The organism is Staphylococcus capitis subsp. capitis, from assembly GCF_040739495.1.
Lineage (GTDB): Bacteria > Bacillota > Bacilli > Staphylococcales > Staphylococcaceae > Staphylococcus > Staphylococcus capitis.
The window spans coordinates 1,960,827-2,422,199 of the sequence record NZ_CP145263.1; the positions used below are offsets into that span (position 1 = coordinate 1,960,827).

General features: G+C 33.0%; 436 protein-coding genes, 10 tRNA genes, 10 rRNA genes, 1 other RNA gene, 25 pseudogenes, 3 riboswitches and 2 other annotated features (2 of these 487 running past the window's edge). Of the genes and pseudogenes, 141 read left to right on the plus strand and 341 right to left on the minus strand.

Annotation, left to right across the window (positions count from 1 at the left end):
• The 3 genes from nrdF to nrdI form a co-directional block, all read right to left on the minus strand.
• On the minus strand, nt 1-541 hold the 5' portion of the coding sequence (gene nrdF / locus V6C74_RS09740) for a class 1b ribonucleoside-diphosphate reductase subunit beta (protein ID WP_002433452.1). Its footprint begins 428 nt before the window's first position; the window shows 541 of its 969 coding nt (coding positions 1-541); it begins with the start codon at nt 539-541; its stop codon lies off the left edge, out of view.
• 112 nt (nt 542-653) lie between these two features.
• On the minus strand, nt 654-2,759 hold the full coding sequence (gene nrdE, locus V6C74_RS09745; RefSeq protein WP_016898337.1) for a class 1b ribonucleoside-diphosphate reductase subunit alpha: 2,106 nt from the start codon (nt 2,757-2,759) through the stop codon (nt 654-656).
• Complete coding sequence (gene nrdI, locus V6C74_RS09750) at nt 2,722-3,120, minus strand: class Ib ribonucleoside-diphosphate reductase assembly flavoprotein NrdI (RefSeq protein ID WP_016898338.1); 399 nt, start codon at nt 3,118-3,120, stop codon at nt 2,722-2,724. Before nrdI ends, nrdE begins: the two co-directional genes overlap by 38 nt.
• A 792-nt stretch (nt 3,121-3,912) precedes the next feature.
• On the opposite strand from nrdI, the gene V6C74_RS09755 reads away from it, so the two are divergent.
• The 4 genes from V6C74_RS09755 (at nt 3,913) to V6C74_RS09770 (ending at nt 8,196) form a co-directional block, all read left to right on the plus strand.
• Nucleotides 3,913-4,779: a DMT family transporter gene (locus V6C74_RS09755; RefSeq protein ID WP_002452725.1), complete on the plus strand. Its 867-nt coding sequence runs from the start codon at nt 3,913-3,915 to the stop codon at nt 4,777-4,779.
• Nucleotides 4,780-4,792: 13 nt separating this feature from the next.
• On the plus strand, nt 4,793-5,293 hold the full coding sequence (gene queF, locus V6C74_RS09760; RefSeq protein WP_002452724.1) for a preQ(1) synthase: 501 nt from the start codon (nt 4,793-4,795) through the stop codon (nt 5,291-5,293).
• A gap of 327 nt (nt 5,294-5,620) precedes the next feature.
• Nucleotides 5,621-7,126, plus strand: a complete 1,506-nt coding sequence (locus V6C74_RS09765) for a peptide MFS transporter (protein ID WP_002452723.1) — start codon at nt 5,621-5,623, stop codon at nt 7,124-7,126.
• 146 nt (nt 7,127-7,272) lie between these two features.
• Nucleotides 7,273-8,196: a diacylglycerol kinase family protein gene (locus tag V6C74_RS09770; protein ID WP_016898339.1), complete on the plus strand. Its 924-nt coding sequence runs from the start codon at nt 7,273-7,275 to the stop codon at nt 8,194-8,196.
• Nucleotides 8,197-8,545: 349 nt separating this feature from the next.
• Here the strand turns inward: V6C74_RS09770 and V6C74_RS09775 are convergent, their stop codons facing one another.
• From V6C74_RS09775 to V6C74_RS09800, 6 genes are all read right to left on the minus strand, one after another.
• Entirely contained in the window at nt 8,546-9,079 is a 534-nt protein-coding gene (locus V6C74_RS09775) for a 5'-3'-deoxyribonucleotidase (RefSeq protein WP_002452721.1), read from the minus strand.
• A gap of 140 nt (nt 9,080-9,219) precedes the next feature.
• A complete protein-coding gene (hisC, locus tag V6C74_RS09780) occupies nt 9,220-10,275 on the minus strand; it encodes a histidinol-phosphate transaminase (protein ID WP_002452720.1) in 1,056 nt (351 codons plus the stop codon).
• A gap of 145 nt (nt 10,276-10,420) precedes the next feature.
• Nucleotides 10,421-11,935, minus strand: a complete 1,515-nt coding sequence (locus V6C74_RS09785; protein ID WP_002452719.1) for an ABC transporter permease/substrate-binding protein — start codon at nt 11,933-11,935, stop codon at nt 10,421-10,423.
• A complete protein-coding gene (locus V6C74_RS09790; RefSeq protein WP_029625724.1) occupies nt 11,928-12,905 on the minus strand; it encodes an ABC transporter ATP-binding protein in 978 nt (325 codons plus the stop codon). Before V6C74_RS09790 ends, V6C74_RS09785 begins: the two co-directional genes overlap by 8 nt.
• 292 nt (nt 12,906-13,197) lie before the next feature.
• Nucleotides 13,198-14,979 carry a DNA helicase RecQ gene (gene recQ / locus V6C74_RS09795; protein ID WP_029625725.1) on the minus strand — a complete coding sequence of 594 codons (1,782 nt, stop codon included), beginning with the start codon at nt 14,977-14,979 and terminating at the stop codon, nt 13,198-13,200.
• Between the two features lie 10 nt (nt 14,980-14,989).
• Nucleotides 14,990-16,879, minus strand: coding sequence for an ABC-F family ATP-binding cassette domain-containing protein (locus V6C74_RS09800; protein WP_171002257.1), 1,890 nt, complete (start codon nt 16,877-16,879; stop codon nt 14,990-14,992).
• Between the two features lie 121 nt (nt 16,880-17,000).
• Here V6C74_RS09800 and V6C74_RS09805 point away from each other — a divergent pair, with 121 nt between their 5' ends.
• Nucleotides 17,001-17,816, plus strand: coding sequence for a ZIP family metal transporter (locus tag V6C74_RS09805; protein ID WP_002452715.1), 816 nt, complete (start codon nt 17,001-17,003; stop codon nt 17,814-17,816).
• Between the two features lie 182 nt (nt 17,817-17,998).
• On the opposite strand, the gene ltaS is transcribed toward V6C74_RS09805, so the two are convergent.
• The 7 genes from ltaS to V6C74_RS09840 form a co-directional block, all read right to left on the minus strand.
• Entirely contained in the window at nt 17,999-19,939 is a 1,941-nt protein-coding gene (gene ltaS, locus V6C74_RS09810) for a polyglycerol-phosphate lipoteichoic acid synthase LtaS (RefSeq protein ID WP_002452714.1), read from the minus strand.
• Between the two features lie 591 nt (nt 19,940-20,530).
• Nucleotides 20,531-21,535, minus strand: coding sequence for a biotin-dependent carboxyltransferase family protein (locus tag V6C74_RS09815; RefSeq protein ID WP_002452713.1), 1,005 nt, complete (start codon nt 21,533-21,535; stop codon nt 20,531-20,533).
• Nucleotides 21,519-22,229 carry a carboxyltransferase domain-containing protein gene (locus tag V6C74_RS09820; RefSeq protein WP_002452712.1) on the minus strand — a complete coding sequence of 237 codons (711 nt, stop codon included), beginning with the start codon at nt 22,227-22,229 and terminating at the stop codon, nt 21,519-21,521. The genes V6C74_RS09815 and V6C74_RS09820 overlap by 17 nt, the downstream gene beginning before the upstream one ends.
• 18 nt (nt 22,230-22,247) lie before the next feature.
• Nucleotides 22,248-22,454 carry a hypothetical protein gene (locus V6C74_RS09825; RefSeq protein WP_002452711.1) on the minus strand — a complete coding sequence of 69 codons (207 nt, stop codon included), beginning with the start codon at nt 22,452-22,454 and terminating at the stop codon, nt 22,248-22,250.
• A 46-nt stretch (nt 22,455-22,500) separates the two neighbouring features.
• Entirely contained in the window at nt 22,501-23,109 is a 609-nt protein-coding gene (locus V6C74_RS09830; RefSeq protein WP_002452710.1) for an aminotransferase class IV, read from the minus strand.
• A 1-nt stretch (nt 23,110) separates the two neighbouring features.
• Nucleotides 23,111-24,265, minus strand: a complete 1,155-nt coding sequence (gene pabB / locus V6C74_RS09835; RefSeq protein WP_016898342.1) for an aminodeoxychorismate synthase component I — start codon at nt 24,263-24,265, stop codon at nt 23,111-23,113.
• On the minus strand, nt 24,255-24,842 hold the full coding sequence (locus V6C74_RS09840) for an aminodeoxychorismate/anthranilate synthase component II (protein ID WP_002452708.1): 588 nt from the start codon (nt 24,840-24,842) through the stop codon (nt 24,255-24,257). Before V6C74_RS09840 ends, pabB begins: the two co-directional genes overlap by 11 nt.
• A 117-nt stretch (nt 24,843-24,959) precedes the next feature.
• Nucleotides 24,960-25,006: riboswitch (PreQ1 riboswitch) on the plus strand.
• Between the two features lie 144 nt (nt 25,007-25,150).
• Between V6C74_RS09840 and queC the strand changes: the two genes are divergently transcribed.
• From queC to V6C74_RS09880, 8 genes are all read left to right on the plus strand, one after another.
• Nucleotides 25,151-25,822 carry a 7-cyano-7-deazaguanine synthase QueC gene (queC, locus tag V6C74_RS09845; protein WP_002452707.1) on the plus strand — a complete coding sequence of 224 codons (672 nt, stop codon included), beginning with the start codon at nt 25,151-25,153 and terminating at the stop codon, nt 25,820-25,822.
• 1 nt (nt 25,823) lies between these two features.
• Nucleotides 25,824-26,243 carry a 6-carboxytetrahydropterin synthase QueD gene (queD, locus tag V6C74_RS09850; protein WP_002452706.1) on the plus strand — a complete coding sequence of 140 codons (420 nt, stop codon included), beginning with the start codon at nt 25,824-25,826 and terminating at the stop codon, nt 26,241-26,243.
• 3 nt (nt 26,244-26,246) lie between these two features.
• Complete coding sequence (queE, locus tag V6C74_RS09855; protein WP_002452705.1) at nt 26,247-26,960, plus strand: 7-carboxy-7-deazaguanine synthase QueE; 714 nt, start codon at nt 26,247-26,249, stop codon at nt 26,958-26,960.
• A gap of 99 nt (nt 26,961-27,059) precedes the next feature.
• Nucleotides 27,060-27,659, plus strand: coding sequence for a hypothetical protein (locus V6C74_RS09860; protein WP_002452704.1), 600 nt, complete (start codon nt 27,060-27,062; stop codon nt 27,657-27,659).
• 349 nt (nt 27,660-28,008) lie between these two features.
• The gene (locus V6C74_RS09865; RefSeq protein ID WP_016898343.1) at nt 28,009-28,446 is read left to right on the plus strand and encodes a DM13 domain-containing protein; all 438 of its coding nucleotides are present in this window, start codon (nt 28,009-28,011) and stop codon (nt 28,444-28,446) included.
• A gap of 49 nt (nt 28,447-28,495) precedes the next feature.
• Entirely contained in the window at nt 28,496-28,969 is a 474-nt protein-coding gene (locus V6C74_RS09870) for a DoxX family membrane protein (RefSeq protein WP_002452702.1), read from the plus strand.
• A complete protein-coding gene (locus tag V6C74_RS09875) occupies nt 28,944-29,453 on the plus strand; it encodes a response regulator transcription factor (RefSeq protein ID WP_016898345.1) in 510 nt (169 codons plus the stop codon). Before V6C74_RS09870 ends, V6C74_RS09875 begins: the two co-directional genes overlap by 26 nt.
• Before the next feature lie 2 nt (nt 29,454-29,455).
• Entirely contained in the window at nt 29,456-30,397 is a 942-nt protein-coding gene (locus V6C74_RS09880; protein WP_002452700.1) for a cell wall metabolism sensor histidine kinase WalK, read from the plus strand.
• Between the two features lie 59 nt (nt 30,398-30,456).
• Here V6C74_RS09880 and V6C74_RS09885 read toward each other — a convergent pair whose 3' ends face one another.
• The 11 genes and pseudogenes from V6C74_RS09885 to norA form a co-directional block, all read right to left on the minus strand.
• Nucleotides 30,457-31,566, minus strand: a complete 1,110-nt coding sequence (locus V6C74_RS09885; protein WP_002452699.1) for a glycosyltransferase family 2 protein — start codon at nt 31,564-31,566, stop codon at nt 30,457-30,459.
• 215 nt (nt 31,567-31,781) lie between these two features.
• The gene (locus V6C74_RS09890) at nt 31,782-32,621 is read right to left on the minus strand and encodes an aldo/keto reductase (protein WP_002452698.1); all 840 of its coding nucleotides are present in this window, start codon (nt 32,619-32,621) and stop codon (nt 31,782-31,784) included.
• Between the two features lie 378 nt (nt 32,622-32,999).
• Nucleotides 33,000-34,351: pseudogene (locus V6C74_RS09895) on the minus strand (hemolysin family protein).
• A gap of 235 nt (nt 34,352-34,586) precedes the next feature.
• The gene (gene nagA / locus V6C74_RS09900; RefSeq protein ID WP_002452696.1) at nt 34,587-35,768 is read right to left on the minus strand and encodes an N-acetylglucosamine-6-phosphate deacetylase; all 1,182 of its coding nucleotides are present in this window, start codon (nt 35,766-35,768) and stop codon (nt 34,587-34,589) included.
• A 199-nt stretch (nt 35,769-35,967) separates the two neighbouring features.
• Nucleotides 35,968-36,996, minus strand: a complete 1,029-nt coding sequence (locus tag V6C74_RS09905) for a PTS fructose transporter subunit IIC (RefSeq protein ID WP_353961530.1) — start codon at nt 36,994-36,996, stop codon at nt 35,968-35,970.
• 174 nt (nt 36,997-37,170) lie between these two features.
• Nucleotides 37,171-37,949: pseudogene (locus tag V6C74_RS09910) on the minus strand (fructose PTS transporter subunit IIA); the annotation flags it as partial.
• A 5-nt stretch (nt 37,950-37,954) separates the two neighbouring features.
• Nucleotides 37,955-38,875 carry a 1-phosphofructokinase gene (gene pfkB / locus V6C74_RS09915; protein ID WP_016898347.1) on the minus strand — a complete coding sequence of 307 codons (921 nt, stop codon included), beginning with the start codon at nt 38,873-38,875 and terminating at the stop codon, nt 37,955-37,957.
• Nucleotides 38,872-39,630, minus strand: coding sequence for a DeoR/GlpR family DNA-binding transcription regulator (locus V6C74_RS09920; protein WP_002452693.1), 759 nt, complete (start codon nt 39,628-39,630; stop codon nt 38,872-38,874). Before V6C74_RS09920 ends, pfkB begins: the two co-directional genes overlap by 4 nt.
• 220 nt (nt 39,631-39,850) lie before the next feature.
• Entirely contained in the window at nt 39,851-40,333 is a 483-nt protein-coding gene (gene ybaK / locus V6C74_RS09925; RefSeq protein ID WP_103175517.1) for a Cys-tRNA(Pro) deacylase, read from the minus strand.
• A gap of 140 nt (nt 40,334-40,473) precedes the next feature.
• Nucleotides 40,474-40,953 carry a hypothetical protein gene (locus V6C74_RS09930; protein WP_002452690.1) on the minus strand — a complete coding sequence of 160 codons (480 nt, stop codon included), beginning with the start codon at nt 40,951-40,953 and terminating at the stop codon, nt 40,474-40,476.
• A 263-nt stretch (nt 40,954-41,216) separates the two neighbouring features.
• Nucleotides 41,217-42,384, minus strand: a pseudogene (norA, locus tag V6C74_RS09935) (multidrug efflux MFS transporter NorA).
• Between the two features lie 333 nt (nt 42,385-42,717).
• On the opposite strand from norA, the gene V6C74_RS09940 reads away from it, so the two are divergent.
• Together V6C74_RS09940 and V6C74_RS09945 are read left to right on the plus strand one after the other, a co-directional pair.
• Nucleotides 42,718-43,335 carry a DUF1361 domain-containing protein gene (locus V6C74_RS09940; protein ID WP_002452687.1) on the plus strand — a complete coding sequence of 206 codons (618 nt, stop codon included), beginning with the start codon at nt 42,718-42,720 and terminating at the stop codon, nt 43,333-43,335.
• Nucleotides 43,332-43,610: a hypothetical protein gene (locus tag V6C74_RS09945; protein ID WP_002452686.1), complete on the plus strand. Its 279-nt coding sequence runs from the start codon at nt 43,332-43,334 to the stop codon at nt 43,608-43,610. The genes V6C74_RS09940 and V6C74_RS09945 overlap by 4 nt, the downstream gene beginning before the upstream one ends.
• A gap of 98 nt (nt 43,611-43,708) precedes the next feature.
• Here the strand turns inward: V6C74_RS09945 and V6C74_RS09950 are convergent, their stop codons facing one another.
• The 5 genes from V6C74_RS09950 to V6C74_RS09970 form a co-directional block, all read right to left on the minus strand.
• Nucleotides 43,709-45,082: a deoxyribodipyrimidine photo-lyase gene (locus V6C74_RS09950; RefSeq protein WP_016898351.1), complete on the minus strand. Its 1,374-nt coding sequence runs from the start codon at nt 45,080-45,082 to the stop codon at nt 43,709-43,711.
• A gap of 315 nt (nt 45,083-45,397) precedes the next feature.
• Nucleotides 45,398-46,948, minus strand: a complete 1,551-nt coding sequence (locus tag V6C74_RS09955) for a DASS family sodium-coupled anion symporter (RefSeq protein ID WP_016898352.1) — start codon at nt 46,946-46,948, stop codon at nt 45,398-45,400.
• A gap of 202 nt (nt 46,949-47,150) precedes the next feature.
• Nucleotides 47,151-48,092 (minus strand): malate dehydrogenase, encoded by a 942-nt coding sequence (gene mdh / locus V6C74_RS09960; protein WP_002452683.1) that lies wholly within the window; start codon nt 48,090-48,092, stop codon nt 47,151-47,153.
• A gap of 145 nt (nt 48,093-48,237) precedes the next feature.
• The gene (locus V6C74_RS09965; RefSeq protein ID WP_103175516.1) at nt 48,238-48,522 is read right to left on the minus strand and encodes a hypothetical protein; all 285 of its coding nucleotides are present in this window, start codon (nt 48,520-48,522) and stop codon (nt 48,238-48,240) included.
• Nucleotides 48,523-48,539: 17 nt separating this feature from the next.
• Nucleotides 48,540-49,466, minus strand: coding sequence for a GTP-binding protein (locus tag V6C74_RS09970; protein ID WP_002452681.1), 927 nt, complete (start codon nt 49,464-49,466; stop codon nt 48,540-48,542).
• A gap of 224 nt (nt 49,467-49,690) precedes the next feature.
• Between V6C74_RS09970 and mgrA the strand changes: the two genes are divergently transcribed.
• Nucleotides 49,691-50,131, plus strand: coding sequence for an HTH-type transcriptional regulator MgrA (gene mgrA / locus V6C74_RS09975; protein ID WP_002433445.1), 441 nt, complete (start codon nt 49,691-49,693; stop codon nt 50,129-50,131).
• A gap of 126 nt (nt 50,132-50,257) precedes the next feature.
• Here the strand turns inward: mgrA and cydC are convergent, their stop codons facing one another.
• Nucleotides 50,258-51,943 (minus strand): thiol reductant ABC exporter subunit CydC, encoded by a 1,686-nt coding sequence (gene cydC, locus V6C74_RS09980; RefSeq protein ID WP_016898354.1) that lies wholly within the window; start codon nt 51,941-51,943, stop codon nt 50,258-50,260.
• 2 nt (nt 51,944-51,945) lie between these two features.
• Nucleotides 51,946-53,574, minus strand: a complete 1,629-nt coding sequence (locus V6C74_RS09985) for an ABC transporter ATP-binding protein/permease (RefSeq protein WP_049390770.1) — start codon at nt 53,572-53,574, stop codon at nt 51,946-51,948.
• 226 nt (nt 53,575-53,800) lie between these two features.
• Here V6C74_RS09985 and V6C74_RS09990 point away from each other — a divergent pair, with 226 nt between their 5' ends.
• The 4 genes from V6C74_RS09990 (at nt 53,801) to V6C74_RS10005 (ending at nt 56,674) form a co-directional block, all read left to right on the plus strand.
• Nucleotides 53,801-54,673, plus strand: a complete 873-nt coding sequence (locus V6C74_RS09990) for an undecaprenyl-diphosphate phosphatase (RefSeq protein WP_016898356.1) — start codon at nt 53,801-53,803, stop codon at nt 54,671-54,673.
• Between the two features lie 281 nt (nt 54,674-54,954).
• The gene (locus V6C74_RS09995) at nt 54,955-55,641 is read left to right on the plus strand and encodes a hypothetical protein (protein ID WP_002452677.1); all 687 of its coding nucleotides are present in this window, start codon (nt 54,955-54,957) and stop codon (nt 55,639-55,641) included.
• A 6-nt stretch (nt 55,642-55,647) separates the two neighbouring features.
• Complete coding sequence (locus V6C74_RS10000; protein ID WP_002452676.1) at nt 55,648-56,094, plus strand: YaiI/YqxD family protein; 447 nt, start codon at nt 55,648-55,650, stop codon at nt 56,092-56,094.
• A 13-nt stretch (nt 56,095-56,107) separates the two neighbouring features.
• Nucleotides 56,108-56,674: a TIGR00730 family Rossman fold protein gene (locus V6C74_RS10005; protein WP_029625726.1), complete on the plus strand. Its 567-nt coding sequence runs from the start codon at nt 56,108-56,110 to the stop codon at nt 56,672-56,674.
• A 278-nt stretch (nt 56,675-56,952) separates the two neighbouring features.
• On the opposite strand, the gene V6C74_RS10010 is transcribed toward V6C74_RS10005, so the two are convergent.
• From V6C74_RS10010 to V6C74_RS10025, 4 genes are all read right to left on the minus strand, one after another.
• On the minus strand, nt 56,953-57,513 hold the full coding sequence (locus V6C74_RS10010; RefSeq protein WP_002452674.1) for a GNAT family N-acetyltransferase: 561 nt from the start codon (nt 57,511-57,513) through the stop codon (nt 56,953-56,955).
• 122 nt (nt 57,514-57,635) lie between these two features.
• Complete coding sequence (locus V6C74_RS10015) at nt 57,636-57,932, minus strand: hypothetical protein (protein WP_002452673.1); 297 nt, start codon at nt 57,930-57,932, stop codon at nt 57,636-57,638.
• 233 nt (nt 57,933-58,165) lie between these two features.
• Complete coding sequence (locus tag V6C74_RS10020; RefSeq protein ID WP_016898358.1) at nt 58,166-58,510, minus strand: hypothetical protein; 345 nt, start codon at nt 58,508-58,510, stop codon at nt 58,166-58,168.
• Nucleotides 58,511-58,567: 57 nt separating this feature from the next.
• Nucleotides 58,568-59,023, minus strand: coding sequence for an N-acetyltransferase (locus tag V6C74_RS10025; RefSeq protein WP_002452671.1), 456 nt, complete (start codon nt 59,021-59,023; stop codon nt 58,568-58,570).
• A 142-nt stretch (nt 59,024-59,165) separates the two neighbouring features.
• On the opposite strand from V6C74_RS10025, the gene V6C74_RS10030 reads away from it, so the two are divergent.
• The gene (locus V6C74_RS10030; RefSeq protein ID WP_002452670.1) at nt 59,166-59,855 is read left to right on the plus strand and encodes a DUF1129 family protein; all 690 of its coding nucleotides are present in this window, start codon (nt 59,166-59,168) and stop codon (nt 59,853-59,855) included.
• 72 nt (nt 59,856-59,927) lie between these two features.
• On the opposite strand, the gene V6C74_RS10035 is transcribed toward V6C74_RS10030, so the two are convergent.
• The 9 genes from V6C74_RS10035 to V6C74_RS10075 all read right to left on the minus strand — a co-directional run bounded on the left by V6C74_RS10035 (nt 59,928) and on the right by V6C74_RS10075 (nt 68,765).
• Nucleotides 59,928-60,416: a DUF456 domain-containing protein gene (locus tag V6C74_RS10035; RefSeq protein WP_002452669.1), complete on the minus strand. Its 489-nt coding sequence runs from the start codon at nt 60,414-60,416 to the stop codon at nt 59,928-59,930.
• A gap of 6 nt (nt 60,417-60,422) precedes the next feature.
• A complete protein-coding gene (locus V6C74_RS10040) occupies nt 60,423-61,631 on the minus strand; it encodes a sugar efflux transporter (RefSeq protein ID WP_002452668.1) in 1,209 nt (402 codons plus the stop codon).
• Nucleotides 61,632-61,703: 72 nt separating this feature from the next.
• Nucleotides 61,704-62,558 carry a LysR family transcriptional regulator gene (locus tag V6C74_RS10045; protein ID WP_002452667.1) on the minus strand — a complete coding sequence of 285 codons (855 nt, stop codon included), beginning with the start codon at nt 62,556-62,558 and terminating at the stop codon, nt 61,704-61,706.
• A gap of 93 nt (nt 62,559-62,651) precedes the next feature.
• On the minus strand, nt 62,652-63,257 hold the full coding sequence (locus V6C74_RS10050; RefSeq protein WP_002452666.1) for a DUF402 domain-containing protein: 606 nt from the start codon (nt 63,255-63,257) through the stop codon (nt 62,652-62,654).
• A gap of 417 nt (nt 63,258-63,674) precedes the next feature.
• Complete coding sequence (locus V6C74_RS10055) at nt 63,675-64,142, minus strand: cupin domain-containing protein (protein WP_016898359.1); 468 nt, start codon at nt 64,140-64,142, stop codon at nt 63,675-63,677.
• On the minus strand, nt 64,142-64,858 hold the full coding sequence (locus V6C74_RS10060) for a YebC/PmpR family DNA-binding transcriptional regulator (RefSeq protein WP_002452664.1): 717 nt from the start codon (nt 64,856-64,858) through the stop codon (nt 64,142-64,144). Before V6C74_RS10060 ends, V6C74_RS10055 begins: the two co-directional genes overlap by 1 nt.
• Before the next feature lie 313 nt (nt 64,859-65,171).
• Complete coding sequence (locus tag V6C74_RS10065; RefSeq protein ID WP_002452663.1) at nt 65,172-65,531, minus strand: MarR family transcriptional regulator; 360 nt, start codon at nt 65,529-65,531, stop codon at nt 65,172-65,174.
• An 85-nt stretch (nt 65,532-65,616) separates the two neighbouring features.
• The gene (locus V6C74_RS10070; RefSeq protein ID WP_016898360.1) at nt 65,617-67,821 is read right to left on the minus strand and encodes a helix-turn-helix transcriptional regulator; all 2,205 of its coding nucleotides are present in this window, start codon (nt 67,819-67,821) and stop codon (nt 65,617-65,619) included.
• A 284-nt stretch (nt 67,822-68,105) separates the two neighbouring features.
• Complete coding sequence (locus V6C74_RS10075; protein ID WP_002452662.1) at nt 68,106-68,765, minus strand: Bax inhibitor-1 family protein; 660 nt, start codon at nt 68,763-68,765, stop codon at nt 68,106-68,108.
• Between the two features lie 430 nt (nt 68,766-69,195).
• Between V6C74_RS10075 and V6C74_RS10080 the strand changes: the two genes are divergently transcribed.
• Nucleotides 69,196-70,005, plus strand: coding sequence for a CHAP domain-containing protein (locus V6C74_RS10080; RefSeq protein WP_002452661.1), 810 nt, complete (start codon nt 69,196-69,198; stop codon nt 70,003-70,005).
• A gap of 287 nt (nt 70,006-70,292) precedes the next feature.
• Here the strand turns inward: V6C74_RS10080 and V6C74_RS10085 are convergent, their stop codons facing one another.
• The 7 genes from V6C74_RS10085 to graX form a co-directional block, all read right to left on the minus strand.
• A complete protein-coding gene (locus V6C74_RS10085; protein ID WP_002452660.1) occupies nt 70,293-71,303 on the minus strand; it encodes an inorganic phosphate transporter in 1,011 nt (336 codons plus the stop codon).
• 14 nt (nt 71,304-71,317) lie between these two features.
• Nucleotides 71,318-71,935 (minus strand): DUF47 domain-containing protein, encoded by a 618-nt coding sequence (locus tag V6C74_RS10090; RefSeq protein ID WP_002433514.1) that lies wholly within the window; start codon nt 71,933-71,935, stop codon nt 71,318-71,320.
• A gap of 589 nt (nt 71,936-72,524) precedes the next feature.
• Nucleotides 72,525-74,414, minus strand: coding sequence for an FtsX-like permease family protein (locus tag V6C74_RS10095; RefSeq protein ID WP_002452659.1), 1,890 nt, complete (start codon nt 74,412-74,414; stop codon nt 72,525-72,527).
• A complete protein-coding gene (vraF, locus tag V6C74_RS10100; RefSeq protein WP_002452658.1) occupies nt 74,404-75,165 on the minus strand; it encodes an ABC transporter ATP-binding protein VraF in 762 nt (253 codons plus the stop codon). Before vraF ends, V6C74_RS10095 begins: the two co-directional genes overlap by 11 nt.
• Before the next feature lie 144 nt (nt 75,166-75,309).
• Nucleotides 75,310-76,350 carry a histidine kinase GraS/ApsS gene (gene graS, locus V6C74_RS10105; RefSeq protein ID WP_002452657.1) on the minus strand — a complete coding sequence of 347 codons (1,041 nt, stop codon included), beginning with the start codon at nt 76,348-76,350 and terminating at the stop codon, nt 75,310-75,312.
• Nucleotides 76,343-77,017, minus strand: a complete 675-nt coding sequence (graR, locus tag V6C74_RS10110; protein ID WP_002452656.1) for a response regulator transcription factor GraR/ApsR — start codon at nt 77,015-77,017, stop codon at nt 76,343-76,345. The genes graS and graR overlap by 8 nt, the downstream gene beginning before the upstream one ends.
• A 16-nt stretch (nt 77,018-77,033) precedes the next feature.
• Nucleotides 77,034-77,957: an auxiliary protein GraX/ApsX gene (gene graX / locus V6C74_RS10115; protein WP_016898363.1), complete on the minus strand. Its 924-nt coding sequence runs from the start codon at nt 77,955-77,957 to the stop codon at nt 77,034-77,036.
• Nucleotides 77,958-78,077: 120 nt separating this feature from the next.
• Between graX and V6C74_RS10120 the strand changes: the two genes are divergently transcribed.
• Entirely contained in the window at nt 78,078-78,584 is a 507-nt protein-coding gene (locus V6C74_RS10120) for a GNAT family N-acetyltransferase (RefSeq protein WP_002452654.1), read from the plus strand.
• 210 nt (nt 78,585-78,794) lie between these two features.
• Here V6C74_RS10120 and V6C74_RS10125 read toward each other — a convergent pair whose 3' ends face one another.
• The 16 genes from V6C74_RS10125 to tagG all read right to left on the minus strand — a co-directional run bounded on the left by V6C74_RS10125 (nt 78,795) and on the right by tagG (nt 96,037).
• Nucleotides 78,795-79,844: an alpha/beta hydrolase gene (locus V6C74_RS10125; RefSeq protein WP_002452653.1), complete on the minus strand. Its 1,050-nt coding sequence runs from the start codon at nt 79,842-79,844 to the stop codon at nt 78,795-78,797.
• A 176-nt stretch (nt 79,845-80,020) separates the two neighbouring features.
• Complete coding sequence (locus V6C74_RS10130) at nt 80,021-81,088, minus strand: membrane protein (protein WP_002452652.1); 1,068 nt, start codon at nt 81,086-81,088, stop codon at nt 80,021-80,023.
• Nucleotides 81,089-81,262: 174 nt separating this feature from the next.
• Nucleotides 81,263-81,763: a hypothetical protein gene (locus V6C74_RS10135; protein ID WP_002452651.1), complete on the minus strand. Its 501-nt coding sequence runs from the start codon at nt 81,761-81,763 to the stop codon at nt 81,263-81,265.
• A 63-nt stretch (nt 81,764-81,826) separates the two neighbouring features.
• On the minus strand, nt 81,827-82,204 hold the full coding sequence (dhaM, locus tag V6C74_RS10140) for a dihydroxyacetone kinase phosphoryl donor subunit DhaM (protein WP_002452650.1): 378 nt from the start codon (nt 82,202-82,204) through the stop codon (nt 81,827-81,829).
• Between the two features lie 2 nt (nt 82,205-82,206).
• Nucleotides 82,207-82,782, minus strand: a complete 576-nt coding sequence (gene dhaL / locus V6C74_RS10145) for a dihydroxyacetone kinase subunit DhaL (RefSeq protein ID WP_002452649.1) — start codon at nt 82,780-82,782, stop codon at nt 82,207-82,209.
• 41 nt (nt 82,783-82,823) lie between these two features.
• On the minus strand, nt 82,824-83,792 hold the full coding sequence (gene dhaK / locus V6C74_RS10150; RefSeq protein WP_002452648.1) for a dihydroxyacetone kinase subunit DhaK: 969 nt from the start codon (nt 83,790-83,792) through the stop codon (nt 82,824-82,826).
• A gap of 253 nt (nt 83,793-84,045) precedes the next feature.
• Nucleotides 84,046-85,062, minus strand: a complete 1,017-nt coding sequence (locus tag V6C74_RS10155) for an iron ABC transporter permease (RefSeq protein WP_016898365.1) — start codon at nt 85,060-85,062, stop codon at nt 84,046-84,048.
• Nucleotides 85,059-86,063, minus strand: coding sequence for an iron ABC transporter permease (locus tag V6C74_RS10160; RefSeq protein WP_103175514.1), 1,005 nt, complete (start codon nt 86,061-86,063; stop codon nt 85,059-85,061). The genes V6C74_RS10155 and V6C74_RS10160 overlap by 4 nt, the downstream gene beginning before the upstream one ends.
• Nucleotides 86,064-86,089: 26 nt before the next feature.
• A complete protein-coding gene (locus V6C74_RS10165; protein WP_016898367.1) occupies nt 86,090-86,887 on the minus strand; it encodes an ABC transporter ATP-binding protein in 798 nt (265 codons plus the stop codon).
• A gap of 249 nt (nt 86,888-87,136) precedes the next feature.
• Nucleotides 87,137-87,970 carry a YitT family protein gene (locus tag V6C74_RS10170; RefSeq protein WP_002452644.1) on the minus strand — a complete coding sequence of 278 codons (834 nt, stop codon included), beginning with the start codon at nt 87,968-87,970 and terminating at the stop codon, nt 87,137-87,139.
• A gap of 798 nt (nt 87,971-88,768) precedes the next feature.
• Nucleotides 88,769-89,998, minus strand: coding sequence for a nucleoside transporter C-terminal domain-containing protein (locus V6C74_RS10175; protein ID WP_002452643.1), 1,230 nt, complete (start codon nt 89,996-89,998; stop codon nt 88,769-88,771).
• Nucleotides 89,999-90,279: 281 nt separating this feature from the next.
• Nucleotides 90,280-92,007, minus strand: coding sequence for an ABC transporter ATP-binding protein (locus V6C74_RS10180; protein ID WP_002452642.1), 1,728 nt, complete (start codon nt 92,005-92,007; stop codon nt 90,280-90,282).
• Between the two features lie 356 nt (nt 92,008-92,363).
• Nucleotides 92,364-92,762 (minus strand): glycerol-3-phosphate cytidylyltransferase, encoded by a 399-nt coding sequence (gene tagD, locus V6C74_RS10185; RefSeq protein WP_002441318.1) that lies wholly within the window; start codon nt 92,760-92,762, stop codon nt 92,364-92,366.
• Nucleotides 92,763-92,898: 136 nt separating this feature from the next.
• Complete coding sequence (locus V6C74_RS10190; protein ID WP_002452641.1) at nt 92,899-93,963, minus strand: glycosyltransferase family 2 protein; 1,065 nt, start codon at nt 93,961-93,963, stop codon at nt 92,899-92,901.
• Nucleotides 93,960-95,054 carry a teichoic acid glycerol-phosphate primase TarB gene (gene tarB, locus V6C74_RS10195; protein WP_029625729.1) on the minus strand — a complete coding sequence of 365 codons (1,095 nt, stop codon included), beginning with the start codon at nt 95,052-95,054 and terminating at the stop codon, nt 93,960-93,962. The genes V6C74_RS10190 and tarB overlap by 4 nt, the downstream gene beginning before the upstream one ends.
• A gap of 170 nt (nt 95,055-95,224) precedes the next feature.
• Nucleotides 95,225-96,037, minus strand: a complete 813-nt coding sequence (gene tagG, locus V6C74_RS10200; protein ID WP_002452639.1) for a teichoic acids export ABC transporter permease subunit TagG — start codon at nt 96,035-96,037, stop codon at nt 95,225-95,227.
• 170 nt (nt 96,038-96,207) lie between these two features.
• Between tagG and tagH the strand changes: the two genes are divergently transcribed.
• The 3 genes and pseudogenes from tagH to V6C74_RS10215 all read left to right on the plus strand — a co-directional run bounded on the left by tagH (nt 96,208) and on the right by V6C74_RS10215 (nt 98,809).
• Entirely contained in the window at nt 96,208-97,002 is a 795-nt protein-coding gene (gene tagH, locus V6C74_RS10205; protein WP_002452638.1) for a teichoic acids export ABC transporter ATP-binding subunit TagH, read from the plus strand.
• A gap of 205 nt (nt 97,003-97,207) precedes the next feature.
• Nucleotides 97,208-97,566, plus strand: a pseudogene (locus V6C74_RS10210) (DUF2294 domain-containing protein).
• Between the two features lie 217 nt (nt 97,567-97,783).
• Nucleotides 97,784-98,809 (plus strand): NAD-dependent formate dehydrogenase, encoded by a 1,026-nt coding sequence (locus tag V6C74_RS10215; RefSeq protein WP_016898371.1) that lies wholly within the window; start codon nt 97,784-97,786, stop codon nt 98,807-98,809.
• Nucleotides 98,810-99,253: 444 nt separating this feature from the next.
• Here the strand turns inward: V6C74_RS10215 and tarA are convergent, their stop codons facing one another.
• Nucleotides 99,254-100,015 (minus strand): N-acetylglucosaminyldiphosphoundecaprenol N-acetyl-beta-D-mannosaminyltransferase TarA, encoded by a 762-nt coding sequence (gene tarA, locus V6C74_RS10220; RefSeq protein WP_002452635.1) that lies wholly within the window; start codon nt 100,013-100,015, stop codon nt 99,254-99,256.
• A 268-nt stretch (nt 100,016-100,283) separates the two neighbouring features.
• Between tarA and V6C74_RS10225 the strand changes: the two genes are divergently transcribed.
• Complete coding sequence (locus V6C74_RS10225; RefSeq protein ID WP_002452634.1) at nt 100,284-101,030, plus strand: M50 family metallopeptidase; 747 nt, start codon at nt 100,284-100,286, stop codon at nt 101,028-101,030.
• 53 nt (nt 101,031-101,083) lie between these two features.
• On the opposite strand, the gene V6C74_RS10230 is transcribed toward V6C74_RS10225, so the two are convergent.
• Nucleotides 101,084-101,731: a metal-dependent transcriptional regulator gene (locus V6C74_RS10230; protein WP_016898372.1), complete on the minus strand. Its 648-nt coding sequence runs from the start codon at nt 101,729-101,731 to the stop codon at nt 101,084-101,086.
• A 121-nt stretch (nt 101,732-101,852) separates the two neighbouring features.
• Between V6C74_RS10230 and V6C74_RS10235 the strand changes: the two genes are divergently transcribed.
• The 3 genes from V6C74_RS10235 to V6C74_RS10245 are packed head-to-tail and all read left to right on the plus strand — an operon-like array spanning nt 101,853 to nt 104,370.
• A complete protein-coding gene (locus tag V6C74_RS10235) occupies nt 101,853-102,614 on the plus strand; it encodes a metal ABC transporter ATP-binding protein (RefSeq protein WP_002452632.1) in 762 nt (253 codons plus the stop codon).
• A complete protein-coding gene (locus tag V6C74_RS10240; protein WP_002452631.1) occupies nt 102,608-103,444 on the plus strand; it encodes a metal ABC transporter permease in 837 nt (278 codons plus the stop codon). The genes V6C74_RS10235 and V6C74_RS10240 overlap by 7 nt, the downstream gene beginning before the upstream one ends.
• Nucleotides 103,441-104,370, plus strand: a complete 930-nt coding sequence (locus V6C74_RS10245; RefSeq protein ID WP_002433468.1) for a zinc ABC transporter substrate-binding protein — start codon at nt 103,441-103,443, stop codon at nt 104,368-104,370. The genes V6C74_RS10240 and V6C74_RS10245 overlap by 4 nt, the downstream gene beginning before the upstream one ends.
• Nucleotides 104,371-104,981: 611 nt before the next feature.
• On the opposite strand, the gene V6C74_RS10250 is transcribed toward V6C74_RS10245, so the two are convergent.
• The 16 genes and pseudogenes from V6C74_RS10250 to V6C74_RS10325 all read right to left on the minus strand — a co-directional run bounded on the left by V6C74_RS10250 (nt 104,982) and on the right by V6C74_RS10325 (nt 120,243).
• Nucleotides 104,982-107,021: a sodium:proton antiporter gene (locus V6C74_RS10250; protein ID WP_016898373.1), complete on the minus strand. Its 2,040-nt coding sequence runs from the start codon at nt 107,019-107,021 to the stop codon at nt 104,982-104,984.
• A gap of 482 nt (nt 107,022-107,503) precedes the next feature.
• On the minus strand, nt 107,504-107,974 hold the full coding sequence (gene mnhG2, locus V6C74_RS10255) for a Na+/H+ antiporter Mnh2 subunit G (RefSeq protein WP_016898374.1): 471 nt from the start codon (nt 107,972-107,974) through the stop codon (nt 107,504-107,506).
• Nucleotides 107,949-108,251: a Na+/H+ antiporter Mnh2 subunit F gene (gene mnhF2 / locus V6C74_RS10260; protein WP_016898375.1), complete on the minus strand. Its 303-nt coding sequence runs from the start codon at nt 108,249-108,251 to the stop codon at nt 107,949-107,951. Before mnhF2 ends, mnhG2 begins: the two co-directional genes overlap by 26 nt.
• Entirely contained in the window at nt 108,248-108,730 is a 483-nt protein-coding gene (mnhE2, locus tag V6C74_RS10265; RefSeq protein ID WP_016898376.1) for a Na+/H+ antiporter Mnh2 subunit E, read from the minus strand. Before mnhE2 ends, mnhF2 begins: the two co-directional genes overlap by 4 nt.
• Nucleotides 108,731-110,230 carry a Na+/H+ antiporter Mnh2 subunit D gene (gene mnhD2, locus V6C74_RS10270; protein ID WP_016898377.1) on the minus strand — a complete coding sequence of 500 codons (1,500 nt, stop codon included), beginning with the start codon at nt 110,228-110,230 and terminating at the stop codon, nt 108,731-108,733.
• Nucleotides 110,220-110,564 (minus strand): Na+/H+ antiporter Mnh2 subunit C, encoded by a 345-nt coding sequence (mnhC2, locus tag V6C74_RS10275; RefSeq protein ID WP_016898378.1) that lies wholly within the window; start codon nt 110,562-110,564, stop codon nt 110,220-110,222. Before mnhC2 ends, mnhD2 begins: the two co-directional genes overlap by 11 nt.
• On the minus strand, nt 110,561-110,986 hold the full coding sequence (mnhB2, locus tag V6C74_RS10280) for a Na+/H+ antiporter Mnh2 subunit B (protein WP_002433258.1): 426 nt from the start codon (nt 110,984-110,986) through the stop codon (nt 110,561-110,563). The genes mnhC2 and mnhB2 overlap by 4 nt, the downstream gene beginning before the upstream one ends.
• Nucleotides 110,973-113,375, minus strand: a complete 2,403-nt coding sequence (mnhA2, locus tag V6C74_RS10285; protein WP_016898379.1) for a Na+/H+ antiporter Mnh2 subunit A — start codon at nt 113,373-113,375, stop codon at nt 110,973-110,975. Before mnhA2 ends, mnhB2 begins: the two co-directional genes overlap by 14 nt.
• A gap of 26 nt (nt 113,376-113,401) precedes the next feature.
• Nucleotides 113,402-113,845: pseudogene (locus V6C74_RS10290) on the minus strand (tyrosine-type recombinase/integrase); the annotation flags it as partial.
• 59 nt (nt 113,846-113,904) lie between these two features.
• Entirely contained in the window at nt 113,905-114,579 is a 675-nt protein-coding gene (locus V6C74_RS10295) for an IS6 family transposase (RefSeq protein ID WP_143978102.1), read from the minus strand.
• 606 nt (nt 114,580-115,185) lie between these two features.
• Nucleotides 115,186-115,353 (minus strand): DUF418 domain-containing protein, encoded by a 168-nt coding sequence (locus V6C74_RS10300; protein ID WP_323808236.1) that lies wholly within the window; start codon nt 115,351-115,353, stop codon nt 115,186-115,188.
• A 1,208-nt stretch (nt 115,354-116,561) separates the two neighbouring features.
• The gene (locus V6C74_RS10305; protein ID WP_002452620.1) at nt 116,562-117,533 is read right to left on the minus strand and encodes a DUF418 domain-containing protein; all 972 of its coding nucleotides are present in this window, start codon (nt 117,531-117,533) and stop codon (nt 116,562-116,564) included.
• Nucleotides 117,534-117,623: 90 nt separating this feature from the next.
• Nucleotides 117,624-118,016: a hypothetical protein gene (locus V6C74_RS10310; protein WP_016898872.1), complete on the minus strand. Its 393-nt coding sequence runs from the start codon at nt 118,014-118,016 to the stop codon at nt 117,624-117,626.
• A 361-nt stretch (nt 118,017-118,377) separates the two neighbouring features.
• Entirely contained in the window at nt 118,378-119,139 is a 762-nt protein-coding gene (locus V6C74_RS10315; protein ID WP_016898873.1) for an ABC transporter permease, read from the minus strand.
• A gap of 7 nt (nt 119,140-119,146) precedes the next feature.
• Entirely contained in the window at nt 119,147-119,836 is a 690-nt protein-coding gene (locus V6C74_RS10320; RefSeq protein WP_002452617.1) for an ABC transporter ATP-binding protein, read from the minus strand.
• Nucleotides 119,837-119,871: 35 nt separating this feature from the next.
• Nucleotides 119,872-120,243: a hypothetical protein gene (locus V6C74_RS10325; RefSeq protein ID WP_016898874.1), complete on the minus strand. Its 372-nt coding sequence runs from the start codon at nt 120,241-120,243 to the stop codon at nt 119,872-119,874.
• Between the two features lie 237 nt (nt 120,244-120,480).
• Between V6C74_RS10325 and V6C74_RS10330 the strand changes: the two genes are divergently transcribed.
• The gene (locus V6C74_RS10330; protein WP_143978103.1) at nt 120,481-121,155 is read left to right on the plus strand and encodes an IS6 family transposase; all 675 of its coding nucleotides are present in this window, start codon (nt 120,481-120,483) and stop codon (nt 121,153-121,155) included.
• Between the two features lie 251 nt (nt 121,156-121,406).
• On the opposite strand, the gene V6C74_RS10335 is transcribed toward V6C74_RS10330, so the two are convergent.
• Nucleotides 121,407-121,964 (minus strand): hypothetical protein, encoded by a 558-nt coding sequence (locus V6C74_RS10335; protein ID WP_070664670.1) that lies wholly within the window; start codon nt 121,962-121,964, stop codon nt 121,407-121,409.
• A 461-nt stretch (nt 121,965-122,425) separates the two neighbouring features.
• On the opposite strand from V6C74_RS10335, the gene V6C74_RS10340 reads away from it, so the two are divergent.
• On the plus strand, nt 122,426-122,791 hold the full coding sequence (locus V6C74_RS10340; RefSeq protein ID WP_002502725.1) for a hypothetical protein: 366 nt from the start codon (nt 122,426-122,428) through the stop codon (nt 122,789-122,791).
• Nucleotides 122,792-123,343: 552 nt separating this feature from the next.
• Here the strand turns inward: V6C74_RS10340 and V6C74_RS10345 are convergent.
• Both V6C74_RS10345 and V6C74_RS10350 read right to left on the minus strand, forming a co-directional pair.
• Nucleotides 123,344-123,481, minus strand: a complete 138-nt coding sequence (locus V6C74_RS10345) for a hypothetical protein (protein WP_016898881.1) — start codon at nt 123,479-123,481, stop codon at nt 123,344-123,346.
• 107 nt (nt 123,482-123,588) lie between these two features.
• Nucleotides 123,589-123,693 (minus strand): annotated as a pseudogene (locus V6C74_RS10350) (replication protein Rep); the annotation flags it as partial.
• Between the two features lie 56 nt (nt 123,694-123,749).
• Between V6C74_RS10350 and V6C74_RS10355 the strand changes: the two are divergent.
• Nucleotides 123,750-124,420 (plus strand): annotated as a pseudogene (locus V6C74_RS10355) (IS6 family transposase).
• 198 nt (nt 124,421-124,618) lie between these two features.
• Here the strand turns inward: V6C74_RS10355 and V6C74_RS10360 are convergent.
• Nucleotides 124,619-126,661, minus strand: a complete 2,043-nt coding sequence (locus tag V6C74_RS10360; protein ID WP_172601878.1) for a hypothetical protein — start codon at nt 126,659-126,661, stop codon at nt 124,619-124,621.
• Nucleotides 126,662-127,082: 421 nt separating this feature from the next.
• Complete coding sequence (locus V6C74_RS10365; RefSeq protein ID WP_064262653.1) at nt 127,083-127,907, minus strand: hypothetical protein; 825 nt, start codon at nt 127,905-127,907, stop codon at nt 127,083-127,085.
• 312 nt (nt 127,908-128,219) lie between these two features.
• On the opposite strand from V6C74_RS10365, the pseudogene V6C74_RS10370 reads away from it, so the two are divergent.
• Together V6C74_RS10370 and V6C74_RS10375 are read left to right on the plus strand one after the other, a co-directional pair.
• Nucleotides 128,220-128,890, plus strand: a pseudogene (locus V6C74_RS10370) (IS6 family transposase).
• 312 nt (nt 128,891-129,202) lie between these two features.
• Nucleotides 129,203-129,712, plus strand: a complete 510-nt coding sequence (locus V6C74_RS10375; protein WP_016898892.1) for a GNAT family N-acetyltransferase — start codon at nt 129,203-129,205, stop codon at nt 129,710-129,712.
• Here V6C74_RS10375 and V6C74_RS10380 read toward each other — a convergent pair.
• Nucleotides 129,673-130,049: pseudogene (locus V6C74_RS10380) on the minus strand (hypothetical protein). The gene V6C74_RS10375 and the pseudogene V6C74_RS10380 overlap by 40 nt on opposite strands.
• 59 nt (nt 130,050-130,108) lie before the next feature.
• Here V6C74_RS10380 and V6C74_RS10385 point away from each other — a divergent pair.
• Together V6C74_RS10385 and V6C74_RS10390 are read left to right on the plus strand one after the other, a co-directional pair.
• A complete protein-coding gene (locus V6C74_RS10385) occupies nt 130,109-130,972 on the plus strand; it encodes an ABC transporter ATP-binding protein (RefSeq protein WP_049390965.1) in 864 nt (287 codons plus the stop codon).
• Between the two features lie 3 nt (nt 130,973-130,975).
• Nucleotides 130,976-131,704 carry an ABC transporter permease gene (locus tag V6C74_RS10390; protein ID WP_049390963.1) on the plus strand — a complete coding sequence of 243 codons (729 nt, stop codon included), beginning with the start codon at nt 130,976-130,978 and terminating at the stop codon, nt 131,702-131,704.
• Nucleotides 131,705-132,106: 402 nt separating this feature from the next.
• Here V6C74_RS10390 and V6C74_RS10395 read toward each other — a convergent pair whose 3' ends face one another.
• Nucleotides 132,107-132,472 carry a hypothetical protein gene (locus tag V6C74_RS10395; protein WP_016898893.1) on the minus strand — a complete coding sequence of 122 codons (366 nt, stop codon included), beginning with the start codon at nt 132,470-132,472 and terminating at the stop codon, nt 132,107-132,109.
• A 460-nt stretch (nt 132,473-132,932) separates the two neighbouring features.
• On the opposite strand from V6C74_RS10395, the gene V6C74_RS10400 reads away from it, so the two are divergent.
• The 5 genes from V6C74_RS10400 (at nt 132,933) to V6C74_RS10420 (ending at nt 136,522) form a co-directional block, all read left to right on the plus strand.
• Nucleotides 132,933-133,550 carry a CadD family cadmium resistance transporter gene (locus tag V6C74_RS10400; RefSeq protein ID WP_002474746.1) on the plus strand — a complete coding sequence of 206 codons (618 nt, stop codon included), beginning with the start codon at nt 132,933-132,935 and terminating at the stop codon, nt 133,548-133,550.
• An 18-nt stretch (nt 133,551-133,568) separates the two neighbouring features.
• Nucleotides 133,569-133,916, plus strand: a complete 348-nt coding sequence (locus V6C74_RS10405; RefSeq protein ID WP_002452612.1) for a metalloregulator ArsR/SmtB family transcription factor — start codon at nt 133,569-133,571, stop codon at nt 133,914-133,916.
• Between the two features lie 76 nt (nt 133,917-133,992).
• The gene (gene merB / locus V6C74_RS10410; RefSeq protein ID WP_016898894.1) at nt 133,993-134,565 is read left to right on the plus strand and encodes an organomercurial lyase; all 573 of its coding nucleotides are present in this window, start codon (nt 133,993-133,995) and stop codon (nt 134,563-134,565) included.
• Nucleotides 134,566-134,851: 286 nt separating this feature from the next.
• Nucleotides 134,852-135,526, plus strand: coding sequence for an IS6 family transposase (locus V6C74_RS10415; RefSeq protein WP_143978104.1), 675 nt, complete (start codon nt 134,852-134,854; stop codon nt 135,524-135,526).
• 840 nt (nt 135,527-136,366) lie between these two features.
• Nucleotides 136,367-136,522, plus strand: a complete 156-nt coding sequence (locus tag V6C74_RS10420; RefSeq protein WP_002494758.1) for a beta-class phenol-soluble modulin — start codon at nt 136,367-136,369, stop codon at nt 136,520-136,522.
• 678 nt (nt 136,523-137,200) lie between these two features.
• Here the strand turns inward: V6C74_RS10420 and V6C74_RS10425 are convergent.
• Nucleotides 137,201-137,554 carry a hypothetical protein gene (locus tag V6C74_RS10425; protein ID WP_103175512.1) on the minus strand — a complete coding sequence of 118 codons (354 nt, stop codon included), beginning with the start codon at nt 137,552-137,554 and terminating at the stop codon, nt 137,201-137,203.
• A gap of 478 nt (nt 137,555-138,032) precedes the next feature.
• Between V6C74_RS10425 and V6C74_RS10430 the strand changes: the two are divergent.
• Nucleotides 138,033-138,260: pseudogene (locus tag V6C74_RS10430) on the plus strand (hypothetical protein); the annotation flags it as partial.
• Nucleotides 138,261-138,369: 109 nt separating this feature from the next.
• Here V6C74_RS10430 and V6C74_RS10435 read toward each other — a convergent pair.
• From V6C74_RS10435 to V6C74_RS10455, 5 genes and pseudogenes are all read right to left on the minus strand, one after another.
• Nucleotides 138,370-139,044, minus strand: a complete 675-nt coding sequence (locus tag V6C74_RS10435; RefSeq protein ID WP_143978105.1) for an IS6 family transposase — start codon at nt 139,042-139,044, stop codon at nt 138,370-138,372.
• 156 nt (nt 139,045-139,200) lie between these two features.
• Entirely contained in the window at nt 139,201-139,359 is a 159-nt protein-coding gene (locus tag V6C74_RS10440; protein WP_172601879.1) for a hypothetical protein, read from the minus strand.
• Nucleotides 139,360-139,464: 105 nt separating this feature from the next.
• A pseudogene (locus V6C74_RS10445) lies at nt 139,465-139,614 on the minus strand (RepB family plasmid replication initiator protein); the annotation flags it as partial.
• 21 nt (nt 139,615-139,635) lie between these two features.
• Nucleotides 139,636-140,439: a hypothetical protein gene (locus V6C74_RS10450; RefSeq protein ID WP_143978106.1), complete on the minus strand. Its 804-nt coding sequence runs from the start codon at nt 140,437-140,439 to the stop codon at nt 139,636-139,638.
• A gap of 411 nt (nt 140,440-140,850) precedes the next feature.
• A pseudogene (locus V6C74_RS10455) lies at nt 140,851-141,720 on the minus strand (replication initiation protein).
• Nucleotides 141,721-142,023: 303 nt separating this feature from the next.
• Between V6C74_RS10455 and V6C74_RS10460 the strand changes: the two are divergent.
• Nucleotides 142,024-142,191 (plus strand): hypothetical protein, encoded by a 168-nt coding sequence (locus V6C74_RS10460; protein ID WP_002452554.1) that lies wholly within the window; start codon nt 142,024-142,026, stop codon nt 142,189-142,191.
• A gap of 668 nt (nt 142,192-142,859) precedes the next feature.
• Here V6C74_RS10460 and V6C74_RS10465 read toward each other — a convergent pair.
• Nucleotides 142,860-143,198, minus strand: a pseudogene (locus V6C74_RS10465) (recombinase); the annotation flags it as partial.
• A gap of 307 nt (nt 143,199-143,505) precedes the next feature.
• Here V6C74_RS10465 and V6C74_RS10470 point away from each other — a divergent pair.
• Both V6C74_RS10470 and V6C74_RS10475 read left to right on the plus strand, forming a co-directional pair.
• A complete protein-coding gene (locus V6C74_RS10470) occupies nt 143,506-143,649 on the plus strand; it encodes an ATP-binding cassette domain-containing protein (RefSeq protein ID WP_162172474.1) in 144 nt (47 codons plus the stop codon).
• Nucleotides 143,650-144,753: 1,104 nt separating this feature from the next.
• Nucleotides 144,754-145,112: pseudogene (locus V6C74_RS10475) on the plus strand (replication protein); the annotation flags it as partial.
• A gap of 653 nt (nt 145,113-145,765) precedes the next feature.
• On the opposite strand, the pseudogene V6C74_RS10480 reads toward V6C74_RS10475, so the two are convergent.
• Nucleotides 145,766-145,888 (minus strand): annotated as a pseudogene (locus tag V6C74_RS10480) (plasmid recombination protein); the annotation flags it as partial.
• Nucleotides 145,889-146,035: 147 nt separating this feature from the next.
• On the opposite strand from V6C74_RS10480, the gene V6C74_RS10485 reads away from it, so the two are divergent.
• Complete coding sequence (locus tag V6C74_RS10485) at nt 146,036-146,290, plus strand: type II toxin-antitoxin system Phd/YefM family antitoxin (RefSeq protein WP_002452575.1); 255 nt, start codon at nt 146,036-146,038, stop codon at nt 146,288-146,290.
• Complete coding sequence (locus V6C74_RS10490; protein ID WP_002452576.1) at nt 146,283-146,549, plus strand: Txe/YoeB family addiction module toxin; 267 nt, start codon at nt 146,283-146,285, stop codon at nt 146,547-146,549. Before V6C74_RS10485 ends, V6C74_RS10490 begins: the two co-directional genes overlap by 8 nt.
• A gap of 612 nt (nt 146,550-147,161) precedes the next feature.
• Here the strand turns inward: V6C74_RS10490 and V6C74_RS10495 are convergent.
• From V6C74_RS10495 to V6C74_RS10530, 8 genes are all read right to left on the minus strand, one after another.
• Nucleotides 147,162-147,710, minus strand: coding sequence for a recombinase family protein (locus V6C74_RS10495; RefSeq protein WP_016898838.1), 549 nt, complete (start codon nt 147,708-147,710; stop codon nt 147,162-147,164).
• Between the two features lie 87 nt (nt 147,711-147,797).
• The gene (gene arsC / locus V6C74_RS10500; protein ID WP_016898839.1) at nt 147,798-148,193 is read right to left on the minus strand and encodes an arsenate reductase (thioredoxin); all 396 of its coding nucleotides are present in this window, start codon (nt 148,191-148,193) and stop codon (nt 147,798-147,800) included.
• 16 nt (nt 148,194-148,209) lie between these two features.
• Nucleotides 148,210-149,502: an arsenite efflux transporter membrane subunit ArsB gene (gene arsB / locus V6C74_RS10505; RefSeq protein ID WP_016898840.1), complete on the minus strand. Its 1,293-nt coding sequence runs from the start codon at nt 149,500-149,502 to the stop codon at nt 148,210-148,212.
• A complete protein-coding gene (locus V6C74_RS10510; protein WP_002452589.1) occupies nt 149,502-149,816 on the minus strand; it encodes a metalloregulator ArsR/SmtB family transcription factor in 315 nt (104 codons plus the stop codon). The genes arsB and V6C74_RS10510 overlap by 1 nt, the downstream gene beginning before the upstream one ends.
• A complete protein-coding gene (locus V6C74_RS10515) occupies nt 149,813-151,477 on the minus strand; it encodes an FAD-dependent oxidoreductase (RefSeq protein WP_029625778.1) in 1,665 nt (554 codons plus the stop codon). The genes V6C74_RS10510 and V6C74_RS10515 overlap by 4 nt, the downstream gene beginning before the upstream one ends.
• Entirely contained in the window at nt 151,477-153,204 is a 1,728-nt protein-coding gene (gene arsA, locus V6C74_RS10520) for an arsenical pump-driving ATPase (RefSeq protein ID WP_016898842.1), read from the minus strand. The genes V6C74_RS10515 and arsA overlap by 1 nt, the downstream gene beginning before the upstream one ends.
• On the minus strand, nt 153,185-153,532 hold the full coding sequence (arsD, locus tag V6C74_RS10525) for an arsenite efflux transporter metallochaperone ArsD (RefSeq protein WP_016898843.1): 348 nt from the start codon (nt 153,530-153,532) through the stop codon (nt 153,185-153,187). The genes arsA and arsD overlap by 20 nt, the downstream gene beginning before the upstream one ends.
• A gap of 68 nt (nt 153,533-153,600) precedes the next feature.
• Complete coding sequence (locus tag V6C74_RS10530) at nt 153,601-154,200, minus strand: recombinase family protein (protein WP_016898844.1); 600 nt, start codon at nt 154,198-154,200, stop codon at nt 153,601-153,603.
• Nucleotides 154,201-154,395: 195 nt separating this feature from the next.
• On the opposite strand from V6C74_RS10530, the gene V6C74_RS10535 reads away from it, so the two are divergent.
• The 7 genes from V6C74_RS10535 (at nt 154,396) to V6C74_RS10565 (ending at nt 158,981) form a co-directional block, all read left to right on the plus strand.
• Nucleotides 154,396-154,596: a hypothetical protein gene (locus tag V6C74_RS10535; RefSeq protein WP_002452584.1), complete on the plus strand. Its 201-nt coding sequence runs from the start codon at nt 154,396-154,398 to the stop codon at nt 154,594-154,596.
• A gap of 24 nt (nt 154,597-154,620) precedes the next feature.
• Complete coding sequence (locus tag V6C74_RS10540) at nt 154,621-154,941, plus strand: helix-turn-helix transcriptional regulator (RefSeq protein WP_016898845.1); 321 nt, start codon at nt 154,621-154,623, stop codon at nt 154,939-154,941.
• 89 nt (nt 154,942-155,030) lie between these two features.
• Nucleotides 155,031-155,915, plus strand: coding sequence for a permease (locus V6C74_RS10545; protein ID WP_002452582.1), 885 nt, complete (start codon nt 155,031-155,033; stop codon nt 155,913-155,915).
• Nucleotides 155,916-155,929: 14 nt separating this feature from the next.
• Nucleotides 155,930-156,064: a hypothetical protein gene (locus V6C74_RS10550; protein ID WP_016898846.1), complete on the plus strand. Its 135-nt coding sequence runs from the start codon at nt 155,930-155,932 to the stop codon at nt 156,062-156,064.
• 116 nt (nt 156,065-156,180) lie between these two features.
• Complete coding sequence (locus V6C74_RS10555) at nt 156,181-157,572, plus strand: Mu transposase C-terminal domain-containing protein (RefSeq protein ID WP_064262911.1); 1,392 nt, start codon at nt 156,181-156,183, stop codon at nt 157,570-157,572.
• Nucleotides 157,565-158,401, plus strand: a complete 837-nt coding sequence (locus tag V6C74_RS10560; RefSeq protein WP_016898848.1) for an AAA family ATPase — start codon at nt 157,565-157,567, stop codon at nt 158,399-158,401. Before V6C74_RS10555 ends, V6C74_RS10560 begins: the two co-directional genes overlap by 8 nt.
• 19 nt (nt 158,402-158,420) lie before the next feature.
• Nucleotides 158,421-158,981 carry a recombinase family protein gene (locus tag V6C74_RS10565; RefSeq protein WP_002452578.1) on the plus strand — a complete coding sequence of 187 codons (561 nt, stop codon included), beginning with the start codon at nt 158,421-158,423 and terminating at the stop codon, nt 158,979-158,981.
• A 614-nt stretch (nt 158,982-159,595) separates the two neighbouring features.
• Here the strand turns inward: V6C74_RS10565 and V6C74_RS10570 are convergent.
• The 3 genes from V6C74_RS10570 to V6C74_RS10580 all read right to left on the minus strand — a co-directional run bounded on the left by V6C74_RS10570 (nt 159,596) and on the right by V6C74_RS10580 (nt 162,996).
• On the minus strand, nt 159,596-160,852 hold the full coding sequence (locus V6C74_RS10570; protein ID WP_016898849.1) for a cellulase family glycosylhydrolase: 1,257 nt from the start codon (nt 160,850-160,852) through the stop codon (nt 159,596-159,598).
• A 25-nt stretch (nt 160,853-160,877) separates the two neighbouring features.
• Nucleotides 160,878-161,906 carry a chitosanase gene (locus V6C74_RS10575; protein ID WP_016898850.1) on the minus strand — a complete coding sequence of 343 codons (1,029 nt, stop codon included), beginning with the start codon at nt 161,904-161,906 and terminating at the stop codon, nt 160,878-160,880.
• 382 nt (nt 161,907-162,288) lie between these two features.
• Nucleotides 162,289-162,996 (minus strand): LysR substrate-binding domain-containing protein, encoded by a 708-nt coding sequence (locus tag V6C74_RS10580; RefSeq protein WP_016898851.1) that lies wholly within the window; start codon nt 162,994-162,996, stop codon nt 162,289-162,291.
• 286 nt (nt 162,997-163,282) lie between these two features.
• Between V6C74_RS10580 and V6C74_RS10585 the strand changes: the two genes are divergently transcribed.
• The 4 genes from V6C74_RS10585 (at nt 163,283) to V6C74_RS10600 (ending at nt 169,189) form a co-directional block, all read left to right on the plus strand.
• On the plus strand, nt 163,283-164,923 hold the full coding sequence (locus V6C74_RS10585; RefSeq protein ID WP_064262910.1) for a malolactic enzyme: 1,641 nt from the start codon (nt 163,283-163,285) through the stop codon (nt 164,921-164,923).
• Between the two features lie 31 nt (nt 164,924-164,954).
• Complete coding sequence (locus V6C74_RS10590) at nt 164,955-166,292, plus strand: 2-hydroxycarboxylate transporter family protein (protein ID WP_016898853.1); 1,338 nt, start codon at nt 164,955-164,957, stop codon at nt 166,290-166,292.
• Between the two features lie 488 nt (nt 166,293-166,780).
• Entirely contained in the window at nt 166,781-168,043 is a 1,263-nt protein-coding gene (locus V6C74_RS10595; RefSeq protein WP_016898854.1) for a cellulase family glycosylhydrolase, read from the plus strand.
• 138 nt (nt 168,044-168,181) lie between these two features.
• Nucleotides 168,182-169,189, plus strand: coding sequence for an efflux RND transporter periplasmic adaptor subunit (locus V6C74_RS10600; RefSeq protein WP_016898855.1), 1,008 nt, complete (start codon nt 168,182-168,184; stop codon nt 169,187-169,189).
• A gap of 812 nt (nt 169,190-170,001) precedes the next feature.
• Here V6C74_RS10600 and V6C74_RS10605 read toward each other — a convergent pair.
• Genes V6C74_RS10605 through V6C74_RS10615 form a run of 3 tightly spaced genes read right to left on the minus strand, consistent with a single transcriptional unit; the run spans nt 170,002 to nt 170,712 of the window.
• Nucleotides 170,002-170,172: a hypothetical protein gene (locus V6C74_RS10605; RefSeq protein ID WP_016898857.1), complete on the minus strand. Its 171-nt coding sequence runs from the start codon at nt 170,170-170,172 to the stop codon at nt 170,002-170,004.
• Between the two features lie 16 nt (nt 170,173-170,188).
• On the minus strand, nt 170,189-170,455 hold the full coding sequence (locus V6C74_RS10610) for a Txe/YoeB family addiction module toxin (protein ID WP_016898859.1): 267 nt from the start codon (nt 170,453-170,455) through the stop codon (nt 170,189-170,191).
• Nucleotides 170,455-170,712 carry a type II toxin-antitoxin system Phd/YefM family antitoxin gene (locus V6C74_RS10615; RefSeq protein WP_002441972.1) on the minus strand — a complete coding sequence of 86 codons (258 nt, stop codon included), beginning with the start codon at nt 170,710-170,712 and terminating at the stop codon, nt 170,455-170,457. The genes V6C74_RS10610 and V6C74_RS10615 overlap by 1 nt, the downstream gene beginning before the upstream one ends.
• Before the next feature lie 162 nt (nt 170,713-170,874).
• Here V6C74_RS10615 and V6C74_RS10620 point away from each other — a divergent pair, with 162 nt between their 5' ends.
• Nucleotides 170,875-171,273: a YolD-like family protein gene (locus V6C74_RS10620; protein ID WP_016898861.1), complete on the plus strand. Its 399-nt coding sequence runs from the start codon at nt 170,875-170,877 to the stop codon at nt 171,271-171,273.
• Nucleotides 171,274-171,305: 32 nt separating this feature from the next.
• Here V6C74_RS10620 and V6C74_RS10625 read toward each other — a convergent pair whose 3' ends face one another.
• The 10 genes and pseudogenes from V6C74_RS10625 to V6C74_RS10670 all read right to left on the minus strand — a co-directional run bounded on the left by V6C74_RS10625 (nt 171,306) and on the right by V6C74_RS10670 (nt 182,261).
• Entirely contained in the window at nt 171,306-171,485 is a 180-nt protein-coding gene (locus V6C74_RS10625) for a CsbD family protein (RefSeq protein ID WP_001832816.1), read from the minus strand.
• Between the two features lie 1,159 nt (nt 171,486-172,644).
• A pseudogene (locus tag V6C74_RS10630) lies at nt 172,645-173,023 on the minus strand (IS5/IS1182 family transposase); the annotation flags it as partial.
• Nucleotides 173,024-173,536: 513 nt separating this feature from the next.
• On the minus strand, nt 173,537-175,102 hold the full coding sequence (locus V6C74_RS10635) for a YfcC family protein (RefSeq protein ID WP_100209067.1): 1,566 nt from the start codon (nt 175,100-175,102) through the stop codon (nt 173,537-173,539).
• A 120-nt stretch (nt 175,103-175,222) separates the two neighbouring features.
• Nucleotides 175,223-176,152, minus strand: a complete 930-nt coding sequence (gene arcC / locus V6C74_RS10640; RefSeq protein WP_002452599.1) for a carbamate kinase — start codon at nt 176,150-176,152, stop codon at nt 175,223-175,225.
• Nucleotides 176,153-176,171: 19 nt separating this feature from the next.
• Entirely contained in the window at nt 176,172-177,170 is a 999-nt protein-coding gene (argF, locus tag V6C74_RS10645) for an ornithine carbamoyltransferase (RefSeq protein WP_016898866.1), read from the minus strand.
• 28 nt (nt 177,171-177,198) lie between these two features.
• Nucleotides 177,199-177,888 carry a Crp/Fnr family transcriptional regulator gene (locus tag V6C74_RS10650; RefSeq protein ID WP_002452601.1) on the minus strand — a complete coding sequence of 230 codons (690 nt, stop codon included), beginning with the start codon at nt 177,886-177,888 and terminating at the stop codon, nt 177,199-177,201.
• A gap of 41 nt (nt 177,889-177,929) precedes the next feature.
• Entirely contained in the window at nt 177,930-179,351 is a 1,422-nt protein-coding gene (arcD, locus tag V6C74_RS10655) for an arginine-ornithine antiporter (RefSeq protein WP_002452602.1), read from the minus strand.
• A gap of 85 nt (nt 179,352-179,436) precedes the next feature.
• Nucleotides 179,437-180,672 carry an arginine deiminase gene (gene arcA / locus V6C74_RS10660; RefSeq protein ID WP_002452603.1) on the minus strand — a complete coding sequence of 412 codons (1,236 nt, stop codon included), beginning with the start codon at nt 180,670-180,672 and terminating at the stop codon, nt 179,437-179,439.
• A gap of 246 nt (nt 180,673-180,918) precedes the next feature.
• A complete protein-coding gene (locus V6C74_RS10665; protein WP_016898867.1) occupies nt 180,919-181,368 on the minus strand; it encodes an arginine repressor in 450 nt (149 codons plus the stop codon).
• Between the two features lie 71 nt (nt 181,369-181,439).
• Nucleotides 181,440-182,261 carry a cation transporter gene (locus V6C74_RS10670; protein WP_306008927.1) on the minus strand — a complete coding sequence of 274 codons (822 nt, stop codon included), beginning with the start codon at nt 182,259-182,261 and terminating at the stop codon, nt 181,440-181,442.
• Nucleotides 182,262-182,568: 307 nt separating this feature from the next.
• Between V6C74_RS10670 and hdcA the strand changes: the two genes are divergently transcribed.
• Nucleotides 182,569-183,501 carry a histidine decarboxylase, pyruvoyl type gene (gene hdcA, locus V6C74_RS10675; protein ID WP_002452606.1) on the plus strand — a complete coding sequence of 311 codons (933 nt, stop codon included), beginning with the start codon at nt 182,569-182,571 and terminating at the stop codon, nt 183,499-183,501.
• Between the two features lie 16 nt (nt 183,502-183,517).
• Nucleotides 183,518-185,005: a basic amino acid/polyamine antiporter gene (locus V6C74_RS10680; RefSeq protein ID WP_002452607.1), complete on the plus strand. Its 1,488-nt coding sequence runs from the start codon at nt 183,518-183,520 to the stop codon at nt 185,003-185,005.
• A gap of 145 nt (nt 185,006-185,150) precedes the next feature.
• On the opposite strand, the pseudogene V6C74_RS10685 reads toward V6C74_RS10680, so the two are convergent.
• Nucleotides 185,151-185,494: pseudogene (locus V6C74_RS10685) on the minus strand (DUF4260 domain-containing protein).
• Between the two features lie 225 nt (nt 185,495-185,719).
• Between V6C74_RS10685 and V6C74_RS10690 the strand changes: the two are divergent.
• On the plus strand, nt 185,720-187,027 hold the full coding sequence (locus tag V6C74_RS10690) for a TrkH family potassium uptake protein (RefSeq protein ID WP_016898871.1): 1,308 nt from the start codon (nt 185,720-185,722) through the stop codon (nt 187,025-187,027).
• Between the two features lie 174 nt (nt 187,028-187,201).
• On the opposite strand, the gene V6C74_RS10695 is transcribed toward V6C74_RS10690, so the two are convergent.
• Nucleotides 187,202-187,877 (minus strand): IS6 family transposase gene (locus V6C74_RS10695; protein ID WP_229717000.1). Its coding sequence is split into 2 segments (ribosomal slippage): nt 187,202-187,405 and nt 187,407-187,877, totalling 675 coding nucleotides; the frame shifts between segments, so codons are not numbered across the junction.
• Between the two features lie 57 nt (nt 187,878-187,934).
• Here V6C74_RS10695 and V6C74_RS10700 point away from each other — a divergent pair.
• The 7 genes and pseudogenes from V6C74_RS10700 to V6C74_RS10730 form a co-directional block, all read left to right on the plus strand.
• A pseudogene (locus V6C74_RS10700) lies at nt 187,935-188,660 on the plus strand (replication initiation factor domain-containing protein); the annotation flags it as partial.
• A gap of 27 nt (nt 188,661-188,687) precedes the next feature.
• A complete protein-coding gene (gene lepB, locus V6C74_RS10705; RefSeq protein ID WP_016898876.1) occupies nt 188,688-189,272 on the plus strand; it encodes a signal peptidase I in 585 nt (194 codons plus the stop codon).
• Between the two features lie 299 nt (nt 189,273-189,571).
• A complete protein-coding gene (gene mobC / locus V6C74_RS10710; protein ID WP_016898877.1) occupies nt 189,572-189,961 on the plus strand; it encodes a plasmid mobilization relaxosome protein MobC in 390 nt (129 codons plus the stop codon).
• Complete coding sequence (locus V6C74_RS10715; RefSeq protein WP_002485398.1) at nt 189,937-190,134, plus strand: hypothetical protein; 198 nt, start codon at nt 189,937-189,939, stop codon at nt 190,132-190,134. Before mobC ends, V6C74_RS10715 begins: the two co-directional genes overlap by 25 nt.
• Nucleotides 190,121-190,963: a relaxase/mobilization nuclease domain-containing protein gene (locus tag V6C74_RS10720; protein WP_016898878.1), complete on the plus strand. Its 843-nt coding sequence runs from the start codon at nt 190,121-190,123 to the stop codon at nt 190,961-190,963. The genes V6C74_RS10715 and V6C74_RS10720 overlap by 14 nt, the downstream gene beginning before the upstream one ends.
• A complete protein-coding gene (locus V6C74_RS10725; protein WP_064262646.1) occupies nt 190,950-191,426 on the plus strand; it encodes a DUF334 domain-containing protein in 477 nt (158 codons plus the stop codon). The genes V6C74_RS10720 and V6C74_RS10725 overlap by 14 nt, the downstream gene beginning before the upstream one ends.
• A 443-nt stretch (nt 191,427-191,869) precedes the next feature.
• A pseudogene (locus V6C74_RS10730) lies at nt 191,870-192,043 on the plus strand (replication initiation protein); the annotation flags it as partial.
• Between the two features lie 58 nt (nt 192,044-192,101).
• Here V6C74_RS10730 and V6C74_RS10735 read toward each other — a convergent pair.
• Nucleotides 192,102-192,776: an IS6 family transposase gene (locus tag V6C74_RS10735; protein WP_143978107.1), complete on the minus strand. Its 675-nt coding sequence runs from the start codon at nt 192,774-192,776 to the stop codon at nt 192,102-192,104.
• Between the two features lie 564 nt (nt 192,777-193,340).
• Between V6C74_RS10735 and sarA the strand changes: the two genes are divergently transcribed.
• Nucleotides 193,341-193,715: a global transcriptional regulator SarA gene (sarA, locus tag V6C74_RS10740; RefSeq protein WP_002433479.1), complete on the plus strand. Its 375-nt coding sequence runs from the start codon at nt 193,341-193,343 to the stop codon at nt 193,713-193,715.
• A 210-nt stretch (nt 193,716-193,925) separates the two neighbouring features.
• On the opposite strand, the gene V6C74_RS10745 is transcribed toward sarA, so the two are convergent.
• From V6C74_RS10745 to V6C74_RS10810, 14 genes are all read right to left on the minus strand, one after another.
• On the minus strand, nt 193,926-194,720 hold the full coding sequence (locus V6C74_RS10745; RefSeq protein ID WP_016898708.1) for an alpha/beta hydrolase: 795 nt from the start codon (nt 194,718-194,720) through the stop codon (nt 193,926-193,928).
• Between the two features lie 251 nt (nt 194,721-194,971).
• Nucleotides 194,972-195,688: a hypothetical protein gene (locus tag V6C74_RS10750; RefSeq protein WP_016898709.1), complete on the minus strand. Its 717-nt coding sequence runs from the start codon at nt 195,686-195,688 to the stop codon at nt 194,972-194,974.
• A gap of 284 nt (nt 195,689-195,972) precedes the next feature.
• Nucleotides 195,973-196,482 carry a hypothetical protein gene (locus tag V6C74_RS10755; RefSeq protein ID WP_016898710.1) on the minus strand — a complete coding sequence of 170 codons (510 nt, stop codon included), beginning with the start codon at nt 196,480-196,482 and terminating at the stop codon, nt 195,973-195,975.
• Between the two features lie 204 nt (nt 196,483-196,686).
• Entirely contained in the window at nt 196,687-197,493 is an 807-nt protein-coding gene (locus V6C74_RS10760) for an alpha/beta hydrolase (RefSeq protein ID WP_002452547.1), read from the minus strand.
• Nucleotides 197,471-198,199 carry an HAD family hydrolase gene (locus tag V6C74_RS10765; RefSeq protein ID WP_016898711.1) on the minus strand — a complete coding sequence of 243 codons (729 nt, stop codon included), beginning with the start codon at nt 198,197-198,199 and terminating at the stop codon, nt 197,471-197,473. The genes V6C74_RS10760 and V6C74_RS10765 overlap by 23 nt, the downstream gene beginning before the upstream one ends.
• Before the next feature lie 53 nt (nt 198,200-198,252).
• Complete coding sequence (locus V6C74_RS10770) at nt 198,253-199,203, minus strand: iron ABC transporter permease (protein WP_029625764.1); 951 nt, start codon at nt 199,201-199,203, stop codon at nt 198,253-198,255.
• A gap of 92 nt (nt 199,204-199,295) precedes the next feature.
• On the minus strand, nt 199,296-200,192 hold the full coding sequence (locus V6C74_RS10775; protein WP_016898713.1) for an ABC transporter substrate-binding protein: 897 nt from the start codon (nt 200,190-200,192) through the stop codon (nt 199,296-199,298).
• A gap of 188 nt (nt 200,193-200,380) precedes the next feature.
• Nucleotides 200,381-200,881 carry a DUF805 domain-containing protein gene (locus V6C74_RS10780; protein ID WP_002452543.1) on the minus strand — a complete coding sequence of 167 codons (501 nt, stop codon included), beginning with the start codon at nt 200,879-200,881 and terminating at the stop codon, nt 200,381-200,383.
• A gap of 33 nt (nt 200,882-200,914) precedes the next feature.
• Nucleotides 200,915-201,415, minus strand: coding sequence for a DUF805 domain-containing protein (locus V6C74_RS10785; protein ID WP_002452542.1), 501 nt, complete (start codon nt 201,413-201,415; stop codon nt 200,915-200,917).
• 196 nt (nt 201,416-201,611) lie between these two features.
• Nucleotides 201,612-202,367, minus strand: coding sequence for a MerR family transcriptional regulator (locus V6C74_RS10790; RefSeq protein ID WP_016898714.1), 756 nt, complete (start codon nt 202,365-202,367; stop codon nt 201,612-201,614).
• A gap of 54 nt (nt 202,368-202,421) precedes the next feature.
• Nucleotides 202,422-203,057: an endonuclease III domain-containing protein gene (locus V6C74_RS10795; RefSeq protein WP_016898715.1), complete on the minus strand. Its 636-nt coding sequence runs from the start codon at nt 203,055-203,057 to the stop codon at nt 202,422-202,424.
• 92 nt (nt 203,058-203,149) lie between these two features.
• Complete coding sequence (gene argS, locus V6C74_RS10800) at nt 203,150-204,811, minus strand: arginine--tRNA ligase (RefSeq protein WP_016898716.1); 1,662 nt, start codon at nt 204,809-204,811, stop codon at nt 203,150-203,152.
• Complete coding sequence (locus V6C74_RS10805; protein WP_029625765.1) at nt 204,808-205,224, minus strand: DUF1934 family protein; 417 nt, start codon at nt 205,222-205,224, stop codon at nt 204,808-204,810. Before V6C74_RS10805 ends, argS begins: the two co-directional genes overlap by 4 nt.
• 396 nt (nt 205,225-205,620) lie before the next feature.
• On the minus strand, nt 205,621-206,142 hold the full coding sequence (locus V6C74_RS10810; RefSeq protein ID WP_002452538.1) for a VOC family protein: 522 nt from the start codon (nt 206,140-206,142) through the stop codon (nt 205,621-205,623).
• A 217-nt stretch (nt 206,143-206,359) separates the two neighbouring features.
• On the opposite strand from V6C74_RS10810, the gene larA reads away from it, so the two are divergent.
• From larA to V6C74_RS10835, 5 genes are read left to right on the plus strand one after another with little or no spacing between them, the layout of a single operon-like run.
• Nucleotides 206,360-207,628, plus strand: coding sequence for a nickel-dependent lactate racemase (gene larA / locus V6C74_RS10815; RefSeq protein ID WP_016898719.1), 1,269 nt, complete (start codon nt 206,360-206,362; stop codon nt 207,626-207,628).
• An 18-nt stretch (nt 207,629-207,646) separates the two neighbouring features.
• Nucleotides 207,647-208,474: an ATP-dependent sacrificial sulfur transferase LarE gene (larE, locus tag V6C74_RS10820; protein WP_002452536.1), complete on the plus strand. Its 828-nt coding sequence runs from the start codon at nt 207,647-207,649 to the stop codon at nt 208,472-208,474.
• A 12-nt stretch (nt 208,475-208,486) separates the two neighbouring features.
• The gene (gene larB / locus V6C74_RS10825) at nt 208,487-209,245 is read left to right on the plus strand and encodes a nickel pincer cofactor biosynthesis protein LarB (RefSeq protein WP_002452535.1); all 759 of its coding nucleotides are present in this window, start codon (nt 208,487-208,489) and stop codon (nt 209,243-209,245) included.
• Between the two features lie 14 nt (nt 209,246-209,259).
• The gene (gene larC, locus V6C74_RS10830; RefSeq protein ID WP_002452534.1) at nt 209,260-210,447 is read left to right on the plus strand and encodes a nickel pincer cofactor biosynthesis protein LarC; all 1,188 of its coding nucleotides are present in this window, start codon (nt 209,260-209,262) and stop codon (nt 210,445-210,447) included.
• 23 nt (nt 210,448-210,470) lie between these two features.
• Nucleotides 210,471-210,731 (plus strand): hypothetical protein, encoded by a 261-nt coding sequence (locus V6C74_RS10835; RefSeq protein WP_002452533.1) that lies wholly within the window; start codon nt 210,471-210,473, stop codon nt 210,729-210,731.
• Nucleotides 210,732-210,965: 234 nt separating this feature from the next.
• Here V6C74_RS10835 and V6C74_RS10840 read toward each other — a convergent pair whose 3' ends face one another.
• The 5 genes from V6C74_RS10840 to V6C74_RS10860 all read right to left on the minus strand — a co-directional run bounded on the left by V6C74_RS10840 (nt 210,966) and on the right by V6C74_RS10860 (nt 215,340).
• Nucleotides 210,966-211,472, minus strand: a complete 507-nt coding sequence (locus V6C74_RS10840; RefSeq protein WP_002452532.1) for a YwhD family protein — start codon at nt 211,470-211,472, stop codon at nt 210,966-210,968.
• A gap of 83 nt (nt 211,473-211,555) precedes the next feature.
• Nucleotides 211,556-212,854: an HD domain-containing protein gene (locus V6C74_RS10845; protein WP_002452531.1), complete on the minus strand. Its 1,299-nt coding sequence runs from the start codon at nt 212,852-212,854 to the stop codon at nt 211,556-211,558.
• 117 nt (nt 212,855-212,971) lie between these two features.
• Nucleotides 212,972-213,448: a GNAT family N-acetyltransferase gene (locus V6C74_RS10850; protein WP_002452530.1), complete on the minus strand. Its 477-nt coding sequence runs from the start codon at nt 213,446-213,448 to the stop codon at nt 212,972-212,974.
• A 249-nt stretch (nt 213,449-213,697) separates the two neighbouring features.
• Nucleotides 213,698-214,237, minus strand: a complete 540-nt coding sequence (locus V6C74_RS10855; RefSeq protein ID WP_002452529.1) for a flavodoxin family protein — start codon at nt 214,235-214,237, stop codon at nt 213,698-213,700.
• Between the two features lie 164 nt (nt 214,238-214,401).
• Nucleotides 214,402-215,340, minus strand: coding sequence for an aldo/keto reductase (locus V6C74_RS10860; protein ID WP_002433209.1), 939 nt, complete (start codon nt 215,338-215,340; stop codon nt 214,402-214,404).
• 188 nt (nt 215,341-215,528) lie between these two features.
• Between V6C74_RS10860 and hypR the strand changes: the two are divergent.
• Together hypR and merA are read left to right on the plus strand one after the other, a co-directional pair.
• Nucleotides 215,529-215,959 (plus strand): annotated as a pseudogene (gene hypR / locus V6C74_RS10865) (redox-sensitive transcriptional regulator HypR).
• A pseudogene (merA, locus tag V6C74_RS10870) lies at nt 215,956-217,286 on the plus strand (hypothiocyanous acid reductase MerA). Before hypR ends, merA begins: the two co-directional pseudogenes overlap by 4 nt.
• Before the next feature lie 182 nt (nt 217,287-217,468).
• Here the strand turns inward: merA and V6C74_RS10875 are convergent.
• The 6 genes from V6C74_RS10875 to pta all read right to left on the minus strand — a co-directional run bounded on the left by V6C74_RS10875 (nt 217,469) and on the right by pta (nt 223,314).
• Nucleotides 217,469-217,810, minus strand: a complete 342-nt coding sequence (locus V6C74_RS10875; protein ID WP_002433135.1) for a DUF1450 domain-containing protein — start codon at nt 217,808-217,810, stop codon at nt 217,469-217,471.
• Nucleotides 217,811-217,966: 156 nt separating this feature from the next.
• Nucleotides 217,967-219,043, minus strand: a complete 1,077-nt coding sequence (locus V6C74_RS10880) for a phosphomevalonate kinase (protein WP_002452524.1) — start codon at nt 219,041-219,043, stop codon at nt 217,967-217,969.
• A 12-nt stretch (nt 219,044-219,055) separates the two neighbouring features.
• The gene (gene mvaD / locus V6C74_RS10885; RefSeq protein WP_002452523.1) at nt 219,056-220,039 is read right to left on the minus strand and encodes a diphosphomevalonate decarboxylase; all 984 of its coding nucleotides are present in this window, start codon (nt 220,037-220,039) and stop codon (nt 219,056-219,058) included.
• Nucleotides 220,040-220,043: 4 nt separating this feature from the next.
• Nucleotides 220,044-220,964, minus strand: a complete 921-nt coding sequence (mvk, locus tag V6C74_RS10890) for a mevalonate kinase (protein WP_002452522.1) — start codon at nt 220,962-220,964, stop codon at nt 220,044-220,046.
• A 521-nt stretch (nt 220,965-221,485) separates the two neighbouring features.
• The gene (locus tag V6C74_RS10895) at nt 221,486-222,325 is read right to left on the minus strand and encodes a lipoate--protein ligase family protein (RefSeq protein ID WP_029625766.1); all 840 of its coding nucleotides are present in this window, start codon (nt 222,323-222,325) and stop codon (nt 221,486-221,488) included.
• Nucleotides 222,325-223,314, minus strand: coding sequence for a phosphate acetyltransferase (pta, locus tag V6C74_RS10900; protein WP_002452520.1), 990 nt, complete (start codon nt 223,312-223,314; stop codon nt 222,325-222,327). Before pta ends, V6C74_RS10895 begins: the two co-directional genes overlap by 1 nt.
• 172 nt (nt 223,315-223,486) lie before the next feature.
• Between pta and hemQ the strand changes: the two genes are divergently transcribed.
• From hemQ to V6C74_RS10915, 3 genes are all read left to right on the plus strand, one after another.
• Complete coding sequence (gene hemQ, locus V6C74_RS10905; protein WP_002452519.1) at nt 223,487-224,236, plus strand: hydrogen peroxide-dependent heme synthase; 750 nt, start codon at nt 223,487-223,489, stop codon at nt 224,234-224,236.
• Nucleotides 224,237-224,667: 431 nt separating this feature from the next.
• Nucleotides 224,668-225,432, plus strand: a complete 765-nt coding sequence (locus V6C74_RS10910; RefSeq protein ID WP_002452518.1) for a threonine/serine exporter ThrE family protein — start codon at nt 224,668-224,670, stop codon at nt 225,430-225,432.
• Between the two features lie 14 nt (nt 225,433-225,446).
• A complete protein-coding gene (locus V6C74_RS10915) occupies nt 225,447-225,899 on the plus strand; it encodes a threonine/serine exporter family protein (protein ID WP_002452517.1) in 453 nt (150 codons plus the stop codon).
• Between the two features lie 106 nt (nt 225,900-226,005).
• Here V6C74_RS10915 and V6C74_RS10920 read toward each other — a convergent pair whose 3' ends face one another.
• From V6C74_RS10920 to V6C74_RS10935, 4 genes are all read right to left on the minus strand, one after another.
• A complete protein-coding gene (locus tag V6C74_RS10920; RefSeq protein ID WP_002452516.1) occupies nt 226,006-227,478 on the minus strand; it encodes an APC family permease in 1,473 nt (490 codons plus the stop codon).
• 113 nt (nt 227,479-227,591) lie between these two features.
• On the minus strand, nt 227,592-227,960 hold the full coding sequence (locus V6C74_RS10925; RefSeq protein WP_162489531.1) for a DUF423 domain-containing protein: 369 nt from the start codon (nt 227,958-227,960) through the stop codon (nt 227,592-227,594).
• 24 nt (nt 227,961-227,984) lie between these two features.
• Entirely contained in the window at nt 227,985-228,347 is a 363-nt protein-coding gene (locus V6C74_RS10930; protein ID WP_002452514.1) for a DUF5327 family protein, read from the minus strand.
• 11 nt (nt 228,348-228,358) lie between these two features.
• Complete coding sequence (locus V6C74_RS10935; RefSeq protein ID WP_016898721.1) at nt 228,359-229,009, minus strand: uracil-DNA glycosylase; 651 nt, start codon at nt 229,007-229,009, stop codon at nt 228,359-228,361.
• A gap of 168 nt (nt 229,010-229,177) precedes the next feature.
• On the opposite strand from V6C74_RS10935, the gene V6C74_RS10940 reads away from it, so the two are divergent.
• The 4 genes from V6C74_RS10940 to vraX all read left to right on the plus strand — a co-directional run bounded on the left by V6C74_RS10940 (nt 229,178) and on the right by vraX (nt 233,032).
• Nucleotides 229,178-230,161 carry a choloylglycine hydrolase family protein gene (locus V6C74_RS10940; RefSeq protein WP_002452512.1) on the plus strand — a complete coding sequence of 328 codons (984 nt, stop codon included), beginning with the start codon at nt 229,178-229,180 and terminating at the stop codon, nt 230,159-230,161.
• A 107-nt stretch (nt 230,162-230,268) separates the two neighbouring features.
• Nucleotides 230,269-231,099, plus strand: coding sequence for a bifunctional hydroxymethylpyrimidine kinase/phosphomethylpyrimidine kinase (gene thiD / locus V6C74_RS10945; RefSeq protein ID WP_002452511.1), 831 nt, complete (start codon nt 230,269-230,271; stop codon nt 231,097-231,099).
• 372 nt (nt 231,100-231,471) lie between these two features.
• Nucleotides 231,472-232,623 carry an NAD(P)/FAD-dependent oxidoreductase gene (locus tag V6C74_RS10950; RefSeq protein WP_002452510.1) on the plus strand — a complete coding sequence of 384 codons (1,152 nt, stop codon included), beginning with the start codon at nt 231,472-231,474 and terminating at the stop codon, nt 232,621-232,623.
• 238 nt (nt 232,624-232,861) lie between these two features.
• Nucleotides 232,862-233,032, plus strand: coding sequence for a C1q-binding complement inhibitor VraX (vraX, locus tag V6C74_RS10955; RefSeq protein ID WP_016898722.1), 171 nt, complete (start codon nt 232,862-232,864; stop codon nt 233,030-233,032).
• A 378-nt stretch (nt 233,033-233,410) separates the two neighbouring features.
• Here vraX and V6C74_RS10960 read toward each other — a convergent pair.
• The 9 genes and pseudogenes from V6C74_RS10960 to nagB form a co-directional block, all read right to left on the minus strand.
• Nucleotides 233,411-234,808, minus strand: a pseudogene (locus V6C74_RS10960) (MFS transporter).
• A gap of 190 nt (nt 234,809-234,998) precedes the next feature.
• The gene (locus tag V6C74_RS10965; RefSeq protein ID WP_002432996.1) at nt 234,999-235,259 is read right to left on the minus strand and encodes a hypothetical protein; all 261 of its coding nucleotides are present in this window, start codon (nt 235,257-235,259) and stop codon (nt 234,999-235,001) included.
• Between the two features lies 1 nt (nt 235,260).
• On the minus strand, nt 235,261-235,626 hold the full coding sequence (locus V6C74_RS10970; protein ID WP_002452507.1) for a hypothetical protein: 366 nt from the start codon (nt 235,624-235,626) through the stop codon (nt 235,261-235,263).
• Nucleotides 235,601-236,740, minus strand: a complete 1,140-nt coding sequence (locus tag V6C74_RS10975; RefSeq protein WP_023350756.1) for a thiolase family protein — start codon at nt 236,738-236,740, stop codon at nt 235,601-235,603. The genes V6C74_RS10970 and V6C74_RS10975 overlap by 26 nt, the downstream gene beginning before the upstream one ends.
• Before the next feature lie 2 nt (nt 236,741-236,742).
• Nucleotides 236,743-238,098 carry an AMP-binding protein gene (locus V6C74_RS10980; protein ID WP_016898724.1) on the minus strand — a complete coding sequence of 452 codons (1,356 nt, stop codon included), beginning with the start codon at nt 238,096-238,098 and terminating at the stop codon, nt 236,743-236,745.
• A 112-nt stretch (nt 238,099-238,210) separates the two neighbouring features.
• Nucleotides 238,211-238,858 carry an HAD family hydrolase gene (locus tag V6C74_RS10985; RefSeq protein WP_002452504.1) on the minus strand — a complete coding sequence of 216 codons (648 nt, stop codon included), beginning with the start codon at nt 238,856-238,858 and terminating at the stop codon, nt 238,211-238,213.
• Nucleotides 238,859-238,978: 120 nt separating this feature from the next.
• Nucleotides 238,979-239,527 (minus strand): 6-phospho-3-hexuloisomerase, encoded by a 549-nt coding sequence (gene hxlB / locus V6C74_RS10990; RefSeq protein WP_002452503.1) that lies wholly within the window; start codon nt 239,525-239,527, stop codon nt 238,979-238,981.
• Between the two features lies 1 nt (nt 239,528).
• Entirely contained in the window at nt 239,529-240,161 is a 633-nt protein-coding gene (gene hxlA, locus V6C74_RS10995; RefSeq protein ID WP_103175430.1) for a 3-hexulose-6-phosphate synthase, read from the minus strand.
• A 99-nt stretch (nt 240,162-240,260) separates the two neighbouring features.
• Complete coding sequence (gene nagB, locus V6C74_RS11000) at nt 240,261-241,001, minus strand: glucosamine-6-phosphate deaminase (RefSeq protein WP_002452501.1); 741 nt, start codon at nt 240,999-241,001, stop codon at nt 240,261-240,263.
• 548 nt (nt 241,002-241,549) lie between these two features.
• On the opposite strand from nagB, the gene V6C74_RS11005 reads away from it, so the two are divergent.
• Genes V6C74_RS11005 through folE2 form a run of 3 tightly spaced genes read left to right on the plus strand, consistent with a single transcriptional unit; the run spans nt 241,550 to nt 243,485 of the window.
• The gene (locus tag V6C74_RS11005; RefSeq protein ID WP_171002258.1) at nt 241,550-241,912 is read left to right on the plus strand and encodes a YojF family protein; all 363 of its coding nucleotides are present in this window, start codon (nt 241,550-241,552) and stop codon (nt 241,910-241,912) included.
• A gap of 15 nt (nt 241,913-241,927) precedes the next feature.
• On the plus strand, nt 241,928-242,593 hold the full coding sequence (gene bshB2 / locus V6C74_RS11010) for a bacillithiol biosynthesis deacetylase BshB2 (RefSeq protein WP_002452499.1): 666 nt from the start codon (nt 241,928-241,930) through the stop codon (nt 242,591-242,593).
• Between the two features lie 13 nt (nt 242,594-242,606).
• Nucleotides 242,607-243,485, plus strand: a complete 879-nt coding sequence (folE2, locus tag V6C74_RS11015) for a GTP cyclohydrolase FolE2 (RefSeq protein ID WP_002452498.1) — start codon at nt 242,607-242,609, stop codon at nt 243,483-243,485.
• A 120-nt stretch (nt 243,486-243,605) separates the two neighbouring features.
• Here folE2 and V6C74_RS11020 read toward each other — a convergent pair whose 3' ends face one another.
• Nucleotides 243,606-244,904: an MFS transporter gene (locus V6C74_RS11020; protein ID WP_002433284.1), complete on the minus strand. Its 1,299-nt coding sequence runs from the start codon at nt 244,902-244,904 to the stop codon at nt 243,606-243,608.
• A gap of 261 nt (nt 244,905-245,165) precedes the next feature.
• Between V6C74_RS11020 and V6C74_RS11025 the strand changes: the two genes are divergently transcribed.
• Entirely contained in the window at nt 245,166-246,671 is a 1,506-nt protein-coding gene (locus tag V6C74_RS11025) for a glycosyltransferase (RefSeq protein ID WP_002452496.1), read from the plus strand.
• Between the two features lie 104 nt (nt 246,672-246,775).
• Here V6C74_RS11025 and V6C74_RS11030 read toward each other — a convergent pair whose 3' ends face one another.
• The 3 genes from V6C74_RS11030 to tadA form a co-directional block, all read right to left on the minus strand.
• Nucleotides 246,776-247,342 (minus strand): NADPH-dependent FMN reductase, encoded by a 567-nt coding sequence (locus V6C74_RS11030; RefSeq protein WP_002433329.1) that lies wholly within the window; start codon nt 247,340-247,342, stop codon nt 246,776-246,778.
• 16 nt (nt 247,343-247,358) lie between these two features.
• On the minus strand, nt 247,359-248,234 hold the full coding sequence (locus V6C74_RS11035; RefSeq protein ID WP_337988205.1) for a Cof-type HAD-IIB family hydrolase: 876 nt from the start codon (nt 248,232-248,234) through the stop codon (nt 247,359-247,361).
• 106 nt (nt 248,235-248,340) lie between these two features.
• The gene (gene tadA, locus V6C74_RS11040; RefSeq protein ID WP_002452493.1) at nt 248,341-248,847 is read right to left on the minus strand and encodes a tRNA adenosine(34) deaminase TadA; all 507 of its coding nucleotides are present in this window, start codon (nt 248,845-248,847) and stop codon (nt 248,341-248,343) included.
• Between the two features lie 66 nt (nt 248,848-248,913).
• Between tadA and V6C74_RS11045 the strand changes: the two genes are divergently transcribed.
• From V6C74_RS11045 to V6C74_RS11055, 3 genes are all read left to right on the plus strand, one after another.
• Entirely contained in the window at nt 248,914-249,531 is a 618-nt protein-coding gene (locus V6C74_RS11045; RefSeq protein ID WP_002433144.1) for a deoxynucleoside kinase, read from the plus strand.
• Nucleotides 249,524-250,189, plus strand: a complete 666-nt coding sequence (locus tag V6C74_RS11050; RefSeq protein ID WP_002452492.1) for a deoxynucleoside kinase — start codon at nt 249,524-249,526, stop codon at nt 250,187-250,189. Before V6C74_RS11045 ends, V6C74_RS11050 begins: the two co-directional genes overlap by 8 nt.
• Before the next feature lie 77 nt (nt 250,190-250,266).
• A riboswitch (TPP riboswitch) is annotated at nt 250,267-250,366 on the plus strand.
• A 94-nt stretch (nt 250,367-250,460) separates the two neighbouring features.
• Complete coding sequence (locus V6C74_RS11055; protein WP_016898727.1) at nt 250,461-251,213, plus strand: 3-oxoacyl-ACP reductase; 753 nt, start codon at nt 250,461-250,463, stop codon at nt 251,211-251,213.
• 143 nt (nt 251,214-251,356) lie between these two features.
• On the opposite strand, the gene V6C74_RS11060 is transcribed toward V6C74_RS11055, so the two are convergent.
• The 3 genes from V6C74_RS11060 to V6C74_RS11070 all read right to left on the minus strand — a co-directional run bounded on the left by V6C74_RS11060 (nt 251,357) and on the right by V6C74_RS11070 (nt 254,534).
• Nucleotides 251,357-252,058: an HAD family hydrolase gene (locus V6C74_RS11060; RefSeq protein ID WP_002452490.1), complete on the minus strand. Its 702-nt coding sequence runs from the start codon at nt 252,056-252,058 to the stop codon at nt 251,357-251,359.
• Between the two features lie 157 nt (nt 252,059-252,215).
• Nucleotides 252,216-253,292 carry a branched-chain amino acid aminotransferase gene (locus V6C74_RS11065; RefSeq protein WP_002452489.1) on the minus strand — a complete coding sequence of 359 codons (1,077 nt, stop codon included), beginning with the start codon at nt 253,290-253,292 and terminating at the stop codon, nt 252,216-252,218.
• Nucleotides 253,293-253,574: 282 nt separating this feature from the next.
• A complete protein-coding gene (locus tag V6C74_RS11070; RefSeq protein ID WP_002452488.1) occupies nt 253,575-254,534 on the minus strand; it encodes an NAD-dependent epimerase/dehydratase family protein in 960 nt (319 codons plus the stop codon).
• A 312-nt stretch (nt 254,535-254,846) separates the two neighbouring features.
• Between V6C74_RS11070 and V6C74_RS11075 the strand changes: the two genes are divergently transcribed.
• Entirely contained in the window at nt 254,847-256,547 is a 1,701-nt protein-coding gene (locus tag V6C74_RS11075) for a 5'-nucleotidase C-terminal domain-containing protein (protein ID WP_016898728.1), read from the plus strand.
• Between the two features lie 693 nt (nt 256,548-257,240).
• Here V6C74_RS11075 and V6C74_RS11080 read toward each other — a convergent pair.
• From V6C74_RS11080 to V6C74_RS11095, 4 genes are all read right to left on the minus strand, one after another.
• Nucleotides 257,241-258,197 carry an ornithine cyclodeaminase family protein gene (locus V6C74_RS11080; protein WP_016898729.1) on the minus strand — a complete coding sequence of 319 codons (957 nt, stop codon included), beginning with the start codon at nt 258,195-258,197 and terminating at the stop codon, nt 257,241-257,243.
• Between the two features lie 75 nt (nt 258,198-258,272).
• Nucleotides 258,273-258,542: a hypothetical protein gene (locus tag V6C74_RS11085; protein WP_002452484.1), complete on the minus strand. Its 270-nt coding sequence runs from the start codon at nt 258,540-258,542 to the stop codon at nt 258,273-258,275.
• 303 nt (nt 258,543-258,845) lie between these two features.
• The gene (locus V6C74_RS11090) at nt 258,846-259,352 is read right to left on the minus strand and encodes a GNAT family N-acetyltransferase (protein WP_002432968.1); all 507 of its coding nucleotides are present in this window, start codon (nt 259,350-259,352) and stop codon (nt 258,846-258,848) included.
• A gap of 133 nt (nt 259,353-259,485) precedes the next feature.
• The gene (locus tag V6C74_RS11095; RefSeq protein ID WP_016898730.1) at nt 259,486-260,673 is read right to left on the minus strand and encodes a glycine C-acetyltransferase; all 1,188 of its coding nucleotides are present in this window, start codon (nt 260,671-260,673) and stop codon (nt 259,486-259,488) included.
• Between the two features lie 185 nt (nt 260,674-260,858).
• On the opposite strand from V6C74_RS11095, the gene V6C74_RS11100 reads away from it, so the two are divergent.
• Nucleotides 260,859-262,025 carry a M20 family metallopeptidase gene (locus V6C74_RS11100; protein ID WP_002452482.1) on the plus strand — a complete coding sequence of 389 codons (1,167 nt, stop codon included), beginning with the start codon at nt 260,859-260,861 and terminating at the stop codon, nt 262,023-262,025.
• A 214-nt stretch (nt 262,026-262,239) separates the two neighbouring features.
• Here V6C74_RS11100 and tuf read toward each other — a convergent pair whose 3' ends face one another.
• From tuf to V6C74_RS11240, 28 genes are all read right to left on the minus strand, one after another.
• Nucleotides 262,240-263,424, minus strand: coding sequence for an elongation factor Tu (gene tuf, locus V6C74_RS11105; protein ID WP_002432994.1), 1,185 nt, complete (start codon nt 263,422-263,424; stop codon nt 262,240-262,242).
• A gap of 218 nt (nt 263,425-263,642) precedes the next feature.
• Nucleotides 263,643-265,724, minus strand: coding sequence for an elongation factor G (gene fusA / locus V6C74_RS11110; RefSeq protein WP_002452481.1), 2,082 nt, complete (start codon nt 265,722-265,724; stop codon nt 263,643-263,645).
• 117 nt (nt 265,725-265,841) lie between these two features.
• The gene (gene rpsG, locus V6C74_RS11115; protein WP_001137495.1) at nt 265,842-266,312 is read right to left on the minus strand and encodes a 30S ribosomal protein S7; all 471 of its coding nucleotides are present in this window, start codon (nt 266,310-266,312) and stop codon (nt 265,842-265,844) included.
• A gap of 70 nt (nt 266,313-266,382) precedes the next feature.
• Complete coding sequence (gene rpsL / locus V6C74_RS11120) at nt 266,383-266,796, minus strand: 30S ribosomal protein S12 (protein WP_002433334.1); 414 nt, start codon at nt 266,794-266,796, stop codon at nt 266,383-266,385.
• Between the two features lie 90 nt (nt 266,797-266,886).
• Complete coding sequence (locus V6C74_RS11125) at nt 266,887-267,147, minus strand: ribosomal L7Ae/L30e/S12e/Gadd45 family protein (protein WP_002433271.1); 261 nt, start codon at nt 267,145-267,147, stop codon at nt 266,887-266,889.
• 142 nt (nt 267,148-267,289) lie between these two features.
• On the minus strand, nt 267,290-270,886 hold the full coding sequence (gene rpoC, locus V6C74_RS11130) for a DNA-directed RNA polymerase subunit beta' (RefSeq protein ID WP_161799215.1): 3,597 nt from the start codon (nt 270,884-270,886) through the stop codon (nt 267,290-267,292).
• A 162-nt stretch (nt 270,887-271,048) separates the two neighbouring features.
• Nucleotides 271,049-274,600: a DNA-directed RNA polymerase subunit beta gene (gene rpoB, locus V6C74_RS11135; protein ID WP_002433101.1), complete on the minus strand. Its 3,552-nt coding sequence runs from the start codon at nt 274,598-274,600 to the stop codon at nt 271,049-271,051.
• Between the two features lie 215 nt (nt 274,601-274,815).
• A complete protein-coding gene (locus tag V6C74_RS11140; RefSeq protein WP_016898732.1) occupies nt 274,816-275,424 on the minus strand; it encodes a class I SAM-dependent methyltransferase in 609 nt (202 codons plus the stop codon).
• A gap of 206 nt (nt 275,425-275,630) precedes the next feature.
• On the minus strand, nt 275,631-275,999 hold the full coding sequence (gene rplL / locus V6C74_RS11145; RefSeq protein ID WP_002433406.1) for a 50S ribosomal protein L7/L12: 369 nt from the start codon (nt 275,997-275,999) through the stop codon (nt 275,631-275,633).
• Nucleotides 276,000-276,038: 39 nt separating this feature from the next.
• The gene (gene rplJ / locus V6C74_RS11150) at nt 276,039-276,539 is read right to left on the minus strand and encodes a 50S ribosomal protein L10 (RefSeq protein WP_002433246.1); all 501 of its coding nucleotides are present in this window, start codon (nt 276,537-276,539) and stop codon (nt 276,039-276,041) included.
• 39 nt (nt 276,540-276,578) lie between these two features.
• Nucleotides 276,579-276,725, minus strand: a sequence feature (ribosomal protein L10 leader region).
• A 94-nt stretch (nt 276,726-276,819) separates the two neighbouring features.
• A complete protein-coding gene (gene rplA, locus V6C74_RS11155; RefSeq protein ID WP_002452478.1) occupies nt 276,820-277,515 on the minus strand; it encodes a 50S ribosomal protein L1 in 696 nt (231 codons plus the stop codon).
• 221 nt (nt 277,516-277,736) lie between these two features.
• On the minus strand, nt 277,737-278,159 hold the full coding sequence (rplK, locus tag V6C74_RS11160; protein ID WP_002433084.1) for a 50S ribosomal protein L11: 423 nt from the start codon (nt 278,157-278,159) through the stop codon (nt 277,737-277,739).
• A gap of 194 nt (nt 278,160-278,353) precedes the next feature.
• Nucleotides 278,354-278,902 carry a transcription termination/antitermination protein NusG gene (gene nusG, locus V6C74_RS11165; RefSeq protein WP_002432993.1) on the minus strand — a complete coding sequence of 183 codons (549 nt, stop codon included), beginning with the start codon at nt 278,900-278,902 and terminating at the stop codon, nt 278,354-278,356.
• Between the two features lie 10 nt (nt 278,903-278,912).
• Nucleotides 278,913-279,095, minus strand: a complete 183-nt coding sequence (gene secE / locus V6C74_RS11170; protein WP_002433350.1) for a preprotein translocase subunit SecE — start codon at nt 279,093-279,095, stop codon at nt 278,913-278,915.
• 56 nt (nt 279,096-279,151) lie between these two features.
• Nucleotides 279,152-279,295 (minus strand): 50S ribosomal protein L33, encoded by a 144-nt coding sequence (rpmG, locus tag V6C74_RS11175; protein ID WP_002452476.1) that lies wholly within the window; start codon nt 279,293-279,295, stop codon nt 279,152-279,154.
• Between the two features lie 117 nt (nt 279,296-279,412).
• Entirely contained in the window at nt 279,413-279,985 is a 573-nt protein-coding gene (locus tag V6C74_RS11180; RefSeq protein ID WP_002432990.1) for a sigma-70 family RNA polymerase sigma factor, read from the minus strand.
• 74 nt (nt 279,986-280,059) lie between these two features.
• Entirely contained in the window at nt 280,060-280,587 is a 528-nt protein-coding gene (locus V6C74_RS11185) for an NYN domain-containing protein (protein WP_002433453.1), read from the minus strand.
• A complete protein-coding gene (rlmB, locus tag V6C74_RS11190) occupies nt 280,584-281,333 on the minus strand; it encodes a 23S rRNA (guanosine(2251)-2'-O)-methyltransferase RlmB (RefSeq protein WP_002452475.1) in 750 nt (249 codons plus the stop codon). The genes V6C74_RS11185 and rlmB overlap by 4 nt, the downstream gene beginning before the upstream one ends.
• A 7-nt stretch (nt 281,334-281,340) precedes the next feature.
• The gene (locus V6C74_RS11195) at nt 281,341-281,727 is read right to left on the minus strand and encodes a Mini-ribonuclease 3 (protein ID WP_002433421.1); all 387 of its coding nucleotides are present in this window, start codon (nt 281,725-281,727) and stop codon (nt 281,341-281,343) included.
• Between the two features lie 3 nt (nt 281,728-281,730).
• Nucleotides 281,731-283,131 (minus strand): cysteine--tRNA ligase, encoded by a 1,401-nt coding sequence (gene cysS / locus V6C74_RS11200; RefSeq protein WP_002452474.1) that lies wholly within the window; start codon nt 283,129-283,131, stop codon nt 281,731-281,733.
• Nucleotides 283,115-283,744: a serine O-acetyltransferase gene (gene cysE, locus V6C74_RS11205; protein ID WP_171002259.1), complete on the minus strand. Its 630-nt coding sequence runs from the start codon at nt 283,742-283,744 to the stop codon at nt 283,115-283,117. The genes cysS and cysE overlap by 17 nt, the downstream gene beginning before the upstream one ends.
• A 422-nt stretch (nt 283,745-284,166) precedes the next feature.
• Nucleotides 284,167-285,621 (minus strand): glutamate--tRNA ligase, encoded by a 1,455-nt coding sequence (gene gltX, locus V6C74_RS11210; RefSeq protein ID WP_002433261.1) that lies wholly within the window; start codon nt 285,619-285,621, stop codon nt 284,167-284,169.
• A gap of 409 nt (nt 285,622-286,030) precedes the next feature.
• A complete protein-coding gene (locus V6C74_RS11215; RefSeq protein WP_016898735.1) occupies nt 286,031-287,113 on the minus strand; it encodes a PIN/TRAM domain-containing protein in 1,083 nt (360 codons plus the stop codon).
• A gap of 139 nt (nt 287,114-287,252) precedes the next feature.
• Nucleotides 287,253-288,620, minus strand: a complete 1,368-nt coding sequence (gene radA / locus V6C74_RS11220) for a DNA repair protein RadA (protein ID WP_002433170.1) — start codon at nt 288,618-288,620, stop codon at nt 287,253-287,255.
• 342 nt (nt 288,621-288,962) lie between these two features.
• Nucleotides 288,963-291,416 (minus strand): ATP-dependent Clp protease ATP-binding subunit, encoded by a 2,454-nt coding sequence (locus V6C74_RS11225; RefSeq protein ID WP_002452472.1) that lies wholly within the window; start codon nt 291,414-291,416, stop codon nt 288,963-288,965.
• 14 nt (nt 291,417-291,430) lie between these two features.
• The gene (locus tag V6C74_RS11230; RefSeq protein ID WP_002433454.1) at nt 291,431-292,435 is read right to left on the minus strand and encodes a protein arginine kinase; all 1,005 of its coding nucleotides are present in this window, start codon (nt 292,433-292,435) and stop codon (nt 291,431-291,433) included.
• Entirely contained in the window at nt 292,428-292,991 is a 564-nt protein-coding gene (locus V6C74_RS11235; RefSeq protein WP_002433344.1) for a UvrB/UvrC motif-containing protein, read from the minus strand. Before V6C74_RS11235 ends, V6C74_RS11230 begins: the two co-directional genes overlap by 8 nt.
• A gap of 19 nt (nt 292,992-293,010) precedes the next feature.
• Nucleotides 293,011-293,472: a CtsR family transcriptional regulator gene (locus V6C74_RS11240; protein ID WP_002433457.1), complete on the minus strand. Its 462-nt coding sequence runs from the start codon at nt 293,470-293,472 to the stop codon at nt 293,011-293,013.
• Between the two features lie 154 nt (nt 293,473-293,626).
• Between V6C74_RS11240 and V6C74_RS11245 the strand changes: the two genes are divergently transcribed.
• Nucleotides 293,627-294,838, plus strand: a complete 1,212-nt coding sequence (locus V6C74_RS11245) for a NupC/NupG family nucleoside CNT transporter (RefSeq protein WP_002452470.1) — start codon at nt 293,627-293,629, stop codon at nt 294,836-294,838.
• Nucleotides 294,839-294,970: 132 nt separating this feature from the next.
• Here the strand turns inward: V6C74_RS11245 and pdxT are convergent, their stop codons facing one another.
• Nucleotides 294,971-295,531 (minus strand): pyridoxal 5'-phosphate synthase glutaminase subunit PdxT, encoded by a 561-nt coding sequence (gene pdxT / locus V6C74_RS11250; protein WP_002452469.1) that lies wholly within the window; start codon nt 295,529-295,531, stop codon nt 294,971-294,973.
• Nucleotides 295,532-295,534: 3 nt separating this feature from the next.
• A complete protein-coding gene (pdxS, locus tag V6C74_RS11255; protein WP_002433503.1) occupies nt 295,535-296,422 on the minus strand; it encodes a pyridoxal 5'-phosphate synthase lyase subunit PdxS in 888 nt (295 codons plus the stop codon).
• Between the two features lie 95 nt (nt 296,423-296,517).
• Between pdxS and V6C74_RS11260 the strand changes: the two genes are divergently transcribed.
• On the plus strand, nt 296,518-297,897 hold the full coding sequence (locus tag V6C74_RS11260) for a PLP-dependent aminotransferase family protein (protein ID WP_002452468.1): 1,380 nt from the start codon (nt 296,518-296,520) through the stop codon (nt 297,895-297,897).
• 157 nt (nt 297,898-298,054) lie between these two features.
• On the opposite strand, the gene rrf (V6C74_RS11265) is transcribed toward V6C74_RS11260, so the two are convergent.
• The 65 genes and pseudogenes from rrf (V6C74_RS11265) to gltB all read right to left on the minus strand — a co-directional run bounded on the left by rrf (V6C74_RS11265) (nt 298,055) and on the right by gltB (nt 363,378).
• Nucleotides 298,055-298,169 (minus strand): 5S ribosomal RNA (rrf, locus tag V6C74_RS11265).
• Between the two features lie 69 nt (nt 298,170-298,238).
• A 23S ribosomal RNA gene (locus V6C74_RS11270) occupies nt 298,239-301,160 on the minus strand.
• A gap of 159 nt (nt 301,161-301,319) precedes the next feature.
• Nucleotides 301,320-301,396: transfer RNA gene (locus tag V6C74_RS11275), tRNA-Ile, on the minus strand.
• Nucleotides 301,397-301,493: 97 nt separating this feature from the next.
• Nucleotides 301,494-303,044, minus strand: a 16S ribosomal RNA gene (locus V6C74_RS11280).
• Between the two features lie 228 nt (nt 303,045-303,272).
• Nucleotides 303,273-303,387, minus strand: a 5S ribosomal RNA gene (gene rrf, locus V6C74_RS11285).
• A gap of 69 nt (nt 303,388-303,456) precedes the next feature.
• Nucleotides 303,457-306,378: ribosomal RNA gene (locus V6C74_RS11290) — 23S ribosomal RNA — on the minus strand.
• Between the two features lie 296 nt (nt 306,379-306,674).
• Nucleotides 306,675-308,225: ribosomal RNA gene (locus V6C74_RS11295) — 16S ribosomal RNA — on the minus strand.
• 129 nt (nt 308,226-308,354) lie between these two features.
• Nucleotides 308,355-308,430: transfer RNA gene (locus tag V6C74_RS11300), tRNA-Ala, on the minus strand.
• 17 nt (nt 308,431-308,447) lie between these two features.
• A tRNA-Pro gene (locus V6C74_RS11305) sits at nt 308,448-308,521 on the minus strand.
• A 28-nt stretch (nt 308,522-308,549) separates the two neighbouring features.
• Nucleotides 308,550-308,623: transfer RNA gene (locus tag V6C74_RS11310), tRNA-Arg, on the minus strand.
• A 10-nt stretch (nt 308,624-308,633) separates the two neighbouring features.
• Nucleotides 308,634-308,722: transfer RNA gene (locus V6C74_RS11315), tRNA-Leu, on the minus strand.
• A gap of 7 nt (nt 308,723-308,729) precedes the next feature.
• Nucleotides 308,730-308,804 (minus strand) — tRNA-Gly (locus tag V6C74_RS11320).
• Between the two features lie 18 nt (nt 308,805-308,822).
• Nucleotides 308,823-308,895: transfer RNA gene (locus V6C74_RS11325), tRNA-Lys, on the minus strand.
• 6 nt (nt 308,896-308,901) lie between these two features.
• Nucleotides 308,902-308,977, minus strand: a tRNA-Thr gene (locus tag V6C74_RS11330).
• 5 nt (nt 308,978-308,982) lie between these two features.
• Nucleotides 308,983-309,058 (minus strand) — tRNA-Val (locus V6C74_RS11335).
• A gap of 13 nt (nt 309,059-309,071) precedes the next feature.
• Nucleotides 309,072-309,186, minus strand: a 5S ribosomal RNA gene (gene rrf / locus V6C74_RS11340).
• Together the 16S, 23S and 5S rRNA genes with 9 tRNA genes alongside form the textbook arrangement of a ribosomal RNA operon.
• 496 nt (nt 309,187-309,682) lie before the next feature.
• Complete coding sequence (gene lysS, locus V6C74_RS11345) at nt 309,683-311,170, minus strand: lysine--tRNA ligase (protein WP_103175525.1); 1,488 nt, start codon at nt 311,168-311,170, stop codon at nt 309,683-309,685.
• Nucleotides 311,171-311,452: 282 nt separating this feature from the next.
• Entirely contained in the window at nt 311,453-311,932 is a 480-nt protein-coding gene (gene folK, locus V6C74_RS11350; RefSeq protein WP_002436837.1) for a 2-amino-4-hydroxy-6-hydroxymethyldihydropteridine diphosphokinase, read from the minus strand.
• Nucleotides 311,933-312,298, minus strand: a complete 366-nt coding sequence (gene folB, locus V6C74_RS11355) for a dihydroneopterin aldolase (RefSeq protein WP_002452467.1) — start codon at nt 312,296-312,298, stop codon at nt 311,933-311,935.
• Nucleotides 312,276-313,079 (minus strand): dihydropteroate synthase, encoded by an 804-nt coding sequence (gene folP / locus V6C74_RS11360; protein ID WP_002452466.1) that lies wholly within the window; start codon nt 313,077-313,079, stop codon nt 312,276-312,278. Before folP ends, folB begins: the two co-directional genes overlap by 23 nt.
• A gap of 306 nt (nt 313,080-313,385) precedes the next feature.
• A complete protein-coding gene (gene cysK / locus V6C74_RS11365; protein WP_002436801.1) occupies nt 313,386-314,318 on the minus strand; it encodes a cysteine synthase A in 933 nt (310 codons plus the stop codon).
• A gap of 321 nt (nt 314,319-314,639) precedes the next feature.
• Nucleotides 314,640-315,521, minus strand: a complete 882-nt coding sequence (gene hslO / locus V6C74_RS11370; protein ID WP_070664253.1) for an Hsp33 family molecular chaperone HslO — start codon at nt 315,519-315,521, stop codon at nt 314,640-314,642.
• A 299-nt stretch (nt 315,522-315,820) separates the two neighbouring features.
• The gene (ftsH, locus tag V6C74_RS11375) at nt 315,821-317,956 is read right to left on the minus strand and encodes an ATP-dependent zinc metalloprotease FtsH (RefSeq protein WP_002452465.1); all 2,136 of its coding nucleotides are present in this window, start codon (nt 317,954-317,956) and stop codon (nt 315,821-315,823) included.
• A 284-nt stretch (nt 317,957-318,240) separates the two neighbouring features.
• Nucleotides 318,241-318,780 carry a hypoxanthine phosphoribosyltransferase gene (hpt, locus tag V6C74_RS11380; protein ID WP_016898889.1) on the minus strand — a complete coding sequence of 180 codons (540 nt, stop codon included), beginning with the start codon at nt 318,778-318,780 and terminating at the stop codon, nt 318,241-318,243.
• A 15-nt stretch (nt 318,781-318,795) separates the two neighbouring features.
• The gene (tilS, locus tag V6C74_RS11385) at nt 318,796-320,082 is read right to left on the minus strand and encodes a tRNA lysidine(34) synthetase TilS (RefSeq protein ID WP_002452463.1); all 1,287 of its coding nucleotides are present in this window, start codon (nt 320,080-320,082) and stop codon (nt 318,796-318,798) included.
• Between the two features lie 201 nt (nt 320,083-320,283).
• Nucleotides 320,284-320,688, minus strand: a complete 405-nt coding sequence (locus tag V6C74_RS11390) for a S1 domain-containing RNA-binding protein (protein ID WP_002436830.1) — start codon at nt 320,686-320,688, stop codon at nt 320,284-320,286.
• A gap of 96 nt (nt 320,689-320,784) precedes the next feature.
• Nucleotides 320,785-321,186, minus strand: a complete 402-nt coding sequence (divIC, locus tag V6C74_RS11395) for a cell division protein DivIC (protein ID WP_002436818.1) — start codon at nt 321,184-321,186, stop codon at nt 320,785-320,787.
• Nucleotides 321,187-321,209: 23 nt separating this feature from the next.
• Nucleotides 321,210-321,473 (minus strand): RNA-binding S4 domain-containing protein, encoded by a 264-nt coding sequence (locus tag V6C74_RS11400; protein ID WP_002436795.1) that lies wholly within the window; start codon nt 321,471-321,473, stop codon nt 321,210-321,212.
• On the minus strand, nt 321,470-322,663 hold the full coding sequence (locus V6C74_RS11405; protein ID WP_103175523.1) for a MazG nucleotide pyrophosphohydrolase domain-containing protein: 1,194 nt from the start codon (nt 322,661-322,663) through the stop codon (nt 321,470-321,472). Before V6C74_RS11405 ends, V6C74_RS11400 begins: the two co-directional genes overlap by 4 nt.
• Nucleotides 322,660-324,201 carry a polysaccharide biosynthesis protein gene (locus V6C74_RS11410; RefSeq protein WP_002452461.1) on the minus strand — a complete coding sequence of 514 codons (1,542 nt, stop codon included), beginning with the start codon at nt 324,199-324,201 and terminating at the stop codon, nt 322,660-322,662. The genes V6C74_RS11405 and V6C74_RS11410 overlap by 4 nt, the downstream gene beginning before the upstream one ends.
• A complete protein-coding gene (mfd, locus tag V6C74_RS11415) occupies nt 324,191-327,700 on the minus strand; it encodes a transcription-repair coupling factor (protein WP_016898888.1) in 3,510 nt (1,169 codons plus the stop codon). Before mfd ends, V6C74_RS11410 begins: the two co-directional genes overlap by 11 nt.
• The gene (gene pth, locus V6C74_RS11420; RefSeq protein WP_002452459.1) at nt 327,697-328,269 is read right to left on the minus strand and encodes an aminoacyl-tRNA hydrolase; all 573 of its coding nucleotides are present in this window, start codon (nt 328,267-328,269) and stop codon (nt 327,697-327,699) included. The genes mfd and pth overlap by 4 nt, the downstream gene beginning before the upstream one ends.
• A gap of 263 nt (nt 328,270-328,532) precedes the next feature.
• Entirely contained in the window at nt 328,533-329,192 is a 660-nt protein-coding gene (locus V6C74_RS11425; RefSeq protein ID WP_002436828.1) for a 50S ribosomal protein L25/general stress protein Ctc, read from the minus strand.
• Between the two features lie 173 nt (nt 329,193-329,365).
• Nucleotides 329,366-330,331, minus strand: coding sequence for a ribose-phosphate diphosphokinase (locus V6C74_RS11430; RefSeq protein WP_002436814.1), 966 nt, complete (start codon nt 330,329-330,331; stop codon nt 329,366-329,368).
• A 142-nt stretch (nt 330,332-330,473) separates the two neighbouring features.
• The gene (glmU, locus tag V6C74_RS11435) at nt 330,474-331,829 is read right to left on the minus strand and encodes a bifunctional UDP-N-acetylglucosamine diphosphorylase/glucosamine-1-phosphate N-acetyltransferase GlmU (protein WP_002436800.1); all 1,356 of its coding nucleotides are present in this window, start codon (nt 331,827-331,829) and stop codon (nt 330,474-330,476) included.
• Nucleotides 331,830-332,053: 224 nt separating this feature from the next.
• Entirely contained in the window at nt 332,054-332,362 is a 309-nt protein-coding gene (spoVG, locus tag V6C74_RS11440) for a septation regulator SpoVG (RefSeq protein WP_002452457.1), read from the minus strand.
• Between the two features lie 67 nt (nt 332,363-332,429).
• Nucleotides 332,430-332,807, minus strand: a complete 378-nt coding sequence (locus V6C74_RS11445) for a RidA family protein (RefSeq protein WP_002452456.1) — start codon at nt 332,805-332,807, stop codon at nt 332,430-332,432.
• A gap of 20 nt (nt 332,808-332,827) precedes the next feature.
• Nucleotides 332,828-333,652, minus strand: coding sequence for a pur operon repressor (gene purR / locus V6C74_RS11450; protein ID WP_002452455.1), 825 nt, complete (start codon nt 333,650-333,652; stop codon nt 332,828-332,830).
• Nucleotides 333,653-333,666: 14 nt separating this feature from the next.
• Nucleotides 333,667-334,515: a 4-(cytidine 5'-diphospho)-2-C-methyl-D-erythritol kinase gene (ispE, locus tag V6C74_RS11455; protein WP_002436768.1), complete on the minus strand. Its 849-nt coding sequence runs from the start codon at nt 334,513-334,515 to the stop codon at nt 333,667-333,669.
• Nucleotides 334,516-334,831: 316 nt separating this feature from the next.
• Nucleotides 334,832-335,095, minus strand: coding sequence for a biofilm formation stimulator Veg (gene veg, locus V6C74_RS11460; protein ID WP_001832193.1), 264 nt, complete (start codon nt 335,093-335,095; stop codon nt 334,832-334,834).
• 99 nt (nt 335,096-335,194) lie between these two features.
• On the minus strand, nt 335,195-336,085 hold the full coding sequence (gene rsmA / locus V6C74_RS11465; RefSeq protein ID WP_103175522.1) for a 16S rRNA (adenine(1518)-N(6)/adenine(1519)-N(6))-dimethyltransferase RsmA: 891 nt from the start codon (nt 336,083-336,085) through the stop codon (nt 335,195-335,197).
• Complete coding sequence (gene rnmV / locus V6C74_RS11470) at nt 336,086-336,637, minus strand: ribonuclease M5 (RefSeq protein ID WP_002452453.1); 552 nt, start codon at nt 336,635-336,637, stop codon at nt 336,086-336,088. It lies immediately after the preceding gene.
• A 202-nt stretch (nt 336,638-336,839) separates the two neighbouring features.
• The gene (locus V6C74_RS11475) at nt 336,840-337,610 is read right to left on the minus strand and encodes a TatD family hydrolase (protein WP_002452452.1); all 771 of its coding nucleotides are present in this window, start codon (nt 337,608-337,610) and stop codon (nt 336,840-336,842) included.
• 27 nt (nt 337,611-337,637) lie between these two features.
• The gene (gene metG / locus V6C74_RS11480; RefSeq protein ID WP_016898886.1) at nt 337,638-339,608 is read right to left on the minus strand and encodes a methionine--tRNA ligase; all 1,971 of its coding nucleotides are present in this window, start codon (nt 339,606-339,608) and stop codon (nt 337,638-337,640) included.
• 214 nt (nt 339,609-339,822) lie between these two features.
• Nucleotides 339,823-340,662, minus strand: a complete 840-nt coding sequence (gene rsmI, locus V6C74_RS11485) for a 16S rRNA (cytidine(1402)-2'-O)-methyltransferase (protein WP_002452450.1) — start codon at nt 340,660-340,662, stop codon at nt 339,823-339,825.
• 1 nt (nt 340,663) lies between these two features.
• The gene (locus tag V6C74_RS11490; RefSeq protein ID WP_002436834.1) at nt 340,664-340,912 is read right to left on the minus strand and encodes a GIY-YIG nuclease family protein; all 249 of its coding nucleotides are present in this window, start codon (nt 340,910-340,912) and stop codon (nt 340,664-340,666) included.
• Nucleotides 340,905-341,630 carry a tRNA1(Val) (adenine(37)-N6)-methyltransferase gene (locus V6C74_RS11495; RefSeq protein WP_016898885.1) on the minus strand — a complete coding sequence of 242 codons (726 nt, stop codon included), beginning with the start codon at nt 341,628-341,630 and terminating at the stop codon, nt 340,905-340,907. Before V6C74_RS11495 ends, V6C74_RS11490 begins: the two co-directional genes overlap by 8 nt.
• 96 nt (nt 341,631-341,726) lie before the next feature.
• The gene (yabA, locus tag V6C74_RS11500) at nt 341,727-342,074 is read right to left on the minus strand and encodes a DNA replication initiation control protein YabA (protein WP_002436812.1); all 348 of its coding nucleotides are present in this window, start codon (nt 342,072-342,074) and stop codon (nt 341,727-341,729) included.
• Nucleotides 342,075-342,090: 16 nt separating this feature from the next.
• Entirely contained in the window at nt 342,091-342,894 is an 804-nt protein-coding gene (locus V6C74_RS11505; protein WP_002452448.1) for a stage 0 sporulation family protein, read from the minus strand.
• A gap of 1 nt (nt 342,895) precedes the next feature.
• Complete coding sequence (locus V6C74_RS11510; protein WP_002436832.1) at nt 342,896-343,822, minus strand: DNA polymerase III subunit delta'; 927 nt, start codon at nt 343,820-343,822, stop codon at nt 342,896-342,898.
• A 327-nt stretch (nt 343,823-344,149) separates the two neighbouring features.
• The gene (locus V6C74_RS11515; RefSeq protein ID WP_002452447.1) at nt 344,150-344,479 is read right to left on the minus strand and encodes a cyclic-di-AMP receptor; all 330 of its coding nucleotides are present in this window, start codon (nt 344,477-344,479) and stop codon (nt 344,150-344,152) included.
• Nucleotides 344,480-344,506: 27 nt separating this feature from the next.
• Entirely contained in the window at nt 344,507-345,124 is a 618-nt protein-coding gene (tmk, locus tag V6C74_RS11520; RefSeq protein WP_016898884.1) for a dTMP kinase, read from the minus strand.
• A gap of 1 nt (nt 345,125) precedes the next feature.
• The gene (locus tag V6C74_RS11525) at nt 345,126-346,460 is read right to left on the minus strand and encodes an aminotransferase class I/II-fold pyridoxal phosphate-dependent enzyme (protein WP_016898883.1); all 1,335 of its coding nucleotides are present in this window, start codon (nt 346,458-346,460) and stop codon (nt 345,126-345,128) included.
• 37 nt (nt 346,461-346,497) lie between these two features.
• Nucleotides 346,498-347,025 carry a GNAT family N-acetyltransferase gene (locus V6C74_RS11530; RefSeq protein ID WP_002436836.1) on the minus strand — a complete coding sequence of 176 codons (528 nt, stop codon included), beginning with the start codon at nt 347,023-347,025 and terminating at the stop codon, nt 346,498-346,500.
• A gap of 272 nt (nt 347,026-347,297) precedes the next feature.
• Nucleotides 347,298-347,412 (minus strand): 5S ribosomal RNA (rrf, locus tag V6C74_RS11535).
• A gap of 69 nt (nt 347,413-347,481) precedes the next feature.
• Nucleotides 347,482-350,403, minus strand: a 23S ribosomal RNA gene (locus V6C74_RS11540).
• Nucleotides 350,404-350,646: 243 nt separating this feature from the next.
• A 16S ribosomal RNA gene (locus V6C74_RS11545) occupies nt 350,647-352,197 on the minus strand.
• Nucleotides 352,198-353,012: 815 nt separating this feature from the next.
• A complete protein-coding gene (gene recR / locus V6C74_RS11550; RefSeq protein ID WP_002434514.1) occupies nt 353,013-353,609 on the minus strand; it encodes a recombination mediator RecR in 597 nt (198 codons plus the stop codon).
• A gap of 6 nt (nt 353,610-353,615) precedes the next feature.
• A complete protein-coding gene (locus V6C74_RS11555; RefSeq protein WP_002434018.1) occupies nt 353,616-353,933 on the minus strand; it encodes a YbaB/EbfC family nucleoid-associated protein in 318 nt (105 codons plus the stop codon).
• 88 nt (nt 353,934-354,021) lie between these two features.
• Nucleotides 354,022-355,737, minus strand: a complete 1,716-nt coding sequence (gene dnaX / locus V6C74_RS11560) for a DNA polymerase III subunit gamma/tau (protein WP_103175455.1) — start codon at nt 355,735-355,737, stop codon at nt 354,022-354,024.
• 68 nt (nt 355,738-355,805) lie between these two features.
• A complete protein-coding gene (locus V6C74_RS11565) occupies nt 355,806-356,336 on the minus strand; it encodes a GNAT family N-acetyltransferase (RefSeq protein WP_002454497.1) in 531 nt (176 codons plus the stop codon).
• A gap of 367 nt (nt 356,337-356,703) precedes the next feature.
• Nucleotides 356,704-356,973, minus strand: an RNA gene (gene ffs, locus V6C74_RS11570) — signal recognition particle sRNA large type.
• A 274-nt stretch (nt 356,974-357,247) separates the two neighbouring features.
• Nucleotides 357,248-357,340 (minus strand) — tRNA-Ser (locus tag V6C74_RS11575).
• 61 nt (nt 357,341-357,401) lie between these two features.
• Nucleotides 357,402-358,865 carry a glutamate synthase subunit beta gene (locus V6C74_RS11580; RefSeq protein WP_002454496.1) on the minus strand — a complete coding sequence of 488 codons (1,464 nt, stop codon included), beginning with the start codon at nt 358,863-358,865 and terminating at the stop codon, nt 357,402-357,404.
• Between the two features lie 17 nt (nt 358,866-358,882).
• Nucleotides 358,883-363,378, minus strand: a pseudogene (gene gltB / locus V6C74_RS11585) (glutamate synthase large subunit).
• 200 nt (nt 363,379-363,578) lie between these two features.
• Between gltB and V6C74_RS11590 the strand changes: the two are divergent.
• From V6C74_RS11590 to V6C74_RS11600, 3 genes are all read left to right on the plus strand, one after another.
• The gene (locus V6C74_RS11590) at nt 363,579-364,460 is read left to right on the plus strand and encodes a LysR family transcriptional regulator (RefSeq protein ID WP_002454494.1); all 882 of its coding nucleotides are present in this window, start codon (nt 363,579-363,581) and stop codon (nt 364,458-364,460) included.
• A gap of 150 nt (nt 364,461-364,610) precedes the next feature.
• Nucleotides 364,611-365,723 (plus strand): YibE/F family protein, encoded by a 1,113-nt coding sequence (locus V6C74_RS11595; RefSeq protein WP_002469651.1) that lies wholly within the window; start codon nt 364,611-364,613, stop codon nt 365,721-365,723.
• Nucleotides 365,720-366,511, plus strand: a complete 792-nt coding sequence (locus V6C74_RS11600; RefSeq protein WP_002454492.1) for a YibE/F family protein — start codon at nt 365,720-365,722, stop codon at nt 366,509-366,511. The genes V6C74_RS11595 and V6C74_RS11600 overlap by 4 nt, the downstream gene beginning before the upstream one ends.
• Nucleotides 366,512-366,567: 56 nt before the next feature.
• Here V6C74_RS11600 and V6C74_RS11605 read toward each other — a convergent pair whose 3' ends face one another.
• Both V6C74_RS11605 and V6C74_RS11610 read right to left on the minus strand, forming a co-directional pair.
• On the minus strand, nt 366,568-366,978 hold the full coding sequence (locus V6C74_RS11605) for an N-acetyltransferase (protein ID WP_049389416.1): 411 nt from the start codon (nt 366,976-366,978) through the stop codon (nt 366,568-366,570).
• A 63-nt stretch (nt 366,979-367,041) separates the two neighbouring features.
• Complete coding sequence (locus V6C74_RS11610; protein ID WP_016898384.1) at nt 367,042-367,437, minus strand: NUDIX domain-containing protein; 396 nt, start codon at nt 367,435-367,437, stop codon at nt 367,042-367,044.
• Between the two features lie 184 nt (nt 367,438-367,621).
• Here V6C74_RS11610 and V6C74_RS11615 point away from each other — a divergent pair, with 184 nt between their 5' ends.
• Nucleotides 367,622-367,891, plus strand: a complete 270-nt coding sequence (locus V6C74_RS11615) for a hypothetical protein (protein ID WP_002434052.1) — start codon at nt 367,622-367,624, stop codon at nt 367,889-367,891.
• A 182-nt stretch (nt 367,892-368,073) separates the two neighbouring features.
• Nucleotides 368,074-369,576 (plus strand): glycosyltransferase, encoded by a 1,503-nt coding sequence (locus V6C74_RS11620; RefSeq protein WP_016898385.1) that lies wholly within the window; start codon nt 368,074-368,076, stop codon nt 369,574-369,576.
• A gap of 127 nt (nt 369,577-369,703) precedes the next feature.
• Here the strand turns inward: V6C74_RS11620 and V6C74_RS11625 are convergent, their stop codons facing one another.
• Nucleotides 369,704-370,396 (minus strand): YiiX/YebB-like N1pC/P60 family cysteine hydrolase, encoded by a 693-nt coding sequence (locus V6C74_RS11625; protein ID WP_002454488.1) that lies wholly within the window; start codon nt 370,394-370,396, stop codon nt 369,704-369,706.
• A 110-nt stretch (nt 370,397-370,506) separates the two neighbouring features.
• Between V6C74_RS11625 and V6C74_RS11630 the strand changes: the two genes are divergently transcribed.
• Together V6C74_RS11630 and V6C74_RS11635 are read left to right on the plus strand one after the other, a co-directional pair.
• Complete coding sequence (locus V6C74_RS11630) at nt 370,507-370,875, plus strand: DUF3139 domain-containing protein (protein WP_002454487.1); 369 nt, start codon at nt 370,507-370,509, stop codon at nt 370,873-370,875.
• A 12-nt stretch (nt 370,876-370,887) separates the two neighbouring features.
• Nucleotides 370,888-371,262, plus strand: coding sequence for a DUF3139 domain-containing protein (locus tag V6C74_RS11635; protein ID WP_002454486.1), 375 nt, complete (start codon nt 370,888-370,890; stop codon nt 371,260-371,262).
• A 72-nt stretch (nt 371,263-371,334) separates the two neighbouring features.
• On the opposite strand, the gene V6C74_RS11640 is transcribed toward V6C74_RS11635, so the two are convergent.
• The 3 genes and pseudogenes from V6C74_RS11640 to V6C74_RS11650 all read right to left on the minus strand — a co-directional run bounded on the left by V6C74_RS11640 (nt 371,335) and on the right by V6C74_RS11650 (nt 373,727).
• Complete coding sequence (locus V6C74_RS11640) at nt 371,335-371,718, minus strand: DUF3139 domain-containing protein (RefSeq protein WP_002454485.1); 384 nt, start codon at nt 371,716-371,718, stop codon at nt 371,335-371,337.
• Between the two features lie 617 nt (nt 371,719-372,335).
• Nucleotides 372,336-372,482, minus strand: a pseudogene (locus V6C74_RS11645) (IS3 family transposase); the annotation flags it as partial.
• Between the two features lie 243 nt (nt 372,483-372,725).
• Nucleotides 372,726-373,727: a LysM peptidoglycan-binding domain-containing protein gene (locus tag V6C74_RS11650; RefSeq protein ID WP_016898386.1), complete on the minus strand. Its 1,002-nt coding sequence runs from the start codon at nt 373,725-373,727 to the stop codon at nt 372,726-372,728.
• Nucleotides 373,728-374,248: 521 nt separating this feature from the next.
• Here V6C74_RS11650 and V6C74_RS11655 point away from each other — a divergent pair.
• The gene (locus V6C74_RS11655) at nt 374,249-375,181 is read left to right on the plus strand and encodes an alpha/beta fold hydrolase (RefSeq protein ID WP_016898387.1); all 933 of its coding nucleotides are present in this window, start codon (nt 374,249-374,251) and stop codon (nt 375,179-375,181) included.
• A gap of 98 nt (nt 375,182-375,279) precedes the next feature.
• Here V6C74_RS11655 and V6C74_RS11660 read toward each other — a convergent pair whose 3' ends face one another.
• Together V6C74_RS11660 and V6C74_RS11665 are read right to left on the minus strand one after the other, a co-directional pair.
• Nucleotides 375,280-376,425 (minus strand): bifunctional cystathionine gamma-lyase/homocysteine desulfhydrase, encoded by a 1,146-nt coding sequence (locus V6C74_RS11660; protein ID WP_103175457.1) that lies wholly within the window; start codon nt 376,423-376,425, stop codon nt 375,280-375,282.
• Nucleotides 376,418-377,326: a PLP-dependent cysteine synthase family protein gene (locus V6C74_RS11665; RefSeq protein ID WP_002454480.1), complete on the minus strand. Its 909-nt coding sequence runs from the start codon at nt 377,324-377,326 to the stop codon at nt 376,418-376,420. Before V6C74_RS11665 ends, V6C74_RS11660 begins: the two co-directional genes overlap by 8 nt.
• Before the next feature lie 336 nt (nt 377,327-377,662).
• On the opposite strand from V6C74_RS11665, the gene V6C74_RS11670 reads away from it, so the two are divergent.
• Together V6C74_RS11670 and V6C74_RS11675 are read left to right on the plus strand one after the other, a co-directional pair.
• Nucleotides 377,663-378,202, plus strand: a complete 540-nt coding sequence (locus tag V6C74_RS11670; protein ID WP_002434461.1) for a pentapeptide repeat-containing protein — start codon at nt 377,663-377,665, stop codon at nt 378,200-378,202.
• Nucleotides 378,203-378,281: 79 nt separating this feature from the next.
• A complete protein-coding gene (locus V6C74_RS11675) occupies nt 378,282-378,830 on the plus strand; it encodes a hypothetical protein (RefSeq protein WP_002454479.1) in 549 nt (182 codons plus the stop codon).
• 49 nt (nt 378,831-378,879) lie between these two features.
• Here the strand turns inward: V6C74_RS11675 and V6C74_RS11680 are convergent, their stop codons facing one another.
• The 6 genes from V6C74_RS11680 to V6C74_RS11705 form a co-directional block, all read right to left on the minus strand.
• Nucleotides 378,880-380,208, minus strand: coding sequence for a sodium-dependent transporter (locus tag V6C74_RS11680; protein ID WP_002454478.1), 1,329 nt, complete (start codon nt 380,206-380,208; stop codon nt 378,880-378,882).
• 130 nt (nt 380,209-380,338) lie between these two features.
• A complete protein-coding gene (locus V6C74_RS11685) occupies nt 380,339-380,587 on the minus strand; it encodes a hypothetical protein (protein WP_002454477.1) in 249 nt (82 codons plus the stop codon).
• 33 nt (nt 380,588-380,620) lie between these two features.
• Complete coding sequence (locus tag V6C74_RS11690) at nt 380,621-381,355, minus strand: alpha/beta fold hydrolase (RefSeq protein ID WP_002454476.1); 735 nt, start codon at nt 381,353-381,355, stop codon at nt 380,621-380,623.
• A 134-nt stretch (nt 381,356-381,489) separates the two neighbouring features.
• A complete protein-coding gene (locus tag V6C74_RS11695; protein ID WP_016898390.1) occupies nt 381,490-382,341 on the minus strand; it encodes a patatin-like phospholipase family protein in 852 nt (283 codons plus the stop codon).
• Nucleotides 382,342-382,365: 24 nt separating this feature from the next.
• On the minus strand, nt 382,366-383,043 hold the full coding sequence (locus V6C74_RS11700) for a phosphatase PAP2 family protein (protein ID WP_367141511.1): 678 nt from the start codon (nt 383,041-383,043) through the stop codon (nt 382,366-382,368).
• A gap of 69 nt (nt 383,044-383,112) precedes the next feature.
• Complete coding sequence (locus V6C74_RS11705; RefSeq protein ID WP_016898391.1) at nt 383,113-383,796, minus strand: GNAT family protein; 684 nt, start codon at nt 383,794-383,796, stop codon at nt 383,113-383,115.
• A 211-nt stretch (nt 383,797-384,007) separates the two neighbouring features.
• Here V6C74_RS11705 and V6C74_RS11710 point away from each other — a divergent pair, with 211 nt between their 5' ends.
• A complete protein-coding gene (locus tag V6C74_RS11710) occupies nt 384,008-384,256 on the plus strand; it encodes a hypothetical protein (RefSeq protein WP_095325824.1) in 249 nt (82 codons plus the stop codon).
• Nucleotides 384,257-384,297: 41 nt separating this feature from the next.
• On the opposite strand, the gene V6C74_RS11715 is transcribed toward V6C74_RS11710, so the two are convergent.
• From V6C74_RS11715 to V6C74_RS11725, 3 genes are all read right to left on the minus strand, one after another.
• Nucleotides 384,298-384,666, minus strand: a complete 369-nt coding sequence (locus tag V6C74_RS11715; protein ID WP_002434441.1) for a DUF2294 domain-containing protein — start codon at nt 384,664-384,666, stop codon at nt 384,298-384,300.
• A 106-nt stretch (nt 384,667-384,772) separates the two neighbouring features.
• Nucleotides 384,773-387,346: a DUF2309 domain-containing protein gene (locus V6C74_RS11720; protein ID WP_016898392.1), complete on the minus strand. Its 2,574-nt coding sequence runs from the start codon at nt 387,344-387,346 to the stop codon at nt 384,773-384,775.
• Between the two features lie 17 nt (nt 387,347-387,363).
• Entirely contained in the window at nt 387,364-388,863 is a 1,500-nt protein-coding gene (locus tag V6C74_RS11725; RefSeq protein WP_002454470.1) for an NADH dehydrogenase subunit 5, read from the minus strand.
• Between the two features lie 618 nt (nt 388,864-389,481).
• Between V6C74_RS11725 and V6C74_RS11730 the strand changes: the two genes are divergently transcribed.
• From V6C74_RS11730 to V6C74_RS11745, 4 genes are all read left to right on the plus strand, one after another.
• Nucleotides 389,482-389,550: an alpha-1/alpha-2 family phenol-soluble modulin gene (locus V6C74_RS11730; RefSeq protein WP_098905584.1), complete on the plus strand. Its 69-nt coding sequence runs from the start codon at nt 389,482-389,484 to the stop codon at nt 389,548-389,550.
• Nucleotides 389,551-389,640: 90 nt separating this feature from the next.
• Nucleotides 389,641-389,712, plus strand: a complete 72-nt coding sequence (locus V6C74_RS11735) for a PSM-delta family phenol-soluble modulin (protein WP_095323428.1) — start codon at nt 389,641-389,643, stop codon at nt 389,710-389,712.
• Nucleotides 389,713-389,969: 257 nt separating this feature from the next.
• Nucleotides 389,970-390,233, plus strand: coding sequence for a hypothetical protein (locus V6C74_RS11740; protein ID WP_002454469.1), 264 nt, complete (start codon nt 389,970-389,972; stop codon nt 390,231-390,233).
• Between the two features lie 39 nt (nt 390,234-390,272).
• Nucleotides 390,273-391,151, plus strand: coding sequence for a serine protease (locus tag V6C74_RS11745; RefSeq protein WP_002454468.1), 879 nt, complete (start codon nt 390,273-390,275; stop codon nt 391,149-391,151).
• Nucleotides 391,152-391,306: 155 nt separating this feature from the next.
• On the opposite strand, the gene V6C74_RS11750 is transcribed toward V6C74_RS11745, so the two are convergent.
• The 13 genes from V6C74_RS11750 to xpt all read right to left on the minus strand — a co-directional run bounded on the left by V6C74_RS11750 (nt 391,307) and on the right by xpt (nt 404,741).
• Nucleotides 391,307-392,509 carry a GTP-binding protein gene (locus V6C74_RS11750; RefSeq protein ID WP_002454467.1) on the minus strand — a complete coding sequence of 401 codons (1,203 nt, stop codon included), beginning with the start codon at nt 392,507-392,509 and terminating at the stop codon, nt 391,307-391,309.
• Between the two features lie 172 nt (nt 392,510-392,681).
• Nucleotides 392,682-393,065: a VOC family protein gene (locus V6C74_RS11755; RefSeq protein ID WP_002454466.1), complete on the minus strand. Its 384-nt coding sequence runs from the start codon at nt 393,063-393,065 to the stop codon at nt 392,682-392,684.
• A 410-nt stretch (nt 393,066-393,475) separates the two neighbouring features.
• Complete coding sequence (locus tag V6C74_RS11760; protein ID WP_029625731.1) at nt 393,476-394,651, minus strand: MFS transporter; 1,176 nt, start codon at nt 394,649-394,651, stop codon at nt 393,476-393,478.
• Nucleotides 394,652-394,667: 16 nt separating this feature from the next.
• Nucleotides 394,668-395,309, minus strand: a complete 642-nt coding sequence (locus tag V6C74_RS11765) for a hypothetical protein (protein WP_016898394.1) — start codon at nt 395,307-395,309, stop codon at nt 394,668-394,670.
• 15 nt (nt 395,310-395,324) lie between these two features.
• The gene (locus tag V6C74_RS11770; RefSeq protein WP_367141512.1) at nt 395,325-395,879 is read right to left on the minus strand and encodes an acetyl-CoA carboxylase biotin carboxylase subunit family protein; all 555 of its coding nucleotides are present in this window, start codon (nt 395,877-395,879) and stop codon (nt 395,325-395,327) included.
• Nucleotides 395,876-396,058 carry a hypothetical protein gene (locus V6C74_RS11775; RefSeq protein ID WP_229716975.1) on the minus strand — a complete coding sequence of 61 codons (183 nt, stop codon included), beginning with the start codon at nt 396,056-396,058 and terminating at the stop codon, nt 395,876-395,878. The genes V6C74_RS11770 and V6C74_RS11775 overlap by 4 nt, the downstream gene beginning before the upstream one ends.
• A gap of 8 nt (nt 396,059-396,066) precedes the next feature.
• Nucleotides 396,067-397,122, minus strand: coding sequence for an ATP-grasp domain-containing protein (locus tag V6C74_RS11780; RefSeq protein ID WP_229716973.1), 1,056 nt, complete (start codon nt 397,120-397,122; stop codon nt 396,067-396,069).
• A gap of 3 nt (nt 397,123-397,125) precedes the next feature.
• Nucleotides 397,126-398,838: a hypothetical protein gene (locus V6C74_RS11785; protein WP_029625732.1), complete on the minus strand. Its 1,713-nt coding sequence runs from the start codon at nt 398,836-398,838 to the stop codon at nt 397,126-397,128.
• 5 nt (nt 398,839-398,843) lie between these two features.
• Nucleotides 398,844-399,083 carry a ferredoxin gene (locus tag V6C74_RS11790; RefSeq protein ID WP_002454461.1) on the minus strand — a complete coding sequence of 80 codons (240 nt, stop codon included), beginning with the start codon at nt 399,081-399,083 and terminating at the stop codon, nt 398,844-398,846.
• Between the two features lie 585 nt (nt 399,084-399,668).
• Nucleotides 399,669-401,210, minus strand: coding sequence for a glutamine-hydrolyzing GMP synthase (gene guaA / locus V6C74_RS11795; RefSeq protein ID WP_002454440.1), 1,542 nt, complete (start codon nt 401,208-401,210; stop codon nt 399,669-399,671).
• 178 nt (nt 401,211-401,388) lie between these two features.
• Nucleotides 401,389-402,855 carry an IMP dehydrogenase gene (gene guaB / locus V6C74_RS11800; protein ID WP_002454439.1) on the minus strand — a complete coding sequence of 489 codons (1,467 nt, stop codon included), beginning with the start codon at nt 402,853-402,855 and terminating at the stop codon, nt 401,389-401,391.
• 39 nt (nt 402,856-402,894) lie between these two features.
• Nucleotides 402,895-404,163 carry a xanthine permease PbuX gene (gene pbuX / locus V6C74_RS11805; protein ID WP_002454438.1) on the minus strand — a complete coding sequence of 423 codons (1,269 nt, stop codon included), beginning with the start codon at nt 404,161-404,163 and terminating at the stop codon, nt 402,895-402,897.
• Nucleotides 404,163-404,741 (minus strand): xanthine phosphoribosyltransferase, encoded by a 579-nt coding sequence (gene xpt, locus V6C74_RS11810; RefSeq protein WP_002434618.1) that lies wholly within the window; start codon nt 404,739-404,741, stop codon nt 404,163-404,165. Before xpt ends, pbuX begins: the two co-directional genes overlap by 1 nt.
• A gap of 288 nt (nt 404,742-405,029) precedes the next feature.
• Nucleotides 405,030-405,132: riboswitch (purine riboswitch) on the minus strand.
• Between the two features lie 216 nt (nt 405,133-405,348).
• On the opposite strand from xpt, the gene V6C74_RS11815 reads away from it, so the two are divergent.
• The 4 genes from V6C74_RS11815 to V6C74_RS11830 all read left to right on the plus strand — a co-directional run bounded on the left by V6C74_RS11815 (nt 405,349) and on the right by V6C74_RS11830 (nt 409,185).
• The gene (locus tag V6C74_RS11815) at nt 405,349-405,756 is read left to right on the plus strand and encodes a general stress protein (protein ID WP_002434071.1); all 408 of its coding nucleotides are present in this window, start codon (nt 405,349-405,351) and stop codon (nt 405,754-405,756) included.
• Nucleotides 405,757-405,916: 160 nt separating this feature from the next.
• Entirely contained in the window at nt 405,917-406,585 is a 669-nt protein-coding gene (locus V6C74_RS11820) for a hypothetical protein (RefSeq protein ID WP_002454437.1), read from the plus strand.
• A gap of 116 nt (nt 406,586-406,701) precedes the next feature.
• A complete protein-coding gene (locus V6C74_RS11825) occupies nt 406,702-407,535 on the plus strand; it encodes a hypothetical protein (RefSeq protein WP_103175458.1) in 834 nt (277 codons plus the stop codon).
• Between the two features lie 261 nt (nt 407,536-407,796).
• Nucleotides 407,797-409,185, plus strand: a complete 1,389-nt coding sequence (locus tag V6C74_RS11830; protein ID WP_016898398.1) for an L-cystine transporter — start codon at nt 407,797-407,799, stop codon at nt 409,183-409,185.
• Between the two features lie 58 nt (nt 409,186-409,243).
• On the opposite strand, the gene V6C74_RS11835 is transcribed toward V6C74_RS11830, so the two are convergent.
• Nucleotides 409,244-409,999 carry an NADPH-dependent oxidoreductase gene (locus tag V6C74_RS11835; RefSeq protein WP_002454434.1) on the minus strand — a complete coding sequence of 252 codons (756 nt, stop codon included), beginning with the start codon at nt 409,997-409,999 and terminating at the stop codon, nt 409,244-409,246.
• Between the two features lie 171 nt (nt 410,000-410,170).
• Between V6C74_RS11835 and V6C74_RS11840 the strand changes: the two genes are divergently transcribed.
• The 5 genes from V6C74_RS11840 to V6C74_RS11860 all read left to right on the plus strand — a co-directional run bounded on the left by V6C74_RS11840 (nt 410,171) and on the right by V6C74_RS11860 (nt 414,975).
• The gene (locus tag V6C74_RS11840; protein ID WP_229716984.1) at nt 410,171-410,938 is read left to right on the plus strand and encodes a 2-keto-4-pentenoate hydratase; all 768 of its coding nucleotides are present in this window, start codon (nt 410,171-410,173) and stop codon (nt 410,936-410,938) included.
• A gap of 446 nt (nt 410,939-411,384) precedes the next feature.
• Nucleotides 411,385-411,954, plus strand: a complete 570-nt coding sequence (ahpC, locus tag V6C74_RS11845) for an alkyl hydroperoxide reductase subunit C (protein WP_002434612.1) — start codon at nt 411,385-411,387, stop codon at nt 411,952-411,954.
• Nucleotides 411,955-411,968: 14 nt separating this feature from the next.
• Complete coding sequence (gene ahpF, locus V6C74_RS11850; RefSeq protein ID WP_103175459.1) at nt 411,969-413,492, plus strand: alkyl hydroperoxide reductase subunit F; 1,524 nt, start codon at nt 411,969-411,971, stop codon at nt 413,490-413,492.
• A 320-nt stretch (nt 413,493-413,812) separates the two neighbouring features.
• Nucleotides 413,813-414,439, plus strand: coding sequence for an NDxxF motif lipoprotein (locus V6C74_RS11855; protein ID WP_002454432.1), 627 nt, complete (start codon nt 413,813-413,815; stop codon nt 414,437-414,439).
• Nucleotides 414,440-414,597: 158 nt separating this feature from the next.
• A complete protein-coding gene (locus V6C74_RS11860; RefSeq protein ID WP_002454431.1) occupies nt 414,598-414,975 on the plus strand; it encodes a hypothetical protein in 378 nt (125 codons plus the stop codon).
• A gap of 107 nt (nt 414,976-415,082) precedes the next feature.
• Here the strand turns inward: V6C74_RS11860 and V6C74_RS11865 are convergent, their stop codons facing one another.
• From V6C74_RS11865 to V6C74_RS11880, 4 genes are all read right to left on the minus strand, one after another.
• Entirely contained in the window at nt 415,083-415,661 is a 579-nt protein-coding gene (locus tag V6C74_RS11865) for a histidine phosphatase family protein (protein WP_002454430.1), read from the minus strand.
• A gap of 27 nt (nt 415,662-415,688) precedes the next feature.
• Complete coding sequence (locus V6C74_RS11870) at nt 415,689-416,321, minus strand: LysE family translocator (RefSeq protein ID WP_002454429.1); 633 nt, start codon at nt 416,319-416,321, stop codon at nt 415,689-415,691.
• A gap of 340 nt (nt 416,322-416,661) precedes the next feature.
• A complete protein-coding gene (locus V6C74_RS11875; protein WP_016898400.1) occupies nt 416,662-417,516 on the minus strand; it encodes a patatin-like phospholipase family protein in 855 nt (284 codons plus the stop codon).
• A gap of 162 nt (nt 417,517-417,678) precedes the next feature.
• Complete coding sequence (locus V6C74_RS11880; protein ID WP_002434433.1) at nt 417,679-417,933, minus strand: GlsB/YeaQ/YmgE family stress response membrane protein; 255 nt, start codon at nt 417,931-417,933, stop codon at nt 417,679-417,681.
• Between the two features lie 301 nt (nt 417,934-418,234).
• On the opposite strand from V6C74_RS11880, the gene V6C74_RS11885 reads away from it, so the two are divergent.
• A complete protein-coding gene (locus V6C74_RS11885; RefSeq protein WP_002454427.1) occupies nt 418,235-418,516 on the plus strand; it encodes a hypothetical protein in 282 nt (93 codons plus the stop codon).
• Here the strand turns inward: V6C74_RS11885 and V6C74_RS11890 are convergent.
• Nucleotides 418,498-419,247 (minus strand): amidohydrolase, encoded by a 750-nt coding sequence (locus V6C74_RS11890; RefSeq protein ID WP_016898401.1) that lies wholly within the window; start codon nt 419,245-419,247, stop codon nt 418,498-418,500. The two genes, V6C74_RS11885 and V6C74_RS11890, sit on opposite strands and share 19 nt — an antisense overlap.
• Before the next feature lie 156 nt (nt 419,248-419,403).
• Between V6C74_RS11890 and V6C74_RS11895 the strand changes: the two genes are divergently transcribed.
• Nucleotides 419,404-419,661, plus strand: coding sequence for a helix-turn-helix transcriptional regulator (locus tag V6C74_RS11895; RefSeq protein WP_002434565.1), 258 nt, complete (start codon nt 419,404-419,406; stop codon nt 419,659-419,661).
• Nucleotides 419,662-419,731: 70 nt separating this feature from the next.
• On the opposite strand, the gene V6C74_RS11900 is transcribed toward V6C74_RS11895, so the two are convergent.
• From V6C74_RS11900 to V6C74_RS11970, 15 genes and pseudogenes are all read right to left on the minus strand, one after another.
• Nucleotides 419,732-420,085, minus strand: a complete 354-nt coding sequence (locus tag V6C74_RS11900; RefSeq protein WP_002454425.1) for a membrane protein — start codon at nt 420,083-420,085, stop codon at nt 419,732-419,734.
• A gap of 83 nt (nt 420,086-420,168) precedes the next feature.
• Nucleotides 420,169-420,399, minus strand: coding sequence for a hypothetical protein (locus tag V6C74_RS11905; RefSeq protein ID WP_002454424.1), 231 nt, complete (start codon nt 420,397-420,399; stop codon nt 420,169-420,171).
• 2 nt (nt 420,400-420,401) lie between these two features.
• A complete protein-coding gene (locus V6C74_RS11910; protein WP_229716971.1) occupies nt 420,402-420,731 on the minus strand; it encodes a hypothetical protein in 330 nt (109 codons plus the stop codon).
• 136 nt (nt 420,732-420,867) lie between these two features.
• Entirely contained in the window at nt 420,868-421,122 is a 255-nt protein-coding gene (locus tag V6C74_RS11915) for a hypothetical protein (RefSeq protein ID WP_002454422.1), read from the minus strand.
• A 326-nt stretch (nt 421,123-421,448) separates the two neighbouring features.
• On the minus strand, nt 421,449-421,691 hold the full coding sequence (gene rpsR, locus V6C74_RS11920) for a 30S ribosomal protein S18 (protein ID WP_001831354.1): 243 nt from the start codon (nt 421,689-421,691) through the stop codon (nt 421,449-421,451).
• 46 nt (nt 421,692-421,737) lie between these two features.
• On the minus strand, nt 421,738-422,247 hold the full coding sequence (gene ssb, locus V6C74_RS11925; protein WP_002434425.1) for a single-stranded DNA-binding protein: 510 nt from the start codon (nt 422,245-422,247) through the stop codon (nt 421,738-421,740).
• A gap of 21 nt (nt 422,248-422,268) precedes the next feature.
• Nucleotides 422,269-422,565: a 30S ribosomal protein S6 gene (gene rpsF, locus V6C74_RS11930; RefSeq protein ID WP_016898402.1), complete on the minus strand. Its 297-nt coding sequence runs from the start codon at nt 422,563-422,565 to the stop codon at nt 422,269-422,271.
• Between the two features lie 132 nt (nt 422,566-422,697).
• Nucleotides 422,698-422,862, minus strand: a pseudogene (locus tag V6C74_RS11935) (recombinase family protein); the annotation flags it as partial.
• A gap of 115 nt (nt 422,863-422,977) precedes the next feature.
• Nucleotides 422,978-423,724: an HAD family hydrolase gene (locus V6C74_RS11940; RefSeq protein WP_002454420.1), complete on the minus strand. Its 747-nt coding sequence runs from the start codon at nt 423,722-423,724 to the stop codon at nt 422,978-422,980.
• 3 nt (nt 423,725-423,727) lie between these two features.
• Nucleotides 423,728-424,144 (minus strand): NUDIX domain-containing protein, encoded by a 417-nt coding sequence (locus tag V6C74_RS11945; RefSeq protein WP_229716969.1) that lies wholly within the window; start codon nt 424,142-424,144, stop codon nt 423,728-423,730.
• The gene (locus V6C74_RS11950) at nt 424,141-424,305 is read right to left on the minus strand and encodes a hypothetical protein (protein WP_229716968.1); all 165 of its coding nucleotides are present in this window, start codon (nt 424,303-424,305) and stop codon (nt 424,141-424,143) included. Before V6C74_RS11950 ends, V6C74_RS11945 begins: the two co-directional genes overlap by 4 nt.
• 158 nt (nt 424,306-424,463) lie before the next feature.
• Nucleotides 424,464-425,033 (minus strand): EamA family transporter, encoded by a 570-nt coding sequence (locus V6C74_RS11955; RefSeq protein ID WP_229716965.1) that lies wholly within the window; start codon nt 425,031-425,033, stop codon nt 424,464-424,466.
• Nucleotides 425,034-425,058: 25 nt separating this feature from the next.
• On the minus strand, nt 425,059-425,424 hold the full coding sequence (locus V6C74_RS11960) for an NUDIX domain-containing protein (protein ID WP_002454417.1): 366 nt from the start codon (nt 425,422-425,424) through the stop codon (nt 425,059-425,061).
• A gap of 12 nt (nt 425,425-425,436) precedes the next feature.
• Nucleotides 425,437-426,114: a hypothetical protein gene (locus V6C74_RS11965; protein WP_002434477.1), complete on the minus strand. Its 678-nt coding sequence runs from the start codon at nt 426,112-426,114 to the stop codon at nt 425,437-425,439.
• Nucleotides 426,114-427,157 carry an aminotransferase class V-fold PLP-dependent enzyme gene (locus tag V6C74_RS11970; RefSeq protein ID WP_016898404.1) on the minus strand — a complete coding sequence of 348 codons (1,044 nt, stop codon included), beginning with the start codon at nt 427,155-427,157 and terminating at the stop codon, nt 426,114-426,116. The genes V6C74_RS11965 and V6C74_RS11970 overlap by 1 nt, the downstream gene beginning before the upstream one ends.
• A 281-nt stretch (nt 427,158-427,438) precedes the next feature.
• Here V6C74_RS11970 and V6C74_RS11975 point away from each other — a divergent pair, with 281 nt between their 5' ends.
• The 3 genes from V6C74_RS11975 (at nt 427,439) to V6C74_RS11985 (ending at nt 429,008) form a co-directional block, all read left to right on the plus strand.
• Entirely contained in the window at nt 427,439-427,768 is a 330-nt protein-coding gene (locus V6C74_RS11975; RefSeq protein WP_029625735.1) for a helix-turn-helix domain-containing protein, read from the plus strand.
• Nucleotides 427,769-427,901: 133 nt separating this feature from the next.
• Nucleotides 427,902-428,717, plus strand: coding sequence for a GH25 family lysozyme (locus V6C74_RS11980; protein ID WP_002454414.1), 816 nt, complete (start codon nt 427,902-427,904; stop codon nt 428,715-428,717).
• 78 nt (nt 428,718-428,795) lie between these two features.
• Nucleotides 428,796-429,008 (plus strand): hypothetical protein, encoded by a 213-nt coding sequence (locus tag V6C74_RS11985; protein ID WP_002454413.1) that lies wholly within the window; start codon nt 428,796-428,798, stop codon nt 429,006-429,008.
• Nucleotides 429,009-429,118: 110 nt separating this feature from the next.
• Here V6C74_RS11985 and ychF read toward each other — a convergent pair whose 3' ends face one another.
• The 4 genes from ychF to V6C74_RS12005 form a co-directional block, all read right to left on the minus strand.
• Nucleotides 429,119-430,216 carry a redox-regulated ATPase YchF gene (gene ychF, locus V6C74_RS11990; RefSeq protein WP_002454412.1) on the minus strand — a complete coding sequence of 366 codons (1,098 nt, stop codon included), beginning with the start codon at nt 430,214-430,216 and terminating at the stop codon, nt 429,119-429,121.
• A gap of 11 nt (nt 430,217-430,227) precedes the next feature.
• Nucleotides 430,228-430,431: a DUF951 domain-containing protein gene (locus V6C74_RS11995; RefSeq protein WP_002434463.1), complete on the minus strand. Its 204-nt coding sequence runs from the start codon at nt 430,429-430,431 to the stop codon at nt 430,228-430,230.
• Nucleotides 430,432-430,451: 20 nt separating this feature from the next.
• Nucleotides 430,452-431,333 carry a mechanosensitive ion channel family protein gene (locus tag V6C74_RS12000; protein ID WP_002454411.1) on the minus strand — a complete coding sequence of 294 codons (882 nt, stop codon included), beginning with the start codon at nt 431,331-431,333 and terminating at the stop codon, nt 430,452-430,454.
• Nucleotides 431,334-431,437: 104 nt separating this feature from the next.
• On the minus strand, nt 431,438-432,268 hold the full coding sequence (locus V6C74_RS12005) for a ParB/RepB/Spo0J family partition protein (RefSeq protein ID WP_002454410.1): 831 nt from the start codon (nt 432,266-432,268) through the stop codon (nt 431,438-431,440).
• A gap of 270 nt (nt 432,269-432,538) precedes the next feature.
• Nucleotides 432,539-432,951 (plus strand) — a binding site (T-box leader).
• Between the two features lie 62 nt (nt 432,952-433,013).
• Here V6C74_RS12005 and V6C74_RS12010 point away from each other — a divergent pair.
• From V6C74_RS12010 to V6C74_RS12030, 5 genes are read left to right on the plus strand one after another with little or no spacing between them, the layout of a single operon-like run.
• Nucleotides 433,014-434,117: a PLP-dependent transferase gene (locus V6C74_RS12010; RefSeq protein ID WP_016898407.1), complete on the plus strand. Its 1,104-nt coding sequence runs from the start codon at nt 433,014-433,016 to the stop codon at nt 434,115-434,117.
• Nucleotides 434,114-435,289 (plus strand): cystathionine beta-lyase MetC, encoded by a 1,176-nt coding sequence (metC, locus tag V6C74_RS12015; RefSeq protein WP_103175460.1) that lies wholly within the window; start codon nt 434,114-434,116, stop codon nt 435,287-435,289. Before V6C74_RS12010 ends, metC begins: the two co-directional genes overlap by 4 nt.
• Nucleotides 435,243-437,081, plus strand: a complete 1,839-nt coding sequence (locus V6C74_RS12020) for a bifunctional homocysteine S-methyltransferase/methylenetetrahydrofolate reductase (protein ID WP_016898409.1) — start codon at nt 435,243-435,245, stop codon at nt 437,079-437,081. Before metC ends, V6C74_RS12020 begins: the two co-directional genes overlap by 47 nt.
• A complete protein-coding gene (metE, locus tag V6C74_RS12025) occupies nt 437,078-439,324 on the plus strand; it encodes a 5-methyltetrahydropteroyltriglutamate--homocysteine S-methyltransferase (protein WP_103175461.1) in 2,247 nt (748 codons plus the stop codon). Before V6C74_RS12020 ends, metE begins: the two co-directional genes overlap by 4 nt.
• Before the next feature lie 21 nt (nt 439,325-439,345).
• A complete protein-coding gene (locus V6C74_RS12030) occupies nt 439,346-440,089 on the plus strand; it encodes a cyclase family protein (protein WP_002454405.1) in 744 nt (247 codons plus the stop codon).
• 391 nt (nt 440,090-440,480) lie between these two features.
• On the opposite strand, the gene V6C74_RS12035 is transcribed toward V6C74_RS12030, so the two are convergent.
• The 3 genes from V6C74_RS12035 to V6C74_RS12045 are packed head-to-tail and all read right to left on the minus strand — an operon-like array spanning nt 440,481 to nt 443,019.
• Nucleotides 440,481-441,128 carry a 3-oxoacid CoA-transferase subunit B gene (locus tag V6C74_RS12035; RefSeq protein WP_002454404.1) on the minus strand — a complete coding sequence of 216 codons (648 nt, stop codon included), beginning with the start codon at nt 441,126-441,128 and terminating at the stop codon, nt 440,481-440,483.
• A 4-nt stretch (nt 441,129-441,132) separates the two neighbouring features.
• A complete protein-coding gene (locus tag V6C74_RS12040) occupies nt 441,133-441,828 on the minus strand; it encodes a CoA transferase subunit A (protein ID WP_002454403.1) in 696 nt (231 codons plus the stop codon).
• 3 nt (nt 441,829-441,831) lie between these two features.
• Nucleotides 441,832-443,019, minus strand: a complete 1,188-nt coding sequence (locus V6C74_RS12045) for an acetyl-CoA C-acetyltransferase (RefSeq protein WP_002454402.1) — start codon at nt 443,017-443,019, stop codon at nt 441,832-441,834.
• Between the two features lie 403 nt (nt 443,020-443,422).
• Here V6C74_RS12045 and V6C74_RS12050 point away from each other — a divergent pair, with 403 nt between their 5' ends.
• On the plus strand, nt 443,423-443,809 hold the full coding sequence (locus tag V6C74_RS12050) for a VOC family protein (protein WP_002454401.1): 387 nt from the start codon (nt 443,423-443,425) through the stop codon (nt 443,807-443,809).
• Nucleotides 443,810-444,351: 542 nt separating this feature from the next.
• On the opposite strand, the gene V6C74_RS12055 is transcribed toward V6C74_RS12050, so the two are convergent.
• A complete protein-coding gene (locus V6C74_RS12055) occupies nt 444,352-444,552 on the minus strand; it encodes a YozE family protein (RefSeq protein WP_016898412.1) in 201 nt (66 codons plus the stop codon).
• A 328-nt stretch (nt 444,553-444,880) separates the two neighbouring features.
• Between V6C74_RS12055 and V6C74_RS12060 the strand changes: the two genes are divergently transcribed.
• Genes V6C74_RS12060 through V6C74_RS12075 form a run of 4 tightly spaced genes read left to right on the plus strand, consistent with a single transcriptional unit; the run spans nt 444,881 to nt 447,314 of the window.
• Complete coding sequence (locus V6C74_RS12060; protein ID WP_016898414.1) at nt 444,881-445,084, plus strand: helix-turn-helix transcriptional regulator; 204 nt, start codon at nt 444,881-444,883, stop codon at nt 445,082-445,084.
• The gene (locus V6C74_RS12065; protein ID WP_016898415.1) at nt 445,081-445,800 is read left to right on the plus strand and encodes a DUF3169 family protein; all 720 of its coding nucleotides are present in this window, start codon (nt 445,081-445,083) and stop codon (nt 445,798-445,800) included. Before V6C74_RS12060 ends, V6C74_RS12065 begins: the two co-directional genes overlap by 4 nt.
• Before the next feature lie 36 nt (nt 445,801-445,836).
• Entirely contained in the window at nt 445,837-446,679 is an 843-nt protein-coding gene (locus V6C74_RS12070) for an ABC transporter ATP-binding protein (RefSeq protein ID WP_002434510.1), read from the plus strand.
• Nucleotides 446,679-447,314, plus strand: a complete 636-nt coding sequence (locus V6C74_RS12075) for an ABC-2 transporter permease (RefSeq protein WP_016898416.1) — start codon at nt 446,679-446,681, stop codon at nt 447,312-447,314. Before V6C74_RS12070 ends, V6C74_RS12075 begins: the two co-directional genes overlap by 1 nt.
• Before the next feature lie 45 nt (nt 447,315-447,359).
• Here the strand turns inward: V6C74_RS12075 and V6C74_RS12080 are convergent, their stop codons facing one another.
• The 4 genes from V6C74_RS12080 to V6C74_RS12095 form a co-directional block, all read right to left on the minus strand.
• Nucleotides 447,360-448,403: an HlyD family efflux transporter periplasmic adaptor subunit gene (locus V6C74_RS12080; protein ID WP_016898417.1), complete on the minus strand. Its 1,044-nt coding sequence runs from the start codon at nt 448,401-448,403 to the stop codon at nt 447,360-447,362.
• 195 nt (nt 448,404-448,598) lie between these two features.
• Nucleotides 448,599-449,876: a cellulase family glycosylhydrolase gene (locus V6C74_RS12085; protein ID WP_049390833.1), complete on the minus strand. Its 1,278-nt coding sequence runs from the start codon at nt 449,874-449,876 to the stop codon at nt 448,599-448,601.
• A 20-nt stretch (nt 449,877-449,896) separates the two neighbouring features.
• On the minus strand, nt 449,897-450,886 hold the full coding sequence (locus V6C74_RS12090) for a chitosanase (RefSeq protein ID WP_016898419.1): 990 nt from the start codon (nt 450,884-450,886) through the stop codon (nt 449,897-449,899).
• 368 nt (nt 450,887-451,254) lie between these two features.
• Nucleotides 451,255-452,142 (minus strand): LysR family transcriptional regulator, encoded by an 888-nt coding sequence (locus tag V6C74_RS12095; protein ID WP_016898420.1) that lies wholly within the window; start codon nt 452,140-452,142, stop codon nt 451,255-451,257.
• A 105-nt stretch (nt 452,143-452,247) separates the two neighbouring features.
• On the opposite strand from V6C74_RS12095, the gene V6C74_RS12100 reads away from it, so the two are divergent.
• The 4 genes from V6C74_RS12100 to V6C74_RS12115 all read left to right on the plus strand — a co-directional run bounded on the left by V6C74_RS12100 (nt 452,248) and on the right by V6C74_RS12115 (nt 458,253).
• The gene (locus V6C74_RS12100; protein WP_016898421.1) at nt 452,248-453,885 is read left to right on the plus strand and encodes a malolactic enzyme; all 1,638 of its coding nucleotides are present in this window, start codon (nt 452,248-452,250) and stop codon (nt 453,883-453,885) included.
• Between the two features lie 33 nt (nt 453,886-453,918).
• Entirely contained in the window at nt 453,919-455,268 is a 1,350-nt protein-coding gene (locus tag V6C74_RS12105; protein WP_016898422.1) for a 2-hydroxycarboxylate transporter family protein, read from the plus strand.
• Nucleotides 455,269-455,350: 82 nt separating this feature from the next.
• Entirely contained in the window at nt 455,351-456,511 is a 1,161-nt protein-coding gene (locus V6C74_RS12110; RefSeq protein WP_070664454.1) for an alpha/beta hydrolase fold domain-containing protein, read from the plus strand.
• A 383-nt stretch (nt 456,512-456,894) separates the two neighbouring features.
• Complete coding sequence (locus V6C74_RS12115; RefSeq protein WP_016898424.1) at nt 456,895-458,253, plus strand: MFS transporter; 1,359 nt, start codon at nt 456,895-456,897, stop codon at nt 458,251-458,253.
• A 77-nt stretch (nt 458,254-458,330) separates the two neighbouring features.
• Here V6C74_RS12115 and lepB (V6C74_RS12120) read toward each other — a convergent pair whose 3' ends face one another.
• The 4 genes from lepB (V6C74_RS12120) to V6C74_RS12135 are packed head-to-tail and all read right to left on the minus strand — an operon-like array spanning nt 458,331 to nt 460,170.
• Complete coding sequence (gene lepB / locus V6C74_RS12120; protein ID WP_016898425.1) at nt 458,331-458,906, minus strand: signal peptidase I; 576 nt, start codon at nt 458,904-458,906, stop codon at nt 458,331-458,333.
• Between the two features lie 25 nt (nt 458,907-458,931).
• Nucleotides 458,932-459,093: a hypothetical protein gene (locus V6C74_RS12125; RefSeq protein ID WP_002434595.1), complete on the minus strand. Its 162-nt coding sequence runs from the start codon at nt 459,091-459,093 to the stop codon at nt 458,932-458,934.
• Between the two features lie 25 nt (nt 459,094-459,118).
• Entirely contained in the window at nt 459,119-459,775 is a 657-nt protein-coding gene (locus tag V6C74_RS12130) for a hypothetical protein (RefSeq protein ID WP_002434443.1), read from the minus strand.
• Between the two features lie 14 nt (nt 459,776-459,789).
• Nucleotides 459,790-460,170 carry a hypothetical protein gene (locus V6C74_RS12135; protein ID WP_016898426.1) on the minus strand — a complete coding sequence of 127 codons (381 nt, stop codon included), beginning with the start codon at nt 460,168-460,170 and terminating at the stop codon, nt 459,790-459,792.
• A gap of 686 nt (nt 460,171-460,856) precedes the next feature.
• On the opposite strand from V6C74_RS12135, the gene V6C74_RS12140 reads away from it, so the two are divergent.
• Together V6C74_RS12140 and V6C74_RS12145 are read left to right on the plus strand one after the other, a co-directional pair.
• A complete protein-coding gene (locus V6C74_RS12140) occupies nt 460,857-461,258 on the plus strand; it encodes a YxeA family protein (RefSeq protein ID WP_016898428.1) in 402 nt (133 codons plus the stop codon).
• A 13-nt stretch (nt 461,259-461,271) separates the two neighbouring features.
• On the plus strand, nt 461,272-461,373 hold the 5' end (the start) of the coding sequence (locus V6C74_RS12145) for a YxeA family protein (protein WP_064262785.1). The gene runs 297 nt beyond the window's last position; only the first 102 of its 399 coding nucleotides appear in the window; the start codon lies at nt 461,272-461,274; its stop codon lies off the right edge, out of view.

Here is a 461,373-nt window from a genome sequence, read left to right on the forward strand (position 1 = left end):
TTTTACCTTGGCCAGCAAGATATAGAGGATAATAGAAACCGGAATAGAATAAAAACGTTTCTAAAAATACGCTTGACACTCTTGCGATATATTGGTCGAAGATTGATGCTTCTTTCCCCCAAAGCTTATGATAATTGTCGATAATTTTATCTGATTTGTATTTTAAATGAGGTTCTTCAATTACCCATGTGTCTAGCAAATAGTTCGTTTCACTAGATGGAAGTAATGTTGTGAAGATATGAGAATAACTTTTAGCGTGAATTTGTTCCATCATGGCCATAAAAGAGTATACAGCTTTTTTTCTTAAATCTGTCGTGTGTAACATAATTAAAGGCATTCCATCGTCTGCTTGGTGCGTATCTAGCCCTGTTAATCCTGCTAAAGCCTTTTTAAATGTTTCTTTTTCAGAATCTGTCAATGTTTTCCAACTTGCTATATCTTTTGAAACTTTAAACTCTGTTTCTACCCACATTTGTGAGATATTTTGACGCCAAAACATATTCGTCATATCTTCTTGGGTGTTCCAGTTGACCGCTTTCATGTAAATCCTCCTGTCGTTATTATGTATAGCGTAGAGAATTCCAACCACATAAAATATGATATGCATAATTTACAGTGATTGAAATTTCTAGCATTGTATTAAATTGAAAATATTAGATTGCACAGCTTGTACATTCTTCTACACTAAGTAATTTGTTACGTGTATAATAAAGTGATTTTAGTCCTTTATAATGCGCGTATACATATAATCTTGAAAGTTCACGTGTAGAAATTTCTGAATTTACATATAGAATTGTTGAAATACCTTGGTCTACATGTGTTTGAATTGTTGAAACTAAATCAATTAATTTCATTTGATCAGTATTAAATGCTGATTTGTAGTACCACATTGTTTCAGGTGATAGGAAAGGCATTGGATAAAACGTTTCAGCATTTCCATAAGTACGACGCTCAATTTGATCTACAATAGGCATTACAGAGCTTGTCGCATTTTGTACGTAAGAGATACTTTGAGTAGGCGCAATAGCTAAACGGTAAGCATGATAAAGACCGTATTGTTCTACTTCTTTTTGTAAAGCTTTCCAATCTTCGGAAGTTGGAATATCTAAACCATCAAATAACTGACGAACTTTTTCAAATTGTGGTTCAAATTCTTGTGAAGTATAGAATTCAAAGTATTTGCCATTAGCATAATCTGATTGATCAAAATCTTGATAGCTTTCTCCACGTTCTTTAGCTATTTCCATTGAACGTTCTATAGAATAATAGTTCATCATCATGAAGAATATATTAGCAAAGTCTTTCGCCTCTTCAGACTCATAACCGATTTTGTTCTTTGCTAAATATCCATGAAGATTCATTACACCTAGACCTACTGAGTGCAATTCACTATTAGCTTTTTTAACACCTGGAGCATTTTGAATATTAGCTTCATCACTCACAACAGTAAGTGCATCCATACCAGTATGGACAGAATCTCTGAACTTACCTGATTCCATGACATTAACGATGTTTAATGAACCTAGATTACATGAAATATCACGTTTAATTTCATCTTGTGTTCCATAATCATTGATAATAGATGTTTCTTGTAGTTGGAAAATTTCTGTACATAAGTTGCTCATTTTAATTTGACCAATATCAGAATTGGCATGTACTTTATTAGCATTATCTTTAAACATTAGATATGGATAACCAGACTGTAATTGTGTTTGTGCAATTGTATTTAACATTTCACGTGCATCTTTTTTCTTCTTATCAATGTTCGGATTAGCAACCATATCATCATAATATTTTTCTAAATCAATATCATCTAATGTCACACCGTATTCTTGCTTTACAGTATGAGGGGCGAACATATAAAAGTCCTTTCTTTCTTTAGCTAAATCAAAGAACTTAGAAGGAACAATAAGACCAGTTGAAATCGTAGATAAACGTAAATCTTCGTCGGCATTTACCTTTTTAGTATCTAAAAATTCTTCTACATCATAATGGAAAATATTTAAATATACAGCGCCTGCACCAGGTCTTTGACCTAATTGATCAGCATAACTAAATCCGCCTTCAAGTGCTTTAGCTACTGGTAATACACCTTTAGCAACACCTTTAATACCTTTGATTGCCTCACCACGGGCACGTAGTTTTGATAAATTAATAGCGACACCGCCACCAATTTTACTTAGTTGTTTCGCTGTTGAATCAATAAAGTTAATAGAATTTAAACTATCATCAACTTCTAATAAGAAACATGAAACAAGTTCACCACGACGTGCACGTCCTGCGTTTAAGAAAGTAGGCGTTGCTGGTTGATAACGTTGTTCAACCATAGAAGAAATAAATTGTTTTGCTTGTTTAGTATCACCATTAGCTAAATAAAGAGCAACAATTGCAACATGCTGATTATAATCTTCTAAAAATTGACTTTTATCATTTGTTTTTAAAGCATAGTCCTTGTAGAACTTACTTGCAGACATGTAGCTCGCGAATTGAAAGTGGATTGACTTAGCATACTCAGTAATTTCTCTTAATTCTTCTTCTGAATATTTCTCGAATACATTGAAATAAAAGTCATTATCCACAAGATAATGTAAACGTTCAATTTCGTCATCGAAATAAATTGTTTTATCATGGATTTCTTTAAGATAAACTTTTAGTGCTTCCTGATCTTTTTCTAAATCAAAGAAACCATTATCTTTTCTCTTCGTTACTTCATTATTTAGTTCAATATGATTGTATTTCTTCTCGTCCATGGTTTTCATTGAAATTACCCACCTTATCCTTAAATTCAATTACATCATTGTTCGTACCTTGTACTTCAAATTTCATAAGTAGAGGAACATCATAGTCCTCTGAGATTGTACGGCCTGCTTTAGCAAAATTTTGCCCCCAATTACGATTTCCGCTTGCAGCTACCGCTTGTAATTGAGCGTGATTAACTTCTAAAAAAGATTGAACAGGTTGTGGCACTTCTCCAAATCCAATAGTGCCAGTAACTAAGATATAAGGTTCATTTACTGGTTCTGTACAATTGTCTTGAGTAATTTCTAATGTGTCATCAATTTCTGCTCGCTTTATAAAACGTCTTACATTTCCAGAAAATGAGAAATATACTACTTTCATTGGATCACCTTCTTTCTTCAATCTTTAGTTGTCGTGTCTATATTGAGCATTCACTAACTCAAAAAATAAAAGCACCACTAGTATAGAGGTGTAAACCGTTAAAATTTTTAATTTCTAAATATTCTTATTTCTTATTAAAGAACGTTTATTTTAATGCCTCTAGTATACCTTTAAGTTTATAACCACTATATATAGTACTTAAAACTTAAAATATTACTAAATGATAAATTGCTATATTTGTAACTGATTACCAATATTGCAAAGATTTATCATTTTAATCAGTGTGATTTTGCATTAAAATTAATCATTTTCCCAATATTAACTTTCGAACCCTAAACACTATATATAGTGTTTGTTTTGAAAAGTTAATACTATATTCTGTGTTTCATTATACATAAGTAGATTGTTTAATGAAAGTTAAAGTTTAATGACGAAAAAACTAAAATTTTTAGAAAGTGCACCACTACGTGATTAAAGACTAATATTCTGAATAAAAAAATTTTTTCAAGTTTATTTGCTTGCATTTTCCTGAAAAATAGACGTACCCATTCTTTGTGTAATCTGGAAAAAATCTCATTATGATAGTATGCAACCTACAAATATATGAATTTTAATTTTAATCACTTTCATTATTCACAATTTAATCTTTTTGAGGGTCTCACACTTACTAACAGAACATGTGTTCGTATTTGTATTATAAAACGTTATTTTTTAATTTGCAAGTACTCATGCATAGCTTCTTTATTTATGCTAATATAGTTACGTTAATCTTATTGTATTGAGGCGATAATATTGAATCCAAAAGTAAAAGGTATTATTGCTATCTTAATTTCTGCTGTTGGATTTAGTTTTATGTCTGTATTTTTCAGACTCGCTGGAGACTTACCTGTCTTTCAAAAATCTTTAGCTAGAAATTTAGTAGCTATGTTTATACCTCTATTTTTTATTATAAAATATAAGCAACCTATGTTTGGTAAATTAAGTAGCCAGCCTTTATTGATTTCACGTTCTACCCTAGGGCTCATAGGTGTATTACTAAACATATACGCGATTGACCATATGGTACTTAGTGATGCCGACACTCTTATGAAATTGAATCCTTTTTGGACAATTCTCTTAAGTTTAATTTTTTTACACGAGAAGGTTCGTAAATATCAAATATCAGCGATGATAATAGCTATACTAGGTATGTTACTTATCGTTAAACCTGAATTTTCATCATCAGTTATTCCATCAATAGCGGGTTTATTCTCAGGTATATTCGCTGCATCAGCTTACACATGTGTTCGTGCACTTAGTACTCGTGAAAAACCTTACACAATCGTATTTTATTTTTCATTATTCTCAGTTGTTGTCTTAATACCTTTCTCAATTATTACATTTGAACCTATGACAACGGTACAGGTTATATACTTGCTTGGTGCGGGTTTATCTGCAGCTGTTGGACAAATAGGTATTACACTTGCATATAGCTTTGCACCTGCTAAAGACATTTCAATCTTCACGTATGCTTCTATTATTTTTACAGCATTATTTGGTTTTATCTTATTCGGAGAAACACCAGATATGCTGGCAACTGTAGGTTATGTAGTTATTATTAGCGCAAGTTACTATATGTTTGAAAAGGCGCGACGAGAATCAAATATAAAAGAAAGTTAAAGGAGCTAAATTAATGGCACAAGGACGTCAAAAAGATGAACTTCAAGATATTACTTTACTAGGTAATCAAAATAATACGTATGATTTTAATTACAGACCAGATGTTCTAGAGACCTTCGATAATAAGCATCAAGGTCGTGACTATTTCGTTAAATTTAACTGTCCAGAGTTTACATCATTATGCCCTATTACAGGTCAACCAGATTTTGCTACAATTTATATTTCATATATCCCTAATGTTAAAATGGTTGAGTCTAAATCATTGAAACTCTATTTATTTAGCTTTAGAAATCATGGTGACTTCCATGAAGATTGTATGAATATCATTATGAATGATTTAATTGAACTCATGGATCCTCATTACATTGAAGTTTGGGGTAAATTCACACCTAGAGGTGGCATCTCAATTGACCCTTATACAAATTATGGTCGTCCTAATTCTAAATATGAAAAGATGGCTGAACATCGTTTGATGAATCATGATATGTATCCAGAAAAGATTGATAATCGATAAATCCAACTATCAAATATCCTCCGTTAAAATTAATTGTTTAATGGAGGATTTTTTGTTTAAAAAAATATTTTCATATTTGATAAAAAAAGTATTGCACTTTGACGCGTTAAAGCGTATTTTATTAATATCGATTTATTTCTACAAATGCTTATAATTAATTAAATAAAGGCACATATTATCTTATAAATGTAGTAAAATCTATAAATTGACTGAATATTCATATTATTTTTATTTTTTGAAAATTGTTGAAACTTATTATTTACAATAGTACAATCGTTTTTAAACAATTGAATATGGTATTAAGGGAAGAAAGGATGGGATGATATTATGACTACAAATAATTCCCATGAACAAGCAGTTCAAGAAATACCTCAACACGGATTCTTTGGGCATCCTCGAGGTTTAGGCGTACTCTTTTTCGTAGAGTTTTGGGAGCGTTTTAGCTACTACGGTATGAGAGCGATGCTTATTTTTTATATGTACTTTGCGATTCAAGATCATGGTCTTGGAATCGATAAAACTACGGCAATGTCTATCATGTCCGTATACGGTGCATTAATATACATGTCTTCTATTCCAGGGGGTTGGATTGCTGACAGAATTACTGGGACACGTGGTGCTACTTTAATAGGTGGCGTTTTAATTATTATCGGACATATTTGTTTAAGCTTACCATTTGCAATGTTTGGGCTTTTCACTTCTATGTTCTTCATTATAATTGGTTCAGGTTTAATGAAACCTAATATTTCAAACATTGTAGGTCGATTGTATCCACAAAACGATGTGAGAATGGATGCAGGATTCGTTATTTTCTATATGTCTGTTAACTTTGGCGCACTTGTTTCACCAATTATTTTGCAACATTTCATAAACGTTAAAAACTTCCATGGCGGATTCTTAATTGCTGCTATTGGTATGGCATTAGGTTTAATTTGGTACATATTATTTAACCGTAAAAATTTGGGTAGTGTAGGTATGAAACCAACAAACCCACTCTCACCAACTGAAAAGAAAAAATATAGTATAATCATAGCGGCGATTATAGCAGTGATAGCGATAGTATTTATCATTTCTTACATTACTCACACATTATCATTCGATTTAGTTAGTAATTCAGTACTTGTTTTAGGTATTGCTTTACCAATAGTCTATTTCACTACTATGATTCGTAGTAAAGAGGTAACTGATATTGAACGTTCACGTGTGAAAGCATTTATTCCTTTATTTATTTTAGGTATGCTTTTCTGGGCAATACAAGAACAAGGCTCTAACGTATTGAATATTTACGGTATAGAACATTCAGATATGAAATTAAATTTATTTGGTTGGAAAACAAACTTCGGTGAAGCTATCTTCCAATCAATCAACCCATTATTTATCTTATTATTTGCTCCAGTAGTATCTGCAGTTTGGCAAAAACTAGGTAAACGTCAACCTAGCCTACCAATTAAATTTGTTATAGGGGCTTTAATGGCGGGCGCATCATATATCATGATGGGTATTATAGGTAATATTTATGGTAATGCACATTTCTCAGTTAACTGGGTAATTCTCTCATACATCATATGTGTAGTTGGTGAATTATGTCTCTCTCCTACTGGTAATAGTGCAGCAGTAAAGTTAGCTCCAAAAGCATTCAATGCTCAAATGATGAGTTTATGGTTATTAACAAATGCGTCTGCTCAAGCATTTAACGGTACTTTAGTTAAATTAATTGATCCATTAGGTCAAACGAATTACTTCATTTTCTTAGGTGTTACAACAGCCATAATTACATTTGTTATTCTTGCTTTCAGTCCTAAGATTATAAAAGCGATGAAGGGTATTCGTTAATAATATTATCTCTGACTACAAGTCGATTATTTTCGACTTGTGGTTTTTTTATTTTATAATAGTTATAATTTCTAATTATTTGCTTTTGTTACTCGAAAAAGGGTAACCCTTAAACTCAGAGAATTTTATGAAAGTAGGCATTCGAAATGGAAAATAAATATAACCATGGTGTCTTGTTTTATCATGAACATAGTGGCTTAAAAGATATATATGAGGGACTTGGTGAGGTAACTAAATCACTTAGTTCAATGTGTAAGCATTTATCGATTCAATTAAGTGAAAATGAAGGCGACATTATCAAATACTGTGAAGCTATTAAAAATGACAAATATGGTTCAGAAATAGATATATTATTTATTTTAGGCGGAGATGGTACTGTTAATGAACTGGTCAACGGCGTCATGCAACATGATTTACACTTACCAGTGGGTATTATACCAGGAGGAACATTTAATGACTTTACCAAAACATTAAACTTAGATCCTAACTTTAAAAATGCAAGTTCACAATTACTTTCAGCACAAGTTGGTTCATATGATGTCATGAAAGTTAATGATACATATGTACTTAACTTTGTTGGTTTAGGGTTAATAGTTCAAAATGCTGAGAATGTACAAGAAGGTTCCAAAGATGTTTTTGCCAAGCTAAGCTATATTGGGTCAACTGTCAAAACTTTAATGAACCCTAGTAAATTCGACTTTGAGCTTAACATAGATGGAAGAAAAGAAACCGGTAATACCTCCATGCTTTTGATAGCTAATGGTCCTAATATTGGTGGCGGACGCGTTCCACTAACTGACCTTTCACCTCAAGATGGAAAGGTAGATACGTTTATATTTGATGATCAAAGTTTCAGTATTTTAAATGATATTTTCAAGAAAAGAGACAGTATGAATTGGAATGAAATTACCGAGGGGATAGACCATATTCCAGGTCAACATATTACTTTATCAACTGAACCTAACATGAAAGTTGATATAGATGGTGAGATAAGTTTAGAAACACCTATTGAAATTGAAGTTTTACCTAAAGCAATACAACTACTTACCTTCCCAGAATTTGGTAAATAATAAGTTTATTTAGTTCAAATAAATATTTCAATTAAGTATTCACTCGCAACTTGATAAATATAAAAGATTAAAAAATAACATGAAGTTTTTAAGTAACAATAAAACGAGGCTAAGACATAATTTATTGTCTTAGCCTCACATAACGAATTGGCAGTAGATGTCTGAATTGAAAGTGCGCTTATATCAAGCTTCTTTCAATCCTAGTCATCCTTGCCGCGGGGCCCCAACATAGAGAATTTCTTTAGGAAGAAATTCTACAAACAATGCAAGTTGGGGGTGGGACAACGAAAATAATTTTTTCAAATTATATTTCTGTCCCACTCTCGTTGTTATATTTTACAGAGACTTTCTAGTTTCCTAGGAAATAATTCTCAACGTCTTTCCAACCGTTTACTCGATCAAATCTATCATCATTTATATTATGAGATGCTGTAAACATAATTGATTTACCTTCAAAAATCTCAAGTTGCTTTGGATTATCATCTATTAAATAGTCAGCATTCACAATATTTTTTCTACCACAAAATACAAAATGCTGAGGGTTTAAAAATGGGAAGAATTCTAATAACCATTCATATTTATCATGAAATGATGTTGGAACATCCATTGCTGCTGTAGCAATATATACATCATAATGATCATTTAATTTCTCAACGACTTCTTGAGCGTGTGGCATCACTTTTAAACGTCTAAAGAAACCTGGCTCTCTTAATACTTCAGTCACTAATCCTTCATGTTCAGGCATCATATGTTTTAATTTTTTTCCATTTAGAGATTCGATAGTAATCCCAAGATTTGCTCTTTCATTTACTGCATCAATTATTTCTCCTAGCGTATCAGCTAAGACTTCATCCATATCTATAGCTATTTTCTTTCGAGACATTCTCAAGTACACTCCCTATTGATTTTGAAACTTAAATACATGATTTAGTATAGCAAATATTAAAGTGTAGCACAGTGTTCATTGATAAATTCTTATTCTGTACTACACTCTTTTAATTTATATATAAATATTAGAACTTATTAATAATTAAAATCTTTTAATACTTCTAACATCTTCTTATTTTGTTCTGGGAAGCCTATTGTAATCCTTACACCATTCGGAAAAGGTCTAGTAATGCAGCCCACTTTTAGTAACTCATCGTATAACGCTTTACTATTGTTCGTTTTCACAAAAATGAAATTAGTTTGACTTGGTAAAAAGTGCTTACTTTGAGGAATTTGATAAAATTTCTCGCGTTCTACTGCATTTCGTTGAGTAATATCTTTTAAATACGCTTGGTCTTCTAATGCAGCAATTGCTGCATATTCTGAAATTCTAGTGATATTGAATGGTGGTCTAATGATGTTCCACTTTTCAATAGCGTCAGGAGAAGCAACGACATAACCTACTCTTAATCCAGCTAAGCCATATGCTTTAGAGAAAGTGCGTAATAAAAAGGCATTCTCAAATGTTTCTTGTAGCTTTAAAGTGTCAGGAAAATCTGATGCAGTTACAAATTCAACATATGCTTCATCGATTAACACTGGAATATGACTCGGCACTTGTGTTAAGAAGTCGTTTAATGTTTCATGATCAAAATAAGTACCAGTCGGGTTATTAGGATTACATAGCCAAACTAGCGCTGTATTATCATCAATACTTTGTAGGATACCTTCTAAATCGAACCCGCCCTCTTTAAGCGGAACTTGAACAACCTCGGCTGACTCGACAATAGCATTATGATAGTACTGTCCAAAGGTAGCTTCACTTGTAACAATTTTATCCCCAGGTGTTAACACCGCTCTTGAAATCATTAATATCACTTCATCAAGACCAGCCCCGAATAAAATACGTGATTCGTCGATATTTAAATGTTTACTGATAGCCCTTCTTAGACTGGGTGATCCACTTTCAGGATAGTAGTACAGCTCATCTAAATGTTGCTTTATCGCCTCTTTAGCTTTTGGTGTTGGGCCATACAAATTTTCATTTGATGCTAATTTGAATAATTCACCCTCAATACCATACTCTTTTTTTAATGCTTCTGGAGAAAGACCAGGTTCATATGCAGATAATTGATTTAACTGACTTTTCATAGTTGAGTATCCCCTTCTAAATTGACTGAGATTTTAAAAAACTTAGTATTAATTATAAACAATAATGAGTTTTAAAATCAATGAGCCTTTAGTAGCTTGTAGTAAAAATTCCTGACATTTCAACATGCCAGGAATTTAATAAGCTTTATTTAATTAGACCTTCTTTTTTCAAATAATCTTTGGCTACTTTATAAGGATCTTGTTTTTTCACTGTTACTTTGTAGTTCATTTCTTGCATTTGTTCATCTGTAATTTTTCCAGCTAATTTATTCAACGGTTTCTTCACTTCAGGATGATCTTTCAAGAATTTTCCTTTAAACATTGGCGCACCTTGATATGGTGGGAAGACGTGTTTATCATCTTTCAACACAACCATATTATACTGTTTTAATTCAGCATCTGTGGAATACGCATCGATTAAATTAATGTCTCCTTTTTCAACAGCTGTATAGCGTAGTTTAGGTTCCATTGTTTTGACATTAGAAATATTAAGATTATATGCTTTCTTAACGGCTTTGAAACCATCCGGACGATCATTGAATTCCAGTGTAAACCCTGGTTTAAGTTTATCTTCTACTTTTTGTAAATCGCCTATGGTCTTAATGTTATTTTTCTTTGCGAAGTCTCGCTTAACAGCTAACGCATAAGTATTATTGTATTTCATTGGCTTTAGCATCGTCATATGATCTTTCTTCTCTAAACTTGTCTTCGCTTGCTGATATACCGCTGGTTCTTTTTTTGATTTTAAGTCTTCTTTAGTAAGCTCACCTAACACGGTACCAGTAAACTCTAAATAACCATCTATATCATCAGATTTTAATGCATTAAATAAGAATGATGTTTTCCCCATTCCATCTTTAACATCCACCGTGTCATCTGTTTCATCCTCAATTAAGATTTTATACATGTTAGTGATAACAGACGGTTCTGAACCTAATTTACCCGCAAGTGTAATCTTATCGCCTTTTTGTGCAAATAGCGGAATCAATATTGCTAATAAAATAACTAGTACAATTGCACCAAGGGTAATTAATAGTTTTTTATAAGAAAGCTTTTCCATATATCTCAAAATTAAATCAAAAATAATAGCTAATAAAGCTGCTGGAATCGCACCAATTAAAATTAGTGAACTATCATTACGATCAATACCTAATAGAATAAGGTCCCCTAAACCTCCAGCACCAATTAATGCTGCTAAAGTAGCAGTACCGATAATTAATACCATTGCAGTACGAATACCTGCCATGATGACGGGCGTCGCTATAGGTAATTCTACCTTAGTTAGTCTTCTGAATGGTTTCATACCAATACCTTTAGCCGCTTCAACTAAAGACGGATCTACCTCTTCAATCCCAGTGTATGTATTACGTAGTATAGGTAATAGAGCATATACAACTAGCGCAATGATTGCAGGCACTCGTCCAATTCCAAATATTGGTATCATCAGACCTAATAACGCGAGTGAAGGAATGGTTTGTAATACCGCGGCGATATTCATTACAATCTCTGATATTTTTTTCGTTTTTGTTAAGAGTATTCCTAAAGGCACTGCAATAATAGTTGCAATTAATAATGCGATAAACGAAATTTGAATATGTTCAATAATCGTAGAAAGAAGTTGTCCTTTTCTATCACCTAATGTGCTTAGAAACTCATGCATGTGTGACGTTCTCCTTTCTTTCAGATAAATAGTTGAAAATGTCTTCACGCTTTAGTAAATACTGCTTTTGATCGTTACTATCTTTGACAATAACAGCATCTGTTTGTGCTAGAAGATGATAAATGTCTTCTACTTTTTGATTTTCATTCACTTCAGGATAACTTGATGTAGTGGACATTTTACCTAATGGACGATGTACATTTAATTCCTTAATTTTAATATTAGTTAATTCGTTTCCAGATTGTTGTTCAAGGTGACTTCCCATAAATTGTTTAACAAAGTCAGTCTGAGGATGGTCTTTGAAACCTTGGGGTGTATCAATTTGTTCAACATGTCCATCATTTAATAAACAAATTCTATCTCCCAATTTCATTGCTTCTTGAATATCATGCGTAACAAAAACAATTGTCTTTTTAATTTTAGTTTGTAACTCTATTAAATCATCTTGTAATTTTTCTCTACTAATAGGATCTAATGCACTAAATGGTTCATCCATAATAATCACAGGAGGGTCTGCTGCCAAAGCGCGTACGACACCAACGCGTTGACGTTGTCCACCTGATAATTCATCAGGTTTTCGATTTTTAAATTTTTCTGATTCTAAACCAACCATGTTTAATAATTCATCAACACGTTGCTCAATATCCTTATCTTTCCACTTCTTCATTTGAGGCACTTGTGCAACATTCTCTTTTATAGTCATATGTGGAAATAAAGCAATTTGTTGTAAGACGTATCCAATGTCCCAACGCATTTCATATACTGGGTAATCGCTAATAGGTTTACCTTTAAAATAAATATATCCTTCACTCAAAGGAATCAAGCGATTAATCATTTTGAGTGTTGTAGTTTTTCCACATCCTGATGGTCCAATTAATACGAAGAATTCCCCTTCTTTAATATTAAAACTCACGCTATCTACTGCGGTATTATTCCCATATCGTTTTGTAACATTCTTAAATTCAATCACAATTTCACCTTCGTTCATTCTACTAAAAGTAGACAATTTTAATCTATATTCCCTATTAAATCATTTTTAATGTGAAAATAACATTTTATTAAGCTTTATATTATTGAATTTTTTAAATTTTCTACACTTATTAAAAATAGTATATGAATCAAGCAAATTCACTTGTGTTTTAGGATGATAGTTATGTTGTTGCTAAAACTTATATCACCAATCATTAAAAATAAAACGCTAACTCAAAAATAACGACAAAATCTAAATGAGGTAGACTTTGTCGTTGATAGAATAAAGAATTTTATATACTTGTTTTATAGGTTTGTATTTTTTCTAAAAATTTAGGACAGTAATGCTTCAATTTATAGCTTCCTACACCATCTATTGAAATCATTTCTTGTTTAGTTTCTGGTTTGCGTTTTGCAAATTCTTCAAGCGTGTAATCAGAAAAAATATTTACTGGAGGGATATCTAGTTTATCGCTAAGTTGTTTACGTACTTCAACGAGTTCACTATAAAGTGCGCGATCGACACCTTCAACCGTATTGATATATACCTTTTCTTTGCTTTTTTGTTTAAACGGCGTAGTATAAACTTTCGTACTATCATTAAGTAAATCTTTAACTGAATTATCGCATATAAGGATTTCGTCATTTTCATTAAGATAACCTTTAAAACGTAACTCATCAATTAAATGAGCTAATTCAGACGTAGTGTAGTTTTTCATTAAACCATGAGTTGTGAGTTGGTCGTAATCATTATATTTTATATAATCTGTAACTTCGCCTCTTAATACTTGAATAATCACGCTGTAGCTTTCCTGTTGTTTCATTCTAGCTATACAACTTATAATCATTTTAGCTTCACGCGTCATATCATATGTTTTATTTTCTTGTACACAGTTACTGCATTGTTCACATTCTTCTAAATTTTCATTGGGTTCAAAGTAATGCACGATAGTAGCCTCAAGACATTTCTTAGTCTTCGTGTATTGAAGCATTTTAGTAAGTTTTTCACCCATTTTATCTTTATAATCATCATCTGCTTGAGAAACTGTAATAAAATACTCATGTAAGCCTTTATCTCGTTCACTAAATAATAGAATACATTCACTTTTTAAACCATCACGACCTGCACGCCCAGCTTCTTGATAATAAGACTCTATATCTCCAGGCATATTGTAATGTACCACATAGCGCACATTTGATTTGTCTATCCCCATACCAAAGGCATTTGTTGCCACAACTACTTCTACACGGTCGTAAAGGAAATCGTTTTGGGATTCTTCACGTTCTTTATTTGTTAGACCGGCATGATAAATTGTACTTTTAACGTTTTCATTTTCTAAAGCTTCATTTAATTCTTCAACTTGCTTACGCGTTGAACAATAAATAATACCTGCTTGTCCCTCATGACTCGTAACGTAGTCCACTACAAATTTTTGACGTTGGTACGTTGGGTTCACTCTGAAAATTAAGTTGCGACGTTTCGTGCTCGTCTTAATTTCATCTTGTTTGCCAATGTTTAACTTTTCCATAATATCCTGTTGAACTTCAGCCGTAGCGGTAGCCGTTAATGCTACAATGGTAAAATTTTGTGGCAATGAAAATACTTTATGTATAACGCTTTGATAACTTGGTCTAAAATCATGACCCCATTTAGAAATACAATGCGCTTCATCAAATGCAACTAAATGAATATTAACTTTTCGAAGTAAACTTAAGAAATATGAGTTCTCAAATCTTTCAGGCGCTACATATAAGAATTGAATATCGCCTTGCTTAAGTTCTTGTTCAATATCTATTTGTTGCTTCTGAGTCAAACTGCTGTTTAAGTACGCTGCTTTGATGCCCATAGCTTTAAGCTGATCCACCTGGTCTTTCATTAATGAAATGAGCGGGCTTATAACAATAGTCGTGCCTCCAAGCATAAGTCCTGGTACCTGATAACATAAAGATTTACCGCCACCGGTTGGAAGAACTCCAAGCGTATTGCGATGGTCTAATATTTTGGTTATAATCTCCTTTTGCCCTGGCCGAAATGTTTCGTAACCAAAATAATGCGATAAAGTTTCTTGCATGATTTCATTCCCCTTATTGTTCTTTTATTTCCTCAAGTTCACTCCATCTTGTGATGTCTGCTTCATATGTTTGTTCAAGTTGTTCTTTCTCTTCATTCAATTCTTTGATTTTGGCATAATCCGCACTGGCTGCTACCATCTCTTCATCAATTACTTCCAATCTTTCTTCCGTTTCTTCAATGCGAGTCATAATCGTTTCATATTCTAATTTTTCGTTATAAGAAAGCCCTGATTTCTTTCTTGATTGTACCTGTTGTTTAGATTGTTGCGCAGATTGTTTAGCTAATGATGTTTGCCTTTCCTGTTCTTTCTTATAAGCCTCATAATCTTCAAATGTTCCTTTGATTTTTTCCATGTAACCATCATGTATATACCAATATTCTTGTGCAACTTTGTTAAGGAAATATCGATCATGGCTGACTGTGATAACAGATCCACCGAAATCATCGATATAATCTTCTAATATAGTGAGCGTTTCAGTATCTAAATCATTTGTAGGCTCATCTAGTAAAAGTACATTGGGTTTATGAACTAACAAGCGTAATAAATAGAGTCTTTTTTGTTCTCCACCGGAAAGTTTATAAATTTTCTTACCATGCGTAGAACTTGGAAATAGGAATCGCTCTAATAATTGAGTGACAGAAATTGAAGTTCCATCCTTCTCTTTAGCCACTTCACTTTCTTCACGTAAATAATCTATCATTCGGATGTCACGATCTAAAGTTTCCTCTGTTTGTTTAAAATAGGCTACCTTAACAGTCTGCCCAATCTTTAACTCTCCTTCAAATTCATGATCTTCGTTACTTAATATATTAAGCAGAGTTGTTTTACCTGCACCATTAGGTCCTACTACACCTATGCGTTGTCCACTTTGAATAATTTCAGTAATATCTTTAAATAACACTCTGTCTTGAATCGACTTCGTTACGTGATTTAATTCATAAACTTGCTTACCTAGTCTTGAATAGGCAAGGTTCAATTCTCCTTTATCTTGAGAATGTTGACTCTTTACTTCCGATTCTAGTTGATTAAAACGATTAATACGTGCTTGTTGTTTCGTTGTTCTCGCTTTAGCTCCCGCTCGCATCCAAGCTAATTCTTGTTTATATAATGCTTTTTGCTTTTGTTGTTGTTTTTGTTCAATTATCTCATTTTCAGCACGCATTGCTATGTAATCTTCATAATTACCTGGATACGCTTTTAACTTACCTCTATCTAGTTCAATTATACGTGTAGATACTTCATTTAAGAAATAGCGGTCGTGAGTTACAAATAAAACAGTATGTGGATATTGTTTTACATAATTAATTAACCAGTTAATGGACTCAAAGTCTAAATGGTTTGTGGGCTCATCAAGTAGTAATAAATCTGGTTGTTCAATAAGCGTCTTAGCTAAAACAACACGTTTTTGTTGTCCACCTGAAAGCTCACGAACATATTTATTAGTATCATTAATACCTAATTTGGATAATATCGTTTTAATTTCAGCATTATAATCCCACGCTTCATTTCTGTCCATTGCTTCTTGTGCACGCATCATTGTATTTAATTTAGTTTCACTTTGGTCATCGGCATAAGCATTTACAGCACTTTCATATGCTTTGATAACACTTAATGTTGGTGTATCTGAACTTAATACTGCTTCAAATACTGTCATTTCTCCATCTAAATCTTGCTTCTGAGATGAATAACGTATTCGATATTGATTAGGGTGAGTAATATCTGCAGTAAAATCATCATCAATACCACCGATCACTTTGAGTAATGTACTCTTCCCTGTACCATTAATACCTACAAGACCAATTCTCTCATGTTCTGAGATAGATAAATTTAAATTGTCGAATATGACTTTATCTGCATAGGATTTATTTAAATGTTCAATTTTATATGCTTCCATGCTTATCTTCCTTTTCAAATAAAGAATATTGTCAACTATCGAATTTTTAAAATAATTTTGTTAAGCTTAATTCAGTTCTATATATTATACACCTTTTTAGACTTAAATGATACAAGGAGACATACTTATGGCACAATTCTTTGAAAATCTGCCACCATATATCCAAGCACTTACAGCTGGTATCATCACGTGGTTATTAACTGCGCTTGGTGCTGCAGCTGTTTTTGTGTTTAAGAAGGTAAATGATAAAGTATTAAACTCAATGCAAGGTTTTGCAGCAGGTATTATGATAGCAGCAAGTTTTTGGTCGTTATTAGAACCTGCCATTGAGTCCAGTAAAGGAAGTTCAGTACCATGGCTTCCAGCTGCAATAGGTTTTATTCTCGGTGGCTTCTTTATTCGAGCATTAGATTATGTGATTCCTCATATTCACCAAAATGCTCAAGATAAAAATCAGCAACGTGAAGGTGTGAAAACATCACTCGGTAAAAATACATTACTTGTATTAGCAATTACGCTACACAATATTCCTGAGGGATTATCGATAGGTGTCGCATTTGGAGGCGTTGTTTCAGGAAATGGACAAGCCACTTTCTTAGGTGCAATAGGTCTCGCTATAGGTATTGGTATTCAAAATATTCCTAAAGGAGCTGCATTGTCCATGCCAATTAGAGCTGCAGGTGCTTCTCGTTTGAAATCTTTTAACTATGGTCAAGCTTCAGCTATTGTTGAACCAATTTTTGCAACAATCGGTGCAGCTGCTATTTTAGTTGTAAATCCAATTTTACCTTATGCATTGGCCTTTGCCGCTGGTGCGATGATTTTCGTTGTTGTTGAGGAACTTATTCCAGATTCTCAATCTGGTAATAATACTGATTTAGCTACAATGAGTTTAATGATTGGGTTTACGATTATGATGATACTTGATGTTGCCCTTGGTTAGGCATATTTTAGTTACTTTGGTGAAATGATAATGTTGATTGATTTGCTTATATAAAAAAGAGGACTATCAGATATATTGTTTCGCGCTATGCGAAGAATCTGATAGTCCTCTTTTTGTGTATGAAGGAAAATCTGGATTGAGTAAACTTGGTTTAGCTACTCAATCCAGATTGATGTGTGGTATTATTTTTTCTCGTTGCCTTTAGGACCTGGTTTGTATTCATACTTAGACGGGTTAATTTTCTTGAAGTCAGGGTTTTTGTAGAATCTGAATAAGTCTCCGTTAAGAACACTATCACTCATTTCAAGATCCTTCTCAACCTGTTTCTTATTCTTGTCGAAGTCCTTAGGTTTCTTCGTTATTAATTCATTATCTTTATTAGAGTAAATCTTACCATTTACATATTTATAATCTTTAGTAATGAAGTCACCATTTCTAAATGGTACAACGTCATTATGTTGTTTAGAGAACATATCTGTACCAAACATTAAGTAGTTCTTACTATCGATACCTACTAAGTGAAGAATTGTTGGCATAACGTCCATTTGGCCAGCGTATTCTTTATTCACACCACCTGATTTACCAGGTATTTTCAACCAGAAACCAGTACGGTTTAAATCAGTGAATTTAGCTGGAGTGATTTTCTCACCTAATAATTTTTCCATCGCGTTGTTATGATTTTCAGAGATACCATAATGGTCACCGTAAATCATAATAACTGAATTATCATAAAGACCTTTCTTCTTAAGATCTGTAATGTACTCTTCTAAGGCTTGGTCAAGATAATGTGCTGTTTGAATATAACCGTCTACTGTTGTATCACCTGTGTTAGGTTTATCGATTGATGCATCTTTTTCATCCAATGTAAATGGATAATGGTTCGTAAGTGTAATCATATGAGAGTAGAACGGTTTTTTCATTTTAGCTTGATAGTCAGCTGATGCTTTAAAGAATGGTTTATCTTTAAGACCAAGGTTAACGATATTATCATCAGACATATCAAAATATGTTGCATCGTAAAACTTATCAATACCAAAATGTTTATACACTTGGTCACGGTTCCAGAATGTTTTATAGTCACCGTGCATAACATTTGAAGTGTAGCCTTCTTTTTGGTCTAAGATAGCTGGTAATGATTGGTAAGTGTTATCGCCTTTAAGTGAATATGCTGAACCTTGTGGTAATCCATATAAACTATTATCCATTGTAAACTCGGCATCGGATGTTTTACCTTGTCCAGTTTGATGGAAGAAGTTTGGGAAATAAGTAAAGTCTTGTTTACCACTTGATAATTTATTTAAGAATGGAGTAACTTCTTTACCATTTACCTTTTTGTTAATTAAGAAAGTTTGGAAACTTTCTAAATGAATTTTAATAATATTTTTCTTTTTCGCTGCACCATAATACTCTTGATTTGGTTCTGTACGTTTTTGTTTAGTGTAATTTAAAACTTTAGTTAAATCATCTTCAGAAGCGAGTGCTTTTTGTTGATTGTTTTGGATAGTTTTTACACCGTCATAGACAGTGAAGTTGTATGGCCCTAAATACTTAACAAGATATTTATGGTCAAATGTTCTAGTTAATAGTTCAGGTCTATCTGTCTCTGCAAATGCTAAGTTTAAAAAGAATAAGGCTACTGAAGCAGCCATTACAACTGGAACAAATTTCTTACTAAATGCTCTTGTATCTAACCAATTACGTTTAAAAATTAAAATAATAAGGTAAATAATCGTATCAATAAAGTAAACAAAGTCGTACCATTTGAATGATGCTCCGACAGCGCCACCCATTGACTCAACGTTACCTGCTTGGTTCAATGTACTAAATGTTAAAAAGTCTGAGAAGAATCGGAAGTAAACGACGTTTGCATAAAGTAAAAACGTTAATAAGAATCCTCCAATAAACATGAACCAGAAAGCTTTCTTACCTTTAAAGAATAAGAACACACTTAAAATTAGTGCAATTAAACTATAAGGATTCATAAGTAATATTAAGTTTTGAACTAATCCCTTAACACCTAAAGAAAAATCAACATAATATGAAAAATACGTCTTCAAGGTAATTGTGAATACCGTTAATAAGAAGAACGCAAAAAGACTAATTTTCTTTTTGGGTAAACTCATGTTTGTTTCCTCCGTTAATAGTAATAAATCATTTTTATACATTTATCACAATGTTTAATAATCAAATAAAAAATTTCAAAGCTGATAATCAGAAATTAATTATAAAACTTAATACGTACTTTGGATTTAATACTCAATTATCAAAATGATATATCGTCGCTTTCCGACAATTCAATATTTACTGGTTTATTTTATATTTCCTTTAATGTTCCATTGACTCAGTGTTTAATAACTATTTATTCATTTTATAAAACTTAACTTTAACATATCAATATAAGCTAGTCGTACTATAGACATGTGCTAACTCATTCTTTAAAGATGTTAACTTTTTATTAAGAAATTATGATGTTTGTAATCATATTGTAATAATAATACATAGTTCAATTTATAAATATATAGTAATGTGTTGCAAATATCAAGTAAAAACACGATTTAAAAGTATAGTGTTACCACTCATGCACCTTTTTCAAACAATTGAGTGACTTAAAGTTTTAATAAAACAATATCTTATTATAGTTATTTATCTCAATCATTTCATCATACTTTAGTACTAGCTAACTAAAATAACTTTCATTCAGCCGCTTCAACAAGCTATTTCAACATTTCAAGTTGCATGCGATACTCAATACCGTGAAACAGTTGGTTTAGCCAATTACTATACTTAATAAGGTTTTTCTCCGCTGTTTCAATATCTATAAATTGAAATTTTAATTTTGAACCTTGAGGTTTTTGAGCTAACTTTGTTAAATGATAACTCGCTATGGTTCCAATTTGAGGATAGCTTCCTAATGTATAGTGATCATTTAATAAGACGATAGGTGTACCATCTCTTTTAACTTGTATAGTTCCTTTTTTTACTGATTGATGTGCCGGCATGTCATCATAATAGGCTTTAATTTTCTGACCATCTAATAACATTCCTACTCTGTTCGTTTTACTAGATACTTTATAATCGGTTAAAGTAAAACGCTGTATCGCATCCTTCTTAAAATCTTCAGTACCTTTATTCTTAATTACATGAAACACGTCCGAAATATAATTAAAGGATAAGGCGTATCCATCTATGCCCCAATCAGTTGTACGTGTTTCAGATAAATTTTCAAATAATTTAATATGGCGTTTAGAATAGTCACGTTTTAACTCTACTTCATCCCCGTTTTCCAATTTTCTTCCTTTGAAACCACCTATTTTAACATTGAAATCCGTAGACGTAGAATCAAGCCATTTATCTAACTTAAATCCCCCTCCAATTGCTAAATATACACGTGAGGTGCGACTAGTTTCTTTAAATTTAAGTACTTCCCCTTTTTCAATAAGATATAATTTATTAGGATATACCTTTATATTTTGAGTTTCAGCTTTGAAATTACCCCCGGTCAATGCAATCAACGCAGGTTCAGTAAAGCGGATCTTAGCCATTTTATGTGTCATTTCAAGTGTAGCTTCATTCTTATCATTAGCTACAAGTCGGTTAGCAATTTCATGCGCTAAATCATCTAATGCTCCACCAGGTATTACGCCGTCATGTTCATAACCATCTCGCCCAAAATCTTGAAAGCTACTAAACAGCCCACTATTTTCAATTATGATTGACATGTTTAAAATCTCCTAGCTTTATATCGTTTTTCTCTTTCGCTTTGAAAGTTACATTGTCCCCTAATTTAAATAAAGTAAAATCTTCTTGATCAGGAAAGAATAATTGAAGTGGTGTATATCCTATGACTAACCAATCGTTATACGTATCGGTAGTTACAATTCCACATTTTTTCCCTTCTAGAATAACTGAACCAGCTGGGATAAACTTTTTTTGTTTACTCGTATGGTTAACATATAACTTTTTATGCATGCCGGTTAAATATGGAAACCCTGGAGAATACCCCATCATTGAAACAAAGTAGTTTGCCTCAGTATGTAATTGAATAAAATCATTTAATTTCAGTTTAAGATGCTTTAATAATTCTGGGAGATCTGGACCAAACTCATCACCATATACGATAGGTACTTCAATGAGATGTTGTTCTCCTTCATGATGATTAATCTCCATTTGTATTGAATCAATTAAAGCTTTCATATATAGAAATGGTGATTGGATATTGTGATGTTTAATCATGTCTCTAGCATCATAGCAAATCATCAAATCAGATTCTGTAGGTACAATTTCAGTAATAAATGGATATGCTTTATCAATTAAATATGATCTTAATGCTAATAAATCCTCTGTAAGGTTTTGAGATACATCTTTTTCAATAAATACAACAATAGCTTGGTCGCCTTGACTGTATATTTTCATATTTCCACCTCTTACAAATTAGTGATGATAAAACACATTCATTAAATCAATGACATGCGGCATCAACGATTTTATAAAAAGGTAAACCAGTAGACATGCACATACGCTAGTTATCGTCGCACAAATTCGTGCGTGAAGTACTTTATCTTGCGATAACAATTTTTGAACAATATATTTATTTAAAATTGCAAGCACAACTAAGATAACTAACCATAAGATTGTCATAGGCTACCTCTTCTTTTAAATATTCAAAATTTCTTTCATATTAATTTTATAGATAAATTTTGACATCGGCAACCTCTCGTAAACTATTGATTAAATAGACATTAATTTGTTTTCTTTGTATTTTCTTTTTAAACTCATCTATCTTAATATCTTTAGTTTTTAATTTACCTTGATCAATAAGTGATTGACGCATACAACCTCGTAGAAAATCATCATTATAACAGGGCGTGTACCATTCATTTCCTTCCTCGATCATAATGTTACCAATATCAAATTCCAAAATTTTTCCAGCTTCATCATATAATAGTATTAAATCTGTTTCATGACTATGCTCTAAATAACGACGTTCAGAAGTTTTATTTACTATAATCGATTCGTTTACTAGATGTGATCTTTGAACCAATCGAGCTGTAAAAGTTGTTTTATCTGCTACTGGTGCGAGTACATAATTTAATTGCCCATTTTTTTCTAAAGTTAACTTCAAACGATATTTGCCATTTGTATAAGTCGTCTTTATTAATTGAGTTAAATCATACCAATGTTGTTGATCAAAATTAAATTTTAACTGTTCACTCGATTTTGTAAGTCTTTTTAAATGATAATCTTCTCTAGAAATATAACCATCTTCGAGTTTCATTGTTTCAAATAATTGCATCTTACAAATTCTCCAAAATTTTAGTTTTAGCGTGAAATTCTTGAACCTCATTTTCAGGAATAGAATCAATCGTAATACCTGCACCTACGCCATAGATTGCACATTGATTTCTATACTCAATAGTACGTATAGGAATATTAAAAACCATACGCCCTTCTGGTAATAACATACCTATCGTTCCACAATAAATTGAGCGAGGAGATGACTCTAATTGTTCAATATATTTCATGGTACTTAATTTAGGTGCGCCTGTAATTGATCCACAAGGAAATAATGCATTAAAGATGTTTATAAGCTTCGTTTCCGATTCTAACTGTCCAGTAACCATGCTCGTCATTTGAAATACTGTGTTATAACATTCAATCATAAATGGTTTATATACATTAACCGTGCCACTTTGTGAAATTCGAGCAATATCATTTCTTAACAAGTCTACGATCATCACATTTTCGGCTCTATCTTTATTGGAATGCTTTAATTTATTAAATAATATTTTGTCTTCATCTGAAGTTTGACCTCTGGGCATAGTTCCTTTCATAGGTTTACTGACAATGACATTGTTCTTACCTCTAAAATCCCCTTTTTGAAAAAATAATTCTGGAGAAATAGATGCAACTTTTATTTCTGGTGTATCTATAAGAGCTGTATAACTACCATTTTGTTGATTATTTAATTTGTCATATACTTCCTTAATAGGTAACTGAATATCTGACATTAAACGCGTCGTATAATTAACTTGATAAGTGTCGCCATCTACAATGGCATCTTGTACGTGCTTTATTTTGTTGATCATTTCTACGTCACTTTCTATAAAATTGAAGTGATGCGATAAATGATTATTTGTACTAGTGTAGCGTTGAGGACTATTTCTCCCTAACTTCTTACCACATTTGAATGCATATGCAGCTGCTAAAATATTTGTTTCTGGTAACATATTTACACACATATGCTTATTAAAATAAGGTGCCGCTTCATACGTCAAATATAATGCGACATAATGACCTTTTTGCTGTTCATTTTCAGCAAAATGAACAACGTTTCCCACATCCTCAATACTGTATGCAATTTCAGAATCTAAACATTCTTCCATTAATAAATGGTAGTCTGTATAACTATCTTCATCTTCATAATATCGATAATTGAATTCAACATGCATATTGAACGCCTGCCTCATTTAAAAATAATCTAAGTTGCTCATGACCATATTCACTTAAAATAGATTCTGGATGATATTGCACACCATAAATTGATAACTGTTGATGTTGAACAGCCATAATAACGTTTTCATCATTTATCGCAGTGACCTTTAAATTATTTGGTATGCATCCCGAATCAACCATCAATGAGTGATATCTCATAACGTTAAAATCCTGAGGAAGCCCTTCGAAGATACCTTCATTAGTATGGCGTAAAATGGTGGTGTGCCCATGTATAGGTTTAGGACTATGGATAACACGACCACCATAATATTCAACGATGGATTGAAACCCTAAGCATACGCCAAGAATAGGTATAAGTTGGTCATAATGAGAAAGAATGGTTGATAGTACTGGATAATCACTTGGTCTACCGGGCCCAGGTGAGATAATAATAGCTTTAGGGCTCAACTTTTTAAGCGTTGTAATCGTCACTTCATCAACTGATATCACTTTGATCTCATCAGTCGTTTGAACTTTAAGATAATCTATTAAATTATATGTAAAAGAATCATGGTTATCTATCATTACAATCATAAGTTTGCTCCGAAAAATTATATTTTATTATTTCATTATCAATGTCACTCTATTATCACAGAACTTGACTTGATTTTATACAGTATATCGTTTATTCTATTTTGCGTACAAAATTAATAAAAAGAGGTTCCTAGCCGAAACCCTCTATAAAAAACTAGACAAGTATTCAACTACTATGAATGCGAGTATACATATACTTTTGGTTATATGATTAAAACTATATGTGTTCTTACATCCCCATGTCTATCTTTTTTATAGAGATAGACTTTTTTTATGTCAAAATTTAATAATAATGAGGAGTAATTGCTATGACTAAAAGTACCTTAGACAAAGACAAAGCTATCGTAGTATTTAGCGGTGGTCAAGACAGTACGACTTGTTTATTTTATGCAAAAAAACATTTTAAAGAAGTAGAACTTGTCACATTTAATTATGGTCAAAGACATGACACTGAAATTGAAGTAGCTAGAAAAATTGCAAATGAACAGAATTTAAAACATCATATCTTAGACATGTCTCTTTTATCTCAACTTACACCCAATGCGTTAACACAACATGATTTAGAAATTGAAGAAAACGAGGATGGTATACCTAATACGTTTGTACCAGCACGTAATTTATTATTTTTATCATTTGCCGGAGCCTTAGCTTACCAAGTTAATGCTAAACATATTATCACTGGCGTATGCGAAACAGACTTTTCTGGATACCCAGATTGTAGAGACAGTTTTATTAAATCAATGAATGTGACATTAAGTCTCTCAATGGATAAAGATTTTGTCATTCACACTCCATTAATGTGGCTAGATAAAGCCCAAACATGGGAATTGAGTGATGAATTAGGTGTATTAGATTATATACGCCATCATACACTTACATGCTATAACGGTATTATCGGAGACGGTTGTGGAGAATGTCCGGCTTGTAAGTTAAGAGCACGTGGTTTACATCATTATTTAGAAAGCAAAGGAGTGGAGTAATATGTTACAACAAATCTATCCAAGTGTTGAACACCCCTACCAATTCGAACTGAATAAGGACTTTAATTTTTCTGCTGCACATTATATCCCTAGTAAAGATGCCGGGAAATGTATGAGAACACATGGTCATACATATTTCGTAAATATAACGATAGCCGGTGATAAATTAGATCATAATGGCTTTCTTGTAAACTTTAGTGATTTAAAACAGTTAATCCATGATCAATTTGATCATTATTTATTGAATGATCTAGAACCTTTTAAAGGAAAAAGTCCATCTACAGAAATTGTCGCACAAACAATTTATACTATGGTACAAGACTACTTAAGTAACCGTGATAACCAACCTAAGTGTGTTCAAGTATTCTTACGTGAGACACCAACAAGCTATGTAGTTTATCGACCAAAGGATGCACAATAATTTATGGCTAAGATTCCAGTTTTAGAAGTATTTGGACCTACAATTCAAGGTGAAGGTCGTGTCATTGGCCGTAAAACGATGTTTGTGCGTACAGCTGGTTGTGATTATCGTTGTAGTTGGTGCGACTCAGCTTTCACTTGGGATGGTAGCGCTAAGGAAGATATACGTCTACTTACAGCTGAAGAAATCTATGAAGAATTACTTGAAGTAGGTGGCAACCATTTTAATCATGTCACTATTTCAGGAGGTAACCCAGCCCTAATTAAAGGGATTCAAGATTTAGTTGATTTGTTTGAAGAGAAAAATATTTATACAGCATTAGAAACACAAGGTAGTAAATTCCAACCATGGATGACTCAAATTAATGATTTAACAATTAGTCCTAAACCACCTAGTTCAATGATGAAACCGAATTTAGATATATTAGATTCAGTTATTGAACAATGTATAGATGACACACTTAATTTAAAAGTCGTTATATTTAATGAAGAAGATTATGAATTCGCGAAAATGATTCACCATCGTTACCCTTCAATTCCATTTTACCTTCAAGTGGGTAATCCCTATTTAGAGGATGAAGTTGAACATCACACTGATAAATTATTAGAAAGATATGAAAAACTAGTAGACAGAGTTATGGAAAGTGATGATATGAACCATGTATATGTACTACCACAATTACATACATTATTGTGGAGTAATAAAAAAGGAGTTTAAAATAAATAATAAGTTAAAGTTTCTTGAGTGTTTTGTAATGATTAAGTTTATGTTAATTGATATAATGTTGAGATGAAGAATTATGGATAGGAGTTCAACATGATTATATTTATATTAATTAATATTGCCGTTGTCCTACTCGTTATCGGCTTTGACTTATATCGGCATCAATACAAACAACTTAAGTTTAGCTCCATATTATTATCAATATCGATCAACTGTGTGATTGATATATTTGTTATTGATAAGTTTAATTTCATAACTTTATTCACTACAATTTTATTTTTAGTATGGACATTTTTACAGATATATTTAAATAAAAAATTGTACCCATTTTTTATAAAAGAACAAAAATTTATCGCTACTATATTTGCTATAGTCATCAGTTTAGCTCAATTTATCACTGATAGTTCAAGTGAACAATCTGTATACATGTCTTTACCTTATTTAGCACCAGCAGTATTTATAATTGGCGCTGTTTTGCTATTTGTGGGAACCTTTAAATTATCAGAAATCGAACGCCTGTCTTTATTACGAAAAGTTAAAAGACCGATTACCACTGGTACAATTATTATTATTTTATCATTGACGTTAATGATGATTTTGACGCCTTTTTGGTATGTCTTTGTGATTGTTTACTTCTTATTCATAGCATATATTTTGTGGCAAGGTATCTTTTTTGTGAAAGGAAACTTATAGTACTTATACATTGTTAAAAATTTGTATAGTGAGGCTCGCCTTCAAGAGATCTTAGGATTAAAAGAAGCTTGGTATAAGCATATTTTTAATTCACTTATCTACCTTAATCATGAATATCTGGACTGAGATAATACTTGTTATCTCAGTCTTTTTTTGTCCTTCTATATATTGTCTTTTAATTCTCCACTTTTCTTTTTAAATCTTTAAAATCACATTAATTCTTATATCTATAAATAAAAATTATTTTGATTTAATTCTTTTTTAAATGTAGTTAATAAATAGTTAATGGTTTATGTGTGTTACTCCGATTAAACTTATCTTAAATACAAATAGAAAAGAGGAATACACCATGAATACAAAATATTTATTTGCAGCAGGTGCAATTGTTACATCCCTTACTTTAGGAGCTTGTGGAAATTCGAATTCAAGTAATGAACACACTCAGAACAAAGATAAACAACAAGAAGAAAGCAAGGTTAAAACTGATAAATCGAAAAAATTATCTGGTACATTTAAATCTAAAAATGGCGAAAAGGTCGAAGGTACAGCAAAAATTGAAAACGGAAAATTAATGCTTGAAGACTATAAGTCATCTAAAGGACCAGACTTGTACGTTTACTTAACGAAAGATGGCAATATTAAATCAGGTAAGAAAATTTCAACAGTGGATTACAACAAATCTCAACAAACATTTGATTTAAAGAACGTTGATTTAAATCAATACAACGAAGTAACTATCTATTGCGAAAAAGCTCATGTCATTTTCGGTGGCGCAAAATTGAAATAACTTAATCACAGATTCATATGTTTGTAATGAGAGAAAGAGAGGAAAAACGATGAACAAATTAAGTTTATTAATCATCTTTATTATTCGCGTAGGTTCTGGCATTATCATTTTCCGACAAGGTTTGGAAAAGTTTACAGGCGATTTCACACTCAATGGTCTAGTACCTGTCATTCGCGATAATACAGATTCTCCACAGTGGTATAAATGGTTTTTCGAAAATATCGTTTCACATACAACAGGTTTATTCAACTTCATCATCCCGTTAGGAGAAATGGCCATAGGTTTAGGTTTAATTTTAGGCGTCTTCGCCTATACTGCAAGTTTCTTTGGTGCCTTTGTTATGATAAATTATATCTTAGCAGATATGATTTTTACGTACCCTCTACAATTAGCATTCTTTATAATCTTATTAATGAGTCACTCATTAATTAACAAGATTTCACTTAAAGAAGTTATCACTCATTTTAGAGAACGTAACAACCGAGGTGAAGACAAGCATGACCCACTTACTAATCGTAGATGATGAGCAAGATATCGTAGATATATGTCAGACTTACTTTGAATATGAAGGTTATCATGTAACAACAACAACAAATGGTAAAGAAGCTATCAAATTACTGTCATCAGAAATCGATGTCATGATTTTAGATATTATGATGCCTGAAGTAACAGGATACGATATTGTAAAAGAAATGAAAGCACAGCAACTTGAATTTAACGGCCTTATTTTAAAAAATCCAAGTAAGACATTAACAATAAATAGTGAAGACATTCCTATGCGTATTAAAGAATTTGAATTACTATGGTACCTTGCCTCACGTGAAAATGAAGTCATCTCCAAGTCAGAGCTTTTAGAAAATGTTTGGGGATACGATTACTATGAAGATGCGAATACTGTTAATGTTCATATTCATCGCATAAGAGAAAAGTTAGAGAAACACCACTTCATCACATATACGATAACAACGGTATGGGGGTTAGGATATAAATTTGAAAGGAGCCGATAAGCATGTTCTCTATACGTAGTCAAATCGCTATCGGCGTTATTTCTAGCGTACTCTTAACAACCATAATACTAGTCATTGCGTATAAACTCATGTGGTTCAATGGTCATATGACATTAACCTTGAGCATTACAACAATGATTACAAGTTGTTTAACACTATCGATATGTAGTATCTTTATTAATCCTTTAATCCAGAAAATTAAACAATTTAACATTAAAACGAAACAATTCGTCAACGGTGAGCATTTAATAGACGATGATACTTTCCAATCACCTAGAGAAATTAGAGAATTAAACGACTCATTTAATAAAATGGCAGATGAAATCACGAAACAAATGGACATGATTAAAAATGAACAACAAGAAGTTCATGCAGCCTATGAGACATTGATTAAACAAGCCAATCGTTTATCTACCTTGTTTGATGACATGACTCATGTGATTTCACTCAACACAGGTCGTTCCTATCCATTAGAATTAATTCAGTTGGATCAGTTACTTGTAAATATATTACAAACATACGAACAACGTATTAAACTTGAACATCGATCATTAGAAGTTAATTTCTGTAGTCATATTGATGCTTTTTATCAATATCATCCTCCCTTAGAACGTATTTTGACTAATTTATTAGATAATGCATTAAAGTTTTCTAATTATGGAAGCCGAATTGATATTATTATTTCTGAAAATGCTAATAACGATAGCATTAATATAGCAATTAAAGACGAAGGCATTGGAATCTTGCCTGAACTTCAATCTCGCATCTTTGAAAGAACTTTTAGAGTAGAAGACTCAAGAAATACTAAAACAGGTGGTTCGGGATTGGGATTGTACATTGCGAATGAACTTGCGCAACAAATTGATGCCTCAATATCAGTGGAAAGCGAACTTAATGTTGGGACAACTATGACACTCACATTAAAAAAATTTACCTTTTCATAAATAACTCAAAAAGAGAGTGTCAAAACTAATTTTGTTTCGACACTCTCTTACTCTTATCTTTAATAGACGTGTTGTTTATACCGATCTTCTTGCTCACTTGCTTGAGTATTAGACTTAATTTGCGCACTTTCCCTACGATAAGTACTCAATTTATAGTAGTCATCTCTATTTTTATATTGTGGTGTGTTCACTTTATTGTGTGTTTGCTTCTGACTAGATTCATTATCAATTGGTTTAAGATTAGTAGCCTGGACGATATATTTTGGTCTATGTTTAACCTCATAATATATACGTCCGATGTATTCACCTATCACACCTATTGATATGAGTTGTATACCTCCTAATAAAAGGATTGCAGCAATAGTTGTGAAGTAACCAGGGATATTAATACCTGAGATTAAAATATTAATAAATAAATAGACGATATATAAAATACTAATTGAAAAAGTAAACATTCCTAGATAAATCATCATACGCAACGGTTTATTATTAAATGAAATCAAACCATCAATACCATAATTTAAAAGTTTTCTAAATGTCCACTTCGACTCACCCGCTTCTCGCGTCACATTTTCATAAGTGAAAATCTTAGTATTATAACCTATCCATTCAAATAATCCTTTTGAAAATCGATTATACTCATCAAGTGATGTTAAGGCTTGGACTGCTCGTTGGCTAAGTAATCTAAAGTCACCAACACCATCCTCAAATTGAATATCCTCTACAAAAGTATTGATCATTTTATAGTAAAAACGAGACATTGATTTACGAGCAAAGTTTTCACCTTTACGGTCTCTTTTAGCAATAACTTGATCATATCCTTCTAAATATCCTTCAACCATCTGAGGAATATATTCAGGAGGATGTTGTAAATCGCCATCTATCATCACTACAGCATCATGATTCGTGCTATTTTGATAACCAGCAATCATTGCAGCTTCTTTACCAAAATTTCTACTAAATGATAGAAACTTAACATGGCTATCATAAGCAGCAAGATTTTGTAAATGGTCAATCGTAGTGTCCTTGCTACCATCATCAATAAATAATAAATCGTATTCATAATTTTTAACTGAACTATCTTCTGACATAATTTCAGTCAACTTGTCATAGGTTTTTAATACGACTTCTCCTTCGTTATAACAAGGAACGATGACTCTGACTTTCATCTGATTACATCCTTTTCTATAAGTTGATTTTATAATATTTTATCAATTTCTTAATAGTATATTCTAGCCAAAACTATTTATTTACATAATCTTAACTTTAGCTCAATATTTATTTCTACCCTTTATTATAAATTAATAAATATATTTTCTTCAAAAATAATGTAACAAATAGAACTTTTTAAAGTTCATGCAGTCTATCATCACTAAATTTGAGACTATTTTAAACCGCCTATACTAACCTCATCAGGATCTTTACCTTGACGAGCACCTTTATTTAAACTATCAATTTCCGCAACATCTGTTAGTTCCAAATTAAAATCTAAAATATTAAAGTTTTCTTTAATACGTTCCGGTGTCTTAGATTTAGGTATAATCAATCGATTATGAGCTAAATGCCAGCGTAAAACAACTTGAGCAGGCGTTTTATCGTAGCGTTTCGCAATATCAACAATTGTTGAATCATCTAATAAACCTCTATTTCTCATTAGAGGCATCCATGCTGTTACCTTGATATCATGATTATCACAAAATTCTTGAACATCTTCTTGATTGAAATAAGGATGTAATTCTATTTGATTAACTTGAGGGACTACTTCCGTCTCTTCCATTAATTTTTCCAGATGATGCTGTTTAAAGTTACAAACTCCAATAGCTTTGACTTTACCTTCATCATATAATTTTTCTAACGCTTTATAAGATTCAATGTATAAACCATCTTTCTCACATGGCCAGTGAATTAGAAATAAATCAATATAATCTAAACCTAAGTTTTCTAAAGACTGATTAAAATATTCAATCGTGTTATCATATCCTTGATAATCATTCCACAATTTAGATGTAATAAATAAATCTTCTCTATCTACTCCTGAATTTTGTAAAGCTTTACCTAAAGCAACTTCGTTACCATAAAAATATGCAGTATCAAAAGCTCGATAACCTGTTTCTATTGCCGTATTCACTACATTCTCCATATCTTCATCAGTAATTTTATAAACACCTAACCCAATTGAAGGCATTGGATAACCATTGTTTAAAACTTGAGTATCATTTACCATTTATGTTTCTCTCCTTATTATCCAGTTTTTTTATAGATTCAGAACAAAAATACAATTTGTAATATTTATTTTATTGCACTCTTCCAACTTCTATGATTTAAGGCATTTCTTTATAAAAGAGCGCCTCAATACTTGGCCTACCTATATATATGTGACTTTTAAAATTAGATAACTAATTAAAGCGTAAATTTAGTCGAATATCCTGACGTCATTACGTTTAATGATATTAAAATAATTATCTATACTCAGTATCATTATTGCATACGTATGAGTGCAATAATAAGTTATTGGTCGTATTGTGACATTAAGGATAACTTATCGCCCATATGAGACACAAATAAAGACGCTTAAACATTAAGTTTAAGCGCCTTAAAACCATTATGACTCAGAATTTTCATTTTCATCTTCTTCATCTAAAGATGGTCGATTATTATTAAATTCATATTTTAAATTAATCCAAATAATTTGATGATTGTCAATTTCGGTAATAACCCAACGATCATACTCAGTATCAACATAATCGTCTTTTTGTAAATTCGTATTACGTGATTGAAGCCAGCCACCAATTGTATCTATATCTTCTGAATCTTCAAATTCGATACCATATTGTTCATTGAGGTCATCTAATAGTACACGTCCATTAATCTGGTAAGTTGTATCATCCAATTTAACAATGTCGTTTACTTCATCATCATCGAACTCATCACGAATTTCGCCAACGATTTCTTCTAAGATATCCTCCATTGTTAAGATACCTGCTGTACCACCATATTCATCAATGATTAAACTAATATGCACATGTTCTCTCTGCATTCTAATAAGTGCATCACTAATACGTGTAGTTTCAGAAATCATTGGTAACTCGTGGATGTAATTCGCGATTTTTATTGGTTTGCCTGAAGCGTATTCTGTTAAAAATTCTTTAACATTTATAAATCCTTTAACATGGTCTTTATCCCCATCTTCAGTGATAGGATAACGGGTAAATTGATGTTCTTTTATCGTTTCAAGTAACTCATCCACATTAAATGGTTCATTAAGTGTCACCATTTGAGTACGTGGTACCATGATATCTTTAGCATGGCGTTCGTCAAATGAAAAGATATTCTGCATATATGCAAGCTCAGTTTGATTGATTTCTCCGCCGTTATAACTATTATTTATAATAATTTTAATTTCTTCTTCTGACATTGCATCCGATTGAGCGTCTGGATCAAAGCCAAACATTCTTACAATCACACGTGCTGAACCATTCATTAACCAAATTAATGGTTTCATAATATTACCGAAGTAATAAAGTGGTCTTGAATAAAGTAATGCGAGTTGTTCAGTGTGTTGAATCGCAAATGATTTAGGTGCTAATTCACCTAATACCACGTGTAAATAAGTCACTACAATAAATGATATAACAAATGAAATTGTCGTAGTTAAGGCATCAGGCAGATTTAATAAATCGAATAGAGGATGCAATAACTTTTCAAAAGTTGGTTCCCCTAACCAACCTAAGCCTAATGACGTCACTGTAATACCTAACTGACATGCAGATAGATAGTAATCCAGATTAGCTATCATTTTTTTGACTATTTTTGCGCTTCTATTTCCTTCTTCAACTAATTGTTCAATTCGCGTTGATCTTACTTTAACAAGTGCGAATTCAGATCCAACGAATACCGTAGTTAATGCAATCAAAAAAAAAATGTGATTAAACTAATTATGGTCGAAGTTTCCAATTAATTCCCTATTTCTAGGGATTCACCTCCATATTATATGTGTCACGCATAGGTAACACGTTTTGAAAATCATCGTTATTAAATAAGTGACGACTACATGTTAAGACCTTCCCATCGTGACACCCCCGAAAAAAATGTAATTTCTTCTATTTTATCATATATCGTTTCTAGAATGTTAAATATAAACTCAATGCTATATTATACTCAAAACAATTGTCCTAATCAATCAAACACATTATTTTTCAAAATGATGAGGCACACCATTTTTAATAGTCGTCATTACATTACATTCATCATCTAAGATAACAATATCTGCATCTTTACCGACCTCAATGCTACCTTTAACATCATCAATACCTAAAGCGATGGCTTGATTTAAACTAGTAACGCGCCATAAATGTTCTAAACTGTCTCCTGTGAATTTAATCAAATTATGAAGACCGTCATTCATTCTTAAGATACTGCCAGCAAGCGCGCCACTTTCTAAACGCGCTTCTTTATCTTTAACAATGACGTTTTGACCTCCTAAATCATATTCACCCTCAGGCATACCTTTTGCTCGCATCGCATCAGTAATGAGATAGCAATTCTTATTTCCTTTAAGTTGATAAGCAAGAGCGATAGAAGCAGGATGTGAATGTACACCATCAACAATCATTTCAGTTTTTAAGCCTTTATTTAACCACGCAGCGCCAAAAACACCTGGATCACGATGAGCAAATCCAGTGGCAGCATTATATAGGTGGGTAATGTGTTTAGCTCCACTCTTAACAGCTTCATTCGCCTCATCAAATGTAGCTACAGTATGACCAATTGAAAAAATAATATTATCCTTTAATGCTTTTAATGTTTCTTGTGCCCCTTCAACTTCTGGAGCAAATGTAATGATTTTAATTAAACCATCTGCCTCTTCTTGAAAAGCACGAATTTGAGCAGCGGAAGGACGCTGCACATATTTAGGATGTTGTGCACCTACTTTATGTTCTGAAATAAATGGTCCCTCTAGGTGAACTCCAGTTATTTCTGCTGCATTTTCAATGTCTTGATGCGCTTTATAAGTCACAATATTTTTCAAAGCTTTGTTAATATTCTCAGATGATTGAGTCATTGTTGTCGCTAAGAAGGAAGTTGTACCTTCTGATAATAATGATTCTGCTAGATGTTTAAGTCCGTCATATGAAGCATCCATTGCATCTTCACCATATCCACCATGTATATGTATATCTATAAATCCAGGTAAAATATGTTGGCCTTTAGCATCTAAGAATTGAATTGACCCATTAGCATCTGCCGCTTCCTTTTGAAAATGCCCTGATCCTACGCTTAAAATTTTGCCATCTTTAATATGAATGAAACCTTTATCGATAGTTTGTTCCTCTGTGTATATTTTCCCATTCGTGATTACAAATTCTGACATACTTCAAACCTTCTTTTCTTTATATTGTCATATTGTTATTCAGCTATTTTATTATATCTTTATTAGCGTCTCTTATCATTCATTTCTATATATATCCCATACCTATCTTTAGTAATATTTATCTATTTTTCACAACATATGCATGATAAAAGCCCTTGCCGAACAAAGATGTTCTAGCAAGAGCTTCTCACAATTTATATTATTCATCCATAGCTTTAGAAGCTTGAATTTCATTTTTAGTTACTTTAGGTTTTAAGAAACCGTATAATAATGCTGAAACTATCGTACCTACAACTAATGCAAGTATAGTTTGTAGAACGTGGCTGAAGTCTGTTGCAAGAATTACGATAATACCACCATGTGGCGCATTAATTCGAGAACCTAGACCTAATGCAATTGCACCTGCAAGTCCTGAACCTACCATCATTGATGGAATAACACGTAATGGGTCAGCAGCAGCAAAAGGAATTGCACCTTCAGTAATGAATGATAATCCCATTACATAGTTAGGTACGATTGAACCTCTTTGTTCTTTCGTAAATTTCTTTCTAAAGATTATCATTGTTGTAGCAATAGCTAGTGGTGGAATCATACCACCAATCATAGCTGCTGTGATTGGCGCAGCATTTCCTTCAGTTAATGCAGCAGTTGCGAATACATAAGCAGCTTTATTGAATGGTCCACCCATATCAATTGCCATCATAGCACCTACAACTAGTCCAAGTAACATGATGTTTGAACCTGATAGATTATTTAAACCATTTAATAATAAATGATTTAGCCATGAAGCTGGAGGGTTGAATACATATACCATTAATAGACCAGTAATTGTTACAGAAAGCACTGGATAAATTAAAGTTGGTTTTAGACCTTCTACTGCTTGTGGTAATTTACGTGTAATATATTTTATTCCTTGAGTTAAGTAACCTGCTAAGAAACCTGCAATAATACCACCTATAAATCCTGAACCACCTGATATCGCTAGCATACCACCAACTAGACCTGCAGCGAAACCTGGTTTATCTGAGATACTACGAGAGATGAAACCTGCTAGAACTGGAATAATTAATGCGAAGGCACTATTTTTACCAATATTCCATAATTGTTCAGCAAACGCATTGTGCTCAGAACTTTTAGGATCAAATGAATTTGGACCAAATAAGAATACGATTGCCATTAAAATACCACCAGCAATTACAAGTGGTAACATATTTGAAACACCATTCATCAAGTGTTTATAGAATGCTTTACCAGGGCTAAGTTTCTCTTCGTTTTTATCCTCAATACCTTTAGCACTATCTCCACGAGCAACAAATGGTTTGCGACTAGTGTCAAATGCAGTGTTAATTAATTCTTCAGGACGTTTTATTCCGTCAGCTACTGGCACTTCAACAACATTCTTACCGTCAAAGCGATCAGTCTCAACATGAACGTCTGCCGCAACAATAATACCAGTTGCACGCTCAATATCTTGTTCAGTTAAATGGTTTTTAATACCACTTGAACCATTAGTTTCCACTTTAATTTTAACATCCATTTTTTCAGCTTGTTTTTTAAAGCATCTCGTGCCATGTACGTATGTGCGATACCTGTTGGACAAGCAGTGACAGCTAGAACATATGGCTCATTACTATCATTAGCACTATCACTTGCTGAGGAACCCGCTACAGCACCTACGGCATTTGCTTCATTTTCTTGTGCTTCTGCTTCTTCCTCTTTAGTAGCTTCATCATCCGCTTCATCAATTATTTGTAATACCTTTTCAGGAGATTCAGCATTAATTAGCTTCTCACGTACATTTTCATCCATTAAAATGCCTGAAAGTTTAGCAAGCGCATCTAAATGAGTCTGTGCGCCACCTTCTGGAGCAGCAATCATAAAGAATAAATGTGCAGGTTGCATATCTAAACTTTGATAGTCTACACCTTCTTTAGATTTCCCAAATGCTATTGCAGGAGATTTTACAGCTGCTACTTTCGCGTGAGGAATCGCAATTCCTTCACCAATTCCTGTTGTACTTTGTGATTCACGATTATGAATAGCTTCTTTAAATGAAGCAACATTACTAAGTTTTCCTGCTTTATCTAATTGATTGACTAATGCTTCAATCACGCCGTTTTTATCTGAAGCAGATAAATCCATTGCAATTGTATCTTTAGTTAATAATTCTGTGATTCTCATTTAATTCACTCCCCATCAAGTACAGAAACCGTAACTTGAGATTTAATTTTTTCTATAGCATCCCTAGTTGCTAAATCTTCTTCAAAAGCAGTTGCTGTTCCAGAAGCTACTGCTTGTTTAAAAGCATCTTGGATAGATAACCCTGATTCTAAACCTGCGACCATTCCAGCAACAGTACTATCTCCAGAGCCTACAGTATTGATGACTTTACCTTGTGGATTCACAGCTTTGATACTTTGTTGTTCATCTACATAAACAGCTCCATCGCCACCTAACGAAATGATAACGGATTGTGCACCTTTTTTAAGAATTTCTTTACCGTATTTAACTACATCCTGGTCACTTGATACCGTCGTATTGAACATGACTTCAAGCTCGTCTTTGTTTGGTTTAATAAATAATGGCTGATACGGTAATACTGTTTCAACTAAATCTTTTTCAGCATCTACCACAAGCTTTGCGCCAGTGTTTTTAGTTATTTCAGCAATTTGAGCATAAGCATCACTTGGAATACTATTTGGAACGCTACCTGCTACAATCACTGTATCTTTATTTGTCGTGTTTTTAATTTGTGTTAACAGAGCTTGAAATTGATCTTGTGTCACCTTTGGACCTGGTGCATTAATTTCAGTCTCTTGACCTGATTTGAGTTTTACATTAATACGAGTATCTTCATCTACTTCAATAAAATCTGTATGAATCTTACTTTCTTCTAAAGTTTTTGATATAAATTCTCCAGGAAAGCCACCTGCAAAACCAAGTGCAGTTGAATCAACATCTAGAGTTTTAAGTACTCTTGAAACATTTATCCCTTTCCCACCTGCAAATTTATACGTTTCTTTCGCTCTATTTAATCCTTTTAATTCAAAACCATCTGTAAACATGATGTAATCAATTGAGGGATTAAATGTAACTGTATATATCATGATTGTCCTCCTAAAAAATGATATTGGTTAGTGTACGCTTCAGTGACTTTATTTTTGAACGCCTTTTGTGAAGTAATGATTTTAATACCATCTAGCATTGGCACTCTTGCAAAATATACCTGATCAAATTTCGTTTGATCGACGAGTACATATTTCTCATTAGATAGCTTCATCGCTGTTTCTTTAATCAAAGCTTCTTGTTCATCTGGTGTTGTAAAACCATACTTCAAATCCATACCGTTCATTCCAATGAACGCCCGATCGAAACAATACCTTCTCAATGTTTCCAATGCATTTGCACCAACAGTTGCCATTGTTGTCTCTTTCACCTGTCCACCAATCATTAAAGTTTTAATCCCATTCTTTAATAACTGTTCCACATGTGTCATACCGTTCGTCACAACAATGATATCTCTCGCATCGATATATTGAATCATTTCAAACGTAGATGAACCTGCATCTAGGAAAATGCATTCGTTGTCTTTTATTTCCTGAGCGGCTCGTTTACCAATTTCTTGTTTTTCTCGTAAGTTCTGAGTCAATTTCTCAGTCAACCCAGGTTCTACTACACGATTTTGGTTAAGCGTTGCACCACCATGAACACGTTGTAATTTACCTATCTTTTGTAATTTGGATAAATCCCTTCTAATTGTTGAAGCACTACAACCCGTTCTATCAATTAATTCTTGGAGTGTTAAAAAATCTTTTTTAGCTAATTCTTGCAATATTAAATCATGACGTTTTTCTGAAATCATTTTTATCACCCCATCTCAATTATCATTATAATGAGTACGCTTACATTTTTCAATCATAAATTATCAAAATCAATCAAAAACATTCACTATGTGACAAAAATAAAAACATCTAAATTAATAGATGTTTTATATATAGCCGATGCTATACTATCAGTACAGCAATTAAACATGAATAATCTATTCATTCAAAACCAATCATATGTATTACACATTAATTTGTCTATTCGTGTGTAATATGTGCCAATTGCGCTTGAGTCATCTCTACAAGATCATCTACTTGGATGATGATTTGCATACCACGTTGACCACCACTAACATATACTTTGTCTAAGTTTTTCGCAGAAGCATCAATTGTTGTTTGAAATAGATGTTTCATACCTATAGGTGAACAACCACCCCTCACATAGCCAGTAACTTGTTTAAGTTGATCCAATGGCATTAATTGAAGTTTTTTCTCGTTGACCACATGAGCCGCTTCCTTCATATCTAATGATGCATTTACCGGAATCACAAAAACGAAATGACCATGATTCGCGTTTTCTAATACAAGCGTTTTATAGACTTCTTCAACATTTGCACCAACCAATTTAGCAATTTGTTCACCATGTTGGTGTTTATCAGTGACTTCATAGGTATTCATGCCATACTTAATTTTAGCGCGGTCCAGCATGCGCATCGCATTTGTTTTTTTACTTTTAGCCATCTTTCCACCCTCAATATTATAGCTTTTATTCAATATTTATTTTAACATGCCACCATCCATTTCTATGACTTAATAGCATTTAAATGTATTCTATATACATAAAAATTCACTCTTTCTATGTACTTTAAAAGAGTGAATTGCTATTGCGAATTAGATTGTTCAGTATTTACATGGCCATATTCATCTACTGAAATATTTGTATGTTGTCTACCATTAACATCTGAGAATGAATATTTAGCTGTCGGTGATTTACTTTGCATATGGTCAATTTTATAATTGTTTTTCATATGATGGTCTGCGTAGTTTAAAGCAATCACGTTACATTCTTGTGGTGTGAAATTATAAGATGTTTGGTTATTTGTTGTTTTTTTATTGTATTTATTATTCGTTATCTCATTGTCTTTATCATTTTTATCTTTTTCGGATGCCTTAGCCGTATAGTTTGAATGTAAATTGAAAGTGTCTTCAATGTAAGAAACTTTATTCACTTTTGAAAATGTGCATATCGTTTGATGTACTTTTGCTAAAGCATTTTGGTTTGTAGCTAGGAAAATCAATCCTACTAAACAAATTGATAGTATTACGGCTACAACACTCAATAATAAATTTTTCAAATTCATCCCCTTACCCACATTTCTCTTAAGATTTTCATCTATCTTAACATATTAATTTTTGAAAAAAGATATGTAGGTTACAATTTAAATAGATTGTAATATTTGTAACATTAGTATTAACGAAGTTGTTACTTTTGTCACATAAAAGACGCATGTCATATATATAAGAAATTTAAAATTTACGGTTCTTAACGTCTTAAAAATAAGAAAACACTCTAAATTGTACGTTTTTTCGTAATTTTTAGAGCGTTACCTTATTTATACTAATATTAAGATTGTGATTGCTTACGTCTGGATCTTAGCCACTTTTCAATAAAGATAATTACAATACCGCTTAAAGAGACTGCGATAGCCATATATAACGGAAATTCTAAGTTTACGTCGAACAATGCTCTTGCTACTAAAGGTCCAATAAAGTTACCCATACTTGTAAAAGTAGAATTAAGACCTCCCGCAAATCCCTGACGGTCTCCAGCAATATTTGAGAAATAGTTAGTTAAAGCTGGACGAATCATATCGAAACCTATAAATACAATGAAACTAATGACCATAATTGTCCAATAACCATTGGATAGAATCAGCATCACCAGAACTATAAGCTGAATAAAGTAAGGAGCTTGCTATAAAATTAAGCTCTGTCATATACTTCATAAATTTATCAAAGAAGAATACTTGGAATATAGCGCCGAAGAAGCCCCCACCAGTAATCGCAATTGAGATATCTTTTGGAGAATAATTAGCTTTTTCTGAAGTGTATAATGAGAATAATGTCTCAAAAGCTGACAATCCAAAAGCTAAGACTAACGTTAATATAACGGGTGTGATAAACACTTTCCAATTGATTTTAGTGAGTAATTCAGGTTGATATTGATGAAAGCCATCTGTCGTTTCTTTTTTAGGATTATGGATTAAAACTAGAGACATTGTAAACGCGATAGCTCCTAAAGATCCTGCAAAATAGAATGGTAATCTATGCGAGATTTCAGCTAGAAATCCACCAAATCCAGGACCTAAAATAAAACCAGAATTAATTATGGCAGACATATACCCGAAATTCTTAGCTTTATCTGCGCCTTTAGAAATATCAGCAATCATACCTGTGACACCGGGCATTACCATTCCTGCACTAAATCCTCCTAGCACACGCGAAATCATAAGAATAGTAAATGTCTGTCCTGCCGCAAACATAAATTCTGAAATTGAAAATAAAACAAGACCTATGCAAATTATAAGTTTCTTGCCTAATTTATCCGCCAAAGTACCTCCAAATGGTGAAATAACCATTTGTGATAATGCAAACGCAGCAACTAATACTCCTAAATCGCTCCCTTTTAAACCTAAATCTTTTAAATAAACTGGTAATACTGGGATAACAAGACCAATTCCTAAGAAAATTAGAAATATATTAAAGTACAATGTAAATAATTGTTTTCTCATAAGATGTCCTCCTCTCTACATGTATTACTGACAACTTATTTCAATGAATGATGCTTAAAACATCTGTCATATCCCAAAATAAAACGAACTAATTAGTCCTTACTGTCTATATAACTAAAAGTTTCTACATTGTATAATATTTCATTAACATTTTACAATAACAATTCATAATATTTTAAGCATTTAACAAGTTTATTTTAAGTTTTAGAGAGAATTTGAGGCTACATTATTGTGTTAACTTCATATTATTTGATATGACATGCATTTACAGTTAACATTAAAACTCGACAATTCAATTAATTATTAAAATCTTTAAGAAAGTAGTGCATGATAATGCAACCACGTTATATTGCAAGGATATACTTTATAATTTTATTTATTATTTCTCTTGCTGAAACAAGAGTTTTTAATTTTATGACCTTAAATTTATTTTTAGCATATGTGCCTTTTGAACTTTGCTTACTTTTAAAGTTATTTAAACCAAAGAAAGTATTTGAATGGCCTTTATTTGTTGTCTTTGGATTGATATTTCTACTTTTAGTTCCTAATACTTTTTATATGATTACAGATTTAATACATTTGAACCAATTTCAATTTAATTTTCTCGTAGGATTGAATCTTACTGAATGGGTATACTTCACTTTCCTAATGCTTGGCGTCTTTTTAGCGATATATGTTATGATTTTAATCTTTATGGAAATAGGACATTTAACTTCTCATTTATGGTTAAATCGTACACTCATCATTGTACTTATGTTCTTAAATGGTTTAGGTATATATATCGGCCGATTTTTAAGACTTCATACCGTCTATTTAATTGACGAGCCTTTAAAGATAGCTACTCAAGTACTTTCAGTGTTTAATATAAAGACTTTCATGTTTGTGCTTCTAATGGTAATGATGCAAAGTACGATTGTTTTATTTGTAAAAGGGGTGAGATTACAAAAATGATATTCGGCATTATGTTATTAATCATCATTCTCATCATTTTACAGCTTATTATCGGTCATTTCTGGCATGAGGTTGGATTTAATTATACTCAAAGTATTCAACTCATGTTTTTACCATTAGGTATCGGACTATTTATTATGCAAATTGCTTACTACGAAAGACATTACCCAAATTGGGAAGTTCCTCTCAAAGTTAAGCTTAGACTTAAATATATGTATATTATCACTTTCTTAGAATATGTAGCAGTTTATATCTGTCTTTTTAGATTAATCTAGTACTAAGGTGTATATATAAACAAACTCAGATATGATATAAAAACACTCCATAAAAATCGTTTATGGAGTGTTTTTATAAATATTTATATTTTCCTTAGTTATTCCAATGCTTTAAATTCTGACATCACATGATCTCTGCTCTCGCTATGATCTACAATTTGTTTAGGATAATCTTTTCCTAACTCTATACCTTGCTCTTTAATTTGACGCTCGTGCTTATAAGTATCATGTAAATATTTCGCATCAACATCATTAAGTATCGGTATAAATTTTTTAATGTATAACGCCTTTTTATCAAAACGTTCACTTTGTCGTACTGGATTAAACATTCTAAAGTACGGCACAGCATCTGTTCCTGTTGAAGCAGACCATTGCCAACCATGTACATTTGAAGCAGCATCATAATCGATAAGCTTTTGTCTAAAGTATTCTTCACCCCACGTCCAATCAATAAATAAATCTTTTGTAAGAAATTGTGAAACAACCATTCTCATCCGATTGTGCATATACCCAGTAGTATTAAGTTCTCCCATTGCAGCATCAATGATTGGAAAGCCTGTCTTCCCTTTAGTCCATAAATCAAAATTCTCCTCATTATAAGACCAATTCAAATTTTGATATTTTTCTTTAAAAGCATGATGCGCTGTCTTAGGATATTGAGTCATCAAGACATAATAAAACTCTCTAAAAATTAATTCACGAATAAATGCTTCATAATTTTGTTCATCTTTATCATAACTATTTAGCAGATCATTAAATATCTGAATAATATCAAGCACTCCATATGCTAGATATATACTTAATTGACTAGTAAGGACCTCAGGCAAATATTCACGTTTTGTATCATAATCTTCAATGTCTTTATCTAGAAAATCAGACCATTTATATTGTGCATTCTCTTCACTAATACCACTTTGACTATAGTTACCTTTTACTTTTTGTTTTGATTTAACGCCTACTTTAGCTATATCTTTAAGATCATAATTGTAAACTGTTCTTTTCATTAAATATGGGCGCCATTTTTTATAAAAACTCGTAAACACTTTATATGGTTCACCTTTGTTATTACGTGTTTTACTTGGTTTAAAATAATGATTAGCTCTTATAGTCGTTACAGATATATCTTCTTTTTTAAATTTTTCTTTCTGATGCAAAATGTCATACTCTTCCTTGTGATAACTCATAATATCACCAGCAATAACCACCTGATTGATCCCTTTTTCTTTACTGAAATCAATCAATTCATCATAGTCTATTAGAAACGGTTGAATATCGTGATCATAGAGTGTATTAACAAATTTTTGTAATGTTCCATAATAATAATGACGCTTCATTGTAGCTTCATTACTAAACTCTTCTTTTGGGATAATATAATAGCATTTTTCTATATCTTCCATATTTTGATAGACATATTCAAATAAAGGATTGTTATTCGTTCTAAAAACTCTATTTAAGATGACACCTAATGCCATGATTGTTACCACCTAACATATTTTTTATTATTTTACCCTGAAAAGAGTTCACGAACACACAACAATATTCACATAAAAAAGGAGCGGAAAAGAAATATAATTTATCAAAATTATTTTCGTAGTCCCGCCCCAATTTGCATTGTTTGTAGAACTTCATTCTAAAGACATTCTCTATGTTAGCCCCCGAACCGACAAAGATAACTATGATTGAAAGAAGCTTGAAATAAGCGCACTTTCAATTCAGACATCTATTGTCTGTATATTAAATGAGACTGCGACAATGAATTATGTCCCAGCCTCTACAAAATTTAGTTTTTAAACTAAGCCCAACCATTTCCAGTAAGTTAAACTAAATACTATTACAAGAATGTAACCTATAATCGTCAAAGGGATCCCTGTTTTCAAGAAATCTTTGACTGTAAATGTTCCAGTACCATATGCAAGCATATTTTGCGGTGCACTTACAGGTAGCAAGAAACCAAAACTAATCACAAATTGTTGAATTAACACAAACCCAATTGCATGATCTCCTAAATGAAGTGTTGACGTTAATGAAATAAATACTGGAATTAGAGCAGATGATAGACTTGTCGCGCTTGCAAATCCTAAGTGAATTAATATATTAAATAACGTTATTAAAGCAATTGTTGCAATAATAGGTAAACCTTTAAGTCCCATTAATCCAAATGTTTGATCACTTAACCATTGTGCCGCACCTGTTTTTAATAACACATTACCAAGTGAAATCCCTACACCAAAGACAATAATTGTCCCCCAAGGAATTTTCTTTTCAACACCTTTCCAAGTAATAACACCAATTTTAGGCATTAACATAATTCCCAAGGCAATTAACGTAATAGATGCTGAATCAATCGGATGTAATATCTTTTCTGTAGACCAAAAGAAGAGTAATAAAATCGAAATAGCAATTAAACGCCATTCTCTAGCACTCACAGGCCCTAAGTCGTTTAATTCTTTCTTAATTAATTCCTTTCCACCTTCTATCGCATCTCTTTCCGGAGGCATTACTTTTATCATGATGAAATATAACGCTATAGACATTAAAACAGACCATGGCGCTGCATATAAAAACCATTCTCCCCAAGAAACATCATGACCTAAATTTTGATTGATAAAATTAATAGCTACAATGTTCTGAGCAGCAGCTGTTTTGATACCAATATTCCATATGGATACTGCTTGCACTGCAGTAATAACTAGTAGAGAAGCAAGCTTACTTTCCTTACTCATTTTAAAGGCTGCAATCATTCCCAGTAAAATGGGTACAACTGCGCCAGCACGTGCAGTAGCTGAAGGTACAAAGAAAGCTAACACAATAGAAACTACAATAGCACCAATAACAATATTTCGAGTTTTATTTCCTACTATTGAAAGAACTATTAATGCTAAACGTTTATGTAGATTTGTTTCCTGCATGGCTGTAGCAAGGAACAAGGCGGCGGCTACCAAAGCAACCGCAGATGTAGAAAATCCACTAAAAGCATGAGTCAGCGCGTTGTTAGTACCTAACAATTCGCTCCCTTTTAAAATAGCATCTCCACTTTTAGGATTACCCAACTTTTCAGATAAGTTCTGAACAGGACTGAACCCTAGTAACAATATAATTAAACCTAATATGAGTGTGGCAGATACTGGATATGACACTGCTTCTGTTACCCACATAATTACGGCAAATGCTAAAATTGCTAAAGCTGCTTTCGCCATAATAGGTAAACCTGAAGGTGTTGGTAATAATAGGATTCCTATTAATAAAGCAAAACTTATCATAATCCATATAGATTTATAACTCTTTTTACTTTGAGTGTTTTGACTCTGATTGTGTGTTTGTGGTTTCCCTTTAGCCATACTTATCGACTCCTTAATATATATTACACTTAGATTATATCAAGAAAGCGCTTTAATAAGTTCGTATTGTGATAAAATACACATAATCCTCAAAATATTTGTAAATTGTAATAAATAACTAGTACAAATTTTAAAATTAAATTTGTAAATAGGCCTCTTTTGCATTATTAAAACACTGTGCAAAAGAGACCCAATATATTTCTTATTTATTTTTTAGTGCATTTTTCACATTTTGGACTGACTCAGCTGAATATTTTAATTGTTCTTGTTCTCTCTCATTCAAATTAACTTCTACAATTTTTTCTATACCGTTCTTGCTAAGAATAGTTGGAACACCTAGACAAATATCTGAGAATCCATATTCACCTTCTAAGTAAGCAATGCTTGGTAACAAGCGCTTTTGATCTTTTAAAATAGCTTCAATCATTTCATATATAGCTGTAGCTGGTGCATAATATGCTGAACCTTTACCTAATAATTCTACAATTTCAGCTCCACCTTTTCTTGTGCGATTGACTATGCGTTCTAAAACATCTTCAGCAATTAAATCTTTAACTGGTACACCATTAACTTGTGTTGATTCCACGAGTGGAACCATTGTATCTCCATGCCCTCCAAGTACAAGACCATTAATATCTTTTACTGAAACCTTTAATTCATCAGCAATAAAACTTTGATAACGAGCGGTATCAAGAACACCTGATTGTCCAATTACACGTTCTTTTGGAAAACCTGAGGCTTTTAATGCAGTATAAGTCATAGCATCAACTGGATTGGTTAATACAATAATCGTAGCATTAGGTGCGTACTTCGCAATATTGAGAGATGTCTGATGAACTATTTCTTCATTGGTTTGAACCAAATCATCTCTAGTCATTCCAGGTTTACGTGGTATTCCAGCGGTCATAACCACAATATCTGAATCTTGAATATCCTCAATTTGAACAGAACCTTGAACGTTTGTATCAAATCCAAATATTGGTCCGCTTTCTAAAATATCTAATGCTTTTCCTTTAACAAATCCCTCTGATTGTGGACGATCGATCATTACAATATCTGCTATTTCTTTTTGCGCTAATACAAAAGCTAAAGTTGATCCAGTATTTCCTGCTCCAATGATTGAAACTTTTCTTCTAGTATTCATGAACCATAGCCTCCTAATTTATATTTATCTCTAAAAAAATAAAAAGCTTTGCTATTTCAATTAAAGTATAACACTGAAATAACAAAACTTTTCAAATATCATTATTTATTTTTTACTCAATAACACTTTTGACTAACCTAAAAAATTAATGTCTTAAACCAAACACATACAATAGTGTGAAGAAAGCTGCACCGCTTAAAATAGTCAATACTAAAGTTAAAATAAACGTGCGTTTAAAGTGTCTAATAAAAGCAATAAATAGTAGCCCTAGATTATATGCAAAGAATAATCCAAACAAAGTCATTGATACTTTAATATCTGGATAAAAAATATTAAATAACTGCACAACTATGGCAAATCCTAAATATGGAAATGTAATTAAGTTTTTCTCAAATTTAATTTGTTGTTCTCGTTTATCTTCATTATTCATAACCTTACTCTCCTTAATTATGAAAATTGTATCATATCGAGCTTATTTTTTAGCCTATTAACGTCTATTTGCTCTCCAATAATTACAATAGTTAAAGTCATACCTTTCTCAACGACACCATAATCTGGCAGACCATATGCATATTGAAATTCATAGGTTTCATTTGGTGTATCGCGGAATTGAACGTAACCTTTCAAACGTAATACGTTGTCAGGTAAGCGTAAAATAAATTGATAAAAAAGTTGACGATCGATGGAGCCACTAAACGTATATTGCATACTATTTATACCATGATGATGTGAATGTGTGTGTATCGTCGCAACATCGTCACGAAATTGTGATATTTCATCGATGTTCACCTGTCCATAGGTTGTTAAAATAATTGGAACACTTGCATTGATACGATATAATTCATCTTCTAATTGCTGCTGTTGATCTTCACTTATTAAATCTGTTTTATTAACAATTAATACATGACTCACTTCAAGTTGTTCTTCCATTAATCGCATCGTTGATTCCGAATACTGCTTTCTATTTAAAAAACGTTCTGCATCAACAACACCAATAACTTGTGGTTGGTGTACATACTTTACAATTCGTGGGTCTTGGCAAGCCATTATGATTTCAATAGGATGTGCAATACCAGTGGCTTCAATAATGATATGATCCGTTTCGTCACTCTGTAAAAGTAATTCAATTTGATTCACTAGATCCATTTTTAAATCACAACAAACACAACCGTTCAATATTGAACGGACATCTACCATATTACTTAAATGATTACCATCAACGTCTAATGAGCCAAATTCATTCATGATAACTTTAACTTTCTCATCAGTTTTTAATATTTCACTAATATAATGTTTCAGTAAAGTAGTTTTACCACTACCTAAAAATCCGCTAATGATAGAAATTGTTATTTTTTCATCTTTATTATTTCTCATATTATATTCCCTTTTCTATTACAAGCATTTTTGAAAATGATAACATATATATTTAATTATCTTTTTACTTGATTTAATGTAAGATATCTTCTAAACTTTAAACATACTTTAATTTTAGCATGGCATTGAATCAAAGTGTTGTACAAATTATATTTTGTACAACATAGACGGATTCCAATCCGAAAAAGAGAAAAAACGGATAGAATGTCTGGAGGAGAACTTTAATGTCTGATCAACATAATTTAAAAGAGCAGCTATGCTTTAGTTTGTACAATGCTCAAAGACAAGTTAATCGCTACTACTCTAACAAAGTCTTTAAAAAGTACAACCTAACTTACCCACAATTTCTTGTATTAACGATTTTATGGGATGAGTCACCTGTTAATGTCAAAAAAGTCGTTACAGAATTAGCACTAGATACAGGTACTGTATCACCATTACTTAAACGAATGGAACAAGTTGATTTAATTAAACGCGAACGTTCTGAAGTGGATCAACGTGAAGTATTTATTCACTTAACAGACAAAAGCGAAACAATTAGACCTGAATTAAGCACAGCATCGGAGAAAGTTGCAACAGCTTCATCTTTATCTAAAGAAGAAGTTAAAGAACTGAATCGCTTATTAGGTAAAGTCATCGATGCATTTACTGAAACGAAAGAATAATAGAAAGTTTCTGTCATGAAATTAAAGTTAAACTAAGGAATTAATATACATTTTGAAATGAAACAGCAAATAAAGTCGTATCGATTATCGATACGACTTTATTTGCTGTTAATACACATTGATTATTTAAGCTCTTGAACTATGGTTGATCTCAATCATCTGGGATAGATAACCATTACCTTTTAATAAACTTTCATAAGAACCGCTTTCTTTAATTTCTCCATCAATCATAACTATAATTTTATCGAAACGTGGTAATACATCTAAATCATGTGTAGCAATAATTAACGTTTCTGAAGATGATTCAATTAAATTCATCATTTTAGTAGTATTTTCTAAATCTAATGCAGTCGTAGGTTCATCTAAAATCCATATGTCAGCTGAATCTCTGAGTAAAAGTCTAGCTAAGCTTAACCGTTGTTTTTCGCCACCAGACAGATTCTCTCCGTCTAGCGATACATTTCTCTCTAAGTCTAGATAACCTAGCCCTACAGATTGAAGTACTTGAATTAATACAGCATCCTCTTTCTCTGAAAATAAATTATCTCGTACCGTTCCATCAAACATGTGTTGAGACTGTAACATACCATTCATCTTATGATACTTGTCTTCTTCATCAATATCCGTAACTATTTGACGTTTTAACTTAACGATTCCTTGATCAACATGATATAGACCTAACATCACTTGTAGCAGAGTACTTTTCCCAGAACCTGAAGGACCAATAATAGCAACTTTCTCACCTTCTTGAATAGTTAAATCAATGTTGTGAAGTACAGGAGTTTGTTGATACCAATAACTAAAAGTAACATCATTCATTTCAAATAATGACATCGTCGAATCTGTATATTTCAATGGATGCATTATGTTAGATTGGGGCGCATTTATAACATCGTTAATTTCATCCAACGCTTGATCAGTATCAGCTTTATAATATGCAACATTACTCATTGGTACTGCCTGTTCAAATAAAGTTAAAATCATCAGCACAATACTCGTTATATAAACAACATCTAAATGACCAGATTGAACCTGTTGCACTCCAATAACTAAACTGAGAAATATTGAAACCATTGCTATGAGATTCAATATATAATCATACAAGGATAAAAAACGACGTTCTTTTGATTGCATACTGTCATATTGATTTAGACGATGCATAACATCTACTTTAAATTCATCTCTTTGTCGAAAGCGTCTTAATTCCTCATCACCTTCTTTATAATCATAAAAACGTTGTAGAAAGTTACTTTGATGCAAAGCTACCTGTCTTTTAAGTATTCGGGCTTTTTTAGCACTTATCCACGGAACTATCCATAGAGTGAGTATCATACTTAGTGCAATAAGACATGAATGCATCGGTGATATGAAAATTAATGTAATGATAGACACAATAGCTGTTAAGCCTATCACTACTGGAGGATAATAAACTCTTAAAAATATATTTTGTAACGCTTCAACTCGGCTTACCATACGTGTAATCAAGTCACTTGAATTAAATTTTCTATAGACATCAGGAACCGCTGGAAATAATTTATTAAGAAACTGTACTCTTACATCTCTTAACATCGTGAAAGTCGTTCTATGTGATAACAATCTCTCAATATATCGTGTTATCGCTCTTAAGAAGCCAAACATTTTTACAGTAACCACTAAGACCATTAGTGCATATAATGGTGCCCCTAATGCACTTTGTGTCACCATATAACCACTTAAGAAGAACATTGCTAATGCTACAAGGCCACCTGCTACTCCAACTATAATAGCTAGAAGTAAATCTTTATCTTTTCGAAAATGAATGCGCGATTTCAAGCCTATTGATTCACCTCATTTCGCGATACTGATATCGTCATATCATCTTTTATTAGACGGCCATTTTCTAGATAAATACGACGTTTAGCTTTATTAATTGTTGAATCACGATGAGCAATAATGATCATCGTAGTATCTCTAAAATGATTTTGAATTACATTTTGGATTGTACGTTCTGTTTCAATGTCTAGACCAATTGCCGGTTCATCAAATATCACTAACTCAGGATTCATTAGTAATAACCGACACAACTCAATTCGTCTCATTTGGCCCCCAGACAACATTTCGCCACCTTCTCCAATTTGTGTATGAATACCATTTTTAAGAGATAACACTTTATCTTTTAGACCGATCTCTTCTAAAACTTGAATGATAGTTTTATCAGAAACCTCACTATTATACATCGCTATATTATTTTTAATTGAATCTGTAAAAATATAAGGATTTTGACTTAGAAATCCAATACGTGTGGCTTCCTTGTTAAAGGATATACTTCCTTTTGTAGGCGTTTTAGCTTGGCTTAAAATATGAGCTAACGTAGTTTTACCCGCACCACTTGGGCCGACAATTGCAATTTTATCGCCTGAGTATACAACCATATTAATATGAGTAAGAGCGTCCTGTTCGTTATTTGGGTATTGGTATGATAACTCTTTTACTTTGATTTGTGGATTTTGATAAGTGTTTATAGTTGGATTAGAGTGTGTGGGTTTATTTTCAGAGTCTAAGAACTCAAAAACAACATCACTTGAACCCTCACTTTGTTTACCAGTATGGAATGCTTGTCCTAAATCTTTAATAGCATTATAAAATTCCGGAGCAAGAATGATAGCAATAGCCGCAGTAATGAAGTTGATCTTATTAAATACGACTAGACTTAGAGCCGCTTCTAGCGCGACCAGACCAATACCTAACATGCTAATAAATTCAAGCATTAATCCTGATAAGAACGCGCTTTTTAAAATTTTCATAGTTAAGTCTCTAAATTTAGTGCTATCTTCATAGAGATGTGCTTCAGTATTCTTAGTTTGATTGAGTAATTTGAGCGTAATCAAACCTTTAGCAATATTCAAAAACCTTTGGCTAAATTGATTTAAATATGTCATTTGATCCTTTGATTCATCTCTTGTTTTCAGACCAAAAATGATATAAAACATAGGAATAAATGGAGCAGTAACCATCATAATTAACGCAGTTGATAAGTGTACATAACACATAGCGACGATAATCGCGACTGGAATCATCATTGACTTAAATACTTGTGGTAAATAACTTTGAAAGAATGGTGCGATACCATCAATACTTTCGGTTAAAATATTTATTTGTTCTCCAACTGAGCGTGTACTATTCTTATTAATCACTTGTTGTCTTAAATCATATTTCACTCTAGTAGCCATGCGATCACCTATGCGTTGGTTCAACATGTTGAAAGTTGCACGTGCAATAAGAATCACGAAAATCAATATAAAAAGTCCTATAAGTGATTGTTTATGATGATACAACATGTGATTGAGTAATTTGGCGATAGAAACATTTTGTATAACTACTGTTATAGATAAAAAAACGCTCATGATAAACATGAGAGCGGGATATATTTTATATTTAAACACTAAATTTGTTAGTTTTTTCACAATAACCTCACCTACTTTCATTATAAAAGGTTTACTAGAAATTTAAATTAAAACGCTCAATCATTTTTTTAATTAATTTGTTTCATTTATTAAAATAATTATTATGTCATACTTTGGTCCAGTATTGACGGTTAGGTTAACACCATATTAATTTAATATGCTATGATAATATGGTATTTTTGAAAAATGAAAGAATAAATAAATGTTTTACGAAAGTGGGTAAATTATGTTTTTACTTGAATTGATAAAAGGCATCATTTTAGGTATCGTTGAAGGACTTACTGAGTTCGCCCCTGTATCTTCTACAGGACATATGATACTCGTTGATGATATGTGGTTAAAGTCCACTAAATTTTTAGGTGAACAATCTGCGTTTACCTTCAAAGTTGTTATCCAACTTGGGTCTGTATTTGCAGCGGCATGGGTATTCCGAGATCGTTTCTTAGAAATATTACATATAGGTCATCATAAACCTAATAATGAAAGTAATGTTAAACGCCGTTCTCAACCTAAGCGATTGAATTTATTACATGTATTAGTAGGTATGATACCAGCAGGTATTCTAGGTTTTTTATTTGATGATTTAATTGAAAAATATTTATTCAGTGTTCCTACTGTTATGATTGGCTTATTCATAGGTGCGATTTACATGATTTTAGCTGATAAATATTCTGAGAGGGTTCAACATCCTCAAACAGTAGATCAAATTAATTATTTCCAAGCATTTGTCATTGGTATCTCACAAGCGATTGCAATGTGGCCAGGTTTCAGTAGATCTGGTTCTACTATTTCAACAGGTGTATTTATGAAATTAAATCATAAAGCAGCTTCAGATTTTACATTTATTATGTCAGTACCAATTATGCTTGCAGCAAGCGGTTTATCTTTACTAAAACATTATGAGTATATTCACTTAGCACATATTCCTTTCTATTTACTAGGATTCTTAGCAGCGTTTATTGTTGGTTTAATTGCTATTAAGACATTCTTACATTTAATTAATAAAGTTAAATTAATTCCATTTGCCATTTACCGAATTGTATTAGTTGTAGTCATTGCAATCCTTTACTTCGGTTTTGGCATCGGAAAAGGAATCTAAAGAAACACTTGGAATTTTATTCCTTAGTGTTTCTTATGCAATGGACTCTGTCCATTGTAATCCTCTATACACTTGGAATTTTATTCCTTAGTGTTTCTAACTTTAATGAAGGTATTCATTTCATATTCTTCACTAAACACTAGTAGGTTTAATTAATCTCGCTAGTGTTTTTTTATTTTCCAAAATTAATTGAAATTATCGATTTCCATAGATAACAATCGTTTAGTATCATGTATCATAGGGTATGGAAAAGAATAGTAAAATTAATGGAGGCAACGAGTATGGACAAAAAGAGACTTATTAAGACTTTAATCAATGTATTACCTATCGTCATTGTACCGTTAGTCTTTGAACGTAAACGCATTAAAGAACATCCTGATGTACGTAAAGCTACTGATGCTACGACTAAAGCTACATCAAAAGCTACTACTACTATTTCAAACAAAGCTTCAGATGTTAAAGAATATGTGGGCGATAAAAAACAAGAATTTGATAACAAACGTGAATTAAAGAAAATCGCGAAAGAAAACGACCCTGCTTACATCGAGAAAAAAGACGAAAAGTTAGCTAAACAAAATCGTAAAGAAGCAGAAAAAATGGACAAAAAACTTCAGAAAAATATTGAGAAACGTCATAAAGAAGAAGACAAGCAACGTGAAGAAAATAAAAAACAACGTATTAAAGATATGAAAAAATCTCAAAAGTATGAAGAAAAAGTAGGTCTCACTCCAGGCAAGTTAGACGATAAAACTGAGAAAAAAGGCGAAAAACTTGAAAAAGATAATCGTAAAGATGTAAAAAAATTAGATAAAAAGCTTCAAAAGAATATTGAAAAACGTCACAAAAAAGAAGAAAAACAACAAGAAGCAGAGAAGAAAGCTAGAAAAAAAGAATTTAAAAAATATGATGATTACGTGGCTGACAGTGTTGTAAAGCAAAATAAAGAATCTGATAACACTCAAGGTTAGTTGTTAATGGTCAAAGTAATCATAGACGGAGATGCTTGTCCTGTTGTTAATTCAGTGATTGAATTAACTAAAGGGACAGGCATTTTTGTTACGGTGTTAAGAAGTTTCAGTCACTTTTCTCATCAAATTCAGCCCGAGCATCTAAAAACTGTGTATGTTGACGATGGTCCAGATGCTGTCGATTATAAAATTGTACAATTAGCAAAAAAGGAAGATATTGTAATTACTCAAGATTACGGTTTAGCTAGTTTACTTATAGACAAAGTACATATTGTAATGCATCATAAAGGAAGTATATACCGTGCTGATAATATTCAAGCTTTATTAGACCAACGTTATCTTAATGCACAAATTAGAAAGCAAGGTGGCCGACATAAAGGTCCCCCACCTTTTACTAAGAATGACAGATTAAAATTTGAACAAGCATTTACGAATGTGATTAAACAACTTTAGGAGGTATTACATGATTAAAAGAATTGCGGTTTATTGTGGAGCAAGCAAAGGCAAAGATCCTTCATACGTTAAAGAAGCCTATGAGTTAGGAAAATATATGGCGGAACAAGGCTATGAACTTGTTTTTGGAGCTGGCTCAGTAGGAATTATGGGTGCTATACAAGATGGTGTCCTAGATCACGGCGGTAAAGCCATCGGTGTTATGCCTAAGATGTTAGACGAACGAGAAATCACGAGTCAAAAAGTGAGTGAACTTATTTTAGTTGATTCAATGCATGAACGTAAGAATAAAATGACAGAATTAGCAGATGCCTTTGTAATGGCTCCTGGGGGTGCCGGTTCTCTCGAAGAATTCTTCGAAATGTATAGCTGGGCACAAATTGGTATCCATCAAAAGCCAATAGGTGTCTTCAATTTAAACGGTTTCTTTAAACCCTTACAAGCACTCATTGACCATATGATTAAAGAGGGCTTTATTGATAAAAAATATCAAAAATTAGCACCATTATTTGATACAAAAGAAGCATTGTTAGAAGGTTTAAATAATTACAAACCACTTGGTGTACGTACATATGATTAGTAGGAACGCGTCTATAGGATTTAATAACTAGCCTATAGACGCGTTTTTGATATTAAAATTTCGTTTTATTGTGTATATATCGCAGTATGCGAATGGCTTTGAAGCACATTTAATAAATGATACTTCAAAACCTAATCGCACTTGCGGGGGCGAGACAACGAAATCAAAGTTTACTGATTTCTGTCTCGCTCCCGATTGCACTAAGAACTACTCACCTTCACTTTGTGAAGGATGCTCTTCGTGGTTTACAATCGCTTTTGCGATTGCACTAAGAACTACTAACCTTCACTTTGTGAAGGAAGTAGTTCTATGTAATATCTAACATGGCGTTTGAGGGGATGGTATTTACTGAGATCTGGAAATTCAAAGTTATCTAAGAAGCTCATTCCTATTTTCTCCATTACCTTTCTTGAAGGTAAATTTGTTTCAGATGTAAAACTATATAACTCTGTAATTCCTTTTTCTTTTGCGTATGTCAAAACAGCTTGTGCTCCTTCAGTAGCTAATCCATTACCCCAAACTTCAGGAATTAATCTCCAACCTATTTCATAAAAAGGCAGTTCTTTAAAAGGATATTTGCTGTCTTCGGGGATGTAGTTTAATCCGATAAAACCTAACCATTCACCGGTTTCCTTCAATTCAACCGCAAAAAGTCCGATTCCATTATCTTTGATAATTTCATCCATTTTTCTCATATCTAACTCTGAACGACGGTAACTTAATAAACTTGGAAAGTATCTACGTACTTGCTGATTTGCATTCATTTTCTGAAATGGTAATAAATCCTTTTCTTCCCAATCACGCAACTTCAAACGTTCAGTTTCAATGTAAGTTCCCATGTTAAACACTCCATTTTACCCTTAAAGCTTGATTTAATACTATTCTAATACAAAATTAACGCGTTATGAAGTTGTCCCCACATTCATATCGCGCTAATCATTACTGTCTATATATTTAATTATTATGCTTTAGAAATATAACTAATCAATTTTACGTGAACAGGAATTTCTTTTAAACGATCACGTTGTTCTTTAGGTGCAGTAAATGTTGCATCAATAAAATCATTTTGATGGTTTAAACGATATGTTGCAACGAATGTGTCGGTATCAGACTCAAAGTTTGGTAAATGTGCAATCACACGTTTAATTTCACTTGTTGAATCAACAATAGTGCGTCCAGTAATATTTTCCAATTCTCTACCTAATTCAAGTAGTGTAATATTTTGTCCTTCTAAAATATTGAAATCTTGTTCGTGCATCGCTAATCTCTCCTCTTAAAGATGTGTAGTATCAATCATCTTTCATAATTTTTACTCATAACAGTATTAAATATCTACTTTGTAAATTAATTTGCGTAATTTATCAATTATAATACCCTCTTCAAAACTCCATCAAACGTTTATTGATTCGTGTTTTGCGAATTGGAAGAGTTATTAGAATTGTTATTTTTACTTGTAGAGCCATTTTTTTGTGCATCTTTGTTAGACGTTTGTTATTGATTAGATTGTTTCGTTTTTGTAGAATCCGTTGCTTGTTCTGAACTAGTCGTTGACGAATCTTCTGAATTTTTATCATCACTTGAGTCAGATGAATCTTTTTCAGATGATTTATTAGACGAATCTTCAGCCGGCAATTCATTGATATCTTTTTGAAGATTATCTTGCTGATCTTTAAGTTTGTTTTTTTGGCTTTCTAAATCCTTTTTCTGTTTCTTTAAATCTTTATTTTCTTTTTCTAATTGGTCAATGCTTTTTTCTAAAGAAGCTTTCTCGTTACTTTTACCACATGCTGTTAACATTAAAGTTGATGCTAAGAGTAAAGTGAACCATTTTTTCATGATAGACTCCTTTGTTTAATCTTATAAATACAATTTATTTTAACATGCTTTTTTAATTTATTCATTTTTTCCCTTTAAATTTTTAGACATTTTTAGATGCGATGTTTGATATCCTAAAACTTTATTTAGATTAATCATGTCGCTGTTATCTTTATTAACTGTACTTTCAATACTTATAGCACCGAGTAAATTTGCCCACTGCTCAATATCGCGTTTTAGATGTGTAGCAATTCCTTGTCTTCTAAAGTCTGGTTTTACGTACAAGACTTCAATTTGTACTATTTTAAGCTGCGGTTCATAATGCCCCCAAATAAACCCTTTGAGACTGCCCACATATTCATTTATTAAAATATGATCATCTGCATATTTTAGTCTTGAAATAATCATTTCATATCTTAATGCAATTGATGTTGAAGTTACTTGATAATCTAATTCATTTTCTGAAATTAAATGTTCATGTATTGTCGCAATTTCATTAATCCAACCCTCATCTTCCAAAGTAATTCTCTTCATATAAAGAACTCCTCAATTGTTAATGATATTAATAACACTTATATGATATTATTAGTCATAATAACACGTCATATATATCATTTATAAATATGAACTGTCTATTTGGTTTTACTTTTAAAAATTAAGGAGCAAATCAATTATCATGAAATCTACAGCACAATTAACAAAGGAGAATAATGTTAAATCATTACGGCTTAACAACACAGATCGTGAAATATTTGAGAATTACATGACGTATATTCGCGCAGACTTAAGTGTGAATCCTCATGATTCAGAACTAATGTTAAATCGCATTTTGAAACATTTGATTCGTGCTGAAGATAAAGGCATGCTAGCAATGGAGTTTTTTGATCATGATCCTAAAGCACATGCTAAAAAAGAAATAAAAGCACTACCGAACGAAACAATTAAGAACATTTTTAAGTATATATATCATAATTTTATATTTTTAATAGGGATATTTTGCTTTCTAAAGGGGTTCATTGGCTTTTTTATTGGAGGAGATAGTAACTATTTATATCTATATACTTTTCCAATAACTGTAATCGTTGGTCTCTTTATCATTTTCTTGTTTATATGGATGAGTTTTAGGACAGTTCAATTGCAATGTTTTAATAATTCACACTGGGTCTGGTGGTTAACATACGGGGTCATAGCTTTGCTACTAATCACCCTATTCTATGTGTTTTTTATTCCACAGTCATTTTTAGCCTTTGGTCCCTATATTAATGTAAGTAATTGGACATTTATTATTATCTTCATTTTAATTACACCTGTTGCTTTCTATGTCGACCATCATTTCTATGATAGAGACGCTAATACACGCATGTAAAAAGACTTACTTTCAGTCTTCCTAAGGGATAATTTTACTGAAAGTAAGTCTTTTATTTTCAACATAAATTAATTAATTAATTAAGAACACATCTACAAAGAACCAAATCACCATCATGACCATAATTATAGCTTGAGCCACCGTGCTAGCCAGAAAAGCTATAACAGAGCCTAAACTTACCTTTAAAGCTTTCTTAAAATCAAAACCGTTTAATAATTCAACAACAAATACTGCAATTAACGGCACTAATATGATGCCAAATGGCGGGAATACGAAACACCCGACTATAACACCTACAAGTGCCGTATACTCACCTACCTTACTTCCGCCAAAACGATTAACAAAATATTTATTCATCATGAAATCTGCGACAAGAATAAATACAGTGAAAATGATCATAGCTACGTAAAATATCCATGATAAACGTCCATCGTTAAAACCTATTTGATAAATGATAGATCCTATCCACATGACAAGCACTGATGGAATAATTGGCTTAATTAAACCTACAAATGCTAAGACAAACATGAGGATAATAAGTATCCATAAAACTGCTGTCATCTATATCTACTCCATATCTTCTTCGGTTATTATTTGATCTTTTGTAAAGAAAATAAGTATCATACCAACTAGAATTGATGTCGCTGATACAAAAAAGACATTTTCCAAACCAACCCAATGGCTCATAACACCACCTAATAAATTTCCACATAATTGACCTATAACCATTGCATTGGCAAATAATGTAGAGGCATAACCCGGGAAATCAGGTAAAATATCTTGAAAGTAACTAATACCCAATCCTAAAAGTATAGCTAAGAAAATAGCTAGGAAAACTTGACCTGCTAACATCATATAAAAGTTCTTAAATACACCGATACTAAAATAAAATGCTCCACCGAAGATGGAACCAATTAGAAGTAACGTTCGTGTTGGAAGTTTAGCTGATAAAATACCTAATATAACCATGAAAGGTACTTCAAGACCAGCACATAAACTAGCTAAATACCCTACATAACTATCACGTTCTTTTAGATAATTTGTAACGAACAACGGCATATTCATCGTATACATCCATTGGCCAATATGTAAGAGAATAAATGCGATAAATGGAATAAATAACGCTTTATCCCTAAACATATTGGGGGCTGATTTCTCCACGTGTTGTTGTGATGAGATTTGGTGTTCAACAGGTAAATTCTGATAGAAAAAAACTTGCAGAACTAAGGTGAATAGAAGAATAGCCACCGTTCCACCAAATAATGCAGTATATCCATTTAATTCAATTAACTGTGACCCTATAAACGGACCAAATAAAAATCCTAATGAAAACATGGAACGTAACACAGTATTTGCAAACTTTGCACGATCTCGCGAGCTTGAGATATTAATTGACTCTCTTGCAGAAGCGTATAGTTGTGGCATTGCTGGGGCAAATAAACCTTGAAAAATTGCATATAAAACAATAAATAACCATATTTGATGCACATAAAAATAAATAGAAAAGCTTACCGCTCCCATGAACAGCGCAGTAATAATTAGGACTTTTCTATTAACATTATGTGTATCAGAAAACCTAGCAATGATTGAGTTTACTGTGAATTGACTTACTGCAGCTAATGCTAACAATAAACCGTATTGAGTTGTTGTCATTCCTAAATCTTTTGTAGCGAATAGGACGAGGTATGGTACAGTCACTGCTATACCCATGCCGAGTAGCATCATATTCACAACAAACAGTTTATAGTTTTTGATATGAAACAGTGCTGTAAACATTTTTTTGACCTCTATTCTTTTATTAAATTGTACTTTTCTTCATTAGACTCATTGGAAATGCTTTCTAAAAAATCATCGAATAAAATTCAACATTAAATTAACAAATGAATCTACTTGAGGCAGTTGTAACATACTTCCATCATAACTCATATAAGTTGAACGTATGAGAGGTTCATCATCAATACTAACCTTCTCAAATTCAAACATATTTTTATCAATATGCTTCATCATAATTTCTGGTAAAATCGTTACACCTACACCACTTAATAGCATTTCTTTACAAGTCGCAACTTGGTCCACCGTTATCGTTGCATGATAATCTTGACCTAAATTATCATTGTACCATTGCTTAATTTGATTAATGTATATTGGATCTGCTTGAAATTCTATAAATGGTAATTTTGTAACATCCTCACGTCGATCTTTAGGATAAATAAAATAGTGATCGTCATTAAATAAATGCGTATTAGATAAATTCATCACTTTATTCCCTCTCGTAATCATTACGTGATAATCGCGATGATTTGCTTTTATCTGTTCAGTAGATCCTACTTGAACTTGAATTTCTACGTTAGGAAACTGTGTGTTGTATAAGCTCAATACTTCGGGTAGTAACGTTTGTCCGATTAAAGACGAACATCCTATCGAAATCGTACCATTTACCTCTCCGATGTGTGCCTGCATTTTATCAAAGAATAAGCGTTCACGTTTCAACATATCACGCGCATGATCAATAATCATAGCGCCTTCAGTTGTAGTGATCAATTGCTTTTTTGTACGAATAAAAATTTCTACTCCAAACGAACTCTCAATCGCTTTTAAACGTTGAGTCACTGCTGGTTGCGAAATATATAATATCTCTGCCGCTTTACGTAACGTTTTTGTTTCATCTAGTGTGATGAGTAAACGATAATCATCAATTTTCATAGCGTCCCCCTAAATATTTCTATCCTTAAATCTTTGCTATGATGATTTAGCTTTAGTTGATTAACCTTCAACCACATATCCTTTTAATGGAATTCACTTCGCTTTACGTCGGTGCTGTTTACGTTTATTTTTCGGTTTAAAAGGACGTTTATGCTTATTTCTTAGAGATTTATGATAAATTTTGTTGTAACAATGCATGACCTTATCTTGAACTTCTGAAAAGTTCTCTTCAATTTCAATCATTAGTTGATGTGCAATAATATAAGCCTCGTGGTATTGTTTCTTAGAAATTTGCTTATTTTGTAAGGCATACATCAAATCATCTTCATCTACAAGTTCATATTCTCCTGTAGGTAACACTAGCACATCTAAACATAAATCTAACGTACGAGCATTTCCCTTTTGAGTGATATTCTTAATATTAATATCAAAATAATATTCTAGCGGATTACCTTTATCATCAAACATGACTGTAATACTATATCGCTTTTTTTCTGGTAGTATTTGCAACCATCTATAATTGTCATCCGCAACTATTATGTTTTGTCCAACTACCGTCACCTCTAAAGGCTCACGAACCTTTTTCATCGTGACCAAGCCTATAATACCTTTAAATCTATTATTATTAACTTTAACCTCTGTATACTCTCTCTCTACCAGGCGACGCCAGTGACGTTTATCTATATATTTTACTTTCACAGTCACCAACTCCTTATTTTCATTATATAAAACTGGTTAGTTAATGTCATCTTAATGTTTTAGATTGATGACTATTACATTCTTATTTTCAAAATTATATTAAAACTATTTTACTATAAATTGATGTAATTTACTTAAAATTGACAATATTACTATGATTTAATAAGTTAACTCTACACATTTTTCTAGATTTTCTAATCAATGAGTGTAAAATCCCAATGTGGTTTTACACCAACTTAAGAAGGAAACTAATTAATTAAGGAAGAGCAATGGAAGAAACATATATAAATTGTAGATATTGCAAAAGAACTATTTGGCTCAGCCAAATAGCAATATGTATATGCTACTAAAAAATTAATTTTTAATATAAAAGCCTTTAAACGGATTAAATTTAAATCCATTTAAAGGCTTCGTTTACTATAATACGGCATATTTTCTTATTATATTTTCTAAATCTGGATATTGCTTTATCAATTGGTCTTGTCTTAATAATTCGAAATGTTCAAATTCAAAGGCAGGTTGACACATACATCCTACAAGGCTATAACCTTCATTATCATCGATAGAAGAAGCAAATATTGTACCTTTAGGCACACAATATTGTAACTGATCTCCATCAGATATATTTTGACCTAGTTTCACACTGTGATACTTACCTTCTGGTGTAATCATGTGAATAGTTAATGTTTCTCCAGCATGATGATACCATACTTCATCTGCATCAATGCGATGAAAATGGGAAATATTGTCATGTGTTAAAAGAAAATAAATACTGCTATAAGGTGATCTATTAAGCGTATCATCGCGTAGTGTTTCTCTAAAATAACCACCCTCAGGATGAGCGATGAGTGCAAGCTCTTGAATCCACTCTTGAGAAGTTTTCATTATTTTAAATCGACATTGTGGAATACGTTTTGAACATCTTCTAAATCTTCAAGCGCGTCCACTAATTTCTCAAATGTAGCTTGATCATCTTCAGATAACTCAATATCTGTTTGTGGTAACATTTCAAATTCTGCCACTTTAAAGTCTTCAACACCAGATTCACGTAATGCATCTTGAACTTGAGCAAATTGATCAGGTTCTGCATAAACAATTGTTAATCCATCTTCATCAATGACATCTCTCACATCAACATCTTGTTCCATTAATGTTTCTAAAATTTCATCTGCAGATTTTCCCTCTACACCGAAAGTCGCTGTATGATCAAACATGTAAGCAACTGAACCAGATACACCCATATTACCGCCATTTTTACCGAAAGCAGCACGCACATCAGAAGCTGTACGATTCACATTATTTGTTAAGGCATCAACTATTAACATTGAACCACTTGGTCCAAAGCCTTCATATCTTAAGTGATCATAATTTTCATCGCCTGCACCTTTAGCTTTATCAATAGCTCTATCGATGATGTGATTAGGCACTGAATATGTTTTAGCACGCTCCAATACTAATCTTAGTGCTTGGTTAGATTCTGGATTAGGTTCTCCAGATTTTGCTGCTACATATATTTCTTTACCAAATTTGGCATAAATTCTACTCGTATTTTTATCTTTTTGGGCTTTTTTCTCTTTAATGTTGTTCCATTTACGTCCCATAATGTCATCTCACTTTCGTACTCTATGTTCTTCATTATATATTTAGCAGTAATTTTTGTAAAATCTCATAAACAGAGGTAAACCATTGCTATATCAATATTTTAAAGTGATACTTATTTGAATTTGAGCTTTTCTGCTTATCTCTATTAAATAAAAAAACACAAAGACGATTTTTTAGTTCATATCATCTTTGTGCTAATCATTTTTTAATTTGTATATCAGTCTTCATACGCTAAAATACTCAAGGATATATACATGGAATAAGCATATAAAAGGTGTCGATTTAAAATAATTAATAAATCGACACCCTTTATTAAATATTTAAAAAGTTTTCAACGTCATCAAATAAAGCATTAAATACATCCAAGTTTTTTTCACTCATATATAGAAAAATTTTTCTTTCATCTCTTGTTGATCTTACTTTGCTTAATTTTTCTTTATCTATTAATCTTCGAATTGACACTAGTAACTTTGTTCTACTCAATTCTAATTCACTTATAGCTGTTTTTAAAAATGTTTGCATAAGTATTTGTTCATCTAAACAATACTTTCTAGCTAAGTCTAGTACAGCAAGATCATTTAACGTTAACTTATATTCTTTATCTATATATTCAGATAATGCTTTATATTGTTTGTAAAATCCTAGCAGTTTTTCTAGTTTCTGTTCATTCAAGACGCGCACCTCCAAATATATGTAGACAATGTATAGTAACATTATCCTAAATATCTGGATAATTGTCTTTGACATTTGTTTTTAATCATTTGTCAAAATTACCAATAAATTTAAATTGAATTGTGTTACACTTTTTTAATTTGTTATCTTTTTTATAGATTTTTACAAGATACGCCGAATTGTACTTCAAACTTAGCTTTAATGGCGATTCATTAAAATCATGCTCAAAAATTTCTATATGCGGTCTAAAATTATCTTCAACTTTTATTAAGAAATTAGTAGACCACTGATATTTATTGCGTAAATTAGGTGGAATAATATGATTGATGTTCCCACTTTCATTATCAATTTTAGCAATCATACATATATATTCATCTTTAAGATTTTCTTCATCAAAATTAATGTAAATATCAATATTCTTAAAGTGATCTATGCTTGATTCACTTTCAACTACTCGCCAATCGTATAAATAGAGCAGATATCTATCGTTGCGCTCAATAATATTATAGAATCCATTTTCAACTTTGTTTTGATTAACCATCCAACTTAAATCATTAAATACTAATCCATAAGTTGTTTTAAAACCATTCTCATCAAATAAATGAACAGAATTAAATATATTCGGATGTGAAAATAAATTTAAACCATATCCTGAAAAATGCTCTTTTAGTTTAGCTACAGACAGATACAGGAGCGGTGCACTATGACTTAAATCAATCTCTTCATTATTTAACAATTGATGATTAACTAAGTTTAAAAAGATAAGGTTTTCTTTACTAAAATCAAATTGGTCCAAATTTAAACTCAAGTGTTTTAACTGAAGAACATTCTTCAAAAGAAGACCTTCATTACTATCCATTAAATAAGGTGATGTCAATTGTGCGTTATCTATATAGAGATAATCAAATTTGAGTCTTTTAATTTGAGCTTCTAATGACTTAAATCGCGCTGACTCATCTATCATACAACTAATATCTAAACCAATCGCGTAATTTAATAGTGTATTCTGCATTTTTAAGATATCTCTATAAATACTACGTAGATCTTTTTCGTTTAAATTGAAAATAAATTGAATTTCATAATTATAACCACAACTGTGATTTTTCTTATCTAGTTGCTTAAGACTTGTACTAAAACTCTCTTTTATATCATTTATATATTTAATTTCATTAACATTAAAAGCAATATGTAAATCATTTTCAATAATAGTTTGGCTTATATAATTTTTTTCATTTTGTGTTAATGATTTGCAATAATCATACAAATAAGGCATGAAGTAAAAGATAATATTAGATTCTTTAAAACCAATTTTCTGATAAAGTCCCTCTAAAAATAGCAACTTTATTTCTTCAATGGTATTGATTTGAATGACAGAATAAAAAGGAGAAGCATTTACTATTTGCGCATCATCAATTCTAATTTCATCATAGATATCTGAAACATCGTTAGGTATAACAGAACGAATAAGTTTCTTTAATGGCCTTTTTTTATTCTCTGGCACCGTATCATCTGAACAACCATTGTACTTATCATACTTTTTCATAGTACGATATTCATTAGGAGTCACACTAAGATAATTCTTGAATTGCTTGGAATAAGTCGAGGCATTACTAAATCCAAGTGCATCACTAATTTGACTAATTGTTTTATTCGTAGTTAATAACATTTCTATAGATTTACTAATTTTTAATGTATCAACGTACTTTTTAAATCCCATCCCCATTAAAGTATGAAATTGCGAAGATAAATTTGATTTTGATATATAGAGCTGGTTCGATATATCTCTTAAGGTTAACCTTTCACTCATATGATTATATATGTAATCTAGTTCATCTTTTAAGTCACCGTAAAAGGCATAAATGTATTGATCTTCGGCTATTTTTTTATCTATACTCGCTTCCTGAGCAAGCATTTCAACAATTTTATTTATGAGCTCATATTCTTTTTCAGTCTTTCCATCAATATAATTTAATGCGAGTTGAGCCATTAAATATTTAATTTCGTTTGTAGATTTAATCAACTCAGCAGTATAGTGGTAATCAAAAAATGTATACCCTAATTCTGTAAACCAATCACTAGAAATGTATATTTCTAGCGTAGTTCCATTGTCATTGATTCCAAAAACATCCATATTATTAACAATATATAGTTCATTATTTATCGTTCTTTGCTTTCTGAATTGTTGAAGATGCATACTTCCCTCTATTGGCCAAAATAAAAGTATCCCATCTTGGCATCGAGTCGTTGAATATTCGTTCTTAGAGAGTATATGCAAACAGGAATGTGACATTACTTTACCTCTTTTCCTATTTTAAATAGCCTACTATTAATAATACTTAACCATTGTTCACATTCAATAAACGCCAATTTAACACAATATGAAAATTATATCAAAAGCGAAATTATATATATATTCAATTATTTTTTATGTGTCTATTCCATTTAATTATACATTATAAAAAAAGATGTGGCGTCGGAATTCCATAATTCAAACAATAATCAAGTCATTCAATAACTCAAATGCTCTCATTAGGAACAAACACGTCCACATCTTGAATATTAAGCATTATAGATTTAATTTTTGAAGCGATTAGCTAATCTTAGTATGTCTTCAATGATATTTAATAAATTGATAAATAGATTAAAGCCCATTTCTCGAGGTGAAAATTGTCCTCTTTTCATCCTATTAAAATCATAAAGTGTATACAATAGGAACAATAATAAGCTAATAACCGTAATTACAGTATGGAATATAGGATTATGAATAAATATTCCTATTAAACTAGCAATAATCAATGCTATTAAAGTAACAAATAAATATTTACCCATACTGGATGCGTCATTAATTAAGAAATACCCTACAATACCAAATGCAATAAAAGCGCCTATAGCAAGTAAAATATTCTTATAAAAAACTTCTGCACCTAAATTTTGTAGATAAGCAGTAAACATCGCATATGAAAGTAGTCCGACAATAATAGCGTATATATGTGAAATAATAAGGCCATATTTACGTGCGCGTTTAATAAATAAAGTAGCCAGTAAAATAACTAATAACGCTATAGATAGTAGTCTTCTCCAAGACATAGGGAGGTATTGACCGAAATAACAACCAATGCCAAATATAATCCAATAGTACATAAAGAATAGCCAAACCTTACCATAAGCATGAGATTGGTGTTTATCTTTAGAGTGATTTTGTGACTTTTCTGTACTTTGAGTCGATTGGGACATTTTTTAATCTCCTTTTATACTAAAAAATTCTCAATAACTAAAAGTTTACAATAACCTTTAAAAATTCTAAAGTGTTTAACTTACTATTTTCTAAATATAAAGAAGTTTCCGAAAACTAATCTATAAATAATATTACTTTATTACAATTTATAAAACTTTAATGAATTAAATTTAATCAAAAAAGCTTATAAAGACTGTAAAATCAACTAATAGAAGTTATATGTACTTTTCGTAAAAATTGTTAACAATATTACAAGATAATAACAAAGCCCACAAAGACTATTATTTTTGTTAGTATTGGGTACGTAATAAGAAAGTATAGTCAAAAGTAATTAAAAAGTTAGGTTCATGATTTAAGACTTGTGGGGACAATTGTCTACATAGTTAAACTCAATCAAATTAATTTAATTACATTTAAGGAGGAGTCACTTTGAAAAAGTTAGCCTTTGCAGTAACAGCCGCTTCAGGTGCAGCCGCAGTACTTTCACATCATGATGCTGAAGCTTCAACTCAACATAAAGTTAAATCAGGAGAATCTTTATGGAGCATTGCTCAAAAGTACAATACTTCAGTAGAAAGCATTAAACAAAATAATAATTTAAGTAATAACATGGTGTTCCCTGGACAAGTTATTAATGTAGGTGGAAGTGCTTCACAAAGCTCTAATTCAAACGCTTCTTCAAACACAGGTTCAGCTTCTACACATACTGTAAAAGCTGGAGAATCATTAAACATCATCGCGAATAAATATGGTGTTTCAGTTAACGCTTTAATGAAAGCAAACAATTTAAATGGTTATTTAATTACACCTAACCAAACCTTAAAAATTCCTAATGGTGGTTCAGGCGCTGGTGCAGGTGGTACTGCTACACCGTCAACTGGCAATGATTATAACTCACCTTCATTTAACCACCAAAACTTGTATACTAAAGGTCAATGTACTTGGTATGTATTCGATAAACGTGCTCAAGCTGGTAAACCAATCAGCACTTATTGGTCAGATGCTAAATATTGGGCATCAAATGCAGCAAATGATGGTTATCAAGTAGATAATAATCCAACTGTAGGTGCAATTATGCAAAGTACTCCAGGACCATACGGTCACGTTGCTTATGTTGAACGTGTTAATGGTGACGGCAGTATTTTAATCTCAGAAATGAACTACACTAACGGACCATATAACTCTGATTATCGTACAATTCCAGCTTCAGAAGTATCACTTTACGCTTATATTCATTAATTTAATAAATTCACTTTAAACCACTTAAGGCATCTACCCGTCTTAAGTGGTATTTTTTTGCCAATTCTTCTTTCTCTTTTTATTTACTATAGTTAAATTTTATCCCTAATACATCAATAACAATATATAGTTGTATATGTCATATGTAGCGTTTAAACATTCATTACTGCCATATTTATTTAAAACGCAAAAATACCAACAAAATCATTGATTTTGTTGGTATTTTACTACTTATAATCTTATCAAAGATAAAAGGCTTTATATTTAATATTGCTATGTTAAATCTCTTATTTTAAAAATAGATGCATGATAAAGTACACGATACCAGCCAATAATGCTGAAATTGGTAACGTAATGACCCAAGTGATAACCATACGTTGAGCTGTACTCCATTTTACACCTTTAGCGCGGTTAGAAGCACCTACACCAAGGATTGATGAAGACACAACATGTGTAGTAGATAATGGGAAGTGTAGTGATGATGCTACGAAAATAGTTAATGCAGAAGAAAGATCTGCTGCTGCTCCGTTAGCCGGACGAATTTTCATAATGTTACCACCAACTGTTTTGATGATTTTCCAACCACCAACTGCTGTACCAAGTCCCATTGCAGTGGCACAAGCAATTTTAACCCATAACTGAGGTTCTACACTTGAACCAGTTTGAAGATTCGCAACGATTAACGCTAAAGTGATAATCCCCATTGATTTCTGAGCATCATTAGTACCATGTGAGAATGATTGTAATGCTGCAGTAAAGATTTGGAAAAATCTAAAGTTTCGATTTGCACGTGTTAAATTTGCGTTTTTAAATACGACCTTCACGATAGAATACATAATGAAACCAACACAAAATGCAATGATTGGTGAGATAATTAATACAATAATTATCTTAGTGAATCCTTGATAATGTAATACTGCAAATGAACCTTGAGAGGCTATAGCAGCACCAGCAATTGACCCAATGAGTGCATGTGATGAAGAGCTTGGAATACCATATAACCAAGTTACTAAGTTCCAAATAATTGCTGCAATAATTGCTGCTAAAACGACTACTAGACCATGTTTTAACTTAAATGGATCAACAATATCCTTTGTAATTGTTCCAGCTACCCCAGTAAATGTTAAGGCACCAATAAAGTTCATGATTGCTGCTAATAGAATAGCAGATCTAGGAGTTAAAGCTCTAGTAGAAACAGCAGTCGCTACAGCGTTGGCAGTATCATGGAAACCATTGATAAAGTCAAATACTAATGAAAATATAACTATAGCTATCGTGACGATTAAAATATATGACATAAATGAGGACTCCCTTAGCTATTTTTCATGATTATAGTTTCAAAATTATTAGCAACTGTTTGGCATTTATCTGCAATTTCTTCCATACTTTGATAAATATCTTTTATTTTAATTAATGTGATTGGATCTGTTTCACTGTTAAAGATGTGTTTCATTGACTGTCTTAAGATTCCGTCACAATTCGTTTCAAATTCTTTAATATTAATAGAATGAATACGCATGTGAGATAATTTTTTGTCTACTAATAATCCTACTGCTAACTTCATTTCAGCAACTGCTTTTTGAATATTTTCAACAAATTCAGCCATGTATTCATCAGTATATTCAATTGAATACATCTCAAACATAGCAGATGTCTCTTCCATCGCATCTAAAACATCGTCGATTGCATTACATAAAGATAGGATATCTTCACGTTCGATTGGTGTAATAAACGTTTGATTCAAGTCAGTAATAACTTGGTGCATTAATTCATCACCGTGTGACTCATACGTTTTAATATTATCAGAATAAGCTTTCAAATCTAAATGTGTATTGAAATCCATTTTTCCGAATTCAATTGCTGCACGATCTAGGTTGAATACCATTTCTTCTAATTGAACCATGAACTTATCCTTTTTCTTACTAAACATTCAAAATCCTCCATTTTGAGCGATTGTCACCAATCACATTCATAAATTTTTAATTCGTAAGACAAGTGGTTTAGGAACATATTTACAATTTTCAGAAAAAGTAGTAAGCAATACTCTTAATGTAAAAAATATGTAAATTAATTATAAAGTTAAAACATGCTAATGTTCTTAACTATCCCGTTTTGTCCCTACTTGAAAATAGCACAAAATTTACATAACTACAATTCTATTTACAAATTCTTAACAAATAAGAAACTTAAACTTTACATATTTTTCTGAGTAAGATGTCCATAGTCCTATTTTTAAAATTAGAAATCAATTCTAGAACGATATTCTAACTTTTAGGAATCACTCTAAACATAAATTAGAGAGTTTAAATTCAACTCCATTACAAAGTTAACGATTTATCACTAAAAATTCAAATATTTATAAAATGATGCTAAACAATATTGTTATATAACTCAACTTATATTTTCAAAATACATTTAATTACAAAGTCACTTCTATTCATAAATGAAGGCCTGGCACCAAATTATCTTTTGAAGCCAAGCCTTATAAATAAAATATTCTATTTCTACATTTTATAAAATTAAATCGAATGTCTAATTGTTCGCTTAGAATGATTATAACCAATAATCGCGAATACTGCATAAATACCTGTATATAAAGCCATAACAATAAATATAGGCAATTGATTAGTGACACCCATTAGATGCATATATGCGATTGACGCAAAATAGCCATGTAAAAGCGCAATAATCAGAGGTAATCCAAAATTAAAAATAACTTTTAACTTCAAACCCTTAGACATATCCTGATGCGTAAAACCAAGTTTTCTCAATATGGAATAGTTTTCTAACTCATCCTCAGTTTCATCAATTTGTTTAATATAAATAATACAACCAGCAGCAATTAAAAACGTTATCCCTAAGAATGATGTTACAAATAATAGCACTCCAGTTAAACTTGAAATTTCACTTGCAGCCTCACTACGTGTCTCAATATCTTTACTTATACTTTGGACGATCTTCTCTAATTCAGGTAAGTCCTTCTTGTGTTTAATATCAAATCCATATTGAGATACAATATGTTTTCCTTTAGCATGCTCTCTCAATTTCTGATAATCCTCATCATTTAACACGAGTGTTGCTTCACCTAAGTCTACACTAGACATAAAGTAAACTTTATTAATAGCTTTTCTTAGTTTAACTTTAACATAATTATGTTTTGAACCTATGTAAGTGGAACCCTTTCGATCAACTTTAACTACATCTTTAATCGAACCTCTAGGGACTATGATATCCGTTTGACCACTATCTATATTAACATTAGGAATGTATTTATCACTTGTCACAGCTATGGTACTTGGTCTTGAAATACCTTCTGTAAACATATGATCTTTAAATAAATGAGCATACACAACCTCTTTATAATTATAATAATGTTCAACGTTACGATTGTTTAATTCATACGCTAACTGATTTGCCTGCTTTTGACTTTTCAAAGTGACGTCATGAGGTGAACTTAGTAAGACTTCATCCGTTAAAGTACTTCTACTTAATGCAGCAAAACATAGAACAGAAACTGTAATTGCTGAAACCACTGCCATCACCGTTAATGAAAATGCATTTTTTCTGATACGATAAATAATAGAAGAAGTAAACATGACATCCGTCACACTGACATTGCCATTTCTAAAATGTTGGATGGTTTTTAAAATTAAAGATACCGTACTTCTAAAGAAAAAGTAGGAACCTAAAACAGTTAAAAACAGAATGACAAAAGGTTGTAAAATTGAATCAACATTTTCAACTAATTTAGTTGATAAAAAGTATCCAACACAAATCATAATTATCCCAAATAAACCTAAGATAATTTCGCTTAATGTAATCTTGCTCTCATTCACTTCTTTTTTGGTGAAATCATGTGCAAGCTCATGTATTGAACGTTTACGTATAAATATATAACTTTGAATAATAATAAGTATATACGCTATTAAAATGAGTAAAAGTGTCTCTAAGACCGCATGAAAACTAAAAATAATAGACACACTAATATTGATGCCTAGTAGACGAAGCACAATCATTAAAAGTATTTTCGAACCAAAAATACCTAAAGCTATACCAATAATTACTGTAATTAAAAATGTCAGTAATTGCTCCAGCATAATCATTCTCATTATATTTGAACGCGTTAATCCTATTATTTGTAAAAGTGAAAGCTCCCGCCCTCGTCTTTTCATAAATAAAAAATTTGCATAAAGTAGAAAAACAATAATAATTATAAAAAGAAAATAACTCCCCACCTGTGATCCTTCTTTAATAATCGGATAGGATTGATTTCCATGAAGATGATGGGCATATTTTAATGTAACAAAACTAAAATATAACACCACGCTAATAATTAGTGACAATAAATAAATAGCATAACGAACAATATTTTGCTTAAAATTTTTAAAAATAATCTGATTAAAACTCATAATTGACTCCACCAAGTACACTTTGTGTTCTAATGATTTCCTTATAAAATGTTTGTTTATCATCATCACCTTGATATATTTCGGTGAAAATTTGTCCATCCTTTAACATAACAACTCTATTTGAAAAACTTGCCGCAACTGGATCATGCGTAACCATAATGATTGTTGTTTTAAATCTTTCATTCATAAAGGTCAATCTTTTGAGTAGGTCTTGTGTGCTTTTGGAATCCAAAGCACCCGTTGGTTCATCTGCAAATATAATTGAAGGAAAATTAATGAATGCTCTTGCTGCAGACGTTCGTTGACGTTGACCACCAGATAACTCAGATGGATATTTGTCACTAATATCACTAATATTTAACGCTTCAACAATTCGATTGTAACGTCTGTTCATCTCTTCTTTTCCGACTTTTTGAACAGATAAAGGTAGCATAATATTTTCTTTTACCGTTAAAGTATGCAAGATATTATAATCTTGGAAGATAAATCCAATATCCTTTTTTCTGATTTCAGAAAGTTGCTTATTAGATAATTTTTCCAATTGCTTGCCATTTAATATAATTGAACCTTTTGTCATATAATCAATTGAGCTTAAAACATTTAATAATGTTGTCTTTCCTGAGCCAGATGGCCCCATAATCGAGATGAATTCTCCTTCATCTACGCTCAAATTAATATCTTTTAATACTTCTTGAGCTACATTTTTACTTCCATATATTTTTGACAATTGTTTAACCTCTAATATCGTCAAATCATCACTCCTGACTTGTTTCACACAACAATGCTCTCTACTTTAGCTAAAGCTAAACAAGCTCAAAATAACATCACTTAATACACTTATATTATAACGACTAAAAATTACAATTGTGATAATTGTAAGTAACAAAACGCATGTTTAAAATGACAATCTTGTCACTTTAGACATGCGTTCTACAATTTCATTTTGTTGAGGGAAGATTAAATAGAATGTAGTACCTTCGCCTACTACTGAATCAACTTTTACATCTATACTTAATTGCTCTTTAACGCTATTCACTAAATATAATCCCATCCCTGAAGAAGCTGTTTCATTTCGGTTAAGTGTCGATGTAAACCCTCTATCGAAAATACGAGGTAAATCTCTCTTACTAATCCCTCTACCATGGTCTTTAATTTTAAGAACAACGTGACCATTTGCCATATAACTCGCTAATTCAATTGTAGTATTATCACTATATTTCAACGAATTAGATAAAATTTGTCTAATCATCATTCGGCACCATTTCACATCTGTAAACACTTTATCAACATCTTCAAAGTCTAAATCGAATCCAATGCCCTTCGCTTGGCTAATATGACGTGTAAGTTGAATTTCATCAATAACCATACGTTTTAACTCTACATGATCAAAGTACATGTCGCGATTCTTTGATTCCAAACGCGTTAAATATAGTTGTTTATCCAACATTTCATTAATTCTCGACCACTCAAATAATAACGCTTTTTTACGTTGTTCATCTGATTCTTGATCGATTAATAATTTCATTGCTGTCACAGGCGTCTTAATATCATGTACAAACTCTGTTATCGTTTGTTCGTGGTTATTAATTTGTAATTGTTGCTCAACGACTTGATCTTTTTGCGCTGTTATATGTCGATATAAGTAATCAACTGTTTGTTGTTGAAATGGCGTTTCTGCTAAATCTTTATGTTTAATTTCTTCTATTTCTTTATTTTTATAAAAGTGCTTTGACAACCGGACTTCCTTTACAAAGGTATATATTAAGAAAAGGACACTCAATCCCATATTGAGCACTACTATATAGGAGACGCTCTCAACAGAAATATCATAATCAATATAAGCGATACCCAGCATAATTGCATTTAAAAATATTATCCATAATATCCAATTACTCCGAGTTCTTACAAATAACCAAAACCATTTAAAGTTATTCATGTGCCATATATCCTTTACCGACTTTCGTCTCTATTGCATCATCCATATTAATTTCTGCCAATTTTTTTCTAAGGCGATTAACATTAACAGTAAGTGTATTATCACTCACAAACGCTTCGTCATCCCACAGTGCTGTAATCAACGTATCTCGCGTTACAATTTGATTCTTTTTATTAATCAGCATTTCTAAAATAATCATCTCTGTTTTAGATAAAAAGATAGTTTTATCGCCTTTTTGGATGCTATCTTTTGATAAGTCCACGACAGTATCTTGCCAACTTAACGTGCGTTTTTCTTCTACGCCAAATTCGTACACACGTCTATAAATAGCTTGTAATTTTGCAATAAGTACATTCGTATAGAAAGGTTTTTGCATGTAATCATCTGCACCTAATTCCATACTCATGACTTGATCCATGGGATTATCTCTTGATGAAAGGAATAAAATAGGGACATTTGACTCTTGTCTCATTTTTCTACACCAATAAAACCCATCATATTTAGGGAGTTGGACGTCTAAAATAACGATTTCTGGATTGAATCTCTCGAATGTGTTCATTACATTACCAAAATCTTCAACACCTACAACGTTGAAATCCCATTGCTCTAATTCTTTTTTTAATTCTTGAAATAGCGTATTGTCATCTTCGACCAATAGTATTTGCATAACAAATCACCTGAAATTATTTAGTATATTTAAATTTCTCGCCTGATTGAACACGTCCTTGAAAATGTTTAATTCTGCAATCAATCTCAAATCCTCGCATCAGTAAGCCTTGAATAGGTGCTTGAATAAAGTAATAAATTGGCCAGAATAATTTTGGTATATAATCATATAAGTGAACCATCACTAAGGACGTTCCTTTAAGAAGTCTAAATTCTAACTTCCCTTGCTTTTTTAAATTCGGTTTAGCTAACTTCCCACCAACAAGGTGTAATGTAATGATATCTTCAGCAGTCTGGTTTTTCTTAAAAATTGCTAATGGTTTTTTACTATTTTTACGATAAATAATATAATCATCATCTTCTTTTTTTGTATGTACAAATGTACCTTTAGTTTCATCTAACCATTGACAATAATAGTCTACAAGTTGATTCAAAGTCCACTTTTTCGGTAAGACCATTTTCATAGCTGTGCGAACATCATCATATTTAGAAGTTTGTAATTCAACATTAATATGCGGGCGCTTCACTTCAACATTTGTACGTTCTACAGGAGCACCATAAGCACCTAATCTTTCCATCGTTTCATTGTCGTGACGACTTCCAGGTATATAAATGAGTTTTTTAATTTGATTCATTGCTGCTGCTCTACCAAAGTTATCTGCAGCTATTAAATTTAAATCCCGTGCCGTTGCTTGAGTCAATTTAGCTGAGTTTTTAGTTGGATCTAAATAAAACACAGCTACATCCATACCTGCCATAGATTGAACTACATTTTCATAATTAAAAATATCGCTTTTCAACCATGTAATCTCTTCTGCCGACCCTTTATCAGGTTTAGGATATTTAGATAATGCATAAAGTTCAGCATCTTTTTCTATAACTCTACTTAAATACTTACCGATATAGCCGGTTCCACCTGCAAGCAAAACTTTAGGCTTCATGGTTATCGACTCCTTAACATTTTCTAATAATTAATAAAATATCACTGATTCAAGCATAAACCGTTAAACTATACTATAATGAAGAAGACTATTTACTTAATTGAAAAATGGAGTGTTTTCATGGCCCACGTAATTCGTGAGATTAGTATAAAAGATGTTGAAAACTTTATAGATTTGTTAAGCAAGATTTATGATGAATCAGACTTTACGTTTTATAACCCTGGTGAATATTCACCTAGCATCGCTTCTGTTAGTGAAAGTTTAGAAAGTTACATCACAACTACTTCAAAAGCCATTTTTGTAGCAGAAAGTGATGAACAACTTGTTGGCTACGCATTCGTGAATACAGAGACCTTTGAGCGTACACAACATGAGGCTGTAATCTATCTCGGTGTGAAAAAATACTATCAAAAACATGGTGTCGGTCAGGCGCTCATCAATTCCATCGAAGCTTGGTCACTTAACCATAATATTAGACGTATTGAAGCTACAGTCGTCACTGAAAATTCACGAGCTATTGAACTTTTTAAAGGCACAGGTTTCACTATTGAAGGTGAACTTAAAGATAAACTTTTTATTAATGGTCGTTATTTCAATGAGTATGTAATGGCTAAAATACTCAATTAATTGTTAGTCTTATTTTAAATTTTACCACATATTACAAGTTTTAAATAATAACTATAAGTTGTGATTTATACATTTTACTTAAATTTGATTCAAATCCAAATTTTTAAAGCGTATTTTAAAACAATAAATATCCATAACTTTATTATTTGATAAAAAATAAAGGCAAATCGTTAAGCTATAAGTTAACACTAACGATTTGACTTTTTCATATTATTCAAATGGATATAGGGATACACTATTGTTTGTTTGATCACCAGATTTCACATCTGTTGATTCTCCGCTTTCAACGCCGGAAGACGAAGTATTTCTACTTAAGAATAACAATACTTTTTTAATATTCTCTTTTGATTCTGGTTTACCTAAATGGAACTGATACTGATGATGTAAATGATGTGTCCCATTGTAAAACAACGTATCTACAGGTATATTTTCGGATCTAAGTGCTTTATAGAATTCTTTATTCTGACTATAAAATGGATCAGCATCTCCAACTGATAAATAAGTCGGTGGATATTGTTTAGTGACTTGATTTATCGTCGACATTTGAGATAAATTCTTAAAATTAGTCTCCCAGTTATTCATACCTGTATAGCTCTTCATAAATAATTGTATTCTTGGAAATTCTGTTGCCTTCACTGTTTTCATATCATAGAAACCACCAAAGAATATAGCTGCTTTGATTTGCGATGGTTTAAATTGTTGTTCGAAATTCATTTCTTTACGTAAACTTTTATTCGTTTGCATTGCTACATACTGACTGGTTAATTGAGCTCCTGCTGAATCACCACCAATTACAACTTGATTGAAATCAATTGGTAGTTCATGTTTATTTTTCTTTATAAATTTAACTGCCTCATTCATTTGCTCTAGTGGGGTTGGATACTTGTATTGTGGAGCTAATGCATAATTCACATTTACTACAATATAACCTTGTTCAGCTATTTTTGACAGAAGTGGATTTTTATACTGCTTATCACCTGCAATAAACCCACCACCATGCATCCAAAAAATCACTGGTAATTTGGTATCTTTACTCATATCGGACGGCGTAATAATATCCAATTTACTATTAGGTAATCCTTCACCATAGGAAATATTTTGAAATAATTTTACATTCTTATTATTAATTTGAACATGCTCTCTACCTTGTTGTTTTTCCTGCCCTTTATCGTAGTGGTTTTTCAAAAGAAAACCCAAGATTAATGCAATAATTACTACGATGATTGACGTTATCAACATCCATTTATATTTTTCTTTCATTGTTGGTAATCCTCTCAAATCATGACTTCCTTTAATAAATTATGTTTTAGATTACTTAGGTCATTAACTTTTCCCGAAAAATAAAGAAAAAGCAATTCACCTTTTAATTGAACGATGAATTGCTTTTAAGATTAAATCAATCATTTTAAATTGTAAAGTGTATACAAAATGACAACTTATGCAATGTGTTTCTTGTCATCATTTTTACGTTTGAAGTACTTGATAAGTACTGCTACAACGATAAACATACCAACAACGCCCATAAATTTATATAGAACGTTGATTAAATCGGCAAATCCTACGAAACTTAGAACATAAGCTGCAATCATCATTATGATGATAAAGATATGATATTTCTTGCTATATGGTTCAGTAAAACGTGCTGCGAATGAATAACATAGTCCTAAAATTGTGTTATACATAACAGCTAACATAATAATAGTTAATACTAAACCAATCCATGGATTAATAGAGTTAGCTAAGTCTAATGTAGGAATATCTGCGTTTTTGATTTTTGGATATTCTGTTTGTAATGAAAAGTTAATTAATGCAAGTAAGATGGTATAAATGACACCACCAAACATCGCACCGGCACCTGAGACTCTACGCTTAGAGGCATCGCCACCAATAGCAACGACTGTACTAAAGCCAACTGCAAAGGCAAGACCTCCGTAAACAAGTCCCCAAAATATACCTTTCCATGCACTTGTTTCTGGTACCGTACTGTTGACTTGAGAAATTGAGATATCACCAGTAAATAAATAATAAACTGCAATAAGGATAACCATAATAATTAGAAATGGTGTAACAATCCCTAAAGCTCTAACAATTTTATTAAAATCAAGTAATAAAGTTAAATAAATTATAATTGTCATGATCAAGGCGCCTAGCCAAGTAGGTATATTGAAACTTTGGTTAAACGTTGATCCTGAACCGGCAATCATTGTTACAGCAATACCAAACAAGAAGAAGACTAGAATATAGTCAAACACTTTACTAAATTTCTCACCAAATATATATTGTAAAGTAGATTCATGGTTGGTAGCTTCGAAGGCTGTACCAATTTTAGCTACTTGTCTACCGATAAATCCTAGAATGAAACCTGAGATTAAAACACCGATATAAGACCATAAACCAAATGGTGTAAAGAATTGCATAACTTCTTGACCAGTTGAGAATCCTGCCCCTACAACGATGCCGACATAAGCAAATCCTATTTTTATTGCTTCTTTATTCAGCCCCATTTAAAAAATTACCTCCCTAGATTTTCACAGTGAGAATTATAACGTACTGTTTTTTATTTTCAACCCCACCTCTTAGACTTATACATTAATGCATAAAACTAGAGAAAACTGTATAAAAATAGCCATTAAAGTATGGTAACTCTAATGGCATTATAAAGAGATAAATACGTTTAACTATCGTGCATCTCTATGTTTGTTTAATTCATTAATATCGACAACAATGTTGTCCATACGTTTTGCAGTGTCTTTAAGCACATTACGTGCTACATTATTATTAGGATCAAGTTTAAGAATACGTTTAGCTACATCAAATGCTTTCTTATCAGAAATGACAGGCTCTGGAATTGCGTGAAGCAATAACATTTGTAGTAAACTTTTAACTTCATTTCCGTTAGTGAGTTTTATGGAAGACTCAGCGTGATAGTATGCTGAATCTAAAGCACCTTCGTATTCACTCATTGGATAAACAAGTAGTAAAAATGCTAAATCATGCAATTCAGATGTTTCTTCATTCCTAATTAAATCTAAAATGCATGTATAAAACATCATACTCTCTACTTCATGAGCGCTAGAAATATATGCCTCTTCAAATTCCATAAAATCTGCTTCGGACATTAATTGTCGTATCTGCTCGAATTCGCCATTCAATACATGTTTCTTTATAAGGTGTTGCATGGCTATGTCCTCCTATTATCCAGATTTTATTTAACAATTATAACTATAATATCATAATTTTAGTTAATTTTCACTTGAAAAAGAAGTACGATAAACTTCGTCAATTGCTTCTTCAATACTACCACCAGTAGACAGCTTAACGGACGCTGTAAAACTACCTTCTACTAGTGGCGCATTTACTTTAACAACTTGATGAGAGCCTTCATACATTTCTATTGCCATATCTAAATTCATTTCGGCAGAACCTAAATCAAAAAAGCATAACGCATCATCTTCAAGATGATTAATTGTATTTTGGATGCTATTAAAAGAGGTACCTATATAACCATCATCTGTGCCTCCACATGCTAAAACGTTAACGTCACTTACCATTTGTTCAAGTAATTGTTTTGCACCGTTTGCAACATCAGCACTATGACTTACTAATACTATTGTAGGCATATTTACTCATCTCCTATTAACGCATTAAGTATATAAACCATACTTTGTGCACCAGGATCAATGTAACCTTTAGAATTCTCTTTAAAGTATGCAGCACGTCCCTTCGTTGCTATCATATTTTTAGTGTCATCAGCATAACTTTGTAATTTATCCAAGGTCACTTTTTCATCTTGTTGTAGTGCTTCGCTTGCTCTTTCGACAACATCATACATAGTCTTTTCATTTAATTCAACTTTTCCTCTTTGGGCTATTGCATCTGCGAATGTTTTTAATAATTCTTTCAAATTATCCTTATCAATCTCATCATTAACAACATTAGACATTTTTACGAAACTAAAGCCATATAAAGGTCCAGATGCTCCACCAATATTAGACATCAATGTCATTCCAGTTGATTTAAACAACGAAGCCATATCTTTATCATCGATATTATCTTTTAAATGTGAAAATCCTCTTTCCATGTTTACACCATGGTCTCCGTCACCAATTGATCTATCTAAATCAGTCAATTCTGATTCTTTATTTTGAAAAGTATCCACTAAACTTAATAATTGCGTTTTCATTTGTTCTACGTTCAAACCTAACACCTCTATATTGTATATTTATTCACAATTTTATTCTATGAGTTAAAATAACGACTTGTTGTAGGTGCTAAAAATGCTGTTAACCACTCTTTTTTAGCGGGAACCATTGTAATAGAGAACCCTTGCATATCAAGTGATGTCATGAAATCACCTACATACCAATGTTTTACCCCATAATGCTTCTTATCAAATAAATCTTTAAGATATTTAGTTACACTATTGAGTTCAGATAGTGGTGTTCCTCCCATACCATTAACCATTACAATATATTCTTCACCGGAAATTTCTTTCTCTAATTCTTCTACTAATGTTGAGACAATTTGATCTACGGGTTGAATATCTTCTCGACGTAAACCTTTTTCACCATGGATACCTATGCCAATTTCCATTTCATTGTCTTCAATATCAAAGCCATATTGACCTGTGGTAGGAACCATAGGAGGTGTTAAAGCCATACCAACGGTTTTTATTTCAGATAACATTAACTCTACCTTCTCTTTTATTTCAGATAAAGCTACTCCTTTTTCAGATAAAAAGCCTGCATACTTATGAACTAAAACTGTCCCCGCTACACCTCTTCTTTGTTCAGGGGTACTAATTGCAATATCATCTCTAACTATTACTGTTTCAACTTGTATATCTTCCATTTCAGCCATTTCTTGCGCCATTTCAAAGTTCATTACATCACCAGCATAGTTTTTAACAATAAGTAGAACACCATCACCAGTGTGAACGGCTCTAATAGCTTCTAAAATTTTATCTGGGGTTGGAGAAGTGAAAACCTCACCACATACTGCAGCATCAAGCATCCCTTGCGCGACATAACCAGCATGTGCAGGTTCATGACCGCTTCCACCTCCTGATACAAGTGCTACACCAGTTTGTTTTTTATCTTTTCGTACTACAACTGTGTCTTCAATAACGTCTAATTCAGGATTTGCTACTTTTAAGCCTTTTAACATATCACTTAAAAACTGTTGTCTATCTTTTATTAATTTCTTCATAAAAATCCCTCCTTATTACTTTATCATCATTATAAAACAGCCTATAGGCAATCGCTAATATAAAGTATGTCTTCAATAAAATGTTCACAAAGCATATCTATTATTTTTTATAATAAGAAGAATTATAAAAAGCCTTTAAATGGATATGTTCTCTAAGAATAATCCATTTAAAGGCTTTTTATTTAGCGTTATTTTAAGAAATATCATTACGCCTAATATTTAAATTTAGTGTTCCACTTATTTATTAATTCGACTATACACTTTTTGTCCTATACATTAAATATAAGAAGTATGGTGCTCCTATAATAGCAACTACTATACCTGCTGGAACTCCTGACGGTTGAAGAATAACCTTTCCTAAAGTATCAGAAAAAACAAGTAACAATGCGCCAATTAATATTGCAATTGGTAAAAAAAGTTGATGTCTTGGTCCGACTATACGTTTAGCAATATGTGGACCCATTAAGCCTATAAATGAAATTGCACCAGCAACTGCTACAGCGACTGAAGATAAAATAACCCCTATAAAGAATAACACGATTCTTTCACGTTCAACTTTAACGCCTAATCCCTTAGCCACATGTTCATGTGTATTGATAATATTTAACTCATTTGATTTTAATAACAGATATGGCACGATAATAATAACCCAAGGAATAAACGCGAGGACAAATGTCCAATCATCTCCCCAAATATTACCTGCAAACCAAGATGCCATAAATTCTGATTGGTCTTCATCAAATTTTGACATAAGGGTAATAGAACCCCCATATAATGCCGTTTGCATACCTACACCTATTAAAACCATACTTGCAGGTGTTAAACCACTATATTTATTTACACTAAAAACAAATATCACTAAAGCTGTAGCTATTCCACCAACTAAACTGATAATAGGTAAAACATATACGAAATTATCTGGTTTGACTTGTCCAATTGCAACAAACAATGCTATCGCAAAGCCTCCACCTGCATTAATTCCTAAAATCCCAGGTTCGGCTATAGGGTTTTTCGTAACACTTTGAACAACGGCACCACTCATACTTAGTGCTGCTCCTGCTAAAATTGTAATCAACATACGAGGAAGTCTGAAATCAATTAAAATAAGTGAATCTGTATAATCACCCTGACCAATTAATGTTTTAAAGAAATTAGGCACAGGAATTTTATATTCTCCTGAAGCAATACTCCAAGTACATGCTGCAAAAAGTAGTATCGAAAATACGATAAAAGTAATTATTTGTTTACGTCTTAACTTCGAGTCAATCATATTGAGCGTCCTCCTTTTTTAACAAGGTATAAAAAGTAAGGTACGCCAATAAAAGAAATAATCGCTCCTACGGGGGCTTCGCCTAGTAGTCTCGCAAGCATGTCAGCAACTAATACTAATATACCGCCAAATAATGCAGTAAGTGGAATCACTTTTGAATAATCTGTACCTATCATAAAGCGAACAATGTGAGGTACCATTAAACCTACAAAAGCAATTTGTCCAACCATTGCCACAGCGACGCCAGCTAGTATCATTGATAAAATTAAGCTTAGTCCACGAATCGCAGACACGTTTTGACCTAATCCCTTAGCAAGTGATTCACCTAAATTTAAAATAGTAAGTTGCTTGCTTATAGCTAAAATTATAATTAATGTAACGATAATTATTGGGCCACTCCATATAAGCTGCGCCCACGTTGTGCCTGATATTCCTCCAGCACTCCAAAAAGTAAGAGATTGATTTAACCTGAATATTAGAGCAACACCTTGACTTAGTGCCGTTAATAACGCACTTATTGCAGCACCAGCTAAGATAATACGCATAGGATTAAATCCATCACGTCTTGACCGACCAATCATTAAAACGATAAAGCCACCCAAAAGTGCACCTAAAAATCCACATACCATAAGTAATAAAAATGGTGCTTCAGTATAAAAAGCATACATCAATGCCAACCCAAAAGTTGCACCTGAATTGAGTCCAATTAAACTTGGATCAGCAAGACCATTCTTAGTTACACCTTGGATAACAGCACCAGCCACAGCTAGGGCCATCCCTACCAGAACTGCGCCTAAGTCTCTAGGTATTCTAATTTCACTGATAATATTATGATTTTGATTTTTAGGATTATAATTGAAAATTGCATCAAATATAGTAGGGATATCAACATGTGCTTTCCCAAATAATATAGAAAGAAATAGTGCTAGTATTAGCACTATTACTCCTCCAATTAAAAACGATATAAACTTAAAGTTTCCAGTTTTCTTTTTTTCTAACATTGCATTTTTATCCTTTGTCTTCCCAATTACGAGTATGTCTTACTAAACAAATCATAAGTTACAAGTAGAGGTTTACCTGTTCGAGGATCTTCATCTAATACAACATCTATATTGAACACTTTTTCTAAAATATCTTTAGTAAGTACTTCTTGTGTTGTACCATTTGCTACAATATTCCCCTCTTTCATAGCAATTAAATGATCAGAGAATCGAATAGCTTGGTTAATATCATGCAATACCATGACAATCGTACAACCTTGTTCTTTATTCAATTTCTGCACAAGTTCAAGTATTTCTAATTGATGACAAATATCTAAATAAGTTGTAGGTTCATCTAAGAATATAATATCTGTACGCTGTGCTAATGCCATTGCTATCCACACACGCTGTCTTTGACCACCACTTAAATCATTAATTGAGCGATGACGGAATTCACTAGTACCAGTGACTGATAATGCCCAATCGATTTCTTTTTTATCTTCTGCTGTTAAACGGCCAAACCCTTTTTGATGAGGGAAACGCCCGTAAGATACGAGTTCACCTACCGTTAAACCGTCAGCAACTTCAGGTGATTGTGGAAGTATCGCAATCTTCTTCGCAATTTCTTTGGTGGACTGAGCATGAATACTCTGACCATCTAAATGAATTGCACCGTCTTTAATAGACAACAAGCGTGATAACGCTTTAAGCAATGTAGATTTGCCGCAACCATTCGGACCAATTATAGAAGTCACTTTACCGTCTGGAACTTCTACATCTAAATTATTAATAATCGTAGTATCACCGTAACCAATTTTAACTTGTTCACCGTTTAAACGACTCATAATTCCCCTACTTTCATCTAAATAATACATTTTATATCGTAAAAACATTAAATTTATTTTATCGTGTTAATTATTTCATTATCGGATGTAATTGATAATCATTATCATAGACTTCATTATAACATCTATAGCTTTTGATGACTAACAAATATTTTTATCAATAGGTTAAATTATATATTTTTGAAAAATGACGACAAAAAAGCGGGACAGAAAGGATTTCCGCCCCGCTTTTCACTATATAAAATAATGCTATTCATCTAGTAAGAAACCATTACCATATACATCTCTCACATCGTGAATAACTAAAAATGCATTTTCATCAATATTTCTAATAATACGTTTAGCACGTGAGACCTGTGTTTTAGAGATAACTACATATAAAACATCTTTCTCTTTACGTGTGTAATATCCATGTCCATTGAGTATTGTTAACCCTCTACCGACTTGTTCATCAATGGCTTTAGCTACCTCATCAGGTGTACTTGAAATAATTGTCATTGCTTTCTTGGTGTTTAATCCTTCGATTACATATTCCATTACTTTAGTTCCTATATATAAAGAAATAATAGTTACTAAAACCTTGTTTAATGAAATTTGAGTTAGAGATATTAATACCACAAGTAAATCAAAGAAAAGCAATGCATATGGAGTACTGATATCTAAATATTTATTAACAATTCTAGCCAATATGACTGTACCAGCAGTTGTACCTCCAGCTAATACGACGAGTCCGATACCAACACCTACGCAAGTACCACCAAAAACAGCGTTAACAATTACATTACCTGTATGCACGTGCCATGAATCAGTAAGGTCTAAAAAGATAGACATTAAAATGGTTGCTACTACTGTTAAGTACATACTACGTTTACTCAAAAACTTATAACCAATGATGATTAATACAGCATTAACTACAAAGTTAGTAATCGCAGGTGATAAATGAAACGCATAATATAATACAATCGCAATACCGGTAACTCCTCCCTCACCTAAGTTACCAGAAATAATAAAAGCATTAACTCCTGCTGAGAAAATGAATGATCCAGCAATAACTAATAATATATCTCTGATTGTTCTTTTCATTCAACCACCCCTTTATTTTCTCTTAATATAAAAATGGTAGCACAAGCATGTAAAATTCCACAACACCACTTCTACAAAATCTTTTATATTTAACAAAGTCATTTATTAAATAATGTAAAAAATTATAACTTTACTATTATTATCTTCTCATTTTGCATTAACTCATTAATAAAACACCAATCGACTAACAAATCAAAATATTCTGAATTTTTAATTTACTTATGATGAAAGTTCTGCTATAATTATTTTAACTTCTTGAAAGAGAAGTTATCTCCTTTGTGTTGTTTATAGTAACAAAACAAATTTTGCTCGAAGTACTGTGACAGTACCTAGTCCTTACCGTTACAAGTACATTAATATTCATTTCCCATAAAAGCCAAGTATAAGAAGTGTCTCCTCACTTTCTATACTTGGTTTTTATTATTAGAAAGATCTCACCCTTTCAATAATAAAAAAGATTGTTTCAACAATTTCTTTAACATATTTACGAAATATTATTTTTGGAGATAAGAACTGAAGTTTTTATTGGTAGTGTAAGTTAAATCATGCTATAAATTTTTGAATAGATTGATGTAAAATCACATGTTAATACGTAGTAATAATGGTGAGACTCCAGAAGGAACAGTGTGAGTCGAAGATTACGGCTGATACGGTAGCCTAAAAACGCAAAGCCATACAATTCGAAGTAAAGAATATAAAAGTAACAGTAAGAAGATTCTAACTGAAATCTTCTTACTGCTATTATCTTGGGTAATGATGTCCCAAATGCTTAGAAAAATAAACTTCTTAATATTTAAATTACCAAGCAAATAATCCAACAAATGCTGCAGTGAGTAATGAAACTAGAATACCTGCTAATAACATCATTGGCACGTATTTTGATACAAAATCTGACGTTTTCTTATCAACAATTCCTTTTAATGTACCCACAATCATACCTATAGTAGAAAAGTTAGCAAACGACACTAAGAAAGTTGAGATAACCGCTCTATGATGTGGCGAAAGTGAATTGACCTGCTTAGAAACTTCACCCATCACTACAAATTCGTTCGTAACAATTTTCTTAGCCATTTGTTGAGCAACTTCCCACGCTTCATTCCACGGCAATCCAAGTAATAAAGCGAATGGATACATGAAGACACCTAAAATTTGATTTAATCCAAAGCTACCTTTCCAACCAAAACCATGTGCAATCAGACCAGTGATCAAATGAATAAAACGATCAATTAAATCAGCTAGCGCTACGAAACTAATTACAAACGCGATGATAATAAGCACTAGCTTACCAGCTGCTAAAACTGAATCTCCTAAGAAAGAGAAGAATGGTTGGCGTTCTTCTTGATGATCCTTAATGCTGTAAATAACGTCTTCTTTTTCCTCAACAGAAACTGGATTCAGAATAGACGACACGATGATTGCGTTAATTATGTTTAGAGGAATAGCTGTCAAAACAAGCTCACCAGGTATCATTTGAACATATGCACCAACGATAGCTCCTGAAACCGAACTCATAGACATCATAGCTAAAGTTAATACACGCATTTCATTCATACGTTTCAATTGTTCATTAGAAACCGCTAAAGCTTCAGTATTGCCTAAGAACATCATTTCCACACCAAAGAATGATTCAAATTTTGGTTGACGAGTAACCTTAGCAAGTAACCAGCCAATGCCTCCAATAATCTTTGGAAGTATATTAAAATACATTAAAATATCAAATAATGGTACAACTAATAAGATAGGAAATAACGCGCTAATAGCCATATCCATCTGCTTTCCAGAGGTGAAACTAGCAAAAGCGAATCCAGTTCCCTTATGCGCAGATTCTATTACCCATGCTATTCCATTTGCCGCACCTTTTACTCCATTTCTTCCCCATGGAAAATAAATAAAGAACCATGCTAAGAACAAATTCAAGATGACTAAAATCAGTATCGATTTCCATTGAATATTTTTACGGTCTCTTGAAAAAATAACCGCAATACCCAAAAATACGATTAACCCAATGATATTAATTAGTAAAAACATTTGGCACCTACCTATTAATTTATTTTCATAAAAAAATTAAACATCCAATATATATTGTAGCAAGACTATAAAACTCTTTAAGAAGGGCTTCTCAATTTGAAACTAATTATAACCCGTACTTTATAACATTATGTATATCTAGCGTTCTTTTAATCTTACAAGAGACATTATACCACTTGTAAAAATAGGTTAAAATATTGGCTTTACGAAAAAACCACAATATTTAAGGAGACATTTAATAAAAAAACACGCTCCACATGATAGTGGAACGTGCTATAAACTTAGTCTGATAATTTTTGAGATGTGACAAAGTTTTTATATTTTTCATGTGATGCCATTAATTCACCATGAGTACCTTTACCAGTGACTTGGCCTTTATCAATAAAGATAATTTGTCCTGCTTTTTTAATAGTGGAAAGTCGATGCGCAATCACTACTGTTGTTCTACCTTCCATTAACGTCTCAAGTGCTTCTTGTATTTTAACTTCACTTTCACTATCTAAATTGGCAGTAGCCTCATCTAATAATAAAATATCTGGGTTCTTAACAAAACTTCTCGCAATATCAATACGTTGACGTTGACCACCAGATAACTTAAGGCCTCTTTCACCTACCATAGTGTCATAGCCTTCATCAAATTGCATGATGAATTCATGGCAATTCGCAAGTTTAGCATATTCAATTAATTCATCATCTGTAACTTTTCTATTGATACCATATAGTATATTATCTCGAATTGAACCACTCATCATTGAGTTAGATTGCATAACGTAACCAATTTTATTACGCCATTTAGACAATGGAATGTCATATATACTGCGATGATTATATTTAATGTCTCCACTTTCAATATCATACATACGTTCAATTAAATTGAAAATCGTACTTTTACCTGAACCTGAAGGACCCACAAAGGCACTTACCTTGCCTTGAGGTATATTAAATGTAACATCATTTAAGATTTTCTTAACATCATATTTGAAATCTACATTTTCAAAACTTAGCTCGCCATCTTCAACGATTTCATCTTTAGATTCAGATAATGCTTCAGTTGGTTCGATTGGTTCTTGCATGATTTCATGTATACGCTGACTTGCACCAACAGCTCTTTTATAATCTGTAACCAACGTTGATAAGTTGATTAAAGGCATTGAAAGTTGGATAACATAGAAAATCATAGCGATTAATGTACCCGGCGTAATAGCACCTGTACCAATTTCTAGGGCACCGAAGCCCAAAATAATCGCAATTGTAAGTAACATAACCACACCTGAAATTGGTTGTACAATTGCTGAAATTTTAGCTTGTTTCAAGCCAAGATGATAAATCTTTTTCAAATTCACATGTGCATTATCTAACTCTAATCTTTCAGTATTAGAAACTTTAACTAGTCTCATTTCAGTAAGTACACGACCGAGTAAACCACTAAAGTTAGCTATTTCAGATTGTGTATTTGTAGAAATCTTTTGCATTACTCGACCAAGTGGAATCATGATAAAGACAAATATAGGTATCGTAATAAATGTAAGTAATGTTAATTTCCAATCCATGATAAATAACATTACTAAAGAACCTATTAAAGTTAATACTGATGGTAATAAATTTGGTAATTTTTGAGATATAAATTCATTAATAACCTTTGTGTCATCAGTGAGACGACTCATTAACTGGCCACTTTCGTTTTTATCAAAGAACGGCATTTTTAATTGGATGATATGTTCCCACAATATAGAACGAATGGCATAAATAATTTTCTCACCAATTTTACTAAGTAAATAAAGGCCGACACCACTTAGTAACGCGTTAACTAAGAAAATAGCGCCAAAAATTCCTATCATGCCCCAATTAATACTACTTACAGAGAATTTATCTACAATACGGCCTGTAAATAATGGCACTAATAGCCCACTTAAACTTCCTAACGAAGTAATAATAACCGCTGCAATGATTAACCCATATGGCCATGAAAGCCTCTTAAATAAGAAAAATAAAGGGTTTTGTTGTTTCATAATTTTACCTCGTCTTAAATTGTCATATTTTCATTTTGCTCAATCATACTATAAATCCATTTCTATCCCAAATAATAATACATTTAACAATCTATTAAATGATTAAAATGATTTTGCTTTATTAAATATGATAAACAAAAAAGCTTATCAAGTTCTGTAAAATAATTCTTATTAATTCCCTTTATTTTAAGCTATTTACGTTCATTATAACTTTGTACTTCGCATTAAGTATTATAACACCTTTTAGTTCAACTGACGAAGGTGCACATCAATAATTTTACACAATAATGATTTAATTCCTATATAAAAAATATGCGCACCACTATAAGTAGTACGCATGCATATGGATTTAAAAGTTATTTCGCATCTTTTCCATATAATTCTTGTTTAATCTTAGTTGTTGAAATACCTTCTGTACGATTAAGATAAATCACTTCGCATTTATCTTTTAAGAAATCAAATTCGCCTTCCCAATCGTGACCCATAACAAAGACATCAACATCAAAACGATCAACATCTTTTTCTTTTTGGCCCCATCCTTCTTCTGGGATTACTAAATCTACATAACGAATAGACTCTAACATCATTTTACGTTGTTCATAATCATAGTATGACTTTTTATTTTTTATTTGGTTGAATTCATCTGTAGAGAGCGCCACGATTAAATAATCGCCCATTTCACGTGCTCTTCTAAGTAATTCGATATGACCATAGTGTAGTAAATCATATGTACCATAAGTAATTACTCGTTTCATGATACGTATTCTCCTTAACTTAAAATTTAATAAAAATTTACAATCTTAATGTAGCATAAATATTTCACCCTCACCATTATTTCAATATAAGCTAAGGGCACATTAATATAATTTCACAAATTTCGTTACTACAATGTTACTTATTCAATATGCGTTTAAGTGATTGCTTTCCTGAAAATGATGCACGTCTAGGAAGTACTGCAACTTTGAAACGTAAATAACCGGGACGACCTATACCAACACCTTGTAATGTCTTTCTCCACTGTTGATATAACGTTTTCGTCCAATTTGTCGCACTTTGTTCAACAGCTCTTACAATTCTAAACATTGCATTTCCAGAGTAATGCGTATGTTGCATCGCCTTGATATAGGTCGTAACACTATCCATGAATGATTGAGTCATTTGACTATTTTTCATTAAATGCGCTTGTATTAAATAACTTACGATAAGATCATCCATACGATAACTGTAGTATGTCTTTTCATCAATCAGTAACAATAACTCCATGACACGTCGACGCACTTTTAATGCGTCTTTCATATAAGGGAGAAATGTATCAGCACGTTGAGCTGTAACTGAGCCTTCTCTTTCATTATATCCGTAAACAATATTAGGAATAAGTTGAATATCTCTTGCTTTAGAAAAGGCTCTCACAATAAACGTGTGTTCTTCACAGAACACAACATCCTCATCAAAGCGTAACCCTGCATATTTGGCACTAAATAATTTAGCGCCAGGGCCTATCGACTGTAAAATTTTAGGCTTACGATCGAGCGTGACTAACTCATCCAATACGATATCATCATGTGTCGGAATCACTTTCCAATCACCATTAATACCTCTACCCATTTGTCCTATAACTACATCTGTTTCTTCGTTCTTTTGAAAGGCTTCTACCATTAACTCAATTCTACTAGGTAAGAACTCGTCATCTGCATCTAAGAATAAAAATCCTTCAACATCATCAGACATTGCGTCTAATCCAACGTTTCTACTGCGTGCTGCACCTTGATTATCTTGATTAATCACTTTAATATTCTGATGTTCCTTCTGAAGTTCAGTAAGCACGCGCTTTGTATTATCGGTCGAACCATCATTCACACAGATAACTTCATAATCTGACTTAGTATCCACAGAGAGTATTGCTCGTTTAATCGTGTCTTCAGCATTAAATGCCGGAATAATTATTGCTAATTTCATGATTTCACCAACTTATTTATAAAATTGACTAACTCGTTTAAACTTTCTTTAGTATTATATCGATGCCAAGTATTAAATAAAGATTGTAATGGTACATCATTCTCTTTAAGCGCTTGAATTAAACTATTTTCATCAATAAATTTGTAAGCATTCGGTATAGCATAATAAAACGAATTCAATCCTCTAACATTTTCATATTCTTTCTCATCATAGTTATAGAATATGGTAGGTTTATTGAGCAAACTTGCCTCAATTGGCAATGAACTATAATCACTAATAATCACGTCAGCCATAATCATTAAAGAAGTTATATCAATATCTTGTGAGGATTGTCTATCTCTAATCGAAGGATGCAAATGGCTCAATAACGTATAATGAGGTAAGCTTTGTTCAAACTTCTCTTTATTTAAAGTTCGATTTGCAATTTTAGATTCCCTATACGTAGGCACATATATCGCTAATTTATCTTTAATCTGATATTGCGCTTTTAAACTACGTTGTGCTTCTTCAATATCCATATTTAAATACTTTACTAGTCTAGGAAGTCCAAACTTTAACATTTGTTCAGGACGTGCTTCAAATGATTCCTTAAAGCACTGAGCCATTTCCTCTCCGCCTACTAAATAATAGTCTGTTGCATCGTAAACACGCTTATACTGTTCAACCATCGCTTGATTATTTACGTCCACCTGATGGTCAGTCAAACCGAAGTCTTTGAGAGCACCTGCAGCATGCCACGTTTGAATCACAGTCTGTCCTTTCTTTTTATTATATCCACCCATGATAAGATAATACGTATCAATAATAATGACTTTAGCAGAGCTTAGTGCCTTAATATGGCTAATCACTTTTTTATTTCCTGCAGGTATGAACATTATATTTTTCAAATTTTTTAACTGAGCTTGATCTTCCACTTTTCCAACAACTGTAATATTGTATCCTTGATGACTTAATGCTTCAATAATTGGAAACACATCTTGTTTAAAGGTCATCATAACTACAACATGATCTCGATTGATTTTCTTAGGTTTAAATATAATATTTAACACCATAATCATTAACATATATATTTTTTTTATTAGAATTCTCATGTTTTCACCGTCTTTATTTACTCAATCATATTATTAAATTATAAACGATTCTTCCCTTCATAGAAAATGATATTAATGTCTTTAATACTCAGTAATAAGTTGTAGTGTTTGATTATATTTTTCAAAAATAAAACCTTGATCCGCAATAGACCAAGGCAAGGTATAAATCATTATAAGAAATCTGCAAAATGGTCTCTATAACGTTTATGAAGAATAGAGCCAATAATGAAAAATAAAATAATAATACAAATGTTATATAACATCAATTTCCAATGATCAATAAAGTACCATTGATGGAATAATATTGCAGCACGATATGATTCGGCAATGAAATACACTGGGTTAAACATCATAATTCGATGTATTACACCACTCACACCATGATCTTTAGGTACCCATAAAATCGGAGACATATAGAATAATATTCTCATAAGTGCTTGCATAATCATTTGTGTGTCCCTTACAAGTATTCCTAGCGTTGACGTTAACAAAGCTACAGATGAAGTTAATAAAAATGCAAATGGCACATAAATTAACAATTGAACAATATGAATACTTGGTATAATCCCTTTAAACATACAGGCAATTATAATAATTGCTAACAATCCTAAATGGCCATAAAATCTGCTAGTTACAATGTACGTTGGAATAATTGATAATGGAAAATTCATTTTAGCAACTTGATTAAATTTTTGTGAAATTGATTTGGTACCTTCAAGAACACCTTGGTTAATGAAAAACCACATACTAATCCCCACAAGCAACCAAAATACAAATGGAATACCATGTATTGGTGCGTTACTTCTAATTCCTAAACCAAAAACTAGCCAGTAAACCATAATTTGTAGCGCTGGGTTTAAAATTTCCCATGCCATTCCTAAATAGTTACTGTGATTTGAGATTTTAATTTGAAATTGTGCCAGTCTTTGAATTAAATAGAAGTTTTTGAGGTGTTCCTTTAAAACAGTTCCAACTGCTGACATTAAACCCAACCACACTTTCTCATGCAATAGAAATCTATCTATTGTAAAACTTAATTAAATAATATTTTTAAACTTACTTATCGTATTCACTTTACACTAGGTTAATAAATTTAACAACTGATGTGTTGTATATTATAATCTATACAAACGTATATAAGGAAGGTACTAAAATGAGCGTTTCGGTAAATATTGAAAATGTAACTAAAGAATACCGTATATATAGAAATAATAAAGATCGAATTAAAGATGCTTTAATCCCTAAAAATAAAAATAAAACATTTTTCGCTTTAGATGGTGTTTCACTTACCGCACATGAAGGTGACGTCATAGGTCTAGTAGGAATTAATGGTTCCGGAAAGTCTACTTTAAGTAACATGATAGGCGGATCACTCTCCCCTTCCTCAGGAGAAATTGAACGACATGGTGATGTCAGTGTCATTGCAATTAATGCAGGTTTAAATGGTCAACTGACAGGTGTTGAGAACATCGAATTTAAAATGCTGTGTATGGGCTTTAAACGTAAAGAAATCAAAGAATTAATGCCTAAAATCATTGATTTTAGTGAATTAGGTGAATTCATCTATCAACCAGTGAAAAAATATTCCAGTGGTATGCGTGCTAAATTAGGATTTTCAATTAACGTAACTGTTAACCCAGATATTTTAGTCATTGACGAAGCGCTTTCTGTAGGAGATCAAACGTTTACTCAAAAATGTTTAGATAAAATTTATGAATTTAAAGAAGCGAAAAAAACTATTTTCTTCGTTAGTCATAACCTCCGTCAAGTCAGAGAATTCTGTACAAAAATTGCTTGGATTGAAGGTGGCAAATTAAAAGAATTTGGTGAATTAGACAATGTATTACCTAAGTACGAAGAATTCTTAAAAGGTTTCAAAAAGAAATCTAAAGCTGAACAAAAAGCCTTTAGAAGTGAACTAGATGAATCACGTTTTGTAATTAAATAAGCAAATATCATACTTGACTGTCACAATATGCGTTGTTGATAGTTTTTGTGTGCTTTTAAATCTAAGAGTTAAAATCATTATACTTCTCATATGATAATTATTTTCAATTAATTTGAGCTTTACCCTTTTCAAAAATCAAAAGTAGTATTATGATGAAAATAAGAGATACACAAAGTTGTCACAACTGAAACGTAAATTAAAGAGGGTGAAAGAGATAGTATCTAATAAGAGAACCCAACAATTTGCGAATTTAGTACGCTCTTACCGTAAATCTTATATCGGCAAAGGCCCCGAACAAGTTAAAGTCTTTTTCAAAGATAATTGGGCAATATGTCATATGACAGGTAGTTTAAGTAAAGTTGAAAATTTTTATTTGAGAAATAAAGATTTTCAGAGTATGCTTAAATATGGACGTACTGAAGAAATTAAAGAATTATATAAACAGAATCCTCCCGTTGAAATGGAGGAACTTGTTGGAGCAAAATTCGTAAAATTTTTACAGATGTTAATTTAGAAGACGACGAAGTGGTTTCAATCTTCGTATTTGATAAATCAATTGAATAATAAATAGTAAAGTAATCATACTATGGGATTGGTGTAAGGTACTCAGTGCTGTTTGCTAACCCACTTACATTTTAAATGTTTATGAGAATTCATACATTTAAGGAGGTGGTTTAGACAAATAGGCTGAGTATTTTTTTATAAACGTTATAAGTGCTCTCATCATAGAATAGCTAGAAATTTTACTAGATAAAATTCTAAATTTAGGAGTGTATAGATTATGAAAATTGTAGCATTATTCCCAGAAACTGAAGAAGGTTTAGACAATCAATTATTAAATACAGATAAAGCCATCGGTCTTAGAGATTTCTTAAAAGATTCAAACCATGAATTAGTTATCTTAAAAAATGGTGAAGAAGACTTAGATAAACACTTAAGCGATATGGATATTGTTATTAGTGCACCATTCTATCCTGCTTATATAACTAAAGAAAGAATCGAGAAAGCACCTAACTTAAAATTAGCAATCACTGCAGGTGTTGGTTCTGACCACGTTGATTTAGACGCAGCAAGTAAAAATGATGTCGGTGTAGTAGAAGTAACAGGTAGTAATACTGTAAGTGTAGCTGAACATGCCGTAATGGACTTACTTATTGTATTACGTAACTTTATGGAAGGACACCGTCAATCAGTTGAAGGAGAATGGGACTTATCTAAAGTCGGTAACCAAGCTCGTGAACTTCAAAACAAAACAATCGGTATCTTTGGTTTCGGTCGTATTGGTCAATTAGTTGCTGAACGCTTAAAACCATTCAATGTAACTATCCAACACTATGATCCAATTAACCAAAAAGATAACGAAAACTCAAAATTCGTTGAATTCGAAGAACTTGTTAAAACTAGTGATGCAATCACTATTCATGCACCATTAACACCTTCTACTGATAATTTATTCAATGAAGATGTATTAAATAAAATGAAAAAAGGTAGTTATTTAGTCAATACAGCACGTGGTAAAATCGTTAACACTCAAGCATTAGTTGACGCTGTTAATAGCGGTCAAATTCAAGGTTATGCCGGCGACGTTTGGTACCCACAACCAGCTCCAGCTGACCACCCTTGGAGAACTATGCCTAGAAATGGTATGACTATTCATTATTCAGGTATGACTTTAGAATCTCAAAAACGCATTGAAGATGGTGTGAAAGATATTTTAAATCGTTTCTTTAATGATGAAGCTTTCCAAGACAAAGATGTCATCGTTTCAAGCGTAAAAATCTCAAGCTCAAGCTATACAGCTAAATAATTGCACTATAATACGTTAAATTATATTTTCGAATTAACTTTTATTAAAAAATCACTCAACTATTTCAATAATTATAATCCTGAGTATAGTTTAATTGAACGATTATATAACTAAAAGAGGCATTGCTATTAAAAGCGCCATTTAGATTTAATAGTATATATGTACTCTTAGATAGCTTTAGTAAATGTCTTATGGCAAGCCTATAAACGTTATACCTTTCCCAAAAATCAAAAATGTTCTTAGCCATGTAAGTTTCCCTGTTCGCTTATAAAAGGCATTGAACGAGCTTTCACAACCTTGATATTATAAAATTAAATTAACTCAACTCAATTATTTTCTCCCCTTCCCCTGTGAAATAATTGAGACGTAAAATCCCTAAAATCATGTTATCCCTATTCAAATAGAAAGTGAGAGGTGGCCCCCTGAACCACCTCTCACTTTGTTTTATTTTACAGTTTTATTTTTCCTCTTTTGCTTAGCTACTTTTATCATAAATTTTGGAATACTTATCATTCTGCCTATACGCTTCCAATCTATAAGTAAACGGTACACCCATTCGATGTTTAGCTTTTGAAATAGTTTTGGAGCCCGCTTCTTCGCACCACTTAACACTTCAAATGAGCCACCAACACCCATCATAACAGTTTGATTAAATTTGTAACTATGTTTGTGAATCCATTCCTCTTGTTTCGGAAAGCCCATTCCAACAAAGATATAGTCAGGATTAAAACTAGTTATTCGCTTGACCACTGTTTCATCCTCTAGATTAATATATCCGTGATGGTGAGCGAACGTCACATTAGAATATTTCAAATGCAATTTACGTTCAGTCGCTTCGATAATTTCATTTTTAGAACCAAGTAAATAGACACGCTGATGATTTGCATGAGCTATCTTTAAACATTCCTCGAGCAACTCAATCCCTGGCACTCGACGTCTTAAAGGTTGATTTAATCGCTTTGATGCTTTGACTACTCCAGTTCCGTCAGCTACAACATAATCCGAATTATTAATTAAATCCATATACGAAGGATGTTCAGTTGCATAAACAACGATTTCAGGATTAGCTGTCACTATAAATAAATTTTTTTCAGTTTTATTTTCGAAAAATGATTTGATATTCTCAATCATTTGCAACATCGTTGTATTATTAAATTTTACGCCCAATACGTTGACTTTACTGTTATTAAACTGCTCGTTATTCATCAAAATTTGCCCCACTTCACTTCGTGTAGTAATTTATTAGAGAAAATTAATTATAAAGTACTGATAACATTACGCTTAAAAATGTACCGTCTATTTTACCACATCAAAATTTAAACAAGAAATCTTAAACCCCATGAATTACATCTAAAGTCTAAAAGCTAATTCCTAGTTTTTCATTTATAATATTCTATAAATGAACTTATTCAAAATTATCAATTATAATATTCTATAAATGAACTTATTCAAAATTATCAATTCGAGGTTAATTATGTCCTATCTGGAAAACTTTTTCACAACAATCATCCATTTAAATATTTATCTCATCATTGTCATTGGAATAGTATATATTTTGATTCATCAAAACAGACATAAAGGTATCAATCAATTTCTAGATGTCTATTTGAACTATATACCAGTATTAACTCATGAATTTGGTCATGTATTATTTAATCGTCTTGCGGGTGGACGAGCTAAAGATCTAGTTATCGTTACTAGTCCCACTGAAAGACAAACAACATTACAACAAGGTTATGCCATCACTCAATCAAAAAGTTATCTGGGACAATTCATAACCACAATTGGGGGTTACTTAATGCCTCCTGTCATGTTTTTAATTGGTTTAGTTGCTGCACATTATGAACATCCAAGTATTTTTCTAATTGTATATCTTGTTATTTTTATTTATTTTTTAATTTTGACCTCTCGAAAACTATCACCTATTATCGTCATTTTTCTAATTAGTATACTCTTATACTTTATAGTCCAACATGACCATCTTATGATGATGTATGACATTGTATCTTTAAGTTATCATCTCATTTTAGGCATCCTATTAGGTGAAATTATTCAATCTTCATGGACTATATTTAATCTTACTTTCCAACGACCTAAGCCAAGTTGGGATGGAAGTGCTTTAACTGATATTACTAAAGTACCTACAATCATTTATAGTACTATATGGATTGCTTTCAATCTCTACACGATCTATCTACTCATTAAATATACGATTTTATAAAAAAGCTTAAGCTCTTAATGATTTACAAGTACACTCATTAAGAACTTAAGCTTTTATTGTTTTTCAGCGAAGATATTCATTGCATTTTCGTAACTTAAAATAGTTACATTTTCATTTCGTTTAATAATAATTACTTTATTAGTATCATCTTTCGAAACGATTTCTACTGTGTTACCTATATAGATATCTTTACTTGAAAGGTATACAAGTAAGTCTGTCTTATCACGCACTCTTCTGACTATAACGTTGTCACCAGGTTCGAATTCTAATATAGACGTTGTATAAAGCTCTTTATAATGGTAATCACGCGGGATTACACCACCATGAGGACATGTTCTAGGATAATTCAAGGTTTTATCTAAGCGTTCCACAAACAAATCAGAGATTCGATGTTCAAGGATTTCTGCCTCTTGATGCACCTCTTCCCAGTTGTATTGCAAGATTTCTATTAAAAATAATTCCAATAATCGATGACGTTTAATAATATCAAGTGTTCGGTTTAAACCTTCTTTAGTTAAACGCGCACCTTTATAATGCTTAGTTTCTACATAACCTTCCTTTTCTAAGCGTCCTATCATTTCGCTGACAGATGGGGGTTTAATATTTAGAAATTGAGATAATTGTTTATTAGATACAAAGGATACATCGCCGTCATTCGTTAAAATTGCTTTTAAGTAATCCTCTTTTTCTTCAGTTAACATCATTTCACCTCACACGCATTCACCTTATTGTATCATGAATTCACTTGACATGTTAAAACTTCAACGTTTATTATAAAATAAATTAGGTTAACCTAAACTTTTTATTAGGAGGTTATAATTTTTGCTAAAAATTGATCAATTAAATTTATTTTTAGGGAAAAAGCATGTTCTTAAAGACGTGTCATTCTCATTACCTATATGTGGCGAAATCGTTGGCATCGTAGGGCCTAATGGAGCAGGTAAATCATCAATGCTCAAAGCTTTTATCGGAGAGTTTAAAGCTACTGGAACTAGATTATTATACGATCGCCCTATACATACACAACTTAGATATATCACTTACATACCTCAAAAAGCTCAATTGGACTTAGACTTCCCTATCAAAGTAGAACAAGTAGTACTATCAGGCTGTTATCAAGACATTGGATGGTTTAAACGTCCTGAAATCACTGAGAGAGCGAAACTTAACCAATTACTTAAAGATTTAGAATTAGACGATTTGCGTCATAGACAAATTTCAGAATTAAGTGGTGGTCAATTACAACGTGTACTTGTTGCGAGAGCATTAATGAGCGAGAGTGATATCTATTGTTTTGACGAGCCTTTTGTAGGTATTGATATCTACAGCGAAGAACTAATAATGAAAAAAATTAAGCACCTTAGACATTTAGGTAAGTTGATATTAATTGTACATCACGATTTATCAAAAGCTGAGGAGTACTTTGACCGTATTTTATTACTCAATCAATCCTTAAGATATATAGGACCACCAAAAGAAGCTTTAACTTCTGAACGATTGAATGCAACTTTCATGAATTTTGACAATGATTTATCACCACTTCAATCGTCACAGTGTTACAAGGGAGTGCGTGTTAAATGTTAGACTTCTTTAATCATTTACTCAGTTATCAATTTTTAAATCGTGCATTAATCACTTCTATATTAGTAGGGATTGTGTGCGGTACTGTAGGAAGTATTATCGTACTTAGAGGCCTGTCTCTAATGGGAGATGCAATGAGCCATGCGGTGTTACCAGGCGTTGCGCTATCTTTCCTATTCAATATTCCAATGTTCATCGGTGCATTAGTAACAGGTATGATTGCCAGTCTTTTTATTGGTTTTATTACTTCTAAAAGCAAGACAAAACCAGATGCAGCGATAGGTATTAGTTTTACTGCATTTCTAGCAACAGGAGTCATTATTATAAGTTTAATCAATAGTACGACAGATTTATACCATATTTTATTTGGTAATTTACTGGCTATAACCAATCAATCATTTTGGACAACTATCATTATCGGAATGAGTGTGATAACACTTATAGTTGTATTTTATCGACCTTTAATGATATCTACTTTTGACGCAACATTTAGCCGTATGAGCGGTTTAAACACAACACTCATCCATTATTTCGTCATGCTTTTACTAGCACTTGTCACAGTTGCAAGTATTCAAACGGTCGGAATCATACTTGTAGTGGCTTTACTTATCACTCCTGCATCAACTGCATTTTTGATTAGTAAACAATTGTACAGCATGATGATCATTGCCAGTCTTATTAGTATTATCAGTTCAATTACCGGACTATATTTTAGTTATATATATAACGTCCCAAGTGGTGCTACAATCGTGATTTGTACATTTACTATTTACGTTATAACGTTAGCAATTACGAGAATGAATAACAGACAGAAAAGAGGCGCTTTAACATGAAGAAGATTTTTGCTTTAGCATTAATATTTATCATGATTCTTGCCGCGTGTGGGAATCAACATAACAAGGATCATAGCTCTACCGAAGGTAAGTTAAAAGTTGTAACAACCAACTCAATTTTATATGACATGGTCAAACATGTCGGCGGTGATAAGGTCGAAGTCCATAGTATTGTACCAGTCGGTCAAGACCCTCATGAATATGAAGTAAAACCCAAAGACATTAAAGCTTTAACTGACGCAGATGTTATTTTCTATAATGGGTTAAATCTTGAAACAGGAAATGGTTGGTTTGAAAAAGCGCTCAAACAAGCAGGCAAATCTACTAAAGACAAGAGCGTTGTTGCTACATCTAAAGATGTTACACCTATTTACTTAAACGGTGAAAATGGTAACAAGAACAAACAAGATCCACATGCTTGGTTAAGTTTAGATAACGGTATTAAATACGTTAAAACAATTCAACAAACGCTAATTCAACATGATAAACAAAATCAATCTACGTATAAAAACCACGGAAAAACTTACTTAGCTAAACTCAAAAAGTTAAATAAAGAAAGTAAAAACAAATTCAATGATATTCCTAAAGCGCATCGAGCTATGATGACTAGTGAAGGTGCATTTAAATACTTTGCTAAACAATTTAAAGTGAAGCCAGGCTATATTTGGGAAATCAATACTGAAAAGCAAGGTACACCAGGACAAATGAAACAAGCTATTCGTTTCGTTAAAGACAACCATCTCAAACATCTATTAGTTGAAACAAGTGTGGATAAAAAAGCCATGCAAAGTTTATCAGAAGAGACAAATAAGGATATCTATGGAGAAGTATTTACAGATTCTATAGGTAAAGAAGGCACTAAAGGTGATTCATACTACAAAATGATGAAATCCAATATCGAGACAATTCATGGCAGTATGAAATAACTAGAAATACACGGATGAACACGGATGAACACGTAAGAAAGTGTAGAAGATTAATCATAAGTCATGTTCATCCGTGATAATTCTAGAACTTTTATATATTATTTTGTAACTAGCAGTCCCATATCGTGTGTTTTTTCATTTATATTACCCTCCTATAATATAAACTACATCTTTTTTACACACGATATGGTGGTGTTAGTTAAGGGGATATTTCGCAAACTTATTTGAGCCCCACTCTCTCACGAATTACAGAGTAAATATTTTAGCGGAAATCACTCATTCTTTTTGTTGTTTTCGAGCGATAAACAATAGAAGGAAACTAACAATGTGCTACTAATCTTAACATCTCAATCAATCCTCGAGTAGTACATAACAGTTCTATTCAACTCTGAGTAGTTACTGAAGCCACAAATAATCACTTGATGTGATAGCTTCATCTATCACTAAGCTACCTCCATGGATATTCAATCCTCCCCCATGGAGACATTAGTTGCACTAATTAGTTGAGATTAGTGCAACTTTTTTTATGATGATATATGTAAAAGAGCCCTCATCACTTTATGAATGAGGGCTCTTTTTTAGAAAATTTATAAACAAACGTATATTTTTTATCATGTCATACTATCAACGATAACCATTTCATCATAGTTAATAGATTCTCTAAGCTTCAATGCTGTACCTTCTGTAATTTCTTCATCTTCTATTAATTCACGAAGAATTCGACGCTGTTCTCTTAAAGCATTCAACTTAATTCTAGTAATCGTATCTTCACTTTGAGAATTGAAGAAATTATTCGGAGTTAAGTTATCTATACGCATAAGATAACCATCGCATATCATACCAATCTCTAGTTTGTTATCTGTTGTTGCCTCTTTAGACAATCTACTTACTACATTGTAATGAACTAATTTATTTATTTTACCTAATTCAAGTAAGTTATCTGTAACACTTAAAGAAGATGCAGAATTTATTTTAGTTTTAACACGGCGTTTCAATAACATTCCTCTTAAAACAACTGTAATCCTTCTAAATAGTGACGCTTGTTTGTAGACTTGTGTACGTTCAGCATAGCGCATATAGTTTTCAAGTACACTATCTGTAATCTCACCATCATCAACAAGTTGTTCTAATGTTTTTGTTTCTACATTAAACGCAATTTTTTGAAGACGTTCTAACTCTTTAGAGTTTTCATCTTCCTTTTCAACTGTTTTAAGGAACGTGAGTTTATCATGATATTCTTTAATCACATTTCCATAACGGTAACTTGTTTCAAATGTAGATTTCTGATTTAAATAATCAATCACATGTTCCAAAATATATACTCTTGCTTCTTTGAATGTCATATTACCTAATTTCACTTTTGGTTTATTAGGCGTAACTAAAGGAAGTAATACTTGAGCAATGACCAAGCTAATGATGACCATTCCTGACGCAATAAATAATAAATCATTTCTATAATGGAATGAATGATGATTTGCCAAGTAATAAGGTAATGTTAATGCGATTGCTAGTGAAATTGTCCCGTGTACACCGCAAAGCGTCATAATAAGTGCATATAAGCTTCTCTTAGGCTTTTTCTCTGGGGCTTTATCGTCATCGTCTTTTGATATCATTTTCTGGAAAGGACTGACTGATAAATAGAAATAAGGATAAAGCACATATACCCATACAAATCTGAAGAGGTATACCGCTAAAGCGACTAGTACAGTGATAACTACTAAGAATAGTAAATTATGTGGTTCTGTCTTAATAATCTTCACAATAACCTCAGGTACTAAGAAACCTAATATTGAAAAGACAAAACCATTTAAAACATAACCTAGAATATTCCATGTGTGGTTATAACTCATTTGTAATTGTGTACGTGTTTGAGCGATACGATCTCGTTCAAATCCATGGACGAGTCCGGCTACTACAGCTGCGATAATACCTGACGCATGAAACAGTTCTGCAATAAGATATGTCACAAATGGCGTTAATAACTGTATAAATGTGAACATATTAATATTCTCAATGCCTCGTCTCATCAGAGTTAAACGAAAACGAACAAGTGCCATACCTATAAGTAAACCAACAATTGCCCCACCTATAGATGCAATTAAAAATTGTTGTACCGCATCGAAAAGTGAAAACGTACCTGTGACTAATACGCCTACAGCAATTTTAAATGAAATGATACCGGCTGCATCATTAAGTAATGATTCACCTTCAAGAATCGTCATCGCACCTTTAGGCAACACCTTACCGTTAGTGATTGCTTGAACTGCTACAGCATCTGTAGGACAGAGAATTGCTGCAATTGCAAAGGCTGCACCAATCGGTAGTTCGGGCCAAATCCAATGTACGAACAATCCTACACCAATCACTGTTGTAATAACGAGACCTAAAGCCATCATCATTACAGGTTTAATATACTTTCTTAAATGTACTCTTGAAACGTTAACCCCTTCTACAAATAATAATGGGGCAATTAATGTGACCATAAATAGTTCTGAGTCAAAGTTAAATTCAACTGGAATTGGAGTGAGGTATAAAATCATTCCAAGAACGATTTGAATAAACGCAAGAGGTACCTTTGGTATGAAACTATGGACAAAGGAGCTTACGATAACTACTGTAGTAAAAATAAGTAAAGTTTCAAATATCTCCAAACTTTCACCTCTTTATTATTTTTTTAATTGAAAATTAAGTAACAAATAGCACGTATATGCCTATTTCCACATTGCATATAAGAGAGATGCATCATTTGAATGATCTACATTAGAGGAAGATAATAAGAAGAAAAAAGAGATTGCTTATTCTTATTGCTTAAATATATTAAGTATAAATTGATTATTTAGAATATTTTATCTATTTCAATGATGCATATTCCAGTTATCAGTGAAATCAAACATGAACATTTTCATTTAAGATAATCACAAATTCGTTTCATCAAACGAGAAAATGTTTATGTGTAATCTCATTGAATCAACATTTTACTACTTAATTTTACAATTATTCTTATTTATAATTTTATCATTAATTGTATCAATGCTTAAATAAATAGATCTCTTCCATATTCATACTTCAGTCTTATTTATAAAAGAAAACCGTTAACATATATAGATTAACTCTTATACGTTAACGGTTATGATTAATTCTCATTGTCAAATTTTCTCTCTTTTTCACGTTCTTTATAATAAAGTTTTTCCCTACGTTGTTCTCTTAGTTTCGCACGAGATTTTAATTCTTCAGGTGAATTAAACTCATTTTTACTTAACAATATTGAAGATTGCCTAGGGACGTCATCTTTACGGTACATATACGCACCGTTACGATAGGCAGCACGCGCTACCAAATGCATTCCAACAGGAGAAGTAAGGTTGATGAAAACCAATGATAAAAGTAAACGAACGCTAAAGAATCCTTGATTGACCGTGAAGTATATTAAGACACCAATAATAGTTAATAATACTGATAAAGTTGAACTCTTTGTAGAGGCGTGACTACGTAAAAAAACGTCTTGGAACTTTACAATACCAATCGCACTAATCAATGCAATGATACTTCCTAAAAATATAAATATCGCTGAGATGAGACTAACGATTTCTTTTGTTATTTCCATTAAAGACTCGACCTCCTCCGATAAATCTAGAAATAGATACCGAACTAACAAATGAAATAATGGCAATGAGCATAATTGAGTCTAGGAACGAAACCGAATTATATACGACACACAACACACCAACTATAGACATTACAACTGCACTTGTCGCATCAAATGAGACCACTCTATCAGCTGTTGTTGGTCCTTTAATTAATCTGAAAAGGCACACGAGTAAAGCAACACCAAATATAATTAATGCACTTATAATTAAACATTGTGTGATTAACGTTATCATCGTGTCACCTCCAAGATTAAATCTTCATACTGTTTAATACTTCTTAAAAGATTTTGCTTGTCTTTTTCAGAAACATCAATACTATGAATAAAGAACTTATTCGTATCTTTAGAAATGCGAATCACTGTTGAACCCGGAGTGATAATGATTAAAATAGTTAAAAATGTAATTGCCCAATCATTCTTTAGAGAAGTCTCATAAGAAAGTAAACCAGGATTCATTTCTTTAGTTTTAAACAGAATATAATTAATCGTACTAATACTTGATGTTAATAGTTGATAGAGATATATTGCTAAAAATTTAATCGCTACCCATATCTTTTTGAGATAAAATTCTTCCCCAAAGAACCTATGAAGGATATAGATGACAATTAAACCAATTAAAAATCCTGAGAAGAAGGTTGTAAATTTAAATTCATCCTCGTCTTGGAATAAAACCCAAAGGAACGCGATGACAATATTAAGTACAACTTGTTTCATCTATTTTTCAACCTCCTTCAAATGCGAATTAACATTCTCTTGGAAAACATGTTCTTTCATATTGAGGTTTGTAGCATTATCAGTCACTTTTAAGACAACTGGTGCAGCAATACCCATAGCAAGTACAACGGCAACTAGAATACCAAGAATACCTTTACGATGAGGAGGAATCTCTTTGAATTTGACCTCTTCACCATCAGTATCGCCAAAGTACATTACAAACATGACTCTAAACAGACTATACATCGCTAGAAGACTAGTCAGAATCATTAAAGCAAGACCAATATAATTACCGTTTTGAATCGCACCTTGGAATATAAGCACCTTACCTGGGAAACCACTAAACGGAGGTACACCACCTATTGCAAATACCATCACAATAAATGCAACACCAAAGAAGGGTTCCCTTTTGGCTAAACCACTTAAATACTTATAATTTCTAAAGCCAGAAATATAAACGAGACTACCTATAATAAAGAAAAGTAACGTTTTAACGATAATATCATTTGATAAATAGAAAATTGCACCATTCACTCCAGCATGTGTATGAGATCCTAATCCTAGGATAATAAAACCAATCGATAATATAACTTGATAAGCAGCAATTTTCTTAATATCTTTATAAGCGATTACACCAAATGCACCGATTATCATCGTAATACATGACATAAAAACGAGTAATGGATGTGTGATACCAGGATGATGATCAAATAATAAGGTAAAGAAGCGGATTAACGCGTATGCGCCGACCTTTGTCATCAACGCTGCAAATAAAGCTGCAAGTTCTGTATTGAGCACAGCATAAGCTTTAGGCAACCACATAAATATCACTAAAGCAGCTTTAGAACTAAAAGCGACTAAAAAGACGAGTGAGATAATCGTGATAGTTTGATTACTTTCCATATGGTTCAAGCGTGATGCAATATGAGAAAAATTTAAGGTACCAACAGTCTTATATAACATACCGATACCTAATAAAAACAACCATGAGCCAATAATGTTAAGTACTACATAAATAATGGCAGCACGTAACTGTTCAACTGATTGGCCTAATGTTACAAGCACAAATGACGCGAGTAACATAATCTCAAACATAACGTATAAGTTAAATAAATCTGAGGTTAAAAATGAACCTATTACACCAACAGTAAGTAATAAGATAAAAGTTGGTAAATGGAAAAGATTTACACGCTTTTCACCTCGTCCAAATCCATAAGCCATAATCAACGTCACAACAAATGACGATACTGTAACCATGAGTAAGCTTAGTGAATCGCCAAGGAATTGAATACCAAATGGTGCTTTCCAACCACCAAAATCTAATGTGATTGGCTTATGGTTCACAACATAGATAAGCAATGCTAAAGAAATTAAAGTCGAAACAATCATAGTCGTAATTGAGAGTATTTTCGATGTTTGATTTTTATTTTTTATAAAAACTAGAATCAAAGCACATAAAAAAGGAAGAAGCATTGGCATAATCAATAAGTTACTCATCATCTTCTTCACCCCTCAATGCACTAATTTCATACTCTTTCGTCACGCGATATGTTCGGTAAATTAATACGAGTAAGAATGCAGTCATACCAAATCCAATTACAATCGCAGTAAGTACAATGGCTTGTAATAATGGATCTACAAAATTCGAATGATTATTTTGAATTAATGGTTCAGACATATGTGGACCATATTTGCCCATATTCATAATAATTAAATTACCTGCATGAGTATAAATAGAAATACCAATAACAATACGTATTAAATTAATGGATAGAATCATGTACGTTCCTATAAATACTAAAAATCCTATCACCAGTAAAAGTATCAAGTTCATGACTTACCACCACTTATTGACAACATAACTGTCACAATAACACCTACCACCGTAAGTAATACGCCTAATTCAAATAACGTTACAGTCGTAACGTGCACATGTCCTAATAATGGAAAAGCCACATTAGCTTCAGTTTGGTATAAGATTGGTTTACCAAAGAACATAGGAACTACTGCCGTACACACAGATACTAATGATCCAATAATCATTAATTTCTTAAAATCTATAGGTAAACTAATCAATACTTCTTTAACATCAAAGGCAAGGAACATAAGGATAAAAGCTGAACTAAAGATAAGGCCGCCAATAAATCCACCACCTGGATTATTATGTCCTGCAAAGAAAACATAAAATCCAAATGTTAATAGAATGAAAACAACAATCTTAGTGACCGTTTTTAATACCACATCATTCTCTTTCATCTTGTCCCCTCCTATCTTTGTAATTAAGTAGTGTGTAGATACCTAAACCTGCAATGATTAATACTAATCCCTCAAATAAAGTATCTAACGCTCTGAAATCACCTAATATAGCATTAACAATATTTTTGCCACCTGTTAATTTATAGGCATCTTCATAGAATTTTGAAATCGATGGCATACCATCCGCTTGCTGAGCGATAAAAATTAGAGAAACAACAGAAACAGCCATTATAAGTGAAACTACAATTTTAAGCGTCTCCTTCTTCAAGTTTGCTTTTGCTCTTGGAATATTTGGTAATCTTGAAAAGCTCACGATAAACAATATCGTCGTAATGGTTTCAACCACTAATTGTGTGAGAGCTAAATCAGGTGCCTTCATTGCAATGAAGTAAAGCGTCACTGCAAACCCGATAATACCGTTTAAAATAACCATCGTTAAGCGTTGACGTATAAATATAAGAGAAATACCGATGATTACTGTAACGATTGATAAGATAATCTCGAGCGGTCCAAAAGATGAAACATGTAAATCATGAACTTTAGGGAAACCAACCGAAAGATAGCCATATGCAATAATTGCTACAAATATGAGTAACGTAATCATAATATAATAATTGAGTTTAGCACTCATTAAGCTTCTTATTCCATAACCTGAATAAGATTCAAACTCTCTATAAACACGTCGATAAGTATCTGTGATTGAAGCTTGTTTAATCATTCGATGTGTCAATGATTTCCAATTTATAGCAAGTGCTAAAATAATTCCTGACACAATAACGATGACACTTAATATTAATGGAAGGTTGATACCGTGCCATTGTGAAATGTTAGGTGCTACGCTGTCTACTTGAGTTCCAACACCAGATACCGATCTTAATGCAGGTATAAGTATATTATGTCCGAAAACGTTAGGTATAAAGAATACAATTGGTATAAGTACCATAAGAATCATAGCAGGTAAACTAAACAACCATGGTTCGTGAATACTTTTCTTAGTAAACTTTTCAGTATTAAATTGTCCCCAAAATGTTTCTTTAATCATGTAAAGTGCATAAGTAAAAGTAAAAATACTTGCTATCACACCTAATGCAACAACTATGATAGTAAGGCTAATTCCATACTGATCTAGTTCAATAGCTTTTACAAGTGAATCAAAGAACATTTCCTTACTAAGGAAACCATTTAAAAATGGGACCCCTGCCATAGAAAGAGCAGCTAGCAACATAACAATGTGCATCTTAGGAAAGACATGACGCATCCCATTGAGTGAACGAATGTCTCTCGTACCTGACTCGTGGTCAATAATACCAACACCCATGAACAATGCACATTTAAAAATAGCATGGTTCATCAAATGAAATAAGCCAGCAAAAAGGACTAAAGCGTAAAACTCTGACAAATGATCTGAGGTATGTTGTGCATAGCCCCCACCTATACCTACCATAGACATAATCATACCGAGTTGGCTGATAGTAGAATAGGCTAAAATGCCTTTAATATCATATTGGCGTAATGCGGTAAGCGAACCAAAAAGCATGGTTATAAGTCCTACAAACGTAACAATATATACATATATATCACTTAGTCCTAATAATGGCGTAAACCTAAACAGTAAGAATATACCAGCTTTAACCATAGTCGCTGAATGAAGATATGCACTCACTGGCGTGGGTGCAGCCATCGCTTTCGGTAACCATATATGAAATGGAAATTGAGCTGATTTTGTAAATGCTCCCAACAATAGCATGAGCATCATTGGGATATACAATGGATGCTTCTCAATCGCATGACGTTGAGCTAGTATTTCTGAGATATTATTTGTACCGGTAATGATGTATAACATAATAAAACCAGTTAATAACGCTAATCCACCAAATACGGTAATCATAAATGATTGAATAGCCCCGAGTTGACTATTACCATTGTTATACCAATAAGAGATAAGCAAGAAAGAAGACACACTCGTTAATTCCCAGAATACATACATTAATATAGTGTTATTCGCAATAACGATGCCAATCATACTAAACATAAATAATAATAAATAGACAAAAAATCTAGGCAGATTATCAGTTTGAGGTGATAAGTATTGTGTAGCATAGAAAAATACACCTACACCTATAAGAGAGATAATCAAACCAAACATTAAACTTAATCCATCTAATTTCATATCTAAATTGATATCTATTGAAGACATCCATGGAATATGAATAGAAGTGAAATGATGGTGATAGACATTTGGTATTTGTGTAATGAAATAAACAGATGAAATGATGGGCGCTAGTAACGACAAGTAACCAGCATATTTTTTAAGTATTTGATGACTCAAAGTGAGTAAAACTAGAATCATCACAACTATTAGCACGCCCATAAGGTACATCAGACTCATTTAAAGCCTCCTTTAAATATATTTTTTTATAAGTTGAGTGCAATCACAGTTTGATGAATCGATTTATCTTGAATCCCAATAAATTTTATAGTTTCTTGAGTTGTTTGATATCCCAAATATTTCTGAATAATTGAGATTGAAATGCCTGCTTGATAGGCATGATAGGCAAACGTCTTTCTTAATGTAGTCAGTCCAATATGTTTCATACCTAATTGTTCAGCAGAACGATTTATTATTCTATAAGCTTGTTGTCTTGAAAGACATTGATGCGTCCTCGTAGATTGAAAAATAAGTTCTTCATCTTCCAATTTACAATCCTCTATGTAAAGTTTTAATTCGTTTCGCAATTCAGATGGCAACTTAGTTTTAATAGTTGGCTCATCATCTATTATCCAAGATGTTTTTATATTCCCTATTTCAGAAGTTTTAAGGTACTTTACTTTCATATTTAACAAATCTGTCAGTTTAATTGGTTCTGTTGCAAAGTAAAAAATATAGCTAACCACTAATATATCATGTCAGTGTTCGCTTAACTTGCTAGCATGATGCTAATTTCGTGGCATGAGGAAAATCCGTAGATCTGAAGAGACCTGCGGTTCTTTTTATATAGAGCGTAAATACATTCAATACCTTTTAAAGTATTCTTTGCCGTATTGATACTTTGATATCTTGTCTTTCTTACTTTAATATGACGGTGATCTTGCTCAATGAGGTTATTCAGATATTTCGATGTACAATGACAGTCAGGTTTAAGTTTAAAAGCTTTAATTACTTTAGCCATTGCTACCTTCGTTGAAGGTGCCTGATCTGTAACTATCTTTTGAGGTTTTCCAAATTGTTTAATGAGACGTTTGATAAACGCATATGCTGAATGATTATCTCGTTGCTTACGCAACCAAATATCTAATGTATGTCCCTCTGCATCAATAGCACGATATAAATAGCTCCATTTTCCTTTTATTTTGATGTACGTTTCATCAATACGCCATTTGTAATAAGCTTTTTTATGCTTCTTCTTCCAAATTTGATATAAAATTGGGGCATATTCTTGAACCCAACGGTAGACCGTTGAATAATGAACGTTTACACCACGTTCCCTTAATATTTCAGATATATTACGATAACTCAATGCATATCTTAGATAGTAGCCAACGGCTACAGTGATAACATCCTTGTTAAATTGTTTATATCTGAAATAGTTCATACAGAAGACTCCTTTTTGTTAAAATTATACTATAAATTCAACTTTGCAACAGAACCCGAAAAATTATGAAAGAGGGAAAATTTAAAGGGCAATATAAAGGTAAAAGAACTTCTAAAACACTTAGAAATATGAAAAGTACTTTTGTTAGTTCTCTTTATAAAGATATTAATTTAATGAAAGAAATTCATCAGTTAAAAAAGGAAATGAGAAAAGAGGTAAAAATCAATCTCTCACGCTAATGTAAAGATTGGACGGCTTCTTTAAATGTTAAGATGAAGAAATTGAAAAAAGAAATGAAAAGAATAAGGAAGTAATAAATATACCAAATAATAAAAAATCTTACTCTTAATGCCACTATTTCAAGCATAATAGATAAAAGCTAAAGATATTTTAATACATATAATGCTGTTTTTAATGCGACACCAAGCTTCACGAAGAGTACAGATTTTCATTAATGAAAGGGTATAATTAAAAAACAACGTGTTGTTATTTGTAATAAATAATGTCTCTAATTATCATGTATCTATTTTTGAAGTATAAATATAAAAATATGATTTTCTATATGATGAATTATTTATTTTGAATATTTTTATAAGTTCACATGTTTCATATTTCTTCTAATGGTCCTTGTTTAAAGCATTTTAACCATACTTTTGTTAATACAGACATTATTAATATCGTTATCACTGATATTAAAATCGATTCACTTGGTGTAGGACAATTAGAATTGAAAAAGATTCTAATAATAGAATTTGTAATATAAAGTCGGTAAATGCGATTTTAACCATTGTCGAACCATTTGACGATTATATCCTGTTAGAGGATTAGTTTATGGGTGATGAAGCAAAAGTATCATGAATTAATCTGAAAAAACAAGTGTTAATCTGCCGTTTAATATAAGATTAGTTAGAAGAAATGTAGATAGAATCATCGCGCCTTCTATCATATTAGGAGACAACAGAATATTCATCAATCCTAGTAAAAGTGATGAGCCATATTAAATAATTAGAGTTAATGTATGTTAAATTACTGTGAATAAGACATGAAATTTCTTCGAAATTAATTCAATATGATAGACAATCAAGAAAGATTGATTAATAATTTAATTATAGAGATGATTATACTCCCCAAATGTTCTTCTCTATATGCTAATCATCTTCATGATTGTCATTCATACTTAGCTAATCGTGGTTTATAGTGCTACATTTAGCCAAAAGTCTTATAATGATGCTGTTCAATCCAAACAATTAGAGGTGAAAGTGATGAGCGACTTTGTAAAATTTGCTGAAAAAGTAATCAATTTTTTACGTAGCATTTTAGTCAATGGCGAACCAAACAATTAATGAAAAATGGCCACTCCTTAATTGGGGTGGCTTTTTAAGTATAAAGCATTTATTCTTAGATCATTTGACTTTTTCAACTATTTTAATAAATAGTGAACAATTTTAAAACACAGTACAAATCACTAGACAATTCTTGTATACAGATTAACAATTAGTTTGTAAGAGTTGTTCACCTCTTATTATATTTTTCACATAGGTTCTCCGAAACTTACTGACAAATTTTAAGATTTGTGCTACACCACAATTGGTGTAGCTTTTTAAGTTATTATGTTATTATCTAAAAAATAAAGTAGCAATTTGTATAACTGTATTTAAAATTATGAGGTAAAAAACTTCTGTTGTGCAAAGAAAATAATATTATTAAGATTAAGAAAGTTTTAAGAGAAACTAACATAAAAGAATAGTATATTTCTAGTCGTTATAGGACATTAACATTTTGTCTTAGATGCTTTAATATTATTTTTCATTTTTAGATGAATTACCGTTTGACATAGAATTAAACTTCTCTTCTTGACTAGTTATTCTATTTTTACATTTATTTTTTTGAAAACTATCGCTATGAGAAGTATTATCTTCATTATACAATCCTTCCTTTTACCAATTGTCGTATTTATATAATCAGTAGTATTTTCTTCTAAATTATTTATTTTGAATATTTTTATAAGTCCACATGCGCCATATTTTTTCTAATGGTCCTTGCTTAAAGAATTTTAACCATACTTTTGTTAATACAGACATTATTAATATCGTTATCACTGATATTAAAATCGATTGACTTGGTGTAGGACAACTAGAATTGAAGAATATTCTAATAATTAAATTTAATAATAGAATTTGTAATATAAAGTTGGTAAATGCGGTTTTGCCAACTTTTTCAGCTGGCTTTAACCATTGTCGAACCATCTGACTTTGAGTAATAAACATTAGTAAAATAAAGTAAATAAAAGTTTGTAAAGGGGTTATTAAATATAATATTAAATTTTTATCGATATTAAAGTATTTTTGGTTTAAGCCTACTATAATAATAGTAATAAATCCTATGATTAATGAAATTAAATATTGACGCTTATATTTTTTGAAATTAGATATTGTTCCACTTTGCCATAAAAATAGTCCTAAAAGCATGTCTAAAGTAATGGTAAGAGTAAGATGAAATAAGTTACTCTGATAAATACTGATACCAATAAAAGATAGAATAACAATTATTAATAAACTTAATGTTAATTTTGGTTTTTTTAAATTTTCAACGAACATAATAATTAAGCCTATGATAGCATAAGCAAAAAAGGGTGTTAAAAACATAGAGGTTATAATACCTACGATTAACAGGAATAAAAGTCTCCTAAACATTAACTTTAAAGGTGATAAGCTTTTTCTACGTGCATTATCCATAAATATACCCATACTAATACCGAATAGTAATGAGAATAAACCAATGAACTTATTTTCTATAAAAACTTCTTCAATATTATAAATGGTAGCATCTGTATGCGTCTTTATAATATTTTCACCGGCTACTCTAGGAAATACTTCTAAACTATTCATAAATACTATAAGATATATCGCTAAACCTCTAATAATATCTAAACTTACAATACGTTTTTGTTTCATAATTTCTCCTTTATTATAAAAATTTAATTGAATTTTATATTTCAGTTAATTTCTATAGATAAGTAATATTCAATCAAGATTTTAGAGGGATTAATTAGGCTTACATGCTATACGTTTCTCTAATTGATCTTTAGATATGTCATTAAAGATCGTTTTAATTTCTTTTTTCGAATAATCTTTTACGCTTACTTCTAAAGTACGGTATTCTTCTAAAAATTTCTGTCCTTGTATGTACTTTAAAATTGGAGGAACCTTACTACTCTTTTTATAATATAAGTAATCCAATATAAATTTATGTTGTTTATAATAAGCATCACCTTTGTATTTTTTAGAAAGTAATTGTATTTTTCTTAGAGAATTAGTTTTTTTAAAAGCTTTTTTAATAAGTCTATGTTTATTATAATTTGGCAACGCCACACATAACATCTCATATTCAAGAATTGTTAAGTCAAAGATTAAGTTTTTTAAATAGTATGTGTCCATTTATTATACCTCCCTAATAAATTCTAATTTTACTCACTATGTAGTTTTATTAACAATATGACAATCTCCTTTATTTCTATCTTCAGTATAAATAAAGAGATGTTTGTGGTTAAAGTATTCTGACTATCTATCTATATTTTTGGTGAAGTTTTTCATATATGATTAAATACTAATATTGTGTGATAGATTATCTAATAAAAAAGAGATCACTCAATAAACGAGTAACCTCTATAAAAAGTGCATTTATATTTAAAGAAAATTAGAAACTGTTTAATACACACATGTATATATCATCAATTATTGGGTTTAGTTTATATACATCAATCTCTATATGAATTAGAAGATAGTGTAATGTTAATTACTAAACGTTTTTCTTTTTAAAAACAAAAACTACTAGAATTAAGAAAATAATTATATAAAATATATTGCCTAGAACTAGTTCATGTAACTCTAGTTTTGTAGTTGCTTTAAGTGAATGATCACTTATTTGTGAAGTAATATTCATCATATTTATAGGTCCCCATTTTAACCATGGCCATCTATCTATGGCCCTAGCTAATATAGAAGAGAGCAAAGAAGTGATTAAGAAAAATACTATGCCTACAGCTATAGAAATTTCTGATCTATTCATTGCACAAGATATTAACAAAGTAATACTCAACACTAGCCAAGTACCAATATAACATCCCAACGTTCCTAATAGCATTTGATTAAATAATGATAATTCATTTCCAACATTAGAAAATATATTAATATCATGGTAGAAAATGGCGCATAAAATTAAAGAAAATACAATTGTAATCGCAAAATATATAAAAGAATATATAGCTAAAATTAATATTTTACTTAATATAATATTTTTACGAGAGGCGTTACGATACAGTATATTTTTGATAGTTCCATAATGAAACTCCATTGTAATAATAGTACTAGATTGAATGATTAATAAAAGTGTAACCCAAAAAACACCACCAAAGTTAGATTCTAGTAAAATTTTAGGTGGTACGTAATTTTTAAGAAGTAAAGCCTGAAGTGTCATTAATGCAATAATGATAAGTGGTATGATGAATGTTGATTTTTTTTTGAGTAATTTAAAGTTTTCTTGTTTAATTGAATTAATCATAATTGTTTCATTCCTCCTTATCTATAATATCAAGCAATACATTTTCTAAATCTTGTTCCTCATTTTGTTCTAAATCTTCTCGCGTAACTTCTTTTATAATCTTTCCTTTATCAATAATAAGCGTAGAATCAGTAATTTTAACTAACTCACTTAAAATATGACTTGATATTAAAAAAGTACTACCTTCCTTTGCTTTATTTAAAATCAATTGACGAACATCTCGAACAGCTTTAGGATCTAAGCCATTCATGGGTTCATCTAAGATTATCAGTTTTGGACTATTTAAAAAAGCTACGGCAATACCTAATTTTTGTTTCATACCTAAAGAATAGGTTTTGACTTTATTATGTATATATTTATTCATTTTTAAATCATCTACGATTTTATTAATGGGACTTGTACTATTCGATTCATTTAGTAATTTTAAATTATCGTATCCAGACATGAAAGGATATAAACCTGGATTTTCAATCAGTGCACCTATGTTACAGTGATTTTCATCTTGTCTGACAGAAGTAAAATTCCCTTCTTGATAATCCGAATAGCCTAATATCACTTTCATCAAAGACGTTTTCCCAGCACCATTGGCACCGACAAGACCGACAATATGACCTTCATCTAATGAGAACGATATATTTTTAAGAATTATTTTATTATTAATTTTTTTTGATAAATGATTTACGCTTAATATACTCATATTATCGTCTCCTTTAATCAAAAATGGAATAGAATTTATTTTAATCTCATAGCTTCTAAAATTTCTTCGTAAGTATAATCATTAATGTAGTAATGAAAAGAACAAACTTCCTGAATAATTGTAAAGACAACTTGATAATGATATTCACGGCGTTTTATATTAGTATTTTCTGTCAAAATATTTACAAGATTTTTAAATGATTTTGGTTCGTTATAGATTTTACGCATTCCTAAATAGCTGTCTTTAGGAATTGATTCTGTAAAAATAATATCATTATAGTCTTCATTAATATATTTTGTTATAGATTGAATCAATAGTTTTTCATCAATAATTATTTTTGCTTTCGTTTTAATGTGAATAAAAGTTGATATGATTTTTTGAATTTGATTTTCTGATAATTTATTCATTTTCATTTACTCTTTTCCATTACAGATTAAGATTAAAACTAGCTAATTTTTAATTCTAATATCATTATGTAATAAAATTCTATCGTAGACATTAAGATTCTGTAAATTTTCATGTGATAAATAAGAGACAGTGAAAACATTTTAACTGTCTCTTATAACTAAGGTATAACTTATTGTAATTGGTTCTGTTGCAAAGTTGAATTTATAGTATAATTTTAACAAAAAGGAGTCTTCTGTATGAACTATTTCAGATATAAACAATTTAACAAGGATGTTATCACTGTAGCCGTTGGCTACTATCTAAGATATGCATTGAGTTATCGTAATATATCTGAAATATTAAGGGAACGTGATGTAAACGTTCATTATTCAACGGTCTACCGTTGGGTTCAAGAATATGCCCCAATTTTATATCAAATTTGGAAGAAGAAGCATAAAAAAGCTTATTACAAATGGCGTATTGATGAGACGTACATCAAAATAAAAGGAAAATGGAGCTATTTATATCGTGCTATTGATGCAGAGGGACATACATTAGATATTTGGTTGCGTAAGCAACGAGATAATCATTCAGCATATGCGTTTATCAAACGTCTCATTAAAAAATTTGGAAAACCTCAAAAGGTAGTTACAGATCAGGCACCTTCAACGAAGGTAGCAATGGCTAAAGTAATTAAAGCTTTTAAACTTAAACCTGACTGTCATTGTACATCGAAATATCTGAATAACCTCATTGAGCAAGATCACCGTCATATTAAAGTAAGAAAGACAAGATATCAAAGTATCAATACGGCAAAGAATACTTTAAAAGGTATTGAATGTATTTACGCTCTATATAAAAAGAACCGCAGGTCTCTTCAGATCTACGGATTTTCCCCATGCCACGAAATTAGCATCATGCTAGCAAGTTAAGCGAACACTGACATGATATATTAGTGGTTAGCTATATTTTTTACTTTGCAACAGAACCAAAAAAAGCACCTAATTTTAGGTGCTTTTTTGCTAAAGCATTTATTTATCTTCCGGAAATACAAATAAATTTAAAAATAATAAAAATACTGGTGGAAATATAAAAAATAAGGATAAAAATCCAATAGTAAATGGCAGAGTTATACATGCTAACAAAATGCCAACAATCATTAGCAAAATAGTTTTACCTTTTTTTAATCGAAACAACTAGCAGATGCTCCTACCATTCCAGAAGATACACCACCTATTACTCCACCAATAGCAGAACCAACTCCTACAGAAACCGGTGTTGCACCAATAGCTCCATATCCTGCACCACTGGCAGCTCCACCACCAGCGCCACCTAATGCAGAACCCCCAGTACCTAAGGCACATTTTTTCCAATTAGTTTTGCGCTCAGCAGTTCCACTATCCTCAGATAATTTAACATCTCCAACTATGTTATTATCAACGATTTTATAACTAACGTTAGCTTGTTTATTATTTTTATTTTTAACTTTTACAGGTAATTTCTCAGACTTACCAGTATTTTTATCAACTATAGTGGCTTTACCATCCTTAACTTTACCTTCAGCATATTTATTAGGCACAACTTTAAATTGTCCATCATTAATTTTAACAACTTTAACTTGAGCTTTAGTAGATTTTTCTTCTTGAGCATTTACACCATTAACGTGATAATCAGCTATTCCAATGCTTGAAGTAAATAATAATCCTGTAACAGATAATGAAGCTAATATTTTTTTATACATTAAGTAGACCCCTTTCAAAATGTAAACAGACCCTTATTAAACATCCCCCCACACACTTTATCATAATATAGCTTTATTCCAATTGCTTTATTGACGTTGAGCCTCCGAACCCTTAACAATCCCTAAACTTGTCGAATCGTCGGCTTAATAGCTCACGCTATGCCGACATTCGTCTCCAAGTTTAGTTAAGGGTTCTTCTCAACATCAATAAATTTTCTCGGCATAAATGCTTGTGGTATGCTCAATATAGTGCTCACTTTTAATTGCACACCATTATAACTATTCTCTGGCTACTCAAAAATGAGTAGGCTTTTTATTTTGCATTTTAAGGAGTCATTTTAAAGAATTAGGGGTTTGTTTGTTTCTTTTACCTAAGAACCTATATTAGCTCTTAAAACGCAAATAAGGGCCAAATAAAATGATATTAAAAGAATAATTATATTGAGGAGAGAACTTTTAAAATGAAATGGTTAAAAATCATTATATTAATTTTATCTTTAGTTCCAATAGAATTTATCGGATTATTTACTGATTATCAAACAGGTTTATTAATAGGTTACATCCCATTTATAATAGTTGCTATATTAATAAGTACATCTATTTTTAAATTTGGCTTAAAAAATAATATAAGTATTATAATAAGTCGATGCATTGGAATATTTCTTTCTTGGGAATGTGTTCATTGGTTTATGAGCCATTATGAGCCGGAATTTTACTTTGAACCTTTTATGGCTGACGATTTTGCATTATTTTTAGGAGTTATTCATTTCATAGTTATTATGCTTATATATTTAGCTATCTATGGTTTTTCTCATCGTAATCAGTAATTATTATGTTTCTTATTAAAGGACACAAAGATTAATTTAACAATGTTTGTGTTTTTTAGTATTTATACAATTCCACTACCTATAATAACGAATTATGTCAACTACACAAAAAGGCTTAAACGCTGTTAAATCAACGTTTAAGCCTTTGTCTTGTGATTATCGTTTATTCATATTTTATACATCATTGATTTCACGCGCTTTCATGAGTTTTCATCACGTGAACTTTTGTATCTTTATTCACAATTTCACGTGATAACACACCGTTTTAAATTATAGGTTTCTGTTATACTGGAAAAGCACTTCCTGTGCAGAAAGGAGGTGTCACATACAATGATAATCTTGCTATTTGTATTAGATAAGCTCATTTTTCCAATTATTGTTGGTTATGTTCTTTATCTATTATAACAAGAACATAAGTAAAAAGGAACCCCCAGCCGGCACGCTGGGGGTTCTCACATACAATGATATATCTGCTATTTGTTACTTTCAGTATATCTTGTAACTTCTTCATCTGTAAAGTTTTTTACAAATTTTATGTGAGTAAAACTGTAATCACTTCATTTTTTTACTAACTCCTATACCTATACCTAGCCCCATTAATGTTCCTATAGGAAATCCAAATATAAAACTAAAAAATACCGCAAATCCTCCTATATATAGTGCTGGATGTATATTATATTTATTACTCATACCTTCTTATGTCTCCTTAGTCATGTTTTTTCTTTTTTATTGATACGATAAATCCCATTATTAATGGGAATAAGAATAAAATATATATGTAGCTCATTTAAATTATTATCCCCCCATTTTTCTTCTAATTGACGTTGAAATGCCTCTCGATCTTGTTTTAATTTTGCATCTTCATTATGTAACTCTTGAGATTGTTTATATATCTTTTCGTCGGTTCTGTTGCAAAGTTGAATTTATAATATAATTTTAACAAAAAGGAGTCTTCTGTATGAACTATTTCAGATATAAACAATTTAACAAGGATGTTATCACTGTAGCCGTTGGCTACTATCTAAGATATGCATTGAGTTATCGTAATATATCTAAAATATTAAGGGAACGTGGTGTAAACGTTCATTATTCAACGGTCTACCGTTGGGTTCAAGAATATGCCCCAATTTTATATCAAATTTGGAAGAAGAAGCATAAAAAAGCTTATTACAAATGGCGTATTGATGAAACGTACATCAAAATAAAAGGAAAATGGAGCTATTTATATCGTGCTATTGATGCAGAGGGACATACATTAGATATTTGGTTGCGTAAGCAACGAGATAATCATTCAGCATATGCGTTTATCAAACGTCTCATTAAACAATTTGGAAAACCTCAAAAGGTAGTTACAGATCAGGCACCTTCAACGAAGGTAGCAATGGCTAAAGTAATTAAAGCTTTTAAACTTAAACCTGACTGTCATTGTACATCGAAATATCTGAATAACCTCATTGAGCAAGATCACCGTCATATTAAAGTAAGAAAGACAAGATATCAAAGTATCAATACGGCAATACTTTAAAAGGTATTGAATGTATTTACGCTCTATATAAAAAGAACCGCAGGTCTCTTCAGATCTACGGATTTTCCCCATGCCACGAAATTAGCATCATGCTAGCAAGTTAAGCGAACACTGACATGATATATTAGTGGTTAGCTATATTTTTTACTTTGCAACAGAACCATGTATAAAATATGAATAATCGATAATCCAAACAACAAGGGACAAACGCTGTCATTTCAGCGTTTGTCCCCTTTCTTTTGTCGTTATCTTCTATACACCTTATTTAATAGTTAACAATGATTGTAAAGATTTATATTTTATTATTCATTTGTTTTACGTTTGCGATTAACAAATAATGTCGCAAGTCCGCTTAAACCTAATATACTTGCAATGCTAGCTAATAAGCCCTTGCTTTCTTGGTTTTCTTCACCTGTTTCAGGAAGTTCATTTGCACTGTGTTCAGTTTTTTCGCCATGTGTTACTTCTTTTTTATCTGGTGTTGTTTCAGTTGTGCTTGTTGTTATTGTTTTTGGAGTTTCAGTTGATTCCGAAGCAGAACCTTGACCATAACCTTGACCATAACCATGTGCATGTGTCATAGCTGGTGTTATTGTAGCAGCTGTAATGGGTGCTACTGGACTTTTACCATTGTGTTTACCGTCTTTTGATGTTGTATTGTGATTGCCTTTATTGTCAGTGTCTTTAGATGGTTCTGATTTTGAATCATCTTGACCATCATCTTTACCTTGGTGGTGATCATCTTTGTCAGATTGATCTGGTTTTTTAGTATCATCATCTTTTGAACCTTTGTGATGATCTTTGTCGTTATGGTCTTTGTCTCCTTTGTGGTTATCTTGACTATCATCTTTACCTTGGTGGTGATCATCTTTGTCAGATTGATCTGGTTTTTTAGAATCATCATCTTTTGAGCCTTTGTGATGATCTTTGTCGTTATGGTCTTTGTCTCCTTTGTGGCTATCTTGACCATCACCTTTACCTGGATGTTGATCATCTTTGTCACCTTTATGATGATTGTCTTTACCGTCATCTTTTGGGTCGTCACTATGATCTTTATGATCATTATCTGAAGGTTTTGATGCGTCTTGGTGATCACCTTTATTTATATTGGATTGGCTTCCACCATTTCCAATTCCATTACCTTTATTTTCATTAGATTGATCAGCTTTTCCGCCTTCATTTTTATTAGATTGAGAACCACCATTTGCAATACCATTACCAGCATGTGTATTTGATTGATGTGCTTCTCCACCTTTATTTTTATTAGTTTGGCGTCCACCATTTAAGATACCGTTACCTTCATGATGATTTTCTTGAGAAGCTTTTCCACCATCATTTTTATTATGTTGAGCTCCTCCATTTAATGCACCTTTACCATTATGTGTATTTACTTGGTCAGCTTCGCCTTTTTTATTTACGTTATCTTGCCAACCACCATTGGCAATACCACGTCCATCATGACGATTTGTTTGGTTTGCTTTATCGCCTTTATTAAGGTTGCCTTGTGCACCACCATTAGCGATACCATTACCATTATGGTCATTTGTTTGTGTAGATTCACCATTTTTATTATGGTTGTCTTGGATGCCACCGTTTAAAATACCGTTACCTTTATTGTTATTTGTTTGTTCAGAATCTCCACCACGGTTTGTATTACCTTGCATACCACCGTTTAATTTACCATTACCTTGGTTTTTATTGTCTTGTTTTGCTTGACCACTTGTATTTAAATTGCCTTGTGTACCGCCATTTAATTTACCGTTACCTTGGTTTGTGTTATTTTGATTTGATTTACCACCTGTATTCAAGTTACCTTGAGTACCACCGTTTAATTTACCATTACCTTGGTTGTCATTTTTTTGAGTAGCGTCGCCGCCTTCACTCTTATTGCCTTGCGCACCGCCATTAGCTACGCCATTACCTTGATGAGCGTTTGTTTGATCAGCTTTTCCGCCTTCATTTTTGTTACCTTGTGAGCCACCATTAGCTACGCCATTACCTTGGTTGTCATTTTTTTGAGTAGCGTCGCCGCCTTCACTCTTATTGCCTTGCGCACCGCCATTTAGTACACCGTTACCTTGATGAGCGTTTGTTTGATCAGCTTTTCCGCCTTCATTTTTGTTACCTTGTAAGCCACCGTTAAGTAAACCATTACCTTGATTCTCGTTACTTTGAACAGTCTTTTGTTGTCCTGAATTGTCATTTGTTTGTGCTGCGTGAGCTGATGCATTACCGAAAGCTAAAGGAGCAGCTAGAGCTAGTGAAGAAATAGTAACTGCTATTAACTTGTTGTTATATTTTCTTAAACCTTTCTTTTGTATAGTGTTATTTTGAATTTTTTTCATAAATAAATTCCCCTTTCTAAAATAGTGTTTCTATTACATAAAATAACATTACCGTTTTTCAAGTATATCAAACATTTTTAGAAAATTTGTGCGAAAAAATGTAAAATATCCCTATTTTTTGTAAAGAGATAGAAATATCTTTTTCTGATTTTAAAACAGAACCGTTTATTTAAAGATAAGGTTAAGCATGTCGGTATGACTCATAGTATATCTCTAGTAGGAAAGTGCAATGACAATGATTCTATGGAAGGCATATGGAAAATTATGAAATGCAAATTGTATTTAAAGATTTCAATGAAGATAAACAAATTATTAATGAGTATATTCATTTTTGGTTCAGAGAGAATTACATTGAAAATGGTTGATTCTGTTTTATACAAAATCAACCATCTCATTTATTTATTAATATTAAGTAATGTCTTTAACTATGAAATAATTCTTTGATTAGATTTACAATTCCTCCACCATTACTTTTATTGCCTTGTAATCCGCCATTAAAGAAGCCTTTACCTTCATGGGCATTGCTTTGAGCAACTGATCCACCATTATTTTTGTTACCTTGAGCACCGCCATTTTTGAAGCCATTACCTTGGTTGTCATTTTTTTGAGTAGCGTCACCGCCGTTGCTCTTATTACCTTGTAGTCCACCGTTCTTTATACCATTACCTTCGTGGGCATTGCTTTGATCAGTTTTTCCACCATTATTTTTGTTACCTTGAGCACCGCCATTTTTGAAGCCATTACCTTGATCTTCGTTTTTTTGAGTAGCGTCACCGCCGTTGCTCTTATTACCTTGAGTGCCACCGTTTAATATGCCATTACCTTCGTGGGCATTGCTTTGATCAGTTTTTCCACCATTATTTTTGTTACCTTGAGCACCACCATTAAGGAATCCGTTACCTCCATGATCATTTTTTTGGGCAGCATCACCGCCGTTACTCTTATTACCTTGAGTGCCACCGTTTAATATGCCATTACCTTCGTGGGCATTGCTTTGATTAGCTGATCCGCCATTATTTTTATTACCTTGTAATCCACCATTAAGGAAACCATTACCATGGTTTTCATTACTTTGAACAGTCTTTTGTTGCCCTGAATTATCATTTGTTTGTGCTGCATCAGCTTCTGCATTACCAAAAGCTAGAGGTACAACTAAAGCCAGTGAAGAAATAGTAACTGCTATTAATTTGTTATTATATTTTCTTAACCCTTTTCTTTGTACAATATTAGTTTTAGTATTTTTCATAAATAAAATTCCTCCTTAATTAATAATTAATGTCTTTCCTATAACAATGTTTAACCACTAGTCGAATATATTAAACATATTTTCTGAATTTAAAAATTTGAAAAAACAACCTACTTATACCGAATGTGAATGCCATATTAAATAATATAACTGGATAATAAATAATATATGAATTGCTCCCTACCTTCAATAATAATAAAACATCTTGAAAATCATACTAGGAGAACAAAAGGTTCAAATGAAACAAAAAATTGATGGTTCTGTTGCAAAGTTGAATTTATAGTATAATTTTAACAAAAAGGAGTCTTCTGTATGAACTATTTCAGATATAAACAATTTAACAAGGATGTTATCACTGTAGCCGTTGGCTACTATCTAAGATATGCATTGAGTTATCGTAATATATCTAAAATATTAAGGGAACGTGGTGTAAACGTTCATTATTCAACGGTCTACCGTTGGGTTCAAGAATATGCCCCAATTTTATATCAAATTTGGAAGAAGAAGCATAAAAAAGCTTATTACAAATGGCGTATTGATGAAACGTACATCAAAATAAAAGGAAAATGGAGCTATTTATATCGTGCTATTGATGCAGAGGGACATACATTAGATATTTGGTTGCGTAAGCAACGAGATAATCATTCAGCATATGCGTTTATCAAACGTCTCATTAAACAATTTGGAAAACCTCAAAAGGTAGTTACAGATCAGGCACCTTCAACGAAGGTAGCAATGGCTAAAGTAATTAAAGCTTTTAAACTTAAACCTGACTGTCATTGTACATCGAAATATCTGAATAACCTCATTGAGCAAGATCACCGTCATATTAAAGTAAGAAAGACAAGATATCAAAGTATCAATACGGCAATACTTTAAAAGGTATTGAATGTATTTACGCTCTATATAAAAAGAACCGCAGGTCTCTTCAGATCTACGGATTTTCCCCATGCCACGAAATTAGCATCATGCTAGCAAGTTAAGCGAACACTGACATGATATATTAGTGGTTAGCTATATTTTTTACTTTGCAACAGAACCATATTCTTTATCGCAAGATCAAGCAATTAAATTTAATTCTCATTTACATCACGAATATTTAAATGCAAGTGAAAAAACGATATCATTTATTTCAATTTTACATTATAAAATGTAAAGTCTATTTAAAGTTCTTTTCTTTGTAATTACAGTACTTTTCTTTGTAATTACAGTACTTTTCTTTAAACAATAGTGTTATATAATGAAATCGTCGTATGCTGAGCAATTAGAAATATTCTTATAAAAGAGGTACTAGTATGACTTTTTCTATTCAACCTTTTTGTTTAGATCACTTAGTTGATATTAGTCGCATATGGAATGATGTTATTATAGCAGGAACCCACTTCCCGCAAGATAAAACCTTAAGCTTAGAGGAGTGTCATTCTTTATTTACTCAAGCATCATATACAGCTGTTGCTGTACTTAATAATGAAGTTGTCGGCGTGTATATATTGTATCCTAATAATATTGGACGATTAAGAAAAGTTGCTAATGCATCATATGCTGTTGATAAGAAAGCTAGAGGTAAAAAAGTTGGAAAAGCACTTATTATGCATTCACTAAACAAGTCTAAAGAACTTAACTTTCGGATATTACAATTCAATTCCGTCGTTGATTCTAACTCAGGCGCTAAATATCTTTATAATAAATTAGGATTTAAACATGCTGGTTATATTCCTAATTGCTTTAAAATCAACGATGTTAATTACCAAGGAGTTAACATTTTTTATTGTTCTTTCAATCGTTTAATCGCATTTTTCAGTTGACGATCATCGCGATATGTATTGAAGTTTAAAAATGCTGTACTATCAAAATGTTGTAATAAGTGATGAAAGACGTCATTTTCTTGTCTCAGTTGGTCGATTTCATCTTCCAACTGATGAATATGATGCTGGAGTGCCTGATTGTTCGATTTGAGTGCCTCGTTGTCTTTTTTAAACAATTCACTGACTTCACTGGATTCTTTAATTTGTTCGATGACTGTCGGTTTAATGCGATTACCAATGGCTGTATGACGTAGATGTTTTGTATTATATTTTCTGATATATTTAGATACATAGGTTTATTAATTAAATCTTTCATATAAGCCCTACTTTCACTTATTTTTTAAATAAATATTTTATTTCTTATATTTTTATAAAAATTATAAAAAGGAGAGCACAATGAAAATATCAGATATTACTAAGAAGTACAAAGATAATACGGTATTAGATCATTTAAATTTTTCATTTGATTCTAGTCATATCGTTGGATTAATTGGGAAAAATGGAGTCGGAAAAACTACCATTATGAAAATTATGAACGGCAATATTGTGAACTTTAAAGGCAAAGTTGATTTTGACCAAAATCAAAAAATTGGTTATTTAATTGAACATCCTAAGTTATATCAAGACCTATCGGGATTAAAAAACTTAAAAAATTTTAGTAATATATTAGGTGTAAAGTTTGATAAAGACTATGCTAATAAAATTATAAAAGCATTTGATATGGAAAGTTATATTAACAAAAGAGTAAAAAAATATTCTTTAGGAATGAAACAAAAACTAGCAATCGCTGTGTCTTTAATAAACAAACCACATTACTTAATACTTGATGAGCCTACGAACGGTATGGATCCAGATGGTTCAATAGATGTATTGAATACTATTAAAGATATAACTAACGAATTCAATATGAGAGTACTAATATCTAGTCATAAATTAGAAGATATAGAACTCATATGTGATAGAGCTGTGTTTTTACGTGATGGAAAGTTTGTTGAAGACATTGATATGAAAAATACATCATCACAAGAGTATACATCTATCTCATTTAATGAAAATGATGTGGAAAAAGCGAAACATCATTTAAGTTCGAAATCATATGATTCGATCAAGAAAAATGGAAACATTTTGATAATTCCAAAGCTCGATAATTATCAAAATTTACTAAAAGATTTAGCTAATATTAATATATTTCCAATTAAAATTGAAGATAAAATAAGTACACTTAGGGATACTTACTTTAATATTAATAAAGGAGAATAAATAATGAGTATATATCATTTAACAAAATTTAATATATCAAGATTGCTAAAAAATCCTTTCAATTATATTGGTTTACTATTTGTTCTAATAATCCCCATATTTTATACAATGACTCAGATTCATAATAACCATAAAGTTTCTGGAGAAACTATTTTAACTCTTTCAACATGGCTATTTGCATTTTGGGGAGTGATGATTATTACTAGCTTTTTAGTCAGAGACTTTTCTCAGGGTACATCACAATTGTATTTGAATAGTTTAAAAAATAGAGCGAAATACTTTATATCTCAACTGATATCCATCTTAATTGCTAGTGTCATAGTATTTCTAACATTATATGTATTCGTTTTAATAATGCAAAATATTGGCGATGGTCAACCTATAAAAAATGAAGTGGTTGGAAAAACTTTAGGAATATACATCCTATTATTTTTGTTCTATGGTCTATTTTTATTTCTAATCACTTTATTAGTAAAAAGTTCTTCTTTAGTATTTTCAATTGGTGTTTTTCTTATATTAATCATACCTATAGCAACCAATTTAGTTCCATTAATTCCAGAATATGGTGATGAAGTTAAAAAAGCCTTAAAATATATACCTTTTAACTTTTTAATTGATAATGTTTGGCTTGGATCTCTCAAATTAAATGGATGGCAAACATTTATCTCAATAGCTTCAGTAATACTACTAGCTATCATTGACTTCTTCACTATTTCTAAAAAAGATTATTAAAAAGTAACAATTCATATAAACATATAAGAAAAGCTTAAACGTTGTTTAAAAACGTTTAAGCTTTTCTTACTTAATTAACATAAATTACGATTATAGGTAGTGAAATTGTATAGTCTATTCATTGACTGAATTATTATCAATAATTTTATTAACATTAAATTATTAGAGTATTGTCTATATTTATAATATATTATAAATATTAGTAAAGGAGGAATTTAAAGATGTTAGTAACTATAGTAAGTTGGATACTTACATTCTTAACTCTTGTAGCTATCGGCTCTTTAATTACAAAATTTAAAAATAAAAGTAAATGATTTATAAGTTTATGAATCACTTGCTTTTATATTGTTCTTTCAATCATTTAATCGCATTTTTTAATGAAGTTAAAGAAAAGTAACATAATTACTGATTACGATGAGAAAAACCATAGATAGCTAAATATATAAGCATAATAACTATGAAATGAATAACTCCTAAAAATAATGCAAACATATCTGTGGTAAGAAGTTTAAAATAATCTGATGAATCGTAAATGTTCATAAATAAATGAACACATACCCAAGAAATAAATGTTCCAATACATCTACTTATTATAATACTTATATTATTTTTTAAGCCGAATTTAAAAATAGATGTACTTATTAATATAGCAACTATTATAAATGGGATGTAACCTATTAATAAACCTGTTTGATAATCAGTAAATAATCCGATAAATTCTATTGGAACTAAAGATAAAATTAATATAATGATTTTTGACCATTTCATTTTAAAAGTTCTCTCCTCAATATAATTATTCTTTTAATATCATTTTATTTGGCTCTTATTTGCGTTTTAAGAGCTAATATAGGTTCTTAGGTAAAAAAGAACTATTAAACAACCCCTAATTCTTTAAAATGACCCCTTAAAATGCAAAATAAAAAGACTACTCATTTTTGAGTAGCCGGAGAATAGTTATAATGGTGTGCAATTAAAAGTGAGCACTATATTGAGCATACCACAAGCATTTATGCCGAGAAAATTTATTGATGTTGAGAAGAACCCTTAACTAAACTTGGAGACGAATGTCGGCATTGCGTGAGCTATTAAGCCGACCATTCGACAAGTTTTGGGATTGTTAAGGGTTCGGAGGCTCAACGTCAATAAAGCAATTGGAATAAAGCATATATGATTACTTGAAAATATAAGTTATAATACATTCAAAAATATTTTTGAATGAGGTGTAATTATGATTCAGACTATTGTAACTGCTGCTATTCTTTATATTGCGACAGCAGTAGATTTATTAGTGATTTTATTAATATTTTTTGCTAGAGCAAAGACTAGAAAAGAATATAGAGATATTTATATTGGTCAATATGTAGGATCTGTGACATTGATTGTCGTAAGTTTATTCTTTGCCTTTGTCTTAAATTATGTTCCTGAAAAATGGATATTAGGATTATTAGGGTTAATACCGATTTATTTAGGAATTAAAGTAGCTATTTATGATGATTGTGAAGGAGAAAAGAGAGCTAAAAAAGAATTGAATGAAAAAGGATTGTCTAAATTAGTTGGTACGGTTGCAATTGTTACGATAGCAAGTTGTGGTGCTGATAATATTGGTTTATTTGTTCCGTATTTTGTGACATTAAGTGTTACTGATTTATTAATTACTTTGTTTGTCTTTTTAATTTTAATTTTCTTCTTGGTATTTACTGCACAAAAATTAGCTAATATTCCAGGAGTTGGAGAAATTGTTGAGAAATTTAGTCGTTGGATTATGGCTGTTATTTACATAGCTTTAGGTTTATACATTATTATTGAAAATGACACTATTGGAACAATTTTAGGATTTATATTTTAATTTAGGGTGTGATTTTATATGAGCTATGAAAATGCTTGTGATGTGATCTGTGTACATGAGGATAAAGTTAACAATGCTTTAAGTTTTTTAGAAGATGATAAATCTAAGAAATTACTTAACATTTTAGAAAAAATTTGTGATGAGAAAAAATTGAAAATCATATTATCTTTGATTAAAGAAGATGAGTTGTGTGTTTGTGATATTTCTTTGATATTGAAAATGAGTATTGCTTCAACTTCACATCATTTAAGACTTTTATATAAAAATGAGGTGCTTGATTTTTATAAAGATGGAAAGATGGCATATTATTTTATTAAAGACGATGAAATAAGAGAGTTTTTCTCTAAAAATCAGAAGGGTTTTTGAAACGAGTGAAACGAGTTTCTAAAAAAGAAAATCCATGTATAATTAAATCGTAATAATTACGATTGGAGACGGGAAATTGAACTTTACAAAAGATTTAAATCAAAAAGAAAACGAATTAAGGATTAATATCATAAATAAAATTTGCGAAAACCCTAATAAAGAAATAGATATAATCCCTGAATATAAATCTTTAATAGACAAAAAAGTTATAACTACTGAAAATAACAAAATCAAATGTATATATCCTATATCTTCTGAAAAAACAAATAAACTCGTCTATACAAACAAAAGCAAAGAACCCTTATTTGCAATGTGTGCAATAGACGCTATAGGTATATATTATACAACAGGTTTAAACATATTAATTCTAAGCGAAGACGAATTAACTAAAGAAAAAATTAAGCTAGAAATAAAAGATGATAAAATAATCAATCACAGTAAAAGTAATATTTATATTTCATACAAAGATGTTTGTGTAAAAAAAGATTGTGACAAAAATTGCTGTCCTTACATACACTTCTTCACAAGTAGAAATAACGCCGAAAACTATTTAAATAGTTTGCCAAATAAAGAATCTCATAAAATATTAAATCTTAAACAAGCAAAAGAAATTTCAAAACAATTATTTAAAATTCATAGTTTGTCTTAAAAGTAATTGCTTTATTCCAATTGCTTTATTGACGTTGAGCCTCGGAACCCTTAACAATCCCTAAACTTGTCGAATCGTCGGCTTAATAGCTCACGCTATGCCGACATTCGTCTCCAAGTTTAGTTAAGGGTTCTTCTCAACTTCAATAAATTTTCTCGGCATAAATGTGTGTGATATGCTTAATACAGTCCTCATTTTCACTCGCACAGTATGATAGCTATTCTCCAAACGGTTCTGTTGCAAAGTTGAATTTATAGTATAATTTTAACAAAAAGGAGTCTTCTGTATGAACTATTTCAGATATAAACAATTTAACAAGGATGTTATCACTGTAGCCGTTGGCTACTATCTAAGATATGCATTGAGTTATCGTAATATATCTGAAATATTAAGGGAACGTGGTGTAAACGTTCATTATTCAACGGTCTACCGTTGGGTTCAAGAATATGCCCCAATTTTATATCAAATTTGGAAGAAGAAGCATAAAAAAGCTTATTACAAATGGCGTATTGATGAAACGTACATCAAAATAAAAGGAAAATGGAGCTATTTATATCGTGCTATTGATGCAGAGGGACATACATTAGATATTTGGTTGCGTAAGCAACGAGATAATCATTCAGCATATGCGTTTATCAAACGTCTCATTAAACAATTTGGTAAACCTCAAAAGGTAGTTACAGATCAGGCACCCTCAACGAAGGTAGCAATGGCTAAAGTAATTAAAGCTTTTAAACTTAAACCTGACAGTCATTGTACATCGAAATATCTGAATAACCTCATTGAGCAAGATCACCGTCATATTAAAGTAAGAAAGACAAGATATCAAAGTATCAATACGGCAAAGAATACTTTAAAAGGTATTGAATGTATTTACGCTCTATATAAAAAGAACCGCAGGTCTCTTCAGATCTACGGATTTTCCCCATGCCACGAAATTAGCATCATGCTAGCAAGTTAAGCGAACACTGACATGATATATTAGTGGTTAGCTATATTTTTTACTTTGCAACAGAACCTTTTTTATCGCTGCCTTAGTGATGGTCGCCTTTTTAGTTATAAGTCCCTTAGGTGACTGGTTAGGCGTCCAACATTTTTATGAATGGCTGAACCATGTGCTTAAAACAGGACATTCAGCATGGCGTTATTTCATGCTTGTTTTTTATCTTATACCTTATATTTTATTTGGAGTGCTTATATATGCCATTTTAAGAGCATATGAGCGTCTTTAATATAAAACAAATAAAACTTACCCTTTGTTTAATGAAGAAGCTATATTAAGCTAAATATAACTTAGAAAGCAAAAAGGAGTAATCGCCTTGAATTCCATTGTTCACTTTATTTGTTTTTTTATTGTATTTTGTCTTTTTGGATATGTGGTCAATTTAATATTTTTTGAAGGAACAAATATTTTTCTGATTTTAGAATCAGCATTTATTTTATCATTACTAATCACATCGATATTAAAGGTTGTAAAAAATATGGGAAATGAAGAATAGCACGTGCGATTATGCCGAGAAAATTTATTGAGCATTGAGAAGAACCCTTAATTAAACTGTTTCGACGAATGTCGGTATAGCGTGAGCTATAAAACCGACGAGTCGACAGTTTTAGGGTTTATTAAGGGTTCAGAGGCTCAATGTCAATAAAGCAATTGGAATAATGCATTAAAGTTATATCACTTATTGATTTTTAAGAAAACGTAAATTTGATTAAATTTATTTAAAAGTAGAAGACAATTATTATAATATATGTTATTTTGTTTTAGTAATGATTTTATATGTAAGGAGGTTTGTTTTTCATGGAACACATTTCAAAATTAGGTGAAGCTATCGTTAATACTATTTCAGCATCCCAATCTGGAGATAGTGCTGAATTAGCTAAATCAATTGTTGATATTGCAGCTAATGGTATTGGTGTAGTATCAGACGTTGCTAAAGCTTTTGGTTTAATGTAATAAATATTTTAAATCAATACATAAGAAGAGATGAATTAAATAATATTTAATTCATCTCTTTTTCATTTTTTTAATCAGAACACTATTATGTTACAATAGCTATATACCTTTTGAACTCATATATTATATCTTAAGACAGCGACACTGATATGTGTCGCTGTCTTAATTTTTAAAGTTTAATTTTAATATGAAAAAAGCACTCAAAATTGAGCGCCTTTCCTTGTACAAAGCAAAAAATTAACTTTTTAACAAGAGATACGAAGAATAATTATGGTTTACTACTTTATATATTGAGTAGCAATACTAGTGTAACAGTAACAAACATTAATTTGTGTTACTATAATTATGCATTCCTTTTCTTTAAACTATAAGATGATTAATTTTATCAAGTTAATATGTATCATTTTTCAAGACCCACTCAAACGAATGGGTCTTTTTTACTTCTAATATCAATTTACTCATACTAAATCAATATAATTGCTATCTTTGAATTCTTATAATAATATAAAAATGCAAAGGCAATGTTCCTCCTTACAGAACTGTTCATTAAATACTGTAAGTAAGGTAATGATTGCTCTTAATAAGCTGACGACACTTATTAAGTTTTTAATTACTCCTTTCATTGAGATAAGCGCTCAAACAAGTATCATACTTGTTTGAGCGCTTATTTTTATTGATTTATTCTAATTCTAAGTCATTCTCTGTCTCTTTTTTAATAGGTGCTGATGCCTTTCTTATATGATGGTCTATCCCTGACACATTACCTTGATATGCATGTGTTAAAGCCCCCTGATCCACCGTATCGGGATCAATACCGACTTCTGGCATACGTTGATATTTAATTTCTGCGCTTAAATCAATGTTCCTATCTTTCAACGCACATCTAAGCCCCGCAAACAAAATACGTGTATCGTTTCTTACCATGTCGTTCATCGTTTGATGACGTGCATTTAACATGTCTAAATGGTGTTCGAGTTGATTATTTTGTGTTGTTAAATGTTGATTACGCTTGTCCAAATCTCGGTAATTCATTCTAAGGCCACTCAGAGACGCCTCATACGCTTCGATTTCTTGTTGGTACTTTTCTTCATCTTTTTTAAATCGTCCCTAGAAATCGTTCTCAGTTACTTGTATAGGTCGATATCTTCTTGAGCCTGTTGAGAATACTCTTGTAAAAAATGATTTTTCCGTTTTAAGTTTTGAATATCCCGAGTTAAATTTTCTTTTTCATCGTGTAAATCGTTGATATCCCTCAACAATTGTTTTTTCGTTTCAAGAGGTTGATTACGCAATGAGAGTATAGCGATTTTTGCGAGGCTATCACGTCAGTAAAACATATATGTTTTACTTCTGTTACTAAAGCATACATATGACATATATACCTTCAAATATGTTTATTTGATAATATGTATATCATATGTAATCTTTACTTTGGTTTTATATTGGTTGTTCATGTCTGTCATATGATATACAATAAAAAACAATATATAAGCATACAAAAGTATGCTTATTATTTAAAGAAGACAACAAAGCACTCAAATCGAACAATCAGGCACTCCAGCGCCATATTCATCAGTTGGAAGATGAAATCGACCAACTGAGACAAGAAAATGATGTCTTTCATCACTTATTACAATATTTTGATAGTACAGCATTTTTAAACTTCAATACATATCGTGATGATCGTCAACTGAAAAATGCGATTAAACGATTAAAAGAACAGTATAAAATCAAGTGATTTATAATTTTATAAATCACTTGCTTTTATTATATTAAGTAGCTTCTGACTGGTTCTGTTGCAAAGTAAAAAATATAGCTAACCACTAATATATCATGTCAGTGTTCGCTTAACTTGCTAGCATGATGCTAATTTCGTGGCATGGGGAAAATCCGTAGATCTGAAGAGACCTGCGGTTCTTTTTATATAGAGCGTAAATACATTCAATACCTTTTAAAGTATTCTTTGCCGTATTGATACTTTGATATCTTGTCTTTCTTACTTTAATATGACGGTGATCTTGCTCAATGAGGTTATTCAGATATTTCGATGTACAATGACAGTCAGGTTTAAGTTTAAAAGCTTTAATTACTTTAGCCATTGCTACCTTCGTTGAAGGTGCCTGATCTGTAACTACCTTTTGAGGTTTTCCAAATTTTTTAATGAGACGTTTGATAAACGCATATGCTGAATGATTATCTCGTTGCTTACGCAACCAAATATCTAATGTATGTCCCTCTGCATCAATAGCACGATATAAATAGCTCCATTTTCCTTTTATTTTGATGTACGTCTCATCAATACGCCATTTGTAATAAGCTTTTTTATGCTTCTTCTTCCAAATTTGATATAAAATTGGGGCATATTCTTGAACCCAACGGTAGACCGTTGAATAATGAACGTTTACACCACGTTCCCTTAATATTTCAGATATATTACGATAACTCAATGCATATCTTAGATAGTAGCCAACGGCTACAGTGATAACATCCTTGTTAAATTGTTTATATCTGAAATAGTTCATACAGAAGACTCCTTTTTGTTAAAATTATACTATAAATTCAACTTTGCAACAGAACCAAAAAGAAACCCCAGCATATGCTTTGGTCGGCATGCTGGGGTTTTCACATCCAATGATGTGTCTGTCTGTTTGTTATTTTTAGTATATCTTGTAACTCCTTCATCTGTAAACTCTTTTACAAATTTTCATTTTTTTACTAACTCCTATTCCTATAGCTAGCCCCATTAATGTCCCTACAGGAAATCCAAATATAAAACTAAAAAATACCGCAAATCCGCCTATATATAGTACTGGATGTATATTATATTTATTACTCATAATTTTTTATTTCTCCTTAGTCATGTTTTTTCTTTTTTATTGATACGATAAATCCCATTATTAATGGAAATAAGAATAAAATATATATGTAGCTCATTTAAATTATTATTCCTCCCATTTTTCTTCTAATTGACGTTGAAATGCCTCTCGATCTTGTCTTAATTTGCATCTTCGTTATGTAACTCTTGGGATTGTTTATATATCTTTTCGCCTAACCATTTAGGTGTTTTTTTCACGATTGATATATTGGTGCGACAATAAAGATTTTATTTTTGTTTAATTGTTTGTACGTTTAGTTATCATAATTTGGATATATAAAGCAATCCATACTTCATCAGGAAAAGGTTTATTAATCCGACTTTCAACTTCAATATTATGCTTTTCTCCTCGTTGTTTAGTAAATTGATTTTTCGATAAATCGAAAAAACTTCTATGTGCATTTAATATTTCTTCTTTTCCACTTTTAATAACAGTATTTAAACTTAAATATGGATTATTAAATTTATATTCTTCATTTTCTGTATAAAATATGTAAGGTAACTGTTGAGTCATTCCTTTTTCTGTAACTAATTTTTGTCTTTTTAGTACTCCAATTTTGCTTTCATTTAAAAAAACTTGGTAATGTGGTCGTAGTGACCATAATTTAAAACGTTGAATTTTGACTATATTATCGTTTGATTTTAAAAAAACTCCAAACAATGGGAAAAATCCCGTTATACTCATCCACTTTTGTAAAAAATTATTAAAATTAGGTACATAATACATTTTTTTATTACCATGAATTGGAATATATTGGCTATCCAAAGTTATTAAAGGAGACTGATAAAAATATTCTCCTTCCCTATAATTATTAAAATTATTAGAATAATCATTTTCTAAAACTTTTGAAAACCTTTTTTGTGTAGACTTTCTATATAAAATAAAACCAGCAATAATCATAAACACAATAAACCATAATATTATTAGCATCCATAGACTTTCTACAGGAAAAACTATTCCCTTAATAAGGCATTGTATGAATTCAATAATAAAAAATATAGTAAGAAACAACCAAATTACAAATACACCTGCTATACCCATTTTCACACCTCTTCTTTATTTGCTATATAAAGCATGATACCAGAGAAAGATAGTACTTAAAATTGGAGCATGCCATAAAAATACATAGTCAAAAAAGACTAATAGCTGTAAATGTATAGGAGAATTTAAATGTAAATAGTGAAACGCAATTTTAACAAGTGTATTTATAAGTATTGTATTAAATATGCAATTGTTTAGTATAGACATGTATAAAAAGTATATTGAATGTTGTTTTTCTTAAATATCTTATATATTATATAATAATAAATCTTTTATGATAGGATACGGTATAGAGGCATTTAAACGTCTTACCTAAAGTCATTTTTGTTGTAAACCATGAGATAAAATTTAATTTCCTTGTTATATCAAGAGGTTGAGTCTCTTAAGAACTACTTTTGCTACATGTAGTTTTTAATTATCCTCCCATTTTTCTTCTAATTGACGTTGAAATGCTTCTCGATCTTTTTTTAATTGAGGGTCATAGTCTGTATGAGCATGTTGTCCCTTATATAAACCAGTTTCAAGCCATCTAGGTGTTTTCTCACGATTAGTATATTAGCGCGACTTACCTATATTAGTTATTTGTGGTTGTCGTTTGTTGTAAATACGTTTCTCAGCGTCAAAGATAAATTCTAAGTATTCAATTTTTCGACCTTTTTTAGCTTTAACTTTATTAATATTAAGATTATTAAAAATAGGTGTAAGCTCTTTAGATATTGGCTTTAATACACGTTTAGTAATGTCACACATTTGATAAGACTTTGATACGTCTAATCGAGTTCTAAAATCTTCCATTGATAATTTTAAATATCCAGTATGTTTATATTGTTTAAGTAAGCGAAACATGGTTTTAGAGTACGAAGATTTTAAATTAGTCAGTTCTTTTAATTCGAATTTTGTAAAATTACGAGTAATATCATTTAAAACAAACTTTAAGTCAGGATTAGTGGAAATTTCAAGATACTTCTCCGTTTTATGAATTTTAAAGTGATTGAAAAGTACAAAAAACTCTATTACATCCTCATCTTCTCTTCGATAAGTTATCTCGAGCATCTTTTTATAAATATTTTGTAAATCTCCAATAAAACGATTAAGATTTCTAGTTTCATAGTTATAATTACTTAAATATTTAAGTTCTTCAAAACTTAAATATAATTTATTAGTATCTTGTTCTTTTAGCTTATTACACATAGCGAAAAATAAATCTATTTCAACAGAAGTAAATTTTCTCAAAGGAACCAAATTCATTTCATTATGATAAATAACAGTTCCGTTCGACATATATCACTCCAAAAAGATCATTATTTTTATGTTATGAAATTTGCTGTCGCTCTAAGGATTAAATCATATTTGAAAAGGTTTATAAAAAGATATTAAAAAGTTCAATATAAAGCAGTTAATATTAAGTTTACTTAAGTTATGGTATTTCTAAAGAATTTTTTGGTTCTTGTATTTTGGACTTTTACTAAGAAATATATAATACATAATGATTTTAAATCTTTGACATTGTCTCTAAAGTTTATTACATTTAAGGTGTGAAGCGATATAAAACTTCATAAAATCTATTTTTAGGAGGCATTTGTCATGCAAGAACAATTTCAAAATTTAGGTTCAGCAATTGGTAACATTTTCGGATCTGTATCTGGTGCCAAAGAAGCAATTACACACTTCCTTGGAAATGGTGCTTCAGATATTGTCAATAATGGTGCACAATTAATCGATGCTTTCTTAACAGCAGCAGGTCTTAAGTAATTAAAAGGTTTAACATGTGATACAAAGTGCGCAGTAGTTTAAACTACTGCGCACTCCTTTTCTTTAAAATAACCAACGTGATTATGCTATAATATACATATACATTTTGAACTCATACATTATTTCTTAAGACAACGACATTTATATTGTATCGTTGTCTTAATTTTATTATAAAAAAAGCACTCAAAATTGAGCGCCTTTCTTTGTAGAGAGTAAAAAATTAGCTTTTTAAAAAGGAATACGGAGAATGTTATAGCTTACTACTTTATATATTAAGTAGTACTGCTAGTGTAACAAATATTAATTTGTGTTACTTTGATTATGCATACCTTTTCCTTAAACTATAAGATGATTAATTTTATCAAGTTAATACGTATCATTTTTTCAAGAACCACTCAAACGAATAAGTGGTTCTCTTTCACTTCCAATATAAATTTACTCATACTAAGTCAACATCTTTGCTATCTTTGAATTCTTATAATAGTATAGAAATGCAAAGGCAGTGTTCCTCCTTACAGAACTATTTAATAAGCGCTGTAAGTAAGGTAATGTTGATCTTAATCAGCTGACGACACTTATTAAGTTTTTATTTACTCTTTTCATTGAGATAAGCGCTCAAACAAGTATCATACTTGCCTGAGTGCTTATTTTTATTGATTTATTCTAATTCTAAATTTTCTCTGTCTCTTTTTTAAAATCGTCCTCAGTTGCTTATATAGGTCGATATCTTCTTGAACTTGTTGAGATTCTTCTGTTAAAAAATGATTTTTCTGTTTTAAGTTTTGAATATTTCGCGTTAAGTCTTCTTTTTCATCGTGTAAATCGTTGATATCTCTCAACAATTGTTTTTTCGTTTCAATTTATTGGTCTAACTCATTTAAAACATGCGCTTTCTTTTTGTATTAATGAATATCTTGAATATACGTTTTATTATCATCGGTACTCCCGCGTTCAACGTCAAAACTTTGTTGGCACAGATGTGTTGTTAATTCATCATATATATTATTAAAAGATGTTTATACTATGTCTTATAGAAAAAACAGTGAAACTAACTTTACTTTTTTTAATCAAAAATATGAATTACAAAAAATATTGGTGAGTGGGCTTTCATAATTAATAAAAAGACAAAAAAAGATAGCTAAATGGAAGAATCCTGCGAATTCACCTGCTTCTATTTATTTTAAACTTTTAGATGAGTCTTTAAAAGAATATGAACTTTTATTCTTAGGTATTTTTCATACCTATTTATACGGAGAATAATTAATAAACCCGTTACAAAATAAGCAATATCTATAAGTCTTTTAAAAATTAAAAATTCTAAAAGATGTAAGTATGAAAATAGATTTTGGAGAAATCCATAGACTAATTGGAAAAAATGGAGCCGAAAAAAGTACATTAATGAAAACTATAACAGGTCTAGAAAAACAAGATTTAGGCTTAATTTATTATTTTCAGTAAAATCAATTTGTAAATTATACTGTTTAAAAGTAATGAATTTTGACATTTAAGTATTATAGCCTTACTTATCAATATCTTTATTTTCCAAAAAAGAACCATTCAAGTTAATGAATGGTTTTACGAAAAAATGAAAAGAATAGGGAAAATTATGGTAAGAGAAAAATCTCATTATCATATGTAATAAGAATATATTACATCACTACATAAATGATAACATTTATGTAGGTTTATTACACTAAAATTGTTACTAAATAATGGATATATTTTTGTGCAGGATTCCTCTTATACTCTTTAGAATATTAAAGTTACATTATACACCGGTTTTTCCGAGTTTTAGTTTAGTTTTTTATTAAGAGAGTAATCAATATAAAAATTACATTTGGCCTTTTAAAAGTTTTGAAAAATAAATTTTAAAGTGATTTATAGCCTCTCTGATAAACGAAAAATTTTGTTTGCTTTTTTTATATTCAAGATGATTAAACGTCCTAGAAAGGGCTTAAAAGACAAAATAAAAGAACCACTCATTTTTGAGTGGTTTGGAGAATAGTTATCATATTGTGCAATTAAAAGGAGCACTGTATTGAGCATACCACATGTATTTATGCCGAGAAAATTTATTAATGTTGAGAAGAACCCTTAACTAAACTTGAAGACGAATGTCGGCATAAGGTTATTTGGAATGTTGATATCTTTAGGAATTTTTAATTTTTCTATAGTCAAAATCATCAACACCTTTACTTTGATAATATTTTAATTATAAAATATTATCAAAGAATATAGGTCACAATTCGATTAAAATTCGATTAAAAGTATTTAACTAAAATAATATGAGTGAAAATATGTTTTCCTACATTTACAATTAATGTGATTCGTGATATTTTACTAACGAAATAACTAATGAAAACATGGGAAAACCCTCCAACCGTCGCCTCGGTATAGGAGGTTTTTTGTGTCATCTCTTAGCTATCGTGTTTATTCTTAAAATGTACAATGTACATCATTATAAGATCGGCTATTTCTCAGGCGTCAAATTTAGACGCAGAGAGAAGGTGCATTAACTGTTAATCATTTTCGCCAATTAGATTATAATACTGACTATATAAAGACTATAATAATGATGCTTTAAAATTTCAAATACTCGAAGAATTACCAAATCAAATTAAAGATTATCTAAACAATTTTGAAATTAGAGAGATTCGTATTATTAAAAGTACTTTACTTAAAGGAAAAAATCTTTTAATAATACACATGATACATATTACCGTTTAGAAGAAGTTGAATTTGAAATTGTCAGTGTCTTAAAACGTTTTAAAGCTATGTTATTACAAAAAAATGAGTCTGTTGAAGCTATGCAAGCTTATTTAATGCAATCGATTAAATCAGAACTAGAAGAAGTACATGCGTTAAATATGCGTCGTCAAAGCATGTCTAAGTACAATGTTTTCAATGAAAAATTCAAATAATTTGTGAGAATAAAAAATACATCAGAGTATCCTTGTTAAAATAGAAAATAAAGAATCAACTCCTTTTCAAAAGTTTTATCACAAATATTATTTAAATCTTAAATCCCTTTATTTTGAATTTTAAAGAATTAAGATGTTTATTATTTACCTAAAACTTACATTGGCTCTTAAAACGCAAATGAGAGCTAAATAAATATAATTTAATTTCACAAACTAAATTTTTGCATAAATTCGTTTCAAAAAACCAAAAATCTCACTGTTGAGTAGTTTTTGGATGAACTAAAAATAAATAAGTGTTAAAGTAAAAATATAGCATTATATTCATTCATCATTAAGTCTTTTAACATGAAGTAATTCTTCGTCTAACTTATAGCCACTCAACAAATTGAGTGGCTAATTTTAATTGAACAATATTATAACTATCTTTGACTACTCATTTTTTAGTAGTCTTTTTGTCTTGCATTGCATTTTAATCTTTTTCTAAGAGATTTAATTATTTCACATAGAAACTAATTGAAATTTTTTCGTTTAGCAGAGAAGTTATAAATCATTTTAAAATTTACTTTTCAAACCTTTTAAAAGGACAAATGTAATTTTTATATTGATTAATATTCTTAATAGGAAAACTAAAAACTAAGAAAAGGTGTATAATGTAACTTTATTATTTTTAAGTGCATATGCGGTGTTTTTTCATCCATATGCACTGTTGCATATAAGATATTTTTTGCCCCATACTCTTTAATCAAAAGTTCTTTACTATCCTCAAAAAATCGTTTGATGAACAATAGGTATACACATATGTATAGCTATATATATAACTATATGCGTAAGTATTTATATTTATTAAGTCTTATCTAATGGATATTTCTCATCTTTACTTTTTGTACAACATGTTGTACAATTTTATTAAAGGAGGATATACTATGACTGTTTTAACTTATTCAAACGCACGTAAGGATTTCCGAAAACTAATAGATAAAGTAAATGATGATAGTGATACAGTAACTATCACAACTAATGACCGTAACGCTGTATTGATTAGTGAAGATGATTATAACTCAATTATGGAAACCCTCTACTTACAACAATCACCAGTCAATGCTAAACGCTTAGCTCAATCAATGGAAGAAGCTGAAAGAGTTAATACTGTAGAGGTAGATATAACAACTTATGAATAAGTACAATGTAACTTTTACACCTACAGCTTTTGAAGATTATAAGTATTGGCAAACACAAGATAAGAAACTATTAAAGAAAATTAATAGTTTGATTAAGAGTATTCAAAGAAATGGCATTTTAGAGGGTGAAGGCAAGCCAGAGCCTTTGAAAGGTAATTTGAAAGGTTACTATAGTAGAAGAATGAATCACGAGCATAGATTAGTTTATACTATTAAAGACCCTAGTATTATAATCATTGCATGTAGATATCATTATTAAAAAAGAGCTCTAGGTTAATCCTAGGGCTCATATACATATTATTTATCGGTATAGTCGTTGCAATGATTAAAATAAGCAAAAGAATAACCATTCCCAACTTTTGGCAAGAGTAGGTAGAATGGTTAAAACTTAAAATGAAAGGTCACCGTCTTTTTAACGGGCTTACTAAGGCACGAGTGTTACTAGCGCTTGTGCTTTTCTATTTAGTCACTTTCAGTATATACTGTTTAATACTGTTTGTAAATTATTCAATTTCTGTTTTGAATTGATAATATACTAAAATTAAGTAAGATTAATAAATATTTATATCAAAAGACCACTCTTTATGAGTGGTCTAAATTATTATTTAGAAGTATTATCACTATCAGATGAAGAAGAACCACCGTTGATTAATTTTTGAACTTCTTCGATTAATTTTTTTACAAAATTAACTACGTTTTCCATTATGTATTTCACCCCTTTGTTTTGCGTCATACAATACTATTATTACATCCTATTTAAAAATTTACAAATAAAAAGGTAACGTTTGAATAAGAAGTTAAACACAAAAAATAAAGATACAACTTTAATACATAGTAAAATGAAAGAATTATAAAATAGCTTTCATTATTTTTATTTTTTGATTACACGATATACAGTTGACCTACTTACGCCAGTAGCTTCGGCTATTTGTTCACCGGTCATTTTTTGTTCATCATATAGGAACTTAATTTCTCTTTTTTTATGATCAGGCATGGGTGGACGTCCACCGACGCGCCCTCTCGCTCTTGCAGAAGCAAGCCCCTTTTTAGTACGTTCGCTTAAAAGATTGGCTTCGAGTTCAGCAAAAGCACTCATCATCGTAAAAAACATTTTACCCATTGCATCTTTTGTATTGATATTCATATCAATAATTTGTAATTCAATATTATTATTTTCTAACCATTGAGCTAATTCTATTAATTGTTTCGTTGTTCGACCTAAGCGATCAAGTTTATAAACAACTAATGTATCTTCTTCACGTAAATATTCTAGACATTTGTCTAACTCTGATCGTTTTATTTTTCGCCCACTCACTTTTTCTTTAAATATTTTTGAACAGCCAAAGTTTTTTAAAATATCGATTTGGCTATCTAAACTTTGATCTTGTGTTGAAACACGAGCATAACCAATTTTAGCCATTTGTTGTCAGTTTTGGAGTTATATGGCACAATTTTGTTTTTTAAATGGCAAAACACCCCTTATTTAGTTAATAAGAGGTGTTTATTATTATCTCAATTTAAACTTTTCTATAGCTAATTTAATCTCGTCTCTAACACGTTGAAATTCTGACCATTCTTTACCTGCTGGATCTTCAAAACCCCAATGCTCTTTTTTAACGTTTGGTGGTAAAATAGGACAATTATCGTCTGCATCACTACATAACGTTACGACCAAATCTGATTGTTTTAAAATATCATTATCAATCAAGTCTGACGTATGGTTTGATATATCAATATCTACTTCTTTCATAGCTTCTATTGCTTTAGGATTAACACCATGCGTTTCAATACCAGCTGAATAGACATTCCAGTCTTCACCCAATATTTCCTTTCCCCAACCTTCAGCCATTTGGCTACGACAAGAGTTACCAGTACATATAAAATAAATTATTTTCTTTGTCATCATTGGCACCTCTTTTTTAAAATATAATAAGTGTTAGATATAACCCTAACAGTGTGATAAATAATACCGGAATCGTTATAATAATACCGATTTTAAAGTATGTTCCCCAAGAAATTTTAACATCTTTTTGAGTAAGCACATGTAACCAGAGAAGTGTTGCTAACGAACCAATTGGTGTGATTTTAGGTCCTAAATCAGATCCGATAACATTTGCATAAATCATGCCTTCCTTGAGTATGCTTGTTGTTTGAGATTGACCAATCGCTATTGCATCTATTAAAACAGTTGGCATGTTGTTCATAATAGATGAAAGGAATGCGGATATAAAGCCCATGCCCATGATACTACTAAATAAGCCGTAACTTGAAATATTTGTTAGTACATCCCCAAGAAGCGTTGTAATCCCCACATTTTTTAGACCAAATACCACAAGATACATACCAATAGAGAATAAAACAATATTCCATGGTGCACCTTTAATTACTTGTTTCGTATGAACAGCCTTAGATTTACGCGCTAATAATACAAATATTAAAGCAATGATACCAGCAATAATTGATACTGGAATATTTATAAACTCACTTATTAAATAACCAACTAGCAATACAGTGAGTACAATCCACGAGATATTAAAAAGCTTTTTGTCCTTAATCGCTTCTTTTGGTTCTCTAATATTTACTGCATCAAATTTTCTTGGGATAGACTTTCTAAAATAAAGCCATAAGACAAGAATACTTGCGATTAAAGAGAATATATTAGGTATAATCATTTTACTGAAGTACTCAACAAATCCAATATCAAAGTAATCAGCAGAAACAATATTAACTAAATTACTAACAATTAATGGAAGAGATGTAGTATCTGCAATAAAACCACTAGCAATAATAAATGGGAATACCGCTTTTTTATCAAATCCTAAACTACGTACCATTGCTAAAACAATAGGCGTCAGTATTAAAGCCGCACCATCATTTGCGAAGAAGGCTGCTACAACTGAACCTAAGAGCATGATAAAGATAAACATTTTCAAGCCATTACCCTTTGATGCTCTTACCATATGTATAGCAGACCATTCAAAGAACCCAATTTCATCTAATATGAGTGAAATAAGAATAACTGCAACAAAAGTTAAAGTCGCATTCCAAACAATTCCAGTAACTTCTAGTACGTCTGAAAAGCTTACAACGCCAGTGATTATAGCAACTAAAGCACCAATTAATGCAGTAATACCAATATCTAGACCTTTAGGTTGCCATATAACAAAAATTAACGTTAATATAAATATTGTGATTGCTAATATCGTCATCATTAACACTCACCTTTCTCTACTGTTTCACATATACATGGGACAGTACTAGAACTCAATAGAGTCAGTCGTGATGTAACGTCATCCAATACGTCATGATTCAATTTGTATAAATTTTTATTACCATCTTTTCTGGATGTAATTAAATTATTGTCTTTTAATACTTTCATATGATGACTTAATGTGGGTTGAGAAAAAGAAAAATGCTCTAATAAGTCACAAGCGCATAATTCACCACAAGATAACAAGTCTAATATTTCAAGACGGCTACTATCAGCAATCACTTTTAAGTATTGTGAAATTTCTTTATAATTCAATTTTTCTTCTTCCTTTCTACTTGGAACCTTTTATAACGTTGATAATTTTTATTACCACCTGACAAATTAAACACTTGTTTAAAACCTAAATTAATAAGTACGTTTTGTGCAGCATTCCCAGTAGTACCTTTATTACAATAAGTCACTATCTTTTGATTTTTATCTAATGTTTTTGCATAACTTCTCAACATTTTCAATGGGACGTTAATCGCTCCATCAACATGATTAACTTCAAATTGCTTTGGAGAACGTACATCTAAAATCAATAAATCATTATTTTGTTTTATGACTTCTTCAGGCGTTATAATTTTGCGTCCTCGAGTAATATTGTGTCCAATCATCCCTGTATAAATAACAGGATCTTTAGTTGTAGAAAAAGGAGGCGCATATGCTAAATCTAAATGAAATAAATCTTCTGCATTGGCACCAAACGTTATAGCAGTAGCTAGTACATCTATTCTCTTATCTACACCTTCATACCCAATAATTTGGGCGCCCAGTAATTTAGAATTGTTTTTATCAAATATAGCTTTAATTACCATTTCTTGACCTTGCCTATATTTTGGACGGTTCGGTTTCACATTGTGTAATACGTCAATATCAATATCTAAATCAATAGTTTCTTTTTCAGTTAAGCCAGTTTGGGCAATTGTCATATCAAATATACGAACAATGCCTGTTCCTAAAATCCCTTTATGCTCTAGATTTCCACCAGTTAATCGATCTCCTAAAATACGTCCCATTTTATTTGCTGTAGAACCTAGCGGTCTATATATAGGGTTCCCGGTAATTAAATTATAACTTTCTGCTACGTCACCAATTGCATATATATGAGGAATATTTGTTTCCAAATACTTATTGGTTTGTATTGCTCCAGATTCTCCAATATTAATACCAATTTCTTTAGCTAATTTAGTATTTGGTGTCACACCAATCCCAATAATGATTAAATCTGTATCAATTAATTCGCCAGTTTTTAAGCTCACTCTATTTATCGTATGATTCTCATCATAATCAATAATATCTATTTCATTATAGGTATATACGTTAGCTTTATCTTCAATATATTCTTGAATCATAAAACTCATATCGTGGTCTAAATGAGGCATAAAAGTACTGCGTTGAACAATTGAAGTGTTGTAATTAGATAATTGCTCTAACATCTCTAAACCAATAAATCCACCACCAATGATTGTTATATTCTGAACATCATTGCCTTCAATATAATTATAAATTGCTTTCGCATCATTAATGTTCTTAACTTTAAACACATTTTTATATTCTTCGCTATTTAGTTGAGGAAGTTCTTTAGGCGATGAACCTGTTGCTAATACTAATTCATCATATTCTTGAATCATCGTTTTATCATTTACTAAATTGGTAACTGTTATTGTTTGATCAGTATCATTTATCTTATTTACTTCATATTCTGTATAAATATCTATATTAAAGCGCTCTTTAAACCATTTAGCATTTCGTGGCGTGAGTTCATCAATATCAGATACATTGCCGCCTATATAGTAGGGAATACCACATACGGAATACGAAATATCACTATCTTTATCAAAAACGGTAATTTCAACATTTTCACTATTTCTTCTTGCTTTAGCCGCGACACTCGTACCGGCAGCAACTGAACCAATGATTACAATTTTTTTAATTATGATAACCCCCCATAAGGTATGACAAAATAATTATCAAGACTTTCATTTTTAATCTTGTTTATCCAAATTGATTCATCTTCTTTTTTGTTACTAAAAAGGTCATCACTTTGATTTAGCGTAACCAACGATTGATTAACCACCCACCAATTATGGCCTATATTAGCTCTATTTAAATCTTCTACTAAACGTTTAGATTCTAAATAAGGTGTTTTTTCTGCTAGTGTTACGATTATCATCTGTGTTAAATTTTTATTTTGAATTTTAGGTAATAATGTTTCAACATTACTGGTAGTTTGAGTTGATTTTTTCTTTAATTCTTTATGATGATTTTCACTAGAATCAAGTAACAGCAAGGTATGGCCTGTAGGAGCTGTATCTACAATTACGTAATCCATGTCTTCTTGATTCTCCATAATGTCACTAAAGGCTTTGAAAAATGCTATTTCTTCTGTACAAGGTGATTTTAAATCTTCCATAATATAATTAATATCGTCTTGTGGTGTGTCATCACTCACTGTGGCTAGTACTTCTTTTTTATACTTTTCTAATGCTTGTTCTTCATCAATATAAGTAGTATTTAAATTACTTGTGGTTTCAACATTAATTTCTTTAGTAGGATCAGTAGTTGCTAAAAGAACACGATATTCTTTATTAGATAATGCTGTAGCTAATTGCGTTGCTACTGTCGTTTTACCAACGCCACCTTTTCCCATTGTAAATAAATATTGAACTTTACTATTTTCAATTTCATCTATTAATTTATTGAATTGCGGATGATCTTCAACAATAAAGTCATCATTTTCAATTAAGTTATTATCATTTAATAGGTTAGTTAAACTTTCTATACCTTCTTCTTTCTGCTTTTTATATGGAACATAATAAGCATGATTGTTATTTAACCATTCAGTAAAATGATTAATGTTTTTATCTTGTTCTAATTTCATCTGACTCGAAATTAAACCGTGACTTTCTTCTATATAATTGTTAATGATTACTTTGAATTTAGAAATTGACAGTTGTTGTAATTCTCGTTGCGCTCTTTGAATTTCATATATAGAAGAGTGGCTAGGTCTAGCAATTAACATCATTGTCGTATCTTTAGGATTACGTAATTTTTCCAATGCTAAGTTATACTTATCTCTATTTTCATCCAATCCTGATAATTGCCCTAGGCAAGAAGCGTCATTACTCGTTGTATTTAAATAATTTGTCCATGCAGAAGGTAATTCAAGCATTCTCAAGGTGTGACCTGTTGGAGCTGTATCAAATATAATGAAATCAAATTCTTGTTCTAAAGTTTTATCGGATAAAAAATTTGTAAATTCATTAAATGCTGCTACTTCAACTGTACACGAACCACTTAACTGTTCTTTCATCTCAGAAAGCACATCTTCTGGTAGAATACCCTCATAAGGTTCTATAGATTGTGCTTTATAATCGTCTGCAGCAACAATCGGGTCAAAATTGGCTATAGAGAGATTAGGCATAGGTTGATATTTAGTTAATTTATTAGATAATTCCATTTGAAATACATCTTGTAAATTACTAGCTGGATCAGTACTTACTAAAGCTACTTTCTTTCCATTATCTGCTAAGTTTAAAGCAATAAAACTTGATATCGTCGTTTTGCCTACGCCACCTTTACCAGTAAAAAACAAATATTTTGTTAACTCAATGTTATCTAAATTCAATTTATTTAAGTATTTAACAGCATCCATCTCCATCACAGCATCCTCCATTTCTCATTTGATTAACCGTAATAATTTCATCGGCTTCTTCTTGGGTAATATAAGCGCCCGTTTTAGCTATATTTCCTTCTATAAAAGTGATTGGTAAAACTTCATTACCTTTTTCTTGAATCAAACGAATAGCTTCTTTATTTTTAATAAATTCATTTGGATTATTACTCATATTATAACGTCGAACTTCTATTTGATTTTGTTTTAAATATTCATTTATTTGATTCACCTTTATAAGTGTTTCATCTGGTTCTGGACCACATACTCCAGTAGAACAACACATGGCCTCTTCGTATATTTCAATATTTAACATTATACTCACCTCATATATTTATTTTACATACATAGATTAACATCTATATAGATATATGTCTATATAATTTATTTGCTATTTTTAATTCTATATATAGTTTGGCGTGTAATACCTACTTCTTTAGCGATAGTACTGATAGATTTACCTTGTTCAAGTAATTCAATAACTCGGTAATAAACTAAACGTTTTTGTGGGTCTTTGGCATTTGGTGAGTAAAGTACAGGTCTGCCTTTATATATCCCTTTTTCTTTGGCTACTTTAATACCTTGAGCTTGTCTACGTTTACTTTCATTTTTTTCTTGTTCTGAAATCATTGCTAAAATTTGAATGATTAAATCTTTCATAAACTTATCAAACAGTGGATTTCCAATCACTTCATTCATCATAGGTAAACTCGTTATCATTAATTGAACTTCTTTATCTTTTAAATAATTAACTGTTTGAATTATTTCATCATAATTTCTTCCTAGTCTATCAATAGATTCGATAATCAAACGATCTCCCATTCTTAAAAAATTTAATACTTCTTGAAAAATAGGTCTGTTTTCTATAGATTTACCTGATTGTTTTTCTGTAAAAATTTTCTCAGCACCAAAAGAATACAAATTTTCAATTTGCCTATCTAAATTTTGATCAATGGTCGAAACTCTTGCATATCCAACTATCATTTTTAACACCCTTTCTCATACACCCTAATCATACAAATAGAAACAGCATTTTACAAAGGATTTTTATTGTTCGATTAGGGTACACCCTAAATAACAGAATTTAGTAACTTGCAAAAGTTGCAATAATAATTTATATTCAATACATCAAAAAAAGTTGATGTATCATTTTAGTATTTTATAAAGGAGTTCGATTTTATGAGAATAAATCATGCAGGTACATTATCTGTTGATTATTTTGTTAGTTACTTAAATCTAATTATGATATCAAGAGAAGTTTCTTTAAAAGAAGCTATATCATATATGAAAAATGAGTTCTTTAAAGGAGAACCTGACATGTATGGTAAAATAACAGAAACTCATTTTAATCAAGCAATACAAGAACTTAAACAAAAATAGAAGTATATAAGAGGTGATTATTAAATGGAAATTATTAAATCTAGTCCTAATAGAACTGAGGAAGAACAATTAGACTTCTATGAACAGATTTTTAATGCGCTCGCTGATAAAATTAGACTTAAAATTCTACATTCAATACGTCAAAGCGATTCAAAATCTTTATGCGTTTGTGATTTAGAAGAATTATTAGAGCTAAAACAATCTAAACTTTCCTATCATTTGAAAAAATTAGTAGATGCAAATATTCTTATTGCCGAAAAGCATGGCACATGGAATTATTATAAAATTAATGAGCAACAAATACAGGTGGTTTTAAATGAAGATACTTGTTGCAAGATACTTTAAGTATCTTCTTTTTACTATAGAATTAATCAACTTTTTTTGATTAATATATCAAAAAAAGTTGATTAAACAAATTCGGAGGCGTTATACTGATGTTAGATTCAATTATGGAATTCATAAAAACATTTTCGATGTTGTTTTTTGAATTATTACTACTATTTATAGTAGTGAGTTTTATTGTAAGTCTGATTCAACAAGTAGTTTCAGAAGAAAAAATTAAAAAACTTTTAAGTAAACCTAATAAGTCTATTAATTATATATTAGGTATGATATTTGGTGCTATTACACCATTTTGTTCTTGTTCAACTATTCCAATACTTGCAGGTCTATTAAATTCCAAAGTTCCTTTTGGTCCAGCGATGAGTTTTTTAATTGCTTCACCATTAATGAACCCATTAATGGTATTTATGTTATGGGTTTTATTAGGATGGAAGGTTGCTATTGTTTATTTTGTAGTACTAGCAATTTTTAGTATTTTAACAGGTTTAGTATTTTCAAAAATGAATTTAGCTAACACTTATAAAGGAGTTAATGTTAAAGGAGACGGATTTTTTGCTAATAAAACAAGGTCTCGTTTTAAACAAGCATTAAACGATGCGTGGGCATTTTTATACCCAATGTTACCTTATCTATTTATTGGTGTGTTTATTGGCGCATTTATATATGGATTCATACCGGAAGCATTTATAACTAAGTATGCAAGTGGCGATGGTTTCATGTCGGTCTTGATTGCTTCTGTTATCGGTATTCCTATGTATATTAGACCCGAAACAATGTTACCTATAGCTGAAGCATTAGTATCAAAAGGTATGTCACTAGGAACAGTTGTGGCGTTGATCATTGGTGGCGCTGGCGCAAGTATCCCAGAAGTTGTATTACTATCTAAGTTATTCAAGAAAAAATTTGTAGTATCATTTGTTATCGCAATTTTAGTTGTAGCTATTGCTACTGGTTTAATTGTGAACATCATTATTTAAAGGAGGTGAGGTAAATGGGTATTAAAGACGCATTAAAAAAATTAAAACCTCAAGAACAGTCATGTTGTTCGGTAGAAATTGAAGAAAATCAAGAAAACAAAGAAGAAAAGACAAATAAAGATCAACAGAATAATAAAGGTTGTTGTTAATCCCGTATCATTAACAATTAAATTAAGGAGCATAAAAGTATGCTTTCTTTTTTTAATGGAGGTGCTGAAATGATTAAAATTTAGCTGACTTTACCGAAGAAGAACGTCAAAAAGCTATGGAAAGGTATCATATACTTGAACCTTATTTTAAAAAATTAAAATCAGTAAGAGCAGTTAGTGAATCAGCAAAAGTACCGAATCGCACACTTTATAATTGGATTAGTAGATACCAAAATGATGGATTAGCAGGTCTTATAGATAAAACGAGAAAAGACAAAAATCGTATAAAGATAGATGAAGGTACTATCAAATTTGTTCAGAATGAGTATTTTAGTAACAGAGGAATTTCTATAGCTTCTATACACCGTAAAACAAAACAGTGGTGTAACAATAATACGCTCTCTGAACCTAGCTATTATCAAGTTTATAATATTATTAAGCGAATACCTGAAAATTTAAAAGCTTATTCAAATATGAATTCAAAAAATTATGCTGAAAAATACGATGGTATTTACACACGTGAGTGCGAACGCCCTAATGAAATTTGGCAAGCTGACCATACCATGTTAGACATAGAAGTATTAAATGAAAAGAATGAAATTGAAAGACCATGGCTAACAATCGTTTTAGATGATTATAGCAGAGCAATTGCAGGTTTTAGAATAGAGTTTGGAACACCAGATACCGAGAGAACAGCACTTGTTCTAAGGCAAGCAATATGGAAAAAGGGAAATTCAAATTGGCCAATTTGTGGGATACCAGAAAAATTCTATACTGACCACGGCAAAGACTATACCTCAGAACATATGCAACAAGTGTCAGCTAATCTCAAAATAGAACTGATATATTCCAAAATAGGTATACCAAAAGGCAGAGGAAAAATAGAACGTTTTTTTCAAACAGTTAATTTAATGTTTCTTGAATTACTCCCTGGTTATACCAAAAATAAAAAATCAAGAAAACATCTTACTTTGGAAGACCTTAATCATAAGTTTGAACACTTTATATTAAATGAGTATCATTATCGTCAACATGGAACAACAAAAGAAAAACCAATACAAAAATGGAATCAACCAGACTTTCTCCCCCAATTACCTGAATCGAGAGAATTATTAGATTTACTACTATTAACTACAACTAAACCTAGAAAAATACACAAAGATGGTATTTATTTTAAAGGGTTAAGATATTTCTCCACTAATCTCATTGCTTATATAACAGAAGAAGTTTTTATAAGATATGATCCTCAAGATATTTCAGAAATTCGAGTTTATTTAAATAATCAATTTTTAAGTATTGCGTATTGCAGTGACTTAGAAAACCAAAGTATAAGTATAAAAGAAATCGAAAGACTAAGAGCAAATAAGAAAAGAGAATTAGGAAAAAGTATTACTCGGACACGTCACCTCGTTCAAAATCTCAATCACACTAAAACATCAAATGAAGAATTAAGTAATAACGCTAAACAAGTTAAAAAGTCAAAACTAAAGAGGTATAAAAATGACTAATAAAATTTTTGTTGAAACGAAACAATATCGTCGATTTGAAGAATTTTGTGATAATTGCGCTAAATATAAATACATGGGAGTTTGTTACGGAAATCCTGGTGTAGGTAAAACATTTTCTGCACAATATTATGCAAATTGGGACTATGTAAACCCAATCATTACTGAATTTCAAAAAGCTGATGATAAAGGAAGTAATGTACACGATGATCAATTTTTAAATTGTAAAACGATTTTTTATACAGCACCTCCAGTTAGATCTTCAAGAATTTATAAAGAACTATTGAACCTAGCTAGTGAATTAACATTAGGAAAAATTGGGTATCGATCATTGAAAAAGCAAGAGGAGTTTAATGGATTAGAAGAACTTGTAAGATTGCAACCAAGGAATTATGAAATTGATTTAATTATCATTGATGAAGTTGATAGGTTAAATTATAAAACATTGGAAATTATTAGAGATATTTATGATCAACTTGATATTGGTGTTGTATTAATCGGTATGCCGGGCATAGAGAAACGATTATCAAGGTATCCTCAATTATATTCTCGCATTGGTTTCAGTCATCAATTTGAAAAATTAAGTAACGATGAATTAAAACACGTTTTAGAATATAGATGGAATGAACTTTCATTACCTTTAAGTTATGAGGATTTTGAAGATTATGAATCCATTAATACAGTAATAAAAATTACCAATGGTAATTTCAGATTAGTACAAAGGTTATTTTCTCAAATTATACGAATTATGGAAATTAACGAATTGAATAAAATAAATGTTGAAGTGATAGAAACTGCGCGAGATGGTTTACTAATAGGAGAAAATGAGTAATTTGAAAGGGCTGTAGTATATGAGAAAAATAGGATATGCACGTGTACCTTATACTGATCAAAATTTAGATAACGAGATAACTCATTTATTAATCAATGGATGTGATTTAGTTTTTTCTGAAAAAGTAAATGTTTATAGTAAAGAACAAATAGAACTTAAAAATTGCTTAGAAGAATTAAAAGAGAATGACATTTTAGTTATAACTGATTTAAAAGCTTTAGGCTTAACGCCTAAACAGTTTATAAACTTCCTAGACCACGAAATAATATCGAAAAACTTCCATTTAGAAGTACTTAACTTGGATATAAATACTCAAAATGAATATGGGCAATACTTTATTAGAATATTCAAAATGCTACTAGAATCCGAAAAAGTTCTAGTACAAGAGAGAACATCAAATGGTTTAAATGCTGCTCGAGAAAAAGGTCGAAAAGGAGGACGGCCTCAAAAAATTGAAAAAAGCCAAAAGCAAAATATTAAACAACTATATGATAGTGATAAATATACAGGTGAAGAAATTGCTCAAATGACGGGATTAAGTAGGACTTCAATTTATAGAATAATTAGAGAAACGTTATAAAACAAAGCAGGTAGACAATCATATAACTGTTTACCTGCTTTGTGCCATTTAAAGAACAAAATTAATGCCATATAACTCCAAAAATGACAAAACAAAGATTCATTATTACTTAGCTACCTATCTGTTTCAAAAACGTTCGTTATTGGTTTGTTTGTATTTTTATAGTCTTCATAAACTTCTCTTTGGCTTTCCTTTATCTTATCTACAAGGCGGGGTCTAATATTATGATTTGTATCATAATATATTAAAGGTGTTCCTTTTTTAACATTTTCTTTTTTCTTAACTTGAGGATTTATGTATGCACCTACATTTTTGTTTTCTTTATAAGTTTTTACAGGATCTGGATAAACTCACCTTGTCAATTTCAAAGGTTTTGTTTTTTCGACCTTATAACTTTGGTATCCTTTATCTTGTTTTTCTCCTTTAGTATGAACTTAAGCATATACAAAATAAATTACTAAACAAGATAAAAATATAATTACAAGGACAAAAGTCCACATCTGTCTTTTGGTCATCTTCTACTCTCCATTACTATTCCATAGTGTTGATAGTATATATATAGAAAGCTCTAGCCGCTATGGCTAGAGCCTTTGATATTTTATAATAATTCTTATTTATTTACTAGCTGCTTTAAGCGCATTAAATACAATATCATTATATTTTGTATTTTCTTTTTCTCCAAATTTGTCAGACTTCTCGTCAACATTTAAACCTTTATAATGAATAGGAGACCAATTACCTCTTTCTTGAGTATCATAATTCCATAATGTCCATGACATATCAGCATCTTTCATTTTATCAAAAATATGTCTATAATCTTCTTCATTAGGTTCTACATTCTCATCTCCAGATACACTTGTACCATTAAATTCTCCCATGTAATTAGGCACATTATAGTTAGCTTTTTTAATTCCATCTACTTTATTATCAAAACTTTCTCTAATACCTTGATGGCTTCTACCTTGGTCTTCAGTTGGATAGTTATGATATTCATATACAACATTATTTTCATCCCATTTTTTGCCTTTTTTAGGATATTCACTTGGATTAGGCATATTTATTGGATCCCATGTTGCCTCTAAAAATGCAATGTGGTTATCTCCATTTTTTCTAATTGTATCAATTGTTTCCTTGTAGAATTTAGCAATTTGTTTTTTTACATTTCCATCATGTATTTTGCCTTTAGGTTCATTTAAAATATCATATCCTGCTACACCTGGATTATTTTTATATTTTTCAGAAATATGCCACCAAATTTCTTTGGCTTTTCCTTGTAGATTTGGGTCCTCCCAAAGGTCACCATTCTCAGCATTAGCATGTGTATCTCCTGAATGCTCTTGATTATTTTGAGAACCCGGTGCACCATGCATATCAATTATGACGTATAGACCGTGATCATTTGCTTTATTAATAAATCTATCAACTTCTTTAAAAGCATCGTTACGCACTTTTACATCTTTAGGATTCATACCTTTTTTATAGTTTGTTAAATTAATATAATTTAAAGGTAAACGAATTGTATTCCCCCCCATATCTTTTACATTTTGAAAATCTTTATCTTTCCATCGATTTTGTGCAAATTTATCCAAAAGATCTCGGGTTTCCTTTGGACTATGACCTTCATCTTGAATTTTGTTAAATAAGTCTTTATAATCACTTGCTCCTTTGTTATCACTTAAACCTCCCATCCAACTTTCAGTTGTAAATACATTACCTGCATTAACACCTTTAATTTTAAAATCTTTTCCATCTTTTTGGATTTCTTTACCTTTCGTTTGAAGCTGACTCATATCTTCGGCATGTGCTGAATGTGATATTAATGTAGTTAAAGCTGTTGCAGCTAAGACTGAACTAAACAGTATTTTTTTCATATGCCTCACCTTTACTTTTTAAATTTTATGCATTATCAAAATCTAAATCTTGGTCATTATAATGGTTAATTGCGTCCTGATCTAAGTGGAAATTTTCACCATTCATTTTAAAATCTAACGGAAGTTTTAAATCAAAGTTTTTATCTTTAATAAATCGTTGTTGCGTTTTAAGTCTGTCAAATACATCGTTATCATTACTTTCGTTATTTTCATTTTCTTTTTGGATAGATTTGAATCTACCATCAAGGAAAGCATTTAAGAAATCTTCTTCATTTACACCATTTTTAGGTGATTTACCACCACTTTTATCCATGGCCCTTTCACGTAATTCATCAAAGCTCCAATCAGCAGGGTCTTTTCCTTTGTAACCACCTTGTTTAAATTCACCAGGGCCATGTTTAACAATAGCATCAAAGTAAACGTATTGGCCTAATTGTGATAATCCATCATCTTTGGCTGCTTGTACGGCTTTGTCCATATAATCATGCTTTAATACATAATTTTGTGCTTTAACAAAATTATCTCTATCGTTTTTAGAGGCATTTTTCCATGCTTTATCAAATCCCTCTAAACCTTTATGTGATTCAGATCCTTCTTTAGATAATTGTTTTAATGCACCTTCATATTTTTTCAAATCGTTATTAGGATTAATCTTATTGTAATGTTTTACTAAGTGAACCATGTCATCTGTTCCTGTTGTAAAGCCGATTATTCCTGCAGTATAACCTCTATGGTCTCCAATATCTTCAATATAACTATAATTATTTGAGTAGTTACTGTCAGTATTTTCTGCTGCTCCAACTAAAGCCATAATTCGTTTTCTTAAGTCAAAATTTTGGTCCATATAATTGTTATTGTTTATCGCCATTTTGCTTTGTGCTTCTTTTGCTAGATTTTGAGAATTTGGTGAAATTGTTTGTTGATGTTCACTATGATGATGTGTTTCGGCTGCGTTTGCTAATCCCATACCATTTGCTGCGATAAGTGTTGCTAATAGTGTTGAACTAGCTCCTAACGCAATTTTACGTACTGAGAAATTTTTTGAATTTTTCATAAATAAAACACTTCTCCCTTAATTGATATTTTAAAAGTTATAACTTTTAACAACTTAATAATAATTATTAAACTGTTATTCGGTCAATTTCAAAAATCACTTTTAACTTAAGTTTATTATTAAATTTACATTTATAAAAAACAGTTTTAAAAAAATAAATAAAGTTAATGATTTGGAAATTAAGTGAACTGTATATGAGTAATAAAATTTCAATTATGTATCAAATATGCTGTGACTTAACAGTTAAAAGTTTTAAAGATTATGAAAGAAAGGTAAATGGAAGCTTAAGAAAGTGTTAAAAAACTTATTTGAGTAGCTAAATAAGATAAAAATATGGATGTAAAAAGTGATATATAAGTCAATCATGATCAATATAAATAGATTATGACTTTTCAGATAGAGAATCTTCAAATACTCCAATAATCTTATTATAAAGTTCTAAGTTAAAAGAGACTTTTCGATATACTTTCGAAATTAAAAAGTGAGGTTGATTTTGATCGCATATAGGTATGGATACAATATCATCACTATCTTTTATTGCAGATTCTGTTAAGATACCAATTCCTATACCTTCAGATATCATTTTCTTATATAAGTTCAAATCTCCCATTTTATATATCACATTTGGAGAGTAATGATAATTTTTACATAGATGTCTTAATGCAAGTGAATGAGTGAAATGATCATTTAGTGAAACGAATTGAGCATTTTTAAGTTGTTTAAATGATATTTTATTAAATTGAGAGAAGGGATGATTTTCACTCACAATGATTCTATAGTTATCTATTTTAATGATCTTGCTTATTAATCTATCTTCTTTAATTGGTTTAAGTGAACCGATTAACCCAATATCTATATTACCTGTTTTAAGTTCATTAATAAGGTCTTTAGATCCCTTATTAATAACAGATACACTATCCATTAAATTATTTTTAAATAAATTGATGGATATTTTATCGAAATATATATCACCAATGATGGGTGGAATACCACACTTAATATTTTGTGTTTTTAATCTGTTGATATCAAAAGTCATTTCGCGTAGTTCATTTTCGATAATTTCAGTATGATTAATAATCACTTGTCCCATTTCAGTTATATCAATGGAGTGGTGTTTAGGGTCTCTAACAATAACTTCTATATTAAATTCTTCTTCAATTCTTTTGATGGCATATGAAATTGTAGGTTGGCTTACGTTGAAAAACTCGAAGTCTTCGTAAAGCTCTTTAAATCTGCTAATTTTTTAAAGTACATTAAATCTTGTAATTTCAACATTTATCCTCCGGTCATAAATAAAATTTATCGAAAAATGAAGTTTTGACTATATATATTTTAAAGCATTATTGTTTATTTACAATAAAAAAGGAGGATAAATCATGAAAGGTTTAGAGTTACTGAACAATCCATTTTTAAATAAAGGGAGTGCTTTTACTAAAGAAGAAAGAGAAAAATTTAATCTAAATGGTTTGTTACCTACTAAAGTAAGAACAATAGAGGAGCAAGAAGCACAGACATATGACGAATTTACACGAAAACAAACTAATTTAGAAAAACGTTTATTTTTAATGGGAATTTTCTCTAGAAATAGAACGTTATTCTATAAACTATTATCAGACCATTTAGTTGAATTTATGCCAATTATTTATGACCCTGTTGTAGCTGAATCTATAGAGAAATATAATGAAATCTTTTCAAGACCACAAGATGCAGCTTTCTTATCTATTAATGAACCTAATGATATCGAAAAGCAATTAAAAAATGTTACAGAAGATAGAGATATTCAATTAATTGTTGTAACTGATGCTGAAGGTATTTTAGGAATTGGGGATTGGGGGGTTAATGGTGTCGATATCGTAATAGGCAAATTAATGGTTTATACGGCTGCAGCTGGCATTGATCCTAAAAAAGTTTTACCAGTATCATTAGATGTTGGAACTAACAATGAGAATTTATTAAATGACGATCTTTATTTAGGTAATCGTCATCGACGAATCACTGGAGAAAGATATGATGCATTTATAGACAAATTTGTTAAAGCAGTTCAACGTCTATATCCAGATGCATTATTACACTGGGAAGATTTTGGTCGTGATAATGCCACTAAAATATTAAAGAAATATGAGCCTGAAATGGCAACTTTTAATGATGATGTTCAAGGTACAGGCATTGTTGTCCTAGCAGGAATATTAGGTGGTTTAAATATTGCCAAAAAAAGCCTTACCCATCAACGTATATTAATCTATGGTGCTGGTACGGCTGGAATGGGGATTGCTAATATTTTATTAAATGAAATGAAAGAACAAGGTTTAAATGACAAAGAAGCCAAAAATTTATTTTATTTCGTAGATAAACAAGGTCTGTTAAATTGTTATACTCCTAATTTGTCTGATGAGCAAAAAGAATTTATTAACGATAGTACAAATGTACAAAATACTTCATTTAAGTCATTAGAAGAAATTGTTTCAGAAGTGCAGCCAACTATTTTGATAGGTACTTCTACACAACCCGGTGCATTCAATGAACAAGTAGTCAAAACGATGAGTACGTATACAGAAAGACCGATTATTTTACCTTTATCTAATCCTACGAAGTTAGCAGAAGCAAAAGCAGAAGACTTGTTAAGATGGACTAATGGTAAAGCGCTTATTGGTACGGGTATTCCGGTAGAAAATATTCAATATAATGGTGTGGAATATCAAATTGGGCAGGCAAATAATGCATTAATGTACCCTGGATTAGGTCTAGGATTAATTGCTTCCAAAGCACAAAGAGTTAATAAAGATATTTTATCTCAAGCTAGTCACGCACTAGGAAATCTAGTAGATGTTGATAAACCGGGAGCACCCATTTTACCTCCTATTTCTAAAATTGAAAGTTTCTCACAAAAAATAGCAGAGGACGTTGCACAAGCTGTTATTGATCAAAAATTAAATGGCTCAATTTCAACATATAATGTAAAAGATTTAGTAGCTCATTATAAATGGCAACCTATCTATGAATCTTTATTAGATAAATAAAATTGAGAGTAAAGTCAGGAGATATTTAAAGATGTTAAAATCAAGTAATTCTTCAAAATTTTCACAGAGACGTGAATTATGGAGTTATCTTTGGAATATTGACGTTAAAGGAATAAACTTACCCATTTATATTGGAATGATTATAGTTCTTATTGCTACTATGGTTATTGGTAAAATTCCACATACGATTGTAGGAGCTATTTCAGTATTAGTTATTTTAGGTAACTTTCTCCACTATTTAGGAAATAAGATTCCCATTATTAAATCTTACTTAGGTGGTGGCTCTGTATTTTGTATATTTGTATCTGCATTCTTAGCTACTTTTGGGATTTTACCAGCAAATGTAATTGATACCACTAAAGATTTTGTTAGTAATATGGGATTCTTAGACTTTTATATTGCAGCACTTATTACCGGTAGTATTTTAGGAATGAACCGTTCATTGTTAATAAAAGCATCTGTGAGATTTATTCCTGTAGCTATTCTTTCAATGTTAAGCTGCTTTATTATGGTAGGGACTGTTGGTGCGCTTATAGGTAATGGATTTGGGAAATCCATATTATACATTGCCTTTCCAGTTATGGCAGGCGGTATTGGTGCTGGCGTAGTACCATTATCAACGATTTATGCGCATAGCTTAGGTGCTTCTGCAGGAAGTATTATTTCAAAATTAATCCCAGCATCCGCAATGGGTAATGTGTTGGCTATTATTGGTGCTGCACTATTAGTGAAGTTAGGAGAAAATTTTCCTAAAATCAATGGCCATGGTCAATTGATTAAAGAAAGTGATGAAAGTGGTGAAAAATTAGAAGATAAAGATACAAAACATCAAATTAATGTTATTCAAATTGGTGTTGGACTATTAATTTCTTTTTCATTCTTTATGATTGGCATTATATGTAATTATTTCGTACCTAAAATACATGCTTATGCCTTTATGATTATATTGGTTGTAATTGCTAAAATCACAAAAATTTTACCTAAATATTATGAAGAAAGTGCAATTATGTTTAATCAAGTTATTGTTAAAAATTTAACTCCCGCAGTACTTACGGGCATAGGTATCGCTTTACTTAATTTAAACGTTTTAGGTCAGGCCCTAACTTGGCAATTTATTATATTATGCTTAACAAGTATTATAACTATTTCAACAGCAGCAGGTATTTTCGGAAAATTATTTGGATTATATCCAGTTGAGTCAATCGTTACAGCAGGGATGTGTAATAATAGCATGGGAGGTACAGGCAATGTTGCCGTGTTATCTTCAGCGAAAAGAATGGAACTTATTGCGTTTGCACAAATGGGGAACCGACTCGGAGGAGCAACGATACTGATTGTATCGGGATTTTTAGCACAAGTTTTCTCTTAGGTAATTAGGATTATAGAGTTGAGTAATATTTAATATTTCTACTAAGTTTATGAGGATAGTATAGTTTTATAAAAATATGATTTTTTCTGATGTACACTCCATAAAGTTGGACTAAAATTTAACTTTATGGAGTGTACTTTTATAAATGATATTATAATGTTGATTTTAAAATTAAGGCAAGAAAACTATTTTTCTTATTGAGAAAGCGTCAATGAATTTTAAATTGTTAATTCTTCTAACGAAATTACAGCACTAAAATTTCAAAGATAGATGGTGTTAGCTAGATATTAACAGTATTAAGTTGAATTAAATATAAATATTTAAAAGTTATTTTAAAATAATTGTAAATTTAATGTAAATTTATTGATTTAATTAAAATTATTACATTAGTATTATATATGTACATTCACTTTATATCTTTATTCAAGTTAGAAAATTGTTTCAGTTTAATAACAATGATTTAGATTTATGAAAAAGGAGTAGTAATTATGAAGAAATCTATAATTAGTTCTGTACTTGTAGCAAGTACTTTATTATCAAGCATTCCAGCTTTAAATTCAGGACATGTTGCTCATGCTGATAGTATGAGCCCATTAACTACAAAGGGTAAAGAAATACAAAAAGATGGCCATAATTATCGATTGAAAGGTGTAAATGCAGGCAATGTATTTACTACTGAACAATGGTTAGGTGGTTTGGGAAGTGCTAAACATAAAGATTATAAATCAATTAACGATGAGATGGATGGTAAGTATGGAGCTAAAAAAACACATCAATTACTAGATAAATATACTGAAAATCGTTGGGAAGATAAAGATTTTAAAAATTTGAAAGATATGGGAATGAATACGATTCGTTTACCCATTAACTATATTAATTTAACAAATTACAAAGCAGGTATGGCTCCTAAAGACTTGAAGATGAGAAAAGAGCCATTCAAAGCAATGGATAAATTTATTGATAAAGCTAATAGTCATGGACTGTATGTTATTATCGACATGCATGGTGTACCAGGTTCTCAGAATGGACAAGAACATTCTGCAGAAGCTAACGGTTCTATAGGTAATTTTTGGAAAGACCCAGATGCTCAGGGTAAAGCCAAAGAAATTTGGTATCAAATTGCTCAGCACTATAAAAATAACAATGGTGTAGCTGGATACGATTTACTTAATGAGCCTAAAGCTCCTGCCCAACACGTTGATGAGGAAGTCAAAGAGTTTTATAAAGGAGCTTTGAAGTCTATTAGAGACACTGGAGATAAACATATTGCTTTCTTAGAGGCTTGGTATCCTCAGGATTTAAAAGATCCTCAAGAATTCAATGATCCTACTAATAATATTGTCTATGAGTATCATAAATATCCTTACAATAAGGAAACGACTTCTCATAAAGGAATACAAGATACATTTGACCGTGAACTTGAAACTTTAAATGACAAAGCTAGTCACTATAATGTACCTACTTATTTAGGCGAATTTAATGCTCACTATGCAGGAAGTCCTGGTCCTGAAGGTAAAAATCCTGTAAATCCTAATAAAAACGACTTTGACCATATATTTAAAAGTTTCAAAAATAAAGAAAATTCTAAGATAAGTTGGACACTATGGAATTACGATATTGAAAATAATCAATCTTGGGGACCAATCAACTTTAAAGGTATTAATGTCGATGAAAATTCTAATGATTTTGGTAAAAAAGAAGGCGCCTATATAAATCATGATGTTTATGATACCATTAAAAATAATCAATAGTCAGATTCTAAGCAAGAAATATTAGATAAAATTAATCATTTATTTTAAAGATGAATAAATAGTACATTTAAGTCTCAGTCATTGTGGCTGGGACTTTTTAAATATAATTATTTACTTTAATATAGGAGTCGTTAGTTGATGAAAAAGATGTGGTTACCAATTATAACTATAATTATAGTAGTTATAATTATAGGATTAATCATTTTAAAAAAGACAAATCATTTATATTTTAACAACTTGGATACATATAAAGTTGTTAAAGTGGAAGATAGAAAAGACATTTCTGGTAAGGGTATCGTTTTTCCTGAACATGTTAAAGTGTATAAAATTAATAAAAATATAGGAGAATATATTAGACCACAAATTAAAGATTTTAGAAAAGTGAAAAAAGGGACCCCCCTTATTTATTATGATACTAATAGTAGCAACAGGCCTAATCTAGTGGATAATATTAATAACGTTAAAGAAGATTTAAATCGTGATTATCAAAACGTAGCTAAACACAATAGCAGTAGTTATCAAAAGCAAATATCTAATGATTACCAAAGGTTATTTAAAGCTCAACAAAAATTAAATCAGCATGACAATCTGTCTAGTAAAGATATATATGCAGCTTTTAATGGTGAAGTGAAAATTAGTAATTCAATTAGCGGTAAAAATGGTGACGAAATTTTAAAATTAGTTTCTACAAAGTCAGTTATTAAGATGAGAGCTTCACAATATATAGTTAATAAGATAAAAAAAGGAAGTAACGTTAACTTTAAATTAGATAGTGACAGTGAAAATGTAAAAGGTAAGGTCCAGTCTATTGATAACTTACCTATAAATATGAAAAAAGAACGTTACTATAAAAACTATGAACCTAAATATATGATTACAATTTCTGATTTAAATCATGGTGTGAGAGCAGGATTTACTGGGAAAGTAACAATTCCTTATAATATGATTGAAATTCCTCAAAATAGTATCATTAATAAAAATTATGTTTTTATAGTTAATAAGGATAATTATGTACAAAAACGTAGAGTTAAAATAGTAAAGATTAAAAATAAACTCATTGCTAAGAAAGGATTAAAATTAGGTGATCGAGTCATTGAAAAACCTAAAAGATCTTTACAAGAAGGACAACAAATTAATATTAAATAACTTTTACTATAACTAACTATGAATCTATATTAGCTAATGTTAAAGCAAATAAGGGTATCATTTTGCCTTCTTCAATCGTTGGCTACGAGACTTTAAGGTATGAACCTATATCAAAAAATTATAAAATCTTAAAAGAATCGTAGACATAGTATCAAATGATGAAGATAAGATGAATAAAATTATTAGTGAAGGAGGAATTTAAAGATGTTAGTAACTATAGTAAGTTGGATACTTACATTTATAACTCTTGTAGCTATTGGCTCTTTAATTACAAAGTTTAAAAATAAAAAATGAATTATCTCAATGATTATTATACTGCTAATTATTATTCTAGGAGTTGCCATGCTAAATACTAATAAGAAAATTTTATCAATAGATTGTTAAAATTTTCTTATTATCAATTCTGTGTATCGTAGCATAAATTTTCGCCTCTAATTTCATTATATCTTTAATCAATATATAATAATTATTATGTTTTTAGAATTCTATTTTAAATTTTTAAAATTTCCTCTCCTATAAAAGAACGTTTGTTCTATTATATGGAAGAGGGAAAATTATGAAATGCTTCCAAAGCAGTATGAAAGTGAGCACTATTACTGCAAAATATAAATGATAAGATGACTTATTATAATAAAATGTTAACGACTATAGATTATTGGGATGATAGTTATATAATTGATATGAGCATAATAGACCGACACATTCCTTTTAAGAATAATAATTTGAATACTACTCATAATAGTTCGTTTTTTACATGATGTTGATTTATTAAAGAATCGAACTTTTTCTAATTATTATAGTTATTCTCTCCGTTACTTATATAGTCGTCGAAAAAGCTCTCTAATTTCTTTTTTTGTTTTTTGAGATGTATTTGGATCTTTATATTTTTCAACAAGTGTTTTTGTTAGGTTTTTCGTATTTTCTTGACGCAATCCTGATTTATCTTTCAATAAATTTTCAATGAGTTCATCATTAATTTTCATTAACGAGTCCTCCTTTTCATTCATAATGAGACCAAGCTGCTAATATTAATACTTCTTTATTTTCCTCATCAATTGTATAGACAACTCTATGTTGATGATTGATACGTCTTGAGTATCGTCCTAAATGTTTAGGGTGCAATTTTTCAAAGGATTGACTTTGTTGATATGGATCATATTTTAATATTTCTACGATTTTCAAAAATTGTTCTTGTAAGTGAGAACGTTTTATCTTATTCAAATCTGTCTTCGCTGAATTCTTTATGTTGATTTTATATTTAGCCATTAAAGTCTAGCCCAATCAATATCATCTATGTTTGTATAACCACTGTTGTCATGCTCACGTTCTCTAACTTTGTCCATTGTGCCTGTAGCCTCAAGATATATCGTTTCATTAATGCTACGCCAATCTTCCATGCCTATAATAACAGCATTACTCTCATCATATTTGCCTTCAATATATACTGGTTCATGGTCATTATTCACACGTTTTAATAACTGATAAAAATCTTTACGAGCTTCTGTTGGTGTTTTACTTTTCATTCAAGGCCTCCCTTTATTTATTATATATATTATAACGTACGCTAATAACGTACGTCAAAAGATTAAGTAAAACACATTCAAAATTTTGAAAGCCATTTTATATGAAGGAGAGGGTTTACTAATACGAACATACGTTCTATTATATAGTTGAGGTGTTTGTATATGATTCCTAAACAATATGAGGGTGAAACAGATTATCGTAAGATTCCTAGAGAGTATTTAGATTCTAATGTTCCTAAAGGCAGAGGGTTTGTTAAGTGGATAGCTTTTAAGACGATTCCTGAGCAATATCAACAAATAGAACAATATATGGAAGATCAAAATAAAACAGAACGTCCTACGCTTTTAGACGATCAACTTAATGTTTTAAATGAAAAAGTAAACTGGAAAAAACACTTTAAAGAAAAAGCAGTTGTGACTTATTGGAAGCAGGGTTATTATTACCAGCATGAGGCTTACATTAAAACGGTAGATACATTCAATCAAGTTATTATTATTAGTAACGAAGATGGGAACGAAACCATGGAAATACCCATGAAAAATATAAAAGATATTGAATAAGAAAAGCCACTCTATATGAGTGGCTTAAGATTTTACTTTTTAAACTTGTCAACAACATCAGATGCTTTGTCTTTAACGTTATCAACGACTTCTTTGGCTTTACCTGATGCTTTATCTTTTTTACCTTCTTGTTCTAAATTGTCATTGTTAGTAGCATCGCCAACAGTTTCTTTAATATTGCCTTTAACTTTATCTAATTTATCTTCAGCCATATGTAAGCCTCCTTAAATTTAGAAATATCTTGATTGAAGTTGCCCAATGAGAAAACATTGACTACACTCTCAACGTAAGACATATAATAATATAATTCAAGTAAAGAAGTTTAATTACTATTTTAACGGCAAGGTGCTAATGAAAATTCATTAGCACCTTGTGTATTTTCTTATAGAAAATACGAATGAAAATGAAGGAAAGTGAGAAATCACTTTCCATTTTATTATGAATTTTTATTATTTATTTTTTTGTGTTGGCACGCTCACCCGCATCATCAAAGATGATGCTTTTAACAAGTCTGTTCAAAATGACAAGGCACATAAATTTTTTCTTGATGGCTCAAGCCAGTCGAAAAATTTTATAGTTTGTCACCTTGTCATTTCTCCTAACGACTTGTTGCAGTGGCTTTGCAACACAGAAAAAAATAAATAAATAATAAAAAAAAGAAAAGGAGGTGATGCCATTCTCACTATGTGGTGGTTGGCTGGGTAGTGAGAGATTAATTTGAAGGAGGTTGGCTCCACATTGAAAGAATCAACAAAAAAGCTCCTAATAAGATTAATTAACTTATTAAGAGCAATAATAACTTTAATTACTGAATTAGTAGACTAGTTCAGTAAGGGGGAGCCCTAACTCCTCCTTCAATTTGGTTTTATTATAACATATAAAGGAGTTTTTACAATGAAGAAAAGGAGTATAAACGTATTAAAAGTAGTAAACATTTTATTAGCATTAATAAATGTGATATTAGAAATTTCATTACTTACTGAAAGTAAAAATAGATAAAAGGTGTGTGTAGCATGACAAAAACTAAGGAGTTCATTAATGACTATTTGCTCATATGTAAAAATATAAGAAATTATAAATTGCGAGAATTTGAAGAGACATTGAATATACAAGAAGGATTATTTGATTCAAATCTGAAATGTCCTTTGGCTTACACAACAATTGGAGAAGAAGAAAATATTGAAGTTCAAGTCACTTTAGACCTTGAAAATACGAGAATAGTTAGAGAAGTAATATTTCGGTTTGATGAGCACAAACAATGTAAGAAAATACAAACTAATGTTTTTAAAAATACAAAAGAAGTTGTTGATTCCACTTCACATATTCACTTTGATGAATTAGTCAATGTAGATGAAAAATCAGTGTATGAAATTTTGAGAAGAATTTCATACACTGATTTTTCAGAGGACATTTTGAACAATAATCACATTCATTATGATTTAAAGTCTCTCTTAAGTCCATACTTATTATGACGATAGGCATATCTTTTAAAATCTAATCGTTTATTATTTGGACAAATGTATTCATTATTAATTTCGTCATATTCCTAATTTTGTGTATTAAAGATGTCAACTTTATATTTTATATTTTTATTTTTAAGAAACATGCCGTAGGTTATAAGCGGTGTTCGATTAAAATCATCTATAATTGCCATATAATTGGGTTCACTGCCATAACCAGTATCCACTACAATATATTCAGACAAGTAACCGTAGGCCTTTTGAATTAAATTTAAGAAAATAATTGATGAATTTAGTTCATTTGAAGTACCAAATAAGCTATTTAGATATTTTATTTCACTTTCCAATCAACTAGAACTTATAAACACCTCTTTATATCTTCAATAGAAATAATCATGGGAGCTATTTGCTTTTTTAATAAGTAAGAATTATTAAATATCAAAGAGGAACTCAAAAATTTTTCTAAATTACTTTCAATTACCTTTGAGGAGATATTACTTGGAAGTAAACATAACTTGGTTATATTCAACTTCATTTTGCGACCTTCAATATTTAATTTTCAATGTACATATTTATCTACAATTAAGTAGAGTTGGGTTAATTGATGTTGCTGACTAATTAAATATTCACAGAATATAGTAATTAAGACAAAAAATTAAACCCTTAACTATTCTCAAAGTTAAGGGTCTAGACACAGCGAACGTTAATATAAAAGTCTTCTTGAGACTATTTAACTCAGATATGGACTTCCATATCCTCTTTAGCATCGGTTTTCTAACAGTATATAATCAATTATAAACGAATTAAGAATATATTAAAACTTGTGTAATTAGTAAGCCACCACCAAATATTAAAACAAACGCGACAACAGGCCATACGAAACGTAACCAGTGTGAGTAGCGCATGTTTAACATTTGAAGTGTTGCCATTACAAGTCCAGTAGGCGCTAAGAACAACATTGCATACTGACCGAATTGATATGTTGTAACAATAACAAATCTTGGTATACCTACTGTATCAGCTAATGGCGCAAAGATAGGCATAGATAGTAGTGCTAATCCTGATGATGATGGCACGATAAATCCTAAACAGAAAAAGATAAAGAGCAGAACAATGATAAATAAAGGCCCACTCATATGTTGCACGATAGATGATGAAAAGTGCAAGATTGTGTCAGAAATCATTCCTTTATTCAATACTAAGTTAATTCCTCGAGCTAAACCAATGATTAAAGATACACCTACTAAACTTGAAGCGCCATTAACGAATGCATCTACAGTACCTTTTTCACCTAAACCATATTGTCCTGTCCCAGCAATAAACATGATGACAATGGTAAAGATTAAGAATGCAGATGCCATGACTGGGAACCACCATCCTTGTGTCATGACGCCCCAAACCATAATAGGGAACGGTAAGACGAAAAGCGTAAGAATAATCTTTTTACGTAATGTAAACTCAGAAGAACCGTCTTCATGGAGCACAGACCATTGTTTTTCAAATGCTACTTTGTCTTCATAAGAATAAGAGGATTTAGGATCTTTTTTAATTTTTTTACAATACCAGAACAAATAACTAATAACAAATATGGCACCGATGATACAAGCGCCTATTCTCCAATAAAGACCATCAGTAAAAGTTATTCCTGCTGCATTAGAAGCAATGACGACTGAGAATGGGTTGATTGTTGAGAATGTACTGCCCACAGAGCTTGCTAAGAAAATTGCACCGACAGAGACAATAGAATCATATCCGAGCGCAATAAATATTGGAACGAGTACAGGATAGAACGCTACAGCTTCCTCTTCAATGCCACATAGTGTTCCACCCAGAATCATTAAAATTGCTACGAACATAATCAACATAAATTCATGACCTTTGGTTTTTTGAGTAAGTGCTAACAACCCTGATTCAAAGGACCCACTCGCTTGAACAATACCAATCAGTCCACCTAGAACAAGTATAAAGACCATAATATCGACGGCTTCGATGGTTCCTTTAACCATGCTGCTGGTAATTTGATCAAGACCAGCTGGATGTTGTTTTAGACGTTCGTAAGTATTAGGAATTGAAACGGATTTATTAATTGCACCAGATTTAAATTGTTCTATTTTGATTTTAACTCCTAATCGATCAAGCTCCTTTTGTGTTCCAGGAACTTTTTTTACCTGATGATGAGGATTGACAATTTTTAATTCTTGGGATGAAGGTTCATATGAAAGTTTTGAATATGCACCCGCGGGGATTATCCAAGTTGCTATAACTGCGACAACTGTTAGGATAAAAAGAATCATAAATGCACCTGGCATTCTAAAGTTAAAACGTTTTTTCTTTTTATTATCATTGGTCGCTTGTTCCAACGGTTTCATCTCCTTCGATAGTTAACTTATAATGTTAGAAGGTATCAAATTAATAAATAAAAGAACAAAAGAGCCTAGGGTTATAGGCTCTTTTGTTTATAAAGGTAATTGAACTAAAGTATTATAATTTCAATTCTTAATTAATGTTCCTATTTTACCGTCTAAAGCGTCCCCTAAGCCTGCTAGAGATGTAATCAAAACACTGCCTTTAGTATTTTTTTCAAGAAATTGAAGTGCAGCTTCAACTTTTGGAAGCATACTTCCTTTAGCAAATTGACCATCAGATATATGTTTTTTCATTTCATCCACAGATACTTCACCAAGACCTTTTTGGTTTTCTTTTCCATAGTTAATGTAAACATGATCTACAGCAGTTAATATGATTAATTGATCAGATTGTAAATGTGCTGCTAATAAAGCGCTCGTTTTATCTTTATCAATAACTGCATCAACACCTTTATAAACTTCATTTTCCTTAATCACTGGAACTCCACCACCGCCGGCAGCGATAACTAGTGTTCCATGCGTGATTAATGTTTCTATACTATCTAACTCGACTATATTTATAGGTTGTGGGGAAGGGACAACGCGACGATAGCCACGTCCAGCATCTTCTACAAAAGTATAACCTTTTTCTTTCGTGGTTTTATCAGCCTGCTCTTTTGTATAAAATAATCCAATTGGTTTAGTAGGGTTATTGAAAGCAGAATCATCGCTTGCAACTTGAACTTGTGTTACTAGCGTAACAACTTGTTTATCTATGCCCATTGAATGAAGTTCGTTTTGTAAACTTTCTTGCATTTGATAGCCAATATAAGCTTGGCTCATAGCTCCACATTCAGGGAAAGGAAAAGGAGGACCTTGTTTGTGTTCCGCCGCATAATTTAAACCTAAGTTAATACTTCCAACTTGTGGGCCATTACCATGACTAATTACAATTTCGTATCCTTTATTGATTAAACTTACTAGAGATTTAGCTGTACTTTTTAATAAATCTAATTGTTCTTTAGGTGATTGCCCTAAAGCGTTACCACCCAAAGCTACGACGATTTTAGACATATTTATATCCTCCTTTCATTTATTCTCCTAATGTTGCTACCATGACTGCTTTTATTGTATGAGCTCTATTCTCTGCCTCTTGGAAAACAACTGATTGTTCACTTTCAAATACTTCATTTGTTACTTCCATTTCATTTAATCCATACTTCTCTTGAATCTGTTTACCGATTTTTGTTTCAGTATCATGGAATGATGGTAGACAATGTTCAAAAATAGTATCTGGGTTTCCTGTTTTTTTCATTAATTCTTTAGTTACACGGTATGGTTCTAACAGTTTAATACGTTTTTCCCAAACTTCATCAGGTTCACCCATAGATACCCAAACATCTGTATAAATTACATCAGATCCTTTGACTCCTTCATCGATATCATCAGTTACAAGGATTTTACCACCATTTTTCTCAGCTATATTATTACAACGGTTTAATAACTCGTCAGTTGGATTTAGTTCTTTGGGACATACGAGATGGAAGGTCATGCCCATAATTGCTGCTCCTTGCATTAAGGCATTTGCAACATTATTACGTCCATCTCCAACGTATGTGAAATTAATTTCATTATATGGTTTCTTTAATACTTCTTTAGCTGTTAAAAAGTCAGCAAGTACTTGTGTTGGATGATCTTCGTCAGTTAAACCATTCCATACCGGTACGCCAGAATATTTTGCCAAGTCTTCAACTACTCGTTGTGAAAATCCGCGATATTCTATGCCATCATACATTCCGCCTAAAACACGAGCAGTATCTTTGGCAGACTCTTTTTTACCCATTTGAGAACCTGTTGGTCCAAGATATGTTACATGTGCACCTTGATCATAAGCCGCTGTTTCAAATGCACATCGAGTACGCGTTGAATCTTTTTCAAAAAGTAGAGCGATATTTTTACCTTTCATTTTTTGTTGTTCTATTCCTGCATATTTTGCACGTTTAAGATCTTCAGATAAGTTAAGTAAAAATTCCATTTCTTTTTGTGTGAAGTCTAGCAAAGTTAAAAAGTTTCTATTTCTTAAATTTTTCATTTTAAATATCTCCTTTTTCATTAATTTTTTATTTTTTAATAATCCAATTTCTTTTATCTTGGTATATAATGTTTTCTGTTTTTAATTCTCTGATTATTTCACCAGTAGTTTTTCTGTTAAGTCCAGATAAATTACTTATTAATTGAACAGTCATAATTTGTTTTAATTCATAGAATTCTCCATTATCATCCCCAATTGAACAGCATAAAATTTGTAGTATTCTTTCAATTCTTTCTTTAGCTGAATTAGCTCTTAACGCCATAATATATTCTACTTGAAATTGAATAGTCTCATTAAGCTTCTTGAAGAGACTTTCAAATATTTCTTTATGTTTTCTACATAAATACTCAAGTAAATCTTTCGGTAAAGTTATAATTTTACAGTCTGTTAAAGCTGTACATACTTCATAAGGTGCAAGGGTTTCATAAAATATGAGGTTCATTGGAAATATATTTTCATCTTTACTTAATCTTAAATAATTATCGCCAGTAATATTAGAAGATTCATGTAAAATACAACCATTGACTAAAAAGTATACAAATTTTATTTGATTAGTTGAATGATATATGACTTGTCCTTTTTTATATTGACAAAGTGTTAAGTCCTCCTTATAAGGTCTAATAATACTAACAGGAATATTTAAGTATGATGCTAATTGTTTAAGATTATTATCAAATTCATATTCTGAATTTTTAATATAAATATTTTCTTCATACATAACTATAAACCCCTTAAAAATTACTTAGTTTAAATCATAACTTAAAATACAGAAATATTACCTGTAATCAAACGAATTATTCCCATTATTGCAAGTACAATGATGAATATGAATAACGTATAATCCAATTTTGTCAAATGTTTGTTATTATCCCTTTGTACGTAGCTGTATACGAGTAATCCAGGTATATATAACAACATTGTTAATAGTAAATAATCTAATCCAGCTGCATAAACCAACCAAATTGTGTAAATAGATGCAATAATTCCTATTATCCATTGTTTTAAACTAGCTTTAGATTTATTTTGAATAGTATATTTAACCTGGTAAAAAGCACTGAGTGTATATGGAATTAAGATTGCACTTGATGCAAGTGAAAACGCAAACTGATAGGCACTATCTGTAAACAACATACTAATTAAAAATAACTGAACTAATATATTAGTAATAATTAAAGCGTTGACCGGAGCTTTATTCTTATTTTCTTTAGCAAACCATTTCGGGAAAAGTCCATCTTTAGCTACAATGAATGGTAATTCACCAGCTAGTAATGTCCATCCTAACCAAGCTCCTAAAACAGAGATAATTAAGCCTATATTAACTAACACTGAACCCCAATGACCTACAATATGTTCTAATACTTGTGCCATTGATGGATTAGCAAGTTTTGAAATTTGGTTCTGCTGAATGACACCTTGGGCTAGTACAGTCATTAAGAAATAAATGACTAGTACAGAAATCAAACCAATAACGGTAGCAGTTCCTACATCCTTTTTAGACTTTGCACGTCCAGAAAAGACAACGGCTCCTTCAATCCCTGTGAATACCCATACAGTTACTAACATAGTACTTTTTACTTGTGCCATTGTATCTCCCCAACTAAAAACGCCAACACTTCCACTAGTCATACCATAAAAACCGGATTTAAAAGTACTGAAGTTGAATACAACTATCATGCATATAATAACTAGAAATATAGGTATTAATTTAGCTACTGTAACAATACTATTTATAAACGCTGCAGTTTCTACACCTCTAAGTATTAAAAAATGTACGCCCCATAATAAAATTGATGCTACGATAATACTTGGAAGTGTGTTACCTCCTTTAAATATAGGGAAAAAGTTACCCACGGCTGACATTAATAGGGTTGCATAAGCCACGTTACCTAGAAATGCTGCAAACCAATAACCCCAAGCACTTGAGAAACCAATAAAATCTCCAAATCCTGTTTGAGCATAACTATAAATTCCACCATCAAGATCTGGTCGCTCATTAGTTAAATTTTGAAATACGAAAGCAAGAGAAATCATACCGATAGCAGTTATTATCCAACCTATAATTATTGCAAGGCCACCAGCTTGACCGCCCATATCTGAGATGATATTGAATGCACCACCACCAATCATAGATCCTATGACTAAACCAATTAAGGAAGTTTTACCTAATTTATTTTCATCCATATTAATCTCCCCTAATAAGGGTAGTAAAAATCTTGCTATTTAACTTAAAGATCGAATTACTTGTGATTTTTACTACCTTACTAATTTAAATATCCTCTCTAAATAATGGTTGACTCATACATCTTGGACCTCCGCGTCCACGTACAAGTTCACTACCGGTAATTTCAATTACTTTAATTCCTTTGTCGCGTAAAAGTTGGTTTGATACATAGTTGCGATCGTATGTCACTACTACCCCTGGACGAATACATAATGTGTTTGAACCATCATTCCATTGTTCGCGTGCTCCATCAATCACGTCACCATTACCTGTTGGTATAAAGTCGACTTTTTCTACTTCTAAAACTTCAGAAAGTGTTTCACGTAACTTGCTAGAACGAGTAATTTTTATATCGTCCTTACCATCATTTTGTTCTATGGTAAATATATTCATGTTATTTTCTTCTTTAAATATTGCTGCATGTACTGTAAACTTATCGTAGTCAATCATAGTTAGTACTGTATCTAGATGCATAAATGTACGTGTATTAGGTATTTCAATAGCTACGATTTTTTTAAAACTTGTGTTTGCATCTTTGAAAATATTACGTGCTAACTTTTCTATTGCTTGAGCTGATGTACGTTCTGATATACCAATAGCTAAAACATCTTCCGATAATACTAATTCATCTCCACCTTCAATATTAAATGGTGAGTTACGATCTAACCATACTGGTACATCTTTATCTTTAAATCTTGGATGATGTTTCAGTATATATGTCATAAAAATAGATTCTCTACGTCGTGCTCTCCAATACATTCTGTTAATTGTCATTCCTCTACCAATTGAAGCTTGGGGATCTCTTGTAAAATAAAGGTTGGGCATTGGATCTAAGTAAAATGGATATCTATCATCCATATACTCTACTAAATGAGTTGTTTCAAGTTGAATTTCTTCTTTACGTACGCCAGCCATGATTTTATTTACAAGTTCTTGGTCAGATAACTTTGAAAAGAATTCTTTAATTTCAGTTTCATGACCTAATATTGTCTTTTTAGATTCTGTTAATATGTCGTTTATGAAGTTCTCGCGTACTTCTGGCTCAGTAATAGATTCTGCTGCAAGTTTTTCTAAATAAACTACTTCGATTCCTTCATCTCTCAAAGTTTGAGCAAATTTGTCATGCTCTTCTTGTGCAACTTTTAAGTAGGGAATATCATCAAATAATAAACCACTTAAATGATCTGGTACTAAATTTTCTAATTCTTTTCCTGGTCTTTTTAACAACACAGTTTTCAATTTGCCTATTTCACTATTTACTTGAATGGGTCCTTGTACCATATTCAATTTCCTCCTTTGCTTTATTACATTTATATTATAAAGCGTTTTCAAAAAACATAATGTGATTTTATTCACAATAATTACTAGAGTGTTTTCACATATATAGATTTATTCAATTCAAAATTTTGTATAAATATGTATTTTGTGCTATATAATAGTGAATAATTTAAAAAAATATTGTTAAAACCTTATCTTATTCATACAAAAAAATTTTTTATCCATTTTTTTGTATTAGTAATCATTTAATTATGAAGGGAATAATTGATAACAAACAAATTCTGCCATTTCATTAGAAGAAGTCAAAATCATTAAAGTATCATTACCTCCAATAGTTCCTAGTATTTCTTTCATTTGTAATTGATCTATGTAATAACTTATACTTTGAGCAAATCCAGGAGCTGTTTTTATTAAGACATAGTTACTTAACGTTGTGAATTCAATAATTTCATCACTAAATATCTCTAATTGCTTTTTTGCACTTAATTGTTTTTTTTGATTTATTTTTTTGTAAATATACTTTTTATTTTCAACAGGGATTTTGTAAATTTCTAATTCTTGTAAATCACGAGAAATAGTTGTCAAGCTATAGTAAACTCCAAAATGTTTTGCCATGTAGTCCACTATTTGTTGTTTTTTATTAAATTGATTTTGTTGTATAACAGTTAGTATGATACTTAAACGTTTTTCTTTTTTCATTTTTAACTCCGATATTAATTTTGATTAAAAAAGCTTATAAAGTGCGACTTTATAATCTTTTTAAAATATAATTAATTAATTTGTTTGGAATAAAATTGCTTTGTAAATGAAATGTTTAACCATTTATCAAAGTTATTAAAGTCTTTATTAATTATTTCTATAACTTCATTTCTATATTTGTCTGTTTGTTTTATTGTTTGGATTTTAGAAGTGTTATCAACTATATTCTGTAAATCTATATATATCATTTGACCAATTTTAGTTATCCTTAAATCTTCCTCTTTTATATAATATTTAGCATTCATTTCTTTAATAGTTTCATGAAGATTATATTGAATTTCATCTGAAGCAGACATTGATATAATTTCTTTGAAATTATTAAATAATAAGCGAATAGGCATAAAGATGAGAATAACACCAGCCATTAAAACTAGCACAGGGTCTATATATGGAATAAACCAGCTAAAAGAAGTGCACTTGACAACAAAAATTATAGCAAAACCTATAATAAGTTCAAAACTAACACAAGTATCTAATAGCCATTGAAGTTTTTCAGTGTAAATTAAATCAGATTTATTTTTAAACAAAATTAGATAGATTAATCCACAACCTAAAAAAGAAAAGATTCCGTACCCTAAACCAATATTCGCATTTATTATACGTCCATTGTTTAAAATAGCATTTGCTGAAGATATCAAAGATAAAATACATAATAATAATATAGATGAATTGAAAACAATAGTTAATGGTTGAAAAATATATTTGCCAAATGGAAATGAGTCTCGGTTAGGTTTTTTTATCATATACGATGTAAATAATGACAATGATGAAATAACCAAACTAATAACTGAGTATAATCCATCTAATAAAACCATATCACTATTAGAAATAATTCATAAAAATATCCCAGATACTGAAAAAAGTAATGATCCAATTGTGGATATAACTAATATCCTACTTACTTTATTATTTAAATAATTCATTTAAATTTCACCTTCTAACAAGAGAAACTTACCGTTTAAATCTAAAATAATGATATCACAAACAAGTTAACAAAAGGTATTTAAGTTTATTTGAATTTAAATTTGTTTTATGTGTTTTTACTTGAAATATTTAATATTAGTGATACCGTTTAAATTGTAAAATGTACTGAAGCCAATAGCGAAAATTTTTAAGTCTTATCTAAAAGAAGGGTTAGTTATGAAAAAAACGGATGAAATCTTAAGGGAAATTGGTATTAGTCGTGTAGCCTTAAACAAAGGAGCAAAGTATTCTAAAGGATTTATGGAAGATGGTAATATTGGCGAAGGTTATGTAGCCGGATTAAAAGTAGATGCAGGTACACGTAAAAAAACGGATGATAATGTACTAGATAATATTGTTTCTTACGATCGTGCTGAAGCTAAAAATGCATACATGGGACAAATTAACATGATAACTGCATCATCTTTCACTGGCTTGCAGGGTTCTACATTGGGATATGATATTTTAAGAAATCCGGAGGTAGATGAAGCTAGTTCATTGTTCTCTGTAAAACAATGGGATGGCAGTGAATTACCAATTTATGATTCAAAACCATTGCAAAATGCTCTTGTTGAATATTTCGGAACTGAACAAGAGAGACGACATCCTTTAACTCCAGGAGCAATGTCAATCTGTGCCAATAAAGGAGTTATAGCGTCAAGACCGAAAGAAAATAGAGAACTAAATGAAGATGAAGGTTATGGTGTTTGGTCAGCCATTGCTATTTCCTTTGCTGAGGATAATACAAAAGATTCAGATATGTTTGTTGAAGATGCTGGTATTTGGAAAGACCCTAGTGAAGATAAATTAGTGGAATACTTGAATGAAAAACGTCATGCTATAGCTAACTCAATAGCAGAATGTGGTGAAGATAACCATGTTCGTTACAAATCTTCATGGATTGGCTTTGCGTATACAATGATGGAGCCTGGTGAAATCGGTAACGCTATAACAGTGGGACCTTATTTCACATTTCCTATTACTGCAATTCCAAATGGTGATATTAATAAACCTGAGGAAAGTTTTTATAGTTTACAAGATATAGATCTATCTGAATGGTTAGATAAAATGGGTTATGAGTCACTTACTAAAAATGGAATTAAATATTAATTCGGAGTGAGGATTCATGTCACAACAAAAAGAAAATTCAAATCTTAATAATACAGAAAATCAGAAAAATGGCTCCAAAAAATTGGGATTATGGGCTTTGACTGCGGTAGTTTTATCAGCCATGGTTGGGGGAGGGATTTATGATCTTCCCCAAAATATGGCTGTTCATGCAGGAGTAATCGGACAAATATTTGCTTGGCTAATCACAGGATTTATTATGTGGTTCATAGTCAAAAGTTTTATGATATTAACTGATATATATCCAGAATATAAAACTGGTTTATATCAATATGTAGAAAAAGGGTTTGGTGGATATGCCGGTTTCTTTACGAGCTGGGGCTATTGGATTTGTGAGTGTTTTGCTAATGTAACCTATTCGGTTTTACTTATGTCTACATTAGACTTTTTTTTTCCTGGAAAATTTACTGGAGGAAACAATATAGGATCCATTATAGGTGGTAGTATTATCCTATGGTTGATGAGCTTGTTAATATTGAATGGAGTTAAAACAGCTTCTTCCGTTGAAATAGCTGGAACGGTAGGTATGTTGTTAACAACAGCAATATTTTTAGTAGTAATGGCTATTTCCTTTAATTGGGGTAGTTTTACTACAAATATGTTTGCAAATCATGCGGTACCTCATCTTAATGATAGAGACTTAGGTTCATTGCAACATCAAATATCATCAACAATGATGACTACACTTTGGGTATTCGGTGGTGTAGAAGGTGCGGTAGTTTTATCTGATAAAGCTAAGTCACAAGATGAAGTTAAAAAAGCAACGCACTTAGGGTTTGTTATCTGTTTAATCTTATATGCTTTGGCAACGTTGTTACCATTAGGTTTAAAAAGCTATGGTCAAATTGCAGCAATGCAAAGTCCATCTTCAGGAGTTTTATTAAGTATAGTTATTGGACCAGCTGGAAGAATTATTATAGCTGTTGGTGTTATTGTAGCTATATTAGCTTCATGGTTAACATGGACTCTAATGTTATCTGAAATGCCTTATGCTGCAGCAAAAGCAAAGCATTTTCCAAAACAATTTGCTAGAACTAATAAGAATGAAATACCTTATGTTTCATTGATTACGTCTTCAATTATTATGGAAATAATTATTATTTTAACCCATTTTTCTACTCAGGCTTTTAATACTATGTTAACTATTGTAGGAACAATGACAGTTCCTCCTTATTTATTATCAATTTTATTTTTAGTGAAAAGTTCTTATAAAAAAGAAAATTGGCCAGGACATCATCAATATAGTAGAAAATATGCACTTATTATTGGAATAATAGCTTTATGTGGCATTATGTACATGGGTATATCTGCTGGTATTAAATATACAGTGATATCATTTATAATATATGCATTAGGTATACCCTTTTATATCTATGCTAGACACCAATTTCAACCAAACGAAAAAGTTTTTACTAAAGTCGAAACAGGATTTGCTATTGCAATTGTTTTAATTGCAATTATTGGTGTCTTTATAGTAATTGTTTAAAGTGGATTTTTATCAATGTACCACTAGAGTAGAGCATCCTTTATATTAAAATGAGGATGCTCTTATTTTATTAAAACATTTTATCCTTCTACTTTGTTAATACCATTGATTTGTATAACTTGAAATATCTATTCAGAAACTACGATTACATCTTTTGTATTATCGTTTTATCAGTATCTGAAGAATATTTGAGTCTGAAACCTAAAGTTCTATCCATACTAATATGAGCTAACCATATTAAAGCAATCTGTAATAGTAACTTTCATCAATGTATAAATATAATAGCGCGATAATTATAGGTGTGATATACGTGTGTCCAATATTGTAGACATAACTCCCTGTTTTTCTATTAATCACATATCCTAACATAAATATATCTGGAACTAATAGTAAAAGTAAAAACAGCCATATAGAACATTCTAATTTAACATAAACGGCGATTGTGATTATGAATAAAAATGCATTTTCCAACTTAATTACACTACGCATATTCCCCCCCTACTTTACTTTGAAGTATTTTAATTTAATAGTTACTACTACAATTTTAATAATTATCTCTTATTAAGGATAAGCATCTTTTTAAATCTGATATAGTGGTTATACTCATTGTGAATAGTAAATATTTAAAAAGTTTAACAAGTTATTACATTTTAAAATTCACTTATGATATTATCATCTTTGTTATATAACTCATATAAAGAATGGTGGAAATTTATGAGCAAAGTAAATAAACCTTTATATTTCTATCTTATGTTATTTCTGTTGACAACTTTAATTGGTGCTTTTCTACTCTATTTGCCCTATACAGGGAAGAAACCCATTAACTTTATTGACGCATTGTTTGTAGCTTCTAGCGCATTCACAGTAACAGGTCTATCACCAGTTGATGTTGGAACACAATTTAATATTTTTGGAGAAATCATTATCTTATTACTTATACAAATTGGTGGATTAGGTATTGTCACTGTAGCAATGCTAACTCTCATCTTTTTAAATAAGAAAATATCAATTAACAATAGAATTTTATTTATGATTACTTGGAATATTGACGAACCCGGTGGTGTAATTAAACTTATTAAACATCTAGCCATATACAGCATCGCCACTGAATTATTTGGTACACTTTGTCTATGTTTATCGTTTATTCCAAAATTTGGCATAGGTAAAGGTCTATTTTTAAGTCTATTCACTTCAGTTTCCGCATTTAACAACGCAGGATTCGCCCTTTTTAAAAACAACTTAATCGATTTTTCAAATGATCCGGTAATCATTATCACTATTCCAATACTTATCATTTTGGGAGGTTTGGGACATTTAGTCGTGGTTGATTTGTGGAACGCCAAAAGTTTTAGAAAATTATCCTTACACTCTAAACTCGTGTTAACTACCACTGGATTATTAATTTTGATAGGCACGGTTTTCTTCTTTTTACTAGAAAATCAAAACTCTATGCTACACATGGGATTAATTGAAAAAATAGGAAATGCATTTTTCCAATCAGTGACAACAAGGACTGCAGGATTTAACACAATTGACGTTGGAAACATTAAAACACCGACAGCTTTATTACTTATGGCTCTCATGTTTATTGGAGGTGCACCATTGAGTGCTGCAGGTGGTATAAAGGTTACAACTTTTGTTATTGCAACAATCGCTATTTTTAATACGATACGCAAAGAAAAAAACAACTCTATATTTAATAGAGAAATATCAGAAAGATACATACAGTTGTCTTTCGTAACTATTCTCATTTCTATTGCATTTATCGGTATGGTTACGTTTATACTTACCATAATCAATTCCAATATACCTTTAATCAAAATACTCTTCGAAGTCGTATCAGCATTCAGTACAGTCGGTCTCACTATGGATTTAACTTCCGAATACTATAATTGGACTGAGTTTATTATTATCATCGTAATGTTATGTGGTAAAATTGGATTACTGAATATTAGTAGAGCGCTTGTTCCACCTAAAGACCCTAAAAATTATAAATATACCAAAGGACACATTCACTTATAATGAGTTCCAATTATTGTAGAGTTAATATTCAAGGGTTAAAAAATATGAGGATAATTTCTAAGTTATTTAAAGCGTAATTGAAATGATTTTAAGTTCTAAAATTTTAACTATAAAAGGGTTCTGTTGCAAAGTAAAAAATATAGCTAACCACTAATATATCATGTCAGTGTTCGCTTAACTTGCTAGCATGATGCTAATTTCGTGGCATGGGGAAAATCCGTAGATCTGAAGAGACCTGCGGTTCTTTTTATATAGAGCGTAAATACATTCAATACCTTTTAAAGTATTCTTTGCCGTATTGATACTTTGATATCTTGTCTTTCTTACTTTAATATGACGGTGATCTTGCTCAATGAGGTTATTCAGATATTTCGATGTACAAATGACAGTCAGGTTTAAGTTTAAAAGCTTTAATTACTTTAGCCATTGCTACCTTCGTTGAAGGTGCCTGATCTGTAACTACCTTTTGAGGTTTTCCAAATTTTTTAATGAGACGTTTGATAAACGCATATGCTGAATGATTATCTCGTTGCTTACGCAACCAAATATCTAATGTATGTCCCTCTGCATCAATAGCACGATATAAATAGCTCCATTTTCCTTTTATTTTGATGTACGTTTCATCAATACGCCATTTGTAATAAGCTTTTTTATGCTTCTTCTTCCAAATTTGATATAAAATTGGGGCATATTCTTGAACCCAACGGTAGACCGTTGAATAATGAACATTTACACCACGTTCCCTTAATATTTCAGATATATTACGATAACTCAATGCATATCTTAGATAGTAGCCAACGGCTACAGTGATAACATCCTTGTTAAATTGTTTATATCTGAAATAGTTCATACAGAAGACTCCTTTTTGTTAAAATTATACTATAAATTCAACTTTGCAACAGAACCACTTTGGGATATACTTCAAACTAAATTTAAAGCTAAGGCGCTACAAGAAAAAGTTTATATTGAATATGACAAAGTAAAAGCAGATACGTGGGATAGACGTAATATGCGTGTTGAATTTAATCCAAATAAACTTACGCATGAAGAAATGCTTTGGTTAAAACAAAATGTTATCGACTACATGGAAGATGACGGTTTTACAAGATTAGATTTAGCTTTTGATTTTGAAGATGATTTAAGTGATTATTATGCAATGACTGATAAATCAGTTAAGAAAACTATTTTTTATGGTCGTAATGGTAAACCAGAAACAAAATATTTTGGTGTTCGTGACAGTGATAGGTTTATTAGAATTTATAATAAAAAACAGGAACGTAGGGATAATGCAGATATTGAAGTTGTTTCAGAACATCTATGGCGTGTAGAAATTGAATTAAAAAGAGTTATGGTTGATTATTGGAACGATTGTTTTGATGATTTACATATATTACAACCAGATTGGAAAACTATCGAACGTACTTCTGATAGAGCAATGGTTTTTATGTTGTTGAATGACGAAGAAGAATGGGGAAAATTAGAAAGACGTACTAAGAATAAATATAAGCAATTAATTAAAGAAATATCTCCAGTTGATTTAACGGTATTAATGAAATCGACTTTAAAAGCGAACGAAAAACAATTGCAAAAGCAGATTGATTTTTGGCAGCGTGAATTTAGATTTTGGCGTTAGTTGAAATTTTAAAAAAGGAGTAATTTTATGAAAAAATCGATTTTTGAATGGGTTGTATCATTATTAATTGGAGTTGTTATAGCAATACTTTTAACTACATTTGTGGGTTCAAGATATACTGTTAAAGGAGATTCAATGTATCCTACTTTTAAAGATGGCGAAGAGCTAATTGTTAACAAGTTATCTGTTCCATTTCATAAGCTAGATAGAGGAGATGTGGTTATTTTTCATGCTACAAAAAAGAGAGATTATATTAAGAGATTGATAGGTAAGCCTGGCGACGAAGTTAAATATTATAAAGATAAATTGTACGTTAATGGTAAATATATAAAAGAACCTTATTTAAAAACTAATAAACAAACAAAAACTACAGAATTTCTTACTGAGAACTTTAATGTTTCGGATCTTAAAAATTCGAATGGTAAAAATAAAATTCCTAAAAATAAATACTTAGTTTTAGGTGATAACCGATTAATTAGTAATGATAGTAGAAGAGATGTAGGTTTGTTAGATAAAGATAAAGTAGTTGGAAAAGTCTTTGTTAGACTATTACCGCTAAGTGATTTTAAATTTGATTTTTATTCGAAATCATTTAATAAAGTAAATAAGTAGTTTTTGTATGATCAATCGTAAAATTTATGAATATATAGCAACCACATTTTTGGTTGCTTATGTTTTGATTTTGAATTTGGTTTTGAACTATGAGTGGCTAGCATTTTGCCACTCATTTTTTGCGTTAGCAAAAACATAAAGGGTCTGGGATTAATCCCAGCAAGCCGGTATATTCAGAACGAAGTGGCTAGAATATACGACGATTGCCAAACCACTAAATGACTTGATAAAATCTGGCTTACCCTGTAAGCTAGATTTATATTAAGTCATTACTTTCGAAGAAAGCGTGGTGGGATTGAATGAGCGAACAAAACACATTTGTGGCTAGCGACGAAACTGTTGGGCGAAACCGTAAACCCAACCGTAAGGCGCCGAAACAAATTAGTTTTCGTGTGAGCGAATTGGAATATTCAAAGTTACAACAATCCGCTGAAACTTTGAATATGACTGTGCCTGCTTTCGTTAAGAAAAAGGCACAAGGCGCCCGATTGGTCGCACCCAAATTGGATCAAGCAACGCGACAATCTGTAGCGAAAGATTTGAGTATGTTGGGCGCAAATGCCAATCAGATTGCGAAATATTGCAACCAACATCAACATGAAGCACCAAACTACGAAGCATTAGAACGTAATATCAGCGAATTACGTGAAAGGTTAGATGAAATATGGAAAACACTAAAGGAACAATGATTGTAAGTGCGGTATTATTAGTTGTTTGTTTAGCAATTGCCAGTTTTTTAATTTTCCATGAACAACAAATTTTTCCAAGTTTGATTTTTTTAGGATTAGCTTTTATTGATGGCACTAAATTTTATCTGTCTTATCAAAAATTGAAAGAACGTGATCATCATGGCGACAACTAAATTAGGTAATACAAAATCGGCAAGTCGAGCAATCAATTACGCAGAAAAGCGAGCAGAAGAAAAAAGTGGCTTAAATTGTGATATAGATTATGCAAAATCATCGTTTAAGCAAACACGAGCTTTATACGGCAAAGAGAATGGTGTTCAAGCACATACAGTGATTCAATCGTTCAAGCCTGGCGAGGTAACGCCAGAGCAATGTAATCAATTGGGTTTAGAATTGGCAGAAAAGATTGCACCTAATCATCAAGTAGCCGTCTATACGCACGCAGATACAAATCATGTACACAATCATATTGTGATTAATTCAATTGATTTAGAAACTGGGAAAAAATATCAAAGCAATAAAAAACAAAGAGAGTTCGTAAAACAAAAAAATGATGAAGTATGTAGAGAACATGGTTTGTCTATACCTGAACACAACGCAACAATGCGTTACACTCAAGCTGAAAAAGGGTTGATTGAAAAAGGGAAAACATCTTGGAAAGATGAAATCAGAGAAAAAATTGAAGAAGCGAAACTTCGCACAAGCGATTTAGAGAGTTTCTCAGAGCATTTAACTCATTTAGGTGTGGAAATAAAGGTCAGAGGTAAAAACGTCTCATATAAGCTCTCAGAGGGGGGTAAATGGGTGCGTGGCAAAACGTTAGGAGAAGATTATACAAAGGAGGCACTGGAGAATGAGTTTGCAGTCAAACATGAAAAACAAAGCGCTGAAAGAACAATTGGAACAGCACCAAAAGACGCAAGCAGAGATATTGGACACCATCGAAGAACTCAAGTTCGAACTCAAGTGGTATCGAGAGAAGACGACTTTGAACTTGAGTAAAGACGACAGAGCACTGCTACAAAGTATTAAAGCTGAACAATCAGAGAAAGTGACTGAAAAAGTTGAAGATGTCCTAACAAAGGCGGTCGATGAAAAGCTGAACGTTGAACTGATACAAAATCGAGTATATGACTCGATGCAAAAAAACGAAGAAAAGCTGTATCACACAGAACGGAGATTAGCGGAAGAACTACAAGAGAGTAAGAAGCAATCAACGTTATTCAAAACAGGCTTAATGGGTATTTTGTTTGCGATATTATTTATTGGTGTTGTCGCTACATTCATGGGTGGTTTATTCAATGTTTTAGGATTTGACCACATGTATAAAGGGCTAGAATATCAAATAAAGCACTCAGAGGGCTTTGTAGCGTTTTTATGGCATTTAGGATATATCATACCTTATTTAATGTTAGCAGGGCTTATATGGCTTCTATTTGCTTTGAATGACAAATTTAAATATTAGCACGCATTTATGCCGAGAAAATTTTTGGTTGGAATGAGCTATGTGTTAGCTAACTATGTTAGCGAGTTGGTTGGTGGTTTGTTGGGATTAATCCCAACGAAGTACCAACTCAACAACACATTATGCTCCGTTGGTTCCAACCAAAAAGCAATTGGAATAAAGCAACAAAAATTAAGAGCTATCATAATTTGACATAGGCTTATAAACACCAAAAAGCTTGGTCATAATAGACCAAGCCTTTTGATAGTGTTATATTAATAAACAAATAAAAAGAAGTCGCTCACCCACCGACCAAAGTTTGTGAACGACAAAACCAAAAGAAAAAACACTGAGTTGTTTTTTATATTTTGTATATCTAGATATTAAACGATATTGAGATATACATCAAGATATATATTTGGGATTTGGGTGGACGACTTCTTAAATTAAGGAGTCGATTTTTTATGAATAAAAAAGAACAAGAAATTCATTCAAAGCAAGGCACATCACAAGAAGTTACAAATTACACCTTAACCGGCTACTCTAATAGCCGGTTAAACCGACATACTATGTACACCCCCGAACCAAAATTAAGTTTTGATGCTATGACTATTGTTGGAAATCTTAATAAAAACAATGGTTCTGTTGCAAAGTAAAAAATATAGCTAACCACCAATATATCATGTCAGTGTTCGCTTAACTTGCTAGCATGATGCTAGTTTCGTGGCATGGGGAAAATCCGTAGATCTGAAGAGACCTGCGGTTCTTTTTATATAGAGCGTAAATACATTCAATAGCTTTTAAAGTATTCTTTGCCGTATTGATACTTTGATATCTTGTCTTTCTTACTTTAATATGACGGTGATCTTGCTCAATGAGGTTATTCAGATATTTCGATGTACAATGACCGTCAGGTTTAAGTTTAAAAGCTTTAATTACTTTAGCCATTGCTACCTTCGTTGAAGGTGCCTGATCTGTAACTACCTTTTGAGGTTTTCCAAATTTTTTAATGAGACGTTTGATAAACGCATATGCTGAATGATTATTTCGTTGCTTACGCAACCAAATATCTAATGTATGTCCCTCTGCATCAATAGCACGATATAAATAGCTCCATTTTCCTTTTATTTTGATGTACGTTTCATCAATACGCCATTTGTAATAAGCTTTTTTATGCTTCTTCTTCCAAATTTGATATAAAATTGGGGCATATTCTTGAACCCAACGGTAGACCGTTGAATAATGAACGTTTACACCACGTTCCCTTAATATTTCAGATATATTACGATAACTCAATGCATATCTTAGATAGTAGCCAACGGCTACAGTGATAACATCCTTGTTAAATTGTTTATATCTGAAATAGTTCATACAGAAGACTCCTTTTTGTTAAAATTATACTATAAATTCAACTTTGCAACAGAACCAAAAATCTTCTAAAAGTGGGTATATCACTATAACAAGTGGTTTAGCTCTTAATGAGAATGTAATCAAGCATCCTACTAATAAAATGGTAAGCGCTTTTAGTCATTAAAAGTTGAAAATAACATTTCAAAATGTTTACTTTTCAGCATTATTTTTATTAAATTTAGAAAAATTATAAATATTTGTAATATTTTTGAATAAGGCAAATGCTATTTTACTAATTCAATCATAATGTACAAACAATAATTAGTTTTATAAACACTTATTTGTTTACTTCTTATTTTTATTTAGTTATAATTAACTAAATAATATAGCATTAAATATATTTCTTGAAATTTTATTTAATACTAAATTATGGCAGACACTTCGTATTTTTTCAAAAAAATAGATACAAATTAATAAATTCGGGTAGAGTATTCATATAGATCTTAATTTAATAACATACAAAACTTGCTGAGTCATGTTATATGGGTCTTTAATGTTTACGCTATAAATAGGGAGGTTTCAATAATGGCTATTTCAAAAATTAATGACTGCTTTGAATTATTAGCTATGGTCACTTATGCTGACAGATTAAAAAGTATTATTAAGAAGGAATTCTCAATCAGTTTTGAAGAATTCGCTGTTTTAACTTATATTAGTCAAAATAAAGAGGAAGAATATTATCTTAAAGATATTATTAACCACTTAAATTATAAACAGCCTCAAGTGGTAAAAGCTGTTAAAAACTTATCTCAAGAGGATTACTTCAATAAAAAACGTAACGAACACGATGAAAGAACAGTTTTAATCTTAGTTAACTCTAAACAACGTAAAAAAATTGACGAGCTATTAAAACGAGTTAACAAACGTATCACTGAAGCGAACGACGATAACGAAGTTTAATATGAAATTTGACGAGAGTAAGATAGAAATCTGATTCTTAGGATTTCATAATCTTACTCTCTTTTTGTGGGGATATATAATTGAAAATACAATGTGTCTGACATAAATAATAAAAGGCGACCAAATATTATTTTGATCGCCTTTTTTGATATATATTTATGAAATGTAATACTAAATACTTATTTTAAATAATTTTAAATATAGTGAAAGTTATGCATTTTCCTCTAACTTAATAAAATCTAAGTAAATATCTAAAAACTTATCTGTTTCTTCTATATGTGGTGCATGTCCTGATTCATCAAAGATGTACTTTTTAATATTTTCAAAGTAACTATCAATACGAAAATGTGTTTTATCCATGATTAATAGATCATGTTTACCATTAACTAAAAGTGTTGGCACAGTTACTTTATGATGAACGTCCTTAATCATATCAACATGATTTAATAATGCCCTAACAGCAATTGCACTATCTTCAGGTGTCGGTCTACTATATAACTTCTGACGTTGATACCACTTCATCGTATTGTCTTGTTGTTTAAATAATTTAGGAAATAGAATAATCATTGCCTCTGCTTTATTAAAACCAGCAATTTCTTCTTGATTATCAACCATGAGTTTTGTGAATCCGTGAGTGATATCTTCCCTCTTCGCAGAGATTATTGTTAGTGAAATTGTTCTGTACTGATATGTTTCAGTGAACTCTCTTCCAATTATGCCCCCCATGTCATGTCCTAGAATATGTGCTGAACTCACATTTAATGCATCCATTAAATGACTTAAGTCCTCAACATGATCTTTTAAATCATAAGATTCTGATCGTGAGGATTTACCATGTCCTCTCACATCATAAGTTATCACTCTATGTGTTTGCTTGAGTTCATTTTTCAAATCCTGAAAGCCAGCTGAGTTACCGTCTAATCCATGAATTAAAATAATGGGGATGCCTTCTCCTTCATCACTATAAGCAAGTTCAATTTGATTGCAAGTTTGAATTTTATTCATACTGGCACCTCCCTTTAATAATTTGTTATACCCAATTCGAATCATCGTTACGCCTTTAATTCAATGAACGAAGAATTAAATTATGATTCAATTAAATTAATTATTTAAAACAGAATCACTTCTTATTCTTCAGTTTTTTAACGTGCATTCAACTTATTCTGACGAATTTTTAAGACATAAAAAAAGCCTTACATATAGTTAACTTAAACAACTATATATAAGACTTCTTCGAATTTAAGATTAAAGAAAATCTACGATCTCGTTCTCGCTGATAGTTTAATTGTATAAAAAATAATGAGTACCACTAATAATATCCAAATTGCTAACGAGAAAAATTGTGCAATTTTAGGATTTGTAATCATTGCATCTATTGTCTTCTGACAGAATAATAAACCAATTCCTGAAAATTCTAAGCGCTTAAAGAATATACCAATTAGACCCAAAATGATTCCAACAAAGAATACAAATTGATGTCCATAAATATTGATTGGTATAATCGCCCAATTAAAATGAAAACCTTGCATAATGACAAGAATTAAAGCGATGATAGCAATCACAATGCCTACCCACATCTCATATTTATTACTATATAGATAATTTTTCCTAGCTATCCTAGTATAGAGAATAATCGTGATAGGGAAAATCACAATACAATAAAATAAACTTATTCCAGTAATCGCTTGGAACTGTACATACTGTTTATCATATAAATAAGAAATAAGTATAAAATTAGTGATAAAAAAGATGACGGGATTGAGTTGTAAAACAAATAGATTACGTTGAATCGTTAATATAATTTGTGCTGGGGATTTACCTCTATATTCAATATAATCTTGATCTTTTTCTTCTGATTTTTTGATATCTGATCTGAATTTTTCTTTAATATCATCTATTAGCTTTGGTGACATGCCTTTATGGCTAAAATAATCATTAATGTTTTCGAGCAATACTTTATCATTAGTACGCATGCATGATTAACTCCTTCTACATACAATCTTGATGCTAATACGAATTAAGCAATAAATTAAACTATTAATTTTCAGTTTAAAATTTTACCATACTCTACGCAATATTTCTCAACCCCCATATTAAACTTTAACTATCTTTAAATCAATGGACATAGTAAAAGGAGCAAAAGTGAAACGTCAATTTTAAAAATTTCATTTCATCTTTCTGCTCCTTAATAATATCTACTATAGAGTGATTCATACTTAAAAATTAATTCTAAAGATTTTATACCGCTATTAGGTTATTATTTAGATAAATCAATACGATAAAGTTTTACATTTTTATCTTTAGGTGAGTTTGAACTGAATTGATAACTTGCTTTACCATTTTGGATGTAACCAAAGTTACCAGTTACTCTATTATAATGTACGCGACTAACCGCTTTGTTACCAAATTTATTTTTAACAGATTTATAAGATGGACCGTTAGCTTCATTGTAAGTCATAGAAACACGAGTTACATGACCTCTATCTTTTTTACCATCTGCTGTAACAATTAAGACACCTTTATGTGTTCTAAACTCATAGTAGTGTTCAGTTCCTTGTTGATTATATGAATAAATTGGATGTTGATATTTATTTAAAACGTTTTTAATTGAATCGCCGATTTTAACATTTTCTAATGATTGATCACCTTGAGTAATTTGTTGAACTGTTTGCATTGTGTTACCAGATGCTGCTTCAGCATGATGACCAGCGCTTACTCCTGTTAAAACTAATCCTGAAAGAAGCAATGATGTCATTAGCTTTTTCATAAGCACTCTCTCCTTTATTTCAATATCTCTATTTTGTGCTTAACTTGATTATACTACATATATTACTAAAACAACAATAATATTACAAAAGTATTACAAATAAATATTTTTGTGATTGCTTTATTTCAATAAAAAGAAAAAATTGAACTAATGTTAGTTATATTTACCAACTTTAAGTTCAATTTAATCGTATTAATGTGATTTTTATTCTTTTTTATGGGAAAAATGCTCTTTAATAAATGGAGTAATTTCATTAATGAACTGTTCTTGTTCTTCAACAAAAGGATATAAACTTGATTGAGCGTAGACATTGAACTGACTATGATCAATTAAATCAGCGACTTCTTTCGCTTCTAAAGTTGTTGTTCTTTCCCCATATTCTCCAGCTATAATTAATGTAGGAGCATGGACTTGTTTAAATACCTCTGAGATTTCTACAGTTTTAAATACATCTTCAACAGCTTGCGTTTCTTCTTTCGTAGATACTGAATTTGTATCTTCAACATGCTTTAAGAATTTATTCATTTTACGCGGTTTATAATATTTACGTTTATTTAAAAACTTGTCTTGCTTTTCATCATCCCAGTTTCTAATCGTGTGTGCATACTTTCTGAATAATCGTTCTTCGGGTAGCTCTCCTTCAATAGATGTCGGATTAACTAATATTATTGAAGATACATAGTCTTCATATCTCACAGAGATATCTGAAGCTACTATTGCTCCCATTTCGTGACCAACAAACGCTGCATGGTCAATATAAATATAATCTAAGAGTGCTATCACATCATCAGCAAATTCATGAAACTCAATATTTCTTGGCTTATCAGAATAACCATGACCTCTTAAATCAATAAGCACAACTTGAAAAGATTTCGCTAACGCCTTAGCCACATCATTAAATACTGAATAATTATCATAAGCTGTATGAATCAGTACAACAGGAAAGCCTTCACCCATTGTATTATAATGAATTGTCGTTCCATCTTTACTAGTAAATAAATCCATTGCCATTGCGTTCTTCTCCTTCTGGTACAAAATTTTCAGGTAGAATAGTTAACAATTCTTCTATCGTAGTAATTGTAAAATCTACTTCTTCTTCAAGTGGTTCTAATTCCGCATCCTCTTGTTTATACCATACACTTACCATACCCATTGCTCGAGCGGGCGCAACATCGTTAAGTGCGTCGTCTCCAACATACATAATTTCACTGGGTTCTACATCGAGTTGTTCTATCATATCCTCAAATATTTTTGGATGAGGTTTGCGATATCCAACAGTTTCTGAGGTCGTTAGGTAATTAATAACATGCATAATACCTAGAGAATGTAATCTAAATTGTTTAATTTTGGATTTCCCGTTAGCGATAACGCCAATCTTATAATCATGGCTCGATAACTTTTCCAAGGTATATAACGTATCATAATAAGGAAAGACATAACGGTAAAAGTGCATCTCAAAGTCATGAAACAAATCTTTCCAAGTTAATCGATCAATATGAAATTGTTTAATAATTTGTTTATACAATTCAGGTTTATCATTATCTTCATCATCATCAAGCTCGATAAATTTATTCTTAAAATCGGCTAATTGAACATGAACGAAATAATCATGAAAACGTTCAAATTGCTCTTCAATAAATTTCTCACGTGATTTAACTCTATCTAACAAAGTTCCTTCTAAATCAAAGACTATTGCTCTAATATGACTCAAATCCATTTTAAGTTACCTCTTAACTTTTTAATAGTTTCTATTTTAGCAAATGAATTCACTTATCGTAATACCTTAGTTTGTGTAAAAAGAATATAAAATAAAACTGGAACGCCTAATAATGCCATAATAATACTTGCAGGGATTTGAACTGGTTGTATCATCGTTCCGCCTATAAAATCTGCCACGACCATAACTGTGCTACCGACAATAAGATTAAGTACCATCTGCGTTCCTAGCTCATATTGCCAATAAAAACGTCTTAGTAATTGCGGTACGATCATACCTATAAATCCTATAATCCCTACATATGCAACTACTACTGCAGTTATCATAGATGACACTGCCAACACAATGAACATAACATTTTGAACATTAAGACCTAAAGATTGGCTTTTTAACTCACCGACTTGCAGTAGTTTAATGCCATTTTTCATTGAAAATAAAATGACCATAGCAACTATCATTGTTAAAGCAATGATAATGACATCGTGGTACTCTGCCGAAGCAAAACCTCCGAACAAGTAATTAGCTATTGAATTCATTTTCCGTGGATTAATTAAAACTAACATATACAGAAGTGCATTGAATAAGGCACCAATCATTAAACCTAATATGATGAGCACACGTATAGGATAACCACGTGACAATATCACTGTTAGGCCAAGTACGAGTACAAGTGTAATCAAACTGAATGCTATAGAGAAAAAAGGCACCCATAGAAAACTTAACCCGAGAAATAGTGCAAGTCCGGAGCCTAAAGAAGCACCACTTGCTAAGCCTAGTGTAAAACTATCAGCTAATGGATTATTCAAAATGGTTTGAAACATATGCCCAGCTATAGTGAGTGTCGCACCAGTAAGCATAGCTTCAAGAACTCTAGGAAGTCTTATCTTTAATAAAATAGTTTGATTAAATGCATCATTAAGGCTTCCTAAGTCCCACCATAAACTGACTAAAACACTAATTAATAGAATGATTAACCATATGACTATACTTCGAATTCTTTTCATCATAATCTCTTTTCTCATTTTTCTTTATACTTATAGTATCAAAATCATATTAAAAAAGTCAGTGTCTGAAAGGCCACTGACTTTTTGAGCTATTATTTTTTATAAATTACATCCCTTAATTCTTTTAGGCCTTCATCAATTCGAGGACCTGGTCGAGAAATCTCGTCTCCATTAACTGATTCAATTCGTGTATTTTTAACAGCATTAATTTTATCGAAGCCACCACGTTTTTTAATCATTTTAATATAATCAGATTTTGATTTACCTTCAGTAGAAATTAATATATCTGGATTATGCTTAATGATGCTCTCTTTACTGACTGATTTCCAACCATTTATATCTGAGAAGTTATTCTTCGCGTCTAGTTGATTTAACATATCATCGAAGAATGTGCCTTTACCTGCTGTATAAATATCTGGTTTAGATGAAACTTCCATAAATATACTTTGCTTTTTATGATGTTTAGGAACAGAATTAACTACTTTATCAACGTTCTTTTTCGTTTCATCTACTAAATCTTGAGCTTGATGCTCACGTCCTGTAATTTTACCGATAGTTTTGAAGGTGTCATATGTTTCATTAATTGATTGGGCGTCTTTAACATAAACAACTTTAACCCCATCTTTTTTAAGTGAGTTTAATACTTTTCCTGAAGAACTTTTTTGGGACTCATGTGCTAAAATCAGATCTGGTTTAGCTTTGAGTAATTTTTCTTTATTCAAGTTCATCGCATCAAATTGTTTTTTACCTTTTTTAACATCTTTAGGGTAATCATCAACCGTTGATACACCAACAATGTTATTCCCTAAACCAAGTCGATATAATATTTCAGTATTACTTGGCATTAGAGAAACAATTCTATGGTATTTTACTTTATTATTCCCTTTTTTCGATGTTGAATTGCTATCTGATGATTGATTTGAGCCTTGACTACATGCTGCTAATGATAAAGCAAGCACGAGAATAACCATCCATAGTTTATTTCTCATTTAATGAGCATTCCCTTCTTATTCAGTAATATACATTCTTCGCTTCGTTATAATCATATCAAAATCGACAAAAATTTCATTAGAATTTTGAAATTTTAAATGATTATTTTTATTTGAATAATGTTTTAATTAAACATTTTCAAAAAAATAGTATCTTAGCCTTTTTGACGAAGATACTCAATTTCATATTATTCATAAATAGGTTTAGGATTCGGTCCATATTTATTGGAACCATCTTCACTATCAGCTACACAATATGCTAAAGCTACAAGTGCAGCGATGATGGAGATGATATAGTAAGTGATGAATAAACCACTTAAAATCATCACAAATACGTGATTATGATCTAGATGTGTATGGTTTATAACAAGTTCTATCACATTTTTTAAATAAGGTAGTAAGGTCAAAATTAAATAAAACACTGGGAATTTCTTAGTCATTCCGATATCATGAAATCTTCTTACAGATAATGAAAATGTTCCAATACATAGAATGAGTGAAATGACTTGATAAATAATTGATGAAATAATATGACCGTGAACCATAGAATTTTCTAAAAATTTTGTGCCATTTAAGACTATAACTTCAATAATAGCATTGATGAAAAAGGGCCACCAAAAATCACGTCTTCTAGAGCGACCTTCTAGTTTAAAATAATTTTGCCAAAATAGCTTATACGCTTTAATCATAATTAACCTCCATTAATTAAGACTTTTAACTAATTATTGTTCTTTTGGATTCGGGCCGTATTTGTTTGTACCTTTTTGGCTATCTTTGACGCAATACACCAGGCTCATAATACTAATTACTATTACTATTAAAGTAAACAGTATCGCGATAATACCTAATATAATATTTAAAACTTGATTATGTATTTCAAAAGATGAGTTTGCAGTACCATTGTCATACATTAACTCAACATAGCATCCATATAAACTAATAACAAAGAAAATACATGGTATGATCATTGTTTTACCTATGTCATGGAAGCGTCTAATTGAAACTGTAAACGTACCAATAAGGATAACTACATTGATGATAGTTGCGACTATATTATAAACAACATCACTATATGGAATTATGCGTGTAACCCCAAAAATCATAAGGCCTAGAATACTCGAAAGTATTATGTTAATTAACATCGGCCACCAAAAATCGCGTCTTCTACTGCGACCTTTTAGTTTAAAGAAATTCAGCCAGAATAACTTATAGGCCTCAATCATCGTATCACCTCTAAAATATTTATAATTTTAGTTACTACAAAAATCATTATATAATTAATTAATCAAAATTAAAAATCTATATAAATTATAATATCTCCTATTCTATAGTTTTTAACCATAAAAAACGCCCTACTTTCTAAAAGGGCGTTTATCGTTACTCATTAATAATTAAGATTAATATTTTTGAAAGAAACAATTAGTACGTTATATATACATTTATGGCATTTGCAATATATCGATTTAATCCTTCATTACGGTTTTTATTAATATTTTTAGCAAATCGTTCATCATCAACATATGTTGTTGCAATATAGGACATAAATTGTTTATCGCAGTTAGGAACTTGTAGATTCAATATGTCTTCTAGTTTTTTTATTCTAGTGCTTGCCTCCTTAATCGAGACATCTTTAGAAAATAAATCACTCATCTCATCGAAAAATGTATTTAATTCAACATTAATCTTTTTATAGTTCTCTTTTTTCTCAGAATCATTCATATCTTGTTGTTGTTCCTCATAAGATTGATAGTACTTAGTATCACCATACTTCAAAGCCGCTTCATTTTCATATTGTTGATATAAATCAAATTCTTTCATATTCGTCACCTCAATTTCTTCATTGCTCTCTTGTTTAAAATGGTAGTCAAGATGTTCAATGATTACATTCAACTTATCTCTTTTCTTAATTACATCATCGTAATTCTTACGCAACACTTCGTTTTTAGTATTTATATCACTTTTAAAATAATCATTAATTTCTTTTAATGTTAAATCAAGCTCCCTTAAAAATAAGATATATTGCAGTTTAGAAATATCTTCTACACTATAAAGACGATAACCATTGTCTTCAATATGATGAGGGATTAATAATTCTATATCGTGATAATAATGAAGTGTACGTAAACTCACTCCTGTGATGTCACAAAGATCTTTAGGACTAAAATACGCTTTCATATCTTCACCTCCTAAGCTGAAGTATGAGGTATGACGTTACGTAAAGGTCAATGTTTAATTTTCAAAAAATGAATCTAAAAATGTATAACGATGTTCTCCTTTACCGTTAAAATAATTTTTACCAAAATTATCGAGCAAAGCATGGAATTCATTCGCATCTTGGTTAGTGAAATTAGAAGGTAATTGAATGGTCTTCTTAAACTTATCGTAGGTTTCAGTCTGAGTATAGCCTAACTTAGCATATATACGGCGAGTATAACTGTCTGGAATAAATTCTATCCCTTTAAAAATATATACAATTAAAACATCTGCCGTTTCACTTCCAATACCACGAATATTTAATAATTCCTTTCTTAAATTCTCACCATAGTATTGTGCGATATCTTTGTAATTAAAGTCATGTTGATTTAACCAATTCATTAAAGCGTGAATCGCTTTACCTTTATTTTTATAGAAACCGCTCGAACGAATCGTTTGTTGCAAATCATCGAGTGACATATTTAATATCTTTTTACCATTGAATTGCGTCTCTTCTTTGAGACGTGTTAATGCCATATCTGCATTTTTCCAATTAGTATTTTGAACAAGTATAGCCCCTAGCATCATCTCAATAGGACTTTGAGCTGGCCACCAATGTTGTGCACCCATATTTTTATATAGAATTCGATACAGTTCCATTGTAGATAGCATGTTTACACTCCAATTCTTTATAAAATTAATACCCTCACAAATATAGATTTATGAGGGCATAAGACTGTTTATTTAATTAAATATTTTTATAATTACATAGACTCAGGTGCTGTAACGCCAACAAGTGTTAAAGCATTGTGTAATGTAATTCTTACTGCTTCAATCATAGCTACTAATGCTTTAGTCTTTTCAATATCATCAGTTAAAACTTTCTCGGCGTTATAGAATTTATGGAAAGCTGCAGCTAAATCTTGAATATAATTTGTTAAACGATGAGGCGCACGATGTTCTGCTGCGCTCTCAATTGTTGTTTCGAATTCAGCAACTTTCTTTAATAAGTCTATTGCTTTTTCATTAGTAATTGTATCGAAATTAGCATTTGTTGTGATATCAACACCTTGCTCTTTCGCTTGTCTTAGTATTGAACAAATACGTGCGTGAGCATACTGAGCATAATAAATTGGGTTATCTTGTGATTGCTCCTTGGCAAGTTCAAGATCAAAATCAAAATGAGAGTCAGGACTACGCATTGTTAAGAAGTAACGCGCTGCATCAATGCCTACTTCATCCATAATTTCACGTAAAGTAATCGCATTGCCTGTACGTTTACTCATTTTCACTTCTTCACCATTTTGCATTAAACGCACCATTTGCATAATTTGAATTTCAAGACGATCACTATCTACACCAAATGTTTCAAGACTTGCTTTAAGACGATTTATATAACCGTGATGGTCAGCACCCATTAAATCAATTAAGATATCATTTCCACGATTAATTTTGTTGTAATGGTATGCTGTATCAGGTGTAAAGTAAGTGTAGTTACCATCCTTTTTAATTAATACACGGTCTTTATCATCTTTAAAATCACTTGTACGTAACCATGTTGCACCATCAGCTTCATATGTGTAACCTAATTCTTTCATTTTAGCTAATGTGTTATCGATTGCACCATTTTCATATAAAGACGTTTCACTGAACCAGTTATCAAAATGTACATTAAAATCAGCTAAGTCTCTCTTTAACTTATCCATTTCATAATCTACACCTAATTGTCTAAATGTTTTTAGGCGTTCTTCATCTGAATAATCCTTGATTTCTGGATGCTTATTAGCCAAATCTTTACCAATTTCAATAATGTCTTTACCATTATATCCATCTTCTGGCATTTCATGGCTTGTATCACCTAGAGCTTCAAAATAACGTGTCTCTATTGAACGAGCTAAATTAGTAATTTGATTCCCTGCATCGTTAATATAGTATTCACGAGTGACATTGTACCCTGCGGCGATTAGAATATTGGCTAATGAATCACCTACAGCAGCATTTCTAGCATGACCAATGTGTAAATCACCAGTTGGATTTGCAGACACATATTCTAATAAAATGTTTGTATTTTTAGATTGATCTGAATAGCCAAATTGATCGCCTTTATTAATCGCTTCTGGAATAATTTGAGTAAGATATTGATTATCTAAGTAAAAGTTAATAAAACCTGGGCCTGCAATATCAATTTCTTTAACGTGTGCTTTACTTGTATCAAGATTATCTACAATCGCTTGTGCTATTTCACGTGGATTACGTTTAGCAATTTTAGTTAATACCATCGCAATATTAGATGAGTAATCACCATTTTTAGTATCTTTAGGTATTTCAATTTTTATTTCGGGAATATCTTCAGCTAATCCCGCTTTTTTGATACTAGCTTCAATTTCTTCAATTAATGTCTGTTTCACTTGATCGATAATATTCATTCGCTTATCTCCTTATAATTTAGTTCGTATTGATAAGAACCCATCTTTTCTTCATTTTGATATAGTTCATAGTGAATTTTCAATTTCCCACCATTTGGCGTTACAAAGTGTAAAATACTCAGTGTTTTCACTGTTAAAGGTATCCGTCCTGCGGGTATATCATATAAAGTTGTCGTTTCTTCCCCTTCAACGAAATGTAGATTCATATTGAAATCGCCTTTACGAATCAACTTAACTCCGCTATCTTCAATTTTTATTGTAACATTGACTTTTGCTTCTTCAATTTCTTCTGTATACCGGATAAATTCTGCTCGTCGTTTCTGCCTAGCACCTTTTGTAGTAAACTCAAATTTTTGTTTTTCATCATTCTGTTTCAAAACCTGTTTAGTTTGAATATTTATGTTTTTATCCAATTTACTACTCACCTTAATCTTTACAATAATACATGTCATTATAGCATAAAAACACTATGGCTTGTAGTACGCTCCTACTTTCTAAGTATCGACTTATATTGTCTAAAATTAAAAAATCGTCTCCATATCTTATCGATATGAACACGATTTTACATAGGTTATCATTAGAATTACTCGTTGAATTCAACATCAACGATATCCATGATATATTTATCTCGAATAGAACAATACTTTTTGAAATATACGATGCCGAATACAATTGCTGCAATGATGAATACATATTTTTTCATCTAACTACCTCATATTTCATAATTTTTGATGTACATCATCCTTTATTATATCATCTTCTTTTAAAATTGGTCACAACTATTGAATAAATATATAGTTTCTCATATTTTACTCACCAGGAATAAATACATTTGCTTCACTATCATTTGGATAATAATAACCATTCGGAATGGATTGTAACTCAATTAAAGCGTTAAACGGTGCCTTAACATAAACACTCTTACTTCCTTCAGAATCCTCGTAAGTTGAATTACCATGTGTTTCAGATAATGGTTCTGCACCAGCACGTTTAACATTTTCTAATACGTCCTCAATATGATCGACCATTAATGAAATATGATTAAAGCCTAAATCTTCTAGTTTGAGTGGTTCTTTTTGATTATTACTTTCTATTTCAAACATTTCTATATTAGCTCCCTCACCAATCACTATCATTCTTTGACGAACGATTTTTGCTCCTTTTGAAAGACCTAACATGCGTTCAACTTCTTCTCCTTCACGAGGTTGGTCATTATATGTAAGCGCATCATACGCTATTTTAGCGTCAAACGCCTCTTTTAAGAACGTTGTTGCCTCCTTAATATCTAATACTGTTAAACCAATATGATTAATTCCCTTAATATGATTCATTGAACTTCTCCCTTTCATTATTTTAATGATGTTTACCCTAAATTTTAGATTTAAATATTTCACATCACTAATTTTGAATAAAGCTATTTATTTTCATAAATTAAAATATTCTAAAAATTGTGCTACAATTTACATATAATAATTGCATTGCAACACTTTATTAAGAGTTTACATTTAATAGTAATTTATAATATTTAAATAAACGGAGGGAATGTTAGTGAAGACAGATGTGCTCTACGGCAAGTCTGAAATTAGTGTCAATGTACCTGATGATAGCACTATTATAGAACCTCAAAATATTGACGCTATTGAAGATTATAAAACAGCCATTAAAGACGTTTTAAGACATCCAACCAACTCAAAACCTCTTAAAGAAATGGTTAAAAGTGATGACATCGTATCTATAGTAATTAGTGATATCACTCGCCCAACACCAAACCATATTCTTGTACCTTTACTAATTGAGGAATTGAACCATGTGCCACGTGAAAATTTCGTAATTATTAATGGTACAGGAACACATCGTGACCAAACGCGCGATGAGCTTATTCAAATGTTAGGTGAAGATATTGTGGACACAGTTAAAATTGTCCATAACCACTGTACTGAAGCAGATAGTCTTATAAAAGTTGGGGAGAGTAAATATGGTTGTGATGCATATCTCAATAAAGACTATGTTGAGTCAGATTTTAAAATCGTCACTGGTTTCATTGAACCTCATTTCTTTGCAGGATTTTCAGGCGGTCCAAAAGGTATTATGCCAGGTATCGCTGGATTAGAAACTATTCAAACTTTTCATAATGCAAAGATGATTGGCGACCCTCGTTCTACATGGGGAAATTTAGAAGATAACCCTGTTCAGGATATGGCTAGAGAAGTGAACCGTATGTGTAAGCCAGACTTTATGTTAAATGTGGCTTTAAACAAAAGGAAGGAAATTACAGCTGCATTCGCTGGAGAAGTTTTTGAAGCACATAAAGAAGGATGTGCTTATGTTAAAGAACACGCGATGTTTAAATGCCATCAACGTTTTGATGTCGTCATCGCTTCTAATTCAGGTTATCCTTTAGATCAAAACTTGTATCAGACTGTTAAAGGTATGAGTGCTGCTAGTAAAATCGTCAAAGAAGACGGAAATATTATTATGGTCTCCGAATGTGCAGATGGCTTTCCAGATCATGGTAAATTTGCTGAAATCTTTAAAATGGCTGACACCCCTCAGGGAATTCTAGAGCTTATCCATAACCCTAATTTTAAAGAGATGGATCAATGGCAAGTTCAAAAACAAGCGAGCATTCAGACCTTTGCCAATGTTTATGTCTACTCAGAATTAACAGATCAACAATTGAAAGATTCAATGTTGAATCCAACTTCAAATATTGAACAAACGCTTCATGAGTTAGAAGAACAATATGGACGTAAATTATCAATTGGTGTCATGCCACAAGGACCACTAACCATTCCATATGTTGAAAATGAAGAATAATTTGGGAGGATGATGAGAATGACTGAATTATTAAATAAAGAAATGAAATTAAATCACTTACTTAAAGAAATGCAAAGTGTTGTCATTGCATATTCAGGTGGTGTAGATAGCAGTTTAGTACTTAAAAAAGCGATTGATGTTTTAGGTGTTAAAAATGTTAAACCTGTGGTTGTAAAATCAGAACTTTTCAGAAACGAAGAATTTTACCAAGCGATTGAATTAGTTCGAAGCCTAGGTGTAGAAGTGTTAGAGACTGAAATGGCTGAACTTGAAGACGATAATATCGTTAAGAATACACCCGAAAGCTGGTATTTCAGTAAACGACTTCTTTATGGAAAACTTAATGAAATCAAAGAGGAATTCAACTTTAATTATATCTTAGATGGCATGATTATGGACGATCTCGAGGATTTCCGTCCAGGCTTAAAAGCTAGAGATGAATTTGGAGTACGTAGTGTACTTCAAGAAGCACATCTCTATAAATCAGAAATTAGAGAATTAAGTAAACAACATGATTTACCTGTATGGAATAAACCGGCTCTATGTAGTTTAGCTTCACGAATCCCTTATGGTGAAACGTTAAGCTTTGCTAAAGTAAACAAAGTCAACGAAGCAGAGAAATACATTCTACAATTAGGAATCAATCATGTCCGTGTACGCTACCACCCTAATATCGCTCGTATCGAAGTGGTTGAAGATGATTTAGCTACTGTAATAAAAAATAGAGACAATATCACTTTACGCTTAAAAGAACTTGGTTTCGACTATGTCACTGTAGATTTAGAAGGATACAGAACAGGCAGTATGAACGAAGTCATTGATACGAAAGCAACTAATTTAGTATAAGGAAGTTAACACATGAGTAAAGATCCAAACTTTATAGATGACTTACTCGAAGGTGTAAAATCAAATCAAATTTCTATAGATGAAGCTAAAGCCCAACTCAGTCACTATGACGAATTGGGCTTTGCTAAAATTGATTTACATCGAGCAAAGCGACAAGGCTTTCCCGAAGTCATCTTCGGTGAAGGTAAAACTAAAGAACAAATTAATCAAATTATTGAAAGCCTTACTCAACACGATAATGTGATTTTAGTGACACGTATTGATGAAACAAAGGCAAAGTTTGTACTCGAACATCACCCCTATCTCCAGTATCACTCAGTAGCTAATATTGTGAGTACGCCGATAGAAAAAATTAAAAAATCACAAAATTATATTTCTATCCTTTGTGCTGGAACTTCGGACTTAGCAGTAGCCGAAGAAGCTGCTTTAACTGCTGAAGTAATGGGAATTCAAGTTAAACGCTTCTATGACGTTGGCGTGTCTGGCATTCATCGACTATTTAATCACATCCATGAGATACGCCAAGGTAAGGTATCCGTGGTCATTGCTGGAATGGAAGGAGCCTTGGCAAGTGTTGTAGGAGGACTTGTCGATCATCCCATCTATGCCGTCCCTACCAGCGTTGGGTATGGTGCAAATTTAGACGGTGTCACTACACTACTTTCCATGATTAACGCATGTGCACCTGGTACCAGTGTACTCAATATTGATAATGGCTTTGGAGGAGGATATAACGCTGGAATGATAGTGAAAATGATAGAAAATAACTAGAATGGAGCATCAATATGGCAAATGCAATTTACTTAGATTGTCATGCAGGCATAGCCGGTGACATGCTATTGTCAGCTTTAGTCGATTTAGGGGCTGACCCACATAAAATTGAAAGCGAACTTAAAACGTTACCATTAGATAATTTTGAACTTCATTTTCAGAAGAAGGTAAAACAAGGCATACATGCAATGACCTTAAACATTGATTTCGATGAACCACACCATCACCGTCACGCGTCAGATATCTTTAAAATGATTGATGACAGCGCACTTTCAACACGTGTTAAAGCTCGAAGTAAAAGTATATTTGAAGTGATTGGTCACGCAGAAGCTAAAATTCATGGTATGTCATTTGAAAACGTCCACTTTCATGAAGTGGGGGCAATGGACTCTATCATCGATATTATTGGTGGATGTATTGCTTTAGAATTATTAAATATTGACGAATTATATTGCTCGCCTATTCCTACAGGTAATGGCAAAATCAATATCGCCCATGGTATCTACCCCGTACCAGCACCTGCCACTGCTGAGATACTTAAAGACGTTCCATTAGCTAAATTTGATGTTCAAAGTGAGTTAACGACGCCAACTGGTGCGGCCTTTGCGAAAAGTTTAGTATCATCATTTGGCCCATTCCCATCTGCTACGATGAAAGAAATTGGGTATGGCGCAGGGAGTAAAGACTTTGACTTCCCTAATGTGTTAAGAGTTATTCAATTTGAAACTCAATCAAAAAAGCAAGATGACGTCCAGGTTATCGAATGCCAAATCGATGATATGTCACCTGAATCATTAGGACACTTCATGGATATATCACTCGAACATGGTGCACTAGATATTTACTACACTCCAATATTTATGAAAAAAGGACGTCCAAGTACACAATTAACCTTAATCTGTAAAACTGAGAACGCATCTAAATTTGAAACTTTAATCCTACAAGAAACATCTTCTCTCGGAGTTCGCAGTTACGCAGTTCGTAGAAATATACTAGATCGAGAATTTAGAGACATTGATACCGACTACGGGAATATTTCTGTGAAATTCGCTTTGCAAGAGGGTAAAATTTTAAAAATGAAACCCGAATATGAAGATGTAAAACAAGCTACTAAAAGATTTGAAAGACCATTTCATGTCATTCATAATGAAATTATAGAAGCTTTGTATCACACATATCAAATTGGTGAAGAATTAAAATAATTACTTTATAGAGGAGATAAGTGATGAATAGAGATGATTTAAAATCTACAATTGAAAAGCTTTATAATGATATTTTAATCAATCTTGATGTTAATAAAATTGATACGTACTTTGCCCCTTCTTATGTTCAAACCACAGAACATCAAACGTCTGATATTAATGAGTTCACAGATCATCTTAAGAAACTGAAAGAAGTTGTGGCTCGTCTTTCTATTGAAGAATTTAAAACCATGCTCATAGATGAGTCTCAAAACACGATTTTTTACGCTACGATGTTCATGTAGAAAAGAAAAATGGTGATAAAGGTAAAGTAGAAGTTTATGCAGAATTTGTCTTTAATGAAGATGGTAAAGTCATCACGTACAAAGAATTAACATTGCCTTATAATGAAGAACTTAACGGAATTGGCAGTGTGAAATAATACTATAAGAGCCTTTAAATGAATTTAGCAAACATTCATTTAAAGGCTTAGATTTTATTCGGATATATTTATTACAAAATGAATATATTTTTAATAGTTATTCAAATGCTTGATATAATTCGTCGCTAGAATTATTCCACATGTCTTCGTTATGATCTTTTAAGAATTTTTTTAAGATTTTCTTATTTTCATTACCAATTTGATCGATAATAAATTGATGTTTCATAGATTTATCCATCATATTTACATGTTCAGGCATACTCTTATAGCCACGGCGTATACTTCTATTCACTAATAAATAACAAGCTGTGACACCTGCATAGTACGGTCCTTGTTCACTACGTTCTGTAGTCACCCAACACAACCAATATTCTTTAGCTTCGTCTCCTTCAACTTGCTCTTTTTCCTTAATCCATTTAACACCTTTTTCAACTTTTGCACGTGCATGCATCCCGCCAATATCAATAAAAGCTTCTTTATTTTCAACATCTATAAAAACAGGTGCAATATTATCTAAACTAATTGACCCGATATTCGTTCCTTTATGTCCATCTAGTGGGTCATTTTTTATAATATTAAAATTAAAACCTTTTTTCTCAGCCAAGTTAGATACCTCCCATTCTGAAAATCATTGATTCAATGATGATATTTTCAATCTTATCTAATAGGTACAATGAGTGTAAAGCTCTAATTAAGTTCATTCAATAAATTAATAATAGCACCTTTAATTTCAAGATTATCTATATTTAGTATCAGTTCCTTAGGATAATATAATTTATGGTCTTCACGATTAATACCAGTAATACTATTAATTACCATAGATTGATGACTTATTTCTGTAATAGAACCATTACTTCTTAATAAATGGATCGGTTTACGATTAGATCCAGGGCGATCGTAATCATAAGGTAAATCTGAGAAAGCTTCACTTACAAAGTAATAGTCAGGGTTGATACCACCTGCTTCAAATAATTCTTGTAATTCTGAAATAGTAATTATTGAACCATCAAACGGGATATATTTGAATAAATCTCTATTTATAAAACGACGCGACAAGTCACTGAGTATAGGATCATCTTCATTAATCCATTTTTTCAAGTAATATAGTACAACCGCTTCATCTAACTCAACATACTGTTCAATTGTCATTGTCCCTTCGAAGAATGGTACAAAGTCATGGGGATACATTCTAAATTCATAGCCTTCACTATAAAGTTGCTTCGCACGTTGTAAACAATTATTTAGTAACACTTCTCCCCCACGACTTACAGGGTGAAAATAGATTTGCCAATACATTTGGTAACGACTCATAATAAAATTCTCAACCGCGTGCATACCGCTCTCTTTAATCAATACTTCATCTTTTGAAGGACGCATTAATCTTAAAATACGTTCCATATCAAACGAACCATAAGTCACACCTGTGAAATACGCATCACGTTGCAAGTAGTCCATACGATCAGCATCAATTTGAGAAGATATCATTGATATAATTAGTTTATTATCATGTGTTTTATTAATAACATCTGCAACTTCTTGTGGGAATGTTTCAGAAACGCGACTAAGCACTTCATTTACTTCCGTGTCTTCAGTGATTATAGCTTGAGTAAATGCTTCATGATCAGTATTAAATATCTTTTCAAAACTATGAGAGAAAGGGCCATGGCCTAAATCATGTAGCAACGCTGCGCACAGTGCAAGTGGACGGTCTGTATTATCCCAGGCCTCTCTACCTATAAAAGACTCGTCAATCATTCGACGAACGATTTCATATACACCTAATGAATGCCCAAAGCGACTATGTTCTGCAGTATGAAACGATAAATATAAGGTACCAAGTTGTTTGATACGTCTTAAACGTTGAAATTCTTTAGTTTTAATTAAATCCCAAATCAACTGATCTTTAACATGTATGTATCGATGAATAGGATCTTTAAATACCTTTTCTTCAGTTAGTTTACTTGTTGCATATGATGATAGTGCCATACTTCCCCTCCTTAGGAACACTAGAATGACGTTCATAGTGCTTTTTTGTTTGAGTATTACCCCGGAAATAATTTAACTCCATTAATAAACTAGTTTTGATGCATAGCGTTTATGATATTAAAAGGTCTTTTTCATTAGAGCTAAGTCCATCGTCTCTCCATACATTTCAGGTTGATAAGAACGAACGATTTCAAAGCCATTTTCCTTATAATAATCAATACCATGGTTATTCTTATTGTCTACTTCTAAATAAACGGTATCATATCTATCTTTAAATTGATTTAAACCTTCTTTAAGTAAACTTGTACCATAACCTTTATGTTGAGATTGTGGTCTCACATAATGTGCAGCGAGATATAATTCCTCGCCATAAATGAAATTTGCAAAACCTATAATCTCATCATCTTCTTCCGCCACTAAAAAGAGTTGTTCTTTTAATCTCTTCTTCAAATGAGTTTCATTATATGAAGCAGCCAACAATTCATTGACTGTAGAAGCTGCATACATATTTAAATATGTATTATACCAAGCTTTAGTAGCAACATCTCTAATAGCTACTACATCATTCTCAGTTGCTTGTCTTACTCTATACATGTTACTTTCTCCCCTAACTATTACAAGCTATTAATAAAGGCATTATATCACATTTATGTTAACTTAATTCAATTTAAAGATTTAAAAACCCTATATAAAAATTATTTTGAAACTATTAAAATCCAAACTGGAAAATTAATAAAATTTCGATAAATAGAATTAAACGAAACTACTAACTCACAAAAAATAAAAAACAACGAAAGATAACATTAAAATTTAAAATGTTTCTTCCGTTGTATTGTCATAATCTTATTTACCTAGTTCTTCGTTCCATTCTCGTGCACGATCTAAAGCATATATATCTTTTTTAATATCTCCAGGCTTTTCAGCAGTTCCAATAATATAACCTTTCAACTCTCCGCCCAAAAACTCTACACTATATTTCATCTGAGTTATACATGGTTTAGCTTTGACTTTAGGACAATCGCCACCTACTAAAATTAATCGAAAATCCTTTTTAGCCATCTTAGATTTGAAATCATGATAATCTTTGTCTTCCATAGTCTCAGACCAATGATCTATAAATGCCTTTAAAGAAGCCGAAATACTATACCAATATACTGGCGACGCAAATATAACTGTATCACTCTCTAATACTAAATCAATAAGTTGTTTATACTCGTCTCCATACGATTCAATATAGTAATCTTCATGTCTCACATCACGAACAGGATTAAATTGATATTGAGTGACATCCACCCAAGTGTAATCTAAACCGTCTAAAGCATATCGGGTTAATTCTGCCGTATTCCCTTCAGGACGGCTCCCACCAAACAACACCGTAATCATTATTCATTTCCTCCAACTTTATACTGTGCATTTTTATGTATAGATATTATTTAACATACCCAAAATTTCTCAAATTATTTTGTCTAAACTTTAAAATTTACAACTACATTAAAAAAGCGATACTCAACGTCATATGTTGGTATCGCTCTTAAATTTCCCAATTATTAATTTTCAATCGGGAATAATTGATCAATTTTATCAATTTCATCTTGAGTTAATTCAATATTTGCAGCATCAATATTTTCTACAACTTGTTCAGCGCGTTTAGCACCTGGAATTACAACGTCTAATGATGGACGTGTTAAGTAGAATGCTAGTACGACATTCGCAATTGATGTGTTGTGCGCTTCAGCTATATCCGTTAATTCCTTAACACGGCGTACATTATCATTGAACACTTCAGGTTGGAAATCACGACGTGTTGCACGATGATCGTCAAATGTTTGGTCTTCATCATATTTACCTGCTAATATTCCAGAAGCTAATGGGAAGTATGGTACAAATGTAATATTATTTTCCGCTGCATATGCCATTACTTCTTCATTTTCACGATGTAATAAATTATATTCTAATTGTACGACATCGACATATCCATCTTTATTTGCTTCTTTCAATTGTTCTAATGAGAAGTTAGACACACCTATTGCTTTTATTTTACCTTCATCTTTTAATTCTTTTAACGCTGCAACAGCTTTATCTTTTGGCGTCTCTTCATCAGGAAAATGAATATAATATAAATCAATATAATCTACTTGGAGACGTTTTAAACTATTCTCAACTTGTTGCTTTAGATATTCTGGGTCATTATTTTGTACCACTTCATCATTATCTTTAATGACATGTGACCCTTTAGTTGCGATTTGTACTTGTTCACGTGGATATTCTTGTACAACTTGTCCAACGAGTTCTTCAGAACGTTCAGGTCCATAAATATAAGCTGTATCTAACAAAGTGATACCATTATCAATTGCTTTACGTACAACGTCTTTACCTTGTTCTTCATCCAAATTCGGATATAAATTATGTCCACCTACTGCATTTGTTCCAAGTGCAATTGGGAAGACTTTAACATCTGATTTACCTAATTGTACTTTATTAGCCATTGAAGTCATCTCCTTCATTACTATTACTGTTTTTTTATTTCATTTTCAAAAATGAACTTACAAATTATATTTACCCTACTTATAGTATATAAAATCACGAAAAATTTGTGACGAAGTCATAAAGATTGACTATTGATACTTATTGCAGTTAAATGTAACTAAATAAGTTACATTTAAGGTGGGTAGATATGAATTTAGAATTCAACATTGCGGTACATGTGTTAAGCTTTCTTACTAAGCACAAAAACGAAAAATTTAATAGTAAGGAATTGGCGGAATTAACTTGTCTTAATCCCGTGCAGTTAAGACGTGTCGTCGCTAACTTAAGCGACCAGCAACTTATCACTACAGTACGTGGTAAAGATGGCGGATACAAAGCTAATCAATATACATCTACAGTGAATTTAGCTGAGTTATATCAACAATTCGTTCTCGCTAGAGATAATAATCAACGCGTTTACACTGGAGACCGCAACAGTCACTGTGACATTTCTAAACATATTGCACAGATAATGATCGATATCGTGATGAAGAAATTCAACTCATTTTAAATTTCTATCGTAACAAAACAATTCAAGATGTCTTAAACGACATTTTGCAGGAGGTAAACCAAATATGACATCTTATGACCTTATCATCATTGGATTTGGTAAAGCAGGTAAAACTTTAGCATCTTTCGCAGCCGGACAAGGACAGCACGTCGCACTTATAGAACAATCATCTAAAATGTATGGCGGTACATGTATAAATATTGGATGTATTCCTTCTAAAACATTAGTGCATGACGGTATCGGAGGAGCATCTTTCGATGAAGCATTTTCAAGTAAAATGAAGTAGTGAATGCATTAAATAAAAAGAATTATAACAATTTAGCATCAAAAGACAATATAGATATATTAGATTATAAAGCGTCTTTTGTTTCTAATAATGAAATTGCGTTATTGGATCATGCAGGTAATGTAAAAGATAAAATCACAGGGAACAAAATCGTCATTAATACTGGAGCTCAAGCAAATATACCAAAAATTGAGGGTATAAAAACTACTAAAAATATATATGATTCAACTGGATTATTAAATATTAATTTCCAACCTAAAGACTTAGTCATTGTGGGTGGTGGATATATTGCACTCGAATTTGCTTCAATGTTTAGTAATTTAGGAACACAAGTGACTATATTAGAACATGGTGATGTGATAATGCCTCGTGAGGACCGAGAGGTGGCTGACCTAGCACTTCAAGATTTGCAAGACAAAGGGATTTCAGTTCATACAAACGTTGAAACAACTGCATTTTCTAATGAAGGCGACTCAACAATCGTTCATACCAATCATGGTAAATTTAAAGCTGATGCAGTGTTACTAGCAACTGGACGTAAACCTAACACCGATGGATTAGGTCTAGAGAATACTGACGTAAAAATGGGTCAACGTGGTGAAGTACAGGTAAATTCCCAACTTCAAACTTCAGTTAAACATATCTATGCAGCTGGGGATGTTAAAGGTGGCTTACAATTCACTTACATTTCTCTTGATGACTTTAGAATTCTTCGTTCCCAACTCTTTGGAGATGGATCGCGAACAACTGAGAATAGAGGCAACATTCCTTATACAGTATTTATCGATCCACCTCTATCAAGAGTTGGTCTCACTGCTGCTGAAGCAGAAGCACAAGGTTTTAATTTCCTGGAAAATAAAATCTACGTAAATACAATACCTCGACATAAAATTAATAACGATTCAAGAGGTATTTTCAAAGTTGTACTAAATAAAGACAATGGCGAAATATTAGGTGCAAGTTTATATGGAAAAGAATCAGAAGAATTGATTAATTTCATCAAATTAGCGATAGATCAGCTCATCCCATACACAGTACTAAGTGAAAATATCTATACACACCCAACTATGGCCGAATCATTCAACGATTTGTTTTTAGAACCACTTTGATTTTAATCATTAGTGGTTCTTATACAGTAGATCCCTATCTACTGTGTTCCTACTAACACTTTGATTTTTAATCATTAGTGGTTCTTATGCAGTAGATCCTTATCTACTGTATGAGAACTCTCACTTTGAATTTTATCAAAAAAGGAACTGCGCTACGTCAGTTCCTTTTTTTTAGTATTTATCTATTTAGCCGCTTTACGTTTTTCGAGTTTCTCTTTAAGTTTGCGGTCTTGCTCTTCTTTACGGCGTTTACGTTCTTCATTACGTTTTCTTAAACGCTCTTCTTCCTCAGGATCACGTGGTTTCTTCAATTGTTTAATGACCTTCTCCATTAACTCTTCTTCAGTTAAAGCAGCAAGTGGGCGATTATTAACGAATGCAAAGGTCTTACGTCTTCCCGGACCACAGTATGACTGACAGCCAATCTCAATTTCCGCTTCAGGATCTAATTTTTCTAATTTCTTTTTCAACGTTTTAATATTAACTGCCTGACATTCATCGCAAATCAGAAATTTATTCTGCATCTTGCTACCCACCTTTCTATTATTAAATCAGCTCATATCATAATCATTTCTCTATATAACTCTAATTATTTTACTCTTTTTGCTATAAATTTCAAGTTGATTTAATCGATAATATACACCATATAAAAAAACAACCTTTAATAAAGGCTGTTTTTATTACTGTCCATGATATATCCTAAATTTTAATGGTTTAATTCCTTGCGCTATCCATTCATCATAAATTAACTGTTTATCAATGATAGTGTTAATAATTGTTATACCACAATCACCGCCACCAGCGCCAGATGTTTTAGATGCGCCACCGTGTTTCTCACCAATGTCACATAATTTCTTAAGTTTATCTGTTTCTATATCAACTGTTGCTTCAACATCCATTGATTGAATAACACGACGATTTTGTCGTATCATCTTTTGAACGCCTTTGATATTATTAGTCTTAAACGCTTGAATTAAACTTTCTACACAATCATGTGATCGATCTAAAAATTCACCGTAGAAACTTGGGTCAGATTTTAGACGTTTTACTTCACTAACCAAATGTGGTGATGATGCAGGAGAACCTGTCCATCCAATTAAAACTTCCATATTTTCTGGTGCCTGTAATGGTTCAATATGAAGTCCTGGCCAGTTTTTTTCTAACACGTCATTTACAGATGTTTCATCCATCTGTTGCTTAACCCAATCATGATCGAATGTACTATAAGCAAGCCAACCGCTGTATACACTCACTGCTATATCTCCACAAGAACTCAAACTTTGTAATTTCATATTAGCTATAACTGCTAATTTATAGATATACAAATTCGAAAGTTGCATGTCATAAAACTCATTCAATACTTTAACAACTGAAACTAAAACAGCAGCACTTGATCCTAAGCCATACTTCTGGCCAGAATCATCAGCTAAATTACTATCAATCGTTAAGTGGAAATGTTTAAGTTTGATATTGCAACTGCGTGCATATTGTTCAAATACCTCGATAGCAGTAACTACATACTTCAATTGCTTAGCAGCTTGCACATCAGAAATTTCAATTTTATCTTCATTACGATCAAATTTTACAGGTTCGTAATGTAATGTTTTGGAATGAATACTTCCCTCAACTTCATTTGAGGCTTCTATTGTTGCTGTAACAAATCTGTCTACTGCAATAAGGACAGATTTATAGCCTGGTTCTGTTACAGCATATTCACCTGCGACATAAAGTTTTCCGGGTGCTTTGACCTGTATCATTCTATCTCTTCCTTACTTAATAATTTCAACGCCAGTACTAATAATATCACTTACAATAATTTGCGATTCATCAAATTCTTTTAAAAATTGTTCAACGGCAGCTTGTTTATTTTTCTTTTCAACTAACACTTTAACATTTGGTCCTGCGTCCATGGTGAAATAACAAGGCAAGCCAGCTTCACGACACTGATGGACGACAGCCATCGCATCGTAACTTTCTTGAACCAAATATGTAAATGGCGGTTGTGCACCTAAATTTGTAGCATGCATTCTTAAACCATTTGCTTCTATAACTTCACCTAAATGTTTGAAATCTTTATTTTTTATTGCTTCTTTTGCCTCAGCTAAATCTTGATCAACATGATCAAGCCAATATTGATAGAAACGAGATGTTTCTCTTGTTAAAGACATCCCTGAACGACTTGAGACTTTTTTCGATTGGTTATTGATTACTACAAAAATCATAGAAAGATCTTTTTCCCAATCATTAGCATCAATAGCATGAGCATAAGAAGTCGCATCATCATGACCTTTCTCCCATTCAGCAAAGCCTCCGTAGATACTTCTTGAAGCTGAACCAGAACCTCGACGTGCTAATCTAGATAAATCCTTGCTTGATAAACCTAATTGAAGTGCTTCATTACAAGCAGCTGCTAATGCAGCATATGCACTAGCCGATGAAGCTAATCCAGCCGCTGTAGGAACAAAATTATTGCTTTCAATTTTAGCATGTAAATCTGTGGCAGCAACATCTCTCACGATATCCATATATTTTTGGATTTTAGTTGTTTCTTTAGCATCAACTTCTTCCCCGTTTAGAATAAGTTGGTCTTCAGTTAGTGACGCGTCAAACGTTACTTGTGTTTCAGTATAAAAACGTTCTAGCGTGACAGATAAACTATTATTCATCGGAATAATATATGATTCATCAGCTTTACCCCAGTATTTGATTAACGCAATATTTGTGTGCGCACGTGCTTTGCCACTTTTCACCAATGGTTTACCCTCCTAAATGTTCAATCCACGTATGTGCTGCGCCTGCTTTTTCAACAGCTGCTACGATCTTTTTGGCAGTTTGTAAATCTTGCGCAAGAAGAAGCATGCTACCGCCACGTCCTCCTCCAGTAAGCTTACCAGCGATAGCACCATGTTCTTCACCTATTTTTAATAGTCTTTCTATTTTATCATGGCTAACGGTTAAGTGTCTTAAGTCTTTTTGGCATTGATTAAATATATCTGCAAGATGATTAAAGTCATGTTTTTCAATAGATTCACTTGCTTCATGAACAAGAGATCCAATATGTTCAATATGGCTCAAGTATTCAGGGTCTTCACACAATCTATGAACATCTTCTACTGCCTGTTTAGTCGATCCTTTGACTCCAGTGTCTATAACTATCATATAACCATCAAGTTGAAGTGATTTAAGGTTTTCAACGTGCCCTTGTTTGAACCATACAGGTTTATTAGAAACTATAGTTTGTGTATCAATCCCACTTGGTTTACCATGTGCAATACGTTCTGCCCAATTTGCTTCCTTGATTAATGTTTCATCATCTAAAGGTTCTCCCATGAAGTCATAACTAGCTCTAACAAATGCAACAGCTACGGCTGCACTTGAACCTAGTCCTCTTGAAGGAGGTAAGTTCGTTTGGATTTTTACAGAAAGTGGTTCTTTTACACCACTTCTTTCTATAAAACGATTAATGATAGACTTTAGATGTTCAGGCGCATCATATAACATGCCATCATATACATCACTTGTAATAGAAGAATAGTTACCTTCCTCCATACTTTCAATTAATATTTTTATTTTACTAGCATTAAATGGGATGGCGATTGCTGGCTGACCAAATGTTACTGCGTGTTCACCTATTAGAATAATCTTTCCGGTAGACTCTCCGTATCCTTGTCTCGTCATGTTTTCTCACCTTTTTATATACCTTATATATACTTTAATTCATTGACACTATCTGATAATTAATTTGAAAAATAATTTTTATTACGTATAGATACGTCTATATTTAGACATCATTGAAATTACTATTTTAGCGAATTTTACTATTGTGTTGCCACTGTTTAACGATGCAATATTTTAATATCAGTATTTTTCAACTACAAAAGAGTATAATAACTCTTTTCTTGATAACTAACAATACTTTAATAGTATAAAACTCTTAAATAGAGTTATCAAAATTATGAATTATATTTACCTTTAACTTCGATTATGTAAACATTTAATAAATTTTAACTAAAGTTTTCTAAAATTTTCCACCTTACATATGATACTACAAAAAGACTTGGGAATATATATCTATAACTAATGATATAAAAATTTATTCTTTATTTGATAATACAAGTAGAGAAGGTCTACAAATCGAGTTTTTTGTAGACCTTCTCCTAATCACTTACTCATCTATTTAAAATATTCTTACGCACGCTTTACAAATCTAATTTTTGATGCATTTTTGCATTTCGTTCGATCATTTTTTCAAAATAACCTTCATATCGTTGCCATTCATCTTCAGTGACTGGATCCATATTTAATTGAGCACCTAAATCTTTCAGTGCATATAAAAGTAAAAACATTACATCTTGAACTTTAATGTCTTTATTGAGTAACGTCTCTAATGAAGCCATAGATTCAGGATCAATATTAGGGAAACGAAACTTAGTTGTTTCTCCTTTGAGTGCGTGTTGATAAAAGTCTCTCATCATAGCAGCACGCTTAGAACCCGATCCTTCTACACAAAGATAGATTTGAACCGCTATACCTCCACGTACACGTCTTTGAGAAATACCAGCAAATTTCTTGCCATCAATACTTAAATCGAATTTACCAGGACAATAAGATTGTTCAATTTCATGTGTGTGAATATCTACATCTTCGTCTTCAAACATCTTACATATCAATAGATACATTACTGTGAAAGCTTCATCTATAGTTGTTTCAGTTTGTCCTTTAAATATTAAAGAAATATTAAGCACACCTTGGTCCAATACTACGCCAAGTCCACCTGAATTTCTCACAATGGCATTATAGCCTACTTCATTTGCTAAATAACGTATGCCATCACTTAAAAATGGAAGTCTTGAATCGTGTATACCAAGGATAACTGTATGTTGGTGAATCCAAGTTCTTACTACATTACATGATAAGTCTTTCCCAACACTTTCAGAGAATGTATCGTCAAATGCAAAGGATTGCATGGGTTCCAGACCCGTTGAATGATCCACATAACGCCACGGTATTTGGTTAAAATATTTGCTTGATAAATCCATTATTGTAGTGATTGAGCTGCAGTAATAATAGATAAGTTATAAACATCTTCAGTTGAGCATCCACGTGATAAGTCATTAACAGGCGAATTTAGGCCTTGAAGAACAGGACCAACTGCATCATAACCACCTAAACGTTGTGCAATTTTATAGCCAATGTTACCTGCTTCAAGACTTGGGAAGATAAACACATTAGCGTCTCCTTGAATTTTAGCACCAGGCGCTTTTTTCTCAGCTACACTAGGGACAATCGCAGCATCAAATTGGAATTCCCCATCAATCACAACATTTTCAATGTTATCAGATTGAACTTTTTCTTGAGCTAATTTTAATGCCTCTTGTACTTTAGTGACGTCGTCTGATTTAGCAGAGCCCTTTGTAGAGAAGCTTAACATTGCTACTTTTGGTTCCATACCAAAGCTTAATGCAGACTTAGCACTTTCTACAGCAATTTCAGCTAATCCTTGAGCATCTAATTCAGGGTTGATGGCACAGTCGCCGAAGATATATTGCTCGTCATCTTTAATCATAAAGAAGATACCAGAAGTCTTAGATACACCTGGTTTAGTTTTAATAATTTGTAATGCTGGACGTACTGTATCACCAGTTGAATGTGCAGCACCGCTTACTAAACCTGCGGCTTTACCAGTGTAAACAAGCATTGTACCGAAATAATTAACATTGTCTAACATTTCTTCAGCTTGTTCTTTAGTCGCTTTACCTTTTCTACGCTCTACAAATTCATCTACTAATTCAGGTTTTAAATCACTTGATGAAGGATCAATAATTTCAATATTAGTTAAATTGAGAGATTTTTCTTCTGCTAAAGATTTAATTTTTTCTTCATTACCTAACACGATGGGTGAAACATAATCACTCTCTTGTAATTGCGTTGCTGCCGTTAAAACTCTTTCGTCTTCCCCTTCAGGTAATACAATTTTTACATTTTTTCCAGATAATTTTTCTTGTAATACATTTAATAAATCAGCCATAATGTCCTCCTCAATTCACATTCATAATAACGTTTACATTTCAAATTATACGTCATTTTGTAGTAGAATTCCATTTCACTCAATTGTAAACATTTACTTAGGAGTTCCTAGTTTGTTTATGATAAAATTTAACGTGAATTGATTAAGAATTTGAAGATAAGGAGCGATAACTATGAGTGAAGCAGCCGAAACTTTAGATGGTTGGTATAGTTTACATTTGTTTTATGCAATGGATTGGACTACATTTCGTTTAGTTCCAGAAGACGAGCGTGAGGCAATGATTTCTGAATTAAAATCATTTGTTGAAGATAAATCTAAAGCAAGAGATTCACACACAGGTGATCAAGCAATTTATAATATTACAGGCCAAAAAGCAGACCTACTATTATGGTTCTTACGTCCTGAAATGAAAGACTTAAATAAAATTGAAAATGATTTTAATAAATTACGTATTGCGGACTACTTAATTCCTACTTATTCTTACGTTTCAGTGATTGAATTAAGTAATTACTTAGCCGGCAAATCTGACGAAGACCCGTATGAAAATCCACATGTAAAAGCTAGATTGTATCCTGAACTTCCTCATTCTGAATACATCTGCTTCTATCCTATGGATAAACGTCGTAATGAAACTTATAACTGGTATATGTTACCTATAGAAGAACGTAAGAATTTAATGTATAACCATGGCATGATTGGACGTAAATATGCCGGTAAAATCAAACAATTTATCACTGGTTCTGTTGGTTTTGACGATTTTGAATGGGGTGTGACATTATTCTCAGACGATGTATTACAATTTAAGAAAATTGTATACGAAATGCGTTTTGACGAAACTACAGCACGTTATGGCGATTTTGGTAGTTTCTATGTAGGTCATATCTTAAATACAGACGATTTCAATGAATTCTTTAATATTTAATTATTGACTGCAGAAAGCTATGATGATATTTCTTCATAGCTTTTTTATATACTTAAAAATAGAAAAAGCACACTTCGGAGAACTCGAAGTGTGCCTTCCTAGTAGTATCCTTGGGAGAACTTTAATCACTACTACGTATTAAGTTAACTTCAGAGAATATACAGTCGCTACCCAATATATTCTTTGTAATCGTTAACTAATATTATTTTAACCATTTTGAAACATTTGAAACACGATAAAATTAAAAATATACACTTTTACTGAATAATTTCATGATAGGTTTAAAATTGAACTTATTTAAATAAATTAATTATATTTTAGTTTAACTTTTCACATTTGCGAATAGGGTTAAAGTTTATATATGTGGTCTTTTTTAATCACATCTACTATAATAATATTAAATTCAAAATATTTTAAAAATTGGTGATGTAATGACTATTGAATCAAATGAAACAGCTCATGAAAGTCTAATTAAAGATGTAGTCATGTTAGCTGCCCGAATATTATTAGAATCTGGCGCTGAGGGTACTAGAGTCGAAGACACAATGACTCGCATCGCTAGAAAGTTAGGTTATTCAGAAAGTAATAGCTTTGTAACGAATACTGTTATTCAATTTACGTTACATAATGAATCATATCAGCGTTTATATAGAATTAAATCACGTGATACAAATCTTATAAAAATTTCTCAAGCTAATGAAATCTCAAGACAAATTACTAATGGCACGATTGACCTAGAGGAAGCTAAGAAAAAATTAGAACATATTTATATAGCTAAGAGGGACAGTAGTCTTCCCTTCAAAGGTATAGCTGCTGCAATAATCGCAATGAGTTTTCTCTATTTACAAGGAGGACGTCTCATTGATGTGATTACAGCGATTTTAGCTGGGAGTTTTGGTTATCTAGTAGTTGAAATTCTTGATCGCAAATTACATGCACAATTTATACCAGAATTTTTAGGTTCATTAGTGATTGGTATTATTGCAGTCATTGGACATTCGCTTGTACCAAGTGGCAATTTAGCAACAATCATCATCGCAGCAGTCATGCCGATTGTACCAGGAGTATTAATTACTAATGCGATTCAAGATTTATTTGGTGGGCATATGTTGATGTTTACTACTAAATCTTTAGAGGCGTTAGTGACTTCATTCGGTATTGGTGCAGGCGTTAGCTCAATTTTAATTTTAGTTTAGGAGGCATGTAGAAAATGTTTTGGATATTGAATTTTGTATTTAGTTTTCTCGCCTCACTCTTCTTCTGTGTCATATTTGATGCGCCTAGGAAATTGTATCTATCATGTGGATTTGTTGGTTCATGTGGTTGGATGGTCTATATTCTATTCTTTGATGGGTTACAAGTTCACACTATCTATTCAAGTTTCTTTGGAAGTTTAGCATTAGGTTTATTAAGCCACTACATGGCACGCCATATGAAAGAACCAGTCATTATCTTTATGGTTACTGGTATTATTCCTTTAGTTCCAGGTGGACTTGCTTACGATGCTACTAAAAATTTAGTATTACTTCATTTCAGTAGAGCAATTAATACGATGCTTGAAGTAACATTGATTGCAGGAGCAATTGCTTTAGGCTTATTGTTTGCTGACCAAATCTCTAAAATAGTTATCTCAGGCTTTGATCGTACACGAAAAAAATTATAACTCCATATATAGAATAAGCTCAAAGATGATTTTATTAATGTAAATCATCTTTGAGCTTTCTTTATTTCAAAACTATATTAAAGAAACATTTTTTGTATTAATTAAATTATTTCTTAGGTTCATCAACCATGTCTTCGACTTCATTTTCAGAACGGTTAAGAATTAAACGACTTAATTCGTCATTATCCATCTTCTTAAGCTTAGGATAGCGGATAAAGAAGAAGATAAGACCTATCACTAGCCAAATTGCTAAAGCAATGTAAGAAGGTCCTGGCAATGATGCAGGCGATCCTGGAATTAAGAGTAATCCTAAGAAGATAAATGATACGATTGAACCAATAATCGCAAACGTCTTATAAATAGGCGCGTATGTGTTGCTTTGTTTATCATAACTAAATAGTTTTGCTGCTGATAAACAAGTAATGAAGTATGCAATAGAGACACCTGTTGACGACATGTTAACAATCCAATTTAATGCATTACGTCCTAACCAAGGCGCTACTAATGCTACACCCACTAAGAAGATAATAGCAACATATGGTGTTTTATATTTACTATGCAATTTACTAAATACTGTAGGCATAATACCAGAACGTCCCATAGAGAATAAAAGACGACTTGAACTCATTAAGAAACCGTTGAGTCCTGTAAAGATACCCATTGCGATAGCAATAGCTAATACACCAAGACCAATGTAACCAAATGCTCCTTGCGTAACTGCACCTGTTAACCATAAGTTACCGTTGAGACTTTTAGAATGTGTGCCTAACCATCCAGTATAAAGTAACATGACAACATAAGTTAGTGCTGCTGCTAGTAAGCTATAAACAATTAATTTAAATGTTTTATTTGGTGCGAAATTAAATTCTTCTGCGGTTTGCGGAATGTTATCGAAACCTACATAAGCCCATGGTGCGATAGCCACAATCATGATAATAGATCTAAACCAACCTTTATCTGAATTAGCTAAAGGTTGTAAATTACTTAAGTCAAAGTTACTACCAAAGAATGAACCAAAGAACATAAGTAAGACAACGACAACCATTGCAATACAGAAATAATATTGAAGTGATCCAGATACACTCGCACCTCTAATTGAGATAATCATAAAGACTAATAATAGTACTGTTGCAATGATAATCTCCGTTATGTAGACATCCCAACCTGCAACTGTATATAACTTTCCATTATTTAAAACATTGGGTAATAGAAACTTAACTAATAAACTAAACGCTGTAGCATTTAGTGCTACGACGCAGACATAGCCAAATGTTAAAAACCAAGATGAAAAGAAACTTACATATCTACCGAAACTTAAGAAACTAAAAGCAAATGCTCCCCCTGAAACCGGGAATTTCTCAACTAACGCCCCATAACTAACGGCGATTAAAATCATTAATAACGCACCGATGACGATGCCTATAGAGGATGCAATAGGTCCTGATTGTTTAATCCAATCCCCTGGTAAAATAAAAGCACCCCAACCGATACATGAGCCGTAAGCAATTGCCCATACGAACTTTTCAGAGAGGTTTTGCTTAAGGTCACCTCTATCTACTTTATTATTTTTATTTTCCATAAATAAAACTCACCTCGAAGGTATTCTATACCCGATTCGGTGAGTTTTTAAATATCAAAAATACTATTTTCTTTAGAATTTTAAGCTTAAAAATGTTTGTTAGTTATTAGTATTTAGCCTGCATATTTAAATGTAGCGATAATTAACATTAACCAACCTGCTATAAATAACACGCCGCCAATTGGTGTAATAGCACCTAAAATTCGAATTTGTGTAAGTGCTAAGATATATAAAGAACCGCTGAAGAAGACGATCCCGAAGAAAAGTAACCAACCTGCCCAATTAACATTAATAGCAGTAGTACCGCTAATTACTCCAATAATTAATAGTCCGAGACCATGATACATTTGATACATTGTCGCTTTTTCCCAAACAGACATGTATTTTTCAGATAATTTGTTTTCTAAACCATGTGCACCAAAAGCGCCTGTACCGACAGCCATCATCGTATTGAATGCACCTAGAATTATAAATAATTTCATCATTTCAATTGTGCTCCTTTATGTTTAAAAGTCGAAAATAGACTCGCCATTTCCTATATTGTCATCTGTAGTCATTAAATTTGAATGAGACGTATGTTCATTTTTCATTGATTGAGGTACTTTACCTCCCATTGCTTCAATTTCAGTAGCTGACACTTGCTTTTTATTATGATTTGATTGATTCGATTCTTTGCGTTGCGAAGATAAAACTTGAGCATTGGATGCCTCATGCCTATCTTGAACCGAAGTTTGATTATCACTAGAAGTGTATAGAGAAGTTAATGTATGTATAGCATACATATGCTTTTCAAATTCAGCCTCAGTCTGTGCTTCATCCGCTTGCACTAATTCTTGTTCAATCAAATGAATCATTTTATCATTGCGCATCATATATCACCTTAACCTTCGCACCAATTAATAGGGTCTTTTCCTTTAGCTTTTAGATATTCATTCGTTCTTGAATAAGGCTTAGAACCAAAGAAACCTCTAAAAGCAGATAATGGACTAGGATGAGGAGATTTTATAACTAAATGTTTAGATGTATCAATGAGTTTCTTTTTTTGTTGAGCAGGTTTGCCCCATAATATAAAAACAACATTTTCACGATGTTTAGAAACCGCTTCAATCACTTCATCAGTAAATGTTTCCCATCCGATATCTCTATGTGAATGTGCTTCTCCTTGTCTCACTGTCAGCACAGTATTTAATAAAAGCACACCTTCTCTAGCCCAATCTTGTAAATGTGGTGATACCCTATGACAACCAATATCATCTTCTAGTTCTTGGTACATATTTCGCAATGAAGGTGGAAATTTAGCATTAGGTTGCACTGAAAATGCTAAACCATCTGCTTGGTTAGGTCCATGGTATGGATCTTGCCCCAGTATAACTACCTTTATATTGTCAAACGGTGTTAAATCAAATGCTTGGTAAATATTCTTTCTATCTGGGTACACAATTTTAGTTGTATATTCTTTTTCTAGAAAATCGTGCATCTCTTGAAAGTCATGTCTTGACGTTATATCATGAAAAACTTCTGACCATTTCATCGCATTCACCTCTCGACATATTTTAACATATTCAATGATAAGAAGTTATGAAGATTAAATTACTACTTCAAAAATGTAAACCTATAATATTCAAAAGTTTACAATGTAAATATTTTTGGCTATAGTACTACTAAATCAATTTATATCAGAAGTTTGGAGCGTAGACATATGTGTACTGGTTTTTCATTTTTCACAAAATCAAAACATCATTATTTAGCTAGAACAATGGATTTCGCATTCGAATTTAACGGCATACCTACTGTGGTACCTCGCCACTATCAGTATCAACTTGACTTAGAATCAGAATTACGACTTCAATACGGTTTCGTAGGCACTAATTTAAAAGTCGGAAGATATCGCTTTGGTGATGGCATCAATGAACATGGAGTGGCAATTTCAAACCATTATTTCACTGGTGAAGCTTCATATAGCAACCATAGACGGTATGGCTATTTCAATTTAGCACCTGAAGAATTTATAGTGTGGGTGCTTGGCTTCGTTAAAAGTATAGAAGAACTCAAACAAAAAGTGAAAAACATCAACATTATGAATGAAAAAAATACTACATTAAATATAGTTCCACCCCTGCATTTTATAATCACTGATGCGTCAGGACATACAGTTGCAGTGGAACCCCATAACGGACTACTTATCGTTAAAGACAACCACGTTAAGGTATTAACCAACGCACCTAAACTTGAGTGGCATATTCAAAATTTAAGAAATTATGCTTTCCTTCAACCTGAGAAATCAACAAATCAGCTTGTTGGCAAAGTATTAGTGCGTTCCATGGGATGTGAAGCTGGCACTAATGGTCTACCAGGTGGCTATACATCTACAGAACGATTCGTGCGTGCCACTTATTTAAGACATCATTTATCATCTTCTCATAATGAAGATATCAACCTTATGAATTGTTTTAAAATCCTAGACTCTGTCAGTATACCGCAAGGAGCTGTGCTAGATGCTGGAGAAACACATTACACACAATATCAATTAGTTATGGATAGTAAAGATAAAGCTTATTACATTAAGCCATACTTTAGTAATCAACTTTTCAAAGTTCAATTAAATGAAGAATTACTATCAAAGGACGATATGACATTTCTTCCTATTAACAATGAATTACATATTTCTCAATTAAATGCGTAATATATTCATACGGTCCTTCATTTTCGAAAAGCTATAAACATTTAGCTTACACGATAAACGTGGTATGATTAAGGATATATTAGAACTTAACGGGAGTGAATAAAATTATGGCTTTAAAGAAAGTGTTAACAATTGCAGGGTCTGATACGAGTGCGGGAGCTGGTATGCAAGCAGACCTCAAAACATTCCAAGAATTAGATACGTATGGAATGGTGGCTTTGACATCTATCGTTACGATGGATAAAGAAACATGGTCTCATGATGTGACACCTCTAGATATGAATGTCTTTGAAAAGCAACTTGAAACTGCGATTTCTATTGGCCCTGATGCAATCAAGACGGGTATGTTAGGTACTCAAGAAATCATTAAACGTGCTGGCGAAGTTTATGAAGAATCAGGTGCAGATTACTTCGTCGTAGACCCAGTCATGGTTTGTAAAGGTGAAGACGAAGTACTTAACCCAGGAAATACTGACGCAATGATTAAATATTTACTACCTAAAGCAACAGTAGTAACGCCAAACTTATTTGAAGCTGGTCAACTTTCAGGATTAGGAAAATTAACTTCAATTGAAGATATGAAAAAAGCCGCTCAAATCATTTATGATGCAGGTACACCTCACGTGATTATCAAAGGTGGTAAAGTGCTAGATCAAGATAAATCTTATGATTTATACTACGATGGCGATAAATTCTATCAGTTAACAACAGATATGTTCCAACAAAGTTATAACCACGGTGCAGGTTGTACGTCCGCAGCTGCGACAACTGCTTACCTAGCTAACGGCAAATCTCCAAGAGAAGCAGTCATCGCTGCTAAAGCTTTCGTAGCATCTGCAATCAAAAACGGTTGGAAAATGAATGAATTTGTAGGACCTGTTGATCATGGTGCATATCATCGCATCGAACACATCGAAGTCGAAGTAACAGAAGTTTAAAGAAATACTGCATTGATTTCTAAAATAAGAATTCATTCTATATAGTTTTCTAAGATGGCTAGAATAGACAAAAGCTTGATATAAACACAGTTCAAATTCAGTCATCTAATTCAAAAATGTTAGAAGCATTTGAGAAATGAAATGATGTTTAGCTTCATTTCATTTAAAGCTTTTAATCACTTTTTAATGATTAATAAGGTGATTGAAAGCTTTTTATTTTTCCTATATTGAAAATTTTTTTGTGTATATTCCACCTTTATCACACGTTTTAGAATCTTCACTCAAAAAAAATTAAAACGAATATGTTTAAAACAACCTTTACTGTAGTAAACAATGGTAAATGAAACCTTTTAAAAAGGAGGAAATTATAACATGAATATTGAAGATCAAAACGTGGGGATGACTGAACCTATTACAATCATTGGCGGAGGCATCGGAGGTTTGACACTTGCCAGAGTATTGTATGTCAATGGTATACCATCTAAGGTTTATGAAATTGATACATCTCCAAATGCACGTACGCAAGGTGGTCAACTTGATATACATGAACATAATGGACAAGTTGCACTTAAAAAAGCTCATCTGATGGATGAATTTCACTCTATTATTCATGAAGGCGCAGACGCAGCACGTATATTTAATTCTAATGGGGAATTACTTCACGATGCGCCTGCTGACGAAAATAATGGTAGACCTGAAGTTTTACGTGGAGATTTAAGACAAATTTTAATTGATTCATTACCTAACGAAACAATAGAGTGGAATAAAAAAGTGGATCGTGTAGAAGAATGGGAAAAAGGACAATACCAAGTGTTCTTTAGAGATGATACATCTTTAACTACTAGCAAATTAGTAGGTGCAGACGGCGCATGGTCTAAAGTACGTAGAGTTTTAACTGATATTACACCTCATTATACTGGTTACACATTTATAGAAACATACCTTCATGACGTTGATAACCAATATCCTGAAACTGCAAAAGTTGTAGGACAAGGCCAAATGTTTGCATTATCTCCAGGAAAAGGTATCGTAGCACATCGTGAATATGGGGGTATTATTCATACTTATGTACAGATGCAATGCTCTTTAGAGTGGATTGACAACATTGATTTCTCAAATAAAAAGGAAGCGACACAAACCATAGCTAATGAATTTAAAGGTTGGCCTAATGAAATTACTGCATTGATTACGGAAGCTGAATCCTCAATTACTCCAAGAAAAATTAATGCATTGCCTGATGAACATCGTTGGCAAAGACGACAAGGCGTTACTTTAATCGGAGATGCGGCTCATTTAATGGCTCCTTCAGGTGAAGGCGCAAACTTAGCTATGTTAGATGCCGCGGAATTAGCAGAAAGCATTGCAAAAATGAATGGAGATTTAAATAGCGTTATTAAAGATTATGAAGAAACCATGTTCCCTAGAAGCGAAGAAGAAGCTAGAGAATCACATGAATTATTGGATATATGTCTAGGTGAGGACCGTCCACATCGTCTAGTTGAACTATTTAAAGGTAATATTTAATGAATATGTAAATGAAACTGGCTTACTTTAAGTGTAAGCCAGTTTTTTTAGATCATCATTGAAATTAAAATATTTTGTTGAATGAGGTTTCAAATACTTCTCTAAATTTCTAGGCATAAAGTCTGAGATATCTCTCCGATGTTCGTAGTATTCAAAGTTGATACCATAGCCCCATGTTTTTTTAAAGAAACTCATTTACTATATAGAGTGTAGAGAGACAAAGGAGGAATCGAACAACATGATAATCTACAGGCAAAATATAGAGAACGGAGTACCTATTTACGAAATCATAACTAAAACTTTCAAGACTATTACAGTAAAATGTGATGAAACTTTCAGTGAATTCGAAATCTATAAATTGCTCTCTCTACTAGAAAATGACGTAGACACAATGAAAATGAGTTACTAAACCGTGTCGATGTTATTTTCACATCCAAACAAGACATTGCACAAAATCCAATTGAGAATTTGAGAATTAGAATTTATGTTCTAATTATTCCCTAACATAATGTGTTTTTTAAAGTTTTCTGTCCCCTAAACTATTAACTTTAAAAGCCATTCAATCATCCCTAAAAATACTCACCTTAAAATGTATAAAACGCTAATGCTAGCCAAAATTGTCCCCTTTTGTAGCTCGGAGAGAACCTTTGAGCGTTGCTAACATTAGCGTTTATTTTTTATAATTAAAAGAACGTCTAGTGAATAAAAAAATAGCAGTAAAATGATTTCTAATTGAGATCATTTTACTGCTATTACTTTAATGAAAGTTATGTTCTAAGTTTTATATTTAGAAGTTTTCTTTTCTCTCTTTAACCCACCATAAAGCTTTTTTAGGGTTTTCTTCATAGTATTTTCTATCTTCTTCATTATCAACATTTGGATAAGAACCTTTAAGTGACTTACCTGCTGTACTTGCATGAAATAAAGTAATAACTAAGAATCCAATTAAACTAATTGCAGTTAAATAATATGCTGGAGCTAAAGCATTTCCAGTTGATTCTACTAACCATGATGCAATTAAAGGCGTAGTACCACCAAATAAAGAAACAGATACGTTAAATGTCACTGATAATGTACGATATCTGATATGTGTATAGAACATTGTTGGTAAAGATCCTGGCATTGTTGCTTCATATGTTGAAAGGAAGAATCCTAATATGAAGACACCGATAATTATTAATGGTAATGATTTAGTACTTAGTAAACTGTATGCAACAATACTTAATAAAGTAAGTCCTCCTGTACCAATCAAGAATACCTTTTTCTCACCAATTTTATCGGCTATTTTACCAAACATTAGTGCTAATGGAATCATAACTGCCATTACACATGTAATAAGTACACTTGTAGTCGTAGCATCCAGTTTAACAATTTGACCAAGATACGTTGGTAGATAAGCTGTTACAGAATAGTTCGTTACATTAAAGAATACTATCGCTACGAAGCAAACGAGAATATCTTTATAATAATATCGAATAATAGTGAAGAACCCTATGTTATCTCTTTGAGGAGTGGAAGCTACATCATTTTCATAAACAGGAGACTCTTCAAGTCTACGACGTAAATAAAGACCAAATAATCCAAGGAATAAACCTAGAATAAATGGAATTCTCCAACCCCATGCTTGCATCTGATCATGAGTTAAGAAGAAACTTAATAATGCAATCATAATTGAAGCCGCAATATAACCTGAAAGTGTACCAATTTCAAGGCCACTACCTAAACTATTACGACGTTTATCCGGTGATGATTCAGCAACGTAAGTCATTGCACCTGCGTATTCCCCACCTGTAGAAAAGCCTTGTAGCACCCTAGCAAGTAATAACAGTATTGGCGCCCATATTCCTATTGTATTGTAATTGGGTAGTAACCCAATAGTAAGTGTAGATAATGCCATTAAAATAATTGTTGTAGTTAATACAACTTTACGTCCATATTTGTCACCGATGATACCAAATACGATACCACCAATAGGTCTTAATAAGAACGCGATTGCTAATGCTGCAAATGTAAAAATTAGTTGGATTTGAGGATTATGTACTGGAGAGAAGAAATTCGCTCCTATGTATGCCGTTGTATAAGCATAAACCCCAAAGTCAAACCATTCCATGGCGACCGGTAGCTACAACGGTTTTTTTGCTTCTTGACCGTCTACCACGTTAATATGATTTTTGTTGAACTTCATTACAATAACACTCCCTTGTGATATGTTACATAATTATGCGTAGTTAAACTTTAATGTCAAATTAATTCAGTTTACATAATTTTCAATTTTTTAAGTTTATTCATTTTACAGATATTTAAATTTAACATTTGAAATTGCTTCCATTAATTATTGGCAACGAAAATAAAAAAACTAAAAAATAATTTTTCATCTAATTTTTTAATACCATTAGTTTTACCCCGTATAAATCATCCGAAACTTTTATAATTGTTTCGTCTTCAACAAAAAATCGTATATCATCATGTATATCAATAGGTTTAAGGTATTTTATTTTATAATTCTCCCATTGTATATTGAGTTCTTCGAAGGCGATTTCACATACTAATTGACCTGGAACGATGTCATTGTGTATTGGATTCATATCATTCACTAATACTAAGTATTCTTTAATAATCTCGATTGAAATCTTCATTTTAACGCTTTACCTCGATAAAAACTTGTTCTATATATATACATTTATGGTTATTTTTATTTATTTTCAAACTATAGGTGTGCTTGATAAAATCTTTTATATTTTTAACTGATATTTTGCTTAAAGTCGCGTCATATACTTCATCCGTTACTAATTTATTAAATTCTTTAACATATGTCTCCTTTAAAATTAAAGGTTTCTTTACAAATTTTTTATAACTTTTAAATTCCGACCAAAGCTTTGCACACATTAAAGTAGGGACTTGATAATTGAAATCTTTATTTAATAAATAGCAATACTTACGCACGTCTTCTTCTTTAAAAATGACTCTTTGATGTTCTTCACCATCTCTCAAATAATACTGCATTACCGAGTCCTCCACCGATTCCCATTGTTGCAATGGATTTATTTTGCACATTCATATGAAATAATCGTGTAACTAGAGCTGCGCCACTTGCTCCATATGGGTGACCAGAAGCGATTGCGCCACCCCATCGATTTAGCTTATCATCAGAAATACTAAGTTCCTTTTGACAAGCTAAAACTTGTGAACTAAATGCTTCATTTAGTTCTATAGTATCAATATCTTCTATTTTAACTTTAGCTCTTTTCAACAGCTTTCTAACTGCTGGCACAGGACCTATACCTAAATAATTAGGATCAACCCCAACTGTACAACTTTCAATAAATTTTAATCCTTTAGCAAAACCTAAATTTATAGCGAGTTTCTCTTCCATTACAAGGATTAATACGGCACCATCATTTTTCATACAACTGTTACCAACTGTAATTGAACCTTGAATTAATAATGGTTTAAATCTACTTAATTTCTCAGTAGTTAAACGAGACTTAACACTTTCATCTCTATCAAACGATACCCCTTTAACTTTAATAGGCAATATTTCTCGGGAAATATTCCCATTATCATAGTTACCTTGAGTCAATTGATGGCTTCTATAAGCGAACTTATCTTGCATTACTCGCGAAATACCGTATTTTCGCGCCACATTTTCAGCAGCTTCTATCATTGAAGGATCTTGACCTTCCGGAGCAAATGGCGCTCTTTCGAAGAATTGAGGAAATTCTGTTTCATACACTGATTGAGGTCGTTTTAATTTCCAAGGTGCTCTACTTATACTCTCAACACCACCTGCAAGGTATACATTTCCAGCGCCACTTTGTATCATTCTACAAGCTTGTATAATAGTTTCTAGCCCTGAACCACACTGTCGATCAATAGTAACGCCTGGAACGGAGTTTTTAAGGCCTGCTTCTAGCAAAGATTTCCTTGCGATGTTACCACCATTGCCAACTGTGTTGCCGATAATAACGTCTTCCAAGTATTCCATCGCTCCAGGATATTCTGCTTGAAAGTAATTGAATAAAGGTTTTAGTAGTTGTTCTGGTTCCAAATGCTTTAAATATCCACCGTACTTGCCAAATGCAATTCGTTTAGCTGCTACAATGACTGGTTGCTTCATATTTAAATCTCTCCATTCAAATATTTAGTTTTCATTTTTCCTCTAGCAATTTTTCCAGATTCAGTGTAATGCATACCGTCAATTTTCCTAATTTTAGACGGAACCTCATATCTTGATAGATGATTCTTTAAACACGTTTTTACTTCTGAATATTTTAATTCTTTTATTCCTGTATACAAAAGAACTGCTATTTCTCCAAACTTATGATGTGGCTCACCTATTACTATTGCTTCACTGACACCTTCAATATTCATCACGCGCTGTTCTATCTCACTAGGATATACGTTAACGCCACCTATAATTAGACGGTCACTTTTCCTTCCTACTAGATATAAATTTCTATTTCTAATTAGTGCATAATCTCCTGTCTCAATCCACTCATTTGAAATTTGTTCTTCACCAACATATCCACTAAAAGTCATTTCACTTCGAACTTTTAGTAGTCCAATATGTTTTGAATCTTTCTCAAATAGTTTGGCTTCCACGTTTGGAAACAATTTGCCTACTGATTGTCTTGGTGCTGTTTGATTGAAATTATAGCTAATAAAACTTGCCTCAGAGGTGCCAAAAAATTCTATTAAATTCGTATCTGGATAAAGTTGAGCGATAGCCCTAAATTGTTCTTTTGAAAGCTTTGCTCCACTGCTGAAAATACTTTTAATTTCCGCAGTATGTAAACCTTTTAAAATGAACTGATAAAGCATCGTGGGTACTACAAACAATGAAGCAGACTGATGTATAGACTGTATAGTCTTCACGAGTACTTCTGCATTAAATTCTTTTTTACCTACAAATGTGCGTCCTGTAAACAAAGCATATATACATGCGTATAAGGAGAGTGAGTGTGATAAAGGGCCAGGAGCAACAATCACTTTTGAATCATGCTTTATTAATTTCTCATTCTCTTTATAAGAAATTAACCATGAATGTTCATTTCTATAATAAGCCTTGGGCAAGCCAGTTGTTCCCGAAGTAAATCCAATATGCAGTAATGTACCATTAATAGAATGAGAAATCCTATTATACCCTGTTTTAATTAAGTGCTGGTCACTCTTTAACCATTGAATTTTATATTTTTCAATCAGCTGGTTTATTGTAACTTTATTCCATTTACTACTAAAAAAGCACGGAATACCTCCAACTCTATGAATAGCGAAATAATGAATCAGATTTTTTATCGGATGATTACTTAATAAACCAACTTTTTCTCCCTCGTTAATCATAGAATATTGAGAACTTGCTTTATCTATCTCATGAATCAATTCATCGTAAGTTATTCGTTGATGATCAAATACCAAAGCCAATCGCTTAGGTTGATGCTCACCAAAATCATAAATATTTTTAATTACCTCTAACATGCCATCACCATATGTAAACTATATTTATAAATATGTTAACATTAATCTTAAAATTCCTCATGCTAAAATTAGCGCCCTACTACCAATGATATGGAAGTAAGACGTTATTAATTTATATTATAGTAAAAATTTCCTCTGGTTCATTCACGACATAATACGGGTTTTCTTGAAGTAAATCATGTGCAGATTGCGCGCCCCAAGTCACTACACAGGATCTAATATCTGATAAACTCGCACTTTTAACATCATGCGTTGTATCTCCGATATAGACTGTACGTCCTTGATTTAAATGATTATTTTGTATGATGGATTGTAAGATTTTATAATGAGGCTTTCGCAACTCCTTAATATGTAAACCTAGTGCATCTTTTATAAATCGATTAAGCCCTAAATAATCTAATTGTCTTGTTACTACAGCTGTTTCATTACTTGATATTACAAAGATATTTTTCTTTTTATTATGTAGTAATTGGAGCATTTCACTTATTCCCGCAAACTCTTTTATATTATGTATTTCATATTGACCATAATATTTATGATAAGCCCTAAGGAATAATTCAACTTTTTCCTCATCTATACCGATACTAGTTAAACTTCTCAAACCTTCCTCTAACGGTTGGCTTTGTGCACTTAAAATTTCTTCTTTACCAGGATTCTTTATATTTAATTTCTTAAAAGCCTGCTCAGTTGCATAAACGTGACATGATGTTGTGTCTGCTAAAGTACCACCAAAATCAAAAATATAGTTGTCAAAATTCATGATGTTACACCTCTTAGATAGTAATTACATTATAAATATACACTTTTTTGGTTAAAACTGCGATATATTAAAAAACCAGAGATTTCATGGACTTCATGAAATCTCTGGTAGTATTTCTTACTATTCTAAGTTAGCATGATTTTGTTGCATTGTTTCTTCATTGATATGAAATGCTTCCATTAAAGGCAATACAACACTGTCGAGGAGAACTAGTGACGCTTGTTCAAACAAGCTTCCTAGTGGTTGCTTAGAACCTTCAATATCGTGTTTAGTGCCAGCTGGTAATTCTATAATAGTTTCAGCAAGCTCTCCGATTGGCGAATCTGTTTGCGTTGTAATAAGTACAACTTTAGCGCCAATCTTTTGCGCTTTTTCAGCTAACAATCTTAAGTGTTCTGTTGAACCTGACCCAGAAATAATAATGAAAAGGTCGTGCTCTTTTATTGATGGAGTCGTGGACTCTCCTACAACATAAGCGTGTTCACCTAGTTGGTTTAAACGCATTGCAAAACTATTTGCAACAAATCCAGAACGCCCTTTACCAGCTACAAATATTCTATCCGCACCAACAACGTCATTAGCAAATCTTTCATACGACGTATCATCAACATGCGACAACGTATGATCTAATTCATCAAGTATAAGACGATAGTTATTAAATTCTGTCATCCTATCTACCTTCAATCGCATCGCGACATTGTTTTGCAGCTTCAACAGGATCGTCAGCGTTTGCGATTCCTCCACCTACGATAACTAAATCAGGTTCTTGAGTCACAATATCTTTAATTGTATCTGGTTTAATACCTCCAGCTACAGCGACTTTAGAATTTTTAATTACTGACTTCACTGTACGTAAACTATCTAATGGTGATTGACCTTCAGCTTGTAAATCATAACCAGTGTGTACAGCGATATAATCAGCGCCCATTTCATCTAATTCTTTTGCGCGTGTTTCAAGATCTTGTACCGCAATCATATCTACTAATAATTCTTTACCATGTTTATGTGCTTCTTCAACAGCAGCTTTAATTGATGCGTCTTCTGCTACACCTAAAATAGTTACAACATCAGCACCAAATTTAACAGCTTGGCTTACTTCATAATCTGCTGCGTCCATGATTTTTAAATCTGCTAATACTTTCGCATTACTAATATTCTCATTTAAATGTTGTACTGATGGTAAACCTTCGTTAATAACAATCGGCGTACCAATTTCAACAATATCTACATATTCTTCAACTTTTTTCGCTAATTTTGCTGCTTCTTCTTTATTTAATAAATCAATTGCTAATTGTAGTTCCAATGAAATACATCCTTTCATATGACAGTCAATTTCTATTATATAAAGGTGTTTACCCGGCATTTCATTTTTTAAACTGAGCTGAAAATGCTATCACCACAATTAGACTTTATCAATATGAGGAGGTGCAGCCTCATCATCAACATACACTTCCACATTTGGATGGGCATGTAAAATTGTAGAAGGGATGTCTTTAGTAACCTGGTTATTCATTAATTGATGAATCGCTTCTTTTTTCTTTTCTCCAAATGCAAGCAAAATAATACGTTTAGCCTTTAAAATACTTGCTAATCCCATTGAAACAGCTTGTTGTGGAACATCTGATTCACTTTCAAAATAACGACTGTTTGCACGTATCGTACTCTCTGTCAAATCAACAATGTGCGTTTCACTATGTAAATCAGTACCAGGTTCATTAAATCCAATATGACCATTTTCACCTATACCTAATATTTGTATATCAACAGGACCTCTATCATTAAGCAATTGGTTATAACGTTCAGCCTCATCCTCTAATTGAGAGCTGTAACCATTCGGTATATGAATATTTTCTTTATTGAAGTTCGGATATTGATTAAATAATACCTCATTCATATAATAATGATAACTTTGAGGGTGTTCAGCTTTTAATCCAACATATTCATCTAAATTAAATGTTTCAACATGAGAAACATCTAATTGATTCTTTTCTAATAACTCTACTAAATATTTGTATACCTCAGTCATTGTGCCACCAGTAGCTAAACCTAATTTACTTGTAGGTTGGCAACTCATTTCTTTATATAATTCACATGCAACATAAAATGACGCAAGTTTCTTAGAACCTAAGTTGATGATTTTCAATTTTTAAACACCTCGATTTTTAAATCTATATACTTACACCTTTCCAACTCCACTTATATAATATACCCTTAAAATACATATTTAACAAAATTTAATTCTTAATTTAAAGAAATTTAACAAACTTCATTATCTATCTTTTTATCTATAACTAAAAAATTTTCCTAATTATTTCAAGCATTCGTGTACAAATATACATCGCTTTCTAGTAAAATATATAGATAAACACATTTACTGATTTTTTATTAACACATTAGTACACGTTGTAAAATATTAAAGAGATAATATAAGTAGTCACTAATAATAACGCGTATAAAATTCGCGACTTTGGAATCTTTTTAGTGAAGTACTTAACACTAAATAAACAACTCTAATTTTAATAACTACAAAGCCTGTGAAGACTCACACAACTCGGCTACGCATAAAGGCGTCGTAACTCATCGAGTTATAAACTCTCTATTACTATTAATGTAATATGATAAAGTCTTTAACTAATGTTTAAAATTTCGACAGTTTACAATCAACACACTGCAAAATATAAGGGAGTGAACGTGTTGGAACCGATTAATGAACAAGAAGTACTTAACTTACTTACTTCTTATGCAAATAAACCCGTGTACTTACATGTCGAAACTACAAATGGCGCATACGCTAACCATTTCGACGAACGCGTTTTTAACGCAGGTACCTTTTTAAGAAATATACAAGTCACGTATGAACACGCACAACTTAAAGGTGGCGAAAAAGATCCATATCGTGTCGGATTAAAATTACGCGAAGGTGGTTGGGTTTATGTACAAGGATTAACGCACTATGAAGTTAATCACGACAACGAATTCCTCATCTCCGGATTTAATTATGAAGGACAATTGGCAGCTACAATAGAAATTAGCGATAAGCCATTCACAATATAGAGGAGGTTATGAATCATGACTGATGAAAGACACGTACTTGTAATCTTTCCACATCCAGATGATGAAACCTTCTCATCTGCTGGAACCATTGCAAGTTATATTGACGCAGGCGTGCCAGTCACATACGCATGCTTAACACTAGGACAAATGGGACGTAACTTGGGTAACCCTCCTTTTGCGACAAGGGAATCTTTACCTAATATTCGAGAACGAGAACTTGAAGATGCTTGCCGAGCAATTGGAATTACAGACCTAAGAAAGATGGGGTTACGAGATAAAACGGTTGAGTTTGAACCACATGATCAAATGGACGATATGGTAAAAATTCTCATTGATGAAACTAACCCGTCGTTAATTATTTCATTTTATCCTAAATTCGCCGTGCATCCGGACCATGAAGCTACAGCAGAAGCTGTTGTACGTACAGTAGGACGTATGCCAGAATCAGAACGTCCACGACTCACACTTGTAGCATTTAGTAATGATGCACCAGAAATACTTGGTCAACCAGACATTCAAAATGACATTTCTAAATATAGTGATTTAAAACTTAAAGCCTTTGAAGCGCATGCTTCTCAAACAGGACCATTCTTAAAACAAATTGCGAGCCCTGACATTGATGGACAAGCACAAAGTTTCTTAAAGGTTGAGCCATTTTGGACTTATCACTTCGAATCTTAAATGGAGGTAAAACATGACAGAATTTGATTTATCTACTCGAGAGGGTCGTTGGAAACATTTCGGTTCTGTAGATCCTATCGAAGGTACGAAACCTACAACTAAAAATGAAATGACTGATTTACAAAACACTCATAAAAATTTCCTATTTGAAATAGAAGAAGTAGGAATTAAAAATTTAACGTATCCTGTATTGATTGATCAGTATCAAACGGCAGGATTATTTAGCTTTTCAACAAGTTTAAATAAAGATGAAAAAGGCATTAATATGAGTCGTATATTAGAGAGTGTTGAAAAGCATTATAATAATGGAATTGAGCTTGAATTTAATACTCTTTATCAAGTATTACGCACACTTCAAGAAAAAATGAATCAAAATGCTGCTGGAGTGGATGTCTCAGGGAAATGGTTCTTTGATCGCTTTAGTCCAGTGACTAATATTAAAGCTGTAGGTAACGCAGACGTCACGTACGGACTTGCAATTGATGGCGAGAAAGTAACACGTAAAGAACTAACGATTGAAGCTACTGTTACAACACTTTGTCCTTGTTCTAAAGAAATTAGTGAATACTCAGCGCATAACCAACGCGGAATCGTTACAGTTAAAACTTATTTAGATAAAGATGCTAAAGTCGTGGATGATTATAAAGATAAAATTTTAGACGCTATGGAAGCTAACGCGAGTTCCATATTATACCCTATCTTGAAACGTCCAGATGAAAAACGTGTCACAGAACGTGCTTATGAAAATCCACGTTTCGTAGAAGATTTAATTCGACTCATTGCTGCTGATTTAGTTGAATTTGACTGGATTGATGGCTTTGATATTGAATGTCGCAATGAAGAATCTATTCACCAACACGATGCGTTTGCTCGTTTAAAATATAGAAAATGATAGAAAAAAGAGAGTTGCTCCACACTTCTTTAAAGCAACTCTCTTTTTTTATGCGATATAAAATTTTAATATGTAGTGTGCGTATTACATAGACATTTTCAAAAATAAATTAATATTAAGTTAATGTCTACTCATATTCTTCTCCCCGGGTCTAACGAAACACATTGCAATAATACTAATCAATGAAGCTACAACTGCTGAAATAAACATTGTTGAATAACCGTGAGTAGCAACTAAAATACCTGTAAGTGTAGGCGCAATCACTGTCGCTGTATTAACAAAGAAGTGAGTTATCCCACCATAGGTACCAGTTTTATTTGGTGCTGTATCAATAATCACTGACCAATAAACTGCGTTAGGTAAGAAGATAAACGCATTCCCTATCATCATTAATATCATGACTGCAACGATACTATGTGTGAATGGAATGATTAGGAAACATATTGCTGCACAAATCATGCCTGCAATCGCAAAGTATGAACGTGCGATACGTAAGTTACCAGTCTTTTTACGAAGCCAGTCAGACATTTGACCACCAAAATATGCTGTAAAACAAGCACCGATCCAAGGAATCATCCCCAAATACCAAAGTGAATGGATTTCAAAATGATATTCATCCTGCAAGTATTTCGGTGTCCATGTTAATATAAGGAAATTCACATATTGGAAACCAAAATAACCAATCATGTTTCCTACGAGTGTTGGACTTTTAAAGAAATGATACCACTTTTCACTTGAATCTTCTGTTTCTACTGTTTTTTCAACATTTAAACTCTCATTTGTAGAGCGAATATCATTTAATTCTTCTTCTGAAACTTTTTTATTGTCCTCGGGATAATCTGTAAATACCTTTGCCCAAATAATTACCCAGACTAACCCAAGTATACCTAATATGACGAAGAGTAAACGCCAACTTGCTATAGTTAAGAAACCAGATACGATAGGTGCAGTAATAAGTGCTCCTAAAGGTACGCCAATTAAACCAAGAGCTGATAACAAACCACGTTCTCTAGGTGCCGCCCAGTTCGCATTAGTTTTACTAATCGTTGAAAAGATAGGACCTTCTGAAATACCGAAAAGCACTCGAAGTAAACCAAATCCAGCAATGGCTGAACCTCCAAATATTGCCATACCAAGTTCACCTGCAAAAGCCATTGCAATTTCAACTAAAGACCAAGCCGTCCCAGCCAATATCCAAACAAATTTAGGTCCCTTTTTATCGGCAGTAATTCCACCAAGCAATGAACCAAACATGTAACCATAGCCAAAGTATCCTAGTATAGATCCCCAAGCAATCGTATCAAAACCAAATTCTTTAATAATATCTTCTTGAGCATATGAGATTGCACCACGATCGATGTAATTAATCATCGTCATAATAACAATCATGGTAATGATAAAATAACGATAACGTTTCATAGTCATCCCCACCCCTTTGTTCTAAACATCTCTACCGTGTAAGTTTATCATAAAGTTGAGTGTAAGCGCTAACATTATTTTAAATATTCAGAATGTTGAGGTGTTAAAAAAGTGCTATAGATAAGGAGGTTAATAATTTCGGACTAAGTAGAATAGGAATGTTTTTAATATTATTGAATTTTTATTTTTAGTTTATTTAATATTTGAAGATTTTATTATGCTATAATATTTGTAAAATAAATTAAACAGATGAGGTATCGAATGTTTTATTTTGTAGGAAACAATATTGGTCAAAAAATCACAGGTATTGAAAAAGCTATTATTAATCGTTTAAACCTTTTTAAAGAAAATAAATATTCATCAAAAGTTATTCTATTAGCATGGAATCGTTACTTAACTGATACAGCATCAAATTATTTAATGCATGAAGATTACATAAATATGTACGATTATTTTCAAGAAGCTACGCAAGTAACTATAAATATTGAATCGATAAATAGTAAAAATTGGTTACATGATTGGCAGCATGATTGTGGATACACAATTAAGTATGTTGAACATTCTAATGATGTACGCGTTTATGATGGTAACAACTTTATAATGTATGCCCATTTTACAGATGAGACTTATAAAAAACTTGATTATCTTAATTATTTCGATACATCTCGTAGGAAAATCAAAAGAGAGCTTTATGATACTCGAGGATTCTTAAGTTGTACTAGAATTTTATCAACTGATCAAAAAATTCAATCGGAGTTTTACTATTCTCCTCAAAGAGAAGTTAAATTAGAGAAATATTATGATATTGATTCAAATGAACCTAATATAGCTAAGAAAATACTATTACATCATCAGGGGAGAACGTATTTCTTCAATAATGATACTGAGTTAAGTGCATTTTTCATAGAACAAATTTATTGCAGTGGTGATCTTTTCTTTAGTGACAGAAATTTAATTTCATCGCATGTTTTTAATTCTACAATTCATACAATACCGGTTGTAGCCGTTTTGCATAGTACTCATGTCAAAGATATTAATGATTTGATGCATTCAAGGATTAAAAATGTCTATAAAGGCGTCTTCGATCATTTAGAACGCTACAAAGCCATAGTAGTTTCAACGGAGCAACAAGCCGAAGATGTACGTCATAGAATTAAGGACTGTATTCCAGTTTATGCGATACCTGTAGGTTTCTCTGAAAGTACATCACAACATAATATAGGATATACATCTCAAAAATTAATTTCTGTAGCAAGATACTCCCCTGAAAAGCAATTAGAACAACAAATTAAGCTGGTTAGTAAATTAAAAGGGTTATTCCCCAAAATTGAATTACATTTATATGGTTTTGGGCCTAAAGAAAGTAAACTTAAAACATTAATTAATGATTATCATGTAGAAAATCATGTATTTTTAAGAGGATTTCTTAATGACTTAACAGAAGAATTTAAAACAGCATATGTTAATTTAATTACAAGTAATATGGAAGGATTCTCATTAGCACTATTAGAAGCTCAATCGCATGGTGTTCCTTCTATTAGCTATAATATTAAATATGGACCAGGTGAATTAATTATTCCTGATTATAATGGCTCACTAGTAGAGTTTAACAATGAAGATCAACTATATGAAACTGTGAAGGCTCTACTGGAAGAACCGGAATTACAACAAAAATATGCTCAAAATAGTATTGAATCATCCAAAAATTTTAGTAAGGATGCCATTATAAATAGATGGCAACAATTAATAAATGATATCAATACATAGATTTTAGAATATCAGCCCATAAAAATAATAGCAGTAAGCCGGTTTTAATTAAGAACCTTCTTACTGCTACTTTTATTTAAAATTATATTGTATAACTGTACGTTTTATTTTAAATGTTCATAAGGACTGTTATTTACAAATGAAACGATTTGATCTACGAATAATTTTGCACGTAATTGGAATTCACTATCCTCTAAGTATAATGTGCCATCGTCTAATTTTGCGTAATCTGAATCATGTGTAGCAATTTGTGTAGGAACTGCAATACCTAATAAACTGCGTATAATCACTCTTAAATGTGATAATGGTTCTGAACTTACAATACCTCCACTATTTCCAATGAGACCCACCGGTTTCATTTTGAAATAATCCATATTTAAATGATCTAGAGCGTTCTTAAGTATGCCAGAAAATGAGCCATGATAATTAGGCGTTCCAAGAATAAAGAAATCCGCTTCCATTGCTTTATCCTGAAGCTCTTTAACATTATTTTTAATATCTTCAGCAGCTTGTGTTGTACCAGAAAAGTCTAATTGATGAATTGGTTTCTCAGCTAAATCAAATATATCTACATCAACATCATGTTCATCTAATTGACCTATAAGGTATTTAGCTAAAGCATTAGTATGAGAACCTACTCTAGCACTGCCTACAATTATTAATCCTTTCATCTTTTACACCTCTTAATTATGTTAATTGATTCTCTTCTTTTAAAAATTTCTTAATTGCTTTACCGACTCCGCTGTTTTCATTTGAATCAGTCACATACTTAGCGACTGTCTTAACTTCTGGTGCAGCATTATCCATTGCGACCGAATAACCGACTCTTTCAAGCATTGAGACATCATTTAAGTTATCCCCTAGTGCCATGACATCTTTTAAATCAATGCCGAGTTGTTTCGCAATAGTAGATAAAGCTATGCCTTTTTGCGCATCTGAATGTGTAATTTCTAAATTACCTCTTGAAGATGAAGAAACTGCAAGGTTTGGTGATTGAGCTAATTCTTGACCTACAAGATCAATTTTTTCTAAATCAGAATCGAACGCTAAAATTTTCATGATTAATTCACCAGGAATATCTTCAATTTTGTCATAATTATCAACAATTTTTAAAGTTCCATTATCTATACGTTTTTGAATACTGTTCTCGATTTTCTCAACATCTGCTTTTTGACCAGCACGTTCAGCGATATCAATATAAATTTCTAAGTCTCTTTGAGGATTTTCCGTATAAATCCCTCTATTTGTGTAAACTTGATAATATATGTCTTTTTCTTTCAATGTAGACGTTATCTTACTCACTAAAGAATGATTAAGATGAGATGTACTCATAATATTGAACGTTTCATCGCGAACTTCGGCTCCGTTCAAGCAGATATATGGTACTTTTAAATCTGTTTCAGCAACTGGTGTATTCGCTTCGTAAAATGCACGCCCTGTCGCGATAACAACAGTGATACCATGTTCTTGTGCAAATTTAATCGCTTCTTGGTTCTCTTGAGAAATTTCGTGTGCAGCATTAAGGAGCGTTCCATCCATATCTGTTGCAATTAGCTCTATCATTCGTTGACCTCGTTTCTTCCCGTTTGTAGGTATTTATTTTTAATTTAGGTTTTTAAATTTAATTTTTGAAAAGGTTAGCATGTATTGTCACTCTTTTCATACACAATTATTCTAACAAATTTGTGTCATTTTGTATCTTTGCTTGTTTGAGTGCCTTCTTTTGTTGGCGAATATTTTTGAAGAAATCACGTAAAAGTGTGCTGCATTCATTTTCCAAAATACCCGACTCAACAATAGCTCTGTGGTTGAATTGAGGCTTCTCTAACAAGTTCATCAAACTGCCGGTACATCCTCCCTTAGGATCAACAGCACCATAAACCACTCGTGGTATTCGACTCATCACGATGGCTCCTGCACACATCACGCAGGGTTCAAGGGTGACATAAAGAGTACATTCTTCTAAACGCCAACTACCCACTACCTTAGATGCACGTTCAATCGCAATGTGTTCAGCGTGTGCAGTAGGTAGTTGTAAGGATTCTCTTAAATTATGAGCGTGTGCAATGACTTGATCATTTTTAACAATGACAGCTCCAATGGGCACCTCCCCTAGAGCTTGTGCTTTCTGAGCTTCTTTGATTGCTAAACGCATGTAATCTTTATCAGTTCTCATATGTGTTGCAATACCTCACTTATGGTACAATACTCATTGTCTATTTTAACATTTGGAGAAGTGAATATGAATAAACCATTTATTGCAATTGAAGGACCTATAGGTGTTGGTAAATCTTCACTTGCACGAATGCTAAGTCAAACGCTTGGTTATTACGAAGAGAAAGAAATTGTTGACGAAAATCCTTTTCTATCAGACTTTTATGACGACATAGAAAAGTGGAGCTTTCAAACAGAAATGTTCTTTTTATGTAACAGATATAAACAAATTCAAGATATCGAGGCGTTAGAACAAGGCGTTGTAAGTGATTACCACATACATAAAAATAAAATATTTGCAAATAACACATTAGATTCGAAAGAGTTCGATAAATTCAGTCGCATTTATGATATTTTGACTGAAGATCTTGAAATGCCTAATATGATTATCTTTTTAGATGCAGATTTAGATGTTCTCAAAGCTAGAATAGCTAAACGTAATCGTAATTTTGAACATACTATTGAGGATGATTATTTATTAAAGCTGAAACAAGATTATAAAGCTTATTATGAATCCTTGAAAAATGAGGGCGCGAATGTCATACGTATTGACACAACTGAGAAAGATTTTGTTAACAATAGTGACGACTATAAAGAAATTTTAGAATTAATAAAACCAATGATTGGAGATAATATAGATGAATAATTTTGGTATTCCTCAAAATGCGATTATCACTATTGCAGGTACTGTGGGCGTCGGAAAGTCAACATTAACACAGGCGCTTGCTGATAAATTAAATTTTAAAACTTCTTTTGAAAATGTTGATCATAATCCTTATTTAGATAAATTCTATCATGATTTTGAGCGTTGGAGTTTTCATCTACAAATTTACTTTTTAGCGGAACGCTTTAAAGAACAAAAGCGTATGTTTGAATATGGTGGTGGCTTCGTACAGGACCGTTCTATTTATGAAGATGTTGATATTTTTGCGAAAATGCATGAAGAACAAGGTACAATGAGCCCGGAAGATTTTCACACGTATTCAGAATTATTTAACGCTATGGTAATGACACCTTATTTTCCTAAACCAGATGTGTTAATTTATTTAGAATGTGATTATGATGAAGTGATTGATCGTATTAAGCAACGTGGTCGTGATATGGAAATTAATACAGACCCTGAATATTGGAAAAAATTATTCAAACGTTACGATGATTGGATTAATAATTTTGATGCTTGTCCAGTGGTGCGCGTCAATATTAATGAGTATGATATTCACGAAAATCTGGATTCACTAGACCCAATTATCGATAAAATAGCTCATATCATCCAGACTCATCGCCAAGTTGATACAAGACCTTAAAGTGAATTGAAACTTTGCTTATATTCTATTTTTTGACAACCGATCTAATTATATATAGGTTAATACTACAAGTTAATGAATTACACTAGGGGTGTTTTTAACTGAGATGGAATCTATCCAAACCCTTTGAACCTGAATCTAGTTTAAACTAGCGTAGGAAAGTGTGATGACGCTCTTAATATTAATTTGTCATAATATGTGATGACTAAGAAGCACAACTTTTTTACGGAAGTTGCGCTTCTTTTTTTAAAAAATTTTAGGAGGATTAAAAATGGCAAAAACTGCAATTATTACTGGAAGTAGCCGTGGTTTAGGAGCGGTAATTGCTCAAACATTAATTAATAAAGGTTATAACGTTGTTGTGAATTATAAACATAGCAGAGAAAAAGCTGAAAAATTGATTGAGAATATTAGTAATGAAAAAGCAATTGCAATTCAAGCTGATGTGACAGAACGTGCCGAAGTTAACCAAATGGTCAAAGTTGCAAAGGAACATTTTGGTAATATAGACATTGTTATTAATAATGCACTAGTTAATTTTAAGTTTGATCCAAACCAACAAAAGAACTTCAAAGATTTAACTTGTGAAGATTATCAACAACAACTTGATGGCACTTTAAAAGCTGCATTTAATGTTACACAAAGTGTCATACCTCAATTTATTGAAAAACAGGCAGACAGAATTATTAATATTGGAACAAATCTATATCAAAATCCAGTCGTCCCCTATCATGAATACACGACTGCTAAAGCTGGCTTAATAGGTTTTACTCGTAATATCGCTGCAGAGCTAGGTCAATATGGTGTAACAGCCAATGTGGTTTCTGGGGGATTATTAAAAACTACTGATGCTAGTGCAGTAACGACGCCTGAGGTATTCGACTTAATCGCTCAAACGACACCGCTCAAAAAAGTGACTACGCCACAAGATGTAGCAAATATGGTTGCTTATCTAGCTTCTGATGAAGCAAGTGGTATCACTGGCCAGAATTTAACTGTTGATGGTGGGTTAACAATGAATTAATGTATGATGTTTAATAGAAAATATCGATTAAAACTTACATCTAAATTTAAATGTAGAGTGAAACCTCTTTTTTTAAAGACAAATATAATAAAAGCATGGTTACTTGAACTCACTCAAATATCCATGCTTTTTAATTAATTTTGCTATTTTTTATATTGATCTAAAATTTGTTTTACATCTTTAGCACTGTCAATAATGACATCCGCATCCGCTTCATGAAGTTCCTCTCTTTTTGCGATACCAGTTAGTACTCCTATACTTAAACCTAATTTAGCGTTTACCGCAGTTTTCATATCATTTGTAGTATCACCAATGATAGCAACTTGATCTGGTGAAACATCATAAGCATCAAATAAAGGATTCAACACTTTTGGATTGGGTTTTTCTTCAGCATGAGTTTCTGTAGAAATAATTAAATCAAATAATTCTTTAGATTGCGTTTCTTCTAGAAATTGATCTACGCCTTTTTTGGTATCACTAGTGACAATACCAATTTTATAACCTTCGTTTCTAAGTTCCTGAATAGTCTCTTGTACACCTTCAATCCAATTATTTTCAGGAACACGAGTATCAACAAGTTCTTGGCTAGTATTTCTTGCCCAATCAGATGTATCTTCTCCAGTAACTTTATTAAAAGATTTAATCATATCTCCTAATGATCCTGAACCCATAATTGAATCAGGAACAATTTTATCGTCAACAATTCCAAGTTGACGGTGTGCTACTTCTTTGTCGTGTACAGGAAATGTCTCTAATAGTTTATCAACAAGGCGCACACCGATTTTTTCCCAACTCTTATCAAATTCTATTAGCGTGCCATCTTTATCAAATAATATCCATTCCATTTTTACTTCTCTCCTGAAAATGATTTTTTGTAGTACATTCATTTACATATTATTGTAATATAGAGACTTCAATAATTATAGAAAAGTGGATTATGGTTTCTTTATTTCACAAAAAAGAGCTTTCTCGAATGAGAAAGCTCTTTCAGTGTATAACACATTAATAGTTAGGGACTTCAACTCTCCAACCATATTTATCTTCTAATTTACCGCTTTGAATACCAGTATATGTGTCATATAATTTTTGAGTGATTTCACCTGGCTCATTATTATTAATAACAATTTCTCTGTCTTCATAGCGTAACGTACCTACTGGAGAAATAACCGCTGCAGTACCTGCACCAAATACTTCTGTAAGTTCATCTTTGTCGTAAGCGTCGAATAATTCGTCAATTGAAACTTTTCTTTCTTCAACTTCGTAACCTAAGTCTTCAGCTAATTGAATAATTGATTTTCTAGTAATACCTGGTAAGATACTTCCATTTAATGCAGGTGTGACTATTTTTCCATTTTCAACGAAGAAGATATTCATACTTCCAACTTCTTCGACATATTTTTGTTCCACACCATCTAGCCATAATACTTGGTCATAACCTAATTTATTAGCATTAGTTTGTGCAAGTAGACTAGCAGCATAGTTACCGGCAACTTTCGCAAATCCTACTCCTCCACGTACGGCACGAACATATTCGTCTTCAACATAAATTTTAGTAGTTTTTAACGTGTCTCCACCATAATACGCACCTGAAGGCGATAAAATGATTAATAACTTATATTGTTGAGATGCACGTACACCTAGAATACCTTCCGTAGCAAATACGAATGGACGAATATATAATGATTGCCCTTCACCCTCTGGTACCCAGTCACGTTCAACATCAATAAGTTGTTTTAATCCCTCTAATAATGCTTCTTCGTCAACTTCTGGCATTTCTAAACGCGCTAAAGAATTATTAATACGTTTAAAGTTTTGGTCTGGTCGGAATAATACCACTTCACCGTTGTGTTTATATGCTTTAAGCCCTTCAAATACCGCTTGACCATAATGTAAACCTTGTGCTGCTGGTGAAATTTCAAATGGTGCATAAGGTACAATCTTCATATCATGCCAACCTTTATCTGCATCATAATCCAAACTTAGCATATAGTCTGAAAAATATTGACCGAATCCTAATTTCGATGTGTCTGGTTTTTCTTTCAATGTATCTCGTTGTTCAAATTTTACCTTTTCTGACATGAATATAGCCTCCTAGTAATTTCTCCGAATTGAATAGTTACTCTAAATTATATCAATCGCATTTATACTATTCAACGAGTTTTCTAAGTATTCAAAATAAATGTACAAATATAATTATGTACTCTTTATTAGTTAAACATTACCATATCAAACTTACAAGTTTAGTTATTTACGTATGTTATAGATACATTGGATTTAAAATATAAAAAACTCCTTTTAAAAGTTTTAATTTTAAAAGGAGTAAGTTTTAGCTAAACTACTTTATTAATTATATAAGATTTTCTATTTAGCAACCTTTTCTTTTTCTTCAATTGCTGCGAGCATCAACTTAGTCATTGAGGCTAAATCATATTTTGGATTAAATCCCCACTCACCACGTGAACAGCTCGTATCGATACTATCAGGCCATGTTGAAGCAATATTTTGACGTTCTGGATCAACATCATAGTCTAGTTCGAAATTAGGGTAGTACTCTTGAATGGCTTTTTTAACCATTTCAGGTTCTATACTCATTGCACTTAAATTATAACCATTACGCGTTTCTAATTTGGCACCATCTGCTTCCATTAATTTTATAATAGAGTCGATGGCATCATCCATATACATCATATCCATATATGTGTTCTTATTGATATAGCTTGTATAACGACCTTCTCTTACTGCTTTAAAATAAATTTCAACAGCGTAGTCAGTCGTGCCGCCACCTGGCTCCTTCACATGTGAAATAAGTCCTGGGAATCTTACGCTGCGAGTATCTACGCCAAACTTAACATAATAATACTGACACAGTAATTCGCCCGCAACTTTATTAACACCGTACATTGTAGTAGGTTGTTGGATTGTTACTTGTGGTGTATTTACTTTAGGCGTTGACGCGCCAAAAGCACCAATAGAGCTTGGTGTAAAGAATTGTAGTTCATACGTACGTGCAGCTTCAAGAGCGTTCATTAATCCTCCCATATTTAAATCCCAAGCGAATAATGGATTCTTCTCAGCAGTTGCGGATAATAATGCTGCCATATGCATTAAAGTGTCTGCCCCAAAATCTTCGATAAGCTTATACATACGCTCTCTGTCTTTAACATCTAAAATTTCAAATGGACCATTTTGAACTGGTGAATTTTCTTCAGGTTCTCTAATATCTGTAGCTAATACATTTTCTGTACCGTAAATTTCTCGACATTTCACTACTAACTCGGTTCCAATTTGGCCAAGTGCCCCTGTAATCATTATCTTTTTCATTACAAAATCTCCCCTTGTTTATTTCATAAGTGCGTTGTCCTTCTAGTATGTACATATTCTTAATTTACATCAATATTATATAATAAAAGCGCTTTCTTGTATATGCAGTAAACACATTATAGGGTTTAATAAGTAGTTTTTAATTTATGACTTTTGTATGAGCGCGTTAGTTGTATTTCTATTTGGTCATTAGACTATGACGTTTTATTAATTAAATTTAAATTCAAAGTAAATATTTTAAATAAAAGAATTATTTATTCTTTTTATATGCTAATATTGCAATGTATATAATTTTTCAAAAGGAGGAACTATATGAAAAAAATCATAATCACTATTATCACTTTATTTATAACCCTTGGTACGATACTAAACTTTAACCTCGTTAATGCTTCAGAACAACACACGCACTCAAATGACAATCAAAGTAAAACTGAACACACAATATTACATACTAATGATATTCATGGTCGCTTCGTAGAAGAAAAAGGACGTGTTATTGGCATGCCTAAATTAAAAGGTCTCAAAAATAAAGAAAAACCAGATTTAGTTTTAGACTCTGGGGATGCCTTTCAAGGATTGCCAGTTTCTAACCATTCAAAAGGTGAACAAATGGCTAAAGCAATGAATAAAGTAGGCTATGACGCTATGACAATTGGTAATCATGAATTTGATTTTGGCTATAACCAATTATTAAAATTACAAAAACAGCTTCATTTTCCAATGATCTCATCAAATATTTATAAAAACGGGAAGCGCATTTTCAAACCTTCAACTATAATTAAACGTAATGGTGTGCGATACGGTTTAGTAGGTGTTACAACTCCCGAAACTAAAATTAAAACCTCTCCTGATGCTGTGAAAGATGTAGAATTTAAAGATCCATTGAGCAGTGTGAAAGGTGCTATTAAAGAAATGGATGGTAAAGCAGATGTATATGTTGTTTTATCTCATCTTGGCATCGATAAAAATACTAAAAAAGAATGGCGTGGAGATTATCTAATTGAACAATTATCCAAAGATAACTCAATAAAAAAACCAATCATAGTTTTAGATGGTCACTCACATTCTGTTATAAAACATGGCAAAAAGTATAATCATGGTATCTTAGCTCAAACAGGTACTGCTTTGGAAAATGTAGGCAAAATTAGTTTTCTTTTTAATCATCATAAAGTGTCAGATTTAAAAGCGAGTCTGATTAACGTCAAAGATACAAATAAAATAAAAGCTGATCCCTCAATAGAAAAACAAGTAAATAAAGCGAATAATGAATTTAAAAAAGAAACATCTAAAGTGATTATTCCTAATAATAAAGTTGAATTTAAAGGCGATAAAAATATAGCTCGTACTCAAGAAACGAATTTAGGAAATCTAATTACAGATGCGATGGAGGATTACGCAGCGAAAAACTTTAAACATAAGCCAGATTTCGCAGTGACTAATGGCGGTGGTATTCGCGCTTCCATCTCTAAAGGAAAAGTCACTCAAAACGATATTATTACAGTGCTGCCTTTCGGTAATTTAATTTCACAGATTAAAGTTAAAGGTATGAATGTGAAGAAAGCATTTGAACATAGTCTAGGTTCTCCTACTGAAACAAAAGATGGTAAGAAACAACTATTACCAAATGGCGGTTTCTTACAAGTTTCGAAATCAATACGTGTTTATTATGATATGAATCAAAAATCTGGCTCAAGAGTTCGAGATATTCAAGTTCGTAATCGTGAGACCGGAAAATTTGAAAAATTAAATCCTAATAAAACATATTATGTTGCTACCAATGATTTTACCGCTAACAAAGGTGATGGCTACGATATGTTTGGAGGACAACGTGAGGAAGGTATTTCGCTTGATGAAGTCGTAGGAAATTATATTCAAAAGCACAATTTAAATGAATATAATACTAATAATCCTGAAAGAATCATTAATGGAAAATTAGATTCAGTGAAAAAATCAACGCATAAATCAGACAATGGTAAACAATCAAGCAATCATACTCACAAAAAGTCAGCCTAAATATACAAGAGACTCTGAGATAAAATAATCATTCTCAGAGTCACTTTTTTATGATAAAACTCTATTTTATTAAGAAACATATATAGTTAATCAAACGCATAAAGATTATTTACTTACGGAAAATATTAAATAAGACCAAGTTGCTTTTTAATTTAGTCCAAATTAAAAGATACACACGCTTATTGCGAATAATCAACATGATTAGAGTAAATCCCGGAAAGGGGTTCAAATACTGAGACTATTAATCCACAAGATGGCATATAAAGGTGACAGTCATATTTCTTGGGAAATAATTCTCCATCCACTTATAGCAGTCTGCCGTTTGTATGAGGTTACAGTGCCCTCCTACTACTTCAACTACGTTTGCAATTCATAAATGCAAACATTATCATTAATTTAAGTTAAATATAATGTAGGTGATTGTAATGAATGGTGGTTTGAAAACGTATAAACAACGACAAGTAGGTTTGCTATCTAGCTTATTAATCTTTTTAGCATTTATCTTTCAAAATATTTATGTACTTGTAACTAAACATGAGTTAGTGCCTGAGATGCTAAGTACATTTAGCCTACTCGTTTTTCTAATTTTAGCTACACTTTGTGTTAATCAGGTTATATATAATTATAGACATCGACCATGATAGAACTCATATAAAATCCCGCTAGTTAATTTTAGCGGGATTAATAATATGATTAATTATCACTTTCAAGTGCTTTTTTATAGAAATACTGAGCTACTACAATATCAACAATGGCTAGACCCACTGATTTAAATAAAGTTACCTCTTTTTCGTCCTCACGTCCTGCTTTCTTACCTGAGACAATATCACCTAACTCACCATATAACATATTATGAGTTAATATACCCTCTTCATGAGGCACTTTTAAATCGCTTGTCTCTTCCATTGCCGCTTCGGTCGATTCAACAACAATCTTATTAGCGATCATCATAGACTCTGACGGTAATTCTTGCATATCAGGTTTGAATGAACCTACTGCATTAAGATGGACGCCTGGGTGTAACGTGTGTGAATATACTGGTTCTGAAGCATTTGTAGCGGTAACTATAATATCCGCAGCCTCCATTGCTTCATCTGCTTGATCATACGTTTTGGTTTTAACTCCATATTTTTGTTGAGTTGCTTCAGCAAGCTTTTCAGCTTTTTCCTTAGTTCTACTTGAAAAGTGAACTTCCTCAATATTTCTCACAGCCATGACAGCTTCTATGAGACCTTCAGCTTGTACTCCGGCACCAATGACAGTTAATACTTTAGCATCTTCACGAGACAAATATTTTGTAGCCACACCAGAAATCGCGCCTGTTCTAATTTTAGTTAAATAACCACCATCTAGTACTGCTAGTGTTTCCCCCGTTTCATAATCGCTTAGTATTACTGAGCCTGTAATTGTTGCTTTACCTTTTTTAGGATTATCAGGAGCAAATGAAACGGTTTTTAATCCGACAATTTTTAATTCATCTGATAATGCTGGAATCACTAAGTATCGATTCTGTTTATTAAATGGCAACACATGTCTTAATGGGGTTTCAGTCTTACCTTCTGAAAATGCTTTTAGCGCTTGTCCAACCTCTTCAATAACTTCATTCATATTTAATAACTCTGATTGAGTTTGTTCATCTAAATATCGCATTTTAAACTCTCCTTTATACCTTGAGGCTTTTAAATAACATTCCCTTAGATTTTAGTATCTAACATAATTGAATGATTAAAATAGTATTGCTAAAAGTATCGATGTGAGTATCACTAAATTAAATAAATTGATAAAAATACTCATATTGAGCGTATCCTTAATATCGTCTTGAGTTCTTGATATAAAACTAAATATCAATGAAATGATAAGTAAGAAAATGCTAAATAAAGCAAAAAATGAGACTATATCTGGTCCTACTTCACTTATACGTTTTAAAGATAGGCTAATCCAAGTGATTAAAATAATATAATTAAATAGGTTCATTCCATATATTACATACTTCATTAATACCACCCGATTATTTAAATATATTTTTTACTATCGTTTCAAATTTGAATTATAATTTACATTGTTACTTTCACTCATATAATAATACACTCTGATTAAAATAATAAGTAATCCGATAAATGAAGCTAAAATATCGGATTTATTAAATTTTTGTTGTGACAATGTAAATTCCGTGCTATTCTATTATTTATAAATAAAAGGCAATGTGCATTAACACATTACCTTGCGATTTTGCTTCTTTTTAGCAAAACTATTTAATTAACTTTTGACAACTATCACCCTTCTTTTGAAGGGTGATTTTTATTTATTCAAAATTTGATATCGATTAACAACTTTCCCATTCTTTTTAATATAGGGTTCGATTTCATAACCACCATATTTTTTTATGACATTTTGAGATGCGTAATTGAATGGATTTGTAGTCATAAGAATTGTTTCAACATTTCGTATTTTTAAGTAGTCAAGGGCTTGTCCTAATAAGGTTGAGGCATATCCTTTACCTCTATATGATCGAGCTACGCCATACCCAATATGACCCCCAATGTTTCTTAATCGATGATTGAGTTCGTGTCTAATATCCACCGCGCCCACAATATTTCCATCAACAAAATAAAATAATGTTGTGGTGGGAACCCAATCTTTACTTGGTCTTTCTTGATTAAGATAATCAACCATATCTTTGAAGGACTGATATTCTTTTAAATTCGTATTTCCTGGTACAACTTTTTCATTATTGTCATACCATTCTTGAATATAAACGTTGAATGTTTCTTCATCTTTATACGTAAGTTGTCTTAATTCTTCCACTCCGTTATACCTCTTCTCATCCATTCATTTCACTATTATTGTAAAATGAATAAACCACTATATTAAAGTATTTTAAATCAGAAAAATTAAAGGCACTCACTCTCTAAGAGACAAGTGCCTTAAGAATAACAATCTATATAATATTTAATTCTTTTCCAACCTTCTCATAAGCATCAAGGGCTTTATCTAACATATCTTTAGTATGAGCAGCTGTAGGCATATTTCTTACACGACCGGTACCTCTAGGAACTGTTGGGAATACTATTGACTTAACATAGATTCCTTCTTCTTTAAGACGTTTACTAAACTCTTGCGTATCTTTTTCATCTCCAATAATGACTGGAGTAATTGGTGTTTCAGATTCCCCAGTATTAAAACCTAATTTAGAGAGTCCATCTTTTAAATATTGTGCGTTATCCCATAATTGATCATGTAATTCTGTAGATGCCATTAATTTTTTAACAGCTTCAGTAATAGCCTTAGTATCTCCAGGTGCTAATGAAGTCGAGAATAAGAACGGTCTTGATTGTGCTTTTAACCAATCAATTAATTGTTTAGAGCCCGCTACATAACCACCTACAACACCAATGGCTTTAGATAATGTGCCAATTTGGAAGTCAATTTTATCTTGTAAACCGAAATGTTTAACTGTACCTGCACCTTTACCCATAACACCTGAACCATGAGCGTCATCAACATAAGTTAATAAACCAAATTCTTCAGCAATTTTTACAATTTCTGGTAGCTTAGCAACATCCCCATCCATACTAAATACACCATCAGTAATATACATTACTTTATTGTATTGTCCAGACTCAACAGCTTCTTTAGCTTTTGTACGTAAATCCTCCATATCTGAATGATTTACTCGAATAATTTTAGCTTTAGATAAGCGACAACCATCAATAATAGAGGCATGGTTTAATTCGTCAGATAAAATAGCATCATTTTTATTTATAACAGCTGATATAGCAGCCATATTACAATTAAATCCTGATTGATATGCAATAGCTGCTTCAGTACCTTTAAACTGTGCAAGTGTATCTTCTAACTCATCATGTAAGTCCAATGTACCATTAATTGAGCGTACTGCACCTGCACCCACTCCGTGTGAATCAATTGCTTTTTTAGCTGCTTCTTTTAAATCTTCATTTGTAGCAAGTCCTAAGTAGTTATTTGATGATAAATTGACGTAGTTTTTACCATTAATTTTGATTTCAGGACCATTTGCTCCCTCAATTGAGTCAATTTCGTTATATAAGCCATTGTCTTTTAAATATTGTATATTTTCATCTAAAAACTCATTTAGTGATTGAACCACAATTAAATCCCCCTTGTGTTGTCTATTTTCTTTAATCATACCTTAATTTTCAGAATCATGAAAGCCTTATCATTTATAGGTGTTATCACATTGTTTTATTGAAAAATAATTAATATGAAAGCCTACTTTAGCTTAATCAATAATGATATACTAATTACGATAATAAGAAGGAAGAAGTGATAAATGTGTTTGATTGGTTCCAATTGGCTAGCAAAAAAGAGAAAAGAATGGTACAACTACGACGATATTTGCATCAATATCCCGAACTCTCTTTTGAGGAAAAGCGTACGCATGACTTTATCGTGAATCAATTAAGCCAGTTGTCATGTGATATTGTTACTCCAGTTGGCCGTAATGGTATCAAAGCTACATTTAAAGGTAGTGAAAACGGCCCAACTATAGCATTTCGTGCAGACTTTGATGCCCTACCTGTTCAAGAATTAAACGACGTCCCATACCGTTCTAAAAACGAGGGCTGTATGCATGCATGTGGTCACGATGGTCACACGGCAATATTACTTGGAGTTGCTGAAATAGTAAATGAACACCGCCATTTATTAAAAGGAAACGTTGTATTCATCTTCCAATATGGAGAAGAAATTATGCCTGGTGGCTCTCAGGAAATGATTGATGATGGCTGTCTTCAAGATGTTGATAAAATCTATGGTACACATTTGTGGAGTGGTTACCCTTCAGGTACTATTTACTCTAGACCTGGTGCGATTATGGCATCACCTGATGAGTTTAGTATCACGATCAAAGGTAGCGGTGGACATGGGGCTAAACCCCATGAAACCATTGATCCTATAGTCATTATGGCTGAATTTATTTTAAGTGCTCAAAAGATTGTCTCTAGGACGATAGACCCAGTTAAAGAAGCTGTTGTGACATTTGGGATGGTACAAGCTGGATCAACAGATAGTGTTATTCCGGATACCGCCTTTTGTAAAGGAACGGTTCGTACATTTGACACCGAGCTACAAAACCATATTAAGAATAAAATGGATAAACTATTACAGGGATTAGCTGTTGCTAATGATATTACTTATGACATGAATTATATTAAAGGCTATTTACCTGTACACAATCATCCGCAATCTTATGAGGTTGTTAAACAAGCAGCGAATGATTTACATTTAAGATTTAATGAATCAGATTTGATGATGATTGGCGAAGATTTTTCACATTATCTTAAAGTACGTCCAGGTGCCTTTTTCTTAACAGGTTGTGGTAATGAGGATAAAGGTATAACCGCGCCACATCATAATCCATACTTTGATATAGATGAATCATCTTTTAAATATGCTGCAAGCGAATTTCTTAAAATACTAGAAATTGAACATGTATTTTAACGATTTATAATATATAGAGCGTGTTCTACCTTACTTTTAAATAAGTAAGATAGAACACGCTTTTTTTGTGCGGAAAATGAAAATTTAATACTGAGTTGACTTACTCTCAGCTAAACGAGCTTTTCTGAATAAAAAAATAGGAATTATATGTAAAAATTGGAATAAAAAAAGACTCCCAAACTGGGAGTCTCTTTGAAATAATGAATAATAAATATTATTCGAAGATTTCAGTTACAACGCCTGATCCAACAGTACGTCCACCTTCACGGATTGAGAAACGAGTACCGTCTTCAATAGCGATAGGAGCGATTAATTCAACTGTCATTTCAACGTTGTCGCCAGGCATAACCATTTCAGTACCTTCTGGTAAGTTAACAACACCAGTTACGTCAGTAGTACGGAAATAGAATTGTGGGCGGTAGTTACTGAAGAATGGAGTGTGACGTCCACCTTCGTCTTTAGATAAAACGTAAACTTCCGCTTTGAATTTAGTGTGTGGTGTGATTGAACCAGGAGCAGCTAATACTTGACCACGTTGTACGTCTTCACGAGCAACACCACGTAATAAAGCACCGATGTTGTCACCAGCTTCAGCGTAGTCTAATAATTTACGGAACATTTCTACACCAGTAACAGTTGTTTTAGAAGTTTCGTGGATACCGATGATTTCAACTTCTTCACCAACTTTGATTTGACCACGTTCAACACGGCCTGTAGCAACAGTACCACGACCAGTGATTGAGAATACGTCCTCAACTGGCATCATGAATGGTTTGTCAGAATCACGTTCTGGAGTTGGAATGTAATCATCAACTGCTTGCATTAATTCTAAGATTTTTTCTTCGTATTGAGCATCGCCTTCTAAAGCTTTTAATGCTGAACCAGCGATTACAGGTACATCATCACCTGGGAAGTCATATTCGCTTAATAAGTCACGAACTTCCATTTCAACTAATTCTAATAATTCTTCGTCGTCTACCATGTCAACTTTGTTTAAGAATACAACTAATGCTGGTACACCAACGTTACGTGATAATAAGATGTGTTCACGAGTTTGTGGCATTGGACCGTCAGCAGCAGATACTACTAAGATACCGCCGTCCATTTGAGCAGCACCAGTGATCATGTTTTTAACATAGTCAGCGTGTCCTGGGCAGTCAACGTGAGCATAGTGACGTTTGTCAGTTTGATACTCGATGTGTGCAGTATTGATTGTAATACCACGTTCTTTTTCTTCTGGAGCGTTGTCAATCATGTCGTATGATTGTGCAACAGTGTCACCATTTTTAGCTAATACAGTTGCGATAGCAGCTGTTAAAGTTGTTTTACCATGGTCAACGTGACCGATAGTACCAATATTGGCATGTTCTTTTGAGCGATCAAATTTTTCTTTTGCCATTATTAAATCTCTCCTATTCTTAGTAAAAGTTATTTCAAATTTATCTCTCATGATAGTTTCTCACCATCATGAGAAGATAATTGATTGAGTTAAGCCTAAAAGAATTTATAATTCTTTTATAATGCATTTACCCTTAAAAATCAAATCATAAAAGTGATAGCTTAACAATAAGCTCAACCTGTATTTTAACCTAGCATGGCTAGTCTTAACAAGTTAAATTACTCACCTTTATTTTTCTTGATGATTTCATCAGCGATTGATTTAGGAACTTCTGCATAGTGGTCAAAGTACATAGTGTAAGTACCGCGACCTTGAGTGTTAGAACGTAATGAAGTTGCGTAACCAAACATTTCTGAAAGTGGTACAAAGGCATTTACAACTTGTGCATTACCACGAGGTTCCATACCATCTACACGTCCACGACGAGCAGTTACGTCACCCATGATATCGCCCATGTATTCTTCAGGCATTTCGATAGTTACTTTCATCATTGGTTCTAAGATAACTGGATCACATTTTTTAGCAGCTTCTTTAAGCGCTAATGATGCAGCAATTTTGAAGGCCATTTCAGATGAATCGACATCGTGGTAAGAACCATCAAATAATTTAGCTTTAACATCGATTAATGGATAACCAGCTAAGACACCATTTTCCATAGCATCTTTAAGACCTTGTTCAACTGATGGAATGTATTCACGTGGAACTACACCACCAACGATAGAGTTTTCGAATTCGAAACCTCCGCCTGTTTCGTTAGGTGTGAATTCGATATGAACATCACCGTATTGACCACGACCACCAGATTGACGAGAGAATTTACCTTGAACTTGTGCAGATTGCTTGAATGTTTCACGGTATGAAACCATAGGAGCACCTACATTACATTCAACGTTAAATTCTTTCTTCATACGGTCAACTAAGATGTCTAAGTGTAATTCACCCATACCACCGATGATAACTTGTCCAGTCTCTTCATCAGTATGTGCATGGAATGTTGGGTCTTCTTCTTGTAATTTAACTAAAGCTTGAGTCATTTTATCTTGGTCAGCTTTAGATTTTGGTTCAACAGATAAGTGGATAACTGGCTCTGGGAATTCCATTGATTCCAAGATAATGTCGTTTTTCTCACCACATAAAGTATCACCAGTACCTGTTTCTTTAAGACCTACCGCAGCAGCGATATCGCCTGAGTAAACAGTATCGATTTCTTGACGTGAGTTTGCGTGCATTTGTAATAAACGACCTACACGTTCACGTTTATCTTTAGTAGAGTTCTTCACGTATGAACCTGAAGTTAATGTACCTGAGTACACACGGAAGAATGTTAATTTACCAACATAAGGGTCAGTCATAACTTTGAATGCTAATGCAGCGAATTCAGCTGAATCGTTTGGTTTAGCAACAACTTCTTCTTCAGGGTCATTAGCACGGTGACCAATGATTGGTTTAACGTCTAATGGTGAAGGTAAGTAGTCAATTACTGCATTAAGCATTAATTGAACACCTTTGTTTTTGAATGCTGTACCACAAAGTACTGGGTAAAATTCTACGTCAGTAGTTGCTTTACGGATAGCAGCTTTTAATTCATCGATAGAAATTTCTTCGTCACCAAGATATTTCTCCATTAATTCGTCGTTGCTTTCAGCAACAGCTTCGATTAATTGAGCACGAGCTTCTTCAGCTCTTTCTTTGTGATCGTCAGGAATTTCAATTTCATCGATTTCTGTACCTAAATCGTTTGTATATCTAAAGCATTTCATTTCAACTAAGTCAATGATTGCTTCGAATTCATCTTCGGCACCAATTGGTAATTGGATAGGTGCAGCATTTGCTTGTAAACGATCATGTAAAGTGCTTACTGAATATTCGAAGTTAGCACCTAATTTATCCATTTTGTTTACGAATACGATACGTGGTACGCCATAAGTAGTTGCTTGACGCCAAACTGTTTCAGTTTGAGGTTCTACACCTGATTGAGCATCAAGTACAGTAACCGCACCGTCAAGTACACGTAATGAACGTTCAACTTCAACAGTGAAGTCTACGTGTCCAGGTGTATCGATAATGTTGACACGGTGGCCATCCCATTGTGCTGTTGTTGCAGCAGATGTGATTGTGATACCACGGTCTTGTTCTTGTTCCATCCAGTCCATTTGTGAAGCACCTTCGTGTGTTTCACCAATTTTGTGGATACGACCTGTGTAATAAAGAATACGTTCAGTCGTAGTAGTCTTACCAGCATCAATGTGAGCCATGATACCGATGTTACGAGTATTTTTCAAAGAAAAGTCTCTTGCCATGTGTTTTTCTCCTTCCAGTATTTACTGAATAAGTACTATAGATATGGCGATGCCCTAAGCATGAGCCATTATTGGTAAACCTTATAACGGAACACACTCAGGGTAAAAGCTTTCATCTTACCAACGGTAGTGAGCAAATGCTTTGTTTGCTTCAGCCATTTTGTGAGTGTCCTCACGTTTTTTGACTGCACCACCTGTATTATTTGCAGCGTCTAAGATTTCGTTAGCTAAACGATCTTCCATAGTTTTCTCACCACGAAGACGAGCGTAGTTTACTAACCAACGTAATCCTAAAGTAGTACGACGTTCTGGGCGTACCTCAACTGGTACTTGGTAGTTAGAACCACCCACACGACGAGCTTTAACTTCTAATACTGGCATAATGTTATTGATTGCTTCTTCGAATACTTCTAATGCATCACGACCACTACGTTGTTCAACTAAGTCGAATGCAGAATAAAGAATTCTTTGAGCTGTTCCGCGTTTACCGTCTAACATAATTTTGTTAATTAATTTAGTAACTAACTTAGAGTTATGAATTGGATCCGGTAATACGTCTCTTTTTGGTACTGATCCTTTACGAGGCATAATGTAAATCCTCCCTTCCTATTATAGTATAATCTTTAAAAATGTATTTAAAATTTACGTAATCTTAAACTTAATTTTTAGGTTTTTTAGTTCCGTATAATGAACGACCTTGTCTACGTCCATCAACACCTGAAGTATCAAGTGCACCACGTACAATATGATAACGCACACCAGGTAAGTCTTTAACACGTCCACCACGTACAAGTACTACACTGTGTTCTTGTAAGTTATGTCCGATACCAGGGATGTATGCGTTGATTTCAATGTTATTTGATAAACGCACACGTGCATATTTACGTAACGCTGAGTTAGGTTTTTTAGGTGTCATAGTACCTACACGAGTACAAACACCACGTTTTTGAGGTGAGTTTAAGTTAGTAAATTGTTTCTTTTTACTATTGAAACCTCTGTTTAAAGCTGGTGAATCTGATTTCTTAGTTTTGCTTTTTCTTGGTTTACGTACTAATTGGTTAATAGTTGGCATTGAATATGTCCTCCTCTCTTCATTTTTTAATCCCACACATCCAGGTGGTTCATTTTAAGGTTAAATAAAATTTAGTAAGCATCATACTTACTAATTCTCATTCAATAACGCAACAATAGTTGCATTAACATTGATACCTACATATTCTCCTAAAGCCCGCTGGCTAGAAAAAAATGTCACTGGTATATTTTCTTGATTGATATAGCTTAACACGCGAGTTAATAAATGAACTTCAACGTCTTTAGCGATAATCAATGATGCAACTTGATCTTTCTTTAACGCTTTAAGCGTTTCTTTAAGTCCAACTACATAGTGTTGTTTGTTAAAGCGTGCAACTTTTTCATTAGACATGTACATATCCTCCAAAGTTCTGCTTGCATCAACCTTTAATATATTAACATTTTTTAATACACATAGTCAACAATATCTCTAAGCTTTTAAAAATAAATATATAAGAGAGTGAGGTATTAACTCCTCACTCTCAAGTTAAAATTTATTCAGTAATCTCAACATCTTCAGTTACATCTGCTACAGGAGCTGATGTTTTATCATATTGAACATCACTGTAACGTCTCATACCAGTACCTGCTGGGATTAGCTTACCGATAATAACGTTTTCTTTAAGTCCAAGTAAGTCATCGCGTTTACCTTTAATTGCTGCATCTGTAAGAACGCGTGTTGTTTCTTGGAATGACGCAGCTGATAAGAAGCTTTCAGTTTCAAGAGAAGCTTTTGTAATACCAAGCAATACTGGTTTAGCAGTTGCTGGACGTTTACGGTGTTTAAAGGCTTCTCTGTTAGCATCAGTAAAGCTGTGAATGTCCACAAGAGAACCTGGTAATAATTTAGTGTCACCAGCTTCAATGATACGAACTTTACGTAACATTTGTCTAACCATAACTTCAACGTGTTTATCGTCGATTTCAACACCTTGCATACGGTAAACTTTTTGAACTTCTTTTAATAGGTAACTTTCAGTCGCATTAAGTCCTGCTACTGCTAAGTAGTTTTTAGGCTCAATTGAACCTTCAGTAAGAACTTCACCACGTGCCACTGATTGACCAACTTCAACTTTAAGTCTTGAAGTACCTGAAGCTAGATATGATCTAGTTTCGTTAGCACCTTTAACAACAATTTCTTGTTGGCGATCTTTAGCTAGTTTAATGTCTTCTACTACACCTTCGATTTCAGTAATAACCGCTTGTCCTTTAGGGTTACGTGCCTCGAAGATTTCTTGGATACGTGGAAGACCTTGAGTGATATCGCTTCCTGCTACCCCACCAGTGTGGAATGTACGCATTGTAAGCTGTGTACCTGGCTCACCGATTGATTGAGCGGCAATCGTACCAACTGCTTCACCGACTTCAACTTTTTCACCTGTAGCAAGGTTTTTACCGTAACATTTTTCACATACACCGTGACGAGTGTTACAAGTAAACGCTGAGCGGATGTACATTTGTTCAATACCAGCATCAGTAATTTTCTTAGCGATATCTGCAGTAATTAATTCGTCTGGACGAATGATTACTTCATCAGTTTCAGGATGACGAATTGTTTCTTTAGAATAACGACCTTCGATACGTTCAATAAATGGTTCAATCATTTCTGTACCTTCTTTGATATCAGAAACTAATAAACCACGGTCAGTGCCACAGTCTTCTTCACGTACGATAACATCTTGCGCAACGTCAACAAGACGACGAGTAAGGTAACCAGAGTCAGCTGTTTTAAGAGCTGTATCGGCAAGACCTTTACGAGCACCGTGAGTTGAGATGAAGTATTCTAATACTGTTAAACCTTCACGGAATGAAGATGTGATTGGCAATTCGATAATTTTACCTGATGGTGCAGCCATTAATCCACGCATACCTGCTAATTGCGTGAAGTTAGATGCGTTACCACGGGCACCAGAATCACTCATCATGAAAATAGGGTTTGTTTTCTCAAGAGATTGCATTAATTCGCCTTGAATTTGGTCTTTTGCGTCAGTCCAAATTTCAACAACAGCGTTATAACGTTCATCTTCAGTGATTAAACCACGATTATATTGTTTAGTTACACGTTCAACTAATTTTTCATGTTCATCTAAGATATCTTGTTTGTCTGGAAGTACCACGATGTCAGATACACCAACAGTAATACCAGCTTTAGATGAGAATTTGAAACCTAAGTCTTTCATTCTATCTAACATCATAGATGTGTCAGTAATACTAAATCTATTGAATACTTCAGCAATGATGTTTCCTAAGAATTTCTTATTGAATGGCTCAATAAGTTCTTCATTTTCAAAGTATTCTTTTAAGCCACCCTCACCTAATTGAGTCGGATCTATGAAGTATTTATCTGGCGTAGTATCTTCTAAATTTGCTTGACTAGGTTCATTAATATATGCAAATGAATCAGGAATGATTTCATTGAAAATAATTTTACCTACTGAAGTAACTAAGATTTTACTATTTTGAGCATCTGTGAACGTTGGGTTGTTGAATGAGCTTGCATGCACGCCAATACGAGTGTGTAAGTGTACATGACCGTTCGCATAAGCTTTTAATACTTCATTAGTGTCATTGAAAATCGCACCAGTATTAACAGCATCTTTACGTTCTAATGTTAAATAGTAGTTACCTAATACCATATCTTGAGATGGTGTAACAACTGGTTTACCATCTTTCGGGTTAAGGATGTTTTGTGCCGCAAGCATTAACATACGTGCCTCAGCTTGTGCTTCTTTTGATAATGGTACGTGAACCGCCATTTGGTCACCGTCAAAGTCCGCATTGTAAGCTGTTGTTACAAGTGGGTGAAGACGGATTGCACGACCCTCAACTAATGTTGGTTCAAATGCTTGGATACCAAGTCTATGAAGCGTTGGTGCACGGTTAAGTAATACTGGGTGTTCAGTGATAACATCTTCTAATACATCCCAAACTTCATCATCCATGCGTTCGATCTTACTTTTCGCATTTTTGATATTTGTAGCAATTTCACGTTGAACTAATTCCTTCATAACGAATGGTTTAAATAGTTCAAGTGCCATTTCTTTAGGTAATCCACATTGATACATTTTTAAACTTGGTCCAACGGCGATAACCGAACGACCTGAATAGTCAACACGTTTACCAAGTAAGTTTTGACGGAAACGACCTTGTTTACCTTTTAACATGTGTGAAAGTGATTTTAATGGACGGTTACCTGGTCCAGTAACTGGACGACCACGACGTCCGTTATCAATTAAAGCGTCTACTGCTTCTTGTAACATACGTTTTTCGTTTTGAACGATGATGCCAGGTGCACCTAAGTCTAATAAACGTTTCAAACGATTGTTACGGTTGATTACACGACGATATAAGTCGTTTAAATCACTTGTAGCAAAACGTCCACCGTCTAATTGAACCATTGGACGAATTTCAGGTGGGATGATTGGAAGTACATCTAAAATCATCCATGAAGGATTGTTTCCTGAATTTCTGAATGATTCAACCACTTCTAAACGTTTAATTGCACGAGTTAGTCTTTGACCAGTAGCAGACTCTAACTCATCACGTAATAGTTTTAGTTCTTCATCTAAATCAATTTCTTCTAATAGGTCTTTAATACCTTCAGCACCCATTTTAGCTACGAATTGATTAGGATATTTGTCATAATATTCTCTGAACTCTGCTTCAGATAATAATGTTTTCTTCTCTAATCCAGTAGGGCCTGGATCTACTACAACATAAGAAGCGAAGTAGATGACTTCTTCTAATGCTCTTGGAGACATGTCTAGCAATAGACCCATACGACTTGGAATTCCTTTGAAATACCAAATATGTGATACAGGTGCTGCTAATTCAATGTGTCCCATTCTTTCACGACGCACTTTTGATTTAGTTACTTCAACGCCACATCTGTCACATACCATACCTTTGTAGCGTACACGTTTGTACTTACCACAACTACATTCCCAGTCTTTCGTAGGTCCAAAAATTCTCTCACAGAAAAGACCATCTTTTTCTGGTTTTAAAGTACGATAATTAATTGTTTCAGGTTTCTTAACTTCACCATAAGACCATGAACGAATTTTTTCAGGTGAAGCTAATCCTATTTTCATATAATGGAAATTATTTACATCAATCAAGGAGCCTACCTCCTTCAATTTAGATTAGCTGTGCTATTTGATTGATTTATCTTCATTGAAATCGAATACCTTAAAGAGGTTGAAATGATTCACATTTCATTACCTCTTTAAGAATCCTTTTATCTTAAGTGCTTTTTAATCAGTTGTTTCCTTTTGTGATTCAGGAGCATCTTTTTGTTGTAAATCTACTTTGCGTTCTGTTGCATCTTCATCATCAACGTCCGCCATTTCAATTTCGTTGTTTTGCTCATCCATCACTTTAACATCTAATCCTAAACTTTGTAGTTCTTTCATCAATACTCTGAATGATTCAGGAACACTTGGTCTAGAGATGTTTTCACCTTTAACGATAGATTCGTAAGTTTTTACACGACCTACAGTATCGTCAGATTTATAAGTTAAGATTTCTTGTAAAGTATATGCAGCACCATAAGCTTCAAGTGCCCATACCTCCATCTCACCGAAACGTTGACCACCGAATTGTGCTTTACCACCAAGTGGTTGTTGTGTAACAAGTGAGTATGGACCAGTTGAACGTGCGTGTAACTTGTCATCAACCATGTGAGCAAGTTTAAGCATATACATAACACCTACAGAAATACGGTTATCGAATGGTTCACCTGTACGTCCATCATATAATACAGTTTTACCATCGCGAGCCATGCCTGCTTCTTCGATAGTAGACCATACATCCTCATCGTTAGCACCATCAAATACTGGAGATGCAACGTGGATGCCTAGGTTCTTAGCAGCCATACCTAAGTGCAACTCAAGGACTTGTCCGATGTTCATACGTGATGGTACACCAAGTGGGTTTAACATGATATCAATTGGGCGTCCATCTGGTAAGTAAGGCATATCTTCTTCAGGAACAATTTTAGAAATAACACCTTTGTTACCGTGACGACCACACATTTTGTCCCCAACATGAATTTTACGTTTTTGAACGATATAAACTCTTACTAATTGGTTTACACCTGGAGATAATGTGTCGTCTCCTTCTTCACGATTAAACACTTTAACATCTAGTACAATACCACCTGCACCGTGTGGCACACGTAATGAAGTATCGCGAACTTCACGAGCTTTTTCGCCGAAAATTGCATGTAATAATCTTTCTTCAGCTGTTAACTCAGTTACACCTTTAGGCGTCACTTTACCAACTAAAATGTCGCCATCCTTAACTTCAGCACCTACATAGACGATACCTCTATCATCTAGGTTTTTAAGTGCGCTTTCAGATACGTTAGGGATATCTCGAGTGATTTCTTCAGGTCCTAATTTAGTATCACGAGCTTCTGATTCATATTCCTCAATGTGAATAGAAGTGTAAACGTCATCTTTAACTAAACGTTCACTCATAATTACAGCATCCTCGTAGTTGTAACCGTCCCAAGTCATGAAACCAACAACTACATTTCGTCCTAATGCCATTTCACCTAATTCCATTGAAGGACCATCGGCAAGGATTTCATTATATTCAACCACGTCACCAACTGAAACAATTGGACGTTGGTTATAACAAGTACCTGTGTTAGAACGTTTGAATTTAGCTAATGGATAACGGTCTAATTCACCTTCGTGTTCAGTGCCATTTTCCTCAACTAAACGACGCACCAAAATTTCACTAGATTCAACGTGCTCAACACGACCTCTGTGTTTAGCAGTGATTGCAGCACCAGAGTCACGTGCAGCCACATGTTCCATACCAGTACCAACAAATGGTGCTTCAGTGTTCATCAATGGTACCGCTTGACGTTGCATGTTCGCACCCATTAATGCACGGTTAGAGTCATCGTTTTCTAAGAATGGAATACATGCTGTAGCTGCTGATACAACTTGTTTAGGTGATACGTCCATGTAATCCATTTTTTCTTTTGCCATAACTGTGTTATTACCACGGAAACGACAAACAACCTCGTCATCTAAGAAACGACCATTTTCGTCTAAACGTGAGTTGGCTTGGGCAACTACATAGCTATCTTCTTCATCAGCAGTTAAGTAATCGATTTGATCTGTGATAGAGTTCGTATCTAAATCAACTTTACGATACGGTGTCTCGATGAAACCAAATTCATTTACTCGCGCATAACTTGATAATGAGTTAATTAAACCAATATTTGGACCCTCTGGTGTTTCAATTGGACACATACGACCATAGTGTGAGTAATGAACGTCACGTACTTCCATTTGAGCACGTTCACGAGTTAAACCACCAGGTCCTAATGCTGATAGACGACGTTTGTGAGTCAACTCAGCTAATGGGTTAGCTTGGTCCATGAATTGTGATAATTGAGAACTGCCAAAGAATTCTTTAATTGATGCAATAACTGGACGAATATTGATTAATTGTTGTGGTGTAATTGAATCAGTGTCTTGGATTGACATTCTTTCACGCACGACACGTTCCATTCTTGATAAACCGATACGGAATTGGTTTTGTAATAATTCACCAACTGAGCGTAAACGACGATTACCTAAGTGGTCGATATCATCTGTATAACCAATGCCATTTAATAAGTTAAAGAAGTAACTCATTGAAGCTATGATATCAGCTGGAGTTATACATTTAACTTCTGAGTCTGGTAATGCATTACCGATAACAGTAGTTGTACGACCTTCCTCGTCATTAGGTACGTATACTTTGATTGATTGAATTTCAACTGGTTCGTCAATAACGCTACCTTCAAGTTCAAAGACTTCGCTATTAGCGTTTGTTTCTAGAACTTCCATAATTTCATCAATCTTACGACGATCTAGTACTGTGCCTTCTTCAGCTACAATTTCGCCTGTTTCACTGTTAACAATAGGCTCTGCTAATTTTTGATTGAATAAACGATGTTTTAAGTGTAATTTCTTATTAGCTTTATAACGACCTACGCTTGCTAAATCATAACGTTTAGGGTCAAAGAAACGTGAGTATAATAAGCTTTTAGCATTTTCTACTGTTGGTGGTTCGCCAGGACGTAAACGTTCATAAATTTCTAATAAAGCTTGTTCTGTGTTTTCAGTACCATCTTTTTCTAATGTATTACGTAAATATTCACTTTCTCCTAGTAAATCAATGATTTCTTGATCACTTGAAAAACCAAGTGCACGTAATAATACAGTTAATGGTAATTTACGAGTTCTATCGATACGAACGTACACTACATCTTTTGCGTCAGTTTCATATTCTAACCAAGCACCACGGTTAGGAATAATAGTTGCATCGTAGTTTTCACGTCCATTTTTATCAATCTTTTCATTGAAGTAAACGGATGGTGAACGTACCAATTGAGATACGATAACACGTTCAGCACCATTGATTACAAATGTACCAGTGTCTGTCATTAATGGGAAATCACCCATGAAGACTTCTTGTTCTTTAACTTCGCCTGTTTCTTTAATAATAAGACGTACTTTGACACGAAGAGGTGCAGCATAAGTAGCGTCACGATTTTTTGATTCTTCTAAATCGTATTTTGGTTCACCTAATCTATAATCTACAAATTCTAAAGATAGGTTACCTGTGAAATCTTCAATTGGAGAAATGTCTCTGAACATCTCTAATAAACCTTCTTTAAGGAACCAATCGTAAGATTTTGTTTGAATTTCTATTAAGTTTGGTAATTCTAATACTTCTGAAATTCTCGCGTAATTTCTACGTTTACGATGTCTTCCATATTGGACAACTTGACCTGCCAAACAGATTCACCCCTCAAAAATTGTGTGTTTTACTTATACATTGAAATAGGACACAATAAAGAATATAAAAGACAAAAAGAAAACGGCAACACTTATGATGACACCATTTTCGATTTATATTTATACTTAATTTATTTATCCTTTTACGTAAAAGTACACACTTATTGAACATAAATTTTTACATTTTATAACTATATCAGAATACGATTTTGAAATCAACCTTTTAAACTTTTCAAAATATAATATCCTTTACTCTTATTAACGACTTCTACATGGTTAAAGCATTCTTGCATTTTCTTCTTTGCAGATGGCATACCTTGTTTCTTTTGTATCACAACATAGAGTGCACCTTGATCTTTTAATTTGCCATAAGCCTCTTCAAAAATTCTATGCACTACATCTTTACCAGCTCTAATAGGTGGATTTGTCAGAATGTAATCAAATTGTTGATCACTTACACCTGACAAGCAGTCACTTTCTATTATTTCAGCATTTTCAATTTGATTTTTAGTTTTATTCATTTCAGTAAGAACCAATGCTCTATTATTTACATCTAACATATATAATTGATGATGTGGCGAAACTTTAGCAATAGTTAACCCGATAGGCCCATATCCACAACCAACATCGGCAATATATTTACTAGGTCCAGGCGGATGTTCCTTTAAAAATGTTTTAATTAACAAATCCGAACCATAGTCCACCCTATCTTTTGAGAACACACCGGTGTCAGTAGTGAACTCTAAATGCACCTTATCAAAATGATAACTTATTTTCTTTTGATTGCTTTTCACTTCAGGATTTACATCATAGTAGTGACTCATGTCCACACCTCAATTAAAATTTATTCGTATGCTTAAGCTAGTCAATATATAATACTAAATATACTTACAAGGTAATTAAAAACCCCGTTATCGCAATAACGGGGTTTTAATTTCTCAAAGAATTCAGGTTGTATTTGACTCGACAAAACTTATAAAGTTGGTCGAACAAATCTCTTCAACCTAACTATTTAATTAGAGAGTAGAAACTATTTTAATTCTACAGTAGCTCCAACTTCTTCTAATTGTTCTTTAAGTTTTTCTGCATCTTCTTTAGGCATAGCTTCTTTAATTACTTTAGGAGCTCCGTCTACTAATTCTTTAGCATCTTTTAATCCTAAGCCAGTTGCTTCTTTAACTGCTTTAACAACTTTGATTTTTGAAGATCCAGCTGAAGTTAATTCAACATCAAATTCAGTTTTTTCAGCTGCTGCGTCGCCGCCACCAGCTGCACCTGCTGCTGCTACTGGAGCTGCTGCAGTTACACCAAATTCTTCTTCAATTGCTTTTACTAAATCGTTTAATTCTAATACTGACATTTCTTTAATTGCTTCAATGATTTGTTCTTGATTAGCCATTTTAAAATTCCTCCGTTTAATTTAATTTTTTATGCGCGATTATTCAGCGCTTTCTTCTTTTTGTTCACCAACGGCTTTAACTGCATAAGCGAAGTTGCGTACTGGAGCTTGTAATACTGATAAAAGCATTGATACAAGACCATCGTGTGAAGGTAATGAACCAACAGTTTTAACTTCTTCAGCTGAGATTACGCTACCTTCCATAACGCCTGTTTTAACTTCTAAAGCTTCGTGTTCTTTAGCAAATCCTGCGATAACTTTCGCTGGAGCTACAACATCTTCAGTTGAAGTTGCGATAGCTGTAGGACCTGTTAAGAATTCATCTAAGCCTTCGATACCTGCTTGTTCAGCTGCACGACGAACCATAGTGTTTTTGTAAACTTTGTACTCAACACCTGCTTCACGTAATTGTGAACGTAATTCAGTAACTTCTGCTACTGTTAAACCACGGTAGTCAACGATAACTGTTGATACTGAATTTTTAAGTTGTTCAGCAATAGTATCTACTTGTTGTTTTTTTGCTTCAATGATAGCAGACATTCAGACACCTCCATTTATATTTTTTCGGTGCTTTTTTTAATAACAATAAAAAAAGCACTTTCTACCCACGGCAAAAAGTGCTTGAAAGATCATTAATCATCACGTTCAAGTCAATTTTAGCCTCGGTAGGATGAGTTTTAAGTTATAAATAACTCCTACTGTCTTAGGTAAAATAATCACAATTAATAATATAACTGCTTTATTGTAATAAGTCAACAAAAAATTTACAGACTGAAAGATTGCTTCCTTCAGTCTGTAATCATGTTGCATTATTTAAAATTTATAGTTTGAAAGATGAAGTATCAACTTTAACTCCAGGGCCCATTGTTGTAGTTACAGCAACAGATTTGAAGTAAGTACCTTTAGCAGAAGATGGTTTAGCTTTTGCTAAAACGTCTTGTAAAGCTTTAAAGTTTTCAACTAATTTTTCATCGTCGAATGAAACTTTACCGATTGAAGCATGTACGATACCTGCTTTTTCAGCACGGTATTCAACTTTACCAGCTTTGATTTCTTCTACAGCTTTTTTAACATCCATTGTTACTGTACCTGTTTTAGGGTTTGGCATTAAACCTTTAGGTCCTAATACACGACCTAATTTACCAACTTCGCCCATCATGTCTGGAGTAGCAACAACTACGTCGAAGTCAAACCAACCTTGTTGGATTTTTTGTACGTAGTCTGATTCTCCTACATAATCTGCACCTGCTTCTTCAGCTTCAGTGATTTTATCGCCTTTAGCGAAAACTAATACACGTTGAGATTTACCAGTACCGTTAGGTAAAACAACTGCACCACGGATTTGTTGGTCATTTTTACGTGTATCAATTCCTAAACGGAAAGCTACTTCAACAGACGCGTCAAAGTTAGCAATGCTAGTTTCTTTAGCTAATTTAATTGCTTCTTCAACACTATAGTGTTGAGTACGATCAACTTTGCTAGCTGCTTCTTGATACTTTTTACCTTTTTTAGCCATTTATTGTTCCTCCTTTAGTGGTTTTAGCGGAATTTCCTCCCACATTTACTTGCCTATCGCAAGTTAAGAGCAGATAACAGTGGAAAGAGAGTGGTCCAGAAATATAATTTATGTCCCGTCCTCTTACTCATAGACAATATCAATTGTTTACCTTCTCTGTTACCTGCTTTTATCGTCTAAATTAAGTTCATTTTTAAAATTAAATTCGTTAATACGCTTAATTATTCTACAGTGATACCCATGCTACGTGCAGTACCTTCGATAATACGCATAGCTGCTTCTTCGTCTGCAGCGTTTAAGTCTTGCATTTTAGTTTGAGCAATTTCGCGTACTTGATCTTTAGTTACTGATGCAACTTTTGTTTTATTAGGTTCACCTGAACCTTTTTCTACGCCAGCTGCTTTTTTAAGTAGTACTGGAGCCGGTGGAGTTTTAGTAATGAATGTAAATGAACGATCTTCATATACACTGATTTCTACCGGAATGATTAAACCTGCTTGTTCTTGCGTACGTGCGTTGAACTCTTTACAGAATCCCATGATGTTCACACCTGCTTGACCTAATGCTGGACCAACTGGTGGTGCTGGGTTCGCTTTACCTGCAGGAATTTGTAATTTAACTACTTTTTCTACTTTTTTAGCCACGATGTGCACCTCCTTGATATCGTGATGTGGTCACAGGGCTCAGTTTTGCCCTCCCACTCTTAAACATTTCGTGACGAAATGAACGCTCTAAAAGCGCGACCACATTATTTTAACACTCGCTCTATTAAAAAATCAATAGTAAAATTTCATCTTTTAGTTGAAGTTTTATATTAATTTTTTGATAGACGTTTAAATTAAAGTTTCTCAATTTGATCGAATTCAACTTCGACCGGTGTTTCTCGACCAAACATATCTACAAGTACAGTTAATTTAAATTTATCCGCTTCGATTTCTTGAACTTCGCCTACTTGATTAGCAAAAGGTCCTGATTTGATACGAACTTGTTCACCAACATCAAGTTCAACATCAATAGTTTTCTCTTTAAGACCCATTTGCTTAAGAATGAAGCGCACTTCTTCAGGAAGTAGAGGATTAGGTTTAGAACCCGCACCTGCAGAACCTACGAATCCTGTAACACCTGGTGTGTTACGAACGACATACCATGACTGATCCGTCATTACAAGCTCAACTAGCACGTAACCTGGGAATGTTTTTTTAACAAGTTTCTTAGCTTTACCATCTTTAACTTGTGTTTCTTCCTCTTCTGGTATGACAACTCTAAAAATTTGCTCTGTCATATTCATAGATTCTACTCTTTTTTCTAAATTCTTTTTAACTTTGTTTTCATATCCAGAATAGGTATGCACAGCATACCAACGCTTTGCGCCCACTTCTTCAGACATGTCTCCACTCCTAACCTAATAATAATTGTTTCAATGCATTAATACCTACGTCTAAGGCATAGAAAAAGACTAAGAAGAATATAACTGTAGATACAACGATTACAGTGTATTTGAATAGTTCTTCTTTTGTCGGCCAACTTGTCTTTTCCATTTCTGATTTAACGCCTTTAAAGAAGTTCTCTTTTTTAGCCATTAGTTAGACCTCCACATTTTAAGCCTCAACTTTAAAGTCTCATTCAGCTTAATAATCTATTTCGATTCTTTATGAACTGTATGCGAATTACACTTCGGACAATACTTTTTCAGTGTTAATCTCGTTGCCGAACCTTCCTTTTTAGGGACGTTGTAATTTCTATTGCCACAAACCTCACAATTTAAAGGTACTTTCTTCACGATTATTCACCTTTACTCATTATAATACCAATATACTATACATAAATGTCGTAATAAATGTCAAACATACATTCTTTGCTATAATCACCTAATTACTAGGGAATAATACAGACAATTTCATTTCCTTAATTGTCGTTTCATTTTCATTTTACAACGTTGTATGGCATTGTAAACGTCTTTATCTTTAATCTCTAATGCTTGTGCAATTTCTCTCGGTTTATATTCTTTAATAATTAGTTTTAAGACGTCTCTTTCCAATCCGCTTAATGTAAATGCTTGGCTCATAATTTCCTTTGATAATTCTTCTCTTAAAAATGACCTCTCAACTTCATCAAGTGCTAATGAACAATGATAATCTACAACGTACTCGTTGATAAGCATCACATGTCGATGACGTTCAGCTCTACTCTTTCTTAAGTAGTCATACTTAACAGAGCGAATGAGAAAGTACAAATATCTTTTGAATGGAATTGCTCTACTAAAGTCATAATGTTGAAGTGCTCGATACATTTTTATGATAATCTCTTGATACATATCCTCAATATCAAATTGATTCGATGTTATGTATCCAATTTTTCTAAAAATGAGTGGTCTCAACTCTCTAAGTAGCGTCTCAAATATACGCTCGATATCTTCAGTTTCGATGTTGAAATGATACTGTGTTAATTCATCTTGATGTCTTTGATTCAATCACGTATACCTAACCTTCCTTTATTGTTAGGTTAGTTTATATGACTTAGATTAAATTTATCAATACCACTGTATTAATCATTTCGATGGTTTCCACGTCTGATTTTTTCAAATTCTTCTAGTATCTCATTTGATAACTGAATTCGAGTTCTGGGTTTCTTTTCACTAAAATCATCAATTGATTTGCTCACTGTGATTTCATTTTCTTTTAAATCGCGCCACATTTCCCTTGAAGATATGCGGTATGCCCCAGATCCAAAAATGGCATGTTGCTCGCTCATATCACTCGTAACAACGGTGATATGCGTTGTATGTTTATCATATAACTCATATACATAACGTTCGATAAAACTATCTGCTGTTTCTTTCTCTTTAGTAAACACCGTTCTAACGCCATGGTATACGTATTCTCTTTCAATTCCGGATTGTTCATATGCATCAAATACACACACAATTTCATCAGCAATAAGTGCATTATAGTTTGCTATGGCATCCAAAAGTTGCTCTCTTGCTTCTTCTAAACTCTCTTTAGCAATCGCACTTAATGCTGAAGATTGACCTATCATATTATAACCATCGATAATTAGATATCTTTCCTTCATGACATCTCTCCAGTCTCATCTCTTTTACGAAATACTTCATACATCATCAAGCTTGCTGCTACAGAAGCATTGAGACTATTAACATGTCCAACCATAGGTATTTTAATGTAAAAATCACATTTATCACTCACTAAGCGACTCATTCCTTGTCCTTCGCTTCCGATCACGATAGCTAAAGACATATCCGCCTGTAAGTCACGATAATCCGTAGCATTACTTGCTTCAGTACCTGCGACCCAAAAACCATTTTCTTTTAATTCATCGATTGTCTTAGAAAGGTTCGTAACGCGTATAACTGGAACATGTTGAATAGCTCCAGTTGAAGCTTTTGCAACAGTCTGCGTGAGCGCTACTGAACGTCTTTTAGGAATAATGACCCCGTCTACTCCAGTTGCATCAGCAGTCCTTAATATAGAACCAAGATTATGCGGATCTTCTAGACCATCTAAAATTAAAATTGTAGAAAAGCCATCTTTATTCTTCTGGCTTTGTAAAAATTCATCAAAATCTTCATATTCATATGGAGCGACTAATGCAGCAACCCCTTGATGAGGTGCATTTGATAAAAAATCTAATTTAGATTTTGGCACGGTTTGAACTATCAATTTTTGAGCTTTTGCATTTTTTAAAATTTCATTAATCTGTTGTTTTTTTATACCATCTTGAATCAAAATCTTATTTATAGCATGCCCCGAAACAATCGCTTCTTTAACTGCATGTCTTCCTACTATGACAGTATCCTCCACGTTCTCACTACCTTTCATTTACTATTTCAACAATAGTTTGAAGTAATTCTTCTAAACGCGCATGTTGATGATCTAAATATAAAAAACCTATAACTGCTTCCAAGGCTGAACTTTTTCGATATGTTTGAACATCAGTATTTTTAGCTTTGGTATAGCTTTTAGCATTACGTCCCCTTCTCAAAACATTTAACTCTTCTTCAGTAAACCAATCATTAGATATTAAATACTCTAATGTCTGAGCTTGGCTTTTAGCAGAAACATATTGTTTTGATACCTGGTGTAGACGATTCGGTTTACTTTGTAATTTAAGAACAATATATTCTCGTACATGTTGATCTAATACGGCATCGCCCATATAAGCAAGCGTCAATGGATTTAATAATTTAACATTCATTATTTAGCCACGCTTAAATCTGACACCTTGTGGCGTATCTTCTAAAATAATGTTACGTTCTTTCAACATGTCTCGAATTTCATCAGCACGTGCGAAATCTTTATTTTTACGAGCTTCATTACGTTCTTCTATAAGCTTTTCAATATCCTCATCTAGTAACTCGTTTTCATTTTCACCTTTAAGTGGGACGCCAAGAACATCACTAAAGATTTGATATACTTCTTTAAATCTATGAAGTACCTTCGTAGACGTTGTGTTCTCTAGAACATATTTATTCGCAAGTTTTGCTAAATCATACCAAGCAGTGACAGCATTAGCTGTATTAAAGTCATCATCCATAACCGCCTCAAATTGTCGGAGAATCGTTTCTATTTGATCAATGTATTCAGAATGTTCTTCTAAATCTGTAGCAATGGCTTCACGTTCTTCAATCAATTTATAACTATTGCGTATACGTTCTAAACCGCTTCTCGCAGCTCCTACTAGTTCTAAATTATAATTAATCGGGCTACGGTAATGGACACTAATCATAAAGAAACGTAGTACATCTGGATCTATTTCTTTAATAATGTCGTGTACTAAAATGAAGTTACCTAATGATTTACTCATTTTTTCGTTATCTATATTTATGAATCCATTGTGCATCCAGTAATTCGCAAATGGTGCATGATTGTGTGCTTCTGACTGGGCAATTTCATTTTCATGGTGAGGGAATTGTAAATCTGACCCTCCTGCATGAATATCGATTGTCGCTCCTAATTCATGATAAGCCATAACTGAGCATTCGATATGCCAGCCTGGACGACCTTTACCAAATGGACTATCCCAACTGATTTCGCCAGGTTTCGCTTTTTTCCATAAAGTAAAATCGAGCGCATCTTCTTTTTGTTCTCCCGCTTCAATACGCGCGCCTACTTTGAGGTCATCTAGAGATTGATGACTTAATTTACCATATCCATCAAATTGACGCGTTCTAAAGTACACATCTCCATCACTCTCATAAGCATACCCTTCATCTACTAATTCTTTAATGAAATCTATAATTTCTTGCATATGGTTCATCACACGCGGATTGGATGTTGCTTTCTTAACGTTCAATGCACCTACGTCTTCATAGAAAGCTTTAATATACTTTTCTGCAATTTCAGGAACACTTTCATTTAGTTCTTTAGAGCGATTAATTAATTTATCATCCACATCAGTGAAATTGGAAACGTAAATCACTTCATAACCTTTGTATTCAAAATATCTTCTAACAACATCATAGTTAATAGCAGGTCTTGCATTTCCGATGTGTATATAATTGTAAACGGTCGGACCACAAACATACATTTTTACCTTGCCTGGTTCAATCGGCTCAAATGTTTCTTTCCGACGTGTTAACGTATTATATAATGTAATCATCTTGAATCTCTCCATTCTTAGCTTTTTCAAGTTGTCGTTCTAAATGTTTGATTTGTTCGAAAAGTGGATCAGGTAAGTTGCGATGGTCAAATGTTTTACCGATACGCTTACCTTCTTGTTTAACGATATGACCCGGTATACCTACAACAGTGGTATAGCTTGGTACAGATTGTAGTACAACTGAATTCGCACCAATATTTACATTTGATTCAATTTGAATATTCCCCAACACCTTAGAACCAGCTGCAATTAAAACATTATCTCCAATGTCCGGGTGACGCTTACCTTTTTCTTTACCTGTACCACCTAAAGTAACACCTTGGTAAATCGTGACGTTATCCCCAATTGTACATGTCTCACCAATTACAACACCCATACCGTGATCAATAAATAATCGTTTACCAATTTTTGCTCCGGGATGAATTTCTATACCCGTAAAAAAGCGTGACACTTGTGAGATGACTCTCGCCGCTGTATAACGTTTCTTGTTATATAATTTATGGGCTATCAAATGACTCCATACCGCATGTAATCCTGCATAGGTAGTAACTACTTCTAAAGTTGAGCGTGCTGCTGGATCCTGTTCAAACACCATTTTTATATCGTCTCTCATTCTTCTTAACAAGATCTTCTCCCCCTTGGTTCAATCATTAAGATATCTGTTCTTTACATGAAATAATTTTTCGACCGTCATGCACAATTTTAAAATTAATGTTATTAAAAAAGCACCTCTAACAACTGATGTTAGAGGCGCTCTTAGCACGGTTCCACTCTTCATTTAGTAACGAAACTTTAAAATGTTAGCGTTACTCTCATTTGTATTATTCATCTTAGTTCAACAAAGGTGCATTCATTAATATTAATGATGTGCTCACAGCGACCGCACACTCTCTGAGTCATGTAATAATTAATTACTAATCCTTTGATTCATTTTTATAGTTATAATAATAGGTCGTTAATTGTGAAATTTCAAGTTGAAACACACGTTTTTTAATCATACTGCACTAGATAAAGCTAAACTTCGTTATTAATGTACTATACATACTTTTGTAATCGTGATAATACTTTTTCTTTACCTAAAACTTCAATCGTATTTGGTAATTCTGGTCCATGCATTTGACCTGTAACGGCTACACGAATTGGCATGAACAATTGTTTACCTTTAATACCTGTCTCTTTTTGAACTTCTTTAATTGTTTTCTTAATTTCTGCTGCTTCAAATGGTTCTAAAGCTTCTAATTTACCGTATAAATGATTCATTAACTCAGGAACTTGTTCACCATTTATAACTTCTTGCTCCTCTTCACCAAGTTCTGGCATTTCGTGGAAGAACATTTCTGATAATGGAACAATTTCACCTGCGTAACTCATTTCTTTTTGATATAAAGCAACAAGTTTTCTACCCCATTCTTTATCTTCTTCAGAAGGATTTTCTGGGATAAGATTTGCTTTGATTAAATGCGGTAATGCTAATTCAAATACTGTATCAGTGTCTTTCGTTTTCATATATTGGTTATTTACCCAAGCTAACTTTTGTCTGTCGAACATAGCTGGTGATTTAGATAAACGTTTTTCATCGAAGATTTTAATAAATTCTTCTTTAGAAAAGATTTCTTCTTCACCTTCAGGTGACCAACCTAATAAAGTAATAAAGTTAAATAGTGCTTCTGGTAAGTAACCTAAATCACGGTATTGCTCAATAAATTGTAAAATTTGACCGTCACGTTTACTTAACTTTTTACGTTCTTCATTGACGATTAATGACATATGACCAAAGCGTGGTGGTTCCCAACCGAACGCTTCATATATCATCAATTGTTTAGGTGTGTTAGAAACATGGTCATCACCACGAATAACATCTGAAATTTTCATATAATGATCGTCTACAGCAACTGCAAAGTTATACGTTGGAACGCCATCTTTCTTAACAATGACCCAATCACCCATATTATTTGAATCAAAAGAAATTTCACCTTTTACCATATCTTTGAAACTATAAGTTTTATCTTTAGGCACGCGGAAGCGAATAGATGGTTTACGTCCTTCAGCTTCGAACTGTTTGCGTTGTTCTTCTGATAAATGTGCGTGTTGTCCGCCATAACGAGGCATTTCTCCACGAGCAATTTGCGCTTCACGTTCTTCTTCTAATTCTTCCTCAGTCATGTAACACTTGTATGCTCTATCTTCATCAAGTAATTGTTGAATAAGTGGATTATAAATATCAGCACGTTCAGACTGACGATATGGACCAAAACCTTTATCTTTATCGATAGATTCATCCCAGTCTAAACCTAACCATTTTAAGTTATCAAATTGTGAAGATTCACCATCTTCTAAGTTACGTTTACTGTCCGTATCTTCTATACGAACTACAAAATCTCCATCATAATGTTTCGCAAATAAATAGTTAAATAATGCTGTTCTAGCATTACCAATATGCAAGTAGCCTGTTGGACTTGGCGCATATCTTACTCTGATGCGTTCACTCATTATATTCACTCCTACGATTATTATTTATGTGGTTGATTAACTGATTGAAAATAAATGCCCTATGATAACTCATTTTATGAAGCAATGGCATTTAATATTTTCAAGTCATGTTTCAAACCATTAAGCATGTAAGCTTTCATGTTTTCAGTAGTTTAATTCAATTTTAAAAAAAGTTATTCAAAAGTTTATGATGTGTTTAACCATTACTTTGTGAATAACTTTCGTGAAACATTGATTATTCATTCTTACATAACATTCAATAATATTGTAGCACTTAAACACGCCTTTGATAAGTCTATTGTTTTAACAGTCTTTCATAGTTAATAGTTTTTTATATGAGAAAAGGTTTCATGTAAAATACATACTTAATTATAAAATATGTAGTTTCACATGAAACCTCTTTTTAGAATTAATTTTCAAAATCAGAACTATTGTCATCGACATGTTTCGCAAAAACGATTCTACCAGATGAAGTTTGTAGTAAACTGATGACTTCTAAGTTAACATGTTGGCCCACTAATTTCTTAGCGTTATCAACAACGACCATTGTGCCATCATCTAAATACCCAACGCCTTGACCAGGCTCTTTCCCCATTTTAGTTAAAAGGATATTAAGGTGGTCACCTTGATGTACGTTAGGCTTAATAGCTTCAGATAAATCATTAACATTAAGTGCCATAATGCCTTGGACATGACACACTTTATTTAAATTAAAATCCGTTGTAATAACGTGAGCGTGGTAATGTTGTGCTAATTTGATTAGTAAAGTATCAATATCATTATGAGATTTCGTTGGATTTATGACTCGAGTAGGATAGTCTAAATCATAAAGTTGATTAAGAATATCTAATCCACGCTGGCCCTTTTCTCTTTTAACACTATCATTCGCATCAGCTACGACTTGTAATTCATTTATAACACCTTGAGGGATAAGAATATCTCCATCAATAAATCCACAACGAATAATATCTAATATACGCCCATCAATAATTGCGCTTGTATCGATGATTTTAGGGATTGCTTTACGTGTGTTGTAGGACATTGAGCGTGCCATATTTTCAGGCAAAAACATTAACATCTCATCACGTTTCTTTAATCCAAATTGGAATCCAAGATAACATAAAATAATTGTTATTATAATTGGGATAAAATGATTGAGCATTGAATTTCCTATTAGTTCTAAGATGAAAGAAACCATCACAGAAATAAATAATCCAATAATCAAACCAATTGTTGCGAACAAGATTTCAACCGCACTGCGGCGCATTATAATTTGTTCTAGTTCTTTAAAAGCGTATGTGACCTTTTTTAAGAAAAATCCAAATATAATGAAGAACAATATAATTCCTATTAATCCATCTATGTAATGATTAGTGATAATTGGGTAAGTGTTAATCCCTAAATCAGATACTACTTCTGGGATGATGATAATCCCTAGTGCAGCACCGATAATGATATAAATAATTACCACCATTAATCTAATGATATTCAATCTTATCCTCCTCTCATGGCTGTCTATTCATTGTATGTAAATAACTTATTTAACATAATTATAATGAAATTTGTGAAAACTAAATTAAAAAACTATATGCGTTTAAATCTTAAAACTCACTACCTACTATGAGGGAGGATTATGAAGAATGAAGCGCATATTTTAAAGCCTCATGCACAGAAGACACTCCTATGACTTGAATACCTTCCGGGAAAGTCCACCCACCAATATTAGTTTGAGGTATAATCGCTCGTTTGAATCCAAGTTTAGCCGCCTCTTGCACGCGTTGTTCAATGCGTGACACACGTCGAACTTCACCTGTTAGGCCAACCTCTCCAACAAAGCAATCTAAACCGTCTACCGCTTTATCCTTAAAGCTTGAAGCTGTCGCAACAATAATACTTAAGTCAACGGCTGGTTCTGTTAATTTCACACCACCAGCAACTTTGATATAAGCATCTTGTTGTTGAAGTAAATAATTCTCCTTCTTCTCTAAAACTGCCATAAGCAAACTTAATCGATTATGATCTATGCCCGTAGCCATACGTCTTGGATTGTTGAAAGTGGTCGGTGTGACTAACGCTTGGACCTCTATTAATAGTGGTCTTGTACCTTCCATAGTCGGTACAATTGTTGAACCTGGCACGTTTGTAGAACGTTCTTCTAAGAACATTTCAGACGGATTTAAGACACCTTTCAAACCACTTTGCTTCATTTCGAAAATACCCATCTCATTCGTGGAGCCAAAACGGTTTTTAACCGCACGTAAAATTCGATAAGCATGATGTTCATCACCTTCAAAGTAAAGCACGGTATCCACCATATGTTCAAGTAATCTTGGACCGGCAATTTGTCCTTCTTTCGTAACATGACCGACGATGAACGTTGCGATATCCATTTGCTTTGCGATATTCATTAGACTTTGAGTACTTTCTCTTACTTGAGATACAGAACCCGGTGCAGAACTGATTTCAGGATGATAAATAGTTTGTATTGAATCTACTACAAGTAAATCTGGTCGTTCATCCTTAACTGTTTGATGAATGACTTCTAAATCAGTCTCTGCTAATACATTGAGTTGACTAGAATCTTCTTCTAAGCGGTCGGCACGTAGTTTAGTCTGATTGATAGATTCCTCACCTGTAATATATAAGACATTCTTATTTTGAGATAATGCCGCACATATTTGAAGAAGCAACGTAGACTTCCCTATACCAGGATCGCCACCTATAAGTACGAGTGATCCACTGACAATCCCTCCACCAAGGACTCTGTTAAATTCTTTAGAATCCGTTAGAATTCTAGGGGTAGATTCATGTTTAACATTATCCAATTTTTGAACTTTTCCTGCCGCTTCTTTAGATTTTACTCCATGTTTAGGGTTTGCAGCTTTCTCTACAATTTCTTCCATCTGGTTCCATGCACCACAGTTTGGACATTTCCCCATCCATTTAGGAGATTGATAGCCACATGCCATACACTCAAATATTACTTTTTTCTTGGCCACTTCTGCACCTCCAAATTATTATGAACAAATCTATTTTAAACTGACATTTTGATTATGACAAATTAAATGTAAATGATTATGATATAGTCTATTTTTATGTGGTTATTAAACTATGATTTTTTATAAATAATTTTATTTTTGTCTATTTTAATTTCTGCAATTTTGTATAATCGCTAGTGTATTGTCATTTATTTTCCGGAAAATGAATATCCCATCATCAGTTTTAAACAAATTGAAAAATATGTAAAAAAATGACATCTCCCAAACAGTGAGAGATGTCATTTATTAATGATGCAAATAGCAAACATTACTTTAGTTATTCAATATATTAGTAATAATCAATTAAGCTTCAGTGGTTTCTTTATCATCTGACTTTTCATGGATGTCATATTTGAATTCATCGCCATCATGATCGATTGTGACTTCTTTACCTTCAATTTGATTACCATCTAAAATTAATTCACTAAGATTATCTTCTACAGTTTTTTGGATGGCTCTAATTAATGGTCTAGCACCGTATTCTGGATCGTAACCTTCTTCTGCGATTTTTTCTTTAGCTTTATCAGTTACAGAAATATTGATGTTTTGTTCAGATAATCGATCAGTAAGTTTCTTAACCATCATAGTAACAATTTCTTTCAATTCTTCTTTAGATAGTTTATGGAATACGATGATATCATCCACACGGTTTAAGAATTCAGGACGGAATGAATTTTTGAGTTCTTTCATCATTGTTTTGCGAATTGTTTCGTAGTCGTTGCCCTCTGAAGCACCGCCAAATCCTGCAAATCGTTGGTCTTGTAATTCTTGCGCACCAACATTTGATGTCATAATAATGATTGTGTTACGGAAATCTACAGTACGACCTTTTGTATCAGTTAGATGACCATCGTCTAATACTTGTAGCAAGATATTAAATACGTCAGGATGGGCTTTTTCAATTTCATCAAATAAAATAACTGAGTAAGGTTTGCGTCTAACTTTTTCAGTTAATTGACCACCATCATCATGACCTACGTAGCCCGGAGGTGCTCCAACTAAACGACTCACAGCGTGTTTCTCCATAAATTCACTCATATCAACACGAATCATAGCATCATCTTCACCAAACATAGATTCAGCTAATGCACGAGCTAATTCTGTTTTACCTACACCTGTAGGACCTAAGAAGATAAAGCTACCGATTGGACGTTTAGGATCTTTTAATCCAGCGCGAGCACGTCTTACAGCTTTACTAATTGAATTAACAGCGTCATTTTGACCGATAACTCGATTATGAAGTGTATCTTCAAGATTGAGTAAGCGACCTGATTCAGTTTCATTAATTTTAGTTAATGGAATACCTGTCCATCCTGCGATAACTTCAGCAATATCTTCTTCAGATAAAGCTGTACTTACACCACCTTGAGAGTTTTTCCATTCGTTTTTAGCTTCTTCATATTGTTTTTCAAGCTTAGATTGTTTGTCTCTTAAGTTTGCTGCATTTTCAAATTCCTGTGCATGAACGGCAGCATCTTTTTCATTTTTTACATTTTCAATTTCTTGTTCAATCTCTTTTAAATTATTAGGAGTTGTATGACTTTTCAGTCTAACCTTAGAACTTGCTTCATCAATAAGGTCGATCGCTTTGTCTGGTAAGAAACGATCTGATACATAACGATTACTTAATTTTGCCGCAGCTTCTAAAGCCTCATCAGATATATTAATTCTATGATGAGCTTCATAGCGATCACGTAATCCTTTTAAGATTTCAATCGTATCTTCAACTGTTGGTTCATCAACTTGAACAGGTTGGAAACGACGTTCTAACGCAGCGTCTTTCTCAATATTTTTACGATATTCATCTAATGTTGTAGCACCAATACATTGTAACTCTCCTCTAGCTAATGCAGGTTTAAGAATATTAGAAGCGTCAATTGCACCTTCCGCACCTCCAGCACCAACTAATGTGTGTAACTCATCTATAAATAAAATGACGTTACCTGCTTGATGAATTTCTTCCATTACTTTTTTCAAGCGTTCTTCAAATTCACCGCGGTATTTTGTACCAGCAACGACAGTTCCCATATCGAGTGACATCACGCGTTTATCTTTTAGAGTTTCTGGGACTTCATTATTAACGATTGCTTGTGCTAAACCTTCAGCTATAGCAGTTTTACCCACACCAGGCTCACCGATAAGTACTGGGTTATTTTTAGTACGACGGCTGAGCACTTCAATCACACGAGTAATTTCTTTATCTCTTCCAACTACAGGATCTAAAGTGCCATCTTTAGCAATAACTGTTAAGTCTCTAGCTAAACTATCTAATGTTGGAGTGTTATTTGATTTATTTGCTTGAGCATTTTTATTACTCATTTCTGGACTACCTAAAGCTTTTACTACTTGCGCGCGTGCTTTTGTAATATTTAAATCTAAATTGGCAAAGACACGTGCTGCGACACCTTCATTTTCACGGATTAAGCCTAGAAGAATATGTTCTGTTCCCACGAAGTTATGATGTAGTTTTCTCGCTTCATCCATTGAAAGCTCAATAACTTTTTTAGCTCTAGGTGTGTAATGTAAAGTGCCCATTTGTTCTTGACCATGGCCAATTAACTTTTCAACTTCTTCAATAACTTTATCTTCAGTGATATTAAAGCTTTCTAACACTTTGGCAGCGATACCTTCAGGTTCTTTCATTAAACCTAATAAAAGATGTTCCGTTCCAATATTTGAATGGTTCAAGCGAATTGCTTCTTCTTGTGCGTGCGCTAGTACGCGTTGTGCACGTTCTGTTAATCTACCAAATAGCATATATAAAATACCTCCTATTTTATATGTTTCCTTAATAAATCAGCTCTTTTTTCATTTACTGTTTTATCATCATCTTCATCTATTAAAAATGGCGATTGAATAGCTACCATTAATTCATTAAATTTAAAATCTTCAAGCGAAATATAGTTTAAATCAATGCCAAGCTTAACTTCACTCAAGCGAAATGATGCTTCTTCCATTGATATGATTCTACTATTTTGTAAAATCCCTAGTGAGCGATAAACTCTATCAAGTGTCTCTACAGGATTATGTTTATCAAGTCTTTCTCTGATTTGTTTTTCCTCATTGATAATTTGATTAACTACTTCAGTTAAGTTATCAATGATATCGGATTCAGTTTTCCCTAAAGTAAGTTGGTTTGAAACTTGATAAATATGTCCATATACTTGTGAACCTTCTCCATAAATACCTCGAATCGTAAATCCAAAACGATTAATCGTTTGAGCGATACGATTCATTCTCTTCATAATAGAAAGTCCTGGTAAATGTAGCATGACACTTGCGCGCATTCCAGTGCCTATATTAGTTGGACACGTTGTTAAATAACCTAAGTGTTCGTCATAACTTATATCTAAATCACTATCCAACTCATCATCAATATTTGAAGCCCTTTGATATAATTCACGCAACGATAAATCTGTTCCTAACGCTTGAATTCGAATATGATCTTCTTCGTTAATCATTACACTTAAGGATTCATCTTCATTTAACAGCACCGCGGATGCTGGCTGTTTGATAAGTTCTGGACTGACAAGATGTTTCGCAACTAATTTCATTTTACTTTGTTGATCCATAGTGTCTAAACGTTGTAACTTTAAGTTTGGAAGCGCATCTTGAACTTCGTTGATAACTCGAAAACCCTCTTGTTCAGAAGGAAACATCAAAGGATGGACGTGATTTTCTAGATTTCTTGCTAATCTAATACGAGAAGAAATAACTACAGGTGCCTCTTCTGTCATCTTCATCCATTCACTTATATTAGTATGAATGTCACTCATTACGAGACACCTCACTCTCATCTTTTAATGCTTTAATTTCATCACGTACAACAGCCGCTTCCTCGAAATTTTGTTCTTCAATTAATTTGTTTAGATATTTTGTTTTTTCTTCGATTTGCTTTTTAATTGCAAGTTTCTTATATGAAGATTGAGGCGTTTTACCTACATGTTCAAATTGGCCTCCCTGTACACGTCTAACAATATCGATAATGTCTTCTTTAAAAGTTGCGTAACAATTCGCGCAACCGAATTTACCAACGTGCGCAATATCTTTTAAAGTCATTTGACATGTTGGGCATTGCTTTTCCTCTTTGAATGCCATTTCTTGAAAATTAATACCATGTTTCGTAGCAAGATGTTGTAAAATCTGTTTAACTACAAAAGCTTCCTCTATATCATCCTGATGCACATGGTAAGAAGTATCCTCATGAGATTGTTGCCATGGATTATCACCTTGAGCACATATTGAGCATACCCATTTTTCGTGAGTACCGTCTTTACTTTTAACTGTTAATTTTACTTCTGCTTCATTTAAATGACAGTTTTCACAAAGCACGTTCAGACACCTCACTTCATTAATAATAGTTTATAACTGGAAGTAATCGTTTTAAAATATTAGCGCGTATAATATCTCGTGCGACCACATCCATTTTTAATGTCTCTCTATCTATAACTGCTTGTATCATTTTAGCTTCTCTTTGGTTAATTAGACCTTTATCTAGTAAACCATCTATAACATAATACGCTTGTTGTTGAGAAATAGAAGGCCCTATCAATTGAAGTAAGTGATTAATATAACCTGATGCATCTTTATTTTCAATTTTAGTGATTCGGATGTAGCCTCCGCCACCCCGTTTACTTTCTATTTCATAACCATGTTCATTTGTGAAGCGTGTTTTAATAACATAATTTAATTGAGAAGGAACACAATCGAAGCGTTGTGCAATATTAGCGCGTTGTATTTCGACCACATCTTCATTTGTTTCCTCGAATAAATGTTTAATGTATTGTTCTATGATGTCAGACATGTTATGCATGGATATCACCTCTTTTTGACCTTCTTTGACTTTATTATATGACCACCTTTGACCTTTTTCAACCAATTTGATTTTTAAAATTTAAATTTTATGATGTTAGCGCGTTCATTTTATTGTATGATAGAGAATAGAAAAATTTAAAGGAATGAAAAACATGCATATTTTGATTGGGATTATAGGAATTATATTCTTTTTAGCACTCGCATTTTTATTTAGTTCAGATAGAAAAAATATCCGTTGGAAATATGTCGGATTACTCTTAGTAATTCAATTGATATTTGCATTTATTTTATTAAAAACAAATATAGGTATCACAGTTATTGGTGGTATTTCGTATGGTTTCAGTTATTTATTAAAGCAAGCTGCTGAGGGTGTCAATTTCGTATTCGGTGGTTTTAAATTAGATCCAAAAAACCCTCCATTCTTCTTTAATGTATTGTTACCTATCGTGTTTATCTCAGCGCTTATCGGTATTTTACAATATACAAGAATTTTACCGCTTATAATTAACATTTTAGGTTTCTTAATTTCTAAAATTAATGGCATGGGACGTTTAGAATCTTACAATGCTGTAGCAGCAGCAATTTTAGGACAATCAGAGGTATTTATCTCATTAAAACAACAATTGCCATACATACCTAAACAACGTTTGTATACATTAACTGCATCTGCAATGTCGACAGTATCTGCTTCAATTATTGGAGCCTACTTCACATTAATAGAACCTAAATATGTTGTAACAGCTGTGGTACTTAACTTATTTGGTGGTTTCATCATCGCGTCTATTATCAATCCGTATAAAGTGAATGAAGAAGATGATAAATTATTAGTCGATGAAAGTGAAACTAAAAATCAATCATTCTTCGAAATGCTTGGTGAATATATTTTAGATGGTTTCAAAGTAGCAGTGATTGTCGGTGCAATGTTAATTGGTTATATTGCTCTTATTGCTTTACTTAATGGTGTAGTAAGTGGAATCTTTAGTCTATTATCAGGTGGAACATTGGATTGGAATTTCCAAACGTTAATCGGTTTTGTCTTTGCACCTTTCGCATTCCTAACTGGTGTTCCTTGGCATGATGCTGTGCAGTCAGGTTCAATTATGGCGACAAAATTATTATCAAATGAATTCGTTGCTATGCAAGCACTCGGTAAAACACATGGTTTATCTGAGCATGCTAAAGGTGTCACTTCAGTATTCTTAGTATCATTTGCTAATTTCAGTTCAATAGGTATTATTTCAGGTGCGATTAAATCACTAAATGATAAAAAAGGTGATATTGTAGCACGATTTGGATTAAAACTATTGTTCGGTGCAACATTAGTATCATTTATTTCTGCAGCAATTGCAGGATTCTTTATTTAATCAAACGCGAGAGTAACTTAGGAAAGTTGCTCTTGCGTTTTTTATTTTATGAGCTTACATTTGCTTTTGAAATTCATTTTCCGAAAAATTAAAAACGGCCACCTTTAAGATGACCGTTTATCAAAAGATTAATTAATTATGCTTTATCATATGGTTAATGAAGTACTCAGTTACACGATAATCGTCGGTGAGTTCAGGATGGAAAGAGACACCAAGATATTTACCTTGTTTAACCGCAACAATCTTATCTCCTACTCGGCTAAGAATGTCTACACCTTTCTCAACTTGAGCAATATGTGGTGCGCGTATGAATACACCTTCAATATCTTCAGCAACACCTTTTATATTAAGTTCCGATTCAAAACTATCAACTTGACGACCAAATGAATTACGTTCGACTGTAATATCCAACTTTTTCAAATAGCCAGATTCACCTTCAACATCTTTTGCAAGTACGATTAATCCCGCACATGTTCCAAACATTGGTAAATCAGATTGCTGTAACGCTTCCTTAAAGCCATATAAGTCCATTAATCTTCTTAGTGTTGTAGATTCACCACCTGGCAAAATCAAACCAGCAATATCTTCAAGTTGTTCAACTCTTTTTACTGCAACACCTTCATGACCACTTAATTCTATGTGACGAATGTGTTCACGAACTGCACCTTGTAATGCTAATACACCTATTTTCATAAATTACCATCCACGCTCTTGCATACGTTCTTCTAAAGAAATTTGGTTGATATCTAAACCTTTCATCGCTGTACCAAGTTCACTAGCCAATTTTCCAATTAATTCATAATCTTGATAGTGAGTCGTTGCTTGAACAATTGCTTTAGCAAATTTTTCAGGATCTTCTGATTTAAAAATACCAGAACCAACAAATACACCATCAGCACCTAATTCCATCATTAAAGCAGCATCTTGAGGTGTTGCTACGCCACCTGCTGCAAAGTTTACTACTGGTAAACGTCCATTATCTTTAATTTGTTTTAATACTTCAAAAGGTGCTCCTAAATCTTTAGCGAAAGTCATAATTTCATCATCATTCATTACTGTTAGACGACTAACTTCAGCATTAACGCGTCTCATGTGACGTACAGCTTCTACGATATTGCCTGTTCCAGGTTCACCTTTCGTACGTAACATTGCAGCACCTTCTCCAATACGTCGTGCAGCTTCACCTAAATTACGGCAACCACAAACGAAAGGCACTGTAAATTGATCTTTTCTTAAGTGATACTCTTCATCAGCTGGAGTTAATACTTCAGATTCATCGATATAATCAACACCCATTGATTCTAATACTCTAGCTTCAGTAATATGTCCTATACGGGCTTTAGCCATAACAGGTATAGACACAGCATTCATTACTTCCTCTACAATTTTAGGATTAGCCATACGTGCCACGCCACCTGCTGCTCGGATGTCTGATGGAACGCGTTCTAAAGCCATTACTGCAACAGCACCAGCTTCTTCAGCAATTTTAGCTTGTTCTGCATTTACGACGTCCATAATAACGCCACCTTTTTGCATTTCAGCCATTCCTCTTTTTACTCTTTCTGAGCCTACGATTTTTGACATGTTATTACCCCTTTACTTATTGATTAAATTCATTTTAAGAGATAAACTGATATTTAAAAAGGTTCAATTTATCCATAATAATAGGGGTCAGATTTATGAAATCATCACAACCACTTTACTTATCTCTTTATGAAAAGTTAAAAAATCAAATTATCGAAGGTCAATACCATTCCAATGATAAGTTTCCTTCGAAAAGACAATTAAGCGAACATTTGTCAATGAGTCATACAACTATTGAACACGCTTATCAACTGTTATTAGATGAAGGATTTATATACTCTAAGCCGAGATCTGGATACTATGTATCAGATATTGAATCATTGCCAGTTATCAATAGAGAAACTTATCCTAATAATGATCATTTAGAGATTCATAATGAAAGTAATGAAAACTCGCAATTCAAATTCGCCTTCAACTTAGCTGAAATCGACTCTGAAAATTTTCCTATGCATATATTTAGAAAATACGCAAAAGACGTCTTTGAAGAAGATCACTTATCACTATTACAAAGAGGCGAAATTCAAGGAGAGTTCGTATTACGTCAACAAATTGCACATTATTTATTTAATAGTAGAGGCGTAACATGTCACCCTAATCAAATAGTCATTGGTTCTTCTACTAGCCAACTCCTCGATATGATTACTAATTTACTTAATCAAGAAAAGTTTATCATCGAGAAACCGAGTTATCCTCCGATCAAACATGTCTTAGACAAAAAGAATATGAACTATTTACAAGTTCCTGTTGAAAAAAATGGTATACAAGTTCGCCCTATCTTAGAATCAAAATATAATATTTTATATATTACACCTTCACATCAATTTCCTACTGGTCATGTCACCAATTTAAAAAAGAGAACCCAACTTATTCAATGGGCACAACAAGATGAACAACGTTACATTATAGAAGATGATTATGATTCAGAGTTCAGGTACTTTGGTAAACCTATACCAGCACTACAAAGTTTAGATACTAAAGGAAAAGTTGTTTATATAAGTACATTTTCAAAATCACTCTATCCTAGCTGTAGAATTGCATATATTGTTTTACCAAAAGAAATATTATCAAAATATAAACAAAGAAAATTAAAAGAAGGTAATACTGTACCTGTGCACATTCAACATATGGTTGCACAATTTATGGCAAGTGGTAGCTTTGAAAGACATTTAAATAAAATGAGGAAAATTTATAGAGACAAATTAAATTATATATTGCACCATCTCGAAAAATATAAAGACCAATTGCAAATTGAAGGAGCACTTACTGGGATGCATTTTAATTTAACAGTTCTGAATGGTCTCACTACACAGCAATGCTTAGACAGGGCTAAGAACAACAAATTAAAACTCGAAATATATAACTATGATGATATCCCCTCAGAGTATCCTAAATTTATTTTAGGATTCGGTGGAATTAAACAACGTGAACTTGCAGATTATGTCAAAGCTCTCATCAACTCGTTAATTATAAAGTAACACTTCTTTTTTAAAAGTTAGTGTTACTTATGCGATAGCTAATTGGCTATCGTATTTTAATTAACTTCCTCTTATTAATTTCTCATCTTTATTTTTTCGCATAAAAAAAGAGACCTTGCGGTCTCGATTCGGCTCATCGCATCCATACGATTTATTTGCCTGGCAACGTCCTACTCTAGCGGAACGTAAGTCCGACTACCATCGGCGCTAAGGAGCTTAACTTCTGTGTTCGGCATGGGAACAGGTGTGACCTCCTTGCCATTGTCACCAGACAAATGAATGTGTTATACATTCAAAACTAGATAGTAAGTAATGATTTTGCGTCGCAAAACATTTTAATATTGATTAAGTCTTCGATCGATTAGTATTCGTCAGCTCCACGTGTCACCACGCTTCCACCTCGAACCTATTAACCTCGTCATCTTCGAGGGATCTTATAACCGAAGTTGGGAAATCTCATCTTGAGGGGGGCTTCATGCTTAGATGCTTTCAGCACTTATCCCGTCCATACATAGCTACCCAGCTATGCCGTTGGCACGACAACTGGTACACCAGAGGTATGTCCATCCCGGTCCTCTCGTACTAAGGACAGCTCCTCTCAAATTTCCTACGCCCACGACGGATAGGGACCGAACTGTCTCACGACGTTCTGAACCCAGCTCGCGTACCGCTTTAATGGGCGAACAGCCCAACCCTTGGGACCGACTACAGCCCCAGGATGCGATGAGCCGACATCGAGGTGCCAAACCTCCCCGTCGATGTGAACTCTTGGGGGAGATAAGCCTGTTATCCCCGGGGTAGCTTTTATCCGTTGAGCGATGGCCCTTCCATGCGGAACCACCGGATCACTAAGTCCGTCTTTCGACCCTGCTCGACTTGTAGGTCTCGCAGTCAAGCTCCCTTATGCCTTTACACTCTGTGAATGATTTCCAACCATTCTGAGGGAACCTTTGAGCGCCTCCGTTACCTTTTAGGAGGCGACCGCCCCAGTCAAACTGCCCGCCTGACACTGTCTCCCACCACGATAAGTGGTGCGGGTTAGAAAGCCAACACAGCTAGGGTAGTATCCCACCAACGCCTCCACGTAAGCTAGCGCTCACGTTTCAATGGCTCCTACCTATCCTGTACAAGCTGTGCCGAATTTCAATATCAGGCTACAGTAAAGCTCCACGGGGTCTTTCCGTCCTGTCGCGGGTAACCTGCATCTTCACAGGTACTATGATTTCACCGAGTCTCTCGTTGAGACAGTGCCCAAATCGTTACGCCTTTCGTGCGGGTCGGAACTTACCCGACAAGGAATTTCGCTACCTTAGGACCGTTATAGTTACGGCCGCCGTTTACTGGGGCTTCGATTCGTGGCTTCGCAGAAGCTAACCACTCCTCTTAACCTTCCAGCACCGGGCAGGCGTCAGCCCCTATACATCACCTTACGGTTTAGCAGAGACCTGTGTTTTTGATAAACAGTCGCTTGGGCCTATTCACTGCGGCTCTTCTGGGCGTGAACCCTAAAGAGCACCCCTTCTCCCGAAGTTACGGGGTCATTTTGCCGAGTTCCTTAACGAGAGTTCGCTCGCTCACCTTAGAATTCTCATCTTGACTACCTGTGTCGGTTTGCGGTACGGGCACCTGTTATCTATCTAGAGGCTTTTCTCGGCAGTGTGAAATCAACGACTCGAGGAAACAATTTCCTCTCCCCATCACAGCTCAGCCCAACGAGTGCCGGATTTGCCTAACACTCAGCCTTACTGCTTGGACGTGCACTCCAACAGCACGCTTCGCCTATCCTACTGCGTCCCCCCATCGATTAAAACGATACTAGGTGGTACAGGAATATCAACCTGTTATCCATCGCCTACGCCTGTCGGCCTCAGCTTAGGACCCGACTAACCCAGAGCGGACGAGCCTTCCTCTGGAAACCTTAGTCAATCGGTGTACGGGATTCTCACCCGTCTTTCGCTACTCACACCGGCATTCTCACTTCTAAGCGCTCCACATGTCCTTGCGATCATGCTTCAACGCCCTTAGAACGCTCTCCTACCATTGTCCGAAGGACAATCCACAGCTTCGGTAATATGTTTAGCCCCGGTACATTTTCGGCGCAGTGTCACTCGACTAGTGAGCTATTACGCACTCTTTAAATGATGGCTGCTTCTAAGCCAACATCCTAGTTGTCTGGGCAACGCCACATCCTTTTCCACTTAACATATATTTTGGGACCTTAGCTGGTGGTCTGGGCTGTTTCCCTTTCGAACACGGACCTTATCACCCATGTTCTGACTCCCAAGTTAAATTGATTGGCATTCGGAGTTTGTCTGAATTCGGTAACCCGAGAGGGGCCCCTCGTCCAAACAGTGCTCTACCTCCAATAATCATCACTTGAGGCTAGCCCTAAAGCTATTTCGGAGAGAACCAGCTATCTCCAAGTTCGATTGGAATTTCTCCGCTACCCTCAGTTCATCCGCTCACTTTTCAACGTAAGTCGGTTCGGTCCTCCATTCAGTGTTACCTGAACTTCAACCTGACCAAGGGTAGATCACCTGGTTTCGGGTCTACGACCAAATACTCAACGCCCTATTCAGACTCGCTTTCGCTACGGCTCCACATTCGCTGCTTAACCTTGCATCAGATCGTAACTCGCCGGTTCATTCTACAAAAGGCACGCCATCACCCATAAACGGGCTCTGACTACTTGTAAGCACACGGTTTCAAGTTCTCTTTCACTCCCCTTCCGGGGTACTTTTCACCTTTCCCTCACGGTACTGGTTCACTATCGGTCACTAGAGAGTATTTAGCCTTAGGAGATGGTCCTCCTAGATTCCGACGGAATTTCACGTGCTCCGTCGTACTCAGGATCCACTCAAGAGAGAATATGTTTTCGACTACAGGATTATTACCTTCTTTGATTCATCTTTCCAGATGATTCGTCTAACATGTTCTTTTGTAACTCCGTATAGAGTGTCCTACAACCCCAACAAGCAAGCTTGTTGGTTTGGGCTCTTCCCGTTTCGCTCGCCGCTACTCAGGGAATCGATTTTTCTTTCTCTTCCTCCGGGTACTAAGATGTTTCAGTTCTCCGGGTCTGCCTTCTGACATGCTATGAATTCACATGTCGATAACATGACATAACTCATGTTGGGTTCCCCCATTCGGAAATCTCTGGATTAACGCTTACTTACAGCTACCCAAAGCATATCGTCGTTAGTAACGTCCTTCTTCGGCTTCTAGTGCCAAGGCATCCACCGTGCGCCCTTAATAACTTAATCTATGTTTCCACCAGGAAACGCGTTATTAATCTTGTGAGTGTTCTTTCGAACACTAGCGATTATTTTTATGAATTCAAGCTTATTTAAAACTCTATTCACTCGGTTTTGCTTGGTAAAATCTATTTACTTACTTATCTAGTTTTCAATGTACAATTTTAATGGTGGGCCTAAGTGGACTCGAACCACCGACCTCACGCTTATCAGGCGTGCGCTCTAACCAGCTGAGCTATAGGCCCATTATTAAAATGAATGTTATAAACATTCAAAACTGAATACAATATGTCACGTTAATCCTTTTCATCTTCGAAGAAGATGTTCCGAATATATCCTTAGAAAGGAGGTGATCCAGCCGCACCTTCCGATACGGCTACCTTGTTACGACTTCACCCCAATCATTTGTCCCACCTTCGACGGCTAGCTCCAAAAGGTTACTCCACCGGCTTCGGGTGTTACAAACTCTCGTGGTGTGACGGGCGGTGTGTACAAGACCCGGGAACGTATTCACCGTAGCATGCTGATCTACGATTACTAGCGATTCCAGCTTCATGTAGTCGAGTTGCAGACTACAATCCGAACTGAGAACAACTTTATGGGATTTGCTTGACCTCGCGGTTTCGCTACCCTTTGTATTGTCCATTGTAGCACGTGTGTAGCCCAAATCATAAGGGGCATGATGATTTGACGTCATCCCCGCCTTCCTCCGGTTTGTCACCGGCAGTCAACTTAGAGTGCCCAACTTAATGATGGCAACTAAGCTTAAGGGTTGCGCTCGTTGCGGGACTTAACCCAACATCTCACGACACGAGCTGACGACAACCATGCACCACCTGTCACTCTGTCCCCCGAAGGGGAAAACTCTATCTCTAGAGGGATCAGAGGATGTCAAGATTTGGTAAGGTTCTTCGCGTTGCTTCGAATTAAACCACATGCTCCACCGCTTGTGCGGGTCCCCGTCAATTCCTTTGAGTTTCAACCTTGCGGTCGTACTCCCCAGGCGGAGTGCTTAATGCGTTAGCTGCAGCACTAAGGGGCGGAAACCCCCTAACACTTAGCACTCATCGTTTACGGCGTGGACTACCAGGGTATCTAATCCTGTTTGATCCCCACGCTTTCGCACATCAGCGTCAGTTACAGACCAGAAAGTCGCCTTCGCCACTGGTGTTCCTCCATATCTCTGCGCATTTCACCGCTACACATGGAATTCCACTTTCCTCTTCTGCACTCAAGTTTTCCAGTTTCCAATGACCCTCCACGGTTGAGCCGTGGGCTTTCACATCAGACTTAAAAAACCGCCTACGCGCGCTTTACGCCCAATAATTCCGGATAACGCTTGCCACCTACGTATTACCGCGGCTGCTGGCACGTAGTTAGCCGTGGCTTTCTGATTAGGTACCGTCAAGACGTGCATAGTTACTTACACATTTGTTCTTCCCTAATAACAGAGTTTTACGATCCGAAGACCTTCTTCACTCACGCGGCGTTGCTCCGTCAGGCTTTCGCCCATTGCGGAAGATTCCCTACTGCTGCCTCCCGTAGGAGTCTGGACCGTGTCTCAGTTCCAGTGTGGCCGATCACCCTCTCAGGTCGGCTACGCATCGTTGCCTTGGTAAGCCGTTACCTTACCAACTAGCTAATGCGGCGCGGATCCATCTATAAGTGACAGCAAGACCGTCTTTCACTGTTGAACCATGCGGTTCAACATGTTATCCGGTATTAGCTCCGGTTTCCCGAAGTTATCCCAGTCTTATAGGTAGGTTATCCACGTGTTACTCACCCGTCCGCCGCTAACGTCAAAGGAGCAAGCTCCTCGTCTGTTCGCTCGACTTGCATGTATTAGGCACGCCGCCAGCGTTCATCCTGAGCCAGGATCAAACTCTCCATAAAAAATTATGATGTTTGATTAGCTCATAAATACTAAATAGTTTGTAACGTTTTGTTACGTTTCTTGGAATTAACGTTGACATATTGTCATTCAGTTTTCAATGTTCATTTTTCTTACCGACAAGAATTAATTATACGCTTTATTGATGTTAAAGTCAATAAATATTTAAAATTAATTTTATTCAGTAAAAATAATCCACAAAAAAATGACCTAACGGTCAAAAGTGGTTTGCCTGGCAACGTCCTACTCTAGCGGAACGTAAGTCCGACTACCATCGGCGCTAAGGAGCTTAACTTCTGTGTTCGGCATGGGAACAGGTGTGACCTCCTTGCCATTGTCACCAGACAAATGAATGTGTTATACATTCAAAACTAGATAGTAAGTAATGATTTTGCGTCGCAAAACATTTTAATATTGATTAAGTCTTCGATCGATTAGTATTCGTCAGCTCCACGTGTCACCACGCTTCCACCTCGAACCTATTAACCTCGTCATCTTCGAGGGATCTTATAACCGAAGTTGGGAAATCTCATCTTGAGGGGGGCTTCATGCTTAGATGCTTTCAGCACTTATCCCGTCCATACATAGCTACCCAGCTATGCCGTTGGCACGACAACTGGTACACCAGAGGTATGTCCATCCCGGTCCTCTCGTACTAAGGACAGCTCCTCTCAAATTTCCTACGCCCACGACGGATAGGGACCGAACTGTCTCACGACGTTCTGAACCCAGCTCGCGTACCGCTTTAATGGGCGAACAGCCCAACCCTTGGGACCGACTACAGCCCCAGGATGCGATGAGCCGACATCGAGGTGCCAAACCTCCCCGTCGATGTGAACTCTTGGGGGAGATAAGCCTGTTATCCCCGGGGTAGCTTTTATCCGTTGAGCGATGGCCCTTCCATGCGGAACCACCGGATCACTAAGTCCGTCTTTCGACCCTGCTCGACTTGTAGGTCTCGCAGTCAAGCTCCCTTATGCCTTTACACTCTGTGAATGATTTCCAACCATTCTGAGGGAACCTTTGAGCGCCTCCGTTACCTTTTAGGAGGCGACCGCCCCAGTCAAACTGCCCGCCTGACACTGTCTCCCACCACGATAAGTGGTGCGGGTTAGAAAGCCAACACAGCTAGGGTAGTATCCCACCAACGCCTCCACGTAAGCTAGCGCTCACGTTTCAATGGCTCCTACCTATCCTGTACAAGCTGTGCCGAATTTCAATATCAGGCTACAGTAAAGCTCCACGGGGTCTTTCCGTCCTGTCGCGGGTAACCTGCATCTTCACAGGTACTATGATTTCACCGAGTCTCTCGTTGAGACAGTGCCCAAATCGTTACGCCTTTCGTGCGGGTCGGAACTTACCCGACAAGGAATTTCGCTACCTTAGGACCGTTATAGTTACGGCCGCCGTTTACTGGGGCTTCGATTCGTGGCTTCGCAGAAGCTAACCACTCCTCTTAACCTTCCAGCACCGGGCAGGCGTCAGCCCCTATACATCACCTTACGGTTTAGCAGAGACCTGTGTTTTTGATAAACAGTCGCTTGGGCCTATTCACTGCGGCTCTTCTGGGCGTGAACCCTAAAGAGCACCCCTTCTCCCGAAGTTACGGGGTCATTTTGCCGAGTTCCTTAACGAGAGTTCGCTCGCTCACCTTAGAATTCTCATCTTGACTACCTGTGTCGGTTTGCGGTACGGGCACCTGTTATCTATCTAGAGGCTTTTCTCGGCAGTGTGAAATCAACGACTCGAGGAAACAATTTCCTCTCCCCATCACAGCTCAGCCTAACGAGTGCCGGATTTGCCTAACACTCAGCCTTACTGCTTGGACGTGCACTCCAACAGCACGCTTCGCCTATCCTACTGCGTCCCCCCATCGATTAAAACGATACTAGGTGGTACAGGAATATCAACCTGTTATCCATCGCCTACGCCTGTCGGCCTCAGCTTAGGACCCGACTAACCCAGAGCGGACGAGCCTTCCTCTGGAAACCTTAGTCAATCGGTGGACGGGATTCTCACCCGTCTTTCGCTACTCACACCGGCATTCTCACTTCTAAGCGCTCCACATGTCCTTGCGATCATGCTTCAACGCCCTTAGAACGCTCTCCTACCATTGTCCGAAGGACAATCCACAGCTTCGGTAATATGTTTAGCCCCGGTACATTTTCGGCGCAGTGTCACTCGACTAGTGAGCTATTACGCACTCTTTAAATGATGGCTGCTTCTAAGCCAACATCCTAGTTGTCTGGGCAACGCCACATCCTTTTCCACTTAACATATATTTTGGGACCTTAGCTGGTGGTCTGGGCTGTTTCCCTTTCGAACACGGACCTTATCACCCATGTTCTGACTCCCAAGTTAAATTGATTGGCATTCGGAGTTTGTCTGAATTCGGTAACCCGAGAGGGGCCCCTCGTCCAAACAGTGCTCTACCTCCAATAATCATCACTTGAGGCTAGCCCTAAAGCTATTTCGGAGAGAACCAGCTATCTCCAAGTTCGATTGGAATTTCTCCGCTACCCTCAGTTCATCCGCTCACTTTTCAACGTAAGTCGGTTCGGTCCTCCATTCAGTGTTACCTGAACTTCAACCTGACCAAGGGTAGATCACCTGGTTTCGGGTCTACGACCAAATACTCAACGCCCTATTCAGACTCGCTTTCGCTACGGCTCCACATTCGCTGCTTAACCTTGCATCAGATCGTAACTCGCCGGTTCATTCTACAAAAGGCACGCCATCACCCATAAACGGGCTCTGACTACTTGTAAGCACACGGTTTCAAGTTCTCTTTCACTCCCCTTCCGGGGTACTTTTCACCTTTCCCTCACGGTACTGGTTCACTATCGGTCACTAGAGAGTATTTAGCCTTAGGAGATGGTCCTCCTAGATTCCGACGGAATTTCACGTGCTCCGTCGTACTCAGGATCCACTCAAGAGAGAATATGTTTTCGACTACAGGATTATTACCTTCTTTGATTCATCTTTCCAGATGATTCGTCTAACATGTTCTTTTGTAACTCCGTATAGAGTGTCCTACAACCCCAACAAGCAAGCTTGTTGGTTTGGGCTCTTCCCGTTTCGCTCGCCGCTACTCAGGGAATCGATTTTTCTTTCTCTTCCTCCGGGTACTAAGATGTTTCAGTTCTCCGGGTCTGCCTTCTGACATGCTATGAATTCACATGTCGATAACATGACATAACTCATGTTGGGTTCCCCCATTCGGAAATCTCTGGATCAACGCTTACTTACAGCTACCCAAAGCATATCGTCGTTAGTAACGTCCTTCTTCGGCTTCTAGTGCCAAGGCATCCACCGTGCGCCCTTAATAACTTAATCTATGTTTCCACCATACTTTTAGTCAATCGCTTTCATATCACAACGATTTCTTTAAAAGTTAAAGTCGAAAACCTGTTATTAATCTTGTGAGTGTTCTTTCGAACACTAGCGATTATTTTTATGAATTCAAGCTTATTTAAAACTCTATTCACTCGGTTTTGCTTGGTAAAATCTATTTACTTACTTATCTAGTTTTCAATGTACAAATTTGAATGTTAATAAACATTCAAAACTGAATACAATATGTCACGTTATCCCTTTCATCTTCGAAGAAGATGTTCCGAATATATCCTTAGAAAGGAGGTGATCCAGCCGCACCTTCCGATACGGCTACCTTGTTACGACTTCACCCCAATCATTTGTCCCACCTTCGACGGCTAGCTCCAAAAGGTTACTCCACCGGCTTCGGGTGTTACAAACTCTCGTGGTGTGACGGGCGGTGTGTACAAGACCCGGGAACGTATTCACCGTAGCATGCTGATCTACGATTACTAGCGATTCCAGCTTCATGTAGTCGAGTTGCAGACTACAATCCGAACTGAGAACAACTTTATGGGATTTGCTTGACCTCGCGGTTTTGCTACCCTTTGTATTGTCCATTGTAGCACGTGTGTAGCCCAAATCATAAGGGGCATGATGATTTGACGTCATCCCCACCTTCCTCCGGTTTGTCACCGGCAGTCAACTTAGAGTGCCCAACTTAATGATGGCAACTAAGCTTAAGGGTTGCGCTCGTTGCGGGACTTAACCCAACATCTCACGACACGAGCTGACGACAACCATGCACCACCTGTCACTCTGTCCCCCGAAGGGGAAAACTCTATCTCTAGAGGGATCAGAGGATGTCAAGATTTGGTAAGGTTCTTCGCGTTGCTTCGAATTAAACCACATGCTCCACCGCTTGTGCGGGTCCCCGTCAATTCCTTTGAGTTTCAACCTTGCGGTCGTACTCCCCAGGCGGAGTGCTTAATGCGTTAGCTGCAGCACTAAGGGGCGGAAACCCCCTAACACTTAGCACTCATCGTTTACGGCGTGGACTACCAGGGTATCTAATCCTGTTTGATCCCCACGCTTTCGCACATCAGCGTCAGTTACAGACCAGAAAGTCGCCTTCGCCACTGGTGTTCCTCCATATCTCTGCGCATTTCACCGCTACACATGGAATTCCACTTTCCTCTTCTGCACTCAAGTTTTCCAGTTTCCAATGACCCTCCACGGTTGAGCCGTGGGCTTTCACATCAGACTTAAAAAACCGCCTACGCGCGCTTTACGCCCAATAATTCCGGATAACGCTTGCCACCTACGTATTACCGCGGCTGCTGGCACGTAGTTAGCCGTGGCTTTCTGATTAGGTACCGTCAAGACGTGCATAGTTACTTACACATTTGTTCTTCCCTAATAACAGAGTTTTACGATCCGAAGACCTTCTTCACTCACGCGGCGTTGCTCCGTCAGGCTTTCGCCCATTGCGGAAGATTCCCTACTGCTGCCTCCCGTAGGAGTCTGGACCGTGTCTCAGTTCCAGTGTGGCCGATCACCCTCTCAGGTCGGCTACGCATCGTTGCCTTGGTAAGCCGTTACCTTACCAACTAGCTAATGCGGCGCGGATCCATCTATAAGTGACAGCAAGACCGTCTTTCACTGTTGAACCATGCGGTTCAACATGTTATCCGGTATTAGCTCCGGTTTCCCGAAGTTATCCCAGTCTTATAGGTAGGTTATCCACGTGTTACTCACCCGTCCGCCGCTAACGTCAGAGGAGCAAGCTCCTCGTCTGTTCGCTCGACTTGCATGTATTAGGCACGCCGCCAGCGTTCATCCTGAGCCAGGATCAAACTCTCCATAAAAAATTATGATGTTTGATTAGCTCATAAATACTAAATAGTTTGTAACGTTTCGTTACGTTTATTGGAATTAACGTTGACATATTGTCATTCAGTTTTCAATGTTCATTTATTATAATGAATAATTATAAATGGTGGAGACTAGCGGGATCGAACCGCTGACCTCCTGCGTGCAAAGCAGGCGCTCTCCCAGCTGAGCTAAGCCCCCATAATTTTAGAAAGAAGTCGGGAAGACAGGATTCGAACCTGCGACCCCTTGGTCCCAAACCAAGTGCTCTACCAAGCTGAGCTACTTCCCGTATGTAGTTAATAATCATAATAAAATGACGCGCCCGATAGGAGTCGAACCCATAACCTCTTGATCCGTAGTCAAACGCTCTATCCAGTTGAGCTACGGGCGCTTTATTAAGATGGTGCCGAGGACCGGAATCGAACCGGTACGGTGATCTCTCACCGCAGGATTTTAAGTCCTGTGCGTCTGCCAGTTCCGCCACCCCGGCAAAATAATGGAGCGGAAGACGGGATTCGAACCCGCGACCCCCACCTTGGCAAGGTGGTGTTCTACCACTGAACTACTTCCGCATATAAATAAAATCGTAATGAGCCATAGAGGATTCGAACCTCTGACCCTCTGATTAAAAGTCAGATGCTCTACCAACTGAGCTAATGGCTCAAAAGATGGTGCCGGCCAGAGGACTTGAACCCCCAACCTACTGATTACAAGTCAGTTGCTCTACCAATTGAGCTAGGCCGGCTATCATGGTGGAGAATGACGGGTTCGAACCGCCGACCCTCTGCTTGTAAGGCAGATGCTCTCCCAGCTGAGCTAATTCTCCTATTTCAAATATTGCCTGGCAACGTCCTACTCTAGCGGGACGTAAGCCCGACTACCATCGGCGCTAAGGAGCTTAACTTCTGTGTTCGGCATGGGAACAGGTGTGACCTCCTTGCCATTGTCACCAGACAAAATTAACTTACTTTATATATAATACACACTTGTAAATGACTTTGCAACGGTTAATTTTACACTTTGTTAAAATTTCATTTACAATTTCATAACATGCGTCCTCGTTTTTGACGACTTTTATATGTTACTTCATTTAAATAAACAAGTCAACACTTTTATAGAACTTTTTTCAATCGTTTTTAATCTATATTTCTTAAATGCACCTGACTTATTTCACTCGTAATATTCTACCATAAGCTAAAGGCTAAATCTATGATAATATTTGCATTTTTAAAATCAATTTGTATATTTTATTGTGAAAAATCACTACTTTCCCCTAAAAAATGATAATTATATTTCTTAGTAATGGAAATTTTTTATATAGCACGCCTTACACACATTATAGATTTATCAAATTGATAGACTTTTCACCCTTAATAATAAAGCATTTTAAATACAAAAAAGCATCAACCACCATATAGATGATTGATGCAACTAGTACTAGACTAGAAAATTATTTCTGTCTCATATAAGGGAATAATAGTACATCTCTGATAGAAGGTGAATCTGTTAGTAACATTACCAAACGATCGATACCGATACCTAATCCACCTGTAGGAGGCATACCATATTCCAACGCTTCAATATAATCTTCATCCATCTCATGCGCTTCATCGTTACCTTGTTCTTTCTCAACAAGTTGTGCTTCGAAACGTTCACGTTGATCGATTGGGTCATTTAATTCTGTGAAAGCATTCGCATGTTCTCTTCCCACTATAAATAGTTCAAATCGATCAGTAAACCTAGGATCTTCTGGATTCTTTTTAGCTAATGGAGAGATTTCAATTGGATGGCCATAAATGAATGTAGGTTGAATTAACGTTTCCTCAACTTTTTGTTCGAAGAATTCATTTAAAATATGACCATATTTCATATTTTCAGTAATCTCAATACCATGTTCTTTAGCTAAGCTTACCGCTTCCTCATCAGTTTTAACATCATAGAAATTCACGCCAGTGGCTTCTTTAACTGCATCAACAATGTGAAGTCTTCTCCAAGAAGACTCTAAATCTATTTCTTCATCATTATAAGAAACTTTAGCTGAACCAAAGACCTCTTGAGCAATATGTCTAACCATGCTCTCAGTTAAATCCATAATATCATGATAATCAGCGTAGGCTTCATATAATTCTATCATTGTGAATTCTGCATTATGACGTGTAGATACGCCTTCATTACGGAATACACGGCCAATTTCGTATACTTTTTCAAGACCACCGACGATTAAGCGTTTTAGGTGTAATTCAATAGCTATACGCATATATAACGTAGCATCTAATGCGTTATGGTGGGTAACAAATGGACGTGCAGCCGCACCTCCAGCAATTTGATGCATCATAGGTGTTTCTACTTCTAAGAAACCTTGTTTATTTAAATAATTACGCATTTCTTGAATAATTTTACTGCGATTAATAAATGTACGTGTACTATCTTCGTTTGTTATTAAATCTAAATAACGTTGACGATATCTTTGTTCAATATCTTGTAGTCCATGGAACTTATCTGGTAAAGGACGTAATGATTTAGATAATAATGTAAACGACTTAGCCTTAACTGAAATTTCACCAGTATTAGTTTTAAACATAACACCTTCGATTCCAACAATGTCACCTAAGTCAGCAATTTTCCAAATATCAAATTGTTCTTCTCCAACTTGGTCTTTTCTTACGTAAATTTGAATTTGACCTTCTAAATCTTGGATATGTGCAAATCCTGCTTTACCTTTACCGCGTTTTGTCATTAAACGACCTGCAATTGCAACGTGACTTTCGTCCTCTTTTTCATGTAATTCTTCTTTTGAAAATTGATCCCATTGCTCTTTTAACTCGTTAGAAGTAGCACTACGATCAAAACGATGACCGAACGGATCTATTCCTAAATCTATTAATTCTTGTAGTTTTTGACGACGGACCTGCATTTGGTCATTCATTTCTTCTGACATAACTTTCTCTCCTTTAAGCTTATTGTTTAAATTATGGATTGTTCCATGCGTTCTTGATAGAAATTTTGTTAGTCATATAAAATACTTATTCGGTTTTAGATTCATCTAAAGCTATATGAACTTTATCTTTAAAACCAATAAGATATCATCAATCTTGGTTTATCATTTCCACAACGCCAATCTTCTCACTTTTTAATTCTACAAGACGTTGTAAATGTAATAAAGCAATTTATGCTTTTATTTCAACTTCTCTAAAAATTAAATATTTGTTTTTATTGCTACTCACTTATTATACTTTTTAACAGTATCGTCTGCGGTTACTAAATTGCCAATAGTTAGATGGGTACGAGGTTCTATTTGATTCGAAGCAATATCATTTAAAGGAATAAGCACAAACGAACGTTCATTCATCCTCGGATGTGGTACCGATAAATTATCTTCTTCGATAATTTGATCTTCATATAATAATATATCTACATCTAAAGTTCTTGGCCCCCAACGTTTAACTCTTACTCGATGGAGTTGTTGTTCTGTTTTTAAGCAACATGATAGTAAAGATTGAGGATCTAATGTTGTATCTATTTCAACACATAAATTTAAAAAGTTCGGTTGATTAGTGTATCCCACTGGTTCAGTTTCATAAATATCAGAGATTTGAGTCACTTTAATATTATCAAAACGATTTAAAATCCTTATAGCTTCTTTAAGTTGCGTTTCACGTTCTCCAATATTACTTCCTAAACCTAAAAACGCTTTAACCATTTAGCAATTCTCCCTCACTATTTCAATTCCTACACCATCATAATGTCCAGGAATGGGTGGACTTTCTTTAGTGATTTTAACTTTCGTTTCCATTACACGATTATAGTGTGAATTTATACGTTTTGCAATACGTTCAGCTAGATGTTCAATCAATCTAGATGGCCTACCTTCAACAATTGATTTAACTTCTTCAAACACTTCGCCATAATTTACAGTATCTGCAACATCATCTGATTGACCAGCATCTTTTAAGTCGACCTTCAACGTAACATCTACTATAAATATTTGACCAATTTCATTTTCTGATGGTAACACCCCATGATATCCATAAAAACGCATACCATTAAGAAAGATAATGTCGTTCATGTTCATTCTCCTTTAAAAAATCCATACTATGAGCTAACCGCGCATTCAACTGAACGTTATGAACTCGAACAGCTTTAACACCTTTCATTATACCATAGGCAGTTGTTGCTCCTGTGGCCTCATCTCTTTCTAATGGCGTTGTATCTGTTCCAATCATTTCTTTAATAAACCTTTTACGGCTTGTTGCCAATAAAATGGGATATTCAGTTGCTACCAGTTCATCTAAACGAGCCATCACTTCATTTTCTTCATCGCGTGTTTTAGCAAAACCAATTCCTGGATCCAACCAAATTTTTTCTTGTGGGATACCTGCCATTTCAGCTTTATTAGCTTGAGCGAGAAGTGACGTAAGCATTTCATCTACGACGGGGTCTTCTCTTCGACCGTCCCCATTATGCATTAAAACGATTTCAGCACCATATTCAGCTACAACTTTAAAAATTTTGGGATCATACAAACCTGCCCATTGATCATTAATCATTGTAGCACCTAGTTTGAGACATGCTTCAGCAACCTCGCTACGAAATGTATCAATTGAAAGTTGTATATCATATTGTACTAGTGCATTAACAACTGGAATAACTCTTTCCATTTCTTCTTCCAAAGATACTTCTTCATAACCAGGTCGTGTCGACACGCCACCAATATCAATGATATCAACACCCTCATCAATCATTTCTTTTACTCGTTTAGTAGCTTTGTCTACTGAATTAAATTTACCTCCATCTGAGAAAGAATCAGGCGTGACGTTAAGTATGCCCATAATTTTTGTTTTAGTCATGTGTTTCACCTTTTCTATATTGAAATTCTTTTCAAAGTTATGTATAAAAACTTATTATTCTTGAAAATTCAAATCAAACTACTACACAATTTACTATTAATCATATCATTCATTATCATACATTTTGAGCACATTTTTTATTTAGAAAGATAAAACAGTGTTATAGAACAACAAAATTAACAATATAAAAAACGAAGATGTGGATCAGAGGGGACTTAAAAGCCAAAGTTTTATACACATCGACTTTAAAGTACCTTTACCAACATCTTCGTTTGCAAAGCTTACTATATATTCAAATATTAAATCTTAGTCATCAAATGAGTATAAAGGCGTAGATAGGTAACGCTCACCATTACTTGGTAAGACTGTTACAACTGTTTTACCTTTACCTAGTTCTTTTGCTTTTTGGATTGCGGCGTAAATTGCAGCTCCTGAAGAAATACCTGCTAAGATACCTTCTTCTTTAGCAACACGACGTGCCATATCCATCGCAGTATCATTTCCAACTTTAATAATGCTATCGTAAATATCTGTATTTAATGTGTCAGGTACGAAACCAGCACCTAAACCTTGTAATTTATGTGGACCTGGTTCTCCACCACTTAATACTGGTGAAGCTTCTGGTTCAATCGCAACGATTTCAACATTAGGGTATTCTTTTCTTAAGACTTTACCAACACCAGATAAAGTACCACCAGTACCTACACCTGCTAAGAATGCATCAATTTGTTTACCTTCGAATTGATCTACAAGTTCAGGACCAGTTGTAAGTTCATGAATTTCAGGGTTTGCAAGGTTTTCGAATTGTTGTGGTTCGAAATAACCGTGTTCTTCTTTAAGCTCTTTAGCTTTTTTAATAGCACCTTTCATCGCTTCAGACCCTGGTGTTAATACAAGTTCTGCACCATAAGCTTTTAATAAGTTACGACGTTCTTGGCTCATAGTTTCAGGCATTGTGAAAACAGCATTGTAACCTTTAGCTGCACATACGAAAGCTAAACCAATTCCAGTGTTACCACTTGTTGGTTCTACAATAGTATCGCCAGGTTGAATTTTGCCCTCACGTTCAGCTTTTTCAATCATTGCTAGTGCAATACGGTCTTTTACTGAACCGCCCGGGTTTTGATATTCTAATTTTACATAAATATCTGCCGCATCTTCATCAACTACGTTTCTTAATTTAACTACAGGTGTGTTACCAATAATTTGTGTAACGTTATCTACGGGTTTTTGTGCCATTAAGAACACTCCTTTTTGTTATTTAAATATTAAAACTTAGTTTTCCTATCGGATATAGATATATTCTATCAGAATTTTCTAAAAAGAGAAACAAAATTGTCTTATTCTCAATAAAAAACTATATTCAACATATACATTAGAATTTTTCCCTGAAGAAATCAAATTAAACGTTAGGAGACAGTTGCACCAAATCGTACAATACGCGCCACCTTAATATATGTTTAAAAACGACACATTCATGAACAATCTTTACAGTTTAACTATCTCCTCGCCTAATTTTATTTAATTTTGAATACTTAATCATACTTATTCAATACAGAATTATTTCATCGCTGTTAACAAATCTTCTAATTCACTTTCAGTATATTGGTATTTATTTCCACAGAAATGACACACAGCTTCAGCTCCGTGATCCTCATCAATCATACTTTGTACTTCTGCTTCACCTAGACCTTTAATAGCGTTTAAGAATTTCTCATGACTACAGTTACATTCAAATTGTGCTGTTGTCGTATCTAAAATTTGAACGTTATCTTCTCCTAAAATCTCATTAAGTATACCTTCCGGAGTTAAACCTTGTTCGATTAATTTAGATACAGGTTCCATTTCATTAATAGCATTTTCTAATTTTGTAACAGTTTCATCTTTAGCACCAGGCATAACTTGTATAATAAATCCACCTGCAGCTTTAACTGAGTTATCAGGGTTCACTAATACACCTAAACCTACTGAAGATGGTGTTTGTTCACTTGTTGCATAGTAGTACGTAAAGTCATCTCCTAGTTCACCAGAAACAATTGGACTTGCCCCAGAGAAATAATCTTTCATACCTACATCTTTAACTACTTGGATTGATCCATTAGTACCTACTGCACGTCTAACATCTAATTTGCCTTGTCCGTTTAAAGGGAAATGCGTCTGTGGATGGTCTACATATGCACGTACATTACCTTTTGCATCGGCATCAGCTATGATTCTTCCAATTGGTCCTTGACCATCAACCGTTACAGTTAATTTTTGGTCTCCTTTTAACATTGCTCCCATCATTACCGTAGCAGTCATCGTACGTCCCATTGCTGCTGAAGCAGTTGGCCATGTATAGTGTCTTGTTTGGGCTTCTTGTACAGATTCAGTAGTAGTTGCAGCATAAGCTCTAATTTCACCGTCATAAGCCAATCCTCTTACGATATAATCATGTGTCATCAGTCATTCTCCTTTTAATTTTTTAATCTATTCTCATTCATTTTAATCATTTTAATTCGTTACTGAGTAGCTATTATACATATGTTGGTTAGTAATATGAAATGTGTTGCTCAATTTTGAAAATGCACATCAATTCAATACACATTTAATAATATGAAAAGCAGACATTCGCAACTTATTGAAATAATAAACTCATAAACTGATATTAATATATTTCTACAATAAACTACGTATCAAACTAAAAAAGTCTCTTCCTACTTCTTCAAAGAACGAGTAGAAAGAGACTTCATTTAACTTAATTAATGTCTATTATCTGGATTATTTGGATCATATGGTTTATCGATGTTTGGTGACTGCTCATGACCAGTTACATCAGAATCAGAGTCTTGATCAGACTCTTGACCTTTATAATCGTGGTCTTCATTATGTTGTCGACGTCTTTCGTGCTCGATATCACGATTTTCTTTACGATCTTCTTTTTCTTTCTCGTCGCCTTCATCTAGCTGTTCTTTACGAATATCATCGTAAGATTTACCATATTTTCCGTCACTATAATCTGTGTCTTCATCTTTAACAACTTTAGCTGCATCATAATCTACTTCAGGTAATTCACCGTCATAGAACAATGCACGTATTTGTTCTGCAACTAACGTTTCTTCAGTAAGCAATGTCTTAGCGATAAGTTTAAGTTGTTCTTGATGTTCTAACAAGATTTGTTTACAACGTTCATATTGTTCTTTAACAATACGTTGCACTTCTTTATCAATTTCGTATGCAATTTGTCCAGAATAGTTAGGCTCTCCTTGCATATCTTTACCAAGGAATACTTGGCCACCACCGCTACTAGAGAATTGTAACGGTCCAAGTTTCTTACTCATACCATATTCAGTAACCATTGATCTTGCAATTTGAGTTGCACGTTCAAAGTCATTGGAAGCACCTGTCGATACTTCACCGAAGTTAATATCTTCAGAAACACGTCCACCAAGTAAACCACAAATTTTATCAAGTAACTCTGGCTCAGTCATTAAGAAACGATCTTGTTTAGGTAACATCATCGCGTAACCACCAGCTTGTCCACGAGGGACTATGGTTACTTTGTGCACGACCTCAGCTTCATCAAGAACCATACCAATAATAGTATGTCCTGCTTCGTGATGCGCAACGATATTACGTTCTTTTTCAGAAATAACTCGAGATTTCTTAGCTGGACCGGCTATAACTCGGTCAGTTGCCTCTTCTATATCACGCATATCGATTTTATTTTTACCTTCACGTGCAGCAATTAATGAAGCCTCGTTAAGTAAGTTTTCTAAATCCGCACCTGAAAAACCTGGCGTTCTTTGTGAAATGGCTTTTAAGTCTACTGTTTCATCAAGTGGTTTATTTTTAGAGTGTACATGAAGAATGGCTTCACGGCCTTTAACGTCCGGACGACCAACTTGAATTTGTCTGTCGAAACGACCTGGACGTAATAACGCTGGGTCCAAGATATCTGGACGGTTAGTTGCAGCAATCATGATAATACCTTCATTTTCACCGAAACCATCCATTTCAACTAATAATTGGTTAAGTGTTTGTTCACGTTCGTCATGACCGCCACCAACACCAGCACCACGTTGACGTCCTACTGCATCAATTTCGTCAATGAAAATAATACATGGTGCATTTTTCTTAGCATTTTCGAATAAATCACGAACACGGCTTGCACCGACACCGACAAACATCTCTACGAAGTCAGAACCACTAATAGAGAAGAATGGTGCGCCAGCTTCCCCTGCAACTGCACGTGCTAATAAAGTTTTACCGGTACCTGGAGGTCCTACAAGTAAAACACCTTTAGGAATTCGAGATCCCATTTGCTTAAATTTCTTATTATCTTTTAAGAAATCTACAATTTCGATTAATTCTTGTTTCTCTTCGTCAGCACCTGCAACATCTGAGAAACGAACGCGACGTTTGTTACTATCGTACATTTTTGCTTTGGATTTACCAAAGTTCATCATACGACCTCCGCCGCCACCACCTTGGGCTTGACTAAGGAAGAAAATAAATAATAATGCAATGATTAATACTGGAATCAGTGTTGATAAAATACTAACAAAGACACTTTGTTTTTCTTCTTCTTTAACTTTAAATTTTAGATCATCTTGTTTCTTAGCTGTATCAGTGATCTTTTGTAAGTCTTTTTCATTGTTATATAAAATTGTTGATGAATAGTCTTCATCATTTTTAGTTTTACCACTTACCATATAGACATTTTGTTCAGGTTGGATTTCTAATGATTTTAAGTCGCCTTTATCCAACTTATTAACAAATTGAGTGTATGTAAGCTGTTTTGGTGTTTTTCCGTTACCATTTAAGAACGAAAATAGACCAAATATAATAACGCCTATAATTGCGATAACTAGCACATTGCGAAAAGCTTTCTGCATGCGTCATTTCCTCCTACTTCCAATAATAAAACTAACAAAAATTGTAACACAATACTTCTTACACAGGCTAGTATTTCAACTTTCGTATTGATTGTTCAATTTTAGTCAATTTCAACTATATATTTCTTTAATTATGCTATCTAAATCATTCATTTATCGTCATGTTTATCGTTAGTTAATTTGATAAAAAAGCTTATCACATATAAATCGAGTCTTCACTACATTAACTCGTACGGATAGTTGTAACATACGCTTCATAAATAAGTCATATATTTAAATGAAATCTATTTAGAGTAAACCTCAGGTTTTAAAGTACCAATGTATGGTAGATTTCTATATAATTCCCCATAATCTAAACCATAACCTATAACAAATTCATCAGGAATTTTCTTACCAACATATTTTGCTTCAATGTCAGCTTTACGTCGATTAGGTTTATCCAATAAAGTCACAATTTCTAAAGAACTTACTTTACGAGATTGTAGCAATTCAGTAATTGATTTTAAAGTTGTTCCTGTTTCTAAAATATCTTCAATAATGAGTACATCTTTATTTTCTATAGAGGAACCTAAATCCTTTAAAATTTGAACTTCTCCTGTTGATTCTGTACCACCATGGTAGCTTGAAACATCCATAAAGTCGATTGATAAGTGTGTATCAATTCGTTTGATAAGGTCCGCCATAAACATAACTGAACCTTTAAGAATACCTACACACACTAGAGGACGGTCTTTATAGTCCTCAGTAATTTTCGCTCCTAATTCTTTACAAATGTTTTGAATGTCTTCTTCAGTTAACAAAACATTCTTTAAATCATTATGCATTATCATTCATCTCCATCATTTTTTAATCGTAATTAAATCTTTAAACTGCTCATGAACATATAATTCGCCTATTGCTACTATTTCATTTAAATGGGTTAGTACTATTGGCATTTGTTCCCGTTCAATTGCAGGAATTTTTTGATCTATGAATAAACGACTCACTTTTTTATGTCCATTTCTCCCGTTTAATTTGAACATATCTCCATTACGTCTCGCACGAACTTTAAGAGGGTAAGACGTCTGAGGTAAGTGTTCCTTAATACATATATCATAGTCGTTAAATTGATATAGTCCTGGCCAGTCTATCATAATATTTTGCTTTATATTTATATTGTCTTCTAATTTAGCCATTATTATTAATGTATCATATGCAATTTGAATTATCCATTTATCTGTAATATCGATATGAAATTGAGATTTTTCATTTTGGATTTGTTGGAACCACTCGTCATACGTTTTTTGTGAAATAGTTGAATGGGTCACTATATCCTCTAATAATTGATCCATCACAGTTGTTTTAACATTAGGATTAAGTCGGTTAAATGCTTCCCTTGAAAATGTATACCCCGCGACGCTATCATTTTTAGAAACAAAGTGAGCGACAAAGTAACGCGCATGTTCTTTTAACAATTGTAGTTCATTGTCGTGCCATTCCTTTAACTTTAACAAGTGATGGGAATCAAGAAACGGATTGTTATCAATACTTGGGATAATCCGTTGTCGTATATCATTTCTAACATATTTCGTATCTTGATTAGAACTATCTTCAAAATATGGAACCTGATACTTTTCTTGATAATTGATGATGTCTTTTTTGTAAATGTTCAGCAAAGGACGACACACAAGGTAATCTTCATAGTTCGAGATATCAGACATTCCTAATGAGCTTCTAGTTGAACGACCACTCAGCACCCTATAAAGAATCGTTTCAAGTTGGTCATCAAGATGATGCGCTGTAAGTAATACATCTGCATTTAAATCACGAATGACTTCTCCAAACCACTGATACCGCAATCGACGCGCTTCATTTTGAATACTATTTCCTTTATCAACTATTTTAGATAAGTCGAGATGTTTAACATATAATTTAATTTGATTTTTTTGACAATACTCGTTTAAAAATATTTCTTCTTCAACTGATTGCGCTCGTAATCCATGATTAACATGTACACAGGTCAATGTTTTATAGGTATCACGGTACTGGTTTAATAAACTATGTAATAAGGTCATGCTATCAATGCCAGTTGAAACTGCGACAATGATATGTGCATCGTTGTTCCATCCTTGCGTATTTAACTTCATCGTCTCACCTCTCTTTTCTAAAAATAAAATAGGAGTAGGAGAGAATTCAAAAGTGTTATATTTGAATTCATCATCCCACCCCGTAAGAGTGCTACATGTTTAACCATCGATTATTTTCTATATCATTGCCATCGCACATTGTTCTTAATTCGACATCTCACAGAAGATGTAACATTGATGGTTGTTCAATCTATTTATATCTTAACGTCTTGAGCCTTTACCGCCACGACGAGACTCTGTTTGACGTTTAATAGAAGTTAATTTATCTTCACTGTCTTTTAAGAAGTTACTTAATTTCTTCTCAAAGTCTTCAGTTTTTTGAGCTGGTCTCCCATGATTAGATTTATTATTGTGGTGAGGTTTACGAGGACGATCTTTAGCTTTTTTAATCGATAGACTAATTTTACCGTCATCAGCAATTGATAATACTTTTACTTCAACTTCGTCACCAACTGATAAGTGGTCTTCGACATTCTCAACATAATTATCAGCCACTTCACTGATATGAACTAAACCACTTTTTCCTTCAGGTAATTCTACAAATGCACCAAATTTCTTGATACCTGTAACTTTACCTTTAAGTTTGTTTCCTACTTCGATTGACATATTCTAAATAAATCCTCCTGGTTAGATTCGATTTTATCCTTATTATATTCCTGTTCGCGTAATTTAACAATGCTATAATCAGATTATTTTATTGCTCTAATTATCGTCATCGTCGGATGATTTAGATTTAGAGGATTTATTATCACCTGGTAATCTAAAAATAACTTCGCCTTTATTACTTAAATAATAATCATCTCTAGCAACTTTTTCGATGTAATCTTTATCGTTAAGGTTGTTTAATTTTTCTTTTAATGCAATTTCCTCATCTTGTTGCTTTTGAAATTGTGCTTCTTTGTGTTTTCGTTCCACCGCATCTTGATCGTTACTATGTCTTTGAATGACAAGCAATACTAATAAAATCAGTATAATTGCCAAAAGTATACCGCCAAAAACGGTAATTCTTCTTCGAACAACACGCATCTTCATTTTTTGACGTTGCTTTTTCTTATTTTCTTGCGATGTATACTGATTACCTATATTCTCCACTTTTTTGCTCATTGCTTGTCACCTCCCTATACATCTCACGCTTCATCAATGCGTTCTTCTTTTATCAACTCATACATGCCTTTTGCATTTTCTTTTGTAGCATGTTCATTTAAACCTGTAACTTTAACAGTTACTAGTTTTTGTCCGAAGCGTATGACGAGTTCATCGTTTTCTTTAACGTCCGTCCCCGCCTTCGCTACGTTTCCGTTAACAGTAACACGACCTTGATCACTAATTTCTTTAGCTAACGTACGACGTTTAACGAGTCGTGATACCTTTAAATATTTATCTAATCTCATGATTGATTATTCTCCCCTTGTTGTAAAAAGTTTCTGAGAGCATCTTCGTCAAAGTGTTTATTTTTGGTTTCATCATACAACTTCAAGAAATGGTCTGCAAATACTTTCTCGAATTTGACGCGAGGTTTCTTTCCTTCTTTATCTTTCGCTGCTGACCAAATATCTTTTAAGTCGTCCATAGAGTCAGCTTGTGCCTCTCCAAATATATGTGGGTGTCGACGTATCATTTTAGCATTGAGGCTTTCAATCACTTCTTTAATATCCATATAGCCATCTTTTTTACCAATGCTTGTATGCAGTAATACTTGTAATAAGATGTCGCCAAGCTCTTCTATCATATCCCAATCATCTTCATTGTCAATAGCTTCAAACAACTCAAATGTTTCCTCTAATAAATATCGTTTAAGCGTTTCATGAGTTTGAACTTTATCCCACGGACAACCTTTCTCGTCATCTACAAGAACATCTATAGTTTGTACGGCATAATCAAAGTCTTGATATAGTGCTTTCTCATCTTCTACTTTTGGCACAAAGATACTAGTAAGATTATTAAATTCATTTTCATGGTGATCAATTTCATAAAGTGGACATTCAATTACATGTGAACCTCCACTATGTGCACCAGTAACAATTTTCACTTCAAAATCATCTGGGTAACGTTCCATTAAAACTAACTTTAAGTCAGCAGCCACCATTGCACTGTAGACTTGAGTAATCAATGTATGTGTGCGTACATTAAGCATTGATTCTTGAATCGCAGTACCATCTAATAGCGTAAATCCATCATTAGGATCTAAATCAACCGCTTCAAAAATGTCGTCAATAAAGCTTTTACCACCTAAAATTTCTACCTGAATATCATTATGTGATTGACTATATTCTAATAATTGGGCAGTAGTCGTTTCTGCTACACGAGGATGTCCTGGCACAGCATACACGATATCTTCAGTTTGCGCGTGTTGAATTAATTCATTCACTATCGTTTGATAGACCTCTTCAAAACTCGAGTTCTTTTCATATATATGATCGAAACTTTCGAATTGAAGCGTTTCTTTAAGCTCTTCTATGACAGGATGATTTAGCGTTCTCGCATAAATTTTGGTTTTATTTTCCAGAAAACGATATACCCCTAGTGGCAAATCATCGATATTATAATTACCTAAACCTACAACTGTAATCGTGTGAGTCATGAACGTCGCCCTTTCTTAAAATGATAGAGTTTATATCCAAAAGGTAAATATTTGAGTTCTTTATAGCTTAATACATTAAACATTACAACATATATGAGTAAAACACCAACACCAATGAAGGCACTCATAACTAATTCAATAAGTCCCATTACACGTCCATGGGCAGGAATGATGAGCATGATGATTTGCACACTTATACTCATCACCACTAAACCGCCTATGAGTTTAATGATAAATAACGACATACGTCTAAAATGATAGTGTTTCAGTACTGCCACTTGTAGCACAGTTACAAATAAAATTAATGAAAGTACGGTACTTAAACTCGCACCAAAGATACTTAGCTGACTGATACACATAATATTCAAAATAGCTTTTGAGAGTATTCCAAGTACGATACCCACTAAAATAGGTCTAATGCGATTCAATACTTGTAATAATGCTATATTCATCATAATGAGTGAAACACAAACGACTGTAATCATGTAAATACTGAGTGTTCCCGTTAGACTATCGTTCTTAAAGAAAACACGATTCATGAGTGGCAAGAGATTAATTAAGCCAATTCCTGCTGCAGAACTTATCAATACCGTAATTTTAATTGAAGCATTCGCATATCGGTTCATAAGAACTTGAGTGCGTTGATGAATAGCTTCAGTCAATAAAGGTATAAGTACGAAACTAAATGTTGTGGTAACAATTAACCCCATTTGAATAAAAGATGCCCCTCTATCATAAATACCTTTATATCGGATAGCTGTATCGAATGACAGACCACTCACTTGAAGCGTGTGTATAACAGTGAAGCTATCAACCACCTGCCATAAAATGACAATTAATTGGCTTAATGCATAGATGAGTATCGACATGAAAAGCCGGCGCCAATCAACATGAGCGGTATTGTGCTTTAATTTTAAGGAAAATGGACGCGTCAGCACTAGATATAGCATGGAACCTAAAAATCCAATAGAAGATGCTAAAATCGCGAGTGTACCAGCCTGATAAATAGACCAACTGTGTAAAGAAAATAAAACAATCGCTACGATGATTAAACTTACTCGAATCAATTGTTCTATTACCTGGGAAATAGCTGGAATATTCATAGCTTGTTTTGTCTGATAAAAACCGCGTAAGACACCTAGTATGCCAATAAGTACAAAACTAAAACTTGCCATTCTTAACATAGGTGTCAGTCTTGAATCGCCCATCCATAGCGCTAAAGGATACGCACCAATGAATATGATTGTAAATATGGCCAAGCCAACATACTGTAATCTCAACATAACCTTCGAGTATGATGCAATTGGACTATGCACACCTAATACTTGAGTGACTGCACTAGGTATTGCGTTCATAGATAGAATCATTCCTAAAGCGACAATAGGATAAATTTGTTGATAAGCATACAGACCCTGATCGCCCAAAACATTTTGGTAAGGTACGCGATAAATAGCGCTTAAGATTTTAACAATGACAAGCGCTAGCGTCAGTATCACAACACCATTGAATGCCCTTTTAGGCTTAGGCTTATGCTTCATCTTCAATCGCCATACTTTCTTCAATACATTTAACTAAGAATTTCAAACTATCTAGCCATTGCTTGGATTTAGTTAAAGTAACGCGCATCGCATTTTCTTGTACGCCTACTTTCATCGCTCTACCTAGAGGTTGCGTCTGTTTAAACAATTCTTCACCATTAATATTTTCGGTAGCTTTATTAGAGAGTGAAATTTCAACTGTTTTACCTTTATCTTTAATTAAAGTAATACCAGCATGTAAAGCGTGTACTTTGATTTCAACGATGTCTAAGAGACGTTCTACTTCGACAGGATAATCATTAAATCTATCGATTAATTCATCTTTCACATCAAATAATTGATCTTCTGTCTCAACCTTACGCAGCTTTTTATATATTTCAATTTTAGCTTGTTCATTTTGAATATATTCAGCCGGTAAGTACGCATCAAGGTTAAGTTCAACTTCCACTTCTGGTGCATCTGGCGTCTCTTCTTTAATACCACGTTTCTCATTAACGGCTTCTTCAAGCATTTGTGAATATAGGTCGAAACCGACAGAATCAATAAAGCCGTGTTGTTGTTTACCAAGTAAGTTACCCGCGCCACGAATATTAAGATCTCGCATAGCAATTTTAAATCCTGAACCTAATTCAGTAAATTCTTTAATTGCTTGTAAACGTTCTTCAGCAGTTTCATTTAGAACTTTATTCGCCGGATGTAAGAAATAAGCATAACCTATACGACTCGAACGTCCTACACGACCTCTTAATTGATACAGCTGACTAAGACCAAACCGGTCCGCTTCTTCGATAATCAATGTATTCGCGTTAGGTACATCTACGCCTGTTTCTATAATCGTTGTGGTCACGAGGATATCGTATTCATGGTTAATAAAGCTAAGCATTGTTTCCTCTAAATCACGTTCTGTCATTTGTCCATGTGCAACGGCAATATTAGCTTCTGGCATTAACATTTGAAGCTGTTCACGCTTTTCATAAATTGATTGAACTTTGTTATAAAGATAGAATACTTGGCCGTCACGAGATAACTCACGTTCTAATGCTTCTTTAATAAAATTCGTATTCTGCTCTAATACATAGGTTTGCACTGGGAAACGATTCTCAGGTGGTGTTTCAATTACGGATAAATCACGAACACCTAACATACTCATATGCAACGTTCTTGGAATTGGGGTTGCAGTTAATGTAAGCACGTCAACGTTCTTCTTAAGTGTTTTAATACGCTCTTTATGGCGCACACCAAAGCGTTGTTCTTCATCGACTATGAGTAAGCCTAAATCCTTATATTGAATATCTTTACCAAGTAGTTTGTGTGTTCCTACTACAATATCAACGTAGCCAGATTTTAAGCCTTCTTTAGTTTCACGAACCTCTTTCGTCGTACGGAAACGACTGACAAGTTGAATTTCTACAGGATAATCTTGCATACGTTCAATTAACGTTTCATAGTGCTGTTGCGCCAAAATTGTGGTTGGAACTAGGAATGCGACTTGCTTCCCTTCCATAACCGCTTTAAATGCAGCACGTACAGCTACTTCAGTCTTACCATAACCTACGTCGCCACATAATAAGCGATCCATAGGTCTTTCACGTTCCATATCACCTTTTATTTCTTCGATTGATTTACCTTGGTCTGGCGTTAATTCATAAGGGAAATCATGCTCAAAGGCTGATTGTTCTGCGGTGTCTTCCCCATATTGGTAACCCACAGACATCTCTCGTTCTTTATACAGATCAATCAGTTCATCAGCAATATCTTCAACGCTTTGTTGAACTTTAGCTTTTGTTTTTTTCCATTCTGTACCGCCTAATTTATTCAGTCTTGGCGATTTATCCTCTGAAGCAACATACTTCTGAACTTGATCCATTTGATCCACTGGTACGAATAATTGATCTGTTCCTTTGTATTGTAATTTAATATAATCTCGATGCGTATCGCCTACTTCAAGTGTTTCAACACCTAAATAACGACCCACACCATGATGCACGTGAACAATGTAGTCGCCAACATTCAAGTCTTGATAAGACTTGATCTTTTCAGCGTTGGATATCGTTTTAGTGCGTTTTCGCTGTTTCTTTTGCTTAGTCTTGAAAAGTTCTCTCTCCGTAATGACCACTAATTGCATGTATGGTAGTTCAAAGCCTTCTGACAAACTACCTTCCGTTACGATAGCTTGTCCGCTATCTACCTTTTCATGGATATGAGAAACAGTAGGGATGTGCATTTCATTCAACATAGACTGAATACGCTCTACTTTAGTTTCGGTCTCCATAAGCACCATGATGGTATAGTCATTATGAACATATCTTTGAAATTCAGAGCGCATGATATCGTATTGACCGTAAAATTGTTGAACAGGTTTACATGAGAATTTAATGATATGTTGCAATGGTACTTGCATTGAAGATGTAAATAACGTGAAGTATGCAACTGGTTTCTTCTCAAGTAAAGTTTCAAACCCATCATATTTCATGAAACTTTGACCGATGAATCCATTTCCACTCTCAATTAAATTACTAATAAAATCGTCAACTTCAGTAGTTAACGTTTCTTCGGTCTCTTTGACACGATTAAATTCATCTACAGCGATAACCGCATCATCTCTAAAGTAATCTATAATAGTAGAGGGTTGTTCATACATAAATGCGACTAAGCGACGTAATAATTGATGATCAAAGAAAGTAGACTCAAATAATTTAAAACTTTCATACGTCTCTTTTAAATCATTGCGTACAGATTTTTCAATTTTAGGACGTGTGTGTTCATATGCTTCTTTCAAATGTGTTTGTAGATACTGAATAACCTCATCAGTGATGATATAGTCGCTTGCAGTAGTAATATCTACCTCATCTAAGTTCTCATTAGAACGTTGTGTTTCAACATCGAAATCTCTAATGGAGTCGACTTCTGTATCAAATAACTCTATTCTTACCGGCGATCCTATCAATGGATATATATCGATAATGCCCCCACGTAGTGAGAATTCACCAATATGAGATACTACACTTTCTCGACGATATCCCATATTAACTAGTTTGTTAAGAAACGCCTCGACATCAATGTCTTCGCCTACTTTCAATGTCATTTGATGATTTTTCCACATATCGACCGGAGTTAGCCATTTCTTAAAGCCATTTAAAGGCACGATAAATAACCCTCGTTGGCCTTGGGCTAACGCCGTCAATGTTCGTACACGTTCACTCATCAACTGAGGACTTTGTGTAGAAAACTCTTCAGTCATAATATCTTGAACGGGATATTTATAAACTTCTGAGCCATCAACATATTGTAATAAATCTGTTTCAATTTTATCTGCTTGATACAAATTGTTAGTTACAAGTAGCAATTGTTTCTGATCTTTTAAATATTTCTCAGCAATAATCGTTGCTTTAGCAGAAGGGGAGAGACCTGTAACTAATATATTCTCCTGTCCAAAAACGTCGTCTAATTCCTGAAAACGCTTATCTTCACTAATATAATCAGTAATTATTGATTTCAATTGACTTCACCATTATATTCATTCATTACATGATCAAATCTTGATGATTCTATGAAAGCTTCGACAGCTCTAGCAGCATGTTCAATCACTTTGTCCATAGTTACCATTTCTTCTTTAGAAAAGCGTTGTAATACGTAGTCAGGAACTGACATACCATTCGTTGGTCTCCCTACTCCAATTCGAATACGTTTAAATTGATCAGTACCAAGCATTTTAATTATAGATTTCATTCCATTGTGTCCACCCGCGCTCCCCTTTTGACGCAGACGCACTTGTCCCTGCTCTAAATCTAAATCATCATACAAAACGATTAAATCTTCAGGTTCAACATTATAATAATTCATTAACGGTGCTACCGCTTCGCCTGAAAGATTCATCATTGTCATTGGTTCTATAAATAATACTTTGTCCCCATTTAAACGTTCAATCGTGTAAGCACCTTTAAACTTTTGTTTATCGAGTGTAAATTGATTACGTTCTAATATATAATCGATAACTTCAAAACCAATATTATGTCTTGTAAGTTCGAAACGTTTACCTATGTTGCCGAGACCGACAATACACTTCATCTTATGTTACCTCCGTCATTATTCTTAATTTATCTATCAGCCGTATCAATTTGGACCGGTTTTATTTTTTATTGAAAATGAAGGGACGAAATCATACACGTTATCGTCATATCATCCGTCCATATCTTCATATCACTTCAAATAATTAATCATTCCCTATAATAACACAAAAAGCACCATGCTTATTAGTATAAGCACAGTGCTTGTATGTCATTAATCATCTAAAGCCATCATATGAATGACAGTTAGAAAGCAAAAAGAAATTACTCTTCTTCTTTGTTTTCTTCTTCAGATTCTTTGTCGTCACCAACAACTTCAGGTTCTTCAGTAGCTGATTCACCTTCCATAGCTTCCACTTCTTCTTCAGAAGGTTCGTCTGTTGGAGGAACGACTGTTACGATTGAATCCTCTGGGTCATTTTCGATAGTGAAGTCACCAGTAATCTTAACATCAGCAACAGAGAAGCTGTCGTTGATTTGTAATTCAGAGATATCCACTTCGATTGATTCAGGGATATTTTCTGGAGTAGCTGAAACTTCTAAGTCGAATAATGGTTGTTCAACTACGCCACCTTCTTTAGCGCCTACAGCTTCACCAACTAAGTGAACTGGTACTTCTACAGTACGTTCTTCACTCATGTTGATTGCTAAGAAGTCGATATGAGTAATTTGGTTTTTTAATGGGTCAAATTGATAATCTGAAACCATTACTTTAATTGTTTTAGAACCTACGCCTAAATCAATAACACCATTACGTCCTACTTCACGGATTACTTTAATGAATTCAACTTCATCAACTTTAACTGAAGTATTTTTAGTACCGTAACCGTATACAACTGCAGGTACTTTACCTGAGTTTCTTAATTGTTTAAGGTCAGAACGAGTTTGTTTACCTTGACGGATGATTGACTTTAATGAAGCCATTCAAATTTCCACCTTTCAAATTTTGCAGTATTAACAATCTATCGACTGTTCTCATCTGCTCCTCACTTGCCCATCAACTCTATAGTTGCTTGCAAGTGTTTATTTGTCCGTAAATTCACGAACGAATGTATTATACACGTTGTTAGTTAATTCGTCAAACGCATTTGTAACCTTTAGTCAAATAATACACTTACAGATTCTCGTTCATAAACACGGATAATCGCTTTACCGATTAATCCTGCTACAGAAAGTTCTTTAGTATTAGATGGTTTTCTGCTGTCCTCTAATTGAATAGAATTTGAAACGATTAATTCTTTAATTGCAGAGTTTTCAATACGTTCTTTAGCTGGACCTGATAATACAGGGTGCGTACAACAAGCATAAACCTCTTTAGCACCTTTATCTTTAAGTGCTTGCGCGGCTAATGTAATTGTTCCAGCAGTATCGATAATATCATCAATAATAATTGCTGTGCGTCCTTCAATCTCACCAACAATATTCATGACTTCTGCTACATTTGGTTTTGGACGACGTTTATCGATAATTGCAATTGGAGTTTTTAAAATGTCTGCTAATTTACGTGCGCGTGTTACACCACCATGGTCTGGTGAAACAACAACACATTCTTCTGGATTGATATTAGGGTCATTTTCAAAATGTTGAGCAAGGATAGGTACACCCATTAAGTGGTCGATTGGAATATCGAAGAATCCTTGAATTTGAGGTGCATGTAAATCAAGAGCAATCATACGATTGGCACCTGCTGTTTCAATAAGATTTGCAACTAATTTAGCTGTAATCGGTTCACGGCTTCGCGCTTTTCTATCTTGACGTGCATAACCATAGTAAGGAACTACGATGTTAATATTAGCTGCCGAAGCACGTTTACATGCGTCAATCATAATAAGTAACTCCATTAAATGAAGGTTTACAGGATATGAAGTTGGTTGAATAATAAATACATCACAACCACGGATACTTTCTTCGATGTTAATTTGAATTTCTCCGTCACTAAAACGTTTTACTGAACATTTCCCTAGTTCAATCCCTACATGATCTGCTACTTCTTGTGCTAAAGGTTCATTACCTTTGAGCGAAAAGATCTTTAATGATGAATTCTTATATTCATTATTTAACATTTATAGTCCTCCAATTATTTACTTACACTGTTTATTATATAGAAAATAGAACTTTTTTACTATGTTACAAGTTAAATCAAAATAATTTCTATTGCTAATTCATTTCCACTTTAATCTAACAACATGTTGCTCTTTTAATTAACTATTTTTTCAAATAGCCTTCTTTATTCACCTGTCTAGCGCGCGCGATGGCTAAGCTATCTTCAGGTATATCATCTGTAATTGTTGAACCAGCTGCAATAAGGGTGTGATCATTTACTGTTACAGGGGCTATGAGGTTAGTATTACAACCAATAAACGCATCGTTACCTACAATCGTTTTAAATTTATTTACCCCATCGTAATTAACAGTTATAGAACCACAGCCAATGTTTGTTCTTTCACCAATTTCAGCATCACCAATATAGCTAAGATGTGAAACTTTTGCGCCATCTTTGAGATCTGACTTCTTAACTTCAACAAAGTTGCCAACTTTTACATCTGCGCCAAGATTTGAGCCTGGTCTTAACTGAGCAAATGGCCCAACTTTTGTTTTTTCTCCTACAACTGAATCGTTAATGACAGATTGTTTGATGTTAGCATTCGAACGAATTGTACTATTATTAATTTCAGAATATTGACCAACTAATACGTCTTCACCGATAATCGTACGGCCACCAATACGTACACCTGGTTCTATTGTTGTGTCAGCACCTATTTCTACATCAGGACCAATAAATGTTGAATCTGGGTCAATAATAGTTACGCCATTTCTCATATGGTAATGATTAATACGTTTTTGTAGAGCTTTTTCAGCCTGACTTAACATAACTCTATCGTTGACACCCATGATTTCGTCAAAATCATCTGTATGGTACACTTCTGCCTTACCACCATCGTCTAAAATAAGCGATAAAACATCAGGTAAATAATATTCACCTTGAACGTTATCATTTTTGACTTGTGCTAATTTATCAAATAGCTCTTTATTATCAAAAGCAAAAATACCAGAACTAATTTCCTTAATCGCACGCTCGTTTTCATTTGCGTCTTTTTCTTCAACAATTCGTTCTAATTGATGGTTGGAATCTCTTACAATTCGACCATATCCGTGTGGTTGTTGAGTTGATGCAGATAATACAGTTACTTGTGCTTCTGTACTTTCGTGTTGGTTGATAAGTGATTCTAACGTCTTAGATGTGATTAACGGTGTATCACCACATACAACTAAAGTTGTCCCCTCTTTATCTTCCAAATGTTCATATGCCATCTTTACAGCATGTGCTGTTCCAAGTTGTTCCTCTTGAAAACTGTATAATGATTGATCGCCTAAAGTTTCTTTGACACTTTCTGCGCCGTGTCCAACGATAGTTACAATTTGATTAACTCCAGATTGTTTAACATTGTTGAGAACATGTTCAATCATTGACTTGCCAGCAACTTCATGAAGCACTTTATATTTTTTAGATTTCATTCTTGTGCCTTTACCTGCTGCCAAAATAATCGCATGTCTTTGCATGAATGCTAACCCTCCATTAAAATTTACACTTCATAATTATTATAATTTAACAACTAATAGACTTTCAACTTTTAAAAGTTTTTGTTAACTAATCGTTAATTTTTTATAAACAACTTAAATTATGTAAATATCGGGCGACAATGAGTTGTTGTCATAAAAAATGGTCAACGCTCCGACATTTGAAACGTTGACCATTTTTTATACTTTAATTTTATATTTTTTAATTAAGCTTCGTCTGATTCTTCATTATCTGAAGTCGCATTTTTATCCGGAATGGCTTCATCAGTTTCATCATATACTTTCATTACAGCATCTTGAATTTCTTGACGCATATCAGAGTTGATTGGATGCGCAATGTCGCGGAATTCACCATCTGGTGTACGTTTACTTGGCATAGCAACGAATAAACCTGAGTTTCCTTCAATTACACGTAAGTCATGGATTACAAATGCTTCATCAAGTGTAATGGAAACAAGAGCTTTCATTCTGCCATCAGTTTGTATTTTTCTAAGTCTTACATCTGTCACTTTCATGTAGTGAGCCCCCTAGTATATCTTTATATTAATTAGAAGCTTGACAATATTTTTTAAAAGAAAATTATTATTCCTTAACTTTACCTATCAATTCAATTTCCACCTTCACGTCTTTAGGTAAACGTGCTACCTCAACACAGCTACGTGCAGGTTGGTATTTGCCGAAATAATCTCCATAGATTTCATTAATTTTTTGGAAATTATTCATATCAGAAATAAAAATTGTTGCTTTCACAACTGAATCTAAATCAGAACCAGCTTCTTGAAGTACTACAGTTAAATTTTCTAAAACTTGCTTCGTTTGTTCTTGTACATCATCGCTAACGATATTTCCATCAAGTGTTAATGGAATTTGACCTGATGTAAAGACTAAGTCATTAACTACTGTAGCATGTGAATATGGTCCTAATGCTTCTGGTACTTTGTTTGTGTCTACTGTTTTCATGTTGTATAAATGCTCCTTTTCTAAGAAAATTTAGACAAGCTGTTGCCTGGCTCTACTTTAAATTCCTGATTATATTCATCGACATCTGATAATCTGACTAAGGAAGTATAATCTTCAATCAATCTTTGTTTAACTTCTTTTGATTCTACAAGTACTGATACCCCTTTTACGTGAGCTTTAAACTCGTTCATTAAATTCATAACTCCATTTATAGAGCCTCCAGCTCTCATAAAATCGTCTACTACGAGGACATTGGAATTCTCAGCTAAAGTACGTTTTGATAACACCATAGTTTCTATCTTTCTTGATGATCCAGAAACATAGTTAATGGAAACAGTAGAACCTTCAGTTACCTTATTGTCTTTTCTAATAACCACTACAGGTAAATTTAATATGTTTGCTACTGCATTAGCAAGCGATATACCTTTAGTGGCAATTGTCACGACAGCATCTAGTTGCTCTTCCATATAAATACTTGCAATCAACTTACCTACTTTATTCAATAAAGTTGGGTTGCCAACTAAATCTGATAAGAATAAATAGCCTCCAGGCAACAACCGTTCTTTTTCTTGTAAATGCGTAATGACTTCGTTAACAACCTCAGTCGCTTCAGCCTTACTCATCATTGGCTTATAAGTCACACCACCACTTGCACCAGCAGTTGTGATAACCGTACCCAACTGTTCTTTTTGAAAAGTGTTTTTAATGATTTGAACATCTTCACTTATAGAAGATTTCGCTTGTTTAAATTTTTTAACGAAAAAAGTGAGGGGTATTAATTTATTCGGATGATTCATAATGTATTGAGTCATAAACACAATACGTTCGCTTCTTTTATATCTCATTTTTTCAAACCCTTCTATCCTAATAATCTTACTAAATATACTTCGTTGCAACATCCGTTAACTGAATTATAAATGTTTTTAGCCTGTCGCTCTTTTTGAGCTAAACCATATACCGTTGGACCACTCCCGCTCATTAATGCACCATCAGCACCGCATTGTAACATGTTATCTTTCAGCTTTTTTATTTCTGGATGCATTGATATCGAAATAGGCTCTAAACGGTTAGATAAGCTCTCACATAATTGATAGTAATTGTTTGTTTTTAAAGCCTGTTTGCACATATCGTTATTTACGACATGCTTTTCGTTTAAATTTAGTGCTTTAAATACATCTGGAGAGGATATTCCTAAATCTGGTTTAGCCAAAACTACCCATGCAGAAGGTGGTTTATCTAAAAATGTCACACATTCACCTCGACCAGTACATACTGCAGTCTTATTATAAATACAAAACGGGATATCCGTCCCAATTTGTATACCTAGTGCCGATAATTCATCTAATGATTTACCTAACTCAAACAAACGATTCATACCTCTCATCGTTGCTGCCGCATCCGCAGAACCACCAGCTAATCCAGCCGAAACTGGTATATCTTTATCAATGGTAATTGTAACGCCCTCTTTAATATTATACGTATCAACCATCAATTGCGCCGCTCTGTAAGCAAGGTTCTTGTGATCATTAGGCACATAATTATGTTCAATATCTACAACAATCTTTTTATCTTTGCGTTTTTGAAAAGATAATCGATCGTTTAAATCAATCGTAGTCATAATCATTTCTATTTCATGATAACCATCATCTCTTTTGAAAAGGGTATCGAGCGTAAAATTTATTTTGGCAGGTGCCGTTTCATATATCATTTTTCCGCCCTCTCTTCGAATTGTTAATAAGATGATTTTAACATAAAGGTCTTAAATATTTGATAGATTACCTTCAATTTTTCGTAAAATCTTAATGAAATACATTTTAAAAAGTAATAATATACGTTTTTTGATTTTTTAAAATATAAATTTTTATATGAGCCGTATTTGAAAAGTCCTGAGTAACTATGACTCAAACTTTACGAGGACCTTATACCAAAAAAGAGTATTGAACTTTTCGCCCAATACTCACCTTAATAAATATAATATAAAACTGTGAAGTTTAGAGTAATCAATCACTCTTATGTGTTTATAATTAGTGTGCTACTGCTTCTTGATGATTATCTTCTTCAAATGAAACTTGTACGTTCTCTGTAAGCACATCAGTGTATGTATAAGATACGCGTTCAAAGTTGTGTTTATCTTGATCTAACTCGACAATGAATACTGAAGGATATGTTTCTTTTAAAACACCTGAGCGTTCAATTGTCTTTTTGCGTCCACCATTGGCTTTAAGTACAATACGATTTCCTAAATGACAATCAATAGAATTTTTGATGTCCAAAATTGATTTTGGCATATTGCCCCACCTCGCTACAAGTTACATAATACCATATTTAGAGCGTTTTCGTCAAATAAAATTTAAATTTTATCAAGGTAAATGACCTTTGTCAACATATTAATTTTCTAATTCTGGGAATTTTTTCTTTTCCTCATATAAATTAGCAAAATCATGTATTGTAAGCGTTTCACCACGTCGTTTTGGATCAATTTCTGCACTTTCCAACCAATCTAATATTGACGCTTTATGCTTTTTACCATCTTTAAAAAAGTTTTGGTAGTTATTATTAATTGTTTTACGTCGTTGTGCAAATGCAGCTTTAGCTAATTTAAAAAACGCTTCTTCATTATCAACTTGTACTAAATGTTCTTCACGTTGCATCAGTTTTACTACAATAGAATCAACATTTGGAGGTGGCATAAACACCGATTTAGGCACTGTCAGAACTTTACTTGTCTCTGTATAATATTGAGCAACTATTGAAAGTGAACCATATGCTTTAGTACCTACAGTTGCATTAAGACGTTCACCAACTTCTTTTTGCATCATTACCACATAACCATCTATAGGTATATCTTGTTGCATTAAATTTAATAATATAGGCGTAGTAATATAATAAGGTAAATTTGCCACAACCATGATTTTTTCACAATCACTTAGGTGTGTATGAACTGCTTTACTAATATTAGCTTTTAATATATCTTCATTAATAATTGTCACATTATCATATGGAGCAAGGGTATCCTTAAGAACTGGAATTAATCTTTGGTCTATTTCAAAAGACATCACTTTTTTAGCATTTTTAGCAAGCTGTTCAGTCAATGATCCCATACCAGGACCAACTTCAATTACGCCCGTAGTATCATCTATTTGACTCTCATCAATAATTTTATTAATTATATTTACATCAACTAAGAAGTTTTGGCCCAAACTTTTTTTAAAGTTAAAACCGTATTGGTCTAATAAAGCTCGCGTACGAGATGGTGTAGCTATATCTTTATGTTCCATTTATTTCTCCCTTCTTTCATCATCAAGTAATGCCTCTCTTACATCCTGTTCTGTATAACCAAATGCGTTAAGTTTCTTTAGCAATTGTTTGCCATTTGAGTGACCAATATGTAGTTTTTGTCCTAATATCTCTCTACGACGTCTTGCATCCTTACCAATAATAAGCCCTAAATCAATAAGTACACTCTTATCAATAGTTTCTTCTGCTTCTTCTAATGGAGAGCTCACATGCATTAAAGCTTCACGAATATCTTTAACGTTTGCATGCTCAATGCCAATTTTACCTCTTTTGTTTTTAGCTTTTTCTCTATCTAAGTAAGCATGTTTCACACCTGGTACATAATCACGTATTGTATGCCGAATTTTATCACCTGGGAAATCAGGGTCAGTCAGTACAATAACACCTCTAGTTTCTTGAGCGTGACGTATAACATTTAGTGTATCCTGATTGATTGCACTACCATTCGTTTCAATTGTATCGCATTCTACAGCAGTTTTAACACGTTCAGTATCATCCCTACCTTCTACAACGATAAATTCATTAATCTTCATATTTATACCTTCCAAGTCTATGACATTTAACTTTATTTTATATAAATAATTCTAATTATTAAAATATGAGCTACTTGAATCTTTAATATTACTATACCGGCACTCTTAAATTTATAAAAAATGAGAAAGATGTCTCATACTTTTAAAAGTGTGATGATATTCATCCTTTCAAAGTCGGACACCTTTCCCACTATAATTATTATTAGTTCAATTTAAATAAACGTTCTGCATTTTCAGTCGTTTGTCGACAAACTTCCTCATAGGACATGTCTCGTAAATCAGCAATTTGTTGTGCAACTAAAGTCACACGTTCTGGTTCATTTCGTTTACCTCTAAAAGGATGTGGAGATAAATATGGTGCATCAGTTTCACATAACAAACGATCCATAGGTACATGTTGTGCCACTTCTTTAGGCTGTTTGGCATTTTTGAAAGTAACTGGACCACCAAGAGAAACATAGAAATTCAACTTGTTTATGACAACATCCGCAATTTCAGGCGAAGCGCTAAAACTGTGCATGATGCCACCGACTTCTTCGGCATGTTCCTCCATTAAAATGTCAACACAGTCTTGAGTTGCTTCACGATTGTGAATAATTATAGGTAATTTCACACGTTTAGCTAGGGCAATTTGCTTTCTAAATACTTCTTTTTGAACATCAGCAGGAGATTTATCCCAATGATAGTCTAAGCCCATTTCTCCGATACCAATAATCTTGGGATGCTTAGACAGGCTTTCAATCCACTCTAATCGTTCGTCTGTACAATCTATAGCATCGACAGGATGCCAACCGATAATTCCATAAATAAATTCATATTTATCTATGAGTTCCATAGTGCGTTCTATAGTAGGTGTATCAAATCCTACTACGAACATTCTATCTACGCCTGCTTCTTGCGCGCGAGATATCACTTCATTTAAATCTTCATCATATTGTTCATCATTTAAATGTACATGTGTATCGATTAACATCATTATCTCTCCTATCTTTAAACAATATTATTTAATGACTGCACCGTTTGGAATTGCACTTGGTAAACTTACTAATGTCAGTACCCCATCTTTCTCTGCTGATAAAATCATACCTTCAGATTTTTGTCCCATTAATTTAGCAGGTTTTAAATTGGTAACTACAGCAACTTTTTTACCAATAATATCTTCAGGTTTATAGAATTTTGCTATTCCAGATACGATTTGACGTTGTTCGTTGTCTAAATCAATTTGAATTTTCAATAATTTATCTGATTTTTTAACATTTTCAGCATCAGTAATTGTTGCAGCTTTAATTTCAACTTTATCAAAGTCTTTAATATCAATTTGTTCTTTACTTGGCACTTCCTCTTTTTCTTCAGATTTAGGTGGTTGCATAGATTCTTTAATATAAGCTATTTCCGCTTCCGTATCTAATCTTGGGAAAATAGGTGTTGGCTTTTCAGTAACTAAGATTGGTTCAGTAAGTGCACCGTAGCTTTCAAGACTTTCGAATTGCGATAATTTAGGGTCATTCATGTTAAGTTGTTTGAAAACTTCTCTTGGTGCATGTGTTAAGAATGGTTGCAGTAAAACAGCTGCAAAACGAATGTTCTCAACTAGATGTGCCATTACATTACCAAGCATGTCACGTTGATTCTCATCTTTAGCTAATACCCATGGTTGAGTTTCATCAATATATTTATTCGTACGGCTAATAAATTTCCAAACCGTTGATAATGCTACAGAGAATTGTAAACTTTCCATATTTTCATTAAAGTTTTTAACTGTTTCAAGTGCCATCGCTTCCATATCTTCATCAAGTTCATGTTTAGGACCTTGATATGCTGGTAACTCACCTTGGAAATATTTATTAATCATTGAAATTGTACGATTAACCAAGTTACCTAGGTCATTCGCTAAATCATAATTCGTGCGTTCAACGAAAGCTTCTGGAGTGAATACTCCATCTGAACCAAACGGTAACTCACGCATTAAGTAATAACGCGTAGCATCTAGACCATAGCGGTCAATTAATACATTAGGATCAACAACATTACCTTTAGATTTACTCATTTTACCGTCTTTCATTAAAATCCAACCATGCGCGAAGACTTTCTTAGGTAGCGGTAAGTCTAAAGCCATTAATAATATCGGCCAAATAATAGAGTGGAAACGTACGATTTCCTTAGCCATTAAATGGATATCTGCAGGCCAATATTTATTGAAAAGTTCTTCATCATCTGATAAATAGCCTAAAGAAGAAATATAGTTTACAAGCGCATCAATCCAAACGTATACAACATGTTTAGGATTTGATGGTACACGAACTCCCCAGTCAAATGATGTACGAGATACAGCTAAATCTTCTAATCCAGGTTTGATAAAGTTATTAATCATTTCATTTTTTCTAGATGGAGGTTGGATGAAATCTGGATTTTCATCATAAAACTCTAATAAACGATCTGTATATTTATTAATATTAAAGAAATAACTTTCTTCTTTAACAAGTTCAACTTCATGTCCGGAATCTGGACTTTTACCCCCTATAATTTCCCCATTTTCATAAACTGGGTCAACAAGTTGTGATTCTGTATAATAAGTTTCATCAGGAACTGAATACCAACCTTCGTATTCTCCTAAATAAATATCACCTTGTTTAAGTAGGCGTTCAAACACTTTTTCAACAACTTGCTTATGACGTTCTTCAGTTGTACGAATAAAATCATCATTTGAAATTTCGAGTTTATCCCATAAACTTTTAATTCCGGCAATCATTTCATCTAAATATTCTAATTCAGTTTTACCAGCTTTTTGAGCTTTTTCTTGAATTTTTTGGCCATGTTCATCTGTACCTGTTAAATAACGAACATCATACCCTTGCATTCTTTTATAGCGCGCAATAACGTCGCCTGCGACAGTAGAGTATGCATGACCGATGTGTAAGTTCCCACTTGGATAATAAATTGGGGTAGTTATATAAAATGTATCTTTAGCCATCACTGGTCCTCCTCATTAATTACATAATAAATGATATCTAAATTTATTTTTCTTTTCAATGAAGTAGCGCACTACTATGTATCAACTTTCACATTCTCTCATCATTTGAAAACGAATTGTCATCATCTTTACTACAATACCATAAAATCGGTGTTTTATGGTGGCTTTCACGTGAATTCATCACTAATTAAATACATGTAGAACTTAATAATTTTTATTCTACATCATGATATATATTGTATACTTCTCCAGTTTTCATTCCACGATCTAGTGCTACTGATTTAATTGCTTTCTTCGGTTTTAATTGATCTCTTTCAATATAATATTCAACATGTTCTTTAATACTTAATTCCTCAAACCATGAGTGATTGACTAAAGGACGTGCGCCTTCAATTAGAATCACAAATTCACCTTTTAGTGGAATGTCACCACTTTGAATCATTTCTAGCATGTGCTCAACTGGTAAAGTCATAAGTTGCTCAAATCTTTTAGTCAGTTCTCTGCCTATAGCTATTTTTCTTATATTATCAACTTTAGCTATTGCTTTGAGTGTGTCAGTAACACGATGTGGAGATTCATATAAAATCAAAGTACTACATTGATACATTCTCTCTTGCAATACGTCTAATTTTTCTTTCTCTTTTCTAGGTAAAAAGCCTAAAAATGTATATGTAAAAGAAGGAAGACCACTTGCCATTAGTGCTGTTAAACCTGCATTAGGTCCAGGGATTGTTTCAACATTTATATTCTGGTTACGTGCTTCAACAACTAACTCATATCCTGGATCACTTATAAGCGGTAACCCCGCATCTGAAACTAAAGCTATATTTAAACCAGAAATGAGTTGCTCAATTAAATACTCTGTTTGTTGTTCTTTGTTATGTTCATGGTACGATTTTAAAGGCGTTTCAATCTCGTAATGGTTACATAACTTTCGTGTCACTCTAGTATCTTCACATGCAATCATATCTACATTTTTTAATGTGTCTACCGCACGAAACGTTATATCAGCTAGATTTCCTATAGGCGTTCCTACTAAAAATAAAGTTGCCATGTTACCCCTCCTCAATCATTTTTAATTTTTTCTTTCTAGAAAATGTTTTAATTTCATACTCTCTTTTTAACGCTTCAGATTTTGTCCCATACATTTCTTGATAAACTAACTCTACCGGACGTCTTATTTTAGTATATTTAGCACCTTTACCTTCATTATGTTTTGCAACACGCGCATTCACGTCTTTCGCATAACCAGTATACAAACTGCCATCCATACATTTAACTATATAAACAAAATGTCTATCCATAATATATGCCTTTCATTTCATCACTATATGTACCATCTTGATTGTAAATATAAAAAGGTTGCTGTATATCTAGTCCTTGTTTCCCACCTTTTCGTCCCTCAACTACAATCGTTTGTGCTGATTTATTAGCTTTACTGTATACAAAAGTGAGTTTCTTAGGTTCAATTTTACCATTTCTCATTTCAGTTAAGACATCCATAAGCCTATCCGCACGATGTACGACGATAAATCGTCCACCTTCCTTAAGCAAATGCCGTGCAGCTTTAACGCAATCAGTGAAATCACACATTACCTCATGACGTGCTATTTTATGCGCTTCTTTTTGATGTTGATTCAGTTGATTCACTTTAAAATAAGGTGGGTTACATGTGACTAAAGTATATTGAGAAGGTTTGAAGGTGTCATATACATTGTTCAAATCCATCAGATACATTGTAAGTCTCTCATCTAAGCTATTGTGTACAAAACTGCGACGAGCCATTTCTACTAATTGGTCTTGAATTTCAATGGCTTCTATCTTTTGATTGCACTTTGCGGCTAATAGCAAAGGTATAACACCGTTTCCAGAACATAAGTCCATGATTCGATCGTTTTTTCTAACTTCAATCAAATGTCCTAATAACAGTGCATCTGTTGAAAAAGAAAACACATCATCATTTTGAATAATCTCATACCCCTCTTTAATTAAACAATCTAATCTCTCATTTTCTTTAAGCATACTTTTACTCCTAAAAAAAGGATGTCATTATAGCATGATTTTCTTTTCATACATATAATACACCCTTAAATTTAATCATATCGACCTTTCAAAACATTAATCACTTAATACATTTAAACACAGTAGGCAATCTTCTCCGTGTCTGTGTTTTCCAAACAATTCGCCTTTACATATATGAAATCCTTCTCGATATAACATAGCTAAATTATCTTTACTTGGAGAAGGCGTTTTAACGTGCTTTGAATGACTTCTTTCTTCATTGTTAGATTCTGACTGCTCGTCTTTCTCCATCAATCTTTTTAGATTATCATTTTCAACTTGCAACGCCACATTCTCTTCAACAAGTTCAACAGCTAAATCTTTGAGTTCAGTCATATCGTTCGTTAATTGTCCTACATTTCGTTCAAGTCGCATTAATCTCTCGAATAATTCATTTCTATTCAAAGGTCGCTAAACCTCCTTAGTTAAACGCTTCAATTTCTTCCATTTTGTACTCTAATGGTTGTTCAAGTCCTTCTATTTTTACTTGCATTGAAATATCTAAAATATTTAAACCTATAACTTTTCCACTTCCATCAGGAGTTTGAACTAACTCACCAACATCGGGCAACTGTGCTCTTGCTTCTTCGTAATAATCATTTTCATATTTCAAACAACACATTAACCGCCCACATGCTCCTGAAATTTTAGTTGGATTCAATGATAGGTTTTGATCCTTAGCCATTTTAATAGATACAGGTTCAAAGTCGCCTAAAAATGTTGAACAACAAAGCGAACGACCGCATGGCCCAATACCACCTAATAACTTCGCTTCATCTCTTACGCCAATTTGTCGTAATTCAATTCTTGTTTTTAAATTTTGTGCCAATACCTTAACTAATTTTCGAAAATCAATACGGTCATCTGCAGTAAAATTGAAAATAACCTTCGACTTATCTAGTGTGTATTCACAATTTACTAAACGCATATCCAAATTTTGTTCCTTTACCACTCTCTTACAAAGTTCTAAAGCCTGTTTTGCGTCGCGCTCATTATTATAATATTGTTCTTCATCTTCTTCATTGACTACTCGAATAATCTCCTTTAAAGGTAAAGTAACATCTTCATTAGCGACATCTTTCGGCGGGAATTTTACAATACCTATTTCAATGCCTCGTTTAGACTCAACGACCACCCAATCGCCAACGTTCACATTTAGTTGGTTAGGCGCATAATATTCCAATTTCCCTGCTTTTTGAAACTGAACACCTACAACATTTGGCATCTCATCTCACACCTCTTATTACTATTTGTTCAAATACGAGTGTTGGATTAACGTTTTGATTTAATTTCTTATGAGCTTCAGTCAGTTGGTCATACATCAGAGTCATTTGATTAAACGTTAAACTTTCCGCGTATTTTTTCATTTCCACACTCAAATCACTATATATAAAATGATTATCTATATTTACTTTTGCATGCATCATGTCTTCAAAAAAACCATTTACTGCTGCTAATGTTAACAATTGTAATTTGCGATTCTTAGCCTGTTTAAGCAAATCAATAATACCAATCATCGCCATTGGTTTATTAGATAAAATAAGTTCACACCAACGGATAACTGACTTTCTTAAAGCAGTTAAATCATATTCTTCATTCAATGCTATTGCTGTCTCAACTTGAGTTGTGTATGTACTTATCATTTCAGCAACAGGTTTAGTTAGTGATGCTTCAACCAATCGCTCAATAAACTGTTTTCTATCAATTGGCTTAAAATAAACATGTTGACACCTAGAATGTATCGTATCCAAGATTTGTTCTGGTTTAGTCGATAATAAAATCGCGATTGTATTCTCTGGTGGTTCTTCTAAAAATTTTAGTATACTATTTTCACCTTGAACAGTTAATTTTTCAAAATCTTCGATAATATACACTTTATAGCGTCCTTCAATCGGCAATTGATTCATATAGTGTACGAGTCTTTCTATTTGTTCTTTCTTAATCGTGTTCTCATCAGAAGAAACATACATAAAATCAGGATGATTAAATGTATCAACTTTCAGTTCGCACTGGCTATCCTCTGCACACAAAATCAACTTAGCAAAGTTAATAGCTACATGTTTCATAGTTTGAGCATCGTCACCCTCAAATAAATAAGCGTGTGATAACTTATTCGAATGATATGCATGAGCTAACTGTTGTTGTTCATCCATGATTTACGACTCCTTCTTAATTTCTTATATAAAAAAAGACTACTCAAAAATTAGCTTGAGATTGTAGACATCTTACTTCAATCAAATTTAACAATGCGAACAGTAATCCTTTACATTAATTCATATAATAACGAATTTCAATGCTATAACTCAAAGGATAAACCATGTTTTGAATGAATATGACCTCAATCCTAAGCTACATTTCAAAGCAGCCCAACATTGTAATTAAAATAATTACTATTTCATAACTGAATTGATTCCAGTATAGTCGCTATTAATCAGCTCTTAAAACTACATACACTTGATTTAACGACCATTTATTTCTATTTAAAATTGGTGAAAGGCCTCGATTGGCATAACAAATACTGTTGCTCCACCTACTTCAACTTCAACTGGATATGGAATATATGAATCAGCACTACCACCCATTGGAGTAATTGGAGAAACAAGTTGTTCTCTATTACCACAAGTGTTATCAATAACCGTTAATAGTTCTTCAACACGTTCATCATTAACACCACATAAGAATGTAGTATTACCGGCTCTTAAAAATCCGCCTGTAGTAGCCAATTTAGTTGCTCTAAAATTATTTTTTACGAGTTGGTCTGAAAGTTCTTGACTATCTTGATCTTGGACGATCGCTATAATCATCTTCATTTTATAACACCTCTTATTAATATTATATCACATATTTTTTAAATATTTGATGATAGATTGGTAAGCTTCTTCAACAACATTTTCCAAATCCTGATCCGCATTTACTTTAACAAAACGTTCAGGATCGCTATCGATAATTCTCTGATAACCTTCAATCACTTTCTCATGAAACGCCTTATCTTCCTGATCTAAACGGTTTTGATTACGTTGATTTTTAAGGATACGTTGATGTCCTACTTCAGCACTTACATCTAAATAAATAGTTAAGTCAGGATACAATCCATTTATTGCAAATTCATTTAAAGTTTTCACTTCTTCAATACCTATACCCCTTGCATATCCTTGATAAGCTAAAGAACTATCAATATATCTATCACATAGTACAATTTTATCTTTTTTTAATGCCGGGATAACTTTTTCAACAAGGTGCTCACGTCTTGAGGCTGCAAACAACATCGCCTCAGTACGAATATCCATGTTATTTCCCTCTAATACAACTCTACGTATTTCTTCTCCTGTAGGAACTCCACCAGGTTCACGAGTTGTAATAACATCCATATCTGTAGCTAATTTTTGACTTACTTTCGATATTACAGAGGTTTTTCCTGCTCCTTCAGGCCCTTCAAACGTTATAAAAGCTGACATTTTATTCATCCTTAACTAAAATATTTTGATCTTTCAAACCTTCAACTTTTATTCCGAGGTTTGAATAATGTTGTAATAATTTTATCATATGTGTCGTGATAACTTCTCCTCTAAACATTACTGGGATTCCCGGAGGATATGGCACAATATGCTGTGCTAAAACTTCACCTTCCGCTTGATGAATTGCTATCTCTTTTACTTTTGGAAAATGAACTGCCCAATACTCACTCGATGCTAACATCAAATTCAATTTTTTAGGAGCATGTTCAGCTCGTTCAGGAATCTCCATTTCATTTATTGTTTTAATTAATAATTGAAACGGAAATACGTCATTTTCATGCCAAAGTGGTAATACTAGCAAAATTTGATGCTCATCAACTAATTCAACAAAAATATTATGATCTTCGAACCAACGTTGTATATCATACCCTTCAAAACCATCATAACTAACGACTAATTTAACAGCATCGTCGGGTTCACCAATGTTGAATCCTTTCTTTTTTAATACTTTTATAAAATGTTTTCTCTTTTCAAAGAATAACTCACTTTTAAATTCATTATAGAATTCTTGAGCATATTCTAAACTAGACATAACTAAATATGAGGGACTTGAAGTTTGAAAATAAGATAAATACTCTATTACTTGTGAACGTAAAGGCGCATCTTTATGTATAAATAAAACTGAGCCCATGGTTAAAGCTGGTAACGTTTTATGATAAGACTGAACCACATAATCCGCACCATAATTCATAGACGAAGTTGGAAAACCTTCGAGATCGAAATGTGCGCCATGCGCTTCATCTACTAATACTGGAATGCCATTATCATGTAATTTATTAATGAAATTTCCAATATTAAATGTTTCTCCGTAATAATTTGGATATGTACAAATACCTAGCTTATAATCCTCAATCACATCTTCTAGTATCGGTTCTACATATTGACATGTTAGGTTGCTTTGATGCATAGCTGTAAAAGTAGCTTGTGCTTTTGCTAAGTCTAAACCATAGAAAACTGATTTATGAACATTTCTACTAATAAGATATCGTCCCTTTTCCTCTGAAAATGCCTGTATCACAGAGAGTATCCCTGAAGTAGTCCCATTAATAAGCAAAAATGCATCATAATCATCGTGTTTTTTAAAATGAGTCATACTTTCTAAAATGATATCTTCTGGTTGATGCATATCATCAAGTCCCGTAATTTCTGTCATATCCATATTAATTTTTAGTTGATTTAAATTTCCTATAGTCATGTTCTTATGTCCTGGAACATGCATTGAAATAACTTTATTATCAATTAACTCTTCAAGTTTATTTGTTATAGGTTTTTCCATCTTATCCACTCTTTTCTATTCTCCCAATGCAACACTTCTACCTAATATGAGATAAATCATCATCATGTTGATTAACCCAATTTCTCTTTAATAATCCCATCACATAACAATCTCTATACTCTCCACGTGTATAGAAATGTTCCTTTAATGTACCTTCAATCTCGAAATTATTACTTTTATAAATGTGAACAGCTTTTTCATTTTTAATGTCTACATATAAATATACTTTATTCATATTTAATACTAAAAATGCATAATCAATTGCCATTTTGAAAGCTTTTTTAGCATAACCACGATTCGCAAATTGAGGATCTATAATAATTAAAACTTCACAAGTACGATGTATAAAATTGATTTCTAATAACTCTACTACACCGATAGATACTTCATCTTCTTCAATGATAAATCGTCGCTCAGATTCATCTAAAATATGCTTTTTATAAAGATTTTCTAATTCACTAAGTGATTGATAAGGTTCTTCAAACCAATATGACATAATTGAATATTCATTATTTAAATGATGTACGAAAGGTAAATCCGTTTCCTCTAAAGCTCTTATAATCATATTAATGCTCCTCAAAAATTTACTCATTTACTACTAGTGTATTAAAAAAGCATAAATTTCTCTAATACTTCACTAATACTAGAAAAATTTATGCTCGTTCTTTCTTTGAAATAATTGATCTTTATTTTTTTAAACCTCTTTATTTTCGCAATTCATCAGCTTCAAACGCTTTCTCTTCGCAGAGAATAGTTCTCCTCTATAGCTATGATTCTTGGTAACTTCTCACCTTTTATCTTTCGCATAAAAAAAGAGACCTTACGGTCTCTCGTTTTGCCTGGCAACGTCCTACTCTAGCGGGACGTAAGCCCGACTACCATCGGCGCTAAGGAGCTTAACTTCTGTGTTCGGCATGGGAACAGGTGTGACCTCCTTGCCATTGTCACCAGACAAATGAATGTGTTATACATTCAAAACTAGATAGTAAGTAATGATTTTGCGTCGCAAAACATTTTAATATTGATTAAGTCTTCGATCGATTAGTATTCGTCAGCTCCACGTGTCACCACGCTTCCACCTCGAACCTATTAACCTCGTCATCTTCGAGGGATCTTATAACCGAAGTTGGGAAATCTCATCTTGAGGGGGGCTTCATGCTTAGATGCTTTCAGCACTTATCCCGTCCATACATAGCTACCCAGCTATGCCGTTGGCACGACAACTGGTACACCAGAGGTATGTCCATCCCGGTCCTCTCGTACTAAGGACAGCTCCTCTCAAATTTCCTACGCCCACGACGGATAGGGACCGAACTGTCTCACGACGTTCTGAACCCAGCTCGCGTACCGCTTTAATGGGCGAACAGCCCAACCCTTGGGACCGACTACAGCCCCAGGATGCGATGAGCCGACATCGAGGTGCCAAACCTCCCCGTCGATGTGAACTCTTGGGGGAGATAAGCCTGTTATCCCCGGGGTAGCTTTTATCCGTTGAGCGATGGCCCTTCCATGCGGAACCACCGGATCACTAAGTCCGTCTTTCGACCCTGCTCGACTTGTAGGTCTCGCAGTCAAGCTCCCTTATGCCTTTACACTCTGTGAATGATTTCCAACCATTCTGAGGGAACCTTTGAGCGCCTCCGTTACCTTTTAGGAGGCGACCGCCCCAGTCAAACTGCCCGCCTGACACTGTCTCCCACCACGATAAGTGGTGCGGGTTAGAAAGCCAACACAGCTAGGGTAGTATCCCACCAACGCCTCCACGTAAGCTAGCGCTCACGTTTCAATGGCTCCTACCTATCCTGTACAAGCTGTGCCGAATTTCAATATCAGGCTACAGTAAAGCTCCACGGGGTCTTTCCGTCCTGTCGCGGGTAACCTGCATCTTCACAGGTACTATGATTTCACCGAGTCTCTCGTTGAGACAGTGCCCAAATCGTTACGCCTTTCGTGCGGGTCGGAACTTACCCGACAAGGAATTTCGCTACCTTAGGACCGTTATAGTTACGGCCGCCGTTTACTGGGGCTTCGATTCGTGGCTTCGCAGAAGCTAACCACTCCTCTTAACCTTCCAGCACCGGGCAGGCGTCAGCCCCTATACATCACCTTACGGTTTAGCAGAGACCTGTGTTTTTGATAAACAGTCGCTTGGGCCTATTCACTGCGGCTCTTCTGGGCGTGAACCCTAAAGAGCACCCCTTCTCCCGAAGTTACGGGGTCATTTTGCCGAGTTCCTTAACGAGAGTTCGCTCGCTCACCTTAGAATTCTCATCTTGACTACCTGTGTCGGTTTGCGGTACGGGCACCTGTTATCTATCTAGAGGCTTTTCTCGGCAGTGTGAAATCAACGACTCGAGGAAACAATTTCCTCTCCCCATCACAGCTCAGCCTAACGAGTGCCGGATTTGCCTAACACTCAGCCTTACTGCTTGGACGTGCACTCCAACAGCACGCTTCGCCTATCCTACTGCGTCCCCCCATCGATTAAAACGATACTAGGTGGTACAGGAATATCAACCTGTTATCCATCGCCTACGCCTGTCGGCCTCAGCTTAGGACCCGACTAACCCAGAGCGGACGAGCCTTCCTCTGGAAACCTTAGTCAATCGGTGGACGGGATTCTCACCCGTCTTTCGCTACTCACACCGGCATTCTCACTTCTAAGCGCTCCACATGTCCTTGCGATCATGCTTCAACGCCCTTAGAACGCTCTCCTACCATTGTCCGAAGGACAATCCACAGCTTCGGTAATATGTTTAGCCCCGGTACATTTTCGGCGCAGTGTCACTCGACTAGTGAGCTATTACGCACTCTTTAAATGATGGCTGCTTCTAAGCCAACATCCTAGTTGTCTGGGCAACGCCACATCCTTTTCCACTTAACATATATTTTGGGACCTTAGCTGGTGGTCTGGGCTGTTTCCCTTTCGAACACGGACCTTATCACCCATGTTCTGACTCCCAAGTTAAATTGATTGGCATTCGGAGTTTGTCTGAATTCGGTAACCCGAGAGGGGCCCCTCGTCCAAACAGTGCTCTACCTCCAATAATCATCACTTGAGGCTAGCCCTAAAGCTATTTCGGAGAGAACCAGCTATCTCCAAGTTCGATTGGAATTTCTCCGCTACCCTCAGTTCATCCGCTCACTTTTCAACGTAAGTCGGTTCGGTCCTCCATTCAGTGTTACCTGAACTTCAACCTGACCAAGGGTAGATCACCTGGTTTCGGGTCTACGACCAAATACTCAACGCCCTATTCAGACTCGCTTTCGCTACGGCTCCACATTCGCTGCTTAACCTTGCATCAGATCGTAACTCGCCGGTTCATTCTACAAAAGGCACGCCATCACCCATAAACGGGCTCTGACTACTTGTAAGCACACGGTTTCAAGTTCTCTTTCACTCCCCTTCCGGGGTACTTTTCACCTTTCCCTCACGGTACTGGTTCACTATCGGTCACTAGAGAGTATTTAGCCTTAGGAGATGGTCCTCCTAGATTCCGACGGAATTTCACGTGCTCCGTCGTACTCAGGATCCACTCAAGAGAGAATATGTTTTCGACTACAGGATTATTACCTTCTTTGATTCATCTTTCCAGATGATTCGTCTAACATGTTCTTTTGTAACTCCGTATAGAGTGTCCTACAACCCCAACAAGCAAGCTTGTTGGTTTGGGCTCTTCCCGTTTCGCTCGCCGCTACTCAGGGAATCGATTTTTCTTTCTCTTCCTCCGGGTACTAAGATGTTTCAGTTCTCCGGGTCTGCCTTCTGACATGCTATGAATTCACATGTCGATAACATGACATAACTCATGTTGGGTTCCCCCATTCGGAAATCTCTGGATCAACGCTTACTTACAGCTACCCAAAGCGTATCGTCGTTAGTAACGTCCTTCTTCGGCTTCTAGTGCCAAGGCATCCACCATGCGCCCTTAATAACTTAATCTATGTTTCCACCAGGAAACGCGTTATTAATCTTGTGAGTGTTCTTTCGAACACTAGCGATTATTTTTATGAATTCAAGCTTATTTAAAACTCTATTCACTCGGTTTTGCTTGGTAAAATCTATTTACTTACTTATCTAGTTTTCAATGTACAAATTTGAATGTTAATAAACATTCAAAACTGAATACAATATGTCACGTTATCCCTTTCATCTTCGAAGAAGATGTTCCGAATATATCCTTAGAAAGGAGGTGATCCAGCCGCACCTTCCGATACGGCTACCTTGTTACGACTTCACCCCAATCATTTGTCCCACCTTCGACGGCTAGCTCCAAAAGGTTACTCCACCGGCTTCGGGTGTTACAAACTCTCGTGGTGTGACGGGCGGTGTGTACAAGACCCGGGAACGTATTCACCGTAGCATGCTGATCTACGATTACTAGCGATTCCAGCTTCATGTAGTCGAGTTGCAGACTACAATCCGAACTGAGAACAACTTTATGGGATTTGCTTGACCTCGCGGTTTCGCTACCCTTTGTATTGTCCATTGTAGCACGTGTGTAGCCCAAATCATAAGGGGCATGATGATTTGACGTCATCCCCGCCTTCCTCCGGTTTGTCACCGGCAGTCAACTTAGAGTGCCCAACTTAATGATGGCAACTAAGCTTAAGGGTTGCGCTCGTTGCGGGACTTAACCCAACATCTCACGACACGAGCTGACGACAACCATGCACCACCTGTCACTCTGTCCCCCGAAGGGGAAAACTCTATCTCTAGAGGGATCAGAGGATGTCAAGATTTGGTAAGGTTCTTCGCGTTGCTTCGAATTAAACCACATGCTCCACCGCTTGTGCGGGTCCCCGTCAATTCCTTTGAGTTTCAACCTTGCGGTCGTACTCCCCAGGCGGAGTGCTTAATGCGTTAGCTGCAGCACTAAGGGGCGGAAACCCCCTAACACTTAGCACTCATCGTTTACGGCGTGGACTACCAGGGTATCTAATCCTGTTTGATCCCCACGCTTTCGCACATCAGCGTCAGTTACAGACCAGAAAGTCGCCTTCGCCACTGGTGTTCCTCCATATCTCTGCGCATTTCACCGCTACACATGGAATTCCACTTTCCTCTTCTGCACTCAAGTTTTCCAGTTTCCAATGACCCTCCACGGTTGAGCCGTGGGCTTTCACATCAGACTTAAAAAACCGCCTACGCGCGCTTTACGCCCAATAATTCCGGATAACGCTTGCCACCTACGTATTACCGCGGCTGCTGGCACGTAGTTAGCCGTGGCTTTCTGATTAGGTACCGTCAAGACGTGCATAGTTACTTACACATTTGTTCTTCCCTAATAACAGAGTTTTACGATCCGAAGACCTTCTTCACTCACGCGGCGTTGCTCCGTCAGGCTTTCGCCCATTGCGGAAGATTCCCTACTGCTGCCTCCCGTAGGAGTCTGGACCGTGTCTCAGTTCCAGTGTGGCCGATCACCCTCTCAGGTCGGCTACGCATCGTTGCCTTGGTAAGCCGTTACCTTACCAACTAGCTAATGCGGCGCGGATCCATCTATAAGTGACAGCAAGACCGTCTTTCACTGTTGAACCATGCGGTTCAACATGTTATCCGGTATTAGCTCCGGTTTCCCGAAGTTATCCCAGTCTTATAGGTAGGTTATCCACGTGTTACTCACCCGTCCGCCGCTAACATCAGAGGAGCAAGCTCCTCGTCTGTTCGCTCGACTTGCATGTATTAGGCACGCCGCCAGCGTTCATCCTGAGCCAGGATCAAACTCTCCATAAAAAATTATGATGTTTGATTAGCTCATAAATACTAAATAGTTTGTAACGTTTCGTTACGTTTATTGGAATTAACGTTGACATATTGTCATTCAGTTTTCAATGTTCATTTTTCTTACCGACAAGAATTAATTATACGCTTTATTGATAATGAAGTCAATAACTTTTTATAATTAATTTTATTGTCTTTTTTTAGAATTAAGTTGATTTGTTTCGCTCAACAAATAAATACTATACAGGCTTTAGAGAGTTTTAACAACAGTAAAATTTACACTAGCTTAACAAAATCACTACACTATATCTCTAATAACCGAACTTTATGATTTTATATCGAAATAACTGTCGTTTTTAGAGACAAAAATGAACTTTGCGATAAATTATACAATCTTACTATAGCCATTTCACAAACTTTAAAGAAATTTTAATTTTTTTGAAGTTAGTTACTTCATTATTGTTTCATAGTCTCAACTACTTTAATAATGTCAGCCGTTTTAGTTATAAAACATAAATTCATTATCCTCTCTACGCTATTTTTTATGAAGAATTCCCTCTTACTCAGGAAAAACTCAAGGACATAAAATTTAAACTTATAATATATCTAAAATTCCCCCCCCCTTATTTACTAACCAATTACGTATACTATTTAAAAATCACATATAAGCAACTCTTGAAAAACTTAGCTAAGAATTTACAGCAAAAACATGAATCTATAGAATCCCTATTATTAAAATAAAAAGCACAAAGATGATTTCTAATTCACAACATCTTTGCGCTAATACTCCTTTGGGTATTTATAGCCCGTTCTTATTAATTTTAAATCTACATTTCAGTTCTACCAGCAATCGCTTTAGATAACGTAACTTCATCTGCGTATTCTAAATCTCCACCAACTGATAGTCCTTGTGCTAAACGTGTTACTTTAATACCAATTGGCTTCACTAATCTCGAAATATACATTGCTGTAGATTCTCCCTCTAAGTTGGGATTCATTGCTAAAATAAGTTCTTTAACTTCATCACTTTTTAGTCGCTCAACTAATGCTGGGATGTTAATATCTTCTGGACCTATACCATCCATTGGTGATATTGAACCATGTAGAACATGATATAAACCTTTATACTCGCGCATTTTTTCCATCGCTATAACGTCTTTATCATCTTCAACAACACAAATGACCGAACGATCACGTTGCTTATCTTGGCAAATGTAGCAAGGGTCATTTTCAGTGATATGACCACAAACACTACAATAAGTAAGTTCTCTTTTAACATCTACCAATGCTTTAGCAAATTGAACAACATCGTCTTCCTTCATATCTAAAGTATGAAAAGCCAGACGTTGAGCCGTCTTAGGTCCAATGCCTGGCAGTTTCATAAAACTGTCTATAAGTTTAGAAATTGGTTCTGGATATTGCATGTGTTATCACATTCCAGGGATGTTTAAGCCTTGAGTATGTTTACCTAAACGTTCTTGAGTTAACTCGTCAGCTTTATTCATCGCTTCATTAGTAGCAGCTAATACTAAATCTTGAAGCATTTCAACGTCATCTGGATCTACTGCTTCTTCTTTAATTTCTACATCTACAACTTCTTTATGGCCAGTAACTGTTACAGTAACCATACCGCCGCCAGCTGTTCCAGCAACGCGTTCTTCTTTTAATTTTTCTTGTTCTTGAGCCATTTTCTTTTGCATTTTTTGCATTTGTTTCATCATTTGTTGCATATTTCCGCCACCGCGCATAATATCATTTCCTCCTTGAAATTAAACAGTCTCTATTAAAAATTAGCTTTTATTATATTATACATACGAATATATTGCTTGTCATGTATCAGTCTTCGTCTATCATATGTACTGTTTCTTCACCAAATAAATCTTTAGCCTTTTGGGCCACATCAACTTGTGCTGGCTGTTGTGCCTCTCCTGACTCGCTGTTATTTTCACCATTAGCGTTACGATTTTGAATATATTCAGATCTAACTCTTAACCATTGATCCGAAGGTACACCAACAACTTTCACTGTTTTATTTACTATATTACAAACTACACTCTCTATATTGTTACGCTTTTCATCATCTTTATTTACAATTTCGCAATGAATCTCTTCTTCAAACTTAACTAACACATGATCTTCACTCGCTGCCGCTGGTTCTGAGTTTTGGAGTAAACTTACTAATGATTTTTTGTCATTACTTTTAGCATGATCAATCACTTCTTGCCAGTGGTCTTTTAATAATTTTATGTCTTCTTTATTAGCTTTATCTAATACTTTAGCTATTTGTTGCATTGAAAATGCATTTTTAGAGCGTTGAACTGTACGTGTAGGTTTCTTCGGTTGTTGTGTTTGACCACTATTTGAAACTCCTTGCGCTTTCAGTGTTTTTAATTCATTTTCAAGTTGCTCCATACGTTGAAGCAGTACATCATTATCAGGTTCAGTAGCTACAGCTGTTGTAGCCATATTCTGAACAGTCTGTGGTTGCGCTTTAATCATTTCCGCAAGTTTAACTAGTAACACTTCAAAATGAACGTTTTGGTTAACGCTAAAACGAATTGAAACAAGTGTATCATTAATGATATCAATCATACGATATAGTGTGTCTAATTCAAAACTAACTAAAGCATCATATTCAATTGATTCATTTGATTCATTTGATGTTTTTATCATTATCGTATCTCTAACGAAGTAAATCATGTCGTTAATAAGTCGATTCACTTCTTTTCCTTCTGAAATAAAGTGATGATATCTACCAAAAGCTTCTTTAACATTCCCCTCAACAACATCTTTGAACAAATCATTTAATGCCGCTTCATCAACGCTACCAGTCACGTTTAACGCATCTTGTAGTGTCAAACGCTCGTCCCCAAAAGCAATCGCTTGATCCATGATACTTAAAGCATCACGCATACCACCTTCTGAAGTTTTAGCAATAAATTCTAATGCTGCATTGTCATACTCTAGTGACTGTGATTCAGCTACGAACTTTAGGCGGTCTACAATTTGATCCATACTAATCGCTTTAAAATCAAAACGTTGTGCTCGAGAGATAATAGTAGGAGGAATTTTATGTGGTTCTGTAGTCGCTAGAATAAATATCGCGTGACTAGGAGGCTCTTCCAAAGTTTTAAGTAAGGCGTTGAACGCCCCCGTCGTTAACATATGTACCTCATCTATAATATATACTTTATATTTGGATTCACTTGGTGCGTATTTAACTTTATCTCTTATATTTCTAATCTCATCCACACCGTTATTACTCGCCGCGTCAATTTCAATCACATCAGAATTTGTACCTTGAGTAATACCTTTACAAATCGCACACTCATTACAAGGTTCTCCATCATCGCTATTAAGGCAATTAATCGCCTTGGCAAACACTTTTGCGATACTTGTCTTCCCAGTTCCTCTGGGTCCACTGAAAATGTAAGCATGTGATTGTTTACCTTTAGAGATGGCATTACGTAACGTTTTCGTGACGTGTGTTTGTCCAACAACATCATCGAAACTTTGCGGTCTATACATTCGATACAAAGCTTGGTAATCCACTGTAACACCTCCATTAACAATTACTCATCATTATATCATGTTCGTAACAATTCTTTTCAATGAAAAAATTAATCAAATACTTCAGGTAACATAACAGTCATACCATGAAGTGATGCTATGTCTGAAGTTAAAAATTTCACACTTAAGGTGTCATCGTTACCTAATTCTTCCATAACAATATCGTATTGTTTCGCATCAACGTATCCTATGTGATTGAAAAATTCAGTATAGCAATGAACAAAAATTGCTGGATACCCTTCAGCTTTGGCACGCTCTTCTACTGCTTGCATTAAAGCTTTTCCTAGTCCTTGTTCACGCACATCTGGTTGTACTGATAAAGCTCCAACTGCTAGTGCAGTAGTTTGATGATTATTAGAAACTAATAAAATTTCTCCTAATAAGACATGGCCAATGACATCGTTCGTATCATTTTTAGCAATAACTTCTAATTCAGAATTATAATTCTCGGATTTTCTGAGATTCTTAACTCTGGAACGTTCTTTCCAACTCATCTCTGGGTCTTGATCATAATTTTGTTCAATGCTATCAAGTGATCGTTCATAATCAACTTCAGTTAAAGTACTTAAAAATATTTGCATGTATCCTCCAATTTTTCTATCAACTTTTTAATGATATATCAATACACGTTATATATTATTTGCTTAGTTCGTTATAACCTTAACAAATTATTGAAAATTAATCTATTTAATGTAAGAAGTGTGGGATAGAAATTTAAATTTGTAAAAAATTAATTTCACTATCCCACTCCAACTTGGTTTGTATATAAAATTTTTTATAATTCATCACTAGTAGGGGCTTGCTGACATAGTTGTTTAGAAGTATGAGAAGCTTGGTTCAAACATATTTCCAAATCAGTTAACTACTGCCAAAATAAAAAAGGCTACGACAATCTGATATGTCCTAGCCTCTTATCTATGTGATATTTGCTTAAATCTCATAATAATACCGTGCACCTTTGTATCGAACGCATATCATAAACGTTACCGAAGTCGACAGCTAAATCTCGGCTACCCTACGGCACATATGAGGATCCACTTAATGCTGCTTCCGTCAGGACCTGACATGGTTCATGGGTTCATATTGCATAGGACCGAAATCTTCAAACACTACGTGCTTCGGGCAGACTTCACAAAAATGCGCCCTCAACAAAGGAATTAAGTCTCGCATAAAGCGGATTTCGAGTACAGGGAACCGCTACCTCCCCACCTAGCACGGTAAGATTTATAATACTATAATTTCATATCCCTTTGCAAGCGTAAAAATTTCATCAATAACTTATGTGTAAGTTTAGATTACTCTTTTAATGAACTCAAAATTTCGAAATGATAGGCACATTGCTAATATATAAAAATCGATAAATTTAAAAAAATTCTATTTGTATGTATGAGCAATTCAGTTAGAGGAGGGTAAAAGCGAAATAAAAAAGGCAAATACTCATTAAAATAAGTACTTGCCTTTTATATCTATTAGTCTTGGATTTTAATTCTAATGGCGGAGGAAGAGGGATTCGAACCCCCGCGGCCCGTTAAGGCCCTGTCGGTTTTCAAGACCGATCCCTTCAGCCGGACTTGGGTATTCCTCCAATGAACACAATAACAATCATATAATAGCGTTCATTAAAAGTCAATATAATTATTTTGTGTCTACACTAGAATTTTTTTATTTAAATATTGATCAACAGATCGTGCTACAGCACGACCTTCTTTGATTGCCCATACGACTAAACTTTGACCTCTACGAGCATCTCCAGCTGCAAAAAATTTAGGATGATTAGTTCGGAAGTCAATGTCATTAGCAACTATTTTATTACGTTCAGTTTTAATACCAAACGCATGAGGAATAGTTGTTTCTGTTCCTATAAAACCAATTGATAATAAGACTAAATCAGCTGGCCAAAAACGTTCTGGACCATCTGACATTACCATGCCTTCAGATGTCTCTTGCAGCACTTGAGTGTACAATCCTCTCACACGACCAAGACCATCTACATCATAGCGCATTGTTTGTACCCCATAAGCTCTTGGTTCTTTACCAAATTTTGCTTCATATTCTTTATGCGCATAATCCATTTTAAATACAGGCATGGCTAGAGGCCAAGATGTATTACTTTCAAAGGTAATTTCTTCAGGCTGCTTAGTATACTTGTTAAATTGTACGATTGATTTACAGTTTTCACGCAATGCAGTCGCTACACAGTCGGCGCCTGTATCACCTGCACCTATGATAATAACGTTTTTATCTTTAGCAGTAATAGAAACTTCATCAATTTCTCCATTGAGATATTGTGTTTGTTCAGTTAGGTAATCCATTGCAAAATGAATACCAAAGCCCATACGTCCTTCTAAAGGTAAATCTCTCGCATTTTGTGAACCCGTACATAAAACAATTGCATCAAATGCATCTTCAAGCTCTTCTTTACTGATATCAACACCAATCTCAACACTTGTTTTAAACTCTATACCTGCCTCTTTCATTAACGCTATACGACGACGTACTACATCTTTATCTAATTTCATATTTGGGATACCGTACATTAATAAGCCACCTGGTTCATGTGCTTTTTCAAACACGGTCACTTGGTACCCTTTAACGTTGAGTTCTTCAGCAGCTGTAAGCCCTGCAGGTCCACTTCCTACTATTGCAACTTTTTGCTCTTTAAGTTCTTCAGGATACTTTGGTTTAACCCAACCATTATCATAAGCTTCATCTATAATAGTACGCTCAATACCTTTAATTGCAACGGATTCTCTATTGATTTTCATGACACAAGAATTCTCACATGGCGCGGGGCATACACGTCCAGTAAATTCCGGAAAATTATTTGTCTCACTCAATCTTTCATAAGCCGTTTTAAAGTCTTGATGATATACTAAATCGTTCCACTCTGGTATATAATTTCCAATAGGACAGCCGATAGTCTCTCTTCCATATAACTGTCCTGTTTGACAAAATGGTGTGCCACAATCCATACAGCGTGCACCTTGAACGGAGGCATCTTCCTTAGTAAAGCGTTGTTGAAACGCATCATGACCAGAAAGACGATCTACCAAAGACAATTCTGATAAAGACTGTTTATTATATTTCATAAATCCTTTAAATTCGCCCATGATTATCCCCCACTTTTTTAATAAACTACTGCTGGTTGTAATTCTTCTTCAATACTTTTCCTATCATCATAAAATGCTGCGAGTGTCGCTTCATCTACTTGTTCTATTCGTCGTTTTTGTAAATCAATTTTTGCATCATCAATTTGTAATCTTTCGGTATGACTTTCACTACATATTGGCTTACATTTTCAAATTGATTCAAAATTTGTCGTGCTTTCGTACTACGTGTATGTTTATAATGCGCTTCAAGCATCTCTTTAATTAATGCTTTTTCCTCATCATAGCGAACCTCACTAAATTCAAGAGTTTCTAGTGCATTGACCTTTTTAAATTCTTCAATACTTGATGGGAAGATATAACTTACGCCGCCACTCATACCTTGGCCAAAGTTTTTACCAACATCTCCTAAAATAATGACATGTCCACCAGTCATGTACTCTAGTCCGTGGTCTCCAATACCTTCTACCACAACATCAGCGCCACTATTTCTAATACAAAAACGTTCTCCCGCCTTACCATTTATATAAGCTTTTCCTCTTGATGCTCCATAAAAACTTACATTACCTGCGATAATTTCTTGTTCTCGCTCTTCATTTGGCGCATTAACAATAACTGTTCCACCTGATAAACCTTTACCTACATAGTCATTCGCATCACCAGTATGATGAATCGTCAAACCGTGTGGCGCATAAGCAGCAAGACTTTGGCCGGCATGTCCTTCTGTATAAGCGAATATTGTATCCTCAGGGAGGCCTTTTTCTCCGTATTGACGTGCAATGGCACTACCTGTGATAACGCCTACATCTCTTTGTTCATTGTTGATCACATAACTTCCTGTGAATGAATGTCCATTTTGAATACTGTGCTTAGCATCTGGATATAGATAATTCAAATCAAAGCCGATATCTAAGTGATGATCTTGCATTATTTGTTTCGTATTAGGTCCTTCAGACTGTTCGATAAGATTCTCTATTTGAATTGCTGCAGCTTTGCTTCCAGAAGTTAACTTAGAAGAACGCTGTAGTAAATCTGTTCTACCTACTAACTCCTCTACTGCCTCTAGACCTAGAGAAGCTAAAATTTCTCGTAGTTCTTCAGCAATGAAATACATAAAGTTGACTACATGTTGCGCCTTACCTGTAAATAGCGCACGTAAATCTTTGTTTTGCGTAGCAACTCCTACTGGACATGTATCGTTGTGACATACACGCATCATGATACATCCCAATACAACAAGTGGGGCTGTCGCAAATCCAAACTCTTCCGCTCCAAGCGCACAAGCGTACGCTACATCTACTCCAGTGAGTAACTTACCATCTGTTTCTAACTTCACTCGACTACGTAAATGATTTAATTTCAATGTTTGATGTGTTTCCGCTAGTCCTATTTCCCAAGGAACTCCAGCATGTTGAATACTGGTCTTTGGTGAAGCCCCAGTACCTCCGTCATAACCACTAATGACTATCTTATCGGCGAATGCTTTAGCTACCCCTGAAGCGATGGTTCCTACGCCTGTTTTAGAAACTAATTTAACTGCAATATCCGCTTCTTTATTCGCATTTTTTAAATCGTGAATAAGTTGAGCTAAATCTTCTATAGAATAAATATCGTGATGTGGTGGAGGAGAAATCAATCCTATACCCGGTGTTGAACCTCTTGTTTCAGCTATCCACGGATAGACCTTTGACCCTGGTAATTGTCCACCTTCCCCTGGTTTAGCGCCTTGTGCTACTTTGATTTGAATCTCTCTTGCATGTTGGAGATAATCACTCGTTACACCAAATCGTCCGGACGCAACTTGTTTAATTGCGCTCGTCTTATTACTTCCATCCTTTTGCAATTCATATCGAGACGGATCTTCTCCGCCCTCTCCACTATTGCTTTTACCACCAATTTGATTCATCGCCTGTGCCAAAGTTTCATGCGCTTCAGCTGAAATTGAACCATAACTCATAGCACCAGTATTAAACCTTTTCACAATTTCACTTGCCGGCTCCACACGACTAATATCAATGGCTTTTTGTTTTTTAAACTCTAACAGATGACGTATGTGATCTGTACGTTTATCATTGACTGCCTCTGAAAATTCTTTAAACAGTTCATAATCATTTTCTCTACAAGCATGTTGTAGTAAAAAGATTGTACGAGGGTTAAATGCATGATGTTGACCTTGTTGTCTCCATTGAAATGTACTACCTGATTCTAAGTAATCTGTTGCATTACTTTGTCGCGCTTTATTCTCATTGTCGATTTGTTTAATACTTATTCCAGATATTTTTGACTGTGTTCCAGTAAAATAACGATCTATAACATCTTGAGATAATCCAACTGCTTCAAAAATCTGCGCCCCTTGATAACTTTGCACAGTTGAAATTCCCATTTTCGCCATAACTTTTATGACACCTTCTGATAATACGCGTGTATACGTTTCTACGTTCTCAATTACTGAACCAGATAACTGTCCTTGAAGTGTCAATTGTTCAATCGTACGTTGCGCAAGATAAGGTACGATTGCATTAGCACCATATCCAAGTAGACATGCCACATGATGTACCTCTCTAGTTTCACCTGTTAGAGTTACAAGACTTGTCTCCATTCGCAATCCTTCACGTATCAGTAACTGATGAACATGACTAAGAGCAAGTAACATTGGCATCGCATAACCTTCCTGTGAGACAAGTGTTTGATCATCTAGCACAATGATCTTAGCACCTGATTTTACTGCTTCAACTGCTTGTTCTCCAAGTGAGTTTAATGCACTTTCAAGCTCCCCTGTATACATCGTTGATAGATGGGTTACATTGAAGCAACTTGAGTCTATGGAAGCAAGTTGTGCCTCAGTAATAACAGGTTTCTTCAATTGAATACGTTGTAGCGCTGTCTCATCAGGATGAAGTAAATTACCTTCTCCACCTAAATATGACATTTCACTCGTTACAATCTTCTCTCGATAAGCGTCGATAGGAGGGTTAGTGACTTGCGCAAATAATTGTTTAAAATAATTAAATAATGATTCTGGCTTATCATTAAGAACAGCAATTGGTGCGTCATACCCCATCGCTCCAATAGGATCCTTTTTACTACTAACTAAATCAACCATGTATTTATTTATATCTTCTTTAGTATAGGCAAATTGCTTTTGCAAACGAAATAACGTATGTTCATCCCAATCAGACGGCTCATAATCTATTCGATCAAAGCGATCATCAATTTTAAATGTTTCTAACCATTGTTGATAAGGTAATTCGCTAGCTATATCTGCCTTTAAGTCATTGTTTTCGACTACTTTATTTTGTAAAAAGTCGACGAGTAACAATTTGCCTGGATTAAGTTGTCCTTTAAAAGCGACATTCTCTTCCGGCACATCAACTACACCAACTTCAGAAGAAAATACAATAAAGTTATCTTTAGTAATCGTATAGCGGCCTGGACGTAAACCATTTCTATCTGTAAGCGCACCAATTTTATCGCCGTTACAAAATGAAATCATTGTTGGGCCATCCCATGGTTCCATTAGATAGCTATAATATTCATAAAAAGCACGCACATTTTTGTCATTAGCTTTGTTATATAACCAAGGTTCTGGAATCAATAACATTGCTGCTTTTTCAGGTTCCATAGCCAATGAAAGAAACTCAAGCGCATTATCCACAATAGCTGAATCACTTCCATCTTCATCTACAATGAAATGAACTTTATCTTTTTCATCTCCAAATAACGTCTCAACCAATTTATTTTGGCGTGCTCTCATCCAATTCACATTACCTTTAATTGTATTAATCTCACCATTATGCATGAGCATCCGGTTAGGATGTGCACGTTTCCAGCTGGGAAAAGTATTTGTGCTAAATCTTGAATGCACTAATCCTAATTTAGATTGAAACGTTTCATTCTGAAGATCTAAATATAATTCTTTGATTTGATCAGAGCGTAACCAACCTTTATAAACAATTGTCCTCTTGGATAAACTTGTGAAATATAACTCCAGTGATTGCTCTTCTCCATATCTCTCAATCTGTTTTCTCGCTAAAAATAATTGTTTTTCAACATGTTCAACGCCTCTAATATCTACAAAGACTTGTTGAATGTAAGGCATTGTATCAGCAACATGTTTAGCAATTGCATTAGTATTTACAGGGACATCTCGATAACCAATAACTTTGAAACCTTCATTTTCGAAATATGAGTTAAAAATGGGTTCATGAATTGAATCTTTAATTTTTTCTTTAGAAAAAAATAATCCCACAGCATAGTTACCTTCGCCGAGAATATTAATTTCATCTAATTGATCAAAAAACTTAAATGGAATTTCAGTCATTATGCCCGCACCATCACCAGTGATACCGTCAGCACCAACGCCACCTCGATGATCTAACCGACGTAACATTTCTAAAGATTTTTCAATAATATCATGAGACCTCTTATTATCCATATTGGCATAAAATCCAATACCACACGCATCATGCTCTTCACGATAATCATATAAACCTTTTTTTAATTTCTCATTGTACATGATGCACACTCCTCTTATTAGAATTTTCTGACAATTTTAGTTTGATAATAATTACTATAATATAATATATTTATCTGTTCAATATATAAATTAGATATAACTCATCTAAAAAATAGAACAATTACTCAAATTATTGCTATAATACACTTACACTATTTTAAATTTTAGAATTTTTCGTCAATTAATAAGGAGTGGCTATTGTGGAGATTAAACAACTTAAATACTTTGTAGAAGTGGCACGTCGTGAGCATATATCAGATGCAGCTTTAGAATTAAACATTGCGCAGTCAGCGGTAAGTCGTCAAATCACACAACTTGAGAAAGAGTTGAACGTAACCCTTTTTAAAAGAAGTGGTAGGAATATCATCCTCACCTCCGAGGGAAAGAAACTCATGTCTCAAGCTACTCAAATTCTCAAACAAATGGACCACACGATTCAATTATTTAAACAGCAAGCTTCTACAGATCAACGGACGATTTATATTGGTTATGAAGAAGGCGACATTTCACAAATGATGTTGCCACTAGTGCAATCCTTTGAACAACAAAGTGAGAGTATTATAACGCCGCAACTCTTGAAACATAATCACATTGTAGATCGAGTAAATTCGGGCCAACTCGATATAGGGCTTATTGAAATGACTAAGGATATAACAACACAGACAGAACTTCATGTCACACCTTTATTCGAAGAGAAATATCATATGTATACGCCTAAAGACCATCCCATTACTTTGACAACTCAACCCCTTTTAACTCAACTTGAAAATGAATCACTATACTGTCTCATGCCTTTCGCCAACTCAATAAAAAAGAAACTCGAACAATTAATTAAAGCAAATGTGTATTCATTATCGAACAAACAACTTGCTCAGTATCTCGTGCGTCAAAATAAAGGATTTATTATTAGCAATGAAAATATTCATCTTAACGAAAGCGAAGATTGGGTCCAAATCCCTCTTTCACATACTGAATTAAAAAGAACAATATGCGCCATCACAAAATATGATAATAAGAAAAAAGATATAGATTTAGTATGGCATTATATTCATACTATGATTAATCAAACGGCTCAATTTTAGTTGAATACATCGTTAATCACACTCGCTTTATTTATAAAATCCGACGAATCATTCAATTAACTCATTTTGTAAATTTTTGTAATCATTGATTAATGGGCGTATAATCACTATGTCAATTTAATACACTAAATTGAGAATTGAGGTTCAAATATGCAGTTCAAATCTTTTTTTAAACAGCCTTTCAGTTGGATGATTATAATTTTTTGTTGCATCTTTCTTGGCTTATTTATATTTACGTTTTTTAACGATAAATTTTACAATATGCCGATAGGGAAAATTACAAATGTACATCCTATTCACACTGAAAAAATTACGGATGAACAACACAATAAAGATATTAAATATAAAGAAAAACTCACTTTAGAAATTTTGAATGGTAAATTTAAAGGTCAAACAGCAACGATTGACCACCAATATGTAAAATCTCAAGCGGACTCGGAGTCATTTTCCAAAAATGACAAAGTGTTATTACATATTTCTAAGAAACCTAGTGATGCCAATATTATAGAGAAAAAACGTGATGGTTTGGTTGTGGCAATAACAGGAATCTTCCTACTCACAGTACTCATCGTTGGTAAAAAAGTTGGCTTACAATCAATATTATCTCTAATCATCAATACGATTGCCGTCATAGGGGCAATCTATATACACAATCAAAATGGGCAAATCAACTTATTCCTATTAATGACAATCGCGATTATTGTCTCGACAACGTTAACCCTATTACTTGTAACTGGGTGGCACATGCGTACACTCGTCACAATAGTAAGTACACTCATTGGTACATTTCTTTGCGTGGGAATTACAGAATTAGTGATTAAAATGACAGGTGGTAACGGGATTAAGTATGAAACAATGACCTTCCTTACACTACCTCCTAAAGACGTCTTTCTCGCTTCCGTCTTAATTGGAACGCTCGGAGCTATTATGGACGTAGCCATTACGATTTCAAGTGGAATGTATGAAATTCTTCAACGTACTCCAAATATAACAATGAGGCGTTGGGCGCTTGCGGGACGTCACATCGGCCAAGACATTATGGGTACAATGACCAATATTTTACTTTTTTCTTACCTGTCTGGAAGTTTACCAATGTTTCTAATTTATTTGAAAAATGCTAATACAATCACTTACACCATTTCAATGAATTGGTCATTAGAAGTTGCTAGAGCCATGACAGGTGGCATAGGCATTGTGTTAACAATTCCCATTACCATTGCATTAATGGAAGTATTGCTAAAATTGAGAGGTGCTAAACAATGAGTGCGATAACAATTTTAGGCTTATTACTCTTGGTGCTAATGATAATTTTCGGAAGAAAAAAAGGTCTCATCTCTTTCTTCACACTATTTTTAAACTTCATCATACTTATTATTAGTATCATTTTAATAATTTTTGGTGTACCGATTTACTTAGTAACTTTTATCTTCTGCATAGTTATTGCTGCTGTGAACTTATTCGTGTTAAATAGTTATAACGTTAAAACACAAGCAGCATTTATCGGTACAATAATTACGACACTCATATTGATACTAGTTATTTTCCTATCGGTTAAGGTAGGTCATCTTCAAGGGTTTGCGACAGAACAACAAGATGAAACATATGTGTATTCAATGAATATTGGTATTGATATGATACAGTTTATGGTTTTTACAATCGTTTTGGCTGTTATAGCCGCTGTAATAGATTTAGCCATTACAATTAGCTCACCAATGTATGAATTAAGCGAGACCAATCCGGAACTAAATCAAAGACAACTATTCACTTCTGGCATGCGAGTAGGTAGAGAAATTTTAGCTACTTCTGCCAATACTATTTATTTAGCATATTTTGGGGGTCAATTAACTTTATTTTTCTGGTTCTTTAAATTACATTATTCTTTTGGACATATTATTAATTCTAAAATTTTCGCTCAAGAATTTGTGTCGATATTACTGGGAGGCATTGCAGTTGCACTTAGTATTCCAATAACTGCATGGGTAACTGCTTTGATGATTAAAAATAAAAAACGTAAAAATTCTACTCAATCACAACAGCTTAAGAATGATTAATATATTTAAAGACCCCATTGCCTTATCCTCTTAGCATTGGGGTCTTATTATTATGATTAAATTTTTAGCGACATCACGTAAACAGGTCGCCCTATTAATTCACTATCATGTGTGTGGCAATAACCAGCTTGCTCATATAAATTGATTGCTTTCTCATTATCTGTATTTACTGCTAATGTAATTTCATTAATGCGTGGATAATGTTGTTTAATATATGCAGGCAATATTTCAAGGGTCCTCTTGCCTATGCCTTGTCCTCTATAACGTTGATCAACACTAAATGATCTAAAGAAAATAGCCTTTGGATTATCAGTAAATGGTTTAGGCCCATTTCCTTCGTGTAAAGTGAAAAACGCGATACACGACTCATTATTCATAACTAACGTAGGATGTCTATCACTATCTTGATTAGCCGATTTGATGTTTTCAACTGGTGATTTCGTAAATTTATAGTCACTTTCTAGAATTTCTAAGTTTTCGACTTACTCAAATAATTCCGGTTCATATGCTTTTAAATACACATTTTTCACCTAGCCTTTAGCTTTTTTAGAAAATTGGTCTATCCAAGTCAATACGGCAGGTGCTATGTTCTCTGAATCATTGATATTAAACCATCTAATATCAGTAATTTCATTGTCAGTAGTTATACTGGACCAATCAATAGCTTTTGTCGTTTTAAATCCGTTTAATTCAGTAAGCGTATCTGGTTGAGGATATGCCTTTCCAACAACGGTACCTATAAATTCTAAATCAGTTTCAGCCAAATCGAGGCGTAACTCTTCTTTAAGTTCTCGTTGTAACGCCTCAACATAGCTTTCACCTTCATCGATTTTACCACCCGGGAAATAATATTTGTCTCTATTACGAACTTGAACGAGTAAAATTTGATTTTCTTTCTCTTCAACTAAACAAACACATTTAATCATTAGAATAAACACCCTACCCTATTCTTTATTACTTCAAAAAGCTTTTTATATTTAGTATTATGTTATCATAAATTAAATGATGAAGTGATTGAGTTCAAAATGAATAATTTTGAGCATAATAATATATCAATCATTTATGAGCGTATGCTTTTCATGCAAAGATATCATTCGGAGGGAATTTTTTATGGCAAAACAAACTGGCGCTGTACGTTTATCTAACTTATTTAACATGGCAGGTTTCATCGTCGACGGTTATAATGGAATACGTCACGATGCTAAAAATAAACAAATGGTATATTTATCATTAGGTCTAAGTGCTATTGGTACAATCATCGATTTTTATGTATCTATTAAGTCACCATCAAAATTACGTAAATTAGGTGCGCTTACTTCATTCGCGATAAACGGTTTACGCTTATTTACTAGTTTCCGTAAAGTTAAAAATGAATATTAAAGATTATGATTGAGAAAGGAAGACGAAACGTTATTCATTCTTAAAGAATGTACTAATTGTTTCGTCTTTTTTTATTCGATTTTCTTGTAATTTTTATAAAAATCTTTAACATGTGTGATAATTAATTTTTGATAGTATTCTAATGCAACAGTATGAAGGTAACTACTAAAGGAGACATTTACATGCTTTACACTGTCACAACAACACTTCCTATTTCTCACGGTGGAAGAACCCAAGCTCTTTTAAGACGTATCAAACTTATAGATGAAGAATTTAACTTACCTACTAAAATTCTTACCACGAACTATTATGGCAACTACCCAAGTGTCTACAAACGTTTTTTAAAAGAAAATAAAATTACTAAAAGTATAGAGTTTGAAAATATGTATGAATGGTTGTCTAATTTCAAACTTTATAAGGTTCCCAAAACTTTTATTACTAAAAATCCTAAATACGTTAAAACTAAACATAAAATTAAAGGTCTAAAATATGAATTAGGCAAAGACCAAAGCGAGGTTCATTACTATAATAAGAAGTCATATGTACGTTTTCGCAAATATTATGGCCAATCTGATGTTCTTCAATATGAAGACTATATCTCGCCTTCAACTGGTTTAAAGTATGAGCGACATGAATATAATTTATATGGCTTACTTCACAGAAAAATTTTCTATGTAAATAACTCATCAATAAGACACAGTGATGAATTAATAGATGCTGAAGGTACCATGTATTGTAAAAGATATTTTAATAATAATGCGAAAAATAAAATTAACTGCGTCGAGTTATACGAAAATGGCAAAGTTATTAAAACTTTTAAAAATGATAAAGTACTTGCGCAATATTACTTTCAATCGCGTTTTAAAGACAACGATGTGGTGTTTAGTGATGCAAGATTTTTAGATGCACCATTAATTAAACAAACACATCAGACTAAAAATATCTTAGTCTTTCATAGTTCGCATTTAAAAGAGGGTAAAACTAAAAAATCTTATAAATATGCTTTAGAACATAGCAATAACGTGGATAAATATATAGTACTTACGCATCAACAAATGAAAGATATTCAAGAGATGTATCCTATTGAAAATGAACGCTTTGAACTCATACCTCATTTTATAGAACTCAATCATAGAAAAGGTGAAAATGAAGTTATACAAGAAGATCGTTTCATTTATATCGGTAGATTTAGTAGTGAAAAACAAATGGATCATTTAATTAAGGCTTATGATAAGTTTGTTAAAAGTGGTCATCAAACAAAATTACATTTATTTGGTAGGGATGAAGATAATCAATTACCTATGATGAGAAGCTTGATTGCTGAGTACCATCTTGAAGATATGGTTAAAATTTCAAAATATACAAAAAAGCCTTTAGTAGAATTTGAAAAATCGAAAGCTTCTATATTAACAAGTAAGTATGAAGGTTTTGGATTGACTATTATGGAGAGTATTGAAATGGGTTGCCCTGTTCTATCATATGACGTTCGATATGGACCTAACGAAATTATCAATCATGGAGAAAATGGTTATTTAATAGAGGAAAATCACATAGAGCAATTAGCTCTACGAATGATAGACATTGTGGAACATCCATTAAGAAATGTAAGAAATCAAGAGAAATTAACATATTCTTCAGCAGTAAAGAATTATCATCACTTACTAAGAAATCTCAATTTAATTTAAACATCTAAACACAGTAAAGCTGACGAGGATGATGTGCACCCCAAAAGTTGGACTAAAAATCTAACTTAATAGGGTGCACATCATAGTCGCTTGCTTTTTTTATTTTAGATTATATGATTGCTTAATTTTAGAAAAATGTTTTAACCTTTTTAGTTCCTTTAATATTTTTAGGAAGATTATATGGGTTAAAGTAGTGATAAACACCTGTTGAATTTACAGATTTTTTACCTGCACCGAAATAATAAGATTGCCAAACAAGCTTTGAGCAATATGTGTGATGTGTATCATTTATATTAGAATTTAAAGAATATTTAATACTTTTTCTTTTCTTACCTGCTTGTTTTAATGCCCAATTAACAGCTTTATTTCTTTTTTTCTTACTAGTTCGATAAACTTTCACCCAAAATTTATCATGACGTTTAGCTCTTTTTTTATGTATAAATTTTTTATAAGAGTTTCTCGCTGGATGATGACCATACCCTCTAATTTCTACAATATGACCTTTTCCAGTATATAATGCTGCATGACCTGGAATACCTAGTTTTGCATAAGAAGCATTATTGGTTATTAAAATATCTCCACGTCTTGACTTAAACTTTTTCTTTTTTGAAAATATTTGATATCGTTCTGTTTTCATTTCTTGTTGAGCTTCTTGCTCCATTTGATGTTTAGCACGATAGTTTTCTTCTTGGAACTTTTTCCACTGATTATAAGTAGTAGATCCATCAATTAAATTATTCTTTCTTAAATTATCATATTGTTGTCGAAAGTCATGTGGTTGATTTTTATTCTCTTGTGCGTGAGATTGCATAGGTAACATAATAATTATTACTGATGCAATTAAACAAATTTATTTAACTCCTTTATGATAAAATATTTTACATATAGACATTATCATAAAAAATTATTAAAAAGAGGAATTATACAAAAATGAAGAAAATCTTAAAAATATTAATAACTTCTATTATTGTTATAATTATTGCCTTAACAGTTTGGACTTTTAGTGTGATTACTTATCAGAAACATAAGAGTGAGGAAATTATAGATTACGTTATAGAACGTAAGGGTTGGGATAAAAAAATAAAAAATGAAAAAATGAGTTTTAATATTATAATGGGTTATGCTGAAAAAGATATTGTTTTTAAAGATCAACCTCATAATGAATATGAGTATAACGTGACGCCATCACCAGCACCATGGACAGATGACAAAGAATATAAGGTGTGGGGGGAAACAGATTTACAAAAGAAAGACTCCTATTATAAATATCTTTTAGACGAAGAACCTTACAGAAAATAGGAGAGATTAAAAATGAGAAAAATAATAATACTAGGTGTTTTCTTAGTTATTATATTAATTGTCGTATTTTATTTTTTAAGATTCAGTTATATATCATACAAAGAAATTGATTTAGCTATTCAACAACATCATTTTCAAAATAAAATCCAAAATGAAGAAAAGCATTATGATATTAAGCAATACGGTTATTTTAAAGAAGTGAAATATAAAGATGAGCCTCACTATAAATATACTTATCAAACAATAAAGCGACCTGGATTTAAAGACTTTATTAATCCTAATTATGAATACAAAACAAATAATGTTAAAACATTGGTTGAAGATGAAAAGACTGGAAAAGATTTAACGCATTCCCAAAAAGCTAAGCATCAAATTGATAATGAATGATATAGCAATAAAAAAAGGATACTCATAGAGTATCCTTTTTCTTAAACTACCGATAAAGTTTTCAATTCTTTCTTATTTTAAATCATATTTTTCCTCAAAGTGTTTTTTATCGTTGCTATATTTAGCATATTTTTCCTTTAAAAAGGCGTCTCCAGTTATTTTACCATTATCATCAATATCATATTGATATGTATTATACGGCTCATCTTTAAAAGTAACTTCTAAATAGTTATCTCCAGTATTCAATGTAAAAACAGCTTCCTCTGTTTTTATTTTGTCTTCCCATCCTTTTTTCTTAAAGACACGGTGAACTTTTGCTTTGGTTTTAGCTTCTTCATGATTTTGGTAATTAAAATAAATATGCTTACCTAAAATAAAAATTAATATAGGTACAACAATTAAAGCAATAAGAATAATTATTGGAATAATATAATTCACTGTATATTCTTTTTTCATATTTAATCTCCTTAACTAAGTATTTTTATTTCATTAATATTTTGTAAAATTTAAAGAAATAATACAATTTTATGATATGTTTTTTAATGAAACATAGTCAAGTTAAGGGAAAAATTAAGGAAGCACCTGGATATACAAAATCAGTAAGAGAAAGAAAATTTTCTACCTGGAAAAAACGACCTTAAAAAAGAAAAAAGGACATGCTAAACATCGTTATATCAAATCAAAACCAGTTCGGATATATACAAGAAGTTAAAATGTTCAAGATATTAAATGTATAAAATACAAAAGGCACAAACGCCGTTATAACAGCGTTTGTGCCTTTTCTTCGTTCTTATCATTTATGCAGATTTTATACAGTCCCTTAACCACTCGTTTTCATAAATTTTCATGAAGACGCATTTTTTAATTTTATGCAATGGCTCGAACAACGTAACAAAAAATAAGGCGACATAGCCAACATTAAAAGAACCCCCAATGTATTGCAGTAAATCAGGGGTTCGGTGCTTTGATGCACTTAATATTTGTTAGTATCAGTATATCTTGCATGTTGCTTTTTGCAAATGTTTTTCTCCTCGTTGTTTAGTGAGTGGATTTTTCGGCAAAGCGAATAAACTATTATATAAATCCATAAAAGGCGATAAATATAATTTAGTGCCATCAGATAATTTAAGTTCTGTGATATCAGTTATTATTTTTTGAAATGGTCGATCTGTATTAAAACGACGGTTTAATAAATTGTTTGATACTTTGCCAATTGTTCCTTATATTGATTAACCCATCTTCTTACCATTGATTCACTAGACAGATTATATTTTCTGCTAACCTTAAATAACCTATCTTACCTTGTAAATATTCTTGAACTATTTTTAATTTGATTTCATATTTGTAATGTTCACCCATAAAAAATGCACCCCATAAAGTTAGATTTTTTAGTCCAACTTTAGGGGTGCATATCAAGATGAGTGACCTCGTCAGCTTAATTTATTGTTTAAATGATATATCACTTAGTGAATAAATTTATAATTTCTAACTTGATATGAAGGGATAGTTCTATAAGTCATGTAACCTGGTGCTGCACTCCAGTTCATTTCAGAGACTAAAATACTACCATCACTATTCACGCGTTCAACAAAGGCTACATGACCGTAGTAACCAGCGTCAGTTTGAGCAATTGAACCTACTGTCGGATTATAATCAATAGAATAACCATCTGCAGCTGCTGCGTTGTCCCAATTATTTGCATTCCACCAATATGTGCTGATACCTTTTCCGATTTCAGAACGACGGTTAAACACGTGCCAAGTACATTGACCCCATGTATATAAGTTTTGGTGGTAGAAAACTGGCGTATAATAGCCACCACTTGAAGTTGATTTACTAGTAGATGAACTACTTGAACCTCCACCTGGCACTTTTAATTTTTGACCTGGATAGATAAAGAAATTAGAAAGTCCATTTAATTGCATGATTTTTTGATATGAAGTACCGTACTTACTTGCAATTAATGATAAAGAGTCACCATATTGAACAGTGTACGTAGATGTACGACCTGAGCTACTTGAAGTCGCTTTTTTAGAGCCACTTGTAGATTTAGACGTTGATACTGATCCAGAAACCTTTAACTTCTGACCAGGTACAATTAAGAAGTTATTTAAACCATTTAACTTCATAATATTTTTATAAGTAGTTCCGTATTTAGCTGCAATAGATGATAATGAGTCTCCCGCTTTTACAGTGTACACTGAACCACTATTAGATGATGTCTTAGATTTTGACGCGCTAGATGATGATCCTGATACTTTAAGTACTTGATTAGGGAAAATTAAGTTTGAAGTTAGGCCATTAAGTGATTTTAATTTAGCAATTGAAATACCGTATTTATGAGAAATTGACCAAACTGATTCTCCACTTTTTACTGTATGTGTCGTTGCTGCATGTGCTTGCGTAGTTGCTAAAGCACTAATTGCTGTTGTTCCGATAAGGGCAGTAATATATTTTTTTTGCACTTGAAATCCTCCTCTACTTGTCTTTTTTTATCCCCGAATTTTTTAATACAAGCACATTATACTCTTTAATTATGTATAGGATGTGTGTTTTAGATGACATTATGATTACAAAATATTATTTCATTTAAAAAATAGTACTCCAGACAAATATCATTTTGCCTATCTAAACTAATACAATTTATCATAAATTACAATGACAATTTTATTACGAATTCACTAATGACAACTACACAGTATTACCCTCACAACTGAATACAATTTTCATTCTATTTAAAAAGTAATATCAAAAGATAAACGAATTAAGTAGAACATTCAATAAAAACAAAGATATTTACATAACTTTCATAATGCCTAAAGTAAGAATATACTGCCGACAAAATGATATTTTGTCGCCAGTGTTAGTAATCATTCTTTTCGCCCTCTTAAATATCTTGAATTTTAAGCAGATTAATTCATCATACTTATGCTTTTTAATATACTCAGAATCACCTCATTTCTATAAAGAAAGGAAGGAAGAGATTATGAGTTTAAGTGAATTTAAAATACCAACTTCAACGTCAATATTGTCAATGAAGCCTATTGTACTACCCGCTTCTTACAGAGGAATAGATATACAGCTAAAGGTCTCTTTCCCTAATAAAGGTCATCACCTTCCTATTATATTGTTAGCACATGGGTTTGGTTCTTCTATGGAGGGCTACGGACCCTTAGCTGATTTTTACGCGAGCCATGGTTTCATAGTTATTCAACCAACTTTTCTAGATTCAAGAACGATAAATTTAGATAAAGATGATAAAAGACAATCAGAACTCTGGAGATATAGAGTGCAAGATATGAAAAATATCATCGATCATTTAGACCAAATCACTATAGAAATTCCAACATTACATCAACGAATTGATAAAGATAATATTGCAGTAGTGGGTCATTCATTCGGAGGTCAGACTGCCGGCAATCTACTTGGTCTACAAGTCTTTGATCCATTAACAAATTCTTATACCGATTACCTAGATTCAAGAGTGAAAGGCGGTGTACTGTTAGCAACTGCAGGTGAAGGGGGAGATAAATTAACTCAATTCGCCAAAGATAACTTCCCATTCCTTAATCCGACATTTAAACACATGTCCAAACCTGCTCTTATTATTGCTGGGGATAAGGATGATTCTCCATTAACACAGTTAGGGCCTGAATGGATGGAAGAACCTTACTATTTAAGTCCCGGTAAAAAATCATTGCTTAAATTATATGATGCCGAACATTCTCTTGGCGGCATAGCTGGATATGAAGTGAAAGAAACCACAGATGAAAATCCAGAACGAGTATCATTAGTACAGTATATTACTTGGGCATATTTACGTTCATTATTGGATATTGAACACGATAGTTGGAATCATGCTCAATCCGTTTTAGATGATAAAAATGCAATGGGAATCATTCAATCTAAAATGCATTAAAATTACAACTACACTACTCTAAAAAATTGTTTTATAAAAATAAAAAAACGGTAATGTTTATTCGTCTAAATAAACATTGCCGTTTCTTTAATGATTAACTAATTTAATGTGTCTAATGCATGATTTAAATCATTCACAAGATCATCTGTATCTTCAATACCAATTGATAATCGAATTAAGCCATCAGTAATACCTTCTTTTGCGCGGACATCCGCTGGTATAGAAGCATGTGTCATTAATGCTGGTACTGAAATAAGACTTTCAACTGCACCTAAACTTTCAGCTAAAGTGAAATATTTTGTAGCATGAATCACTTGTTTAGCCGCTTCAGTGTCTTTCACTTCAAATGCAATAACACCAGTGTGTCCACTTGCTTGAGATTGGTGAATATCATGATTCAAATGACCTTCTATACTTGGATGGAAAACTTGTTGAACTGACGAGTGGTCTTGCAACATTTTAACAATACCTTCAACATTGCGATTGATTTGTTCCATACGTAAACCAAGTGTTTTAATAACTCTTACTAATAAATAACTATCTTGAGGTCCAAGAACGCCACCTGTTGAATTAGAAATAAAACCTAAACGCTCACCCAATTCATCATCAGCAGTTGCTACTAAACCAGCGACCACATCACTATGTCCACCAATATATTTAGTTGCCGAGTGTAAAACGATATCAATTCCGAAATCTAGAGGATTTTGATAATAAGGTGTCATAAATGTATTATCAACCACTGAAATAAGATTGTGTTTTTTAGCAATTTCAGCTGATGCTTTTATATCAGTTACACGTAATAATGGATTTGATGGTGTTTCAATGTATAACATTTTAGTTTCTGGCTTAATGTATTTTTCAACATTTTCAATATGCGTTGTATCTACAAAATCAACTTCTACACCAAATCGTGTAAATACTTTAGTTAATGCACGATATGTTCCTCCATAGACATCAGAGTTTAAAATTAAATGATCACCTTTATCTAACAACATTATAACTGCACTAATCGCAGCCATGCCTGAACCAAACGCGAACCCATGCTTACCATGTTCTAAATCCGCAATAATACTCTCTAGTGACGCACGTGTTGGATTAGCTGTACGTGAATATTCATACCCTTGTCTTAAATCACCGATATCATCTTGTAAATACGTACTCGTTTGATAAATTGGCGTTGTTACTGCTCCAGTATAATCGTCAGTTGTATGTCCACCATGAATCATTTGCGTTTTTTTATTCATTGTCATTACTCTCCTTATAATTGAAAATTTGTTTCGACATATAACGGTCACTACCATCAGGGAATATCGTTACGATTACGCCTTTTTTTATGTGTTTTTTTAATTCTAAGGCACCTTGCAATGCAGCACCAGATGAACTTCCTACTAGTAATCCCTCTTTATTAGCGATGAGTTTGACGTTATTAAAGGCATCCTTATCTGAAATAGTAAATATGCCATCCACTAAATCTCTATCTAAGAATGTAGGCCACTTTTCAGAACCTATGCCCTCTGTCGCATGCGCGTGTATTGGACCTCCATTCAAAATAGATCCTTGAGGCTCAACTATATAATTCTTAACTCCCAGTGTTGTCATATGTTTCGCAACATCAGTAAATGTACCGCCTGAACCTACACCTGCTACGAAATAATCAATATGGTCTAATTGATGAGTGATCTGTTTGGCTAAGGTATTCGTATATGCACCAGGATTGTCTTCAGTACCAAATTGATTCATATACAACGCATTGTATTTTTTAGCATAAGACTTCGCTTCTTCTTGCGCCCCGATCATACCGTCAACTTTTGGTGTTCGCCTAACATCTGCACCTAACGCTTTCATAATTGAGATCTTCTCCTCTGAAAAGCCCTCCGGTGCAAAAATAACGCATTTGACTCTGAAACGGTTCGCAGCTATGGCAAGTCCTATACCAGTGTTTCCAGCTGTCGCCTCAACAATTGTGCCACCTTCTTTGAGACGCCCATCCTCAATTGCCGTTTCAACTAAATATTTTCCTAGACGATCCTTTACACTGCCTCCAGGGTTGAATTGCTCTAGTTTCGCATATATTTTTACATTTTCATCACTAAAACTTTCCAATAACACCAGTGGTGTCTGCCCAATTAAATCATAAGCTATCATATTCCATCTTGTCCGATTAACGCTCTACACGTCTCACGAACGTAACCTACTTTCTAATTTATGTTTTTTAAATTCTTACTTATCAGGTATGAATTATAAACGAAACCTTCCCTTTTTGCAATTTTCGAAAATGAAGAACACATACTAAGCGAAGAAATCAAAATACTTTTGCGAAATATAAAATCCTTAGAAATTAATTAAAAGTCAATCATATGTGATTATATGTGCAACATGTTATCATTAAAGTGAATAGAGCTAAGTTAAAGATATATATACACATCTAAATATATGAATCCAAAATTGAGAGAAATTATAAACTAAAGGAGATAACAAATTATGACGAAACGTGACTTGTCCTTATCAGTATTTACGAAAGAAAATTTTAAAAATCTACGTTATACATCGTCTAATTTTAGAAATTCAATGTATGATGAATTAGAAGTTAATAAAAGTCGTTTTAAAAACTGCAACTTTAATGAAGGTATTTTTAAAAATATAAAAGCCATTTCTAATAGTAAGTTCACTACATGTGGTTTTAATAATTGCATCTTTGAGAGTGTCCATTTTTATAAGAATCAATATAAAGACACAACGTTTGTGAATACATCATTTGATGAAACTGTTCTTAATAACATGGTCTTCCAAGATATCTTGTTCGACGAAAATCTCGCTCGTAATGTTAAAATGACGGATACTACATTCAAAAACGTTAACTTTAAAAATGTTGAAGTTGATAATGCTTCATTTGAAAATGTTAAATTCAAAAATTGTGCGTTCGATAATGTAGTCATTAAAAATGCTACAATGTCTCAAAAACTTATAAATGAATTACAAAAGCAACACGTCGAATTAGAGAATGTTCAACCTTCAAAGTAGATTTAATATAATTATGTTTAAGATAGGTCTAAGCTAGGTAAATTAAACCTAAATTAAGACTTTTTGAGGAGGCCTTTATATGAATGTCACTGGCCATTATGAAGAATTTGATAAAAGTAATTTAAATAAAGAAGATTTAACATCTTTTGATAAAATTAAGCAAAATATAGAGAAGATTAAACAACTTAATGATTTAAACTCGGAAGATAGTAAAAAGCTTGAACAACAAATCCAAAAAGATTTAAATGATTGGAAAGAATATTTAAAAGATGAGTTTAGACCTGATAACGAACCAGAAAAAGAACGTTTATCCAATATTAATGATAAGGTTAAAAGCGATTTAGATGCAGCTTTTAATTATAAAAATGGCGCTAAAGTAATGAGTTTATTAGAACCTGCTTATCAACGTAGTAAACGTGACTTACCTTATGGTAGAGCGCTCATCATTTATAGCGATAGTAGCATTGTAGAAAATGCTAAAACGTTCTTCGAGTCTAATGAAGAAAATGAAAAATTAGCACATTTTATTTTAGATAAAAATATTGAATTAAGCGAAGAAATTATGTCTGATGATTTTGTAGAGTTACTTAAACTAGATAAAGCATATCTTGAAGCATACTTTAACTAAAAAATAAGGGATCGTTACCAATGAATTATTTTTCTGGTAACGATCCCTTTTATACTAATTGAACGATAAAGACTAATATAATCACCACTGGCATTACAAATTTAATTAAATAATACCAAGGTAAGAATAATTTGAACTTGTCTTTACCAAAGCTCTCTTGTAATAACTTTTTATCTAATAATTGACCTACAACTAATGTAGTACCTAAAGCACCTATTGGCATTAGAATGTTTGAAACAATAAAATCCATGTTATCGAAGATGGTGCCCGCACCTATTTTCACACCACTTAAACTACTAAATGAAAGGGTAGCCGGAATGCTAATCACAAATACTAATATACTGCCGATGAATGCTACTGGTTTACGTTTGCGATTATCATTTTTAGTAAAGTTAGAAACATTTAACTCTAATAATGAAATAGAAGATGTCAATGCTGCAAATAAAAACAATACTAAAAAGATAAAGTAGAAAATCGCTCCAAAGTGCATTTGATTAAATACTAAAGGTAAAACTTTAAATAATAAACCAGGACCTTCTTGAGGTTGGTAACCAAATGCTTTTAAAGCTGGGAAAATGGCTAAACCTGCTAAGATAGACACTAGAATATTCATAACTACTATTGAAATTGCTGAAGATTTAATAGTCATTTCTTTTGGTGCGTAGCTGGCATAAGTAATCATTCCTGTTGTACCAAGTGATAAAGTAAAGAAAGATTGTCCTAATGCAAAGAGCACACCTTCCATAGAGACATCATGAAGTCTTGGTTGTAAAATATAGCGCACGCCCTCTAGCGCACCGTCTAAAGTTAAAGATTTTACTACAATAATTAATAAAAAGATAAATAATAATGGCATCATAATTTTAGATGCTTTTTCCAAACCTTTTTCAACACCGAGCATAACAATAATCATCGTTAGAAAAATAAATATCCCTTGTCCGAGTACTGTTAGCCAAGGATTACTAATAACTTCTTCAAATTTGATACTAGTTAGAGAAATGGGCTTGAATGATAGTGCTTGTACAATAACATTGCCCATATAGATGATGATCCAACCACCTATAACACTATAAAATCCAAATAATATTAATACGGCTAAATTCCCGTTCCATCCAATGAGATTTAACCATTTCTTACCAGTTAATTTACTATAAATTTGAGTCGTATATGTACGCCCCATCTTGCCTACAGTAAATTCCATTATGAGTAACGGAAGTCCTACAAAAATAGTGAAAATCAAAAACATTAATAAGAATGCGCCACCACCGTATATTCCGGCCATGTATGGGAATTTCCACATTGCGCCTAAGCCAATTGCAGAACCTGCGCTAGCTAGGATAAAACCGGTAGATGTCTTCCACTGCGATTGGTTGCTCATTTTACCAACTCCCTTTAAAGCGCTAAAGTGTTTTTGTGCTTAAATACCACTGTATCACGAGTTGATTTTAAGTGCAATGTACCTATATATTGTCAGAATAATTAGATTTAACATTTTTGAATTTTAACTTTTACTCTTCATCTAATCCATAAACAATATTTTGCCCCTCAGATACTTCCTCAATATCTAAACTCTCGATATGATTTACATTAATGTAATGAATAATATCTTTTTTAATATATAGATACGGGAGTTCATCAAACTCATCTATAATACGTCTCACACAAGTGTCATAGTCGGGACCATTTTCAAAAGTTTTAAATTCTGTATAAGTTTTACCTGAAATAGTTGTATAAGTAAGTAAGAATGTGCGTTTCATAAACTATTAGTCTCCTTTAATATTTTATAGCTCTTACTCGTTATCGTTAAAAAATTCAACAATAGCTTGCTCTAATGCTTCTCGGCCCTCTCCATATGTCATTAAATGACCGCTTCTTTCAAAAGAATTCAATTCTTTATCCTCACTAGCAATATGGTCAAAAATAAATTGCGCACTATGGGAATACGCCTTATCATCTTGCTCGCCATACATTACCTTAGCTGGAATTGTAATTCTATCAAGATGAGACATGATATCATCAATGGCATTTTGAAAAACCTCAATTTGTTTATTATACTTTTGAATATTTTCCAATTGATCAAAGCTTTCTGCGTCATCGAAGTTTAAAATTTGATTCATTCTTCGCCCGTAAGTTTCAAGTCTTTTAGCAATACCACTCTCACCTTTTTTATGAGGTGCTGACATGACAGCTATTCGCTCTAAATCAAATTGCTCAGCTAGCTTAAGCGTAAACAATCCTCCTAAAGAAACACCTGTAGCATAGATATGTTGATAACCTTCGTCCTCTAAGAAGTGATAGGCATCTTTAACTTCATTCCACCAATCATTAATATTAAATTGTGTAAATTGATCTAATGGTAAACCATGACCTGGATAGTTTGGCACATAACAGGTAAAACCTTGGTCATTTAAAGTTGTCGCTAAGTGCTTGACGTCGCGCACTGTACCTGTAAAAGAGTGTAATAAGAGAATCGCTTGGTCACGATTTCCCTTTAAATAAATTGGTTGAGGTGCTTTAATCTTCATTTCTTAATGTCACTCCTAATATAATTACGTTTTCTCAATTTTAGACGGCTCGCATGATACAGATAGACTGTATCATTTAAAAATACATTATTACTGAGCTATTCTATTTATTTTAACAAATGGATGATGATTATCTATGACATCCATACATGATGATGTTGTTTGATTTCTTCAGCTATTGATATGCCCTGCTCATAACCAGCATGTCCAATATTAATTAAATTATCAGGACTATAAATGTTCTCACCAATAGCTTTTTGACTATCATTATTTGGTGTGACAGTAATTACATTACTATTTTTATTTAATTTATTTGCATCATCGTTTACACTAGGTAGATTTCCATAACCATCAGCTAGCGGGGCTATGATAATGATATTTTTAAAATCTTTAGCTACCATTGCATTTGCTGGAGAAGTCATTCCTCCATCAATCCAATCTTGATTTAATAGGCGTATATGAGGCCATAAACCTGGTACAGCACCACTTGCTGCTACCGCTTCTTCTAACGGTATGTTGCTCTCTTTATTGAAAGTGGCTAGCTGTCCAGATTTGGCATTAATAGCGGTTATAAAAAGATTACCTGTCCAATCCACATTACCTAAGCGCTGACGGACTGCATGCATACGTTGGTTTAATGGCATTTTAGATGGATGCGTATAAACAATATCTCCAAGCATTTGACCTACTTTAATTGGATCATCTTTGCCTACAACAAATGCATTTTGCCAAAGACGATATAAATCCGAATTTAATGAACCTCTATCATTCGAACTAATTTGAGATGGTAATTCTAAATAATAGGATTTCATATCCACTTGATTTGCTAATATAGCACCAATAAATGAACCAGCTGATGTCCCAATAATCGCATCGGCACTAGATACATTTATATCATTTTCAATTAATCCTGCTAGAACACCTGCTTCCCATGCCATTCCTGTGATTCCACCACCGCCTAGTACAAGTGCTTTATCATTTCCCATATTATCTAAACTCCTTATATCACTCTAGTTTTTCTTATTATTCCGTAAAGTAAACAAAGGGTAAGCCATTATAAATAGTAATACCCATACAACTGCTAATGTTCCACCGCCAATAACATCAGTGAGATAGTGTGCATGAAAATATAATCTGCAAAACAAAATGCTTATCCAGATTATGCTTGTCACAATAATAATAATGATTCGAATCACTTTTACTTTTATAACAGGTACAATTGTAAGCATAATCACTAAAAAGAGTAAGGTACTCGCATTAGAGTGACCACTAGGAAAGGACCATCCAGAAACAATAGCTAAATGACTATATGGACGCTGTCTTTCCACAGTTTGCTTAATAAGATAATTAATCCATGTACCTGTAGTCATTAATAATAATACCCATATCGCTTGATGTTTATTTTTGAAAATAAACAAACATATAACGACTATTGATGCTAATTTAAGAACGGTACTTACATCGCCAACTGTAGCACAAAAAGTCATATATAAATTTAAAATATCACCTTCATATACTCTTGATGGATGACCAAAGCATTGTGTAAACCACTCTAAAGATGATTTATCTATAACTTTGAGTAAGTGACAGTTTGTCATTACACCATACATCATAAAACTAAAAATAATAAGCAACATGATAAGCAAAGGAATTGTTACTTTTATTAAATTCAACCTTTCAATCTTCATTTAAACACCTATTTCTCTTAGTTGTGATAGAAGATAAATCATATTCTTGTTCTTCTTAAAACTAACTTTTTATAACTTATTAACTTGATTGCCTTTTTCATCAAAATTTTGAGGTTTTAGCCAAATTTCATATCTCTTTTTTATTTGAGGCCACTCTTTATCTACCATAGAAAACCATGCAGTATCACGATTTCTATTTTTATAAATAACTGCCTGTCTAAACACACCTTCAAAGGTAAATCCTAAGCGTTGTGCAGCTTTTTTAGAAGGCTCATTCAAATGATCACATTTCCATTCATATCTCCGATAACCTAAATCTTCAAAGACATATTGTGCTAATAAAAATTGGATTTCAGTAGCAACTCTTGTACGTTTTAACTGATTAGAATAATGTACATTACCTATCTCAATTGAGCCATGATTTTGATTTATCCTCATTAGTGAGACATAGCCTAATGCACGTTGCTGGTTGCGATCGATAATTGCGTAAAATACTGAGTACTCCTTGTGTATTAAACGTTGGATGTACTTATTAAATTCCTCTTTGTGTAGAATTGGATTCTCAAATAAATATGTCCAACTAGGCCGACTATCTTCCTTACCTAAAACTTGAAACAAATCGTCAATATGAGATTCATTTAATTTAACTAATGAACTATACCTTCCGTCTAATTGTTCTTTTTTAGGAAATTGGAATTGATAATTATGAGATACTTCATCCCCTATAGGCTGATTAAATTGATTTACTCTCATTGAATACGCCTCACTTTAACCACAAATTCACTTGCTAAATGATTTATTATTTCTCATTCTACCTCAAATTCTAATCAATTACTTTTTTAAACAATCTCTTGTATTAATTTATGCACTAAGCTATCATTTATCATTAAGATTTTATACTTATTACATGAATATTAATGTATAATAAGTTTTATCTATTTTATATATGTTAGGAAGGAATATTTTGAAGGATAAGCGAATACTCATTTACATTGCTCTCATTATTACACTTATACGCTTTTTTATACCATTCCATCCCAACTTTGACACGTTATTATTATGGTTATTTATACTTTATATAATCCCTATTATTTTATGTTTAATTGCATTTAAATCTGAAAAGTTAATCGCCACAATGGTTATTATTCCTAATTTAATGGGAATCATCTATCGTTTAGTTGTATACGTCAATGATTTATTTCATCTAAAATAAAAAACAGCACTATCTCTTCGATAGTACTGTCTTCATTCCGTTTATTGATTTATTCTTTTTTCAAAATTATCTTCTAATTTAAAAACAATCACGCGCTCACCAGTAACTGTGCTTAAATCACTATGAAATGTCACAACTTTTACGCCTGTCAAATCATAAATAATCGCATTTAAATCATCTTCTCCTGATTCGACAAGTTCTGAACGTGTACGCTTAATATTTAATAAGCCTTCGTTCGTCTTACATACACGGTATTCAGCAGGTGTTAATATACCTTGTAAATTAACAATTATCATATCGCGTAATATGTCAGTTTTTACAGATAATGACCCTCTACCTAGAAAGTCCTTTTCCCATTGCGTAATAGCTTTACTAATTTCGGATTCATAAATACCTTTAGTCTTTTTCATAACTAGACTACTCCTATATCTTGATTAACTATAGTTTAACATTAATCTAGATATTTCCGAAATCGCGTTAATTTAGATCACAATTCTTTATCACACTAATTAACAATTACCAATCTTTCCAGCTATTATTTTCATCAATACTAGCAAGTCTGACCCAACGATGATCAACTTTACGACGAAAATGATCATTTTCATTTAGCAGGCGTTGAATATGCGCATCAGGCGCTTGGATAACTACAAGGAGGCGTATTGGCGAATGATACATTTCATTATCTCCTGCCATTACTGATTGCCACGGCAGACCGTACATTAAATCACTTGAGTTCCCTTGCATCACACCTACACCTGAAGTCACAGATTGTGTCGTTTTATTACCACTACCATAAAAGTGTGGTGCCACTGTAGACGCATAATATTGTAAGTTAATCCATTGAGCAACAAGGGCAGGGCCCGAGATAATCGTGTTTAAAATTTGGCCATCTTTATCTTTCGCCCAATCGTAATTGTGTAAGAATGCTCGCCCCTCTAGATCACTATTCTCAGTAATTTCACGTTTGCCAATTATAAATTCTGCATTTTTAGCTAATCCCCATTCAGGTCGAACTTCACTCCAATCACTTGCATAACGATGCGCTTCACCAATAGGATCCTTGTGATGTTCATCAATACTCGTCGGTAATTCACCTAGACGTTCTAAATTAGCTTTATAGCTTACCTCAGGCATTGCTGCTTCTAATTGATCAAAAGCATGTTGTGCGGCTTCACTTAAGTGTGGCATGTAAATGTACTCTAAATGATCTACTGATGTTTTATGTTCTGCAGCTATAAAAACAGTGTCCTCAGGAATGTGAATTCCTTCTTGGGCTAACCCTTCTCTTACAGATGGCATATTACACATGGTAGCTAATAATTTAGCGTTAAATCCGCTCGATGCCCCCCCACAAGCGCCACACTCTAATGTGGCATGATAAGGATTATTATGAGACTCACTACCATGACCGCCTAAAACTACAAGTGGTGCAAAGTCTTTTGTTAAATCCATTAATTGTAAAGCATTTTTAGAAAATTGAACTTGCTCTTCCTCAGTAAACCCTATCGGTAATTCAGAGTATTGACCGTGTTCTCTTTCAATTGTTAATTTGGCATCAGGTTTACGAAGCCATTTTTTAGTAAGACGATTCACAAATTGATGTGCTTTCTTCGGTAAAATGGTATTAGCAATAGTATTAATACTGAGAAATGGCCCACTTAGTTCGGGTAATAATAGACTAGGTAATACATTATGCTTCATTAGTTTAAATGTATAAAACATCGAAGTTACAGAACGTTGTTGTTGATTATACATATTTAACTCTTGTCGATCAGCATATTCTTTAATTTTATATGCAGGTTCTACCATGACCGGTAATGAATTATGCGTAAATTGCTCATCTAGCACTTCTTTTTGAATAGGTAAACCAAAGAATCCTGCTATACCTATCGTTTCAAAAGGACCTTCACTCTCTAAATGACGTCTAAACGGTTCAGAACGTACATCAATACAGAATGCTAGTTGTACTTGTGTTCTTTGTTTATCATGTATCTTACGTGGTGAATCATATATTTTTTCAACTAATTCATTTTCATGCGTTTCTTCCCACGCATAAAGCCACAGTTTCTGGAAATATGCCGGACTAAAAGTTTCTACTAATTTTAAATAATCACTCTGTTTAGACTCCGGTAACTCTAACCATTCACTTACAGACATGTTGCTGTGATAAAGTAACGTATGAATTTGCTCCAAACCTTTTTTTATATGAAAAGGCAGTCCATTAGAGGTATCAAATTGACTATTAATCAGCAATGCTTCCATAGACAAGCGTATAGCTACATATTCAGTAAGTAAGTCTTTTTCAAATTCATTTTTTTCTGCACGGTAATACATCATTCCAGCCCAACCAGGTAATGATAATAAATGACTTTCTACATATGCTTGCTGGTTTTCTTCCTTAATGTTCAAATATTTAAAAGCTTGATAAATCGCTTCATTGACGTCATGAGATAGCATTTTAATTTTTTGACGTTGTTCTTTCTGTAACATTGGATCGTGTTGCGCCAAATGTAACCATGCTGTATAAAAACCTTTATCACGTTGTGGCATTGTCCAACTTGATTGAAAATCGTCTAAATATAATTTTGACCATTTAATCATGTGTGCGTCTAAAATATCGATAAGTTTTTCACCTTTTGAACTAAGACGGTCAGCACTCTTAGCTCTAACACGTGTTTGACTCACAGAATCTTTAAAATGATCTTTCACCCATTCTTCTAATTTTGTTTGATCATTTTCATTAAAATATTCCTCATCAATGTGAGATAAATGTTTAGCATTATCCATATATGCGTGAACTTCATTTTCAGAGAGAGGCGTATCAAAAGCGTTTATATCTTCTTGAAGAACGTCTTCAAACACCTTCTTATCAATCTCTCCATTTTTAATTCCTGCATGAATAGAAGCATGGTTAGGATACATATCAATATCTCTTACCTCTCTAATCCACTTTGCAACTTGATCAAAGGTACGATCTTCTAAACTTTCCCATGGATTGCGTGCAGCAAATATAGAAATAGGTGATAAGGGTGTAATGACACGTTTTGCACGTGATACCAATTCATTCATATCTTGTTGATATTGAGTCATAACCTTTCTCTCCTCTTTTATAAGTATTTCTTCAGATAAGTTGGGTGACTTTCGATTGATTTCGTCTTGGCTTCACCTAATTTAACCAGCCACAAATACAAAACAGCAAACGCTTTTGAATCTCTCTGACGTGCAACCCAAATACTAAGAACGCTTCCAAACACTAAAATTAAAATACCAATGATCACACTCATTAATGGTGGATGAGCAACATTCATATAAACATGACTTAATGTATTGTAGAAATAATGATGTGTAACAATATAAACAAGAGCAACAATAACAATCATTATAATACCTATCACTCTACCGATTAGTCCTCTACTAAATGCCACCATTTGATTCCATGATACCATTAGCGACCACGCCAATATTAAAGCACTTAAAATTTCATATGCACTGCGGTCACTACCTAACCAAAATAAAATAGCAATAATAATTGCTAAGCAACGACCTAATACTACCCAACTATAAGAACGCTTAGCGCTAGGTGGTGTTGGTATATTAAATCGTTTCACAACCGAACCTGATTGTAAGAATAGCGTTGCTTTAAATACACCATGTAAAATTAAATGAATAATCGCTGCTGAGTAAACTCCTAAGGCACATTGAACAAGCATAAAGCCCATTTGGCTCATCGTAGAACCAACTAATTGTCTTTTATAATCCACATGTACCAAGCTGATGCCAGACCCTAGTAATACAGAAATACTTGCGATAATTAACAAGATAGTAATTGCTAATGGGTCATTAAAGACAGGTGAAAACCGTGTTAGTATTATGCCTCCCGCATTCACAATGCCCGCGTGCATAATTGCAGAAACAGGCGTAGGTGCAGCTACTGATTCAATTAACCAACTTTGGAATGGAAATTGAGCAGCAGGTACGACTACTGCTAAAACGATGAGCATATCAATGATGAATCTCATACCACTAGTTATTACGTCATCGTTTGCTAAAGTGACATTAATATGCCAGTTTCCTGTAGCCACATATAATAAGATGACAGCAACAAGTAATGAGAGCCATCCCAAAGCAAATGACTTTCCAGATACTTTAGCCGCCTCGTAAGGTATCTTCCAAGAACGATTTACTCTTATAAGTAGTGTTAAAGAAAGTAACGTCGCTCCCCAAAATAAAACCATCAACCTTAAATCTCCACTCAACCATGCAATAGATGCAAAAGATGTGATTAACGTAAATAGAGGAAAATACTTACGATAATTACGATCACCTATTAAATAACGAACTGAGAACTTTTGAATAATAAAATCTAAAATAAGTATGAAACTTCCCATTAACCACGCGAGATGATCCATTGTAAAAGGCCCAATTTGTTCTCTATCACTAACATTCAATAGTCCTATAACACTAACAATAATTGGTAGAACAATGAGATAAAGGTGTATTTTAATGTATTTAATTGGTACTGATGGAATGAGAAATACTAATCCACTCAGTATAGCAATGACAAGTGTTATAAAAAATACTATTAAAATGATGCTCATACTTAACATTGCACGTCCCCCCACTTTTCAAAAATGACTTCTATTTCACTTAATTTCCATAATAAAAAAGCCTACAATAGTTAATCCCTTCACCACCATTGAATACAATGATGGTTTAAAAGAATTTATAACTACTGTAGGCTTCAATTCAACTCAAGTATGTATAGAGTAAACATGTTAATCAATTAAACATGTACTATTATTAACTTTATTTAAATAAGCTGCCTATGTATATATCATTTATAGCAAAGTAAAAACTCTTTCTTCTTCATCAATTCGGATGTCGAAATCCATAATCGCTAAAGTAAGACTTAGCTGTTACTTTTGCGCACATTAGTATAAATGTAATTCATTTTAATACTAATGTCAATTTAAATTGGCTTGTCACACCAATTTATCTACCTAAAATAAGGTTAAATTGTGAACTGAAGAACAAGCTCTAAATATGAATGTAAAGGTTTTGTAAGGGTTTACACTACTTAACTACATCTAGGAATAATTGTGTGTAACTTAATGACTTAAAAATTTCACTTAGGCTATTTAATAAACGAGTTAGGGAATATCACACCCAAAACATCACTTTCTCGTTAAACTATACATATCAACTAAGCAAAGGAGGTAATTTTAATGAGTGATATCATCAATCAAATCGTTAAAGTTGTCAAAGGCTTAATTGAAAAATTCACTAACAAATAAGTTTATTGATTCATTTAGCTATTACTCATAGCTTATGAATATTCAATAAAAATTCTCTAACATACAATGTTGTGAAGGGAGGCAACAAACATGGGTATCGTTACAACTATCATCGAAATCGTTAAAACTATCGTAGACTTAGTTAAAAAATTCAAAAAATAGTCTATAATTTTTATCCAAACCACTACCTAATAAGGTAGTGGTTTTTTATGTGCGAATCACTTACCACTTGAATAATAGATCTCCCCACTATCTAAACGCCCTTTCTTTTTTTATTTATATTAAAAATTAAAATAACTATTGTAATAAACATATTTATACATATAATAGAATATATAGAATGAAATTTGCTAACTCTTAACTATGATTTCAATGCTAAAAATTTAATTATTACTACGACATCGAAAGGAACGACATACATGAAAAATCTATCAATTTTAGATATCTTATCAATCTTATTCACACTAATTAGTGTGTTTATTTGCTATACAACAATGTTCACTAATCTATATAACGAAAGTGGATTTAGTTTTTGGTATTTCCCAGGTGCAACATTTTTCGTTATATCCATCATTGTTAACATTATAGGAATGTTTAGAAATAATAAATCACTTAATATTTCTCTATTCTTCGTTAACTTTTTTGTGTTACTCATTTTCACTACGCTATTCGCAATCGTCTAATTAGATCAATTATTTTCATTAACAAAGGGAGAGCTAATTATGAAAATATCTCAAATCATTAAAACTGTTATTGCTGGTACACTGATTTCAACATCCACTATTACGTATAGTTTGTACCACAGTGAGAAAGCTAAAGCTGAAGTTGATCATTATTATCGAGACGGGTTTCAGTATCCAACATATGTTACAGCTTTGAATAAAGCTAAAAAAATCAGTAATAAAAACCTTAGTATCTCGCATTACACAACTACTAAACAAAGTAAATTAAAAGCAATTGGTAGAGTATCTAATAAGAATGGCTGGAAAAAAGGAAGCAACGACCCAAAAGTAAGAAAACAAGATTCAATGGGAACAGGAACAGTGATAGGTTCGCATACATTTATTACGAATGCCCATGTCATTGATGACAGATATGGTAAAGCTGCAGCTGCTAAATACATTTCATTCGATATGAATCGAGATGGTAAGTCTGTCCCATATCATTTTCATGCCTCAAAGGTGATTAAAGTACCTCAAAGCGATATTGCGGTAGTACATACTAAAGAAAATATGGGCAAGCATGTTAAACCTATACGAATCGCCACAGACAAAGAAATTAAAAGTTTGAAGTTCAACTCCACGATTTACTCATTAGGTTATCCATGGCAACATAATGATAATACTAAGGCATATTTTAATCGTTTACGCTTTGTACAATTTTCTGGAAATGGTTCAGAAATACTAACAAAAGATATTTTTAGATCAGGCGCTTCAGGTTCACCGATGTTAGATTCCAAATTCAGCAAAATTTATGGTTTGAGAACATATGGATATAATTTAGATGGAAAATCAACAGACCAATATGCGAAACAAGAAATGGCTGGTGGCGAATCATTTAAAGGTTCGGCAGGTCAATTTGTTAGAAAGAATATTAAATAAATTAAAACAGGTTATTGCAGGAGTGCTTAATTACATTCACTTTTACAATAACCTGTATTTTTAATGTATTTTTCACGTGGAACAATCACTTATTTTCTTGAAACTCAAGACTCTAAGTTCACCCAGAATAGTAAATGATACGCATCAATTCCTCGCTACATTCTTTTATCATATTTCCATTGATAAGGATCGTAAAGTAATCGCCAATCTTGATTAATTTCTGAAGTATTTATTAAACAAGCATCTAGCTGTCTAGTTATTTCCTCTTGGTCTAAGTCAGTTCCTATAACAACAAATTGCGTATGACGATCCCCATATTCTAAATCCCATTCAGCAGCTACTTCCGCACGTGCTTGAAGTATTTCTTTCTGCTTTTGTTCAGGCATGGTAGCAACCCAATATGTTACAGGATGAACATCACATGACGAGCCTGCTTGCGACAATAAACAAGCTACACTATTATGTTGTGCAAACCAAACGATTCCCTTTGCTCTCACGATATTGCTAGGTAAATGATCGAACCAATCTTTAAAACGTTCTGCGTTAAATGGGAGTTTTCTGCGATAAACAAATGATGAAATTCCATACTCCTCTGTTTCAGGCGTATGATGTTCATGACCACCTTCTGTAAGCTCTTTGATCCATCCCGCAGACTCACTTGCCTTCTCAAAGTCAAATAACTGTGTATTTAATACTTCTGATAAATCAACTTCTGAATTTACTGTTTTAATCATCTTTGCTTCAGGTTGTAACGCTCTAAGAGTCTGTTCCAAACGACCTAATGCCTCTTTACTTACTAAATCAGTTTTATTGATAATCATCACATCACAGAATTCAACCTGGTCAATCAGTAAATCTGCAATTGTGCGTTCATCAGCATCCCCTATACTTTCATCTCTATCAGCTAATAAATCTTCAGATTGTATATCGTTAACAAAACGATTCGCATCCACTACAGTTACCATAGTATCTAACCTACATAAAGCGGTTAAATCAATCCCCAATTCTTCATCTATATAGGAAAATGTTTGCGCAACCGGTACAGGTTCTGAAATTCCTGTAGACTCAATGACAATTTGGTCAATACCACCCTTTCTAACTAAACGTTCAACTTCTTTAAGTAAATCATCTCTTAAAGTACAACAGATACACCCATTTGATAATTCAACAAGTTTTTCATCCGTTCTAGACAACCCTCCGCCTTGAGCGATTAAGTCTTTATCAATATTGACCTCACTCATATCATTGACTATGACAGCAATTCGACGCCCCTCTCTATTTTTAAGAATATGATTAAGCAATGTTGTCTTTCCAGCACCTAAATATCCACTTAGCACTGTCACTGGTATCTTAGCCATTCATAGAACCTCTCTTTATGTAAATAGTAATTATTACGTTTTACATTTTATAGAAAGTTGGTTTAAGAATCAACCTATTCTTTTGAAAATGAGTTTAGCAATAGCACAAATAAAAAAAGTTAGTTAAAAACGTTTCTCGTTTTTAACTAACCTATAACGAATTGTTTAATTTTTAAAATGTGCCATTAATGAAGTAATTTAATACCCATGTAATACCATTTAGGCGGTCTTTAACTTCAGCATGATACGCATTAAAGAACGTCTTCTCTAATTTCACTTTAATTTGACCACCGTCATCTACTAATCGTTGATACACACGTTCCAATTCTTCTTGCGAATCACATTCGATAATGAGGTGAGGATTTTTAGAAATCGGATGTTTATGGAAAGTATCTGCGAAATGAACAAAAGTACTCTCTCCAATAATCAATTGGGCATGATACGTTTTACCATCTTTACCCATCAGAATTTCAGTATTTGCCTGAAATACATCTTTATAATAACTTAATGATTTATCTACGTCTTTTACATAAATAAATGGACTGACAGTCTTCATATACCCCTCCATAATTTTAGTCTTAAAGTTTGTTTAACAAATATATATTAAACTTTCGAAAATTTCAAAAATCTTAATGTTTAATTTTTTACGTTATACTACAATTCAATACAACAAAGCCACTCCTTAATGGAGTGGCAATTTATTTAAAACTTAGGTCCACCATGTACTAGAATACTTCTTAAGAAGTCGAAGACTTTTTTCGCGAATTGAATTAAATCACTCATGAAATTCATCTCCTCTCAATTATTTCTTTACATTATTATTATAAAACCTTTAAGATATAATGAATAAATTTTGCTTAACTGACAGACTTGAATACTTAGACGTTGAAATCATCACAATATATAACATTTAAAATCTATATTTATACACTTATGAATTTAAATATACAATGCCGATTTTGATGATTATGCAATTTTATTACTTTTATAGAAAAATAATATACTGAAAGAGGTTATGATTGATAACAATCCGAATATTATCCAACCTTGTTGAATAATGTCTAAACACACACCACCTATGATTGGCGCTAACAAAGCTCCCAGGTTTTGCAAACCAGCTAACGAATAATATGTCCCTTTAAAATTATCATTAGATAATGCATCAATACGTATATCCATCATTGTAAAAACCAACATTTCGCCTAAAGTAAACACGACCATGGATATACATTTTAAGATAACATCATCAATTATCCCTAGAGCAAATAAACTCACAGGTAATAAGAAGGCCCCCGTAATCATTGCTGTTTTAATGGATGCGCGTTTGCTAAAGACATAAACGAAGAATTGACATGTGATAACAGTAATTCCATTTACTGAAAGTAACAACGCAAATAACTTTGAGGCATTAAGATTTTTATAATATATAGCAAAATATTGGGGTAATATGCTAGTCATAACGGTATAACCAAACACGAACAGGATCAATCCAATGATTAAATATGAATATGCTCTATCATCACGAAATGTAGTATACATACGACTAATATCAACTTTCAAAGTATTATTTTTATTTTGTAAATCTATTTTAAGTACGTAAAATGCATATATAAACGCATTGAAATTAATACAATAAGCCATAAAAATGATGTAACAAATAATATGTACACCTAAGAATTGTAATTGTACTGACACCAATGGAGCTAATGTAGCTGAAATGTTAACAAGATAATAGCGTATATTAAATACAAATTCCTTATACATTTTATCAGTGGATAACGCCAAAATTGTTTTATATGTCGGCGAAAGAAGACTACTTCCAATACTATTAACTAAAGCAAATATAACGAAAAATAGGCATTTACTGATTAGAGGAAAACATAGGAAACTCATTGCCGATAGAAATAAACCAACAAAAATAATGACTTTTTTATCGATTTTGTCTATAAAAGGCGCCGCTATAAAACTTATAAACAGAGATGTAATCGCAAATGTCGAAACTACCAAACCTATTTCCAAACCACTTAAATGATAATTTTGAGCTAAATAAATAGATAAAAAAGGTATAATCAGAAAATAACTAAATCTTTCAAGAAATGTAGCTAAAAATAATATATATGTGATTTCAGGTAAATTTTTCAATAAAAACTCCTTTATTCTATTGATGATGTTCCCATATAACATTTTTTTCATACCATTCATTGACAATATTAATTCTAGAAATAAGTTCTTTTTCACTGTTGCCTTCTATCACAACAGATATGATATGATCAACACTTAATTGCGCATCGTTATATGTTTTATTTTTTTTAGCAAAAATTTTAGTCGCTACTACCCAGTCAAAATCTAAATTTTTCTTAATTCCTTTATAGACGCCACGTTGAGGTGGAATTAAAACAAAACCAGAGTATCGTTCAACTGGTTCTTGTGGAATTGAAATTGTATGTTCCTCAAACATTTGCAAATATAAACTTTCTTTATTTAAGTGTATATACGTCGAATTTTGAATCACTTTTCCTATTTCTGCGCCTCCAGTTCTACTGCCTATTTCACAAAAATAAACTTCGCCACTGTTAGTCACGAAAAATTCAGCATGAAATGAGCCGTTTGGAAAGCTAGGTAATATATCTATGACTTTTTCAGCTTGTGCTTTTAAAATTTTATTGATCGAATTTTTTTCTTCAATCATAAAACTCGATAAAGGTTGATTTTCTTGAAATTCTAAACAGCCTTTATAGTATTTAGAAACATAAGAAACGATGACTTCATGATTTTGAATTAATCCATCAACATGATACATTTCTCCATTGATAAATTATTCGACTTCATAATTATTTATATTTCGAATTTTTTCAAAAAAGGCGTCTATATCTTGTTGATTCTTAATAATATATACATCCATGGATCCTGAACCATAGATTGGTTTTAAAACCACAGGATAGCTCGTTTGTTGAATAAACTTTTCAACTTTTGTTTTAGAAATTACTTTTTCAAATTTAGGAATATTTACAGATGAATCATATAGTAATTGTTTCATCAATATTTTATTTCTATATGATTCCGCACTCATCAATAACTGACCGGGACAATTTAGTATCTCTCTTAACCGCGCACTCCGTACAACGTCAAATTCCGATATGGATAATACATTTGTGATATTGTACTTTTTGCTTAGCTGTATCGCTTTAGTTTCAACCTCCACGTTATCCATGTAATTTTCAAATGCTTCAATTAATAAAAAATGCTGTGAAATGAATGTATGTTCTTTTTCTACTGGACAAAAAAGAATAATATTTTCTTTAGCATTCGGAAACCATAAATCGTAAGGCGTTTTGTTTCCATCGGTACTAGACAATATAATTACAGTCATTGTATCTCAACCTTTATAAACGATTCGATTTCATCGATAATATTTTCAATATCTTCAGTGCTTTCTCCTTCTAAAATAATATTTGCAATGAAGCAACTAGAGAAATGTTGCGGTGGCATAATGACTTCATCGCCTTCTTCTTTCAAAGGTATGACGGCAATGACTCCGGGAATTTCCATAATAAAATCTAGACCTGCAATTTTTTGAACAGTCCACTTTGAGGTGCACGTATACTATAAAAGCATAATTTTTTATTACCATTTTCATAATCTGGCCAGCTATGTTTAACATTATTTCCAACAGCAACATCAATGATTTTTTCGATAAATGAGTGACCCGAAGAGAGTCTAATAAGATGCGACGTTATGAAGCCACCAGCTGGTCTCGCTGCAATCTCTATCACTTTAAAACCAGATTTCGTCAACCGACCTTCTAAATGAAATGCACAGTGATCAATTTTTAAACTTTGAATCGCTAATTTCGTTTTCTTTTTAATTTCATCTTTCACCTTTTCAGGCTTATCAGAAGGGAAAAATGCAATATATTCTAAAGAAAATTTAGGTGTTACCCTTTTATCAGTAATTCCGGCAATAAATACTTCTTTATTTTGCACAACACCTTCGACTGAGAACTCTTCTCCTTCAATGTATTCTTCATAAATATATTGATTAGGGTAGTAACTATAAACCTTATCTTTATTTGGGGAGGTAGAATCCAATAATAAATTAAAAGTATCTTCCAAATGTGCTTTACTTTCAATTTTAAAAATACCTTTGCTACCAGAGGCACCAACTGGTTTTAATATACCTGGCATTCCAATATTAGCTACTGCCTCTTTTAAATCATTCAAGCTTTTAACCTCTTGAAAATTTGGGCAAAGCCCCTTAACGCTCGACATAGCTTGTCTCATAAAATATTTATTTCTCACATTTTGTACTATTTCTAGATTGATACCAGGCAAACCCAATTCTTTGTTTAAAAATGACACAAGCTCTACATCTTTATCTGACCAAGTAAAAACACCACTAATTTTTATATTTTTGTTGTATTCAATAACTGTATTAATCGTTTTTTGAATATCATAAGAATCTATAATAATTAATTCATCTACTAATTTTCCGATTAACTTAGGATTTTTATCTGCCATTAAGACAACACGATACCCTAAATTTTTAGCTTCTATAATAGGTTGAACTCTTTCTACCTTATGGCTTCTTATATTTATAAACAATAAGGTTTCCATATCCTAACCACCCACTTTATCTTTAGTATATTTATTTTGGTACCATTCTCTACTATAAATATTGATACTTATTTCTTTCTTGATTTTTTTACATATATCAAACCAAGATTGAAATAATGACTTCAATATTTCCTTATAATATATAGCGATGACTAGGTCATTCTTACTATAATCACTTCCGCTTTGCTTCATTAATCTTAAATCAAAAAATGCGTTATATATTGTTGCCTCATTTTCAATAAATCCCGGACAACGAATGGCATGTCTAACTTTAGCGAACACATGTCCTTTATGATGCTGATCACTCCACATAGTTATGTCAGCCATAACGGGTGGAAAATAAAAATGACGAGTGATCCTTGTTTGATTATTCAAAAAATTCCCCGGGGTATAATGCCAACTGTTATATTCCATTCTTTTACTTATAGCGATAAGTATTCCTGCTAATACTTTAGAATTATCTTGAAATGCATCTTTCATGAGTGAACTTGCGATAACACAACAAAAATAATGATTTTGTCCCCAGTTAAAAATTTCTTCTAACTTATCTTTTTGATGGGCTTCATAAAATTTGAGTGGCGCTCTAAATCCTCTAGCCATACCTATATCGGATGAAGTTCGGTCAATTGCTTTATTTATAATCATATCCATAATTTTTTCAATTATTTTACATGGCTCTTTATCAATATTTTTCTCTATAATTTGGCAAAAATAATGATAATAATCTTTTTTGAATTTAATAGAAGTGAATTTTTCTAAATCAGTTTTTAAGCTACCGTCATTTAGTTTAGCTAGTTCGCTTTTATCGATATATCTTTCCTCTTTATGTAAATTCAGACCATTGATATACCTGTAGATTAAATAGCTATTTTCAATTTCTTTTCTCAACGAATATATACGTGCCGCTTGTTTTTCTAGGCTAAGACTACTATTCGTCTCTCTTTTCAAAATATGACTATATTCTTTGATTTTTTCATTAAAATAATCTTTTAAAAATGACAGCGAGAAATGTATACCATTTACTTCCTCTCCACGTGAGGGAGGTCCAGATTTAAGTAATAGATACATATTAAAAACAAAAATTTTTTCTGCTTTATCCCATTCTTTAACACTTTTATAGGGCAAATCATTTAATAAAAAGTCCTCTGTATCTCCATCGAATTCTTTTATCAAATTATTATAATTATAAAATGTACTAAAAGTTTTATCTTTGACATAAAGCAATATGGGTGCCATGTGATAGATATTAAACTTAATAAATTTTATTATTTCGTTAATCTCATCTTTGCTTTTACCTTTGAAAAAGTTCTTTACTTCTTTATTGTATATTTCTTCTTCTATCTCTAACGCTTTTCTGATCTTTTCATTTATAATTTTTATTACTTGTTCATTTACAACGAAGTAACCTAATACAAATGCATAATCATCAAAAAAGTTATCCGCACCCAAGAGTATTCTTCCATATTCAGTTATACCGAAATAAATTCTATTTTCATCAACATTCTCTAACTCAGAGGTAAAAACGATTCTAGAATTATGTTTGTTTAAACATTGATAAATAGCATTTTGTTCTATATTGAGACTTTTCACTTCAACAGACTCATCTATTTTCCCATCTAACGTAAAAAGCGTACGAATAATTGTAGATGGATTCTTTAAACGCTTAACTTTATTTTGAACTTCTAACAATAACTTGCCAAAACCATTTTTATTCATATTCATCACTCACCCTTTTCATTAAAAGGATGTTGCGATATTTTAATTGATTCTGTTGGACATCCCTCAAGTGCATTTTTCAAATGTTCAATTTCATTAGATGGCACCGATTCACATCCGCGGTTATTATCTAAGCACGCATATGCAATATCTTCTACATCATATTTAAATAAATTAAGAGCAGCTACTCCACAGGCAGCACATGAAATACAATTTTCTCTATCTACATAAGTATAATAGTTCATATAGAATCCCCCTTATATTCAATTCTCAATGTGCAAGTGGAAATATTGATATATTAATCATGATTTTCTAAAAGAATGATAGTTAGAAATACATTACTTATACAAAAGATAATTTCTCTAAAATCATATTATTTTAATTTTATATAAATCCCCTTTTCCCACAATCCCAAAATAATTTTAACTTTTTGAGTGCAATTTTGCAATAAAGATGAAAATATAAATTAATAAAATAATAGAAGATATCTTCATTAAACAAAAATATAGAAATAAATACATATACTTTAAATATTTATGCAACAAAGTTTTTATTTTTTTATATTTCATAATACAACGCAAATAAATAGTGGTAATAAACTTCAGAGTGAGATTAAGTTAAATTGTTAAAACGGTAGGCTAATAGTTATAACTAAATAAATCATCATTTCTTTCCTTCTATTTATTCAAGTGAATAACACACCAAAAAACCTTTAACCACAATGGCTAAAGGTTTAGAAATGCGTAATCATAACGTATTCAATATAAAAATAAATAGGCTAGAGACCCTATTGTTATGATGTCTCTAACCTATTTATTGTGATTATTTCATTACTCCCATTCAATTGTACTTGGGGGCTTAGAAGTAATGTCATAGACGACGCGGTTTACGTGGTCAACTTCATTTACAATACGACTTGAAATCTTTTGTAAGACTTCCCAATCAATACGAGCAAAGTCACTTGTCATTCCGTCTATGGATGTCACTGCACGAATACCTACAGTGTGATCGTACGTACGATAGTCACCCATCACACCTACCGATTGAATGCCAGGTAAAACTGTGAAATATTGCCAGATATCTCTTTCAAGACCTTCTTCTCGCACAACTTCACGTAAAATTGCTTCAGATTCGCGTACAATTTCTAATTTATCTTCAGTAATTTCACCAAGTACACGAATACCTAAACCGGGACCTGGGAATGGCTGTCTCCAAACTAAGTGCTCTGGAATGCCTAATTCAATACCTAAAGCACGTACTTCGTCTTTAAATAACGTGTTAATCGGTTCGATAAGCTCAAATTCCATATCTTCAGGTAACCCACCTACGTTATGGTGAGATTTGATTGTTTGAGCTGTTTTAGTACCAGACTCAATCACATCAGTATAAAGCGTACCTTGAGCTAAGAAATCTACATCCGTTAATTTAGCCGCTTCATCGTCGAAAACATAAACAAACTCATTACCTATAATTTTACGTTTTTGTTCTGGATCAGACACGCCTTTTAACTTGTCCATGAAACGGTCTTGCGCATTAACACGAATAATATTCATATCAAAGCCTTCACCGAATTGCTCCATGACCATATCGCCTTCACCTTTTCGAAGTAAACCATGGTCAACAAATATACAAGTTAATTGATCGCCGATTGCTTTATGTAACAACACTGCTACAACTGATGAATCTACGCCACCACTCATAGCACATAAAACTTTACGGTCGCCAACTTGTTCACGAATCTTCTCTATTTCAATTTCAATGAAATTCTCCATTGTCCACTCGCCTGTACAATTACAAACGCGACGTACGAAGTTTCTTAATAAGTCATTACCATATTCAGTATGACGTACTTCTGGGTGGAACTGAACACCATAAATACGACGTGACTTATCTTCAATCGCAGCATAATTTGTACTAGGACTGTCTGCAATCACTTCAAACCCTTCAGGAATCTCAATGACTTTATCAGAGTGGCTCATCCATACAGTTTGTTCTGAAGGTAGTCCAAAGAATAACTCATCAGATTTAGCGTTGATAATAGCTTTACCATATTCACGCTCGTTTGCACGCTCTACCTTACCACCTAGAAGTTTTGTCGTTAATTGCATTCCGTAGCAAATACCTAATACAGGGATACCTAAATTATATATTTCAGGATCAATTGTAAATGAACCTTCTTCATATACAGAATTAGGACCACCCGAGAGTATAATTCCTTTAGGATTCATTCGTTTGATTTCTTCAATTGAAATTTCATGATCATGTAATTCACTGTAGACGCCCATTTCACGAATACGTCGTGTAATTAATTGATTGTATTGGCTACCAAAGTCTAAGACAAGAATTAATTCTTGCTCTTTCACCATCTCCATAATTGCGAATCTCCTTTATTATTGTGATTTTTATGTATAAAACTTAGAGAAACGCTCCTCCCATTGCTATACTTCGCTATCATTTTTCATCCGATTATACGAAAAAGAATTTCAAGCTAACATATAACATAGTCATGAAGAGCGATCTCTAAAATAATGAATGTATTTCAATTCCTAATTAGAAAGAATAATTTGGTGATTCTTTAGTAATTTGAACGTTATGAGGGTGACTTTCCGCTAAACCAGCAGGTCCCATGCGAGTAAATTGGGCTTCTTCACGTAGAGCTTTAAGGTCTTTCGAACCAGTATAACCCATACCTGCTCTTACACCGCCCATAAGTTGATAAACAGTGTCTTGTAAAGGACCTTTGTATGCTGTACGTCCTTCAATACCTTCTGGAACAAATTTTCTAGGAGCTTTATCTTCTTGGAAGTAACGGTCGTTTGAACCTTTTTCCATAGCACCTAATGAGCCCATACCACGATAAACTTTATATTGTCTTCCTTGGAATACTTCAGTAGCACCTGGGCTTTCTTCAGTACCAGCTAATAAGCTACCTAACATAACGGCATGTCCACCTGCTGCTAATGCTTTGATAATATCTCCTGAGAATTTAATACCACCATCGGCAATAATAGCTTTGCCATGTTTACGTGCTTCAGTCGCGCAATCATATACAGCAGTAATTTGAGGAACACCAACACCTGCTACAACACGTGTCGTACAAATAGAACCAGGTCCAATACCTACTTTAACAACGTCAGCGCCTGCTTCAAATAACGCACGTGTAGCTTCAGCAGTGGCAACGTTACCAGCTACAACAGTTACCTCAGGATACGTGTCTTTAATGTGTTTAACTTGATCGATAACACCTTTCGAATGACCGTGAGCTGTATCAATGATTAATGCATCGACACCCGCTTCAACAAGTTTTTGAGCGCGGATTTCAGTATCTTTAGACGTACCGATAGCAGCTGCTGCTAATAATCTACCGTATTCATCCTTAGAAGCATGTGGGAATTCAAGTACTTTTTCAATATCTTTAATTGTAATTAAACCTTTCAATTTACCATTTTCTACTAAAGGTAGCTTTTCAATTTTGTGTTCTTGTAAAACTGCTTCTGCTTCATCTAAAGTTGTACCTACTGGAGCTGTGATTAAACCTTCTTTCGTCATCACATCTGAAATTTTAATTGAGAAATCTTCAATAAAACGTAGATCACGGTTAGTAATGATGCCTACTAAATTTCCGTCAGAGTCGTTATCAACAATTGGAACACCTGAAATGCGATATTTACCCATTAAAGCTTCTGCTTCGTAAACACTTTCATCAGGAGTTAGGAAGAAAGGATTAGAGATGACACCATTTTCAGAACGTTTTACTTTTTGTACTTCATCAGCTTGTTCTTCAATGCCCATATTTTTATGAATAACACCTAATCCACCTTGGCGTGCCATTGCAATTGCCATTTTTGATTCTGTTACTGTATCCATACCTGCAGAAATTACTGGAATGTTTAATTTAATTTTATCTGATAATTCAACGCTTAAATCTACGTCACTTGGTAAAACATTTGACTCAGCTGGAATGAGTAATACATCGTCGAATGTTAAAGATTCTTTAGCAAACTTATTTTCCCACATTTAAAAACCGCCTCCATTTTTTATTTATAATTAGTTACATTATTTCACATTTTCATCACTTTGTTTATAGTTTATACCATTAAAAAAGAAATTTAAGATAATTGCCGAAATAGCACCCAATACAATTCCATTTTGAGTTAACCAAGCGAATTGATCTCCTAAGCTCTTGAATGCTTGGGGAACGGCACTAATACCTGTTCCTAAACCAACAGATACAGCAATGATTAATAGATTGTTTTGATTATTAAAGTTAATATTTCCTAAAATACTTACCCCATACGCCATTACCATTCCAAACATGGCAATCATAGCTCCCCCTAATACAGGGAGTGGGATAATATTCGCTAATGCACCTAACTTAGGAATACAACCACAAATGAGTAGTAAAATAACCATCCCATAAATAACATTGTTCTTTTTCGCACCTGATAATGACACGAGACCAACATTTTGTGAATAAGCAGTATATGGGAATGAATTAAATACAGATCCTAAGATGATGGCTAGACCTTCCGCAGTGTAACCCTTACGAAAATCTTTTCTCTCAAGTTTTTTACCAGTTATCTCACTAAGTGCGTGATAGACACCTGTGGATTCAATTAAACTTACGATTGCTACAATAAAGAAGACAAGTGTCGAACTTAGATCAAAGCCAAAACCTGAGAATCTAAATGGTAAAGGTAAGCCTACCCAGTGGGCATCTCCCACTTGTTTAATATCCACAAGGCCAAACACTGCTGCCAAAGCTGTACCTAGAACTAGACCTATTAAAATAGCTATCGATTTTAAGAAACCTTTAGTAAATCTTTGTAATACCAAGATGATAATTAACGTCACGCCACCTAAAATTAGATTTTTAGGATTCCCATAATTTTTAGCGCCTTCTCCACCTGCTAGATAATTCATTGCGACAGGCATAAGATTAATTCCAATTATTGTAACTACACTTCCTGTTACTACAGGTGGAAAGAATTTAACTAAATAGGAAAAGAATGGTGCAATAATAACAACTAAAATTCCTGATACAAATAATGAACCATAAAGTACTCCTAAACCTTTTGTCTGCCCAATTAAAATCATCGGAGCGACTGCTGTAAATGTACAGCCTAAAACAATAGGTAATCCTGTACCTGTTATTTTATTAGCTTGTAAAAATGTTGCTACACCACACATGAAAATATCAACTGTTACTAAATAAGCAATCTGTTCAGAGGAGAACTTTAAACTCGTACCTACTATAATAGGTACTAAGATTGCTCCAGCGTACATAGCTAAGAGATGTTGAAGACTTAAAATGAAATTCTTCATTATTGCTCACCTAAGAGCGTCACTTTATTACCTTTTAAAGAAGCTACTTTACATAGTGACGTTACATTTAGACCTTCGTTCTCAAGTCGTTGACGTCCGTCTTGGAAACTTTTTTCAACCACAATACCAATACCTACAGTTGTTGCTTTAGCTTGTTGCACGATATCATTAAGACCTAATGATGCGTCTCCATTCGCAAGGAAGTCATCAATAATAAGAACTTTGTCGCCCTCTCCAAGAAATTCTTCAGAGACAATAACTGTGCTTGTCTTGTTTTTAGTAAATGAATGAATCTCTGTGCTATAAAATCCATCTTTCAAAGTACTAGGTTTAGCTTTTTTAGCGAATAGACATGGAACATCAAAATGGAATGCCGCCATAATAGCAGGGGCTATACCGGACGCTTCAATAGTTAAAATCTTTGTTATTCCTGCGTCTTTATACGCGTCATAAAATGTCTGACCTACTTCATTCATTAGCGTTGCATCAATTTGGTGGTTTAGAAATCCATCCACCTTTAAAATCTTCTCATCGATGACTACACCGTCTTCTTTGACTTTACGTCCTAACGACTCCACTCAAAAAACCTCCTCAAATAATTAATAATTTGGATAAATTAGATATAAAAAAATCCTCAAACTAAAATTTAATAGTTTCAGGATCTACGAGTGAACATGCAATACTTTGCATTAAAGCAAAAATAAGAAGAAGTTACGCAAAATTAGTCCTAAAAACGTTTATTAAAATTTGATAAAGCTTAATTACAATTGCGCTAAAGGTATTTATGTACAAATACTCACTTCATAGCTATAAGACATATCAAAAACGTTTTACTTTGTGTTGTTTTACGATCTAAACTGCTCTTAATGTATTGTATTGTTACTCATAGTCATGTCGTTTGAGGCGACACGGTAGAAACTTCTAAAGCCATATTCTCTAGATTATATGAGTCATATAAATTATTTAATGATAATAGCAAACTTTTTGTGTATTTTCAATATGGTTAGAGGTAAGTTAATGATTGCAATATCAACAATTTATTGTGAAATCGCTTTAATTTTCAACTATTAATTCATATTGGAAAAACCTAAATCAAAATTATATAATTATATATGTAAAAGTTTTATATAAAAGGGCAAGGGTATAACTTTGTAAAGCAAGTTTTAAGATGAAGGGGCGATAACCATGGCAGAAATTACTGTAGTAAATGACAAAAGTGAATTATATAATGTCATTAACCAAAAGAAATCTGAAGGCTATTTAGAAACTGAATTAGCAGTTATTAGTAAAAGTAAATTACACTTAGATGACCTACACAATTCTCAAATCTCTATGATTGCCACAAGTGGTTCATTTAGTGATCGCATGTCTCGTTTATTAACTGGCGAAGATGGTGAAGAGGCTGTTCTTTCTCGTTACAATTTAACTGAAGATGAATTAGAATCACATAAAAACGATATTCTAAATGACAAATTATTACTTGTAGCAAATCGTGATCGTTCTTCTCACGATGAAGTTGAAGAGAATAATTCAGCTTATGAAGAGATAGATATTACGCATTATGCTGCTGAATCAAAAGGTCCTAAATCATAAGTTCTTATAATTAGAACGTTTCAATTTACGTCACCACAATGTTTACGTTAAAAATCGTAGACCTTGTGGTGCTTTTTTATAAATAAATCACTCACAGGCAGTGAATAGAGCTTATAATTATCCTATAATAGAATAAATAAAATTTGATGGGGGCAGTGTTATGGAGTTTAAAACGATTCAAACCGCTAAAGATCCTTTATTTGAAAAAGCACTCCAATTATATGATGCAAAATTAGATATAAGTTTAAGTGAAGATAGTTCTATATTTAAACGTTCACTTGAAAATAACAAAACTGAAAATGACTATGCATTCGTTGTAGGTATAGAACATGACCAAGTGGTTAGCCTTGCTACAGCTCACTATGAAGCGACAACCAATGCCGCGTTTCTAATCTATTTAATCGCCCAAGATGGACCTAATCATGACGAGCTCATTACTTTAACGTTAGAGGAAGTCGAAAAACAACTTAATCTTTTATCCAACGAAGTTCATGATAGAGACATTAATTTTATTATGCTCGAAGTTCCAAAAGAACCAAAGTCTGTTGATGATAAAACTGATAAAATTCTTGAACATCGAAGACAATTTCTTTATGAACATGAATTTGAAAAGCAAGAAGAAATTGACTACATTCACCCAAATTACGCCTTAAATGAAGAATCTAAAAAAGTTGACTTATTTATTAAAGCCAATATTAAACTCACGAAAGACATATACGGTACGAGTGTTAAATCCAATTACATTCTTAAATATGTCTTCGCTAATGGAATTTCACGCGATATTATTTATCCCCTTTTAGAAGAAATGAATTTAAGAACCCCTCTATAGAACAACTTGAAATCACAAGCGAGAAAGAGTAAACTATCATATGAGGTAAGACTAACGTTTCACTGACCGAAGACAAACGTCACTATACATAAACCAAATATGAAGGGACTTTTTCAATGTTAACCAAAGAATTTGCACAACGTGTCGAACTAAGTGAAAAACAAGTCCGTAAAATCGTACAACACTTAGAAGAACGTGGATATCAACTTAGTAAAACTGAATATCGTGGACGTGAAGCTACAGATTTTAAAGAAGAAGATATTGAATTATTTAGAGATATCGCTGATAAAGTAAAGCAAACTAATAGCTATGATTTAGCATTTGATGAACTTGAAAAAGAAAAAGATTTCTTACAAGTAATTGTAAAAGATGAAGATAGCCAATTACCTACTGACCAAAATGTTGCGCAGTTAGTTGAAGATTTACGTAGCGAAATTCAAAAAATGCGCGAAGAACGCCAAATGCTTGGCCAAATGATCAATCAAGTTCATCAACAACAACAAGAACTTAAAGATTTACAAACTGAAATCACAAACAAAATTGATGCGAACACTGAATCTTTAAAAACTATTCAATCTTCTCAAGAGAAACAAGCAAAAGAAATCAAGAAGGCGAATACGCAATCTAGTGAAACTGTATCCTCACCATCATCAAGTGAGAATAAGGAGAAAGTTATTTCTGAAAGTGCATCATCTACTAAAAGTGAAAGCGCAAGCACATCTGACTCTCTCTCTACATCTCAATCAGAAAGTAGTAATTCATCAAACGGTAGTGCATCAAATTCTCAATCACCAAGTACCACTGTAAGTACTTCAGAACAACCAGAGTCAACTCATAGTGAATCTACTATTAACTCTAACTCAACAACATCGTCTCATTCACCTAACGAAATGAACACTCAACCTAGAGAAGAGAAAAAAGGATTCTTTGCGCGTTTATTTAATTTATAAATGAGCATACAACTTCTAAACACTTATCTGAGTATGTTTTAAATACACATATTTAGGTAAGTGTTTTTTAAATCACCGTGTTTCATCGCAACTACCCACACCCTACTCTACACATTCTCTTTTATTTAATTATTCAGAAAATTATTTCTATATTATTTTCATAAAAAATGAATTCAACTACCTTGAATTCTATAATCGCGAGTAATATCCTTATTATATATGTCGGAATACTATATTTTAGAACAAAGGAGTATATACATTATGGAAGCATTCTTCACTATTATTAACGTAGTAGTGTTAATTATTTTAATTATTATGTTAAACATAATGGCTAGAAAACATGTTTCATTTCCTAAACGTGTATTTACCGCTTTAGGTATAGGGATTGTATTAGGAATAGCTTTACATCTTATATTCGGAGCAGAATCGAAGGTATTAAAACAATCCACAGATTGGTTTAGTATCGTGGGCGATGGCTATGTTGCCTTACTTCAAATGATTGTAATGCCACTGATCTTCGTTTCAATTGTGGCAGCTTTCAGTAAAATTCAGATTGGAGATAAATTTGCTAAGATTGGGACATTCATTTTTATGTTTTTAATTGGCACTGTAGCCATTGCAGCTATTGTCGGCATCATTTACGCTTTAATCTTTGGACTTGATGCTTCTTCAATCGATTTAGGTAGTGCAGAACATTCTCGCGGTACTGAAATTAGTAAGCAAGCTAAAGATTTAACTGCAAACACGTTACCTCAACAAGTTCTTGAATTACTGCCAAGTAATCCATTCTTGGACTTTACAGGTCAACGTACGACATCAACTATCGCGGTTGTCATTTTTGCAACTTTCGTCGGTTTTGCATATTTACGTGTTGCACGCAAAGAACCAGAGTATGGAAATCTGTTAAAACGTGGCATTGAAGCTGTATACTCAATCGTTATGGCCATTGTAACTTTCGTTTTAAGATTAACGCCATACGGTATACTAGCAATTATGGCTTCTACATTAGCAACCAGTGACTTTGCGGCAATCTGGACTTTAGGAAAATTCTTACTCGCATCTTATACTGCTTTAATCACAATGTATCTCATACATTTAATCATTTTAGGAGTATTAGGTATTAATCCAGTAAGATATGTTAAGAAAACTTTAGAAGTACTAATCTTTGCTTTTACTTCTCGCTCAAGCGCGGGTTCTCTGCCATTAAATATCCAAACCCAAACACAACGTCTAGGTGTACCTGAAGGTATCGCAAACTTCTCAGCTACATTTGGTTTATCAATAGGACAAAACGGTTGCGCGGGAATTTACCCTGCTATGCTAGCAATCATGGTTGCGCCTGTGGCACATGTACACATTGATTTTCAATTTGTCATTACGCTAATAGCTGTTGTTATCATTAGTTCATTTGGTGTTGCAGGTGTTGGTGGCGGTGCTACATTCGCTTCCATCTTAGTACTATCTACGTTAAACTTACCTGTGGCACTTGCAGGTGTACTCATTTCTATTGAACCGCTCATAGACATGGGGCGTACTGCATTGAATGTGAATGATTCAATCTTAGCTGGTACAGGTACTGCACGCTTAACAAAAAATTGGGATAAACAAACATTTGAATCTAATAATGATGGGGAATTATCTTCAAACTGATTTGAACAATAAGTAAGACGCACTCACAACTAAGTGGGTGCGTCTTTTTTTATTTGCATTAACGTTTTATAAATCCAGCTTTATTAAGTTGGTCTAGCATATCTAGCCTAGTTTTTCTTCCTAAGAAAGATTCAATTTGTTCGGTCCAAGTTTCAGTTCTTTCGCCATTTGTACGTTCTTTATAATAATCACTAACCACTTGGTCATATTCATCTAATTCACGACGTTGTTTATCATTACTTGCATCATAACTATTTTTATGGAAAATGTGTTCAAATGGTAAACGTGGTTTAGGCTCACCACCTTCATCCTCAGCGGGTTCTCCTACAGCCATACCAAATAGAGGGAACGTATAGTCAGGTAAGTCTAAAATTTCACGAACACGACCTACATCATTACGTAGGGAACCTAAATAAACGATACCGTAACCCATATCTTCAGCTGCTACAGCCATATTCTCAGATACAAGAGCCACATCAATCGTGCCTACTAATAAGCCTTCAGCTGAACCGTATGAGACTTCCATATCTGAATCCACTTTTTCATTTACTAAACTATGACGGTAATAATCTAGAACGAAGACGAATAAATAACCATTATCTAACACATAAGGTTGCCCTGAAACTTCTTTTAAATTTTCTTTAATTTCAGGATCATCAACACCTATAATTGAGTAAGTCTGAAGATAACTAGAAGTTGATGCGCCTTGTCCAGCCTCAACTAATTTCTTCACAGTATCATCACTAAGAGGGCTATCTTTGAACTTTCTTACTGAATGATGCTTACGCATTAAGTCGTATACATAATCTGACACACTAATCACTCCTAATAAATTTATACACATATAATAAATCCTAATTTGTCTTTAAATATTCTATACCCTGAACAAAGGACTTTTAAATTTATTTGCACACAGCTTATTTAAAAGTTATCATAATAGTATTAATTTTCAGATATTTTAAGGAGAGATATCATGACTTAAGCTATTAAAAATATTTCAAATGCCCTTTTCAATTCTTTTAAAAATAAAAAACCTATTGATTTTGTAAGCGAAAATTACAATATCACTGAGGAAGAAGCTTATTTAACTCAAAATTATTTAATTGAACAGCTAAAATTTAAAGATCGTACACATGTTGCTGGATACAAAGTGAGTATGACGAGCGCTACAACACAAGCAATTGCTCATACTAATGAGCCTGCTTATGGCACGATTTTATCAGATAGAATAGTAAATAATGGTGACGCTGTCTCACTTTCTTCATTATTTTCCCCATTATTAGAACCAGAAATTATGTTTATTGCAAATGAAGACTTACCTTATGATGCAGATTTACAAACAATTATTCTTAATACTGAAATCGCTGCCGGCATTGAGATACCAGAAGCAAGATATAAAGATTGGTTCCCGAATTTCACTCTTGGTGATTTAATTTGCGATGATACTGCAACAGGATTGATTGTTGTAGGGAATAAAGTAGATCCTTTAGATATAGACGCATTTGCGCATGTACAATTGAATTTATATAAAGATGAAGAATTAATTGCTACAGGTGACTCATCGGAAGTATTAGGTAACCCTCTCAATGCTGTACTTTGGCTTATTAAAAAGTTACATTCCCACGGTAAACAAATAAAAAAGGGACAAGTCATTTCTTCAGGAACATTCATCTCTCCGCTTAAATTAGAGTATGGTACGTATCGTGCAGAATATAGTGGAATAGGTACCGTAGAGTTTAAGGTTTCTAAATAAAACTAAACCAAATAGAGTTAAATTCAAAATAGTAACAGTTATTTTGAATTTAGCTCTATTTTATTTATATAAACTGTCATAAAAGAAAATTGAGGGTACAGATGTTATCATTGATGTATAGATGTAATAAAATTACACTCTATTATCAATGAAACATGTTTAGTTGAGAATGATATGTGTTATTTATGGTATAAGAAGTGGTTGAAAAAGAATATTACATTCGATAAATTAAGCTTCTTATCACTTTATAGTTCGCATTGTTCATCTCTAAAATGACGCTATATAAAGGCTATTGTTATTCATTTTCTCAATTAAAAAGTTTCTAAAGTTGACTATTTAGATTGTAGATGTGATAATACTTATCAAGAGATTAGAATTATTATAAACAAATAATTATTGTTAACTAATTCTAATTTATACTTAAAAATTTCAGGAGGTATTTACCTATGTCTTTAATTAACAAAGAAATCTTACCTTTCACAGCGCAAGCTTATGATCCAAAAAATGATGAATTTAAAGAAATTTCTCAAGAAGATTTTAAAGGTTCTTGGAGTGTAGTATGCTTCTATCCTGCTGACTTCTCTTTCGTATGTCCTACAGAATTAGAAGATTTACAAAACCAATATGATAAATTACAAGAATTAGGTGTCAACGTATTCTCAGTATCAACTGATACTCACTTTGTACACAAAGCTTGGCATGATCATTCAGATGCAATCAGCAAAATCCAATATCAAATGATTGGTGACCCATCTCAAACAATCACTCGTAACTTCGATGTATTAGATGAAGAAGTTGGTTTAGCTCAACGTGGTACATTCATCATCGATCCTGATGGTGTGGTTCAAGCAGCTGAAATCAACGCTGACGGTATCGGTCGTGACGCTAGTACATTAGTTAACAAAATTAAAGCCGCTCAATATGTACGTCAACATCCAGGCGAAGTTTGCCCAGCTAAATGGGAAGAAGGTTCTGAATCATTACAACCTGGTTTAGACTTAGTAGGTAAAATCTAAGGAGGCATTAAAAAATGCTTAATGCTGATTTAAAGCAACAATTAAAACAATTATTAGAGCTAATGGAGAGCGACGTTGAGTTCGTCGCTAGCCTTGGCTCAGATGATAAATCTAAAGAACTTAAAGAGTTACTAGATGAAATTGCTGATATGTCAGCACGCATCACTGTAACTGAAAAAGATTTAAAACGTACACCAAGTTTCTCTGTAAATCGCCCAGGTGAAGAAACAGGTGTTACATTTGCAGGTATTCCATTAGGTCATGAGTTTAACTCACTTGTATTAGCGATATTACAAGTAAGTGGCCGTGCTCCTAAAGAAAAGCAATCTGTGATTGACCAAATTAAAGGTCTTGAGGGGCCATTTCATTTCGAAACTTTCGTTAGTTTAACTTGTCAAAAATGCCCTGACGTTGTTCAAGCATTGAATTTGATGAGTGTTATTAATCCTAACATTACGCATACTATGATTGATGGCGCAGTTTTCCGTGAGGAGTCTGAAGACATCATGGCTGTACCAGCTGTCTTCTTAGATGGTCAAGAGTTCGGTAATGGCCGTATGACTATTCAAGATATTTTAACTAAATTGGGAAGCACTCAAGATGCTTCTGAATTTAATGATAAAGACCCTTATGATATTCTAATCGTAGGTGGTGGTCCTGCAAGCGGTAGTGCTGCTATCTATACTGCACGTAAAGGACTACGTACAGGTATTGTTGCTGACCGTATTGGTGGTCAAGTTAATGATACTGCTGGAATTGAAAACTTTATTACTGTTAAAGAAACAACAGGTTCTGAGTTTTCTTCTAACCTTGAAGATCATATCTCACAATATGACATTGATACGATGACAGGTATCCGTGCTACTAATATCGAGAAAACTGATTCAGCAATTAAAGTTACTTTAGAAAATGATGCTGTACTAGAAAGTAAAACTGTGATTATTTCTACAGGTGCAAGTTGGCGAAAACTTAATATTCCTGGTGAAGATCGCCTTATTAATAAAGGTGTAGCATTCTGCCCTCACTGTGACGGCCCTCTATTTGAAAATAAAGATGTCGCTGTTATCGGTGGCGGTAACTCTGGCGTTGAAGCAGCTATCGATTTAGCAGGGATTGTTAAGCATGTTACTGTATTTGAATATTCATCTGAATTAAAAGCAGATAATGTCTTACAAGATCGTTTACGTTCTTTATCAAATGTTGATATTAAAACGAACGCTAGAACTACTGAAGTTCTTGGTGAAGACCATGTTACCGGTATTAGTTATGAAGATTTATATAGCGGTGAAACTCAAGTAGTAAATCTTGATGGTATTTTCGTTCAAATTGGTTTAGTTCCTAACACTGCATGGCTACAAGATGCTATTGAACTAAACGGACGTGGCGAAATAGTCATCGATCGTGATAACGCGACAAACCTTCCTGGTGTATTCGCAGCAGGTGACGTGACAGATCAGAAGAATAAACAAATTATTATTTCAATGGGTGCTGGCGCTAACGCTGCGTTAAATGCATTCGACTATATTATCAGAAACTAAATGATAATTATTTACCTATCATAATATCTTCACACTAAAAGAGCCTTAATTGTTAAGGCTTTTTGATTCAAACTGTTGGCAAAGTATCAGACTTTGTCGGCAGTTTATTTATATTCAATTAATATTGTAACGATGTAGTTTTATATCATTGGATCAGAATAGTGAAAATGATTTTATACACGACACAAAATAGTCATACATCACTATGAATTGTAGTTCTTAAACATTCAAATATTTTTTCATAAATGATACTCTATAATGTGTGTAATAACTAAAAATAATACTTAATTATAGAGATGTTAAAGGAGTTCCATCATATTATGAAAAAAAGAGTAATTTTAAGTTTACTAATTGTGCTCGCCTTGGCACTTTCAGCTTGTTCAAATCAAAGCGAGGATGATAATGACCAAAATAGTCATAGTAGTACTCATGCACCTAAAAAAGCTAAAAATATGAAAGAAAAAGACATTTTCTCCTCTAATAAAAAGGGACAAAAAATAAGTGAGTCTGAAATGAAAAGTGCTCTTAAAACATATTTACAAGCTAATAGCGATATTCTTGATAATAAATACGTAATGCAACATAAGTTAGATAAACAAAGTGATAGTAGCCCTAAAATCACTAAATCTCAGGCAAACAAATTAAGCGAATTATCTAATTTAGCTGTTAAAAATGATTTACGTTTCAAAAAATTTGTTAAAAACAATCACATTCCACAAGAATATAAAGATCCAACACAACGTATTATCAACTATTTCAACGCTTTAAATAGTACAATTGCAAATGTTGATGAAGATATTGAAGAATTAAATTACCAACCTCAAAATTCAATCAATGTCGTTGACGTACCTACTAAATATGCAGGTGACGTCAATAAAAAACAACAAGATAAAATCACTAAATTCCTCGATAAAAAAGGAATTAACACTGAAGTATTTAATAAGTAATCAATTAAAAATACCTCTATTTGATGAGATTTAACATCAAATAGAGGTATTGTTTTTTAACCTTTGACAGCGCTAACAATTTACTTCACACTAATAGTGTCTAATGTATTTATTATATAGAAACTAAAAATTTTACAAATTTTATTAGGAGTGACTCGATGAAACTACGTGTAAGTTTTATAATTCTAGCGATACTAGGATCAATTGGCGCGATTTTAACGATTGCTAAGTATCCGAGCAGTCCACATACTATTAGTTATGACGACCCTTGGCAAATATTCACTGCTATCGTTACTCTATTAGTGAGTGCTTTACCAGCTTTAATATTAGGATTCTTCAATAATTTAGTATGTAGAATTGTATCGGCAATAATACAAATTTTTGCATTATTGCTTTGGTTCATCTTTGCCGTAGTTACTTTTTCAACAGGATATATACAAGACGGTTTAATGAGTGGTTTAACAGTCGTTTTGATACTAGTAAGTACTATTATCACACTTTCTGTGGGCTACAAAAAGACACAGTCTTATGCATAATTATAAACATTAAATATTGATTATTAAGACACCCATCAGTCTTATTTCCTAAAAAAATAGTGAATGGATATAAGAGGATTTAGCCTACTCATATCCATTCACTATTTTTATTTATGAACTAAATATGGATAACAGTTCTTAATCTCGGCATCTAAAGCATCTTCTTTATTGAGTTCACCTAAATAAACTAATATACATCTTATAACTACTTGATGAGCAATTATAACTATATTTTCATCGTTATGATTTAACTCCTCATTAAAGAAATGCTCAATACGTTCATAAACATCTTGATAGCTTTCACCCTCAGGTGCTTTTTGACTAAAGCTATGTCGAAAGTCTTTAAACTCTGGGTCATTGAAGTATCTTTCGTATTCTACATCTTCTCTAACCTCTTGTTTATTTTTCCCTTCAAATACACCTAATGAACGTTCTCTCAACGATTTAGTGAACGTTGTAGGTATATTATATGGAAAGATACCCTCATATGTTTGTTGTGTTCTCAACAAATCAGAGACATAAACATGTCCAATCTTCTTATTAGTAAAATAAGTGACTAAATCTTGCGCACTTTGCATACCTTTTTCAGTTAAAGGAACGTCTAATTGGCCACAAAAATATGGTTTACCATGTTTATTATCATAATTGGACTGAGATTCACCATGTCTTACAAGATAGATATTCATATTATAATACTCCTTAAAATTGTACGATTAACTACTTTTACTTAGTAGTAAATTAATTGATAAACCAATTAATACGATTCCAACTATATAGTCAAAAACCACTTTGAACTTAGGTTTACTAAATAATAGTTTAATATATTGGAAAATAAAAACACAGAATAAAAACCATAAACATGTAACAAGTACTACTGATAAAGATAAAACAGCTACTTCTGATTTTACTTGAATACCTCCATTTGAGAGAAATTGAGGTAAAATACTCACGTAAAATAATAATGCTTTAGGATTTAAACTTGTACTAAGAAAACCTTGTCGATAAGATGTTAAATAACTTACATTTCTTACATCTGCCAACGCTTCCTTACTAAAATTCATTGTACTATGCGTGCTTCTAATACTTTGAATTCCTAAATAAATAAGATAACAAGCACCTAATATTTTAATAATTAAAAAGACGTAATATAAACTAGTCAATATGTATATAATGCCGAAAATTGCTAAAGAAGAATAAAGAATATGTCCTGTAGTAATTCCTAATGCTGCTACAATCCCATTCATTTTACTAGAATTAATTGTATTTTTCATCACAATTAAAAAATCAGGACCTGGCACAATGATAATCAGTAACGTAATAATAATGAATGAAAATAGTCCTTCCATACGCGTACCCTCCTTGATGTCGTTTTTTACATTAACAATTATTACATACAAAAAATCATAATGTAAGACCTCCCTAAGACATCCCTGAAGTTCTATAATTGTGAAATTTTAGAAAAAACTCCATTTTCAATATCTTATCTCAAATAGCTATTTTGCGAATTTGATTTATAGTTTTAAAAGAATTTAAAAAAATATTATTGTCAGATAAATGTGAATCATGATACTATTAGAGTGTAGTTAGTAGTAACTACAAAGTCTTTTATATTCATGAACATAATATTCCTGGATGGCGTAACCCAGCGCCATCCTCTTTTTTTGTCTGAAATCTAATAAATCATTATTATAAATTTTTTAGAAACTCTTTCACTTTATTTGAATCTGCAAGTCCTTGTTCTCTGGATGCAGCTGCAATTACTTTTCTAATACTTGGGTCAACCGGATTATTACCCATTTCATTAAACTTAGCTACCACACTAGCATTCGGTATTAATGATAATACTTGTTTTCCTTCTTGTATTAATTGATCAACTTGCTGCTTTAAACTTATAGGCGTATCTACTTGGACATTAGGTGAAAGAATAATTACTTTCTCAGTCTCAGTAGCTAAATCTGCATTTTCCATTGAATAGGATCCGCCATCTGAATATTGTTTACCGTCAATCGTAGTAGGAGGCCATACTCCTGGAAGTGAAGAACTTGCACTTAAAGCTTGATGGATATTTATATTATCTTCTTGCTTCCAAGTCTTTCTACGTACAGTTTCAATATCAGTACCAGTAATTATTAAGTTATCTCCCCATTGGATATCACCTATACGTTCTTTTATTCTTTTAATATGTTCATCTTCTTTTACAGCTACTTGGTATGTTTTCGCAAATTCACACAATTTCTCAACCCAGTCATCTCCATTAGTAGCTTCTTTAGTTATACGTTCATATTCATCGAATACTTCTCCCATATTAGGGTTAGGATTAACTTCATTAATTTCTTCATCAATTTGTTCATTCCAAATCTCTTCCCAAGTTTTATTTGATGCGATTACAGCACCAACTTGTGAACCCGCTGAAGTTCCAATAATTTGTTCAGAAAGTCTTAGCTCAATTCCTTGATCAGCTAATCCTTTAAGTAAACCAATTTCCCAGGCAATACCATATTGGCCACCGCCACCTAATACTAAAGTGATTTGTTCAGACATTTGAGCAACCTCCTTATTTGATCTTATAGTATATTTTACCCTAGGACACATCCTGTCATTCGAATAATTGGTAATGATGTTAGGTATGCAAGATATATAAATTTTAGCAATAAAAAAGATGACCCCTTAATGAGGTCATCTCATGTAACTTATCTTTATTGTTTATTTCTTTTTGAATAAACGTAAAACTAATGAAATTAAAAAGATTAAAATAATTGAACCAAGTAATGCTGGGAAGATGTGAATTTTACCTAATTGTGGACCCCAATGTCCAAGAATTGCAGTACCTACCCATGAACCTACGATACCTGCGATAATATTACCTAAGATTCCGCCTGGGATATCTTTACCCATAATTAAGCCGGCAATCCAACCAATGATACCACCGACAATGATCATACCTATTAATCCAAACATAATGATTGTCTCCTTTACTTAATAATTATTTATCCAATAGTAATTGATACCCTTCGACAGATTTATTAAACAAATTTACGAAAAAAATTTATTTTAATTTAAAAAAGTAACATTTATTATCTACTTTCAATAGAAAAAAACACTTACTTTTAAAGTATTTATGCATCGTAAAAATACTAAGTATATTTTAATAGTAACATTGTAAAATTGCCTTCATGACAACAATAATTTGTATGTTAAAATATTTGAGTAATATTTGCTTAGCGCTCATAAAACTCTTATTTTAGGAGGTTTACGTCATTTGAATAGTAAATTGAACATACTCAAATTTTTAAATAAATTTTTCAAAATTATAGGTTTCTTATCAGTCATTACAATTTTATTAATCATTACATTTAATTTTTTCATCTATGGCCATCTGGAAGGTAATTTTGAAATAGGATTTAACATTAAAAGTAAACAAATCTATATTATGACTACGTTAATTATCTTAATTATAGTTTGTACTATTGCTTCTCTAATCATTAGAAAAATTGAATATAAAAAAGAAAAAATCAATGATTACTACTTTGTAATCCTATAAAAATGCATCGCATTTTTGTAAAAGATCTTTTCTTGTTCTTCTTTAGAGAAGTTTTTCTCAATCAGTTCAATGTCTGACTTCTCATATGGACGTTTTGCTCGAGTAGATGGTAAGTCTGTGCCAAACATAATCGCGTTAGAATTAATTTCCATCAGTGCTTTAAGAATTTGTAAAGGATCAACCTCTATTCGACCGAAACCTGTCGCTTTTACATAAACCCCATTACGAACTAAATCTTTTAAATCTTCAAAGCCTTCTTTAGTAAGCCCAAGATGGTCTATTGAAACTTGAGGCAATTCTAAAATAATATCTTTAATTTCACCCAATTTTTTTGATTCAATATAGAGCTCAGTATGCCATCCCACTAAATCATAGACACGCTGTGCAAAAGATTTAAGATGTCTTAAATCTTCCGAACCTCCTCTTTTTACATTAAACCTTACTCCTCGTACTCCTAATTCGTTTAATTTTATGATTTTTTCATCAGACGTTTCTACAGGTAGTTGTGTTGTACCTACAAAGTGTCCTTTTAAACTTTTAAGTGCATGTATTAAATAATCTTGATCGAATCCTTGGAATGAGCCAGAGACAATTACACCACCATCGATTCCTAGTTCTTTTTGCCATATTTCATAATCTTCTTCTTTAAATTCTGAAGGCATATAACCATTATTTTCTTTTACAGGATAATCAAAATTAATAATATGAAAATGTGAATCAAAAATTTTCATTCTAGCACCCCCTAATTTTTTATTTTATTAATTTATTACCACAAAAATTAAATATAACGACACATTTAGATTTAATATCACATTGAAAGCTCATTTTTATAATTATAGAATAAAAATACACCAAGATGATATCAGCAAGAATTGGAGTTGTTTCATATGAATTTACATATTCTATATAATTTAAGAACTAAACGCCATTTAGAAATTGAGGAATTAGCCCAACAGTTAAATGAGAAATACGGAACGCACTACGAAGCTCATCAAATTTGGGAGTGGGAAAATCACTACCACGAACCTAAATTTAAAGATGCATTGCATTTAGCTGATTTCTTCAACGCTCCATATCAAATGTTTCTTGAAAGTAAAGTGAAAGAGTACCAAAAGCATTTAGATGATGTGGATATTAGAATGTAGCACGCGATACAAAAAGAAAAGCTAAGATAGTACGTTTCAGTATAATAAACGTATTACCTTAGTTTTTTTATCATTTCTTTCCTTGATTTAATATTTTAACCCCAGTAACAATGCTTATAATCAAACAGATTAAAGCTAAAATACCAAAGATAATTCCAACAATTAAACTAATAATGAAAACTGCATCAGGATGCGCATGAGCACCATTATGTGCGTATTTAGCATTATTAAAAGCACTTTTCATTATCCAAACAAATATAGTCCATGTAATATGATTAATTAATGAATTTTTACCATATTTTGAGATTGGTTTATCAGCGAATATCCATATGCAAAATGGAAATAGCAACGGCGCGAATAAGATACTAAAATAACTTAAAGCCGCAAGTAATTTTTGATTTTTAGTCATTTCAATATTGTTCATTTCAATCACCTCTACAAAACTTATTAAAACACAAACAATTGCCTTTAATAACCTTCATAGCGATATCTTTCAGTAGTGTAAGTTTATCGATTGGAAAGTTGATTTAAATCAACTGTTTTAAGTTCTGAAATAGGGTAATCTTGTTCAGCTAATATCTTACCTTCATAACCTCGTTTCGCTTGCAAAACAACCTTTTGGGCATTATTAAGGTGATAAATTACCATTCCTTTACGCGTCTCACCTTTTTCTATTTTTTCATCATTCTTAGTAAGCCATTTTCTATAATGATACAAATGCTTTATATTCTTTCTCATCTCTAAGGGTTTATCGTTTTGTAAAACTCTAAAACCTTTCTCCCAAGAGTTTTTACAGTTACATTGTATTTATCAGATTTACTCTTCACTTTGTATTGAATAGCTAAATCAGTGGCATTATTACGAGGATCCCTTAGTATGTAAATTCTTTTGATTTTAATTATCTGTTTATCGAGAACCAATTTATTATTCTTAAATTGCACAATATTATTATTTAACATCTTATGTACTAATTTATTTTCACTTTTAACCTCATCTTTTTGAGCTTTACTCTTATCGCAAGAAACACCAAACAGACATAATATTAAGATAGTAGCAAGAATTCTTTTCAATACACTCACCCATAAAAATTAATAATTATATTATACTATAATATTTTACTTCATTTGGTATAGGCAGGTATTTGCTTAGGAAGAAAATTTAAATTCTTACTTCAGCTCACCAAAATCAATTCATTATTTTATTTCTCTATTCCTCATCGTCATCATCGAAGAATACATCATAAATAAGTTCAATAATCGTTATAACCAACCCTACAATTACTATAGCGTTAGCAGTTTTATTATCAAAAATATGTATAAAATCAATTTTACTTATTATATTAAAAAACCATCCATGTCTATCATTATTTATATTAAAATAATCAAAGACAAAAGCCACAACAAACGTGACCACTAAATTGATAAATAAATTTTTAAGAACTTCCTTTAAATTATATTCCATCGTAAGACTCCTTTGTTTATTTAATACCGTCAATACTCAACTTATCATAAACAAAGTAAATTGATATAAAAAATCAAAAAATTGCCTATACTAATATAAATTACTAATCTAGTTATATATTTAATGAAAAGATATACTTATTACTAAATAGTGGGGCGCATCTGCGGAGTGTACTTGAGGTTAACTGTTGCGACGGTTGCCTCTTTTTTATGCTTAAAATTTCAAAAACTCTTAAATTATGCCCTTTAACTGCCCTTTTTCTAAAATTCAAAGCACAAAAATACCCCGTAAGCCTAAGCCTACGGGGTTTAACAATAAATGATATATTATTGTTCTTCTTTTACATATGGTAATAAAGCCATATGACGAGCACGTTTAATAGCTGTAGTCAACATACGTTGATATTTAGCTGAAGTGCCTGTTACACGACGTGGTAAGATTTTACCGCGTTCAGAGATAAAACGTTTTAATAATTCAGTGTCTTTATAGTCGATGTGTGTAATTCCATTTGCTGTGAAATAGCAAACTTTTTTACGACGACGTCCGCCTCTTCTTGGTCCACCTGCCATGGTTAACTGCCTCCTTTGACTTATTTTTCGTTTTTATACGTTCATTTTAGAATGGTAAATCATCATCACTAATATCGATTGGGCCATTAGCATTTGCAAATGGGTTGTCTGATTGATTAGAGTTTGATGAATTATTGTTATTGTAAGACGTATTTTGTCCTGATTGTTGACCACCGAATCCTTGACCATAGTCTTGGAAATCGTTGTTTTGTGAACGTTGGCCACCTTGTTGTGAATTCTTAGGTTCAAGGAATTGAACACTATCACACACAACTTCAGTAACAAAAATACGACGACCTTCTTGATTTTCATAACTACGCGATTGTATGCGACCATCAACGCCAGCTAAACTACCTTTAGATAAGTAGTTATTAACATTTTCAGCTTGTCTTCTAAAGACAACACAGTTAATGAAATCAGCTTCGCGTTCCCCTTGAGCATTCGTGAAAGTACGATTAACTGCTAGAGTAAATGTCGCTACACTTACGCCTGAGGGAGTGGTTCTGTATTCTGGATCTTTCGTTAAACGACCTACTAATACAACTCTATTTAACATTTAAACGCCCCCGTCTAATTATTACTTATCTTGGTCTTCGCGGATAACGATGTAACGGATGATATCGTCATTGATTTTAGCTAGACGTTGGAATTCGTCTGTAGCTTTATTGTTATCTGTTTTAATACGTACGATGTTATAGAAACCTTCTTTGAAATCATTGATTTCATAAGCTAGGCGACGTTTACCCCAGTCTTTTTCTTCTAAAACTTCTGATCCTTCTGAATCTAAGATACCGTTAAAACGCTCAACTACAGCTTTTTTAGCATCTTCTTCAATGTTAGGACGTACGATATACATAATTTCATATGTTCTCATAGTTTATTTGCACCTCCTTATGGTCTATGCGGCTTATCAACATTTATGTGATAAGCAAGGAATAATTTTCATTACTCACAATCCAGAATTATAGCACAGAGTATTACTTTTTACAATTCATTTTATAATGATTCTCTCGTTAAGTTCTTTAACTAATGTGATTAAATCCTCCATATTACATCCTAGTCTATCTAATCTCCAAAAAATAATAGTATCTCTTGATCTCGCAATTTCAATTGCTTTATCTAAACTAGGTCTTTTACTTTTTGAACCACTCACAAGTTTTTTTGTGAACATAGATTTTTTGTTGAGTTTTTGAACACACAAATATATATAATTCTTACTTATTTCGATATAGAAAGAGAGTGTATAGAAAATGGTTATTTTCAGTACACTCCTTTTTTATATGATACTAGTTATTAATTGTAAAATCTTTATATTCATCATTAAGGAGCTTTTTTAGTAGAACTTCTATATTATCTTCGCAACCACAAAGACCATTCTTTTTATATAATTCTGTATCTTTATCAGAATTAGTTAACCAAATGGCAGCCATATTAACATCTAATGCTCCCAAGATGTCATTTTTAAAAGAATCTCCTATAAACAAGCACTCTTCAGGATTGACGTTTAGATTAGACGTGACATTTAAAAATGCTTTAGGGTCCGGCTTTTCATAACCTATATTCTGAGATATAAAAATATTCTTTTCGAATATTGATCTAATATCGAGGTTATCAATTTTAGTGTTCTGTTCTTTAAGCTTACCATTGGTAAGGATGGCGATGTTTACATTTTCTTTCAAGGACAAAAGCAAATCATTTATTTTTCTATTAACAGTTATACTAGACAGCAATTTAGTAAAAAAGGATTGGAAATACTTATTAGCTTCTGCATGAGAAATATCTATATCAAAATGTTTTAAAGTTTTAATTAATCTTAACTCTCGCAATTCATCTAAGGTAATAATCCCTTCATCATGCTGTTCCCAAAAATATAAATCATATTTCTTATATAATTTCATAAAATCACTATACTCTATGTCTTTAAATAACGTATATTCTTCAAAAGTATCTTTATTAGCTTTTATCCATAAATTATTAAAAGAAAATAGCGTATTATCTAAATCAAAAATAACCAATTTCACTTTTCTAGCCATTACTCACACGCCTTTTAAAATGTATGAAGATTGTTTTAAAATATGGTATAAATTACCATTGCCTGCAAAAATATCAAGATCATTAAAGTTGCTTTGAAGGCCTATCCAATAAAGTGGTTGTTCATAATTTGCAGGTGGTATATAGTTTTTGTTTAGTATACCAGAATAAACATATATCTGCTGTTTGTTTTGATAATATGTTATATCCATTATTGGATGCAGTATCACATCATCGCATGTTAGGGGTGTCTCTTCTAACATTTCCCTATATACACTAGACTTAATACTTTCACTTTCTTCAACCTTTCCGCCTATCAAATTATACATATTTTTAAAAGGTGGATTAATTCTTTTACACATTAAGATATTTTTGAAGTTTCTATCAAAAATTGGAATTAGATTGGTCTTTTGCAATATCATCCATCCTTTTTATTAATTGAATATTCTTCATATACTAACCAAATGATTGATACTAGAGTAATGATAAGGCCTAAAATTTTCATGAAATTTGGAAGTGGTCCCCAGAGAATCCATGAAATTATCATAGCTACAGGTAACTCTATAGTAGTTAAAGTTGCCATACTAATTGAACTGACTCTTTTTGTTGAAAACATAAGTAATTCAAATGTTATAATCTGACCTAATATAGCTATTGTAGTACCATAAAAAATGACGTTGGTTTTTAAAAGAGAGAGCTCCTGAATATAAAAAATACTACAAAATAAAGCTGTAATTACTGCTATTGCAAATATATATATACCTTTATAAATCCATGATTGGTTGTTTTAGGTAATGTAAACATATTTGTTGCAAATGATACTCCTGCAAACAAACCCCATAAGCACCCTAGGAAACTTATTTGTGTAATATTAGCACCAATTAAAATAAACGAGCCAATCCAAAGCATTATAATAGAAAGAATGTGTTTATAATTAAATCTTTCTTTGTTAAAGATCACACCTAACAAAAATAATATCCATGGAAATTGGAATAAACCTAGTGATGCTATGCTTGGATTAGTTAATTTGATCGATGAATAATAGCAAATACCTGTTAGCTCTGTAGTAATACCAGCAATATAGTTAAATGGATTTTTTAAAATATTAGGTGTAAAACTTTTATAAGTTGGATTAGAAACTAAATATCGGATTATAAAATATACTAAACCTATTACTAATTGATATAGTATTATATTGATAGTTTCTACACCATTTACATTAGCCATTTTGACTATATTAGAATTAAAACCAAATGAAATTCCAACGAACAAAGCAGCTATTCCACCGATAACAGAAGGTTTTTTAGACATTAAAACTCGCCTCTTAATTTTGGAATTACAAATTTACAAATTTAGCAATGCCACTACCTATTTCAGTGTTACAGTTTGCATGAATAGGTATCCATTTCACATTATGAATCTCATTATCTGGATGTGGTTCGCCGTTTATTTCAGTGATATATGTTCTTAAAAATAACTTTTCATTTTCTAACATAGAAATATCTTCATAATCACCAAAAAATTCCATTTTTGAAATAGTTACATTTAGCTCTTCTCTCAATTCCCTTGATAACGCTTCAATGTCATTTTCTGTCCCTTCATATTTACCGCCAGGTAACATATAAAAATTGGGTGCTTTCTTTTTACTAACGGATAAAATACAATCATTTTTTATAATGACAGCAGCAACTTTTTTAATCATAAAAAAGACTCCTTAATATTGGTAATTTTGCATTAAATCTTTTGTTTTTGTCATAAAATTCACGTGTTCTTCACATATGTCTAATTTATCTTTAATGTACTCTCCTACTACTTCTTCCGTTGGTTCACTGAAAGCATCACCAAATATAGAAACACCTTCTAAAGATTTAGAAGATAATCCAAATGTCATAAGAGCATATTTAACATCGTCTTGATCTCCAAAGTTATAAATAGGACACTCGTAATCAATACCATATTTAGCTTCAAATTCTCTAAATAATTCTATTGCAACATTCTTTTGCTCAGCTAAATCTTCTTGATAACCTACACAACCATCAACTATTTTTTTAATACCGTGTTCTAAACAATATACTGTCGCAGCTGCATGTATAGCTAATTTATCGCCTAAAAGCACTAGATTTATACCCCATCTTTTGAAATCGGCTTCTAAATTTTTTATTGCAATACTTCTAAACAGTCCATATGTAGGTAAAATTGTTCTCCCTACAATATTATTTGGAAATCTTTCAATCAATTCTTTAACCCTCATTTCTGAAAGTTCACTTTTTATGCCAATACCACTATTACAAGTTATTAAATGTACTTCTTTATCTTGTAGGGATTCCAAACAAGCAACTAAAGAAGAATCTCTTCCACCAGTAAATAAAATAGCAACTTTTTCTCTTTCCATTATTCATTCCTCCATATATTCTTTAATTTTTTTAGTAAAAATTGAATGTCCTCTTCATTATTTATAAAACTTAAAGATACCCTTATGGCATTAATATCTACGATATCTTTAGTGAAAATAGAAAAAAACTCTAAATGCTCTTTCAATGCCTTACAGTTAATGTTTTCTGGGAAAGTTAAAGTACAAATATTATAATTGTTGTCTGTAACAATACTTATATTAGCAATATCGGAAACTAAACATTTCATATAATTATTTAAACTTTGCGTTTTAATGTAAACGCTTTCAATTTTTCTCGAACCAGTTAAATATTTTAAAACATTATTCATACCATAAACACTAGGTCTAAACATAGTTCCTAGTTCCCATCTTTGTCCATTGTCTTGAATGCTATAATCGTTATAATCATTAAAGTGTTCAAAGGTTGAAATTCCAGAAAATATAATATCTAAACCTTTTTGGATATTTTTCCGAACAAATAAAAAACCTAATCCTTCAGGCCCATAAAGCCATTTATGAGCAGGAAAACAATAAAAATCTGCATTAATATTATGTAGATTTACAGGATATGATCCTGCAGCTTGAGCACCATCTACTAGTACTTTTATCCCTCTACGATGTGCAATATCTATAACTTCTTTAATAGGTACTACTTCTCCTGTCTTCCAAAATATGTGAGATATAACTATCATTTTAGTTTTATAGGTAATTAGGTCTTCTAGTTCCTTGATATTAAATCTTTGTTTTACTTTATACTCTTTGATTACTACGCTTTTTTTGTTTTTCAAATTTATTAAAGGAGATATACTTGCAAGATGTTCCATAGAAGTTGTTATTATTTCATCTCCAGTATTAAATTTCATACCATTAAGAACTATATTAAGGCCAAACGTAGTATTATCAGTAATGGTTATTTCCTCACTATAAGCACCAATTAAATCGGCTATCTGTTCTCGTAAATGAGATAATTGTACATTAAACTTTTTTCTTGATCCTTTTCTTGATCGTCCGTAATAAAATTCATTTTTTATTTCTTTTATCATTTTACATTTTAATTCTTTAATTACTATATATATAATTCAACTGTATTAAAATAAAGATTATTTTTTATAAAATTTCCTCCTTTTAAAATAAATAATAACACAAAAAGAAATATTTTACACATTTTCTAGAAATAGTTCCTTTTGTGTTCACTTTTATGTCAACAAGTATTAGAAACATTAATATGGTAAATCGATGTATGTAAGAAATTTATTTGTTATTTTACTCATTTATCGCATTATTAACTTTTAAGTATAAAAAATTAATTTATGAAGATACTGAAATGAGTAAGAATTTATCTAATTTTAGTGAAGAGGTATGTAAAAAAGCTATGCATAGATATTATAAAATTGAACCTTATTTTAAAAGATTAGAATCAGTGAAAGAAATTAGTGAGTCAACTAAAGTCCCTATTCGTGCGCTTTATAATTGGATTAATAGATACAATAGCGATGGGGTTACAGGTCTCATAGATAAAGCAAGAAGTAATAAGTATCGAATAAATACAGATGAAGATATTAAGAATGAATATTTCAGTACATCTCCTTTATATCCCTGCTCATTTCGAATAATAAATTTTTATAAAATTAAGAACTTTTTATGTTCCGTATAACTTAATATTTAAACATTACAAATCGTACTAAATGCGTTGTTGCGAATTGAGTTTAATTGTTATAGCATAAAAATTACATTTTACATATAATTGTACGTAATTTCTAAATTCTCAATAAAAAAGGAGCACATTTATGTTAAAGAAGGTTACATACTCGATAATTTCATTTTCAATGTTAGCGACAAGTTTGGGCATGGTTAACGCAAATGCAGAGGAATCTTCTAAAAGTCAGTCAACAAGTGAAAAAGGAACAATGGGTTATGGCTACCAACAATATTTAAAGAAACATCCTAATCAAAAAAGTAACGCAACACAAAATCGTTCAACATTCTCAACTAAATCTAGATCAGCTGTAACTAACTCTGGAGAGAGAGTATTAGATATTTCAGAATGGCAAGGTAATTTAACTGACGCTCAAGTTAAAAAACTCAAGAAGAATTATGACTTCATTATTATACGCGGCCAGTGTGGTTCAGAATATGTAGATCAATGTTTAAAGCACAATTCAGCTTTACTAGACAAAAATAATATGAAATTCGGTGTTTATTCTTATAGTATGTATGAGAATGCTGATGACGCGCGTTATGAAGCAAGAACTTTATACAATCGTGCTCCAAAAGCTTCATTCTATATTAATGACTACGAACAATCTTCAGTAACGAGTGGCGATGAGAATACAGCTACTCAAGCTTGGGCAAATCAAATGAGACAACTTGCAGGAAACAAAAAAATACTCTTCTATTCTTATGAAAACTTTATGGTAAATCACGTTGCAAATGCAGTGAGTTCGTATGATGGCTACTGGTTAGCATCTTATCAAGCTGAAGAACCTACACGTGAAAAAGTTTTATGGCAATATACTGATAGTTATTATTCACCTGAGTTAGACCAAAATGTAGATGCCAATTACCTTGATAGCAATGTTGATGCTTCTTGGTTCACATCTTAAAATTAATACGAACATAATCGAACAAAAACACTTCACTTTTACGAACATTCGTTCTATAATATAGGTGAGGTGTTTAGCATGAAATTAAATTTAGATTGGAATAAAGATTTCCAAGAATTTCAAGATATCTTAAATTGTGGTATTCACCCTGAATGGCTTTATTGTGCTAAGGCAAATATGGTCCTTGAACCTGCATACACTGGCGAAGGAAAGCAATTCTTTAGCACTCAAGATATAATCGAAGCAAGTGAAGTAATTCCTTTTTTTAAGAATTTGGAAATTCAAATATAAAAGCAATGTAGTTGAGTCACTTAGTCACTTTGAGCATACTAAACTACATTGCTTCTTTTTTATAAAAAAGAGCCATCTCCTAATGAGATAGCTCCATAATATTTATTCAATTATACATTAAAGCGGAAGTGTACGATGTCTCCATCCTTCATAATGTACTCTTTACCTTCTAAGCGTTGTTTACCCGCTTCTTTAGCGCCATTTTCGCCACCGTGTTCAACATAATCTTCATAACTAGTAACTTCGGCACGTATAAATCCACGCTCAAAGTCAGTATGAATAATGCCAGCACATTGTGGTGCTGTCATACCTTGTCTAAATGTCCATGCACGAACTTCTTGGACACCAGCTGTAAAGTAAGTAGATAAGCCTAATAAGTCATAAGTAGTTCGAATTAAACGATCTAAACCAGGTTCTTCAATACCTAAATCTTCTAAGAACATTTTTTTATCTTCATCATCTAATGTTGCGATTTCTTCTTCAATTTTGGCACTAATCACAATGACTTCAGAATCTTCTTTTTCAGCATATTCGCGAATTGCTTTAACTTTATCGTTATCTTCATCGCCAATTTCATCTTCACCAACATTAGCGATATATAACATTTTCTTAGAAGTTAATAATTGTGCTTGATTTACCCATTTTTGGTCATCTTCATTGAAATCAATACTTCTAACCGGTTTACCATCTTCTAACGCTTCTTTAATTCTAGTCAAGATGCGTAACTCCATCTCAGCTGTTTTATCTTTTTGACGAGCCATTTTTTCAATTTTAGGTAAGCGTTTATCAACAGATTCTAAATCTGCTAATACCAATTCCATATTGATTACTTCAATGTCATCTAGAGGATTCACTCGACCAGATACATGTGTTACATTTTCATCGTCAAATGCACGAACAACCTGGCATATCGCATCTACTTCACGGATATGGGATAAGAATTTATTTCCTAACCCTTCGCCTTTAGAGGCACCTTTCACGATACCTGCAATATCTGTAAATTCAAATGTAGTAGGAATTGTTTTTTTAGGTTGTACCATTTCTTCTAATTTAAATAAACGTGAATCTGGTACTTCTACGATTCCCACGTTCGGATCAATCGTAGCAAATGGATAGTTTGCTGCTAATGCACCAGCTTTAGTAATTGCATTAAATAGGGTAGATTTACCTACGTTAGGTAAGCCTACGATACCTGCTGTTAAAGCCATTAATCATTCTCCTAACTTTCTTCGTCTTGATGAGATTCAAGAACTTTTTTCAATTTTTTATTAAACGTCTGACGTGGAATCATAATGCTACGCTGACAATTTTCACATTTAATTCTTATATCAGCACCCATTCTTATAATTTTAAAGCGATTTGTTCCACATGCATGTTGTTTTTTCATTTCTACTATATCATTTATTCCGTAATTTGACGTCATAAAATGACCTCCAATGATAATTAGCTTTTACTTTGCTCTTCACTGTACTGAGTGAAGAGAGGTTGTGGCATGCGTATGCCTTCTTGAATAAACATTTTTTGTGCTTCTTTTCTAATAATACGTGCACCTGAGGCACCTTCGCCAGGAATTGTCTCGGCAGAAATACGAATCGTTGCTTTATTATTCTCTAATGCATCAATACCTTCAACCACTGGATCACTAACAAATAAATAATACTTACTACGTAATGAAGTAAATAATTTATTTAATTTCTTCTCAACTTGGTCTAAATTCTCATCAACTGAGACTGGAAGTTCCACAATAGATGTGCCGTTAGTAATTGAGAAATTAGTTATCTCTCCCATGCTACCATTTGGCAAAATCGTCAATTCACCAGAAATAGTGTTGATACGCGTAGATCTCAAACCAATAGACTTAACTGTACCTTCTGCTACAGTTGTTCCACCGCTATTGATTTTAACATAATCTCCAACATCAAATTGATTCTCAAATATAATAAAGAAACCTGTAATGATGTCTTTGACAATCGTTTGAGCACCGAAACCTACTGCAACACCGACCACACCAGCACTGGCGATAATTCCTTCAACACTTATACCAAATTTACTTAAAATGGTAGTAATCACAATAAACCATACGATATATTTTACTACGTTTTGTACTAGTGACACGAGTGTCTTAGAACGTTTCTTGTTTCCTTTTTTACTTTTATTTTGTATTTTAAAAGCTTGTTCAATGACTTTATTTAAAATCGCTATAACGATGAGTGCGACAATGATATAAATCAAAATCATAATAATTTTTATGACAAGATTTTCATAAGTCTCTACTTTAGTTAAAGGTTCAAATAAAGAAGATAAAATATGCTTTACTTGGTTCATAAATGTATTACCTCCTTTTCAAATTTTCCATAATTCCCATATTATAACTTAAAGAAATACAGATTTAATCAGTCTACAGTTTTAAAAATAACTTTATAACTTTACTACTTTCTATTCAATTGCTGAATAATTCTTTTAAACTCGTCTTCTGATTTAAATTCGAACGTGATTTTTCCAATATTTTTAGACGTGGAAATTTCAACTTTAGAACCATACTGCTCTTTAAGTAACCTTTCCTGTTGTTGAATAAATTTTGGTTTTTTATTATTCGCTTGCTTTGGTTTTGCATTCGACTCGCCTTCTTGTAAATATGTATTTACATATTGCTCAAGTTGTCGTACGCTCCAAGACTCCCGGACGGCTTCTTTACCTACCTTTTTCATTAAAGCTTCGTCCTTTAAGGATAATAAGGTGCGGCCATGTGCACCAGAGAGCTCTCCCTCTCTAACCATCTTCATAATGGCGGATGGAAGATGGAGTAATCTAAGCATATTCGCAATATAAGGACGTGATTTACCTAATCTACGAGCAACTTCTTGCTGCGTAATCTTTAAATCCGACATTAATTTTTTATAACTTTCAGCCTCTTCAATCGCATTTAAATCTTCACGTTGTAAATTTTCAATAATTGCGAGCTCCATCATATCTTCATCAGATAACTTTTTAACTATCGCAGGAATACTTTCTAACCCAACGATTTGTGAAGCTCTAAAGCGTCGCTCGCCCACTACAATATAATATCCTTGTATGGTTTCTCTTATTACAATAGGTTGAAGGATTCCATGTTGTTGAATGGATTTAGCTAAATCTTGCAATTTATCCTCATCAAAGGCCTTACGCGGTTGGTAAGGATTAGGCTTGATTAAACCTATAGCTACATGTTGAACTTGCTCATCTCTCTCGAGTTGCAAGCGCTGATCATCATTCTGTGTCATCTTTTCACATCTTTCTATAAATGATTAACAATTTTTTGCAACACATCATTTCTTAACACTTATTATTTTAAAAATTTCACTCTTGTAGTACAAGCTTTAGTAAATGATTATACTAACTCAAATGAAATTTTTTCAATAACACGAAACTCTATGTTAAAAGTATTCGTCGCACTTCTAAGTAAACTGTTTAATCTAAATTTTCAGAAAAGTTGTTGACAAATCATTTCCTACTCTGTAATCTAAGTATTAACAATTACAAAACGAAACATTTTACACACTATAAAAAGGAAAGTAGGACTTACACTGCTTTTACAGAGAGTCTTCATTAGCTGAGAGAAGGTATTGAAAGAAAGTTTGAAAATGGCCTTGGAGTGTTGATGCCAATATGAGGTATCAACGGGTTCGCCCGTTATAGCGATACAGTATTAACATTGTAGTTGAATGGCGTACTGGAATTCATTACCATCGTCACAACATATCGTTAATACTCATTTATTCTTCCTAAGACTAAATGAGTTTTTTATTTGGCTCAATGATTTAACATAACGATAATGCTTGTGATTAAAGTTAACACTTCCATAAATAGACGTTGTTCAAACATAATGGCGTACTGGTAGAGGTCACTTTAGCAATAAAGTGACAAACAAAGGTGGTACCGCGAAACTTAAGCTTTCGTCCTTTACATCCGAATGAATCGGGTTTAAAGGACGGAAGCTTTTTTTTATTTAATTAGGAGGGTCTAGAAATGAAGGATACTGAATTAGCTCAAATTGCTCTAACAAAGGATCATACCGGCGCTATTGCCAATCCAATTTATTTATCTACTGCATATCAACATCCTCATCTAGGTCAATCAACAGGATATGATTATACACGCACTAAGAACCCAACTCGCACAGCGTTCGAAGAATCATTTGCCAAACTTGAAAAAGGCATTGCATCTTTTGCCACTTCTAGTGGAATGGCAGCAATCCAACTCATTTGTAACATCTTCAAACCTGGGGATGAAGTGCTCGTAGCATTTGATTTATACGGAGGCACTTTCCGTTTATTCGATTTCTACGAACAACAATATGGCGTGAAATTTAAATACGTTGATTTCTTAGATTATGAAGATGTTGAAAAAAATATAACTCCACAAACAAAAGCTTTATTTATTGAACCGATTTCCAATCCACAAATGATAGAAATTGATGTCGAACCATATTATGTTCTAAGTAAAAAACACAATTTATTAACAATCATTGATAATACGTTCTTAACGCCCTATCTATCAACACCTTTTGAAGAAGGTGCAGATATCGTTTTACATTCTGCAACGAAATATATTGGCGGACATAACGATGTATTAGCCGGCGTCGTAACTGTGAAAGATGAACACCTGGCTGAACAACTTGGACAATTCCATAATATGATTGGCGCAACGTTATCACCTTTAGACAGTTATCTACTTCAAAGAGGTCTTAAGACATTACATCTTCGTATCGATCGCTCTCAAGAGAATGCACAACGACTCGCTGAACGTTGTCGTCATTCAGAATCCATAGACGAAGTCCTCTATAGTGGCCGTACAGGAATGCTTAGTTTAAGACTCAATAAGGCTTTTAGCGTCGCTAAATTTTTGGAAAATTTAGACATCTGCATATTCGCAGAAAGTTTAGGAGGAACAGAAACATTTATCACCTTCCCATATACACAAACACATGTAGATATGCCTGATGCTGAAAAAGATAAACGAGGAATAGACGAACACCTGATTCGACTATCAGTTGGTATTGAAGATTATCACGATATTGAAGCAGATATTATTCAAGCATTAGAAAATTCTAAAGTAGGAGTGATTTCATGAGTTTATCTAGAGAGACAGAAGTAATCTTTGATTCACGTAGAGGACAGGATTATCACTCAGCAAATCCACCCTTATATGACTCTTCAACATTTCACCAAACAGTACTTGGTGGGAATGCACAATACGACTACGCAAGAAGTGGAAACCCAAACCGTACGCTTCTGGAAGAAAAATTAGCACGTTTAGAAGGTGGAAAATATGCTTTCGCTTATGCCTCAGGTATAGCAGCCATTACTGCTGTCTTACTTACACTCAAATCAGACGATCATGTAATTCTTCCTGATGACATTTATGGTGGCACATTACGTCTTACTGAACAAATATTAAATCGTTTTAACATTAAATTTACGACGGTAAATGCGACAAACATTCTAGAAATTAAAAATGCAATTCAATCAAATACAAAACTCATATATGTGGAAACGCCATCGAATCCACTTTTCAAAATTACGGATATTCGTGCAGTAGCCAGAATAGCCAAACAAAACAACTTACTCTTAGCGGTAGATAATACCTTTATGACACCCCTTGGTCAATCTCCTTTAGCTCTAGGAGCAGATATTGTAGTACATAGTGCTACTAAATTTTTAGGTGGCCATAGTGATCTTATTGCTGGAGCAGCGATCACTAATCGTAAAGATATTGCAGATGCCCTTTACCTCTTACAAAACGGTACTGGAACGGCGCTTTCAGCTCATGATAGTTGGACGTTAGCAAAGCATCTTAAAACATTACCTGTAAGATTTAAACAATCTGTAGAAAATGCCGAACGTTTAGTTAAGTTCTTAAGTCAAAGTAACGCAATTGCTGAAGTATATTACCCAGGAAATAATCCAACACATTTAAGACAGGCTTCAACCGGTGGTGCTGTCATTGGCTTCAGACTTAAAGACGAATCAAAGGCACAAACCTTTGTAGAGTCTCTAACTTTACCACTTGTGTCTGTCAGTCTTGGCGGAGTTGAAACAATCCTTTCCCACCCAGCCACAATGTCTCACGCAGCTGTTCCTGAGGCAATAAGAAATAAGAGAGGTATTACTTTCAGTTTATTTCGCTTAAGTGTAGGACTAGAGGACCCAGAAGAAATCATTGCAGATATTAACTACGCTTTAAAGGAGGCTTTCAATGAGTCAATTTCTGAACCAATTGCAGAACAACGTTTTGGTAGCTGATGGAGCTATCGGAACAATATTTTATTCAGAAGGGCTCGACACTTGCCCTGAAGCATATAACTTAACCCACCCTGATAATGTAGAACGTATTCATCGCTCTTATATTGAAGCAGGTGCAAACGTCATTCAAACCAATACGTATGGTGCTAACTTTGAAAAGTTAAAAACTTTCGGCTTAGAACATCGTGTCAAAGAAATTCATAAAGCAGCAGTTCAAATTGCAAAACGTACAGCGCATCATGACACGTTCATCTTAGGAACTGTAGGTGGCTTTAGAGGTGTCAGACAAGATGACATCAGTTTGTCTACGATTCAATATCACACCGAATTACAAATTGATACTTTGATTGACGAGGGCGTAGATGCGCTACTATTTGAAACCTACTACGATTTAGACGAATTAAAAAGTATTGTTGTCGCCACACGTCGAAAGTATGAGATTCCTATCATCGCACAGTTGACCGCTTCAAATACGAACTATCTTGTTGATGGTACTGAAATCAATGACGCTCTTAAACAACTGGTAGCATGTGGGGCTAATGTCGTAGGTCTCAATTGTCACCATGGTCCACACCATATGCAGCGTTCATTTTCACATATAGAACTTCCGGATAATGCCTATTTATCGTGTTATCCAAACGCGAGTCTCTTAGATATTGAAAACAGTGAATTTAAATATAGTGATAATGCCCAATATTTCGGAGATGTAGCACAAGAATTAATTAATGAAGGTGTGAGATTAATTGGCGGATGTTGCGGCACGACACCTGAGCACATTCATTACATTAAGACTGCTGTTCAGGGTTTAACACCTATAAAAGACAAGAAGGTCGTTCCAATCACGAAGAAATCTAATCACAAACCCACGAAAGTGGTCAAACAGAATCTGACTTCTAAAGTTAAGAATGGTCCAACGGTCATTGTGGAACTTGATACTCCTAAGCACTTAGATACAGATACCTTCTTTGAAAATGTAGGCAAACTCGATGAAGCAGGTATCGATGCCGTCACATTAGCTGACAATTCGCTTGCAACGGTTCGAGTAAGCAATATTGCAGCCGCAAGTCTTATTAAACAACAATATGATATCGAACCACTCGTTCACGTGACATGTCGCGACCGAAACCTTATCGGCCTGCAATCTCACCTTCTAGGATTATCACTCATTGGAGTAAACGAAATTCTAGCAATTACAGGAGATCCTTCTAAAGTAGGTCACTTACCAGGAGCAACCAATGTCTACGATGTAAATTCAAAAGGTTTAACGGAACTCGCATTGAGATTTAACCAAGGTATTAATACAGATGGTGATGCGCTGAAGAAACATACAAACTTCAACATCGCAGGTGCGTTCGATCCAAACGTACGTAAACTAGACGGCGCTGTAAAGCGTCTTGAGAAAAAAGTCGCAAGCGGCATGAGCTATTTCATTACACAACCCGTCTACAGCAAAGAAAAAATTAAACAAGTTTATGAAGAAACGAAACATTTAAATACACCTTTCTTCATTGGCATTATGCCTATCGCTAGTTATAATAATGCACTTTTCTTACATAACGAAGTGCCAGGCATAAAGATGTCAGAAGATGTATTGAACCAATTCAAAGCTGTTAAAGATGATAAAGAAAAAACGAAAGAGTTAAGTTTACGACTTTCAAAAGAATTAATCGATACAGTGCATGAATATTTTAATGGTTTATACATTATTACACCATTCCAGAAGGTGGATTACTCACTAGAACTCGCAGCATACTCTAAATCAATTACTGCTAATAAGGAGGCAATATTATGACAACAATTAAAACTTCAAACTTAGGATTCCCAAGATTAGGTAGAAAAAGAGAATGGAAAAAAGCTATCGAAAGTTACTGGGCTAAAAAAATTAATAAAGCTAAATTAGATCAAACACTTACTGATTTACACAAAGAAAATCTATTACTTCAAAAGAATTATCATTTAGATAGTATTCCAGTTGGAGACTTCTCATTATATGACCATATTCTTGATACATCTTTACTATTCAATATTATTCCTAAACGTTTCCAAGGTCGCGAAGTTGATGACGATCTATTGTTTGATATCGCCCGCGGTAATAAGGAACATGTAGCGAGTGCACTAATTAAATGGTTTAATACAAACTATCATTACATCGTACCGGAATGGGACAATGTAGAACCAAAAGTTGAGAAAAATACATTATTAGAACGATTCAAATATGCTCAATCTATTAATGTGAATGCTCACCCTGTGATTGTTGGACCTATCACATTCGTCAAACTCTCTAAAGGTGACAACCAATCATTTGAAGAAAAAGTTCAAACATTGCTTCCACTTTATAAAGAAGTTTTATCATCATTGATTCAAGCTGGTGCTGAATATATTCAAATTGATGAACCTATTTTAGTAACTGACGATAGCGAGAGCTATGAGGATATTACAAAAGAAGCTTATGAATATTTTGCTCAAGCGGACTTAGGTGAAAAGTTAGTCATCCAAACTTACTTCGAACGTGTGCATTTAAAATTCTTAAGTTCATTACCAGTTGGCGGATTAGGTTTAGACTTTGTTCATGACAATGGTTATAACTTAAAACAAATTGAAGCAGGAGATTTCGACTCAAGCAAGTCACTTTATGCTGGTATTATTGATGGTCGTAACGTGTGGGCTGCCGATATTGAAGCTAAAAAGCAATTAATCGAAACGTTGCAACAATATACTAATCAATTAGTAATTCAACCATCGTCCTCTCTCCTACATGTGCCAGTCTCATTAGATGACGAAACGTTAGATGAATCTATTGCCGAAGGTTTGAGTTTTGCTACTGAAAAGTTAGACGAATTAGATGCATTACGACGTTTATTCAACAATAATGATAGCGCAAAATATGAAGAGCTCAAATTACGTTATGAACGTTTCCAAAGCCAATCATTTAAAAACCTTGAGTATGACTTTAATAGCGTTCCTACAACTCGTAAATCACCATTCTCAGAACGTAAACAAAAACAATATGCACGTCTAAATTTACCGGATTTACCAACTACAACAATCGGGTCATTCCCTCAAACACGTGAAGTACGTAAATATCGTGAAGATTGGAAGAATCATCGCATTACAGATGCTGAATATCAAGAGTTCCTACAAAATGAAATTGCACGTTGGATTAAAATCCAAGAAGACATCGGTTTAGACGTCCTCGTGCATGGTGAATTCGAACGTAATGACATGGTTGAATTCTTCGGTGAAAAACTTCAAGGCTTCTTAGTAACTAAGTTTGGTTGGGTTCAATCCTATGGCTCTCGTGCAGTTAAACCACCTGTGATTTACGGGGATGTAAAATGGACTGAACCTTTAACTGTTAAAGAAACAGTCTATGCACAAAGCTTAACTGATAAGCCAGTCAAAGGTATGTTAACTGGACCAGTAACAATTCTTAACTGGTCATTTGAACGTGTAGATGTACCACGTAAAGTTGTTCAAGATCAAATTGCATTAGCTATTGATGAAGAAGTCTTAGCGCTTGAAGAAGCAGGCATTAAAGTTATTCAAGTAGACGAACCAGCATTACGTGAAGGCTTACCATTACGTTCTGAATATCATAATCAATACTTGAAAGATGCCGTCAACTCATTCAAGTTAGCAACATCGTCCGTTCATGATGAAACACAAATTCATACACATATGTGCTATTCTCAATTCGGACAAATCATTCATGCTATTCACGACTTAGATGCTGATGTTATATCAATTGAAACATCACGTAGTCATGGTGATTTGATCAAAGACTTTGAAGATATCAATTATAATTTAGGTATCGGATTAGGTGTTTATGATATTCATAGTCCACGTATTCCGACTGAAGAAGAAATTACAACAGCAATTAATCGTTCTTTACAGCAAATCGATCGTTCATTATTCTGGGTAAATCCAGATTGTGGTCTTAAAACGCGTAAAGAAGACGAAGTGAAAGATGCCTTAACAGTTTTAGTTAATGCCGTTAAGAAGAAACGCCAAGACAACAATGCAACAACAGCTTAATATCATTCAGAGGTGATGCTTATGACAAACTATCCTTTATGGGAGCAACTCAATCAACTTAAAGAGGCCCAATGGGTCGACTTAACTCATACGTTCGATCCAGACATTCCTCGCTTTAGTGAGTTTGAAAAAGGCGAAGTTTCAACACTCTTTAACGTCAAAGATCATGGTTTTTACGTTCAACGATGGAATATCGTTACTCAATATGGTACACATATCGATGCGCCTATTCATTTTGTGGAAAATAAGAGATATTTAGAAGAGTTAGACTTGAAAGAACTAGTATTACCACTCATTGTCTTAGATTACTCTAAAGAGGTTGCAGAGAATGCAGATTTCATCGTGACACGACAACACCTTGAAGAATGGGAAAGTCAGCACGGCAAAATTGAAGCCGGTACCTTCGTCGCACTCCGTACAGATTGGTCTAAACGTTGGCCAGATATAGATCAGTTTGAAAATAAGGACTCCGACGGCAACCAACATTTACCTGGTTGGGGTTTAGATGCGTTAAAATTTCTTATAGAAGAACGTGGCGTAAAATCTATAGGCCATGAAACGTTTGATACCGATGCCTCAGTTGATACTGCTAAAAATGGGGATATCGTAGGAGAACGTTATATTCTAGGTAAAGATACATTCCAACTTGAATTATTAACAAACTTAGATCAACTTCCTACAAGAGGGGCCATTATTTATGCAATAAGTCCTAAACCTAAAAATGCACCCGGCTTCCCTGTCAGAGCATTCGCAATCAAACCATAAAAGTAAAAAGATTTGAGCGATTCTATTTAAAACAATCAACTATCGAGTATATCAATCATCTAAAGTAACATACTCAAACACTTTGGTGGGCTTTGAGCCGGCTTGCCAAAGATTCATAACTCAAGGTGCAACACAGCCTTAACAAAAATTAAGGTCATACATCTCTTTTGCCATGAGTTACATGCGCGAATCGTAATGAAAGAGCCATTCGTTACGTCATCGCCCAATCTAACCTTCCTATTTTAATAAATATAATAAAGCTTTAAGTGATATCGTAGTAGAGTATCACTTAAAGCTTTTATAATGTAGCTATTAATTTTTAAATCAGTATTAAAATGATGAAAACCAGAAAGAGAGGCGACTTAATTCAACTTCCCCTTCACAGTCGCATTTACTTCAAACAATTCAAAAAGTGTGCTTCTGTTTTGTCTTCAACTTCTTCAAGTGTCACACCATCTTGTAACTCAACCAAACGCATCTGACCATCAATAAAATCAAATACGGCTAAATCGGTAATTAATCTAGATACAACACCCGCACCAGTTAATGGTAAATCACATTGCTTTTTCACCTTTGACGCACCATGTTTATTGGTATGGAACATAATCACCACAACCTTTTTAGCACCAACAACTAAATCCATTGCGCCTCCCATACCTTTGACGAGTTTGCCAGGAATCATATAATTCGCTAAATCGCCTGTTTCAGATACTTCCATTCCGCCTAGAATTGCTAAATCTATATGTCCACCTCGAATCATCGCAAAAGATTCTGCATTATCGAAATAACTCGCCCCTTTTGCGACTGTCACTGTTTCTTTGCCTGCATTGATCAAGTCTGGATCTAGCTCGTCTTCAGTCGGATAAGGGCCTATACCAAGTAAACCATTTTCCGATTGAAAATAAACATTCTCTACACTTTCAGGCATCGCATTCGCTACCAATGTTGGCATACCAATACCTAAATTAATGTACATATCACTTTTAATTTCACGTCCTGCACGTAGCAAGATTTTCTCTTTAGGTGTTAATTCAGCCATGCGTCTAACCCTCCCTTAGTGTTCTTTTTTCGATGCGTTTTTCAAAATTTTCACCTTCGAAAATATAATCTACATAGATACCTGGGAGATGTACCTGATTAGGATCAATTTCACCAACGTCAACAATCTTCTCTACTTCAACCACGGTAGTTTTTGCAGCCATCGCACATAATGGATTAAAATTACGTGCCGTTTTATTAAATATTAAATTTCCAGCTGTATCCGCTATATCAGCTTTTACGATGGCAAAGTCTCCTTGAATCGCTTCTTCCATGACATACTCACGGCCATTAAATACGCGTGTTTCTTTGCCTTCAGCAATCTCAGTACCTACACCTGTGGCAGTGTAAAATGCGGGAATCCCCGCCCCTCCTGCACGTAATTTTTCTGCTAATGTCCCTTGAGGCGTAAGCTCTACGTCTAACTCACCTGAGATAAATTGCTCTTCGAATAATTTATTTTCTCCTACATAGGAACTAATCATCTTGTCCACTTGTTTATCCTGAAGTAACACACCAAGGCCAAAGTCGTCTACACCACAATTGTTACTAACAACAGTAAGTCTCTTTGTACCACGTGCTTGAATAGCTGCAATACTGTGTTCGGGAATGCCACATAGACCAAACCCACCAGCAAGTATAGTCATGCCATCCTCTAAATGTTCAAAGGCAGATTCAATATTCGTAATGACTTTACCCATGCATTATCCCTCCTCATAGTGAGAGACAACAGTAGCGATACCTTGTCCTCCACCAATACATAATGAAGCGATACCCGTTTTTGTGGTTTCGTTCAATTGATGTAATAACGTTACAAGTATACGCGCACCTGATGCACCGATAGGATGACCTAGCGCAATTGCGCCACCTTTCACATTTACCTTATCTTGTGGTAGTTGAAGTTCGCGATCAACTGCCAATGATTGAGACGCAAAGGCTTCATTTAATTCGAAAACATCAATATCTGAAACTGATTTATTCGAGCGCTTCAATGCTTGACGAACCGCTTCAACAGGACCAATACCCATGATTGATGGATCCACGCCACTCGTACCGAAACTATCAAGAATTGCAATCGGCTTAACACCTAAGGCTTTTGCTTTCTCTTCAGTCATCACTAACATCGCAGCCGCACCATCGTTAATACCGGACGCATTACCAGCTGTTACTGAACCATCCTTTTTAAAGGCAGGACGTAACTTGCCTAACTTATCTGCTGTTGTGCCTTGGCGAATACCTTCATCTTGTGAAACAACGATAGGATCACCTTTACGCTGAGGTACCTCAACCGGCACAATTTCAGCGTCAAACCCACCAGTTTCTTGTGCATGCGCCGCCTTTTGTTGAGATTGAGCTGCGAATTGGTCTTGTTCCTCTCTACTGATTCCATATTTTTCAACTAAATTCTCCGCAGTAATTCCCATATGGTAATCGTTGAATTTATCCGTTAAACCATCACTTACCATACTATCTTCTAATGTTTGATTGCCCATTTTAAAGCAAAAGCGACCATTTTTTAATAACATTGGTGATTGCGACATACTCTCCATGCCACCTGCAATAACGACCTCATTATCACCTGCTACGATAGATTGATATGCAAGTTGAATTGCTTTCAATCCAGAACCACATACTTTATTCAATGTAAATGCCGGCGTAGCTTCAGATAATCCTCCTTTAATAGAAGCAATACGTGCAGGGTTTTGTCCTTGGCCTGCTTGTAAGACATTGCCCATAATCACTTCATTGATTTCATTTGAATCTATACCTGTATTTTTAACGATGTGCTTGATGACTGTTGCACCTAAATCATATGCAGGTACATCTTTGAATGCGCCTCCAAATACGCCAATAGGTGTACGATATGCTTCTGCTAGTACTACTCGTGTCATGTATTTTTCATCTCCTTATTATTTATCTTTTTATTCTGAAAATGGGGGTCGAACCACATGTCAGTCTCATGTAATTTTCCCTAATCTATAAAACAGTAAAACGTCTATATATTAAATATGAATTTTACCCGAATTACTGTTCTTTAAGGTACGATTTAAGTATGTATTCATACATCGCGCGTTCCCACTCATTACTGACAATAGTACCAAAATTTAGCTTTAATTTTCCAGAAACAATACATGTCTCAATAGATAAAAATTGTATTGCATGATTAAAACGTTTAACTTGTCATTTTAAGACTGACCTTTCATGAAATATTACCTTAATTAATCATCTAATATTATGTATAACACAAAAAATATAAGGGAATTATTTAAAAAGTAGATAAAGGGGGAGAAATATATGGATATTATTGCAAATAGTATATTCGTTGAAAATCAAGAAGAAGCATTACAATTTTATACAAACGTGTTAGGCTTTAAGAAAAAACGCGATGAACCTGTCGGAGAGGGATTTCGCTGGTTAACACTCGTCTCTCCAACACATCAAGATGGTACAGAATTAATTCTAGAACCAAACGGCAACCCCATTTCTAAAGACTATCAAGAGCGCTTATATGAAGCTGGAATCCCAATTACAATGTTTGGTGTTAAAGATGTACAACAGACGTATGAAGCGTTATTAGAATCAAATGTTAACTTTAAAGTTACACCTACAACGATGGGTAGCGTTAGAATGGCTATTTTTGATGATACTTGTGGTAATTTAATTCAAATTATTGAAAATTAAATAAAAAATAAGAAGATATAGCTGGATTTAATACGGTCGGGTAGACTGCCCGCATGATTAAAACCCATATAGCTATTTCTTCTCGATTTTTAATATCATGTTATGAATATAAGGCGAGAACTATTGTTGATTATTATGAATTGAGAAATGTATACTTACTTTCCTTTACATTTGCCGTATTACTTATTAATTGAAACATCATCAACTGAATCTTTTAGCTTTTTCATTTCACTATCTAAAAACTCTTGATGAGGTACATCGAAATACTTACTTAAAACAAGTGCATCTTCCATTTTGGGTTCGTTCTTACCATTTTCCTATTCCTAAATATGATGAACTTCATATTTAGTACCAAATTTCTTGTTTAAGTCTTCTACAAGCTCTTTAATTTCTAAATTATTTTTTTCTCGAATATTGTGTAAATTATTCATACTCAACACTCCCTGAAAGTCTTTTATACACATCACTTAAATACTTTGTTAAGTCTCTTTACTTTTAGAGAATTCATTTTCAATAAATGATAATAGTGATGATAAAACTAATTACTTCTGTTGATACGTTTCAATAGCCTGATGAATTGTATCATGTAAACTTGGTTCTTCAAGCCAATGATGAAATCTTTCAATGATGTCTCTAGGGGTAGAGATATCTTCAGGAAAATCAATATCTTTCATACCTTCAAATAAATCGCCAAAATGACTTTTCTCACCTTCATAGTTTTTCATGAAGTTATAAAAACTCACCACTTGCACCTCCTGCATTTCATAACAATAGATATATATTAACAAAATATATACATTTCCAAAATACATTTGTTTTAATTTATTAGCGAAAAAATGTAAATAAACATTACAATTAATTGAATACATTTTTTAAATTAAATGTAACGACAATATTCCTTTAACAATCGCTCGTTTAGTTCGAGTAAAGACAATCCCTTTCCCTCTTAAACCTTTAGCAGACATTTGAATTAACTTAAATGTTTTGACTTTAATGCGCGTCAATTTGACTAATATACTTGTCAAATTGACTAAAGTAATATATGTTATTGATGTAAGGAGTTGATAGAAATTGCGAAATCGACTTAAAGAATTACGTGCAAGAGACGGATATAACCAAACGCAACTTGCTAAGAAAGCAGGGATTTCAAGACAAACCGTTTCTTTAATTGAACGTAATGATTTCACACCTTCTATTTTGACATCAATCAAAATAGCTAGAATTTTTAATGAACCAGTAGAAAACATTTTTATCATCGAGGAGGGAGATTTATGAAAGTAGGAAGATACATATTATTAACACTTATCGGAGGAATAATTGGGGGATTGTTGGGTCTTTCTTTCGGCGGAATAAAAATTTTAAGTCTGACACCATTCACTCATTTTGCCAAAACTAACGTAGTTATCATAATTGCAACTATATCTTCAATAATCAATATACTTCTAACTTTATATTTATTTAAAGTACACAAAGATGCACTCAATTTAAAAGTTAAAACTAGGAATCACATTGATGATGAGTCTGCAGATTTATATGAGAAAAAGGCATATCTAAAATCGATGAAAAGTGACTTTATCTATTCAATACAAATACTAATCAGTCTACTAACTATTTTAATCGTTGTTTTAGGTAATGCGTCAGCAAAAAATATAATGTTTGTGATAATACCTTACGTTATTACAATTATTCCAGCTTTGATGATAGGATTTTTCATCCGAAAATTTGATCCTAGATATCCTAAACTAGGAGAGAAAAACTATATCGAAAAAACATTAAATTTATTCGATGAGGGTGAACGTCATATCACTTTAATTGCTATGTATAAATTGTATAGAGTTAACATCTCATTGATAATTGGAGGGTGTTTAATCGTTGGTCTATTCTCAATTTCTACAGGCATTAACCAAACATTGAGCTTAATCGTATTAATTATTCTTTTTGTTTATAACACTTTTGGTTATTTAACTAAAATCAATAAATTTTATAAATAATACTAAACATGTTTAATTTTTCAGGAGGATAGTCTTATGGAAAAGCTTTTAGATATTCACAATCTTAATAAGTCATATACAAATTCAGAATTTCGACTTTCAAATATTTCTTTTTCAATTGGACAGGGTGAAGTGATTGGCTTAATCGGTAAGAACGGATCAGGGAAGTCTACCCTCATTAATACAATTGTAGGAAATAGACATAAAGATAGTGGTTCAATTCGCTTTTTCGATGAAGAAGTGAGCGAAGAAGACGTTCAATATAAAGAGCATATTGGTGTAGTGTTTGATGATTTAAGAGTACCTAATAAATTGACTTTAACATCTATAGACAAAGTATTTACTAATATTTATAACACTTGGAATAGTGATAAATTCTTTTCATTGGTAAAGGAATTTGAATTACCAACACATAATCAAATCACTACCTTCTCAAGAGGTATGAGAATGAAAACAGCATTATCCATTTCAATGGCACATGACTCAAAGTTACTCATTCTTGACGAAGCAACTGCTGGGATGGATGTATCAGGCCGAGAACAAGTGATTGAAATTCTTGAAGATTTTGTGGCACAAGGTAACAGCATTCTAATTTCTTCTCATATTTCAGAAGATATAGAACAACTCGCTAATCAATTAGTATTTATGAGAGACGGCGAAATCATTTTAAAGGAAAGTAAAGAAGAACTACTCAAAAATTATGGCATTGTTGACCAACCTGTTGAATCATTTAATATTTCTAACGACTATTTGGTCGCGTCACGTCAAAGAAATCATAATAGAATTAGTCTTGTGAACAATCATCATGAGGTTCCCGAAGCCAAACAAATTAACAACATTGATGATGCAACTAAAATTATTATGAGAGGTGATAAATAATGAAAGGTTTAGTATTGAGTACTTTATATGCAACTAAAAAACCATTAATTATATATTTCATTGTTGGAATCATAGCAGCTATAATTATGACTTTTTTAAACCCAACTATGAGCGGTTTCATGGTAGTAGTATTATTGGTTTCATCTATTGCAGATAATTTTAAACGCGAAAAAGATTCTAAATGGATGTATTACGTCTCTACATTGCCTGTAAAACGTGCTGATTATGTAAAGAGTTACTATTTACTTTTTGGCGCTATCACAGTCATTTCTTTTGTGATTAGTTTTCCAATTGTATTAATAATTACTCACAGCTTAAATATGGCGTTGATTGCCTTTTTAGTTTGTATTGGTTGTACAGGACTATATTCCGCCTTATTCCCATTTACATTTAAATTCGGCCCTGAAAATTCAAACACAATCATCATGATTACCGTTTTCTTTATGATTATTATATATTTCGTATTCTATATTTTAGCAATTGCTTTAGGTGCACATCATAATAGTTCAATGACCAATATGTTAAGTAGTACAAATAGTTTACTTGTGTTTATTGTCTTTGGAATTTTAGGATTAGTGACTTTTGCCTTAACTTATATTTTATCTATAAAAACTTTTAATAAAAAAGAACTATAATAAGTTTTACCTACTAAAAAGACAGGGCATATCACCCTGTCTATTTTAACTATTACTAATATTAACTTGTTCTCCGTCTTGTAAAGATCTTTTTGGTTTTTCCATTACTCGATCACCAGATTTCAGGCCATGTTTAGCGATAATTTTGTTACCATTTTTCACTAATTTTACTTTTCTTTTTTGAACATTACCATCTTTATTAACAATAAATACATAGGTTTTATCAACTATACTATTTTCTGGGATTTCAATCATATTCAATGGAATATTGACCTGACCAGTATAACCTGCTCTCACTTTATGATTTAACTTTGAAATTGTAACTATATATTTTGGTTGATCTTTATTTTCAGTTATTTTTTCAATATTTTTACTACGTTTTTCATCTTCCAAATTAGTTGGTAAATCATCAATGGATTGTATTTTACCTTTGATATTTTTATTATTGCTATCTAATTTAAAGTTAACTTCATCACCATCTTTTAACTTATCAACTACATACTGTGAAACTGTCATCTTGATAACTGGTTCAGATGAGACTAACTTTAAAATTTCAGCACCGTTTTTACTACTATTTGAATGACTAAGTTTTACTTTGCCATCAAAAGTTGCATAAATATCTTTACTAGATTGGTCATCATGCTGATTTAATTGCTGTTGAGCTTTAAAAAGTCTTTGTTGATCATCAGATAGTTGTCTTTGATTAGTAACACTATTATGCTTTGCTAAATTTTGGTAATCGTGATTTAAATCTTCTTTAACATTATTAATATCATTGACGAGGTCAGGTCTATTGCTACTATTCGTATTATAATAAATCAATGGCGTGCCCTTTTTCACTTCTTGACCATCTTTAATTTGAGAACGAATATATTCCCCAATATTTTTATTACTTCTATATGTTTTTATCTCATCAGGAAATACTGCTCCCTTACCAGTAATTGGTTTTTCATCTTCAACTGTATCAACTTTATAAGTATCATAGTTATTAAAGTTTATATGATTCGTCTTTTTTAAAATGACCAAAACTATAATGATGATTAATACAGCTATGACAATTATTGAAAACCATACTTTTTTGTTTTTCATGAATTCACTACTCCTAAATTAATAGTTACATTTTAAAAGTGTTTAATTAAAAATAAGTATACCATTCTACTTAACATAAACACTCTATATAACTATTTCTATAAAAAATAAATATAGGAACGCCTGTCTAATAGACAGAAGAATCCCCAATCTATTATATAAATTGGGGATCTACTAAAATTGTAGATAATACCTTTATTTATTATCTTTAAGGGCATTATATACAGTATCATTATGTTTAACATTTTCTTTAGTTCCGAAGTCTTTAGAATTCTCATCATTAACTTTTAATCCACTATAAATGATTGGAGACCAATTACCACGTTCTTGGGTATCATAATTCCATAATGTCCATGACATGTTATCTTTGTTCATTCTGTTAAATATATAATTGTAATCATCTTTATTTGGCTCGACATGTTTTCCTTGAGACACACTAGTTCCATTAAATTCACCCATATAAGTAGGGACATTGTAATTTTTTTCTTCAATACCGTTTATTTTGTTATCAAAGCTTTTCTTTATACCATTATGACTTTGACCTTGTTTATTGACAGGGTAATTGTGATATTCATAAACCACATTATTTTGATTCCATTTTTTACCTTTTTCAGGATATTTACTAGGATTAGGCATATTTTGTGGATCCCATGTAGCTTCTAAAAATACTATATGATTATCTCCATTGTTTCTAATAGTTTGAATTGACTCATCATAAAATTTAGCTATATCTTTATGAATATTACCTGTTTGTTCTTTAGCTTTAGGTTCATTTAAAATGTCATAACCAGCTACGCCAGGATTATTTTTATATCTATTTGAAATATGCCACCATAATTCTTTTGTTTTTCCTTTTAAGTTTTCGTCTTCCCAGAAATCACCATTTTTATTTTTATCTTTGGCAGATTCATCAGCAGAATTATCTTGGTTATTTTGAGATCCCGGAGCACCATGCATATCTATAATGACATACAAACCATGATTATTAGCTTTTTGTATAAAATTATCAACTTCTTTGAAAGCATCTTTTCTTATTTTTACATCTTTAGGATTCATACCCTTTTTATAGTTAGTTAGATTAATATAATTGAGTGGCAGTCGAATAGTATTTCCACCCATATCCTTTACATTTTGAAAATCTTCATCATTCCATCGATTATGAGCAAATTTATCTAAAATGTCATGAGTTTCTTTAGGGCTATGGCCTTCAGATTGAATTTTATCGAATAAGTCTCTATAGTCTCTAGCGCCTTTGTAGTCGCTTAGTCCTCCCATCCAATTTTCAGTAGTAAACACATTACCAGCATTTACACCTTTTAATTGATAATTTTGTCCATCTTTTTGAATCTCTTTCCCTTTTGTTGTTAATGGACTCATATCGTCAGCGCGAGCCACATAACTTGAATTAAAAACTGGAATACTTGATGCTAAAGTAGTTGCAACCAATACAGAACTGATAATTGATTTTTTCATTTTTTTATAATTACTCCTTTTTAATCATTTAATGAAGCTAAATCTTTATCGCTATAATTGTTTAATTTTTCTTGATCTAAATAGAAAGGTGTGTCATTCATTTTAAATTTCAAAGGAAGTGCTAAATCTAAGTTTCTTTTATTTAATTGTTGCATTTGGAAATCTAAACGATCTGTTACGTTTTTATCTTCATTGTTTTTATTTTTTTCGTCTATAGTTGAATCATAGTTCTTTCCAACAAAATTTTTAAGATACTTAATTTCATCATTTTTATTGCCACCTTGAGCTGGTGTTTTGGTATTTTCATGCGCATATTTTCTTATTTGTAGGAAACCCCATTGACTCGGTCCATTATCTCCGTCTTTGTCTAAACCATGTTTAACTAATGCATCAAAGTAGATATATTGCCCTAACTGTGATAACCCATCTTTTTTAGCATATTTTACTGCTTTATCCATATCTTCTTTTTTTACTTCGTAATTTTGTGCTTTTACAAAATTATCATGGTCAGTATCAAAAGCTTTATGCCAATCTTTACTTAATTTAGTTTTTTTGAGATTCTCCATATTATTTCTATCACCATCTAGTGGATTACCAGGAGAAATTTTATGATAATAGTCTAGCATTTCTTTCATATCACCAGTACCTGAAGTGAAGCCAATAATACCAGCAGTTATTCCTCGACCATCTTCTAAATCTCCAGATACTGATCTATAGTTCTTTGAATAATTTAATTCTGAGTCTTCAGCTGCACCTACTAATGCGAAGCAACGTTTTCTTAAATCAAAATTTTTATCCATATAGTTATTCGGATTTAATGTCGCTTTGTTTTGTGTGTTTGATTTGTTCTTACTAGATTTTTGTTGTGTCATCTTTTGATGATTATCATGATTCTGATTTTCTGCTGCATTAGCTAAACCTGTTCCATTTGCTGCGATAAGTGTCGCTAATAATGCTGAACTAGTGCCTAATACAATTTTTCTTACTGAGCCTTTTTTAAAATCTTTCATAAACAAAACACATCCTTAAAAATTTTTTGTCAAAAGAAATAAATCTTTTAAAAATGCTAGATTAATTTTAATTATATAATTTAGTCAATTAGAGAAAACGCATACATCATAAATTAAACAATATTTTTACTTTTGAACTAATGTTTTTACAAACTTTTTACTAACAAATAATAATGTGTATATTTATTGAATTTAGCTCAATGTAAAAGTTGATTTTCAACTTTTTATGAAAATGATAATAATTTAGCTATGTTAAACATCAAGAATATAATCATATTAATTACCAGAATGACCCTACATATCGAAATACTCTTGGTTCAAAGATGTTTATTATTAAAACAAAACAATAAAAAGAGGCTTTGAGAAATCTAAACTTCCGATAGAGAATTCTCAAAAACCTCAATGATATTATTATAAATTTCTAAATTAAAAGTGAATTTTCTATAAACTTTGGAGATTAAAAACTGAGGCTGTTCGTCATCTTTTATTGAAATGGCTACAACGTCACCTGAAGGCTCTACTGCAGTTTCAGCTAGAATGCCGATACCGATTCCCTCTGATATCATTTTTTTATACAAATTCAAATCTCCATTTTTATAGATAACGTCAGGCGTGTAATGATATTTTTTACATAATTGATTGAGCGCTTGTGCGTGAGTGAAATGGTCATTTAATGATATAAACTGTTCATTCTTAAGTTGCTTAAAAGAAATTTCCTTAAGATGAGACAATGGATGATTTTTACTTACTATAATTTTGTAGCTATCTTTTTTTATTACTTTACTAATTAAGTTATTTTCTTCAATTGGTTTTAAAGAACCAATTAAACCAATCTCAATATTGCCGTCTTTAAGTTCATTTATTAAGTCTTTTGAGCCTTTATTAATGATAGCTACTCTATCCATTAGATTATTTTTAATTAAATTTAATGATATTTTGTGAAAATATGAATTACCTATAATTGGTGGCACACCGCATTTAATATAACCTGCTTTTAGTTTTTCAATATCAGAAGACATATCATTTAATTCTTTCTCGATATTAGCAATATGACTAACTATTACCTCTCCCATTTTAGTAATTTCAATAGAATGATGTTTATGGTCTCTAACCATAACCTCTACATTAAATTCTTCCTCAATGCGTTTGACCGCATATGAAATGGTAGGCTGACTGACATTAAAAAAATTTGAAGTCTCCGTAAAACTACCTAATTCTGCTAATTTTCTAAAGTACACTAAATCTTGTAGTTTCAACGTTTATCCTCCGCTCATAAATAATATTTATAGAAATATGAAGTTTTGACTATACACATTTTAAAGGATTACTGTTTATTTGCAATTAAAAAGGAGGGCCTAAAAATGAAAGGTTTAGAATTACTTAATAATCCATTTTTAAATAAAGGGAGTGCATTTACAAATGATGAAAGAGAAAAACTTAATCTGAATGGATTATTGCCAACCAAAGTGAGAACTTTAGAAGAACAAGAACAGCAGACATATGATGAATTTAAACAAAAACAAACAAATTTAGAAAAACGTTTATATTTAATGGCGATTTTTAATCGCAACAGAACTCTATTTTACAAATTGTTATCAGATCATTTAGTTGAATTTATGCCAATTATTTATGATCCGGTTGTAGCTGAATCTATAGAAAAATATAATGAGATATTTTCAAGACCTCAAGAAGCCGCTTTCTTATCTATAAATCAGCCAGATAAAATAGAAGAACAACTCATAAATTCTACAAAAGGTAGAGATATAGAACTGATAGTAGTTACTGATGGTGAAGGTATACTCGGTATAGGCGATTGGGGAGTAAATGGCGTAGATATCGCTATAGGTAAACTTATGGTCTATACAGCCGCTGCGGGTATTGATCCTAGCAAAGTGTTGCCAGTTTCACTAGATGTAGGTACAAATAATGAAAGTTTATTAAACGATGAACTTTACTTAGGCAATCGTCATAAACGTGTAACTGGAGAAAAATATGATAGTTTTATTGATTCTTTCGTTAAAGCAGTACAACGTCAATTTCCTAATGCATTATTACATTGGGAAGATTTTGGTCGTAATAATGCAACTAAAATATTAAAAAAATATGAAAATGAGTTAGCTACATTTAACGATGATGTACAAGGGACTGGCATCGTAGTTTTAGCTGGTATCCTTGGGGCGCTAAATATTTCAAAAGAGAAATTAACAAATCAAAAGATACTGATTTATGGCGCGGGAACAGCTGGTATGGGAATTGCCAATATTATATTAGATGAAATGAAAGAACAAGGCCTAAGCGAAAAAGACGCTAAGAATTTATTCTACTTAGTCGACAAACAAGGTTTATTAAGTAGCTCTACGCACGATTTAACAAGTGAACAAAGTGCGTTTTTAAAAGATACCACTAACGTGTCGCATACTTCGTTTAATGATTTAGCTGATATCGTTTCAGAAGTAAAACCAACTATTTTAATTGGTACATCTACTCAACCTGGTGCATTTAATGAACAAGTGATTAAAACAATGCATTTTTATACTAAAAGACCTATTATTTTACCGCTATCTAACCCAACAAAATTAGCTGAAGCCAAAGCAGAAAACATACTGAAATGGACAAATGGTGAAGCACTTATTGGAACAGGTATTCCTGTAGACGATATCCAGTTTAACGGTGTGAATTATCAAATAGGACAAGCAAACAATGCGTTGATGTATCCAGGTTTAGGATTAGGTTTAATTGCTTCTAAATCTCAGAAAGTAAACAAAGAAATTCTATCTCAAGCTAGCCACGCATTAGGAAATCTTGTAGACGTTAATCAACCAGGAGCTGCAATTTTACCACCAGTTTCAGATATAGAAAATTTCTCACAAAAAATTGCTGAAAACGTAGCTCAAAATGTTATTGATCAAAAAATTCATGGGCCAATTACTACAACTAATGTTAAAGCTCTTGTCACAGAACATAAATGGAAACCTATCTATCAATCTTTATTAGATTAAATATTTTGGGATAAAAGTCAGGAGATTTTAGATATGTCAAAAATAAATAATCCTTCTCAAACAACAAATAAAAATGGATTTTCAAGCTATATTTGGAATGTAGATGTTAAAGGCATTGCTTTACCAATCTATATAGGTATTATTCTGATACTCATTTGTATCATGGCGATAGGTAAACTCCCTCACACAATTGTCGGAGCCATTTCAGTACTAGTTATCTTAGGTAATTTCTTACATTACCTGGGAAATAAAATCCCAATTATCAGATCTTATTTAGGCGGCGGTTCCGTATTTTGTATATTTGTTTCAGCGTTCTTAGCTACCTTTGGAGTCTTACCATCAAGTGTCGTATCTACAACAAAAGATTTTGTTAACAATATGGGATTTCTAGATTTTTATATTGCTGCTCTAATAACTGGCAGTATTCTAGGCATGAACCGATCATTACTAATCAAAGCATCTATTAGATTTATCCCAGTCGCATTACTATCAATGTTATGCTGCTTTTTAATGGTAGGAACTATTGGAGCACTGATTGGCAATGGTTTTGGTAATTCAATTTTATATATAGCCTTTCCTTCTATGGCAGGTGGAATAGGTGCTGGAGTTGTACCATTATCAAGTATTTACGCCCATAGTATGGGTGCTTCATCAGGAGGTATTATTTCTCAATTAATTCCCGCTTCGGCAATGAGTAATGTTCTAGCCATCATTGGAGCAGCACTTTTAGTGAAATTAGGAGAAAATTTACCAAAATCTAACGGACATGGAAAATTAATTAAAAATGAAAAAACTAAAAATAGAAATGGTACTAATGATGAAAAAGTTAAAAAGGATAGTCCAAATTTTAATATTACACAAATAGGTGTGGGTTTATTAATTTCTTTTTCATTCTTCATGGTTGGTATCATTGGAAATTACTTTGTGCCTAAAGTACACGCATATGCATTTATGATTATTTTTGTAGTTATTGCTAAGGTTACTAAAATGCTTCCTAAATATTATGAAGAAAGTGCTATTATGTTCAATCAAGTTGTTGTCAAAAATTTAACACCAGCAGTTCTAGCCGGTATCGGAATAGCATTGCTCAATCTTAATGTACTTAGCCATGCGTTCACTTGGCAGTTTGTTACATTATGCATTACAAGTGTCATTACTATCTCTATTGCAGCCGGTATCTTCGGTAAGCTATTTGGATTATATCCGGTTGAATCAGTGGTAACTGCAGGTATGTGTAATAACAGTATGGGTGGTACAGGAAATGTTGCTGTGCTATCTTCAGCTAAAAGAATGGAATTAATAGCATTCGCTCAAATGGGAAATCGACTTGGAGGCGCTATAATTCTCATTATCTCAGGATTTCTTGCTCAAATGTTTTCATAAAAATTATAGAATTAATTTGATAACATAGGCATTAGTAATATAATTTGAGTTATATTACATGTTATAAAGAGGGAGTTAGTTAATGAAGAAAGTGATAGGAATTATTAGCTTTTACATTTCCATTCTAGTTATTTTTTCATTAATTTTCACACTTTTATTTATTTTAAGCTCTCATTATTGGGCTTATATTATTACAAGTTTAGTACTCATCACCATGGTTCTACATTTTCATCGGCCCTTCTCATTTGGCTGGAAGTATTGGATTATATGGATGATGTTAATGTTAACAATCCTATTGGTCATTAATTTGGGAAGAGTGAGACAAGATGTTTCGTTTAGAGGAAATTTAGCCGCAGGTGTACTTAAAATATTAACTAGAGATTTAGCTAATGATCAAGCAAATAACCAACCAAAACATGAGACTTATAATTGGAAGGACTGGAATCCACCTCATGGTTACCATAATTGTCTAGTTCAATTAAATAATACCAAAGGATATTTATTAAAAAAGAAAAAAGCTGAACCGAAACATCATCAAATTATCTATCAAATTCATGGCGGTGGCTATGTTAATGGTTACTCAAATACGTATAATAAGGCTGCTATTAACTATTCAAAATATAGTGGAAATTTACCAGTATTTTCAATAGATTATAGAATTGCACCTAAATATAAATATCCTACTGCGCTCAATGACGTGGAAAAGGGTTATCGATGGTTACTTAAACAAGGTTACAGTCCTAAAGATATTATTATTGCAGGAGATTCTGCTGGCGGAGGGTTATCTTTAGCTTTAACACTTAAACTAAAAAACGAACATCAGCCAACACCTAAAATGCTAATTTTATCTTCTCCTTGGACAGATTTAGCAGCAAATGGAAAATCTTATTATAAAAACTACCATAAAGATGTTATTTTTGGGTCTAATAAGAAACCTTCAAAAGAAACAACTAATATAGACATACCATATGCTAGAAAATCTCAGTTAAAAGATCAATATGTATCTCCTGCATACGGTAATTACAATGATATGCCCCCTATGTTAGTACAAACTGGACAAGATGAAATGCTCTTAAGCGATAGTACAACAATTATTGATAAGTCGAAAGATAATAATGGAGATGCAAAATTAATCACTTATCCTGGAATGTTCCATACTTTTTACATCTTAACACCATGGCTACCAGAATCTCACCAAGCTTGGACTGAAATTCATAAATTTATAAAATCACACAATAAATAACGATTCAATACATGGAGGTTTCTATTTAATCTTAGATAGAAACCTCCATTTTTTTATAGTGATCACACTTTGACTTTCGTAGCATTTCAAATAGTTGATTTAGAATTTTTAATATCTTGAAATATGAAACAATTAGTTGTTTGTAAAAATGATTTTTCGCACAATTCTGGATATTATCAACAAGTTATTATATGATGTGGATAACTTGAAGTTTACCTCTAAATGTTGCTATACAGGTGTTTGGGATTAGTTATCCATAAAGTTATCCACAATTATTAAATAAATATGTTAGTAATATTAATAAAATTTTAACCTCAAGTTAATTGTTACTTAATGACACTCAATTACGCTTAAAAAGACAAATAATTTAAGGGAATGATAATATGGAAATCGTAAAAAATAAAAATGATTTATTTAGAATTATCGACCATGCAGACCAGAAACATACATCTAAAATTCTTCTTTTTATGATATTAGGCACGATTTTTTTAGATGCGTATGACATTACCATTTTAGGTACAATGACAGACCAGCTAACGAAAGAATTCCACCTATCTCCAACAATGCTTTCGGTTGTTATGACTTCCTTACCTATTGGAGCACTTTTTGGAGCCATTCTAGGGGGTTCACTTGCACATAAATTCGGGCGTAAGCGTATATTATCTGTCTCATTACTTATCCTTGTAATCACTTCTTTAGGCGCAGCACTTGCTCCTCATTTAGCTATTTTACTTATCTGCCGCTTCATTATGGGCTTCGCTATCGGTATGGATAGTCCTGTTGCATTCACTTTCATTGCTGAAATTAGTAATAAATGGCAGAAAGGTCGTAATGTTAACTATTGGCAGGTTGTATGGTATGTAGCAATCGTTGCCTCAGCTTTAGTAGTTATCTCCTTCTTTTTAATGGGTACAGGTGAACACTTATGGAGATTCGCAGTTGGCTTTGGTGCTTTGATTGCTTTAGTACTCTACATTTTACGTATTAATTATTTAAAAGAGAGCCCAACTTGGATGATTAATCACCACTCTCTTAAAGAAGCTACCGAGTATGTACGAAATAATTATGATGTGGATTTAAAACTTGAAGGTACTGGGGAGTCATTTTCAGAGAGTAAATCTTCAAAGCCTTCTGGCACTGAAATATTTAAACCTAAATATTTGAAAAGGATTGTACTAGCAACAGCCATTTCAACATTACAGGGAATGCAGTACTATGGAGTAGGATTATATATCCCAATAATTGCAACTTACATAATTAGTAAAGATAAATTAGGCGTGCTATTAGGTACAGCTATCGTGAATATAGCAGGTATTATTGGTGCTTATGTAGGATCACAACTGACATATAAGGTAGGTACACGACGACTAACAATGATCGGTTTCAGTCTTGTCTTGATTGCGATGGTCATGACTGGCTTGTTCTATCATAGTTTACCAATGATTATCAATACATTTTTAATCGCATTGTTCTTATTTGGACATTCTGGTGGACCTGGTACACAAGGTAAGACGATTGCGGCTTTATCATTCCCAACATATTTACGCTCACAAGCCACTGGTTTCGTAGAATCAGTAAGTCGTACGGGAAGTATTATCGGTACATTTGTATTTCCGATTATACTTGCAGCTGTAGGATTAACAAATACGATGCTTATCTTAGCCATCGTTCCTTTAGTTGGTTTAATTATCACGACTGCATTGAGATGGGAAGCTGTTGGAAAGAATGTAGAGGACGAGTAAATATTATATAAAGAAAGCCTCTTAGCTAGACCTCCCTTAATTGAGGGTAGTCTAAATTGCTAAGAGGCAATTTTTTATTAATTAGGGAAAGTACCTGGATTGAATCCGCCTTTCCATTTATTTAACGGCCAATATCTAAATAATACTTTACCAACAAGTTGATCTTTATCGACTAATCCTACATCGTAACGACTATCAACACTATTTTGACGATTATCCCCTAATACTAAGTATTTATTTTTAGGGATTTTCATATGTCCATTAGCGCCTCTAACTGTTTTAGATTTAAAATTCTCAGTTAAATACTTTACGACTTTATGTTTCTTATTATAATTTAAATATGGTTCCGACACTTTCTTATTATTTAAATATAATTGGTCTTTCTTGTACTCTACAGTATCTCCAGGTTTACCTATTAAACGTTTAATATAGTCATCTTTTTTAGTTGCATGGAAAATAACGACGTCGCCAGAATTAATATGATTCAATGTTTTAGAAATTCGGCTGACCATCACTTTATCCCTGTCTTCAAAAGTAGGATGCATAGACTCACCTGAGACGGTATAGGAAGTAAACAAGAATTTCGTTACTAATCCAACAATGATAAGCGCTACTGCAATTGCAATAATCCATTCTAATATCTCTTTTTTCATGGTTTAGGCTCCTTGATTCTTTAAATTATTCTTCTTCAGTTGTGTGGATAAGGTAACCCACTCCTAACGCTGCAGGTATACCAATAAATGGTGTGAACATTGAACTAAATAATAAACCAAATACTAAGGTACATAAGATACCTAAATATCCACTTTTTTGTTCATTCTCAATAAATTTTTTTATCAAAGATTTAATTCTCCTTTAATGCTCACTATTGTACTATACCATTTTTAATTTTCACATTCTTACCGGTTTTAATTTTATCGTATTGTTTCTTTGGTACAACAATGACGCGTTTACCTTTATTCGTTTGTATAGTAACAGTGTATAATTTTTCATGAGGTTTCATTTGATTTTTTAACATATTCATTTGGTACTTCACACTACTTGTCTTACTCTGATTTTCATGAGAGGCAATGATATAGAAATACAACCAATTATTATAGTATGACGTCGCCATATATTGTGAAGTATATGGCGCACCTGAGCTGTATCGTCGTCTTGGTGCCATCATTGAACGTGCTTGTTGAGATTTAGTGTGATATGCACCTTGTTTATACTTCGAAGCATTTCTACTAGAAGCTATACTACTTGTTCTAGTTGCTTGTTGCGCAGCACGTTGGCTTGATTGTTGGGCAGCTCGTGACGCATTAGCTGCACTTGAGCGACTCATTGATGAACTAGATGATGTTGAGCCTCTTGCAGCTGACGAGGAAGCACTTGATGACGAACTACTACTTGAACTACTTGAGCTAGAACTACTAGACCCTCCTGATGTTGCAGCGTCTAATTCCGTTGATAACATACCAAGTGAGGCTGTAGTGATAATAATCATTAAACTTATAAATTTTAATATTTTACCTTTCATCAACTCACCTTTTCTTATTTAGATACTTCATCTTTAGAAACTGCTTTACCTTCAACATCATCATCGCCGTATGTCATGTAAGGTGGGCGATAGACATGAATTTTACTACCATCTTTAACTATGTATGGTTTTTTATTTCCATCACTTAAAATATGTTCATAAACATGTTTTAAATCTGTTTTCTCTAAATGTGATTTTCCTTTATTGTCTTTATATTTAATCTCTACATTAGGCGTATCTTCTCCACCATCGTTTAGTACTTCATAATATACATATTCATATTTATCTGATTTTTGACTTTCCTTCGAGGGTTCTTCCTGCTTTCCAGTTCCCCCACAAGCTGTTAGGGTAAATGCTAAACTTAACAAACTAATTAATAGTATTAACCTTTTCATAAACATACTCCTTTATTGTCTTTAAAGTTTCATAAAAATTATAACAATTGTTTTTTAAATTCATATTAAGATTTAACCAAACTCAATGATTTACAATGTTATTTAACTGCATCATCTCATAAATTAATTATGTAATACAAATTGTTTTTTAATATCCCAAATAATTAAAAAATGTTGAGAATGAACATTAAAAATTCCCAACACTAGTTGATTACATCTATTTACTTTCTTTAAAACCTTTGCTGACTATAATATTGATAATTAGCCAAATCAATTGGCAAATCATAGGCGCAAGAAATATTCCTATAAATAGTAAGGCAAATTTATATCCTTCCATTTCATTGTTTAAGCCATTCATTAAAACTAATACTAGTAAAATAAGTGCCACCACTATCCAAAAAAATTGTCGCCACCCACCATCAAATCTATGAAATTTTCATACTTTTACCTCATTTATAGTTAAGAAATATATTAAGCATGTCTGGTGTTTCAACTTTTAAATTGATGTAATCAAATCAAACAGTTCTAAAGGTTAAAAACGTTCTTAATTACTCATAGAAGTATCTAATTTTATAAACCTTTCAACCGTGTAAGTTTCAATCGTTGATTTGTAAGATTAGATAAAGGCAACGTTACAATAGACCTCCTACAATGAAATTGTAATCAAATCAAAGGAGTGTTTATTCATGAAAGCATTAAAAATTTCATTAACTACTGTAGTAGTTATTATCTTATTACTAGTAGGATTACTTTTCGGATTAAAAGTTTATGGTGATCATCATCCAAATAACGAAGATGTTAAAAGTTTTAATATGGCTAACCCCTTAGAACCAACAAAAGAATATTATGTGAAAACGACTAAACCAATGAAACATAAACCTAAGCAATATGAAGATGTTGATAACGTTTATAAGACTACTGGTTATGATGATAAAGGCAACAGTAAAAAAATCTTATACACAGGAATGAAAAAACTTAAACCAAATCATTATTTAAAAATTAAAGAAAAATTAAATACAGTGAGAAGCTATGAAGAAGTTAAAAAAGATGAAATTCCTAAAAAAGCAATGAGTAAATTAGAGAAATAAATGGTGAAAGATTATGAAAACGTTAAAGAAACTATCAATTACACTAGGCGTTTTTATTCTTCTAATTGGTGCGCTCATGCTAGTGGGTAAAATTTATAGTGAACATCATCCAAAC

Coding starts and splice junctions, on each gene's coding strand:
- V6C74_RS11870 (WP_002454429.1), bottom strand. CDS start 416,321: ATGGAAGGACTATTTTCATTCATTATTATTACGTTACTGATTATCATT.
- V6C74_RS11030 (WP_002433329.1), bottom strand. CDS start 247,342: ATGAAAGGATTAATAATTGTAGGCAGTGCTAGAGTAGGTTCTCATACT.
- queC (WP_002452707.1), top strand. CDS start 25,151: ATGACTAAAAGTACCTTAGACAAAGACAAAGCTATCGTAGTATTTAGC.
- V6C74_RS10720 (WP_016898878.1), top strand. CDS start 190,121: ATGGCGACAACTAAATTAGGTAATACAAAATCGGCAAGTCGAGCAATC.
- cysS (WP_002452474.1), bottom strand. CDS start 283,131: ATGATTACATTATATAATACGTTAACACGTCGGAAAGAAACATTTGAG.
- V6C74_RS10570 (WP_016898849.1), bottom strand. CDS start 160,852: ATGAAAAAAATACTGTTTAGTTCAGTCTTAGCTGCAACAGCTTTAACT.
- cysE (WP_171002259.1), bottom strand. CDS start 283,744: ATGAGAGACGATATAAAAATGGTGTTTGAACAGGATCCAGCAGCACGC.
- V6C74_RS09885 (WP_002452699.1), bottom strand. CDS start 31,566: ATGAAAGTCAGAGTCATCGTTCCTTGTTATAACGAAGGAGAAGTCGTA.
- queF (WP_002452724.1), top strand. CDS start 4,793: ATGGCACAAGGACGTCAAAAAGATGAACTTCAAGATATTACTTTACTA.
- V6C74_RS11740 (WP_002454469.1), top strand. CDS start 389,970: ATGAAAAATCTATCAATTTTAGATATCTTATCAATCTTATTCACACTA.
- V6C74_RS10930 (WP_002452514.1), bottom strand. CDS start 228,347: ATGCGCAATGATAAAATGATTCATTTGATTGAACAAGAATTAGTGCAA.
- V6C74_RS12080 (WP_016898417.1), bottom strand. CDS start 448,403: ATGAAAAACAAAAAAGTATGGTTTTCAATAATTGTCATAGCTGTATTA.
- V6C74_RS11035 (WP_337988205.1), bottom strand. CDS start 248,234: ATGATAGAGCTAATTGCAACAGATATGGATGGAACGCTCCTTAATGCT.
- V6C74_RS10875 (WP_002433135.1), bottom strand. CDS start 217,810: ATGCAGAATAAATTTCTGATTTGCGATGAATGTCAGGCAGTTAATATT.
- V6C74_RS10125 (WP_002452653.1), bottom strand. CDS start 79,844: ATGAAAGAAAAATATAAATGGATGTTGATAACGTCAATCATCGTAGTA.
- spoVG (WP_002452457.1), bottom strand. CDS start 332,362: ATGAAAGTGACAGATGTAAGACTTAGAAAAATACAAACTGATGGCAGA.
- V6C74_RS10895 (WP_029625766.1), bottom strand. CDS start 222,325: ATGGATTTATCAAGCAAATATTTTAACCAAATACCGTGGCGTTATGTG.
- larB (WP_002452535.1), top strand. CDS start 208,487: ATGAGTAAAGATCCAAACTTTATAGATGACTTACTCGAAGGTGTAAAA.
- V6C74_RS10485 (WP_002452575.1), top strand. CDS start 146,036: ATGACTGTTTTAACTTATTCAAACGCACGTAAGGATTTCCGAAAACTA.
- V6C74_RS12070 (WP_002434510.1), top strand. CDS start 445,837: ATGGAAAAGCTTTTAGATATTCACAATCTTAATAAGTCATATACAAAT.
- V6C74_RS10595 (WP_016898854.1), top strand. CDS start 166,781: ATGAAGAAATCTATAATTAGTTCTGTACTTGTAGCAAGTACTTTATTA.
- V6C74_RS10495 (WP_016898838.1), bottom strand. CDS start 147,710: ATGGCTAAAATTGGTTATGCTCGTGTTTCAACACAAGATCAAAGTTTA.
- V6C74_RS10910 (WP_002452518.1), top strand. CDS start 224,668: ATGACTATTGAATCAAATGAAACAGCTCATGAAAGTCTAATTAAAGAT.
- rplJ (WP_002433246.1), bottom strand. CDS start 276,539: ATGTCTGCTATCATTGAAGCAAAAAAACAACAAGTAGATACTATTGCT.
- V6C74_RS11525 (WP_016898883.1), bottom strand. CDS start 346,460: ATGGAAAAACCTATAACAAATAAACTTGAAGAGTTAATTGATAATAAA.
- rpsG (WP_001137495.1), bottom strand. CDS start 266,312: ATGCCTCGTAAAGGATCAGTACCAAAAAGAGACGTATTACCGGATCCA.
- tagH (WP_002452638.1), top strand. CDS start 96,208: ATGAGCGTTTCGGTAAATATTGAAAATGTAACTAAAGAATACCGTATA.
- V6C74_RS11475 (WP_002452452.1), bottom strand. CDS start 337,610: ATGTTAATCGATACACATGTACATTTAAATGATGAACAATATGATGAA.
- V6C74_RS10605 (WP_016898857.1), bottom strand. CDS start 170,172: ATGAAAATTAATGATGAACTCATTGAAAATTTATTGAAAGATAAATCA.
- V6C74_RS11940 (WP_002454420.1), bottom strand. CDS start 423,724: ATGGCTAGAAAAGTGAAATTGGTTATTTTTGATTTAGATAATACGCTA.
- V6C74_RS11955 (WP_229716965.1), bottom strand. CDS start 425,033: ATGTCTAAAAAACCTTCTGTTATCGGTGGAATAGCTGCTTTGTTCGTT.
- V6C74_RS11765 (WP_016898394.1), bottom strand. CDS start 395,309: ATGTATCATGTTGATGGATTAATTCAAAATCATGAAGTCATCGTTTCT.
- V6C74_RS10230 (WP_016898372.1), bottom strand. CDS start 101,731: ATGTTAACTGAAGAAAAAGAGGATTACTTAAAAGCAATTTTAACGAAT.
- V6C74_RS10850 (WP_002452530.1), bottom strand. CDS start 213,448: ATGTATAGAGTAAGACAAGCAACTGAGAATGATGTAGTAGCTATTAGA.
- mdh (WP_002452683.1), bottom strand. CDS start 48,092: ATGAATACTAGAAGAAAAGTTTCAATCATTGGAGCAGGAAATACTGGA.
- V6C74_RS10240 (WP_002452631.1), top strand. CDS start 102,608: ATGTTAGACTTCTTTAATCATTTACTCAGTTATCAATTTTTAAATCGT.
- V6C74_RS12020 (WP_016898409.1), top strand. CDS start 435,243: ATGAGTCAATTTCTGAACCAATTGCAGAACAACGTTTTGGTAGCTGAT.
- V6C74_RS12115 (WP_016898424.1), top strand. CDS start 456,895: ATGGAAATCGTAAAAAATAAAAATGATTTATTTAGAATTATCGACCAT.
- V6C74_RS10395 (WP_016898893.1), bottom strand. CDS start 132,472: ATGAAATGGTCAAAAATCATTATATTAATTTTATCTTTAGTTCCAATA.
- mnhG2 (WP_016898374.1), bottom strand. CDS start 107,974: ATGGAAATAACAAAAGAAATCGTTAGTCTCATCTCAGCGATATTTATA.
- V6C74_RS10980 (WP_016898724.1), bottom strand. CDS start 238,098: ATGTTAGAGGTAATTAAAAATATTTATGATTTTGGTGAGCATCAACCT.
- V6C74_RS11900 (WP_002454425.1), bottom strand. CDS start 420,085: ATGAACAATATTGAAATGACTAAAAATCAAAAATTACTTGCGGCTTTA.
- V6C74_RS10175 (WP_002452643.1), bottom strand. CDS start 89,998: ATGTTTTTACTAATTAATATCATTGGGTTAATCGTATTTTTGGGTATT.
- V6C74_RS12035 (WP_002454404.1), bottom strand. CDS start 441,128: ATGGCTGAATTAACACCTAAAGAGAAAATCTTGCTACGTGCAGGACGT.
- V6C74_RS10315 (WP_016898873.1), bottom strand. CDS start 119,139: ATGATTAATTCAATTAAACAAGAAAACTTTAAATTACTCAAAAAAAAA.
- tadA (WP_002452493.1), bottom strand. CDS start 248,847: ATGAGAACTGATAAAGATTACATGCGTTTAGCAATCAAAGAAGCTCAG.
- V6C74_RS10780 (WP_002452543.1), bottom strand. CDS start 200,881: ATGATTAAAGCGTATAAGCTATTTTGGCAAAATTATTTTAAACTAGAA.
- tarB (WP_029625729.1), bottom strand. CDS start 95,054: ATGAGAATTCTAATAAAAAAAATATATATGTTAATGATTATGGTGTTA.
- V6C74_RS11705 (WP_016898391.1), bottom strand. CDS start 383,796: ATGAGAGTAAATCAATTTAATCAGCCTATAGGGGATGAAGTATCTCAT.
- ahpC (WP_002434612.1), top strand. CDS start 411,385: ATGTCTTTAATTAACAAAGAAATCTTACCTTTCACAGCGCAAGCTTAT.
- V6C74_RS10580 (WP_016898851.1), bottom strand. CDS start 162,996: ATGGGACAAGTGATTATTAATCATACTGAAATTATCGAAAATGAACTA.
- metE (WP_103175461.1), top strand. CDS start 437,078: ATGACAACAATTAAAACTTCAAACTTAGGATTCCCAAGATTAGGTAGA.
- arsC (WP_016898839.1), bottom strand. CDS start 148,193: ATGACAAAGAAAATAATTTATTTTATATGTACTGGTAACTCTTGTCGT.
- V6C74_RS10025 (WP_002452671.1), bottom strand. CDS start 59,023: ATGAAGAGAATTACTTTGGAAGATGAGGGTTGGATTAATGAAATTGCG.
- V6C74_RS11775 (WP_229716975.1), bottom strand. CDS start 396,058: ATGGAAATTCCCGGAGTCATTGCCGTCATACCTTTGAAAGAAGAAGGC.
- argS (WP_016898716.1), bottom strand. CDS start 204,811: ATGAATATTATCGATCAAGTGAAACAGACATTAATTGAAGAAATTGAA.
- folK (WP_002436837.1), bottom strand. CDS start 311,932: ATGGTTAAAGCGTTTTTAGGTTTAGGAAGTAATATTGGAGAACGTGAA.
- V6C74_RS10075 (WP_002452662.1), bottom strand. CDS start 68,765: ATGTCCCAATCGACTCAAAGTACAGAAAAGTCACAAAATCACTCTAAA.
- graX (WP_016898363.1), bottom strand. CDS start 77,957: ATGAAGCCTAAAGTTTTGCTTGCAGGTGGAACCGGCTATATCGGTAAG.
- V6C74_RS10365 (WP_064262653.1), bottom strand. CDS start 127,907: ATGAAAAATACTAAAACTAATATTGTACAAAGAAAAGGGTTAAGAAAA.
- V6C74_RS11405 (WP_103175523.1), bottom strand. CDS start 322,663: ATGACTCACACGATTACAGTTGTAGGTTTAGGTAATTATAATATCGAT.
- V6C74_RS09825 (WP_002452711.1), bottom strand. CDS start 22,454: ATGACAATCTTATGGTTAGTTATCTTAGTTGTGCTTGCAATTTTAAAT.
- V6C74_RS09920 (WP_002452693.1), bottom strand. CDS start 39,630: ATGATTTCAGAAAAACGTCATGATTTAATATTGCAAGAATTAGCTAAA.
- arcC (WP_002452599.1), bottom strand. CDS start 176,152: ATGTCTAAAATCGTCGTAGCTTTGGGTGGTAACGCTTTAGGGCAATCA.
- V6C74_RS11970 (WP_016898404.1), bottom strand. CDS start 427,157: ATGATAAAAGAAATAAAAAATGAATTTTATTACGGACGATCAAGAAAA.
- tagD (WP_002441318.1), bottom strand. CDS start 92,762: ATGAAACGAGTAATTACTTATGGTACATATGATTTACTACACTATGGT.
- V6C74_RS11660 (WP_103175457.1), bottom strand. CDS start 376,425: ATGAATAAAAAAACGCAAATGATTCATGGTGGACATACAACTGACGAT.
- V6C74_RS10390 (WP_049390963.1), top strand. CDS start 130,976: ATGAGTATATATCATTTAACAAAATTTAATATATCAAGATTGCTAAAA.
- secE (WP_002433350.1), bottom strand. CDS start 279,095: ATGGCTAAAAAAGAGAACTTCTTTAAAGGCGTTAAATCAGAAATGGAA.
- V6C74_RS10295 (WP_143978102.1), bottom strand. CDS start 114,579: ATGAACTATTTCAGATATAAACAATTTAACAAGGATGTTATCACTGTA.
- V6C74_RS10440 (WP_172601879.1), bottom strand. CDS start 139,359: ATGAGTAATAAATATAATATACATCCAGTACTATATATAGGCGGATTT.
- V6C74_RS11945 (WP_229716969.1), bottom strand. CDS start 424,144: ATGATATTGCAAAAGACCAATCTAATTCCAATTTTTGATAGAAACTTC.
- V6C74_RS11195 (WP_002433421.1), bottom strand. CDS start 281,727: ATGAATGTTAAATTATTAAATCCATTGACGCTTGCTTATATGGGCGAT.
- V6C74_RS09880 (WP_002452700.1), top strand. CDS start 29,456: ATGTTCTCTATACGTAGTCAAATCGCTATCGGCGTTATTTCTAGCGTA.
- V6C74_RS11865 (WP_002454430.1), bottom strand. CDS start 415,661: ATGAATATCTATCTTGTAAGACATGGTGAATCTCAGTCCAATTATGAT.
- V6C74_RS11245 (WP_002452470.1), top strand. CDS start 293,627: ATGCATATTTTGATTGGGATTATAGGAATTATATTCTTTTTAGCACTC.
- arsD (WP_016898843.1), bottom strand. CDS start 153,532: ATGTTAAATATTGAAATATACGAAGAGGCCATGTGTTGTTCTACTGGA.
- ftsH (WP_002452465.1), bottom strand. CDS start 317,956: ATGCAGAAAGCTTTTCGCAATGTGCTAGTTATCGCAATTATAGGCGTT.
- V6C74_RS10765 (WP_016898711.1), bottom strand. CDS start 198,199: ATGGATTTGAGTCATATTAGAGCAATAGTCTTTGATTTAGAAGGAACT.
- rplA (WP_002452478.1), bottom strand. CDS start 277,515: ATGGCTAAAAAAGGTAAAAAGTATCAAGAAGCAGCTAGCAAAGTTGAT.
- arsA (WP_016898842.1), bottom strand. CDS start 153,204: ATGGAGATGGATGCTGTTAAATACTTAAATAAATTGAATTTAGATAAC.
- V6C74_RS12130 (WP_002434443.1), bottom strand. CDS start 459,775: ATGAAAGGTAAAATATTAAAATTTATAAGTTTAATGATTATTATCACT.
- V6C74_RS10770 (WP_029625764.1), bottom strand. CDS start 199,203: ATGAAAAGAATTCGAAGTATAGTCATATGGTTAATCATTCTATTAATT.
- V6C74_RS11625 (WP_002454488.1), bottom strand. CDS start 370,396: ATGTTACCTATGCAATCTCACGCACAAGAGAATAAAAATCAACCACAT.
- V6C74_RS12110 (WP_070664454.1), top strand. CDS start 455,351: ATGAAGAAAGTGATAGGAATTATTAGCTTTTACATTTCCATTCTAGTT.
- V6C74_RS12100 (WP_016898421.1), top strand. CDS start 452,248: ATGAAAGGTTTAGAATTACTTAATAATCCATTTTTAAATAAAGGGAGT.
- V6C74_RS10585 (WP_064262910.1), top strand. CDS start 163,283: ATGAAAGGTTTAGAGTTACTGAACAATCCATTTTTAAATAAAGGGAGT.
- pdxT (WP_002452469.1), bottom strand. CDS start 295,531: ATGAAAATAGGTGTATTAGCATTACAAGGTGCAGTTCGTGAACACATT.
- V6C74_RS10490 (WP_002452576.1), top strand. CDS start 146,283: ATGAATAAGTACAATGTAACTTTTACACCTACAGCTTTTGAAGATTAT.
- V6C74_RS09830 (WP_002452710.1), bottom strand. CDS start 23,109: ATGCAATTATTTGAAACAATGAAACTCGAAGATGGTTATATTTCTAGA.
- V6C74_RS12105 (WP_016898422.1), top strand. CDS start 453,919: ATGTCAAAAATAAATAATCCTTCTCAAACAACAAATAAAAATGGATTT.
- queE (WP_002452705.1), top strand. CDS start 26,247: ATGGCTAAGATTCCAGTTTTAGAAGTATTTGGACCTACAATTCAAGGT.
- ispE (WP_002436768.1), bottom strand. CDS start 334,515: ATGATATATGAAACGGCACCTGCCAAAATAAATTTTACGCTCGATACC.
- V6C74_RS10435 (WP_143978105.1), bottom strand. CDS start 139,044: ATGAACTATTTCAGATATAAACAATTTAACAAGGATGTTATCACTGTA.
- graR (WP_002452656.1), bottom strand. CDS start 77,017: ATGCAAATACTATTGGTCGAAGATGACAATACGCTATTTCAAGAATTA.
- V6C74_RS10030 (WP_002452670.1), top strand. CDS start 59,166: ATGAAATCTACAGCACAATTAACAAAGGAGAATAATGTTAAATCATTA.
- V6C74_RS11770 (WP_367141512.1), bottom strand. CDS start 395,879: ATGACTGTAATTATATTGTCTAGTACCGATGGAAACAAAACGCCTTAC.
- V6C74_RS11510 (WP_002436832.1), bottom strand. CDS start 343,822: ATGGATGAACAACAACAGTTAGCTCATGCATATCATTCGAATAAGTTA.
- V6C74_RS10565 (WP_002452578.1), top strand. CDS start 158,421: ATGAGAAAAATAGGATATGCACGTGTACCTTATACTGATCAAAATTTA.
- V6C74_RS12010 (WP_016898407.1), top strand. CDS start 433,014: ATGAAGGATACTGAATTAGCTCAAATTGCTCTAACAAAGGATCATACC.
- folP (WP_002452466.1), bottom strand. CDS start 313,079: ATGACTAAAACAAAAATTATGGGCATACTTAACGTCACGCCTGATTCT.
- V6C74_RS11610 (WP_016898384.1), bottom strand. CDS start 367,437: ATGATTAAATGTGTTTGTTTAGTTGAAGAGAAAGAAAATCAAATTTTA.
- V6C74_RS10215 (WP_016898371.1), top strand. CDS start 97,784: ATGAAAATTGTAGCATTATTCCCAGAAACTGAAGAAGGTTTAGACAAT.
- V6C74_RS11055 (WP_016898727.1), top strand. CDS start 250,461: ATGGCAAAAACTGCAATTATTACTGGAAGTAGCCGTGGTTTAGGAGCG.
- purR (WP_002452455.1), bottom strand. CDS start 333,652: ATGAGATATAAAAGAAGCGAACGTATTGTGTTTATGACTCAATACATT.
- V6C74_RS10245 (WP_002433468.1), top strand. CDS start 103,441: ATGAAGAAGATTTTTGCTTTAGCATTAATATTTATCATGATTCTTGCC.
- V6C74_RS10635 (WP_100209067.1), bottom strand. CDS start 175,102: ATGAAACCGTTGGAACAAGCGACCAATGATAATAAAAAGAAAAAACGT.
- hslO (WP_070664253.1), bottom strand. CDS start 315,521: ATGACACATGATTATATCGTAAGAGGATTGGCTTATGACGGTGAAATT.
- ybaK (WP_103175517.1), bottom strand. CDS start 40,333: ATGGCTAAAAGTAAAAAAACAAATGCGATGCGCATGCTGGACCGCGCT.
- V6C74_RS10970 (WP_002452507.1), bottom strand. CDS start 235,626: ATGCAGTATTATTTGAGAGATGGTGAAGAACATCAAAGAGTCATTTTT.
- V6C74_RS10880 (WP_002452524.1), bottom strand. CDS start 219,043: ATGATACAGGTCAAAGCACCCGGAAAACTTTATGTCGCAGGTGAATAT.
- V6C74_RS10650 (WP_002452601.1), bottom strand. CDS start 177,888: ATGTATGAAGAAAATATTTATATTAAAAATTCAGAATATGAATTTGAT.
- V6C74_RS10545 (WP_002452582.1), top strand. CDS start 155,031: ATGTTAGATTCAATTATGGAATTCATAAAAACATTTTCGATGTTGTTT.
- V6C74_RS09990 (WP_016898356.1), top strand. CDS start 53,801: ATGTTTTTACTTGAATTGATAAAAGGCATCATTTTAGGTATCGTTGAA.
- mnhF2 (WP_016898375.1), bottom strand. CDS start 108,251: ATGATAACGTTAATCACACAATGTTTAATTATAAGTGCATTAATTATA.
- V6C74_RS11815 (WP_002434071.1), top strand. CDS start 405,349: ATGGCAGAAATTACTGTAGTAAATGACAAAAGTGAATTATATAATGTC.
- recR (WP_002434514.1), bottom strand. CDS start 353,609: ATGCAATATCCAGAACCAATTTCTAAACTTATAGACAGTTTTATGAAA.
- dhaM (WP_002452650.1), bottom strand. CDS start 82,204: ATGCCTACAATAGTATTAGTAAGTCATAGTGCTGATGTTGCAAACGGT.
- V6C74_RS09950 (WP_016898351.1), bottom strand. CDS start 45,082: ATGGCATTAGGTGTCATCTTAAATAGAGTTTTTAGAACGAATAACAAT.
- V6C74_RS10575 (WP_016898850.1), bottom strand. CDS start 161,906: ATGAAAAATTCAAAAAATTTCTCAGTACGTAAAATTGCGTTAGGAGCT.
- V6C74_RS10020 (WP_016898358.1), bottom strand. CDS start 58,510: ATGAAAAAATGGTTCACTTTACTCTTAGCATCAACTTTAATGTTAACA.
- V6C74_RS11225 (WP_002452472.1), bottom strand. CDS start 291,416: ATGCTATTTGGTAGATTAACAGAACGTGCACAACGCGTACTAGCGCAC.
- V6C74_RS11700 (WP_367141511.1), bottom strand. CDS start 383,043: ATGAAGATTGAAAGGTTGAATTTAATAAAAGTAACAATTCCTTTGCTT.
- V6C74_RS10130 (WP_002452652.1), bottom strand. CDS start 81,088: ATGGGGCTGAATAAAGAAGCAATAAAAATAGGATTTGCTTATGTCGGC.
- V6C74_RS10425 (WP_103175512.1), bottom strand. CDS start 137,554: ATGAATTACCGAGATTTGGACAAGCGTAATCAACATTTAACAACACAA.
- V6C74_RS09940 (WP_002452687.1), top strand. CDS start 42,718: ATGCAACCACGTTATATTGCAAGGATATACTTTATAATTTTATTTATT.
- pbuX (WP_002454438.1), bottom strand. CDS start 404,163: ATGAAGAATTTCATTTTAAGTCTTCAACATCTCTTAGCTATGTACGCT.
- V6C74_RS10120 (WP_002452654.1), top strand. CDS start 78,078: ATGGCCCACGTAATTCGTGAGATTAGTATAAAAGATGTTGAAAACTTT.
- V6C74_RS09805 (WP_002452715.1), top strand. CDS start 17,001: ATGGCACAATTCTTTGAAAATCTGCCACCATATATCCAAGCACTTACA.
- thiD (WP_002452511.1), top strand. CDS start 230,269: ATGGCTTTAAAGAAAGTGTTAACAATTGCAGGGTCTGATACGAGTGCG.
- V6C74_RS10180 (WP_002452642.1), bottom strand. CDS start 92,007: ATGAAACAACAAAACCCTTTATTTTTCTTATTTAAGAGGCTTTCATGG.
- V6C74_RS11725 (WP_002454470.1), bottom strand. CDS start 388,863: ATGTTAAGTATGAGCATCATTTTAATAGTATTTTTTATAACACTTGTC.
- V6C74_RS10715 (WP_002485398.1), top strand. CDS start 189,937: ATGGAAAACACTAAAGGAACAATGATTGTAAGTGCGGTATTATTAGTT.
- V6C74_RS10735 (WP_143978107.1), bottom strand. CDS start 192,776: ATGAACTATTTCAGATATAAACAATTTAACAAGGATGTTATCACTGTA.
- V6C74_RS10760 (WP_002452547.1), bottom strand. CDS start 197,493: ATGGCAATGGATTTATTTACTAGTAAAGATGGAACGACAATTCATTAT.
- V6C74_RS11400 (WP_002436795.1), bottom strand. CDS start 321,473: ATGAGATTAGATAAATATTTAAAGGTATCACGACTCGTTAAACGTCGT.
- V6C74_RS10340 (WP_002502725.1), top strand. CDS start 122,426: ATGAAATGGTTAAAAATCATTATATTAATTTTATCTTTAGTTCCAATA.
- folE2 (WP_002452498.1), top strand. CDS start 242,607: ATGACAGAATTTGATTTATCTACTCGAGAGGGTCGTTGGAAACATTTC.
- V6C74_RS11665 (WP_002454480.1), bottom strand. CDS start 377,326: ATGATAGCTTATGATTTAATTGGGCAGACACCACTGGTGTTATTGGAA.
- rsmI (WP_002452450.1), bottom strand. CDS start 340,662: ATGGCAACTTTATTTTTAGTAGGAACGCCTATAGGAAATCTAGCTGAT.
- pabB (WP_016898342.1), bottom strand. CDS start 24,265: ATGCATGTTGAATTCAATTATCGATATTATGAAGATGAAGATAGTTAT.
- V6C74_RS11675 (WP_002454479.1), top strand. CDS start 378,282: ATGAATGTCACTGGCCATTATGAAGAATTTGATAAAAGTAATTTAAAT.
- V6C74_RS10940 (WP_002452512.1), top strand. CDS start 229,178: ATGTGTACTGGTTTTTCATTTTTCACAAAATCAAAACATCATTATTTA.
- cysK (WP_002436801.1), bottom strand. CDS start 314,318: ATGGCACAAAAACCCGTAGATAACGTTACACAAATTATTGGTAACACA.
- V6C74_RS10325 (WP_016898874.1), bottom strand. CDS start 120,243: ATGAATAAATTATCAGAAAATCAAATTCAAAAAATCATATCAACTTTT.
- vraX (WP_016898722.1), top strand. CDS start 232,862: ATGATAATCTACAGGCAAAATATAGAGAACGGAGTACCTATTTACGAA.
- V6C74_RS10680 (WP_002452607.1), top strand. CDS start 183,518: ATGTCACAACAAAAAGAAAATTCAAATCTTAATAATACAGAAAATCAG.
- V6C74_RS11620 (WP_016898385.1), top strand. CDS start 368,074: ATGCTTTACACTGTCACAACAACACTTCCTATTTCTCACGGTGGAAGA.
- V6C74_RS11260 (WP_002452468.1), top strand. CDS start 296,518: ATGAAATCATCACAACCACTTTACTTATCTCTTTATGAAAAGTTAAAA.
- V6C74_RS10095 (WP_002452659.1), bottom strand. CDS start 74,414: ATGAGTTTTAATCAGATTATTTTTAAAAATTTTAAGCAAAATATTGTT.
- V6C74_RS11020 (WP_002433284.1), bottom strand. CDS start 244,904: ATGAAACGTTATCGTTATTTTATCATTACCATGATTGTTATTATGACG.
- V6C74_RS11890 (WP_016898401.1), bottom strand. CDS start 419,247: ATGAAAATTTTTGATTCACATTTTCATATTATTAATTTTGATTATCCT.
- V6C74_RS12030 (WP_002454405.1), top strand. CDS start 439,346: ATGACAAACTATCCTTTATGGGAGCAACTCAATCAACTTAAAGAGGCC.
- V6C74_RS10415 (WP_143978104.1), top strand. CDS start 134,852: ATGAACTATTTCAGATATAAACAATTTAACAAGGATGTTATCACTGTA.
- V6C74_RS11655 (WP_016898387.1), top strand. CDS start 374,249: ATGAGTTTAAGTGAATTTAAAATACCAACTTCAACGTCAATATTGTCA.
- nrdI (WP_016898338.1), bottom strand. CDS start 3,120: ATGAAAGTAGTATATTTCTCATTTTCTGGAAATGTAAGACGTTTTATA.
- V6C74_RS12090 (WP_016898419.1), bottom strand. CDS start 450,886: ATGAAAGATTTTAAAAAAGGCTCAGTAAGAAAAATTGTATTAGGCACT.
- hdcA (WP_002452606.1), top strand. CDS start 182,569: ATGAAAAAAACGGATGAAATCTTAAGGGAAATTGGTATTAGTCGTGTA.
- V6C74_RS11085 (WP_002452484.1), bottom strand. CDS start 258,542: ATGAAGTATGTAATATATGGAATGAACCTATTTAATTATATTATTTTA.
- V6C74_RS10055 (WP_016898359.1), bottom strand. CDS start 64,142: ATGAAAACTTCTCAAGAGTGGATTCAAGAGCTTGCACTCATCGCTCAT.
- V6C74_RS11125 (WP_002433271.1), bottom strand. CDS start 267,147: ATGTCTAATGAAAAAGTTGCACGCTTTAACAAACAACACTATGTAGTT.
- rpoC (WP_161799215.1), bottom strand. CDS start 270,886: ATGAAAATAGGATTAGCTTCACCTGAAAAAATTCGTTCATGGTCTTAT.
- V6C74_RS11640 (WP_002454485.1), bottom strand. CDS start 371,718: ATGAAAAAAGAATATACAGTGAATTATATTATTCCAATAATTATTCTT.
- V6C74_RS09930 (WP_002452690.1), bottom strand. CDS start 40,953: ATGAATTTGAAAAATTTATTATTGAGTGTTGTAGCCGTAATACTATCA.
- V6C74_RS11615 (WP_002434052.1), top strand. CDS start 367,622: ATGGCAAAACAAACTGGCGCTGTACGTTTATCTAACTTATTTAACATG.
- V6C74_RS09965 (WP_103175516.1), bottom strand. CDS start 48,522: ATGAATAATGAAGATAAACGAGAACAACAAATTAAATTTGAGAAAAAC.
- divIC (WP_002436818.1), bottom strand. CDS start 321,186: ATGAGCAAAAAAGTGGAGAATATAGGTAATCAGTATACATCGCAAGAA.
- V6C74_RS11790 (WP_002454461.1), bottom strand. CDS start 399,083: ATGAACTATTATACTTATGTAGATAGAGAAAATTGTATTTCATGTGCT.
- V6C74_RS10600 (WP_016898855.1), top strand. CDS start 168,182: ATGAAAAAGATGTGGTTACCAATTATAACTATAATTATAGTAGTTATA.
- V6C74_RS10690 (WP_016898871.1), top strand. CDS start 185,720: ATGAGCAAAGTAAATAAACCTTTATATTTCTATCTTATGTTATTTCTG.
- V6C74_RS10010 (WP_002452674.1), bottom strand. CDS start 57,513: ATGGGAACTTACATTGAAACTGAACGTTTGAAGTTGCGTGATTGGGAA.
- V6C74_RS11670 (WP_002434461.1), top strand. CDS start 377,663: ATGACGAAACGTGACTTGTCCTTATCAGTATTTACGAAAGAAAATTTT.
- V6C74_RS09785 (WP_002452719.1), bottom strand. CDS start 11,935: ATGCATGAGTTTCTAAGCACATTAGGTGATAGAAAAGGACAACTTCTT.
- V6C74_RS10795 (WP_016898715.1), bottom strand. CDS start 203,057: ATGCTATCTACAATGGAACTGTATCGAATTCTATATAAAAATATGGGT.
- V6C74_RS10070 (WP_016898360.1), bottom strand. CDS start 67,821: ATGTCACATTCCTGTTTGCATATACTCTCTAAGAACGAATATTCAACG.
- ssb (WP_002434425.1), bottom strand. CDS start 422,247: ATGTTAAATAGAGTTGTATTAGTAGGTCGTTTAACGAAAGATCCAGAA.
- V6C74_RS10460 (WP_002452554.1), top strand. CDS start 142,024: ATGCAAGAACAATTTCAAAATTTAGGTTCAGCAATTGGTAACATTTTC.
- V6C74_RS11685 (WP_002454477.1), bottom strand. CDS start 380,587: ATGAAACGCACATTCTTACTTACTTATACAACTATTTCAGGTAAAACT.
- V6C74_RS09955 (WP_016898352.1), bottom strand. CDS start 46,948: ATGGCTAAAGGGAAACCACAAACACACAATCAGAGTCAAAACACTCAA.
- V6C74_RS10015 (WP_002452673.1), bottom strand. CDS start 57,932: ATGCACGAACAAGATTTCAATATTTTAGAAGGACAAAATATTACACTA.
- V6C74_RS11720 (WP_016898392.1), bottom strand. CDS start 387,346: ATGACTCAATATCAACAAGATATGAATGAATTGGTATCACGTGCAAAA.
- hisC (WP_002452720.1), bottom strand. CDS start 10,275: ATGAAAAGTCAGTTAAATCAATTATCTGCATATGAACCTGGTCTTTCT.
- V6C74_RS09905 (WP_353961530.1), bottom strand. CDS start 36,996: ATGAATGGTGTTTCAAATATGTTACCACTTGTAATTGCTGGTGGTATT.
- tarA (WP_002452635.1), bottom strand. CDS start 100,015: ATGAATAACGAGCAGTTTAATAACAGTAAAGTCAACGTATTGGGCGTA.
- V6C74_RS09765 (WP_002452723.1), top strand. CDS start 5,621: ATGACTACAAATAATTCCCATGAACAAGCAGTTCAAGAAATACCTCAA.
- V6C74_RS12085 (WP_049390833.1), bottom strand. CDS start 449,876: ATGAAAAAATCAATTATCAGTTCTGTATTGGTTGCAACTACTTTAGCA.
- V6C74_RS11495 (WP_016898885.1), bottom strand. CDS start 341,630: ATGCTTAAAGAAAATGAGAGATTAGATTGTTTAATTAAAGAGGGGTAT.
- V6C74_RS10975 (WP_023350756.1), bottom strand. CDS start 236,740: ATGAAGCAACCAGTCATTGTAGCAGCTAAACGAATTGCATTTGGCAAG.
- V6C74_RS11565 (WP_002454497.1), bottom strand. CDS start 356,336: ATGCAAATATTTTTAAGTACTTTAACTGAAGTTGATTATGAACGATCA.
- V6C74_RS10750 (WP_016898709.1), bottom strand. CDS start 195,688: ATGCGTACTAATGATAAAGTATTGCTCGAAAACATTAATGATTATTTT.
- bshB2 (WP_002452499.1), top strand. CDS start 241,928: ATGACTGATGAAAGACACGTACTTGTAATCTTTCCACATCCAGATGAT.
- V6C74_RS11895 (WP_002434565.1), top strand. CDS start 419,404: ATGAATTTACATATTCTATATAATTTAAGAACTAAACGCCATTTAGAA.
- V6C74_RS10045 (WP_002452667.1), bottom strand. CDS start 62,558: ATGAAAATTGATGATTATCGTTTACTCATCACACTAGATGAAACAAAA.
- nrdE (WP_016898337.1), bottom strand. CDS start 2,759: ATGAAAACCATGGACGAGAAGAAATACAATCATATTGAACTAAATAAT.
- V6C74_RS11050 (WP_002452492.1), top strand. CDS start 249,524: ATGAATAATTTTGGTATTCCTCAAAATGCGATTATCACTATTGCAGGT.
- V6C74_RS10810 (WP_002452538.1), bottom strand. CDS start 206,142: ATGAATCATATTAAGGGAATTAATCATATTGGTTTAACAGTATTAGAT.
- V6C74_RS10360 (WP_172601878.1), bottom strand. CDS start 126,661: ATGAAAAAAATTCAAAATAACACTATACAAAAGAAAGGTTTAAGAAAA.
- nusG (WP_002432993.1), bottom strand. CDS start 278,902: ATGTCTGAAGAAGTGGGCGCAAAGCGTTGGTATGCTGTGCATACCTAT.
- V6C74_RS11230 (WP_002433454.1), bottom strand. CDS start 292,435: ATGAGTGACATTCATACTAATATAAGTGAATGGATGAAGATGACAGAA.
- V6C74_RS10040 (WP_002452668.1), bottom strand. CDS start 61,631: ATGTTTACAGCACTGTTTCATATCAAAAACTATAAACTGTTTGTTGTG.
- pfkB (WP_016898347.1), bottom strand. CDS start 38,875: ATGATATATACAGTTACATTTAATCCCTCAATTGATTACATCATGTTT.
- V6C74_RS11860 (WP_002454431.1), top strand. CDS start 414,598: ATGAAACTACGTGTAAGTTTTATAATTCTAGCGATACTAGGATCAATT.
- V6C74_RS10345 (WP_016898881.1), bottom strand. CDS start 123,481: ATGAGTAATAAATATAATATACATCCAGCACTATATATAGGAGGATTT.
- graS (WP_002452657.1), bottom strand. CDS start 76,350: ATGAATAACTTTAAATGGTTTTGGTTATTTGTAAGAACTCGGAGTAAT.
- V6C74_RS11490 (WP_002436834.1), bottom strand. CDS start 340,912: ATGGATAGACATTTTGTTTATATAGTTAAATGTATGGATGGCAGTTTG.
- V6C74_RS12040 (WP_002454403.1), bottom strand. CDS start 441,828: ATGGGTAAAGTCATTACGAATATTGAATCTGCCTTTGAACATTTAGAG.
- guaA (WP_002454440.1), bottom strand. CDS start 401,210: ATGGAGATGGTGAAAGAGCAAGAATTAATTCTTGTCTTAGACTTTGGT.
- pdxS (WP_002433503.1), bottom strand. CDS start 296,422: ATGTCAAAAATCGTAGGCTCAGAAAGAGTAAAAAGAGGAATGGCTGAA.
- V6C74_RS11505 (WP_002452448.1), bottom strand. CDS start 342,894: ATGCCAAATGTTGTAGGTGTTCAGTTTCAAAAAGCAGGGAAATTGGAA.
- rpsL (WP_002433334.1), bottom strand. CDS start 266,796: ATGCCAACTATTAACCAATTAGTACGTAAACCAAGAAAAAGCAAAACT.
- arcD (WP_002452602.1), bottom strand. CDS start 179,351: ATGGATGAAAATAAATTAGGTAAAACTTCCTTAATTGGTTTAGTCATA.
- V6C74_RS10985 (WP_002452504.1), bottom strand. CDS start 238,858: ATGAATTTTGACAACTATATTTTTGATTTTGGTGGTACTTTAGCAGAC.
- V6C74_RS12000 (WP_002454411.1), bottom strand. CDS start 431,333: ATGAACCAAGTAAAGCATATTTTATCTTCTTTATTTGAACCTTTAACT.
- V6C74_RS11980 (WP_002454414.1), top strand. CDS start 427,902: ATGTTAAAGAAGGTTACATACTCGATAATTTCATTTTCAATGTTAGCG.
- lysS (WP_103175525.1), bottom strand. CDS start 311,170: ATGTCAGAAGAAATGAATGACCAAATGCAGGTCCGTCGTCAAAAACTA.
- V6C74_RS12140 (WP_016898428.1), top strand. CDS start 460,857: ATGAAAGCATTAAAAATTTCATTAACTACTGTAGTAGTTATTATCTTA.
- glmU (WP_002436800.1), bottom strand. CDS start 331,829: ATGCAAAGACATGCGATTATTTTGGCAGCAGGTAAAGGCACAAGAATG.
- V6C74_RS09770 (WP_016898339.1), top strand. CDS start 7,273: ATGGAAAATAAATATAACCATGGTGTCTTGTTTTATCATGAACATAGT.
- V6C74_RS11780 (WP_229716973.1), bottom strand. CDS start 397,122: ATGGAAACCTTATTGTTTATAAATATAAGAAGCCATAAGGTAGAAAGA.
- V6C74_RS09860 (WP_002452704.1), top strand. CDS start 27,060: ATGATTATATTTATATTAATTAATATTGCCGTTGTCCTACTCGTTATC.
- V6C74_RS11530 (WP_002436836.1), bottom strand. CDS start 347,025: ATGATTATAAGAGCTTTAGAGGAAACGGATTTACCTTTCGTACATCAT.
- rsmA (WP_103175522.1), bottom strand. CDS start 336,085: ATGGAACATAAAGATATAGCTACACCATCTCGTACGCGAGCTTTATTA.
- rplL (WP_002433406.1), bottom strand. CDS start 275,999: ATGGCTAATCAAGAACAAATCATTGAAGCAATTAAAGAAATGTCAGTA.
- V6C74_RS12075 (WP_016898416.1), top strand. CDS start 446,679: ATGAAAGGTTTAGTATTGAGTACTTTATATGCAACTAAAAAACCATTA.
- V6C74_RS11960 (WP_002454417.1), bottom strand. CDS start 425,424: ATGATTAAAAAAGTTGCTGCTGTCATTATAAAAAATGATTGTATTTTA.
- V6C74_RS12050 (WP_002454401.1), top strand. CDS start 443,423: ATGGATATTATTGCAAATAGTATATTCGTTGAAAATCAAGAAGAAGCA.
- V6C74_RS10135 (WP_002452651.1), bottom strand. CDS start 81,763: ATGCAACACCTTATAAAGAAACATGTATTGAATGGCGAATTCGAGCAG.
- V6C74_RS10225 (WP_002452634.1), top strand. CDS start 100,284: ATGTCCTATCTGGAAAACTTTTTCACAACAATCATCCATTTAAATATT.
- V6C74_RS10405 (WP_002452612.1), top strand. CDS start 133,569: ATGAGCTATGAAAATGCTTGTGATGTGATCTGTGTACATGAGGATAAA.
- V6C74_RS11965 (WP_002434477.1), bottom strand. CDS start 426,114: ATGGAAAGAGAAAAAGTTGCTATTTTATTTACTGGTGGAAGAGATTCT.
- V6C74_RS10590 (WP_016898853.1), top strand. CDS start 164,955: ATGTTAAAATCAAGTAATTCTTCAAAATTTTCACAGAGACGTGAATTA.
- folB (WP_002452467.1), bottom strand. CDS start 312,298: ATGAACGACATTATCTTTCTTAATGGTATGCGTTTTTATGGATATCAT.
- V6C74_RS12135 (WP_016898426.1), bottom strand. CDS start 460,170: ATGAAAAGGTTAATACTATTAATTAGTTTGTTAAGTTTAGCATTTACC.
- argF (WP_016898866.1), bottom strand. CDS start 177,170: ATGAAAAATTTAAGAAATAGAAACTTTTTAACTTTGCTAGACTTCACA.
- V6C74_RS12005 (WP_002454410.1), bottom strand. CDS start 432,268: ATGACACAGAATGATGATCAGCGCTTGCAACTCGAGAGAGATGAGCAA.
- arsB (WP_016898840.1), bottom strand. CDS start 149,502: ATGATGACGATATTAGCAATCACAATATTTATATTAACGTTAATTTTT.
- V6C74_RS11045 (WP_002433144.1), top strand. CDS start 248,914: ATGAATAAACCATTTATTGCAATTGAAGGACCTATAGGTGTTGGTAAA.
- dhaK (WP_002452648.1), bottom strand. CDS start 83,792: ATGAAGAAATTAATAAAAGATAGACAACAGTTTTTAAGTGATATGTTA.
- V6C74_RS10320 (WP_002452617.1), bottom strand. CDS start 119,836: ATGAGTATATTAAGCGTAAATCATTTATCAAAAAAAATTAATAATAAA.
- V6C74_RS11600 (WP_002454492.1), top strand. CDS start 365,720: ATGAGTGCGATAACAATTTTAGGCTTATTACTCTTGGTGCTAATGATA.
- V6C74_RS11875 (WP_016898400.1), bottom strand. CDS start 417,516: ATGTCTGAACAAATCACTTTAGTATTAGGTGGCGGTGGCCAATATGGT.
- mvk (WP_002452522.1), bottom strand. CDS start 220,964: ATGACGAGACAAGGATACGGAGAGTCTACCGGAAAGATTATTCTAATA.
- tilS (WP_002452463.1), bottom strand. CDS start 320,082: ATGAAGTTAAATACGCAAGGATGGAACAACGATGCACATATCATTGTC.
- pta (WP_002452520.1), bottom strand. CDS start 223,314: ATGGCTGATTTATTAAATGTATTACAAGAAAAATTATCTGGAAAAAAT.
- V6C74_RS11750 (WP_002454467.1), bottom strand. CDS start 392,509: ATGGCTAAGATACCAGTGACAGTGCTAAGTGGATATTTAGGTGCTGGA.
- V6C74_RS09840 (WP_002452708.1), bottom strand. CDS start 24,842: ATGATTGTAATGATAGATAACCATGATTCTTTTACATATAATTTAATA.
- V6C74_RS11060 (WP_002452490.1), bottom strand. CDS start 252,058: ATGGAATGGATATTATTTGATAAAGATGGCACGCTAATAGAATTTGAT.
- V6C74_RS10400 (WP_002474746.1), top strand. CDS start 132,933: ATGATTCAGACTATTGTAACTGCTGCTATTCTTTATATTGCGACAGCA.
- V6C74_RS10335 (WP_070664670.1), bottom strand. CDS start 121,964: ATGTATAAAAAAATATTAGCTTCATTATCTGTTACAGGATTATTATTT.
- queD (WP_002452706.1), top strand. CDS start 25,824: ATGTTACAACAAATCTATCCAAGTGTTGAACACCCCTACCAATTCGAA.
- V6C74_RS10855 (WP_002452529.1), bottom strand. CDS start 214,237: ATGATTACGGTGTTGTTTGGTGGGAGCCGTCCTGAAGGGAATACGGCA.
- V6C74_RS11635 (WP_002454486.1), top strand. CDS start 370,888: ATGAGAAAAATAATAATACTAGGTGTTTTCTTAGTTATTATATTAATT.
- hemQ (WP_002452519.1), top strand. CDS start 223,487: ATGAGTGAAGCAGCCGAAACTTTAGATGGTTGGTATAGTTTACATTTG.
- V6C74_RS11855 (WP_002454432.1), top strand. CDS start 413,813: ATGAAAAAAAGAGTAATTTTAAGTTTACTAATTGTGCTCGCCTTGGCA.
- V6C74_RS11915 (WP_002454422.1), bottom strand. CDS start 421,122: ATGGAATATAATTTAAAGGAAGTTCTTAAAAATTTATTTATCAATTTA.
- V6C74_RS11075 (WP_016898728.1), top strand. CDS start 254,847: ATGAAAAAAATCATAATCACTATTATCACTTTATTTATAACCCTTGGT.
- V6C74_RS11820 (WP_002454437.1), top strand. CDS start 405,917: ATGGAGTTTAAAACGATTCAAACCGCTAAAGATCCTTTATTTGAAAAA.
- tagG (WP_002452639.1), bottom strand. CDS start 96,037: ATGTCAGCAGTTGGAACTGTTTTAAAGGAACACCTCAAAAACTTCTAT.
- V6C74_RS10060 (WP_002452664.1), bottom strand. CDS start 64,858: ATGGGACGTAAATGGAACAACATTAAAGAGAAAAAAGCCCAAAAAGAT.
- V6C74_RS11240 (WP_002433457.1), bottom strand. CDS start 293,472: ATGCATAACATGTCTGACATCATAGAACAATACATTAAACATTTATTC.
- rpsR (WP_001831354.1), bottom strand. CDS start 421,691: ATGGCAGGTGGACCAAGAAGAGGCGGACGTCGTCGTAAAAAAGTTTGC.
- V6C74_RS10310 (WP_016898872.1), bottom strand. CDS start 118,016: ATGGACACATACTATTTAAAAAACTTAATCTTTGACTTAACAATTCTT.
- sarA (WP_002433479.1), top strand. CDS start 193,341: ATGGCTATTTCAAAAATTAATGACTGCTTTGAATTATTAGCTATGGTC.
- metC (WP_103175460.1), top strand. CDS start 434,114: ATGAGTTTATCTAGAGAGACAGAAGTAATCTTTGATTCACGTAGAGGA.
- V6C74_RS11425 (WP_002436828.1), bottom strand. CDS start 329,192: ATGGCTTCATTAAAGTCAATCATCCGTCAAGGTAAACAAACTCGTTCT.
- V6C74_RS10085 (WP_002452660.1), bottom strand. CDS start 71,303: ATGTCATATATTTTAATCGTCACGATAGCTATAGTTATATTTTCATTA.
- arcA (WP_002452603.1), bottom strand. CDS start 180,672: ATGGTACAAGGACCCATTCAAGTAAATAGTGAAATAGGCAAATTGAAA.
- V6C74_RS10860 (WP_002433209.1), bottom strand. CDS start 215,340: ATGGCTAATAAAGTACAATTAGGTAAATCAGATGTTAAAGTCTTCCCA.
- V6C74_RS10155 (WP_016898365.1), bottom strand. CDS start 85,062: ATGATTGACTCGAAGTTAAGACGTAAACAAATAATTACTTTTATCGTA.
- V6C74_RS10755 (WP_016898710.1), bottom strand. CDS start 196,482: ATGAAAAAGCTAATGACATCATTGCTTCTTTCAGGATTAGTTTTAACA.
- V6C74_RS10935 (WP_016898721.1), bottom strand. CDS start 229,009: ATGAAATGGTCAGAAGTTTTTCATGATATAACGTCAAGACATGACTTT.
- gltX (WP_002433261.1), bottom strand. CDS start 285,621: ATGAGTGAACGCATCAGAGTAAGATATGCGCCAAGTCCAACAGGCTAC.
- V6C74_RS10555 (WP_064262911.1), top strand. CDS start 156,181: ATGGAAAGGTATCATATACTTGAACCTTATTTTAAAAAATTAAAATCA.
- V6C74_RS10915 (WP_002452517.1), top strand. CDS start 225,447: ATGTTTTGGATATTGAATTTTGTATTTAGTTTTCTCGCCTCACTCTTC.
- V6C74_RS09945 (WP_002452686.1), top strand. CDS start 43,332: ATGATATTCGGCATTATGTTATTAATCATCATTCTCATCATTTTACAG.
- lepB (WP_016898425.1), bottom strand. CDS start 458,906: ATGAAAAAAGAGATATTAGAATGGATTATTGCAATTGCAGTAGCGCTT.
- V6C74_RS11975 (WP_029625735.1), top strand. CDS start 427,439: ATGAGTAAGAATTTATCTAATTTTAGTGAAGAGGTATGTAAAAAAGCT.
- V6C74_RS11410 (WP_002452461.1), bottom strand. CDS start 324,201: ATGAAGCATAAGCCTAAGCCTAAAAGGGCATTCAATGGTGTTGTGATA.
- V6C74_RS10620 (WP_016898861.1), top strand. CDS start 170,875: ATGATTCCTAAACAATATGAGGGTGAAACAGATTATCGTAAGATTCCT.
- V6C74_RS12065 (WP_016898415.1), top strand. CDS start 445,081: ATGAAAGTAGGAAGATACATATTATTAACACTTATCGGAGGAATAATT.
- V6C74_RS10000 (WP_002452676.1), top strand. CDS start 55,648: ATGGTCAAAGTAATCATAGACGGAGATGCTTGTCCTGTTGTTAATTCA.
- mnhD2 (WP_016898377.1), bottom strand. CDS start 110,230: ATGATGAGTAACTTATTGATTATGCCAATGCTTCTTCCTTTTTTATGT.
- V6C74_RS11755 (WP_002454466.1), bottom strand. CDS start 393,065: ATGAAGACTGTCAGTCCATTTATTTATGTAAAAGACGTAGATAAATCA.
- V6C74_RS10190 (WP_002452641.1), bottom strand. CDS start 93,963: ATGAAATTAGCAATAATTATTCCGGCATTTAATGCTGAAGACACGATT.
- V6C74_RS10375 (WP_016898892.1), top strand. CDS start 129,203: ATGACTTTTTCTATTCAACCTTTTTGTTTAGATCACTTAGTTGATATT.
- V6C74_RS09820 (WP_002452712.1), bottom strand. CDS start 22,229: ATGAAAATATACAGTCAAGGCGACCAAGCTATTGTTGTATTTATTGAA.
- mnhC2 (WP_016898378.1), bottom strand. CDS start 110,564: ATGAACTTGATACTTTTACTGGTGATAGGATTTTTAGTATTTATAGGA.
- V6C74_RS11715 (WP_002434441.1), bottom strand. CDS start 384,666: ATGAAAAAGACTAAAGGTATTTATGAATCCGAAATTAGTAAAGCTATT.
- ltaS (WP_002452714.1), bottom strand. CDS start 19,939: ATGAGTTTACCCAAAAAGAAAATTAGTCTTTTTGCGTTCTTCTTATTA.
- V6C74_RS10385 (WP_049390965.1), top strand. CDS start 130,109: ATGAAAATATCAGATATTACTAAGAAGTACAAAGATAATACGGTATTA.
- V6C74_RS11595 (WP_002469651.1), top strand. CDS start 364,611: ATGCAGTTCAAATCTTTTTTTAAACAGCCTTTCAGTTGGATGATTATA.
- V6C74_RS11950 (WP_229716968.1), bottom strand. CDS start 424,305: ATGGCAACTTTAACTACTATAGAGTTACCTGTAGCTATGATAATTTCA.
- V6C74_RS11785 (WP_029625732.1), bottom strand. CDS start 398,838: ATGAATAAAAATGGTTTTGGCAAGTTATTGTTAGAAGTTCAAAATAAA.
- mnhE2 (WP_016898376.1), bottom strand. CDS start 108,730: ATGAAACAAGTTGTACTTAATATTGTCATCGCGTTCCTTTGGGTTTTA.
- V6C74_RS10845 (WP_002452531.1), bottom strand. CDS start 212,854: ATGGCACTATCATCATATGCAACAAGTAAACTAACTGAAGAAAAGGTA.
- guaB (WP_002454439.1), bottom strand. CDS start 402,855: ATGTGGGAAAATAAGTTTGCTAAAGAATCTTTAACATTCGACGATGTA.
- V6C74_RS11025 (WP_002452496.1), top strand. CDS start 245,166: ATGTTTTATTTTGTAGGAAACAATATTGGTCAAAAAATCACAGGTATT.
- V6C74_RS12045 (WP_002454402.1), bottom strand. CDS start 443,019: ATGACACGAGTAGTACTAGCAGAAGCATATCGTACACCTATTGGCGTA.
- veg (WP_001832193.1), bottom strand. CDS start 335,095: ATGCCAAAATCAATTTTGGACATCAAAAATTCTATTGATTGTCATTTA.
- V6C74_RS10535 (WP_002452584.1), top strand. CDS start 154,396: ATGAGAATAAATCATGCAGGTACATTATCTGTTGATTATTTTGTTAGT.
- V6C74_RS09890 (WP_002452698.1), bottom strand. CDS start 32,621: ATGGTAAATGATACTCAAGTTTTAAACAATGGTTATCCAATGCCTTCA.
- V6C74_RS10560 (WP_016898848.1), top strand. CDS start 157,565: ATGACTAATAAAATTTTTGTTGAAACGAAACAATATCGTCGATTTGAA.
- V6C74_RS10775 (WP_016898713.1), bottom strand. CDS start 200,192: ATGAGAAATAAACTATGGATGGTTATTCTCGTGCTTGCTTTATCATTA.
- V6C74_RS10160 (WP_103175514.1), bottom strand. CDS start 86,063: ATGTTAGAAAAAAAGAAAACTGGAAACTTTAAGTTTATATCGTTTTTA.
- V6C74_RS10925 (WP_162489531.1), bottom strand. CDS start 227,960: ATGAAATTATTTATAATTCTAGGTGCATTCAATACGATGATGGCTGTC.
- V6C74_RS09815 (WP_002452713.1), bottom strand. CDS start 21,535: ATGTCAATCATAATTGAAAATAGTGGGCTGTTTAGTAGCTTTCAAGAT.
- V6C74_RS10450 (WP_143978106.1), bottom strand. CDS start 140,439: ATGGGTATAGCAGGTGTATTTGTAATTTGGTTGTTTCTTACTATATTT.
- V6C74_RS09970 (WP_002452681.1), bottom strand. CDS start 49,466: ATGAGAAATAATAAAGATGAAAAAATAACAATTTCTATCATTAGCGGA.
- fusA (WP_002452481.1), bottom strand. CDS start 265,724: ATGGCAAGAGACTTTTCTTTGAAAAATACTCGTAACATCGGTATCATG.
- V6C74_RS11985 (WP_002454413.1), top strand. CDS start 428,796: ATGAAATTAAATTTAGATTGGAATAAAGATTTCCAAGAATTTCAAGAT.
- V6C74_RS11445 (WP_002452456.1), bottom strand. CDS start 332,807: ATGAAAACAGTAGACACAAACAAAGTACCAGAAGCATTAGGACCATAT.
- V6C74_RS10785 (WP_002452542.1), bottom strand. CDS start 201,415: ATGATTGAGGCCTATAAGTTATTCTGGCTGAATTTCTTTAAACTAAAA.
- V6C74_RS11140 (WP_016898732.1), bottom strand. CDS start 275,424: ATGAGTCACTACTATGATGTAAATCCTGAAGTGAAAAGCAATCAAAAG.
- V6C74_RS11695 (WP_016898390.1), bottom strand. CDS start 382,341: ATGGGAAATGATAAAGCACTTGTACTAGGCGGTGGTGGAATCACAGGA.
- pth (WP_002452459.1), bottom strand. CDS start 328,269: ATGAAGTGTATTGTCGGTCTCGGCAACATAGGTAAACGTTTCGAACTT.
- V6C74_RS11825 (WP_103175458.1), top strand. CDS start 406,702: ATGTTAACCAAAGAATTTGCACAACGTGTCGAACTAAGTGAAAAACAA.
- V6C74_RS11390 (WP_002436830.1), bottom strand. CDS start 320,688: ATGTCAATCGAAGTAGGAAACAAACTTAAAGGTAAAGTTACAGGTATC.
- V6C74_RS10965 (WP_002432996.1), bottom strand. CDS start 235,259: ATGAAGATTTCAATCGAGATTATTAAAGAATACTTAGTATTAGTGAAT.
- metG (WP_016898886.1), bottom strand. CDS start 339,608: ATGGCTAAAGATACATTTTATATAACTACCCCAATTTATTATCCAAGT.
- V6C74_RS11995 (WP_002434463.1), bottom strand. CDS start 430,431: ATGACGTCAAATTACGGAATAAATGATATAGTAGAAATGAAAAAACAA.
- V6C74_RS11630 (WP_002454487.1), top strand. CDS start 370,507: ATGAAGAAAATCTTAAAAATATTAATAACTTCTATTATTGTTATAATT.
- V6C74_RS09995 (WP_002452677.1), top strand. CDS start 54,955: ATGGACAAAAAGAGACTTATTAAGACTTTAATCAATGTATTACCTATC.
- V6C74_RS10035 (WP_002452669.1), bottom strand. CDS start 60,416: ATGACAGCAGTTTTATGGATACTTATTATCCTCATGTTTGTCTTAGCA.
- V6C74_RS11905 (WP_002454424.1), bottom strand. CDS start 420,399: ATGAGAAAGAATATAAAGCATTTGTATCATTATAGAAAATGGCTTACT.
- mnhB2 (WP_002433258.1), bottom strand. CDS start 110,986: ATGAAAGAGAATGATGTGGTATTAAAAACGGTCACTAAGATTGTTGTT.
- mnhA2 (WP_016898379.1), bottom strand. CDS start 113,375: ATGAGTCTGATGTACCTTATGGGCGTGCTAATAGTTGTGATGATTCTA.
- rpsF (WP_016898402.1), bottom strand. CDS start 422,565: ATGAGAACATATGAAATTATGTATATCGTACGTCCTAACATTGAAGAA.
- V6C74_RS11880 (WP_002434433.1), bottom strand. CDS start 417,933: ATGTTTGGATTAATAGGTATGATCATTGTCGGTGGTATCATTGGTTGG.
- V6C74_RS11515 (WP_002452447.1), bottom strand. CDS start 344,479: ATGAAGATGATTATAGCGATCGTCCAAGATCAAGATAGTCAAGAACTT.
- V6C74_RS11185 (WP_002433453.1), bottom strand. CDS start 280,587: ATGAAGGAAAGATATCTAATTATCGATGGTTATAATATGATAGGTCAA.
- V6C74_RS11555 (WP_002434018.1), bottom strand. CDS start 353,933: ATGCGCGGTGGCGGAAATATGCAACAAATGATGAAACAAATGCAAAAA.
- V6C74_RS10835 (WP_002452533.1), top strand. CDS start 210,471: ATGAATAGAGATGATTTAAAATCTACAATTGAAAAGCTTTATAATGAT.
- V6C74_RS11580 (WP_002454496.1), bottom strand. CDS start 358,865: ATGGGCGAATTTAAAGGATTTATGAAATATAATAAACAGTCTTTATCA.
- hpt (WP_016898889.1), bottom strand. CDS start 318,780: ATGCATAATGATTTAAAGAATGTTTTGTTAACTGAAGAAGACATTCAA.
- V6C74_RS10090 (WP_002433514.1), bottom strand. CDS start 71,935: ATGTTTAGTAAGAAAAAGGATAAGTTCATGGTTCAATTAGAAGAAATG.
- V6C74_RS11680 (WP_002454478.1), bottom strand. CDS start 380,208: ATGAGCAACCAATCGCAGTGGAAGACATCTACCGGTTTTATCCTAGCT.
- V6C74_RS11070 (WP_002452488.1), bottom strand. CDS start 254,534: ATGAAAAAGATAATGATTACAGGGGCACTTGGCCAAATTGGAACCGAG.
- mgrA (WP_002433445.1), top strand. CDS start 49,691: ATGTCTGATCAACATAATTTAAAAGAGCAGCTATGCTTTAGTTTGTAC.
- hxlB (WP_002452503.1), bottom strand. CDS start 239,527: ATGACAGAATTTAATAACTATCGTCTTATACTTGATGAATTAGATCAT.
- V6C74_RS10550 (WP_016898846.1), top strand. CDS start 155,930: ATGGGTATTAAAGACGCATTAAAAAAATTAAAACCTCAAGAACAGTCA.
- V6C74_RS10745 (WP_016898708.1), bottom strand. CDS start 194,720: ATGAATAAAATTCAAACTTGCAATCAAATTGAACTTGCTTATAGTGAT.
- V6C74_RS10530 (WP_016898844.1), bottom strand. CDS start 154,200: ATGATAGTTGGATATGCAAGAGTTTCGACCATTGATCAAAATTTAGAT.
- V6C74_RS09775 (WP_002452721.1), bottom strand. CDS start 9,079: ATGTCTCGAAAGAAAATAGCTATAGATATGGATGAAGTCTTAGCTGAT.
- nagA (WP_002452696.1), bottom strand. CDS start 35,768: ATGTCAGAATTTGTAATCACGAATGGGAAAATATACACAGAGGAACAA.
- V6C74_RS11690 (WP_002454476.1), bottom strand. CDS start 381,355: ATGAAGATTAAAGCACCTCAACCAATTTATTTAAAGGGAAATCGTGAC.
- V6C74_RS10625 (WP_001832816.1), bottom strand. CDS start 171,485: ATGGCTGAAGATAAATTAGATAAAGTTAAAGGCAATATTAAAGAAACT.
- V6C74_RS11080 (WP_016898729.1), bottom strand. CDS start 258,197: ATGCGATATTTAGATGAACAAACTCAATCAGAGTTATTAAATATGAAT.
- mobC (WP_016898877.1), top strand. CDS start 189,572: ATGAGCGAACAAAACACATTTGTGGCTAGCGACGAAACTGTTGGGCGA.
- V6C74_RS09870 (WP_002452702.1), top strand. CDS start 28,496: ATGAACAAATTAAGTTTATTAATCATCTTTATTATTCGCGTAGGTTCT.
- ahpF (WP_103175459.1), top strand. CDS start 411,969: ATGCTTAATGCTGATTTAAAGCAACAATTAAAACAATTATTAGAGCTA.
- V6C74_RS10165 (WP_016898367.1), bottom strand. CDS start 86,887: ATGAGTCGTTTAAACGGTGAACAAGTTAAAATTGGTTACGGTGATACT.
- V6C74_RS10170 (WP_002452644.1), bottom strand. CDS start 87,970: ATGAAAAGAACAATCAGAGATATATTATTAGTTATTGCTGGATCATTC.
- V6C74_RS10305 (WP_002452620.1), bottom strand. CDS start 117,533: ATGAAACAAAAACGTATTGTAAGTTTAGATATTATTAGAGGTTTAGCG.
- ychF (WP_002454412.1), bottom strand. CDS start 430,216: ATGGCTTTAACAGCAGGTATCGTAGGCTTACCTAACGTAGGTAAATCT.
- V6C74_RS11830 (WP_016898398.1), top strand. CDS start 407,797: ATGGAAGCATTCTTCACTATTATTAACGTAGTAGTGTTAATTATTTTA.
- V6C74_RS09875 (WP_016898345.1), top strand. CDS start 28,944: ATGACCCACTTACTAATCGTAGATGATGAGCAAGATATCGTAGATATA.
- V6C74_RS10615 (WP_002441972.1), bottom strand. CDS start 170,712: ATGAAAAGTAAAACACCAACAGAAGCTCGTAAAGATTTTTATCAGTTA.
- tuf (WP_002432994.1), bottom strand. CDS start 263,424: ATGGCAAAAGAAAAATTTGATCGCTCAAAAGAACATGCCAATATTGGT.
- rnmV (WP_002452453.1), bottom strand. CDS start 336,637: ATGAAGATTAATGAATTTATCGTTGTAGAAGGTAGGGATGATACTGAA.
- V6C74_RS10610 (WP_016898859.1), bottom strand. CDS start 170,455: ATGGCTAAATATAAAATCAACATAAAGAATTCAGCGAAGACAGATTTG.
- V6C74_RS10920 (WP_002452516.1), bottom strand. CDS start 227,478: ATGGAAAATAAAAATAATAAAGTAGATAGAGGTGACCTTAAGCAAAAC.
- V6C74_RS10790 (WP_016898714.1), bottom strand. CDS start 202,367: ATGAAAGCGTATTTTAGTCCTAAAGATCTTTGTGACATCACAGGAGTG.
- larE (WP_002452536.1), top strand. CDS start 207,647: ATGACTGAATTATTAAATAAAGAAATGAAATTAAATCACTTACTTAAA.
- V6C74_RS11430 (WP_002436814.1), bottom strand. CDS start 330,331: ATGTTAAATAATGAATATAAGAATTCATCATTAAAGATCTTTTCGCTC.
- lepB (WP_016898876.1), top strand. CDS start 188,688: ATGAAAAAATCGATTTTTGAATGGGTTGTATCATTATTAATTGGAGTT.
- V6C74_RS10665 (WP_016898867.1), bottom strand. CDS start 181,368: ATGAAAAAAGAAAAACGTTTAAGTATCATACTAACTGTTATACAACAA.
- larC (WP_002452534.1), top strand. CDS start 209,260: ATGGCAAATGCAATTTACTTAGATTGTCATGCAGGCATAGCCGGTGAC.
- tmk (WP_016898884.1), bottom strand. CDS start 345,124: ATGTCAGCTTTTATAACGTTTGAAGGGCCTGAAGGAGCAGGAAAAACC.
- V6C74_RS10540 (WP_016898845.1), top strand. CDS start 154,621: ATGGAAATTATTAAATCTAGTCCTAATAGAACTGAGGAAGAACAATTA.
- V6C74_RS10420 (WP_002494758.1), top strand. CDS start 136,367: ATGGAACACATTTCAAAATTAGGTGAAGCTATCGTTAATACTATTTCA.
- V6C74_RS09865 (WP_016898343.1), top strand. CDS start 28,009: ATGAATACAAAATATTTATTTGCAGCAGGTGCAATTGTTACATCCCTT.
- V6C74_RS10950 (WP_002452510.1), top strand. CDS start 231,472: ATGAATATTGAAGATCAAAACGTGGGGATGACTGAACCTATTACAATC.
- V6C74_RS11065 (WP_002452489.1), bottom strand. CDS start 253,292: ATGTCAGAAAAGGTAAAATTTGAACAACGAGATACATTGAAAGAAAAA.
- V6C74_RS10330 (WP_143978103.1), top strand. CDS start 120,481: ATGAACTATTTCAGATATAAACAATTTAACAAGGATGTTATCACTGTA.
- V6C74_RS11745 (WP_002454468.1), top strand. CDS start 390,273: ATGAAAATATCTCAAATCATTAAAACTGTTATTGCTGGTACACTGATT.